The 447,763-nt window shown below is 64.0% G+C and carries 445 protein-coding genes and 8 pseudogenes (2 of these 453 only partly in view); 198 read left to right on the top strand and 255 right to left on the bottom strand.

The genetic code is table 11. The features are described 5' to 3' along the window. Positions 1-654: the 3' portion of a DUF808 domain-containing protein gene (locus ACIPUD_RS07010; protein ID WP_018454399.1), read on the top strand. The gene continues 333 nt to the left of window position 1, outside the view; 654 of the gene's 987 nt are visible here — the last part of the coding sequence; its start codon lies off the left edge, out of view; the stop codon is at positions 652-654. A gap of 30 nt (positions 655-684) precedes the next feature. Here ACIPUD_RS07010 and ACIPUD_RS07005 read toward each other — a convergent pair whose 3' ends face one another. Together ACIPUD_RS07005 and ACIPUD_RS07000 are read right to left on the bottom strand one after the other, a co-directional pair. Then, a complete protein-coding gene (locus ACIPUD_RS07005) occupies positions 685-1,182 on the bottom strand; it encodes a cupin domain-containing protein (protein ID WP_446480304.1) in 498 nt (165 codons plus the stop codon). 21 nt (positions 1,183-1,203) lie between these two features. After that, positions 1,204-1,683, bottom strand: coding sequence for a carboxymuconolactone decarboxylase family protein (locus ACIPUD_RS07000; protein WP_018454401.1), 480 nt, complete (start codon positions 1,681-1,683; stop codon positions 1,204-1,206). 54 nt (positions 1,684-1,737) lie between these two features. Between ACIPUD_RS07000 and ACIPUD_RS06995 the strand changes: the two genes are divergently transcribed. After that, positions 1,738-2,259, top strand: a complete 522-nt coding sequence (locus ACIPUD_RS06995; protein WP_018454402.1) for a MarR family winged helix-turn-helix transcriptional regulator — start codon at positions 1,738-1,740, stop codon at positions 2,257-2,259. Between the two features lie 27 nt (positions 2,260-2,286). Here ACIPUD_RS06995 and ACIPUD_RS06990 read toward each other — a convergent pair whose 3' ends face one another. The 3 genes from ACIPUD_RS06990 to ACIPUD_RS06980 all read right to left on the bottom strand — a co-directional run bounded on the left by ACIPUD_RS06990 (position 2,287) and on the right by ACIPUD_RS06980 (position 3,113). Then, entirely contained in the window at positions 2,287-2,457 is a 171-nt protein-coding gene (locus tag ACIPUD_RS06990; RefSeq protein WP_018454403.1) for a hypothetical protein, read from the bottom strand. An 85-nt stretch (positions 2,458-2,542) separates the two neighbouring features. Then, positions 2,543-2,794 carry a hypothetical protein gene (locus tag ACIPUD_RS06985; protein WP_018454404.1) on the bottom strand — a complete coding sequence of 84 codons (252 nt, stop codon included), beginning with the start codon at positions 2,792-2,794 and terminating at the stop codon, positions 2,543-2,545. A gap of 58 nt (positions 2,795-2,852) precedes the next feature. Further along, positions 2,853-3,113, bottom strand: a complete 261-nt coding sequence (locus ACIPUD_RS06980) for a hypothetical protein (RefSeq protein WP_007591459.1) — start codon at positions 3,111-3,113, stop codon at positions 2,853-2,855. Between the two features lie 135 nt (positions 3,114-3,248). Here ACIPUD_RS06980 and ACIPUD_RS06975 point away from each other — a divergent pair, with 135 nt between their 5' ends. Next, entirely contained in the window at positions 3,249-4,469 is a 1,221-nt protein-coding gene (locus ACIPUD_RS06975) for a lytic murein transglycosylase (protein WP_446480303.1), read from the top strand. A gap of 6 nt (positions 4,470-4,475) precedes the next feature. Here the strand turns inward: ACIPUD_RS06975 and ACIPUD_RS06970 are convergent, their stop codons facing one another. The 3 genes from ACIPUD_RS06970 to recJ form a co-directional block, all read right to left on the bottom strand. After that, complete coding sequence (locus ACIPUD_RS06970) at positions 4,476-5,273, bottom strand: aldolase (protein WP_018454407.1); 798 nt, start codon at positions 5,271-5,273, stop codon at positions 4,476-4,478. Positions 5,274-5,382: 109 nt separating this feature from the next. After that, positions 5,383-6,192, bottom strand: coding sequence for an SDR family NAD(P)-dependent oxidoreductase (locus tag ACIPUD_RS06965; protein ID WP_026232728.1), 810 nt, complete (start codon positions 6,190-6,192; stop codon positions 5,383-5,385). Between the two features lie 45 nt (positions 6,193-6,237). Continuing rightward, positions 6,238-8,079 carry a single-stranded-DNA-specific exonuclease RecJ gene (gene recJ / locus ACIPUD_RS06960; protein WP_018454409.1) on the bottom strand — a complete coding sequence of 614 codons (1,842 nt, stop codon included), beginning with the start codon at positions 8,077-8,079 and terminating at the stop codon, positions 6,238-6,240. Between the two features lie 277 nt (positions 8,080-8,356). On the opposite strand from recJ, the gene ACIPUD_RS06955 reads away from it, so the two are divergent. After that, positions 8,357-9,433: a methyl-accepting chemotaxis protein gene (locus tag ACIPUD_RS06955; RefSeq protein WP_247371074.1), complete on the top strand. Its 1,077-nt coding sequence runs from the start codon at positions 8,357-8,359 to the stop codon at positions 9,431-9,433. A 159-nt stretch (positions 9,434-9,592) separates the two neighbouring features. On the opposite strand, the gene ACIPUD_RS06950 is transcribed toward ACIPUD_RS06955, so the two are convergent. Beyond that, on the bottom strand, positions 9,593-10,579 hold the full coding sequence (locus ACIPUD_RS06950; protein ID WP_446480302.1) for a helix-turn-helix domain-containing protein: 987 nt from the start codon (positions 10,577-10,579) through the stop codon (positions 9,593-9,595). Between the two features lie 381 nt (positions 10,580-10,960). Between ACIPUD_RS06950 and ACIPUD_RS06945 the strand changes: the two genes are divergently transcribed. The 3 genes from ACIPUD_RS06945 (at position 10,961) to ACIPUD_RS06935 (ending at position 13,358) form a co-directional block, all read left to right on the top strand. Beyond that, positions 10,961-11,953, top strand: coding sequence for a formylglycine-generating enzyme family protein (locus ACIPUD_RS06945; RefSeq protein WP_256465054.1), 993 nt, complete (start codon positions 10,961-10,963; stop codon positions 11,951-11,953). Positions 11,954-12,187: 234 nt separating this feature from the next. Continuing rightward, on the top strand, positions 12,188-12,931 hold the full coding sequence (locus ACIPUD_RS06940) for an SDR family oxidoreductase (RefSeq protein WP_085353473.1): 744 nt from the start codon (positions 12,188-12,190) through the stop codon (positions 12,929-12,931). Positions 12,932-12,941: 10 nt separating this feature from the next. After that, positions 12,942-13,358 (top strand): cupin domain-containing protein, encoded by a 417-nt coding sequence (locus ACIPUD_RS06935; RefSeq protein WP_085353474.1) that lies wholly within the window; start codon positions 12,942-12,944, stop codon positions 13,356-13,358. A gap of 42 nt (positions 13,359-13,400) precedes the next feature. Here ACIPUD_RS06935 and ACIPUD_RS06930 read toward each other — a convergent pair whose 3' ends face one another. The 10 genes from ACIPUD_RS06930 to ACIPUD_RS06885 all read right to left on the bottom strand — a co-directional run bounded on the left by ACIPUD_RS06930 (position 13,401) and on the right by ACIPUD_RS06885 (position 22,226). After that, positions 13,401-14,399, bottom strand: coding sequence for a L,D-transpeptidase family protein (locus ACIPUD_RS06930; protein ID WP_085353475.1), 999 nt, complete (start codon positions 14,397-14,399; stop codon positions 13,401-13,403). 12 nt (positions 14,400-14,411) lie between these two features. After that, the gene (locus tag ACIPUD_RS06925) at positions 14,412-15,473 is read right to left on the bottom strand and encodes a glycosyltransferase family 4 protein (protein WP_446480301.1); all 1,062 of its coding nucleotides are present in this window, start codon (positions 15,471-15,473) and stop codon (positions 14,412-14,414) included. 13 nt (positions 15,474-15,486) lie between these two features. Continuing rightward, positions 15,487-15,615, bottom strand: a complete 129-nt coding sequence (locus ACIPUD_RS06920) for a hypothetical protein (RefSeq protein ID WP_018454416.1) — start codon at positions 15,613-15,615, stop codon at positions 15,487-15,489. Next, positions 15,609-15,818: a hypothetical protein gene (locus ACIPUD_RS06915; protein ID WP_083926364.1), complete on the bottom strand. Its 210-nt coding sequence runs from the start codon at positions 15,816-15,818 to the stop codon at positions 15,609-15,611. The genes ACIPUD_RS06920 and ACIPUD_RS06915 overlap by 7 nt, the downstream gene beginning before the upstream one ends. A 128-nt stretch (positions 15,819-15,946) precedes the next feature. Beyond that, entirely contained in the window at positions 15,947-16,951 is a 1,005-nt protein-coding gene (locus ACIPUD_RS06910; RefSeq protein ID WP_446480300.1) for a 4-hydroxythreonine-4-phosphate dehydrogenase PdxA, read from the bottom strand. Further along, positions 16,948-18,522 (bottom strand): tripartite tricarboxylate transporter permease, encoded by a 1,575-nt coding sequence (locus ACIPUD_RS06905; protein WP_204511111.1) that lies wholly within the window; start codon positions 18,520-18,522, stop codon positions 16,948-16,950. Before ACIPUD_RS06905 ends, ACIPUD_RS06910 begins: the two co-directional genes overlap by 4 nt. An 11-nt stretch (positions 18,523-18,533) precedes the next feature. Next, positions 18,534-19,016, bottom strand: coding sequence for a tripartite tricarboxylate transporter TctB family protein (locus ACIPUD_RS06900; protein WP_446480299.1), 483 nt, complete (start codon positions 19,014-19,016; stop codon positions 18,534-18,536). Between the two features lie 101 nt (positions 19,017-19,117). Further along, the gene (locus ACIPUD_RS06895) at positions 19,118-20,110 is read right to left on the bottom strand and encodes a Bug family tripartite tricarboxylate transporter substrate binding protein (RefSeq protein ID WP_026232729.1); all 993 of its coding nucleotides are present in this window, start codon (positions 20,108-20,110) and stop codon (positions 19,118-19,120) included. A gap of 52 nt (positions 20,111-20,162) precedes the next feature. Further along, entirely contained in the window at positions 20,163-21,422 is a 1,260-nt protein-coding gene (locus tag ACIPUD_RS06890) for a CaiB/BaiF CoA transferase family protein (protein ID WP_204511108.1), read from the bottom strand. A gap of 9 nt (positions 21,423-21,431) precedes the next feature. Beyond that, entirely contained in the window at positions 21,432-22,226 is a 795-nt protein-coding gene (locus ACIPUD_RS06885; protein WP_018454422.1) for an enoyl-CoA hydratase/isomerase family protein, read from the bottom strand. Between the two features lie 118 nt (positions 22,227-22,344). Between ACIPUD_RS06885 and ACIPUD_RS06880 the strand changes: the two genes are divergently transcribed. The 3 genes from ACIPUD_RS06880 (at position 22,345) to ACIPUD_RS06870 (ending at position 26,287) form a co-directional block, all read left to right on the top strand. Continuing rightward, positions 22,345-23,010 carry a GntR family transcriptional regulator gene (locus ACIPUD_RS06880; RefSeq protein WP_446480298.1) on the top strand — a complete coding sequence of 222 codons (666 nt, stop codon included), beginning with the start codon at positions 22,345-22,347 and terminating at the stop codon, positions 23,008-23,010. A 310-nt stretch (positions 23,011-23,320) separates the two neighbouring features. Continuing rightward, positions 23,321-24,292: an MBL fold metallo-hydrolase gene (locus ACIPUD_RS06875; RefSeq protein WP_085353482.1), complete on the top strand. Its 972-nt coding sequence runs from the start codon at positions 23,321-23,323 to the stop codon at positions 24,290-24,292. 174 nt (positions 24,293-24,466) lie between these two features. Next, positions 24,467-26,287, top strand: coding sequence for a peroxidase family protein (locus ACIPUD_RS06870; protein ID WP_247297396.1), 1,821 nt, complete (start codon positions 24,467-24,469; stop codon positions 26,285-26,287). Between the two features lie 60 nt (positions 26,288-26,347). On the opposite strand, the gene ACIPUD_RS06865 is transcribed toward ACIPUD_RS06870, so the two are convergent. The 5 genes from ACIPUD_RS06865 to ACIPUD_RS06845 all read right to left on the bottom strand — a co-directional run bounded on the left by ACIPUD_RS06865 (position 26,348) and on the right by ACIPUD_RS06845 (position 31,329). After that, entirely contained in the window at positions 26,348-27,067 is a 720-nt protein-coding gene (locus ACIPUD_RS06865; protein ID WP_446480297.1) for a haloacid dehalogenase type II, read from the bottom strand. Positions 27,068-27,191: 124 nt separating this feature from the next. Then, positions 27,192-28,193 (bottom strand): class II fructose-bisphosphatase, encoded by a 1,002-nt coding sequence (gene glpX, locus ACIPUD_RS06860; protein ID WP_446480296.1) that lies wholly within the window; start codon positions 28,191-28,193, stop codon positions 27,192-27,194. Between the two features lie 80 nt (positions 28,194-28,273). Continuing rightward, positions 28,274-29,590, bottom strand: a complete 1,317-nt coding sequence (locus ACIPUD_RS06855) for a homoserine dehydrogenase (RefSeq protein ID WP_446480295.1) — start codon at positions 29,588-29,590, stop codon at positions 28,274-28,276. Positions 29,591-29,619: 29 nt separating this feature from the next. After that, positions 29,620-30,840, bottom strand: a complete 1,221-nt coding sequence (locus ACIPUD_RS06850; protein ID WP_018454429.1) for an LL-diaminopimelate aminotransferase — start codon at positions 30,838-30,840, stop codon at positions 29,620-29,622. Positions 30,841-31,053: 213 nt separating this feature from the next. Then, a complete protein-coding gene (locus ACIPUD_RS06845) occupies positions 31,054-31,329 on the bottom strand; it encodes a hypothetical protein (RefSeq protein ID WP_027517741.1) in 276 nt (91 codons plus the stop codon). Between the two features lie 253 nt (positions 31,330-31,582). On the opposite strand from ACIPUD_RS06845, the gene ACIPUD_RS06840 reads away from it, so the two are divergent. From ACIPUD_RS06840 to ACIPUD_RS06830, 3 genes are all read left to right on the top strand, one after another. After that, positions 31,583-33,391, top strand: a complete 1,809-nt coding sequence (locus ACIPUD_RS06840) for a PHA/PHB synthase family protein (RefSeq protein ID WP_446480294.1) — start codon at positions 31,583-31,585, stop codon at positions 33,389-33,391. A gap of 65 nt (positions 33,392-33,456) precedes the next feature. Next, a complete protein-coding gene (locus ACIPUD_RS06835; protein ID WP_018454432.1) occupies positions 33,457-33,855 on the top strand; it encodes an MAPEG family protein in 399 nt (132 codons plus the stop codon). Positions 33,856-34,036: 181 nt separating this feature from the next. After that, positions 34,037-34,804, top strand: coding sequence for an outer membrane protein (locus ACIPUD_RS06830; protein WP_446480293.1), 768 nt, complete (start codon positions 34,037-34,039; stop codon positions 34,802-34,804). 65 nt (positions 34,805-34,869) lie between these two features. Here the strand turns inward: ACIPUD_RS06830 and argC are convergent, their stop codons facing one another. The 3 genes from argC to ACIPUD_RS06815 all read right to left on the bottom strand — a co-directional run bounded on the left by argC (position 34,870) and on the right by ACIPUD_RS06815 (position 37,272). Beyond that, positions 34,870-35,853 (bottom strand): N-acetyl-gamma-glutamyl-phosphate reductase, encoded by a 984-nt coding sequence (gene argC, locus ACIPUD_RS06825; RefSeq protein WP_018454434.1) that lies wholly within the window; start codon positions 35,851-35,853, stop codon positions 34,870-34,872. After that, positions 35,850-36,518, bottom strand: coding sequence for an FMN-binding negative transcriptional regulator (locus ACIPUD_RS06820; protein WP_085353489.1), 669 nt, complete (start codon positions 36,516-36,518; stop codon positions 35,850-35,852). Before ACIPUD_RS06820 ends, argC begins: the two co-directional genes overlap by 4 nt. 223 nt (positions 36,519-36,741) lie before the next feature. After that, the gene (locus ACIPUD_RS06815) at positions 36,742-37,272 is read right to left on the bottom strand and encodes a DedA family protein (protein WP_018454436.1); all 531 of its coding nucleotides are present in this window, start codon (positions 37,270-37,272) and stop codon (positions 36,742-36,744) included. Positions 37,273-37,544: 272 nt separating this feature from the next. On the opposite strand from ACIPUD_RS06815, the gene parE reads away from it, so the two are divergent. The 4 genes from parE to ACIPUD_RS06795 all read left to right on the top strand — a co-directional run bounded on the left by parE (position 37,545) and on the right by ACIPUD_RS06795 (position 42,024). Then, the gene (gene parE, locus ACIPUD_RS06810; protein WP_446480292.1) at positions 37,545-39,587 is read left to right on the top strand and encodes a DNA topoisomerase IV subunit B; all 2,043 of its coding nucleotides are present in this window, start codon (positions 37,545-37,547) and stop codon (positions 39,585-39,587) included. Positions 39,588-40,043: 456 nt separating this feature from the next. Next, complete coding sequence (locus ACIPUD_RS06805; protein WP_018454438.1) at positions 40,044-40,826, top strand: outer membrane protein; 783 nt, start codon at positions 40,044-40,046, stop codon at positions 40,824-40,826. Between the two features lie 221 nt (positions 40,827-41,047). After that, entirely contained in the window at positions 41,048-41,233 is a 186-nt protein-coding gene (locus ACIPUD_RS06800) for a hypothetical protein (RefSeq protein ID WP_446480291.1), read from the top strand. Between the two features lie 20 nt (positions 41,234-41,253). Further along, complete coding sequence (locus tag ACIPUD_RS06795; RefSeq protein WP_018454440.1) at positions 41,254-42,024, top strand: SDR family NAD(P)-dependent oxidoreductase; 771 nt, start codon at positions 41,254-41,256, stop codon at positions 42,022-42,024. 108 nt (positions 42,025-42,132) lie between these two features. Here ACIPUD_RS06795 and ACIPUD_RS06790 read toward each other — a convergent pair whose 3' ends face one another. Continuing rightward, complete coding sequence (locus ACIPUD_RS06790) at positions 42,133-42,903, bottom strand: outer membrane protein (RefSeq protein WP_204511099.1); 771 nt, start codon at positions 42,901-42,903, stop codon at positions 42,133-42,135. 180 nt (positions 42,904-43,083) lie between these two features. Then, positions 43,084-44,340 carry an FAD-dependent oxidoreductase gene (locus tag ACIPUD_RS06785; RefSeq protein ID WP_446480290.1) on the bottom strand — a complete coding sequence of 419 codons (1,257 nt, stop codon included), beginning with the start codon at positions 44,338-44,340 and terminating at the stop codon, positions 43,084-43,086. A 119-nt stretch (positions 44,341-44,459) separates the two neighbouring features. On the opposite strand from ACIPUD_RS06785, the gene ACIPUD_RS06780 reads away from it, so the two are divergent. Next, complete coding sequence (locus tag ACIPUD_RS06780) at positions 44,460-44,594, top strand: hypothetical protein (RefSeq protein ID WP_007591544.1); 135 nt, start codon at positions 44,460-44,462, stop codon at positions 44,592-44,594. Positions 44,595-44,729: 135 nt separating this feature from the next. On the opposite strand, the gene ACIPUD_RS06775 is transcribed toward ACIPUD_RS06780, so the two are convergent. After that, positions 44,730-46,244, bottom strand: coding sequence for a caspase family protein (locus ACIPUD_RS06775; RefSeq protein ID WP_368508071.1), 1,515 nt, complete (start codon positions 46,242-46,244; stop codon positions 44,730-44,732). 210 nt (positions 46,245-46,454) lie between these two features. On the opposite strand from ACIPUD_RS06775, the gene ACIPUD_RS06770 reads away from it, so the two are divergent. The 4 genes from ACIPUD_RS06770 (at position 46,455) to fabA (ending at position 51,113) form a co-directional block, all read left to right on the top strand. Further along, positions 46,455-47,420, top strand: a complete 966-nt coding sequence (locus ACIPUD_RS06770) for a helix-turn-helix transcriptional regulator (protein WP_446480289.1) — start codon at positions 46,455-46,457, stop codon at positions 47,418-47,420. A gap of 272 nt (positions 47,421-47,692) precedes the next feature. Then, on the top strand, positions 47,693-49,243 hold the full coding sequence (locus ACIPUD_RS06765) for a DEAD/DEAH box helicase (RefSeq protein ID WP_247338031.1): 1,551 nt from the start codon (positions 47,693-47,695) through the stop codon (positions 49,241-49,243). 166 nt (positions 49,244-49,409) lie between these two features. Beyond that, positions 49,410-50,477, top strand: coding sequence for a GGDEF domain-containing protein (locus ACIPUD_RS06760; RefSeq protein ID WP_446480288.1), 1,068 nt, complete (start codon positions 49,410-49,412; stop codon positions 50,475-50,477). A 105-nt stretch (positions 50,478-50,582) separates the two neighbouring features. Next, on the top strand, positions 50,583-51,113 hold the full coding sequence (gene fabA, locus ACIPUD_RS06755) for a bifunctional 3-hydroxydecanoyl-ACP dehydratase/trans-2-decenoyl-ACP isomerase (RefSeq protein ID WP_085353496.1): 531 nt from the start codon (positions 50,583-50,585) through the stop codon (positions 51,111-51,113). Positions 51,114-51,173: 60 nt separating this feature from the next. Here the strand turns inward: fabA and ACIPUD_RS06750 are convergent, their stop codons facing one another. The 8 genes from ACIPUD_RS06750 to ACIPUD_RS06715 all read right to left on the bottom strand — a co-directional run bounded on the left by ACIPUD_RS06750 (position 51,174) and on the right by ACIPUD_RS06715 (position 58,776). Continuing rightward, positions 51,174-51,614 carry a TfoX/Sxy family protein gene (locus ACIPUD_RS06750; RefSeq protein ID WP_204511095.1) on the bottom strand — a complete coding sequence of 147 codons (441 nt, stop codon included), beginning with the start codon at positions 51,612-51,614 and terminating at the stop codon, positions 51,174-51,176. Between the two features lie 181 nt (positions 51,615-51,795). Beyond that, positions 51,796-52,206: a HesB/IscA family protein gene (locus ACIPUD_RS06745; RefSeq protein WP_007609828.1), complete on the bottom strand. Its 411-nt coding sequence runs from the start codon at positions 52,204-52,206 to the stop codon at positions 51,796-51,798. 74 nt (positions 52,207-52,280) lie between these two features. Beyond that, positions 52,281-52,652, bottom strand: coding sequence for an SUF system Fe-S cluster assembly protein (locus ACIPUD_RS06740; RefSeq protein ID WP_007591551.1), 372 nt, complete (start codon positions 52,650-52,652; stop codon positions 52,281-52,283). After that, the gene (locus ACIPUD_RS06735) at positions 52,649-53,896 is read right to left on the bottom strand and encodes a cysteine desulfurase (protein WP_446480287.1); all 1,248 of its coding nucleotides are present in this window, start codon (positions 53,894-53,896) and stop codon (positions 52,649-52,651) included. Before ACIPUD_RS06735 ends, ACIPUD_RS06740 begins: the two co-directional genes overlap by 4 nt. Next, positions 53,893-55,197 (bottom strand): Fe-S cluster assembly protein SufD, encoded by a 1,305-nt coding sequence (sufD, locus tag ACIPUD_RS06730; RefSeq protein ID WP_247368548.1) that lies wholly within the window; start codon positions 55,195-55,197, stop codon positions 53,893-53,895. The genes ACIPUD_RS06735 and sufD overlap by 4 nt, the downstream gene beginning before the upstream one ends. A gap of 11 nt (positions 55,198-55,208) precedes the next feature. Beyond that, the gene (sufC, locus tag ACIPUD_RS06725; protein WP_007609807.1) at positions 55,209-55,961 is read right to left on the bottom strand and encodes a Fe-S cluster assembly ATPase SufC; all 753 of its coding nucleotides are present in this window, start codon (positions 55,959-55,961) and stop codon (positions 55,209-55,211) included. 62 nt (positions 55,962-56,023) lie between these two features. Beyond that, positions 56,024-57,520 carry a Fe-S cluster assembly protein SufB gene (gene sufB, locus ACIPUD_RS06720; protein WP_377790697.1) on the bottom strand — a complete coding sequence of 499 codons (1,497 nt, stop codon included), beginning with the start codon at positions 57,518-57,520 and terminating at the stop codon, positions 56,024-56,026. Between the two features lie 116 nt (positions 57,521-57,636). Next, a complete protein-coding gene (locus ACIPUD_RS06715) occupies positions 57,637-58,776 on the bottom strand; it encodes a cysteine desulfurase family protein (protein WP_446480286.1) in 1,140 nt (379 codons plus the stop codon). A 343-nt stretch (positions 58,777-59,119) separates the two neighbouring features. On the opposite strand from ACIPUD_RS06715, the gene ACIPUD_RS06710 reads away from it, so the two are divergent. After that, positions 59,120-59,767, top strand: coding sequence for an alpha/beta hydrolase (locus ACIPUD_RS06710; protein ID WP_007591562.1), 648 nt, complete (start codon positions 59,120-59,122; stop codon positions 59,765-59,767). Between the two features lie 7 nt (positions 59,768-59,774). Continuing rightward, positions 59,775-60,287, top strand: a complete 513-nt coding sequence (locus ACIPUD_RS06705) for a DUF1697 domain-containing protein (RefSeq protein ID WP_446480285.1) — start codon at positions 59,775-59,777, stop codon at positions 60,285-60,287. On the opposite strand, the gene ACIPUD_RS06700 is transcribed toward ACIPUD_RS06705, so the two are convergent. From ACIPUD_RS06700 to ACIPUD_RS06690, 3 genes are all read right to left on the bottom strand, one after another. Further along, positions 60,284-60,607: a DMT family transporter gene (locus ACIPUD_RS06700; protein WP_446480284.1), complete on the bottom strand. Its 324-nt coding sequence runs from the start codon at positions 60,605-60,607 to the stop codon at positions 60,284-60,286. The two genes, ACIPUD_RS06705 and ACIPUD_RS06700, sit on opposite strands and share 4 nt — an antisense overlap. A 10-nt stretch (positions 60,608-60,617) precedes the next feature. Further along, entirely contained in the window at positions 60,618-61,295 is a 678-nt protein-coding gene (locus tag ACIPUD_RS06695) for a glutathione S-transferase family protein (RefSeq protein ID WP_018454457.1), read from the bottom strand. Positions 61,296-61,393: 98 nt separating this feature from the next. Then, a complete protein-coding gene (locus tag ACIPUD_RS06690; protein WP_018454458.1) occupies positions 61,394-62,497 on the bottom strand; it encodes an anhydro-N-acetylmuramic acid kinase in 1,104 nt (367 codons plus the stop codon). 164 nt (positions 62,498-62,661) lie between these two features. Here ACIPUD_RS06690 and tyrS point away from each other — a divergent pair, with 164 nt between their 5' ends. The 4 genes from tyrS (at position 62,662) to ACIPUD_RS06670 (ending at position 67,946) form a co-directional block, all read left to right on the top strand. Further along, complete coding sequence (gene tyrS, locus ACIPUD_RS06685; protein WP_018454459.1) at positions 62,662-63,915, top strand: tyrosine--tRNA ligase; 1,254 nt, start codon at positions 62,662-62,664, stop codon at positions 63,913-63,915. A 57-nt stretch (positions 63,916-63,972) separates the two neighbouring features. Then, positions 63,973-65,244 (top strand): MFS transporter, encoded by a 1,272-nt coding sequence (locus ACIPUD_RS06680; RefSeq protein WP_085353503.1) that lies wholly within the window; start codon positions 63,973-63,975, stop codon positions 65,242-65,244. A 219-nt stretch (positions 65,245-65,463) separates the two neighbouring features. Further along, on the top strand, positions 65,464-65,868 hold the full coding sequence (locus tag ACIPUD_RS06675; RefSeq protein WP_018454461.1) for a DoxX family protein: 405 nt from the start codon (positions 65,464-65,466) through the stop codon (positions 65,866-65,868). 383 nt (positions 65,869-66,251) lie between these two features. After that, positions 66,252-67,946, top strand: a complete 1,695-nt coding sequence (locus ACIPUD_RS06670; RefSeq protein WP_446480283.1) for a methyl-accepting chemotaxis protein — start codon at positions 66,252-66,254, stop codon at positions 67,944-67,946. A gap of 32 nt (positions 67,947-67,978) precedes the next feature. Here ACIPUD_RS06670 and ACIPUD_RS06665 read toward each other — a convergent pair whose 3' ends face one another. Continuing rightward, the gene (locus ACIPUD_RS06665; protein ID WP_085385291.1) at positions 67,979-71,776 is read right to left on the bottom strand and encodes a YhdP family protein; all 3,798 of its coding nucleotides are present in this window, start codon (positions 71,774-71,776) and stop codon (positions 67,979-67,981) included. A gap of 203 nt (positions 71,777-71,979) precedes the next feature. Between ACIPUD_RS06665 and ACIPUD_RS06660 the strand changes: the two genes are divergently transcribed. The 3 genes from ACIPUD_RS06660 to ACIPUD_RS06650 all read left to right on the top strand — a co-directional run bounded on the left by ACIPUD_RS06660 (position 71,980) and on the right by ACIPUD_RS06650 (position 74,726). Next, entirely contained in the window at positions 71,980-72,672 is a 693-nt protein-coding gene (locus tag ACIPUD_RS06660) for a peroxiredoxin (RefSeq protein WP_446480282.1), read from the top strand. A gap of 110 nt (positions 72,673-72,782) precedes the next feature. Continuing rightward, positions 72,783-74,141 carry a M23 family metallopeptidase gene (locus ACIPUD_RS06655; RefSeq protein WP_198957644.1) on the top strand — a complete coding sequence of 453 codons (1,359 nt, stop codon included), beginning with the start codon at positions 72,783-72,785 and terminating at the stop codon, positions 74,139-74,141. A 99-nt stretch (positions 74,142-74,240) separates the two neighbouring features. Continuing rightward, positions 74,241-74,726, top strand: a complete 486-nt coding sequence (locus ACIPUD_RS06650; RefSeq protein WP_026232740.1) for a low affinity iron permease family protein — start codon at positions 74,241-74,243, stop codon at positions 74,724-74,726. A 117-nt stretch (positions 74,727-74,843) separates the two neighbouring features. Here the strand turns inward: ACIPUD_RS06650 and ACIPUD_RS06645 are convergent, their stop codons facing one another. The 8 genes from ACIPUD_RS06645 to ACIPUD_RS06610 all read right to left on the bottom strand — a co-directional run bounded on the left by ACIPUD_RS06645 (position 74,844) and on the right by ACIPUD_RS06610 (position 85,626). Further along, complete coding sequence (locus ACIPUD_RS06645; protein WP_247371050.1) at positions 74,844-76,079, bottom strand: ABC transporter substrate-binding protein; 1,236 nt, start codon at positions 76,077-76,079, stop codon at positions 74,844-74,846. Positions 76,080-76,187: 108 nt separating this feature from the next. Next, a complete protein-coding gene (locus ACIPUD_RS06640) occupies positions 76,188-77,099 on the bottom strand; it encodes a DMT family transporter (RefSeq protein WP_377830365.1) in 912 nt (303 codons plus the stop codon). Positions 77,100-77,179: 80 nt separating this feature from the next. Continuing rightward, entirely contained in the window at positions 77,180-78,055 is an 876-nt protein-coding gene (locus ACIPUD_RS06635) for a DMT family transporter (RefSeq protein WP_377830366.1), read from the bottom strand. Between the two features lie 13 nt (positions 78,056-78,068). Continuing rightward, positions 78,069-78,950 (bottom strand): NAD(P)-dependent oxidoreductase, encoded by an 882-nt coding sequence (locus ACIPUD_RS06630; RefSeq protein WP_446480281.1) that lies wholly within the window; start codon positions 78,948-78,950, stop codon positions 78,069-78,071. Continuing rightward, positions 78,950-80,081 (bottom strand): peptide chain release factor 2 gene (gene prfB, locus ACIPUD_RS06625; RefSeq protein ID WP_143273426.1). Its coding sequence is split into 2 segments (ribosomal slippage): positions 78,950-80,011 and positions 80,013-80,081, totalling 1,131 coding nucleotides; the frame shifts between segments, so codons are not numbered across the junction. The genes ACIPUD_RS06630 and prfB overlap by 1 nt, the downstream gene beginning before the upstream one ends. A 111-nt stretch (positions 80,082-80,192) precedes the next feature. Then, complete coding sequence (locus tag ACIPUD_RS06620; RefSeq protein WP_018454472.1) at positions 80,193-82,700, bottom strand: penicillin-binding protein 1A; 2,508 nt, start codon at positions 82,698-82,700, stop codon at positions 80,193-80,195. A 273-nt stretch (positions 82,701-82,973) separates the two neighbouring features. After that, a complete protein-coding gene (locus ACIPUD_RS06615; protein ID WP_247368565.1) occupies positions 82,974-84,266 on the bottom strand; it encodes an N-acetylmuramoyl-L-alanine amidase in 1,293 nt (430 codons plus the stop codon). 616 nt (positions 84,267-84,882) lie between these two features. Next, positions 84,883-85,626 (bottom strand): hypothetical protein, encoded by a 744-nt coding sequence (locus tag ACIPUD_RS06610; RefSeq protein ID WP_346283658.1) that lies wholly within the window; start codon positions 85,624-85,626, stop codon positions 84,883-84,885. On the opposite strand from ACIPUD_RS06610, the gene ACIPUD_RS06605 reads away from it, so the two are divergent. Together ACIPUD_RS06605 and ACIPUD_RS06600 are read left to right on the top strand one after the other, a co-directional pair. Continuing rightward, positions 85,567-88,044: an Rne/Rng family ribonuclease gene (locus tag ACIPUD_RS06605; protein ID WP_446480280.1), complete on the top strand. Its 2,478-nt coding sequence runs from the start codon at positions 85,567-85,569 to the stop codon at positions 88,042-88,044. The genes ACIPUD_RS06610 and ACIPUD_RS06605 overlap by 60 nt on opposite strands. Before the next feature lie 64 nt (positions 88,045-88,108). Next, positions 88,109-89,338: an NAD(P)/FAD-dependent oxidoreductase gene (locus ACIPUD_RS06600; protein WP_446480279.1), complete on the top strand. Its 1,230-nt coding sequence runs from the start codon at positions 88,109-88,111 to the stop codon at positions 89,336-89,338. Between the two features lie 92 nt (positions 89,339-89,430). On the opposite strand, the gene ACIPUD_RS06595 is transcribed toward ACIPUD_RS06600, so the two are convergent. The 3 genes from ACIPUD_RS06595 to ACIPUD_RS06585 form a co-directional block, all read right to left on the bottom strand. Next, positions 89,431-90,765: a dicarboxylate/amino acid:cation symporter gene (locus ACIPUD_RS06595; RefSeq protein WP_018454476.1), complete on the bottom strand. Its 1,335-nt coding sequence runs from the start codon at positions 90,763-90,765 to the stop codon at positions 89,431-89,433. An 84-nt stretch (positions 90,766-90,849) separates the two neighbouring features. Then, positions 90,850-91,404, bottom strand: coding sequence for a biotin transporter BioY (locus ACIPUD_RS06590; protein ID WP_446480326.1), 555 nt, complete (start codon positions 91,402-91,404; stop codon positions 90,850-90,852). An 87-nt stretch (positions 91,405-91,491) separates the two neighbouring features. Next, a complete protein-coding gene (locus ACIPUD_RS06585) occupies positions 91,492-92,679 on the bottom strand; it encodes a pyridoxal phosphate-dependent aminotransferase (RefSeq protein ID WP_446480278.1) in 1,188 nt (395 codons plus the stop codon). Positions 92,680-92,913: 234 nt separating this feature from the next. On the opposite strand from ACIPUD_RS06585, the gene ACIPUD_RS06580 reads away from it, so the two are divergent. The 10 genes from ACIPUD_RS06580 (at position 92,914) to aat (ending at position 102,909) form a co-directional block, all read left to right on the top strand. Beyond that, complete coding sequence (locus tag ACIPUD_RS06580; protein ID WP_018454479.1) at positions 92,914-94,317, top strand: M48 family metalloprotease; 1,404 nt, start codon at positions 92,914-92,916, stop codon at positions 94,315-94,317. A gap of 126 nt (positions 94,318-94,443) precedes the next feature. Next, a complete protein-coding gene (locus ACIPUD_RS06575; RefSeq protein ID WP_018454480.1) occupies positions 94,444-95,211 on the top strand; it encodes a DsbA family protein in 768 nt (255 codons plus the stop codon). A gap of 266 nt (positions 95,212-95,477) precedes the next feature. Next, positions 95,478-96,377, top strand: a complete 900-nt coding sequence (locus tag ACIPUD_RS06570; protein WP_085353522.1) for a DUF1236 domain-containing protein — start codon at positions 95,478-95,480, stop codon at positions 96,375-96,377. A 228-nt stretch (positions 96,378-96,605) separates the two neighbouring features. After that, positions 96,606-97,073: a type II 3-dehydroquinate dehydratase gene (aroQ, locus tag ACIPUD_RS06565; RefSeq protein WP_247395218.1), complete on the top strand. Its 468-nt coding sequence runs from the start codon at positions 96,606-96,608 to the stop codon at positions 97,071-97,073. Positions 97,074-97,109: 36 nt separating this feature from the next. Beyond that, positions 97,110-97,598 (top strand): acetyl-CoA carboxylase biotin carboxyl carrier protein, encoded by a 489-nt coding sequence (gene accB, locus ACIPUD_RS06560; protein ID WP_007591611.1) that lies wholly within the window; start codon positions 97,110-97,112, stop codon positions 97,596-97,598. Positions 97,599-97,658: 60 nt separating this feature from the next. Beyond that, a complete protein-coding gene (gene accC / locus ACIPUD_RS06555) occupies positions 97,659-99,017 on the top strand; it encodes an acetyl-CoA carboxylase biotin carboxylase subunit (protein WP_018454483.1) in 1,359 nt (452 codons plus the stop codon). 106 nt (positions 99,018-99,123) lie between these two features. Next, entirely contained in the window at positions 99,124-100,641 is a 1,518-nt protein-coding gene (locus ACIPUD_RS06550) for a sensor histidine kinase (RefSeq protein ID WP_446480277.1), read from the top strand. Then, positions 100,638-101,078, top strand: coding sequence for a response regulator (locus ACIPUD_RS06545; protein ID WP_018454485.1), 441 nt, complete (start codon positions 100,638-100,640; stop codon positions 101,076-101,078). Before ACIPUD_RS06550 ends, ACIPUD_RS06545 begins: the two co-directional genes overlap by 4 nt. Continuing rightward, complete coding sequence (locus ACIPUD_RS06540) at positions 101,075-102,178, top strand: sensor histidine kinase (RefSeq protein ID WP_018454486.1); 1,104 nt, start codon at positions 101,075-101,077, stop codon at positions 102,176-102,178. Before ACIPUD_RS06545 ends, ACIPUD_RS06540 begins: the two co-directional genes overlap by 4 nt. A gap of 50 nt (positions 102,179-102,228) precedes the next feature. Continuing rightward, positions 102,229-102,909 (top strand): leucyl/phenylalanyl-tRNA--protein transferase, encoded by a 681-nt coding sequence (aat, locus tag ACIPUD_RS06535; RefSeq protein WP_026232743.1) that lies wholly within the window; start codon positions 102,229-102,231, stop codon positions 102,907-102,909. A 7-nt stretch (positions 102,910-102,916) separates the two neighbouring features. Here aat and ACIPUD_RS06530 read toward each other — a convergent pair. After that, positions 102,917-103,962 (bottom strand): annotated as a pseudogene (locus ACIPUD_RS06530) (DUF2155 domain-containing protein). Positions 103,963-104,166: 204 nt separating this feature from the next. Here ACIPUD_RS06530 and ACIPUD_RS06525 point away from each other — a divergent pair. Then, positions 104,167-105,114, top strand: coding sequence for an alpha/beta hydrolase (locus ACIPUD_RS06525; protein WP_204511076.1), 948 nt, complete (start codon positions 104,167-104,169; stop codon positions 105,112-105,114). Between the two features lie 13 nt (positions 105,115-105,127). Then, positions 105,128-106,144 (top strand): Na+-dependent transporter, encoded by a 1,017-nt coding sequence (locus ACIPUD_RS06520; RefSeq protein ID WP_446480276.1) that lies wholly within the window; start codon positions 105,128-105,130, stop codon positions 106,142-106,144. Positions 106,145-106,224: 80 nt separating this feature from the next. On the opposite strand, the gene ACIPUD_RS06515 is transcribed toward ACIPUD_RS06520, so the two are convergent. Both ACIPUD_RS06515 and ACIPUD_RS06510 read right to left on the bottom strand, forming a co-directional pair. Continuing rightward, complete coding sequence (locus tag ACIPUD_RS06515; RefSeq protein ID WP_018454491.1) at positions 106,225-106,401, bottom strand: hypothetical protein; 177 nt, start codon at positions 106,399-106,401, stop codon at positions 106,225-106,227. Positions 106,402-106,583: 182 nt separating this feature from the next. After that, entirely contained in the window at positions 106,584-107,525 is a 942-nt protein-coding gene (locus tag ACIPUD_RS06510; protein WP_026232745.1) for a GlxA family transcriptional regulator, read from the bottom strand. Between the two features lie 91 nt (positions 107,526-107,616). On the opposite strand from ACIPUD_RS06510, the gene ACIPUD_RS06505 reads away from it, so the two are divergent. Then, positions 107,617-108,303: a DJ-1/PfpI family protein gene (locus ACIPUD_RS06505; protein ID WP_446480275.1), complete on the top strand. Its 687-nt coding sequence runs from the start codon at positions 107,617-107,619 to the stop codon at positions 108,301-108,303. Between the two features lie 421 nt (positions 108,304-108,724). On the opposite strand, the gene ACIPUD_RS06500 is transcribed toward ACIPUD_RS06505, so the two are convergent. Then, complete coding sequence (locus ACIPUD_RS06500; protein WP_026232746.1) at positions 108,725-109,132, bottom strand: NADH:ubiquinone oxidoreductase subunit NDUFA12; 408 nt, start codon at positions 109,130-109,132, stop codon at positions 108,725-108,727. Between the two features lie 246 nt (positions 109,133-109,378). Here ACIPUD_RS06500 and ACIPUD_RS06495 point away from each other — a divergent pair, with 246 nt between their 5' ends. The 3 genes from ACIPUD_RS06495 (at position 109,379) to ACIPUD_RS06485 (ending at position 112,989) form a co-directional block, all read left to right on the top strand. Next, positions 109,379-110,077 (top strand): BA14K family protein, encoded by a 699-nt coding sequence (locus ACIPUD_RS06495; RefSeq protein WP_446480274.1) that lies wholly within the window; start codon positions 109,379-109,381, stop codon positions 110,075-110,077. A gap of 240 nt (positions 110,078-110,317) precedes the next feature. Then, positions 110,318-110,740: a response regulator gene (locus ACIPUD_RS06490; protein WP_247390462.1), complete on the top strand. Its 423-nt coding sequence runs from the start codon at positions 110,318-110,320 to the stop codon at positions 110,738-110,740. Continuing rightward, complete coding sequence (locus tag ACIPUD_RS06485) at positions 110,737-112,989, top strand: CHASE3 domain-containing protein (RefSeq protein ID WP_085353533.1); 2,253 nt, start codon at positions 110,737-110,739, stop codon at positions 112,987-112,989. The genes ACIPUD_RS06490 and ACIPUD_RS06485 overlap by 4 nt, the downstream gene beginning before the upstream one ends. Here the strand turns inward: ACIPUD_RS06485 and ACIPUD_RS06480 are convergent. Beyond that, the gene (locus ACIPUD_RS06480) at positions 112,986-113,909 is read right to left on the bottom strand and encodes an arginase family protein (RefSeq protein WP_446480273.1); all 924 of its coding nucleotides are present in this window, start codon (positions 113,907-113,909) and stop codon (positions 112,986-112,988) included. The genes ACIPUD_RS06485 and ACIPUD_RS06480 overlap by 4 nt on opposite strands. Before the next feature lie 335 nt (positions 113,910-114,244). Between ACIPUD_RS06480 and ACIPUD_RS06475 the strand changes: the two genes are divergently transcribed. Further along, positions 114,245-114,472 (top strand): hypothetical protein, encoded by a 228-nt coding sequence (locus ACIPUD_RS06475; protein WP_446480272.1) that lies wholly within the window; start codon positions 114,245-114,247, stop codon positions 114,470-114,472. Between the two features lie 323 nt (positions 114,473-114,795). Beyond that, complete coding sequence (locus ACIPUD_RS06470; protein WP_244561577.1) at positions 114,796-115,104, top strand: hypothetical protein; 309 nt, start codon at positions 114,796-114,798, stop codon at positions 115,102-115,104. Positions 115,105-115,331: 227 nt separating this feature from the next. On the opposite strand, the gene ACIPUD_RS06465 is transcribed toward ACIPUD_RS06470, so the two are convergent. Further along, the gene (locus tag ACIPUD_RS06465; RefSeq protein WP_446480271.1) at positions 115,332-115,745 is read right to left on the bottom strand and encodes a GrpB family protein; all 414 of its coding nucleotides are present in this window, start codon (positions 115,743-115,745) and stop codon (positions 115,332-115,334) included. Positions 115,746-116,103: 358 nt separating this feature from the next. On the opposite strand from ACIPUD_RS06465, the gene ACIPUD_RS06460 reads away from it, so the two are divergent. Next, positions 116,104-117,567 carry a DUF5939 domain-containing protein gene (locus ACIPUD_RS06460; RefSeq protein WP_446480270.1) on the top strand — a complete coding sequence of 488 codons (1,464 nt, stop codon included), beginning with the start codon at positions 116,104-116,106 and terminating at the stop codon, positions 117,565-117,567. 173 nt (positions 117,568-117,740) lie between these two features. Here ACIPUD_RS06460 and ACIPUD_RS06455 read toward each other — a convergent pair whose 3' ends face one another. Then, positions 117,741-118,160: a nuclear transport factor 2 family protein gene (locus ACIPUD_RS06455; RefSeq protein ID WP_085353538.1), complete on the bottom strand. Its 420-nt coding sequence runs from the start codon at positions 118,158-118,160 to the stop codon at positions 117,741-117,743. A 130-nt stretch (positions 118,161-118,290) separates the two neighbouring features. Here ACIPUD_RS06455 and ACIPUD_RS06450 point away from each other — a divergent pair, with 130 nt between their 5' ends. After that, entirely contained in the window at positions 118,291-118,860 is a 570-nt protein-coding gene (locus ACIPUD_RS06450) for a bifunctional transcriptional activator/DNA repair enzyme AdaA (RefSeq protein ID WP_085353539.1), read from the top strand. Positions 118,861-120,184: 1,324 nt separating this feature from the next. On the opposite strand, the gene ACIPUD_RS06445 is transcribed toward ACIPUD_RS06450, so the two are convergent. After that, positions 120,185-121,081, bottom strand: coding sequence for a DMT family transporter (locus ACIPUD_RS06445; RefSeq protein ID WP_446480269.1), 897 nt, complete (start codon positions 121,079-121,081; stop codon positions 120,185-120,187). A 510-nt stretch (positions 121,082-121,591) separates the two neighbouring features. On the opposite strand from ACIPUD_RS06445, the gene ACIPUD_RS06440 reads away from it, so the two are divergent. The 4 genes from ACIPUD_RS06440 (at position 121,592) to ACIPUD_RS06425 (ending at position 127,327) form a co-directional block, all read left to right on the top strand. Then, complete coding sequence (locus ACIPUD_RS06440; protein WP_231188561.1) at positions 121,592-121,780, top strand: hypothetical protein; 189 nt, start codon at positions 121,592-121,594, stop codon at positions 121,778-121,780. Positions 121,781-121,841: 61 nt separating this feature from the next. After that, positions 121,842-125,606, top strand: a complete 3,765-nt coding sequence (locus tag ACIPUD_RS06435; RefSeq protein WP_446480268.1) for a vitamin B12-dependent ribonucleotide reductase — start codon at positions 121,842-121,844, stop codon at positions 125,604-125,606. Between the two features lie 194 nt (positions 125,607-125,800). Then, a complete protein-coding gene (locus ACIPUD_RS06430) occupies positions 125,801-126,583 on the top strand; it encodes an NYN domain-containing protein (RefSeq protein WP_157642915.1) in 783 nt (260 codons plus the stop codon). 228 nt (positions 126,584-126,811) lie between these two features. Next, positions 126,812-127,327 carry a ParB N-terminal domain-containing protein gene (locus tag ACIPUD_RS06425; RefSeq protein ID WP_018454508.1) on the top strand — a complete coding sequence of 172 codons (516 nt, stop codon included), beginning with the start codon at positions 126,812-126,814 and terminating at the stop codon, positions 127,325-127,327. A gap of 142 nt (positions 127,328-127,469) precedes the next feature. On the opposite strand, the gene ACIPUD_RS06420 is transcribed toward ACIPUD_RS06425, so the two are convergent. From ACIPUD_RS06420 to ACIPUD_RS06410, 3 genes are all read right to left on the bottom strand, one after another. Then, on the bottom strand, positions 127,470-127,976 hold the full coding sequence (locus tag ACIPUD_RS06420; RefSeq protein ID WP_026232748.1) for a hypothetical protein: 507 nt from the start codon (positions 127,974-127,976) through the stop codon (positions 127,470-127,472). A 377-nt stretch (positions 127,977-128,353) separates the two neighbouring features. Continuing rightward, positions 128,354-128,644: a hypothetical protein gene (locus ACIPUD_RS06415; protein ID WP_085353546.1), complete on the bottom strand. Its 291-nt coding sequence runs from the start codon at positions 128,642-128,644 to the stop codon at positions 128,354-128,356. A gap of 334 nt (positions 128,645-128,978) precedes the next feature. Further along, positions 128,979-129,275, bottom strand: coding sequence for an HdeA/HdeB family chaperone (locus ACIPUD_RS06410; RefSeq protein ID WP_240543383.1), 297 nt, complete (start codon positions 129,273-129,275; stop codon positions 128,979-128,981). A 219-nt stretch (positions 129,276-129,494) separates the two neighbouring features. Here ACIPUD_RS06410 and ACIPUD_RS06405 point away from each other — a divergent pair, with 219 nt between their 5' ends. Continuing rightward, positions 129,495-130,538 (top strand): hypothetical protein, encoded by a 1,044-nt coding sequence (locus tag ACIPUD_RS06405; protein WP_085384035.1) that lies wholly within the window; start codon positions 129,495-129,497, stop codon positions 130,536-130,538. 435 nt (positions 130,539-130,973) lie between these two features. Here the strand turns inward: ACIPUD_RS06405 and ACIPUD_RS06400 are convergent, their stop codons facing one another. The 3 genes from ACIPUD_RS06400 to ACIPUD_RS06390 form a co-directional block, all read right to left on the bottom strand. After that, positions 130,974-131,192, bottom strand: a complete 219-nt coding sequence (locus ACIPUD_RS06400) for a hypothetical protein (RefSeq protein WP_007609614.1) — start codon at positions 131,190-131,192, stop codon at positions 130,974-130,976. Between the two features lie 82 nt (positions 131,193-131,274). Continuing rightward, entirely contained in the window at positions 131,275-131,580 is a 306-nt protein-coding gene (locus tag ACIPUD_RS06395) for a GlsB/YeaQ/YmgE family stress response membrane protein (protein WP_085353548.1), read from the bottom strand. After that, positions 131,577-131,774 (bottom strand): hypothetical protein, encoded by a 198-nt coding sequence (locus ACIPUD_RS06390; RefSeq protein ID WP_085353549.1) that lies wholly within the window; start codon positions 131,772-131,774, stop codon positions 131,577-131,579. Before ACIPUD_RS06390 ends, ACIPUD_RS06395 begins: the two co-directional genes overlap by 4 nt. A gap of 374 nt (positions 131,775-132,148) precedes the next feature. Between ACIPUD_RS06390 and ACIPUD_RS06385 the strand changes: the two genes are divergently transcribed. Beyond that, on the top strand, positions 132,149-132,883 hold the full coding sequence (locus ACIPUD_RS06385) for a DUF1236 domain-containing protein (protein ID WP_247368612.1): 735 nt from the start codon (positions 132,149-132,151) through the stop codon (positions 132,881-132,883). Positions 132,884-133,008: 125 nt separating this feature from the next. Here the strand turns inward: ACIPUD_RS06385 and ACIPUD_RS06380 are convergent, their stop codons facing one another. Both ACIPUD_RS06380 and ACIPUD_RS06375 read right to left on the bottom strand, forming a co-directional pair. After that, entirely contained in the window at positions 133,009-133,479 is a 471-nt protein-coding gene (locus ACIPUD_RS06380; protein WP_018454516.1) for an SMI1/KNR4 family protein, read from the bottom strand. A 123-nt stretch (positions 133,480-133,602) separates the two neighbouring features. Continuing rightward, the gene (locus tag ACIPUD_RS06375; protein WP_018454517.1) at positions 133,603-134,610 is read right to left on the bottom strand and encodes an acyl-CoA desaturase; all 1,008 of its coding nucleotides are present in this window, start codon (positions 134,608-134,610) and stop codon (positions 133,603-133,605) included. 205 nt (positions 134,611-134,815) lie between these two features. On the opposite strand from ACIPUD_RS06375, the gene ACIPUD_RS06370 reads away from it, so the two are divergent. Further along, positions 134,816-135,613, top strand: a complete 798-nt coding sequence (locus ACIPUD_RS06370; protein WP_446480267.1) for a lytic transglycosylase domain-containing protein — start codon at positions 134,816-134,818, stop codon at positions 135,611-135,613. Between the two features lie 119 nt (positions 135,614-135,732). Here ACIPUD_RS06370 and ACIPUD_RS06365 read toward each other — a convergent pair whose 3' ends face one another. The 3 genes from ACIPUD_RS06365 to ACIPUD_RS06355 all read right to left on the bottom strand — a co-directional run bounded on the left by ACIPUD_RS06365 (position 135,733) and on the right by ACIPUD_RS06355 (position 137,570). Further along, the gene (locus ACIPUD_RS06365) at positions 135,733-136,008 is read right to left on the bottom strand and encodes a hypothetical protein (protein WP_027517656.1); all 276 of its coding nucleotides are present in this window, start codon (positions 136,006-136,008) and stop codon (positions 135,733-135,735) included. A 144-nt stretch (positions 136,009-136,152) separates the two neighbouring features. Then, positions 136,153-136,812, bottom strand: coding sequence for a cell envelope biogenesis protein TolA (locus ACIPUD_RS06360; RefSeq protein ID WP_247368618.1), 660 nt, complete (start codon positions 136,810-136,812; stop codon positions 136,153-136,155). Between the two features lie 221 nt (positions 136,813-137,033). Further along, positions 137,034-137,570 carry a helix-turn-helix domain-containing protein gene (locus ACIPUD_RS06355; RefSeq protein WP_026232752.1) on the bottom strand — a complete coding sequence of 179 codons (537 nt, stop codon included), beginning with the start codon at positions 137,568-137,570 and terminating at the stop codon, positions 137,034-137,036. A 191-nt stretch (positions 137,571-137,761) separates the two neighbouring features. Between ACIPUD_RS06355 and ACIPUD_RS06350 the strand changes: the two genes are divergently transcribed. After that, positions 137,762-138,112, top strand: coding sequence for a zinc ribbon domain-containing protein YjdM (locus ACIPUD_RS06350; RefSeq protein WP_018454521.1), 351 nt, complete (start codon positions 137,762-137,764; stop codon positions 138,110-138,112). A gap of 126 nt (positions 138,113-138,238) precedes the next feature. Here ACIPUD_RS06350 and ACIPUD_RS06345 read toward each other — a convergent pair whose 3' ends face one another. The 4 genes from ACIPUD_RS06345 to ACIPUD_RS06330 form a co-directional block, all read right to left on the bottom strand. Next, positions 138,239-139,159, bottom strand: a complete 921-nt coding sequence (locus ACIPUD_RS06345) for a DMT family transporter (protein WP_446480266.1) — start codon at positions 139,157-139,159, stop codon at positions 138,239-138,241. Between the two features lie 90 nt (positions 139,160-139,249). Continuing rightward, positions 139,250-139,396 (bottom strand): hypothetical protein, encoded by a 147-nt coding sequence (locus ACIPUD_RS06340; protein ID WP_247368622.1) that lies wholly within the window; start codon positions 139,394-139,396, stop codon positions 139,250-139,252. Between the two features lie 247 nt (positions 139,397-139,643). Continuing rightward, a complete protein-coding gene (locus tag ACIPUD_RS06335) occupies positions 139,644-139,898 on the bottom strand; it encodes a hypothetical protein (RefSeq protein WP_204511048.1) in 255 nt (84 codons plus the stop codon). Positions 139,899-140,072: 174 nt separating this feature from the next. Continuing rightward, the gene (locus tag ACIPUD_RS06330) at positions 140,073-140,276 is read right to left on the bottom strand and encodes a hypothetical protein (RefSeq protein ID WP_085353556.1); all 204 of its coding nucleotides are present in this window, start codon (positions 140,274-140,276) and stop codon (positions 140,073-140,075) included. Between the two features lie 324 nt (positions 140,277-140,600). On the opposite strand from ACIPUD_RS06330, the gene ACIPUD_RS06325 reads away from it, so the two are divergent. Further along, complete coding sequence (locus ACIPUD_RS06325) at positions 140,601-141,911, top strand: hypothetical protein (protein WP_446480265.1); 1,311 nt, start codon at positions 140,601-140,603, stop codon at positions 141,909-141,911. A gap of 10 nt (positions 141,912-141,921) precedes the next feature. Here ACIPUD_RS06325 and pdxY read toward each other — a convergent pair whose 3' ends face one another. From pdxY to ACIPUD_RS06310, 3 genes are all read right to left on the bottom strand, one after another. Beyond that, positions 141,922-142,734 carry a pyridoxal kinase gene (gene pdxY / locus ACIPUD_RS06320; RefSeq protein WP_018454527.1) on the bottom strand — a complete coding sequence of 271 codons (813 nt, stop codon included), beginning with the start codon at positions 142,732-142,734 and terminating at the stop codon, positions 141,922-141,924. A gap of 49 nt (positions 142,735-142,783) precedes the next feature. Further along, the gene (locus ACIPUD_RS06315) at positions 142,784-143,425 is read right to left on the bottom strand and encodes an FMN-binding negative transcriptional regulator (protein WP_018454528.1); all 642 of its coding nucleotides are present in this window, start codon (positions 143,423-143,425) and stop codon (positions 142,784-142,786) included. A 92-nt stretch (positions 143,426-143,517) separates the two neighbouring features. Then, positions 143,518-144,162, bottom strand: coding sequence for a TetR family transcriptional regulator (locus tag ACIPUD_RS06310; protein WP_026232754.1), 645 nt, complete (start codon positions 144,160-144,162; stop codon positions 143,518-143,520). A 97-nt stretch (positions 144,163-144,259) separates the two neighbouring features. Here ACIPUD_RS06310 and ACIPUD_RS06305 point away from each other — a divergent pair, with 97 nt between their 5' ends. Continuing rightward, positions 144,260-144,925, top strand: a complete 666-nt coding sequence (locus tag ACIPUD_RS06305; protein WP_018454530.1) for an O-methyltransferase — start codon at positions 144,260-144,262, stop codon at positions 144,923-144,925. Positions 144,926-145,179: 254 nt separating this feature from the next. Here the strand turns inward: ACIPUD_RS06305 and ACIPUD_RS06300 are convergent, their stop codons facing one another. Continuing rightward, positions 145,180-145,494: a hypothetical protein gene (locus ACIPUD_RS06300; protein WP_018454532.1), complete on the bottom strand. Its 315-nt coding sequence runs from the start codon at positions 145,492-145,494 to the stop codon at positions 145,180-145,182. Between the two features lie 83 nt (positions 145,495-145,577). Continuing rightward, positions 145,578-145,757: a hypothetical protein gene (locus ACIPUD_RS06295; RefSeq protein WP_026232755.1), complete on the bottom strand. Its 180-nt coding sequence runs from the start codon at positions 145,755-145,757 to the stop codon at positions 145,578-145,580. Positions 145,758-145,896: 139 nt separating this feature from the next. On the opposite strand from ACIPUD_RS06295, the gene ACIPUD_RS06290 reads away from it, so the two are divergent. Then, positions 145,897-146,139 (top strand): DUF3551 domain-containing protein, encoded by a 243-nt coding sequence (locus ACIPUD_RS06290; RefSeq protein ID WP_018454534.1) that lies wholly within the window; start codon positions 145,897-145,899, stop codon positions 146,137-146,139. Between the two features lie 54 nt (positions 146,140-146,193). Here the strand turns inward: ACIPUD_RS06290 and ACIPUD_RS06285 are convergent, their stop codons facing one another. From ACIPUD_RS06285 to ACIPUD_RS06275, 3 genes are all read right to left on the bottom strand, one after another. After that, positions 146,194-146,472 (bottom strand): hypothetical protein, encoded by a 279-nt coding sequence (locus tag ACIPUD_RS06285; RefSeq protein WP_446480264.1) that lies wholly within the window; start codon positions 146,470-146,472, stop codon positions 146,194-146,196. Positions 146,473-146,646: 174 nt separating this feature from the next. Further along, entirely contained in the window at positions 146,647-147,633 is a 987-nt protein-coding gene (locus ACIPUD_RS06280) for an SH3 domain-containing protein (RefSeq protein WP_247395241.1), read from the bottom strand. A 168-nt stretch (positions 147,634-147,801) separates the two neighbouring features. Beyond that, positions 147,802-149,724, bottom strand: coding sequence for an FAD-binding monooxygenase (locus ACIPUD_RS06275; protein ID WP_446480263.1), 1,923 nt, complete (start codon positions 149,722-149,724; stop codon positions 147,802-147,804). Between the two features lie 103 nt (positions 149,725-149,827). On the opposite strand from ACIPUD_RS06275, the gene ACIPUD_RS06270 reads away from it, so the two are divergent. Together ACIPUD_RS06270 and ACIPUD_RS06265 are read left to right on the top strand one after the other, a co-directional pair. Beyond that, on the top strand, positions 149,828-150,292 hold the full coding sequence (locus tag ACIPUD_RS06270) for a MarR family winged helix-turn-helix transcriptional regulator (RefSeq protein ID WP_247370942.1): 465 nt from the start codon (positions 149,828-149,830) through the stop codon (positions 150,290-150,292). A gap of 179 nt (positions 150,293-150,471) precedes the next feature. After that, on the top strand, positions 150,472-150,900 hold the full coding sequence (locus ACIPUD_RS06265; protein WP_018454539.1) for a COG4315 family predicted lipoprotein: 429 nt from the start codon (positions 150,472-150,474) through the stop codon (positions 150,898-150,900). A gap of 7 nt (positions 150,901-150,907) precedes the next feature. Here ACIPUD_RS06265 and ACIPUD_RS06260 read toward each other — a convergent pair whose 3' ends face one another. Then, positions 150,908-151,525 (bottom strand): L,D-transpeptidase, encoded by a 618-nt coding sequence (locus ACIPUD_RS06260; protein WP_446480262.1) that lies wholly within the window; start codon positions 151,523-151,525, stop codon positions 150,908-150,910. A 366-nt stretch (positions 151,526-151,891) separates the two neighbouring features. Here ACIPUD_RS06260 and ACIPUD_RS06255 point away from each other — a divergent pair, with 366 nt between their 5' ends. The 4 genes from ACIPUD_RS06255 to ACIPUD_RS06240 all read left to right on the top strand — a co-directional run bounded on the left by ACIPUD_RS06255 (position 151,892) and on the right by ACIPUD_RS06240 (position 154,365). Then, the gene (locus ACIPUD_RS06255) at positions 151,892-152,914 is read left to right on the top strand and encodes a hypothetical protein (protein ID WP_446480261.1); all 1,023 of its coding nucleotides are present in this window, start codon (positions 151,892-151,894) and stop codon (positions 152,912-152,914) included. Positions 152,915-153,291: 377 nt separating this feature from the next. Next, entirely contained in the window at positions 153,292-153,522 is a 231-nt protein-coding gene (locus ACIPUD_RS06250; RefSeq protein ID WP_007591727.1) for a DUF6894 family protein, read from the top strand. A 92-nt stretch (positions 153,523-153,614) separates the two neighbouring features. Further along, positions 153,615-154,004, top strand: a complete 390-nt coding sequence (locus ACIPUD_RS06245; protein WP_247370936.1) for a hypothetical protein — start codon at positions 153,615-153,617, stop codon at positions 154,002-154,004. Between the two features lie 109 nt (positions 154,005-154,113). Beyond that, positions 154,114-154,365, top strand: a complete 252-nt coding sequence (locus tag ACIPUD_RS06240; RefSeq protein WP_018454543.1) for a hypothetical protein — start codon at positions 154,114-154,116, stop codon at positions 154,363-154,365. A gap of 13 nt (positions 154,366-154,378) precedes the next feature. Here the strand turns inward: ACIPUD_RS06240 and ACIPUD_RS06235 are convergent, their stop codons facing one another. The 5 genes from ACIPUD_RS06235 to ACIPUD_RS06215 form a co-directional block, all read right to left on the bottom strand. Then, positions 154,379-154,564, bottom strand: a complete 186-nt coding sequence (locus ACIPUD_RS06235; RefSeq protein WP_018454544.1) for a hypothetical protein — start codon at positions 154,562-154,564, stop codon at positions 154,379-154,381. Positions 154,565-154,738: 174 nt separating this feature from the next. Then, complete coding sequence (gene minE / locus ACIPUD_RS06230; protein ID WP_007591739.1) at positions 154,739-155,020, bottom strand: cell division topological specificity factor MinE; 282 nt, start codon at positions 155,018-155,020, stop codon at positions 154,739-154,741. Beyond that, on the bottom strand, positions 155,017-155,832 hold the full coding sequence (minD, locus tag ACIPUD_RS06225; RefSeq protein WP_007591740.1) for a septum site-determining protein MinD: 816 nt from the start codon (positions 155,830-155,832) through the stop codon (positions 155,017-155,019). The genes minE and minD overlap by 4 nt, the downstream gene beginning before the upstream one ends. A 19-nt stretch (positions 155,833-155,851) precedes the next feature. Next, complete coding sequence (gene minC, locus ACIPUD_RS06220) at positions 155,852-156,550, bottom strand: septum site-determining protein MinC (RefSeq protein ID WP_247368629.1); 699 nt, start codon at positions 156,548-156,550, stop codon at positions 155,852-155,854. A gap of 273 nt (positions 156,551-156,823) precedes the next feature. Further along, complete coding sequence (locus tag ACIPUD_RS06215; RefSeq protein ID WP_247368631.1) at positions 156,824-157,840, bottom strand: ABC transporter substrate-binding protein; 1,017 nt, start codon at positions 157,838-157,840, stop codon at positions 156,824-156,826. A gap of 100 nt (positions 157,841-157,940) precedes the next feature. On the opposite strand from ACIPUD_RS06215, the gene ACIPUD_RS06210 reads away from it, so the two are divergent. From ACIPUD_RS06210 to ACIPUD_RS06185, 6 genes are all read left to right on the top strand, one after another. After that, on the top strand, positions 157,941-158,588 hold the full coding sequence (locus ACIPUD_RS06210; protein WP_018454547.1) for a TetR/AcrR family transcriptional regulator: 648 nt from the start codon (positions 157,941-157,943) through the stop codon (positions 158,586-158,588). An 84-nt stretch (positions 158,589-158,672) separates the two neighbouring features. Further along, positions 158,673-159,443: an ABC transporter permease gene (locus ACIPUD_RS06205; RefSeq protein WP_026232760.1), complete on the top strand. Its 771-nt coding sequence runs from the start codon at positions 158,673-158,675 to the stop codon at positions 159,441-159,443. Between the two features lie 18 nt (positions 159,444-159,461). Further along, positions 159,462-160,499, top strand: coding sequence for an NAD-dependent epimerase/dehydratase family protein (locus tag ACIPUD_RS06200; RefSeq protein WP_247395245.1), 1,038 nt, complete (start codon positions 159,462-159,464; stop codon positions 160,497-160,499). Beyond that, a complete protein-coding gene (locus tag ACIPUD_RS06195) occupies positions 160,486-161,307 on the top strand; it encodes a GNAT family N-acetyltransferase (RefSeq protein ID WP_247395246.1) in 822 nt (273 codons plus the stop codon). The genes ACIPUD_RS06200 and ACIPUD_RS06195 overlap by 14 nt, the downstream gene beginning before the upstream one ends. Before the next feature lie 6 nt (positions 161,308-161,313). Beyond that, positions 161,314-162,369 (top strand): dihydrodipicolinate synthase family protein, encoded by a 1,056-nt coding sequence (locus ACIPUD_RS06190; RefSeq protein ID WP_247394912.1) that lies wholly within the window; start codon positions 161,314-161,316, stop codon positions 162,367-162,369. Further along, positions 162,357-163,139 carry an ABC transporter ATP-binding protein gene (locus ACIPUD_RS06185; RefSeq protein WP_018454552.1) on the top strand — a complete coding sequence of 261 codons (783 nt, stop codon included), beginning with the start codon at positions 162,357-162,359 and terminating at the stop codon, positions 163,137-163,139. Before ACIPUD_RS06190 ends, ACIPUD_RS06185 begins: the two co-directional genes overlap by 13 nt. A 155-nt stretch (positions 163,140-163,294) precedes the next feature. Here ACIPUD_RS06185 and ACIPUD_RS06180 read toward each other — a convergent pair whose 3' ends face one another. The 3 genes from ACIPUD_RS06180 to ACIPUD_RS06170 form a co-directional block, all read right to left on the bottom strand. Continuing rightward, positions 163,295-164,386, bottom strand: a complete 1,092-nt coding sequence (locus tag ACIPUD_RS06180) for a TRAP transporter substrate-binding protein (RefSeq protein ID WP_018454553.1) — start codon at positions 164,384-164,386, stop codon at positions 163,295-163,297. A gap of 154 nt (positions 164,387-164,540) precedes the next feature. After that, entirely contained in the window at positions 164,541-164,798 is a 258-nt protein-coding gene (locus ACIPUD_RS06175; protein WP_007609546.1) for a hypothetical protein, read from the bottom strand. Positions 164,799-164,877: 79 nt separating this feature from the next. Beyond that, entirely contained in the window at positions 164,878-165,828 is a 951-nt protein-coding gene (locus ACIPUD_RS06170) for a DUF2778 domain-containing protein (RefSeq protein ID WP_085354381.1), read from the bottom strand. A 212-nt stretch (positions 165,829-166,040) separates the two neighbouring features. Here ACIPUD_RS06170 and ACIPUD_RS06165 point away from each other — a divergent pair, with 212 nt between their 5' ends. Further along, positions 166,041-166,481, top strand: coding sequence for a DUF1810 domain-containing protein (locus ACIPUD_RS06165; protein ID WP_018454555.1), 441 nt, complete (start codon positions 166,041-166,043; stop codon positions 166,479-166,481). A gap of 87 nt (positions 166,482-166,568) precedes the next feature. Further along, positions 166,569-168,650, top strand: coding sequence for a methyl-accepting chemotaxis protein (locus ACIPUD_RS06160; RefSeq protein ID WP_377830389.1), 2,082 nt, complete (start codon positions 166,569-166,571; stop codon positions 168,648-168,650). 4 nt (positions 168,651-168,654) lie between these two features. On the opposite strand, the gene ACIPUD_RS06155 is transcribed toward ACIPUD_RS06160, so the two are convergent. Further along, positions 168,655-169,245, bottom strand: a complete 591-nt coding sequence (locus ACIPUD_RS06155) for an NADPH-dependent FMN reductase (RefSeq protein ID WP_446480260.1) — start codon at positions 169,243-169,245, stop codon at positions 168,655-168,657. Between the two features lie 51 nt (positions 169,246-169,296). Beyond that, entirely contained in the window at positions 169,297-170,244 is a 948-nt protein-coding gene (locus tag ACIPUD_RS06150) for a helix-turn-helix domain-containing protein (RefSeq protein ID WP_446480259.1), read from the bottom strand. Positions 170,245-170,540: 296 nt separating this feature from the next. Here ACIPUD_RS06150 and ACIPUD_RS06145 point away from each other — a divergent pair, with 296 nt between their 5' ends. From ACIPUD_RS06145 to ACIPUD_RS06135, 3 genes are read left to right on the top strand one after another with little or no spacing between them, the layout of a single operon-like run. Then, positions 170,541-171,638 (top strand): DUF2336 domain-containing protein, encoded by a 1,098-nt coding sequence (locus ACIPUD_RS06145; protein ID WP_446480258.1) that lies wholly within the window; start codon positions 170,541-170,543, stop codon positions 171,636-171,638. Then, positions 171,635-171,955: a PilZ domain-containing protein gene (locus tag ACIPUD_RS06140; protein WP_085353016.1), complete on the top strand. Its 321-nt coding sequence runs from the start codon at positions 171,635-171,637 to the stop codon at positions 171,953-171,955. Before ACIPUD_RS06145 ends, ACIPUD_RS06140 begins: the two co-directional genes overlap by 4 nt. A gap of 50 nt (positions 171,956-172,005) precedes the next feature. Next, complete coding sequence (locus ACIPUD_RS06135) at positions 172,006-173,127, top strand: HD-GYP domain-containing protein (RefSeq protein ID WP_247394927.1); 1,122 nt, start codon at positions 172,006-172,008, stop codon at positions 173,125-173,127. A gap of 26 nt (positions 173,128-173,153) precedes the next feature. On the opposite strand, the gene ACIPUD_RS06130 is transcribed toward ACIPUD_RS06135, so the two are convergent. Continuing rightward, positions 173,154-173,357, bottom strand: a complete 204-nt coding sequence (locus tag ACIPUD_RS06130; protein ID WP_018456356.1) for a hypothetical protein — start codon at positions 173,355-173,357, stop codon at positions 173,154-173,156. Between the two features lie 131 nt (positions 173,358-173,488). After that, positions 173,489-174,166, bottom strand: coding sequence for a nitroreductase (locus tag ACIPUD_RS06125; RefSeq protein WP_446480257.1), 678 nt, complete (start codon positions 174,164-174,166; stop codon positions 173,489-173,491). Positions 174,167-174,294: 128 nt separating this feature from the next. On the opposite strand from ACIPUD_RS06125, the gene ACIPUD_RS06120 reads away from it, so the two are divergent. Then, positions 174,295-175,257 (top strand): alpha/beta hydrolase, encoded by a 963-nt coding sequence (locus ACIPUD_RS06120; RefSeq protein WP_026233151.1) that lies wholly within the window; start codon positions 174,295-174,297, stop codon positions 175,255-175,257. Positions 175,258-175,303: 46 nt separating this feature from the next. Here the strand turns inward: ACIPUD_RS06120 and ACIPUD_RS06115 are convergent, their stop codons facing one another. After that, entirely contained in the window at positions 175,304-175,675 is a 372-nt protein-coding gene (locus tag ACIPUD_RS06115; RefSeq protein ID WP_018456353.1) for a nuclear transport factor 2 family protein, read from the bottom strand. Between the two features lie 103 nt (positions 175,676-175,778). Between ACIPUD_RS06115 and ACIPUD_RS06110 the strand changes: the two genes are divergently transcribed. Continuing rightward, the gene (locus ACIPUD_RS06110) at positions 175,779-176,342 is read left to right on the top strand and encodes a TetR/AcrR family transcriptional regulator (RefSeq protein WP_018456352.1); all 564 of its coding nucleotides are present in this window, start codon (positions 175,779-175,781) and stop codon (positions 176,340-176,342) included. Between the two features lie 15 nt (positions 176,343-176,357). Here the strand turns inward: ACIPUD_RS06110 and ACIPUD_RS06105 are convergent, their stop codons facing one another. Next, complete coding sequence (locus ACIPUD_RS06105; RefSeq protein WP_018456351.1) at positions 176,358-176,828, bottom strand: cupin domain-containing protein; 471 nt, start codon at positions 176,826-176,828, stop codon at positions 176,358-176,360. A 203-nt stretch (positions 176,829-177,031) separates the two neighbouring features. Between ACIPUD_RS06105 and ACIPUD_RS06100 the strand changes: the two genes are divergently transcribed. Both ACIPUD_RS06100 and ACIPUD_RS06095 read left to right on the top strand, forming a co-directional pair. Then, on the top strand, positions 177,032-177,280 hold the full coding sequence (locus ACIPUD_RS06100; RefSeq protein ID WP_018456350.1) for a hypothetical protein: 249 nt from the start codon (positions 177,032-177,034) through the stop codon (positions 177,278-177,280). Between the two features lie 223 nt (positions 177,281-177,503). Continuing rightward, positions 177,504-178,595, top strand: a complete 1,092-nt coding sequence (locus ACIPUD_RS06095) for a type II asparaginase (RefSeq protein WP_275974687.1) — start codon at positions 177,504-177,506, stop codon at positions 178,593-178,595. Positions 178,596-178,724: 129 nt separating this feature from the next. On the opposite strand, the gene ACIPUD_RS06090 is transcribed toward ACIPUD_RS06095, so the two are convergent. After that, complete coding sequence (locus tag ACIPUD_RS06090) at positions 178,725-179,600, bottom strand: MBL fold metallo-hydrolase (protein ID WP_368508159.1); 876 nt, start codon at positions 179,598-179,600, stop codon at positions 178,725-178,727. Positions 179,601-179,733: 133 nt separating this feature from the next. On the opposite strand from ACIPUD_RS06090, the gene ACIPUD_RS06085 reads away from it, so the two are divergent. After that, positions 179,734-180,267, top strand: a complete 534-nt coding sequence (locus ACIPUD_RS06085; RefSeq protein WP_026233149.1) for an REP-associated tyrosine transposase — start codon at positions 179,734-179,736, stop codon at positions 180,265-180,267. A gap of 41 nt (positions 180,268-180,308) precedes the next feature. On the opposite strand, the gene ACIPUD_RS06080 is transcribed toward ACIPUD_RS06085, so the two are convergent. The 3 genes from ACIPUD_RS06080 to ACIPUD_RS06070 form a co-directional block, all read right to left on the bottom strand. After that, positions 180,309-181,931: an ABC-F family ATP-binding cassette domain-containing protein gene (locus tag ACIPUD_RS06080; protein WP_446480256.1), complete on the bottom strand. Its 1,623-nt coding sequence runs from the start codon at positions 181,929-181,931 to the stop codon at positions 180,309-180,311. A gap of 175 nt (positions 181,932-182,106) precedes the next feature. Further along, entirely contained in the window at positions 182,107-182,448 is a 342-nt protein-coding gene (locus ACIPUD_RS06075; protein ID WP_157642967.1) for a hypothetical protein, read from the bottom strand. Positions 182,449-182,709: 261 nt separating this feature from the next. After that, positions 182,710-183,162 carry a hypothetical protein gene (locus tag ACIPUD_RS06070; RefSeq protein WP_247492615.1) on the bottom strand — a complete coding sequence of 151 codons (453 nt, stop codon included), beginning with the start codon at positions 183,160-183,162 and terminating at the stop codon, positions 182,710-182,712. A 13-nt stretch (positions 183,163-183,175) separates the two neighbouring features. On the opposite strand from ACIPUD_RS06070, the gene ACIPUD_RS06065 reads away from it, so the two are divergent. Beyond that, positions 183,176-185,083, top strand: coding sequence for an autotransporter domain-containing protein (locus ACIPUD_RS06065; protein WP_446480255.1), 1,908 nt, complete (start codon positions 183,176-183,178; stop codon positions 185,081-185,083). Positions 185,084-185,102: 19 nt separating this feature from the next. Here ACIPUD_RS06065 and ACIPUD_RS06060 read toward each other — a convergent pair whose 3' ends face one another. Further along, positions 185,103-186,653, bottom strand: a complete 1,551-nt coding sequence (locus ACIPUD_RS06060; RefSeq protein ID WP_446480254.1) for a multicopper oxidase family protein — start codon at positions 186,651-186,653, stop codon at positions 185,103-185,105. A gap of 289 nt (positions 186,654-186,942) precedes the next feature. Here ACIPUD_RS06060 and ACIPUD_RS06055 point away from each other — a divergent pair, with 289 nt between their 5' ends. From ACIPUD_RS06055 to ACIPUD_RS06045, 3 genes are read left to right on the top strand one after another with little or no spacing between them, the layout of a single operon-like run. Then, the gene (locus tag ACIPUD_RS06055) at positions 186,943-189,714 is read left to right on the top strand and encodes a xanthine dehydrogenase family protein molybdopterin-binding subunit (RefSeq protein WP_446480253.1); all 2,772 of its coding nucleotides are present in this window, start codon (positions 186,943-186,945) and stop codon (positions 189,712-189,714) included. Further along, on the top strand, positions 189,711-190,235 hold the full coding sequence (locus ACIPUD_RS06050) for a (2Fe-2S)-binding protein (protein WP_446480252.1): 525 nt from the start codon (positions 189,711-189,713) through the stop codon (positions 190,233-190,235). Before ACIPUD_RS06055 ends, ACIPUD_RS06050 begins: the two co-directional genes overlap by 4 nt. An 8-nt stretch (positions 190,236-190,243) precedes the next feature. Then, positions 190,244-190,861, top strand: a complete 618-nt coding sequence (locus ACIPUD_RS06045; RefSeq protein ID WP_446480325.1) for an Isoquinoline 1-oxidoreductase subunit — start codon at positions 190,244-190,246, stop codon at positions 190,859-190,861. Positions 190,862-190,978: 117 nt separating this feature from the next. Here ACIPUD_RS06045 and ACIPUD_RS06040 read toward each other — a convergent pair. After that, positions 190,979-192,805 (bottom strand): annotated as a pseudogene (locus tag ACIPUD_RS06040) (autotransporter domain-containing protein); the annotation flags it as partial. 313 nt (positions 192,806-193,118) lie between these two features. Between ACIPUD_RS06040 and ACIPUD_RS06035 the strand changes: the two are divergent. Further along, on the top strand, positions 193,119-193,727 hold the full coding sequence (locus ACIPUD_RS06035; protein WP_247475719.1) for a hypothetical protein: 609 nt from the start codon (positions 193,119-193,121) through the stop codon (positions 193,725-193,727). Positions 193,728-193,730: 3 nt separating this feature from the next. Here ACIPUD_RS06035 and ACIPUD_RS06030 read toward each other — a convergent pair whose 3' ends face one another. Beyond that, positions 193,731-194,135 carry a hypothetical protein gene (locus ACIPUD_RS06030; RefSeq protein WP_446480251.1) on the bottom strand — a complete coding sequence of 135 codons (405 nt, stop codon included), beginning with the start codon at positions 194,133-194,135 and terminating at the stop codon, positions 193,731-193,733. 539 nt (positions 194,136-194,674) lie between these two features. Beyond that, the gene (locus ACIPUD_RS06025) at positions 194,675-194,857 is read right to left on the bottom strand and encodes a hypothetical protein (RefSeq protein ID WP_247368670.1); all 183 of its coding nucleotides are present in this window, start codon (positions 194,855-194,857) and stop codon (positions 194,675-194,677) included. A 424-nt stretch (positions 194,858-195,281) separates the two neighbouring features. Between ACIPUD_RS06025 and ACIPUD_RS06020 the strand changes: the two genes are divergently transcribed. Both ACIPUD_RS06020 and ACIPUD_RS06015 read left to right on the top strand, forming a co-directional pair. After that, the gene (locus ACIPUD_RS06020) at positions 195,282-196,079 is read left to right on the top strand and encodes a helix-turn-helix transcriptional regulator (RefSeq protein ID WP_247368673.1); all 798 of its coding nucleotides are present in this window, start codon (positions 195,282-195,284) and stop codon (positions 196,077-196,079) included. A 1,225-nt stretch (positions 196,080-197,304) separates the two neighbouring features. Next, on the top strand, positions 197,305-197,928 hold the full coding sequence (locus ACIPUD_RS06015; protein WP_247392893.1) for a class I SAM-dependent methyltransferase: 624 nt from the start codon (positions 197,305-197,307) through the stop codon (positions 197,926-197,928). Positions 197,929-198,032: 104 nt separating this feature from the next. On the opposite strand, the gene ACIPUD_RS06010 is transcribed toward ACIPUD_RS06015, so the two are convergent. The 5 genes from ACIPUD_RS06010 to ACIPUD_RS05990 all read right to left on the bottom strand — a co-directional run bounded on the left by ACIPUD_RS06010 (position 198,033) and on the right by ACIPUD_RS05990 (position 201,280). Continuing rightward, the gene (locus ACIPUD_RS06010) at positions 198,033-198,446 is read right to left on the bottom strand and encodes an MAPEG family protein (RefSeq protein ID WP_204511027.1); all 414 of its coding nucleotides are present in this window, start codon (positions 198,444-198,446) and stop codon (positions 198,033-198,035) included. A 45-nt stretch (positions 198,447-198,491) separates the two neighbouring features. Beyond that, complete coding sequence (locus ACIPUD_RS06005; protein ID WP_204511026.1) at positions 198,492-198,977, bottom strand: SRPBCC family protein; 486 nt, start codon at positions 198,975-198,977, stop codon at positions 198,492-198,494. Next, positions 198,974-199,291, bottom strand: coding sequence for an ArsR/SmtB family transcription factor (locus tag ACIPUD_RS06000; RefSeq protein WP_018456332.1), 318 nt, complete (start codon positions 199,289-199,291; stop codon positions 198,974-198,976). The genes ACIPUD_RS06005 and ACIPUD_RS06000 overlap by 4 nt, the downstream gene beginning before the upstream one ends. Before the next feature lie 343 nt (positions 199,292-199,634). Further along, positions 199,635-200,618, bottom strand: a complete 984-nt coding sequence (locus ACIPUD_RS05995; RefSeq protein ID WP_247392894.1) for an alpha/beta hydrolase family protein — start codon at positions 200,616-200,618, stop codon at positions 199,635-199,637. 323 nt (positions 200,619-200,941) lie between these two features. Next, positions 200,942-201,280 (bottom strand): hypothetical protein, encoded by a 339-nt coding sequence (locus tag ACIPUD_RS05990; RefSeq protein WP_085352988.1) that lies wholly within the window; start codon positions 201,278-201,280, stop codon positions 200,942-200,944. Between the two features lie 42 nt (positions 201,281-201,322). On the opposite strand from ACIPUD_RS05990, the pseudogene ACIPUD_RS05985 reads away from it, so the two are divergent. Beyond that, positions 201,323-202,596, top strand: a pseudogene (locus tag ACIPUD_RS05985) (DUF418 domain-containing protein). Between the two features lie 411 nt (positions 202,597-203,007). Here the strand turns inward: ACIPUD_RS05985 and ACIPUD_RS05980 are convergent. Then, positions 203,008-203,826: a methyltransferase domain-containing protein gene (locus tag ACIPUD_RS05980; RefSeq protein WP_446480250.1), complete on the bottom strand. Its 819-nt coding sequence runs from the start codon at positions 203,824-203,826 to the stop codon at positions 203,008-203,010. Positions 203,827-205,018: 1,192 nt separating this feature from the next. On the opposite strand from ACIPUD_RS05980, the gene ACIPUD_RS05975 reads away from it, so the two are divergent. Further along, positions 205,019-205,627, top strand: a complete 609-nt coding sequence (locus ACIPUD_RS05975; RefSeq protein ID WP_446480249.1) for a hypothetical protein — start codon at positions 205,019-205,021, stop codon at positions 205,625-205,627. A 149-nt stretch (positions 205,628-205,776) separates the two neighbouring features. Here ACIPUD_RS05975 and ACIPUD_RS05970 read toward each other — a convergent pair whose 3' ends face one another. The 5 genes from ACIPUD_RS05970 to ACIPUD_RS05950 form a co-directional block, all read right to left on the bottom strand. Then, a complete protein-coding gene (locus ACIPUD_RS05970) occupies positions 205,777-206,481 on the bottom strand; it encodes a GrlR family regulatory protein (RefSeq protein WP_018456325.1) in 705 nt (234 codons plus the stop codon). Between the two features lie 399 nt (positions 206,482-206,880). Beyond that, complete coding sequence (locus ACIPUD_RS05965; RefSeq protein ID WP_085352983.1) at positions 206,881-207,702, bottom strand: tetratricopeptide repeat protein; 822 nt, start codon at positions 207,700-207,702, stop codon at positions 206,881-206,883. A 32-nt stretch (positions 207,703-207,734) separates the two neighbouring features. Next, positions 207,735-208,418: a substrate-binding domain-containing protein gene (locus tag ACIPUD_RS05960; RefSeq protein ID WP_085384882.1), complete on the bottom strand. Its 684-nt coding sequence runs from the start codon at positions 208,416-208,418 to the stop codon at positions 207,735-207,737. An 18-nt stretch (positions 208,419-208,436) separates the two neighbouring features. Beyond that, the gene (locus ACIPUD_RS05955) at positions 208,437-209,138 is read right to left on the bottom strand and encodes a GrlR family regulatory protein (protein WP_018456322.1); all 702 of its coding nucleotides are present in this window, start codon (positions 209,136-209,138) and stop codon (positions 208,437-208,439) included. Between the two features lie 194 nt (positions 209,139-209,332). Beyond that, positions 209,333-210,367: a glutamine synthetase beta-grasp domain-containing protein gene (locus tag ACIPUD_RS05950; RefSeq protein ID WP_446480248.1), complete on the bottom strand. Its 1,035-nt coding sequence runs from the start codon at positions 210,365-210,367 to the stop codon at positions 209,333-209,335. Positions 210,368-210,825: 458 nt separating this feature from the next. Between ACIPUD_RS05950 and ACIPUD_RS05945 the strand changes: the two genes are divergently transcribed. The 3 genes from ACIPUD_RS05945 to ACIPUD_RS05935 all read left to right on the top strand — a co-directional run bounded on the left by ACIPUD_RS05945 (position 210,826) and on the right by ACIPUD_RS05935 (position 212,740). Beyond that, positions 210,826-211,107, top strand: a complete 282-nt coding sequence (locus ACIPUD_RS05945; protein WP_373681121.1) for a DUF2735 domain-containing protein — start codon at positions 210,826-210,828, stop codon at positions 211,105-211,107. 168 nt (positions 211,108-211,275) lie between these two features. Beyond that, the gene (locus tag ACIPUD_RS05940; protein WP_085352978.1) at positions 211,276-212,019 is read left to right on the top strand and encodes a tyrosine-protein phosphatase; all 744 of its coding nucleotides are present in this window, start codon (positions 211,276-211,278) and stop codon (positions 212,017-212,019) included. Positions 212,020-212,059: 40 nt separating this feature from the next. Beyond that, positions 212,060-212,740 (top strand): SDR family oxidoreductase, encoded by a 681-nt coding sequence (locus ACIPUD_RS05935; protein WP_085353066.1) that lies wholly within the window; start codon positions 212,060-212,062, stop codon positions 212,738-212,740. Here ACIPUD_RS05935 and ACIPUD_RS05930 read toward each other — a convergent pair whose 3' ends face one another. Continuing rightward, a complete protein-coding gene (locus ACIPUD_RS05930) occupies positions 212,741-213,088 on the bottom strand; it encodes a GrlR family regulatory protein (protein ID WP_018456317.1) in 348 nt (115 codons plus the stop codon). It abuts the gene before it with no gap. Positions 213,089-213,231: 143 nt separating this feature from the next. Between ACIPUD_RS05930 and ACIPUD_RS05925 the strand changes: the two genes are divergently transcribed. Further along, positions 213,232-213,918, top strand: a complete 687-nt coding sequence (locus tag ACIPUD_RS05925) for a DUF2161 domain-containing phosphodiesterase (protein ID WP_247368700.1) — start codon at positions 213,232-213,234, stop codon at positions 213,916-213,918. 95 nt (positions 213,919-214,013) lie between these two features. Then, complete coding sequence (locus tag ACIPUD_RS05920) at positions 214,014-214,319, top strand: hypothetical protein (RefSeq protein WP_007591844.1); 306 nt, start codon at positions 214,014-214,016, stop codon at positions 214,317-214,319. Between the two features lie 80 nt (positions 214,320-214,399). Here ACIPUD_RS05920 and ACIPUD_RS05915 read toward each other — a convergent pair whose 3' ends face one another. From ACIPUD_RS05915 to ACIPUD_RS05885, 7 genes are all read right to left on the bottom strand, one after another. After that, the gene (locus tag ACIPUD_RS05915; RefSeq protein ID WP_247368702.1) at positions 214,400-215,029 is read right to left on the bottom strand and encodes a GNAT family N-acetyltransferase; all 630 of its coding nucleotides are present in this window, start codon (positions 215,027-215,029) and stop codon (positions 214,400-214,402) included. A 148-nt stretch (positions 215,030-215,177) separates the two neighbouring features. Continuing rightward, entirely contained in the window at positions 215,178-215,579 is a 402-nt protein-coding gene (locus tag ACIPUD_RS05910; protein WP_085352975.1) for a PaaI family thioesterase, read from the bottom strand. Positions 215,580-215,659: 80 nt separating this feature from the next. After that, entirely contained in the window at positions 215,660-216,862 is a 1,203-nt protein-coding gene (kynU, locus tag ACIPUD_RS05905; protein ID WP_247368703.1) for a kynureninase, read from the bottom strand. 8 nt (positions 216,863-216,870) lie between these two features. Next, positions 216,871-217,710 (bottom strand): tryptophan 2,3-dioxygenase, encoded by an 840-nt coding sequence (kynA, locus tag ACIPUD_RS05900; protein WP_247368706.1) that lies wholly within the window; start codon positions 217,708-217,710, stop codon positions 216,871-216,873. 33 nt (positions 217,711-217,743) lie between these two features. Beyond that, positions 217,744-218,553, bottom strand: coding sequence for an alpha/beta hydrolase (locus ACIPUD_RS05895; protein WP_247368708.1), 810 nt, complete (start codon positions 218,551-218,553; stop codon positions 217,744-217,746). 228 nt (positions 218,554-218,781) lie between these two features. Next, positions 218,782-220,059 (bottom strand): ArgE/DapE family deacylase, encoded by a 1,278-nt coding sequence (locus ACIPUD_RS05890; RefSeq protein ID WP_247368709.1) that lies wholly within the window; start codon positions 220,057-220,059, stop codon positions 218,782-218,784. Between the two features lie 54 nt (positions 220,060-220,113). Next, a complete protein-coding gene (locus ACIPUD_RS05885; protein ID WP_247368329.1) occupies positions 220,114-220,839 on the bottom strand; it encodes a pyridoxamine 5'-phosphate oxidase family protein in 726 nt (241 codons plus the stop codon). Between the two features lie 74 nt (positions 220,840-220,913). Between ACIPUD_RS05885 and pdxR the strand changes: the two genes are divergently transcribed. Together pdxR and ACIPUD_RS05875 are read left to right on the top strand one after the other, a co-directional pair. Continuing rightward, on the top strand, positions 220,914-222,386 hold the full coding sequence (pdxR, locus tag ACIPUD_RS05880; protein WP_446480247.1) for a MocR-like pyridoxine biosynthesis transcription factor PdxR: 1,473 nt from the start codon (positions 220,914-220,916) through the stop codon (positions 222,384-222,386). Positions 222,387-222,453: 67 nt separating this feature from the next. After that, positions 222,454-222,702: a DUF6719 family protein gene (locus ACIPUD_RS05875; RefSeq protein WP_247368715.1), complete on the top strand. Its 249-nt coding sequence runs from the start codon at positions 222,454-222,456 to the stop codon at positions 222,700-222,702. A 3-nt stretch (positions 222,703-222,705) separates the two neighbouring features. Here the strand turns inward: ACIPUD_RS05875 and ACIPUD_RS05870 are convergent, their stop codons facing one another. Beyond that, positions 222,706-223,068, bottom strand: a complete 363-nt coding sequence (locus ACIPUD_RS05870; protein ID WP_085352965.1) for a hypothetical protein — start codon at positions 223,066-223,068, stop codon at positions 222,706-222,708. Positions 223,069-223,103: 35 nt separating this feature from the next. Continuing rightward, complete coding sequence (locus tag ACIPUD_RS05865) at positions 223,104-223,268, bottom strand: hypothetical protein (RefSeq protein WP_018456302.1); 165 nt, start codon at positions 223,266-223,268, stop codon at positions 223,104-223,106. A gap of 417 nt (positions 223,269-223,685) precedes the next feature. On the opposite strand from ACIPUD_RS05865, the gene ACIPUD_RS05860 reads away from it, so the two are divergent. Beyond that, a complete protein-coding gene (locus ACIPUD_RS05860) occupies positions 223,686-223,895 on the top strand; it encodes a hypothetical protein (protein ID WP_204511014.1) in 210 nt (69 codons plus the stop codon). Positions 223,896-223,950: 55 nt separating this feature from the next. Here the strand turns inward: ACIPUD_RS05860 and ACIPUD_RS05855 are convergent, their stop codons facing one another. After that, the gene (locus ACIPUD_RS05855; protein WP_026233134.1) at positions 223,951-224,499 is read right to left on the bottom strand and encodes a CreA family protein; all 549 of its coding nucleotides are present in this window, start codon (positions 224,497-224,499) and stop codon (positions 223,951-223,953) included. A gap of 208 nt (positions 224,500-224,707) precedes the next feature. Between ACIPUD_RS05855 and ACIPUD_RS05850 the strand changes: the two genes are divergently transcribed. The 4 genes from ACIPUD_RS05850 to ACIPUD_RS05835 all read left to right on the top strand — a co-directional run bounded on the left by ACIPUD_RS05850 (position 224,708) and on the right by ACIPUD_RS05835 (position 228,704). Further along, the gene (locus tag ACIPUD_RS05850) at positions 224,708-226,291 is read left to right on the top strand and encodes a L,D-transpeptidase family protein (protein ID WP_085384887.1); all 1,584 of its coding nucleotides are present in this window, start codon (positions 224,708-224,710) and stop codon (positions 226,289-226,291) included. Between the two features lie 92 nt (positions 226,292-226,383). Continuing rightward, positions 226,384-226,953, top strand: a complete 570-nt coding sequence (locus ACIPUD_RS05845) for a glutathione peroxidase (RefSeq protein WP_247391422.1) — start codon at positions 226,384-226,386, stop codon at positions 226,951-226,953. Positions 226,954-227,118: 165 nt separating this feature from the next. Continuing rightward, positions 227,119-228,144, top strand: coding sequence for a polysaccharide deacetylase family protein (locus ACIPUD_RS05840; protein ID WP_247368337.1), 1,026 nt, complete (start codon positions 227,119-227,121; stop codon positions 228,142-228,144). 8 nt (positions 228,145-228,152) lie between these two features. Next, positions 228,153-228,704: a dihydrofolate reductase gene (locus tag ACIPUD_RS05835; RefSeq protein ID WP_247368339.1), complete on the top strand. Its 552-nt coding sequence runs from the start codon at positions 228,153-228,155 to the stop codon at positions 228,702-228,704. 11 nt (positions 228,705-228,715) lie between these two features. Here the strand turns inward: ACIPUD_RS05835 and ACIPUD_RS05830 are convergent, their stop codons facing one another. Then, a complete protein-coding gene (locus ACIPUD_RS05830; RefSeq protein WP_018456294.1) occupies positions 228,716-229,168 on the bottom strand; it encodes a DoxX family protein in 453 nt (150 codons plus the stop codon). Positions 229,169-229,464: 296 nt separating this feature from the next. After that, positions 229,465-231,774 (bottom strand): NADP-dependent malic enzyme, encoded by a 2,310-nt coding sequence (locus tag ACIPUD_RS05825; protein WP_018456292.1) that lies wholly within the window; start codon positions 231,772-231,774, stop codon positions 229,465-229,467. Between the two features lie 275 nt (positions 231,775-232,049). On the opposite strand from ACIPUD_RS05825, the gene ACIPUD_RS05820 reads away from it, so the two are divergent. Further along, positions 232,050-233,984 carry a hypothetical protein gene (locus ACIPUD_RS05820; RefSeq protein ID WP_446480246.1) on the top strand — a complete coding sequence of 645 codons (1,935 nt, stop codon included), beginning with the start codon at positions 232,050-232,052 and terminating at the stop codon, positions 233,982-233,984. Between the two features lie 145 nt (positions 233,985-234,129). Here ACIPUD_RS05820 and aspS read toward each other — a convergent pair whose 3' ends face one another. Next, on the bottom strand, positions 234,130-235,902 hold the full coding sequence (gene aspS, locus ACIPUD_RS05815; protein WP_247368723.1) for an aspartate--tRNA ligase: 1,773 nt from the start codon (positions 235,900-235,902) through the stop codon (positions 234,130-234,132). 194 nt (positions 235,903-236,096) lie between these two features. On the opposite strand from aspS, the gene ACIPUD_RS05810 reads away from it, so the two are divergent. Continuing rightward, positions 236,097-237,572 carry a protein adenylyltransferase SelO gene (locus ACIPUD_RS05810; RefSeq protein ID WP_247368344.1) on the top strand — a complete coding sequence of 492 codons (1,476 nt, stop codon included), beginning with the start codon at positions 236,097-236,099 and terminating at the stop codon, positions 237,570-237,572. Positions 237,573-237,658: 86 nt separating this feature from the next. On the opposite strand, the gene ACIPUD_RS05805 is transcribed toward ACIPUD_RS05810, so the two are convergent. Next, entirely contained in the window at positions 237,659-238,648 is a 990-nt protein-coding gene (locus tag ACIPUD_RS05805; RefSeq protein ID WP_446480245.1) for a zinc-dependent alcohol dehydrogenase family protein, read from the bottom strand. Between the two features lie 103 nt (positions 238,649-238,751). Here ACIPUD_RS05805 and ACIPUD_RS05800 point away from each other — a divergent pair, with 103 nt between their 5' ends. Together ACIPUD_RS05800 and rnd are read left to right on the top strand one after the other, a co-directional pair. Next, positions 238,752-239,648 (top strand): LysR family transcriptional regulator, encoded by an 897-nt coding sequence (locus ACIPUD_RS05800; RefSeq protein WP_446480244.1) that lies wholly within the window; start codon positions 238,752-238,754, stop codon positions 239,646-239,648. A gap of 374 nt (positions 239,649-240,022) precedes the next feature. Beyond that, entirely contained in the window at positions 240,023-241,174 is a 1,152-nt protein-coding gene (gene rnd / locus ACIPUD_RS05795; RefSeq protein WP_018456286.1) for a ribonuclease D, read from the top strand. On the opposite strand, the gene ACIPUD_RS05790 is transcribed toward rnd, so the two are convergent. From ACIPUD_RS05790 to ACIPUD_RS05770, 5 genes are all read right to left on the bottom strand, one after another. Further along, entirely contained in the window at positions 241,159-242,538 is a 1,380-nt protein-coding gene (locus ACIPUD_RS05790) for an aspartate aminotransferase family protein (protein WP_446480243.1), read from the bottom strand. The genes rnd and ACIPUD_RS05790 overlap by 16 nt on opposite strands. 158 nt (positions 242,539-242,696) lie before the next feature. Next, positions 242,697-242,867, bottom strand: a complete 171-nt coding sequence (locus tag ACIPUD_RS05785) for a hypothetical protein (protein ID WP_007609402.1) — start codon at positions 242,865-242,867, stop codon at positions 242,697-242,699. A 30-nt stretch (positions 242,868-242,897) separates the two neighbouring features. Continuing rightward, positions 242,898-243,461, bottom strand: a complete 564-nt coding sequence (locus ACIPUD_RS05780) for an isochorismatase family protein (protein ID WP_085352950.1) — start codon at positions 243,459-243,461, stop codon at positions 242,898-242,900. A 25-nt stretch (positions 243,462-243,486) separates the two neighbouring features. Next, positions 243,487-244,107 carry a GNAT family N-acetyltransferase gene (locus tag ACIPUD_RS05775; protein WP_446480242.1) on the bottom strand — a complete coding sequence of 207 codons (621 nt, stop codon included), beginning with the start codon at positions 244,105-244,107 and terminating at the stop codon, positions 243,487-243,489. Then, a complete protein-coding gene (locus ACIPUD_RS05770; RefSeq protein WP_026233132.1) occupies positions 244,094-244,711 on the bottom strand; it encodes a hypothetical protein in 618 nt (205 codons plus the stop codon). Before ACIPUD_RS05770 ends, ACIPUD_RS05775 begins: the two co-directional genes overlap by 14 nt. Positions 244,712-244,782: 71 nt before the next feature. On the opposite strand from ACIPUD_RS05770, the gene ACIPUD_RS05765 reads away from it, so the two are divergent. Beyond that, positions 244,783-245,823 carry a LysR family transcriptional regulator gene (locus ACIPUD_RS05765; RefSeq protein ID WP_018456281.1) on the top strand — a complete coding sequence of 347 codons (1,041 nt, stop codon included), beginning with the start codon at positions 244,783-244,785 and terminating at the stop codon, positions 245,821-245,823. Positions 245,824-245,903: 80 nt separating this feature from the next. Here the strand turns inward: ACIPUD_RS05765 and ACIPUD_RS05760 are convergent, their stop codons facing one another. Continuing rightward, positions 245,904-247,064 carry an autotransporter outer membrane beta-barrel domain-containing protein gene (locus ACIPUD_RS05760; protein ID WP_446480241.1) on the bottom strand — a complete coding sequence of 387 codons (1,161 nt, stop codon included), beginning with the start codon at positions 247,062-247,064 and terminating at the stop codon, positions 245,904-245,906. A gap of 378 nt (positions 247,065-247,442) precedes the next feature. Between ACIPUD_RS05760 and ACIPUD_RS05755 the strand changes: the two genes are divergently transcribed. Continuing rightward, positions 247,443-247,649 (top strand): cold-shock protein, encoded by a 207-nt coding sequence (locus tag ACIPUD_RS05755; RefSeq protein WP_007591938.1) that lies wholly within the window; start codon positions 247,443-247,445, stop codon positions 247,647-247,649. A 96-nt stretch (positions 247,650-247,745) separates the two neighbouring features. Here ACIPUD_RS05755 and purN read toward each other — a convergent pair whose 3' ends face one another. After that, positions 247,746-248,399, bottom strand: a complete 654-nt coding sequence (gene purN, locus ACIPUD_RS05750; protein ID WP_204511004.1) for a phosphoribosylglycinamide formyltransferase — start codon at positions 248,397-248,399, stop codon at positions 247,746-247,748. 14 nt (positions 248,400-248,413) lie between these two features. Next, positions 248,414-249,487, bottom strand: a complete 1,074-nt coding sequence (gene purM / locus ACIPUD_RS05745; protein ID WP_018456277.1) for a phosphoribosylformylglycinamidine cyclo-ligase — start codon at positions 249,485-249,487, stop codon at positions 248,414-248,416. Positions 249,488-249,642: 155 nt separating this feature from the next. Here purM and ACIPUD_RS05740 point away from each other — a divergent pair, with 155 nt between their 5' ends. The 4 genes from ACIPUD_RS05740 to ppx all read left to right on the top strand — a co-directional run bounded on the left by ACIPUD_RS05740 (position 249,643) and on the right by ppx (position 254,794). Next, entirely contained in the window at positions 249,643-250,185 is a 543-nt protein-coding gene (locus tag ACIPUD_RS05740; protein WP_026233129.1) for a CDP-alcohol phosphatidyltransferase family protein, read from the top strand. 92 nt (positions 250,186-250,277) lie between these two features. After that, the gene (locus ACIPUD_RS05735) at positions 250,278-250,955 is read left to right on the top strand and encodes a DnaA ATPase domain-containing protein (protein WP_026233128.1); all 678 of its coding nucleotides are present in this window, start codon (positions 250,278-250,280) and stop codon (positions 250,953-250,955) included. Positions 250,956-251,083: 128 nt separating this feature from the next. Beyond that, the gene (locus ACIPUD_RS05730; RefSeq protein WP_026233127.1) at positions 251,084-253,276 is read left to right on the top strand and encodes an RNA degradosome polyphosphate kinase; all 2,193 of its coding nucleotides are present in this window, start codon (positions 251,084-251,086) and stop codon (positions 253,274-253,276) included. Between the two features lie 15 nt (positions 253,277-253,291). Beyond that, positions 253,292-254,794 carry an exopolyphosphatase gene (ppx, locus tag ACIPUD_RS05725; protein ID WP_085352941.1) on the top strand — a complete coding sequence of 501 codons (1,503 nt, stop codon included), beginning with the start codon at positions 253,292-253,294 and terminating at the stop codon, positions 254,792-254,794. Between the two features lie 35 nt (positions 254,795-254,829). Here the strand turns inward: ppx and ACIPUD_RS05720 are convergent, their stop codons facing one another. From ACIPUD_RS05720 to ACIPUD_RS05710, 3 genes and pseudogenes are all read right to left on the bottom strand, one after another. Then, the gene (locus tag ACIPUD_RS05720; RefSeq protein ID WP_018456272.1) at positions 254,830-255,690 is read right to left on the bottom strand and encodes a TerC family protein; all 861 of its coding nucleotides are present in this window, start codon (positions 255,688-255,690) and stop codon (positions 254,830-254,832) included. A gap of 44 nt (positions 255,691-255,734) precedes the next feature. Next, positions 255,735-256,157, bottom strand: a complete 423-nt coding sequence (ndk, locus tag ACIPUD_RS05715; protein WP_018456271.1) for a nucleoside-diphosphate kinase — start codon at positions 256,155-256,157, stop codon at positions 255,735-255,737. A 255-nt stretch (positions 256,158-256,412) separates the two neighbouring features. Beyond that, positions 256,413-257,038, bottom strand: a pseudogene (locus ACIPUD_RS05710) (glutathione S-transferase family protein). A 335-nt stretch (positions 257,039-257,373) separates the two neighbouring features. On the opposite strand from ACIPUD_RS05710, the gene ACIPUD_RS05705 reads away from it, so the two are divergent. From ACIPUD_RS05705 to ACIPUD_RS05695, 3 genes are all read left to right on the top strand, one after another. Then, positions 257,374-257,628 (top strand): sulfur globule protein precursor, encoded by a 255-nt coding sequence (locus tag ACIPUD_RS05705; RefSeq protein WP_247368370.1) that lies wholly within the window; start codon positions 257,374-257,376, stop codon positions 257,626-257,628. Between the two features lie 215 nt (positions 257,629-257,843). After that, positions 257,844-258,017, top strand: a complete 174-nt coding sequence (locus ACIPUD_RS05700; RefSeq protein ID WP_007609361.1) for a hypothetical protein — start codon at positions 257,844-257,846, stop codon at positions 258,015-258,017. A gap of 71 nt (positions 258,018-258,088) precedes the next feature. Further along, positions 258,089-259,951 (top strand): ABC-F family ATP-binding cassette domain-containing protein, encoded by a 1,863-nt coding sequence (locus ACIPUD_RS05695; protein ID WP_018459084.1) that lies wholly within the window; start codon positions 258,089-258,091, stop codon positions 259,949-259,951. A 159-nt stretch (positions 259,952-260,110) separates the two neighbouring features. On the opposite strand, the gene ACIPUD_RS05690 is transcribed toward ACIPUD_RS05695, so the two are convergent. From ACIPUD_RS05690 to ACIPUD_RS05660, 7 genes are all read right to left on the bottom strand, one after another. Beyond that, positions 260,111-261,076 (bottom strand): tripartite tricarboxylate transporter substrate-binding protein, encoded by a 966-nt coding sequence (locus tag ACIPUD_RS05690; protein WP_204511001.1) that lies wholly within the window; start codon positions 261,074-261,076, stop codon positions 260,111-260,113. 167 nt (positions 261,077-261,243) lie between these two features. After that, positions 261,244-262,698: an HlyD family type I secretion periplasmic adaptor subunit gene (locus ACIPUD_RS05685; protein WP_446480240.1), complete on the bottom strand. Its 1,455-nt coding sequence runs from the start codon at positions 262,696-262,698 to the stop codon at positions 261,244-261,246. Further along, positions 262,685-264,817 carry a type I secretion system permease/ATPase gene (locus ACIPUD_RS05680; protein ID WP_247368731.1) on the bottom strand — a complete coding sequence of 711 codons (2,133 nt, stop codon included), beginning with the start codon at positions 264,815-264,817 and terminating at the stop codon, positions 262,685-262,687. Before ACIPUD_RS05680 ends, ACIPUD_RS05685 begins: the two co-directional genes overlap by 14 nt. A 29-nt stretch (positions 264,818-264,846) precedes the next feature. Continuing rightward, positions 264,847-267,693: a beta strand repeat-containing protein gene (locus tag ACIPUD_RS05675; protein WP_446480239.1), complete on the bottom strand. Its 2,847-nt coding sequence runs from the start codon at positions 267,691-267,693 to the stop codon at positions 264,847-264,849. Positions 267,694-268,133: 440 nt separating this feature from the next. Continuing rightward, entirely contained in the window at positions 268,134-268,625 is a 492-nt protein-coding gene (locus tag ACIPUD_RS05670) for a hypothetical protein (RefSeq protein WP_446480238.1), read from the bottom strand. A 166-nt stretch (positions 268,626-268,791) separates the two neighbouring features. Continuing rightward, entirely contained in the window at positions 268,792-269,244 is a 453-nt protein-coding gene (locus ACIPUD_RS05665; RefSeq protein WP_204510997.1) for a DNA polymerase III subunit chi, read from the bottom strand. A 6-nt stretch (positions 269,245-269,250) separates the two neighbouring features. Next, positions 269,251-270,750, bottom strand: coding sequence for a leucyl aminopeptidase (locus ACIPUD_RS05660; protein ID WP_204510996.1), 1,500 nt, complete (start codon positions 270,748-270,750; stop codon positions 269,251-269,253). Between the two features lie 340 nt (positions 270,751-271,090). Here ACIPUD_RS05660 and lptF point away from each other — a divergent pair, with 340 nt between their 5' ends. The 10 genes from lptF to ACIPUD_RS05610 all read left to right on the top strand — a co-directional run bounded on the left by lptF (position 271,091) and on the right by ACIPUD_RS05610 (position 281,424). Next, positions 271,091-272,260 (top strand): LPS export ABC transporter permease LptF, encoded by a 1,170-nt coding sequence (gene lptF, locus ACIPUD_RS05655; protein ID WP_018459093.1) that lies wholly within the window; start codon positions 271,091-271,093, stop codon positions 272,258-272,260. Next, positions 272,257-273,354, top strand: a complete 1,098-nt coding sequence (lptG, locus tag ACIPUD_RS05650; protein WP_018459094.1) for an LPS export ABC transporter permease LptG — start codon at positions 272,257-272,259, stop codon at positions 273,352-273,354. Before lptF ends, lptG begins: the two co-directional genes overlap by 4 nt. Further along, on the top strand, positions 273,354-275,843 hold the full coding sequence (locus ACIPUD_RS05645; RefSeq protein ID WP_026233733.1) for an LPS-assembly protein LptD: 2,490 nt from the start codon (positions 273,354-273,356) through the stop codon (positions 275,841-275,843). The genes lptG and ACIPUD_RS05645 overlap by 1 nt, the downstream gene beginning before the upstream one ends. 69 nt (positions 275,844-275,912) lie before the next feature. Further along, positions 275,913-276,839: a SurA N- domain family protein gene (locus ACIPUD_RS05640; protein ID WP_026233734.1), complete on the top strand. Its 927-nt coding sequence runs from the start codon at positions 275,913-275,915 to the stop codon at positions 276,837-276,839. After that, complete coding sequence (pdxA, locus tag ACIPUD_RS05635) at positions 276,839-277,855, top strand: 4-hydroxythreonine-4-phosphate dehydrogenase PdxA (protein WP_446480237.1); 1,017 nt, start codon at positions 276,839-276,841, stop codon at positions 277,853-277,855. Before ACIPUD_RS05640 ends, pdxA begins: the two co-directional genes overlap by 1 nt. Further along, positions 277,852-278,712, top strand: coding sequence for a 16S rRNA (adenine(1518)-N(6)/adenine(1519)-N(6))-dimethyltransferase RsmA (gene rsmA, locus ACIPUD_RS05630; protein WP_018459098.1), 861 nt, complete (start codon positions 277,852-277,854; stop codon positions 278,710-278,712). The genes pdxA and rsmA overlap by 4 nt, the downstream gene beginning before the upstream one ends. A gap of 16 nt (positions 278,713-278,728) precedes the next feature. Beyond that, positions 278,729-279,787: an alcohol dehydrogenase gene (locus ACIPUD_RS05625; RefSeq protein WP_018459099.1), complete on the top strand. Its 1,059-nt coding sequence runs from the start codon at positions 278,729-278,731 to the stop codon at positions 279,785-279,787. Between the two features lie 90 nt (positions 279,788-279,877). Then, the gene (locus tag ACIPUD_RS05620) at positions 279,878-280,039 is read left to right on the top strand and encodes a Flp family type IVb pilin (protein WP_018459100.1); all 162 of its coding nucleotides are present in this window, start codon (positions 279,878-279,880) and stop codon (positions 280,037-280,039) included. Between the two features lie 71 nt (positions 280,040-280,110). After that, positions 280,111-280,347, top strand: a complete 237-nt coding sequence (locus ACIPUD_RS05615) for a hypothetical protein (protein WP_018459101.1) — start codon at positions 280,111-280,113, stop codon at positions 280,345-280,347. Positions 280,348-280,707: 360 nt separating this feature from the next. After that, positions 280,708-281,424, top strand: coding sequence for a Crp/Fnr family transcriptional regulator (locus ACIPUD_RS05610; protein ID WP_018459102.1), 717 nt, complete (start codon positions 280,708-280,710; stop codon positions 281,422-281,424). A gap of 9 nt (positions 281,425-281,433) precedes the next feature. On the opposite strand, the gene ACIPUD_RS05605 is transcribed toward ACIPUD_RS05610, so the two are convergent. Next, positions 281,434-282,171, bottom strand: a complete 738-nt coding sequence (locus tag ACIPUD_RS05605) for a Crp/Fnr family transcriptional regulator (protein WP_018459103.1) — start codon at positions 282,169-282,171, stop codon at positions 281,434-281,436. 157 nt (positions 282,172-282,328) lie between these two features. On the opposite strand from ACIPUD_RS05605, the gene ACIPUD_RS05600 reads away from it, so the two are divergent. Together ACIPUD_RS05600 and ACIPUD_RS05595 are read left to right on the top strand one after the other, a co-directional pair. Next, positions 282,329-282,568 carry a hypothetical protein gene (locus tag ACIPUD_RS05600; protein WP_018459104.1) on the top strand — a complete coding sequence of 80 codons (240 nt, stop codon included), beginning with the start codon at positions 282,329-282,331 and terminating at the stop codon, positions 282,566-282,568. 17 nt (positions 282,569-282,585) lie between these two features. Further along, positions 282,586-283,287 carry a Crp/Fnr family transcriptional regulator gene (locus ACIPUD_RS05595; RefSeq protein ID WP_018459105.1) on the top strand — a complete coding sequence of 234 codons (702 nt, stop codon included), beginning with the start codon at positions 282,586-282,588 and terminating at the stop codon, positions 283,285-283,287. 62 nt (positions 283,288-283,349) lie between these two features. Here the strand turns inward: ACIPUD_RS05595 and ACIPUD_RS05590 are convergent, their stop codons facing one another. Next, on the bottom strand, positions 283,350-283,964 hold the full coding sequence (locus tag ACIPUD_RS05590; protein ID WP_085352918.1) for a cupin: 615 nt from the start codon (positions 283,962-283,964) through the stop codon (positions 283,350-283,352). Positions 283,965-284,200: 236 nt separating this feature from the next. Continuing rightward, positions 284,201-285,169 (bottom strand): LysR family transcriptional regulator, encoded by a 969-nt coding sequence (locus ACIPUD_RS05585; protein WP_446480236.1) that lies wholly within the window; start codon positions 285,167-285,169, stop codon positions 284,201-284,203. Positions 285,170-285,282: 113 nt separating this feature from the next. Between ACIPUD_RS05585 and ACIPUD_RS05580 the strand changes: the two genes are divergently transcribed. The 5 genes from ACIPUD_RS05580 (at position 285,283) to ACIPUD_RS05560 (ending at position 290,890) form a co-directional block, all read left to right on the top strand. Next, complete coding sequence (locus ACIPUD_RS05580) at positions 285,283-286,263, top strand: Bug family tripartite tricarboxylate transporter substrate binding protein (RefSeq protein WP_446480235.1); 981 nt, start codon at positions 285,283-285,285, stop codon at positions 286,261-286,263. Next, positions 286,263-286,874 carry a protocatechuate 3,4-dioxygenase gene (locus tag ACIPUD_RS05575; protein ID WP_247338059.1) on the top strand — a complete coding sequence of 204 codons (612 nt, stop codon included), beginning with the start codon at positions 286,263-286,265 and terminating at the stop codon, positions 286,872-286,874. Before ACIPUD_RS05580 ends, ACIPUD_RS05575 begins: the two co-directional genes overlap by 1 nt. 790 nt (positions 286,875-287,664) lie before the next feature. After that, entirely contained in the window at positions 287,665-289,011 is a 1,347-nt protein-coding gene (locus ACIPUD_RS05570) for a caspase family protein (RefSeq protein WP_446480234.1), read from the top strand. Between the two features lie 28 nt (positions 289,012-289,039). Further along, the gene (locus tag ACIPUD_RS05565; RefSeq protein WP_018459111.1) at positions 289,040-289,528 is read left to right on the top strand and encodes a hypothetical protein; all 489 of its coding nucleotides are present in this window, start codon (positions 289,040-289,042) and stop codon (positions 289,526-289,528) included. 150 nt (positions 289,529-289,678) lie between these two features. Continuing rightward, complete coding sequence (locus ACIPUD_RS05560; protein WP_018459112.1) at positions 289,679-290,890, top strand: hypothetical protein; 1,212 nt, start codon at positions 289,679-289,681, stop codon at positions 290,888-290,890. Here ACIPUD_RS05560 and gmk read toward each other — a convergent pair. The 9 genes from gmk to ACIPUD_RS05515 form a co-directional block, all read right to left on the bottom strand. Continuing rightward, a complete protein-coding gene (gene gmk / locus ACIPUD_RS05555; protein WP_018459113.1) occupies positions 290,823-291,482 on the bottom strand; it encodes a guanylate kinase in 660 nt (219 codons plus the stop codon). The two genes, ACIPUD_RS05560 and gmk, sit on opposite strands and share 68 nt — an antisense overlap. A 3-nt stretch (positions 291,483-291,485) precedes the next feature. Next, the gene (locus ACIPUD_RS05550; RefSeq protein WP_018459114.1) at positions 291,486-292,373 is read right to left on the bottom strand and encodes a YicC/YloC family endoribonuclease; all 888 of its coding nucleotides are present in this window, start codon (positions 292,371-292,373) and stop codon (positions 291,486-291,488) included. Between the two features lie 118 nt (positions 292,374-292,491). After that, positions 292,492-293,766 carry an endolytic transglycosylase MltG gene (gene mltG / locus ACIPUD_RS05545; RefSeq protein ID WP_018459115.1) on the bottom strand — a complete coding sequence of 425 codons (1,275 nt, stop codon included), beginning with the start codon at positions 293,764-293,766 and terminating at the stop codon, positions 292,492-292,494. Positions 293,767-293,891: 125 nt separating this feature from the next. Then, positions 293,892-295,157 carry a beta-ketoacyl-ACP synthase II gene (gene fabF, locus ACIPUD_RS05540; RefSeq protein WP_026233736.1) on the bottom strand — a complete coding sequence of 422 codons (1,266 nt, stop codon included), beginning with the start codon at positions 295,155-295,157 and terminating at the stop codon, positions 293,892-293,894. A 108-nt stretch (positions 295,158-295,265) separates the two neighbouring features. Beyond that, a complete protein-coding gene (locus tag ACIPUD_RS05535) occupies positions 295,266-295,505 on the bottom strand; it encodes an acyl carrier protein (protein ID WP_006020277.1) in 240 nt (79 codons plus the stop codon). A 308-nt stretch (positions 295,506-295,813) separates the two neighbouring features. Beyond that, on the bottom strand, positions 295,814-296,551 hold the full coding sequence (gene fabG, locus ACIPUD_RS05530) for a 3-oxoacyl-[acyl-carrier-protein] reductase (RefSeq protein ID WP_085396013.1): 738 nt from the start codon (positions 296,549-296,551) through the stop codon (positions 295,814-295,816). A 102-nt stretch (positions 296,552-296,653) separates the two neighbouring features. Further along, positions 296,654-297,613, bottom strand: a complete 960-nt coding sequence (gene fabD / locus ACIPUD_RS05525; protein WP_026233738.1) for an ACP S-malonyltransferase — start codon at positions 297,611-297,613, stop codon at positions 296,654-296,656. 187 nt (positions 297,614-297,800) lie between these two features. Then, on the bottom strand, positions 297,801-298,826 hold the full coding sequence (locus ACIPUD_RS05520; RefSeq protein WP_018459119.1) for a fatty acid desaturase family protein: 1,026 nt from the start codon (positions 298,824-298,826) through the stop codon (positions 297,801-297,803). Positions 298,827-298,829: 3 nt separating this feature from the next. Continuing rightward, positions 298,830-299,534 carry a TetR/AcrR family transcriptional regulator C-terminal domain-containing protein gene (locus ACIPUD_RS05515; protein ID WP_247368408.1) on the bottom strand — a complete coding sequence of 235 codons (705 nt, stop codon included), beginning with the start codon at positions 299,532-299,534 and terminating at the stop codon, positions 298,830-298,832. A 343-nt stretch (positions 299,535-299,877) separates the two neighbouring features. Between ACIPUD_RS05515 and rpsF the strand changes: the two genes are divergently transcribed. The 4 genes from rpsF (at position 299,878) to rplI (ending at position 302,414) form a co-directional block, all read left to right on the top strand. After that, positions 299,878-300,393 carry a 30S ribosomal protein S6 gene (gene rpsF, locus ACIPUD_RS05510; protein ID WP_446480233.1) on the top strand — a complete coding sequence of 172 codons (516 nt, stop codon included), beginning with the start codon at positions 299,878-299,880 and terminating at the stop codon, positions 300,391-300,393. Positions 300,394-300,398: 5 nt separating this feature from the next. Then, positions 300,399-300,638: a 30S ribosomal protein S18 gene (rpsR, locus tag ACIPUD_RS05505; RefSeq protein WP_007592020.1), complete on the top strand. Its 240-nt coding sequence runs from the start codon at positions 300,399-300,401 to the stop codon at positions 300,636-300,638. 129 nt (positions 300,639-300,767) lie between these two features. Next, a complete protein-coding gene (locus tag ACIPUD_RS05500) occupies positions 300,768-301,745 on the top strand; it encodes a hypothetical protein (RefSeq protein ID WP_204510986.1) in 978 nt (325 codons plus the stop codon). Positions 301,746-301,808: 63 nt separating this feature from the next. Then, entirely contained in the window at positions 301,809-302,414 is a 606-nt protein-coding gene (gene rplI, locus ACIPUD_RS05495; RefSeq protein WP_007609316.1) for a 50S ribosomal protein L9, read from the top strand. Between the two features lie 37 nt (positions 302,415-302,451). Here rplI and ACIPUD_RS05490 read toward each other — a convergent pair. Both ACIPUD_RS05490 and ACIPUD_RS05485 read right to left on the bottom strand, forming a co-directional pair. After that, positions 302,452-302,690: pseudogene (locus ACIPUD_RS05490) on the bottom strand (PaaI family thioesterase); the annotation flags it as partial. 26 nt (positions 302,691-302,716) lie between these two features. Next, complete coding sequence (locus ACIPUD_RS05485; protein WP_446480232.1) at positions 302,717-303,760, bottom strand: hypothetical protein; 1,044 nt, start codon at positions 303,758-303,760, stop codon at positions 302,717-302,719. A 281-nt stretch (positions 303,761-304,041) separates the two neighbouring features. Here ACIPUD_RS05485 and ACIPUD_RS05480 point away from each other — a divergent pair, with 281 nt between their 5' ends. The 3 genes from ACIPUD_RS05480 to alr all read left to right on the top strand — a co-directional run bounded on the left by ACIPUD_RS05480 (position 304,042) and on the right by alr (position 308,863). After that, positions 304,042-305,292, top strand: a complete 1,251-nt coding sequence (locus ACIPUD_RS05480; RefSeq protein ID WP_018459125.1) for an SAM-dependent methyltransferase — start codon at positions 304,042-304,044, stop codon at positions 305,290-305,292. A 730-nt stretch (positions 305,293-306,022) separates the two neighbouring features. Next, positions 306,023-307,531: a replicative DNA helicase gene (locus tag ACIPUD_RS05475; protein WP_018459126.1), complete on the top strand. Its 1,509-nt coding sequence runs from the start codon at positions 306,023-306,025 to the stop codon at positions 307,529-307,531. Between the two features lie 45 nt (positions 307,532-307,576). Then, positions 307,577-308,863, top strand: coding sequence for an alanine racemase (gene alr / locus ACIPUD_RS05470; RefSeq protein ID WP_446480231.1), 1,287 nt, complete (start codon positions 307,577-307,579; stop codon positions 308,861-308,863). Positions 308,864-308,875: 12 nt separating this feature from the next. Here the strand turns inward: alr and ACIPUD_RS05465 are convergent, their stop codons facing one another. After that, on the bottom strand, positions 308,876-309,094 hold the full coding sequence (locus tag ACIPUD_RS05465; protein ID WP_018459128.1) for a hypothetical protein: 219 nt from the start codon (positions 309,092-309,094) through the stop codon (positions 308,876-308,878). Between the two features lie 40 nt (positions 309,095-309,134). Here ACIPUD_RS05465 and ACIPUD_RS05460 point away from each other — a divergent pair, with 40 nt between their 5' ends. Further along, positions 309,135-309,905 carry an exodeoxyribonuclease III gene (locus tag ACIPUD_RS05460; protein WP_018459129.1) on the top strand — a complete coding sequence of 257 codons (771 nt, stop codon included), beginning with the start codon at positions 309,135-309,137 and terminating at the stop codon, positions 309,903-309,905. A gap of 1 nt (position 309,906) precedes the next feature. Here the strand turns inward: ACIPUD_RS05460 and ACIPUD_RS05455 are convergent, their stop codons facing one another. From ACIPUD_RS05455 to ACIPUD_RS05445, 3 genes are all read right to left on the bottom strand, one after another. Further along, the gene (locus tag ACIPUD_RS05455; protein WP_446480230.1) at positions 309,907-310,722 is read right to left on the bottom strand and encodes a DUF4886 domain-containing protein; all 816 of its coding nucleotides are present in this window, start codon (positions 310,720-310,722) and stop codon (positions 309,907-309,909) included. A 99-nt stretch (positions 310,723-310,821) separates the two neighbouring features. Further along, a complete protein-coding gene (locus tag ACIPUD_RS05450) occupies positions 310,822-311,190 on the bottom strand; it encodes a GFA family protein (RefSeq protein WP_018459131.1) in 369 nt (122 codons plus the stop codon). Between the two features lie 629 nt (positions 311,191-311,819). Further along, complete coding sequence (locus ACIPUD_RS05445; protein ID WP_446480229.1) at positions 311,820-312,686, bottom strand: L,D-transpeptidase; 867 nt, start codon at positions 312,684-312,686, stop codon at positions 311,820-311,822. A 194-nt stretch (positions 312,687-312,880) separates the two neighbouring features. Between ACIPUD_RS05445 and ACIPUD_RS05440 the strand changes: the two genes are divergently transcribed. From ACIPUD_RS05440 to ACIPUD_RS05410, 7 genes are all read left to right on the top strand, one after another. Next, complete coding sequence (locus tag ACIPUD_RS05440; protein ID WP_094183584.1) at positions 312,881-313,606, top strand: sulfite exporter TauE/SafE family protein; 726 nt, start codon at positions 312,881-312,883, stop codon at positions 313,604-313,606. A gap of 103 nt (positions 313,607-313,709) precedes the next feature. After that, positions 313,710-315,155 (top strand): DNA repair protein RadA, encoded by a 1,446-nt coding sequence (gene radA / locus ACIPUD_RS05435; RefSeq protein ID WP_018459134.1) that lies wholly within the window; start codon positions 313,710-313,712, stop codon positions 315,153-315,155. Between the two features lie 165 nt (positions 315,156-315,320). Beyond that, a complete protein-coding gene (locus ACIPUD_RS05430) occupies positions 315,321-315,950 on the top strand; it encodes a CvpA family protein (RefSeq protein ID WP_007592055.1) in 630 nt (209 codons plus the stop codon). A 28-nt stretch (positions 315,951-315,978) separates the two neighbouring features. Next, on the top strand, positions 315,979-317,484 hold the full coding sequence (gene purF, locus ACIPUD_RS05425) for an amidophosphoribosyltransferase (protein ID WP_018459135.1): 1,506 nt from the start codon (positions 315,979-315,981) through the stop codon (positions 317,482-317,484). A 144-nt stretch (positions 317,485-317,628) separates the two neighbouring features. After that, entirely contained in the window at positions 317,629-318,369 is a 741-nt protein-coding gene (locus ACIPUD_RS05420; protein WP_377790382.1) for an SDR family NAD(P)-dependent oxidoreductase, read from the top strand. A gap of 78 nt (positions 318,370-318,447) precedes the next feature. Continuing rightward, positions 318,448-319,596 (top strand): hypothetical protein, encoded by a 1,149-nt coding sequence (locus ACIPUD_RS05415; RefSeq protein ID WP_085352898.1) that lies wholly within the window; start codon positions 318,448-318,450, stop codon positions 319,594-319,596. A 169-nt stretch (positions 319,597-319,765) separates the two neighbouring features. Continuing rightward, positions 319,766-320,992, top strand: coding sequence for an ABC transporter substrate-binding protein (locus ACIPUD_RS05410; RefSeq protein WP_018459138.1), 1,227 nt, complete (start codon positions 319,766-319,768; stop codon positions 320,990-320,992). Positions 320,993-321,111: 119 nt separating this feature from the next. Here the strand turns inward: ACIPUD_RS05410 and ACIPUD_RS05405 are convergent, their stop codons facing one another. The 8 genes from ACIPUD_RS05405 to ACIPUD_RS05370 all read right to left on the bottom strand — a co-directional run bounded on the left by ACIPUD_RS05405 (position 321,112) and on the right by ACIPUD_RS05370 (position 329,937). After that, on the bottom strand, positions 321,112-322,365 hold the full coding sequence (locus tag ACIPUD_RS05405) for a TCR/Tet family MFS transporter (protein ID WP_446480228.1): 1,254 nt from the start codon (positions 322,363-322,365) through the stop codon (positions 321,112-321,114). After that, a complete protein-coding gene (gene der, locus ACIPUD_RS05400) occupies positions 322,362-323,744 on the bottom strand; it encodes a ribosome biogenesis GTPase Der (RefSeq protein WP_018459140.1) in 1,383 nt (460 codons plus the stop codon). Before der ends, ACIPUD_RS05405 begins: the two co-directional genes overlap by 4 nt. 49 nt (positions 323,745-323,793) lie before the next feature. Beyond that, a complete protein-coding gene (locus ACIPUD_RS05395; protein ID WP_026233742.1) occupies positions 323,794-324,342 on the bottom strand; it encodes a hypothetical protein in 549 nt (182 codons plus the stop codon). A 26-nt stretch (positions 324,343-324,368) separates the two neighbouring features. Then, on the bottom strand, positions 324,369-325,022 hold the full coding sequence (locus tag ACIPUD_RS05390; protein WP_085395965.1) for a tetratricopeptide repeat protein: 654 nt from the start codon (positions 325,020-325,022) through the stop codon (positions 324,369-324,371). A 168-nt stretch (positions 325,023-325,190) separates the two neighbouring features. Then, positions 325,191-326,783: a class I adenylate-forming enzyme family protein gene (locus ACIPUD_RS05385; protein ID WP_085395964.1), complete on the bottom strand. Its 1,593-nt coding sequence runs from the start codon at positions 326,781-326,783 to the stop codon at positions 325,191-325,193. Between the two features lie 72 nt (positions 326,784-326,855). Then, positions 326,856-327,440, bottom strand: coding sequence for an NnrU family protein (locus tag ACIPUD_RS05380; protein WP_446480227.1), 585 nt, complete (start codon positions 327,438-327,440; stop codon positions 326,856-326,858). 71 nt (positions 327,441-327,511) lie between these two features. Further along, complete coding sequence (locus ACIPUD_RS05375; RefSeq protein WP_446480226.1) at positions 327,512-328,090, bottom strand: hypothetical protein; 579 nt, start codon at positions 328,088-328,090, stop codon at positions 327,512-327,514. Positions 328,091-328,317: 227 nt separating this feature from the next. Further along, positions 328,318-329,937 (bottom strand): peptide chain release factor 3, encoded by a 1,620-nt coding sequence (locus ACIPUD_RS05370; protein WP_085352891.1) that lies wholly within the window; start codon positions 329,935-329,937, stop codon positions 328,318-328,320. Between the two features lie 163 nt (positions 329,938-330,100). Here ACIPUD_RS05370 and sugE point away from each other — a divergent pair, with 163 nt between their 5' ends. Continuing rightward, positions 330,101-330,415: a quaternary ammonium compound efflux SMR transporter SugE gene (gene sugE / locus ACIPUD_RS05365; RefSeq protein ID WP_446480225.1), complete on the top strand. Its 315-nt coding sequence runs from the start codon at positions 330,101-330,103 to the stop codon at positions 330,413-330,415. Here sugE and ACIPUD_RS05360 read toward each other — a convergent pair. The 7 genes from ACIPUD_RS05360 to ACIPUD_RS05330 form a co-directional block, all read right to left on the bottom strand. Further along, positions 330,408-331,415 carry an inorganic phosphate transporter gene (locus tag ACIPUD_RS05360; protein WP_026233745.1) on the bottom strand — a complete coding sequence of 336 codons (1,008 nt, stop codon included), beginning with the start codon at positions 331,413-331,415 and terminating at the stop codon, positions 330,408-330,410. The genes sugE and ACIPUD_RS05360 overlap by 8 nt on opposite strands. A gap of 15 nt (positions 331,416-331,430) precedes the next feature. Further along, the gene (locus ACIPUD_RS05355) at positions 331,431-332,075 is read right to left on the bottom strand and encodes a DUF47 domain-containing protein (RefSeq protein WP_018459150.1); all 645 of its coding nucleotides are present in this window, start codon (positions 332,073-332,075) and stop codon (positions 331,431-331,433) included. A gap of 157 nt (positions 332,076-332,232) precedes the next feature. Next, positions 332,233-333,201 carry a branched-chain amino acid ABC transporter permease gene (locus tag ACIPUD_RS05350; RefSeq protein ID WP_007592084.1) on the bottom strand — a complete coding sequence of 323 codons (969 nt, stop codon included), beginning with the start codon at positions 333,199-333,201 and terminating at the stop codon, positions 332,233-332,235. Position 333,202: 1 nt separating this feature from the next. After that, entirely contained in the window at positions 333,203-334,066 is an 864-nt protein-coding gene (locus ACIPUD_RS05345) for a branched-chain amino acid ABC transporter permease (protein WP_018459151.1), read from the bottom strand. A gap of 72 nt (positions 334,067-334,138) precedes the next feature. Next, entirely contained in the window at positions 334,139-335,362 is a 1,224-nt protein-coding gene (locus tag ACIPUD_RS05340) for an ABC transporter substrate-binding protein (protein ID WP_018459152.1), read from the bottom strand. 33 nt (positions 335,363-335,395) lie between these two features. Then, positions 335,396-336,142 (bottom strand): ABC transporter ATP-binding protein, encoded by a 747-nt coding sequence (locus ACIPUD_RS05335; protein ID WP_007609233.1) that lies wholly within the window; start codon positions 336,140-336,142, stop codon positions 335,396-335,398. Further along, positions 336,135-336,890 carry an ABC transporter ATP-binding protein gene (locus ACIPUD_RS05330; RefSeq protein ID WP_018459153.1) on the bottom strand — a complete coding sequence of 252 codons (756 nt, stop codon included), beginning with the start codon at positions 336,888-336,890 and terminating at the stop codon, positions 336,135-336,137. Before ACIPUD_RS05330 ends, ACIPUD_RS05335 begins: the two co-directional genes overlap by 8 nt. 336 nt (positions 336,891-337,226) lie before the next feature. Between ACIPUD_RS05330 and ACIPUD_RS05325 the strand changes: the two genes are divergently transcribed. Then, the gene (locus ACIPUD_RS05325) at positions 337,227-337,910 is read left to right on the top strand and encodes a PAS domain-containing protein (protein WP_018459154.1); all 684 of its coding nucleotides are present in this window, start codon (positions 337,227-337,229) and stop codon (positions 337,908-337,910) included. 3 nt (positions 337,911-337,913) lie between these two features. Here the strand turns inward: ACIPUD_RS05325 and ACIPUD_RS05320 are convergent, their stop codons facing one another. After that, positions 337,914-338,288, bottom strand: a complete 375-nt coding sequence (locus ACIPUD_RS05320) for an ArsC family reductase (RefSeq protein ID WP_018459155.1) — start codon at positions 338,286-338,288, stop codon at positions 337,914-337,916. A gap of 107 nt (positions 338,289-338,395) precedes the next feature. On the opposite strand from ACIPUD_RS05320, the gene ACIPUD_RS05315 reads away from it, so the two are divergent. The 3 genes from ACIPUD_RS05315 (at position 338,396) to ACIPUD_RS05305 (ending at position 340,399) form a co-directional block, all read left to right on the top strand. Beyond that, entirely contained in the window at positions 338,396-338,767 is a 372-nt protein-coding gene (locus ACIPUD_RS05315; protein ID WP_018459156.1) for a tRNA-binding protein, read from the top strand. Between the two features lie 213 nt (positions 338,768-338,980). Continuing rightward, on the top strand, positions 338,981-339,613 hold the full coding sequence (locus ACIPUD_RS05310) for a TetR/AcrR family transcriptional regulator (RefSeq protein WP_018459157.1): 633 nt from the start codon (positions 338,981-338,983) through the stop codon (positions 339,611-339,613). Between the two features lie 3 nt (positions 339,614-339,616). Continuing rightward, positions 339,617-340,399, top strand: a complete 783-nt coding sequence (locus tag ACIPUD_RS05305) for a sulfite exporter TauE/SafE family protein (protein WP_247403129.1) — start codon at positions 339,617-339,619, stop codon at positions 340,397-340,399. A 2-nt stretch (positions 340,400-340,401) separates the two neighbouring features. Here ACIPUD_RS05305 and ACIPUD_RS05300 read toward each other — a convergent pair whose 3' ends face one another. The 9 genes from ACIPUD_RS05300 to ACIPUD_RS05260 all read right to left on the bottom strand — a co-directional run bounded on the left by ACIPUD_RS05300 (position 340,402) and on the right by ACIPUD_RS05260 (position 345,638). Then, entirely contained in the window at positions 340,402-341,106 is a 705-nt protein-coding gene (locus ACIPUD_RS05300) for a glutathione S-transferase family protein (RefSeq protein ID WP_247297681.1), read from the bottom strand. 93 nt (positions 341,107-341,199) lie between these two features. Continuing rightward, positions 341,200-341,343 (bottom strand): hypothetical protein, encoded by a 144-nt coding sequence (locus ACIPUD_RS05295; RefSeq protein ID WP_162847292.1) that lies wholly within the window; start codon positions 341,341-341,343, stop codon positions 341,200-341,202. Positions 341,344-341,457: 114 nt separating this feature from the next. Beyond that, positions 341,458-342,123, bottom strand: coding sequence for a DUF429 domain-containing protein (locus tag ACIPUD_RS05290; protein ID WP_446480224.1), 666 nt, complete (start codon positions 342,121-342,123; stop codon positions 341,458-341,460). 34 nt (positions 342,124-342,157) lie between these two features. Further along, complete coding sequence (locus tag ACIPUD_RS05285; RefSeq protein ID WP_247368785.1) at positions 342,158-342,505, bottom strand: carboxymuconolactone decarboxylase family protein; 348 nt, start codon at positions 342,503-342,505, stop codon at positions 342,158-342,160. A 3-nt stretch (positions 342,506-342,508) separates the two neighbouring features. After that, positions 342,509-343,030 carry an RNA polymerase sigma factor gene (locus ACIPUD_RS05280; protein ID WP_085352883.1) on the bottom strand — a complete coding sequence of 174 codons (522 nt, stop codon included), beginning with the start codon at positions 343,028-343,030 and terminating at the stop codon, positions 342,509-342,511. Further along, positions 343,027-343,236: a YgaP family membrane protein gene (locus ACIPUD_RS05275; protein WP_446480223.1), complete on the bottom strand. Its 210-nt coding sequence runs from the start codon at positions 343,234-343,236 to the stop codon at positions 343,027-343,029. The genes ACIPUD_RS05280 and ACIPUD_RS05275 overlap by 4 nt, the downstream gene beginning before the upstream one ends. Before the next feature lie 98 nt (positions 343,237-343,334). Next, positions 343,335-344,519 (bottom strand): serine hydrolase domain-containing protein, encoded by a 1,185-nt coding sequence (locus ACIPUD_RS05270; RefSeq protein ID WP_377790366.1) that lies wholly within the window; start codon positions 344,517-344,519, stop codon positions 343,335-343,337. 74 nt (positions 344,520-344,593) lie between these two features. Continuing rightward, positions 344,594-345,286: a GNAT family N-acetyltransferase gene (locus ACIPUD_RS05265; protein WP_085384875.1), complete on the bottom strand. Its 693-nt coding sequence runs from the start codon at positions 345,284-345,286 to the stop codon at positions 344,594-344,596. Between the two features lie 4 nt (positions 345,287-345,290). Further along, positions 345,291-345,638, bottom strand: coding sequence for a Lin0512 family protein (locus ACIPUD_RS05260; protein WP_026233749.1), 348 nt, complete (start codon positions 345,636-345,638; stop codon positions 345,291-345,293). A 161-nt stretch (positions 345,639-345,799) separates the two neighbouring features. Between ACIPUD_RS05260 and ACIPUD_RS05255 the strand changes: the two genes are divergently transcribed. The 3 genes from ACIPUD_RS05255 to ACIPUD_RS05245 all read left to right on the top strand — a co-directional run bounded on the left by ACIPUD_RS05255 (position 345,800) and on the right by ACIPUD_RS05245 (position 347,544). Then, on the top strand, positions 345,800-346,153 hold the full coding sequence (locus tag ACIPUD_RS05255; protein ID WP_085352880.1) for an MmcQ/YjbR family DNA-binding protein: 354 nt from the start codon (positions 345,800-345,802) through the stop codon (positions 346,151-346,153). Positions 346,154-346,228: 75 nt separating this feature from the next. After that, a complete protein-coding gene (locus ACIPUD_RS05250; protein WP_204510969.1) occupies positions 346,229-347,101 on the top strand; it encodes a bifunctional helix-turn-helix transcriptional regulator/GNAT family N-acetyltransferase in 873 nt (290 codons plus the stop codon). 56 nt (positions 347,102-347,157) lie between these two features. Next, complete coding sequence (locus ACIPUD_RS05245) at positions 347,158-347,544, top strand: ester cyclase (protein ID WP_446480222.1); 387 nt, start codon at positions 347,158-347,160, stop codon at positions 347,542-347,544. A gap of 22 nt (positions 347,545-347,566) precedes the next feature. Here ACIPUD_RS05245 and ACIPUD_RS05240 read toward each other — a convergent pair whose 3' ends face one another. Then, positions 347,567-348,787, bottom strand: a complete 1,221-nt coding sequence (locus ACIPUD_RS05240) for an MFS transporter (RefSeq protein ID WP_446480221.1) — start codon at positions 348,785-348,787, stop codon at positions 347,567-347,569. Between the two features lie 420 nt (positions 348,788-349,207). On the opposite strand from ACIPUD_RS05240, the gene ACIPUD_RS05235 reads away from it, so the two are divergent. Then, entirely contained in the window at positions 349,208-349,669 is a 462-nt protein-coding gene (locus tag ACIPUD_RS05235) for a cupin domain-containing protein (protein ID WP_446480220.1), read from the top strand. A gap of 31 nt (positions 349,670-349,700) precedes the next feature. Here the strand turns inward: ACIPUD_RS05235 and ACIPUD_RS05230 are convergent, their stop codons facing one another. Together ACIPUD_RS05230 and ACIPUD_RS05225 are read right to left on the bottom strand one after the other, a co-directional pair. After that, a complete protein-coding gene (locus tag ACIPUD_RS05230; RefSeq protein ID WP_446480219.1) occupies positions 349,701-350,279 on the bottom strand; it encodes a DUF308 domain-containing protein in 579 nt (192 codons plus the stop codon). A 105-nt stretch (positions 350,280-350,384) separates the two neighbouring features. Then, positions 350,385-350,969, bottom strand: a complete 585-nt coding sequence (locus ACIPUD_RS05225; RefSeq protein ID WP_085352877.1) for a TetR/AcrR family transcriptional regulator — start codon at positions 350,967-350,969, stop codon at positions 350,385-350,387. 76 nt (positions 350,970-351,045) lie between these two features. On the opposite strand from ACIPUD_RS05225, the pseudogene ACIPUD_RS05220 reads away from it, so the two are divergent. Together ACIPUD_RS05220 and ACIPUD_RS05215 are read left to right on the top strand one after the other, a co-directional pair. Then, positions 351,046-351,529, top strand: a pseudogene (locus ACIPUD_RS05220) (peptide deformylase); the annotation flags it as partial. A gap of 147 nt (positions 351,530-351,676) precedes the next feature. Beyond that, positions 351,677-351,883 (top strand): annotated as a pseudogene (locus ACIPUD_RS05215) (hypothetical protein); the annotation flags it as partial. 361 nt (positions 351,884-352,244) lie between these two features. Here the strand turns inward: ACIPUD_RS05215 and ACIPUD_RS05210 are convergent. The 3 genes from ACIPUD_RS05210 to ACIPUD_RS05200 are packed head-to-tail and all read right to left on the bottom strand — an operon-like array spanning position 352,245 to position 354,123. After that, entirely contained in the window at positions 352,245-352,607 is a 363-nt protein-coding gene (locus ACIPUD_RS05210; RefSeq protein WP_018459176.1) for an ArsR/SmtB family transcription factor, read from the bottom strand. After that, positions 352,607-353,269 carry an SRPBCC family protein gene (locus ACIPUD_RS05205; protein WP_018459177.1) on the bottom strand — a complete coding sequence of 221 codons (663 nt, stop codon included), beginning with the start codon at positions 353,267-353,269 and terminating at the stop codon, positions 352,607-352,609. The genes ACIPUD_RS05210 and ACIPUD_RS05205 overlap by 1 nt, the downstream gene beginning before the upstream one ends. 56 nt (positions 353,270-353,325) lie before the next feature. Then, positions 353,326-354,123 carry an AraC family transcriptional regulator gene (locus ACIPUD_RS05200; RefSeq protein ID WP_446480218.1) on the bottom strand — a complete coding sequence of 266 codons (798 nt, stop codon included), beginning with the start codon at positions 354,121-354,123 and terminating at the stop codon, positions 353,326-353,328. Between the two features lie 127 nt (positions 354,124-354,250). On the opposite strand from ACIPUD_RS05200, the gene ACIPUD_RS05195 reads away from it, so the two are divergent. Next, a complete protein-coding gene (locus tag ACIPUD_RS05195; protein WP_446480217.1) occupies positions 354,251-355,801 on the top strand; it encodes a carboxylesterase/lipase family protein in 1,551 nt (516 codons plus the stop codon). Between the two features lie 6 nt (positions 355,802-355,807). Here the strand turns inward: ACIPUD_RS05195 and ACIPUD_RS05190 are convergent, their stop codons facing one another. Then, entirely contained in the window at positions 355,808-357,064 is a 1,257-nt protein-coding gene (locus tag ACIPUD_RS05190) for a serine hydrolase domain-containing protein (protein ID WP_446480216.1), read from the bottom strand. A 237-nt stretch (positions 357,065-357,301) separates the two neighbouring features. On the opposite strand from ACIPUD_RS05190, the gene ACIPUD_RS05185 reads away from it, so the two are divergent. Next, positions 357,302-357,652, top strand: coding sequence for an ethanolamine utilization protein (locus tag ACIPUD_RS05185; RefSeq protein ID WP_085395943.1), 351 nt, complete (start codon positions 357,302-357,304; stop codon positions 357,650-357,652). Between the two features lie 90 nt (positions 357,653-357,742). Here ACIPUD_RS05185 and ACIPUD_RS05180 read toward each other — a convergent pair whose 3' ends face one another. The 5 genes from ACIPUD_RS05180 to ACIPUD_RS05160 form a co-directional block, all read right to left on the bottom strand. Further along, positions 357,743-358,501, bottom strand: coding sequence for an SDR family oxidoreductase (locus ACIPUD_RS05180; protein WP_446480215.1), 759 nt, complete (start codon positions 358,499-358,501; stop codon positions 357,743-357,745). Between the two features lie 167 nt (positions 358,502-358,668). Then, positions 358,669-359,550 (bottom strand): AraC family transcriptional regulator, encoded by an 882-nt coding sequence (locus ACIPUD_RS05175; protein WP_377790353.1) that lies wholly within the window; start codon positions 359,548-359,550, stop codon positions 358,669-358,671. Between the two features lie 217 nt (positions 359,551-359,767). Continuing rightward, complete coding sequence (locus ACIPUD_RS05170; protein ID WP_446480214.1) at positions 359,768-360,172, bottom strand: nuclear transport factor 2 family protein; 405 nt, start codon at positions 360,170-360,172, stop codon at positions 359,768-359,770. A 1-nt stretch (position 360,173) separates the two neighbouring features. Then, complete coding sequence (locus ACIPUD_RS05165; RefSeq protein ID WP_446480213.1) at positions 360,174-361,070, bottom strand: MBL fold metallo-hydrolase; 897 nt, start codon at positions 361,068-361,070, stop codon at positions 360,174-360,176. Between the two features lie 72 nt (positions 361,071-361,142). After that, on the bottom strand, positions 361,143-361,787 hold the full coding sequence (locus tag ACIPUD_RS05160; protein ID WP_247396394.1) for a DsbA family protein: 645 nt from the start codon (positions 361,785-361,787) through the stop codon (positions 361,143-361,145). 110 nt (positions 361,788-361,897) lie between these two features. Between ACIPUD_RS05160 and ACIPUD_RS05155 the strand changes: the two genes are divergently transcribed. Then, positions 361,898-362,797: a LysR family transcriptional regulator gene (locus tag ACIPUD_RS05155; protein ID WP_018459181.1), complete on the top strand. Its 900-nt coding sequence runs from the start codon at positions 361,898-361,900 to the stop codon at positions 362,795-362,797. 15 nt (positions 362,798-362,812) lie between these two features. On the opposite strand, the gene ACIPUD_RS05150 is transcribed toward ACIPUD_RS05155, so the two are convergent. Together ACIPUD_RS05150 and ACIPUD_RS05145 are read right to left on the bottom strand one after the other, a co-directional pair. After that, positions 362,813-363,715, bottom strand: a complete 903-nt coding sequence (locus ACIPUD_RS05150) for an HNH endonuclease (protein WP_039800641.1) — start codon at positions 363,713-363,715, stop codon at positions 362,813-362,815. 149 nt (positions 363,716-363,864) lie between these two features. Next, positions 363,865-364,761: a LysR family transcriptional regulator gene (locus tag ACIPUD_RS05145; protein ID WP_085395937.1), complete on the bottom strand. Its 897-nt coding sequence runs from the start codon at positions 364,759-364,761 to the stop codon at positions 363,865-363,867. Positions 364,762-365,026: 265 nt separating this feature from the next. Here ACIPUD_RS05145 and ACIPUD_RS05140 point away from each other — a divergent pair, with 265 nt between their 5' ends. From ACIPUD_RS05140 to ACIPUD_RS05120, 5 genes are all read left to right on the top strand, one after another. Beyond that, positions 365,027-365,761, top strand: coding sequence for an SDR family NAD(P)-dependent oxidoreductase (locus ACIPUD_RS05140; RefSeq protein ID WP_085352864.1), 735 nt, complete (start codon positions 365,027-365,029; stop codon positions 365,759-365,761). 49 nt (positions 365,762-365,810) lie between these two features. Further along, positions 365,811-366,563, top strand: a complete 753-nt coding sequence (locus tag ACIPUD_RS05135) for an SDR family NAD(P)-dependent oxidoreductase (protein ID WP_446480212.1) — start codon at positions 365,811-365,813, stop codon at positions 366,561-366,563. A 32-nt stretch (positions 366,564-366,595) separates the two neighbouring features. After that, positions 366,596-367,195: an NADPH-dependent F420 reductase gene (locus tag ACIPUD_RS05130; protein WP_085395935.1), complete on the top strand. Its 600-nt coding sequence runs from the start codon at positions 366,596-366,598 to the stop codon at positions 367,193-367,195. Between the two features lie 70 nt (positions 367,196-367,265). Next, positions 367,266-367,676, top strand: coding sequence for a nuclear transport factor 2 family protein (locus tag ACIPUD_RS05125; protein ID WP_085395934.1), 411 nt, complete (start codon positions 367,266-367,268; stop codon positions 367,674-367,676). 11 nt (positions 367,677-367,687) lie between these two features. Beyond that, positions 367,688-368,320, top strand: coding sequence for a class I SAM-dependent methyltransferase (locus ACIPUD_RS05120; protein ID WP_085395933.1), 633 nt, complete (start codon positions 367,688-367,690; stop codon positions 368,318-368,320). Positions 368,321-368,460: 140 nt separating this feature from the next. On the opposite strand, the gene ACIPUD_RS05115 is transcribed toward ACIPUD_RS05120, so the two are convergent. After that, positions 368,461-368,850, bottom strand: a complete 390-nt coding sequence (locus ACIPUD_RS05115; protein WP_018459189.1) for a hypothetical protein — start codon at positions 368,848-368,850, stop codon at positions 368,461-368,463. Between the two features lie 17 nt (positions 368,851-368,867). Further along, positions 368,868-370,466 (bottom strand): glutamine-hydrolyzing GMP synthase, encoded by a 1,599-nt coding sequence (gene guaA, locus ACIPUD_RS05110; protein ID WP_085395932.1) that lies wholly within the window; start codon positions 370,464-370,466, stop codon positions 368,868-368,870. A gap of 148 nt (positions 370,467-370,614) precedes the next feature. On the opposite strand from guaA, the gene ACIPUD_RS05105 reads away from it, so the two are divergent. Beyond that, complete coding sequence (locus ACIPUD_RS05105; protein WP_085395931.1) at positions 370,615-370,986, top strand: nuclear transport factor 2 family protein; 372 nt, start codon at positions 370,615-370,617, stop codon at positions 370,984-370,986. Positions 370,987-371,027: 41 nt separating this feature from the next. Here the strand turns inward: ACIPUD_RS05105 and ACIPUD_RS05100 are convergent, their stop codons facing one another. After that, on the bottom strand, positions 371,028-371,480 hold the full coding sequence (locus ACIPUD_RS05100; protein WP_085395930.1) for a winged helix-turn-helix transcriptional regulator: 453 nt from the start codon (positions 371,478-371,480) through the stop codon (positions 371,028-371,030). Between the two features lie 95 nt (positions 371,481-371,575). On the opposite strand from ACIPUD_RS05100, the gene ACIPUD_RS05095 reads away from it, so the two are divergent. The 3 genes from ACIPUD_RS05095 to ACIPUD_RS05085 all read left to right on the top strand — a co-directional run bounded on the left by ACIPUD_RS05095 (position 371,576) and on the right by ACIPUD_RS05085 (position 373,741). Next, complete coding sequence (locus tag ACIPUD_RS05095; RefSeq protein WP_085395929.1) at positions 371,576-372,847, top strand: MFS transporter; 1,272 nt, start codon at positions 371,576-371,578, stop codon at positions 372,845-372,847. A gap of 92 nt (positions 372,848-372,939) precedes the next feature. Continuing rightward, positions 372,940-373,272, top strand: coding sequence for a DHCW motif cupin fold protein (locus ACIPUD_RS05090; protein WP_085362172.1), 333 nt, complete (start codon positions 372,940-372,942; stop codon positions 373,270-373,272). A 259-nt stretch (positions 373,273-373,531) separates the two neighbouring features. After that, entirely contained in the window at positions 373,532-373,741 is a 210-nt protein-coding gene (locus tag ACIPUD_RS05085; RefSeq protein WP_007592195.1) for a cold-shock protein, read from the top strand. Between the two features lie 133 nt (positions 373,742-373,874). Here ACIPUD_RS05085 and ACIPUD_RS05080 read toward each other — a convergent pair whose 3' ends face one another. Together ACIPUD_RS05080 and ACIPUD_RS05075 are read right to left on the bottom strand one after the other, a co-directional pair. Next, positions 373,875-375,173, bottom strand: a complete 1,299-nt coding sequence (locus ACIPUD_RS05080; RefSeq protein ID WP_018459195.1) for an RsmB/NOP family class I SAM-dependent RNA methyltransferase — start codon at positions 375,171-375,173, stop codon at positions 373,875-373,877. 34 nt (positions 375,174-375,207) lie between these two features. Beyond that, positions 375,208-375,630: an MAPEG family protein gene (locus ACIPUD_RS05075; RefSeq protein WP_007592199.1), complete on the bottom strand. Its 423-nt coding sequence runs from the start codon at positions 375,628-375,630 to the stop codon at positions 375,208-375,210. A gap of 169 nt (positions 375,631-375,799) precedes the next feature. Here ACIPUD_RS05075 and ACIPUD_RS05070 point away from each other — a divergent pair, with 169 nt between their 5' ends. Continuing rightward, on the top strand, positions 375,800-376,471 hold the full coding sequence (locus tag ACIPUD_RS05070) for an acriflavin resistance protein (RefSeq protein ID WP_085395928.1): 672 nt from the start codon (positions 375,800-375,802) through the stop codon (positions 376,469-376,471). A 55-nt stretch (positions 376,472-376,526) separates the two neighbouring features. Here ACIPUD_RS05070 and ACIPUD_RS05065 read toward each other — a convergent pair whose 3' ends face one another. The 3 genes from ACIPUD_RS05065 to guaB form a co-directional block, all read right to left on the bottom strand. Beyond that, complete coding sequence (locus ACIPUD_RS05065) at positions 376,527-376,817, bottom strand: hypothetical protein (protein WP_026233756.1); 291 nt, start codon at positions 376,815-376,817, stop codon at positions 376,527-376,529. A gap of 150 nt (positions 376,818-376,967) precedes the next feature. After that, on the bottom strand, positions 376,968-377,990 hold the full coding sequence (locus tag ACIPUD_RS05060; RefSeq protein WP_085395926.1) for an NADP-dependent oxidoreductase: 1,023 nt from the start codon (positions 377,988-377,990) through the stop codon (positions 376,968-376,970). 299 nt (positions 377,991-378,289) lie between these two features. After that, on the bottom strand, positions 378,290-379,780 hold the full coding sequence (guaB, locus tag ACIPUD_RS05055; protein ID WP_007609139.1) for an IMP dehydrogenase: 1,491 nt from the start codon (positions 379,778-379,780) through the stop codon (positions 378,290-378,292). A 380-nt stretch (positions 379,781-380,160) separates the two neighbouring features. Between guaB and ACIPUD_RS05050 the strand changes: the two genes are divergently transcribed. Continuing rightward, positions 380,161-381,651: an MFS transporter gene (locus ACIPUD_RS05050; RefSeq protein ID WP_446480211.1), complete on the top strand. Its 1,491-nt coding sequence runs from the start codon at positions 380,161-380,163 to the stop codon at positions 381,649-381,651. Here ACIPUD_RS05050 and ACIPUD_RS05045 read toward each other — a convergent pair. Together ACIPUD_RS05045 and ACIPUD_RS05040 are read right to left on the bottom strand one after the other, a co-directional pair. Then, entirely contained in the window at positions 381,648-382,346 is a 699-nt protein-coding gene (locus ACIPUD_RS05045; RefSeq protein WP_446480210.1) for an RlmE family RNA methyltransferase, read from the bottom strand. The two genes, ACIPUD_RS05050 and ACIPUD_RS05045, sit on opposite strands and share 4 nt — an antisense overlap. 1 nt (position 382,347) lies before the next feature. Beyond that, the gene (locus ACIPUD_RS05040) at positions 382,348-383,415 is read right to left on the bottom strand and encodes a Ppx/GppA phosphatase family protein (RefSeq protein WP_026233757.1); all 1,068 of its coding nucleotides are present in this window, start codon (positions 383,413-383,415) and stop codon (positions 382,348-382,350) included. Positions 383,416-383,625: 210 nt separating this feature from the next. On the opposite strand from ACIPUD_RS05040, the gene ACIPUD_RS05035 reads away from it, so the two are divergent. Then, the gene (locus ACIPUD_RS05035) at positions 383,626-385,998 is read left to right on the top strand and encodes a xanthine dehydrogenase family protein molybdopterin-binding subunit (RefSeq protein ID WP_368508231.1); all 2,373 of its coding nucleotides are present in this window, start codon (positions 383,626-383,628) and stop codon (positions 385,996-385,998) included. 162 nt (positions 385,999-386,160) lie between these two features. On the opposite strand, the gene ACIPUD_RS05030 is transcribed toward ACIPUD_RS05035, so the two are convergent. Continuing rightward, complete coding sequence (locus tag ACIPUD_RS05030) at positions 386,161-386,967, bottom strand: hypothetical protein (RefSeq protein ID WP_446480209.1); 807 nt, start codon at positions 386,965-386,967, stop codon at positions 386,161-386,163. A gap of 141 nt (positions 386,968-387,108) precedes the next feature. Here ACIPUD_RS05030 and ACIPUD_RS05025 point away from each other — a divergent pair, with 141 nt between their 5' ends. From ACIPUD_RS05025 to ACIPUD_RS05015, 3 genes are all read left to right on the top strand, one after another. Further along, positions 387,109-387,606, top strand: coding sequence for a YaiI/YqxD family protein (locus ACIPUD_RS05025; protein ID WP_018459205.1), 498 nt, complete (start codon positions 387,109-387,111; stop codon positions 387,604-387,606). Between the two features lie 8 nt (positions 387,607-387,614). After that, positions 387,615-389,420, top strand: coding sequence for an ABC-F family ATP-binding cassette domain-containing protein (locus ACIPUD_RS05020; protein WP_018459206.1), 1,806 nt, complete (start codon positions 387,615-387,617; stop codon positions 389,418-389,420). A 64-nt stretch (positions 389,421-389,484) separates the two neighbouring features. Next, the gene (locus ACIPUD_RS05015) at positions 389,485-390,564 is read left to right on the top strand and encodes an alanine racemase (RefSeq protein WP_026233758.1); all 1,080 of its coding nucleotides are present in this window, start codon (positions 389,485-389,487) and stop codon (positions 390,562-390,564) included. Here the strand turns inward: ACIPUD_RS05015 and ACIPUD_RS05010 are convergent, their stop codons facing one another. Further along, a complete protein-coding gene (locus ACIPUD_RS05010; RefSeq protein WP_204510951.1) occupies positions 390,565-391,467 on the bottom strand; it encodes a LysR family transcriptional regulator in 903 nt (300 codons plus the stop codon). Positions 391,468-391,558: 91 nt separating this feature from the next. On the opposite strand from ACIPUD_RS05010, the gene ACIPUD_RS05005 reads away from it, so the two are divergent. After that, the gene (locus ACIPUD_RS05005; RefSeq protein WP_085395921.1) at positions 391,559-392,776 is read left to right on the top strand and encodes an MFS transporter; all 1,218 of its coding nucleotides are present in this window, start codon (positions 391,559-391,561) and stop codon (positions 392,774-392,776) included. Positions 392,777-392,785: 9 nt separating this feature from the next. Here the strand turns inward: ACIPUD_RS05005 and ACIPUD_RS05000 are convergent, their stop codons facing one another. From ACIPUD_RS05000 to ACIPUD_RS04965, 8 genes and pseudogenes are all read right to left on the bottom strand, one after another. Continuing rightward, positions 392,786-394,012 (bottom strand): TIGR03862 family flavoprotein, encoded by a 1,227-nt coding sequence (locus ACIPUD_RS05000; protein ID WP_085396002.1) that lies wholly within the window; start codon positions 394,010-394,012, stop codon positions 392,786-392,788. Further along, the gene (locus tag ACIPUD_RS04995; RefSeq protein WP_018459211.1) at positions 394,009-394,926 is read right to left on the bottom strand and encodes an SDR family NAD(P)-dependent oxidoreductase; all 918 of its coding nucleotides are present in this window, start codon (positions 394,924-394,926) and stop codon (positions 394,009-394,011) included. The genes ACIPUD_RS05000 and ACIPUD_RS04995 overlap by 4 nt, the downstream gene beginning before the upstream one ends. 236 nt (positions 394,927-395,162) lie before the next feature. Further along, on the bottom strand, positions 395,163-395,642 hold the full coding sequence (locus ACIPUD_RS04990; RefSeq protein ID WP_018459212.1) for a MaoC family dehydratase: 480 nt from the start codon (positions 395,640-395,642) through the stop codon (positions 395,163-395,165). Next, positions 395,643-397,361, bottom strand: a complete 1,719-nt coding sequence (locus tag ACIPUD_RS04985) for an AMP-binding protein (protein WP_018459213.1) — start codon at positions 397,359-397,361, stop codon at positions 395,643-395,645. Then, positions 397,361-398,266: pseudogene (gene mmsB / locus ACIPUD_RS04980) on the bottom strand (3-hydroxyisobutyrate dehydrogenase); the annotation flags it as partial. The pseudogene mmsB and the gene ACIPUD_RS04985, both read right to left, overlap by 1 nt. Positions 398,267-398,279: 13 nt before the next feature. After that, complete coding sequence (locus tag ACIPUD_RS04975) at positions 398,280-399,347, bottom strand: enoyl-CoA hydratase/isomerase family protein (protein ID WP_018459215.1); 1,068 nt, start codon at positions 399,345-399,347, stop codon at positions 398,280-398,282. Next, positions 399,344-400,489, bottom strand: coding sequence for an isobutyryl-CoA dehydrogenase (locus ACIPUD_RS04970; RefSeq protein ID WP_018459216.1), 1,146 nt, complete (start codon positions 400,487-400,489; stop codon positions 399,344-399,346). The genes ACIPUD_RS04975 and ACIPUD_RS04970 overlap by 4 nt, the downstream gene beginning before the upstream one ends. Before the next feature lie 24 nt (positions 400,490-400,513). Further along, complete coding sequence (locus ACIPUD_RS04965; protein ID WP_018459217.1) at positions 400,514-402,010, bottom strand: CoA-acylating methylmalonate-semialdehyde dehydrogenase; 1,497 nt, start codon at positions 402,008-402,010, stop codon at positions 400,514-400,516. A gap of 101 nt (positions 402,011-402,111) precedes the next feature. Between ACIPUD_RS04965 and ACIPUD_RS04960 the strand changes: the two genes are divergently transcribed. Further along, entirely contained in the window at positions 402,112-403,020 is a 909-nt protein-coding gene (locus ACIPUD_RS04960) for a LysR family transcriptional regulator (RefSeq protein WP_018459218.1), read from the top strand. A 3-nt stretch (positions 403,021-403,023) separates the two neighbouring features. On the opposite strand, the gene ACIPUD_RS04955 is transcribed toward ACIPUD_RS04960, so the two are convergent. After that, entirely contained in the window at positions 403,024-403,644 is a 621-nt protein-coding gene (locus tag ACIPUD_RS04955) for a TetR/AcrR family transcriptional regulator (RefSeq protein WP_018459219.1), read from the bottom strand. Positions 403,645-403,703: 59 nt separating this feature from the next. Then, entirely contained in the window at positions 403,704-404,243 is a 540-nt protein-coding gene (locus ACIPUD_RS04950; protein ID WP_018459220.1) for a PaaI family thioesterase, read from the bottom strand. Between the two features lie 151 nt (positions 404,244-404,394). On the opposite strand from ACIPUD_RS04950, the gene ACIPUD_RS04945 reads away from it, so the two are divergent. The 3 genes from ACIPUD_RS04945 to ACIPUD_RS04935 all read left to right on the top strand — a co-directional run bounded on the left by ACIPUD_RS04945 (position 404,395) and on the right by ACIPUD_RS04935 (position 407,906). After that, positions 404,395-405,165 carry an enoyl-CoA hydratase gene (locus ACIPUD_RS04945; RefSeq protein ID WP_018459221.1) on the top strand — a complete coding sequence of 257 codons (771 nt, stop codon included), beginning with the start codon at positions 404,395-404,397 and terminating at the stop codon, positions 405,163-405,165. A 142-nt stretch (positions 405,166-405,307) separates the two neighbouring features. Beyond that, positions 405,308-406,504, top strand: coding sequence for an acetyl-CoA C-acyltransferase (locus tag ACIPUD_RS04940; protein WP_247338094.1), 1,197 nt, complete (start codon positions 405,308-405,310; stop codon positions 406,502-406,504). 106 nt (positions 406,505-406,610) lie between these two features. Continuing rightward, on the top strand, positions 406,611-407,906 hold the full coding sequence (locus ACIPUD_RS04935; RefSeq protein WP_446480208.1) for an MFS transporter: 1,296 nt from the start codon (positions 406,611-406,613) through the stop codon (positions 407,904-407,906). A gap of 1,081 nt (positions 407,907-408,987) precedes the next feature. Here the strand turns inward: ACIPUD_RS04935 and ACIPUD_RS04930 are convergent. From ACIPUD_RS04930 to ACIPUD_RS04910, 5 genes are all read right to left on the bottom strand, one after another. Continuing rightward, the gene (locus tag ACIPUD_RS04930; RefSeq protein ID WP_085352815.1) at positions 408,988-410,697 is read right to left on the bottom strand and encodes a response regulator; all 1,710 of its coding nucleotides are present in this window, start codon (positions 410,695-410,697) and stop codon (positions 408,988-408,990) included. Next, positions 410,694-412,208, bottom strand: coding sequence for an ATPase domain-containing protein (locus ACIPUD_RS04925; protein WP_085352814.1), 1,515 nt, complete (start codon positions 412,206-412,208; stop codon positions 410,694-410,696). Before ACIPUD_RS04925 ends, ACIPUD_RS04930 begins: the two co-directional genes overlap by 4 nt. A 261-nt stretch (positions 412,209-412,469) precedes the next feature. Beyond that, complete coding sequence (locus ACIPUD_RS04920) at positions 412,470-414,167, bottom strand: GMC family oxidoreductase (RefSeq protein ID WP_446480207.1); 1,698 nt, start codon at positions 414,165-414,167, stop codon at positions 412,470-412,472. A 421-nt stretch (positions 414,168-414,588) separates the two neighbouring features. Continuing rightward, positions 414,589-416,148, bottom strand: a complete 1,560-nt coding sequence (locus ACIPUD_RS04915; protein WP_446480206.1) for an acyl-CoA carboxylase subunit beta — start codon at positions 416,146-416,148, stop codon at positions 414,589-414,591. Further along, complete coding sequence (locus ACIPUD_RS04910; protein WP_026233760.1) at positions 416,078-417,052, bottom strand: IclR family transcriptional regulator; 975 nt, start codon at positions 417,050-417,052, stop codon at positions 416,078-416,080. Before ACIPUD_RS04910 ends, ACIPUD_RS04915 begins: the two co-directional genes overlap by 71 nt. Before the next feature lie 94 nt (positions 417,053-417,146). On the opposite strand from ACIPUD_RS04910, the gene ACIPUD_RS04905 reads away from it, so the two are divergent. The 4 genes from ACIPUD_RS04905 (at position 417,147) to glsA (ending at position 422,680) form a co-directional block, all read left to right on the top strand. After that, on the top strand, positions 417,147-417,368 hold the full coding sequence (locus tag ACIPUD_RS04905; RefSeq protein ID WP_018459231.1) for an acetyl-CoA carboxylase biotin carboxyl carrier protein subunit: 222 nt from the start codon (positions 417,147-417,149) through the stop codon (positions 417,366-417,368). A 164-nt stretch (positions 417,369-417,532) separates the two neighbouring features. Then, positions 417,533-418,699, top strand: a complete 1,167-nt coding sequence (locus ACIPUD_RS04900; protein ID WP_018459232.1) for a TAXI family TRAP transporter solute-binding subunit — start codon at positions 417,533-417,535, stop codon at positions 418,697-418,699. Positions 418,700-418,734: 35 nt separating this feature from the next. Next, complete coding sequence (locus ACIPUD_RS04895) at positions 418,735-420,810, top strand: TRAP transporter permease (RefSeq protein ID WP_018459233.1); 2,076 nt, start codon at positions 418,735-418,737, stop codon at positions 420,808-420,810. Between the two features lie 22 nt (positions 420,811-420,832). After that, positions 420,833-422,680, top strand: coding sequence for a glutaminase A (glsA, locus tag ACIPUD_RS04890; protein WP_085352808.1), 1,848 nt, complete (start codon positions 420,833-420,835; stop codon positions 422,678-422,680). A 5-nt stretch (positions 422,681-422,685) separates the two neighbouring features. Here glsA and ACIPUD_RS04885 read toward each other — a convergent pair whose 3' ends face one another. Together ACIPUD_RS04885 and ACIPUD_RS04880 are read right to left on the bottom strand one after the other, a co-directional pair. Further along, positions 422,686-422,988 (bottom strand): nucleoside triphosphate pyrophosphohydrolase family protein, encoded by a 303-nt coding sequence (locus ACIPUD_RS04885; protein ID WP_026233761.1) that lies wholly within the window; start codon positions 422,986-422,988, stop codon positions 422,686-422,688. Between the two features lie 26 nt (positions 422,989-423,014). Continuing rightward, positions 423,015-423,542: a carboxymuconolactone decarboxylase family protein gene (locus ACIPUD_RS04880; protein ID WP_085352807.1), complete on the bottom strand. Its 528-nt coding sequence runs from the start codon at positions 423,540-423,542 to the stop codon at positions 423,015-423,017. Here ACIPUD_RS04880 and ACIPUD_RS04875 point away from each other — a divergent pair. Further along, on the top strand, positions 423,541-423,711 hold the full coding sequence (locus ACIPUD_RS04875) for a hypothetical protein (protein ID WP_158091581.1): 171 nt from the start codon (positions 423,541-423,543) through the stop codon (positions 423,709-423,711). The genes ACIPUD_RS04880 and ACIPUD_RS04875 overlap by 2 nt on opposite strands. 436 nt (positions 423,712-424,147) lie before the next feature. Here ACIPUD_RS04875 and ACIPUD_RS04870 read toward each other — a convergent pair whose 3' ends face one another. The 12 genes from ACIPUD_RS04870 to ACIPUD_RS04815 all read right to left on the bottom strand — a co-directional run bounded on the left by ACIPUD_RS04870 (position 424,148) and on the right by ACIPUD_RS04815 (position 435,615). After that, the gene (locus ACIPUD_RS04870; RefSeq protein ID WP_018459237.1) at positions 424,148-424,507 is read right to left on the bottom strand and encodes a Zn-ribbon domain-containing OB-fold protein; all 360 of its coding nucleotides are present in this window, start codon (positions 424,505-424,507) and stop codon (positions 424,148-424,150) included. Then, positions 424,504-425,640: a thiolase family protein gene (locus ACIPUD_RS04865; RefSeq protein ID WP_446480205.1), complete on the bottom strand. Its 1,137-nt coding sequence runs from the start codon at positions 425,638-425,640 to the stop codon at positions 424,504-424,506. Before ACIPUD_RS04865 ends, ACIPUD_RS04870 begins: the two co-directional genes overlap by 4 nt. Then, the gene (locus tag ACIPUD_RS04860; protein WP_446480204.1) at positions 425,637-426,860 is read right to left on the bottom strand and encodes a CaiB/BaiF CoA transferase family protein; all 1,224 of its coding nucleotides are present in this window, start codon (positions 426,858-426,860) and stop codon (positions 425,637-425,639) included. The genes ACIPUD_RS04865 and ACIPUD_RS04860 overlap by 4 nt, the downstream gene beginning before the upstream one ends. Positions 426,861-426,981: 121 nt before the next feature. Then, positions 426,982-427,188 carry a hypothetical protein gene (locus ACIPUD_RS04855; RefSeq protein ID WP_018459240.1) on the bottom strand — a complete coding sequence of 69 codons (207 nt, stop codon included), beginning with the start codon at positions 427,186-427,188 and terminating at the stop codon, positions 426,982-426,984. Between the two features lie 118 nt (positions 427,189-427,306). Further along, a complete protein-coding gene (locus ACIPUD_RS04850; protein WP_446480203.1) occupies positions 427,307-428,476 on the bottom strand; it encodes an acetyl-CoA acetyltransferase in 1,170 nt (389 codons plus the stop codon). Positions 428,477-428,535: 59 nt separating this feature from the next. Continuing rightward, a complete protein-coding gene (gene eda / locus ACIPUD_RS04845; protein WP_446480202.1) occupies positions 428,536-429,186 on the bottom strand; it encodes a bifunctional 4-hydroxy-2-oxoglutarate aldolase/2-dehydro-3-deoxy-phosphogluconate aldolase in 651 nt (216 codons plus the stop codon). A 13-nt stretch (positions 429,187-429,199) separates the two neighbouring features. After that, positions 429,200-430,180: a sugar kinase gene (locus tag ACIPUD_RS04840; RefSeq protein WP_446480201.1), complete on the bottom strand. Its 981-nt coding sequence runs from the start codon at positions 430,178-430,180 to the stop codon at positions 429,200-429,202. Between the two features lie 23 nt (positions 430,181-430,203). Then, positions 430,204-431,190, bottom strand: coding sequence for a D-erythronate dehydrogenase (gene denD / locus ACIPUD_RS04835; RefSeq protein WP_247369214.1), 987 nt, complete (start codon positions 431,188-431,190; stop codon positions 430,204-430,206). Positions 431,191-431,269: 79 nt separating this feature from the next. Then, entirely contained in the window at positions 431,270-432,145 is an 876-nt protein-coding gene (locus tag ACIPUD_RS04830; RefSeq protein ID WP_007592322.1) for a carbohydrate ABC transporter permease, read from the bottom strand. Positions 432,146-432,147: 2 nt separating this feature from the next. Beyond that, positions 432,148-433,095, bottom strand: coding sequence for a carbohydrate ABC transporter permease (locus tag ACIPUD_RS04825; protein WP_007592324.1), 948 nt, complete (start codon positions 433,093-433,095; stop codon positions 432,148-432,150). Between the two features lie 66 nt (positions 433,096-433,161). After that, a complete protein-coding gene (locus tag ACIPUD_RS04820) occupies positions 433,162-434,475 on the bottom strand; it encodes an ABC transporter substrate-binding protein (protein WP_018459245.1) in 1,314 nt (437 codons plus the stop codon). Between the two features lie 78 nt (positions 434,476-434,553). Beyond that, positions 434,554-435,615, bottom strand: a complete 1,062-nt coding sequence (locus ACIPUD_RS04815; RefSeq protein ID WP_007592328.1) for an ABC transporter ATP-binding protein — start codon at positions 435,613-435,615, stop codon at positions 434,554-434,556. 201 nt (positions 435,616-435,816) lie between these two features. Between ACIPUD_RS04815 and ACIPUD_RS04810 the strand changes: the two genes are divergently transcribed. The 7 genes from ACIPUD_RS04810 (at position 435,817) to ACIPUD_RS04780 (ending at position 442,203) form a co-directional block, all read left to right on the top strand. Further along, complete coding sequence (locus ACIPUD_RS04810; RefSeq protein ID WP_247297558.1) at positions 435,817-436,917, top strand: LacI family DNA-binding transcriptional regulator; 1,101 nt, start codon at positions 435,817-435,819, stop codon at positions 436,915-436,917. A gap of 122 nt (positions 436,918-437,039) precedes the next feature. Then, positions 437,040-438,869 carry an IlvD/Edd family dehydratase gene (locus tag ACIPUD_RS04805; RefSeq protein WP_085352800.1) on the top strand — a complete coding sequence of 610 codons (1,830 nt, stop codon included), beginning with the start codon at positions 437,040-437,042 and terminating at the stop codon, positions 438,867-438,869. A gap of 113 nt (positions 438,870-438,982) precedes the next feature. Further along, complete coding sequence (locus ACIPUD_RS04800) at positions 438,983-439,714, top strand: SDR family oxidoreductase (RefSeq protein ID WP_446480200.1); 732 nt, start codon at positions 438,983-438,985, stop codon at positions 439,712-439,714. Positions 439,715-439,729: 15 nt separating this feature from the next. Next, on the top strand, positions 439,730-440,476 hold the full coding sequence (locus tag ACIPUD_RS04795; RefSeq protein ID WP_018459249.1) for an SDR family NAD(P)-dependent oxidoreductase: 747 nt from the start codon (positions 439,730-439,732) through the stop codon (positions 440,474-440,476). A 7-nt stretch (positions 440,477-440,483) separates the two neighbouring features. Then, the gene (locus ACIPUD_RS04790) at positions 440,484-440,876 is read left to right on the top strand and encodes a GFA family protein (RefSeq protein WP_018459250.1); all 393 of its coding nucleotides are present in this window, start codon (positions 440,484-440,486) and stop codon (positions 440,874-440,876) included. A gap of 161 nt (positions 440,877-441,037) precedes the next feature. After that, complete coding sequence (locus ACIPUD_RS04785) at positions 441,038-441,718, top strand: site-2 protease family protein (protein WP_026233763.1); 681 nt, start codon at positions 441,038-441,040, stop codon at positions 441,716-441,718. Positions 441,719-441,780: 62 nt separating this feature from the next. Further along, positions 441,781-442,203: a hypothetical protein gene (locus ACIPUD_RS04780; protein ID WP_018459252.1), complete on the top strand. Its 423-nt coding sequence runs from the start codon at positions 441,781-441,783 to the stop codon at positions 442,201-442,203. Here ACIPUD_RS04780 and ACIPUD_RS04775 read toward each other — a convergent pair. The 6 genes from ACIPUD_RS04775 to ACIPUD_RS04750 form a co-directional block, all read right to left on the bottom strand. Further along, a complete protein-coding gene (locus ACIPUD_RS04775; protein WP_085352796.1) occupies positions 442,191-443,006 on the bottom strand; it encodes an energy transducer TonB in 816 nt (271 codons plus the stop codon). The genes ACIPUD_RS04780 and ACIPUD_RS04775 overlap by 13 nt on opposite strands. 9 nt (positions 443,007-443,015) lie before the next feature. Then, on the bottom strand, positions 443,016-443,471 hold the full coding sequence (gene exbD / locus ACIPUD_RS04770) for a TonB system transport protein ExbD (RefSeq protein ID WP_018459254.1): 456 nt from the start codon (positions 443,469-443,471) through the stop codon (positions 443,016-443,018). A 3-nt stretch (positions 443,472-443,474) separates the two neighbouring features. Then, a complete protein-coding gene (gene exbB / locus ACIPUD_RS04765; RefSeq protein WP_085395901.1) occupies positions 443,475-444,395 on the bottom strand; it encodes a tonB-system energizer ExbB in 921 nt (306 codons plus the stop codon). Then, positions 444,392-445,081: a Fe2+-dependent dioxygenase gene (locus tag ACIPUD_RS04760; protein WP_018459256.1), complete on the bottom strand. Its 690-nt coding sequence runs from the start codon at positions 445,079-445,081 to the stop codon at positions 444,392-444,394. The genes exbB and ACIPUD_RS04760 overlap by 4 nt, the downstream gene beginning before the upstream one ends. Positions 445,082-445,083: 2 nt before the next feature. After that, entirely contained in the window at positions 445,084-447,480 is a 2,397-nt protein-coding gene (locus ACIPUD_RS04755; RefSeq protein ID WP_231188603.1) for a TonB-dependent receptor, read from the bottom strand. Between the two features lie 228 nt (positions 447,481-447,708). Beyond that, positions 447,709-447,763, bottom strand: partial view of a hypothetical protein gene (locus ACIPUD_RS04750; protein ID WP_018459258.1) — the 3' end only. Its footprint extends 185 nt past the window's final position; only the last 55 of its 240 coding nucleotides appear in the window; the start codon falls outside the window, past its right edge; the stop codon is at positions 447,709-447,711.

The following is a 447,763-nucleotide window of genomic DNA, read 5'->3' as shown; positions in this document are numbered from 1 at the left end:
AAGGTGCTCGAAGCCGCGATGCCGCATGATGCGCGCCACCACGAAGCCCAGCCCCAGCCAATTGCATTGAACGCGCGGTCGGTCGAGGACAAGAAAGTCGCAAGCGCCATCAAAACGGATTTCATCCTGTCGGCGGAGATCATGGCGATCACGCTGGCGGCCGTCCCGGCGGGCAGCATCTGGACCCAGGCGCTCGTGCTCGCACTCGTCGCCATTTTCATCACTGTTGGAGTCTACGGCGTGGTCGCCTTGATCGTGAAGGCGGACGATGTCGGCCTGGCCCTTGCGCGGTATGACGGCGCCTCGCTTGTTGGCGGCGCAATCCGATTGCTTGGACGTGCGCTGGTCCGCGGCATGCCTGTCTTCCTGGCGGTGCTGAGCACCATCGGCACCGCCGCGATGATCTGGGTCGGTGGCGGCATCATCCTGCACGGCATCGAACAATACGGCCCACCGGTAGTCGGCCATACGGTTCATGCCGCGACCGAGGCTGCCGCGCACCGCCTTCCCTCCATTGCCGGCACCGTCGGATGGGCGGTCGAGGCAGCCATTTCAGGCGTTATTGGGCTCCTTGTCGGCGCAGTTGCGATACCGGCCGTCACATACGGTCTTTCACCGCTATGGAAACGTCTGAAGCGATCGCAGCCGACCTGAACAAAAGCGGCTGCAGATTGCGGGTGCCGGCTACTCCAGCAACGTCGTGAGTTGCGCGCCCTCGTCCGCCACGAACACGGCAATCAATTCCGCCGGCTGCGTGGTGCTGGCATTGGCCGAGACCAGATGCGTCGAGCCGGGCGGCTCGAAGAAGGACTGGCCGACGCCGAACGTCTCGACCGGGCCGCCGCCGAGCTGGGAGCGGATCTTGCCCTTGGTTATGTAGGCGGTGACGGATCCTGCGTGACGATGCGGCCGCGAGAACCCGCCAGGGCCGTAGAACACGCGCACGATGGTGACGCGCTTGCCCGGCACGTTCGGCAGCGCGTAGGAGTCGATCGGCTCGACCTTGTCCAGCGGCGAGCTTTCGGCGGCGGTGGCGCAGAGCGGCGCGAGTGCGCCGGAAATGGTGTCCATCGTCACCGGCAACGCCTTGCCGATCGCAAGCGCGCACGCAAGCCCGCCGACGACGGCGATCGCCATCGAACGCGATGGCGCCAATGTGGTGGGCAAACTTACTACCGTCATCACGATCTCCCTTCGTTGCAATCAGGATGCCGCCGCATTCGCTGCGACCGGTCGCTTCGCCGGTGTCCAGCGAAACGCCGCACCGAAACGATTCCAGACGTTGATCGAGGCAACCGCAGAGGTCAGGTACGTCAGTTCGGTCTCGGAGAATTCACGGCTCGCCTCGGCATACACGCCCTCGCCGACTCCGTCGGGCAGGCAGGTCAGCGCCTCGGTCCAGGCCAGCGCGGCACGTTCGCGCGCGGAAAAGATCGGCGCCTCGCGCCAGACCACGACCAAATTGAGCTTGTCGACGGGCACGCCGATCCGCTCCGAAAGCAGGATGTGATGCTGCACGCAGAAGGCGCAGCCGTTGATCTGCGATGCCCGGAGCTTGACCAGTTCGAGAAGCTGCTTGTCGAGACCGGCCTTGGCCGCCACCTGGCCGAGCGCCAGCACCAGCTCATACGCATCCGGCGCGATCTTCTTGAAATCCTCGTATTCGCTGCGGGCGTGTGACATTGCCGTTCACCTCGTGGTATTGTAAGACCGCTTACATCTTATAAGAGCACTTACATGTTGCGCAAGTCGCCCAGTATCACGAGATCGAAATCCCGGCGCAAGACTGCCAAGCCTGACGCCGTGCGCGTGCCAGCCCCAGGGGAAGGCAAGCGCGGCGAGCAAGGCTATCTCGGTTATCTCTTGCGCCAGGCCCACGCCGCAGTCCGTCTGACGATGGAGCGGTCGCTCGCCGATCTCGGTGTCACCTCACCGCAATTCGCGGTGCTGACCATGCTCAACGCCTATCCGGGCCTCTCGGGCGCCGACGTTGCCCGCCTCACCTTTCTGACGCCCCAGACCGTCGGCGTCATCATCCGCAATCTCGAGCGTGACGGCGCGATTGTGATGACGCCGCATCCCGTCCACGGCCGCATCCAGCAATGGACGCTGACGCCGCGCGGCACGGCGCTTTTGAAAGCGTGCCGGGAAAGGGTGATTGCGTTGGAGAAGCGGCTGGCCGCCGGGCTCGATGTCAAGGCCGAGGCAAGCATTCGCCGCTGGCTCGCAGGCATCGCGGCCGATTTGCAGGAGGACTAGGCGAAGCGCGCTTGCCGCTGGCGGGACCTAGTCGCCGCCTCCGCCGTCGCCACCGTCCGAATCCGGGAAGTCACTGACGGCGCCGTGGCCTTGAATACCGCGCCCAAAGTTCTCCGCGAGGATCATCAGGACGACGACGAACAACCCGGCGCCGAACGGCCAGGGATTGGCGCGGATGATGTCGAACAGCTCCTGCATTCACGCATTGTGCGCAGACGGAAGCGAATCGACCGTAAAGTGACAGGCTCAAAATTGGGGATATCCGACCCGTTGCAGGCGCGCCCTACCCGCCCTTCAACACTTTCTTAACCTCGCCATCGGGCCAGGTCTCGCCCGCTGCGATCACCCGCACGCGGCTTTGATCGGCGTCGTTCACCAGCTCATGCGAACTCACCCGCTCGCCGCTTCGCTCCAGGTGCAGATCGGTTTCGGGCTTCCAGCTCAGTGTGGTGGCGAGATCGCCAGGGAAAATCTGCCATTGTGATCCGTCGTCGAGCTCGACGACGTGGCTCTCTGCATGCGCGCGTATCTTCATTCGACCCCGAATTCTCGACGGAAGGCGGGCCCCGACCATCGGCCGGGGCCCCGCTCCGTTAGTCGTTGTCGTGATGAATCACGGTCTTTTCGCGGTTACCGAATTCATCTTCCTTCTTGATGACGGTGGTGCGGTCGGCAGGCTCGCGCTCCTTGATCACGGTGGTGCGATCACGATCGCGGTCACGCTCTCGATATTCCGGGGACTGTCCGACGGTCACGCCGGCGCCGACCGGACCAACATGAACACCGACTTCGTCGGCGAATGCGGGGGCTGCGATAGCGGTGACCATGGCGGCCGCAAACAGATATTTCCTCATCTCGTCCTCCTCGATTGCATGCGGAGGGAATGCGTGAGTGCGACAATTTGTTCCGGAAGGAACAGGACGGACGTCCCGTTCCCGACCCTCCAGGAACCGACTCACAGGAGCCGCATTTCCCGCTACAATAAGTCGATGAAACACGCTGATTCCTCGATCCATCATACCCGCCGCGCCTTCACGATCGGCGCCGCCACCCTGCTCGCTTTCCCGACGCATGTCTTCGCCGCACCTCCAGGCTTCGACGAATGGCGTGAGGGTTTTCGCGCTCGTGCCATGGCCAAGGGCATCTCGGCTGCGACATGGCAGCGTGCGATGGCGCGGGTCGAGCCCGACATGAGCGTGTTCAAGCAGATGCGGAACCAGCCCGAATTTCATGAGCAGGTCTGGCAATACATCAACCGTCGCGTCTCCGACTGGCGCATCATCAACGGCAAGATCGCGCTGAAGAACAACGAGGCGCTGCTCGCGCGCATCGAGCGCGATTTCGGCGTCGAGCGCGGCACGCTGCTGGCGCTGTGGGGCGTCGAGTCCGCCTATGGCGATCCGCTGGTGCAGCAGAACCACATGACGCCGGTGTTTCCCTCGCTCGCCGCCCTCGCCTGGAACGAACCGCGACGCAAGGCCTATTGGGAAACCGAGCTGATCAACGCGCTACGCATCGTCGACAAGGGCTGGAGCACGCCGGAGCAGATGCAGGGATCCTGGGCCGGCGCGATGGGGCATTCGCAATGGATGCCGGAAGTCTGGCTCAATGTCGGCATCGACTATGATGGCGACGGCAAGGTGTCGCCGTTCGGCAAGCCCGACGACGCGCTGGGCTCGACGGCAAAATATCTCGTCAATCGCGGCAAGTGGCACCGCGGCGAGCATTGGGGCTACGAGGTGCGCACGCCCGGTGAGATGAGCGGCAGCCGGACCTATGCGGCTTGGCAGGCGGCCGGCGTCACCCGCGCCGACGGCCAGCCATTCCCGCAAGCCTCCGCATCCGCGCAGATGTGGACGCCGGTTGCGGGCGGGCCGACGTTTCTGCTGGGACCGAATTTCAACGCGGTGAAGAGCTACAATCCCTCGATGAACTATGCCCTGGCGATCTGCCATCTCGGCGACCGCTGCCTCGGCGCCCCGCCTTTCACCCAGCCGTTCCCCGGCTCCGAGCGCGCGCTGACACTCGCCGAGGTGCAGGAGATGCAGACGCGCCTGACCAAGGCGGGCTTCGACACCGGCGGCACCGACGGCCGCGTCGGCAACGACACGATGAAGGCAATCAAGGATTTTCAGCAGAGGGCCGGTATCGTGCCTGCGGACGGCTATGGCGGGCTGAAGGTGCTGGCGAAGCTACGCCAGGGGTCTTAGGCCGGCTCAATGCCGGTATTGCGGCTCCTCCGCATCGAGCTGCCGCCGGATCGCCGCAAGATGCAGCCGTGCAGATTCGGAATCGCCCTCGCGCATCTGCCTGTAGGTCTCGGCTGCAATCGCGGGATCGACCGGCAGCATCTGTCGCCCGGTCGACATCGCCAGCACCTGCACCTCGGCGGCGCGTTCGAGATAGTAGAGATCGTCCCAGGCTTCCGCGATGGTCGGTGCCAACACCATCACGCCGTGATGCTTCATGAAGATGATATCGGCATCCCCAACGGCGGATGCGATGCGCGCGCCTTCGCGGTTGTCGAGCGCGAGGCCGTTGTAGTCGCGGTCCACGGCGGTGCGACCGTAGAACTTGAGCGCGGTCTGGCCGGCCCAGATCAGCGGATCGCCCTCGGTCATCGACAGCGCCGTGGCGTAGGGCATGTGGGTGTGGAAGGCGACCTTGGCGCGCGGCAGGCGCTTGTGCATCTCGGCATGGATGTAGAACGCGGTCGCCTCGGGTACGCCCTCGCCGTCGAGCACGCTGCCGTGGAAATCGCAGATCAGCAGCTTTGACGCGGTCAGCTCGCGGAAGGCGTAGCCGTAAGGGTTGACCAGGAAGAGATCGTCATGGCCCGGCACCACGGCCGAGAAGTGGTTGCAGATGCCCTCCTCAAAGCCGTTGCGCGCAGCCATCCGAAAGCAGGCGGCAAGATCCTCGCGCGCGCTGCGGATCGCGTCGGTGACGAGGTCCGGACGGTTCGAGCGGAACGTTGCTGGCGTGGAGGACGATGAGTGAAGGCTGTGCGCCATGGCGGAAGGACACCTCTGTCGATCGGAAGACGCCCGCGTTGTACAGGTCCGACGCCTGCGCGTCAGCCCCCGCGGGCGCCACCCTGCCCTTCGCAGCCCGCGAGGCGGTCTATTGCCGCCGCGGCACGCCGCCGGCATTCATGCCGCCGTCGATGACGAGCTCGCTGCCGGTGACGTAGCACGAGGCATCGGAGGCCAGATACAGCACGCCGGAGGCAATCTCAGAAGCATGGCCGGCGCGGCCGAGCGGCGTGACGAGGCGCGCACGCTCCTCGGGATCGATCGGTGCATTGCCCTGGTTGCCGGTCGCGCCGGTCGGGATCTTGCCCCAGATCGGGGTGTCGATGATGCCGGGATGGACGGAGTTGACGCGGATGCCGTCGCCGGCGGCCGCGCACTCCATCGCGATTGACTTCGCGAACAGCCGCACGCCGCCCTTGGTCGCCGAATAGGCCGACAGCCCAGGCGCGCCGCGCAGGCCCGCGAGCGAGGACATCATGACGATCGAGCCGCCGCCGGTCTTGCGCATCAAGGGCAGGCAATGCTTGACCGAGAGGAAGACGCCGTCGAGGTTGATCGCGTTCTGCTTGCGCCAGTCGCTGAGCGTCATGTCGACGATCGAGGGCACGGCGATGCCGATGCCGGCGTTGGAGACGAGAATATCAAGCCGGCCAAAGCGCTTCGCGATCTCGGCTGTGATCTCGATCCAGCGCTCTTCGCTGGTGACGTCCTGCTCCAGGAAAATCGCCTTGCCGTCGGCCTTGGTGATGCGATTGGCGAGCTCGGGGCCGCGCAGCTCGTCGATGTCGGTGGCAATGACGGTGGCGCCCTCGCGCGCGAATAGCTCGACGACGGCTTCGCCGATGCCGGAGGCGCCGCCCGTCACCAGCGCCACTTTACCCTCAACCTGCCCTGCCATGTTCACTCCCAGTTTTGCTGTTAGCTTTTTTGTTGTTTGCCGGGCCTATCTAATCATGGATGGTCCCTGATCGGGTAGCGCGACGTCGATGACGCGGAATTGCACACGCTCGGCGCCCTGATAGCGATCGACCGACAATGATCCCGCGACATGCAATTGCTGGCCGCGATTGGCAACGAGCGCGTTGCCGAGCTTCTGTCCGATCGAACGGAACGCGATGCCGTTGACGATGGCGCCGTCGCCCGACTTGAAGCGTAGCCTCAAATGTGCCTGTCCCACCTCGTCGGCATAGACGAGCTGGTGCGCCGGCAGCGCCAACACGGCTTCCGGATTGCCGCTGCCGAAGGGACCCGCGCGGTTGAGCGTCGCTGCAAGCTCGGTCGTCACCGCGCGCGCGGAGACCGCGCCGTCGATGTAGAGCTCGTTGACGTGGCGCGCCTCGGCAACGTCGCGCCCCAACGCATTCTCGAGGTAGGCGCGAAACTCGGCGAGTTTTTCCTTCCGCAGCGTGACCCCCGCAGCCATCGCGTGGCCGCCCCCCTTCAGCAGAATGCCATCGGCGACCGCCTGCCGCACGGCCTTGCCGATATCGACGCCGGCAATCGAACGGCCGGAGCCGGTGCCGATGCCCCCGGGCTCCAGCGCGATCGCAAAGGCGGGCCGCGAGAACTTCTCCTTCAACCGGGACGCAACGAGACCGACCACGCCGGGATGCCAGCCTTCGGAGGCCGTGACGATCACGCCGATCTTGTCCTCGAGCCCGATCGAGGCGAGCGCCTCGGCTTCGGCCTGCGCTTCGGCCGCCTGCTCGATGACCCGGCGCTCGCTGTTGAGGCGGTCGAGTTCGGCGGCGATCCGCGCGGCCTCGACGCTGTCACCCTCCAAAAGCAGGCGCACGCCGAGATCGGCGCGGCCGATGCGACCGCCGGCATTGATGCGCGGCCCCAGCATGAAGCCGAGATGCCAGGCCTCCGGCGGGCCGTTGAGCCGCGCCACGTCCATCAGCGCTGTGTGGCCGACATGGTCGCGCCGCCGCATCGCGATCAGGCCCTTGGCGACGAACGCGCGGTTGAGACCGATCAGCGGCGCGACATCAGCAACCGTGCCGAGCGCGACGTGATGCAGCATGCCGAGCAGATCCGGCTCGGGCATCTCCGCATTCCAGAAGCCGCGCTGGCGTAATTCACGATTGACCGCGACCAGCGTCACCAGCACGAGGCCGACGGCGGCGAGATGGCCGAGGCCGGAGAGATCGTCGAGCCGGTTCGGATTGACCAGCGCGTCGACCTCCGGCAGCTCCGTGCCGGCCTGATGATGGTCGATCACGACGACGGACATGCCGATACGTTTTGCTTCGGCGAGCGGCTCGATGCTGGTGGTGCCGCAATCGACGGTGACGAGCAGCGTGGCGCCCTTTTCGGCCAGCGCGCGCACGGCTTCCGTATTGGGCCCGTAGCCCTCGAAGATGCGGTCGGGAATGTGGATCAGCGGATCGAGCCCGCAATGCCGCAGATGCCAGGTCAGCAGCGCCGCCGAGGTCGCGCCGTCGACATCGTAGTCGCCGAAGATCGCGACCTTCTCGCCGTTCGCTGCGGCATCCGCGATCCGCTTCGCGGCGGCCTCCATCTCCGTCACCGTGAACGGGTCCGGCAGAAGCTTGCGGATGGTGGGATCGAGGAAATCTGCGACGGCGTCGCTGTCGACGCCGCGGCCTGCCAGCACCCGCGCCAGGAGCTCGGGCAGTTGGTGGCGCTGCACGATGGCAAGCGCTTTCGCCGCCCCGCGGGCATCCAGCCGGTCGCGCCAAAGCTTGTCGGTGAGCGAGCGCGCCACTCCCAGGAACGCCTGGGGCGCTTCGACGGGCAAGGCGGTAGCGGGCGGCGTCATGAACAGCTGTCGGTTTGAGGAACCTGGGAGCCGGAGGGATTGCATCGTCCGGCCGACGGACGATTGGCCCGCAATCCCTCGGGATTTGCAACGTCTGCGCGGCACAAAGCGGTGGATTGCCGCTTTGCTACCCGGACTGACTATCATTTGAGCATTCCGCAAAACAGCAAATTAAGCAGGCGTTAGGCGGAATCTTCGAAAAAGAATCGTATTCGATCTGTCAGTGATTGTTCCGGGTTCGTTGCAGATCAGACCTCATTGCCAAGGGAAGCCCCCGATGTCTGCTGCGCTGGGTCTCAAAGCCAAGCCGATCGCAAATGAACCCGCTGATGATGATTCCGATATCTCCGCGCTGATCAACCGCCTCACGGCGGAGGTCAACCAGATCGCGGTCGACAAGACCAAGGCGATCCAGCAGATCACCAACCAGATGAAGATGCTGGCGCTGAACGCGTTGATCGAAAGCTCGCGCGCCGGCGCGCAGGGCGCGGGCTTCGCCGTGGTGGCGCAGGAGGTCCGCGGCGTCGGCCAGCAGGTCGAGACTATCGCCCGCGAACTCGAAAGCCAGCTGACCAAGCGCACCGGCGACCTCGTCGCCTCGATCGACCGCATGAGCCAGCGCTCGCGCGGCGAGCGCATGGTCGACCTCTCGCTCAACGCCATCGAGCTGATCGACCGCAACCTCTATGAACGGACCTGCGACGTGCGCTGGTGGGCGACCGATTCCGCGCTGGTCGATTGCGCGGCCTCGCCCGACGCCGCGGCCGTGTCCCATGCCTCGCAGCGTCTCGGTGTGATCCTAGGAGCCTACACCGTCTATCTCGACCTCTGGCTCTGCGATCTCGACGGCAACGTCATCGCCAACGGCCGCGCCGACCGCTTTCGCGCTGTCGGCCAGAACGTCGCCCACACCAAATGGTTTCGCGAGGCCAAGACCCTGCGCTCCGGCGACGACTATGTCGCCGGCGACGTCGAGAACCAGCCGCTGCTCGGCAATGCCCAGGTCGCGACCTATTGCGCCAGCGTCCGCGCCGGCGGCCAGGCCAACGGCGCGCCGATCGGGGTGCTCGCCATCCATTTCGACTGGGAGGCGCAGGCCCGCGCCATCGTGCAAGGCGTGCGCGTTGGCGACAGCGACAAGGCGCGCGTTCTGCTGGTCGACTCCAATCTTCGCGTGATCGCCGCTTCCGACGGACAAGGCATTCTCAGCGAACGCATCTCGCTGTCGCTCAACGGCCAGCGTTCCGGCTTCTACCAGGACGGCTCGGGCACGCTGGTCGCGTTCCATGCGACGCCCGGCTACGAGACCTATCGCGGCCTGGGCTGGTATGGCGTGATCGTCTGCGGGGCCTGAAGCTGCAGGCGGCTCGCCTATCCAACTCAAAACCGTGAAAACAACCCCATGCACAGTAGCCATCTCGTTGTTTTGATGACGGTTTTTTCGCCGTTTGACGCGGGCAAAACACTGGCATGCATGCGATCATGGCGTCGTTCGCGGTCCAGCCTCAGAGCGCTAGGCTCTGGTGATATCGTCTTCGACGGCCCGCAGCGACGTAATTCCGAGCGTTTGCGACGGACGCTCTCCGAACATTGCCAGGTAGTATTGCGAGAACCGGCCGAGTTCGTAAAAGCCCTGCTGCATGGCGACCGCTGTCACGGTGGTCGAGCCGGGTGCGCTCTGGTGCAGGATCGAATGAACAGCGCAAAGACGCTTGTGCCTGAGGAAGCTGACCGGGCCGAGACCGAATACCTCCTGAAACGCGCGGTGAAGGGTGCGCCGCGATACGCCGAGCGCCGCGCAGATTTCCGACACGTGCACCGGACGGGTGCCGGCGTCGTCGAGAAACTCCTCGACCTTGCGGATCAGCCGTCGCGCGGAAGGGAGCCAGCCATTGCCGTCGGGTGGCAGCGACGACGCGACGTTGGCAGCCATGCATTCGGCGATCGATCGTTTCCAGAAATCGGCTGTTGATGGCGTCAGTCCGTATTTGTTGTCGCGCAGGTGCGACATGATCCGGACCAGGCGGCGCGAGGCGATTGCGCCGCTCTCGATGTCCGCGCGGAAATGACCGCGGCTGCGCCAGGTGTCAGGATCACTCAGCCGTGCTTTTCCGGCGAACAGCGTCGCGACCTCGTTGAGGTCGAACCGCATGGCGGCGTAAGCGGAGCCGCCGTGAAAAACCCCGTCATGTTCGAGCAGCGGCGGAATGACGAGCACATCGTTGAGCTGCATGTCGAACGACCAGTGGGCGACGCGCTCTTCAGCCGCGAGCAGCATGCCGATGATCAGTCTGTCGTCGCTGGAAACCCGCTGCGTGCGCATGCCGACGTTGAATGCACCGATGCTGAGCGAGAAGTCGCCGATGCCGACATGGGACAACGTTCCGCGCAACCGACCGCGGCCGAGTTGCATCACATCGACATGCGAGCCATGGACGGCCTGCTGAAGTCCTTCGAAACCGTCCAGCTTGCGCGAATCAACCAGGAGGACTTGCCCCATGGCTGTACCCTGTTACTGAAGCGCGACAATTCTGCGGCAGGCGAGGCCTCACCAACTCCCCTGCAGACTGGCACAAACTGCACATCACAGCCGTCCAGTCTTCGGGTACCGTTTGCAACCTTAGCGATATTGAGCGGACGCGCTTTGGGGATGGCAGAGCGCACGCGGCATGGATTTGCCGCGTGGTCGAAAACGTGCGTGCAAAAGAAAGAGATGTTGACGCAGCGTCCTCCTCTCCCCGAGTGCCAAAAAAATGGGGCTAGACAATGCGTCTAATGGGCCGGGCAGAGAGCTATCGTCGAAGTCTGCCAGGTTGGCGCAGTAGCATCAGGTGGACTACGAGCATCGGAGCTTCCACCATGTTGCGAGCAGATCTGCGAGATGGTCTTCATTCCCGGCGGAACCTTTCGCATGGGATCCGACCATCATTATCCCGAGGAAGCGCCGAGCCATCGCGTTGCTGTCGACGGCTTCTGGATAGACCGCACGCCCGTGCGCCGGTCTTCAAATCATCCGGCAACCACTCGCAGTGATCCAGACCGGCAGTTCAAGCAGTTCGTCGACGCAACCGGCCATGTCACCGAGGCGCAGATCGTTCCCGATCCGAAGGACTATCCGGGCGCGCTGGCAGAGATGCTCTACGCGGGATCGCGGGTGTTCTCACCGCTGCCGCGCATCACCGATCTCACCGACTGGAGCCAGTGGTGGACATTCCTGCGCGGCGCCAACTGGCGTCATCCCTATGGTCCTGGCAGCAACATCGAGGATCTCGACGATCATCCCGTCGTCCACGTCTCCTTTAGCGATGCGGCAGCCTATGCCCACTGGGCCGGCAAGGGCCTGCCGACGGAGGCGGAATGGGAATTTGCGGCGCGTGGCGGCCTCGAGGCGGAGGAATACGCCTGGGGCGATGCGCTGATGCCGGGCGGCAAACACATGGCCAATATCTGGCAGGGCAACTTCCCCGTCCAGAATCTCGGCGAGGATGGGTACGAGCGTACCTCGCCGGTCATGGCCTTCCCGCCGAACGGCTACGGCCTCTACGACATGATCGGCAATGTCTGGGAGTGGACCTCCGACTGGTGGTCGTCAAAACACGCCGCCGACGCCGCAAAACCCTGCTGCATCCCCAAAAATCCCCGCGGCGGCGGTGAGCACACAAGCTACGACCCTCGCCTCCCCGACATCCAGATTCCGCTCAAGGTCCTCAAGGGCGGCTCGCACCTCTGCGCGCCGAACTATTGCCGCCGATACCGCCCGGCCGCGCGGCACGCCGAGCCGGTCGATACCTCGACCAGCCATGTCGGGTTCCGCTGCGTAGTGCGATTGCCGTCTGTAACCGAACGCCGACACGAAGGACGTGCTGCAATCTAGCGCGCGCCGCTGGTGGTGGCTGGCGCCAGCGGTGCGCTCCGCGCGTCGGGCTATTTCGATATGCAACTTATCTATCGGCGATCGATAAACATCTTCATCATTTTTGGACAAGGCGGGCCGGTTACAGGCAAGAGCCTGCCCCATTTCCCCGGTAAGAGTCGCCTCATCGCATCGCGACGCGCGCGCCGTCGACCCTGAAACGCTCGCGCCCGCAACGTGCCGAGGAGATAGGCCATGAAGATCGTCGTGATCGGCGGGACCGGATTGATCGGATCCAAGCTGGTGGCGAAGCTCAAGCAGCAAGGCCACGACGCGGTCGCGGCTTCGCCGAAGTCGGGCGTGAACGCGGTGACCGGGGAAGGTCTCGCAGCAGTGCTGGCGGGCACCGATGTCGTCGTCGACGTTGCCAACGCGCCGTCCTGGGAGCCCGCGGCCGTGCTGGAATTCTTCGAGCGTTCGAGCAAAAACCTCGCTGCGACTGAGGCCGCAGCGGCCGTGAAGCATCATGTGGCGCTCTCGATCGTCGGAACCGAGCGCTCGCCCGATAACTCCTATTTTCGCGCCAAGCTGGCGCAGGAGACTATCATCAAGTCTTCGCCGGTCCCCTACTCGATCGTCCGCGCCACCCAGTTCTTCGAATTCCTCAGCGCCATTGCCGAGATGGGTGCGGCCGAGGGTGGGATCGTTGTTCCCTCGGCATTGTTTCAGCCCATCGCGGCCGAGGACGTGGCCGATCGCCTCGCAGAAGTCGCGATTAGCCCGCCGCTTAACGGCACGATCGATATCGCAGGACCTGAGAAGGCGCCCTTTAATGAATTCATCGCACGCCGCCTGAAGGCGTCCGGCGACCCCCGACCGGTGGTGGGAGACCCAAAGGCGCCGTACTACGGCGCTCCCATCGACGACACATCGCTGAACCCTCTTGGCGAGGCGCGGCTTGGCACGACGCCGCTCGCAACATGGCTCGCGAGACTTTGAGGAGACCCCCATGCGCAGATTGCTGATCGCAACCGCTGTTTATGCCGCATCATTCCTGACAGCCCATGCCGCCGAGACGGCGACGCCCACGGCCAAGGTGACGGTCGTGTTCGACCAGGCGCTGCCCAATGTCCCGGGCAAGAGCATGAAGGGCGTGCTGGTCGAGTATGGTCCCGGAGGCTCCTCGCCGGCCCACATCCACGCGCCCTCGGCTTTCATCTACGCCACCGTCCTGGAAGGAGCGATCCGCAGTCAGGTCAATGACGGCCCGGTCAAGGTCTTTCACAAGGGCGAGAACTTCTCCGAAAAGCCCGGCGACCGCCATGCCGTCAGCGCCAATGCCAGCGAGACCGAACCCGCAAAATTGCTGGCCGTCTTCGTGGTGGATACGGCCGACAAGGAGCTGACTATGCCGATCCCGAAATAGCGCACAATCGGCGAGCGGCATTGCCACCTCGAGGCGTTGATTTCATCCGGGGCTGCCTACGAATGCCACCGGCGTGCCTTTCGAGACACGCCCGGCGACGCGCTCGGCATCCCAATTGGTCAGACGCACGCAGCCGTGAGATTCCGCCTTGGAAATCTTCTCCGGCGAGGGCGTGCCGTGAATGCCGTAGCCCTCGGCAGACAGGTTGATCCAGACCGTGCCGACCGGATTGTTCGGGCCGGGCTTGATGGTGAAGGGCTTGCGGGAATGGACGCCCTTGAAGCGATAAGCGGGATTGTAGCGATAGTACGGATTTCGGCTGACTTCCGTGACCTTGAGCGTGCCTGAGGGCGACGGCTTCTCCTCGCTGCCGACCGTCGCGGGATAAAATCCGATCAGCGCATTCGTTTTGTCGAACAGTTTTACGGTCTGCCTGACCTTGTCGACCTCGATCCTCTCGGCCTTGGTGGGGATGCCCTCGCCTGCGCCTGATGTGTCCACCACGACGATGGTGTCGCCGGCGCGATCGAAATGGCGCCCGGAGTTGAGCGCGGCCAGGAGCTGCTCGCTCATGTGAAATTTCTCGGCCAGGGCCTCGCGCGCACTGGTGAAGCCGAGCTTTGTAAGCTCCTTCATGTCCTCCATCTTCGACGGCAGCTTTTTCAGGAAAGGACCCGCCACGTCCTGCTCGGTGATGGCATAGGTCATCGTCACCGGCCGGTCGTCCGCCCGTAACGCGGTCCAGACATCGTCCGTCACGGCGTCCGAAACCGGCAGCTGCCGTGCTTCGGCATAGGCCCGCAACGCCTTTTTGGCGTTCTCGCCGAATCTGCCGTCGATCGCGCCGGGCGAGAAGTGCGCGCGGTCCAGCAGGACCTGCAACCGGACCCCGGCCGCGGTCGGCTTATCGTTCGACAGGGTTTTCTTCGACGGCTCGGCGACGTTGATGGCAGCGGCGTTGATCTCCGCGGCGAACGCCGGCGGCGCAGCCAGAGCGAAGACCAGAAAGATGCAAATCTGCCCCGCTTTTCCGAGCGACATCGCCGGGTCCTTTCACGTTTCCGACGGTTCAGTGATCAACTCCCGAGCCGCGGCGCTAGCGAGCTTGCGGTATCGGTGTTCGTACTGCCTCGCCATTCGGCTCGCAGAGAAGCGCTCCTCGAAGCGGGCGCGCACCTTCCTTCGATCCAGTTTTCCCAGTTCGCCGATCGCCTTGACGGCCTGCTCCTCGTTCTCGACGATGAAGCCGGTCAATCCATGCTCGACGACTTCGGGGACGGAGCCGGAGCGATAGGCGATCACGGGCGTTCCGCATGCCATCGCTTCGATCATGACCAGCCCAAACGGCTCCGGCCAATCGATCGGAAACAGCAGAGCAGCGGCTTCGGCAAGGAAGGGCTGTTTCTTTGCGTCATCGACTTCACCAACAAGCCGGATATCCTTGCCGTCGACGTTCGGCTCGATGTGGTTCCTGAAGTAGGCCGTCTCGGCGCGCGGGACCTTCGCGGCGATATGGAGGGGCATCTGGACTGCGCGCGCGATACGGATCGCGTCCTGCGGACCCTTGTCTGCGGTGAGCCGCCCGAGAAACGCCAAATAGGACCCCTGTTCGTAGGACGGCCGAAACAGATCGGGCGGCAGCCCGTGCTGGATGGTTCCGATCCATTTCGCATCCGGAAGCGGCAGCCGCTGATGATCGGAAATCGACACGAAACATGCTTCAGGGAAGTGCCTGACGACGTCGGGTAGTCCGGGCAAGTCGAGGCGGCCGTGCATGGTCGTGAGGAACGGCACGCCGAGACGACTGAGCAACGGCAGGGACAGCCAGTCGACATGCGCGTGGATTACGTCGAATTCTTTCGCACGCCTTGCGATTGCCTCCATCAGCATCGCGCTTGCGGCGGTCGGGTCCGCCCCCTTTTGTCCGAGCCGCAGCGCGCGGGGCCAGACAGGATGAAGCGCACCATTCGTCCTGGAATCGCCGCTCGCAAACAGCGTGACTTGGTGGCCGAGCTCGACCAGCCCATCCACCAGCCAGGCCACCACCCGCTCGGTGCCCCCGTAGAGCTTCGGAGGGACGCTTTCGGCCAGGGGAGCAAGCTGAGCGATGCGCATGGCAGGCTACCCGTCAAGCCGCCGCACGCACGATCAGCACGATCGCGGCGGACAGAAGGTTCGAAATCGCGAGCAGCGTCCAATTCGGCCTGGCACTTGCGGCCGCGACCCGGCAGACGAGCCCTTCCACGAGCCTTAACATTCGTCCTCGGGAAGCCGATCGAGGTAGGCAATCCCGAATCCCGTGAGTTCTTCGGCATCGCTCCCGCGCGCTTCCCATCTCCCTTGCAGATGACGCTCGAGCAGGCAGCGACGGCAATCTGCGGCATCGACGTGGCGATGCCGGGCGCGGTAAACGGACCAAGCAATATCCACCGCCGTTCGCAGCGGGTCGTCGTCTACCATGTTCCAACTCCGAGATGGAGACGTTCATGGGACAGCAACTCGTTACGACGGCGGAAGTTTCCACTTTTTCCCGGAGGCCCGAAGCTGCGCACGGCCACCGCGGGCACAAGCAGGCGCCCTCGGAGAAATCAGGCGAGGCGACGAGCCGCCATCTCTCCGGCTAGCAGCAGCGCGGCGCGGCTGGCCCCGATTGATGCAATGCCCTGCCCGGCAATGTCGTACGCGGTGCCGTGCGCGGGCGTGCAGATCGGGAACGGGAAGCCGCCAAGCAAAGTCACGCCACGATCAAAACCCATCAGCTTCATCGCGATCTGGCCCTGGTCGTGATACATCGTCAGCACCGCATCGAAGGCGCCGCCCTTGGCGCGCAGGAATACGGTGTCAGCGGGAAACGGCCCTTCCGCGGCAATACCATCGCGCCGGCCGGCGGCGACCACGGGCGCAATGATGTCGATCTCCTCGCGGCCGAAATTGCCGCCGTCACCGGCGTGCGGATTGAGCCCGGCGACCGCGATGCGCGGCCGCGCAAAGCCGGCGTTGCGCATGCAGGCATCGGTCAGCTTCAGCGCGCGATGGATGCGTTCGCCGGACAGTCGCGCGGCGACGTCCTTGAGCGGGATGTGGGACGTCACGCGGGCGTTCCACAGCCGGTCCAGCACATTGAACTCGCTTGCGGGGGTTTTGAGTCCGACCACTTCGGCGGAGAATGCGATCTCGTCGTCATACTCTGCGCGGGCCAGCCGCATCGCCTGCTTGTTGAACGGCGTAAAGCAGACGGCATCGACCCGGCCGTCGCGGCCGAGCTCGAGCGCATGCTTGTAGTTGGCAAGCGCGAACCTGCCGCCGGCAAGGCTCGCGATCCCCTGCTGGATGTCGCCGGGATCGGGATGGCCGAGATCGACGAACAGAGTCTCGCCCTCCGCCGCGCGCAGATCGGCTCCCTGCTCCACTGTTGTCAGCTCCGGCTCGACGCCGGCAACGCGCGCGCCCGCGTCGAAGATGCGGCGGTCGCCGATCACGACAATCTGGCTGCTGGCGCGGATATCGTCCTGCACCACGAGCTTTGCGGTCAATTCCGGGCTGATGCCGGCGGGATCTCCCATTGCCAATGCAATGAGCGGCTTTGCGGTCATATGATCACTTTCTCCCGAGCGGTCTCTTGAGCTCTCTCTTGCGTTCTCTCTTGGGCTGTCGTCTCGTCGGTGGACGGCGCAGGCTTGCGCAGCAGGCGCGCAAGCTGCAGCACGAGCGGAAGCAGCAAAAGTGCGATGCCGGCCACGATCAGGCATGTCACCAGCTTGTTGGCGAAGAAGATCCCGAGCGATCCCTTGGACATCAGCATCGACTGCCGGAACGCGTCCTCGGCCTTGTCCCCGATGACGATCGCGAGCACGAGCGGCGCCAGCGGATAGAACAGCTTCTTGAAGAGATAGCCGACGATGCCGAAGCCGAGCATCATGACGACATCGAGATAGGAGTTCGATACCGAATAGGCGCCGACGACGCAGATGATCACGATCAGCGGCGCGATGATCACGAAGGGAATCCGCATCAGGGCCGCGAAGACCGGAACGGTCAGCAGCACGAGTGCGACGGCGACGATGTTGCCGACATACATCGAGGCAATCAGGCCCCAGACAAAGTCCTTCTGGTCGACGAACAGCATCGGCCCGGGATTGAGGCCCCAGATCATCAGCCCGCCCATCATGACGGCCGCAGTGGCCGAGCCGGGAATGCCGAGCGAGAGCATGGGCAGAAGCGCGCTAGTGCCAGCCGCATGATCGGCCGTCTCCGGCGAGATGATGCCTTCAAGCTCCCCGGTGCCGAAATATCGGCCACGGCGCGAGAAGCGCCGGGCGATGCCGTAGCTCATGAACGACGCCGCAGTCGGGCCACCGGGCGTGATCCCCATCCAGCATCCGATCGCCGCGCTGCGCAACAGCGCAACGCTATGCCGCGGCAGGCGACCGATCGCGCGAAACACCTCGCGCCACTCTATCTTCGACGAGACCGCGCGGGCATGAAACTCCTCTTCGACGGCCACGAGCAGCTCGCCGATGCCGAACAGGCCCATCACCGCGACGACGAAGTTGACGCCCTTGACCAGCTCGTCGACGCCCATGGTGAGGCGCACGCTGCCGGAGACGGTGTCGATGCCGATGGCGGCGATGGCAAAGCCGATCGCCAGCGCGACGACAGTCTTGATCGGAGCAGCCCCGCCCATGCCGACGAAGCTGGCGAAGGCAAGAAAATAGACCGCAAAATATTCCGCCGGCCCGAAGGCGAGTGCGACTTGCGCCACCCATGATGCGAGGAAGGTGATCAGGATGACGCCGATCAGCGCGCCGAATGCCGCCGAGCCGAAGGCGGTGGCGAGCGCCGTCGTCGGCCGTCCATCGCGCGCCATCGGGTAGCCGTCGAAGGTGGTGGCGACAGACGACGGCTCGCCCGGGATGTTGAACAGGATCGAGGTCACGGATCCCCCGAACAACGCGCCCCAATACATGCTGGAGAGCAGGATGATGGCAGAGACCGGCTGCATGCCGAAGGTCAGCGGCAGCAGCAGCGACACCCCGTTCGGAGCACCCAGCCCAGGCAGCACGCCGACGAGAATGCCGAGCAGCACGCCGATCACCATCAGCGCCAGATGCGGCAGCGTGATCGCGATGCTGAAGCCGTGAAGGAGTTCTCCGAGATTGTCCATCGGCCTCTCCCTCAGAAGCCGAACGCCGCGGCGAGCGCGCCGTGCGGCAAGCTCACCTGGAACATGCGCTCGAACACGACGTAGAGCGCAAGCGCTGTCGCCCCCGCCATGCCAAGCGCGCGCGGCACGGATTGTTGTCGGGGGATCGCCAGCACCGCGAAGATGTACAGGGCCGAGGCGACGTACATCCCGGCCAACGGGATCGCAGCCACGAAAATCGCGGCCGGCACGAACAGGCCGGCAAGCCGGCGCAGCTCGATCGATGTGATGGCAATTGGGACGCTGGCGAGCGTCGCGGCCGGCATGACACCTCGAAACAGGTTGTAGAGGCTCCCGAGCACGATGATGATCCCGGTCAGGAACGGAAACGTCCCGGCGTCCACGCCCGCGCTCGACCAGCCGATGCCGTTATCGAGGCTGGAAATGACGACCGCCACACCGAAGCTGCCGGTGAGAACGGCTGTCGCAAGTTCGAGAGCGCGGCGCGATATCATCGAGGGCTCCGGTCAGGCCACGTACAGTGTCCGATTATGGCGCACGTGTTTTCCCAGCGTTCGCTGTCGTTCCGGCGGAGGGGTTTGAGGCGTGCGCCGCCTCACTTGACCAACCAACCCTGCTCGCTCGCAACCAGCCTGACGCGCTCGAGATCCTCCTTGATGAACTTGTCGAACTCGGCACCGGTCAGGAACGTGTCGACCTGGGAGGTTTTCTCGATGTAGTCCTTCCAGTCCGGCGTCGCCTGCACCTTCTTCATCAGGTCAACATAGAACGCGGCCTGGTCCGGCGTGACCTTGCCGGGGAGCCACACTGTGCGCGGCTGCTCATACTGCTTGATGTCGAGGCCCTGCTCGACGCAGGTCGGAACATCGCCCCAGCCTTCGGTCGCGGTGACCTTGGCGCCCTGCGGCAGCCGCTTCGGGCTGAAGACGCAAAGCGGGCGCTGGGTGGCGCCACGCCATTGCCCGAGACTCTCGCTGGGATTGTTGACGTGAGAGTCGAGGTGTCCGCCGGCGAGCTGCACGGCGGTCTCGGCGCCGCTCTTGAAGGGAATATAGGTCAGCTTGATGTGGCCGGCCTTCTCGATCATGCGGGTCAGCACCTCGTCGGTATCCTTTGACTGCGCGCCGCCCATCTTGAACTCGCCTGATGCGGCCGCCTTCAGATAATCGCCCGCCGTCTTGTAGGGCGCGTCCTGCTTGACCCAGAGCAGGAACTCGTCCTGCGCCATCGCCGCGATCGGGGTGAGATCGGTGTAGTTGAAAGCGACCTTGGAGACGAGCGGCTGCTGCCAGGCATTCGACGTGCCGAAGATCACCTTGTAGGGATCGCCGGCGGACGCCTTGCCGTAGACATAGCCTTCCGCGCCGCTGCCGCCGCCCTTGTTGACGACGACGATCGGCTGCTCCACCAGCTTGTGCTTGGTGATGATGTTCTGCACGGCGCGCGCGAGATTGTCCGTGCCGCCGCCGGGCCCGGCGGTCGCCACGAACTCGATCGGCTTTTGCGGCTGCCAGGCCGAGAGCGCCGGCGTCGTGCCGGCGAGCACAATTACGGCTGCGGAGAGCAGAAGTTTTGATGTCTGACCCATGATGTCCTCCAGCTTATTTTTGTCTCTTGTTCTTGTTGTTTTCGACGTCCGGTCAGGCGACCCGTTCCTCGCCTCTTCCCGATGCCAACACGATTGCGCCTTCTTGTTCGAGCGCGTCGATCTGCTTCCGGTCGAACCCATGCTCGGCCAGCACCTCGCTTGTATGCTCACCGTAGACCGGCGCGCCCGTGCGCACTTTGCCTGGGGTCTCCGAAAACTTGACCGGCAAGCCGATCGTCTTCACGGGCCCGAGCGTGGAATGCTCGACCTCGACAACCATCTCGCGCGCCAGCGTCTGCGGATCGCTGAGCGCCTCCAGCATGTCGTGCACGGGGCCGCACGGCACGCCCTTCTCGTCCAGTGCCGCCAGCCAGTGCGCGCGCGTGCGGGTGCGGAAGCGCTCGCTCAGAACAGCTTCGAGCTCCTTCAAATTGGCCATGCGGTCGGCGCCGGTGACGAAGCGTGGATCGGCTGCGAGCTCGCTTGCGCCGAGCGCCTCCAGCATCAACAGCCAATGCTTCTTGTTGGCGCCGCCGACCACCAACCAGCCGTCCGAGGCCTCGAACGCCTGATATGGCGCGTTGAGCGGATGCGCCGAACCCATGGCCCGCGGCGCGGTGCCCGCGGCCAGCGCGATGGTCGACTGCCAGTAGGTCTGCACCAGCGCGGCCTCATAGAGCGAGGTCTCGACCCACTGCCCTTCGCCGGTCTTGAGACGGTGCGTGTAGGCCGCGAGGATGCCCATGCTCGCCAGCAGGCCGGCGGTGATGTCGGACAGCGGCGGGCCGCATTTCACGGGCGGACCATCGGGACGTTCGCCGGTAAAGCTCATGATTCCGCTCATGGCCTGGGCGACCAGATCGAAGCCGCGGCGATGCTTGTAGGGTCCGGTGCGGCCGAAGCCAGACAGCGAGCAATAGATCAGCGTTGGATGCTGCTTGTGCAGGTCGTCATAGCCGAAGCCGAGGCGCTCCATGGCGCCCGGCGCAAAATTCTCGACCAGCACGTCGGCGCCCGCGATCAGCCGCCGCAACACCTGCTTGCCGCCATCGGTCTTCAGATCCAGCACGATGCCGCGCTTGTTGCGGTTCATCATCAGGAAGGAGGCCGCCTCGTCGCCGATCTTCGGCGGCACCGAATGGCGGGTGTCGTCACCGTTCGGCGATTTCTCGATCTTGATGACGTCGGCGCCCATATCGGCCAGCATCAAGGTGCAGGTCGGCCCTGCCATGACATGGGTGAGATCGATGACCTTGAGGCCGGCAAGCGGCCCCGAACGGCCGGAGGTTGATTGCGAGCGATCGCTTTGCATCGGGGCGTCCTATTGGCCGCGCCATTGCGGCGCGCGCTTGGTGAGGAAAGCATCGAGCCCTTCGCGAAAATCCTGGCTCGTGTAGCACATCAGGATGAGGTCTTCGCCCTCGTCGGGCGTCAGGCGCCTTTGCAGGCGCGCCACGGCCTGCTTGGTCGCATTCAGCGTCAGCGGCGCGTGGCTGGCGAGCAATTTGGCAACCTCGTCCGCGCGCCTTTCGAGCGCGGCGATATCCTCGACGACCTCGCCGAGCAGCCCGACACTGGCAGCCTCGGTCGCGTCGACGAGCCGCGCCGTGAAGATCAGATCCTTGACGCGGGCGGCGCCGATCAGCGCGGTGAGACGACTGACATTGGACATCGACAGGCAGTTGCCGAGCGTGCGGGCAATGGGAAAGCCGATTTTCGCGCTTTGGGTGCCGATGCGGAGATCACAGGCCGCGGCAATGCCCGCGCCGCCGCCGGTGCAGAACCCGTTGATCGCCGCAATCGTCGGCACGCGGCACTGCTCAAGCGTGGTCAGCACCCGATCGATGCGGTTCTCATAGTCGATCGCGTCCTGCGGCGACTTGAAATCGCGGAACTGATTGATGTCGGTGCCCGCGGCAAACGCCTTGTCGCCGGCCCCGCGCAGCACCAGTACCTTGATCGCGTGATCGTCGTTGATCTCCTCGCAGATCGCGGCGAGCCGCTCATACATCGCGAAAGTGAAGGCGTTGCGCGCCTGCGGGCGGTTGAAGGTGATCCGCCCGATCCCGTCCTGGCGCTCGAAAACGAGGTCTTCCGCCTTCACCTGCTGGTCCATTTCCTCGATGTCCATCTGCTTTTCTACATTTTTGAATGCAAAATGATCGATTTACAAGCCGGAACTTGCATTAATGCGTATATAGCTCCATTTTTGCATTCAAATGGACTTCAGACCCATGCTTCATGAGGAAGTCGTCGGCCGCATCCGGGCCATCCTGCTCGACGGCGAGATCCCGCCGGGCGCGCGGATTCCCGAGCGCGAACTGTGCGAGCGGCTACAGATATCGCGCACGCCGCTCCGCGAGGCGCTCAAGGTGCTCGCCGCCGAAGGTCTCGTGCAACTCCTGCCGCATCGCGGCTCGCGTGCGGCAAAACTGACCGACAAGGATATGCGCGACCTGTTCGAGGTCTGCCAGGGCCTCGAGGCGCTCGCCGGCGAACTCGCCTGCGAACGCATCACCGATGCCGAGATCGACGCGATCGCCGCCGCGCACGCGGACATGGTGCGGCATTATCGCGAACGCGATCTGATCCAGTACTATCGCGGCAACCGCGCCATTCACGAAGCCATCGTCGTTGCGGCCGGAAACCCGGTGCTCGCGGGGCTGTATACGTCCGTGACCGCGCGCATCCGCCGCGCGCGCTATGTCACGCCGATGACGCCCGAACGCTGGGCGCTCGCCGTGAAGGAGCACGATGCCATCCTGAACGCACTGCAGAGGCGCGACGGCGTCGGCCTCGCCCATATCCTGCGAGCGCATTTGCGCCACAAGCGCGAAGAGGTTTTGCAGGCGGGCTTTGCCGAAACGGAAGGGAGCGAGCTCGCGCCGAGAATTGCGTGAGCCATAGGTTCGCGACGTACAAAGAATCTTGCGGTCACGCCGGATCGGGCGGCCAGCAGACACAATCACGACACAATCATTGATTGCTTTTGGCTGTACTGGCACGGATCGTGCTGACGAGGCTCGTCGGCAACGGACGTCTTTTGTCGCGCGCCGGAATTGCGCATCCAACTTCGACAAACCGAGATCATCGCTAAATCAATTCCACTTGCTCGCCTGCCTGAACCGGCGCAGCATTCGACCATCGGCGCGGGCCGAATGTAACGCGCAAGCAATTGCGCAAAACAAAAGACAAAAGCGGAGGAAACGCATGACAATCGATGTCTCACGTCGGTCCTTGTTGACCCTCGGGGCTGGCCTTGGTGCCAGCGCAATGCTCGGCGGCAGCGCCTTGGCGCGCGCTCCCAAGCTCGGCACCCAGACGCCCTACTGGCACCGCTTCGTTCTCGGCGACGCCGAAGTCACCGTCGTGTCCGACGGACCGCTTCCCCTGGGCGATCCCTCGGGCACCTTCACCGGTGTTTCCAAGGAAGAGGTGAAGAAGATGCTCGTCGACAATTTCCTGTCGCCGGACAATGTCGTGCTCGAGCAGAACTCGCCGATCGTCAACACCGGCGACAAGCTCATCTTGTTCGATACCGGCATGGGCTCATCCAAGATGTTCGGCGCCACCACCGGTCGGCAGCAGAAGAGCATGACCGAGGCCGGCATTAAGCCCGGCGACATCGACGCCGTGGTTTGCTCGCATGCCCATATCGACCACATCGGCGGCATCGTGGACGACGGCGGCAAGCCGCTGTTTCCCAACGCGCAGATCTACATCTCGCAGACCGATTTCGACTTCTGGACCGACGAAGGCAAGCTTGGCAGCGCGGCCAAGGATTTCGTCGTTCACGCCCGCAAGAACCTGCTGCCGGTCCGCGACCGCATCGTGTTCTTCAAGGACGGCCAGGAATTTCTGCCTGGCGTGCAGGCAATCGCAGCGCCCGGTCATACCGTCGGCCACACCATCTTCATGGTCTCGTCGGCCGGCAAGTCCTTCGCCTTCCTTGGTGACCTGTCGCATCATCCCGTCCTGCTGCTCGAGCGGCCGCGGATGGAATTCTCCTACGACACGGACCCGAAGCAGGCGGCCGAGTCACGCGTAAAACTGCTGACCATGCTTGCTGCGAACAAGACGCCCGTGATGTCCTATCACTTCGCCTGGCCGGGCTATGGCCATGTCGCCAAGGCGGGTGAAGGATTCCACTATTATCCCGAACCGATGCAGATGACTTTGTAATCGCCGGATCTGGTCCGGGCGACGCACGCGCCGCCCGGACCATCCGAACGATCACCGCCGTCCGACTGGCCGGTAAAGAACTTCAAATTGCGTGATGCCTCCGGCGGCGTTGGCGAACATTACTTCCTAGTTGCAAGTTAAGTTCATTTCGCTCAATTGCGTTTGGGAGCGTCAATGTCCCGCGAGAACGATGGTTTTGTCTTCCATCGCGACCTGCTCCAATGGGTCCCGGATGTTATCTATCGGGCCGTCAACTTCTTTGTCACATGGGACAAACTGCCGACCCTGCTCGGAGCCGCCAATCTCTCGGCGTTCCGCGACCGGCTGCGGGAGCGCAATCTGCACCATACCGGCTACGGCACGACATCGCCTCGCTGGAACACGGGCAATGACCGGTGGCGTTCCGCCGACGGCTCGTTCAACAGCCTCGACCATCCGCGCATGGGCATGGCTGGCGCCCGGTTCGGACGCAATTTCGCGCTGTCAGAATGCGTACCGGACAGCCTGGACGACCTGCTCGAACCCAGTCCGCGCGTGATCTCGGAGGAATTGCTGGCGCGCCACGAATTTATTCCGGCGACCAGCCTCAATCTGCTGGCCGCCGCCTGGATCCAGTTCGAAACGCATAATTGGTTCAGCCATGGGGCCCCTAAGTCGGGAAACGAGTTCAAAATTCCGCTGACGCCAAACGACGAATGGCCTGCGGATGAGCGGATCGACGACTGCATGAAGATCCGTCGGACCGTTTGCGACGAGACGCCACGTGAACCATGGCTCGGCGCGACCCCCACGTTCCGCAACCTCAACTCGCACTGGTGGGACGCCGGACAAATCTACGGCAGCGACCGCGCAAGGCAGATGCAGATCCGTTCCGGGGCAGATGGGAAGATCGCGGTCGGCGATGATGGGATGCTTCCAGCCGATCCGGTGCATCCCGGCGCCGATCTCACCGGCTTCAACGACAATTGGTGGGTGGGGCTCAGCCTGCTGCACAATCTCTTTGCACGCGAGCACAATGTCATCTGCGACGGCTTGAAGGCGCGGTATCCGACCTGGAAGGACGAGGAGCTATTCCAGCATGCGCGCCTGATCAACGCGGCCCTGATCGCCAAGATCCACACCGTCGAATGGACGCCAGGCATCCTCGGCCATCCCGCACTGGACTTCAGCATGCACGCCAACTGGTCGGGGATCCCGTGCCGGGTGCTGCGCGCCGTGCTCGGCAAGAACAGCGAAGCCGCCTTTGGCATCATCGGCTCTCCGACGGATCAGCACAGCGCGCCCTACGCGATGACCGAGGAATTCACCGCCGTGTACCGCCTGCACCCGTTGATCCCGGAAAACCTTGATGTACGGCGGCTCGATAGCACAGAGATTACCGCTAGCGACTTGGTCAAAATGCAGGGCCCCGCCTCCCGCAAGTTCATGCAGACTCACGGCTTCGCCAACCTGCTGTACTCGTTCGGCACCGCTCATCCCGGCGCCATTCGCCTCCACAATTTTCCCAACTTCCTGCGCCGGTTCACGAAAGACGGCCAGCCGCTGCTCGACGTGGCCGCGATCGACATCATGCGTGATCGCGAGCGCGGCGTGCCGCGCTACAACCGGTTTCGCGAGCTGGTCGGCAAGAAGCGGGTCAACACATTCGAAGAAATCACCAGCATCCCCGGTGCCGCCAGGAAGATGCGCGCGATCTACAAGGGCAACGTCGATCGCGTTGATCTGATGGTCGGATTATTGGCCGAGGACCTGCCGGAGGGTTTCGGCTTCAGCGATACCGCCTTCCGCATTTTCATCCTGATGGCATCGCGGCGTCTGAAGAGCGACCGGTTCTTCACCGATGACTACCGCGCGGAAGTCTACACCAACTTCGGTCTGGACTGGATCCACAACAACGGAATGAAATCGGTGCTGCTGCGGCATATGCCGCAACTCGGACCGGCGCTCGAGGGCGTCAACAATGCCTTCGCCCCGTGGAACGTCCTGCGAGGCTGAGCCTTGGCCCATATGTTCAGCATTCCGGGCCTCGTCCGCCTCGGATGAGCGTCAGCCGCCCTAGCACCCGAGCTTGTCGGCGATCCCACCAAAATCCTTGGCGACGATGTCCCAATTGCCGGTGGCCTCGAAATCGACCTTCTGAAGCGGACCGTATTCGGTCGGCCGCGCCACGAAGGCCGTCTTCAGCCCGTTCTTCTGCGCGGCGGCGAGATCGCCGTTGTGGGCCGCGACCATCATCACCTGCTCCGGCTTGAGGCCGAGCAGGCGCGCGGCGCCGAGATAGGTTTCGGGATCGGGCTTGTAGTGCTCGAACAGCTCGGCCGACATGATGAGGTCCCAGGGAAGCCCTGCGAACTTCGCCATGTTGGTGAGCAGCGCGACATTGCCGTTCGACAGCGGCGAGATCACGAATTTCGTCTTCAGTCGGGTCAGGCCGGCGACGCTGTCGGGCCACGGGTGCAAGCGGTGCCACCCCTTGGTGAGGTGATCGAGATCGGCCTCGGTCAGGCTTGGAATCGAAAATTGCGCGACCAGTTTTTCGAGCGAGCGGCGATGCAGATCATCGAGCATGACGTAGCCGCGCTCGGGATGTTTGCGCACGTCATCCATCGAAGCCATGTACATGCCGCGCCAGCCGTCGACCAAGGCGGTCCAGTCGGCGCTGATGCCGCGGCCCTTCGCCCACCACATGAAGTCGGTGATCAGGCTGGTGCGCCAGTCGACGACGGTGCCGAACACGTCGAAGACCAGGACTTTGACGGCGGAGAGGTCGGACATGTGCGCTTCCTCTTTTGTTGTTCGTCATTCGGGGACTCTCGTCAGAGCGGCCCCGGAATCCAGAGGTTATTGGCACGAGATTCCGGCCTCGACGCTGTCGCGCCGTCCTGAATGACGGCAGTCGTCAGTCGAGGTGGAATTTCGCCAGCTCGCGGTGCTCGGCCTTGATGTAGCGCACGGTGCCGGTGACGGAGCGCATCACCACCGTCTCGGTCTCGATCACGCCGTCCTTGCGGAATTTGACGCCCGACAGCAGCGAGCCCGTGGTGACGCCGGTGGCTGCGAACAGGCAGTCGCCGCGCGCCATGTCCTCGATGCCGTAGATCATCTTGGGATCGCTGACGCCCATCTTGGCGGCGCGCTCGCGCTTCTCGTCGGAGTCGAGGATGAGACGGCACTGCATCTGGCCGCCAATGCAGCGCAGCGCCACGGCCGCGAGCACGCCTTCCGGCGCGCCGCCGGTGCCGAGATACATGTCGACGCCGGTATTGTCGGGGTCGGCGCAGTGGATCACGCCGGCGACGTCGCCGTCGGTGATCAGGCGCACGGCGGCGCCAGTCGATCGCACGCTCTCGATGATGCTGGCATGGCGTGGCCGGTCGAGCACGAGAACGGTGATGCCGTCGGGCGTGACGCCCTTGGCCTTGGCGAGCCGGCGGACGTTTTCGGCCGGTGTCGCATCGAGTTCGACGACGCCCTTGTCGTAACCGGGACCGATCGCGAGCTTCTGCATATAGACGTCGGGGGCGTGCAGCAGCGTGCCGCCGTCGGCCATCGCCATGGTGGCAATCGAGCCCGGCATGTTCTTGGCGCACAGCGTGGTGCCTTCAAGCGGATCGACGGCGATGTCGACCTGCGGGCCGGCGTTCATGCCGACCTTCTCGCCGATGAAGAGCATCGGCGCCTCGTCGCGCTCGCCCTCGCCGATGACGATGGTGCCCTCGATCGGCAGCTTGTTGAGCTCGCGCCGCATCGCGTCCACCGCGGCCTGGTCGGCCGCCTTCTCGTTGCCGTGCCCGCGCAGACGCGCCGAAGACACCGCCGCCCGCTCCGTCACACGCACGATCTCCAGCGTGAGGATGCGCTCGAGCAATGCTTGCGGCGGGACTGAAATATGGGTCGACATCGGCTCACTCCTTCGAAACAGTTTTGGACGGACATCTCCGCCGCATCAACTCGTAACACCCACAGTTCGTTCGAACCGTGTCAGTTCTTCTCGATCCTGATGACCTGCGGCCGTCCGCTGATCACCTTGTCCTTCTGCACGGCCGCGAGCGCACGGCGCACGGCGTCCTCATGCGTGGCATAGGTGATGAGAATGACAGGCACCGGGACCGCCTTGCCGTCTGCCGGCGCAGCGCCGCCATTGGGATGGCGCTGCACGATCGACTCGATTGAAATCTTCTGCTCCGCGAGCCGGGTCGCGATCGCAGCCGCGGTGCCCGGGAAATCGCGTGCCAGAAGGCGGATGTAGTAGCCGCCCTCGTGGCGCTCCATCGGCGCCTTCTTGGTGTCGCGCAGCTGCGAAATCGGCCGGCCGAACGGATTGGCGCGAATGCCGCGCGCAACGTCGGCGATGTCGGCGACGACGGCGGATGCGGTCGCGGCGCCACCGGCACCGGGGCCGACCAGCGTGATCGGCGGGATGCCCTCGCCATCGATCGTGACCGCGTTGGTGACACCCATCACCTGCGCTATCGAGGAGGATTTCGGAACCATGGTCGGATGCACGCGCTGCTCGATGCCCGTGGCGGTGCGAACCGCGACGCCGAGCAGCTTGAGCCGGTAACCGAGATCGTCAGCGGCACGGAGATCTTCCGGCGCGATGGAGGAGATACCTTCGACATACACCGCGCTTTGAGCAACTTTCGTGCCGAAAGCGAGGCTGGCGAGAATGGCGAGCTTTTGCGCGGTATCGTGGCCGTCGACGTCGAATGACGGATCGGCCTCGGCATAGCCGAGCCGTTGCGCGTCCTTCAGGCATTCGGCGAAGGACAGGCCCTCCTGCTCCATCCGGGTCAGGATGTAATTGCAGGTGCCGTTGAGGATGCCGTAGACCCGGTTGATGCCGGTTCCGGCAAGACCTTCGCGTAACGTCTTGATGACAGGGATCGCAGCGCCGACGGCTGCCTCGAAATTCAGCGCGCCGCCGTGCTTTTCGGCGGCCTTTGCCAGCTTGAGGCCGTGCTTTGCCAGCAACGCCTTGTTGGCGGTGACGACGGACTTGCGGGCGGCGAGCGCGGCCTCGACCGCCGCCAGCGCGGGATCGCCCGCGCCGCCCATCAGCTCGACGAAGCAGTCGATGCCCGGATGCGTGGCGAGGGCAAGCGGATCCTTGACCCATTCGATGCCGCGCAGATCGACGCCGCGCTTCTTCGCCTTCGAGCGTGCCGTGACGGCGACGACACGGATGCCACGGCCGCTGCGGCCGGCAAGCACCCGCGCCTGCGTTTCGATCAGACGGACAACTTCGGCGCCCACGGTGCCGAGCCCCGCTATGCCCACTTTCAGGGGTGCAACCATGATGCCTTGGAAAACCTGCGGAAGAGAACTTAACGCCGAGTGGCGAGCGGAACGACGTTGTGCAACGTTTCGATGCCGCTTTCAAGGAAGCGGCGCACGCCACGCGCGGCCTGCCTGATCCGTTGCTCGTTTTCCACCATGGCGATGCGGACATATCCTTCGCCATGCTCGCCGAAGCCGACGCCGGGCGAGACCGCGACACCGGATTTCTCCACCATCAGGGTCGCGAACTGCATGCTGCCGACGCTGCGGAAGGCTTCCGGCAGCGGCACCCAGGCGAACATCGATGCTTCCGGCGGCGGGATCTCCCAGCCGGCACGGCCGAACGATTCCACCAGCGCGTCGCGCCGCTTGCGGTAGGTGTCGCGCATCTCCTTGATGCAATCGTCCGGTCCGTTCAGCGCGGCGGTCGCTGCGACCTGGATCGGCGTGAACGCACCGTAGTCGAGATAGGATTTGACGCGGCCGAGTGCCGCAATCACGCGCTCGTTGCCGACCGCGAAGCCCATGCGCCAGCCAGCCATCGAATAGGTCTTCGACATCGAGGTGAACTCGACGGCAACGTCCATCGCGCCCGGCACCTGGAGCACCGAGGGCGGCGGGTTGCTTTCGTCGAAATAAACCTCGGCATAAGCGAGATCCGACAGGATCAGGATCTCGTGCTTCTTCGCGAACGCGACCAGGTCCTTGTAGAAGTCGAGGCTCGCGACATAGGCGGTCGGGTTCGAAGGATAGCAGACCACGAGCGCCAGCGGCTTCGGGATCGAATGCACGATCGCCCGCTCGACAGCCTCGAAGAATTGCGGCGTCGGCTCCGAGGGCACCGAACGGATCACGCCGCCCGCCATCAAGAAGCCGAAGGCGTGAATCGGGTAGCTCGGATTGGGACAAAGGATGACGTCGCCGGGCGCGGTGATCGCCTGCGCCACGTTGGCAAAGCCCTCCTTGGAGCCAAGCGTCGCCACCACCTGGGTGTCGGGATTGAGCTTCACGCCGAAGCGGCGGGCGTAGTAGCCGGCCTGGGCCCGGCGCAGCCCGGGGATGCCGCGGGAGGCCGAGTAGCGGTCGGTGCGCGGCTTGCCCAGCGTCTCCTTCAGCTTCTCCAGCACGTGCGCAGGCGCCGGCAGGTCCGGATTGCCCATGCCGAGGTCGATGATGTCGGCGCCGGCGTTCCGCGCGGCTGCCTTGGCCCGGTTGACCTGTTCGAACACGTAAGGCGGAAGGCGGCGGATGCGGTAAAATTCTTCCATGGCTCTCTCGGCTCCGGCAACCGGTCAGGACAGAATCGACAGGCCATAAAGACCAGGCGGAAGGCGCCCGCATCTCTCGCGAAAATTACTCAAGATCAAATACTTAGAGCAATCATCGACGACGTTGACTGAAGTCGTTCGCCCTGACTCTCGGCTGAACTAAGGTCTTTTAGCACGGCGAGGCGGAGGCGCCAGCGATTACCTTGCGGCGCCCTATTTCGCGTCCTTGGTGGCAACCGCCTGACGGTCGCGCGCGGCAGCAAGTTCGGCCTCGATCTTGGCGCGTTGGTCCGGCGGCATGACGGCCTGATCGCGATCCGGCGGCAGATCGTGCACCGGCAGATAGCTACCGGCCTCTCTGGGATGCGCTTGAGCATCGGAAGGCGTCATATCCGCGAGCTGGCTCGAGCAGCCGCCCAGGGCGAGCGTCGCCATCAGCAGCGCGCCACAGATCCGCCGCGACTTTTGCAGGTCCCTCAACGCCAACACTAGGGAAATCCCCACTTCGTCCCAAAGCACGGCCCCGGGCAACCTTACCCAAGTCCGCGCCCAAGCTCAAACCATTGCTGCCCAAATGGTGCGAGCGAGAAAATAGCCCCAGTCCATCAAGCCGAGCGGTGCGGCTCGATTGTGACGGAACCAAGAAAATTTGTCGCACTGCAGCACATCTTCGAGAGTGTTTAACGCCAAACATGCGAGCTTCGCGGTGACGAATACGGAATGAATCGTTACTGTTCTCCTCATGAGTATGGCCACCACCGATACGCCCAAACCCGAGACGAAGTTCGATGCGGAAGCCTTCGCGATGAATGTCGCGCGGGCGATGGAAAGCGGCGGCAAGGCGCTTGCCGCGTACCTGAAGCCGCGCGAGAGCGGCGAGGTGCAGGATCGTCCGCCGGCGGAGCTTACCGAGGTCATCAAGACCTTCACCGCCGTCGCCGAATACTGGCTGTCGGATACGTCGCGGGCCTCCGCACTCCAGACCAAGCTCGCCAAGGACTATCTTGACCTCTGGGGCTCGGCGGCGCGCCGCATGGCCGGTCAGGACGCACCGCCCGCGATCGCACCCTCGCCGCGCGACAAGCGCTTTGCCGATCCGGAATGGAAGTCGAACCAGTTCTTCGATTTCATGATGCAGCTCTATCTGCTCACGACCAAATTTGCGCAGGAGCTTGTGCGCGAAGCCGAGGGCCTCGATCCGCAGACCCGCCGCAAGGCCGAGTTCTACGTCCAGCAAGTCACCAACGCGATATCGCCCTCCAACTTCGTGCTGACCAATCCGGAAGTGCTGCGCGCGACGGTGGCCAGCAGCGGCGAAAATCTCGCGCGCGGCCTGAAGATGCTGGCCGAGGACATCGCCGCCGGCAAGGGCACGCTGAAGATCCGTCAGTCCGATCCGGACAATCTCGTCGTCGGCGTGAACATGGCGACGACGCCGGGCAAGGTGATCTACCAGAACGAGATGATGCAGCTGATCCAGTATGCGCCGGCGACGGAGAAGGTGCTGCGCACGCCGCTCCTGATCATCCCGCCCTGGATCAACAAATTCTACATCCTCGATCTCAAGCCGGAGAAATCCTACATCAAATGGTGCGTCGATCAGGGCATCACCGTGTTCGTGATCTCATGGGTTAATCCCGACAAACGCCTCGGAGCCAAGGGCTGGGAAGACTATATGAAGGAAGGCCCGCTCACGGCGATGGACGTGATCGAGAAGGTCACCGGCGAGATGAAGGTGCACACCGCCGGCTATTGCGTCGGCGGCACCATGCTCGCGACCACGCTGGCCTGGCTCGCCGAGAAGCGCCGCCAGCGCGTGGCATCCGCGACGTTCTTCGCGGCACAGGTCGACTTCACCCATGCCGGTGATTTGCTCGTGTTCGTCGACGAGGAGCAGATCGCATCCCTCGAGCAGGACATGAAGGCGGCGGGCGTGCTCGAAGGCTCGAAGATGGCGATGGCCTTCAACATGCTGCGCTCCAACGATTTGATCTGGTCCTATGTCGTCAGCAATTACCTCAAAGGCCAGCAGCCGAGCGCGTTCGACCTGCTGCACTGGAATTCGGACGCGACCCGCATGACCGCGTCGAACCATTCGTACTACCTGCGCAATTGCTACCTTGAGAACCGGCTCTCGACCGGCACGTTGGTGCTGGACAACACCTTGCTCGATCTCTCCAAGGTCATGGTGCCGATCTACAATCTCGCAACCCGCGAGGACCATATCGCGCCGGCTGAATCGGTGCTGTACGGCTCCCAGTTCTTCGGCGGCCCGGTGAAATACGTGCTGTCCGGCTCGGGCCACATCGCCGGCGTGGTCAATCCGCCCGCCTCGAACAAATACCAGTACTGGACCAACGACAACGTGAAGTCCGCCAACGTCGCCGAGTGGATGAAGGGCGCGGTCGAGCACAAGGGCTCGTGGTGGCCGGACTGGCGGCAATGGCTGGGCGCACTCGATCCCGAGGAAGTCCCGGCCCGCACGGTCGGCAGCGAGGCGTTTCCCCCGATCGAGGACGCGCCCGGCAGCTATGTCAGGGTTCGCGCATAGCAGAATCTTCCGCGCTTTCGTATAAGCTCCATGCCTGCAGCAGAAATTGATGAGGGGACCGGGTTATGACGCGTGAATTGTTCTGGCTGACACTGACGGTGGTCCTGACCGGAATCCTCTGGATTCCCTACACCATCAACCGCTGCCAGATTCGCGGGCTTGGTGGTGCGATGGCCAATCCCTCGCGCACCGACAAGCCGCAGTCGGAATGGGCGAACCGCCTGATGTTCGCGCATGACAACGCCGTCGAGAACCTCGTGCTGTTCGCGCCGCTGGTGCTGATCCTGAATGCGATCGACTACTCCTCGAAGTGGACGGTGCTTGCCTGCGCCGTCTATTTCTGGTCGCGCGTTGCGCATCTGATCGTCTATGCGATGGGTATTCCCGTCTTCCGCACCCTCGCCTTCACCGTCGGTTTTCTCGCCCAAGCCGTGCTGGCGCTCGCGATCTTCAAGGTGCTCTGATCGGCCCCGGTTGGGTTGGCGCCTGCAACGAACGGGTGAAATCTCGAAGGCCTATCGCGGCTGCCGGTGTTGCCGAATGACGACAGTGCGGAAAAAAGCAGCAATGCCCTCTTGGGCTGACACGATGGATCGCACATCCAGAGGTATATTTGCCCATCGCAATTGATTGATTCGGGGCAACATGAATTGGAAGATTGCATCCGCCGTCGGCGCGTTGTCGCTCGTTGCCGTCGCGACCCAGGCTAACGCCGCAGATCTCGCCGCCCGTCCCTACACCAAGGCGCCGCCGATGATCGCCGCGATCTATGATTGGAGCGGCTTCTACATCGGCGCCAACGGCGGATATGGCTCGTCACGCAATTGCTGGGACCAGACGGTTGGTTTCGCGACCGGCGTTGCGGAAGGCTGCCATGACGCGACGGGCGCCGTCGCCGGCGGCCAGATCGGTTATCGCTGGCAGAGCAGCGCCTTCGTATTCGGCCTCGAAGCGCAGGGCGACTGGGCGGACCTCTCCGGCCGGAACGCCAGCACCGTGCTCGGCGTCGCGAACCGCACCCGTGTCGATGCTTTCGGCCTGTTCACCGGCCAGATCGGCTACGCCTGGAACAGCGCACTGCTTTACGCGAAGGGCGGCGCCGCCGTCACCCGCAATCGCTACCGCGGCATCGGAACCGGCGGTCTGGCCGGAGCCGAGTTCGACGGTGCCGACGACACCCGCTGGGGCGGCACGGTCGGCGTCGGCATCGAATACGGCTTTGCGCCGAACTGGTCGGTCGGCCTCGAATACGACCATCTGTTCATGGGCCGGCGCGACGTTACCCTCACGGCAAACGGCGTGCTGGCACCCGTCGGCACGTTCTCACGTACCGACCGCATTGGCCAGGACGTCGACTTGATCACGGCCCGCATCAACTACAGGTTCGGCGGCCCGATCATCGCGAAGTACTGAGAAGCGCCCCTCGCGGCCGTCATGCCCGGGACAAGCCCGGTCATGACGAGCAGCGAATGTTGCTCCTACGCCTCCGGCAATCCCAGCATTAGTCGCATGTTCTGCACGGCCGCGCCGGACGCGCCCTTGCCGAGATTGTCGAGCCGCGCGACCAGCACCGCCTGATGGTACTTGTCGCTGGCGAAGACGTAGAGTTCGAGCGTGTTGGTCTCGTTGAGCCCTTCCGGCTCGAGCTTGCCACCCTTGGTCGTCTCGTTCTGCAGCGGCATCACCGAGACGTATTTCGAGCCGGCGTAACGCTTTGCCAGCGCGGCCTGGAGATCGGCGCCGCTGGGCTTGCCGGGCAGCGTGTCGAGCTGGAGCGGCACCGACACCAGCATGCCCTGCCGGTAGTTGCCGACCGACGGGATGAAGATCGGCCGCCGCGTCAGGTTCGAATAGAGCTGCATCTCCGGCAGATGCTTGTGCTCGAAGCCGAGGCCGTAGAGTTCGAAGGACGGCGCGCTGCCGTCCTCGAAACTCGCGATCATCGACTTGCCGCCGCCGGAATAGCCGCTCACCGCATTGATGGTGACGGGATAGTCGCGCGGCAGCAGGCCGGCATCGACGATCGGTCGCAGCAGCGCGATCGCGCCGGTCGGATAGCAGCCGGGATTGGACACCTTCTTCGCAGCCTTGATCTTGCCAGCCTGATCCGGCGTCAGTTCCGGAAAGCCATAGGCCCAGTCGGGCGCGACCCGGTACGCGGTCGAGGCATCCAGCACCTTCGGGCCCGACGGCCCCATGCTGTCGATGAGCGCAACCGTTTCCCTGGCAGCATCGTCGGGCAGACAGAGGATGACCAGATCAACCTTCTCCATCAGCGCCTTCTTGGCCGCGGGATCCTTGCGCTTGTCGTCGGCAATCGTCTTCACGACCACGTCGCTCTGCAGCTTCAGCCGCTCGTTGATGCCAAGCCCGGTGGTGCCGGAGCCGCCGTCGACGAAGACGGTGGCCGGCTTTGTCGCAGCGCCAGTGGTCGGTGCTTTCGTCGTTTCAGTGAGGCTCATGGCGCGCTCCTTTCGAGCATGTTGGTTTCGGATGCGAAGGCCTCCGGCCTTACGTCCTGCATCAGTTGCGCGATCTCCCTGGCGTCGGCATGGGCTTGCGCGCCAAGCGCATTGGCGATCGCCATATAATCGGCGTCGGACTTGTGCTGGTTGAGCTTGAAGCTGGCTTCGACCTCCTCAACCGTCATGACCAGACCCACGATCGCCTTCTTCATCGCCTCGAGCCGCCCGGCCGTCATCTTGCCCGACGTCCACGGCTTCTTCGGCAACAGCCAGTTCTCGAACTTGTTGCTGAGTGTATCGATTTGCACGGCCAGTTCACCATCCGACAACAACCGCACCGGCCCGGTCAGATGGACCGACTGGTACAGCCAGGTCGGCACCTGATCCGGCGAGACGTACCAGTCCGGCGACACGTAGGCATCGGGGCCGTTGACCGCGAGGAGCCAGGAGGTCGTCCCGTCCGCAAGCTTTAGCAGCGGATTGTGACGGGCGACATGAAACGCGGCCTGCGGCGTGCCGTCCGCGGCATAGGTCAAATAGAACGGCAGCGGCGAGGCGATCGGCTTGTGGCCGTCGAAGGCGCACATGGTGCCGAAGCCGCGCGTGTCGGCGAATTTCAGGCTCGCGGCGCGGTCCTGCTTGAAAAAGGGTGGCGTGTACATCGTAGTCTCCTGCTGGCCTCCTTGGTGGCCGCCGGATCAGATCGCACTGACAGGAGAGAGAATGCCGCGGATCGGATCCAGCGGCAAAGACGATGATCTCAAACGCGATCGACCGCCCAAACCGCTAAAGAGCGGCGGCGGCGACGGGCGAACAGGATGGTCGCGGCGTTGATCATGGCGCGGTGCTATAAGGCCAGTTGCGGTCGCCGTCAAGGTTCCGACGTCACACCACGCCCCAGATCCATTCCATGATCTTGGCGATCACATCTCCGAACAGCAGCAGCGCCGCCGACCAGATCAGTGCCGAGACGAAATTGGCGGCCTGGAAGCTCCAATAGGGCATCTCGAAAATGCCGGCTGCAAGCGGCACGGAGGCACGCAAGGGGCCGAAGAAGCGGCCGATGAAGATGCTCGGCACGCCCCAGCTGCGCACGAAGGCCTCGCCTCTGGGCAGGAGTTCCGGATAACGCGAGAGCGGCCACATCTGCGCGACCTGCTCCTTGTAGCGATAGCCGAACCAGTAAGAGACCCAGTCGCCCAGCGCCGCCCCGATGCCACCGGCGATCCAGACCGGATAGAAGCTGATGCCACTCGCGCCGATCAGCGCGCCGATAGCGACCAACGCGCCCCAGGCCGGGATCAGCAGCGAGATGAAGGCGAGCGACTCCCCGAAGGCGAGCACGAACACGATGGGAGCTGCCCACGTCTGGTGAGCGCGCACGAAATCGGCGAGCCCGTGCGCAAACTGCTCCATTCAAAAATAGCCTTTCCGTCCTGCCCGAAGGTGCTGCTCGATGAAAAGGACTGGTAAGCCAATGACTTGTGTGACATCAAGTCACAAAGCCAGGTCCAGCCGGACCGGACCGTCACATTGCCGGGAATTGATGGGATGCGGCGTAAAATCGCCGGGATTGGCTCCCAACCACACCGCCCGGCCCGCCCCGCGATAACCTTTCCAAGTCAGAAGTGGCATAGTCGGCCCAACCGATTCGCCGCTCATGCGGCCCTCAAAACGCATAAAGATATATGTCCAAGCAGTTGAAGCCCAAAGCAAAAGACGATTTTTTCGGCGGCGATGAGCCCAAGCCCCGCGCCGCCAAGGCCGCCCCGCGCGCGGGCGGTGCCGAGGCCGACTACACCGCAGCCGACATCGAGGTCCTCGAAGGTCTGGAACCGGTGCGCCGCCGGCCCGGCATGTATATCGGCGGCACCGACGAGAAGGCGCTGCATCACCTCTTCGCCGAAGTCATCGACAACTCGATGGACGAGGCGCTCGCGGGGCATGCGACCTTCATCGGAGTCGAATTGAGCGCGGACGGCTTTTTGACCGTCACGGACAACGGCCGCGGCATCCCGGTCGATCCGCATCCAAAATTCCCGAAGAAGTCGGCGCTCGAAGTCATCATGTGCACGCTGCACTCGGGCGGCAAGTTCGACTCCAAGGTCTACGAGACCTCGGGCGGCCTGCACGGCGTCGGCATCTCCGTGGTGAACGCCCTCTCCTCGCTGCTCGAGGTCGAGGTCGCGCGCAGCCAGAAACTCTATCGCATGACGTTCGAGCGCGGCCACCCAAAGGGCAAGCTCGAGGATCTCGGCAAGATCAACAACCGCCGCGGAACCCGCGTGCGCTTCCAGCCGGACACCGACATCTTCGGTGCCAAGGCAGCGTTCAAGCCGCAGCGCCTGTTCAAGATGACGCGTTCGAAGGCGTATCTGTTCGGCGGCGTCGAGATCCGCTGGAATTGCGCGCCCGAACTGCTTAAGGGCGTCGACGACGTGCCGGCGGAAGCGACGTTCCACTTCCCCGGTGGCCTCAAGGACTATCTGGCCGCCGCGATCCACGCCGACACGCTGGTGCATCCCGACATCTTCTCCGGCAAGTCGGGCCGCAACGGCGCGCATGGCGCCTGCGAATGGGCGGTGGCCTGGACCGCGGATGCCGACGGCTTCCTGTCTTCCTACACCAACACTGTGCCGACGCCCGACGGCGGCACGCACGAATCCGGGCTGCGCAGCGCGCTGCTGCGCGGCCTCAAGGACCACGCCGAACGCGTCGGCCAGGGCAAGCGCGCGTCGTCCATTACGTCAGAAGACGTGATGGTGGGTGCAGCCGTGATGCTCTCGGTGTTCGTGCGCGAGCCTGAATTCCAGGGCCAGACCAAGGACCGTCTCGCCAGCGCCGAAGCGCAGCGCATCGTCGAACAGGCGATGAAGGATCCGTTCGACCATTGGCTGTCGGGCAATCCGAACCAGGCCAACAGGCTGCTCGACTTCGTGGTCGACCGCGCCGAGGAGCGGCTGCGCCGCCGCCAGGAGAAGGAGACCGCGCGCAAGACCGCCGGCAAGAAGCTGCGCCTCCCCGGCAAGCTCGCCGATTGCAGCGATGCAGGGTTGGAAGGCTCAGAACTCTTCATCGTCGAGGGTGACTCGGCCGGCGGCAGCGCCAAGCAGGCGCGCGACCGCAAGACCCAGGCCGTGCTGCCGCTGCGCGGCAAGATCCTCAACGTCGCGTCCGCCGGCAAGGACAAGCTGACGGCGAATACGCAGCTCGCCGACCTCGTGCAGGCGATCGGCTGCGGGATGCTCGCGCAGTATCGGGAAGAGGATCTGCGCTATCAGCGCATCATCATCATGACCGACGCCGATGTCGACGGTGCCCACATCGCTTCACTGCTGATCACCTTCTTCTACCGGCAGATGCCGCGGCTGATCGACGAAGGCCATCTCTTCCTCGCCGTGCCTCCGCTCTACAAGCTGACCAACGGCACGAAGTCGGTCTACGCCCGCGATGACGCGCACAAGGCAGCGCTGATCAAGAGCGAGTTCAACGCCAACGCCAAGGTCGAGGTCAATCGCTTCAAAGGCCTCGGCGAAATGATGCCGGCGCAGCTCAAGGAAACCACCATGGATCCGGCAAAGCGGACCATGTTGAAAGTGGTTCTGCTCGCCGACGACCGCGACACCACGGCGGATTCGGTGGAGCGCCTGATGGGCACCAAGGCCGAAGCGCGCTTCGCGTTCATCTCGGACAAGGCCGAATTCGCCAACGACGACCTGCTGGACGTCTGATCCGCAGGCGCTGCCCGGTCGTATCCATCCAGAGCCCCGGCATGATGCCCGGGGCTCTTTTGTTTTTTGGGAGATGACAACCGCTCTTTCCCGCCAATCCCGCCAACGTCCGCCTCGATTTCGTTGATTCCCGGCCTCATCGCGCCGCGACTCGGCCAACGACTCACCGAGCCATGACTGATGCAGGACTGCCTCCATTTCGCACAAAGCCGGATTCGCTAACGAGAAGCTACCAAAACGCAAATCGCAAAATTCGACGTACTGCATTGATAATGCGTACTTATTTCACATTTCCACGACGGCACCCAGAATCCCTGCCGTGCGGCGTTTCCCGGCGACTGTGCCTGCTCTGCAACAGCATTTCGGAGAGAAGCAGGTATAGTCCGGGACAACAGATCACACGGACTTCAGTGCGCTCGCGCCTGCCAGACAGACCAAAGCTTGGGGATTTTTAAGATGAAGAAGATTTTGCTCGCACTGACCGCGGTTGCTGCCATGACCGCTTCGGCTTCGGCCGCTGACCTTGGCGCCCGTCCCTACGCGAAGGCCCCGATGGCGGCTCCCGTCGCCAACTGGACCGGCTTCTACATCTTCGGCGGCGCCGGCGGCGGCCTCTCGGCCTCTGACCAGCGCGTCCAGACCACGGTTGGCGCAGTTCCCCTGACGATCGATCAGCGCCAGGGTGGCTCGGGCTGGTTCGGCACCGTCGGTCTCGGCTACGACTGGCAGTTCAGTGGCACCTGGGTCGCCGGCGTGTTCGCTGACGGTCAGTTCGGCAGCATCCGTGCTACCATTCAAGATCCCCTGCTCGGCATCACCGGCAACCAGAAGCTGGAAGACTCCTGGGCCGCTGGTGTGCGCCTCGGCTGGCTGGTCGCTCCGAACGTTCTCTCCTACGTCAACGGCGGTTACTCCGGCGCCCACTTCGGCAGCACCAACTTCATGACCTTGGCTGGCGCTCCGGCCGGCGTTCACCTCAACGGCTACAACCGCAATGGCTGGTTCATCGGCGGCGGCGTTGAGAACAACCTGAACATCTTCGGCATCCAGTCGCCCGGCTGGTTCATGAAGACCGAGTACCGTTCGGCCTTCTACAATGCCAAGACCCAGGACATCCTGTTCGATGCCGGTAACCTCCCGGTCGGTCAGAGCATTCGCGCCAACAGCTGGAACCAGACGATCTCGACTTCGCTGGTTTACCGCTTCAACTGGACCGGTCCGGTCGTCGCGAAGTACTGATCCGAACGCAAGTTCAGACGTCAAAGCCCCGGCATCGTCCGGGGCTTTTTCGTTGTACGGTGCTTCAGCGGACCTTGCGTATGGACATGCATCCGCCCTGCGGCCTGCATCAGCGGCCATTGTATCCCGACCACGGCTACGGCTAGTCTCCCGGCAAGTTTTCGGGCCGCGGCAATCGTCATGTCGCGTCACGACAGAAGCAAACCGCCGGGGAGGAATGCATGCGCAGATTTCTGCTGATAGCAGGCCTGTTTGCCCTTGCCGTCGGGCTGCTCTGGATCGGACAGGGTACGGGCACCGTCGCGTGGCCGCGATCGAGCTTTATGGTCGACCAGCTGCAATGGGCCGGCTATGGCGCAGCCATGGCCGGCTTCGGGCTGGTGCTGATCTGGCAGAGCAACCAATAGAAGAACCAGGGAATAGCAGCATGACAACCAGTCGGTTCGATCTCCGCGGCAAGGTCGCGATTGTCACGGGAGGCAATGGCGGCATCGGGCTCGGAATGGCCCGTGGCCTCGCCGATGCCGGCGCCAACATCGCCGTGGTCGGGCGCAACGAAACCAAATCCGCCGCCGCCGTCGCTGATCTCAGCCAGCGCGGCGTGAAGGCGATCAGTGTTGCCACCGACGTCACCGACAAGGCGGCCATCGCCGCGATGATCGATCGCGTCGTCAGGGATTTCGGCCGCATCGACATCCTCATCAACAATGCCGGCATGAGCATCCGCAAGCCGCCGCACGAGCTCGAGCTCGACGAGTGGAACACGGTGATCAACACCAATCTCACCAGCGCCTTCCTGTGCTCGAAGCTGGCTTATCCGGCGCTGAAGGCGTCCGGCAACGGCAAGGTGATCAACATCGGCTCGATGATGTCGATCTTCGGCGCGAGCTTCGCAACGGCCTATGCGGCGAGCAAGGGCGGCATCGTTCAGTACACGCGCGCCTGCGCCAATGCGTGGGCGCCCGACAACATCCAGGTCAATGCCATCCTGCCGGGCTGGATCGACACCGACCTGACCCGCGGTGCGCGGCAGCAGGTATCGGGATTGCACGAGCGGGTGCTGGCACGCACGCCTGCGGGGCGGTGGGGCGACATCGACGACTTCGCCGGCATCACCGTGTTCCTCGCCTCATCCGCCTCCAACTTCGTCACCGGCACCGCGATCCCCGTCGATGGCGGGTTCTCGGTGATGGCGTAGGCCGCACCAATAAATCTGCACACAAAAAAGAAGCCCCGGACAATGCCGGGGCTTTTGAATTTGGGCAGTGATCGTCTTTTATGGCTGCTTGGTCGTTCGTTGACCCACTTAGTAGCGGGCGATGACCGGCGCGTCGAACTTGTAGCTGGCGCGCACGACGGCCCACTGCAGGTCGCGCGGCTTGGCATCGAAGCTGTAATTGCCGGAGGTGCCGCCGAGTTGATAGGTCTGGCTGGCGAAGGCTGCGTAGTTGTACTCGAGGCCGACGATCCAGTTGCGGGTGATGCCGTATTCCCAGCCGGCACCGACGGTCCAGCCGTTGGCCCAATGGGTCTGACCGCCGGAACCGGTGGCCGGACCGACCGTATCGGTGACCGACAGACGGTTGTTCACGCCGGCATAGCCGCCCTTGATGTAGAACAGGTTGTTCTGCACGGCGAAGCCCGCGCGACCGACGACGGTGGCAAGCACATTGGTGCGCCAGGAGAACACGTCGTCACCCGCGCCGAACGCGGTGTTCAAGAACGAGCCCTTGTTGTCGAGGCCCGAGATCGTGCCTTCCATACCGAACACGTAGTTGTTGGCCTGCCAATTGTAGCCGATCTGGGCGCCGCCCAGGATGCCGGAGTTGCGCTGACGGTAGCCCTGCCCCGGGGTCAGATCGCCAAACGGTGCGCCGGTCCCGTTGTTGATGAACTGCTCGTTGGTCCATGCACCGCCGATGTGGCCGCCGACATAGAAGCCGGTCCAGTTGAACATCGACTCCATATAGGCCGGCGCCTTTGTGTAGGGCCGAGCACCGAGATCGGCGGCGGAAGCGGCGCCGGTCGAAATCAGAGCGGTCGTGCAGGCGAAGGCGGCAATCAACTTGTTACGCATGGTACACCCCGTGTCCTTTGATGGGTGGCACGCTCACACGCAGGTCTTACTCAAATTTGAATCAAGACAGTTAAGACGTCGGATTGGCAAGCAGCGCGCCTTCAATCCGTTTGCGCTGTTGCACGCAGGCAACGCGTCGAGCGCGATTTAACGCCGCGTTATCCCTACCGGGCCCTTGCGCTACCGTGCCGGCGCAGCCTTCGACTGCACGTGCTCGGGCCGGACGCCAAGCGCGAGCAGGCGCGCCGGAATGCCCTGGAGCCACGGCAGCGCGGTGATGAGGCGCAGGACCAGCGGCACTTTCAGCGGCCGGTCGCCGCCCTGCAAGGCGCCGCTGATGATGTTGTTCTGCACGATCATCTGCATCCGCTGCGTCATCTTCACCGGGAATTCGCGGCGACGGCGCACGGCATCGAGTTCGTCCTCCGACGGGCAGCCGCGCTGCAGCTCGTCCGCCAGCAGGTTTGCGGTCGCGACCGCATCCTGGACGGCGAGATTGACGCCGACACCGCCGACCGGCGACATCGCATGTGCGGCGTCGCCGATCAGAAGCAGGCCCGGCCGCGTCCAGCGCGGCAGGCGGTTGATCGCGACGGTGAGCAGCTTGACATCATCGAAGTTCTTCACCTCGGCTATGCCGCTCTTCAGGACCGGCGCCATGCGAACGACGTCGTCGAGCAGCGCCTGCAATCCCCTCGCCTTCACCGCGTCGTATTGTCCCTTGGCGATGACATAGGCGCACTGCCAATAGTCGCCGCGGTCGAAGGTGATCATCATCTTGCCGGGCTCGACGCGCGCGAACAGGTTCTCGGTCTCGTTCGCCTTGCGTCCGACGCGGAACCACAGCACGTCCATTGGCGCGCCGATCTCCTCGACCTCGAGGCCGGAATGCTGGCGCACGGTCGAATGCCGGCCGTCACATGCGATGGTGAGATCAGCTTCGATGTCCACGATACCGTCAGGCGTATTCGCCCGCACGCCGGCGATGGTCTCGCCGCGGCGGATCAGATCGACGGCCTCCGTGTTCATCATCACCTGCAGCGAGGCGAAGCGCTGGCCGGCCTCGCGCAGGAAATTCAGGAAATCCCATTGCGGCATGAAGGCGATGAAGGGGTACTTGGTGCGGAGGCGGCTGAGATCGGCGATGCGAACGGGGGTACTGCCGAACAGGCCGTCCAGCTTTTGCAAGCGCTGATGCGGCAGCTTCAGGAATCCGTCGATCAGGCCGAGCTCGTCCATCACCTGGAGCGTCGAAGGATGCACGGTGTCGCCGCGGAAGTCGCGGAAGAAATCCGCATGCTTCTCCAGCACCACGACATCGATGCCGGCGCGCCCGAGGAGATAGCCGAGCATCATGCCCGCCGGTCCGCCGCCGACGATGCAACACCGCACCTTCAGCGAGGAGCCCTGGGGACGCTGCAACGTATCGGGTTTCACGGTCGGGTCCTCCTTCACGAGCCAAGCATTCTGTGCAGTGCAGCAAGCAAGATTCATTTGCTGCGGTTGTGAATGGCCGTTAGCCTTGCCTCCAATTCCGACTCATTCGGGAAATTGCAGTGCAGACAATCCTCATACTGCTCGGCGTCTGGATCCTGATCAACGTGCTTTTCGTCTTGATCATGATCGCACCGCGCAGGCCGCCGCTTGCGCCGGTGCGCATCGAACAGAACGGTTATCCGTACGAGGAGTAGGTCAAGCTCCTGCCGCGCCAAGTCATCATCTCGATCGCGATGGGCGCTTTCTTCCCGCTGACCCCGTCCTTGATCGAGGCCCTCAAACGCTTCATCCGGAAGCGCCGCGAATAGCTACGCGGCCTGCTCGACACCTCAGTTGTTGCCGCGGTTCGCGCTGCGGAAGCTCTTGATCTCCGACACGCTGCCGTCACGATAGGTCAGCTCCACCGAGATGAACTGCGTTGCAGGCGCGAGCTTCATGGAGAGCGGCGTGCCGGCGCTGATCGCACTGGGATCGCGCATGTCGCAGCCCGGCATCTTCAACACCTGGTTCGGAACGGCGGTGTCGATGCCGATGCGCACCTCGCGGATGGCGCAGCGGTAGGACACGAGGTGCGTGTAGTAGACCAGCAGCCCGTTGAACTCGCGGAATGAGAGCCAGCTCGTCGCGGTCATGTCCAGGATCTTGCGTTGGTCACGGATCAGCGCGGCTTCGGGATCGAACCTGATCGGGAACGGCCCCTGCATGTCACCGGATTGGTCGACATAGCGGACCTCGATAGTGCCGGCCTGCGCGTCCGGCGGCAATTCGATCGACGGGTTCGGCATCCTCTTGCGCGTGCGCGGGTCGAGCGTATCGATGAAGCCGGTTTCGCGGAAGTCGCCGTTGCCGGCCATGCGCCAGGAAACGCCGAGGGTCGGATCGGGAAATGAGAACACCACGCTCCAGCCGCCATTGTGACGCGAGAAGCTCGCGATCGGCGCGTTGGTGGTCTCCTCCTTCGGCACGCGCGGCACCGACACCGGTGGCAGCGCCGCGAGCTTCTGCGCCGGCGGATCGGCCGGGCGCGCGGCGGCATCCTTGGCGATGCCGCTGAGGAAGACGTCATCGACCATCTGATCGAAATAGACCGGCACCTGCCTGTGCTTGACAGTGTCGGCCATCTCGCTCACGAGACGGCGCGTACGCTGCGCCACTTGCACCAGGTTCTCGCCGGGCTGGAGCAGTTCCTTGGCGAAGGTGCGCGTGAATACCGAATTGGGATTGGCATCGTCATTGGAGAGGCGGTCGAGCGCGGTCTGGCGCGGGCCCGCCGAGAAGACCGAGAACACGCCTTCGGGCAGCTGCACCATCGGGGCAAGCCCGCCGCCACCGGAGACGGCGCGGGTACCCTTGCGCTCGAACGGGTTGTTGCGGCAGGCGTCGAACACCAGGATCGAGGTCCGCGCCTTCTTGTTCTGGAGGCGCTCGACGATGCGATCGGCCAGGATGGAGGCGTCACGCACCAGTTCTTCCTGCCCTTCCGTGGCCGCGGGCACGTCCGTCGGCAGCAGATAGTTCTGGCCTGCGATCTCGAAGCCGTGGCCGGCATAGAAGAAGAACGCGGTGTCGCCGGGCTCGATCGTCCGATCGAACGCGAGCAGCGTCTCCGAAAATTGCTGCCGGCTCTGGTTTTCGGCGAGCATCACGGAGAATCCGAGCTGCTTCAGCGTATCGCCCATGGTGCGGGCGTCGTTGACCGCCTTGAGCAGCTTCGGAACGTTCCTGTAGTCGTTGTTGCCGACGACGAGCGCAACGCGCTTCTCGGCACAGGCGGGAAGCGCGAAACCGCTGAGGCCGGCCGCAAGGCCAAGCGCTGCCAGTACTCTGAGAAGCCGACGCGTCATCGAAAATCCCTCAAGAACGGCCCACGCCGGTTCCCTCGAACAGCGGTTCATGGGAACCGCGCCGTTGATGTGATAGTCGGCCCAGCCACATCGCTGGTTCAACCGCCCTGAGGACTCAGGTCTGTTGTCCAGCCTATGGTAGATGCCACCGGAATTTGCTTTTTCTCGGTCAATTCTTGTGGGCAATTCGGCTGGAAGCGAGGGGCCGCCGTGTATCGCTGGTGCACCGACGAGGTCGAGCCGCACGACCGCTTCGACTTTTGGCGCGAGGTGCGCGCCAAGGGCCTGTTCGGCGTCACCGTCGAACTCGAGCCCGAACGCCGCGCGAACTTCTTCGGCGAATTCTCGCTGCGCCGGCTTGGCGGAGCCGGCCTCGTCGAGCTGAAGGCCTCCCATTACACGGTCGAGCGCAGCGTGACCGACATCGCTCACGCGCCGGGCGACAGCCTCTGCGTCTATCAGCAGCTCGGCAGCGGCGCGTGGTTCGGCGGCATGCGCGGCAGCGACTTCACGATCGCCAATGGCAGCTTCGCCACCACCCATACCGACCAGACCTATCGCGCCACGCCGCTGGGCACGGGCGGCTTCCACCTGCGGATCCTGAAGATTCCCGTGAGCGGCCTCTCCATGCAGGACAAGCGCATGCGCGAGCTTGCGCCCCGGACGTTCGACGATCCCGGCTTGAAGCCCCTGCTCGACGCCTGCTTCGCCGATCTCGGTACGGTTGCCGCGGGTGATGACGGCGCCGCCGATGCCGCTTCGCTCGTCGAGGCTTTAGCCCATCTGGCGCTGATCGAGCGCGGCATGCTGCGGGCCGGCAGCCGCCGCGGGCAGGCCGCGCTGCGGACCGCCCGGCTCTCGCAGGCACGGCGCCTGATCGCGCGGCACCTGCAAGACCCAAATCTGGCGCCGGCCATGGTGGCCGACCTGCTCGGTGTCTCCGTGCGTCACCTGCACATGCTGTTCGAAAGCGCGGCAAGGAGCTTTTCGCAAACCGTGACGGACGAACGCCTGAACCAGAGCCGCCGCCTGATGCGCGAAGCCCCGGACCGGTTGATTGCCGACATCGCGACCTCCTGCGGCTTCGAGAGCGTCGCGACCTATTACCGGGTCTTCAACGCCGCCTACGGGATCGCGCCCGGCGACTTCCGCGCGCAGGGGCCGGAGGGGCGCTAGCCGACGTTTGGGCGGAAAACCGCAGCCGCTCCCACTATTTGGGCGAAAACCTCAGGTTTTTTAGGGCCTTCCCGCGCCCGCTCCATTGACTTTGGCCGATTCCCCCCTATGTTCCGTGGCGACGCGGCTCAGATCGAAGAGCGATTCCTGAGCTTGGCGCTTTGTTCGCGTGAGTCAGCACCCCCAGCTTCTTTGAGAGCGCGCCGTTTTGGGGTGGAACGCGACAGCCTTATTACCCTCGATTCCGAACGGCGGTTTCGACCAGAGGCTCAATGTCTTTTACCCATCTCGGACTATCCGAAAAAGTCCTCGCTGCAGTGGCGGCCACCGGTTACACCACCCCCACCCCCATTCAGGAACAGGCAATCCCTCACGTCCTCGCTCGCAAGGACGTGCTCGGCATCGCCCAGACCGGCACCGGCAAGACCGCGGCCTTCGTGCTGCCGATGCTCACCATCCTCGAAAAGGGTCGCGCCCGGGCGCGCATGCCGCGCACCCTGATCCTTGAGCCGACCCGCGAACTCGCGGCGCAGGTGAAGGAAAACTTCGACCGCTACGGCGCGGGCCAGAAACTCAACGTCGCCCTCCTGATCGGCGGCGTTTCCTTCGGCGACCAGGATGCCAAGCTGACGCGCGGCGTCGACGTGCTGATCGCCACTCCCGGCCGCCTGCTCGACCACACGGAGCGCGGCGGCCTGCTGCTCACCGGCGTCGAGCTGCTCGTCATCGACGAAGCCGACCGCATGCTGGACATGGGCTTCATTCCCGACATCGAGCGCGTCTGCAAGCTCGTCCCGTTCACGCGGCAGACCCTGTTCTTCACCGCGACTATGCCGCCGGAGATCCGGCGCATCACCGAAACCTTCCTGCACAATCCGCAGAAGATCGAGGTATCGAAGCCCGCCACCACCGCTGTCACCGTTACGCAGTGTCAGGTCCCGGCCGGGCGCGAGGCGCACGAGAAGCGCGAGCTGCTTCGCCGATTGCTGCGCGAGGCCAAGGATCTCCAGAACGCGATCATCTTCTGCAATCGCAAGCGCGAGGTCGCCGTCGTTCACAAATCGCTGCAAAAGCACGGCTTCAGCGTCGGCGCGCTGCACGGCGACATGGACCAGTCGGCCCGCACGGCGGCACTCGAGCAGTTCCGCAAGGGCGAGCTGCCCCTGCTGGTCGCATCCGACGTCGCCGCCCGCGGCCTCGACATCCCCGAGGTCAGCCACGTCTTCAATTTCGACGTTCCCCACCATCCCGACGATTATGTCCACCGCGTCGGCCGCACCGGTCGCGCAGGCCGGTCCGGCATGGCGATCTCGCTCGTCACGCCGCTCGACCAGAAATCGATGGTGGCGATCGAGAAGCTGATCGGCCAGAGCATTCCACGCGCGGAGGGCGATTTCGAAGTCCGCACCGATGCTTCCGACGCGAGCGAGCGTCCGCGCGAGCAGCGCGGCCGTGAACGGTCACGCGGCGGACGCGGCAAGCCGCAGCGCGGCCGCGATCGTGAGCGCAGCCACGAGCCGCGCGAACCGCGTGGCGAGGCACAGCCTTCGACCGAAGCAAGGCCCGCTTCCGAAGCAAGGCCCGCGCGCGAGGCAAGGCCTCCGCGTGAAGCAAGACCTTCGCGTGAAGCCAGGCCGCCGCGCGAAGCCAAGCCATCATCCGAGCCGCGTGACGGTGCGCGCCAGCAGGCCAATCCGTCGCATGTGCCGTCGATCGGCCGTCCCGAGCCGCGCCGCCAACGCGAAGCCGACAGCGAGCCGGGTGACCACTCGCATCTGCCGGCATTTCTGCTGCGTCCGGTTCGCTCCCCCGCCGGCGCCTGAAGCACGATGCGCGCCCGGCTTTGGTTGAAACCAAGCCGGCGCGCACTTTTTCGGATGCATTCGTGGACGTATATTTACGGGGCGTTCACGATCGTCCGTTAGCCTACGAACATAATTTAAGTATTGCTGCGGTCGTCGGCACGCCGATCGCTGTGGGGTATGTTCCGTGGTCAAGGTGCTCGACGAACACGAACGCACGATGGCGTTCGCCCAGGTAGCGCTCGGTCAGATCCGATCGCTACGGCAGACGGCAATTCCCCGCAATTACGAGATCTGGTACGTCTACGCCACCGGCTACAACGCCCCGCTCAACAAGATCATCAACGAGACGCTGGCGCGAAGCGGCAAGCTGACCGAAGCCGATCTCGATCACATCTACGAGACCTACCTCTCCCACATCAAGACCACCGAGCGCATCGACAAGGTCGGCGCGCGCGTCATCGGCGAGATCGACGACGTCATAAAGGTTCTCGGCGACGCGCTCGCGATGACCGGCTCCTACGATGCGAGCCTGTCGGACGCGACCAAAAAGCTGTCATCGGCCGAAAGCCGCGAGCAGATCAAGTCGATCGTCGAGACGCTGCTGCATTCGACCAGCGAGATGCGCGAGACCAACAAGGCGCTGGAAGACCGGCTGACGCTCTCGAGGAGCGAGATCAGCAACCTCCAGCAGAGCCTGGAGGCGATCCGCGCCGAGAGCCTGACCGATCCGCTGACGGGGCTCGGCAACCGCAAATATTTCGATCGCATGATCGACATGGCCGTGCAAGGCGCGCTCGCCTCCGGCGAGCCGCTGTCGCTGCTGCTGGTCGACATCGATCATTTCAAGTCGTTCAACGATTCCTACGGCCATCTCACCGGCGACCAGGTGCTGCGGCTGGTCGGCCTGTCGCTGAAGCAGACCATCAAGGGCCAGGACATCACCGCCCGCTATGGCGGCGAGGAATTCGCGGTCGTGCTGCCCAACACCGCGCTGCGCCAGGCCCTCACGGTGGCCGATCACATCCGCCGCGCGGTGATGGCGAAGGAACTAAAGAAGAAGTCCACCGGCGAAATCCTTGGCCGGGTCACCATCTCCGTCGGCGTCTCCATGCTCAAGCAGGGTGACGACACCGATGCGCTGATCGAACGCGCGGATGCCTGCCTCTACGCCGCCAAACGCAACGGCCGCAACCGCGTGATCTGCGAGGCCGATCCGGAATTCACGGTCGAGACCCATAACCGGGTGGCGTGACGCCGAAGCCGCGCACCGCCAGCGCTTGACATTCTGACCCGACGAACGACATCTCCCTCGCCGTCTTGAGGCGTCCGACTGCGAAGATCCGGAGGACTTGTCGTCTTGCCCAATCCGCATGATTTTCACTCACCGCAACCGTCCTACACCAGGGACGAGCTGCTGAGATCGAGCGAGGGCGGCTATTTCGGGCCGGGCAATGCGCAATTGCCAGCGCCGCCGATGCTGATGATGGACCGCATCACGGAGATCAGCCTGGATGGCGGAGAGTTCGGCAAGGGCCATATCGTCGGCGAGCTCGACATCGCGCCGGGCCATTGGTTCTTCGATTGCCACTATCACGGCGATGCCACGATGCCAGCGTCTCTGGGTTTGGATGCCATGTGGCAGATGGTCGGCTACTGGCTGGGATGGTCGGGCTCGCCGGGCAAGGGCCGCGCCATCGGCGTCGGCGAAGTCGCGTGCACGGGCGAGGTCACACCGAACGCGCAACGCGTGCGCTACGAGGTCTCCATGAGGATGGTCCGGCGCGGCAAGCTGGTGCTCGGAATTGCCGACGGTCGCGTGCTGGCCGACGGCGTCTGCGTCTTCACCGCCAGGGACATGCGGGTTGGTCTGACCAAGGCCGTGGAGTGAAGTCCCATCGGGTGGGCAAAGGCGCTCAGCGCCATGCCCATCATCTCCCACACCAGCACCTCAGCGGAGGGCACGCTTCGCTTTGCCCGCCCTGCGCATTGTTTTCTTCTTGGTCGGCCGCTTCGTTGCAACGGGCTTCTTCGCAACCTTCTTCGCCGCCTTCTTCACCTTGGGCGGCTTCTTCACCTTGGCGCGCTGGGCAGCAGCAAGCGCGGCCCTCGCCCATTGCGCGAGTTCCGCGGAATCGTCGAACAGGCGGGCCGGCAGCTCCCAATAGGAGTTCACCACCACGGTCTTGGCGCGGGTCGAGTATTGGAACGGCTTCGAGCCTTCCGCCTCAAAATCCGGGATGGTCATCTCGTCAGCGCGAAAAAACAGGCCGGCGCGCAAGGCCAGCGCGAAGTTGACGCCGTCGGCGGAGATGCCGTAGCCGGAGAACATTTTCCGGATGGCGACGGGGCCGAAATCGGCGAACAGGTCGATCAGAAATTCGCGGTCCATGGCTGAACTATTTCCGCACGGTCGTCCTGGCGAAAGCCAGGACCCATTCCACGGGAGGGAGTTTAGCGAAGACTGCCAGTCGTGCCAGCGTCGGTATTGGCACCGACGATCACCGCGAGATCACTCGGTATGGATCCTGGCCTTCGCCAGGACGACAGCGGAGTGATTTGCGAGAAACGGACTACCCGTCGATCTGCGCCGGACGCAGCTCGACCGACTCGCCACAGCCGCAGGCGGAGATCTGGTTGGGGTTATTGAAAACGAACTGGGCCTGCATCTTGTCGGCCTTGTAGTCCATCTCGGTGCCGAGCAGGAACAGCACGGCCTTGGGATCGACCAGGATCTTGACGCCCTTGTCCTCGACGACCTCGTCGGTCGGCCGGACATCATGGGCGTATTCGACGGTGTAGGACTGTCCGGCACAGCCGCCGTTCTTGACGCCGACGCGCAGGCCAACGATCTCGGAATCGGCCCGCTGGGTCAGCTCGCTGATGCGCTGGGCGGCAGCGTCCGTCAGCCGCATGACCTGCGGGCGGGGCCGCCTCGGCTTTGGAGTGGATGCTGGTGTCGAGCCCGACGATATCTGTGTCATGTCAATGATGTGGTCCGTTGCCGAGCGAATTCAATGCCAAGGATCTAACAAGGATCTAAAGCCGAGGTTACGCGTCACCACATGTTGAGCACGAGGCGGGCCTCGTCGCTCATGCGTTCCGGCGTCCAGGCCGGCTCCCAGACCACCTTGACGTCGACCACGCCGACGCCGGGGACGCTGGCGACCGCGTTCTCGACCATGGTCGGCAGCTCGCCGGCGGCCGGGCAATTCGGTGTCGTCAGCGTCATTTGCACATCGACGGAACGATCGTCCTTGATCTCGACCTTGTAGATCAGGCCGAGCTCGTAGATATCAGCCGGGATTTCCGGGTCGAACACGGTCTTGAGCCCGGCGATGATCTCGGTGGTGAGACGCTCGGTCTCCTCAGGCGGCAGCGCCGACTGGGTTTCCATCGGATTGGCTTTGATTTCGGCCGTGTCACTCATGCGAACAAATCCCGCGCCTTCAACAGCGCCTGTGCCAGATGATCGACTTCTTCCCGCGTATTATACATGCCGAACGACGCCCGGCACGTGGCTGTGACGTTGAACCGCTCTAAAAGCGGCATCACGCAATGGGTGCCGGCGCGCACCGCGATGCCCTGGCGGTCGATCACGGTGGCGACGTCGTGGGCGTGCGCGCCCTTGAGTTCGAAGGAGATCACCGGGCCCTTGCCCCGCGCCGTGCCGATCAGCCGCAGCGAGTTGATCTCGCGCAGCTTATCCTGGGCGTAGGTGACGAGATCGTGCTCGTGCGCGGCGATGCGCTCCTTGCCGATCGAATTGACGTAGTCGATCGCGGCGCCGAGCCCGACGGCCTCGACGATCGCCGGCGTGCCGGCCTCGAATTTGTGCGGGGGATCGCCGTAGGTGACGATGTCGCGCGAGACCTCGCGGATCATTTCGCCGCCGCCGTTATAGGGGCGCATCGCGACCAGGTGGTCGTACTTGGCCCAGAGCACGCCGATGCCGGTCGGCCCGTAGACCTTGTGGCCGGTGAAGACATAGAAGTCGCAGCCGAGGTCCTGGACGTCGACTGGGATATGCACCGCGCCCTGGCTGCCGTCGACCAGCACGGGAATGCCGCGGGCGTGGGCGATCTTCACAACGTCCTTGACCGGGACGATGGTGCCAAGCGCGTTCGACATCTGCGTGATCGCGACCAGCTTGGTCTTCGACGTCAGCAGCTTTTCGAATTCGTCGATGAGGAAATTGCCCTCGTCGTCGACCGGCGCCCATTTGATCACGGCACCATGGCGTTCCCTGAGGAAATGCCAGGGCACGATGTTGGAGTGGTGCTCCATGATCGAAATGACGATCTCGTCGCCTGCTTTGATGTTCGGCTCGCCCCAGGACGAGGCGACGAGGTTGATCGCCTCGGTCGCGTTGCGGGTGAAGATCACTTCCTCGGTCCGCGGCGCGTTGATGAACTGCGCCACCTTGGTGCGGCCGCCCTCATAGGCTTCGGTCGCGGCGTTGGCGAGATAATGCAGGCCGCGGTGCACGTTGGCATATTCGGAGGTGTAGGCCTGCGTCATGCGATCGAGCACGGCGCTCGGCTTCTGCGCAGATGCGGCGTTGTCGAGATAGACCAGCGGCTTGCCGTAGATCTGCGTGGCCAGCGCCGGAAAATCCTGGCGCACGCGCGCAACGTCGTAGGCGCCGTTCTTGACTGCTGGATGCGTGCTCATTGGCGCCGCTCCAGCCAGCGCTCGGCAATGCCGATCACGTGCTCGCGCAGATCATCGTCGGCGATCTGCTCGATCGCCTCGCCGACGAAGGCCTGGATCAGCAGCGCCTGGGCCTGCTTCTCCGGCAGGCCGCGCGCCTTCAGATAGAACAGCAGACTGTCGTCCAGCGCACCGGCGGTGGCGCCGTGACCGCAGGAGACGTCGTCCGCAAAGATCTCGAGCTCGGGCTTGTTGTCGGCTTCCGCCTCATCCGAGAGCAGCAGCGCGCGGATCATCATCTTGCCGTCGGTCTTCTGCGCATCGGGACGAACGATGATGCGGCCCTGGAACACCGAATGGGCGCGATCGTCGATCACGGCGCGGAAAACTTCTCGGCTGACGCAGTTCGGCACGGCATGGTCGACCACCAGCGTGGTGTCGCCATGTTCGGTCTTCTGCAACAGGTTCACGCCGTTGACGGAGAGCTCGCTGCCCTCGCCTGCCAGCGTGATGAAGCCCTGCAGGCGGCTGACTGCCGCGCCGGTCGTCATGTTGAAGAAGTTCAGCTTTGTATTCGCGCCGACCGTGACGAACTGCGAGGTGATGTTCACAGCATCCGGCGAATCGTCCATCAGACGGATATGCGCGATGTCGGCATTATCGCCAACCGAGAGGATGACGGCATCGTTGACCTGGTAAGCCTTGGCGCCGGCCGCGACAAAGCTCTCGATGATCGTGGCACGAGCGCCCTTCCCGACCGCAACCTGCGAGCGGGTGAAAGCCGACGCGGAAGATGCAACCGCGATGTGAATGATCTGGATCGGCGCGGACAGCTGCGTGCCATCGGCGATATGAAGCACGACACCGTCGGTCGCCATCGCGGCGTTCAGCGCGATCACCGCATCGGTGGCCGCGGTCTTTAACAGACCGGAATCCTTCTCCAGCGTCTCCCGCAATGTCTTAAAGCCCGCCTCGGAGGCCAGCGCCTTGACGTCGGAGAGATCGGGAGCGAACACGCCGTCGACCAGCACCAGCTTGCGGGCGCCCGTGATCGCATGCGCTTTCACCGCGTCCGCGGCGCGCTTCAACGCAGTCGCATCGGGCGCAGCCGCGAGCGGCAGTACCTCGCCGACCAGCGCGCGCAGATCGGTGTACTTCCACTCCTCGATCCGGCGGTGCGGCAGGCCGAGACGCTCATAGGTCTCGAACGCCTCGCGGCGTACCGCGATCACGGAAGGCGAACCCGGCAGCCGGCCTTCGGCGCTGGCGAAGAGATCGCTCACCGCGCGGCCGTTTCCGGTCTTTGCCACAGCAACGTTCATCTCAAAATTCCTTACGCGGCGTCCTCGAACTGGGCGTAGCCGGACGCTTCCAGCTCCAGCGCCAGTTCCTTGCCGCCGCTCTTCACGACACGGCCTTTTGACATCACGTGCACGACGTCAGGCACGATGTAGTTCAGCAGCCGCTGATAATGGGTGATGACGACCATCGCGCGCTTGGGCGAATGCAGCGCGTTGACGCCGTCGGCCGCAATCCGCAGCGCGTCGATGTCGAGGCCGGAATCCATCTCGTCGAGGATGCACAGGCTCGGCTCGAACAGCGCCATCTGCAGTACCTCGTTGCGCTTCTTCTCGCCGCCGGAGAAGCCGACATTGACACCGCGCTTGAGCATGTCCTGCGGGATGTTCAGCGACTTCGAGACTTCGCGGACTTTCTTCAAAAAGTCGGGCGTCGAATATTCGCCCTCGCCGCGCGCCTTGCGCTGCGCGTTCAGCGCGGTGCGCAGGAAATTCATGGTGGAGACGCCGGGGATCTCGACCGGATACTGGAACGCCAGGAACACGCCCTTGGCGGCCCGTTCGTTGGGCGCCATCGCGAGCAGGTCTTCGCCCTTGAACAGGATCTCGCCGTCGGTGACCTCGTAACCAGGCTTGCCGGCGATGACGTGGGACAGCGTCGATTTGCCGGAGCCGTTCGGCCCCATGATCGCGTGGATCTCGCCCTCGTTCACGGTCAGCGTCAACCCATGGAGGATCTCACGCTCCTCGACACGAACCTTGAGGTCTTTCACTTCAAGCAAAGCCATCTTGGTGTCCAGTTTATTCAAATGATGCATAGGGCGCGCGACGCGCGCCGCGAGGGCCGGCGCTAGCCGACCGATCCTTCAAGCGAGATCGAGATCAGCTTCTGCGCTTCCACCGCGAATTCCATCGGCAGTTGCTGCAGCACGTCCTTGACGAAGCCGTTGACGACGAGGCCGACCGCCTCCTCCTGCGTGAGGCCGCGCTGGATGCAGTAGAACAGCACGTCCTCGGAGATCTTGGACGTGGTGGCCTCGTGCTCGAACGTCGCCGACGAGTTCTTGGCTTCGATGTAGGGCACGGTGTGCGCGCCGCATTTGTCGCCGATCAACAGCGAATCGCAGGCGGTGAAGTTGCGCGCGCCGGTCGCCTTGCGATGCGCGGTAACGAGCCCGCGATAGGTGTTCTGCGACTTGCCGGCTGCGATTCCCTTGGAGATGATGCGGCTCGACGTATTCTTGCCGAGATGGATCATCTTGGTGCCGCTGTCGACCTGCTGATAGCCATTCGAGATCGCGATCGAGTAGAATTCACCACGCGAATTGTCGCCGCGCAGGATGCAGCTCGGATACTTCCAGGTGATCGCCGAACCAGTCTCGACCTGGGTCCAGGAGATCTTGGAATTGTTGCCGCGGCAGTCACCACGCTTGGTGACGAAATTGTAGATGCCGCCCTTGCCTTCCGAATTGCCGGGATACCAGTTCTGCACCGTCGAATATTTGATCTCGGCGTCGTCGTGCGTGACGAGCTCGACCACGGCCGCGTGCAGCTGGTTCTCGTCGCGCTGCGGCGCGGTGCAGCCCTCGAGATAGGAGACGTAGGAGCCCTTGTCGGCAATGATCAGCGTGCGCTCGAACTGTCCAGTGTTGCGTTCGTTGATACGGAAGTAGGTGGACAGTTCCATCGGGCAGCGCACGCCCGGCGGCACGTAAACGAACGAGCCGTCCGAGAACACCGCCGAGTTCAGCGTTGCGTAGAAATTGTCCGACGTCGGCACCACGGATCCCAGATATTTCTGCACCAGCTCTGGATGCTCGCGGATCGCTTCCGAGATCGGCATGAAGATCACGCCGGCCTTCTTCAGCTCTGCCTGGAAGGTGGTCGCAACCGAGACTGAATCGAAGACAGCGTCGACCGCGATCTTGCGCCTGTTGGGATCCTGCTCGCCGGGCTTGGGCTCGACGCCTTCGAGCATGGCGACTTCCCGCAAGGGGATGCCGAGCTTTTCGTAGGTCTTGAGGATCTCCGGATCGATCTCGTCGAGCGAGTTGATCGTCTTCTTCGGCTTCGGGGCCGAATAATAATAAAGGTCCTGGAAGTCGATCTTGGGATAGTCGACGCGCGCCCAGGTCGGTTCGGTCATGGTCAGCCAGCGCCGATAGGCCTCGAGCCGCCACTGGAGCATCCAGGCGGGTTCGTTTTTCTTCTCGGAGATGAACTTGACGGTCTCTTCCGACAGCCCCTTGGGGGCCTTGTCGGACTCGATCAGGGTCTCAAACCCATAACGATACTGATCGACGTCGATGCGCTTCACGCGCTCGACCGTCTCTTGCACGGCTGGCATTCTATCCTCCGCTCGCGGTTTCAAGGACCGCGGTGGATCATCAAACTCGGACGACTATTACGATGTTTCTTGGCGGGACGCACGCGCTTAGAACCGTTCAAGGCGTGTTTCATCGCTTATCCCTTAAGTAGGGTATTACCGAGCTTTCGCCAAGCCTCTAACGCCCTGTTGATGTCATCCGGCTCCGTGGACCAGCCCAGACTGAGACGCACCGCTCCTTGGGCGACGGTCGGATCATACCCCATTGCCGACAACACGTGGGACGGCTGCACCTTGCCCGAGGAACAGGCAGATCCCGAGGACACCGCGACACCTTCGAGGTCGAAACCGATCACCGCCGTCTCGGCTTTCAACCCGGCAGCCGTGAAAAGAACGGTGTTAGGTAACCGCCCAACATCACTTGAGAAGACCGTTGCACCCGCCATGGAGCGAATGCCATTTTCCAAGCGATCTCTTAGGCTTGCCATCCGCTCCGCATCCTCGGGCAAAGCCTGAAGGGCGACCCGCACCGCTGCGCCGAAGCCGGCAATACCGGCGACATTCTCGGTTCCGGCGCGCCGGTTGAGCTCCTGCCCGCCGCCTCGGAGCAACGGCTCAAGTCCGGCCACGCCCTCGGCCACGACCAGCCCGCCGACCCCCTTGGGGCCGCCGATCTTGTGTGCAGAAAAGGTCGCAAGGTCTGCGCCGATCACTTTGATATCAAATGAGATTTTTCCAAACGCCTGGATTGCGTCGACGTGCAGCAGGCCGCCAGCCCCGTGAACGATTCCCGCGGCCTCGGCGATGGGCTGCAGCGCGCCCGTCTCGTTGTTGGCCGCCATGATGGAGACCAGCGCCGGCGGGCCGTCGCCGAGCAGCGCCTTCAAATGGTCGAGGTCGATCACGCCGGAGCGCGTGACCCTGATCTGACCGATCTGATCGGTCGGGAACCGGCCGCCCGCCAGCACCGAAGCATGCTCGACAGCCGAGACCAGAAGCCGCTCGACAGGCCCGCCAGAGGGCCCTCGAAGACCCGGTGACAGCGCCAGCGCGTTGGCTTCGGTTCCCGTGGAGGTAAAAACCGCGTTCCGCGGCAGCGCGCCGACGGAGGTCGCAAGCAGGGCCCGCGCGTCCTCGACAAGGCGCCGCGCCTCGCGCCCCTCGGCATGAACCGAGGACGGATTGCCGATGAGCTCGGAGGCTGCGAGCATCGCGCTTCGGGCCTCGGCGCGAAGCGGCGTGGTCGCATTCCAGTCGAGATAGATGCGGCTCGGCATAGAGTATTATATTACCTGAGACTGATTGCTGCGCCAGCGCTGGTACCCGACATGGGCTCCCCTGGAGCACTTGGCAATCTCGATTCCGGATTCCCCCATCGCGCGACGACGCGGCCAGGACGCTAACGCCTTGAGCTCATTGGGCGATGTTCAAGATGCTTGCTTTTTGACCCTCGGCTCATGTTAGAACGCGCGCGTCAGTTCGCCGCGCGCCGCTCGCGCATCATCCGAGGGCGCCGCTCCACCCTTCCATTCGCGGCTTGATCGGCCCAGCAGCCGATGAAATCCGCACAATCGGTTGATTGTTGAAGAGCGTCTTCAAGGGATCAATCAAGAGATCATCATGCCTGAAGTTATTTTCACCGGCCCCGCCGGCCGCCTCGAAGGCCGCTACCATCCGGCCAAGCAGAAGAACGCGCCAATCGCGATGGTCCTGCATCCGCATCCGCAGTTCCACGGCACGATGAATCATCAGATCATCTACCAGTGCTACTATGCGTTCGCGCATCGCGGCTTCTCGGTGCTGCGTTTCAATTTCCGCGGCGTCGGCCGCAGCCAGGGCTCGTTCGACCACGGCACCGGCGAATTGTCGGACGCGGCCGCGGCGCTCGACTGGGCGCAGACCATCAATCCCGAAGCGCGCGCCTGCTGGGTTGCCGGCTTCTCCTTCGGCGCCTGGATCGGCATGCAGCTGCTGATGCGCCGCCCCGAGGTCGAGGGCTTCATCTCGATCGCGCCGCCCGCCAACCTCTACGACTTCTCGTTCCTCGCACCCTGCCCGTCCTCGGGGCTGATCGTGCATGGCGAGAAGGACGCGGTGGTGCCGCCCAAGGACGTCAACACGCTGGTCGAGAAGCTGAAGACCCAGAAGGGCATCGTGATCGACCAGCAGGTCATCCCGGGCGCCAACCACTTCTTCGACGCCAAGCTCGAGCCGCTGATGGAAACCATCACCGCCTATCTCGACATGCGCCTCGCCAACGTGCGCTGAGCTTTCCGTGGGTGCGTTCATCGCATTGCTGCGTGCCGTGAATGTCGGCGGCACCGGCAAATTGCCGATGAGCGAACTCAAGGCCATGTGCGAGGAGCTCGGCTACGCCGCCGTGCGCACCTATATTGCAAGCGGCAACGTCGTCTTCACAAGCCGCAAGTCGCAATCTGCGATCAAGACCGCACTCGAAAAGCGGTTGCACGCCTATGCCGGCGCGCCGGTCGGCGTGCTCGTGCGCAGCGCCACCGAGATGGCGCAGGTCTTGGCCGATAATCCGTTTCCAAAGGCCGCCCCCAACCGTACCGTCGCGATCTTCCTCGACAAGGCGCCGCCGGCGGATGCGCTCGCCGGCATTCGCGGCCAGAACAAGGAGGAGATCGGCCTCGGCCGCCGCGAGATCTACGTGCATTACGGCGACGGCATGGGCACGTCGAAGCTGGTCATCCCCGCCGCCAAGACCGGCACCGCGCGCAACATGAAAACGATCGCGACGCTCGCGAAAATGGCCGCAGAGCTCTAGGCCAGCTTGAGCGCCGCGATCCCCGTCAGCACCAGCAGGATCCCCGCGATCTTGATCGCGCTCAGCGCCTCGCCGAACAGCACCACACCCATGACGACGGTGCCGGCGGCGCCGATGCCGGTCCAGACCGAATAGGCGACGCCGACCTCGAGCACCTTCAAAGCACGCCCGAGCAGGACAACGAAGGCTACGAGCAGCACGAGCGAAACGACGCTCCAGCCAGCGCGCGTGTAGCCTTCCGCATATTTCATCGAGATCGCCCAGCCAACATCGAGTGCGCCTGCGATCACCAGCATCAGCCAGGCCATGGATTGCGACATCGGCGTGGGCTCAGGCCGCAAGCTTGAGCAGATGCGCGTCGTGGCGCACGAGGAAGGCGCGCAGCAATTGCGGATAGTCCGCGCCCACCGCAGTACGGACGCTCGGACGCTTCGCCAGTTCGGCGCGCCATGCGCGGACCTTCGGCACATCGCGGAAAATGCCGTGGTCGGTCAGCTCGTCGAACAGATCGAAGTAGCGGAAGACGGGGGCGAATACGGCGTCGACGAGACTGAACGCTTCGCCAGCAAAATAAGGACCGGCACCGAGCGCCGCTTCGACCCGGGCGAACTTCACCATCAGCGCCTGGCGCTTGCTCTCGAACGTCGCCGCATCGGTCGTGGTCTCTAGGCCCCAGAGATCGGCGAGCACTGCTGAACCGAACTCCATCCACGCCCGGTGCTCGGCACGCTCCAAGGCATCCGCCGGATGCAGTCTCACGCCGCCTTGCGTCTCCTCGATGTACTCGCAGATCACGTTGCTCTCGAACAGCGCGACCTCGCCCTTCTCGCTCGTCACGACCAGCACCGGCACCTTGCCGAGCGGCGACAGTTTGAGAAACCAGTCGGGCTTATTGGCGAGATCGATGTCGACCCGCTCGAACGGCACGCCCTTCTCGTTGAGCGCGATCACCGCGCGCTGCACATAGGGGCAAAGCTTGTGGCTGATCAGTTTCAGTGAAGCGGTCATGGCGAGAATCCCGACGGTTAGATGCAACTGCATCAAAGATAGATGCATGTGCATCTACCTGTCAAGATCAATGCATCTGCATCATCCCGCCTATGATCTCAAGGCCGCGCGATCACCCCGCCCGTCATCGGCATCGGCACGCCCGTGGTCCCGGGATACGACAGCGGCAGGCCCTTCAGGCCGCGCGCGGCGAGGAAGCCGAAGGCCTGCGCCTCGATGGCGTCGGAGGCCCAGCCGACTGCCTCCGCGGCCTCGACAGTGGCGGACCCAACGCGCTCCCGCAGCATCTGGAGCATGGTCCGGTTGCGGGCGCCGCCGCCGCAGACGATCCAGCTCCGCGGCCTGCGTGGCAGCAGCGGGATGATGCGGGCGATGGCCGCCGCGGTGAAGGCGGTCAGGGTCGCGGCGCCGTCGGCCGGCAGGACATCGCCGAGCTTTAGTGCTGCAAAATCGTTGCGGTCGAGCGATTTCGGCGGCGGGCTTACGAAGAACGGCAGCTCCAGCGCCCGCGCGATCCAGGCTTCGTCCGCCTTGCCGAGGGCTGCGAGCTTTCCGTCCGCGTCGAACGCCTGGTTCATGGTGCGGTACATGAAATCGTCGAGCAGCGCGTTGCCGGGTCCGGTGTCGCAGGCAATCAGCGTGTCGTTGCCGTCGATATAGGTGATGTTGGAGACGCCGCCGATATTGACCACGATGATCGGCCCTTCGCGCTCCAGCGAATGGGCGAGCGCGCGGTGATAAACCGGCACAAATGGCGCGCCCTGCCCGCCGGCCTCGACGTCGGCGGCGCGAAAATCATGCATCACGGGGATATGGATCGCCCTGGCCAGCGCCGGCGCGTCGCCGATCTGCACCGTCAGCCGCTTCTCGGGGCGGTGCAGCACGGTCTGGCCGTGGAAGCCGACGATGTCGATGTCTTCCGGCTTCATCCGGTTCTGGGCGACGAAGGCGGCCACCGCCTCGGCATGCGCGAGCGTCACTGCGCGTTCGGCCTCGGCCAGAACTCCCGGCCTAGCATCGCGTTGCGCCAGGTGCACGGCCTCGCTCAGCGCCTGACGCAGCAGGTTGCGCTCCGCCGGGCTATACGGCCGGTAGCCGGACGGCCCGAATGCCTTCACCTGCTTTCCGTCGGTTTCGATCAGCGCAACATCCACCCCGTCCAGCGAGGTGCCGCTCATCAAACCGAGTGCCGTCAACATCATGGATCAGCGTCCTCAAGAGACCCTTCCGGCATGCCGATCTTGTGCCAGAGGGACACATCTTATAATGCCACAGGCCAAAGTAGCGGGCAGCAACCGAGTTCCCACGGATGACCCTTAAATTGCTCCCAAAACAGTAAACCAAGAATTGTCAGGCGCGCCGACAAATGACTGCATTCAAATCGGATTTCCTCAATACGCTGCAGGAACGTGGATTCATCCACCAATGCTCCGATTTCGAGGGGCTGGACGCCCTCGCCGCCAAGGGCGAGGCGACGGCTTATGTCGGTTACGATTGCACCGCCCGCTCGCTGCACATCGGCAACTACCTGACCATGATGATGCTGCACTGGCTGCAGCAGTCCGGCAACAAGCCGATCACGCTGATGGGCGGCGGCACAACCATGGTCGGCGATCCCTCCGGAAAGGACGAGACGCGCGCGATCCGCACCGTCGCCGAGATCGAGGCCAACAAGGAATCGATCCGCGGCGTGTTCGCAAAGGTGCTGCGCTATGGCGGGGGCAAGAGCGACGCCATCATGCTCGACAATGCCGAGTGGCTGACAAAGCTCAACTACATCGAGATGCTGCGCGACGTCGGGCGGCATTTCTCGGTCAACCGCATGCTGACGATGGACTCCGTGCGCCTGCGCCTCGAGCGCGAGCAGGAGATGAGCTTCATCGAGTTCAACTACATGATCTGCCAGGCCTACGACTTCGTCGAGCTCGCCAGGCGGACCGGCTGCAACTTGCAGATGGGCGGCTCCGACCAGTGGGGCAACATCATCATGGGCGTCGATCTCGGCCGCCGCATGGGCACGCATCAGCTGTTCGCCCTGACGACGCCGCTGCTGACGACGGCGTCGGGGGCCAAGATGGGCAAGACCGCTCAGGGCGCGGTCTGGCTCAACGCCGACCAGTTCTCGCCGTATGATTTCTGGCAGTACTGGCGCAACACCGAAGACGCCGACGTCGGCAAGTTCCTCAAGCTGTTCACGACGCTGCCAATGACCGAGATCAGGAAGCTCGAGGCGCTCGGAGGCTCCGAGATCAACGAGGCCAAGAAGGTGCTCGCCACCGAGGCGACCGCGCTCCTGCATGGCCGCGACGCAGCGAACGAGGCGGCCGAGACCGCGCGCCGCACCTTCGAGGAAGGCGCGCTGGCCGAGAGCCTGCCGACCGTGGAAATTCCGCGCGGCGAGTTCGACGCCGGCCTCGGCGTGCTCAACGCCTTCGTCAAGGCGGGCCTCGTTGCCTCCAACGGCGAAGCACGGCGCCAGATCAAGGGCGGCGGCCTGCGCGTCAATGACGAGCCCGTCACCGACGAGAAGATGGCGTTGTCGGCGGCCGACCTGACGCCGGAAGGCGTGGTCAAGCTGTCGTTCGGCAAGAAGAAGCACATCCTCCTGAGGCCTGCATAGGCGTATGAGCTTTTCGCTGCTTGTCAGGGCGCGCTGAAGCGCGCTCCCTGATCGGCAATGGACCAGAACACGCTAGAGGAACAGTCCAAGCAAGCGACCAGGGAACGCGTCACGGCGACGCCGCAGGGCGTCGTGCGCACCGCGCTGGTGGTGCTCGCGCTCTGCTTCACACTCGCCGTGCTCGGCCGCGGCCTCAGCGAAAGCTTCACCGTCTTCCTGAAGCCGATCTCGGAAAACTTTGGCTGGGATCGCGCCCAAGTGGTCTCGATCTATTCGCTGACGTGGCTCGTCAGCGGACTGACGGCGCCGTTGGTCGGGCGCCTGTTCGATCATTCCGGACCGCGCATCGTCTATGCACTGGGCCTTTTGCTGCTCGGCTCGGCCTTCCTGATCGCAAGCCACGCGCAGTCACTCTGGCAGTTCCAGCTCTCGATCGGACTCTGCGTCGGCATTGGCGTCGCCTTCATCGGCAATGTGCCGAACTCGATCCTGCTGGGCCGCTGGTTCGGCCCAAAACTCCCGACCGCGATGGCGGTGGTCTACTCGGCCATGGGTGGCGGCGTGCTGGCGCTGCTGCCGGCCTCGCAGCTTTTGATCGATCATCTGGGGTGGCGCGAAACCTACCAGCTGTTCGGCTTCGCCGCGCTCGGCCTGCTGGTGCCGCTCATGCTGCTGCCATGGCGGCTGTTCGCCTCGGGCTCGCCGCAGATCGCGAAGAAGACCGATCCGGATTTCGTCGATCACGGCTGGACCCTTCCGAGCGCGATGCGCCATCACGCCTTCTGGGCGCTGTTCTCGACATTCTTCTTCACCGCGGTCGGCATGTATGCGATCGCCGCCCAGATCGTGGCCTATTTGATCGATGCCGGCTTTCCACCGCTGCAGGCCGCCACGGCCTGGGGCTTCTCCGGCATCGTGCTGGTGTTTGGCATGCTAGGCGTGTCCGCGCTCGACGGCCTGATCGGTCGCCGGCCGTCGGTGCTGCTCAGCTACGCGATCTCGATCCTCGGCATCTTCCTGCTGTGGCTGTTGCAATACTCCGCCAATTTCCTCCTGCTCACCGGATTCGTGGTCTGCTTCGGCAGCATGATGGGCTCACGTGGACCGCTGATCACGGCGACCGCGATGAAGATCTTTGGGGGCAAGCGCGTCGGCACCATCTACGGCACCATCTCGATCGGCAGCGGGCTCGGCTCGGCTTTCGGCTCCTGGAGCGGCGGCCTGATCCATGACGCGACCCATGGCTACAACGCGCTGCTCGCCTTCGCACTCGCGAGCGTGGTGCTCGGGATGATCCCGTTCCTGGTCGTGCCCGCCTTGCGGCGGTAGGTCTCCTGAAGGTAACTTGAGCGCATTCGCGTCACCGGGAAATTACGGATGGGCACGACGCGAACAGCTACGAAGATGTGGATCGCACGCGGCTGAAAGTCCTTCCTGCGGTGTTTTGTCCGACATGACAAAAATGTCAGCGCAAATTGCCCTTGGGCGGCTTGCAGGGCGGAACTGAATGCGGTCCTAGTCGCAGCATTGGATGGAGGGCACAAACCAATGAACTTTCCCTATCTCGTTCGCTTTCAACCGGTTCTCTTGAGCCTGTTTCGCTTCATCACCGGCCTGCTGCTGTTCCAGTACGGTGTCGCCAAGCTGTTCAAGTTTCCGGTGCTTCCCTACTTCGCAAACATCCCGCCGATCATCTACGCAGCCGGTACGCTTGAGCTCGTGCTTGGCGCGTTGCTGATGATCGGCCTGTTTACCCGCCTCGCGGCATTCATCCTCTCGGGTGAGATGGCCTTCGCCTATTTCATGGGGCACATGTTCAAGGGCGAAACGCCGGTGTTCCTGCCGCTGCTCAATGGTGGCACCGCGGCGATCCTGTTCTGCTTCGCCTGCCTCTACCTCTCGGCAGCCGGCGGCGGCTCGGTCAGCGCCGATGCGGCGATGGGCAAGGACTAGCGGCGCGTTCGCGCGGCGCTGAGGCGTCAGCGATTGATTCGCGAATGAAGAGATGGCATCCGTATGTTCACGGGTGCCATCTCAGCGCGAGCCCAGCACGTTCCAGACCAGGACGAGGACCGCGACCAGCAGCATCGACATGATGAGGCGGTGAACGAATCGGTTCATTGCCGCTCCCAACGGATTAGGTCGCGACTAAAGACCCACACGATTTTTCTCCGAGTTGACGCGCCATGCGCCCGAGAAGCGCATGACGACCTGCATGTTTGCGCACGCGGCTGCGCACGCAGCTTGCGCAGCAGCCGTCGCACGCGTCCATTCATGATTGGTAAGAATTTCATGCTACCGACGCGAGCAACAATAACCATTCCGTCGAGGCCGTGATGAAGCTGCTGAGTCACCTCAAGATCCGCACCAAGCTCGCCAGCATGGTCTGTCTTTCGGCACTCACGGTCACGGCCATCATCGGGGTGTCGTCCGTGCTCAGCAAGAGCCGCATGCTGGAGGATCGCGTTCAGCAGATGCGGACCGCGGTCGACATGCTCCACAACCTCGCCCAATCACTCGAAGAGGAGGTCGGCGCCGGCAAGCTGACGCAGGCCGAAGCGAAAATCCAGTTCCATCTGCGCGGCCGCCGCATGAGCTTCAATGGCGGCCAAGGCTATCCGGTGGTCTATAACGCCGATACCTCGATCCTGATCAATGGCGCGAACCAGCAGCTCGAAGGCAAGATCACGGGCGCCAAGGACTCCAACGGTGTCCTCATCGCAGATGCGATCGTAACGGCCGGCAACCAGGCTGCTCAGGGCGGCGTAACCTCATATCTCTACCCCCGCCCCGGCCAGACGGAGCCCGTCCGCAAGACCGTTTTCGCGCGCAAATTCGCGCCCTGGAACGCGACGATCAGCTACGGCCTCTATGTCGACGACATCGACGCCGACGTGCGAGCCTTGACGCTGGAGCTGGGGGCGATTGGCATCGGCTTGATGCTGCTGATGGCGACACTGTCCTGGCTGATCGCCCGCGACGTGCTCGGCGCGCTCGATCGCCAGAAGAACCGCATGCAGGCCATTTCCGAAGGCGCCATCGACACGGCGGTCGAGGAGACCGGTCGCGGCGACGAGATCGGCCGCATGGCCGAGACCCTCGAAGTGCTCAGGCAGACCGCGCTGACGGCCCGCAAGCTGGAGGCGGAGCAGGTCGCCACCAAGACCCGCAGCGAACAGGAGAAGCGCGACGCGCTGATCTCGCTTGCCGACCGGTTCGATGCCTCCGTCGGCCAGCTCGTCGGCCTGATGGCCTCGGGCTCCGGCGAGCTGGAGGTCACCGCCAAGTCGATGTCGTCGACCGCGGAAGGCACCAACCGCCGCGCCGCCGTCGTCGGCTCGGCCGCCACCGAAGCCAGCCAGCGCGTCCAGACGGTCGCGGCCGCGGCCGAGGAGCTCTCCTCCTCCATCACCGAGATCAGCCGTCAGGTCGCGCAGTCCGCCGTGGTCACCGGCCGCGCCGTGGACAGCGCCCGCCGCACCGACACCATCGTGCGCGCCCTCTCGGACGGCGCCCAGCAGATCGAGCACGTCGCCGAGCTGATTTCCAGCATCGCGGCGCAGACCAATCTGCTCGCGCTCAATGCCACCATCGAGGCCGCACGCGCCGGTGAAGCCGGCCGCGGCTTTGCTGTCGTCGCTTCGGAGGTGAAGTCGCTGGCGAGCCAGACTGCAGAAGCCACCCGCGAGATCGGCGACAAGATCGCCCAGATCCAGGGCGCGACCAAGGAAGCGGTGGACGCCATCGGCGGCATCACCGCCACCATCGAGGAGGTCAGCCGGATCGCGACCTCGATCGACGCCGCGATCGAGGAGCAAGGCGCCGCCACGGCCGAGATCGCCCGCAGCGTCTCCCAGACGGCCGAGGCAACCCAGGAAGTCACCACCAATATCGGGGGCGTCAGTACGGCAGCGAACGAGACCGGCAATGCCGCAGGCATGGTGCTCGCAGCAGCCTCAAACCTCTCCAAGCAGGCCGAGCAGCTCTCTGGCGAAGTCGGGACTTTCCTGGCGGGCGTGCGCGCGGCGTAAGGCGGCGCGGAAACCAAGGTGTAGCCTCGCCACTAACGTCGCGCGAGGGTGCAGCCGCTCGATAGCTGGCGCGTCGATCCGGTCGAGCCATCGTTCGACTGCGACGGGAATTCCTCGAACGGCGAGTTCTGTTTGCCGGTGTTGAATTCGAAGATCTTGCGGAACAGACCGGGGGCCATCGCCGAAATCGGGTTGACGCGCATTACGGGCGCTGCCGGCGTGCCGACGACCTCGTAGGTCACGCCGATCAATCCTTCATTGTTGCCGCCGCCGAGGAAGATGCCGAACAACGGGATCTGGCCGAAGATGTTGTTGACGCCGTACATCGGGACGAAGGTGCCGCTCATACAAACCTGGTTGCCGGGAAAGTCGATTGAGCCCTCGATGGTGGCGCCGATCATCGGCCCCTTGACCACGCCGTCGCGGATCGTGAGCGCGCCGTTCTGCCGCGTGAACTCCGCGCGCATCGCCGTGAAGGCTACGCCGTTCTGGGCGCCGTTGGGAGCCCCCGCCGCGACGCGATCGAGTTGCTCCATTCCCTTGACCGAGAAGTCACGCACATTGATCAGTCCTTCCCGTGTCGTAGGCTCGGACGTCGGCGGCTCCATCGCCACCACCATCTGGCCGCCGAAGACCTTGTTGGTGGTGTCTGTGAAGCGCAGGAAGTTGCCGGCATCGCTGGTCTGGAGATAGATGACCTCGCGGTTGCCCTGGGCGCGGCCGCCGCGCAGGTCGGCTGCCACGGGCGTGTCTTTTCCGATCCTGCCGCTCAGCGTGAAGGCTTTGACCGCACCATTGCGCCGCGACATCTTGGCGTCGACGCTGCGCATCGCCTCGCCGTTGAAACCCATGACGGCGCCGAGCTTCACGTCGATGTCGAAATCGAGGTTCTTCGTCTTGCTCTTGGCATCGTCCTTGGAATTGCCTGAGATCGCCGACTTCAGGAAGCCGCGGCCGTCGAATACGTCGCCGCGCATCGTACCCTTGAGCACGCCGTCCTGGCTGCGCTCCACTTTCAGTGAGGCCTTGTCGCCGTCGGATGGCGCGTAGGTCGGGAAGTTCGCGTTCATGAGCTCGCCGTTGGCATCGACCTCGAGCGACCCCTTGATCGAGGCGCCGCCGCCTTCGATGACGATGTCCTCCAGACGCGTCGATTGCGCCGTCGGCACCACCTTGAAGCTGGCCTTGCCCGCTCTTCCCGGCAGCTTGACCCAGCCGGGCAGGATGTTGTCGAGCTTGACCGAGGTCAGGTCGGCCTCGATGCCGAGCTTCGTCGTCTGGTCGGGTCCCCCGGCGATCTTGCCCGACAGTTTGATCGGCACCGATCCGCTGACGGCGGGACCCAGATCGAATCCGAGGCGCGCGCGGCTCGCATCGTCCAGCGTGGTCTGCAGTTTGACGTCCGCATCGCCCTCGGCCGGCTTGCGGTAATCGAGCGAGGCCGCCTGCCCGTTGATCTTGACGTCGCCCTTGACCTGATAGCCCTGGTTGCTCGCGACGATCTTGAGGTTGTTGGCCTCCAGCTTTTGGTTCATCACCAGCTTGTCGGCACCAAAACCGTTGAGATCGGCCGTAACGCTGTAGGTGGTGTCGGCTTTGGTCAGCTCGCCCTTGACCGGCAGCCCAAGCTGGACGTTCGCCGAGAACGTCCCCTTGCTGGTATTGGGATCGATGACGGTCGACGACAGATCGCTCAAGCGATCGTTGGAAAGCATTTCGGCGGCCGCAGGCACCGGACCTTCGACACGAAACCTCGTCCGCGACGGCGACGGCTTGGGTGCCATATCGGGCACCTCGAAAACAAAGTCGGAAATCGTGACCTTGCGGCCCGCCGGCGTATCGGCAATGCCCTGCCCGATATTCACCGTCGCGGTGCGGCCGGTCACGCGCGCCTTCAAATCGGCATCGTGCACCACGGGCAGGCCATCGACGGGGCGAACCGTGACACCGCTCGCCACGATATTGACCGACAAGCCGTCGTCGGGAATGGGTGGGCCCTTGCGCGGAAGATTCTTCGTCGGTGAATTAACACCGATCTCGATGCGCTGGAGCGTTCCACGCTCGATCCGCTCGATCACCCATTCGCGCAACTCGGGAACGACAAGGGTCGGCCACATCCGCTTGAGCGCGGAGGCCGACATCGGCGTTCCCGCAAAACCCAATGTCAGCCGCGGCTCGCCCGAATAGTCGATGGCACCGGTGCCGGCGACGCCGATCTCTCCGTTGGAGATATCGGCCTGGGTCAACAGCAGCCTCTTGTGGTCGGTATCGAAGCGGAAGCCGATCGCAATGCGGTTGAAGACCAGCGGCGGCTCGTTGTCGATGCCGCCGAGCAGGATCGAACCGCCGCTGAAACCGAGCTGCCAGTCATTGACGGTGCCGTTGGGCGGCTCGACATGAGCCAAAAGCGTCAGGCGGTTCGCGCCCGAGAGGACCTTGAACGGAGCAACCAGCACCCGCCGATTGGCGTCCCACTCGACATTGATCTCGGCCGAGTCGATCGCCATCGGATAATCGGGCGTATCGGTGTCGATGATGTTGCCCGCACCGACCGTGATCTTGCCGCGAAAGAAGGTCGGCACGCCGTCGCGGCCGAGCTCGCCCTTGAGCTCGCCGGTCAGCGGCAGGTCGGCGGTGTAGGTGAGATCCTTCACCCGCAGCGCCAGCAGGATGTTGGCGGTCGAAACCTTGTCGGCGCGGATATCGACCGAGCGCACGCCGTTCTCGGTGGGGCCGATCGTGGCACGCAACGACCACGGACGTGCGCCCTCTTCACCGAGGCTGAGCGCGACGCCGCCACGGCTCGGTCGGCGCAGGCTGAGCGTGATGTTCTCAAACGTCCATTTGCTGCCGCGCTGCTGGTCGTCGACGATCAGATTGCCATTCTTCAGGCCGATCTCGTTGAGATTCTGGCCGTCGAGGCCGGTCATGCTCAGACTGTCGAGCCAGTCGAGGCCCTGAAGAATGCCAGTCGGGGACGTGGCCTGGGGCGCGGCTTGCGGTGCGTCGGAGGTCGCAGGCTCGGTGGCGAATGGCGGCGGTGGCACACCGTTGCGCGGGAAAGTCGGCGGCAGTCCCGCGTCCCTTTTGGAGGCGACGCCGGTTGCGAGCGGCTTTGCGGTGTCGCCGGCCGACACCGTGACGGTGCCGTCAGGCGCGATCCGGATTGCGAGCTCGGCATCGACAAGGTTGAGGCTTTCGGCGCGCAGATGCCCCATCAGCAGGCCCGCACCCGACAGCTTCACCTCGGCCTTCGGCGCGGTCGCGACAATGACGTGATCGTGGTCGCGCACGACGATATCACGGATGCGCACGGCGATGCGGATCCGCCCGGCCCGCTCGATCTGCGTGCCGCCGACCTCCACGGTGTTGCCGTGACCGATATTGTCCTCGATCGCGGCCGCGAGCCACGGCGTCGCAATGTCGAGATTGATGGGACCGGCGCCGAGCCGCCACCACAGCGCGCCGAAACAGCCGACGAAGATGACGACCAGGACACCGACGACCACGGCCACGCGCTTCAGCCAGCGACCGCCGCCCAACCAGCGGCGCAACGGCCCAAACCCGTCAGCGAAGCGATGGAAGCCCGAATTGGAACGCGACAACAGCCGGCGCGCCCGATGGCCCGCCGCCGCTTCCTGATCCGGATCCCAGTCGGCGTCGTCCCATTGCTGCTGCTCTGGTTGGCTGCCGCGCCGATCCAAATCCCGATTGTAATCCTGGGGCGACGTATTCCTTGCCATTGCCTCTCGATACAGGCGCCCGTCGTGGGATTGAGCGCCGCCGGGGCCGCAGCCGTCGACGGGAAGCGAAGCTTCCCGCGCCGGCATTGCCGCCATACCTCGAATATTCCTTCTGTTCGTCATGTCGCCCCGGGAGCGCGTTCAACGAGCAGTGGGTGGTGCGTGGAATTCCTTGTAACCAGACTCCCGCGTCGTCAGACTCGCCCCGCCGAGGGCACGATTCCGGCATAGCGGAAAAGGGCTGCAATACCGCTTTGGTTGACCCGCCGAAAGCGACGAAAGGAAGGCGTATGTCCAAGAAATCCCGAAAGAAATCGTCCAAAACGCCCTCCGTCACTCCGACGGCTAAAAAGACGCCCGTGAAAGCGCGGGCTGCGACTCAAACCAAGCTCGCGAAAACACAGCGGACACCGGCGAGCAAATCAACTGGGACCATAGCAAAGACAGCATCGCATAAGGCCGCATCGAAACGGTTAAATTCTTCCAAATCGGCATCCGCGCCTGAAACGGCGGCGAAGGCCGGCTTGGCTGAGGGGCAGAAGGCTCCCGCCTTCCGCCTGCCCCGCGACGGCGGCGGCGTCGTCGCGCTGTCGGATTATACCGGCCAGAAGCTGGTCCTGTTCTTCTACCCCCGCGCCGACACGCCGGGCTGCACCAGGGAGGCCATCGATTTCACCCGGCTCACCGGCGCCTTCGCCAAGGCTGGCACCGCCGTGCTCGGTATCTCCGCCGATCCGGTCAAGGCTCAGGACAAGTTCCGGGACAAGCACGGTCTCGGCGTGCCCCTCATCTCGGACGAGACGCACGAGATGCTGGAGGCCTACGGCGCCTGGGGCGAAAAGTCCATGTATGGCAAGAACTTCCTGGGAATTCTTCGCACCACGATGCTGCTTGGCGCCGACGGCAAGATCGCGCGGATCTGGCGCAATGTCCGGGTCGAAGGCCACGCCGACGAGGTGCTGGAAGCCGCAAGGAGCCTTTAACCAATCATTTAAATTCAAGGGGTTCCGTTTCCGGAAAATTAACCATGACCGGCCCAGATTGCCGCGGCAATTAGGCCGCACGGACTCATCCGATCGGCGCGGGAGTGCCGATGTCGAAAAGTTCTGCCCAACTCTCGCAGTACCCCCAACATCACCCGCACGACCATGGACGGGCCTTTCATCGCCGTGCCGCCGCAGTGGCAACCGCGCTTCCCCTTCCGGACACCGACGACGCCTACACCATCGTGCATCACGGCAAGCAGGTTCGCCTGGGACCTGTGGTGTTCTGGATCGTGGTCGGCACTGTCGTGTTGCTCGGGCTCTGGTCGGCCGCAACCGCGACCTATTTCGCCTTCCGCGACGACGTCCTCACCCGGCTGATCGCCCGGCAGGCCGAGATGCAATACGCCTATGAGGACCGCATCGCCGAGCTGCGCGCCAAGGTCGACCGCACCACCAGCCGGCAGCTGCTCGACCAGGAGCAGTTCGACCAGAAGCTCGACCAGATCATGAAGCGCCAGACGGCGCTGGAGTCCCGTGCCACGGCGCTCGGGTCCATGCCGGACGTGACCGGATCGATTCCACGTTCCACCCCGCAGCGTGGCGATGCCAGCCAGACGACGCAGGGCACGCCAAAGCCCTCGCCGATCAGCGACACCGTGATCTTCGTGGCGCCGCCGGATCGCGAAGCGCGGCTCGAATCGCGCGCGCCGACCCTCGCAGCTCCGCCCGTCAATCAATTCGCCAAGAACCAGGGGTTCGACAACGTCGTCGTTCGGCTCACGACCTCGCTGGACCAGGTCGAGCGTCGCCAGATGGCGGCGCTCAACGCCGTCGAGGAAGGCATGGATTCGCGCATGCGCCGGATGCGCGGCGTCGTCAGCGATCTCGGCCTGAACCTCGCAAATCTCGAAGCCGCCGTGCCGCGCACCGCGATGGGCGGGCCGTTCGTGCCTGTTAAAATCACCGCCAGTTCGGGGCCGTTCGAGAAGCAGCTCTATCGCATCAACAACACCCGAGCCGAGATGGACCGGCTCAATCGCACGCTCGCGCTCGTGCCCTATCGCAAGCCCGTCATCGGCGAGGTCGAGTTCACCTCCGGCTTCGGCGTGCGCAGCGATCCGTTCCTCGGCCGGCCTGCGATGCATACCGGGCTCGACTTCCGCGCCGCGAGCGGCGATCCCGTTCGCGTCACCGCCAACGGCAAGGTCGTCTCGGCCGGCTGGTCCGGCGGCTACGGCCGCATGATCGAGGTCGATCACGGCAATGGCCTTGCGACGCGCTATGGCCATCTCTCCGAGATCAATGTCCGGGTCGGCGAGATCGTGAGAATCGGCCAGGTCGTTGGTCTCGTCGGGTCGACCGGCCGTTCCACCGGGCCGCATCTGCACTATGAAACCCGGATCGACGGCGAAGCGGTCGATCCGCAGAAGTTCTTGCGCGCCGGCGTGCGACTCAGCGCGGGCTAGGCTCGTTGAGAGCGCGCTCGTCTCGTCCCAGGTGTACATGGCGGAACTTCGGAGTTCCCTTCGCGTTAGGTCGCAGGTCCTCAATGGCGCGATCTTCTGATGCAACAGATCCATACGAAAGCTCGTCCGGCCAAGGGCAAAGCGGACCAGCCACGTAACAACGCGGCTCAACTCTTCAGCGATATTGCTAACCGAACATCTCAAGCGGCCGGGCGAGCGCTGACATTCATGATTGCAGCCGGCATCATCCTGGTTTGGGCGGTCACCGGTCCCATCTTCCATTACTCCGACACATGGCAGTTGGTGATCAACACCGGCACCACCATCGTGACATTCCTGATGGTCTTCCTGATTCAGAATTCCCAGAATCGCGATAGCGCGGCCATTCAGGTGAAGCTCGACGAACTGATCCGGGTGAGCGCGGTGCAAAATTCCTTCGTGGGAATTGAGCATTTGACCGACGACGAGCTCGACGAGATCCGCACCAAATGTGAGCTTCGCGCCAAGGCCGAAAAGGTCGGAGACGAGACAGTCAAGAATACCGGCAAGAAGGCGAAACGCGCCGCCGATCTCGTCACCGAATAAGCGGACGGATGCCGGGAACGACGAGGTGCGCAGCTTCGTTCGCAATCGCAACGCTTCGGCAGGCTCGCCCCGTCTTCATCACACCAGGCAACTGGCCCGCCGCGGAGCCAGCCCTGACTATTGGCCGCGCTCGTGGCCGACCTCACCGGTGATGACGTCGCCGAACAACTCCCAAGCCTGGCCGTTGAAGCGCATCAGCTGCATCTGCTCGATCGGAAAATAATCGTCGGCCGAAGTGTTGACCATGATCCCGGGCAGCATCAGGTCGGTGTGAAAATCCTTCAGGCTGGTGGCCTGCTTCATCACGTTGTCACGGGTGAGATTGTCGCCGCACTGCCTCAGCACCTGCGCCATCGCCTCCGCCTGGACGTAGCCATAAAGGTTGTTGGCGTTGGTCTTGTCCCCTTCGGGATAGTACTTATCCATGAAGGTGCGCCACGCGACGACCGCCGGATCCTTGTCCCAGGTCGGGTCGGTCGGATCCTTCAAATATGCTGTCGAGATGATATCCTTGGCATAGTCGAGCCCGGCGGGCTTGAGCACCGAGGCGATCGAGGTAGCCGTATTGGCGAGGAAGAATTTTGGCTTCCAGCCGAGCTCGCCGACCTTCCGGATCGCCTGTGCCGAGCCTTTCGGCGCGGCCCATGAGAAGAAGATGTCGGCCCCGGAATCGTGAAGCGCAACGATCTGCGAGTCGATCGAGGGATCGCTGACCTCATAGGATTTGTCGGCGATGATCATATCGGCCTTGTCACCGAGTCCGTCCTTCAGGCCCTTGAACTGGTCCTTGCCAGCATCGTCGTTTTGCCAAAGAACTGCGATCTTGCTGTTGGGGAAGTTGTCGCGGATATACTTCGCGTAGATCCGCCCCTCGCTCTGGTAGTTCGGCTGGAAGCCCATGGTCCAAGGGAAATTCTTGGGGTCGCCGAATTTGGTGCCGCCGGAGGCGACGAAGAGCTGCGGCACCTTCTTGGCGTTCATGTATTTCATGATGGCGGAGTTCGAAGGCGTGCCGAGCGGCTGGAAGATCAGCAACACCTCGTCGCTCTCGACCAGCTTGCGCGCCTGCTCGATCGCCTTTGGCGGCGAATAGGCGTCGTCATAGCTGATGAAATTGATCTTGCGACCGTTGATGCCGCCCTGGTCGTTGATCATCTTGAAGAACGCGGCCTCGGTCTTGCCGATCACGCCATAGGACGACGCCGGCCCGCTATAGGGCATGATATTGCCGAGCTTGATTTCGGTGTCGGTGGCGCCGGGGTCGTACTTTTTCTGCGCCAGGGCCGGTGTCGTGACGAGCGCGCCGGCAGCTAGAATGGCGAGGGCAGCAAGGCTATTGCGACGACCCGGCATCGTTCTCTCCCCTGTGTTTTATAGTCTTGTTTTGCCGAGAGTGTCGCAAGGTGGCTCTCTGCTGGCAAGCGCCACGATTTTCCGTGAGATGAAACGAGCGTTCCAGAACTATGTGCCGCGCCGCAGCAGGTTCAGAACGCGCCCATCGATCACCAGTAATGCGCTGCCGATCACGATCGCGCCCGCGATCTCGCGCATGGAGATCGGCTCGCCCAGCACCAGCCATCCCAGAAGAATGGCGGTGACGGGAATGAGAAGCGTCACTAGCATCACATTGGTCGCGCCCGACCGCCGCAGGATCTGGAAGAAGACGATATAGGCGAGCGCCGTCGACAGGCCGGCAAGGCCGAGCACCGCGAGCCAAATCGTCACGCCCGGCAGCGGGAGACGCCACGGCTGCTCCGCTGCGCCGGCCACGATCGCCATCATCACCGTGGAAGCCATCAGTTGATATGCGGCCGTCCCCAGCGGCGGGGAGTCCTTCAACAACCGGCGCGCCGCCAGCGCCGCGAAGCCATAGCTGAAGGCGCCGCCGAGGCAGAGCAGGATGCCCAGCCCCTGCCCCGCCCGTGTCTCGACGCCCCATCCGCGCAGGATGATCACGCCGGCGAGACCCAGTGCCACGCCGGCGACGCGCCGCAGCCGCAAAGCCTCTTCGCCTGCCGCCGCCATCACGATGACCGTGAAGAGTGGCGTGGTGGCATTCAGGATCGACGCCAGCCCGCTCGGAATGAAGGTCTGGCCGACCACGATCAGCGAGAACGGGATGACGTTGTTGAGGAGCCCCATCGCGACGAACGGCTTCCAGCCGGCGATGCCCTTGGGAAAGCCAATACCCTGGATACGGAGCAGCGGTAGCAGAATGGCGGCGCCAAGTGCAACGCGCAAAAGCACCAGCGTGAGCGGCGGCAATTCCCGCAGCGCCGCGCCGTTGAAAAAGAACGAGCCGCCCCAGAGCACCGAGAGCACAGTGAGCAGCGACCAGTCGCGCGCGTCGATACGGTTGTCGTTCGGGGACATGGCGTCTCACAGCGATGGTCCGACCTGCTAGGACTGCGCGACCAGAATTGCCACCCGATTTCCGGGTAAAGGGGCGAGATTCAGGATCGATCGCGACTTCGCGCGTCAACTGCGATATCCGCAACCACCGCCCCAATGACCAGGGCACTGCCAACAAGGGCGTGGACAGCAGGTATCTCGCGAAAGGCAATCCAGATCCAGAACGGCATCAGCGGCGTCTCCAGCGTCGCGATCAGGGAAGCCTGGCTCGACGGCAGGAGGCGCGAGCCGAGCATGTAGAATGTCAGCCCCAGCGCCACCTGAAAGCAGCCGAACATCGCGAGGATCGCGAGGTTGGCGCTGTCGATATGGACGAGGTCGTGCGCAAACGGAAGGCTGACGAGGCTTCCCAGGAAATTCGACAACGCCGCCGCTGCCACCATCGATGTCTCCCGGTAGCGTCGGATCACAACCGTCATCGCCGAGATGGCGAGTACCATGAGGCAGCTCAGCGCCACGCCTCCAACATCAGCCCCGGCTTCGATGCCTCCGACCGTGATGGCGACGCCGCCAAAGGCAACGAGGCTCGCGATCAGGGTACGCCATGTTACGGCTTCGCCAAGCCACAGCCACGCCAGCGCCGCGGCCACGAACGGCTGCGTGGAGATCAGCACAGCCACATTCATCACCTTGGTCATCTGGAGCGCGGGGATGAAGGAAACCATGCCGAGCGTGGACAATGAGGCGACGAGCAAGCCGCCGCGTCCCGGCGCCACCAATTGCCGCAGCGCGCCGCGTCCCTGCATCACGACGAGAAACACCGAGATCAGACTGCCGCCGAACACGCCGCGCCAGAACAGAATGGTCCAGGGATCGAACGGCAACAGACGTGTGAAGAACGGCGCCGTGCTCCAGGCAATCGCAGCTGATATGACGAGGGCAATGCCGAGACCGCGTTCCGAACGAGGCTGCCCCATGTCGATGCGGCCGCTAGGACGGTTTCTTCGGCCGCGACACCAGTTCGATCATCTTGCCTTCATCGTCGTCAGGCATCGCGGCCTTCGCTTGCGCGTAGGCTTCCACCGCGGCGCGCGCGACCAGCGGCTTGTCGGCCAGCAGGCTCTCGGCGAGCTTCACCGCGTAGGCGGCATCCTTGTGCCGCAGCGCTGCCGTGAATGTCGCGCCGGAGAAATCGCGGGCGACCATGCGCTTGGAATGACGCTGCACCTGCGGGCTTGCGGCCACGCCCGCCTGAATCGACTCCAGCACGAGGTTCATGTCGAGCCCGGCCTGCTCGGCAATGGCAAGCCCCTCGGCGAGGCCGGCGATCTGGATCGCGCCCATCAGATTGTTGATCAGCTTGTAGACCGTGCCGGAGCCGACCGCGCCGAAATGGCGGATGGTCGAGCCGATCGGCGTCAGATAAGGCCGCGCGCGGTCGAGATCGGCGGCATCGGCACCAACGAGCAACGTCAGCTTTCCGCTCGCGGCCGCATCCGGCAATCCCGTCACGGGGCAATCGATATAGATCAGCCCGCGAGCGTTCATCTCGCGGCCCATCTCGCGCGCATGGTCATAGGAGACGGTGGAGCATTCGATCGCAATGGTGCCGGCCTTCGCGGTCTTGGCTGCGCCCTCGGGCCCGAGCCAGACCGCACGCGAGGCCTCATCATCAGCGACCATGGTCACGACGGCGTCGGCGTCGATCGCCGCGTCCTCAGGCGAGGTCGCCCAGAGCGCGCCGCGTGCGATCAGGTCTTCCGCTTTTGTTTTGCTGCGATTCCACAGCGTCACCGTGAAGCCTGCATCGAGATAGCGGCCGGCCATGCCATGGCCCATCCGCCCAAGCCCGATGAAGGCGAGCCGGGGCATCAGTCGACGTCCTCGATGTCGGCGCCGGGAGTGCCGAAGGCGCGCTGCGCCAGGGTCGCGGCCATGAAGTCGTCGAGATCGCCACCGAGCACGCCTGATGTGTCGGAGGTCTGCACACCCGTGCGCAGGTCCTTCACCATCTGGTAGGGCTGGAGCACGTAGGAGCGGATCTGGTGGCCCCAGCCGATGTCGGTTTTGGCGGCCTGGTCGGCGGCGGCCTTCTCTTCGCGCCGCTTCAGCTCGATCTGGTAAAGCCGCGCGCGGAGCATGTCCCAGGCCTGCGCCTTGTTCTTGTGCTGCGAGCGGCCGGCCTGGCAGACCACGGCGACACCGGTCGGGATATGCGTCAGCCGCACCGCGGACTCGGTCTTGTTGACGTGCTGGCCGCCGGCACCACCGGAGCGCATGGTGTCGACGCGGACGTCGGATTCCTTGATGTCGATCTTGATGGTGTCGTCGATCACCGGAAACACAGCGACGGACGAGAACGAGGTGTGCCGCCGCGCGTTGGAATCGAACGGCGAGATCCGCACCAGGCGATGCACGCCCGCCTCGGTCTTCAGCCAGCCATAGGCATTGTGGCCGGAGACCTGGATGGTCGCGGACTTGATGCCGGCCTCTTCGCCCTCGGACTCTTCCAGCACCTCGACCTTGAAGCCGTGGGTTTCGGCCCAGCGCGAGTACATGCGAAGCAGCATCTGGGCCCAGTCCTGGCTTTCGGTGCCACCGGCGCCGGCATGCACTTCGAGATAGGAATCGAAACTATCCGCCTCGCCCGACAGCAACGCCTCGAGCTCGCGCCGGGCGACTTCCTTCTTGAGGGTCTTGAGCGCGGCTTCGGCTTCCTTGACAACGCCCTCATCGCCCTCGGCTTCGCCGAGCTCGATCATGCCGATGTCGTCTTCGAGCTCCTGCTCGACCTTGCCGATGCCGGAGAGCGCATCCTCAAGCGAGGTGCGCTCCTGCATCAATTTCTGGGCTTTCTGGGGATCGTTCCAGAGATTGGGATCTTCTGCGAGCTTGTTCAGCTCAGCGAGGCGCGCCGTCGATTTCTCGACGTCAAAGATGCCTCCTCAGCAGCCCGACAGACTGCTTGATCTCTTCTACCAACCGTTCGATTTCGGCGCGCATGTGGTTCTCTGGTCTCGCGGAATTTTTCCGCGTCTAATGACAACGGGATGTAGCGGCGGCGGCTGCAAAGCGCAACCGCCGCGGCGACGAACGTTTGTCTTGTCCTAGGCCTTAGTACAGCCCGCCGGTGCCCGGCCGCATGAAGAAACCGGAATCCGGCTGCTGCTGCTGCGACGCCGGCACGCCGCCTCGCCCATCGGCATCGGCAACGCCGATGACGGAGTAGTTATCCGGCGGCGCCGTGCCCGGCTTGAAGGCTTCGAGAATGGTTCCGCCGGTCTCGCCCGGACCGGCGCGCATGCCGGACTTGGCGACGACCCGCACCAGCTTGATGCCGGCCGGCACCTTGAACGGGACCGCGGGCTTGTCGGCGAGCGCGAGCTGGAGGAAGTCGCGTGCGATGGGAGCTGCGAGATGGCCGCCGGTCGCGGCGTTGCCCTTGCCGAGCGGACGCGGTTTGTCATAGCCCATATAGATGGCAACGGCGACGTCGGGCGAGAAGCCGACGAACCAGGCGTCCTTGGCCTCGTTGGTGGTGCCGGTCTTGCCGGCGATCGGCTTGCCGACCTGCTTGACCACGGTCGCGGTACCGGCCTGGACCACGCCTTCCATCAGCTCGGTGATCTGATAGGCGGTCATGGAATCCAGCACCTGCTCGCGGCGGTCGATCAGCTGCGGCTCGTTCTGGTTCTTCCAGCCGCCGGGCGCGTCACAGCCACGGCATTCGCGCTGGTCGTGCTTGAAGATGGTGTGGCCGTAGCGATCCTGGATGCGGTCGATCAGGGTCGGCTTCACCCGGCGGCCGCCATTGGCGAGCATCGAATAGGCCGTGACCATGCGCATCGCCGTGGTCTCGCCGGCGCCGAGCGCGTAGGACAGATAGTTCGGCAGTTCGTCATAGACACCGAAGCGGCGGGCATATTCGCCGATCAAGGGCATGCCGATGTCCTGGGCGAGGCGCACCGTCACCGTGTTGAGCGACTGCCGCAATGCGTTGCGCAGCGTCACCGGCCCCTGGAATTTGCCCGAGGAGAAGTTTTCAGGCCGCCACACGCCCGCGCCCTGGCCTTGATCGATTTCGATCGGGGCGTCGAGCACGACAGTCGAAGGCGTATAGCCGTTGTCGAGCGCAGCCGAATAGACGATCGGCTTGAACGACGAACCGGGCTGCCGATAGGCCTGCGTGGCGCGGTTGAACTGGCTCTGGTCGAAGGAGAAGCCGCCGACCATCGCCAGCACGCGGCCGGTCCAGGGGTCCATCACCACCATCGCGCCGGAGACTTCGGGGATCTGGCGCAGGCGGTATTGGCCTTCGACAGGTTGGGCGTCCTTGTAGAGCGGATCGGCGTAGATCACGTCACCGGGCTGGAGCACCTGCGACACCGCGCTCGCCGCCCTGCCCTTCGCAGCCCCAGAGGCCGCTCTTGCCCATTTGATGCCGTCGAGCGTGATGAGGCCAGTCTCGCGCTGCTTGCTGATGGCGCCGCCGAGTTCGCGGCTCGGCTGGAAGCCGATGCGCGCCGACTGGTCGCTGGTCTCCAGCACCACGGCCATGCGCCATGGCGAGATATCGGACAGAGACTTGATCTCGGCGAGCTTCACGCCCCAGTCGCCAGAAATGTCGAGCTTGCTGATGGCGCCGCGATAGCCCTGCTGCTCGTCATAGTTGACGAGACCGGCGACCATGGTCTTGCGCGCCATTACCTGAATCTTGGGATCGAGTGTGGTGCGGACCGAGAGACCGCCCTCGTATAACTTCTTCTCGCCATAACGCTCGAAGATGTCGCGGCGCACTTCCTCGGCGAAATATTCGCCGGCGAAGGTGTGGGCGCCGTTGGAACGGCTGGTAACGGCCAGCGGCTCCTTGCGCGCCTTGTCGGCATCGGCCTGCTTGACCCAGCCGTTCTCAACCAGACGATCGATCACGTAATTGCGGCGCTCGATGGCGCGGTCGCGGTTGCGGACAGGATGCAGCGTCGCGGGCATCTTCGGCAGCGCCGCGAGATAGGACGCTTCCGCCACGGTCAGCTCGTTCACCGACTTGTCGAAATAAACCAGCGACGCAGCCGCGATTCCGTAGGCACCTAAGCCCAGATAGATTTCATTCAAATACAGCTCGAGGATCTTGTCCTTCGAGTAGGTCTTCTCGATCCGCATCGCCAGCAAGGCTTCCTTGATCTTGCGCGCGAAGGAGACCTCGTTGGTCAGAAGGAAGTTCTTGGCGACCTGCTGGGTGATCGTGGAAGCGCCCTGCGGACGGCGGTTGGAGCCGTAGTTCTGGATGTAGACCACGCCGGCCCGCGCCATGCCGGTGTAGTCGATGCCGCCATGCTCGTAGAAATTCTTGTCCTCGGCCGCAAGGAAGGCGTTGATCACGAGTTTCGGCACCGCCTGGATCGGCAGGTACAGCCGCCGCTCCTTGGCGTATTCGCCGAGCAGCGAGCCGTCGGTCGCGTGCACGCGGGTCATCACCGGCGGCTCGTAATCCTGAAGCTGAGAGTAGTCCGGCAAGTCCTTGGAGAAATGCCAGATCAGGCCTGCGACGGCACCGACCCCGACAAGGAACAACACCGTTCCCGCGGCGAACAGGAAGCCCATGAACCGCACCAGCAAGCGCATTATCTGTTTATCCGTTCAAACTCTGGATCAGCCCAAAGATCAGCCCTGGCACCAGAAACAGGCACCAAACCATCGCGAATTCACCGGCTTTACTCAATACTATTAGTGCCGGACTCAAGGCGCTTGCCGAGCGGGATTCTCGCCGATTCCGGAACCCCCTGCGGCGTTTTTATAAAGCGCCCGCTGTGGCCAAACTAGGGCTTTTGCGGCGGGACGGAAAATCACTCTCAATTCGACGATCCCCGGGTCGTCAATATGACGATCCCCCGGTCGTCAATTCGACGATCCGGCCGTGGCCATCCGTTTGGCCAAAAATCCATCGATCGCCTGCGCCATCGAGCCCACGGCACGCGACCGCCATCCCTCGGAGACCAGATGCTCGAGGTCGCCCTTGTTGGAGACATAGCCGATCTCCACCAGGACCGACGGCACGTCGGGCGCCTTCAGCACCCGGAAGCCGGCTGACTTCAGGGGATGCTTGTGCATCCGCACCGTCGACTTCATTTCGCCCATCAACAGGCGGGCAAAACGGCTTGAAAAGGTACGGGTTTCCCGCTGGGTGAGATCGATCAGGATGTCGGCGACATCGGTCGGCTCCTCCGCGAGGTTGAAGCCGGCGATGGCGTCCGCCCGGTTTTCCGCATCCGCCAGCCGCTGCGCCTCGGCGTCGGAGGCCTTGTCGGACAACGTGTAGATGGTCGCACCCTGCGCATCGCCCTCAGCGCGCGGCAGCGCGTCGGCATGGATCGAGACGAACAACGCCGCCTTGAGGCTGCGGGCGACTTTGACCCGGTCGTTGAGCGGGATGAAGGTGTCGTCGTCTCGGGTCATCACCACGCGATATTTGCCGGTCTTTTCCAGCCGTTCGCGTAGCGCCAGGCCAAAGGCCAGCACCAGATTCTTCTCGCTCTCGCCGCTCGACTGCGTGCCGTTGTCGATGCCGCCATGGCCGGGATCAATGACGACGACCGCGCGGCCATCGGCCTTCTGCCCGGCTTCAGGGTGGGCAGATGCGGGAACCGTCGCGGGCGGCGGATCGGCAATAGCCGGCCGCAGCTCAGGACGGTTTTCCGGAGCCAGCGACGGCACGAAGGCGGTGCGCTCGACCTCCTCCATTTCGAGCACCAGCCGCGCCGGCTGGCCGTTGGCAGCCTCCACCACGTAGGAATTGGCGATCTTGGCCGGGCCCGTCAGGTCGAACACGATTCGGGAGCCGCCGGGCATCACCAGCCCATAGCGGAAGGCCTTGACCAGTCCGCGTCCGCCGGACCCGGTGCCGGCGGGAAGTTGAAAATTGACCTGGGGAACGTCGACCACCACCCGATACGGGTCGGCCAGAGTGACTGCGCGGAAGCTAACGGTCTGATCGATGTCGAGGACAAAGCGAGTCTGCCTGCCGTCCCCGGCCAGTCGGGCGGCCGAGGCCGTTGGGAAATTCGCTGATGCAACAGGGAGTTGAGGCTGACTTTCCGCGGCCTTCAGGCGCGAGGAATCAGCACACGGCAATGCCGCCGCGCAGAGCAGCACGCATCCCAGCAGGATCCTTTGATTTGCGCGGCTCGCCACCGATTCCGTGCCTCCGAGCAGCCTCTTTAACGCAATAGAACCACAGGGTTAAACGATCCTTAATGACAGACACGCGAAACTCGCTGACTGTGACCGCCGTGCGACGCTCCTTGCACGGATGGCCCAATCCACGTATGTACGGAATGCTGACGGCCGATATTTCCGGTTGTGTCGCATTCAGCCTCCCGGTGCAGCGCCGGAACTCTCAAGGTTTGGGAATTCCAGCGTTTTTCCGTTCCCCTCTAAGTCCAGCGCGGTGCGCGGCAGCAAGGTGGAGCGGGGCAAGCCCCGGCGGCGGAACGGTCCTCGGTTACCACCACGTTTCCGGGACGGTTCTGACAGCGGCGCAACCCGTTACCCGGTCCCTTAATCCCAAGGGAGCGGTTCGTAATACCCCAAGGCGAGCGCGCTCGCGCCATGCCTGGCCAACAGCAACTGATTGAGGGGCGGCCCCGCCGCCCAATGTTTCATACGGGCCGACGCTTGATGCGCCAGACTGTGCCGACCAATTCTGAAGGACCATTCGCGACGCTGCGGAGTGACAATTCCGCGCGCCGCTTCGGTCCTCCGGCTTTCGGTTCGGCAAGGCGCGAGAGACGGTGTTTCGGCCTTTCCCTCACCCCCGAATCAGGTGGACCGTCGCGTCACCCGGCAGCGCTGATGGCGCCCACGGTGAATCGCGCCCGCCGCCGCCAAGAGTTAAGACATGCCCAACAAGATGTTGATCGATGCCACCCACCCGGAAGAGACCCGGGTCGTCGTGGTCCGCGGCAATCGCGTCGAAGAGTTTGATTTCGAGACCGCGCAACGCAAGCAACTGCGCGGGAATATCTACCTCGCCAAGGTCACAAGGGTCGAACCCTCGCTCCAGGCCGCTTTCGTCGAATATGGCGGCAACCGCCACGGCTTCCTCGCCTTCAGCGAAATCCATCCCGACTACTACCAGATCCCGGTTGCCGACCGGCAGGCGCTGATCGAAGCCGAGGAGCAGGCCCATCGCGAGGCCGAGGAAGAGAGCGAGAACCGCTCCCAGGGCCGCCGCCGCTCCCGCCACCGCAATTCCCGCCGCCGTAGCCATGGCGAGCGCGTCCGCAGCGAGGTCGTCGAAGGCGATCCCGCGGCCCGGCAGGTCCAGGGCGAGGCCCTGCCTGAGGGCGCTTCGCACGAGGGCGAGCACCTGCACGCCGACGCAGAGCATCACGGCGAGCACGAAGGCCACGATCATCACGGCCACGAAGCACATGACCACGAGGGGCATGACCACGACGACCATCATCATGCCCATGGTGACGATCATCACGTGCACGAACATCACGACCACGATCATGATGGCGAGCACGATCATCACGACCATGATCATGCCGACGAGACACCGGCGCCTGTCGCAGCGATCGGCGCCGAGCCCGCGGTCGCCACCGAGGCCGTTGCCGAGCCGCAGGAGTTTGCCTCCGACGCACACGCCGACGATCTTGCCGAGGCCGTGACATCGGCTGCTGAGCCTGCCGACGCCGTGTACGCCGCGGGCGAGAGTGCGCAGGCTCCGCATCACGACTCCGAAGCGACGGCCGAGGATGACGACGAAGACGAGGACGACGAGGAAGCCGAAGAGGACGTCGTTGAATCCGTCGGCGGCGACGATGTGCTGGAGGAAGTGCCGGAGCGCACCTTCCGTCCCCGCCGCCAGTACAAGATCCAGGAAGTCATCAAGCGTCGCCAGGTGATGCTGGTGCAGGTCGTCAAGGAAGAGCGCGGCAACAAGGGCGCGGCGCTGACGACCTACCTCTCACTCGCCGGCCGTTATGCCGTCTTGATGCCGAACACCGCGCGCGGCGGCGGCATCAGCCGCAAGATCACGAGCGCGCAGGACCGTTCGCGCCTGAAGGAAGTGGTGCAGGATCTCGACGTGCCCGAGGGCATGGGGATCATTCTGCGCACGGCGGGTGCCGCCCGCACCAAGCCCGAGATCAAGCGCGATTTCGAGTACCTGATCCGCATGTGGGAGACGGTGCGCGACATGACGCTGAAGTCGCAGGCCCCGACCCTCGTCTACGAGGAAGGCTCGCTGATCAAGCGCTCGCTGCGCGACCTCTACAATAAGGAGATCGACGAGATCCAGGTGGCGGGCGATGCCGGCTATCGCGAAGCGCGCGACTTCATGAAGATGTTGATGCCCGCCAATGTGAGCGCGGTGAGGCAGTATCGCGACGGCCAGCCGCTGTTCTCGCGGATGGGCGTCGAAAGCCAGCTGGATGCGATGTTCTCGCCGACCGTACAGTTGCGCTCCGGCGGCTACATCGTGATCAACCAGACCGAAGCGCTGGTCTCGATCGACGTCAACTCCGGCCGTTCGACGCGCGAGCATCATATCGAAGATACCGCGCTCAAGACCAATCTCGAGGCCTCCGAGGAGGTTGCGCGTCAGCTTCGGTTGCGCGACCTCGCCGGCCTGATCGTCATCGACTTCATCGACATGGACGAGAAGCGCAACAACCGCGCGGTCGAACGCAAGCTGTCCGATTGCCTCCGGCAGGACCGCGCGCGGATCCAGGTCGGACGCATCTCGCATTTCGGCCTGCTCGAGATGTCACGCCAGCGCATCCGCGCTAGCGTGCTGGAATCCTCAACCGATCCCTGCACGCATTGCGGCGGCACCGGCCATGTCCGCTCGGTGTCCTCGGTTGCGCTCCAATTGCTGCGCGGCCTCGAAGAGATCCTGATGAAGGGCGCAACCCACAACCTCGTGGTCCGCACCCGCACCGACGTCGCGCTCTATGTGCTGAACCACAAGCGCGGCCATCTGCGCGACCTTGAGAACGGCTTCAAGGTCACGTTGTCGGTCATCGCCGACCCGAGCGTCAGCGGACCGCAGGCCTATGTCATCGACCGCGGCGAGCAGGTGCATACGCTGGAAGCCGCCAAGGCTCTGCTGGCGGCCCAGGCGGCCGCAAGCCCGCCGCCCCTGGTCGAAGAGGCCTATGACGACGAGGAGTTCGATCCGGAGAGCGAATCCGAGGTCGAGACCGAGGAGACCGAAGGTCTCATCGAGGAGCAGACCGCAGGCGACGCCGCTACCGAGCAGGACAGCCAGCGCCGCAAGCGTCGCCGTCGCCGCCGCGGTCGCGGTGGTCCGCGGGACGAGGAGACGCGCGAGGATGGCGCGCCCGCTATTGCCGAGACGGCCATGGCGGCCGGCGAAGGCGAAGAGGATGCCGAGGCCGAACCGGAAGGCGAGGAAGGCGAGGAACAGGCAGCCCGTGGCGAGCAGCAGGGCAGCGCCGATCGCCGTCGCCGGCGTGGTCGCCGTGGTGGCCGCCGCCGTCGCGGTCCTGGCGAGGAAGGTCTCGCCGGCTCCATCAGCGACGAGCTTAGTGCCAATGCGCCGTCGGAAGCCACCAACGCAGTCGCCGATTTCGACAGTTTTGGCGGCGAGGCAGCGCCCTCGATCGCGCAGGCCGAGCACACGTCAGAACCTCAGGTCACCCAGCCTGAGCCGCGGGCCGAAGCACGGATTGAAGCAACGGCCCAGCCTGAGCCGGCTCCTTCGGCCGCGGACGAGGAGCACGCGGACGACAAGGCTGCACGACGCCGTTCGACGGTTCGGGAAAAGGTGAGCTTCCTGTCGAGCAGCCAGAGTGAACCGGCACCGGTTGCACAGGCGGCCGAGCCGGTTGCCCCGCCCACACCCGCTCCGGAGCCCGCGCCCTCAGCGGCAAGCGAAACCTCGCCCGCACCGCGTCGTGCCGGCTGGTGGTCCCGCCGCTTCGGCGGCGGCGAATAGAGCAACAAGATAGTTGAAACCGCCCGGCCAAACCGGGCGGTTTTGATTTGGCGAGGTCAGTTCAATGCAAAGCGCGATCGTCCTCGGCGGCGGCATGATCGGCGTCAGCGCGGCGCTGCACCTGCAGCAGCGTGGCTGGTCCGTCACGCTGATCGACCGCAGAGAGCCGGGCCGAGAGACCAGCTACGGCAATGCCGGCATGATCCAGGCGGAAGCGGTGCGCCCCTACCCGATGCCGCGCGACCTCGCCACGCTCCTGAAGATCGCGACCGGCCGCACCAATGACGTGCGTTACAGCCTGTCTTCGCTTCATCTCCATATCGAGCCCCTGCTTCGCTATTGGTGGCATTCGGCGCCGAAGCGGCATCGTGAGGCGATCGACGCCTGGGCGCGGCTGATCGCCTACGCGACGGCGGAGCACGACATCCTCATTCGCGAAGCCCACGCCGACAATCTGATCCGCCGCGCGGGATACCGGCACCTGCATCGCGACGCAGCTTCGTTCGATCTCGCCGTCAAGGCGGCGGAAGAAGACCAGCGCGAATTCGGCGTGAGGTTTCGTGCGCTCTCGGGCGCCGAGCTCGCCAAGGCCGAACCTGTCCTGCGCGACGACCTGCCCGGCGCGATCCATTGGCTCGACACCTGGACCGTGTCCGATCCCGGCGCGCTGGTCACGGCCTATGCCGATCTGTTCGAGCGCCTCGGCGGCACCATCGTGCTCGGTGATGCCCAAAGCCTGCAGCAGACCGCCACCGGCTGGTCGGTCAAGACAGACCATGGGCGCGTCGACGCCGCCCACGCCGTCGTGACGCTCGGGCCGTGGTCGCCCGATCTCCTGCTCAAATTCGGCTATCGCATCCCGCTGGTGCGCAAGCGCGGCTACCACATGCATTACAGCGGCGGCGCCTCGCTCGATCTGCCGCTGGTCGACAAGGCCGGTGGCTACGCCATGGGTCCGATGGCGAAGGGTCTCCGCATCACCACCGGCGCGGAGCTGACCGGCCTGGACGCGCTGGCAACGCCCCAGCTCGCCAGCGCGGAAGCTTCCGCGCGCGAGCTGATCGACCTCGGCAAGCGGGTCGAGCCCGACCCATGGTTCGGCACCCGCCCCTGCACGCCCGACATGCTGCCGGTGCTCGGCCCCGCCCCACGCCATCCCGGCCTCTGGATGAACTTCGGCCACGGCCACCAGGGCTTTACGCTGGGACCCGCGACCGGGCGCCTGCTCGCGGAGATGATGAGCGGCGAAACGCCCGCGATCGATCCCACGCCGTACCGGCCGGAGCGGTTCTAAGCCCTCGCAGCGAAAGAAAAAGGGCTGATCGAGGATCTCGACCAGCCCTATTATTTCAACATCTGACGGCGCTCGGCACCGCCACATGCAGATCAGTCCGTCGTGACCGCCGTTTCCATGTCGGTCGGATCGATCTGCCGGGCGAGGTTGGCGTTGAGCTTGTCGCGATCGAGTTCGCCCTCCCACCAGGCGACGATCACGCAGGCAACGCCGTTGCCGCACAGATTGGTCAGCGCGCGACACTCGCTCATGAACTTGTCGATGCCGAGCACGATCGCCATGCCCGGCACGAGGCGCGGATCGACCACGGCGAGCGTCGCCGCAAGCGTGATGAAGCCCGCGCCCGTGATGCCGGAGGCGCCCTTCGAGGTCAGCATCGCCACCACCAGGATGGTGAGCTGCTGGCCGAAGGTGAGATCGAAGCCCAGCGCCTGCGCGATGAACAGCGTCGCCAGCGTCATGTAGATGTTGGTGCCGTCAAGATTGAACGAATAGCCCGTGGGCACCACGAGGCCGACCACCGACTTGGAGCAGCCGAGGCGCTCGAGCTTTTCCATCAAGGACGGCAACGCGCTTTCCGAGGACGAGGTGCCGAGCACAATCAGCAGCTCGTCCTTGATGTAGGCGAGGAACTTGAAGATGGAGAAGCCGGCGAAGCGCGCGATGATTCCGAGCACGACGAATACGAACAGCGCCGCGGTCAGGTAGAACGTCGCGATCAGACCGACCAGGTTGAGGATCGCCCCGGTGCCGAACTTGCCGATGGTGTAGGCCATCGCGCCGAATGCACCGATCGGGGCTGCGCGCATCACGATGGAGATGACGCCGAACACCGCATGCGCGGCGTCGTCGATGAACGAGCGGATGGTGTGGCCGCGTTCGCCGAGCCCCATGATGGCGAAGCCGAACAGCACCGAGAACAGCAGCACCTGCAGGATCTCGCCTTGCGCGAAGGCGCCGACGACGGTGTCCGGAATGATGTGCAGCACGAAGTCGACCGACTTCTGGCCTTCGGCCTGCTTGGCGTAGTTGGCGACGGCCTGCGCATTGGCGGCGGCACCGCCGAAGCCCGCACCCGGCTTCACCAGATTGCCGATGACTAGGCCGATCACCAGTGCGAAGGTCGAGACGATCTCGAAATAGACCAGCGCCTTGACGCCGATGCGGCCGACCTTCTTGGCGTCCTGGATATGGGCGATGCCCGAGACAACGGTGCAGAAGATGATCGGCGCGATCACCATCTTGATCAGCTTGATGAAGCCGTCGCCGAGTGCCTTGATCCACTCATTGGTGGCGACCGACGGCCAGAGCCAGCCGACGATGGCGCCGAGCACGATCGCGATCAGCACCTGGATATAAAGTACCTTGTACCACGGCTTGGCGGCGGGCGGCGCGACCGGCGCCCCCACCATCGTTGTCGTCGTCATTGTTTCACTCCCCCTCAAAACGCCAGGCCAGCCAAGATCAACTTGGCCGGCCCTGTCAATCGGAACTGCTCGATATTGCGCGCTTTACCCGCGTTCGACCACCCGGCGTATCGCCGGCATCAACGTCGCGCCCAGCGCGTTCTTGACCAGCGACGCCGCAACGAACGGCATCAGGCCGACCTGCCACGCCTTTGCGGCACCCAGGCCGAGACCGAAGGCCAGCCAGCCAAAGCCCGCGGCCAGAATGAGGATGTGGCCGGCCGCCATGGCCGCAAACAGCAGCGTTACGCTGCGATCCCAGCCGCGCTCGGCGAGCCAGCCGGTGACGAAGGCGGCGCCAATGAAGCCGAACAGATAGCCCGCGGTCGGGCCCACCAGCGGTGCAATTCCACCGACAGGGCCGGCGAACACCGGCAGGCCCATTGCACCCTCGGCGAGGTAGGCAATCATGGTTGCGCTGCCAAGCCGCCACCCATAGGCGGCGCCGATCATCAACACGACCAGCGTCTGCAATGTCATGGGCACGTAAGGCAGCGGCAGGTTCACCTTGGCTGACAGCGCCATTAAGGCGGTGCCGAGCGCAATCAGCACGACAGCGCGCAAGGCGCCGACGGTTTCACCCGGCCGGATCGGCCACATCAATGCGGCGAGAGGAGAATGCGTGGCGGTAGAGGGGACGGAACGGTCAGACAAGTTGCACTCCAGAAGGCTGGCGAAAACTGGCGGCTATTTAAGCCAGTGAGCGATCCGGTCAACTGCTTCCCGCATCTCCGCAGCCGAACGCGCATAAGAGAGCCGTATGAATGAACGACCATGGATGGGATCGAAGTCGAGGCCCGGCGTGACCGCGACATGGGCCTGTTCGAGCATCTGCTTGGCGAACTCGAAACTGTCGGAGGTGAAATCCGAGACGTCCGCATAGAGATAGAACGCGCCGTCGGCCGGCAGAAATCTGGTCAGGCCGGCCTTGGGCAATCCCTCGATCAGGATGCGCCGGTTTTCCTGATAGCCGTGCTTGATCTCCTCCATCTCGGCCGCGCCGTCGAAGGCCGCTTCGGCCGCGATCTGCGACAGCGACGGCACCGAGATCGACAGGTTCTGCTGCAGCCGCTCGATCGGCCGCACCAGAATCTCGGGCACGACCATCCAGCCGACGCGCCAGCCCGTCATGCAGAAATACTTCGAGAACGAGTTGATCACGAGCGCGTGGTCCGACAGCGCCGCAGCCGTCACGGCGGGAAACGCGTAGTCGAGCCCATGATAGATCTCGTCCGAGATGAAACGGATGCCGGCGTCTTCCGCCGCAGCGATCAGGCCGGCGAGCGCCTCGCGGGACATCATCGTCCCGGTCGGATTGGCGGGACTGCCGACCAGCACGCCCTTCAGCGGCGCCTTGCGATGGGTGGCCAGCAGCGCCTCGCCCGTCAGCGCATGGCGGGTCTCGTTCGTGGTCTCGATCAGCACCGGCTCGCAGCCGAGCGCGGTAAGGATATGACGGTACGGCGGATAACCCGGCACCGTCACGGCAACGCGGTCGCCCGGCTCAAACATCGCCAGGAAAGCCAGAATGAACCCGCCGGAGGAGCCGGTGGTCACTACGACCCGCTCGGGGCTGACGTCACAGCCATAGGCATCGCGATAATGCCGCGCGATGCGCTCGCGCAAGGAGGGGATGCCGAGCGCTGAGGTATAGTCGATCCGCCCGGCCTCGAGCGCCACATGGGCGGCTGCAATCGCGGTCTTAGGCGCGCCGGCGGCGGGCTGGCCAACCTCCATGTGGATGACATGGCCCCCGGCCGCCTCGATTCGGGCCGCCGCGGCCATCACGTCCATCACCATGAACGGGGGAACATCGCTGCGGCGGGAGGCCGCGAGCCACTGCCCCAACCGGTTCCTCAAGGTCGCATCGTGCATCGATTTCTGCTATTCGCTGGCGGGGCCGATCCGTCCGACCCGGGAAAAACGGGGTGCTTGCGCCCCAGACTGGCCGCATTGTACGGCTCATAAGGGGAACGGCTCAAAAGGGCATATCGCGTATCCGGTCCGCCGCCAATCGCCAAAACCAATCACGAAACTGCTCGACCAAGACTGCTCGACCAAGAATGATTGACCAGCCTGCTGATAAGACCGTTTGACCCAGACCGCTTGATGTTGTTCCAGATCGCATTGCGCAAGAAGGCCACCGCCCTCATCTCCCTCCTCGCGGCGGCTGCGATCGCGCTGACGCCGTTCTCGGCCGCGCATGCGCAGGCCAAGGGGCCGCCGGTCCTGCGCGACACCGAAACCGAGCAGCTGCTGCGCGAATACACCCGCCCGATCCTGCGGGTCGCCGGCCTGGAGAAGCAGAACATCCAGATGGTGATCGTCAACGAGGGCTCGTTCAACGCGTTCGTCGCCGATGGCCGCCGCATCTTCGTCAATTACGGCGCGATCCTCCAGTCGGAAACGCCAAACCAGATCATCGGCGTGCTCGCGCACGAGACCGGGCATCTGGCCGGCGGCCATTTGTCCAAGCTGCGCGAGCAGCTCGCCAACGCCCAGACCCAGATGATCATCGCCATGCTGCTCGGTGCTGGCGCGATGGCGGTCGGCAGCACCCGCGGCAGCGGCAGCGCCGGCAACAATGGCCTGGCCAATGCAGGAGCCGCCGCCCTTGCCGGCCCGCAGGAGATGATCCGCCGGACCTTGCTGTCCTATCAGCGCCAGCAGGAGGAGAACGCCGACCGCGCCGGCGTGAAATTCCTGACTGCGACCCAGCAGTCGCCGAAGGGCATGTACGAGACCTTCAAGCGCTTCACCAGCGAGAGCCTGTTCGCGGCTCGCGGCGCCGATCCCTATCTCCAGTCGCACCCGATGCCCGCCGAGCGCGTCGCTTCACTGCAGGAGTTCGCCAGCGCCAGCCCTTATTGGGACAAAAAGGACGATCCCGCGCTCCAGCTGCGCCACGACATGGTGCGCGCCAAGATCTCCGCCTTCATGGAGCGGCCGGAAACGGTGTACCGCCGCTATCCCCTGACCAACGACAGCATGCCGGCGCGCTATGCCCGCGCCATCAGCACCTATCTGCACGGGGATTTGCGCAGCGCGCTCACCCAGATCGACGCGCTGATCCAGGTCCAGCCCAACAACGCGTATTTTTACGAGGTGCGCGGCCAGGCCCTGCTGGAGGGCGGCAAGCCGGCGGAGGCGATCCCGGCCCTGCGCAAGGCTGTCGCACTTTCGAACAACGCGCCCCTCATCGAGATGTTACTTGGGCAGGCTCTGGTTGGGTCCGATAATAAGGCCTACACCGATGACGCCGTTCGGATTCTCCGGGCCGCGGTCGCACGGGAACCGGAGGCCGTGCTCGGCTACATGCAGCTCGCGATGGCGTATGGCCGGAAAGGCGACTATGCCGAGGCGGATCTGGCGTCGGCGCAGGCCGCCTATCTGCGCGGCGACAACAAGACCGCCCGCGAGCTTGCGACGCGCGCGAAAACCCGTTTCGCCGTCGGCACGCCCGGATGGGTCAAGGCCGACGACATCGTGGCGTCGAAACCGCCGCGCAACTGACAAGACCAAGACGATCTTACAAGACGACGCCTTACGCCACGACGCCTTACGAAACGACGTCACGACACCGAGCTTAAGTCCGCCGGGACGTTTTCCGAAACCTGCTTTGGATAAGAGGATTTGCCTATGCCTTCGCTGCGCCTGCTTGCTCCCGCGCTGTTTGCGCTCGCCATGTTCGGCGCAGCCGCGCCCGCGTCGGCCGACAGCTTCTCCGATGCCCAGCGCACGGACATCGAGGCGATCATCAAGAACTATCTCGTCACCCATCCCGAGGTGCTCGAGGAAGCGATGACCGAGCTCACCAAGCGCCAGGCCGCGGCGGAGACGCAGAAACACGAGGCCAGCGTCGCTCAGAATTCCGATGCGATCTTCAACTCACCGCGCCAGGTCGTGCTCGGCAACAAGGACGGCGACGTCACCTTCGTCGAGTTCTTCGACTACAATTGCGGCTACTGCAAGCGCGCGATGGACGACATGCTCACCCTCATGAAGGCCGATCCGAAGCTGAAGGTGGTGCTGAAGGAGTTTCCGGTACTGAGCCAGGGCTCGGTCGAAGCGGCCCAGGTCGCCGTCGCGGTGCGCATGCAGGATCCCTCCGGCAAGAAGTACCTCGACTTCCACCAGAAGCTGCTCGGCGGTCGTGGCGCGGCCGACAAGGCGCGCGCACTTCAGGCGGCCAAGGAAGCTGGCCTCGACACCGCTCGAATCGAGAAGGACATCGGCAGCGCCGAGGTGCGCAGCACCATCGAGGAGAACTTCAAGCTCGCCGAAGCAATGGGCATGAACGGCACGCCGAGCTACGTGATCGGCAAGCAGATCGTTGTCGGCGCCGTCGGCGTCGATAGCCTGAAGGAAAAGATCGCTGTGGCCCGCTGCGGCAAGGCGACCTGTTAAAAAGGCGACCTGCTAACAAGGCGACTTGCTAACAAGGCGACTTGCTGATCAGCGATCTGACTGATCAGCGATCTGCTCTACAACCTTCACGCATGCAAAAGGCCGGCTGAAAAGCCGGCCTTTTCATTGCGCCGAAATTTGGCGCGCGCATTCATCTGGCATTCAACAAACAAAAGCCTCGGAACCACCGAAGTTCCGGAACAACTCAAATCTCCTTTCGTTGTCGGCGCGGGCAATGACGCAAATGAACCCGTGAGGAGAATTCCATGTCTAACCGCTTTATGATCTCGGTTGCCACACTCGCGCTCGTCGCGGGCACCGGTCTGGCGAACGCACAGGGCACCATGAACCGCGACAGCGGTGGCGGCGCCGGTGGTGCGCAGACGCAGCATTCGCAGCCCTCCGGCGGCGCCGCCGAACGCGGCGGCTCGATGGGTAAGGAATCCGCCCATGAGAAGGGCACCGTCGGCCAGGCCGGCGGCTCCAGCAGCATGAAGTCCGGCACGTCCGCCGAGGACAAATCCTCCGGCGCAACAAAGGACGAGCACTCCGGCCGCGAGATGAACAAGAACGCGGCTGAGGACAAATCCGGCGCCACCAAGGGCCAGCACACCGACGAACGCGCGCAGGGTCAGCAGGACAAGTCCAAGAGCATGAGTCAGGACACGAGCAAGTCCGGCGCCAAGGACCAGAAGGACATGAAGGCTGAGGGCGCCAAGAGCGGCACCAGCAGCACCAACAATGCCGAGAACCAGAAGGGTACCGAGACGCGCACCAACCAGAACGCTCAGGGCCAGACCGGCACCAGCACCAACCAGAACGCGCAGGGTCAGACCGGCACCAGCTCCAACCAGAACGCGCAGGGTCAGAGCAGCACCAACACGACGGTCGGTCAGGCCGGCGCGGGCGCCAAGCTCTCGACCGAGCAACGCACGCAGATCACCTCGGTGATCCGCGAGGAGCACGTGCGTCCGGTGACCAACGTGAACTTCTCGATCTCGGTCGGCACCCGCATTCCGCGCGAGGGTATTGAGCTGCACACCCTGCCGTCCCGCGTCGTGACGATCTATCCGGAATGGCGGACCTATCGCTACGTCCTGGTCAAGGATGAGATCGTGATCGTGAATCCGGACACCTATGAGATCGTGGCTGTCCTGAACACGTAAGACGATACCCGGCAACCATCGGGGGCGGGCAGCAATGCCCGCCCCTTTGCCGTTCGGCCGGCAGCCATGCTTCGGACTGGTTAACAAGCAATTTCCGTAGCTTCCACACAGATTTTTGCACCCCGGATGAGGTATCTGAAGCCACCTCGAAGGTCCTTCAAGGCTTCCCCTCACGCGCTTTGTTACCTATAACCCCCGCCACGCTGAAGCAGCTCTTGCGGGATTGGAATGGCCGAACCAGCAACCGACACGATCCTTGTCCTGAACGGGCCGAACCTCAACATGTTGGGGACGCGCGAGCCCGAGAAGTACGGGCATGCGTCGCTGGCCGACGTCGAGGCGCTGTGCCGGGAGACGGCGGCGACGTTCGGCCTCAAGGCCGACTGCCGGCAGTCCAACCGCGAAGGCGAGCTGATCGACTTCATCCACGAGGCACACGCCCGCAAGATGAAGGGCATCATCATCAATGCCGGCGGCTATTCGCACACGTCGATCGCGCTGCACGACGCGCTGCTCGCGGTGCAGATCCCGACGGTCGAAGTGCACGTCACCAACATCCACGCCCGCGAGAATTTCCGTCATCACTCCTACACCGCGCGCGCGGCCTTCGCCTCCCTCTGCGGTTTCGGCGTCGAGGGCTATCGCCTCGCCATCCAGGGCCTTGCCGCCAAGCTCGGCATCAAGCCCAAAGCCTGACGCTCCCCTTCACACAGAACATTCGGATCAAACAACATGGCGCGCCAGCCAGACGACAAAGCAGCCGCAAAGTTTTCCAGCGAGGATTCTGCCCTCGTCCGCGAGCTCGCCTTGCTGCTCGATGAGACCAGCCTCACCGAAATCGAGATCGAGCGTGCCGGCCTGCGCCTGCGCGTCGCCCGCAATATCAGCGTCGCCGCGACCATGCCGATGCAGATGGCAGCTGCCCCCGCCGCGCTCCCGGCGGCCGCAGCTGCCGCCGCGCCTGCCGCTGCCGACCTGTCGAAGCATCCCGGCGCCGTGACCTCGCCGATGGTCGGCACCGCCTATTGGGCGCCGGAGCCCGGCGCCAAGCCGTTCATCGAGGTCGGCAGCAAGGTCTCGGTCGGCCAGACGCTGCTGATCATCGAAGCCATGAAGACCATGAACCAGATCCCCTCGCCGCGCGCCGGCACGGTGACGCAGATCGTGATCGAGGACGGCCAGCCGGTCGAGTACGGCGAGCCGCTCGTGATCATTGAGTGACGTTCGAGGGCGGTCTCATCGCCCTCGCCGCTTTCCGCGCGTCAGTCCAATAAGGACACCATGTTCGACAAGATCCTCATAGCCAATCGCGGCGAGATCGCCCTTCGCATCCTCAGGGCCTGCAAGGAGCTCGGGATCGCGACCGTCGCCGTGCATTCAACCGCCGACGCCGACGCCATGCATGTGCGCCTGTCTGACGAGAGCGTGTGCATCGGGCCGCCGGCCTCCAAGGACAGCTATCTCAACGTGCCCGCGCTGCTCGCGGCCTGCGAGATCACCGGGGCCGATGCCGTGCATCCCGGCTACGGCTTCCTGTCGGAGAACGCGCGCTTCGCCGAAATCCTCGCTGAGCATAATCTGCATTTCATCGGCCCGAAGGCCGAGCACATCCGCCTGATGGGCGACAAAATCGAGGCCAAGAGGACCGCCAAGAAGCTCGGCATTCCCGTGGTGCCCGGCTCCGACGGAGGGGTCGGCCCCAACGACGACGCGATGGCGATCGCCAGGAAGATCGGCTTCCCCGTGCTGGTCAAAGCCGCGGCGGGCGGCGGCGGCCGCGGCATGAAGGTGGCCGAGAGCGAGGCCGATCTTCAGGTCGCGCTGTCGACGGCCGCCAACGAGGCCAAATCCGCCTTCGGCGATGCTTCCGTCTACCTCGAGAAATATCTGCAGAAGCCGCGTCACATCGAGATCCAGATCCTCGGCGACGGCCGCGGCGGCGCGATTCATCTTGGCGAACGCGACTGCTCGCTGCAGCGACGCCACCAGAAGGTCTGGGAGGAAGGCCCCTCGCCCGTGCTGACCGCGGCTGCGCGCGCCAAGATCGGCGAGACCTGCGCCAAGGCGATGCGCGAGATGAAATATCTCGGCGTCGGCACGATCGAGTTCCTGTTCGAGGACGGCGAGTTCTACTTCATCGAGATGAACACCCGCATCCAGGTCGAGCATCCCGTCACCGAGAGCATCACCGACATCGACCTCGTGCTGGAGCAGATCCGCATCGCCGCCGGCGGCGACCTGCCGGCGAGGCAGGACGAGGTCCAGGTCATCGGCCACGCGATCGAGTGCCGCATCAACGCCGAGAATCCGCAGACCTTTCGTCCTTCGCCCGGCCGCATCACGCAATATCACCCGCCCGGGGGGCTCGGCGTGCGGATCGATTCCGCAGTCTATCAGGGCTATACGATCCCGCCTTATTACGACTCGCTGGTCGGCAAGCTGATCGTGCACGGCAAGACCCGCGGCGAGTGCCTGATGCGGCTGCGCCGGGCGCTGGACGAGATGGTGGTCGAGGGCATCGAGACCACCCTGCCGCTGTTCCGCGCTCTGGTGCGCGAAGACGACATCATCAACGGCGACTATCACATCCACTGGCTGGAACAATATCTCGCCAACAAGGCGGAACCCGCCCCGAAGTAGCCGTCCTTTCCCGTGGAACCCTTTGGCCCCAATCGCGTTTGGCACGATGGGGACAGTTCCGAGGGGGCGTTTTGAAGTCCGGCAAGCCTGATCGAGCGAGACCGTCGTGATCGCTGACGCGCAGCGGCGGCGTAGATTCTGGCAGATCCTGCTGTTCGCAGCCGGTCTCCTGGTGCTGACCGTGATCAGCGCCGGCTCCGTCTACCTCGTCAACAAGGCGAGAGACGACAGCAAATGGGTGATTCACACCATCGAGGCGGAGAACCAGATCAACGCCCTCCTGCTGGAAATCCGCCGCGCCGAGAGCACCGCCCGGGGTTACCTTCTGACACAAGGCGAGGATTTCAAGGTCGACCATGACAAGGCCGTGGCGGCCATCGTCCCGGCTCTCGACAGGCTCACGCGCCTGATCGGCGACAATCCGGAGCAACGCCAAAGCATCGAGAAGCTGAGCGCGGCGATCGAGACTAGGCTCGGCCAGTTCGTGCAGGAGATGGACTTCATCCGGCGCGGCGAGCCGGAGAAGGCCGCAGCGCTGGTCCGCGAGATCGCCTCCACGGACACCACGGCCGCGATCGCCAATGTCGCGACCGGGATGATTCAGGAGGAGGAACGGCTGTTCCGGCTGCGAACGGTCAATTCGGACCGCAGCCAGACCCTGGCCGCGTCGATGACCGGCATCGGCTCCGGCCTCGTCGTGCTGCTGGCCCTGATCTCGATCTGGCTGGTGCGGCGCTCGGCCCTTGCCCGCGACGATGCCGAGGCGCGCCTGCGCGATGCCAATGTCAATCTGGAGGGCGTGGTCGACGAACGCACGGCCGATCTGCGCGAAGCCAACAACGAGATCCAGCGCTTTGCCTATATCGTCAGCCACGATCTGCGCTCGCCACTCGTCAACATCATGGGCTTCACCAGCGAGCTCGAAGAGCTCGGCGGCGACATTTTCCGCCGTATCGGCAGCCTCACCCATGTCCCGGCCGACGGGCCGCCGTTGCCGGACGGCGAGATCGCGCTCGAAGGTCCGGACAAGCAGCTGTCAGAGGATTTTTCCGAAGCGCTGGGCTTCATCAAGTCGTCGATCGCCAAGATGGACCGCCTGATCTCGGCGATCCTCAATCTCACCCGCGAGGGCCGGCGCGAGTTCCAGCCGGAAAAGATCGACACGCGCGAGCTGATCGAAGCGATCGTATCGACGCTGGCGCATCAGGCCGCCGAAGCGCAGGCCGAGATCCACATCGCGCCGCTGCCGGATCTCGTCAGCGACCGCCTGGCGCTGGAGCAGATCTTCTCCAATCTGATCGACAACGCCATCAAATATCTCAAGCCCGGCGTCCCCGGCGAGATCAGAATCCGCGGGCGCACCAAGCTCGGCTACGCTATCTTCGAGATCAGCGATAACGGCCGCGGCATCGACGCCAAGGACCACCAGCGGATCTTCGACCTGTTTCGCCGCGCCGGAACCCAGGACAAGCCCGGTCAGGGCATCGGTCTTGCGCATGTGCGTGCACTTGTGCGTCGCCTCGGCGGCACCATGTCGGTATCATCGGAACTGAATACGGGCAGCACGTTCACCATCACGCTGCCCATCACCTGGAACGCCAGCAACCGGAACGCGGATCAATGACTCAACCCGTCACCATCATCATGATCGAGGACGACGAGGGCCACGCGCGGCTGATCGAGCGGAACATCCGGAGGTCCGGCGTCAACAACGAGATCATTTCCTTTGCCAACGGCACTGAGGCGATGAAGCACCTGTTCGGGCCCGACGGCAGCGGGCTCGTGCAAAAAGGCAATGCGCTCCTGATCCTGCTCGATCTCAACCTCCCCGACATGACCGGGATCGACATTTTAAAGCAGATCAAGGAGAACAAATACCTGAAGGCCTCGCCCGTGGTGGTGCTGACCACCACCGACGATTCCCAGGAAATCAAACGCTGCTACGAACTCGGCTGCAACGTCTACATCACCAAGCCCGTGAACTACGAGAATTTCGCCAATGCCATCCGGCAGCTCGGCTTGTTCTTCTCGGTCATCCAGGTCCCACCCGCCGCCCCATGAATCAACGTACGCCCACACTGCTCTACATCGACGATGACGGGGCGCTGGCGCGCTTGGTCGATCGCGGCCTGACACGGCGCGGCTACAAGGTCGTTCACGCCGCAAGCGGCGAGGAAGGCCTCGAGCACATCCGCCGCGCGGCCACGACCGGCGGTATCGACGTGGTGGCGCTCGACCAATACATGCCCGGCCTCGACGGACTGGAAACGCTGGAGCAGATCATGGCGATCCCGGGCGCGCCGCCGGTGGTCTTCGTCACGGCCTCACAGGATTCCAGCATCGCGGTGACGGCGCTGAAGGCGGGCGCGGCCGATTATCTCGTCAAGGACGTCAAGGGCGACTTCATTCCCCTGCTTCACGTCGCGGCCGATGGCGCGCTGCGCCAGGCCGAATTGCAGAAGGCGCGCGAGGAAGCCGAAGCCGAGATCCATGCCTCGCGCGACCGCTACGCTGCTCTTGCAGCCGAACGCGAGCTGCTATTGCGCGAGGTCAACCACCGCGTCGGCAACTCGCTGCAGATCATCGCCTCCCTCCTGCACCTGCAGGCCAGCTCCGCCGCGCAGGACGAGGTCAAGGCTGCGTTGACCAATGCGATGGGCCGCGTGGCCGCAGTCGCGCAAGTGCACCGCCGCCTCTACACCTCGCAAGACCTGAAGAGCGTGGTCCTGAACCAGTATCTGGACTCGCTGCTCGAAGATCTGCGCCGCTCGGCCGAGGGCAACCGGATGTCGCGCCTGACGCTGAAGGCCGAACCGATCGAGATCGATCCGGACCGTGCAGTCGCCGTCGGCATCATCGTCAACGAGCTGGTGATGAACGCGGTAAAATACGCCTACCCTGACGGCGCCGGCCCGATCCATGTGGAGCTGACCTCGCAGGGCGACGATCTCCTGCTGTCGATCAGCGACGATGGCGTCGGCGACAACGTCAAGGCCGATCCGCGCTCCACCGGCATGGGCCAGCGTATCGTCGCAGCCATGGCCAGCAAGCTCGACGCTTCGGTCGAGCGCGACCCCAACCATTCCGGAACCCGCGTCATGTTGATGTTCCGCCGTGTCCCGGCTGCCGCCGGCAAGCCGGCTGCTGCCGCAGCGAACTGATCCGCACCGCCCATCGCAACCGCCTTGCGATCCTGCTATTATGGCGCGCCATGACTTCGCGCGACTCTGCCCCGTCTGAAATCACACCAGCCGTGCTGCTGCGCGCCTATGCCTGCGGCATCTTTCCGATGGCCGAAAGTGCCGATGATCCCACCCTGTTCTGGGTCGAGCCGGAGTTGCGCGGCGTCATCCCACTCGATGGTTTTCGCGTGGCCTCGCGGCTCGCGCGCACCGTGCGTTCGGATTCATTCCGCGTCACCGTCAATACCGCCTTCAAGGCCACGATCGCCGGCTGCGCCGCACCCCAAGCCGGGCGCGAGGACACCTGGATCAACAAGCGCATCCGCGACCTCTATGGCGGGCTGTACGAGCTCGGCCATTGCCACAGCGTCGAGGCCTGGCAGGGCGAGGACCTCGTCGGCGGCCTTTACGGCGTCAGTCTGGGCCGGGCTTTTTTCGGCGAAAGCATGTTCCACACCGCACGCGATGCCTCCAAGGTCGCATTGGTGCATCTGGTCGCGCGGCTCATCCATGGCGGCTTCGAGCTGCTCGACACCCAATATGTCACCGAACACCTGAAGAGTTTTGGCGCGGCCGAGATTTCGCGGCGGCGCTACACCGCGCTGCTCGACAAGGCGCTCGCGGGCGAGCCTGGCGATTTCCTGAGGCTCTCGGCCGGCGAAGCGATCCCGGGCGCGCGCGCGCTCGAGATCATCGCTGCGCGGCAATAATCAGCAATTACCGGCCAAACCCGGGGAAACCGAACAGACCAGGCCGCTGCTCGGGCGGCGGAGGTGGTGGCGGCGGTGCCGGCTGCTGCTGGATCGGCGGTAACGGCTGCGGCGGACGCTGCTGCACCTGCTTGGGCGCGGCCTTCTTCTGCGCGGGCGGCGGCGGTGCCGGCTTGGTGCCGGGATCCGGTGCCGCGGTCGCAATCGTTTGCTGCGGATCTTTGCAGTCGGTGAGCCAGATATCGTAGATCGGGTGCTCGACGCCGTGCAGGCCCGGACTTGCCGCGTACATCCAGCCCGAGAAGATGCGCTTCACCTCACCCTGCAAGGTGATCTCGTCGACCTCGACGAAGGCGTCGGTGTTGGCGGCCTCGGTCGCCGGCCGCGTGTAGCAGGCGTCGGTTTTGACGCGCAGCGCCCCGAACTGCACGGTCTCGCCGATCTCCTCGTCGAAGTTGATGATGCGCCCGGTGATCTTGTCGAGGCCGGAGAAGGTCGCTTTCTTGTTCACGATCTTCTGGGCCGGCGGCTCGGTGACGACTTCGTCGCCCGGCTGAAGGCTCGCCGGCGTCTGCGGGACAGCGCCGCCCGGTCCGCCCTTCTGCTGTGGCTGGCGCTGACCGGGCGCACCCGGGGCGCCTTGCGGATTGGGCGGAGCGACCGCGACGGGCGGCGGCTGGTTTGGCGGAGCGGCGCTAGAACCGGGCGGCGGCGCCAGAGGTTGGGTCTCGACCGGCCCCGGCATCACATTGCCCTGCCGGCCTGGCGGTGGCGCCATCGGACGCGACGGCAGCACGCGGCCCTGCGGCGGCAGCTCCGGCACCTCTTCGTCGTCATCGGGGATCTGCGGCTGCGGCTGGGGCTGGCCACGCGGAATGGTGCCGGGCGGCCGCAGCGGCGGCGGATCGGAGAAGATCGTGCCGATCTGCGCCTGCGCCGGCGTCGCAGCCGTCAGTGCGGTGGCGGCCAGAAGCGCCGCAAGACCTGTCAGGGTAAATGTTCGAAACATATCTCGCGCGGCTTCAACAGCGAATCGGGCTTGCTGGAGGACATTCTACAGGGGATACCGCCGCTCGCAGGCCATCCGGTTAACACGGCGAATACGGCGGGGGAAGGGCGGCATCCCTGCCCTTCCCGGCCCGGTCTGGCCAGATCGGCCCCCGGATGGAATAGTCGAGCACTCCTCTCAGGGGTCAGGCGGGCATCGCCCCGAAAACGACGTCCAACGAACAATCAGAAACCCAGAGGTCGCTTCCCATGCCCGTCGTGCTCGATCCCGATGCCGCCGCCGTCTACAAGGCCTTTCAGGAGGCCGGCCGGCCCGCCTATGAGACCCTGACCGCACCGGAAGCGCGGGCCTATTACGCGCAGGCGCGCTTTGCGACCAATCCCGAGCCACCTGACCTCGCGCGCGTCACGCCGCTGTCGATCCCGGCACCGCACGGCGCCATTCCCGCGCGCCTCTATGTTCCGAAAGAGCCGCGGCGGTATGATGGCTTGTCCCCGGCGCTGGTGTTCTTCCACGGCGGCGGCTGGGTGATCGGCGATCTCGACTCCCATGACGTCGTCTGCGGCCAGCTCGCCGACGCCGGCGCGCTGATCGTGATCTCGGTGGACTACCGCCTCGCGCCAGAGCACAAATTTCCCGCCGCCATCGATGACGCGATCGCCGCGACCAAATGGGTCGCCGCCAACGCGCGCGAGCTCGGCATCGACGCCTCCCGGCTTTCGATCGGCGGCGATAGCGCGGGCGGCAATCTCGCCGCAGTGGTCGCGCTCGCCGCGCGCGACGGCAATGGTCCTGCGATCGCGGGCCAATTGCTGATCTACCCGGCGACCGATTTCGCCATGACGCACGGCTCTCACCGCGAACCCGAGACGAGCGTGCTGCTGACGCATTCGGTGATCCGCTGGTTCCGCGACCATTATCTCAACGGCGCCGCCGATATCCACGACTGGCGCGCCTCGCCGGCACGGGCGACAAACCTGGCCGGCCTGCCGCCGGCCTATGTGCTGACCGCCGGTGCCGATCCCCTGCGCGACGAAGGCGACGAATATGCCGAGCGGCTGAGGCAGGCCGGCGTGGCCGTGGCTACCAAGCATTATCCCGGCCAGTTCCACGGCTTCTTCACGATGGGGAAATTGCTGCGAGAGGCCAATGTCGCCGTGAGCGAGATCGGCGCGTGGCTGAAAGGATTGGCCTGAAACGCCGTTCCCGATGCCGCCCGTTCTTCAAAACATATTCGCCCTCCCCCTGCGCGGGCTGACATGGCTTGGCGGCCAGGGCACCCGCGCGGTGGCCGCCGTCGTGTTCATCGCGCTCGCGGTACCGCCGCTCGGGGCGTTGTTGCGCCCCTACGTCACCGAGGCGATCTTCGTTCTGCTTTGCATCTCCTTCATGCGGGTCGATCTCGCCGCGCTCACCGGCCATCTGCGCCGGCCGGCGCTGGTCGCGACCGCGACCGTCTGGACCATGATCGGCGTGCCTGTGATCATCGGGCTGATCGTCCATGTCACCGGGCTCACGGCGCGCGCGCCCGACCTTGCCCTGGCGTTGATGCTGCAGAGCATGGCCTCGCCGATGATGGCCGCACCGGCGCTGGCGGCGCTGATGGGCCTCGACGCCACGCTGGTGCTGGTCACGCTGGTGAGCGCGACGGCGCTGGTACCGTTCACGGCATCGCTGTTCGCAAGCCTGTTCCTCGACGGCATGCTCAGCATCTCGCCGCCTGCGCTGGGCTTGAAGCTGCTCGGCATCCTCGCCGCATCGCTGCTGGCCGCCACCGTGATCCGACAGATCTTCGGCGCGGCCGCGATCCAGCGCCACAGGCAGCCGATCGACGGCTTCAACATCGTCATCCTGCTGGTCTTCGCGACCGCAATCATGGGCGACGTCGCGAGCGATCTCGTCACCCGGCCGGTCTCCACCATCGGCTTCGCAGCTCTCGCCTTCGCGATCTATTTCACGCTGCTCGCCGTCACCACGCTGCTGTTCCGCCGCATCGGCTATGAGCGCGCGCTGGCGCTCGGGCTGATGGTGTCACAGCGCAATCTGGGCCTGATGCTCGCCGCGACTGCCGGCGCGCTGCCGCCCACCACCTGGCTCTATTTCGCGATGACGCAGTTTCCCATTCACCTGGCGCCCTACATGCTGATGCCGATCGCGCGGCGCTTGACGGCGCGCGCGCAGGCCTCGGGCGCTGCGGCGACCGGCGGCAAGGCCGCATCGGGCTGAACCAATCCGCAAGCCTTGCCAACACGCAAGTCATGTCCGCTCTGCCATCGCGAGGCCGCTGGTGACCAGGCGAATGTCCCTCACGCAGCGCGCCAATGTCCCTTGTGAATATCAAACTTCACGGCGCCTTCGTCACGCATCTTCAACAGGAGCGATTGGCAGTCGTCCTGATTCTTGATGTTCACGCGCTTCATGACTTCGAAGGTCTTCAGAGGTTTTTCGCGAAGGGCAATCAGAATCTTTTCTCGATCGGTCATTGGGGTTCCTTGCATCGGATCGGCGACGGTACGTGTTGTACACATCGTCTACAACGGGTGCATTCGCTTGACGAGGTCCGTTCCGGCTCCAAAAGGGGAAATGCCGCGCAATATGCAAGTCTGCTCAAATATCCAAGTGTGCTCACCTGCTCAAGCGGGCTCTCCAACTCGATCAATTCTCCCTACCCGGCCCTTGCCGCGCGCCGCAGCGCTTGCGGCGGCTGGCCGAAGGCGCGGATGAAGGCGCGCCGCATGCGCTCGGGATCGCGGAAACCGGTTGTCTCCGCGACGAGTTCGATCGCCTCGCGCGAGGACTGCACGCGCTCGCGCGCGACCTCGATGCGCAAGCGCTCGATGGCCTTCGAGGGCGTCGTGCCGGTCTCGGCGGCAAAGGCGCGGGCAAAATGCCGCGCGCTCATGCCGGCACGGTCGGCGAGATCTTCGACAGTCAAGCGAGCGTCGAGGTTCTCGCGCGCCCAGGACAGCAGCGCACCGAAGCGGCCGTTCGGCGTCTTCAATTCCAGAAGTGACGAGAACTGCGACTGGCCGCCGCTGCGGCGATGATACAGCACGAGCTGCCGCGCCGTGTCCTGCGCGATCTGCTCGCCGTGATCCTCCGTTACCATCGCGAGCGCAAGGTCGATGCCGGCCGTGATGCCGGCCGACGTCCACACATTGCCGTCGCGGGTGAAAATCTGGTCCGGCTCGAACTTCACCTTGGGATAGCGCGCGACGAAATCCCGCGTGCGTCCCCAATGCGTGGTGGCGCGGCGGCCGTCGAGCAGGCCTGCTTCGGCGAGCACATAGGCGCCCGAGCAGACGCTCGCGACCCGCACGCCGCGCCGCGCCAGCCGCTGCACGAAGGCGCGCGTGACCTCGCAGCGCGCGGCATCCGTCACGCCCGCGCCTCCCGCCACGACCAGCGTCGTGATCGCATTGGCCGACTTGAAGTCGCGCGCCATCATCTCCACGCCCGACGAGCTGCGCACCGGCCCCGCGCTCACCGCCAGCACGCGGATCCCGGTCGTCGTCTTGCCCGTGCAGCGCGCCGCGATCTCGAACACGGAGATCGGGCCGGCCGCATCGAGCAACTGGAAGTCCGGGAAGATCAGGATGCCGATCATGGTCATGTCCGAAAGCGAGGGAAATACGCCATTCTGGACGGAAAGGCATCATGAGAGGCTGCTTCCGTCAAGCTCATAATTGGAGGCTCTCATGTCGTCCCCGCTCCAGATCGGTCTCTTGGTGTTTCCGCGCGTCACCCAGCTCGATTTCACGGGCCCCTTGCAGGTGTTCTCCTCCGTGCCCGGCGCAAAACTGCATTTGATCTGGAAACGGGTCGAGCCGGTGCCGAGCGATTCCGTGCTGACGCTGACGCCGACCACGACATTCGCCGACTGCCCGCAGCTCGACGTGATCTGCGTGCCCGGCGGCGGCGGCACCAACGATCTGCTCAATGACGAGGAGGTGCTCGGTTTCCTGCGCCGGCAGGCCGAGGGTGCCAAATACGTCACCTCGGTCTGCACGGGATCGCTGGCTCTCGGCGCCGCCGGCCTCTTGAAGGGCTATCGCACCGCCACGCATTGGAGCGCGATGGAGATGCTCGCTCAGTTCGGCGCGACGCCGACCAAGACGCGCGTCTGCGTCGACCGCAACCGCATCACCGGCGGCGGCGTCACCGCGGGAATCGATTTCGCGCTGACCCTGGTGTCGATCATGGTCGATCGCACCACCGCGGAGGCGATCCAGCTTCAGCTCGAATACAATCCGGCCCCGCCGTTCAATGCAGGCTCGCCGGATACCGCGCCGGCGGAGGTGCTGGCATTACTAAAAGAGCGCGGCGCGCAGGGTCAGGCGCGCCGGCTAGAGGCGGTGAAGCGTGCGGCCGAGCGGATGACCTAGTCTCCACTCTCGTGTCCCGGACGCGATGCATCGCGTAGCGGTGCCGCGCAGCGTCCGGGGCACGCGAAATCCAGTCGTCCCTCTATCAAAGAAAAAGGCCGCCCGGTTTCCCGAGCGGCCTTTCCTGTCTTACGGCGGCTGCACATTTCATCGGGCGATTTCGGAGCTTCCAGACCGGGGGCCTATCTCCCGATCGAGTCCTGGTCGGCGGCCGCTGCATTTCGGGACAGTCGCGAACTGTTGCCCGAACCGAACGCGATGGTCTCCCATCTCCGTAAGATGCGACCATTGAGCCGCATCGCCCGCGTGGCTGCAACGCCCGCGCAGGACTCATCCCCGCTGTTCCCGTTGTCCACAGCAAAGCGAGGCGGATGCGGGTGCATCCACCCCCACGACAAGGGTTGAGACGGGAATCGGAAGGCTAGCTCGGCGTCCAGGGCTGATAGTCGCCGGTCGCCTTCGGCCGCTTGCCGCTGGCGAGCGTCGAGCCCGCGGGACGGTAGGCGTTGGCCGTGCCGGTGAGATTGGGCTGGTGCGGCTTTTCCCATTCGCGCGGCTGGTAGTTGTCCTGCGTCGGCGGCACGTCGACGGTGTGATGCATCCAGCCGTGCCAGGACGGCGGGATACGGCTGGCCTCGGCGTAGCCGTTATAGACCACCCAGCGGCGCTCGAAGCCGAGCACCGGGTCGATCGCCCCGCCGCGGGTGCGATAATAGAGGTTGCCCTGCTCGTCCTGGCCGACCAGCTCGCCGTAGCGCTTGGTCCAGAGTTGGGTGCCAAACGTCTGGCCATTCCACCAGGTGAAAAACTTGAGGAAGAACTGTTTCATGCGGCAAGGGCCCTGCTTCGTCGGGTCCTGATGCCATCCGGACGGCGAAATGTCCAGTTCGGCGCGGGCGGCAATGCCCCGCTGCAGATGCGGTCCCCGGCACGGAACGCTGCCGCAAATCGGACGCGATCCGTTCATGCCGGATACAGCGTCGCCATGAGAACTTTTCGTCGCACGCAAACCCCCGTGATCCCAGGAACTCCGGCCCTTTCATCGGGTTTGCTTCCGGGAAAAGGAGTTTTGATCATGAAAAGTCTGAAAGTCTTGAGCACGGCTGCGGCAGTGGCATTGGTTATCCCGTTGGCGACGCCGAGCTTTGCCCAAAGTCGGGCCGCAGCGGTCGGCGGCGGCGGAGCACACTTTGGTGGCGGCGGCGGCGGAGCACACTTCGGTGGCGGCGGCGGCGGAGCACACTTCGGCGGCGGCGGCGGCGGGGCACATTTCGGTGGCGGCGGCGCCCGCATGGGCGGGGGCAACTTCGGCGGCAACTTCGGCGGCGCGCGGATCGGCGGCGGCGGCGGCAATTTCGCGGCCGGCGCAGCAGTACGTCCGGGCGGTGGCAGCTTCGCAGCCGGCACGGTGAGCCGACAGGCCTTCTCGCCGTCCTACAGCGGTACACGCAGCGTCGCGACTGCGGGCAACTGGCAGGGTGGTAGCGGCAATTGGAGTGGTCGTCACTGGCATCATCGTCACGGCGGCGGCTTTTGGCCCGGGTTCGCGGCCGGCGCTGCGATCGGCGGCCTCGGCTCGTACGCCTATTACGGCGGCGGGTATTACGACGACCCCTACTATTACGGCGACAGCTACTATGATGAACCGACAGTGGCCGTGGTCCCCGATGGCGGCGGCGACTCCGCGGCCTACTGCGCGCAGCGCTACAAGTCCTACGATCCGGCGTCCGGCACCTATCTGGGCTATGACGGCCAGCGTCATCCCTGCCCGTAACACGACCTGAAACACTTGAAGAAGAAGGCGTCGCAGCGATGCGGCGCCTTTTTCATTCAGGCGCCTCACCTGTTTCGCTCGCCTCGTATTCGTCATCGGCAAGTGTCGCGTACAATCGATGCGAGCGGACCTTTATTCACCGCACCGTGCATATCTACCCTCATCCAATCCCAAATTGACCCGACGCGCGATTCACCTGTATCAACTTGGCTGTGGGGACTTCGATGACTGGGAAGTGTCATGCCGCGCATTCTCGTGGTTGATGACGATCCGATGGTCGGCGCGACCATCGAGGTCCTCCTCCAACGTCAGGGCTTCGACGTCACGTTGACTGATGGCGGAGAAACGGGTTTGGCTGCGCTCGAAACACAGAATTTCGACGTGATGCTGGTCGACATCTTCATGCCGCATATGCGCGGCTTCGAGTCCATTCGCATCTTTCACGAGCGCGCGCCGGCGGTTCCGCTAATCGCGATGTCCGGCTACGCCTTCGCATCATCCGCCTCGCCCTCTCCCGACTTCCTCCGGATGGCGCTGGAGCTTGGCGCGACCCGCTGCCTGCGCAAGCCGTTCACGCCGGACGCGCTGCTGACCACGATCCGGGAATGCATCGCCGTGCCGGGCGATGGCTCGCAGCCGAAGGACAAGAAAGAAGTCCCTTGATCCCAACGCAGCGCGTCATTCTCGGTGCTGGACTTGCCATCCTCCTGATCATCACCGCGGCCTCGATCGGCCTCGACGTCAAGTCACGGTCCGATGCGGCCTGGGTCAATCACACCGTCGAGGTGCTGAAGAAGATCTCCGACCTGCGCGTGCTGATGCGCAGTGCCGAGAGCGCCGCACGTGGCTACGAGATCTATCGCAACCCGAGCTTCAGCGAAGAATTCCAGGCGGTGCACGCCCGGATCGCACCGGCACTCGCCGATCTCAAGCGCAGCGTGCGCGACACTCCCGAACATGTCGCGCTGCTCGAGGGCACCGAGCCGCTGGCGCTGCGCCGGATCGAGATCGCCGCCGAAGTGATGCGCCTGCGCGCCGGAAACGATCAGGCCGGCATTGCCGCAGTCCAGGGCAAGGGCGAGGGCCGTGGCCTCATGGACACGGTGATGGGCAATTTCGATCATTTGAGCGCAGAGGAAGAACGATTGCTCGCGGCGCGCTCCCAGGATTCGCGCCGCACCGGCATCGTGCTGCTCGGCATCGACGTCGCCGGCGCGTTGGTGATCCTGCTGCTGGTCGTGATGATGATGCGCGAGAGCCGGCGCAGTGAGGGCGCACTCAAGAGCACGCTAATGGAGACCACGGCCGCCAAGCAGCAGCTCGAGGCCGCCGTGGCCGAGCGCACCGAGCATCTGGTCACCGCGCATGACGAGCTGCGCCTCTCGGTCAACGTGCTCCAGAGCACCTTTCACAGCATGGCGGAGGCGGTGCTGGTCATCGATGCCGAGGGCAATGTCCTTCTGTCCAATCCCGCCGCCGAGCGCATGCTGCTGCACCGGACCGGCATGAACCTGCGCAATCTGCGCGCGATGTCCACCGTGCTTCACGGCGACGGCCTCACCCCGCTCAAGCCCGACGAGCTGCCGTCGGCACGCGTGCTGCGCGGCGAGCCGTTCGAGAACATGGAGATGATCGTCCGCCCGCACAGCGGCAATGCTCCCCGTCATCTCATGATCAGCGGCCGGCCGATGCTGGACGGGAAAGGCAACGTCTCCGGCGCGGTGCTGGTCTATCACGACGCGACCACCTCGCGCGAGACCGAGCGGCAATTGTACCAGTCGCAGAAGCTGGATGCCATCGGCAAGCTCACCGGCGGCGTCGCGCACGACTTCAACAACATGCTGACCGTGATCTCCGGCAATACCGAGACTCTGGTGGCGAGCCTGAAGCAGCAGCCCGAGCTCCAGCGCGTGGCACGCCTGATCGACGAGGCCGCCGAGCGCTGCGCCGAGCTGATTCAGCATCTGCTCGCCTTCGCGCGCAGGCAGCCGCTGCAGCCGCGCAACGTCGAGATCAACGCCGCGGTCGCGGACATCGCGAAACTCCTGCGCCCCACCCTCGGCGAGCAGATCGAGATCGAGACCGTGCTCGAACAGGGGCAGATGACCGCGCACATCGATCCGTCCCGCCTCACCAATGCCCTGCTCAACATGGCCATCAACGCCCGCGACGCCATGCCGAACGGCGGCAAGCTGCTGCTCGAGGCCCACCGCGTCGTGCTCGACCAGGCCTATGCGCAAAGCAATCCCGACGTGCGGCCCGGCCCTTACGTGATGCTCGCCGTCAGCGACACCGGCACCGGCATGCCGGCCGAGGTGCAGCAGCAGGCGTTCGAGCCGTTCTTCACCACCAAGGAGGTCGGCAAGGGAAGCGGCCTCGGCCTTTCCATGGTCTACGGCTTCGTCAAGCAATCCGGCGGCCACATCAAGATCTACAGCGAGGAAGGCCACGGCACCACGATCAAGCTCTATCTGCCGCCGGGCGAAGGCATGACCGAGCCAGTCACCTCTGCCGCACCGCCGGCCGAGGGTGGCGCCGAGACCATTTTTGTGGTCGAGGATGATCCGCTGGTGCGCAACTTCGTCACCGTGCAGCTCCAGAGCCTCGGCTACCAGACCGTCGCCGCGCCCGACGGCAAGGCCGCGCTGGAGTTGATCCGGGCCGGCCAGCCGTTCGATCTGCTGTTCACCGACGTCGTCATCCCCGGCGGCATGAGCGGACGCGACCTCGCCGACAAGGTGGCGACGATCCGCCCCGGCGTGAAGGTGCTCTACACTTCCGGCTATACCGACAACGCCATCGTCCACCACGGCAAGCTCGACGACGGCGTGATGCTGCTGACAAAACCCTACCGCCGCAACCAGCTCGCCGCGATGATCCGCAAGGCGCTCGGACACATGCCCACCGGCTAGCGTTTCTGCTTGGCGATATGTCCAATGGCGTTGCAGATGATCCGCGCTGCGCAGATCGCCCCAATATTCTGCGGATCACGCTCCGGCACCAATTCGACCAGATCAAGACCGACAATTCTGGCCTTCGAGGCGACGCCCGCGATCAGGTCTATGACGTCGAAATAGGACAAGCCGCCAGGCTGCGGCAGCAGCACGCCGGGAATGACGGACGGATCCAGGCCGTCGCAATCGATCGTGATCAGGCAGTTCGCGCTGTCCTCGATTGCACTCAGGACGGCTTGAACGCCCCGGCTTTTGACGTCTCGTGCTGTAAAAATCCTGGAGCCCCAGTTCCGCGCGCAACTGAGCTCCTGCAGGCCCGAGCCACCGATACCCCTTAAACCGACCTGCACAATGCGTTCGACCCAAGGCAACTCGCTGGCGCGCCGCATCGTGCTGGAAAACGTATGTGCTGAGCCGTCGCGCTGGTCCTTCCAATCCAGATGCGCGTCGATCTGCAGGATCGTCAGCTTGCCCGTGTCTTCGAACGCCTCGAAGAACGGTATGGGGACAGAATCATCTCCGCCGAGCAGCATGGGTACCGCGCCGGACTTCAGGATCTTCCTGGTGGCGGTCCTGATTGCATTCCGGTTTTGCTCGGGGGCCTCGGGTGACGTGGCAAGATCGCCGCCATCGACGACCCGGATTTGCTCCGGGTCGAGCAGGATTCCGTCTTGGTCGAAATCCCACCTGGCAAGGTCGGTCTGATAAACGCGCAAAGCATTGCGAATGGCCGCTGGGCCATTCGCGGCATGGCTGGTCCTGCCCCTCACATGCGGCGTGGCGTCGGCAGCTCCGAAGATGACGATGTCGGCTTCGCCTAGAGGCTGGGCAAGGTCGCACGCCGCGACGCCGAGGAATGTGTTGCGGTCGCTCGCCATAGCCGTCTCGCTGGAGGCACTCAGTCCGGCCGACAGAGCCAATCCGCAACGCCTCCGCGAGTTCCTGACCTGCTCTTGGCCTGCCGCCGAGCCGAGCGGTCGAAGCCGCTCTCGCCGAGGACGTGACCTCATAAACGTCGGCTTACCAAGGCAAAGCGGAAGCTCCCACCTTCGGCGTGGTCGGCGGCTTGTGACCACAGCGGACTCCAGCGCGTCGAGCTTCCCCTGAGGGAGTTGACGAGTGGGCGGGCCGCTTTCTTCTGGAACGAAATTAAATTGATTTAATTCAGTTATTGTGATTTAATTTTTAGGCTTATCTCTGGACGGAGAAACGCATGCCAGATCAGGACGACCGTCGCGAGTTCTTAAGAACCTGCGGAAAGTTCGCGGCGGTGACACCTCCAGCCATCACCCTACTCCTGTCGACATCCCTTACATCGGATGCGATCGCGAAGTCGGGCGCAGGCGCGGTCCACGAGGACCATCACCATCACGGCAACAACGGCTGGGGCAACGGCGGCGGAGACGGCAGCCCCAACGGCAAGGACGATAGAGGCCGCTGAGACGACGACACACGGCCTCCGGAAGGAGACACAATGCAGACCAGGCGCCGCGACGTAGATTGGCATTTCGCCAGCTTCGTTGTTTCGATGATCTGGCTCGCGATTGTTGCTGCCGCTCTTCTTGCAGTGCTCTTCCGAGGGCACCCTTGAGGAGTTATGAAGTACATTTTCATCGCGGTCGGCTGCTGGCTGCTGCTGAACCTGCTCTTCGTTGTGCTAGTCACGCCGCCGCGTAGTCGCCGGCCGCGACAGCTTGCTCGCACGATTCATGCGGTCAAGAAATTCATTATGAGCAGACGGCAGCCCCCCACCTGATGAGGGCAGTGACGCGCTGCAAAAAAAACGACAGTAAGGCTGGCTGTTTATTTCCAGCGACGCCGCACCGCAGTTCGCTGTATCGTGCCGTTCCGTTTTTTCCAACAGCGGATTTGATTGCCATGCACCACATCCAGAGTACGCATATTGCCGCGATACTGAAACTGACCGCCCAGCAGCTTGAAGCACTTCGCACCCGCCCAGAGATCCAAAAGGAATATTCCGAAATCCTCGTTTTGAGAGAGAAAATAAAACTGGCGACCGATCTGAAGAAGGCTCGCCGGCAGCTCCTTACTCGGTCCCTGCCAAGCGCCTGAAGGGAGAGAACTCCACCCGTGCCTTGCGCTGTGAGGCTCGAGCAAGGAGCTGCTCGTTGGCATTCCCGCTTGTGGACCCGAAGCGGACATCTTAGCAGCGCCGCACGGCATATCCCGTCGCTGTGGCAGCGCAAACAATACTTCCCGAATGCTGATAGCGCCTTGTCGGTTATCTCCCTCACAACCGATGTTTTGTTTTGCGAAAGCCCTCGATGTTCTTGCCAAATTCATCCGAGAGCGATTTCTTTTGGCTTCCGTACGCGGCAGATTTCCGGGTGTAAGCGCAAGTAGTCGCGAAACAGCAGGAAATCTCTCCAGCGTGGATTGCATTGCTCCATGATGTGAAGATGGTGTGTCCAGGGTCCAGGCATCCTCTTCCGAAAAAACAGTTCACCAGGTAACCATGCTTCGTACTCGGGGATGTAGGTGTATCCGAGTTGCGCGAATGGCCTCACAAACGTGGACTTCGCGCGCAACAAGTGCGGGAGGCCGACCAAGATGTCCATAATCGGTTTGGCCGAGAGGCCGGACACAGACGTACTGCCCATGTGTTCGATCTTGAGCGCCGGACCGACCACAAATCGCAAGCGACGGCACTCCTGCTGGAAACGAACCGGCCAGTCGGGGTCATAGTCACGCACCTCGATGGCGCCCCTCCATACTTCTCCATTCTGTCCCCTCGCTGGAAGCTACCCTTCTCAAACGGCCCTGTTGGAACAGACCACCGTTCCTGCATGTGATCGGACTCACTGCAATGCGCGGCATCTCCCGATATACGGGTCAGCTTTTGGCGCTTCAGCGACGTCGTGGGCGCACCATATTGAGGTCCACCCAGCGAGGCATGGCGGAGTAGATTTGCTCAGGTGGAGTTCTTCGCACTTTGACCCATAAGCGACATGGGTGGATTGAAAATCCTTGCAGTGCAATAGGCCGTGCGGCATCGGATGGCTCGCGAGGACCGGGCGAAGCTGATAGATTGCCATCGTCAGGAGCTGATCGATGACATCCATTGACGAGCGTCTTCTCGAAAGCAAGATGACGCAGATCGAGCAGGCCCGCACTTGGAGCCCGCGCGTAATCTCCAAGTTCGAAACGCTGATTCGCAGTGGTGACGAGGTCAGCCTGTACCGCGCCAATCCGCTGGCGTTCGCCCGTGATCGCAGTGTGGCTGAGCCGGAGTCGATCGATCTGTTTCTCCATGCCGCTCGCGCCGGGCTGGTCGACATGCATTGGGACATTCTCTGCCCCCACTCGGGTCTGGTGCTGGAAAGCTTCGGGAGGCTCCGTGCGCTCCGGAGCCATTTCGTCTGCGGGCTTTGCGATATCGAGGGTCACACCGAACTCGACGACTTCATCGAAGTGTCCTTCTCCGTCTCGCCGCAAATTCGGCACCTCGCCTTGTATGACGTCGACAATCTCTCGATCGAAGATCTGCACTGGAAGCTCAAGTTCGCCAACAGCGGACGGCTGCCCGGCGGACAGACTCGATTTGTCGATGTCTTGCGCGGTTTCGTTCGCGGAATGACTTATCTGCCGTCCGGTCTGACAACGACGCTGCAGACCGATATTGGGCCGGGCGCGGTCTCAGGCGTCAACGTCCAGACCCAGGCGGGCTTTACGCTCCCGGTCGCGCTCGATCCCACTGCCGTGCAGATGCCGAATACTCCGACGATCGTTCGTGCCACCTATGACGGGCAGCGGTTCACGCCCGCCGTTTCGGCCGTGCCGTCGGGGCCTGTGATCTTCGAGATCAGCAACACCGGCCCTAAGCGCGGTTCGCTGCTCCTGATCAACTGGCCACCTGAAATCTTGGAAATGCCAGAGAAGCCGACCCTCGAATTCGATCCCTACGTCTCGGGCGGGATGCTGCTGACGCGTCAGACGTTCCGCAAGCTCTTCCGCTCAGAGCGCGTAGATGAGGAGGAGGGCCTCGGCGTTCGGCAGGTGACGTTCCTGTTCACGGACCTGAAGGGTTCGACCGCGCTCTACGAGCGCCTCGGGGATCTTAATGCCTATGCTCTCGTCCGCGAACATTTCGCTCTCCTCGACGCAATTGCCCATCGGCATGCCGGTGCCATCGTGAAGACCATCGGCGACGCCGTCATGGCTGCGTTTTGCCGGCCGGTGGATGCCGTGGAGGCAGCGCTGCACATTCTGCGGGACATCGGAGAGTTCAACTCCAAGCACGGCCAGCCCGCCGTCGTTCTCAAAATGGGGGCACATTGCGGTCCTTCCATCGCCGTGACCCTCAACGAGAATCTCGACTATTTCGGCCAGACCGTGAATATTGCCGCGCGGGTGCAATCATTCGCCGACGCCGGCGAAATCTGTCTCACTGAAGCACTCTACACCGCGCCCGCTGTTCGCCAGCTGCTGGCGGGCCACCATGTCGAGGAGTTCGAGGCGCCGCTGCGCGGCGTCGAAGGCGAGGCGCGAGTCTACCGGGTCACCGGCCGATTGTAGCCTAGGCTCTGCGGCAGTCCGCACTAGCGTAGTGATCGAAATGTATTTCCGACATCTGGCCGCCGCGAGGCGGCTTTTCTTGGACACGGCAAGAGCAAAGGAGTCTGTTCGTGGCCCAGAGCTGACCTGCCCTGCGCAGCCGGTCGAGGACCGCTTGTGACCCAAAGCAGCCTTTAAAGCGGCTCGAAAATCATCTGCCAGCCCTTTCGGGTGTCCATGTATTCGCGAACCAGCTTGATCCGCTCGCCGGAAAGGACAAAAGCGAAGCAATAGTCATTCTCGTAGGGCTTGCCTCCTGGAAGAGTGGCTCGCATTCGCTCCTCGACGATCACAGTATCGCCATCGGCATGAATGCCCCGAAACGAGATGTCGACGTTCGAGAACAGATGATGCATTTCCGAGGCAATAAACTGTGCGATTTGGTCCGGTCCAATCATGTGGTCGGTGTGTTTGAGAGCGACCGCCGTGGCATTTCCAGCCGGTGCGATCCATTCGGCATCGGGAGTAAACAGCTCCGCGATCAACTGCGCATCACGGGTTTTAAAAGTCTTCCAGGCATTGATGACGATCTCTTTAGGATTCGTGCTGTTCATTTTTGCTTCTCCAAGTGCTCAGCGAAGTTGGACCTTCTCTATAAGAAGGGCGCACCGATATCGCTGGCCGGAATCGGACCTGATCATCTCAGGGCTATTCTTCTGGCTGCGGCCTGCGGTAAAATGAGTCATGCTCAGTTTTGAGGTATGCAACACCGCGCGCTTGCAGCGCGATCCCCGCTATGACGGCCGTTTCTACACGGCAGTGAAGACCACGGGAATCTACTGCCGCCCGGTTTGCCCGGTGAAGCAGCCGTTGACCCGTAACGTGACCTACTATCAAACTGCAGCGGCCGCCGAGGCCGCGGGGTACCGACCTTGCCTGCGTTGCCGTCCGGAGACCGCGCCCTTCTGTGCTGCCTGGAATGGCACGCGTTCGACAGTCGCGCGGGCCTTGAAATTGATCGATGGTGGCGCCTTGGATGACGCTTCGGTTGCCGCACTGGCCGATCGGCTCGGGGTAAGCTCGCGCCACCTTGCGCGTCTGTTCGAACGGTACGTCGGGGCCAGCCCCCAACAGGTCGCGAAGACCAGGCGTGTACAGAGGGCGAAGCGCCTACTTGACGAGACGACTGAACCACTGGCCCAGATCGCCTACCGAGCTGGCTTTGGCAGCGTGCGCCGATTCAACGCCGTCTTTCGCGAACTCTATGGGCGCTCGCCCTCCAGCATTCGCCACCGCCGCAGAGTATTCGCCTGAGGTCGGGCATCCCAACGTTGGTCCGCTGTTGGACCCATTGCGGACTAACTGGTCTCGCGCGGTTGTGTTGAAGCTGCTAGACACGTGAAGTGTCGCTGTTCTTACTCTTTTTTGGACTTTCACTGCTGGGCATTGCCGGATGGGGATTTCAATCCATCGTGGCAGAGCTAGATAGGTCGTGCCTCCCCCGGACGGACGCAATTTCTCGCAAGTTTCAGGTTGAGGCGTTTATCTGGGGGGACCGCGCGCCGTTGGCGCTGAGGCGTCGGTATATCGCAACACAAGCCTGCGCGGTCCCGGCGCTCCTTTGCCTGGCGGCTCTCGTGTGGCTCAACGAGCCGCGCCGCGATGTCCGCGCTTTGGGGGTGATCGCGTTCTGTTTCGTGTCGTTTGTCGTGGCCGCTTCCTTGGCCTGGAAGACTGCCCGAAGCAGCGGCACAAAATTATCCTGACGGAGGCAACAATGCGTGGCCTGATCTACATTTGGGGCGCGGGAATACCGCTTCTGGTCGGGCTTGAGATATATCTCGCTACGAACGCTCTCCGAAACCTCGCTCCCGGGGTAGAAAGAAAAGACGTAGTATTTCTGAGAAGGTTTGCAGATGGCGGCAGCCCTCCAGGAGGTTGCTCCCCGAAGTATGGCGGACCAGATTTGCTCAGTTGAGTTCTTCGTATGCTGACCCGAAGCGGATGTTGTACTGTTTGCCAATGGCGAGGTGCTTTGGTCCCCCCATCGGACCACGTACGATGGCGCCCGACCCATGAATGATCACCGAAAGATCAAAGTCTTTTTTGAAGTGTTGGGACGGCTCCTGTCGCGAGTTGGGTCTCAAGCGCTGGCCCGTATTGGCGCCGAGTTGGGACCTAAGGAAAAAGTCACGCTGACCAATGGGCTGTACTTCCGCGTCGAACGGTCTGGTTTGACCCCTTGTGTCGGTCGGCGCTGGTGAGTGTCAATCGATGAAGCTTTCGGTCGATGAAGCAAAGCAGATATTCTCATCGATCGAGTCCGCGTGCACCAGTCGCGATGTTGTCAAGGTCCGGGCCGGAGAGCTATCTTGGACGACCGATGCTCGGCCGAAATCCAATCCTGAAAAGGTGGTTATCAGGTTCACAGGACCGCTGGGATTCACACGCACGGACGCCAGGCGTAAAGATGTTGCAGCAGCGGTCGTAGAGTTCGCCAACCGATTTGGGTAGAGACAATCCCCCGCAAGGCAGGTCGGCTCTTGGCGCATCTGCGAGCTCGGAGACCTTCCGCTCTCCGGCCGATGTTGACGATGAACCGGAAGTCCAGGCGGCCAGCCGCTCATGAATATACGCCCTACCGCGTCGCCAGCACCACGGCCGCCAGCGTGAACACCAGCGCGGCAATCTGCCCTGCCCCCAGCGGCTCGTGGAGCGCGATCGCGGACGCCACGACGCCGATGACGGGCACCGCCATGGTGCCGATCGCGGCGACGGAGGCCGGCAGGCGCGCAAGGGCAGCGAACCAGCTGACATAGGCGATGCAGAACTGCACCACGGTCGAATAGACCAGGAGCCACCAGCCGACCGGCGTCACCAGTTCCAGATGCGTGGTCTCGATGGCGAGGCCGATGATAGTGATCGGCAGGCAGCCGATCCCGATCTGCCAGGCCGCGGCCGTGATCGGCGGCAGGCGGATCGGGTACTTCTTCGAAAACACCGTGCCGGCGGCGAAGCCGAGCGCGCCGCACAGCGCCATAACGATGCCCGGCAGCTTGTCCGCAGTGGCGGCAAAGCCGTTGCCGCCCATGATCGAGGCCAGGCCGGCAAAGGCCATCACCAGCGCGATGGTGCGCAACAAGGTCGGCCGCTCGCCGAGCACCGGCCAGGCGATCAGCGAGGCCCAGACCGGCATGGTGTAGGCGATCAGCGCCGCTTCGCTCGCCGGCAGCCACAGCAGTGCCAGACCCATCAGCACCATCCAGCCGGTGACGTTGAGGATCGCGGCGGTCACGAGGCGCGGCCAGATCGCGCGCGGGACGCTGAGGCTGTCAGCGCGGATCAGTGCCAGCGCCGCCAGCAGCACCGCGCCGAGCACGCCCGTCGCCCCGCGCAAGGTCAGCGGCGGCAGCTCGGAGAGCAGGAATTTCGTCACCGGCCAATTGAAACCCCAGCCCACCGAGGTGATGGCGAGGAATATCAGGCCGGTCGGGGCGATGCGCGCTCGCAGCACCGGCCGAGTCGAATCAAGCATGTGGGTAGTCCGGCAAAATCGAGGGCAGCTTGGCGCGGATTCGCGCCTCCCACCACCACCCCGGCGGGCATGCCTGCCCTCACCTTCCGTAGCCCTACGTGAGTCCCCCCGAGGCAAGCCCGCGATTCAAAAATATACCTGCCCTGTGAACAGCGGGGTGAAGCCTCAGCGGCACCCCAAGATGCAAATTTTTTCGGTTGGGAATCCCTGAGGACTCACTGATACTTGGCTCAACAACAGGCGCGGGCCTGCCCCCTGTTATCCCCCATCATCCACCATATTTAGTATTTGATTCAGGAACTCGCACTAGTTCTTGACGGGCGTAACGGAGAGTCCTAGTTTTCGATCCGTTCGGCGCGAGTGTGTTTGCGTCCCGCCGGCACTCCCCCAAAGGGTCTGCAAAACAGCACTCCGCCAAGCCAGACAAGGGCAGCGGGATACGGGCTTGTCTGCCCGGCGAGAGCGGACTTTTCGGGCGCCTGAACGGGCTGGAAACAGGCCCGGATGGCAATGGTTGAAGACGTGACGTTGTGGGGCGTTGAACGCATGTCGGGCTCATCCCTTTGGGGCGGATGGGTCTGGACGTGCCGGCGGATGATCGGTGCGCGCATCGAGCAATCGCGTCGGGAGAAAACGGGCCGGGTCTACCGGCTGAGCTGCGATGCCAAGGGCCAGGCGGCCTCGAGCACCGCGAAATGAAATGATGACCCGGCACGCCTGAACGGAGGCGGTCCGGTCAAAGATAGGACGGGGCAAGACCATGCGGATTGAGCGGCGCCACACCACTTCGGGACAGTCACCTTACGCCGGCATCGATTTCCGGCTGACCACGTCGGAGATCAGGAATCCCGACGGCTCGGTCGTGTTCAAGCTCGACAATGTCGAGGTGCCGACCGCGTGGTCGCAGGTCGCCTCCGACGTCCTCGCCCAGAAGTACTTCCGCAAGGCCGGCGTTGCCGCGCGCCTGAAGAAGGTCGAGGAAGAGTCCGTCCCCTCCTTCCTGTGGCGCTCCGTGCCCGACACCGAGGCGCTCGCCCTCCTGCCCGAGAAAGAGCGCTATGTCAGCGAGCTCTCGGCCAAGCAGGTGTTCGACCGTCTCGCCGGCTGCTGGACCTATTGGGGCTGGAAGGGCAAGTACTTCTCCTCCGACGAGGACGCCCAGACCTTCTACGACGAGCTCCGCTACATGCTGACCATGCAGATGGTCGCGCCGAACTCGCCGCAATGGTTCAACACCGGTCTGCACTGGGCGTACGGCATCGACGGTCCCGGCCAGGGCCATTATTACGTCGACCCCTTTACCGGCAAGCTGACCCGATCGAAATCCTCCTACGAGCATCCGCAGCCGCATGCCTGCTTCATCCAGGGCGTCGGTGACGACCTCGTCAACGAGGGCGGCATCATGGACCTCTGGGTCCGCGAAGCGCGCCTGTTCAAATACGGCTCCGGCACCGGCTCCAACTTCTCGCGCCTGCGCGGCGAAGGCGAACGCCTCTCCGGCGGCGGCCGCTCGTCCGGCCTGATGAGCTTCCTCAAGATCGGCGACCGCGCCGCGGGCGCGATCAAGTCGGGCGGCACCACGCGCCGCGCCGCCAAGATGGTCGTCGTCGACGTCGATCACCCCGACATCGAGACCTATATCGACTGGAAGGTGAAGGAGGAGCAGAAGGTCGCCGCTCTCGTCACCGGATCCAAGATCAACCAGAAGCACCTCAAGGCGGTGCTGAAGGCCTGCGTCAATTGCGAAGGCTCGGGCGACGATTGCTTCGATCCCGAGAAGAACCCGGCGCTGCGCCGCGAGATCAAGCTGGCGCGCCGCAGCCTCGTACCCGACAACTACATCAAGCGGGTCATCCAATTTGCAAAACAGGGCTACAAGGACATCCAGTTCGACGTCTATGACACCGACTGGGATTCGGAAGCCTATCTCACGGTTTCGGGGCAGAACTCCAACAATTCGGTGTCGCTGAAGGACGACTTCCTGCGCGCGGTCGAGACCGACGGCGACTGGAATCTCGTGGGACGCACCACGAAGAAGATCACCAAGACGCTGAAGGCGCGCGACCTCTGGGAAAAAATCGGCTACGCCGCCTGGGCGTCGGCCGACCCGGGCCTGCACTTCAACACCACCATGAATGACTGGCACACCTGCAAGGCGTCCGGCGACATCCGCGCCTCCAATCCGTGCTCGGAATACATGTTCCTGGACGACACGGCGTGCAACCTCGCCTCGGCCAATCTGCTGACGTTCTACGACATCCCCTCCAAGCGTTTCGACGTCGAAGGCTACGAGCATCTCTGCCGGCTCTGGACCATCGTGCTCGAAATCTCGGTGATGATGGCGCAGTTCCCGTCGAAGTCGATCGCCGAGCTCTCCTACGAGTTCCGCACGCTCGGCCTCGGCTACGCCAATATCGGCGGCCTCTTGATGACCATGGGTCTGTCCTATGACAGCAAGGAAGGCCGCGCGATCGCCGGCGCGCTGACCGCGATCATGACCGGCATCACCTACAAGACGTCGGCCGAGATGGCGGCCGAGCTCGGCACTTTCCCGGGCTACAAGAAGAACGCCGCGCACATGCTGCGCGTGATCCGCAACCACCGCCGCGCCGCCCATGGCCAGTCCAACGGCTACGAGGGGCTCAGTGTCAATCCGGTGCCGATGGACTTGGTGTCCTGCCCGCAAGGAGACCTCGTCACCCATGCGCAAGCCGCCTGGGATGCGGCGCTCGAGCTCGGCGAGAAGCACGGCTATCGCAACGCCCAGACCACGGTGATCGCGCCGACCGGCACGATCGGCCTCGTCATGGATTGCGATACCACCGGTATCGAGCCCGACTTCGCGCTGGTGAAGTTCAAGAAGCTGGCCGGCGGCGGCTACTTCAAGATCATCAACCGCGCGGTCCCCGCCGCGTTGCGTGCGCTCGGTTATCGCGAGAGCGAGATCGCGGAGATCGAGGCCTATGCCGTCGGCCACGGCTCGCTCTCCAACGCGCCCGGCATCAACGCCTCGACGCTGAAGGCCAAGGGCTTCACGGATGAGGCCATCGCCAAGGTCGAGAAGGCGCTGCCGACCGCCTTCGACATCAAGTTCGCCTTCAACAAATGGACCTTTGGCGAAGACTTCATCCGCGACCAGCTCGGCATTGGTGCCGAGGCGATCGCGGCCCCCGGCTTCGACCTGCTCCAGGCCGTCGGCTTCACCAAACGCGAGATCGAGGCGGCCAACGTCCACATCTGCGGCGCGATGACGGTGGAAGGTGCTCCGCACCTCAAGGCCGAGCACTATCCGGTGTTCGACTGCGCCAACCCTTGCGGCAAGGTCGGCAAGCGCTATCTCTCGGTCGAGAGCCACATTCGCATGATGTCGGCGGCGCAGCCCTTCATCTCGGGTGCGATCTCCAAGACCATCAACATGCCGAACGACGCGACGGTAGAGGACTGCAAGTCCGCCTACATGCTGTCGTGGAAGCTGGCGCTCAAGGCCAACGCGCTCTATCGCGACGGCTCCAAGCTCAGCCAGCCGCTCAACTCGCAGCTCATCGCCGACGATGAGGACGAGGACGATGCGGTCGAGAGCCTCTACGACAAGCCGATGGCGGCACGCACCGCCCAGGTCTCGGAAAAGATCGTCGAGAAGCTGGTCGAGCGCATCATCGTGATGCGCGAGCGCGAGAAGATGCCGGATCGCCGCAAGGGCTACACCCAGAAGGCGGTCGTCGGCGGCCACAAGGTCTATTTGCGCACCGGCGAGTATGACGACGGCCGCATCGGCGAGATCTTCATCGACATGCACAAGGAAGGCGCGGCCCTGCGCTCCTTCATCAACAATTTCGCCATCGCGGTGTCGCTGGGTCTTCAGTACGGCGTGCCGCTCGACGAATATGTCGACGCCTTCACCTTCACCCGCTTCGAGCCGGCGGGCCCCGTGCAGGGCAACGACAGCATCAAATACGCGACCTCGATCCTCGACTACGTCTTCCGCGAGCTCGCGGTGAGCTATCTCAGCCGCTTCGACCTCGCCCATGTCGATCCCAGCGAGACCGGGTTCGACGTGCTCGGCAAGGGCGTCGAGGAAGGCAAGGAGCCTGATGATCACGGCCAGCGCGCCTCCAAGCTGGTGTCGCGCGGCCTCACCCGCTCCCGCACCGACAACCTCGTGGTGATGCGCGGCGGCTCGACCGCGGTCGCACAAGGCAACGACAGCGCACCATCAGGCGGCAGCAAGGTCACCTCGCTCGCCTCGCACGGCGCAGGCCGTGCCGGCGACGTCCTGGAAGGCGCGGTCGCGCTGAAGCAGGAAGTGACCCACGACCTCTCGCCCACCGAGAAGCTCGAAGCCCTGCAGTGGAGCAAGGCCGGCAGCGCGCAAGTCGCGGTGCCCAGCAAGGCCGAGCGCCGCGCGGAAGCCAAAGCCAAGGGCTATGAGGGCGAGATGTGCAGCGAGTGCGGCAACTTCACGCTGGTGCGGAATGGTACTTGTATGAAGTGCGATACGTGTGGAAGCACGACGGGGTGTTCGTGAGGGGCTAGACAGCTAGGATTGCTGAGCCCGGATTTGCCTCGAGCATCTACGAAGGGCGGCCAGAAGGCCGCCCTTTTTTCATTGTCGCCTTGCAACTTATGGTTTTCTATCGATAACTACTTCTGAACCTGGTTGAAATGAGCTTTGGGACACTTGGAGCCCGCGGAGGCGGCAGATCGAGGGATACAGCAGCCGTGACAAAATATGCATTTGTTGATGGTGGCTTTATCGACGCAATGGTGCGGAAGACATCCGAATATTTCGCGATCGACCTCAGTCGTAACAAAATCGATTACCGGGCAATCGCTGGCGGGCATCAAAGAACCTTTTACTACGATGCTTTGCCCGCCCAAAAGGACAATGAATCTGGCGAGGAATACGAACGACGAGTGAAACGCAAGCGAGAACAATTCGAGCTGGTTAATCGCACGCCTTTTATGCACGTTCGAGAGGGGCTGACGCGGGGACAAAACAAGACGCTGCGTCAAAAAGGCGTCGACATCTTACTCGCAATCGACGTTTTCAAACATGCAACGTCTGGCCACATGTCCGAAGCCCACATCATGACGAAGGACCTAGACTTCTTTCCACTTTTTGAAGCATTGCGGGACACCCCTGTAGCAGTGCATTTGCACTGCTATCCGGCCGAGACTTCCAGTGAATTAATGGCGTTGGCTGATGTCGTGGTGCCAGTCAATCCATTCAAGATATTGCAGTGGATGCACCACCAATCGAAGGATAGCTACGTCGAGTGGAACATCGCTTTGGGCGACGTGAATCCTCAGAAGCTATGCATGATCGGCAATTACGAAGGGCTAGACTTCTATATTTACCAGGACGACGACATGCCGTTCGTTGGTCGCGCCATGGCGTATAATCCTTCGAGCCTGATGCGCTCTAACCGATGGGAGCATATTGTCGACGCCTTTGAGGCCCGCGTCGGCAAGCGTGTCCACCTGGATCAATTGAACCGCTAACTGTAGCTCGCAGGATGGCTGGAGTGCAGCCCGTAGGATGGGTGGAGCGAAGCGATACCCATCGCCGCCAGATCGACAGAAGGGATGGGTTTCGTAAGGGCTCAACCCATCCTACGAGCTCATCAACACCCTGCCGCCGAATTGCCTTTGCGGTCGAGCCCTTCCCTCCTAAACTCTCGTCCTCACCGGCATCGGTTCCGGCGGGCCCGGTAGAAGCGGAGTCAGATTATGCCCAAACCGGAAAGCTTCCCGATCGAGAAGATCTTCGTTCCCACGAAGCAGAAGAAAGCCATCAAGCCCGAGATCGTCGGGGAGATCGCTGAAAGTATGCTGGACATCGGACAACAGGAACCCATTTCCGTCCGGCTCGACGGAGACCGCCTCGTTCTGGTCGAGGGACTGCATCGGCTCGAAGCCTGCAAGGCGCTCGGCGAGACAACCATTATCGGTGTCATCGTCCCGGCGGAGGTCGCTCAACACAAGCCGCAGCTTGCCGAACGGCCCGAAGTCGAGGCAGAGCGCCTCAAGATGGCGCGATTGAAACAGTTGCGCCTGGAGAAGGAAGCCGCGGAGGCATCGATCGCTGGCCGGAAGGGCGTCAACGGAACGGAAGCGCCGCGCACCCGTACGACGAAAGGCGTTCGCGACAATCCGAAGGCATCACCGGGCCGGACTGCGAAATCGACACCGAAAACATTGTCGGACTGGATCACGCAGCAAAAGGGCCACGGCGGTCGCTATTGATTGTTGGCTCCAGCTCGTAGGATGGGTGGAGCGAAGCGATACCCATCACCGCTCGATCGGCGAGAGATGAAGGGTTTCGTAAGGGCTCAACCCATCCTACGACCTAGAGCTCAACCCAGCCTACGCGCTATCTACGCCCGCCTCACCGTATCTCGCTCATCGACACCTTGGCGGCGATCCCGCTCAACTCGGGCTGTTGCGGTGCGAACTCCTCGTTGGACGATGAGCCTAGCGAGACGTCGACCATCCTGCGCTTGACCTGTTCGCATGTCTTGCGGACGTCTTCGGTGAACAGCGCGCATTCTTCGATGCGCTTGAAGATCTTCCGACCCTCTTCACGATACTCCGCCGCCGTTTCTCGCATGAAGGCGATCGCATCATGGACCTGGGCAGTCAGCGCCTCGCATTTTTGCGCGGCGTCGATCAACTCGGTGCCCATGGCCTCGATCTCTTTTGCAGCGGACTCATAGTCCCGAACGACCGCCTCTGCACTGAGCGCGCCGACGCGCGTCACGCCCGCGGTGTGCTCGACGTAATCAGGCAGAGCAATGGAAGCAAGAGAGCTTCCCGAGCGTATCGATGCAATGTCCTCCTCGAGCTGGACCAAGTTTACTCCGTCCCGCCTGCGCAATTGTTCGACATTTGCCATTATTGATCTCCCATACGCACCCCGAACCCTTAACAGCATCGGGTTTATTACGGGGATAAGCTCCGTTCTACTCTGATGTATCCTTGACAGCCGCAGTTTTGCCGCTTTTTCCCGATTGCCCAATTGCACGCATGGATAGATTTGTCGGCGTTCAACGTCTCCTGGTCGCGGCCGGCGAAGATGGCACGTGCGCCTCGCTAGAAGTCGACCTGTCGAGCAACAGACGCGCCAATACGCACGGTGAAGCGAGCACAGCTCGGATCGCGTGTGTGCGGGCCCGGAACTCGGATCACCTCTCCCCACTCGGAGAGAGGTGCTCCGCGCACAGCCGACCGACGGTGCTCTGGCCGCTGCGCAAAGACCGGCTACAAGACCGGCTAGTAGCAGGGCGGGTAAGGTTCGTAGCCGCAGCGGCGATAGCCGCCGTAGGCTCCGTAAGCTCCGTAAGCTGCCGCACCAACCGCAGCAGCTCCGACGCCTACGGCAACTCCGCGGCGCACGGCTGCACCACGATAGACGCCACCGCGATAGACACCGCCGTGATGAACACCAACCCGACCAACCCCGACGCCTCTTCGATAGGCGAAGGCGTCAGTCGAAACAGTCACGATGCAGGCGATGCCAATGATTGCGGATGCGGTAAGTGAAACGATGGTTCGGCGCGACATGTCCACTCTCCTTCCTGGATTGGGACGGTGCGTCAGCGCAATTCGCTAATGAGCGGGTTTGTTGATTTAGAACAATGCGGGCCCTTGCGATCTGGCGGCCGGTTCATAACGAGACAGCGAAAGTGTCACGCTTTACCTACATAGGGCATGAGCGGGAGCCACACCGCTTTCGGTCATGTACCTGACGCTCGCGACGCATGCCGGTTCGGCAATGCCACGCCCCACCCCCGTGCCCGCGATAATTTCTCGTTCGCACGCGCGTTGGGGGGACAGCGGCGCAACCTCTCCTTCCGGCGATAGGACTGCCGCACTCCGAGGCTGGGCGGCCCCGCCCCTACTTCGTATCGGCCTCGACCGCCTCCAGCAGCGGCATCTCGCGATGCGACTCGCAGAAGCGCGAGAGCTTGTTGCCGTTCTTGTTCAGCGCTTGCGTATCCACGACGGGATTGTTGCGGCGGCCGGCGTAGAACCCGGCGAGCCAGACGTTCACGGTCTGCATGTGGGTGATGCGCTGGGTGATGTACTGGTCGCAGCTGATCTTGGAAACGTCGACCAGCACCTGGGCCTTGGCCGGCACGGCCAGCAGCAGGGCCGCGAAGGCACCAAGGACGATCGCTCTTGTCTGAACCATGTGTTCCTTCCGATGAATGTCTGCACGGTGGCGACGGTCGGGCGCTGCATGCTTGATCCAGATCAAGGGCGCCCGTTGCATACCCCGCGACCGCCCCACCCCGAGGCCTCGCCATAATTTCTCCTTCGCACGCGCGTTGTGTTGGACAGCGGCGAGACCTATCGTTCCGATCGGACTGCCACACTTCCATTGACGCCCGACGGAAGCGAGAGCGCATCGGTGCCCGAGACGAACGACCCCAAACCTGACGACCACAAGCCAGACGCCCCCAAGCCGGACGAGGGGCGCGCCGATGGCGGGCTGGCGCGGGCCTACGATCGGATCAAGAGCGCGGAGCAAGACCTTGCGCGGCTGGACCGGCTGGTTTCCGGAATGGAACGCGGCAGCGAAATCCCAGCGGCCTCGCGAGCAAGCGCCGGTGCGGAGGCTGTCGAGACTCCCAAGGACAAGGCTCCCGAGGCCAAGACTCTCAAGAGCACGGCGCCGGCGCCGGATAGCAGGGTTCGCAGTCAAGGCCTGAGGGGAGATCGGCCCATGCTGCGCGCTTTGGTCGGCCTCGTGCTGGCGATCGGCATTCTCGGCGCCGCCTTCGCTTCGCAATACAGCGATCGGGCCAGGTCTATGACCAAATCGATCATGGCGCGATGGGCTCCGCCGGCCGGGACTGAGCCTCGCCAAGCGTCCGCGGTTGAAACTCCGGCGCAACCGCCGGCGGTGCAACTGGCTGCCGCGGATGAGCCCGGCACGGTGCCCGCGCCGCCGGCCGGCAAGGACACGGAGAGCAATGCAGGGTTTGACGCTTCAAGACCAGCTGCTTCAAGACCCGACGCTCCAACAACGGGCGCCACGACGCCCGACCCCTCGTCGTCCGATCTCGCGCAATCGCTCAAGACCATCACCAGCGAGCTTGCGAACATCAACGGAAAGCTCGAGCAACTGAAAAGCCGCAACGAGCAGACGCTGCGCGAGCAGGCCGACACCATTCAGCAGCTCAAGGCGGCGCAGGAGAAGGATGCGGCGGCCAATGCGCGCCTTGCCGCACAGGTCCAGGCGCTGCAAAAGGAGCTGACGACGTCATCCGCATCGTCATCCGCACCTGCGTCCGCGAAACCCGCCGCGCGTAGCGTGATCACCAACGAGACCGCTGCGCCCGCACGGCCGCACGTGCAAGCGGCCGCACCTCGGCGACCCCGGCCGTCGCGAGGGCCCTGGATGCCCCCGCCCTATATGGTCGATCCCTACTATGGGGATCCGGATTGGTGAGCCCGCGGGGCGGATGAGCTGACGTTACGGAGCCGCCAATCGAAGGCGGCCCCGGATGTTGCGTTGGTGCGGCTAGCGCCAACCGCGATGACGGCCCCTGCTCCAGCCGTAGTGATGACCGCGGCCGCCACGTCCCATGTGACCGTGGCCATGTCCATGGCCTCCGCGCGCGAGAATCACCGGACTGTCGGAGCCAGCGACCAACGTCTCAGCCGCAACGCGGGGCATGGCAGAAGCGGAAAATGTCGACATTGCCGCGATTGCGCACGCGGCAACGCCGATCAACAAATGACGTATCATGTTGGGGATTCTCCAGGAGCCGCGTGATAGCGGCAGAGATGAATGCTTCCGCCGCCCCAGAGTTCCATCGAAACATCAGGGAACGGCAATGAACGCGAGCCCTTCTGCGCCGGCACGCACGCTCGCGGACCGGCATCAATCACGCGGCGAGATCTGAAGCTCCATCAACGCCATGCGCTCCAGGACAGCGGGGTCTCGCTCGCCCTCCTTCGCTGTGCGAAGGATTGTTTCCGCGATCGACCGGACATGCGCGGAGCTGACCGGGGCCGGCAGTGACGCCACCGCCGTGTCCAGCGCAGTTTTCATGATGCCGATGGTTTCAGGCGTAAAAGATGCATTCGAAAAGTCTAACATGCTGGATCCGATCCGGAGGTCATCACGAGCGTCTTTGCCGCGGGCGTCTCACCGGCGCCTGATGCGGCTGCGTGAGCAAGGGTCACCAACGCCGGCCCCAGCTGCCGCGCCAGCTGCTTCCCCATCCACCACCACCGCGCACCAGCCGGACGACGAGGAGCAGCAGGACCGCGCCTACGGTCGCGTTGACGATCGCGCTGATCATGCCGCTGCCGAGATGCACGCCGAGCTGAGGCAACAACCAGCTGCCGACAAACGCGCCCAGGATTCCGATGATGATATCGCCGATGATCCCAAAGCCGGTCCCGCGGACGATCTGGCCCGCCAGCCAGCCGGCGACGAGACCGACAAACAAGATCACCAAAAGGCTTTCGCCGGACATTCTCATTTTGTGACCTCGATCACTTGGTTGAAATGGCTGCTGATCTGCGCAATCCGGTCGACCAGGGCCGTCAGATGTCGCGGTAATGGGTCGTGCTCACCCCGAAGCCTGATCCGAAGGCGGTCTGCTATTTCATGAGAGATCGCCAGGCTGGAGCCGCGGTCGATCTGAATGGCATTGCGAACATGGGGGTTGTTCATGAAGGTTTCCGGTTGATACGCACGGAGGACGCTTCGCGCCGAGTCGCACTCACAACGCGACTGCGGTCTTTAACTCAGGCGAGGATCGGAGGTTCGATCTCGCAACGCTCGGGGATCACTGACACAACAGCCCCATCGAGCAAGAGTTCCTTCCGATTACAACTTATGTTTGAAATTCATCGGTCGCGTACAAGCCAACGCGGGATGCAAAGCTCTTGTTATCGCCGACTCATCTATTTTGCAGCTTTTTCGGATATCGAGGCATCAATCGTCTTTAAACCAGAAATAGAATCGGAACTGCAGCCCGTCGAGACCGTTCGTTCCCATGGCTGACGTTCGTCGGCATCATATTCAAATGAATTGAAAGAGATCAGATGAAACATACTTTGCTGGCTTCCGTCGCCGTTGTGGCGTTGTTCGCTGCGACCGGCACTGCAATGGCTCAAGGCGTCAATCAGGGCGGCGCCAAGGGTGCGGAGTCCCCCGCTGCCGTTTCGCCGAAAGCCGAAACCGCGGCACCGATGAATGCACCCACAGCAAAGGACGCCCCCACCGCGGCACCGCACGGCTCGCCGGCAGCGGCAACGCCGCAGCACGCACAGGGCGCGCCTGACGCAAAGCACTCCGGCGACGTCAAGGCCGATGGCAAGGCGAAGACCACGGAAACAATGGCCCCGGCCACCAGTTCGAAGCCGACTGCCGACAGCAAGACGCCCGGCGAGATGAAGGCGAATGGGATGACCAAGGCGCCCGATTCGGCCACCACGTCGAAGGACGTGAAGACCCCGACCGCCGAGAGCAAGCCTTCGGCGCCCGAGGGCAAGACGACCGGCAATGCCGCTACCACGGCGGTCGCGGCGCCTCCCGCCGAAAAGCGTACCCAGATCACTTCGGCCATCAAGCAGGAGAAGGTCGAGGAAGTCACCAACGTGAACTTCAACATCTCGATCGGCACCACCGTCCCGGCAGGCGTTCGTTATCATGCGATCCCGAGCCGCATCGTCGAAATCTATCCGGAGTGGCGCGGATACGAGTTCATTCTGGTGCACGGCAGGTACGTCATTCTTCGTCCGCACACCCACGAGATCGTCTATATCATCGAGGGCTAAGCGAAATCCGACGGATGACGCGCAAACCGAAAGGGCGGCTTATGGCCGCCCTTTTGTCGTTCGGCCCCACGCGATCATGATGGGTTTCGCAAGGGCTCAATCCGCCCGAACGGCTGCATATCCATTCACCCCTCTCCCAAGCCGAGAATGAAGGTTTCAAGATCGGGCGCGAGTTCGTTTGTGTTCGGGAAATCGGCGAACATGTCGCCACCGTCCACCGGTTCATGCTCGTGATCCCAGTAGAAGACCTGGCCATAACTGTCCTCCTCCAGACTCAGCAGGAACAGGTCGCCGCCGGGATCGGGAGCGAAGGGGCAGCTCAGTCGGGGAATTCGATTCATGCCCCGATACACATCGTAATTGTCGATGACGCCGTAGCTGTCGGTCGGATGCGTCGTGAACAGCACGTCCAAAACGGTGCGGTCGTTGCGCCAAGGCAGCTCGACGCCGCAGCGGTCGAAGCCGCCGCCGTCCGATTGCGCCAGTAGCTCCTTGTAGGGCGCGGGCAACGGCGCACCGATGTGTTGCTCCAGCGCACGGATGGCGTTGGAGGGCGCCGGTGGCCGTCGGTCGTCCATGAGATCCAGATAGTTCATCGGCCTAACTTTGTGCCCCGTGGGTCATCAAAGCGCCCGCGCCAGTGAGCCAACCGCCTCACCACACAACCAGATTGGTGTGGCCGAATCCCTTGGCGTAGTGGAACACCGAGCCCGTATGCTTCAGACCATCGCTTCGGTATCTGCCACTGGACGTTTTCCGCCGTCCGGATCTCCCGAGCGAAGCGTCCGGCTTCCGGCAGAGAAAATGTCCTGCACCAACCCGAGCTTGCCGAGTCCCAAAATGATCAGGCCGTTGATGTCGATCTCGTACCAGGCGTGCGAAATGTAGGCGTCGCGCGGAAACCGGTGATGGTTGTTGTGCAGGCCTTCACCGAAGGTGAGGATCGTGGTCACGAACTCGTTGGTGGTGCCGTCGTCGAGATCGAAGCGGCGGTAGCCGTAGCGGCCGTCGCTGTGGCAGACCGAGTTGACCAGCGAGGTCGCCATGGTCATGAGGTAGCTGCGGAACAGGCCGGAGAACAGGATGCAGCCGGTCATCGTGTGCACGCCGCCAAACGCGTAGCCGATCGCGCCCGGAATAATCACTGCCGAGAGCGCGTACCAGTACCAGCGCGTCCTGGTGAAGAACATGGCGATCGGATCGGCCAGGATATCCTTGGCGTAGTATTCGGCATCCGTGGTGGCCTGGTCCCACACCCAGCCGCCTTGCGCATGCATCATCCCCTTGGCGAAGGTGACATAGGGGTTGCCGTCGCCGTCATAGTAAGGGCTGTGGACGTCGCCGGGCTTGTCGGAGTGAAGATGATGCCGGCGATGATTGCTCACCCATTTCAGGATCGAGCCCTGCACCGCCATGGTGGCGATGGCCGCGAACAGCGTCCGCATCACCGGACCGCAGCGGAAGCTGCGGTGCACGAAGTAGCGGTGCATGAAGCCGATGCCGACCGTGGACAGCGCGAACGTGCCGGCGAAGACCGAAACCTCCACCCAGCCGATGCCTTGCCAGAAGGCCCAGACCAGCGCCGCGATCGACCCACCGATCATGATGACGAAGGAGATGTAGGAATCGCGAAACTTGGCGTCGACCACGGGACCTTCGACCAGTACGCCCGGCGGCATTTTCCGCTCCGCAGCTTCCGCCGGCACCACGCTTTCGATTACGGTCATTCCAGCCGATCCATTCACACAAAATTAACCCTGCTGCGGCGCACAGTACAACCTCGGGTTATTTCCATCAAGGATTCGAGCTGCCGGGGGAGTACGGAGCGGCGACTTGAAAACAGGCGACCAGAGGAAAAAGAAGCCGGATTTCAAGGCCTGGTGACAGCGTTAACCAGGTACAAAGCCTCCGCAATGCACTCCCAGAAGACCGATGCCAGGACAAAGCAAGCGCCCCCTCCCTCGCCTTCGCAAGCTCCGGCGTAGCGCGCGATCGATGCGAAAGACCTTCGCGCGCGCACCGCGGATGGTTCGGATCGCGGGCGGCGCGGCGATGCTGCTTGCGGTCCTCGTCCTCGTGAACATCGCCTATCAAACGGTGCGCAAGCCGACCGAGCTGTTCGTCCTAGTCGGCCATGCGCTCGACAAGGAGCCATCGGACACGTGGCGGCAATACGGGCCGCTGTTCCGCAAGCATTCCACCGCGACGATCACGCCGGAATTGCTGGCCGCGCTGGCGCAGGTCGAGACATCGGGCAATCCGCTCGCGCGCACCTACTGGCGCTGGCGATGGAGCTTCAATCCGCTCGCGATCTACCGGCCCGCCTCCAGCGCCGTCGGCCTCTTCCAGATGCTGGATGGAGCCTATGCCGACGCCGCGCGGTTCTGCGTTCGCGGCAACGCGGTCACGGAAGCCGGCTGCGGCTCGCCCTTCCTCTATGTCCGCGCGATTCCGAGCCACGCCATCGAGCTGGCATCGGTGTATCTCGACCGCAATGTCGCCGATGTTCTCGCCCGCGCGGGGGATGTGAAGGCGAGTGCACGCGAGAGGCAGGATCTCGCCGCCTTCATCCATCTCTGCGGCGCAGGCCCCGCAACGGCCTTCGCACGCCGCAAGTTTCAAATGGCCGCCGACGATCGCTGCGGCGATCACCTCGTCGCGAGCTATGTCGCCAGGGTCAACGCGATGAAGCGGCAGTTTGTGCGGCTCGCCGCGGAGGACGGCGACTAGCAAAGGAGCGTAGCCCGGATGAGCGAAGCGACATCCGGGAATGCTGCGGCAACGTCCCGGATATCGCTTCGCTCATCCGGGCTACAGGAGCCAATCAATTCCGCGTCCGTCGGTGGCCTTCACCACCAGTACGGCCAGCGCCATCCCTCGTAGCGGACATATGACGATACCAAGGGCGGGCCGTAGGGATCGACCCGGTCGTCTTCCGGGCGATAACGATAGCGTGGAACGATATTGTAATCCCAAGGCGTCGGCCGGAGCACGGGGACATCCACCCTCAGCCGTTGTTCATCCACCACTCGCGCCTTCCGCGCCCGGGCTTCGGCATCCGATATCCCGAGATTGCACAGCACCAAGGCGGTTCCGAGCGCACACGCGACAGTCATGATCTTCATGCGTTGGTCTCCTTCCCCCAAGAGTGCAAAAGGACGTCAAGCAAGGCAAGCGAATTTGCGATCAAGCTTTGCCGGAATGACCGATGCCGCGCCCCGCCGTCATTGCGAGCGGAGCGAAGCAATCCAGACTGTCGACCGTGGCCCTTACTCCCGCGCGCGCCGCACCGCCTCCGTCAGCTTCATCCTCTGCTTGTCCCACCGGCTCTGCTCCGTCTCGGCACGCTCCTCGAGCGCCGCGCGCTCAGCTTCGATTGCCTCCGTCCGCGATTCGTGCTCCCGCCTCGCTTCGTCCAGCGCCGCCTGCGCGCTCGCGACCGCCTTGTCGCGGCGCGCGCGCTCCTTGGCGCTAGCGGCCTCCTCCTTGCGGCGCTCGGCTTCCCGCCGCCGCTCTTCCTTCTCGAATGCCGCGGCGGCCTTGCGCACCTGTTGATCGTCGATCTTGCGGGATGGTTGCTTTGCAGCCTCCGCCGGAAGCTTTCTCGGCTTGGACTTCGCTTTGGGCTTGGCTTTGCGGTTCGGCCCGGCCTCGTCGTCAGCGAGATCGGTTGGCAACTCGGAATGCTCGGTGAACGGGCCGTCCGATCCGACCGGGCGCCGGAGCACCACGCCCGGCTTCTCCATCGTTGCCGCGACGATGTCGGGGTCGTCGGTCTCCTTCGCGGCGCCCTGATGGAACAGATTGGACCTGGCGCCCCAGGCGTCCAACGCCGCCTTCATCGAGGGCGCGGCGATCGCCTGGTCGTAGAAGCCGAGCGAGGTCTGGTAGGTCTTGAGTTTTCTTTTTGGTTTTGCTTTTTTCGGCATGTCGCTCCGCAGCTGGCAAGCCACCAGCTTCCTGCGGCGCCATCATGCCATACTGCCCCTGTTTTGCCCGACGAGTCAAATTCGATTCGGTATCGCCGAAGTCGATGCGGGGCGCGTAGGCCCAATACCAACGTTTTCGGATTTCCAACACACTGAAATCCCTCGAGATTTCTACTGTGCATGGGGTTGTTTTGGACGTTTTTGTTTTGACGGCTCGCCACCTACGCTGCGTCGACATCCTCAGGCGCCGGCCCCGCGACGAGCCCGTCGAGGCCGACCATCAGGAGATCGGCGATGTGCATGAGCTGGTAGAGCGGAATGTCCGCCTCACCCTGCTCGGCCAGCGACACGAAGACCGGCGTGGCGCCGATCAGCTCTGCGAGCTGCGTTTGCGTGTAGCCGCGCCTCTCGCGCGCGCTTCTCACGCGCGCACCGATCCCGAGCCGGTGCCGGGACTGCTCGTCCGCGGTCATCATCACGGCCTGCTCGTCCGCGCTGGCATAGCCGTCCGCGAACGCGCTGCCGATCAGCCTCCCCTTGCGCCAGGCGACCCGGCAGTCCTTGCGCAGTCCGCTGCTGAAGACCAGCGTGAACTGCTCGGCGACCCAGAGCGAGGCGTTGAGGCCGAGGCGCGCGCCGGTGCCGGAGACATCGCGGATCGTGCAGGGCGCGCTGATGACCTTGCCGGTGCCGTTGTCGAACTCGACAATGCCGGTCCGCAAAATGTGATGTCTGACGGCGGCGCGATGCTCGCTCATGACGGGACGCTCCTTGCGCGGCGACGTCGCAGCCGCAAATTCCGGACCTCGATACCGCAGAGTTTTTCCTGAACTCCTAAATTTCCAAGGGTTCGACCAGGACTGAAAGCCATGGTAAAGGATTTGCTCCCAATCCATCTTTATCCGACGGACAGCGTGCGGCGCGCCCGTGACGGGCGACGAGGCGAATAATGACCGACGCGATGAAATGCCCGACCTGCAACTCCGAGCACGCCTATCAGGATCGCGGCCTCTGGGTCTGCCCGGAATGCGGCCATGAATGGAGCGGCACGGCAGAGGCCGTCGCGGACGCCGCGCAAGAGGCCGGCGTGCGCGATGCCAACGGCAATGCGCTCGCCGACGGCGACAGCGTCATCGTGATGAAGGATCTCAAGGTCAAGGGCTCCTCCTCCGTGGTCAAGGGTGGCACCAAGGTCCGCAACATCCGCCTGCAGGACGCTACCGACGGCCACAACATCGCCTGCAAGATCGACGGCATCGGCGCGATGAACCTGAAATCGGAGTTCGTGAGGAAGGCGTAGCCGAGGCCCCGGACTCGCCAGGGCAAATCCGCCAGCGAGCGCGCCGAACGGCTGGGGCGGGAGCTGACCTGCCGCGGCGTCAAGTTTACCACCATCGAATGGTAAGCGCCGTCTGGAGGCTGCGATCTATCGCTGTCTCTGCGCCAGATAGAATCCGCACAGCACCGTCACCAATCCCGCCGTCTGCAATAGTGTCGGCGGCTCGCCGAGCAGGAGCCAACCGGTGAGCACCGTCAGCGCGGGCACGCAGGCGGGGACAACGGCGGCGCGGGCGACGCCGAGGCGTTGGACCGAGACGGCGAACAGATAAAGCGCAGCCGGGCCTGCAAGCACGCCCTGTGCCAGCGCCTGGATGGCGTTCTCACCGACACCGATCGCCGCGATCCGCGCGAGTCCGCCGGTCATGAGGTAGATCGGCAGCAACAGCAGCGACAGCACGTTGATGACGAGCGCAGCCGACACGGCGGAGACCCGCCAGTGGCGCACCAGCGCGCCGAAACCCGCGAACATCAACCCGGTCAGCACGAAGGTCAGATCGCCGAGCACGCCGTCAACGCCGATATGACCGATAGATTCCGCGCCGATCACGCCGAGCCCGCCGACGATGACGACAGCGCCGGCGATGCGCGACCAGGAGACATGCTCTTTCAGGAACAAGGCCGCGAGCAGCAGGCCGCCAAGCGTCGCGCAGGAGGGCTGGATCACGCTGCCATGGCCGAGCGGCACGAACAGAAAGCCAGTGTAGGAGATCAGCGACATCACCGGGCCGCCGAGCACCATCAGCGCAAGGCCCCTGCCCCAGCCGATGCCGCAGAGATCGGAGATTCCGCCGCGTATCACCAGCGGCAGGAACGCGATGCCGGACCAGACATAGCGATGCACGAGCAGATCGACCGGCGTGAAGCCGAGCTTGAGGCCATGCCGCGTGCCGGCAAAGCCGAGCGCCCAGAACAGCGCGGCGGCGAGGCCGCAGAGCACGCCGACAAGCGCCGGCGCTTGATCGTTCTTCCGAATGCGAGCGTCAGCGCCGCTCGTCCGCTGATCCATGGGACAAAGCGGTACGCCGACAGAGGCCGTCGCTCAACCCATGTGCCTGCAAGGCTGGCACGCAAGCGAGAGACGCCAGCGCGCCTTCGCTCAGAAAAATCCCGTGCTGAGATCGAGCCCATACGTCAGGCTGAGCACGAACACGAACAGCGCGGCGGCTGCGAACAAGGCGAGATGCTTGAGAATGAACGCGCGGGGCGAGACGCTTGCAACAACGGCTTTCTGTGCAACGGGCATGACTACTCCATTATGAAAATGATTCTTGGCTGCTAAATATGCGGCGCCCGCATCAAGCGCCGCGATCCGGAAAGCAACTATTAAAGAGATCACACTCGCTTTGAACGGCCGTACACAACCGGCACGTGATCATGACTCGCTGCGCCAAAAAAAGACCGCGCTCCCGAAAGGGAACGCGGTCCGGGCAGACTCGGAGAAAGCGAGCCTGCATCACATTGGCTTGACGTTGGCTTGTGGCGCCCCCAGATCAGCGGGCGCTACCCGTCGTAACATCAGCGGTCTTCACCTTGCGCGGCGACAGAACGCGGGCCTGGTGGACCGAAGCAACGTTGGTGGGCGCCGAGGCCTGCTGCTCGACATGCGCGGCACCGAGCACGCGCACCTGCATCGGGGAGACCGGAAAGCCGTTCGCCTCATAAGTCGGCAGTTCGGCGGCGAAAGCCGCGGTGCTGCCCGCGACCGTCAGGATGGCGGCGGCGATCGACAGAGTCTTCTTGTTCATGGGTGATGCTCCTTCAGTGGAAGATTCGGAGCACACTTAAGCGCATTTTGCTGCATTGCGATATGCGCTGTTGCAACGCAACAACGCGCCGGATGCATGGCAATATGTTTAATGCGCGCAATGTCTTGGCAAAATCACCGCCCCGGCGCGAAATGACACTTTAATGAGCAGCGGTCAGCCGCCGAGCACGTGGCCCCAGCCGTCGAAAACGTAGCCTTTCCAAATCACGGTTCCGTCTTGGCCCGGCCGGCTGGCACGCCTGAAATCGTCGGCCTGCTCAGCAGTCCAGGTGATGATCGTATCGGAGAGTTGGTCGTGCAGGATGGCGGGCTCGGTGGGATCGAAGGCGTCCATCGGACGAAGCGAGGAATGCGTCATGCGCGCCTAACGCGCTAGCCGTGACAAGGTTGCCCAACGTGCCTGCGAAACACCGCCACGCGGCCTGCGCCAAAATATTCGCCTTTATCGAATTTTGCACAACGCTGGCGAGCAAGCGCCCGTGGAACCGGAACCCGCGTTGCCGCCGCGCAACACCTGCTCGAAAAGCCCGCTTTCGCCGAATTGCGCCATTGCGCCGCCACACCCTCCCCAGAACAATCGACGCGCGGCGTGCCTTTTCGTGCAAGACTGTTTGGCCAAGACTGTCTGGTCAGACTGTTCGGAGAAGACGAGGTTCAACAGAACCGTTTGGAGGCAGGGATCATGAATGATCGGCGGTCTCTTCTGGTGGCGGTCTCCTGCCCCTCGGCGGTTCTCGCCGGCTGGCTGGCGCTCTCTCTGTCCGCCTATGCCCCGGCCCTCATCGAGAACAGCGGCGCCAATGCTTCCGCCGTCTCGCGCGCGAAGGATCTCAGCCGACTTGACCTCGCCGACATCCCGCACGCTGCGGCCATCGAGGACGGCGTCGCCCTGACCTCCGATATCGCGGCCGCTATCGCTGCGACACCAGAATTGGTCAATGCTGAAGCGGCAGCGCCCGAGGCGCCAGCTCCGGCCATCAAGCTCGCCTCGGCCGACCCAGTGCTGATCTTGCCGACCGAAGCGCCGCTCGCGCCGCAGATGTCGCCTGACCCGACACCAGTCGCCAGCGAGGTTGCTCCGGCTCCGGCGCCGGAGCCCTTGGTAAAGCTCGCATCCGCCGATCCCACTGAGATCGTGACGACGGAGGCGCTGTCGCCCGCGACAATCGCGACCGGCCCCGCGCCCGTGGCGAGCAAGGCCTCGGCGTCTGCGGACACGACCGCGGTCCTCGACGAATGCTACGTGATGGAAGCCTGCATCGACCGCTATCTCTGGGCGCTCTACCAGCGCACGGCCAAGGAAGACTCGATCAAGGTCACAGATCGCCGGGCCGTCACCGTCAAGCGCAAGGGCAAGATGGTCACAGTGATGCGCAGCTTCACGAAGCTGGTTGACGAGGACTTTGGCTGGAAGGATCCGAAGGCGGCCGACCGCGCCGGCATGTCGATGATGGACTACGTCATCGGCGGCATGGACAAGAGTTTCAAGAAAAAGCTGTTTCGCACACTGCTCGCGGCTGAGGCTGCCGGGCTTTCGCCGGGCATCACCAGCGCGTTCCGCGACGACTATCGCCAGTCGATCGCGAGTGGCCTGAAGGCCGCCTCCGACCGTTCCTATCACGGCGGCAGCACGCGCGGCGGCTACGGGCACGGCATGGCGGCCGACATCGTCAGCACCAAGGGCGACAACCGCGCGCAGCGCTGGGTCTCGACCGAGGTGCTGTGGAAGTGGGTCGACGCCAATGGCAAGGCGCTCGGCATCGGCCGCCCCTATCTCGGCCGCGATCCCCCGCATGTCGGCCCGGTCGATGGTACGGAATACGTCTCGCGCCGAGGCACGTCGGACCGCAAGGAAGCCGACGTCAAGCCGAGAAAAGCGCGGGCCGTGGCAAGCGCAAAGCCGCCGAAGGCGAAGGCACAGGCGACGCGCGAGCAGAAGGTCCCCGCGAAGCCGCAGAAATCAGCGCAATCAGCCACGAAGCGCGCGACCTGAGTTTGACGGCTTATCGTCGCGGCGTCGGCAACGGCACAAGCCGCATCTCCGCGGTGCCTGCTTCCTGCGTGCGCACCAGCACCGCATAGATGGTTTCGACTGCGAGCCGCACCGCCGCCTCGGTCGCTGTGCCCTTGGCCAGATGCGCCGCGATCAGGCCGGTGAGAAGATCGCCGGTGCCTGAGGGGCGGATCGGAAGGCGCGGCGTCGCAAAGCGCGACAACTGACCGCCGGCGCACAGAATCGTTTCCACCTGCCCTTCCGCCGTATCAGTGAGCGTGCAACCGGTGGCGACCACGTCGATGCGCCCAGTCCCGGCCAGCGCCGCGCACGCCGCGCGCAGGCCCTGCGCATCCGCGATGTCGAGGCCTGCGAGCAGCCCGAGCTCGAACTGGTTCGGCGTGGTCAGATTGGCGGCGGGCAGCAGCCGGTGCCGGACCACGTCCAGGATGCCGTCGGCGACATAAACCCGGCCGTCATCGCCGATCACGGGGTCGCAGAGATAGACCAGCTTCGAATTGCGGGTCAGCGCCCGCTCGACGAAATCGGCAATGACAGCGGCATTGCTGGGCGAACCGAGATAGCCGGTAACGAGGACCGCAGCCTCGTCGACGAGATCGCGCTCTTCGACGCCTCTCAGCAGATCTGAAACGAGCTCTGTCTCCAGCACCCGCCCGCGCAAGGTCGGATAGCGCGGATGGTTCGACAGCAGCGTTGTCGGCACCGCCGCGACATTCACCCCTTCCGCCTGCATCGCATAGGCGGCGGCGCTGTTGCCGACATGGCCGTGGACCACCTGGCTTTGAATGGAGATGACGAGCATGAGGGAGGTCCGTAGGAGTAATTGTCTAGCGAGAGAAGGGTCGCCCGGATCACGAAAACTCATATCCAAGTCCCGGCCGCAGCGCTTGCATCTTCCGCGCCAGCCGCCGATGCCCGCTCTCCTCCGACCGCGCAAGCCGGCCGGCGACCGCGACGTGGTCCACATCGCTCTTGTGCTGATTGAGCTTGGCCTGCCCCTCGACGGTATCCACCACGAGATCGACGACGCGGATCGCAGCCAGCATGCTCTCGCGCTTGCCGGGCTCCATCTGTGCGAGGTCCCAAGTTTTTTTTGGCAAGCGCGCTTCCGAGACCGCGAGTAGTGCATCGCCGTGCCTGCGGTTCTCGTCGAGCCCGCGCAGATGCGCTACGCCCGACAGGTGCACGGCCTCGTAAAGCCAGGTCGAGACGTTGTCGCGCGAAGAATACCAGTCATTGGAGATGTAGGCGTCGTCGCCGGCAACGATCAGCAGAAAGCGCCCCGCACCATCCGCGAGCGGGACGAGCGGATTCCTGGCGGTGAAATGGATTTGCACGATCGTGTGCCCGTCGCGCTGCTCCAGCACGAAGGGCACATGCGAGGCGCGTGGACCGCGCTCATCCGCCGCGACGATCGTGCCGAAGCCGCGCTGGCTTGCGAATTCCAGCGCTTGCTGCTCCTCGATGCGGAATTGGGGGCGGAGGACATGCATGGCGGGGCGCTCGTTGACTGGCTGAAGGACAAACCGAGGCTAACTCATGATCCAGTCAAGTCAGAAGGGGTATTGGCCCGCAAACGCGGATGTCAGGAATGATCCCGGAGTCGTGCCAGCTCATCGATATAGGCGCAGAACATGTCGGCCATTGCGTCGGCGTGACGCGCGATCTCCGCCTCGTTGCGCGGTGTCTCCGAGAACTGCTTGCCAACCTCGCTCAGCGTCGTCTTGATCAACTCGCCGGCAAGCGCCCGCGTCGCATCCGGCGCCCTGGGCAGGGCCTCCCGCATGAAGGCCGCGACGATGCCCTTACCGGCGGCCCGCGCGTCGTGTGCTTCGGGCGCATCGCGATAGAGCGGCGCGGCGTCGCTGAGCGCCGTGCGGATCGCAGCCTCCTCGCACTCGGAACGAATGAAGGCGTGGACGAGCGCGCGCAGCCGTACCAGTGGCGGTTTCGCCCGGTCCGCCAGGATGCCGCGCAGGAGCTCGCTCGTGCGCCGCCACTCGTCGCTCTGGAGGCGGAACAGGATCGACGCCTTGTTCGGAAAATATTGATAGAGCGACCCGACGCTCACCCCGGCCCGCTCGGCCACTCGCGCCGTCGTGAAACGCTGCGCCCCCTCCTTGGCCAAGACCTGAACAGCCGCGTCCAGAATGGCCGCCACCAGCTCGTTCGAGCGGGCCTGCTGTGGCTGTTTTCGTGAGGAAACTGAATGGCTTCGGCGATCTGCCATGGCACCCTCGGGCAACGCGAATAGCGAATGCGACGAATTAGTCGTATTTCAATTCTCACGCAAGCACTCGCAGCACGGCGACATCTGGAGACTACACATGACCACCCCGACCATCACATCACTTGCGCCACTGCTCGATCGTCTGTTCGACCAGGACGAAGCGGCGCGCGGCGCGATGCGAGCCGCCTTCGCCGATGTGACCGACGCCGACCGCGCACGGATGATGCGGAGCAAGACCGCTTACCGCGACCTCTACGGGCGGCTGAAGGACGCACCGCTCGCGGTCTCCCGCGAGACCGGTCATCTGCTTTACATGCTCGCACGCAGCTCCCGCGCCAAAGCGATCGTCGAGTTCGGCACCTCGTTCGGCATCTCGACCCTGCACCTTGCCGCGGGCTTACGCGACAATGGCGGCGGCCGCCTCATCACCAGCGAATTCGAACCGTCCAAGGTGGCCCGGGCGCGCGAGAACCTCGCGGCCGGCGGGCTGCTGGACCTCGTCGAAATCCGCGAAGGCGACGCGCTGAAGATGCTTCAAGTCGACCTGCCCGACACGATCGATCTCGTGCTGCTCGACGGCGCCAAGGCGCTCTACCCCGATATCCTGGATCTGGTCGAAGGCCATCTCCGGCCGGGCGCGATCATCGTCGCCGACAACGCCGACGACAGCCCCGACTATCTGGCGCGCATGCGCAGCCCCGGAAGCGGCTACATGTCCACGGCCTTTGCCGAGGACGTCGAACTCTCCGTGCGGATCAACTAACGCCACGTCGAATCGGCGCGACACCAATGAGCCGCCGCGCGAACCATCGCGCGGCGGTTTCGTGCTGCGCTCCGCCGTGTCGCAGGTTCGTCACTGACGCGTGATAGTTGGACCCGGCAATGTCGCTGCCGCCTTCGTCGGCATCGCGCTGATCGTGTCCGGAGTGGTGGTCATCAACCTGTTCTCGGCGGCCACGGTGCATTGATGCCGGCAAGGCCTTCAGCTTCGCGACGCCGTCTCGCAGCCGGCTCACGCTATTGGCTTTGCGACGGCTTGGGAGGATGCGGCCTGGATCGCTTCGCGCCAGGCTTGGCCGCAACTCGCGGCGGCGCCGCATCGACCGATTCCAGATAGGCGGCAAGTGCCTTGGCTGTATCCGAACTGGTTGCGTAATGGTCCTTCAGGAACCAGGACAGCGTCAGGTTGAAGCGCCCTTTGGCAAGGCCGCGGGGGCTGCGATGGCACGTCGTGCAAGCATCGGCGAAGAGCTTTTGCGGCGACTTGCCGGCATCGAGATTTTGCGCGGCGGCAAATGTCGCCGTCAGAACGGCCGCGGCTGCAAGAGTCATCGTTGGAAGAGTCATCAGGGGCGCGATCAGATCGCGCCCCGGTCGAAAGTACGAGATCAATGTCGTCCTGCCCGGTCTTGCGGTCAGGCCGCCAATAGCTGATCGAAGTCGGGCGGCGCGTAGGCCTTGCCGTCCTGGTCGGTGATGACGACCTTCCACCCCTCGCTCGCCCAAACCTTCGCCTTCGCCACGATGAGCAAACGGCTCTCGCGGGCAAAACTGCACTTCTCGTTGTCGCGTTCTGCGACCATCTTGTAGGCCAATGCGCATCCCCTTGCGTTGCCCCTGCACCTGCTCTCGTCGTGGCAGCGGGCTTTGGCGGCAATTCGCCGGGAGCGTGGCAATTTGGTGCCATCCGCGGCAGCATTGTGCTTTGTTCCGGCTGAGCGAAGGAGATCGATCGTGCGCCGCTTCATCAATGCGATTCTGCTTGTCGCGGGCTTGTTTGGTGCGGGCCTGCTCGGCGTGCCGCCGACAGCCGCCCAGACCTACGATCCGCGCCATCCCGTCTGCATCGAGATCTACACGATCGACGGCCGCAGCATCGATTGCAGTTTTGCGACGATCGCGCAGTGCGCCGCGACCGCCTCCGGGCAGTCCGCCCAGTGCTACGCCAATCCTATGCCACGCGGAGCAGACAGCTGAGCCCGGTTCCGTCGCCGCCGCGACGAAGCCGATAGCATCAGGTCAGCGCTCCGATCAGTGGACGCGAATGATATGGGGACGGCCAAGATCGATCAGCCCCTGCACCGCCGAGAGGCGGTCGTCGAGAGCTGCGATGGTCAGCAACAAATTGTTGCGGCGTTCGTTGAGAAGGCCCATCTCGGCGCCGGAGAGTTTGGTGCTCGATCGCTCCTTTTGAATCACCTCGAGAGATTGGCGCAATCCGGCAATCAGGCCGGACAGCTGCTTGGCTTCCTTGGTCATCGACCGCTTGGCGACATTGTGGCGGCGCGTCTCCGCCTGGTTCTGTCTCATCGTCGTCATCCTCCCGTGCCCCGCTGCCCCGAGTGGAATGCTTACAGCTTTGAGTAGACATATTACGATCGATGAAATCTGCCCGCGAAGAAGCTTCTTAAATTGTATGGGCAGGGAACCCGTTCCTGCCCAAACAGAAAGCCCGGCGCGAGGGCCGGGCTTTCGTTGGCAACTTTAGTGCTTTTGGTGCCCGCCACCGGGACCGCCGGCCGGGGCACCGCCGCCGTGCGGCGCGGCGTTGATGTGAGGTGCGCCGCCGCCACCGCCGTGAGGCATCGCAGGCGCAGCCGCGCGCGGCGCAGGCATTTGGGCATGAGCGTTCATCGGCGAACCGTGGCCGACGTTCGGCTGAGCCACATGCGGCATCGCGGGCCGGCTTGCGGGAGCGGCTGATACGCGCGGCGCCTCATGTGGCCGCGCCATCGGCTGCGCACGCAGAGCCGCGCGGTGTGCGGCCTGCTCGTGCATGATGCGGGCCTGAGCGTCCCGCGGATTGCGGCTCTGCAGATTGGTCCGCTCATGCGCGATGCGGTCAGCTCGTCCCGCACGGCTCCGGTCCGTCGTCACCGGCGTCTCGTGCCTGGCGATGGCGGCGTCGTGCCGTGAAGTTGCGGCATCACGGCCGGAGACCGCGGCCGCGCCCTTGACACTTTCCTTGGCATTCGCGCCGTTGCGCCCGAGTGCGACCGCCGCATCGCGCGTTGCCGCGCGGCCGATGCGAGCCGCGCGTGGATCGATCGTCATCCGCGTCGCGTCGCGCTGATGCGAAGTCCAGTAGCTATTCCAGTGAGCATGCCGCCGATACCAGGGCCGCCCCTGATAATAGCTCGACCAGTACGAGGTCAGCACGAAGGGGACGATCGGCACGTCGACCTCGTCGACATAGTCAGGGAGATAGACGTAGTGATTGCGATAGAGATATTCGAGATATTGCGACGACACCCAGCCACGGTCATCCGAGAAGCTCACGTCGCACCAGGCGTTGCCGCGCAGGCAACCATGGATGTCGACGCGGGCGCCCTCGGGGATGCGATCGACCAGGGGAAAGCCCGAACCCGGCCCGGCGCGCAGGCCGGTCGAGACGGTGACCATGCCCGGTGCGGCCAGCGCGGCGGTCGGGGCGATCAGCAATGCGGCTAACAACACGCTTCGGAATTTCATGGCGGAGTCCTCCTCTTTCGAGTCGGAACGCGCCAGCGGAACGGGCGTTCCGGGTACGAAGGTCTCATTCGTCGAAAGATCGAGACGGATGCCGCGCGCGGTTCAATATTCATTCGCCGTTCATCGACACCGCGCGCAGAGAGAGCCTACGTGTGCGCCGCCGGCCCGTCAGTTCACTTGCAGCATGAAGCCGTCGAAGTACGCAGCAAGCGCAGCAAAATCATCGAGCGGCAGCACGGTCGCGACATACTGATCCGGCCGCACCACGACCATGCAGCCCGCCTTGCGGTCAATGCCGCGCATGGTGAAAACGTCCTGACCATTCTTGAGGTCCGGACAGAACATCTTCTCGTAGTCGATCAGGCCGTAGCGGCCCTTGCGCGGCAGCAGCAGCGCAGGCATCGCCTCGAGAGCGAGCTCGCGATGATCCTGCTGGAAGACCGCCCGCAGGTCGATCACGCTATCGATGTCGGCGACCGCGGGGGTGTAACGCCGGACCGGCGACTCCCGCGCATCGGAGAGAAAATTGCACAAGGCGCGAACGGCCGATCCGGTTGCTGCGGGATCCTCAGCGCCGGAGAAAGCGTAGATGCGGAAGCGGCCATCCGCCTGCGCAGCGTGACCGAGATGCACCGGCTTGGCATCCGCAAGCCGGATCACCGGTGCGGAATGAAATCGCGTGCCGATGACGAGGCCTTGCGCGAGATGCTGGTGGGACGTCGCTCCCGTCAGAACCGACGGGCGGTAATGCGTCGCCGTGCCCGCGGTGTAGCGACCGTGCCTCACGAAATAGTCCTGCGTCCTGGCGGCGTCGGCGCCGCCGGCCTTGGCGGCGGACGCAAGAATCCCCGCCCATTCCCGGTCGAAATCGATCAGCTCTTCAGCAACCGCCTGGCGCTCGGCCGAATAGGAATGCAGCAGGCTCGGCGCAGACTGCTTCCGCAAAACGGCAGCGAGCTTCCAGCCGAGATTGAAAGCGTCCTGCATCGAGACGTTCATGCCCTGCCCCGCCTTCGGGCTGTGGGTGTGGCAGGCATCGCCGGCGATGAATATCCGCGGCAGACGCGTAGCCATCTCGGTCTCCGGCACGTCGTCGAACTTGTCGGTCAGGCGCTGGCCGATCTCGTAGACCGACCACCACGCGATCTCCTTCACATCGAGCGTATGCGGCTTCAGGATCCGCTGCGCTTTCGCGATCACGTCGTCGGCGGTGATATTGCGATTGGCGACGCGCTCGCCGATGTCGAGCTTGGCGAGCTCGACATAGAGGCGGACCATGTAGCCGCCCTCGCGCGGAATGATCAGCAGGCTACCGTCCTTCGCCGACTGAATCAGGGCCTTGAAGCGGATGTCGGGAAAATCGGTCACCGCCAGCACGTCCATCACGCCCCAGGCATGATTGGCGGAATCGCCGAGCAACTCGCGACCGATCGATTTGCGCACCGTGCTGCGGGCGCCGTCGCAGCCGACGACATAGCGCGCCTTGATCGTCTCGACCTTGCCCTCGTTCTCGGCATCGACCCGTTCGAGCCGCGCCGTCACGGCATGGTCGGCGGGACCCGCGGCCGGATCGACCTGAAGGTCGAGCAGGCGCCGACTGTAATGGGGCTCGAGCCTGCCCGGCGCCTTGCGCATGACGTCGAGAAAGCCGTCATGGATGCGCGCCTGGTTGAGAATAACGTGCGGGAATTCCGACAAACCGTCCTCGACGTCCTGCACCCGGCCGCTGCGGACGATATGTTCCGGCACCCGCTCGTCCGGCTTCCAGAATGTCGTCTCGTTCACCCAACAGGCTTCCTTCAGGACGCGCTCGCTGAATCCGAAGGCGTGGAACATCTCCATGGTGCGGCATGCGATGCCGTCGGCCTGCCCGACCAGCAAGCGGCCCGGCTTCTGCTCGACGATGCAGGTCTTGATGTCGGCAAACTGCGCAAGCTGGGCCGCAAGCGTCAGGCCCGCAGGGCCACAGCCGACGATGAGGACATCGACCTCTTCGGGCACGCCCCCCGTTGCGCCAGAAGGCTGAATGCGCGCGGCGGGATCGGCGATTTCGGGGTCGCCCGGCTGAAATCCATTGAGATGGAATTGCATGAGCACCTCTCCCGCCGATGTTCTGCTTGGATATTGCTCAGTATGCTGACTATCAGTATACTTGTCAACGATCCCGGCCGTCCCGCCCCAACGGAGAAATTCGGTGAAAGACAACAACGACATGCCCGGACATCTGGCGCGCCGATTCCAGCAGATCGCGGTCGCGGTGTTTTTGGCCGAGGTCGGGGATGCCGGCTTCGACCTCACGCCGGTGCAATACGCCGCGCTCGCGACCATCAAGGCCAATCCGGGGCTCGACCAGGTGACGCTCGCGGGATTGATCGCCTACGACCGCACCACCATCACCGGCGTGATCGACCGGCTCGTGCAGAAGGGGCTCGCGGAGCGCCGCGCCTCGCGCCGCGACCGCCGTGCCCGCGAGCTCGAGATCACCGACGAAGGCCGCCGCACGCTGCGCAAGATCACGCCGGCCGTCGAATCCGCGCAACGCATCATGCTGCGTGGCCTCAGCGCGAAGGAAGGTGAGGATCTGATGCGCCTCCTGCACAAGGCGATCGCCGCCGGCAACGAACTCAGCCGCGCCCCGCTGCGCGGAGTGCAGGCATAGAGCGTTTTCGAGCGAGGTGGATACCGCTTCGCGTCAAGAAAACGTGCCAAGACAGAAAGCCCCGTAATTCTACCCCTCATTGTCGCAGTATCGCGAAACCAGGAACTAACCTTCGGCTGTTACGGTCGACGGCATTCGGCGTTTAACGCGCGATTAACTTTGCCGATCTGGAGTTTCGGATGTTCAGGTTCCTCATTGCGGCGGCGGCGATCGCGCTCTCGACCGCTCCGGCGCTCGCGAATGGCCATGGCGGCGGCGATGCCCCTCCGCCGCCGAAGCCCGCGACGTCACCGGCGAAAGTCATCCTGACCAAGCAGGGCCCCACGCTCGTGGACCTCAACGGCATGACGCTCTACTATTACGAGCGCGATACCACCGGCAAGACGTCGAACTGCAACGGGAAATGCGTCGAGAGCTGGGTGCCGCTGCCCGCAACGGCCGATGCCAAAGCGGTCGGCGACTTCACCGTGATCAACCGTAACGACGGCAGCAAGATGTGGGCCTATCGCTATCGTCCGCTCTACACCTCGCCGGCCGACAAGGCGCCGGGCGAGGCCAATGGCAATGCCACGACGCTGCAATGGCGCGTCGCCCGTCCCGAGAACTAGGGCGACCTCACCCGCGCCAGCTGGGCCGCGCCTCGACTTGCGCGTTCTGTCCGGGCGGCAGCACCACGACCATTGAGTTGAGCTTCACCCGGTCATAGAGATCGATCACGTCCTCGTTGCGCATCCGGATGCATCCGGACGAGATCGCCTGCCCGATATATTCCGGCTGGTTGGTGCCGTGGATGCGGTAGAGCGTGTCCTTGTTGCCGGCATAGAGATAGATGCCGCGAGCCCCCAGCGGATTGGCGGGACCGCCGGGCACGCGCGCCGGATAGGGTCCGAGCCGCGCCTGGATGTCCGCCGTCGGAACCCAATCCGGCCATTCCGCTAGACGACCGACCCGCGCGACTCCGGAGAACGCCATGGCCTCCTCGCCGACCGCGACGCCGTAGCGGATCGCCTTGCCTTCGGGCAGCACGAAATAGAGATAGCGCGCATCGGTATCGACCAGGATCGTGCCCGGCTGCTCCTTGCGCGGATAATCGACGATATGACGGAGATATTGCTCGGGCACGTTTGCTTGCGCGTAAGGCGTATGCGCCAGCAACTGCCGGTCGCGGGTCGTCATGCTCGCGTCCGTCAATGGCGAAAGCGTCGTCTGCATGCAGCCGCCCAACGGAAGCATGGCAAGGACGAGTAGAACGAATAAGGATCTTGGCACCGCCGGCCCCGATAGCGATAGCAGCGCCCCCAGCAACACCAGATGCTGCCAAAATCGTGCTGAAAACAAGGCATTGTGGAACAATTACGCGTGTTGTCTGAGGCGGGTTCCATCACCACAAACGGCGCAAGAGCGTCGCACAGTCTCCATCCCCTCGCCTTGCTTTGGTCAAACCCGGCTGGACTCGTGGGTCATGGTGCTTGGGCCTCATCGGATTTGGGGATTTGGATGGGCCCACCTCAACGGATCTGCTCGCGCCAATGCGAACGACCGATACCTCAATACTCAACACCTGGGGCTTCAAAACACCCAGGCTTCAAAGGAGCTGCGATGCTCGCGACGCTGAACTCTCGGCAAATCGTCGATGAGATCGTGAAGGACACGGTCACGAACAACGACCCGCACGACGCGGTGCAGATTTCGCCTGACATTTTGCTGGCCTCGCGCCCTCTCAGCGTTGCGCCCGCGCTCGCGCCTGAGATCACGACCCGTCCGGAACCCAAAATAGATCCGGCGTTCCTGCTGAAGCCCAGAATGAATCCGGAGCCGAAGTTCAGTCCCGTCGCGGAGCCGCAGCCGGCAGCGCCCTCGGTCGACACCGCCGTGCGCGTTGCGGCCGGTGATGGTCTCAGCCGGCAGAAGCGCTCCTCCGCTGGCAAATGGCTGCGCGGCGCGTTCGTCACGATGCTGTTTGCGGGCGGAAGCGCGGCCGCCACTGTCGCCTGGCAGAAACATGGCGACACCGCAAGACAGATGCTCGCCGAATGGACCCCGGCATTGGCGTCGCTGCTGCCTTCGACCTCGCAGACCGCACCGCTCGCCGCCGCACAGGCTGCGCCGCCTGCGGACCAGGCCGCAACGGATCAAGCCACAACGGATCAAGCGGCCGATCAATCTGCGGCTCCGCCTGCAACCCAGCTTGCAGCAGCAGTGCCCCCGGCAACACAACCCGATCCTGTACAATCGGTGCAGTCGATGACGCGCGATCTCACCGCGATGGCGCAACAGATCGAGCAGCTCAAGGCCAACATCGCCGAGTTGAAGGCCGGGCAGGAGCAGATGGCACGCGAGATGGCGAAGCCGCCCGCGCCGAAGCCGGTGGCCGATACGAAGCCGCGCGTCGATCCGCGCGCGCAAATGTCCGCGCTACCGCCGCGGCCCGCGGCGCCGCCGGTTCGCAAACCGAAGCCGGTCGTGTCGCACACCTACATGCCGGCTTATTCGCCGGCGCCGCTCGCTCCGCCGCCGCCGGCCTCGCAGGCTGCCGCAGCCCCACCGCCCGCTGCCATGACGACGCAAGCCGTTGCCGACGACGACGGACCTGTCGTGCGCCCGCCAATGCCGCTGCGCTGAACCATCGTCACGCGACGACACGAAGCGTCGCGCCAACGATGCTGCCCGAGTCGATGTGATGCGTTGAATCCGGATGACTACGGGAAGCGAGCTTCGATCGTTTTCCATCAAGAGAAAAGGCCGTCGGGATCTATGCCGGCGGCCTTCTCTTGCAGCTGCCGGTTCCCGGAGCCCGGTTCTGCTGCAATTCCATGCCTCATGATCACGCCGACATATTTAATAAAATCTTAACACGCTTGAATGCTGCACATCATTTCTGCGCCATAAGCATAGAGATTGCGCGCGCCGTTCATTCGATAAACATCGACTCAGTGGTACCATCGGTCATGTGTTGAAACGTCCACCCGAAGCTCAATTCGTCACACCGGGGAATTCGGATGCCCTACTATTCCTTCGATCTCGTGGTTGGTGAAGAGTTCAAGAACCAGGGCGGTATCATCCTCGAAGACATCGAGGTCGCCTCCGATCGCGCCGTTCAACTGGCTACCGAGCTGTCGCAGGTGAAGCCCGAGCTGCAAAGCAAGGGTTGCGCTGTGCGCGTCACCGACCGCGATCACAAAGAGGTCTATCGCACGCCGCTGGATCCGGTGCCGGCCTGGCGGCGCTAGCTCGCCGGCCGGCTTCGCGGGCGCACGCCATCCCCATTGCGGAGCGGCGCGGCAGCCGCTAGCCTTCCCGAAAATTCGGGGAGGTACCAAGGATGCGCACTGGTTTTCTGATGACGGCCCTGTTGCTGCTGGCCGCGCCCGCTCAAGCGGCCGACCATCCACGTTCGACCTATGTCACGTTGGTCTTGCAGGCCTTCGCCGCCAAGGTCGAATGTCCGGGCACCGATATCGCCTACCAGGATCTGGTGCAGAAGGCGGAGCAGATGCAGTTGCCCGAAGGCACCACCGAGAAGGTCCGCAAGGCGATCGCCTGGATGCACACGGGTGGCAAGATGGGCGAGAAGCAGGACGACGATCTGATGGCCGAGGTCGCGGTGGCCACCCAGGCGACCGACCTCAACCAACGCCGCCTCGGCATGCACGGCTGGTGCGAGGCCCAGAAGACCAACCTCGCCGGCCTGATCCGCAGCAAGGGCGGCTAGCGTGATCGCGCGGCGTTAAGCACGCCGCGCCGGAATTTTTGCTTCGGCCAATAATCGTCACATTTCTCGCCAGCATGCGGCTCTTTTCGAACTCGAACAGGGGAGCCCCATGCGGATCAACCATGTCCTTCTCGCGGTCGCGTTTGCCGTCGCACCGATGCTGACTGCGCCCGTGCTGGCGAAGAATTCCAATGCCCAGAAGGGCGAGGACAAATCGACCTCGTCTTCGTCGTGTAGCGCTTATCAGCAGGCGCCGGATGGCTCGTGGGAGCCGCTCCCCTGCAAGGAGACGGGCGAGCGCTCCCAGCCGCAGACACAGAATCGCACTTCGCCGCAGGGCGCTGACCGCGGGGAGCGTTGAACGCGGGGGAGTGTCAGCTCTGGTGCGGACCGCGGATGATCTTCATCGCGTCCGCGATGTGACGCCACTCTTTGGCCTCGTCGGCCTCGCCGCGGCCCTCACAAGCCCTGGCCTGTTCGGCGGCCTTCGCGATCGCAGCAAAACCATGCTGTTCCAGCATCTGGCGCGCGACGGTGTGGACCTGGACCTCGGTCATCATGGGCGTTCTCCCGTTTGACGAAACCGCGGTGCATCGCGCCGCCGCGGGTTTTTCACAACGATTGAGCCCCGGACCTCGTTCCGTAGCGTTCATGTCGGCGCGCAAAGGCGGCCCGCTATGCCCAGCGGACCGCCTTTTCACCCACCCCAATTTGAAGCGTCGCGGCTGAGGTCCCTAGCCGGCCGCCGCGCGCTTGCGCTCGAAATCGTTGGGCACCTCGATATCGACCTCGAGGGTCGAGACCTCGTCGCCGCGATCGAGCCGGACAATGACCTTGGTCGGGTCCAGCGTGACGTGCCTGGAGACGACCGCGAGAATTTCCTCACGCAGCACACCGAGCAGATCGGGCTGGCCGCGCAGTCCGCGTTCATGGGCAAGCAGGATCTGCAACCGTTCGCGCGCGACGGGTGCAGAGGCCTTGTTGCCGCGGAGAAGCCGAAGCAGACCCATGCTCATGCGGCCCTCCGTCGCAGCAGGCGGTCCATGAAGCCTTTGCGCTCGGTCGGCACCTGCATCGGCACGGTGTCGCCGCAGAGCCGCCGCGCCGCATCGATATAGGCCCGCGCCGGGGCGCCTTCCGCGTTCGACAGCGTCACGGGCGTGCCGACGTTGGAGGCGCGCAGCACGTCCTGGCTCTCGGGGATGATGCCGAGCAAAGGTGTTGCAAGAATTTCGAGGATGTCCTCGATGGTCAGCATCTCGCCGCGCGCGGCGCGCGAGGGATCATAGCGGGTGATGAGAATGTGCTTCTCGACCCGCTCGCCCTTCTCGGCCCGCACCGTCTTGGAATCGAGCATGCCGATGATGCGATCGGAATCGCGCACCGAGGAGACTTCGGGATTGGTGACGATCACGGCTTCGTCGGCAAAGCGCATCGCCATGGAGGCGCCGCGCTCGATGCCGGCCGGACTGTCGCAGATCACCCAGTCGAAACGGCTGCGCAGATCGTCGATGACCTTGCCCACGCCCTCTTCGGTCAGCGCGTCCTTGTCGCGGGTTTGCGAGGCCGGCAGCAGCCAGAGGTTCTCCAGCCGCTTGTCCTTGATCAGGGCCTGCGGCAGCTTTGCGACGCCCTGCACCACGTTGATGAGGTCGAACACGACGCGGCGTTCGGCGCCCATCACGAGGTCGAGGTTGCGCAAGCCGACGTCGAAATCGACGACGACGACCTTTTCGCCGCGCTGCGCGAGCGCAGCCCCCAGTGCGGCGGTCGTCGTGGTCTTTCCGACGCCCCCCTTGCCTGACGTCACGACCAGTACCTTGGCCATCTCTCAAATCTCCTTCTGGTCAGTTCAGCGCAGTAATTCGCATGGTGTTGCCCTGCAGCCAGGCCTGGGCCGGCTTGCCGCGCAGGGCCGCGTCGATATCGTCGGCGGTCTGGTAAAAACCATCGATTGCAAGCAGTTCGGCCTCGATCTTCTGACAATAGATGCGCGCGCTCGTGTGACCGTTCACGCCCGCCATGGCGCGGCCGCGCAGCGCGCCGTAGATGTGAATGGAGCCGCCGGCGACGACCTCGGCGCCGGAGCCGACCGAACCCAAAATGGTGACGTCGCCTTCGGGGAAGATCACGGTCTGGCCCGACCGCACGGGGGTCTCGAGCAGCAGCGAGGTCGGCTTGGTCTCGACCTTTGCCTCGACCTTCTTGGGCGCACTCGGCTCGACCACGCAGCTGCGCCCGCCCGAAAGCAGCGGCGGCATCATGGGGTTCAACCGGCCCTCCTCCACGCCCTCGATCCCGAGCACGCGGATGTTGCGGTCCTGAAGGCTGGTGAGCAGATGGCCGATGCCGGACTGGCTGAGATCGACCGAGGACAGGTCGATCACCACGGGGCGGCCGGCGAAGAAGCCCGGCGAGCGCGCGATGGTGGTGTCGATCTCCTGCAGCCAGTCCTGGATGGGAACCGTCGGCACGAAGACGAAGGCCACATAGGAGCGCCCGCGCAGGCGAACCATTTGGCGTTGAGGTTTTACTGCAGCCTCCATAGCGGCCGACTCGTCCCCTGTTATTGAATGGTTAACGATGCCGCCGATATGGTTAATGGCCGGTTAATTTCTCCGTGGGGTTACGTGGCATGGAAGCGCACCAAGGGCGTTGAGCAGGCGCTCTCGCCCCGCACAACGGTCATCGCCCGCGAAGGCGGGCGATCCAGTACTCCGAGACGGTTGCGGGTCAGCCGAAAGGCTGCGGCGTACTGGATGCCCCGGTCAAGCCGGGGCATGACAGCGGAATGTGGGGCCGGCGCGGCGACCAGCCCCCTACTTCTTCACCTTGCTCGCATCCATCTTGATGGCGGGGTCCAGCATCTTGGTCGTGAACGCTGTCGTGACGTCGAACGGCTTCTCCATGCCGAGATAGGTCTGGACCAGATCGTAGTCCTTCTTCATCCGCTCGCCGTCGATCCAGCCGAGTGCCTTCGTCGTCGTGAATTCGTCCGTCATCAGGAACTTGATGCGCTCCCACTGGCGCTCCTGGTTCTCCTTGTCGAGACCGGAGACCTGATCGAGCAGCGCCTTCAGGCAGGGCGCGGCGTCGGCGACGCAAGTCGCGAAGGCCTTTTGCGTGACCCGCACGAACTCCTCGACCAGCTTCGGGTTCTTCTGCAAATAGCCACCGTTGACGATCAGCGAATTGCCGTAAGGATTGAGCCCGATGTCCTTCCAATTGACGTAGCCGAGATCGCTTCCGAACTCGATCACCTTCAAATCGTGCTCGTTGTAGAAGTCGCTGATGATGTCGACTGTATGGCTCTTGAGCGCGGCGATCTTCGCCGTCGGCCCGACATTGACGAAGCCGACGGAGTCGGGCGCAAGCCCTGCAGCCTTGGCGAAGGCCGGCCACATCACACGCGAGGCGTCCCCGGGCGGATTGCCGATCTTGTGGCCGGCAAAATCCTTCACCCCGTTCACGCCGTAGCTCTTCAACCAGTAGAAGGTCTGGCCGGTGTTGGCGTAGACGCTCATCACGGCAACAGCGTCAGCCCCCTTGCTCTTCGCCACCAGCATGGTGGCGAGATCGGCGACGCCGAAGGGCGAGCCGCCGGAGCCGACCTTGGCGGCGGAGACGCCGGAGCCCTTGCCGACCTCGATGGTCAGATCGATGCCCGCTTTCTCGTACCAGCCTTGCGCCTTGGCGTAATAATAGGGCGAGTGATCGGCCGTCGGCGCCCAGTTCAGGATCAGATTGACCGCCTCGCCCGCGTTCGCGGGCACGACTGGTGATCCGAGCATCAGGGCCACAGCCAGGGCCGAGCCCGCCGCCTGCAAACGCTTCATCGCATCTCTCCTCGTTGCCCGCGACCGGCTTGTCGCTCTCCCCCCGTGAGGATACCAATGCAACAAGGCCGCCCTCAACTTGTCAACTGTTTGGTTGGAAATGCCCGCAAAACGTTCAGGCGACACCGTGCCGCAGCGGCGCGACCCGGTCGCCACACGCAAGAAGCTGCTCACCGCGGCGCGCGAGGAGTTCGCCCGGCACGGCTTTGCCGGCGCCCGCGTCGACGAGATCGCAGAGCGCGCCGGTGTCAACAAGCAGCTCGTCTACCATTATTTCGGCGACAAGGACGCGCTCTATCTCGCCGTGCTCGAATGGGTTTACGCCGATATCCGCGAGCAGGAACGTCAGCTCAATCTCGAAGGCCTGCCGCCGGGAAAGGCGATCCGGAAACTGATCGAGGCCTCGTTCGATTACCTCGCGACGAACCCCGATTTCATCGTGCTTCTGAACGACGAGAACCGCGGCGGTGCCCGCCACGTCCGCGGCTCGACGCGGCTGGAGGCGATGCATTCGCCGCTGGTGAAGAGCGTGTCCCACATCCTTCACGAAGGCGTCCGCGCCGGCATGTTCCGCAAGGGGATCGACCCGATCCAGCTCTATATCTCCATCGCGGGCCTCAGCTATTTCTATCTCTCCAACACGCCGACGCTGTCGGCGATCTTCGGCAAGGACCTGTCGAGCCGGGCCGCGCGCCGCGCCCGCCGCCGGCACGTCGCCGATCTCGTGCTGCATTCGCTCCGGCCATAATCAACCAACTGGTTGAAACTTCCCTCCGGGACGGCTAGGCTTGCGACCAGCGGCAAGGTGGCCGCTGACAACAGGGAGCAACCGGTGACAGGAGACGGCGCCCGCAATACGCGCAGCTTTGCGATCGTCCTGATCGTGCACTTCGCCGTGCTGGTGCTCTGGCAGGTGCTGGTCGATGCCTTCCACGTCCCGAAGTTCATCCTGCCCTCGCCGCTCGCGACAATCCAGACGCTGGGAACCGCGAGCTACGCCTGGGGCGCCAATACGCTGGTGACGGCGATCGAGATCCTCGGCGGCTTTGCGCTCGGCGCCTTCGTCGGCGTGACGCTGGCCGTCATCTTCAGCTGGGCGCCGCTGATCAGCCTCGTGCTGCTGCCGCTGTTCGTGACGCTGAACATGATCCCGAAGGTCGCGCTCGGTCCGCTCCTCATCGTCTGGTTCTCCTACGGCATCGTGCCGAACATCCTGATCGCCTTCAGCATCTGCTTCTTCCCGATCCTGCTCACCACCGCGCGGGGCTTGCGCGAGGTCGAGCCGGATCTGCTCGACCTCGTCAAATCGCTGCGCGGCTCGCGCTGGACGCTGTTCCGCAAGATCCAGCTGCCGGGATCGCTGCCTTACATCTTCTCCGGAATGAAGGTCGGCGCCATCCTCGCGGTCGCCGGCGCCATAGTCGGCGAGTTCATCGCCTCCGAGCGCGGGCTCGGCTACCTCATGATCCAGGTGCAGTCGTCGCTCGACACGCCCGCGATGGTGATGGCCGTCGTGCTGCTCACCCTGCTCGGCGTCGCGCTTTACGGCTTCGTGCTCGTCCTCGAACGCATCTTCGTCGTCGGCGACGCAAGACAAACTTGAAGATCAAGGACCAAAACCATGCTCCTCACCCGCCAGAACCTGCCGAAGACCATCCCTGATATCGCTGCGCTCGACGATCTCCTGTGCCGGCCGACCCAGGCATTGATCGACGACCTCGCCCCGGTCGACGGCGACATCATGATCCTCGGCGTCGCCGGCAAGATGGGGCCGACGCTGGCGGGGCTTGCCAAGGCCGCAGCGCCCGATCGCCGTGTCATCGGCGTCGCCCGCTTCAGCGACGCCGGCGTCAAGGACTGGCTGCACGCGCGTGGCGTCGAGACTATCAATTGCGACCTAATGGACGAGACCGCGATTCAGGCGCTGCCGAAGGCGCCCAACATTGTCTTCATGGCCGGCCGCAAATTCGGCGCTGAGGGCGATCTCTCGCTGACCTGGGCGATGAATGCGCACGTGCCGGCACTGATCGCGCAGGCCTTCCCCTCGTCGCGGATCGTGGCGTTCTCGACCGGCTGCATCTATCCGTTCGTCCCCGTCGACGGCAAAGGATCGGGCGAGGACATGGCGCCGAACCCGCCCGGCGAGTACGCCCAGTCCTGCGTGGGCCGCGAGCGCATGTTCGAGTATTTTTCGCGCAAGTTCGGAACGCCCGGGCGGCTATTCCGCCTCAACTACGCGATCGACATGCGCTATGGCGTGCTGCACGACATCGCCTTGAAAGTGCTCACGGGCACGCCGATCGACCTCAGCATCGGTCATGTCAATTTCATCTGGCAGGGCGATGCCTCATCGCAGGCGCTGCGCTGCCTCGCGCATTGCACAGCGCCGACCTCGCCGATCAATGTCAGCGGCCACGAGATTTTGGCGGTGCGCGACCTCGCAGCAAGATTCGGCGCCAGGTTCGGCCGTATGCCGGTGCTGACAGGAAACGAAGAGCCGACCGCGTGGCTGACCGACACGTCCAAGGCAGTCGAGCTTTTCGGCCTGCCGGTCGTCGACACCGAGCAGCTGATCGCCTGGACGGCGGATTGGGTGTCGCGCGCCATGCCGAGCCTCGGCAAGCCCACCAAATACGAGGTGCGCGATGGACGCTACTGACGATCCGCGCATCATCCGGCTTGGCGTCGAGGATGCTGCGGCGGGCCTCGCGCTCTCGACAGAGGCGCACTGGAACCAGAATGAAGACGACTGGCGGTTTTTCTTGAGCGACGGCGTCGCGTTCGGCATCCGTGATGGCGCGCAACTGGTCGCGACCGCGGCGCTCCTGCCCTACCCGGGCGACAACGCCTGGATCAGCATGGTGCTGGTGACGGCAAGCCATCGCCGGCGCGGTCTCGCCACGCGGCTCGTCGATGCCTGCCTGGCGATGGCGCGCAAACGCGGCCTGACGAGCTGGCTCGACGCAACCCCGGACGGTGCTGCCGTCTATGGGCCGCTCGGGTTCACGCCGACCCTGCAATTGCGCCGGCTCAAGCTGGTGAAATCGGCATCCGCGTCCGGGCAGGCACCTTCATCCGCGACGCTCGACGCGCTCCGCGCGCGCGACCGGCGCGCCACGGGCCTCGATCGAACCGCCCTGCTCTCCAACTTCGCGCAGCGTTCCGGCTCGCGCATCGTCGCCGCGAACGGCGCCATCGCGTTGGTGCGCGACGGACGTACCGCGCGCCATATCGGCCCGCTGTTTGCCGACGACACCGCAGCCGCGCTGACCCTGGTCGAGGTAATCGCGCGATTGGAGACCGGGCCGCTGCTGCTCGATGCCGTCGCGTCGCACGCCGCGTTCCCTGAAGCATTGACCGCATCGGGCTGGAGCATCGAACGGCCGTTCCAGCGCATGCGGTTCGGCCCCGCCACTGCCGCAGGGGAAGACATGCCATTCGCCGTCGCCGGCCCTGAATTCGGATAGGACATCATGCACCACAGCCAGATCAACAGCGAGATCCGCAAGCTGATCGCCGACGGCACCGTCCTGCCGGCGCATCCCCTCGCGCTCACCGCCGAACGCCAGCTCGACAAAAAGCACCAGCGCGCGCTGACGCGCTATTACATCGACGCCGGCTCCGGCGGCCTTGCGGTCGGCGTGCACACCACGCAGTTCGCGATCCGTGACGTCGGCCTCTATCGTCCCGTGCTCGAACTCGCCGCCGAGACGGCGGCGAACTGGACCAAGCGTCCGCTGGCGCTGGTCGCGGGCCTCGCCGGTCCGACTAGGCAGGCCACCGCTGAAGCCCGCACCGCGCGCGACATCGGCTATCACGCAGGGCTCCTCAGTCTCGCTGCGATGAAGGGCGCGTCGGAGGACGAGATCATCGCGCATTGCGCAGCGGTCGCAGCCGAAATTCCGCTGGTCGGCTTCTATCTTCAGCCGGCGGTCGGCGGCGTGGTCCTGTCGAGCCGGTTCTGGCAGCGCTTTGCCTCGATCGACAATGTCATCGCGATCAAGATCGCGCCGTTCAACCGCTACCGGACCCTTGATGTTTTGCGCGGCGTCGCAGCAGCCGGCGCGCTCGACCGCGTTGCGCTCTATACCGGCAATGATGACCACATCCTGCTCGATTTGATGCTGCCGTTCGACCTCCGCGACAACGGCGTCACCACGCGCACTTATTTCAAAGGCGGCCTGCTCGGCCACTGGTCGGTGTGGACGGCGAGCGCGATCAAACAGTTCGAGCGCTGCAAAGCGGCACGGCACAAGGACAGCGTGCCGGCCGATTTGCTCGCGCTCGATGCCCGCGTCACCGATTGCAACAGCGCCTTCTTCGACGTCGCCAACGATTTTCACGGCTGCATCGCCGGCTGCCATGAGGTGCTGCGACGGCAGGGCCTGATGCAGGGCCTGTGGTGCCTCGATCCGAACGAGGGCCTGAGCCCCGGCCAGAAGGACGAGATCGAGCGCGTGTACCGCGAGCATTCCGACCTCAGCGACGACGCGTTCGTGGCCGCAAACTTGGATAAATGGCTGGCATGAGCTCAAGCCCCTTCATCAGCCTGCACGGCGTCCGCAAGGTCTATCGCAGCGGCGGCGCCGAATTCCTCGCGGTGTCCGACGTCACCATGGACGTGCAGGAGGGTGAGCTGGTCTCGCTGGTCGGCCCGTCCGGCTGCGGCAAGACCACCGTGATGAAGATTTTGGCCGGCTTGCACGACGCCGACGGCGGCACGGTGAAGATCGGCAACGCCAAAAGCCCGTTCGATCCGACCCGCGACATTGGCATGGTGTTCCAGCAGGCGTTGCTGCTGAAATGGCGGACCATCCTGGACAACGTGCTGCTGCCGGCAGAGATCGTCGGTCTTCCGATGAAGGCCGCGCGCGAGCGGGCGCGCGATCTGCTCAATCTGGTGGGTCTTGCCGGCTACGAGCAGAAATATCCGCGCGAGCTGTCCGGCGGCATGCAGCAGCGCACCGCCATCGCGCGCGCCTTCATTCACGACCCGAAACTGATCCTGATGGACGAGCCGTTCGGCGCGCTCGACGCCTTGACGCGCGAGCAGATGAATCTGGAGATGCTGCGGATCTGGCGCGAGAGCGGCAAGACCATCATCTTCATCACGCACTCGATCCAGGAGGCCGTGTTCCTGTCCTCGCACTGCGCCGTGCTGACGGCCGGACCTGCGAAGATGGCCGATTATTTCCCCATCGACCTGCCCTTCCCACGGGCTCTGCCGCTGAAAACGACGGACGCGTTCGGCGCCTATGCGCGGCGGATTTACGAGAAGCTGGGTTTGGGCGCGGCTTAATTCACCGCACGATAGATGCTGTAGGGTGGGCAAAGCGACTTGTCCGCCGTAGCTCGAAGAGCGAAGGAGGAAGCGTGCCCACCATGGCGAGGCAAGCAAGCAGTGGTGGGCACGGCGCAAGTGCGCCTTTGCCCACCCTACGGGAGTTTGCGCGATCAAGCCTTGTTGCGCATCTTGCCGAGCAGATAATTGTCGTAAAAATTCTCCGCGATCTGCGTGTAGAACAGCAGCTCCTTCATATAGGCGTCGTGGCTTTCCTTGGTGCGCTTGAACAGGTCGCTCTTGATGGCGAGCTCGTTCAGATGGTCCTGGGTCGCGGTGTAGCAGGCCTCCAGCACCGGCTGCGGAAACGCCTTCAGCTCCGCGCCATTGGCGATCAGCCGCTTCAGCGCCGCCGGATTCACGCTGTCGTATTTCTCGAGCATCCAGGCGCCCGCGGCCGACGCGGCCTGGTTGACGATCGCCTGGTACTGCTTCGGCAGCGACGCCCACTTCTCGTCGTTGACGATCATGTGCAGCATGGCGCCGCCTTCCCACCAGCCGGGGAAGTAGTAATATTTGGCGACCTTCTGGAAGCCGAGCTTCTCGTCGTCATAGGGGCCGACGAATTCGACTGCGTCGATCGTGCCCTTCTCCAGCGCCGGATAGATGTCGCCGCCCGCGATCTGCTGCGGGACCACGCCGAGCCGCGCCAGCACATGACCACCCATGCCGGCGATGCGGAATTTCAGGCCCTTGAGATCGTCGACGGTCTTGATCTCCTTGCGGAACCAGCCGCCCATCTGGGTGCCGGAATTGCCGCAGAGGATGGCGTGCGCCTTGAACGGCTTCAGCGCCTCGTTGGTGAGGTCGGCGCCGCCGCCGAAATGCCACCAGGATTCCTGATGGCGATGGTTCATGCCGAACGGCGCGCCGGTGGCATAGGCCAGCGCCGGCTCCTTGCCGATGTAGAAATAGAGCGGGGTCTGCGCCATGTCGACAGAAGCGGTGCTGACCGCATCGAGCGCCTGCAGGCCGGGAACGAGCTCGCCGGCCGCGAAGGTCTGGATCTGGAATTTGTTGTCGGTGGCCTCGGCAACATATTTCGCAAAAGTCTGAGCGGTGCCGTAGATAGTGTCCAGCGACTTCGGGAAGCTCGAGGTCAGGCGCCATTTGATCTCGGGCGCGCTTTGCGCGATCGCAGGTGCGGCAACCAGCGTCGTCGCGCCGGCAACCGCGCCGCCCTTGAGGAATGTACGGCGTTTCATGATGGTCTCTCCCTGAACTATGTTTCAACGTATCGGCTTGAGCGCGATCTTCGCAGACCATGGCCTGTTGCTATAGCGGAGTTCAACTAGTGAGCGGTAGCCCGGATGGAGCGCGGCGCAATCCGGGAATCTTCCCAAATTTCCCGTGTCGCTCTCAGAGCAGCTTGGCGCTCACAAACAGCGCGCGCACGGCGTTGGTCGCCTGCACCACAAGCATGGCGTTCTCGGCGGCGCCTTCGAGCGCCGCGACCGCGTCTTCATGCAGCGAGCGGAATTCCATCCACTCGACCGATTTGAAATTGGTGAGGAATTGATAGGCCTGGCCGACGGTCGCGATCGCCAGCGTGTCGCCGTTCAGCTTGATCTTGAACGTCGTGCGCAGCGGGGTCTCGGAACTTTGCGGATCACTCATGGGCTGCTTCTGGACGATGACGGCTTAACGAAAGGAAAACGGCAGCCCCGCCGTAGCAGGCCAATATCCGGAGCAGATATCAGGACTCGGTGCTCGCGCGCTGCGAGGCGGTCGCCGATGGGGTCAGCCTCGGCACCACGACCAGACGGTTGAACTCACCGTTGTCGTAGGCTTTCATGAATCGATCATAGTCCTTGATCGAAACGCAGCCGTTGGAGTCGCCACGAGGCCCGAGCATGTAATTGTGGGTGAGCAGGCCGACGCGGCCGAGCGCGCTGGTGCCCTCGGCGGGCGTCAAGCGCAGTGCGCGGACGCCGTGAAACAGTTTTTCGCGCGGCTTCAGGTCGTAGGTCGCAGGCGGGGTCGCGCCAACCATGCGCTGGTCGACGTGCTCCGGGTCGTCCATCAGCGCGCCCATGCCGGAATGCGCTTCCAGCGCGATGCCGCTCGGCAGGTAAAGCGCCTTGGCCGAGATGTCGTAGACCGCGGTGCGCGAATCGTAGCCAAGCGCGGCGAGATCCGGCGCCTTGCCGAACAGGCCGCTGTCGGGCGTCAGCGAGGCCAGCCTGATCTTGTCGGTGAATTTTTCGAAGAAATTGCGGTTGTCGACACGGGGGTTGGTCTCGGCATAAGCTTGGCTTGAGGCAATCTGGGCGGAGATGTCCGCCTGGGGCGGGCGCGAGCGCGGCATCGGGATGGCGTCAGCACGCTGCGATTGTCTCGTCTCCTCGGACATATGCCGGTCGTCATCGGTCAGGGTCGAGCGCCAGTCGTCGCCCTGGAGCTTCTGGGCGAGCATCGCCTTGGCATCGCGCAATTTGAGCTGGACTGCATTGACCGCGGAGCGCTCCAGCGTTCGCAGGCCGAGCTCGCGGGCGGGCGGACTGCTGGAAGCCGAAGCGAATCGATCATCGAACGAAGGCGCATTGGCCGGCGGCAGTGCGGCGGTGACCAGCGAGGCCGAACCGCCGATATCCGCGACCCAGGCGGCAGCGCCCAGTGCCAGCGCGACGGCGGCCAGAGACAGCAATATCGTCTCGGCTCGCCCAATACGGCGGCGCGACAATAGCCCCTCGGCTCGTGCCCGGTCGGAAACCATCAGATCCCCAAAATCGACCCCCGGGGGGACCCACCCCCACCCGGAGATTCTCTACCAGCTACCACATTGGGAGCCAAAAGTTAGGCATAATCGCGGCCGGCAAGGGCCCCGGCAAGCCATTCCAGGGTATCCCAAGGTATCTTATGACCGATCCGTTCGATCTAGAGCGCTTTGTCCGGGCCCAGGACCCGGTCTATGGCGACGTCCAGGGGGAGCTGACCCGGGGCCGAAAGCAGAGCCACTGGATGTGGTTCGTCTTCCCGCAGGTCGCCGGTCTCGGCTTCAGCGCCATGTCCCAGCGCTACGCCATCACCTCCCGCGCCGAGGCCCAGGCCTATCTCGCCCACCCCATCCTCGGTCCGCGCCTGATCGAATGCACGCGGCTCGTGCTCGCCGTCGAGGGCCGGACCATCAACGCCATCCTCGGCGCGCCCGATGATGCCAAATTCCGCTCGTCGATGACGCTGTTCGACGCGGTGTCCGATGAACCCGTTTTCGACGAGGCGCTCGCCCGGTATTTTTCGGACAAGCGCGATCAGGCAACGCTCGATATCCTCGCGGCCCTTGACCGACAGCCCAAGTGACCGCAGCCACCAGCGTAAACCCGGGATTAACATCGCCTGCCTATTGTCCGTGCAAATAATTTCCCGCGCCAGTTGCCGGACAGAATCATGAAAATCGGTACGCTCCTGACCACCGCCATCGTCTCGCTCTCGACAGTGGGCGGCGGCCTCGCCGTCTACGTCGCCGTGACGAAATACCAGACGATGGAACGGATCACCGAAGCGCAGGGGCGGCTGGCGATCGTCCGCGCCGTCAGCGACATCCCGCGCTACCTCAATCCCGAGCGCGGCTTTTCCACCAACATCCTCTATGGCCCTCCCGCGGTCGACCCGGCGCTGCTTGCCGAGCAGGACAAGCTGCGCAAGCAGACCGATGCCGCCCGCGACAGGATGAACGCGCTGCGCAAGGACCTGCCCGGCCCGTTCGATGACGGCAACACCACCGGCGGCAACATCGACGCCATCAATTCGAAGTTCACGGCGCTGCGCGAAGCCATCGACAAGGCGATGGCAGGCCCGCCGGAGGCGCGCAAGGATGCCGCCAAGAAGATCGTCGCCGACAACGCCGTGCTCAACGCCGGCGTGACCGCGCTGCTCAACGAGCAGGTTCGCCGCATGGCGATCCTCAACGGCGATGCCTACCGGCAGGCAAGCTACGCCAACATCGCGATGACATTGCGCGACGTGGGCGGCTTCAACTCCAGCCTGCACAAGAATCTCGTCGGCGGCAAGAAACCGGCGACCGATGCCGAGAAGGCCGAGATCAGCCGCTCGCAGGGCCGCAACGATCAGATCGTGATGTCGCTGCTGGAGTTGCGCGGCAATCCCGCAACGCCGGCGAACGTCGCCGCCGCGCTGGAGAAATTCAACGCGATCTACATCGAAGAGTTCGGCCGCGAGCTCAAGCTGGTGAAGGAGGGTGCGGTCAGCGGCAAGTACGAACACGACATGGACACCTATTACACCGCCACGCAGCGCGGCCTCAGCACCATTATCGAGGTCCGCGACGCCTTCTACGACAACGCCGAGCAGATTCTCGCCGGTGCCTCCACTGCGGCCCACACCAGCTTCACCATCGCACTCGCGGGCCTCCTCGCCGTGCTGATCGCCAGCGCCGGCCTCATCGTCACGGTCCGCCGCCGCGTCTGCGCCCCGATCGTCAACCTGACGACGCGGATGTCGCGGCTTGCCGAAGGCGAGGTCACGGAAGAGATTCCCGGCGCCGAGCGTTCCGACGAAATCGGTGCCATGGCCGCGGCGGTCCGGGTCTTCAAGGACAACATGATCCGGGCCGACAGCCTCGCGGCGGAGAAGCAGGCCGAGAACGACGGCAAGATGCGCCGCGCACAGGCGCTCGACGGGATCACCCGCGCGTTCGAAGCCAAGGTCACCGAGCTCGTCGGCGGCTTGTCCCGCGCTTCAGCCACCATGGAAAGCACGGCGCAGTCGATGACCTCGACGGCTGCCCAGACCAACAGCCAGGCCGCCGTCGTCGCCGCCGCCTCACAGCAGACATCGAGCAACGTGCAGACGGTCGCGAGCGCCACCGAGGAGCTGACCTCTTCGATTTCGGAGATCGGCCGTCAAGTGGCCCAGTCCACCGAGATCGCGGCCCGCGCCGTCGACAACGCCCGCCGCACCGGCGACACCGCCCGTGCGCTGGCCGAGGGCGCGCAGAAGATCGGCGACGTCGTCACGCTGATCCAGAGCATCGCCGAGCAGACCAATTTGCTGGCGTTGAACGCGACCATCGAGGCCGCCCGCGCCGGCGACGCCGGCCGCGGCTTCGCGGTAGTTGCTGCCGAGGTGAAATCGCTGGCGGGCCAGACCGCCAAGGCCACCACCGAAATCTCCGAGCAGATTTCGGCGATCCAGGCCGCGAGCGACGAGACCGTCACCGCGATCCGCAACGTCGCCGACGTCATCGGCGAGATCGACCAGATCGGCACCGCGATCGCGGCCGCGATCGAGGAACAGGGCTCGGCGACCAAGGAGATCGCCCGCAGCGTCCAGGAAGCCGCGCGCGGCACCCAGGAGGTCAACACCAACATTTCAGGCGTGCAGCGCGCCGCCGACGACACCGGTACGGCCGCGCGGGAGGTGCTGGGCGCAGCCGAGCAGCTCTCGTCCCAGTCACGCGATCTCGCCGGACAGTTCGACCGCTTCCTCGGTGAGGTCAGGTCGGCGTAAGGGCTTAGTACGGCGGCGCCTTGCGCGCCCGCTGCGCCTTGGCCGCCTCGATCCACCATACGAGATCGTCGGCGAAGCGCGGGAACGAGCGTTCCAGCGCCTTGCCGCCCTCGCCGATCGGTTCACCCGCTTCCGACAGCGTCTGTGCGATCGGGCCGACGCCGATGGTGCTCGACACCACCACCATGCCCATCTCCGACAACGTGCCATGCCAGGCGGTCGAGGCACGCGCGCCGGACAGGCGGCCGGCCGAGTAGCTCACGATCGCGGCTGGGCGCCAGAACCACTCCTCGAGGAAGTGGTCGGTAAGATTCTTCAGGCCCGGCTGGATGCCCCAATTGTATTCGCCGGTGACGAAGACGAAACCATCGGCGCCGCGGATCTCTCCGGCGAGCTTCTCCAGCGCCTCGGGTGCGGAGCCCTTGGGGTATTCCTTGTACATGCGATCGAGCATCGGCAGGCCGATCGCCTTGGCGTCGATAAACACGACGTCGTCGCCGCGGGCGCGCAGGCGATCGATGACGAAATTCGCCAGGCGTATGCCCATGCGGTCGGAACGGTAGGAACCGTAGAGGACGAGAATGCGATTGCTCATGGGCAGCAGTCTAGCACGGATCATCAGGCCGGCCCTCAACGTTTTGACGCGCTAAGTTCGCCGTCCGGATTCAAGCGTTTGCGACGGTGTCTCGCCGAACTGGTCGCGATAGCTTCTGGAGAAGTCGCCGAGATGCCAGAAGCCGAACGCCAGCGCGACGGCCTTGACACTATCGGCACCCGCGAGCAGCCGCTGACGCACCAGCCACAGCCGCCGCAGGCGCAAGTAGCGGTGCAGGCTCATTCCACGATAGCGGCGGGCGACGTCGTGCATGGTGCGAACGGACAAGCCGAGTTTGCGCGCGATCTCGTCGCTGTAGATGGGCAGCGAGAGGTCGTCGGAAAGCAGCGCGCGGATGTCCTGAAAGACTTTGAAGTTGCGCTCGTCATTGGGGCGCAGGGTCCATCGCGCGGGAACGATACTTTCGAAAATTGCGTCCACAGCGCCGAGCAGGGTCTCCTTCATGCCGGCCGCCTTCAGCGGCAAGTCGGGCGAGGCGACGGGCTCCGACGCGGCTTCCAAGACTTCCCGGACCACACCGCGAAGCCGGCTCAAGCCCGCAGCGGTCGTTTCGAAGATGTTGAAGCAGAGGGTTGCTTGTGGCCAGCCGCGATCCGTCACCTCCGGCCTGAACACCACCGAGGCGATTTGCCGCTGCACCTCCTCGATGATGGTGTAAGCCGCGCCGCCGCTGCCGATGACGATAACGGATCGTATACGCCGCGCGCCGTTGAATCGAACGGTCACGTCCAAATCGTCCATCGTGAATCCGATCGCGGTACAATTCTCGACGAGCTGTGCGTCGACGACCCGCGGAAATGCCCGCGTCAAATTCACGTCGCAGCCGGGTAGCGACAGAATACTCTGCTCGGCCGAAATCCTCCGTACAAAAGGCGTGAACTCGAAGTCGAGCCCTCGTATGGCGTTTCGAAATTCATCGACGTCGGTGAAGCGAAATACCTTTGGCGCCAGCGTCGGCGGATCATCACTTCTATTCATGGCAATGTGAACTTCGCGTCGCAACACACGCGTCCGGCGACGATGCCGGCCCGCTTCTGCGCTCCGTGTGCCTTAAGTCTGAAAGAATCACTTCGAACTATGCCGACCAGTTGGCGAGCGTCGAAGTCCAAGGACAAGGCGGCGCATCAAATCTCGCCAATTTTCGATAGCGTTTTCCGTGTAGCCAGCGGTGCAGATATACCTAGACGAGCAAAATCCAAACTTCAAATTAACGTCTGTCGGGCGGAATAGGTGCAGTTCGATAGTCCAAATTAATTTTAGGTCAGGCCCCTGCCATGATGGCAAATTCGCCTGCTGATATTCTTGCTGAATTGGAAGAGGTGGTCGCAACCTACCCACCGCACCGTTGCGCACGCATTCTCGCCGGCATGGTGCAGTTGCTCACTGGCAGCCGCGGCCAGTGCCGGGAATTGCTCGTCAACGTGGTCGACGGTGTTCTGCTGCGATTGACGGAACGGGTCGAGGCCAGCGCACTGGTTCAGCTCAGCACGGCGCTCGCGGAACTTGACATCGCGCCTCCCGAAACATTGTGGCGTCTCGCCTCGCACGATAGTCCGGACGTGGCATGTCCTGTGTTGCTCAAGTCGCGTGCACTTTCCGCAGCCGATCTCGAGGCTGTCATTGACTCCCGTGGCGAGTGGCATCGACGCGCGATCGCCGCGCGCAGCGACATCGCGCCGACGGTGACTGAGGCGCTGATCAAGCACGGCGGCCTGATCTGCCTTGACCTGATCAAGAACCAGGGAACGAAATTCTCCGACGCAGCCTATGCAGCGCTAATTGCCAAGGCCGACCAGGACGGCGAGATCGCGAAGGCGCTGGTGCTCCGGCCCGGCACGCCCGATCTGGTCGTGCGCAAGCTGCTCTCCGCCCCACCAGCCCGGAAGGCACCCGCCCCGTCCGCCGCAGCGCCGGTGCCGGAAGCGGAGCCGGCTCCGCCAAAGCGGCCTTGCCGGGCCGACTACGCGGGCGCGAGGCCCGAGATCGTCGCCCTCAACCGCATCGGCAAGCTCAACGATTCCACGGTGAACCGCTTTGCGATCCGCGGCGAGACGGCCAATTTATTCACGGCGCTCTCGGTGCTTTCAGGGGCGCCGCTCGAAATTATCGAGCATGTCGCGAGCGATGACGATTGCGAGGGGCTGGTCATGGCGTGCCGGGCGTCGCGGCTAAACTGGCAGACCACCCTTACCATCCTGAGCAACCGCAGCGGAAAAAGGCTCTCCTATTCCGAGCGCGAGCGCGCGCAACGGATCTTCGAGACGCTGCTTCTGTCCACCAGCCAATGGACAGTGCGATGGGGGCAAATAGTAGCAAACGCCAGCACAGGCGACCCGGGAAATGGCAGCCCGAAGATGGGGGTTAGCCGATGAAGTTCGACGGTCGCAAAGCGATGCGCGTAAAAATGGATCACAAGCAGCCTGTCAATCTAATGGGCTCGGACGGCACTTGGCGGCGCAGTTGCGTTTTGCTCGACATATCGCAAAGCGGTGCAAAGATCGAGGTCGAGGGCACGCTCGACGTGCTCCAGGCCAAGGAATTCTTCCTGCTGCTGTCCTCGACGGGGCTCGCCTACCGGCGCTGCGAACTGGTCTGGATCGACGGCACCACGGCCGGCGTGCACTTCGTCACCGCAGACGGCAAGAAGAAACCGGCAGCCGCTGTGCAGGCTGCCGCTCAGAGCAAATAGGCCCAAGGATTCATCAGCCCGATCCAACTCCAGCATGATTCAGGTCAACCTTGCAGAACGCGCGAACTATATCCCGCCCCGTCAAAGGCGACGGCGGCATCCGAGAGAAGGAAGCGGCACGCCCATTCGTGCATGTGCTGGCTGACTCCTCGGAAAAATTGTCGAGCGTCTGTTCGATTCTCGAGCAACGGTTTGCCGTCGCAGGCGAACGGCTCGACGCAGAAGCCAAGCTGTCCCAGATGCCGTTCGCGATCGTCATCCGTGCGGAATTGCGTGACGTCCACACCATCGCGGCCATCAAGAAACGAGCCATAAAGTTCGCAAAGGCAACGAAGCGCATCTTCCTGGTCGAGCACCCCTCTCACGTGAGTATCTCGCAGGCCTACGCGCTCGGGGCCACGCTCGTCCTTCCCGGGACGATCGACAAGATCAAGCTGCTGGCAGCGCTGGCTGATTCCGCCGAAGAGGCGTCTGCTTCCTCAGGTCAGGAGCCGCAGCAGGACAATGCCGTCGAGGCCGCGGCGACGGCGATCGCGTCGATGTTCACGGCCGTCGCGCTCGGCGAGCCCATCGATGTCGACGGCACGAAGGAAGCCGGCCGCAAGATCGCTGATCGCATCACCCAGCATGGCTTGTCCGAGTGGCTCACCACTGTGCGGCGCCACCACGAGGGAACCTACCAGCACTGCCTGCTCGTGACCGGCGTTGCGATCGACTTCGGGCTGAGTCTCGGTGTGGGCCGCGCCGATCTCGAGCGGCTGTATTCGGCGGCCATGTTCCACGACCTCGGCAAGGCCCGGATCCCGCTTGCCATCCTCGACAAGCCCGGCCGTCTCGATCCGGCCGAACGTGCCATGATCGAGACTCACCCGATTGCGGGTTACGATTTCCTGAAAGACCACGACAATATCTCACCGGAGATCCTCGATGCCGTGCGGCATCATCACGAATTTCTTGACGGCAGCGGCTATCCGGATGCACTCGGGGCCGAGAGTATTGGCGACATCGTGCGGATTCTCACGATCTCGGACATCTTCGCGGCCCTGATCGAGTATCGGCACTACAAGCCGACGCTGCCACGCAGCGAAGCCTATGACATCCTATGCGGGATGAGCGGAAAGTTGGAGAAGGCGCTGCTGACCGCGTTCAGGCAGGTCGCTCTCACGAGGTAAGCGCAGCAACCCGTCTCGACCCCAGTCTAGTGCGCGGCGCGATGTCTGGTGCGGCGCGGAACGGTCCGGCAGGCGAGCCCTTCGGCCAGCAGCTTCATGTCCTCATGCCGGCCGCTGCGGATCAGCCGGCCGAACTCTTCGGGTGTGAAAGGAAGACTTGGATCATCATCGATCGGACGCCGCACTCGCGGGCCGAAGAACCGTCGAACCAGGCTAGCGAGCCGCCGCATGTCAATTCCCTCGCGCCAGCATCAAACCTTTCAGTCCGCACATTGTTCCTCCTGCACGATCGAGATTGCAAGAGGCCGCCAAGCGGTCCGCACCAAAAATTTCGGCGAGAGAATAATCTCCTCTGCCCGCACTACTCGGCGAATCCGACGTAGCGCACGAAATCGTCGTTGCCCTCGCGATCGGAGCGCACCGCGTTCGCGGCAAAGTTGTCGTCAGGATAGCCCATCGCGACGCAGGTCATGATCACCTCGTCCTCCGGAATGTTTGCGACCTCGCGCACGATGTCAGAGCGCATGATGCCCTGCCCGTTGATCACCGAACCGAGACCGCGGTCCCAGGCCGCGAGCACGATGCCGTAGCAGAGCGCGCCCAGGTCGAAATGGCAGACCGCGCCGGGATCGAGCACGCGGTCATAGGTCAAGACCAGCGACACCGGCGCATCGAACTGGCGGAAGCCGCGCAGCACCCAGTCCTGCCGCATCGGCTTGTCGTCGCGCGCGATCCCCATCGCGCCGAACAGTTTCTTGGCGACGTCGACTTGCCGGGTCCGGTGCACGCCCTGATACTCGCCGTGACTGACGATGTCGCGCTTCACCTTGGCGCCGCCAACCATCTCCTCCATGTTGCGTCGGCGCAGCCGTTCCAGCGGACCGCCCGTGAGCACGTGGACGTGCCAGGGCTGGGTGTTCATCGACGAGGGCGCACGCTTGGCGCTGTCGATGATCGCTTCGATCACCGCGCGCGGCACCGGCTCGTTCCTGAAGCCGCGCACGCTGCGGCGCGACTGGACCAGCGTTTCGAATTCCACCTCAAGACCTCCCTGCCCGTTCATCCCCTGGCGCGCCAACACGCGAGCGGTTGCCGATGCGGCGCGCAATATCTATGCTAACCCGCAAGCAAGACCAAGAACCCTGTGAGGATCCCATGAAAGCCAACATGGCTGCACCGCTCGATCCCGTCATCGCCCAGATCATTCCGCTGCTGCCAATGCGCGATGCCACGACGATGACGCCACAGAGCGCCCGCGATTCCTTGCGTGCACTGGCTGCCTCACGCGCGGCCATAGCGCCACCACCGGTCGACATCATCGCGGATATCAAGGTGAAAGGCGGCGCCGGTCCGCTGGATGCACGGGTCTACCGCGTCGGCACCACGCCGGCGCCGACCGTGGTGTTCTTCCATGGTGGCGGCTGGGTCGCGGGCGACCTCGAGACCCACGACCGGCAGGCACGCAACCTTGCGATCGAGACGGGCGCGGTCGTCGTCTCCGTCGATTATCGCCGTCCGCCCGAAACGCGTTTTCCCGGCGCGTTCGAGGACGCCTTTGCCGCGGTCAGCGACGTGTTTGGCCGCGTCGCGGAATTTGGCGGCGATGCAAAACGCTTCGGCGTTGCCGGCGACAGCGCCGGCGGCAATCTCGCCGCCACCACCGCGATCGCCTGCCGCGACGCCGGCATCAAGCTCGCGGCGCAACTCCTGGTCTACCCCGTGACCGACGTCCTCGGGAGTTATGCGGACGCGCGCGAGAACGCACGCTTCCCCTCGCGCGCCGAGAATGCCGAAGGCTACTTCCTCTCGCGCGCCGTGATGGAGTGGTTTTGCGGTCATTATCTCGCCGATCCCTCTCATGCGACCGACTGGCGCGTTTCACCGCTGCGCGCGGCTTCGCTCGCCGGCGTCGCGCCCGCGATCGTCACCACCGCCTGGTTCGATCCCCTGCGCGACGAAGGTGCAGCCTACGCACGGGCGCTGGAGGCAGCCGGTGTGCCGGTGAAGCATCATGAAGGCCCCGGCCTGATCCACGGCTATTTCGGCCTCGGCGACGCCTCCGAGGTGGCGCGAGCCGAAGCGCAGCGCGCACGCGCGGACTTCAAGGCGCTTCTCGCGCGCGGCGCCTGAGGGCGATATCCGGAGCGGCAGGATCGACCGCCGCGCCGGCCGGCGTTCAGGACTTGGCAGCGGGCACCTCGAAGAAGCCCGTCGCCTGAACGAGGCGGCCATCGTCGCCGAAACGGCCGAAGCTCTCGCCCGTGACGAACACGCGACCGGCGCCGTCATACATCGTCCAGCGAAAAAGCCCTTGATCATGGTGCTCGAGGAAGCTGTCATTCCTGAAATGCGCGCCAGGAAACTTGAGCTGGGTTTGACCGATGCGCGCCATCAAGGCGTCGCGTCCCTCAACCTGCGAGCCCGGATCGGTATACACGCAGTCCGCGACCACGCTTTGCTCGAGCAGCCGACGCCGCTCGTCCTCATCGATGGGTCCCCACGCCGCCTGATAGGTGTTCCAGGTCTTCAGTCGCGCTTCATCGTTCATCTCGCAGAACCTCTCGTGGCTTCATGCCGCTTTCGGTCATATTGACAATTATTGATACTTTGTCAATATGACCCGACGTTCAGTTCCGACGCTTGTGAGGCTCATGGCTCGTTCCAGCATTTCGAAAGAAGAGCTCGCCGTCGAGGCTGCGACGGAGGTCTTCTCCCGCTACGGCCATGCCCGCACGACGATGGGCGACATCGCCGCCAGGGCGGGAATGTCGCGGCCGGCGCTGTATTTGCTCTTCCCCGACAAGGACGCCGTGTTCGCGGCGGTGATCCAGCGAATGGACGAGCAGAAGCATCGGGAGATCAGGGCCGCAATCGCGCGCCTCGACGGCCTTCACGCCAGGCTGCTCCACGCCTGTAAATCCTGGGGATCGCATGGCTTCGACCTGATCGAGGCGCATCCCGATTCGGCAGATCTGTTCGACCTCCGTTTCCCCGCAGTTCGGAAGGTCTACGACAACTTCCAGTGTTTGGTCGCCGACCTCATCCGCGATCAGGTGAATGCCGCCGGGATAGCGGTCGAGCCGGAGGTGCTGGCGCGATGCCTGGTGTTCGGCATGCGGGGACTGCGCGAAACCGCCAGGAACGGCAAGGAGATGCGGCGGCTGATCGCCGTTCAGGTCACCACGCTCGTCAGAAGCATCAATGACGGCACTTGAGCTTCGAAGAGCCGCCTACCGCGCCTTCCCCGCCCGCTGCGCGTCGGTGTGCCCCCAAGTTTGGTCCCAATCCTGACCGGCGGCATCGACGACGCGGCCGTCGGCTTCGAAGAACTTGTTCGGCACCTGGAAGATCGCCAGGATCAGGGCGCCCTCCGGGCACCAGGCGGCATGCCGGCTGCCCGCCTCGCGCCAGATGAATTCGCCGGCCTTGCAGGTAATCCCCTTGGCCGGTCCCTCGTTGTCGACGAGAGCGCCCTCGATGACATAACTCTGCTCGACGCCGACATGCTCGTGATCGGGCAGCACCGATCCCGGCGCAAAGCGCATCAAGGCCGTCATCAGACCGCTGCTGCGATCGAACAGCAGCGTCTTGGCCTCGCAGCCGGGAAAGCGCGTCTTCTGCCATTCCATCTCTTGCGGCCGAACCAGGTGAGAATGCCGGTCAGAAGCGGCATCCGGCATGTTCGCAATCAGGGTCTCCATTACGATGCTCCCTTTCGGCTAAACTCGCCTGAAGCTAGCAAGATCGCCCGTCCCGGTCAGCGAGCAGTGCAGCAGGCGTCGGCCCTTTCGTACCCGCGGTCGGAAATCGCCAGCAAGACCGGGCGGCAGGCGCTCATCCAGCTTGATTGCGCCACGATTTCCGGCTCCAATCCGCGTGCCATTTCTGGTTTAGGGAGACAATCATGATGAAGCGGATTTTCCTGGCTGCGATCGTTGCCACGTTCGCAGCGGGTTCGGCCCTCGCGGAGGACACCTGCGAAAGCAAGGCGGTCGGCAAGGACGGCAAGGCCCTGGCTGGCGCCGCCAAGACCTCGTTCATGAAGAAGTGCAAAGCCGAAGCCTGCGCGCCCAAGGCCGTCAGCGCCGAGGGCAAGCCGCTCGCCGGCGCCGCCAAGAACAGCTTTATGAAGAAGTGCGAGATGGGCGCGTAAGGCGCCGCAAATTCGCTGCTGCTTTAGCGAGCAATCGCCAGACGAACTGCCACATGGCCGGGCTTGTCCCGGCCATTCGCGTGTGTGTTTCCGTGTGCCGGCTTCCAGACCAAATCATCCGAAAGCAGCGTCGCCCTAGACAGGAGCTCTCGACTGACCGATCATGCGGTGCTGAGCGAAACGGGGCGCATCGACAAGGCTTTCTAGCAAAGGGAACGTCAAGATGTGGCAACCTCGAGTGCGTCATCACTTCATCGCGGCAATGAGCTTGCTCTTCGCGCTGCTCATCGGACTTGAAGCCGCGAACGCGCGGGGCCCGGGACTGCCCAATGTCATGGTGCTCGCAACCGGCGGCACGATCGCCGGCAGCGGGGCGAGCAGCACCACCGTGGTCGGCTACACCGCCGCCACGGTGGGCATTGAGACGCTCCTGAATGCCGTCCCCGAACTGAAAACGGTGGCTAACGTCAAGGGCGAGCAGGTTTTCCAGATCGCCAGCGAGAACATGAACAATGACTACTGGCTCAAGCTTGCCAAGCGCGTCAACACGCTGCTCGCGCAGGACGACGTCGATGGCATTGTGATCACGCACGGGACCGATACGATCGAAGAAACCAGTTATTTTCTGGACCTCGTCGTCAAGAGCAAGAAACCTGTCGTCGTCGTCGGCGCGATGCGGCCGTCGACGGCGATCAGCGCGGATGGGCCGATCAACCTCTTCAATGCGGTGATCCTCGCAGGCAGTGACGAGGCCGTCGGCAAGGGCGTGCTCGTTGCTCTCAACGATCAGATCAACGCGGCTCGCGATGTCACCAAGAACAACACCTCGACGGCGGACACCTTCCGTACCCCGGAACTCGGCTTTCTCGGCTACATGCAGGGCAACAAGCCGTACTTCTATCGTCAATCGACGCGCCGGCACACGGCGGACTCCGAATTCGACGTCTCCAGCCTCGATGTCCTGCCGCAAGTCGACATCGTGTACGGCTACGCCAACATGAACCGGGTCGCGATCGACGCGTTTGTCGCCGCCGGGGCCAAGGGGATCGTGCATGCCGGCGTCGGTGACGGCAGCCTGGCTCGCCCCGCGGTCGAGCCGGCCCTCGACGAGGCCCGCAAGAAGGGTGTCGTGATCGTGCGCAGCAGCCGGGTCGGCAACGGCATCGTCGCGCGCAACGGCGAGGCCAAGGACGACGAGCATGACTTCGTCGTCTCGGATACGCTCAATCCTCAAAAGGCGCGTATTCTGCTGATGCTGGCGCTGACCAAGACGACCGACACCAAGGAAATCCAGCGGATGTTCTATACGTACTAGAGCATTCGACGCGCGGTCGCTCCACGAACTCGTCATGCCCGGGCTTGTCCCGGGCATCCACGTTCTTGTTTCGTGCAGCCATGGTCGTGGATGGCCGGGACAAGCCCGGCCATGACGGCGACCCAGTGGTCAATCCCGCTTGAAACGATAATCAAAGGCGGCGCCGAGCGGCCTGATCAGCCCGACCGTCGGCGCCGGAAAATGAATCGGCAGGATCAGCGTGTCGGTGTCGGCGACGGAAGCAAAAAACTTTCGCCGCGACACCGCCGACTGCTTCGCATCCCAATCCGGCTTGGCCGACCAGTCCGGCTCGCGGCACTGGATCTGATGATGCATGAGGTCGCCGGCGACCACCGCGCGGCGCCCCTTCGAAAAGATGTTCACGCAGCAATGGCAGGGCGAATGCCCCGGCGTCGGCGTCAGCGTGACGGTGTCGTCGAGCGCGTAATCGTCATCGACCAGCAGCGCTTGGCCTGCCTCGACGATCGGCAGGCAATTGTCGCGAAACACGGTGCCGGGCGGGTTGCGGCCCTTGGCATGCTCGGCCTCCCAGGCCGCATATTCACCCTTGTGGAAGACGTATTTCGCATTCGGAAACGTCGGCACCCAACGGCCATCGCCCAAGGTCGTGTTCCAGCCGGTGTGGTCGATATGAAGATGCGTGCAGAACACGTAGTCGATCTGCTCGAAGCCGATGCCGAGCGCGAACAGCTCGTTGCGCCAGCGCTCCTTGCCGGGAAAATCGAACGGCGGCGGATGGCCCTTGTCCTCGCCGGTGCAGGTGTCGACCAGGATGGTATAGCGCGGCGTGCGCACCACGAAGGTCTGATAGGTGATGACCATCATGCCGCGCGCGGCATCGAACACCTCCGGCTCCATGGTCGGCAGATGGTGCCTGAACACACCCTCGTCATAAGCCGGGAAAAAATCCTGCGGCCGCCGCCACGGTCCCTCCCGCTCGATCACCGCATCGATGGTGATGTCGCCGATCCGCAGCTGCTTCATGGCTATTTCGCTCCGCTTTTTTGAAACAGCGTAGCGAGAGCCCCTGAAACGTGCAAGCAAGCGAATGGATTGCAAATCTCTCGATCTGGTTGTAGCCCGGATGGAGCGAAGCGTAATCCGGGAAGGTGCTCGCGTGGTTCGCTATCGGCGCAATCTTCTCCCTGGTGGGACCTTCTTTTTCACCGTGACGCTGGATGATCGAAGATCATCCGTGTTGGTCGATCATGTGGACAAGCTGCGCCACGCATTCCGGGTGGCGCGCGCTGAAAGGCCATTCACGATCGAAGCAATCGTGGTCCTCCCTGATCATCTGCACGTCATCATGACGCTGCCGGACAATGACGCTGATTTTTCCGGCCGATGGCGGCGGATCAAGAGCTCCTTCACGCATCAACTGGCTGTTTCAGGTGCCCCCATCTCCCGCAATCGTCGGGGGGAGTTCTCTCTGTGGCAAAGGCGGTTTTGGGAGCACACGATTCGTGACGACGCCGATTTCGAACGCTGCGCCGACTACATCCACTTTAACCCGGCCAAGCACGGGTATGTCTCTTCGCCGGCAGACTGGCCGCATTCATCGCTTCACCGCTACGTCCGCGAAGGCGTGCTTCCGCCCGATTGGGGAGGAGCTGGAGAGATAGTTGGTAGCTTCGGCGAACGCGAAGACTGACCCGGATTACGCTTACGCTCCATCCGGGCTACCGCCGATCACTACGACCGCAATCCCGGCGCTTCCTGCCCAGTGCGCGCGACATATTCGGTGTAGCCGCCGCCGAACTGGTGGATGCCTTCGGGCGTCAGCTCCAGCACGCGGTTCGACAGGACGCTGAGAAAATGCCGGTCATGCGAGACGAACAGCATGGTGCCCTCGAAATCCGACAGCGCCTTAATCAGCATCTCCTTGGTGGCGAGGTCGAGATGGTTGGTCGGCTCGTCCAGCACCAGGAAGTTCGGGGGATCGAACAGCATCTTCGCCATCACCAGGCGCGCCTTCTCGCCGCCCGAGAGCACGCGGCAGCGCTTCTCGACGTCGTCGCCGGAGAAGCCGAAGCAGCCGGCGAGCGCGCGCAGGGAGCCCTGCCCCGCGGTCGGAAACGCATATTCGAGTGACTCGAACACCGTCTGCTCGCCGTCGAGCAAATCCATCGCGTGCTGCGCGAAATAGCCCATTTTGACGCTGCCGCCGACTGCAACGCTGCCCTCGTCCGGCTCGCTCGCACCGGCGACGAGCTTGAGTAGCGTCGATTTGCCGGCGCCGTTGACGCCCATCACGCACCAGCGCTCCCTGCGGCGGATCATGAAATCGAGCCCGTCATAGATCCGCTTGCTGCCGTAGCCCTTGAAGACCTTTTTGAGCGCAACGACGTCCTCGCCCGAGCGCGGCGCCGGTGGGAAGTCGAACGCCACCGTCTGGCGGCGGCGCGGCGGCTCCACCCGCTCGATCTTGTCGAGCTTCTTCACCCGGCTCTGAACCTGCGCCGCATGAGATGCGCGCGCCTTGAACCGCTCGATGAATTTGATCTCCTTGGCGAGCATGGCCTGCTGGCGCTCGAACTGCGCCTGTTGCTGCTTCTCGCTCAACGCCCGCTGCTGCTCGTAGAATTCGTAATTGCCGGCGTAGGTCGTAAGCGAGCCGGAATCGATCTCGACCACTTTCGAGATCACGCGGTTGATAAACTCGCGGTCGTGCGAGGTCATCAGCAGCGTGCCTTCGTAGTCGTGCAAGAACTTTTCCAGCCAGATCAGGCTTTCCAGATCAAGATGGTTGCTGGGTTCGTCGAGCAGCATGACGTCGGGACGCATCAGGAGAATTCGCGCCAGCGCCACGCGCATCTTCCAGCCGCCGGAGAGTTTTCCGACGTCGCCGTCCATCATTTCCTGACTGAAGCCGAGGCCGGACAGCGCCTCGCGCGCACGGCCGTCGAGCGCGTAGCCGTCGAGCTCCTCGAACGCGTGCTGCACCTCGCCGTACCGCGCGATGATCTCGTCCATCTGGTCGGCCTTGTCGGGATCGGCCATCGCGGTCTCGAGCTCGCGCAGCTCGGCGGCCACCGCACTCACCGGTCCCGCCCCGTCCATGACCTCGGCCACGGCGCTGCGGCCGGCCATCTCGCCGACATCCTGGTTGAAATAGCCGATGGTGATGCCGCGATCGGTCGAGACCTGCCCCTCATCGGGCAGTTCCTCGCCGGCGATCATCCGGAACAGCGTGGTCTTGCCCGCGCCGTTCGGGCCGACGAGCCCGATCTTCTCGCCCTTGTTGAGGGCGGCGGACGCTTCGATGAACAGGATCTGGTGGCCGGCTTGCTTGCTGACGTTGTCGAGGCGGATCATGAGGTCTTTTTGGGGGATTGTTGCGTTGCAGCGTCATAGGCCATGCAGGCCGCCAGGGGAAGCCCGGCCGAGCCCGTGTTGTCTGCTCGGAGAGACCTTGGCCGCACGCCGAAGTTGCTGCCTGTGGCTGAAATGACGCACGCCGCCAGCAATGGCCTCGGCTGCGAACAACGGTTCATTGTTCCAGGGGTTCCACTCCGATAGCGTCGCCATGTCGTGCCGCCAATGGCCTGGCAGTCAACAAGACGTCAGGTGGGCAAGTGTCGGGATTTCGGCGGATTTCAACCAAGCGGGCAGCGTGGCTGGCTTCGACTGCCTTGGCGGCGACGCTGGCCGGTACGGCGGCGGCGCAGGCCGCAGATTCGACCTGGTCGACCAGCCCAGGCACGGGCGACTTCAACACCGCCGCCAATTGGAGCCCGGCCGTGGTGCCAACTGGCACCGCGTTCTTTGGCACCTCCAGCACGACGGCAGTTTCATTCTCGGCCGACGCCAGCTTCGGCGGCTGGACCTTCAACAGCGGCGCGTCGACTTACCACTTCACCAATAGCCGGTCTCTTTCCTTCATCGACGCTGGTATCAATGCCCAGGGCGGCCAAGCCTTTATACGCAACGACACAAATGCTCTGAATTTCTACAACAGCAGCACGGCCGGCGCAGGAGTTGCTCCTGCAACTCAATTTGACATCCAGAACGGCGGCAGCGTCAACTTTTACGACACCAGCACGGCCGGTAATTCCCGCATTAGCTTAGGCGGCGGTGGCGCTGCCAACAGGATCTATTTCAACAATTCTAGCACGGCCGGGAACGCGCAAATCAACGCCTTCAGCGGCAGCCCCGCTGTGGTGTTCAAGGACACCAGCTCAGCCGGCACTGCAAGGATCTTGGTGAACAGCACCGCCACGTTCAGCAACGCGAGCAGCGCCGGCAGCGCCGCATTCAACGGCAGTGGCGTTCTGCAATTCTTCAATAACAGCACAGCCAGCAGCGCCGATGTCACCCTGCAATTGGTCCAGTTTTTCGACACGAGCAGTGGCGGCAATGCAACTCTGAGGACTTTTGCGGGCGGTGTCGTTGATTTCTCGACCCTAACATCCGCGGGGACGACTGCCGGCTCGATCAGTGGCACGGGCACGTTCAACTTTGGCACGAAAACGATCACGGTTGGCGGCAACAACCAGTCGACCACAGTTGCTGGTACGATCGAAGGAATCGGCGGTGCGCTGGTCAAGACCGGCACCGGCATGCTGACGCTGTCGGGCACAAACACCTACGCTGGCGGCACCACGATTTCCGCAGGAACCTTGCAGATCGGCGATGGCGGCACCACCGGCTCGGTCCTCGGCAACATCACCAACAACGCGGCGCTAATTTTCAACCGCTCGGATGCGGTCACCTTTGGCAGCGCCATCGGCGGCAGCGGATTGGTCTCCAAGCAGGGCACCGGCACGCTGACACTGTCGGGCACCAACACCTACACCGGCGGCACGACTGTCAACGCAGGCGAGCTTGTGGTGAACGGCTCGATCGCATCGTCGGTGCTGACCGCCGTCAGCAGCGGCGCCACGCTGTCGGGCGTCGGCACCGTCGGCAATACGGTTATCAACACCGGCGGCACCCTGGCGGCGGGCAACGGCGCCGCAGGCACGTCGCTGAACGTAACCGGCAGTCTCGCCCTTCAGTCCGGCGCCATCTACATGGTGCAGATCAATCCGACGACTTCGAGCTTCATCGGCGTGACGGGTTCGGCCACGCTCGGCGGCGCCACGGTGAACGCGACCTACGCGAATGGCAGCTACGTCGCCAAGCAGTACACGATCCTCACAGCAGGCAGCGTCAGCGGCACCTTCGGATCGGTGGTCGAGACCAACCTGCCGACGAACTTCCATACGACGCTGAGCTATGATCCCACCCACGCCTATCTGAACCTGGTCCTGAACTTTGTCCCGCCAGGCGGCGGATTGAGCGGCAACCAGAACGGCGTCGGCAATGCCATCGTCGGCTACTTCAACACCAATGGCGGCATTCCGCTGGTCTATAGCGGGCTGACACCGGCCGGCCTGACCCAGGCCTCGGGCGAGACCGCGACGGGGTCGCAGCAGACCACTTTCAACGCCATGACCCAGTTCATGAGCATCATGACCGATCCGTTCACGCCCGGACGCGGCGACGGCGTCAATGCGCCGGCTTATGCCGAGGACGATGCTGCCGCCTACGCCTCGTCAGGCAAGCCGCGCAGCAAGAACGAGCGGGACGCCTATGCCGCGATCTACAGCAAGGCGCCGCTGCGGAGCAATTACGATCCGCGCTGGAGCGTGTGGGCGGCCGGCTTCGGCGGCGCGCAAACCACCGATGGCAACCTCGCGGCAGGCTCCAACACCAGCACCAGCCGCATCTTCGGCATGGCGGCCGGTAGCGACTATATCCTTTCACCCAACACCGTCGCAGGCTTTGCGCTCGCCGGTGGCGGCAGCAGTTTCAACGTCGTCAATGGCGGCAGCGGTCGCTCCGACCTGTTCCAGGCCGGCGCCTTCGTGCGCCACAATGTTGGCGCTGCCTATGTCTCCGGCGCGCTGGCCTATGGCTGGCAGGACGTCACCACCGACCGCACCGTGACGATTGCCGGGGTCGATCGCTTGCGCGCGCAGTTCAATGCGAACGCCTATTCCGGTCGCCTCGAAGGCGGCTATCGCATCGTGACGCCGTGGATCGGCGGCATCGGCCTCACGCCCTATGCGGCCGGGCAGTTCACAACGTTCGACCTGCCTGCCTATGCCGAGTCCGTCGTCTCCGGCACCAACACCTTTGCGCTGGCCTATGGCTCCAAGAGCGTCACGGACAGCAGGAGCGAACTCGGCATCCGCGCCGACAAATCCTGGGCGATGCCGAACGCGATCCTCACCTTGCGCGGCCGTGCGGCCTGGGCGCACGACTTCAACCCGGATCACGCCATCAACTCCGCCTTCCAGGCGCTGCCCGGCGCCAGCTTCACCGTCAAGGGCGCAAGGCAGGCCAGCGAGTCCGCGCTGACGACGGCGTCCCTCGAAATGAAATGGATGAACGGCTGGTCTGCGGCAGGCACCTTCGAGGGCGAGTTCTCCGAGGTCACGCGCTCCTACGCCGGCAAGGGCGTGGTCAGATACGCCTGGTGAGAGGCGTCCTCCCAGAAGCTTACGGCTTGTAGACCTCGACCGTCTGCATCATGCCCATCTCCTCGTGGTTCATCATGTGGCAGTGGAGCATGTAGACACCGGTGAAATCGATAAAGCGCGAGCGGAACACGACCACGCCGCCCTTGCGCTCCACGATCACGGAATCCCGCCATTCCGGCACCGCCAGCGCCTTGCCGTTGGCCGAGATCACCTCGAACGGGTTGGTGTGGATGTGGAAGACGTGGTCGTCATGCTCATGCGTATTGACGATGGTCCACTCCTCGACCGCGCCCAGCTTGACCCGCTGATCGATGCGGCCGGGGTCGAACTTCTTGCCGTCGACGAAGAACTCGAATTCCTGCCAATGGCCGGCGGCATCGGCCTCCGGCGCGGTGGCCGACAGCACCACCTTGCGGCGGTTGGTGATCTCGGAGTCCTTGATAGTCGCGAGCGGCGCTGGTGGCAGGGCGCGCGGCAGTTGCATGTCCATCGGCGCGCCTGACACCACGACCCGCGCCAGAGGCCCCACCGGCGAAGGATGCCCCTGGTCGTAGGGCGCCGCGTTGAAGGCGTAGGTGCCGGGGCTGCCTGCTTTCACCAGAATATCGGCGCGCTGCCCCGGCGCGATCAGGACCTGCTTGAGCGGCTGCATGGCACCGAGCTGGATGCCGTCATAGGCGATCGCATGCAGATCGTGCTTTTCGAGGTCGAGCAGCATGTCGTCCTGATAGGCCGCGTTGAGGATGCGCCAACGCTGCACCTCGCCGGGCCGCATCTCGATCATTGGCCGGCGCTGGCCGTTGATGGCGAGAAAGCGCGTCGCAGTCTCGGGAAACAGCGTCTCGAAATTTTCGACCATGCCGTTGGCATCGTAGACCACCTGGGTCAGCACCATGAGGCGTTCGCGGGCTGTCGCGATCTCGGGGACGTCGGCGAAATCGCCCTCGATGACGATGGCGCCGACCATGCCGGAGGACATCTGGATGTCGGCGCTGCCGTGGTGATGCGGGTGATACCAGTAGGTGCCCCTGGTGTGGTCGGCCGGCAGGGCGATTTCGATGTTGTAGCTGCGGCCCGGCGCCATCGAGCGCATGACGTTGTCGGAAATCCCGCTCGGGCTGGTATGCGCGCCGTGGAAATGGAAATTGGTGTTGTTGAACTGGTGCGGATGGCTGATGTCGGCCGGCAATCCGTCGCGGTTCGGCGGCAGATCGTTGATCATCTTGATGCGCAGGGTTTCGCCGGGCTTCATGCGCAAGGTCGGGCCGGGGCTGCCGCCGTCATAGGATCTGACATAGAGCCGGACGCCGCCGATCTGGCGATAGGCGTAGCCGACCCGCAACGTCGTGCTCAGCACGCCATTGACGGACCGCCGCACCTCGGGCTCGACCAGCGCCTGGTCCATGGCAGGAACGGGCGTTTCAGCGACCATCCCCATGGTCGGCGACATGTCCGCGGTGTGGGACATGCCAGCATGGTCGTGCACGGCGTGCTGGGCGTTCGCGGCACCTGCGAACAGCGACAACGCGCCGGCTTTGAGACCGCAATCGAGCAACTGGCGGCGCGACAATGTCCTAGTCCCTGTCACGCTGGTGACTGAAGCTGCACCTTTCGAATCGTGCTGCATTTGCGTTTCGCCCCCTGTTGCCTGACGGTCTTCCGTTCGATTCGATTTTAAAGCAAGCTCGAAACCGCAATTCGAGCCGTAAGCGTATCACATTCATTGGTTGTAAACCTCCTCGCCCGTTCTATCGTCAATGAATCGTAACGGATTCGGCGCTCGCGCTGGTCCGTGGCCTGCGTACATCGAATGCTGCCAGCATCCCGATGTTCTCGAAACTCTGTCCAAGGATCTGATCATGACGCCTTCGCGACGTGAGTTCGTGAAGTGGTTATCGGCGGGAGGCATCTCGGTCAGCCTGTCACATCTGGCGTCCGCGGCGGGCGTTCCCTTCGCAGCGCACGAAACGCTGCCTGGACGCGGCAAGTTCAATCCCGCGACAACGGGCGCCGGCCGTGTCGACGGCGTCGCCAAGGTCACCGGTGCGAAGCTTTACGCGTCCGACTTCCGCGCCAACGACCTGCCGGGCTGGCCGCAAGCCACCTCGCACGCCATCCTGGTCCGCGCCAATGACGCCACGCATGTCTATACCGGGCTGGACCTCGGCCGCCTCGGCGGCGCGCTCAAGCCGTCGGTGGTGGTGACAGCCGCCGATCTCGATCGGATCGGGACGCAGGTGCCGGAATTCTATGCGGGCGACCTGTTCTGTCCGATCGGCAAGACGCCGCTTTATCTCGGGCAGCCGGTCGCGCTTTTGATCTTCGAAAAGTTCGATGCCTTCGACCAGGCGCGTCTCGCGCTGCGCGACGGCACGTTCGTCCAATTCGGCGAGGAGACCGGGCCTGTCGTGGTGCCCGATTACGGGGCCTTCCGCTTCACCCGCGTGGCAGGTCCCTCGCCTGACCAACCGGACGTCTATTCGCCGCTCCAAGCCGGCTGGGTCTCGCCCAAGAAGGTGCAGAGCGCGGCGCTGCCGGTGTGGTCGCCGCTCGCGAAGGACACGCCGGCGGATTACGCCAAGGCGGCGAAATATGGCGAGCAGATCCGCGCCGAGCTTGCAGCGGATGACCCATCCATGCTGGTGCTCGACCGCGAGTTCGAGACGCAATCGGTCGACCCGATGTTCCTGGAGCCGGAATGCGGGCTCGCCTGGTACGACGGCAAGGGCGGCAATCTCGAACTGCTGCTTGGCGTCCAGTCGCCCTACGAGGCGGCGGAGTCGATCGCGCATCTGTTCGGCAAGGCCCGTGCGCCCTACAAGCCGGCGCACATCAACGCGCAGTTCGCCCATGTCGGTGGCGGCTTTGGTGGCCGCGATCACACGCCTTTCATTCTCTATGTTGCGCTCGCGGCGGTCTGCTTTCCCGGCAAGCCGGTGCGGCTGGCGCATGACCGCTACCAGCAATTTCAGGCCGGCATCAAGCGCCACGCGATCAAGATGCGCTCGCGCATCGGCATCGATCGCGCGACCGGCAAGATCAAGGGGTTCGCCGCCGATCACGTGCTCGACGGCGGCGGGCTCGCCCATTTCTCGGCCAGCGTCGCCGTCGTCGCGGCCACCGGCGCGATCGGCATCTACGACATTCCGAAGGTCGACGTCAGAACCGTCGCGGTGCACTCGCGTGGCGTGAGCGCGGGCTCGATGCGCGGCTACGGCATCCTGCAAGCCATGACGGCGCTGGAGGTCCTGATCGACGAAGCCGCCTCCGAGCTCAAGCGCGATCCGATTGAATTCCGGCGGCGTAACGCTCTGCCGCAGAACGGTCGGACCATGACGGGCAATCCCTACATCGTCTCGGTGCGCACACCCGAAATCCTCGACAAACTCGAGAAGCACCCGATCTGGCAGCAGCGGGCACAGTTCAAGCAGACCTCGTCGGATCGACTGGTCGGCACAGGCGTCGCCTGCGTGACGAAAGACTATGGCTCCGGCGCGGACGGCTCGCTCGGCCGTGTCGAGCTCGCCCCTGACGGCAGGATCGTTATCTATTGCGATCATGTCGAGATGGGCAACGGCATCGGGACGGCGCTGGCCAACCGGGTCGCCGGCCATCTCGGCGCCATCGCCGACGAGGTCTCGGTCGCCCGCGTCGACAGCTATGACGTGCTCGGGCTGGTCACGTCAGGCGATCCCTCAACCATGGACCAGAAGACCCAGGATGCCGCGGAGAAAAACCCGCGCTGGGTGCCTGCTATCAGCTCGCCAACGAGCTCCTCGATCGGCGCCCATGTCGGCACGCATTCCGCCGCGGAAGCCGCTCGCGTGATTTTCCGCTTCGGCCTGTGGCCCGCGGCGCTTGAGCTGTGGCGCGTCGCAAAGACCGATCGGCGCGCGGGGCAATGGGACGCCGCAAGCTGGCAGAACGGCCAGCTCACCATGCCCGGCCTCGAACCGCTGGCGCTGCCGGTACTGGCCGCAACAGCTCACGCGCGCGGCTTCGTCACCGGTGCGGTTGCGCACAGCTTCTCGCGCTGGGCGTGGTCGCGGGCACGCTTCCCGGTGTCCGGCGAGCAATACCGCGCCGAGATCGATGCGCTGGCGATCCGCAAAGGCAACGGCAAGTTCGAGCGGATCAACCGCACCAGCGTCAAGTTTCCGCCGACCGACAACAACCGGATTGGCACAGCCTACACCTCGATGTGCGGCACGGTCGTCCGCGTCGAGATCGAGCGCGCAACCGGGAGCTTGCGCATCGCCAAGGCCTACAGTGTGTTCGAATGCGGCACCGCGCTCGTGCCCGAGGTCGTGATGGGCCAGGCCCAGGGCGGCTTCGCCATGGGCGTCGGCTACGCGCTGCTCGAAACCCTCCCACCGTTCGAGGGCGGCCCCGGCAACGGCGAATGGAATCTCGGGCGCTATCTGGTCGCACGCGGCTCCGACCTGCCGCTCCGCGATCTCGAGATCGAGATGCTGAAGCCGCTAGTACCAGACGAAGCGCCGAAGGGCATGGCGGAGGTCGTGATGATCCCGATCGTGCCGGCGCTGATCAACGCCATCCACGACGCCACCGGCCATCGCTTCCGTGCGTTGCCGGTCACCGCAAGCCTATTGAAGGGAGTGCTCGCGTGACGACCCTCAGCCTCACCATCAACGGCCAGAAGCACGGCCCGATGGACGTCCGCGACGATCTCTCGATGAACGATTTTCTGCGCGAGATGCTGGGCATGACCGGCACCAAGTTCGGCTGCGGCGCCGCGCAATGCCTGAGCTGCGCCGTCATCATCGATGCGCCCGACGGCACCAGCACCACCAGCCCGACCTGCGTCGCGCCGGCCGTGAATTTCGACGGCAAGTCGATCCGCACCGTCGAGGGGCACGCGCGGGACGGCGAGCTCTCGACCCTGCAAAAGGCCTTCATCGAGCATTTCGCCTTTCAGTGCGGCTATTGCACCGCCGGCTTCCTCAATGAGGGCCAGGTCCTGCTGGAGCGCCTGTCGCGGACACCGGTCGCGCGCGAGGCGCTGGAGCAGACCATCGCGGATGCGCTCGACGGTCATCTCTGTCGCTGCACCGGCTACGTCAAATATCACGAGGCGGTGCGCGACGTGATCCTCGCCGACTCGAAGCGCTACCTCACGGCCACCAAGTGACGCGCATCATGATCTCCGACGTGCGGTTCAAGATGATTGCCGGGGTCGCCGCCCTCGCCGGCAGTTTCGGTGCAGGCTACGCGGCGTCGGAGACGGCAGGTCACGCCCTCGCCTCGCCCGAGAGCTTTGCCTCGATCGGCGACACAGAGAAGCGCTCGGCCGCAATCTTCACCGAGCTCGGCAAGGTGCTGACGCATCCGCGTTGCACCAATTGCCATCCGGCCGGCGACAGGCCGCACCAGGGCGACAATGCCCGCCTGCATCAGCCGCCGGTGACGCGCGGCGCTGACGGCCACGGGCTCGAGGCGATGCGCTGCAACACCTGCCACCAGAAGGCCAATTTCGAGCCCGGCCGCATACCCGGCCATCCCGAATGGCATCTCGCCCCGCGCGAGATGGCCTGGGAGGGCAAGACCGTCGGCGAGATCTGCGAGCAGATCAGGGATCCCGCGCGCAATGGCGGGCGCAAGGTGGAAGACCTGATCGACCATATCGGCAAGGACACCCTCGTCGGCTGGGCCTGGAAGCCCGGCTTCGGCCGCTCGCCCGTGCCGGGCACGCAACAGCAGGCCGGCGCGCTGGTCGAGGCCTGGGTGAAGACCGGAGCGGCCTGCCCGGCGCCGTGACGTCGAAGCGGTCCGTCCCGCGAACGGAGTTCAGTCGAACTTGTAGTTCACGCCGAGCGTCATCAAGTCATGGCACTGCTTGATCGTTTCCAACGGCACCGCTGCCACCCGAGGGGTTCACCACGCATATCGCACCACGCCCTTGCCGGCGTAGCTGCGCGTCACGCTGGAGAACTCGCCTTCGAATGTCGCGGCGGTCGACCAGCCGTTCATCCATCTGGTTTCGGCGGATGCCGTGACCAGCGCGGAGTCGGAAGCCTGCGCCGCGCCGTTGACGAAGAAGCTGGCGCCCGGCAGCGTCTGGAACGTCGCACCGATGCCGCGGTCGGGATTGAAATCATGCGCCCAGGCCACGCGGCCGCGCAGCGTCAGCATCGCGCTCTGCATGGCAAAGGATTTGTCGGCGCGGACGCCGAGTTCGCTGCGCGTGTCGGTCACGCTCCTGGAGCCGTGGGCCAGCGCAAAGGTGTTGGCGCCGGAGACGACACCTTCCGCATAGGCCGGCAGGTCGAAGGTGGTGAACTGGCCTGCCGCATACGGCGTGAAGCCAATCCCGCCGATCACGGGCACCACGAAGCGGTAGCCGCTCTCGACACGGCCGGACCAGGCATTGGCATTGAACTGCGCGCGCAGGCGATCGATGCCGGCAATCGTCACGGTGCGATCGGTGGTGACGTCCTGCCAGCCATGGGCGAGCGCGCCGGAGACATAAGCGGCGCCGATAGTGTGCCGGACGAAGGCGCCGGCCTGGAACAGGTCGGAGCGTCCGCCGCCGCCGTTGACCACGCTGAAATTGGTGCCGCCGCCGGCAAGTGCAAAGCCGACCAGCGTGTCGCGCGAGATGCGATAGTCGGCGCCGACAGCGGTGCCATAGAGGCTGCTGCTGGTGTTGTTCGAGCCGGCGATCGAGTTGCCGTCGGTCTTCTGCGAGCCGCCGAAGCCGGCCGCCCACACGCTCCAGCGCTGCTGGAACGGCACCGCAGCTGGTGCCTTGGTATAGATCGCCGCCAGCGCGTCGTTCGGGCTGCGCTTCCTCGCGGCATAGGCGAGCGCTTGCTCGTCGGCGTAACCGGTTGCGTTGCCGCCGGCGGTTGCACCGTCACCGCGCCCGGCGATGAACGGATCGGTCATCAGCCCCATGAACTGGTTCATCGCATTGAAGGTGGACTGCTGCGACCCGGTCGCGGTTTCGCCGGAGACCTGCGTCAGGGCGTTGGCGAGACCGGAGCCGGTCAGAGCGAACAGCGCGTTGAAGCCCGCCGGCATGTTGGCGCCGGCCAACAGCGCATTGTCGATTCCGGCCGCGACGTTCTTCTGGTTGATATTGGCGTTGGCGGGCAGGTTCGGCGACAGCAGGCCAGGATCGACCGTCAGAAAGACCTCGTTGCCGACATAACTCACCCGCGCATTGCGCGCGAAACTATTGCCGGCGAGAACGCCCGCCGTGTCGAAGGTGCCGTTGACGGTGCCCGCGATCATGATGGTGTAGGTGGTGGTTGCACTGATACGCGCCAGCGGATCGACCGCGACCCTGCCCGCAAGGTTGGCGCTGCCGGTCACAACCGTCATGTCGCTCGATGCGCCCGATATCTGCACCAGATAGGTCTATGCCGCCGTCATCGTCAGGCTGCCGCTCACCGTCAGCGTGCCGATCGAATTGCCCGGCGCCAGCGTACCGCCGTTGACGTTGGTGTTGCCGACGATGCCGCTGCCGCCGAGCGTGCCGCCGGTGTTCACGGTGACGCCGCTTGCCGAGGTGATATCGCCGTTGACCGCCAGCGTGCCGCCGTTCACGGTGGTCGCGCCGGTGTATGTGTTGATAGCGGACAGCGTCATCGTGCCGGTACCAACCTTGACGAGCGAGGCGCCGGTGCCGCCGACAGCGCCACCGTCTGCAATGACACCGGTGACGTTGGTGGAGAGGTTGTTGCCGCCGACCGTCAATTCGTTCTGACCAAGGCTGAAGAGCCCGGCGCCATTGATCGAGCCGGCGCTGAGCTTGTGATCATTGTTGGGCCCTGCCGAGTCGCTGAAATCCGTAACGCTCGAAGCGCCGTTGGTGATGGCGGCGTTGCCGCCCGTCGCGAAGTTAGCGAATTCCAGGCTGCCGTTGTTGATGATGGTGGCGCTGCCGCCTGTGCTGGTGTCAGCGAATTGCAGCCCGTTGTTGTTGATGATGGTGGCGCTGCCGGCGGTGCTGGCGTCCAGGAAGTCGAACCCGCCACCGTTGATAATGGCGGCGCTGCCGGCGGTGCTGGTGTTCGAGAACACCAATGACCCGGCACTGATAGCGATAGTTGCGTTGCCCGCCGTGCTGCTCATGGCAAATGTAAGGCCGTTGCTGCTGGCGATGATGGCGCTGCCGGCGGTGCTGGTGTCGCGGAATTGCAGTAGATTGCTATTGGTGATGCCGGCGCTGCCGGCCGTGCTGCTGTCGCGGAATTGCAGTACCCCGCTAGCGCTGATGGCTGCGCTGCCGGCCGTGCTGCTGTTGCGGAAAATGACGACGCTACCGGCTGCCCCGTTGATGGTGGCGCTGCCCGCCGAGCTGGTGCCGTTGAAGGCAACGGAGCCGCCGACGATGCTGGTGATGGCGGCGCTACCTGCCGAGCTGCCGTCGCTGAAAACGAGCGAGCCATTGCGGTTGATGATCGTGGCGCTGCCGGCCGTGCTGCTGTTAGCGAAACTGATGGTGCTGCTGAAGCTGTTGGTGATGGTGGCGCTGCCGGCCGTGCTGCTGTCGTTGAAACCGATCGTGATGCCGTTTGCAGTGTTAGTGATGGTGGCGCCGCCCGCCGAGCTGCTGCCGTTGAAAGCGATGGAGCTCCGGAAGCCGCTGTTGGTGATCGTGGCGCTGCCGCCCTGAACGCTAATGCCGGCACCGCTGAAAGTGAGAGTTTGAAGGAAGTTGTGGTTGTCGAGAACATAGTTCGAGGCGCCTGGACTGAAGGTCCAACCGCCGACCGTGGTGTCGGCCGAGAGCGTCAGCGCCGTCGTGTTCGAGCTGCCAAACAATGCGGTGCCGACTGGCACCGTCGCCGGGGGCCCAGTTTGCGGCGGTGTTGTAGTCGGCAGTGCCAGGGTTGGCCAGCCAGGTCGCATCCTGTCCCAACGCCGGGACCGCGATCCCGACCAATCCGGTTGATGCCAAAGCCAGCAGCGCGGCCCGTCCGTTCGAAAACCGTCCAAAGCCCGACATTGCCCCACCTGACATCTTGTTGTGAATGCTGCTGCTGTTTTGCAGCCGCGTCGTCGAACCGAGCTTGACCTTCATGACGTAACTCCAGAAACGCTCTTGTTTGCCGTGTCGACGACCGGGAATGTCTCGCGACCGGAGCACGAAACAGAAAAGCGTTGCATGGCTGGATCCTTGAAAACGGCAAACAATCGTCACGGCGCGACGATTGCGAGGCGGGGTGGTATATCGGCAACGTGTTCTGCACGCGCTTAAGTTCTGCGGAGGCCCGCTCAACTATGTCGTTACGCAGAGAGAATCCGTCTTCCCAGTCACCGCGCCGAATATCGCGTCACACGAGGGGTCTGAGAACTACCTAGAAAGGTGGTTCGCTGCGATTTATGAGCGCCGGCGCATCGACTCCGCGGATCGGTTTGCAATCCAGCAGCGCCGTCAATCGCACGACAGGCATATCGGCTCAGGTTGGGAATGCGCGCCCTCGTTGCTCGAAACATGTCCGCAGATGATCCAGGCGGCGGCGTGCACGATGAGGAATGCGGCGGCGACTGCCAGCAGCCAGCCCGTTTCATTGTGGGCATGGGATCGGGCCGCCAATCTTGTTTGCGTCACTCTGCTCGTCACCATTCTTGTTCTCCGGACGTTTTTTGGGCTTCGTTTCCGAGCAAATGCTCACATTGGCGTATGACGCGGCTCGCCAGGCGGCGCCGCGACGCATGCAGTGCCGAGATGATGAAAGCGACGATGCCGTGCTCTTCTGGCTCGACGAGCCGATCAGAAACCCGGCAGGCTGGCCGGATCATGAGATTTCCATGCCAATCAACTTCCGAGAGCGACGGAAACGCGTGCAAAAGCGGCTTGATCAGGGAACGCTAACGCCCGGGGCGGATCGACACCCTTGCCGGTGGCTGCTGCGCAAAGGCTGAGAGTGTAATCAGCACCGCGGATGACAGGGCGAGGAAAAAACCGCGCCGCCATCGCCTCTCCGTCCGGCCTTCGCCAGGCCTTTGAGGCCGGCGCGCGCCCGTCGTCGTACGCATCGTCGATCTCCCAATGTCGTTACGCTGAGAGAATCTGTATTCCCGGTAACCGTGCCGATATCGCGCCATTTGGTGCATCTGAGAACTACCTGGAAAGGTGGTTCGCTGTACTTTATGTATGCTCGCGGAGGTCGAAGGCCTCTGGGGTCGCCTCTGAGCTCGGCGACCGGCACAATCTGGAAATGACATGCATCTCTCCACGGATCCCATCGATCCGCTAAATCAAGACGTCTATGCGCTCTGGGATCAGCTGGCCGACTTCTCGGTCGCCGACAGTGACGCCGCGCTGACCCACCTGCTGTCCGCACTGCGCACCATGTTGTCGGCACGCAATGTGCTGTGGGGCGTGGTCGTGCGATTGCCTTCGCCGAAGCGGACCGATCCCCTGCTCGGCTGGCGTCCGCGTCTCGTCAGGGTGCTGGACCCGATACCGGCGGTGGCGGCATCCGTGCAGAAGCAGTACGATACGCTCTGGTCCGACGACGTCGACCTGTCCCAGATCTTGTCAATGTTGGGCGACGAGCCGTTCCGCGTCCGCCTGCTGTTCGAAACGCTGCCGCCGGAATGGTTCAAGGGCAAGCACTATCGGCGCCACTATCTGGACGTCGGCTTCGCCGACAGCATCTCCGTGCGCATTGCGCTCAATGACGATTTGAGGATTCGCCTGTTCGTATTTCGTGATGCGCAGCAACCCCGCTTTACGGCACAGGACGGCCAGCGTCTGGGCTTCGTGATGCGCGCCTTGAGATGGTTTCACCGTCAACAATTGCTCAGCCACGGACTGCTCATCGCCAACGCGCCCCTCACACCCGCTGAACGCCGCGTGTTGCTCGGACTGCTCGCCGGGGACACGGAAAGGCAGATCGCGCAGAAGCTCGAGCAAAGTCCGAACACCACGCATTTCCACGTCAAGTCGATCTACGCCAAGTTCGCCGTGCGCAGTCGCCAGTCCCTCGCCGCGCTGTGGCTCGGCAGGCTGCGATAACGGCTGAAGCCGCAGGGCCGCCCTGGATGCCCTTCCCTTTCTGGCTCGTCTCGGACCTCGCTGAGATGCAGGAAGATGAATACGACAGCGATCGTTGGTCACGTTGGCGCTCGTAAACGTTGCCGAGGACAGCCAATTCTCGATTCGATGCGCACTTTCGGTTAGTCCCGCTGCGCGGATCATGGCTTCCCGAAGGGGGCCATGGGGGCAGCCTGTTTGCATCGCCTTCGAGGCGGTTAGCCTCGAGCATAAGCCTATTCTGCAACGACAATGTGGGTTGTACGGCTTTGGTGCGCATAGTGCTCTCCGGGTAGGAGGCGGGAGCGCGATACTCTCAGTCACCGATAGATGCCGATGGCGGGGCGGTGATCGGCTGAGTCTACGCCCTATATGTGGGTTAAGCCACTGATGCCTTGGACAAGCTGAGCGATTGCGACAAAGAAAGGCAGGACGGGGCTAAAATCAAACCGGGCCACTGAGGTGGGAAACAGGCCAGCGCCCCTATCGAGGTTGAAATAGGCCGCTCTGAGTTTCGAAATTCCCCCTAAACGAAAACGCCACCAAGCCCAATAATGCTCAGTGGCGCCACGTTGGAACTGGAAACCGCAATCCTCCAGTAGACATTGGTCGGACCGCCGGCGTTTAGGTTCAACGCGGCCTCACTGTTGCTCGGGTTTGCAATGGAAAGCGGCCTTCTTGGCAGGCGCAGCTTCGATTAATTCAGTTATGCCATCGAGCGTAATTCGGTCGGTGATACGTGATGCTATGTACTTGTACCGCGCAATGCGCTGGTCGATCTCGTCACATTTCTCACACATAGCTCACCGCGATTGTCAAAGGCGGGAGCGTGCAGGACTCTCTGTCACCGATAAAAGCCAAGGACCGGGCGGCGATCACGAGACTCTAAACCAGATACTCAGTTCCAGATACAGGAACGAATTTGGGCCACTTCTTAATCAACTTGGGCCGGTAGCGTGGGAAACCGGCTCAACGAAGCAATCTTAGAAGTGATCGCCAGCTCGGAATTTGCAGGTCATGGTCCGCCTTGGGTCACCTGACGAGATCGCCGTCCGGGTCTAGAATGCAGACCTCCGGACATCCTGCCGTGGCAGGCCGCGCTGTCGCCGCGCTTCACGCAGGAGCGCCGAGGGCGAGAACACTGAAGGGATGGAGTAATGCTTGCGGTCGAGTATTGGCGGGGTCAGCATGGAAGGGATCGGGTTTCATGACGATTTCAGGCCGGGCGGCCCATTGGGAGAACGTATACGAGAGCAAGGGCGAACGCGAGTTAAGCTGGTTCCAGGAGAGCCCGTCGCCTTCGCTCGAATTGATCGCACTGGCCGCCGCAGAGCTTACCTCACCGATTGTTGACATCGGCGGTGGGGCGGCTCGGCTGGTCGATGCGCTGCTGGCGGCTGGATATGCAGATCTGACCGTCCTTGATCTGTCCGACGCGGCGCTCGCGGCCTCGCGTGCACGGCTCGGTGCCGCTGGCGACGCCGTGCATTGGATCGTCGCCGATGTGACGACATGGCAGCCAGCGCGCCATTATGACATCTGGCACGACCGTGCAGCGTTCCATTTTCTCACCGCGCCGGAAGAACAAGCGGCTTATGTCGCGTGCGTCCGAAGAACCGTAAAAATTGGCGGTCATGTCATCATCGGCACATTCGCAATCGATGGTCCGGAGAAATGCAGCGGCTTGCTCGTGACACGTCACACCGCTGACAGCATCACCGCACTGCTCGGCGCCGGCTTCACATTGACGGATCATCGGCGTCATAAGCACGCGACGCCGTGGCAATCGGTACAGAATTTCCAGTTCAGCAGCTTCATCAGATCATGCTGAATTTCACGCTGCAGCCCACGTCTGCAGGGCCACAACTTGCGAATTGCACAGATCGCTCGCTTCGGGCCAAAAGCCGCTGTCGTCAGGCGGCCAGCGTTGATACCCTAGTGGATGGCTGCCAGGGCGGTTACGACAATGAGGATGACCGTTACGAGGGCACCTGAAACATAGAGAATGGTTCTGACGCTGCCGCCTTTGGCCGCGTTACCGCCGCGCAAATAGACCGCAACGTGGATCAGACGAATTGCGACATAGACCCATACAAGCGTTGCAAGCGTGACGGGTCTTACCCCTGCCAACGTAGCCAGGACTGTCGGGACGACAAAAGGCGGCAGCGCCTCCACTGCGTTCATGTGGACGCGATCGATCCGGTACAGCAGGTTATCGTCATCCAACGGCAAGACAGGTCCGGAGAGTGCCCCGGCCCTGCCTTTGGAGAATCCTGAATAGACCGCCAGCAAAATTGACAGGAGGCAAAGGGCAAGCACCCCGACAATGCTAAGCCAGTAGGCTGTCATAAGGACCTCCGCAAATGCGATCACGTCGCATAGGTTACGCGGATATCAAGCCTCGCGGGCTATCCGCTCGGCGAACCGTTTCAGGTAGAGCGGCCAACCCTGATCGCCTTCAACGCCTTCGCTCACGCCTTCCCAACCTTGGCCATGACGTTCGAGGTGACGGTGCTCAAGTTCCAATCGAGTCCGGCTTGGCGTCTCGGCAATGAACCGCACCTCCCATTCACTGGTCTTGTCTGGATCGGTTTCGATTTGCCAGCGCGGGCTGATGTCCCAGCTTAGAAGCACGCGATTCGGCGGCTCAAAAGCCAACACACGCGCCCAGCGGCATTCGCTGCCGTCGACACCTCGATCATAGATGTGACCGCCGACCCGGGGCTCGAACACGGTCTCTGCGATGGGCACGGAGAGCAGATTGTGCTCGCGTGGTTTGAAGCTGCCGAAGTCTTCCGTAAAGACCTTAAACGCGCGCTCGATAGGCGCCTCAACCACGATCGATTGTTTGATGGGTGCCGCCGATACACGGATGCTCATTTCTGGTCCTCCACTGATTTTTCTACGGCCACTTTGTACGCAGCCAGTGTGCTGCTCCAGAACCGGTCAAGCCAGGCGCGCATCTGGCTGAGCCCCGCTGGATCGATGTGATAAATGTTGCTGGCTCCCTTCGGCTCGGCACGAACCAAATGAGATTCGCGCAGCACCTTCAGATGCTGAGAGACGGCTGACTGGGAGACAGTCAGTTCACGGGTGAGTTCAACGACAGTGCGCGGCCGCGCGCCCAGCAATGCGAATATTCGTCTGCGGGTCGAATCGCCCAGAGCGGCCAGTTGCACGCTGTCTTTAGCCATGCTTCGCCGAAGGGTTGCCGTTACGGTAGCGGATCTATCATTAGCCATAACTAATGATAAGCATAAACTAATGATCTCGTCAAACGTGCTGATATTGGGCCAGACGTCAGCTTGGGCTCACTTGCCGACCTCGCCGCGGTCGCACGTCAGGCCTGCGTTACCCTCTCGGCAGACATCCGAGATCTCTGAGTAACCGTTCTGGGCCCGCCTCATCAGCTTGAGCGATGCCGCCAATCGCAGGCTGCGCTTCCCGGCGAGTGCGATGCCTTCGAGCTCGCCGCGAGATAGTAGAAGAACGCATCGCCGCCCAGGATGCGGCCGTCCATCGCGCATAGATCGGCTGCTAACGGCTCTCGCCCTGGCGAACGAGAGTCTCTCGAAAGAAATTGATGATGCTGGCGTTGAACTCGCGATGGAATGCCGTCCTGTCGAAACCCGGCGGGTCAGTACAGAAGCGAGGAAGCTTCTCCGCGAACTCTGCTGTGCATGGCGACAGGAAAGCAAAATGACCGGCAGGCACCACGCGCACTTCCTTTTTGCCGGGCAGCGACTGAGCAACGAGCGCTGAGTTTTTCGGGTCTACGCCTGCGCCGCCAAACTCTGATCGCCAGATCAGCAGCGGGATTGTGATGTCTGCCAAGCGGTCGGCGGGAAAGGCAAAGTTAATTGCCGTATCGGCGAGCACTGCGGCTCGGATACGAGGTTCGTGAGGCAAGCTGCTTGGTATGTCGCCGCTACGGAGTTGCTCGCATGCCCGCGTTCGGTTCGCGTCCGAGCAGTAGAGCGCAAATCTCCGGAGATCGGGATTGCCGCCCGCCAACACCAATCCGGTATAGGCGCCGAGCGAAAACCCAAAGAAGCCGATCCTGGAGGAATCAATCGCAGCCCGGTCTTTCCAGTCATTCAAGATGAAATCAAGCAATCGGATAATGCTGGCGGGCCGGGTTGCCAGAATGGAAAGGCTGTCTCGTTGCGAGGAATCGTTTCCATTGTCACCCGGAAGGTTGATCGAGGCGACGACAAATCCAGCGTTTGCCAGGGCCTGCACCGTGTCATCGTGTTGTCCGAACCAACCGCCGCGTCCGTGCGAGACGATCACGAGTGGCAAGTTCGTTCCTGTGACGGGACAGTCCTTCGTACCTTCAATCGTTTCAATGAATTGGACAGTGAGTTTGCCGAGGGGCACTCGTTGCGCCGCTGCTGCGCAAGGGTACCATATAGCGCCAGCCAGATTTGGATCGGTATCCAGAAGCTGAACACCGGCAGCTTGCACAGGCGACATCAAGCAGCCGAGTACGGCAGCACAGATCCAATACAGTTTGGCCATCAGTGCCCCCATTCGCCAGCGAACTCTCGGATCAAACTTGGCCGAACTGTGCCGCATTGACTGCCGCTACCAGTCTCGCGCAGCTTGCACGTCGGTCCGCCTCCCGCTGAGCCGCAAGCAAGCAAGATGAAAAGACCAATAAAACGCAGGGAAACGCGCCCATCGCAGCCCCGAACAACATGTGCGCAGCGTAGGTAGAGCTTGCCAAAAGGCAAGCTTCGGCTCTGTGACGTTGTTCACAATTATAATCTGGCTGGTCGTCCGAACGTCTGCAACGGGTTACAAGCCGACATCGCCGCGAGTCGCAGGGCCAGATACAGGCCCTAACGTTTGCTGGCAAACAGCTTGCGCTGCGCAAGATTAACGTAAGAATCGGGCCAATCGACCTCTCTCTTAGATTCCGGAAGAGATTGCCTCCGGTCGGCATACTCGAAGTACAGCGTCCCGTGGACACCTTGCGCATCGCGCTTCAAAATGGGGCGCTCCCATACGGGCGACAATATTCGCAAAGCCTGCTCTTCCCCAGCGCGTTCGGTAAAGTCCTCAATCAACTCCATGTCTTGGCCCGGGCCGGGAAAGATAGCAGCGAACTCATCATCGGTCGCTTGAAACAAGCTGAACGTCGCGTTGACCGCGCGATCTATAATCTGAATGTTCTTCAAGCTCTCCTCCCGGAATCCACGACCATAGGCTCTCTAGTACCGATGCACCGAAGTCCGCTGCAGGCCAATACCAGAACTGAACTGGCCCAATCTCCTGCCCCAACCTATAGTGCTCATGCAATGGTCGCCATAAGCTGTGAGAGCCGCTCCGGCCCTGTAAACCCAATCGAAACTATCGATGTGCTTCGCGGCCTGGCGTTGCTCAGCGTCCTTGCTATTAACGTCGTCACTGAATTCCGCGTCTCAATCTTCGAGCAGTTCTTACCCGCCGGGCGACCGGCACCTCCGTTTGACCGCGCGGTCGAGACAGTCTTGATGCTCGCGGTCGATATGAAGGCATTTGCCCTGTACTCACTGTTATTCGGAGTTGGACTTGCCATTCAATATGAGCACCTCTCGACGAACCCGCATCGCGCGCTTCTGTTGTTTCGCCGTCTGATCGCCTTGCTGACGTTTGGACTGATTCACCTTTTCCTGATCTGGAATGGTGACATTCTTACCGAATATGCGATCGCAGGGTTAGTCGTCCTACCATTCCTGTTTGGCCCCCGCTGGCTGCTTTCATGCGGCGCGGCGACATTCTTGGCGCTGTATTTGGCCATGCAGGTGTGGTCCCCTCCTGGATTGTTTCCCAGCTTGGCTTCGTTGCAACGCCATGTGCTTGAAGCCAATCAGGTCTATGCAGGGGGCAGCTTCGGGCAGGTGCTGGCGTTCCGGGTCAGCGAAATCCCCGTGATCGTTCCTCTCCACATCTACGTATTCCCGCGGACGATAGGGCTATTTTCGATTGGTGCCCTCGTCTGGCGCAGCAATGCCTTGAGGAAGCGAGATCGTCCACTCCTGTTCTTGACAGCAATCAGCTGTACTGGGCTAGGCGCAGTCTTGATCCTCCTAAGAGTAAGCGGCGTCGTAGCGGGCGTTGGTCTCGGCGCACTGGCCACTCCCACCGGCACGATCCTGCTGGCTTTCGGCTACGGTGCAATGATCATCGCCGTCGCCGATCTGGCGAACGGCAAGCGATTGCTGGGCTGGGCTGCGCCGCTAGGGCGCATGGCATTCACGAATTACCTCGCTCAGTCCATGATCCTTGGCTGGATTTTCTACGGATACGGCCTCGGGCTATTTGGGCAGCTCGGGGCGGCCGAAGCACTGCTATCGGGCTTTTCGTCTACGTCTGCCAGGTATTTGTCAGCGGTTGGTGGTTAGACCGGTACAGGTACGGCCCAGTCGAATGGTTATGGCGGACACTGATGTACGGCATACTGCAGCCGATGTCTCATGATCGTCTGACCAGCTCGAGCAAGCGCCCAGCCTAGGTCTGCCAGGGGTCAAAGGCTGCCCTCTTCAGCCAGCATAACCTTGGTCGGGTCACTTGCACGAAGCGGACATCGCCGCGCTCTGGGCTGAGGTCAGCCACGGGCCAGAAGCGGGCATCGCCAAATGAGCCCCCCGCTCAAGCCTCATCGTGCAAGGATGGATGAAGTTCACTCCCCTCAGGACGGTGCATCGCTCGGAGGTCGACGACCGGATGGCATTCGGCTTTGAACTTTAGGAGCTGATGCTTGGAGGAGTTCGATGGAGCGCTTGATCAGCGCGACCATCGCGGCAGGACTGATAAGTGCAAAAGTGCTCAAAAGTTCCCGTGCAAACCGGCGGATCATCCACTCCCTCGGGGGCCGCGCGGCTAGGCCAGCGGTCCGCTAAGGGCCATGCCGTCAGCGGACGTATCAAGCAGTTGCGGTGAGTAGGTGAGCCGCTATCGGGAACGATAACCCGCTACTACCCACGTATTTTCCCAACTCCAACTTGGTATCTTCGGCCAGGTGTTCGCGAGCCACCTCGCTTGCTTGCGATACATGACTGGCCAGTGGCGAACCCGCAACATAGCTAGGTACAAATCGTTCGACGGATGGAAACTCGATGGCACCGACCCTCCGTTGAACCGTGATATCCTGAAAGTTCGCAGCAGCGACAAGTCGGCTCAGCTCATCGGCATCGGCGAGTCCAAATGGAGCTCGCATGATTGTGGCCGCCGCTGGACCGATGTGGCGCTCCAGTATTTTGGCTAAAGATTCAAACCCGGGACTTTGATCGATGCCGCACCACACCATGAGGGCGAGCCTTCCCCTTGAAGATAGAACTCTGCGCATTTCGCGCAAAGCAGCTGGTCTGTCGGCGAAGAACTGGAGGCCGAGTTGGCAGTACGCAATATCAAACGCGCTGTCAGCGGACGGCAGTTTGTCTGCACTGGCCTCCTGCCATTGAACCGAGGCAGCGTCATCGGCCATCCCGAGCGATCGTGCCACGTTCAACATGCCAGGATTGAGATCGATGCCCGTCACGATCCCGGTAGGGCCCACCTTCACCGCCGCGAGGCGCGCCACTATTCCAGTGCCGCAAGCAATATCGATCACGCGTTCGCCCAGCTTCGGCCGAGCGAGGTCTATCAGGACGGGGGCCCATGGGCCAAACACAGCCGGGACCAACTCCCGTTCGTACACTTCGGGCGCACTACCAGCGACCTGCCACTGACCTTGCTGCTCCATCAGATGATGCCAAAAGGACGTTCGCTCCTGCGCTTATAGCTCAACACAGCGATGTCCGCCACGGGTGGTCAAAAGCGCGTCCGCTCCCTCAGCGAAGTGCAGGCTCTTTTCGAGCTTGACGGCGAAATAGTTGCGAGGGGCGGCGGTGCAATCACAGCCCGATGGCATCGCTCCGCATCTTCGATCTGAAGTCGAAGATTTTCCAGTTCTGAGAGCCGGCAATAGAGGTCGTTGAGCCGAGAGGCCAGCTCAGCTTGAAAGTCCTGCATGATCGCCCCCATTACTCAAATTCGCTACCGGACCGCGAATTAAAGCAGCGGTCGTGCGCGGCTTCATTAAGGCATGTGAATCCCGTTGCGATCCCGATGAGTTCCGAGTATCGGAACCCGACCGTCCACTCCCTCGGGGGGAGCTCGATGCGTCGGACTCCGCGGTGGGTCAATAGCCGTGGGCAGTCAGGGCGGGCGGTCTACCCTCAACTTCGGACATGAGCGGGCACCGCAAGCGCGATTGCGATGGGGCCACTTCCAGACTTCGCCGATGGGTATATAGAATCATCGTCCACCCTGGAGAACGGCCAAGTGGCCCGAATAGAAACCTTCGTATGGATCGTAACGACCTTCATAATCATTTTAGCCACCGCTCCACTACGGGCTTTGGCAACACCGGAAGCGTCTGCATGCGGGTACCTCGCTAGTCAAATTGATAAGGCGCAGCCAGGGCCGTTGTTTTTGCCCAGCTATCCGACCGTGGAATCGGGGCCTCTCCATGGCGCCGCATACCTCTATGACAATGCGGTGGCCGTCATCGCGTTGGTCGGTTGCGGTGAGCGAGACAAAGCAAGTCGGATGGGCGCGGCGATCCTCTGGGCCGTCGATAATGACCGGACCTGGCATGATGGACGGCTCCGAAACGCTTACGCCGCGGGTGTGGTGGCGAATGGCTCCGCCAAACTTCCGGGTTGGTGGGACAATAATCGGAACGAATGGTTGGAGGATCGATATCAGGTGGGAAGCGATGTTGGTAACATGGCATGGGCCATGTTGGCGTTGCTGTCGATTGATGATGTGAACACCGGCTCCCCGTTTCGCGATGGTGCAGCGCGGCTTGGCGTTGGGTCGCGCAATGGGCCGATACGCGCGGTACTGGCGGTTTCACGGGAGGTACGTTTGGGCACGAACCGACGCCGGAAGTGCGGACGTGGAAATCGACTGAACATAATACTGACCTCGCCGCCGCGTTTGGCCTTCTTGCGATCCGCACAGGCGATTCGCGCTGGCGCGATAAGGCAACGGTTGCCGAGTACTTTGTAAATACGATGTGGGATCCGGGGTGCGTCTGTTTCGCCGCAGGAACCGCTGAAGACGGTGTCACGCATAATCCGATTTTGGCTCTGGATGCCCAGATCTGGCCTTTAACAGCGCTTCACGGAGCGGCCGGGAAATTTGCATCGGCAATGACGACCGCCGAACAGCGAATGAGTGTCGGCGGAGGCTTTTCTTACGGTGAAGACCGAGACGGTGTGTGGACCGAAGGTACGAGCCAAATGGCTCTCTTGATGAAATTGCTCGGCAAGACGAAGAGGGCAGAATCGCTGATCGCTGTCATCGAATCCCAGAGGTCGCCCGATGGTGGGTTCTATGCCACGACTGTCCGCGCGTTACCGACGGGGTTCGTGTTGGACACCGACCCGACCAAGCCGCGAAACTATTTCCGATTGTCACATCTTGGCGCAGCTTCGTGGGCTGCCCTTGCGGAACGTGGGTTCAATCCCTTTACGATGACAAAAGGACTTCCCTAGCTGAGCCGCAGTGCTTCTCGTCTCGGCCGTTTCGATCTGTCCTGATTTCGATATGTCCGCTTGGGGGTCACTTGCCGACATTGCCGCGGCTCGGACGTCAGGCCTGTTGAGCCTCTCGAGCGGAGATCCCAAATCTTTGAGTAACCGCCCTACGCCCGCCGCATCAGCTTGAGCGAGGCCGCGAGCCGCAGGCTGCGCTTGCCGGCGAGCGCGATGCCTTCGAGTTCGCCGCTGTCCGCCGTGCAGGTTCCGGAGAAGCCGATCCCGACCTCATAGCCGCCGAACACGGGGTTCTCGCCTTTTGCCGGCGTATGCTCCTGGTTGAGGATCTCGCCCTTCCAGCGGCCGTCAGCCGAGGAATAGGAGCCGAGATAGTAGAAGAACGCATCTCCGCCGAGGATGCGGCCGTCCATCAGCAGCATGACGCCGGAGAGCCCGGCATCGACGCCGTCGAGCGCGCGCAGATGGATGGCATAGAGCCCGTTCACCACCCCGCCTGGACCGATCGTCCCCTGCGGTGGCAACCCCTCGTCATCGAGCCGCGTGAGATTGGCCCAGAAACCGGCGCCCGGCATCGTGTCCGCGCTGCCCGCGAGACGGATCTGGTTGCCGACGAGTCGGCCGCGCGCGCCGATCGCGGCGACATCAGCCCCCATCAGCGGCTTGTAGTTGGGATCGTCGTTGTGCCGTTCGGTGATGACTTCGGCGATGATCTCGCCATCGCGCTCGAAATAGCTTCCGAGATGCGCGAAGGCCGAATTTCCGCCCAGCAGCTTGCCATCATGCATGCACATGATGCTGCGGCCGAAGGCATCGTTGACGCCGTATTCAACCTTGTAGAGCCCGTCCAGCAACGCAAGTGACCCGCAAAATCATAAGGAAAGCACGCGCTACCTAGCACTGCCATCGCATCAAGACCATCGGGCTTTTTCGCGCAGGGCCATTCGCGAAGCCACGCCCTGCCATGATGCCATCATGCGCCTGTTTTGCCCGACGGCGCAAGCAATTTCGGCAATTCCGCATATGGCGATTTCACACCATTTGCAGGCCTGTGATTTCAACCACTTGGCTACTGTGCATGGGGTTGTTTTTCGAGTTTTTTTGTTTGGCCGGTCGCGAACGGTCCTTGCGCACTCACCAAAGCCGGCTTCGAACCCGCCGGCCGAGGCGCTACGGCATGATCCGGAAAAATGCGCAGCGGTTTCCCGAAAAGATCATGCTCACAAATAAATCTACAGCGCGTTCATCGGGCTTTAGAAGCACAGCGTGGTGACGAGCTTGCCCTGCTTGTCCTTGATCGCATAGGGACAGCGCAGCCGCTCCAGCGCCTGCTTGGCATCCTCGTCGCCGAGCGCTGCGGCGCGCTCGTAGTAGGATTTCGCGGCGTCCTTGTCCTTTGGCCCGCCGCGGCCCTCCTGCGCGAAGGCGCCCATCCGCTCCAGCGCGCCGGGATGGTTTTGCGCGGCAGCCTTTTCGAACAGCGCGCGCGCCGCGGCGTCGTCCTTCGCCCCGCCCGTGCCTTCGGAGAGCATCATGCCGAGCTGGTACTGCGCCTCCGCGTTGGTCTCGGCGGCCTTGCCCAGCAATGCGCGCGCCTGTGCCGGATCGGCCGGCGCGGCACCGCCGCTGCCGCCAAGCGCGGCGAGATTGCTGATGCCGCGGGGATTGCCGGCCTGCGCCGCCTTCTCGAACAATTTCCGCGCCTGCGCTTCGTCCCTGGCGACGCCGGAGCCGGTACCGTAGGCCACGCCGAGCTCGACCATCGCCGCACTCGATCCCTTGTCGGCAGCTTTGCGCCAGGCTGCCATCGCGTCCGCCGGTTGCCGGTTGGCCGCATAGGCGCGGCCGAGCGCGAACATCGCGCGCCGCGACGACGACGCGGCCTGCTTGCAGAACTTGATGGCGGTCGCAACGTCGGAGGCCGCAATCTCGGTCGCGCCCCTGACGTCGGCCGGCTTGTCGGGATCGCTGGGATCGGCCGCGACCCGGTCGCACAGCACGAGGTCGGCCGATTGCCCATGCGCCGACAACGGCACCGCAAGCGTGAGAAGGATGGCAACGAGGAAAGTCCGCATGGACGCCAGGTTGCGTCGCAGTCTCGGCAAATTCAAGGCTCGAGTCCCGATTGGCGCAGCACGGGGACCACCTCGGGCGATGCCAGATAGCGCAGCAGCCGGTCAGCGGCGTCGGCGTTCTCGGCGTTTGTCATCCGACCGGCGGAGAACACGGCCGGCGTTTGCAGATCGTGCGGGATCGGGCCGACCACCTCGATGCCTTCGACCTGCTTCAGCTCGCTGATCTGCTGCACCGCGAGGTCGGCCTCGCCGCTCACGAGCCGCTCCGCGGTAAAGCCTTGCTCGACGATGGTGGCCTTGGCGTTGATCTCTTCCGCGATCCCCATCTGCGCGATCAACCGGGCGAAATAGACCCCGCTCGCCCCCAGTCGCGAATAGGCCACCGACCGCGCCGCGAGCAGCGTGTTGCGCAGTGCGGATGCCGTGGCGATGTCGGGATGTGCCTGCCCTGCCCGCACCGCGATGCCGACGAAGGAGCGCGCGAGATCGGCAGCGCTCTCGGCGATCACACGGCCCTCGCCGATCATCTCGTCGAGCCCTTCGCGGGTGAGGATGACGAGATCGGCGGCCTCGCCGTCGCGCAACCGTTTGAGCAGCGCCAGCGTCGGCGCGAAATCGGCATCGATGTGGACGCCGGTCGCGGTCTCGTACGCGGAGGAGAGGCTGCGCATCGCGCCCATCAGGCCGAGCGTCGAGAGCATGCGAATTGTTTCCATCAGCGATTCCCGTGACGATCAGGCGCGGTGCATCAGCTTGAGCGCGGCGGTCAGGCGCAGGCTGCGCTTGCCGGCGAGCGCCGTTGCCTCCAGCACCGCCTCTTCGGCATCATAGGTGCCGGAGAAGCCGATGCCGACCTCGTGGCCGCCGAAGATCGGATCGTCCTTGGCCGGCGTGTGCTCCTGATTGAGGATCTGGCCCTTCCAGCGCCCGTTGGCGGCGGTGTAGCTGCCGAGATAATAGAACGATGCATCGCCGCCGAGGATGCGGCCCTTGTTGAGCAGCATCACGCCGGTGAGACCGCCGTCGACGCCATCGAGCATGCGCAGATGCACCGAGTAGAGCCCGTCGGCGATACCGGCCTCGCCGACACCGCCGGCGATCGGCATCTCGTCTTCGGTGATCGGTGTCATCAACGACTGAAAGGGTACGCCGGGCAGCTCCTTGAGCTCGCCCTTGAAGCGATAGAGATCGCCGTCGGCCCAGCCCTTGGCAAGCAACGTCGCATCGTCCGTGCCCGCCATGGCGCGATAGTTCGGATCGGGGTTGTGGCGGACGGTGTTGATCACGACGTCGACGCCGGCTTCGGTCTTCACGTAGGTGCCGATATGGGCGAAGGCCGAATTGCCGCCGAGCATCTTGCCGTTGCCGGCATGCATCACGCTCCGGCCGACCCGGTCGCCGAGCTGAAATCTCACCTTGTAGAAGCCTTCAAACACCAGCCGTCCCCGGCCCTGCGCGCACCCAGACGCACTCTATCCCGCTTTCGGCGGCGATGGACAAGTTTCCGGCCATGAGGTCCGATGAGTCTCCGCAACGGCTGTCAGCAAAATGAAAAATCCGCCGAAGCCTTTCGGCTTCGGCGGATCGAAGTCCAACCGGGGCCAGCCCCCCAGCCCGGGCCGGGAGGATCTTAGGCGGCGGCCTTCTTGTCGGCCGGCACGGAGGCGATCGTCTTCAGGATCTGCGAAGCGATCTGGTATGGGTCGCCCTGCGAATTCGGACGACGGTCTTCCAGATAGCCCTTGTAACCATTGTTGACGAAGGAGTGCGGCACGCGGATCGAAGCACCGCGATCGGCAATGCCGTAGCTGAACTTGTTCCAGGGCGCGGTCTCGTGCTTGCCGGTCAGACGCTTGTCGTTGTCCGGGCCGTAGACGGCGATGTGGTCCATCAGGTTCTTGTCGAAGGCCGCCATCAGCGCCTCGAAGTACTCCTTGCCGCCGACCGTACGCATGTACTCGGTCGAGAAGTTGGCGTGCATGCCGGAGCCGTTCCAGTCGGTGTCGCCGAGCGGCTTGCAGTGGAACTCGATGTCGATGCCGTACTTCTCGGTCAGGCGCAGCATCAGGTAGCGGGCCATCCACATTTCGTCAGCGGCCTTCTTGGAGCCCTTGCCGAAGATCTGGAATTCCCACTGGCCCTTCGCGACTTCCGCGTTGATGCCTTCATGGTTGATGCCGGCAGCCAGGCAGAGGTCGAGATGCTCTTCGACGATCTTGCGGGCGATGTCGCCGACGTTCGAGAAGCCGACGCCGGTGTAGTACGGACCTTGGGGCGCCGGATACCCCGAGGCCGGGAAGCCGAGCGGACGGCCGTCCTTATAGAAGAAGTATTCCTGCTCGAAACCGAACCAGGCGCCGGAATCGTCAAGGATGGTGGCGCGCTTGTTGGTCGGGTGCGGGGTCTTGCCGTCGGGCATCATGACTTCGCACATCACGAGCACGCCGTTGGTGCGGGCGCCATCCGGGAACACCGCGACCGGCTTCAGCACGCAATCGGAGCTGTGGCCTTCAGCCTGCTGGGTGGAGGAGCCATCGAAGCCCCAGAGCGGAAGCTGCTCGAGCGTCGGGAACGACGCGAATTCCTTGATCTGAGTTTTGCCGCGCAAGTTCGGAGTCGGCGTATATCCGTCGAGCCAGATGTACTCGAGCTTATACTTGGTCATTGAGCCTCTCTGTAGATGATGCGAAAGGTGGGGGCCGCAGGCCCCCGCACGATTGTTTACCCGGCCAACATCGGCCGACCCTTTCCAAGCATTTAACGTGCCAAAAGGCCGCAGCGCGGGAGGTTTTCCACCGCCGCCGGCCCCCTCTCCCTCCCGGCGGATCGGCCCGTGCGCCATGCGTCATAGCGGCGCACCTTTGCGTGAAGCTGCATCGCAAAAATCCCGCGGAAATCGCCCGATTCTGAAGCAGGCCGGCCCGGGCTAAGGTTGCCGGCTAAACGCGCATCAACGTCCGGCAATATTCGCCAAGACTGCGACCGTCGCCCGCAACCTTCGCAACGGCCCACGCGTTAGCCACCCGAGCGCTGCCTTAGAGGAAGCAGAATGCAGTCTGCCTACAAAATAGGCCAAGGGTGATTTCCTTTTCAGCACTTTGCATTTCGGAATGCACGGCCGATATGGGGATTCCAGTAACCACAAGCCAACGAGTCGGGCGCACCATGGAGGCCAGCGCTGCGATCTCGGGAGATACCGCAATGATGAACAATGGACTGAGTCACGGATCTGCACAGATCTACCAATTCCCTGTCGGGGGCCGCTCGGCTCTCGGGGGGCGCCGCAACGGTGAGACCCGCCTTCCCGCCAACCACGCCTCGCTCCCCGTGAACGAGACGATTTGCAGCGGCAGCTGGTACCATCAGGAAGCAGTCGATGAAGCCAAGCCGAAATGGGATCGCTGATGCCTGCGTTCGGTTCAATACCGCCGCGGTCTCTCGATGCCCGGCGTCAGTTCGAAAAAGGGTCGAAACAACGGTGTTTCGGCCCTTTTTGATTCCGGACCTGATTGCGGGATCATATGGTCGCACAGGCGTTCACCGACCGCTTCAGATGCGTGACAAGACACCTCCATGAAAGACTCCCCTACCCGCCATCTCGCCCTGCAAGGCGCCAGCAATTTTCGCGACCTCGGCGGCTATCCGACCGCAGATGGCCGTATCACGCGATGGCGGCAGATCTTCCGCTCCAACCATCTCGGCCAGCTCACTGCTGCCGATATCGAGATCGTCCGCGCGTTGGGCGTGCGCAGCGCCTTCGATTTTCGCGGCGTCGAGGAACGCGCGGCGGGTGTCTGCGTGGTCAACGAGATCGCCGTGCATTCGCTGCCGATCGAGCCGACAGTCGTGGCTGCGCTGCGCGCCGAGCTCGGCAGGGGCAGGTTGACCGCGCCGGTCGCGCTCGAACTCATGCGCGAATCCTATCGCAACTATGTACGCCACAACACGGCCAGTTTCCGCAACCTGTTCGGGCATCTCCTGGAGGACCGCGCGCCGCTCGTGATCCACTGCACCGCCGGCAAGGACCGCACCGGCTTTGCCAGCGCGCTGATCCTGCATGCGCTCGGCGTATCTGATGACGTCATTGCCGAAGATTATCTGCTGACCAACCAGCACTACAAGCGCGACGCATCAAACGTCTCCGATCTTCCCGCCGATGTTCTCGACGCGATCGGCAACGTCGAGGCCTCGTATCTTGCGGCTGCTTTCGAGGCCGTCGGTAGCGAGTATGGCGATCTCGAAACCTACTTGCGCGACGGTCTCGAGCTCGGCACACCGGAGCGGATCGCACTGAAGGCGCGCTATCTGCAATCGTAGGCGGCCGCAAATCTTAAGCGGCCGTGCCGGGAGAACAATGATGCAAGGCAAGGTTCTGATCGTGACCGGCGCACTCGGCGCGCTCGGCAAGGTGGTCGCCGAGACCGCGCTGGCACGCGGCGCGCGCGTGGCCGGCATCGACCATGCGCCATCGCAAATCTCCGCGATGCCTGAGCGCATCGAGATCGGCGGCGTCGATCTGTCCGACGCAGCACAAGCAAAGACGGCGGTCGAGGCAGCGGCGAGACACTTTGGCGGGCTCGACGCGTTGGTCAACATCGCCGGTGGCTTCGCCTTCGAGACCGTCGGCGATGGCGACGTCAAGACATGGCAGCGCATGCATGCGCTCAACGTGCTGACGGCACTCAACGCCTCGCAGGCGGCCCTGCCGCATCTGGCCGCGTCCAAGGCCGGCCGCATCGTCAATATCGGGGCCATGGGCGCGCTTCAGGCCGGCTCCGGCATGGGCCCCTATGCGGCGTCGAAAGCCGGCGTCCACCGGCTCACCGAGGCGCTGGCGAGCGAGTGGAAAGGCAAGGTGACCGTGAACGCGGTGCTGCCCTCGATCATCGACACCAAGGCCAACCGCGCCGACATGCCGAAGGCCGACTTCGCCAAATGGGTGACACCGCAGGAACTCGCCGAAGTCATTCTGTTCCTCGCCAGCGATGCCGCCAGCGGCGTCACCGGCGCGCTGATCCCGGTTGGCGGGCGGGTGTAATCAATCCGGCACCAAGAGCCGGAGATTGCCTCTGAAACGGATGCTCTGCTTGCCGGCGAGCGCGATGCCCTCGCCGTACGCGGTCTCGCCATTGTAAGTGCCACTGAAGCCGATGGTCACGACCTTGCGGCCCCACACCGGGCGCTCGTCGAACGAGGGGGAATGCTCCTCGTTGGTCAGCTCGCCCTTCCACTTGCCGTTGGCCGAGGTGTAGCTGCCGTAGGCGAAGAAGAATGAGTCCCCGCCCCGCATGGTGCCGTCGCGCATCACCATGACGCCTTGGTTGCCGCCCTGGACGGCATCCAGCATTTCGATGCGGATATGATAGAGCCCATTCCTGATGGTCATCTTCGTGAAGCGCCCGATTGTCCCACCCGCAGGATAGCCGGATCATCTGTTCCCGATCAAATGGCGCAGAGCTCTAAGTCCATTCCGGGGCTAAACTGACGCAGACTGATTCTCCGATCGAACGTGACATTCGGAAGCTTCCTTTGGAAACCACGCTCTATCTGCCTGTCAAACGCTTCCTCGAAGAGCTCGGCTTCACGGTCAAGGGCGAGATCGGCGGCTGCGATCTCGTGGGCCTCAGCGCCGGCGATCCTCCGGTGGTGGTGATCGGCGAGCTCAAGCTGACCTTCAATCTCGAGCTGATCCTTCAGGCGGTCGATCGTGCACCGGCCGGCGACGAGGTCTGGATTGCCGCAAAGATGTCAGCGCGCGGCAAGGGACGCGAGACCGACGCACGCTATCGCAATCTCTGTCGCCGCCTCGGCTTCGGCATGCTCGGGGTGACCGACCGCGGTCAGGTCGAGGTGCTGGTGAAGCCGCCGACGGCAGCCCCACGCCGGGAGCCGAAGGTCCGTTCGCGCCTGGTCGCAGAGCATCAGCGCCGCCAGGGCGATCCGGCGCTGGGCGGCAGCACGCGCGCGCCGATCATGACGGCCTATCGGCAGCAGGCACTGGCCTGCGCCTCGGAGCTCGCGGCAGGCCCGCGGCGGGTGAGCGAATTGCGCCGGCGCTGTCCCGATGCCGGCAAGATCATGCTTAACAATGTGTATGGCTGGTTCGAACGCACCGAGCGGGGAATCTACGGGCTGACGGAAGCTGGCCAGGCGGCGCTGAAACGCTGGCCACAACAGCGGGTTGCGGATGTTGCCGGTCTCCCGTCACCACCCTGACACCCAACCGGTGCATAGCTGAGATGCCACACCGATTTCATATTGCAATGCAACATAGACGGCACTAGGTATCCCGGCATCGAAACGAGGCCGTTATGAACGCAGACTGGAATACCAAATATGGCACGCGGCGCGTGCGCCACGATCCGCCGACCTTAGACGAGGCGATCTTCGCCGCCGTCGGCATCACCGATGATCAGGAGCAGCAGGCCGAGATCGCCGCAGCCCTGATGGGCATGCCGCTCGATGTCGTCCAGGCCGAGGTCAAGAAACAGGTTCGCACCAACAGCCGCATCACCTCGACCCGCGTGATCGCCGGCGAACAGGGTGCGCAGCGCTCGGTGGTGGTCGAACGCCGTGTCGTGCGCCGCTTCGGCAACGACAAGCGCACCGGCACCTGAGCGCTTAGTTCCCCTATATCCAGTACAAAGCGGACCGGTTTTACCGGTCCGCTTTTTTTGATTCCAGTCGGCTTTTCAGGTCAGGCGGCGCGATTGCCGTAGATGCTGGAGATGATCTTCCAGCAGGTCGAGTTGAAGCTGAGAAGAGCGCGGCCGGCCGTGAATGGCGAGGCCGCGAGATCAGCGAGTTCGTCCTCAGGCGCCTTGGCGAGATCGATCGTGCCGGTCGATTCGCCATGACGGAATTGCAGATGCGCCCCGAACTTCCTGGCGAGCGCGCGCATCGGGTGATTCTCGGCGCCGGTGGTGATGCGCAGGCACTTGTAGCCTTTCCAGCGCGCTTCCGCGATCAGGCGGCTGAACAGCACGGTGCCGACGTTCTGGCGCCGCGCCGAAGCTTCCACGCTGAAGGCGACCTCGGGCAGCGAATCGCCCTCGGGCGGATGCAGCTCGGCCGCACCGCGGACCACGCCATCGACGATATAGGCGACAATAACGGTGCCGTCCTCGGCACAGCGGGCGGCGTAACGCTCGATAAAACCGTCGTCGAGAAAACCGTTGAAGCGGTCGTGCCGGCTTTCGGCATCGAGCCTCAGCAGGTGATCGCGCAAAAGCGGCAATTCTTCCTGCTGGCTCAAGGTCCGCACGTAGCCCTGAACGGACTTCGGGCGGTTGGTTACTTCAAGTCCAAAATCTGCTGCGAGTGACAAGTCAAAACTCCTCTTGGTGTCCCTCGAGGAGGCGTTCGAATCCCTAGGCCTCCAATATTGTGCATCGCAACAAACTTTTCAAGACCGGAACCTGCCCAAGTTTCGGGCACGGGGCGACTAATTCGTTAATGGAATCAAGCCCCCGTATTCACACGAGGACCAGCTGGGTCTGCGTCACCACGGCAACCAGCTTGCCGTCCTCGGTCTCCAGCCGGGTGGTCCAGACCTGGGTCCGCCGGCCTCTGTGGACTGGGGTGGCGGTCGCGATCACCGTTGTTCCCTCCTTGGCCCCGCCGATGAAATTGGTCTTGCTCTCGAGCGTGGTTGTGCCCTTGGCGTCCTCCGGCAGATTGATCACGGTGGCCGCTGCGCCGACGGAATCTGCCAGCGCCATCACGGCGCCACCGTGGATGGTGTGATGAAGCGTGCAGAGATCAGGCCTGACCGTCATCCGCGCCACCACGCGATCTTTCCCGGCCTCGACGAACTCGACGCCCTTGAGTTCGGCAAACGGCATCTTCATTGCTTTAATTTTCTCGAGCGGCGTCATCGGATCTCCTCCCACCATTCTGCTCACAGGGTGAATTGCTCTTCGCGGCAAAGCAATGACGGGGAGACAGCGTTCGTACCTCACGTCACCGCATTCACCACCTGATACTCCGGCCGCCGCCAAATTTCGCCCGCGATCACCTCCTCGATGAACTCGGCTGCCCGCACGATCTCGCCCTCGCCGATATACAGCGGCGTGATGCCAAACCTCATGATGTCAGGCGCGCGGAAATCGCCGATCACGCCACCGGCGATGAGGGCTTGCATCGCGGCATAGCCGCCGTCGAAGGCGAAGGAGACCTGAGAGCCGCGGCGCTCATGCGTGCGCGGCGTAACAAGCTTCAAGGACGGACAGCGGCGTTCGACCTCGGCAATCAGGAGATCGCCGAGGGCCAGCGAGCGGGCCCGGACCTCGGCGATATCGACGCGGTCCCAGATGTCGAGCGAAGCTTCCAATGCCGCCATTGCCAGCACCGGCGGCGTTCCCACGCGCATGCGCTCAACGCCACCTGCGGCCGCATAGGCAAGCTCGAACGCGAACGGCTTTGCGTGTCCCATCCACCCCGACAAAGCGGCGCGCACGCTGTCGGCGTGGCGCGGCGCAACGTAGAGGAAGGCCGGCGCGCCGGGGCCGGCGTTGATGTATTTGTAGGTGCATCCAGCGGCGAAATCCGCGCCGGTGCCTGCAAGGTCAACCGGCAGCGCGCCGGCCGAATGCGCGAGGTCCCAGACCGTGACGATGCCGAGCCCATGCGCTCTTGCAGTCAGCTTCGCCATGTCGTGGCACCGTCCGGTGCGGTAATCGACCTCGGTGATGTAGAGCACCGCGATCTCCTCCGACAACGAAGCCTCGATCTCCTCCGGCGCCACCAGGCGCAATTGATGGCCACGGTCAAGGGTCGCGATCAGGCCTTCGGCCATGTAGAGGTCGGTCGGAAAGTTGCCGGTGTCCGATAGAACGACCTTGCGCGACGCGTTCATGTCGAGCGCGGCGGCGAGCGCCTGATAGACCTTGAGCGACAGCGTATCTCCGACCATGACGGAGCCGGCTTCCGCACCGATCAGGCGCGCGATGCGATCGCCGACATGGCGCGGCTGGGCATACCAGCCAGCCGTATTCCAGGCGCGGATCAAGTCATCGCCCCACTCGGCGGTGATGACGCGGCTGACGCGCTCGGCAACGCCAAGCGGCAACGCGCCGAGCGAATTGCCGTCGAGATAGATCACACCGTCCGGCATATGGAACAGCGCTTTGGTGTCGTCGTAGACGCGAAGCTTGGTCATGGAATTCTCTACAGGATCGTGCGCACGCGCCAGAGTTCCGGAAACAGCTCGACCTCCAGCATGCGCTTGAGGTAGCTGACGCCGCCGGTGCCACCGGTGCCGCGCTTGAAGCCGATGACGCGCTCGACCGTCGTCACATGGTTGAAGCGCCAGCGCCGGAAATAGTCCTCGAAATCGACCAGCTTCTCGGCGAGCTCGTAGAGCATCCAGTGCGTTTCCGGCGCCTCGTAGACGATACGCCAAGCCTGCAGCACACCTTCATTGAAGCTATGAGTCTCGCGAACATCGCGCGCCAGCACGGCCGCAGGCATCTTGAGCCCGTTGCGGTCGGCGAGCCGCAGCACCTCGTCATAGAGGCTTGGCGTTGCGAGCTCGGCTTCGAGCAGCTGCGTTGTTTCCAGATCGTGCGCGTGCGGCTTGAGCATGGCGTGGTTGCGGTTGCCGAGCAGGAATTCGATCTGCCGGTATTGCCGCGACTGGAAGCCTGAGGACTGGCCAAGCTGCGAGCGGAAGCGCGTATACTCGCTGGGCGTCATGGTGCGCAGCACGTCCCAGGCGCCGTTGAGCTGCTCGAAGATGCGCGACATCCGTGCCAGCATCTTCATTGCAGGCTGCACCTCATCCTTCGCGATCGAACGGCGTGCGGAGCTGAGCTCGTGGATGGCGAGCCGCATCCACAGCTCGGTGGTCTGATGCTGGATGATGAACAGCATCTCGTCATGGGCTTCCGACAGGGGATGCTGCGCGCCGAGGATCGCGTCCAGCGCCAGATAGTGTCCATAGGACATGCGCCGGGCGAAATCGGTCTCAGCGCCTTCGCTTGCGGGATCGTATTGGCTGGACGTCATGGCAGGCCCTTTCGATCGATCTTCAAGGCCTCGTCAGTCGAGGCCGATCAGGCGCGCGGTGATGGGCGACGACGGGTCCTTGAGGGCGTCGATCACGGTGAAATGGTTCAGCCCGGGATCGACGACAAGACGCGTCGGCACATCGAAACCAGTCCAGACATTGGCCATCAGATCGGACTGGCGGATGAATTCGGGCCGCTCGTTGCCACCGACCCAGGCGGTCACCGGCGAAGGCCCGCGCGGCAGATGCAGCGCCGCGCTTTCCAGCGTCGCCTCCTCCATCGTCATGCGCAGGGTGTCGTTCATCCTGGTCTTGAGCAGCGGACGCAGATCATGCAGGCCGCTGATGGACAGCGTGCCGGCGACGCGGTTGTAGACGGCGGGCTCCAGCCGGCTGTCGTCGCACAGCATACGCGTAACGAGATGCCCGCCGGCGGAATGGCCGGCGAGCCGGATCGGGCCCGCGACCAGCGAGGCCGCCTTGGCAATCGCTGTGGTGATTTCCGCCGTAATGTCGGAGATGCGCGCGGCCGGCGTCAGCGTGTAGCTTGGCAGTGCCACCGTCCAGCCGTGATGGCGCGCGCCTTCGGCGAGATCAGTCCATGTCGACTTGTCGAAGCGCATCCAGTAGCCGCCGTGGACGAACACGACGAGGCCCTTGCTGTCGCCGTCGGGCAAGATCAGATCGAGGCGCTGGCGCTCACCGGGGCCATAGGCGATGTCAGCGCGAAACTCCTTCAGCCCGGCGCGATAAGCCGCCGCCCGCTCCGCCCACAGCGCCGGTATCTTGTCCGAGCCCGGGATATGGGCCGAATTGGCGTAGGCGTCATCCCAATCGCGCATCGTGCTTCCTCGACGGACTCAAGGCCTTGTGGACCAGGCGCCAGTCTGCCACCAGCGCGGGCGGCATCCTAGTCTTTCTTTAAGCTTAAAGGATTTGGGCGCCGGGGGATTGGGCAGCCGGAAGATGGTTCGTTCCCCAGGGCGCAGCGCAGCGTGAAACGATGCGCTGCTGAACCGCGGTCCAAATGTGCGGTGACGTGGGTCCTGGCTCTGTCCGGGACACGAGGGCTACCCCTGCTCCACCCCGCACCAATCCGCGATGAACAGCGCCATTGCCTTGGTCGTCTTTTTCAGCGAGTCCAGATCGACATATTCATTGAAGCCGTGCATCTCGCCGCCACTCGCGCCGAAGCACAGGCTCGGGATGCCGTGATTGAGGCCGTAGAAGCGGGTGTCGGTAAGCGCGGTGAAGACGAGGTCTTCGATTTGGCCGCCATAGACGGTGCTGAAGGCCTTGCCGAACGCCGCCTCAGGCGCGGTGGCATTGGTCAGCTCATAGCCTTCCGACAAAAAGCCCGACCATTCGATCTCCGGCGGATTGTTGGCGAGGAAGCGGTGGTTGCGTGCGGCGGCGGCGACACGCGCAAGAATCTCCTTCTGGTGATCGGCGATCGACCAGCCCGGCAACACGGCAATCCGGCAATCGACGTCGCACCAGGCCGGCACGCTGGAGGCCCAGTCGCCGCCCTTGATGATGCCGGGGTTGAAGTTGATGGGATGGTTCAGCGTCTTGAAGTGACGATCGGCTTTCGCGCGCTCGTTCCACTCGATCTCGAGTTTTTGCAGCGCCTGGATCAAATGATAGGCCGCCATGATTGCATTCGCGCCGGAGCCGGCGAAGGCGACATGGGTCGGATGGCCCTTCACGCGCAGGCGGAACCAGATCACGCCCACCTGCGAGCGCACCATCTTGCCGCCGGTCGGCTCAGGAATGAAGCAGGCATCCGCACGATAGCCTCGTTGAAGCGTCGAGAGCGCCCCGACGCCGGTGCTCTCCTCCTCGATCACAGACTGGAAGTGAATCCGCGCCGTCGGCCTCAGGCCGGCGGCCCTGATCGCATCGAGCGCGGAGAGCGCTGCGATGGTGCCCGACTTCATGTCGCAGGCACCGCGACCGAACATCTTGCCGTCCTTGATGACGGGCGAGAACGGCGGGGTGTCCCACAATTCCAGCGGCCCCGCGGGCACCACGTCGCAATGGCCCTGGAGGATCAGCGATTTGCCCGCCTCGGTTTTGGGCCGGTACGTGCCGACCACAGTGCGGGCCTTCGAAAAATCGTGCTCGATGGGCCCGAAGCCGCGCAGATCCTTGAGGTCGTCGACATTGATGTGCCAGTCGTCGACCTCGTATCCGCGCGCGCGCAGGAGGTCGCCGATCATGTCCTGGCATGGCCCCTCCGCACCGCGCGTCGAGGGGATCGCGACGAAATCGCGTGTGGTCGCGAGTTGGGCTTCGAAGCCGGCATCGACGGCGTCAAGAATCCTCTGCTGCGTTTCGGCATTCATCCGGCAACTCCAATCGGGCATTGAGATCATCGATGGAGCGCAAGCTAACCGATTTCAGCCGTTCCGGTACTCTGCAAAATAGGCATCCCGCAATGCATCTTCGAGCAGCCGGCCCTCCGAATAGCCATTCAGTGTCGCCGGCCGGCGCACGCCGTCGAGCAGCCGCGGGCAAGGCTCCGGCGCGCCGAGCACCGTGCGCACCGGGATGCGCTCGGCATAGATCGGCAATTCATAGTCCTCGTCGTCGTCGGCGACACCCTTGGCCCGGATTTTCGCGGAGGCCTCCTCGATCTCCATCGCGATAAAGGAGGTCGCCTTGATCTCCTGGGTGTTGCTCGCCCGCAGGCTCGCGGTGCGATCGGGGAAGAAGCGGTCGACCATCGCGATGACCGCGCGCTCTTTCTCGTCGGGATCGGTGACGAGATAGGCGGTGCCGAATGCCATCACGGCGCGGTAGTCGGCCGAGTGATTGAATCCGCAGCGCGCCAGCACCAGGCTGTCGAGATGGGCGACCGTCAGGCACACACGCTCGCCCCTGGTCTGGTTGCGCAGCATGCGGCTGGCGCTTGAGCCGTGCCAGTACAGCTTCGTCCCTTCGCGCCAGAAGAAGGTCGGCGTGCAATAGGGCTGGCCGTCGATCGCGTAGGAGACGTGGCAGAGCATCGAGGAATCCAGGATGCGATGAACGGTGTCGTGATCGTAGAAGCCGCGGTCATGACGGCGCTTCACCTGGTTGCGCGTGGATATCGGATAGGAATTCTGGTTCTCGGTCTGGCTCACGGCCGCTCCTGTCGGATTTGAACAATGCCAGAACAGTTGTAGGCGCGGATTTGGTCTGCGATAGTGCCAATTCCATGCGAAAAATTCCGACCAATTCCGTCCCGTCGCCCGCCAAGGCCGAGCTGCCGCTCGACCTCGCAGGCCCGCACATCACGGCTGGCGCCTCGTCGGCGCACCGGCTGTATCAGGCGCTGTGCGAGATGATCGTCGGAGGTCTGGTGAAACCCGGCGAGCCGCTGCCGCCGTCGCGCACGCTGGCCAAACAGACCGGCTTTCGGCGCAATGCCGTCGTCACCGCCTATGAGCGGCTGATCGCCGACGGCTTTGCCGACGCAACCGTCGGCTCCGGCACCTTCGTGGCCGCGCGCATCCCCGCGCGCGCGGCCGAGCCGAAGCGGCCCAAGATCAGCGTCGAAACGCCGGGGCAAGGCGCGTTTTCACTCGGCTGCACCCATATCGACGCGCGTGCCGTGCAGCATTTCCGGGCCTTTGTCGGCCGTCGCATGCGCGCCTTCGGCGCGGAGCATCTGCACTATGGCGATCCCCGTGGCAGCCGCGAACTGCGTGCGGCGATCGCCGATCATCTGTTGTCGGCGCGGGGCCTGCGCTGCGATCCCGATCAGATCATGCTGACGTCAGGCACGCTGCACGCGCTGCGCATCGTGCTGAGCGCAATCCTGAAGCCCAACGACCAGGTCTGGTGCGAGGACCCGGGTTACCCCGCCGCGCGCAAGACTATCGCGCATTGCGGCTATCGTGCCGTCTCCGTTCCCGTCGACGCGCACGGCATGCGGGTCGCCAAAGGCCGCGCAGCGGCGCCGTCCGCGCGCGCAGCCTATGTGACGCCGTCGCACCAGTTTCCGCTGGGTGTGCAGATGTCGATGCCGCGGCGGCTCGAGCTGCTGGACTGGGCCAGGCAGGCCGGCGCCTTCGTGCTGGAAGACGATTACGACAGCGAATTCCGTTACGACGGCGCGCCGCTGATGTCGCTGGCCGGCATCGATCATCTCCAGCGCGTGATTTACATGGGTACGTTCGCCAAGACGTTGTTTCCGGGCCTGCGCATCGGCTATTGCGCCCTGCCCGAGCGCTTGATTGCGGATGTGACCGCGGCGCGGGCTGCGCTCGACCGCTTTCCCGGCACGCTGATGGAGGGTGCGGTGGCCGACATGCTCAATTCCGGCGCGTTCGCGGCGAACCTGAAGCGCGTGCGCAAGCTTTACCGCGAGGCGCGCGACGCGCTGGCCGGGAGGCTCGAAGCCGCATCCGATGGCGTGCTGTCGGTGCCGGTCCCATCACAGGGTCTGCATCTAGTCGCCCGGTTCGATCCCTCGGTCGATCCGCTCGTGGCGGCGAAAGCCAAGCAGGCCGCGGGCGCCGAAGGCTGGCTGTTGGCCGACACCTATTCACGCTCGCGCCCACAGCCCGGTTTCGTGCTGGGATTTTCCGGCCACGCGGTTTCGAAGCTCGTGGCCTCCGCCGAACGACTCGCGCGGGAATCGCGAGTGGCCTTGCGAGCGAGGCGCACGCCGGCCCGGCGGGCATGATGAACGTTCACTATGAGAATCGGCTGCCGCTCCCTACATTGCGGCATCGATGCCGGGAGCTCACACCATGCCGCTACGCCGCGCGACTTGCCTCTCGCTCCTGATCTTCATCGCACTCGCCGCGACCGCGCGCGCAGGCACGGTCGGACGCGAGCAGGACATCGTCGATCTCAAGCTCGGCCAGCGCGTGCAAGTGGACGACGGAACCTGCCCCGCCGGACAGGTCAAGGAAGTGCGCGGCGCCAAGATGACCGACAAGGGCGTCGCACGGACGAGCACCTGCGTGTCGCGGTTTGGTCCGAAATCAAAGCGATGAGCGCTACTTCGCCGGATCGAACATACATTGCAGGGTCGGCTTGGCGATCTTGGTGAAGGTCGGGCCGATTTCGGTCTGCTTTGCGGCCGGCACCCAGTCGGTCTCGATCGTCGGCACCCCGGTCTCGCTGATGCCGCGCAGCAGGGCCTCGCGAAGATCGCGATCCTCGACGACGGCGGCAGCATGATCGTGCAGGCAGCCGCAGACCTCTTCCGGATGCTCCCATCGCCCGAGCATGCGCGGCGCGCATTGCCTCACGAACTCGGTACGGGGATCGGGTAATCTGGAGGGAGAGCGCACTTGCGCCTGAACGGCACTGATCGTCAGAAGGGATATGAACGCCGCGGCGCAGGAACGAGCAAGCATGATGGCCTTTATTGGCTGATTTTTCTTGTTGGCGATCAGAAGCGCGCGGCAACCACGATCGGCTGCGGTGCCGGGATCATGATCGGCGAGCCGCTGTACTGGAAAGTACCGATACCCGGGACATTGCCGTCCGGCGAGCCTGCGAACGAGGAGCCGGCGAGCACGAAACCGAAAGCAAGGATGAGGCTGAGCGTGCGCATGAAGTTCTCTCCGAATTCGGTGGCCGGCGTGCGCCGTCGTCGTTGTGAGGTTGATAACCATGGGCGGTTTCGCGCGTGATGCGCCAAAGCCGGAAAATGGTTTCGTCTCCGTGAGAATTGTTTCGTCCCGCTCGAGGCGACGACATATTCCATGGAAAATCTCAATCTTTTCAGATGGGTCGTGCGGTCACCCAATGTAGCCTGGCAGGTTCCGGCGAGCTCGGATGCGCCGCGGAACGCCGGCGCCGTCATGATCCCGCCTCACACCCTTCACATGCGTTTTACGTTTTTCTGCTGAAGAGAAGCCGAACGAAGGCTGGGTCCTGTCGAACCGGGGGCGCTTCGACTGCGACCCAAGCTATCGAGACCGAGGACGCCCGAGCATCGCCGAGCGCGTTCATGTGAGGAACAGCCATCATGACCGCGCAGAATCGCGCAACGACGCGCGATGCGGACCAACGAACGGACCGCCGGGAGCAACGACCTGTTCACAGCAGTGCCCATTCGCCTGGCGAAATGGCGCTGCAATCGAGCCGGGGCTTTGAGGCCACGCCGCAGTCATTCGTGCGGCTGACCGGCTCGCATCTTGCAAAACCGCGCGCCATCCGCGCTGACATCATCGAGTGAACGCAAACCCCTCACTGAGTGCACGCGAGAGCGTCACTGAGTGAACGCAAGAGCGTCACTGAGTGAAGAACTCTCCGCACTTCTGGACGTTGGCGTCCGCCGGTCCCCACGGCATGACCGGCACGGTCGAGGTCGAGTTCTTCGGCGAACCCTCGATCAGCCTGTCCGAATAGACCATGTAGACCAGCACGTTGCGCTTCGCGTCACAGCCGCGCACGATCTGCATCTTCTTGAAGAACAGCGAGCGGCGCTGGCGGAACATGTCGTCGCCCTGCTCCATCTTGTTCTTGAACTTGATCGGGCCGACCTGACGGCAGGCGAGCGAAATGTCCGAGACTTCCTCGGCAAGGCCCAGCCAGCCCTTGAAGCCGCCCTTCTCCGGCACCGTAAAATGACAGGCCACGCCCTCGACTTCAGGATCGTCGAGGCCGTAGGTCGCAAGCTTGTCGTTCGGGCTCATCCATTTGAACACGGTCGAGCGGCGAAAGATCAGATCCGGCTCGTCGGCGGCGAAGGCGGACGCTGCCGGCACGGTCAACGCCATGAGGAATAAAGCGAGGCCTTTCAAGCGGATGCTGGAAAGACTGCGGAAACGAGATGACATGAACCTCTCCGGTAACAACTTCCAGCAATGTAGGGATGAGGCGACCGATCAGGAAGACGACCGGCAAGCCGACACGGCCGCCGTTTACCGCTCCGTGAGGCTTTTTTGCTACGCTTTGGACAAATGTAGCTGATGGCAGAACCGCCATGCTGGTGAACGCGTATCCCCTCTGAGAGACTAACATCTGATTTGGATTATGGATTCGAGGATGAACAGCGTGAACGGGGCCGGTTTTTCTGCCAAGCCGACGCGGCTTTGGCAGGTCGCCATTTTGGCGGCGGCGGGTGCGATCGGCACGGCAAGCCAGGCGGACGCAGCGTTTTATTACTGGACGGACTATTCCGACGGGTCCTACGGGCGCCAGGAGCGCCATCTCGACGTCCCGCGCCAGAAGCCGCAGAAGCGCGGTGCGGTCGGCAAAAAAGACCTTGTTGCCGAAAAAGAAGCCGGCACCAAACCGCAAGGTCCTCTCGTCATCGTCGTCTCGATCGACCGGCAGAAGGTCACGGTCTACGACAGCAAAGGCGTGTTCGCGGAATCCCCGGTTTCGACGGGCATGAAGGGCCATTCGACGCCGATGGGTGTGTTCAGCGTCATCCAGAAGCACAAATTCCACCACTCCAACATCTATAGCGGCGCGCCGATGCCGTACATGCAGCGGATCACCTGGTCGGGCGTTGCCATGCATGCCGGCGTGCTGCCGGGCTATCCAGCCTCGCACGGCTGCATCCGCATGCCGATGGCGTTCGCGGTGAAGATGTGGAACTGGACCAGGATGGGCGCGCGCGTGATCGTTTCGCCCGGTCAGATGTCGCCGCAGAAGTTCTCACATCCGCTGCTTGCCTCGCTGCGCGTGCCACCGCAACCCGCGGCCAGCCTCGAGCCGCAGACCAATGCCGGCGACAAGGCCGACAAGGGCACGGCCAATACCGCGGCCACCGAAGCAAAGCCGGTTGAAACGAAAACCGCCAGCGCCGACGGCGTGCCCGAGCTGCGCTCGTCGGTCGGCCACACCGTGATGTCGGACGTGACCACCGGATATGCCCCAGCCCGCGAGGAGGCCCCGGCATCGGCCGACAACACCGAGACAACGGCAAAGCCCGAGACCAAGCCCGCTGAGGCGGCGGACGCGGCCAAGCCAGAGGCCGGAGACGCCGCGCAGCCCGCGAACACTGAAGCGAAGCCTGTCGACGCCGCGGAGACGCCGAAGTCCGAACTCGCGAAGACATCCGATGCACCGGCCGCGGCGCCAGCGCAGGCGGCCACGACCGACGTCAAGAAGGACGAAACCCGCGTTGCCGATCCGGCGCCCGTGGCAAAACCTGAAGCGCCCAAGCGAGCGGGCCAGATCGCGGTCTTCATCAGCCGCAAGGATTCCAAGCTCTACGTGCGGCAGAACTTTGCGCCGCTGTTCGAGGTGCCTGTCACAATCGCCGCGAGTGATCGGCCGCTCGGCACGCATGTCTTTACCGCCGAAATCGACAAGGCCGATTCCAATGCGCTGCATTGGTCGGTGGTGTCCTTGCCAGTGTCGGTCCGTTCTGCCGCGCGCGAAGATGACGGCCGCGTGACAGGCCGCCAACGTGGCGCGGCGGTGATTCCCGTCGCCGTAAAGCCTGTGGTCCCGCCGGACAGTCCAGCCGAGGCCCTGGACCGCGTCTCGATCCCGGCCGACACGATCGCGAGGATCAACGAAATGCTGACATCGGGCGGCTCGATCATCGTCTCCGACCAGGGCATCAACCAGGGCGAGACTGGCGAAGGCACCGATTTCATCGTCCGCCTGTACTAACGCGCCTCATCGCGGCAGATAACGCCGTGTTGACGACGCCGCTCGCACCGACGGGGTAACATGCGCCCCGGATCATTTCGGGGGACGCCGTTATGATGAACCGCAGGACCATACTCATCGCCGCCTTTGCAGGCACGCTGGCGCCGGCGACGCGTGCACTGGCGGATGGCGGCATGAGCCGAATTTCCGCCTACGCCTTCTCTTTCCCGGCATTGTCAGGCGACGACATCCGCCTTGCGGCCTTCACTGGCAGGCCGCTGCTGGTGGTGAACACCGCTTCGCTCTGCGGTTACACGCCGCAATATGCCGGCCTGCAAGACATCTGGGGCGAATTTCGCGAACGCGGCCTCACCGTCATTGGCGTGCCCTCCAACGATTTCGGCGGACAGGAGCCCGGCGGCACCAGTGAGATCTCGGAAACCGCCCACCACCAATACGGCGTTACCTTCCCCATCGCGGCCAAGGCCATCGTGGTCGGTGCAAAGGCGCATCCATTCTACAAATGGGCGGCAGAGGCGCGCCCGCGAGAAGTTCCGCGCTGGAACTTCCACAAATATCTGATCGGCCGGGACGGCTATATCGCCGATGTCTTTGCATCCGCGGTCGAACCGACAGACACGCGGATCAAGACGGCGATCGCCAAGGCGCTGGCCGACACTTGACGCCACGCCTCCCCAGCCCGGTTGGGCACAATTGGGCTGGCGCGCCAAACAGCCGTTGCAATGGCGAGGGCCCACCATCTAGGCTAGGATTGTTATGGGCAGGATGGTTTTGCCGAAGGCGAAAAGCCGCGGCGGAACAACGGGATCAATCTCGAGGACAACACCATGCGTGTGGCGGCAGGACTGATATTGGCAAGCGCGATGTCTCTGGCGATGACGGGCGCGGCATGGTCGCAGACCCCGGCTGCAAAGCCCGCCGCCGCGACGCAGGCCGCACCGGCGGCAACACCGGCTGCGGCTGCGCCCGCTGCAGCTCCCGCACCCGCTCCTGCAGCAGCCGCCGCGCCGGCGGGCTTCGTCAATCCTCCGCCGCCTAAGCAGGCGCCGCAGCCCGCCCGCGCAGCCTGCAACACGCCGGGCGCGCTTGGGGTCGCCCGCACCGTCGAGATCGACACCACGGGCGGTCCTGGCTTCGGCTTCGAGCATTTCAAGGAGCTCGATTTCCTGCGCGACCACGAGGTAGTGCTGACCTTCGACGACGGCCCCTGGCCCAAGAACACGCCCGCGGTGCTGAAGGCGCTCGCCGACGAGTGCACCACCGGCATCTTCTTCTCGATCGGCAAGCACGCGACCTACGAGCCGGAGATCCTGAAGCAGGTCTACGCGGCCGGCCATACCGTGGGCACCCACACCTGGTCGCACGCCAACCTCAACAACAAGAAGCTCACGGAAGCGCAGCGCAAGGAAGAGATCGAGAAGGGTCTTTCCGCGGTGAAATGGGCGCTCGGCGGCATTTCGCCCTCGCCTTTCTTCCGCTTCCCGGCGCTCCAGCATCCGCCGGAGATGGTCACCTATCTCGGCAACCGCAACACGGCGATTTTCTCCTGCGACATCGACTCCTTCGACTTCAAGGCCTCGAAGCCCGAGAAGGTGGTCGAGACCGTCATGAAGAAGCTCGACAGCAAGGGCAAGGGCATCATCCTGATGCACGACTTCCAGAAGCACACTGCGGAAGCCCTGCCCGAATTGCTCAAGCGCCTGAAGGCTGGCGGTTACAAGGTGGTGGCGATGCGCGCCAAGTTCCCGGCCTCGACGCTGCCGGAATACGACCAGGAGCTGCTCAAGGACGTCAAGCTGCCGACGGTGAGCAACCGGCCAGTCAACAGCGTCGTGACGACGGTCTCCGAATAGCCGCGCCATTGTCCTTTCGCATCGAAGGCTACGTCATCGTCTCCGCGGACGGCATGCTCGCCGACGCGGAGCATGTCATGCCCGACAGCCTGAAGTTCGAAGGCGACAAGCTGTTCTTCGAGCAGGCGCTCGATCGCGCCGCGCTGATCGTGCACGGCCGTCACTCGCATGAGCAGCAGCCGAATTCACCCAAGCGCAAGCGCCTGATCCTGACCCGCAAGATCCAGACTCTGACCGTCGATCCCGAGATGCCGAACGCGACCTTGTGGAATCCGGCTCACGCCAGCTTTGAGGACGCCTGTGCGTTCGCCAATGTCGCTTCCGGCACCATCGCAATCATCGGCGGCCCCGTCGTGTTCGACATGTTCATGGATCGCTACGATACGTTCTGGCTGTCGGAAGCCCCGCACCTTCGGCTGCCCGGCGGCGAGGGCTGTTTTGTCGAAGTACCGGGGCGCACGCCTCAGGAGGTGCTGGCCTCACACGGGATGAAGCCGGGCGCGCCGTATCTGCTCGACGCCGCGCATGACGTGACGGTGACGCCATGGCGCAGGACGTAGTGGCTTAACCTTTATACGTCCCCGTAGGCCGCCTCGGCCGGACGCGTGGCGCGCCCGTAGCCCATGATCATGAACAGGGCGCCGATGATCGACAGGTTCTTGAGCGCGTCGACCAGCATCTTGCCGTTGTCAGGCGGCACCTGGTTCCAGAAGTCGTAGAACAGGAAGGTCGCGACCGCGACATAGATAATCATCAGCATCGCGAAGAAGCGCGCGCCGAAATTCAGCGCGATCATCACGCCTGCGATGATCTCGAGCACGCCGACTGCGATCGCCAGCAGTTGCGGCGTGGTCATGGCCGTCGCCGTCTCGATCTGCTTGGCGTAAGGCGCGATCATGTCGGGCATCACGACCTTGGCGGCGATGAAATCAACGGTCGCCTGCATGGCAAACAGTCTTGCCGCACCCGTGTAGATGAACAGCACGGCGAACAGGATCCGCCCGAAAGTCACGAACGCTGGCATGATCGGCCTCTTTGCTCAGGCTTTTGAATTCTCGCGAAAGCACTTCGCGATTATGAAGATACATTCGCCGGTTTACAAACGGGGAAATGGCTAACTGCGAGCAATTCAAAGTTGGTGGCCCGGCACTGCACCTTCTCTCCTCGCGGGAGAAGGTGGCGCGAAGCGCCGGATGAGGGGTCGCGCTCTGCAATTCAACCGTGAGAAATGTGCGCGCGGAAGCAACCCCTCACCCGTCTCGCCGCTCCGCGGCGAGCCACCCTCTCTCACAAGGGGAGAGGGGAAGGCCACGCAGCGGCCTACGTAAACAACGTCGGCTGCTGCCGCGACGCGCGCTCCTGCGCTTCCACCACAGCCACTGCGGTCATGTTGAGGATGCCGCGCGCCGTTACCGACGGGGTGAGGATGTGAGCCGGGCGCGCCGGGCCGATCAGGATCGGCCCGACGGGGAGCGCGTCCGCCAGCGACTTGATCATCTGATAAGCGACGTTGGCGGTGTCGAGGCTTGGCATGATCATGATGTTGGCTTCGCCCTCGAGCTTGGAGTGCGGCAGCACCATTTTGCGCGCGGCGGCCGAGAGCGCGGTGTCGCCTTGCATCTCGCCGTCGGCCTCGAGTTCCGGATGCTTCTCCTTCAGGAGCTGGGTCGCCCGGCGCATCTTGCGCGAGGATTCCGTGTCGTAGCTGCCGAAATCCGAATGCGAGACGAAGGCGATCTTCGGCTTGATGTTGAAGCGTTGGACGTGGACCGCCGCGAGCGAGGCGATCTCGGCGAGCTCTTCGGCGCTCGGATTGGGCCGCACCTGGGTGTCGGCGATGAAGAAGGCGCCCTTGCTCGTGATCAGCAGCGCCAGCGCCGCATAGTCGCTGATTCCCGGGGTGAACCCGACGATCTCGCGAACATGGCGCAGATGGCTCATGTAGCGGCCCTCGACGCCGCAGAGCATGGCGTCCGCCTCTCCGCGCACCACCGCGAGCGCCGCGATGACGGTGTTGTTGGTGCGCACCACCGTGCGCGCCGCATCCGGCGTCACGCCGCGGCGGCCGGCGACCTCGCCATAGGACTGCACGTAGGAGCGGTAGCGCGGATCGTCCTCGGGATTGACCAGGTCGAAGTCCCTGCCGGCCTTGATAGACAGGCCGAAGCGCTCGATGCGGGCCTCGACCACCGACGGACGTCCGACCAGGATCGGCATCGCCAGCTTCTCTTCCAGCACCACCTGGGTGGCGCGCAGCACGCGCTCATCCTCGCCTTCGGCGTAGATCACGCGCACCGGTTGGGTCTTGGCCTTGGCGAACATCGGCTTCATGACGAGGCCGGAGCGGAAGGCGAAGCGCTCGAGCAACGCGGTGTACTCGTCGAAATTGGTGATGGGCCGGGTCGCAACGCCCGATTCCATCGCGGCCTTCGCCACCGCCGGCGCGATGCGCAGGATCAATCTCGGATCAAAGGGACTCGGGATCAGCGAGCCCGGGCCAAACCCTTGCGTCTCGCCGGTATCGAAGCCTTGCGCGACCGCATCGGACGGCGCCTCGCGCGCGAGCTGCGCGATGGCCTCGACGGCGGCGTGCTTCATCTCCTCGTTGATCGCGGTGGCGCCGACATCGAGCGCGCCACGGAAGATGAAGGGAAAGCACAGGACGTTGTTGACCTGGTTCGGATAGTCGGAGCGGCCAGTGCAGATCATGGCGTCGGGACGGGCTTTGCGCGCCTCCTCCGGCATGATCTCCGGCGTCGGATTCGCGAGCGCCATGATGAGCGGCTTGTCGCCCATCGCCTTGGCCATCTCGGGCTTGAGCACGCCCGGTGCGGAGAGGCCGATAAAGATGTCGGCGCCGCCGATGACGTCGGCGAGCGTGCGCTTGTCGGTCTTCTGCGCATAGACCGCCTTCCAGCGGTCCATCGTGGTGTTGCGGCCTTCGTGAACAAGGCCGTCGATGTCGCAGACCCAGATGTTCTTGCGCTGCGCCCCCATCGACACCAGCAGGTTCAGTGTCGCAAGCGCTGCGGCCCCTGCCCCCGATGCCACGATCTTGACGTCCGACAGGTTCTTGCCGTTCAGGCGCAGACCGTTGGTGATCGCGGCGGCGACGATGATCGCGGTGCCGTGCTGGTCGTCGTGAAAGACCGGGATCTTCATGCGCTCCTTGAGCTGCGCCTCGATCTCGAAGCATTCCGGTCCGCGGATGTCCTCGAGATTGATGCCGCCGAAGGTCGGCTCGAGCGCGGCCACGGTCTCGACCACGCGTTCGATGGTGTCGGCCGCGATCTCGATGTCGAACACGTCAATGCCGGCGAATTTCTTGAACAGGACCGCCTTGCCCTCCATCACCGGCTTCGAGGCCAGCGGGCCGATATTGCCGAGGCCGAGCACGGCGGTGCCGTTCGAAACCACGGCAACCAGGTTGGAGCGTATCGTCAGCGTCGCCGCTTCCGCGGGGTTCTTGGCGATCTCCATGCAGGCGGCGGCGACGCCGGGGGAATAGGCCAGCGCGAGGTCGCGCTGGTTGGCGAGCGGCTTGCTCGCCTGGATCTCGAGCTTTCCGGGGCGCGGCAGCCGATGATAGGCCAGCGCCGCCTGGTGGAGATCATCAGAATAGGACGACATGCGGTGTCTTGCCTCGCGTTACCGGCCTCAAACTACGTTGTCCTGACCGGCCCGCCTTCGGGTGGTATTTCCGGGTCATGGAAACGGGATGAAGCACGTCGGGCGGCCCGGTGGCAACATCCGATTGCGGCCCCATCAACAGGGCGCGCGGTCAAATATCTGATAGCGCTCGCTTTCCCTGGACCGCGCGTTGCTTTGCGAATATGGCAGGTTGCGTGCTGCAACGCGAGCAACTGGAGCTGGGAATGAAGTGAATCCTGATCGGCTTCATCGTCGTGGCCGTGGTGGGCGCGGGCGGATGGTTGGGCTTCAGCTTCTACGCAAAACATCGCGTCACCGCCGAGGTGGAGACCGCGTTCGAGCAAATCCGCAAGCAAGGCGGCAAGGCTAGCTACGGCAAGATCGCCTTCGATCTGCCCACGCGCACCCTCACGATCGAGGACATCGCGGTTACGCCGGGCAAGGCACCGCAGGCGCAGATCAGGATCGCCGCCATCAAGGGCACGGGCGTTCGCCAGATCGACGAAACAAGGATCTCGGCCGACGCCGTCGACATCACCGGGCTCGAGGTTACGCTGGACCAGATCGGCGCTGCCAAGCTGAAGGTCGCGTACAAGATCCCGCACCTGGTCATGCGCGACTATGCCGGTCCTGTTCAGGCGGGTCAGGTGCCGGCGGACAGCTCGCTGGTCGATATGTACCGCTACGTGCTCGGCCAATATGCGAGTGTCGCTGCATCGTCGCTCACGGCTCCGACCCTCACGATCAGCTTCGATTCCCGCGCCGCCGGCAGCGGCGAGGTCACCTATTCCGAACTGCCGATCCAGAACCTAAAGCACGGCAAGATCGACGGGATGAAGTCGGACCGCGCCGTGATCTCGGTCGACGTGAAGCAACCCGGCAAGACGGACAAGCTGACGGGTGAATCGTCAAACATCATCGTCAACGATTTCGACGCGACCGCGATGATCGCCGCGCTCGATCCGCAGACGGCCAGCGACGACAGCTATCGCCGGGTCTATCGGCAGGTCTCGACGGGCCCCTATGCGCTCAAATCGGCACAGGGGATGCGAGTGGATGTCGACGGGTTCACCATGGAAGACATCGCCGTCCAGCCGTCGAAATTCCGGCTGGCCGAGATATTTGCCGCGCTGCCACGGGATCAATCGGCCCCGCCGACTCCGGCGCAGGCACGCGAGCTGCTGGAGAAGCTCGCCGGAGTTTATGAGGGTCTTCGCATCGGTAAGGCCGAAATCGGCAAGATGTCGGTCGGCACGCCGCAAGGAACGGCCACGGTTGGTGCGATCCGATTTCGCGACGGCGAGTTCGCGGTCGAAGGCGTCGACGCGCCGTCTCCGCAGGGACAGTTCAAGATGGAGCGCTTTGCGCTGAAGTCCTTCAGCACGGCGAGTTTGATGCGCTGGGCAGCAAGCCTCACCACTGCCGGGCGGGCGCCCTCGCCGGATCAGATGCTCGGGCTGTTCGGCGTGCTCGCAGGCGCGGAGATCAAGGGCGTGACGGCGCCGTTCAAGACCACCAATAAGCTGGTCATGATCGACACACTGAGCCTGGACTGGGGGCAGCTGGTCGGCTCGATCCCGAGCAAGGCGCATGTGGTTGCCAAATTTGTCACGCCAGCCGATCCATCCGGTCCAAAACAGCTTCCATTGATTGCCAGCGGGATCGACAAGCTCGCTATCGACCTCGATCTCGGCGCTGCCTGGACCGAACAGTCCAACAGCTTCGCTCTGACGCCCGCGACCCTCGACATCGGAGGCATCGCAAGAGCGCAACTGCGTATGGCGCTCGGCAACGTACCACGCGAGGTGTTTTCGGCCGATCCGGCCCAGCTCATGGGCCAGGCGGCCCGGATCGAGGCGGGCACGCTCGAATTCTCATTGCGCGACAGCGGCGTCATCGATCTCGTCGCGGCGCAGTTCGCGCGCATGCAGAATGTCAGCCGTGATACCGCACGCCAGGCGCTCGTCGAGAGCATCAAGGCTAAACGCGAGCAAGTTGCTTCCGCCAATCCGGATGCGAACGCGGCCGTGGACGCGATCGCCCGCTTCGTCGAGACGCCGGGCCAGACGCTTTCCATCAAGCTGTCCCCGCGCGCCAAGGCACCGCTGATGCAATTGATGCAGCTCTTGCAAACCGACCCACAGAGCGCGCTTGCGCAGTTCAGGATCGAGGCGTCGACGGGGCTGTAGGGAACGACGCTGCGCGCGGGGATGGCAGTTGGACCGGCGAAAATCCCTCCCCGTCATTGCGAGCGAAGCGAAGCAATCCAGAGTCACTCCGCGGAAAGATTCTGGATTGCTTCGCTTCGCTCGCAATGACGCTGTGGAGACAGCCTCACTTCTGCGGCAGGCTCACCTTCACGTGCAGCTCGCGGAGCTGCTTGGGGCTGGGCTCCGACGGTGCGCCCATCAGGAGGTCCATGGCCTGCTGGTTCATCGGGAACAGCGAGACCTCGCGCAGATTGTTGGTGCCGCACAAGAGCATGACGATGCGGTCGACACCGGCGGCCATGCCGCCATGCGGCGGGGCGCCGTACTGGAAGGCGCGGTACATGCCGCCGAAGCGATCGACGACTTCCTGCTCGCCATAGCCCGCGATCTCGAACGCCTTCACCATCGCTTCCGGCACGTGGTTGCGGATGCCACCCGAGGCGATCTCGTAGCCGTTGCAGGTGATGTCGTACTGGAACGCCTTGATGGTCAGCGGGTCCTGGCCCTTCAAGGTATCGAGACCGCCCTGCGGCATCGAGAACGGGTTGTGCGAGAAGTCGACCTTCTTGTCCTCGTCGTTGTACTCGTACATCGGGAAGTCGACGATCCAGGCTAGCTCGAACCGCTCCTTGTCGGTGAGGTTCAACTCCTCGCCGACCTTGTTGCGGGCCAACCCTGAAAATTTCCAGAACTTGTCGGGATCGCCGGCGACGAAGAAGGCGGCGTCGCCTTCCTTCACGCCGATCTGCGCGCGGATCGCGGCGGTGCGCTCAGCACCGATGTTGTTGGCAAGCGGACCGGCACCTTCGCCGCCCTCGCGCCACATGATGTAGCCGAGGCCGGGCTGACCTTCGCCCTGCGCCCAGGAGTTCATGCGGTCGCAGAAGGCGCGCGAGCCGCCACCCGGCGCCGGGATCGCCCAGACCTGGTTCTTGGGGTCCTCCAACATGCGCGCGAACACCTTGAAGCCGGAGCCGCGGAAGTGTTCGGAGACGTCCTGCATCTCGATCGGGTTGCGCAGGTCCGGCTTGTCGCTGCCGTATTTGCGCAAGGCTTCCGCGAACGGAATCCGGCGCCAGCCCTTGGTCACCGGCTTGCCCTTGGCAAACTCCTCGAACACACCCGTGATGACAGGCTCCATCGCGGCGAAGACATCGTCCTGCGTGACAAAGCTCATCTCGACGTCGAGCTGGTAGAACTCGCCCGGCAGACGATCCGCGCGTGGATCCTCGTCGCGGAAGCAGGGCGCGATCTGGAAGTAGCGATCGAAGCCCGACATCATCAAGAGCTGCTTGTACTGCTGCGGCGCCTGCGGCAGGGCATAGAACTTGCCGGGATGAATGCGCGACGGCACCAGGAAGTCGCGCGCGCCCTCGGGCGAGGACGCGGTCAGGATCGGCGTGTTGAACTCGAAGAAGCCCTGCCCCTCCATGCGCCGACGCATCGACTTGATGATTTCGACGCGCGTCATGATGTTCTGGTGCAGCTTCTCGCGACGCAGATCGAGGAAGCGGTACTTCAGGCGGATGTCTTCAGGATATTCCTGGTCGCCGAACACCGGCAGCGGCAGGTCGCCGGCCGGGCCCAGCACCTCGATCTCGCTGACATAGATCTCGATCTTGCCAGTCGGCAGATCGTCATTGTCGGTGCCTTCGGGGCGGCGACGGGCCTTACCGTCCATCCGCACCACGAATTCCGAACGCAGCTTTTCGGCCTGCGAGAACGCCGGCGAGTCCGGATCGACTACGCACTGGGTCAGGCCGTAATGGTCGCGCAGGTCGATGAACAGCACGCCGCCATGGTCGCGAACGCGATGGACCCAGCCTGAAAGGCGGACCGTCTCCCCGATGTTGCTCTCGCGGAGCGCGCCGCATGTATGTGACCGGTAGCGATGCATGGTCGTCCCAAATTCAATGTCGGAGGATCGAATCGAACCGCCGAAACGGCAGGTTCAAAGTTGCGGCAGGGTTTACCTCGGCAGGACGGGGGCGGCAACCAAGGGAACGGCCCGTTTTCGGCTGGAAGTGGCCATTTTTGCCCAATCTCGGCTCAAGCCTTTGCCATCAGGCGTTCCACGCCTATCTTGAGGCCATGACAGTCCATTTCCCGTTCCAGAACTCCTATTCGGCGCTGCCGGACAGCTTTTTCGCCCGGGTCGCACCGACGCCGGTGGCAGCGCCCCGGCTGATCAAGCTGAACCGGCCGCTGGCGGTCCAGCTCGGGCTGGATCCTGATGTGCTGGAAACCCCTGAGGGCGCCGAAATCTTGGCCGGCAAGACGGTTCCCGCCGGCGCCGATCCGATCGCCATGGCCTATGCCGGCCACCAGTTCGGGCAATTCGTTCCGCAGCTGGGCGACGGACGGGCGGTCCTGCTCGGCGAGGTCATCGACAAGGACGGCATCCGCCGCGACATCCAGCTCAAGGGCTCCGGTCCCACCCCATTCTCCCGCCGCGGCGACGGCCGTGCCGCGCTCGGGCCGGTGCTGCGCGAATACATCGTCAGCGAGGCGATGTTCGCATTGGGCATCCCCACCACGCGCTCACTCGCTACCGTCGTCACCGGCGAGCACGTCATCCGCGAGACCGCGCTGCCCGGCGCGGTGCTGACCCGCGTCGCCTCGAGCCATATCCGCGTCGGCACCTTCCAGTTCTTCGCCGTCCGCCGCGACACCGATGCCATTCGCCGGCTCGCCGACCACGTCATCGCCAGGCACTATCCGGAGCTGCTCGGCGCCGAGCGGCCCTATCACGCGCTGCTCGGTGGCGTCGTCGCACGCCAGGCCGATCTGGTCGCACGCTGGCTGCTGGTCGGCTTCATCCACGGCGTGATGAACACCGACAACTCATCGATATCAGGCGAGACCATCGATTACGGTCCGTGCGCCTTCATGGACGCCTACAATCCGTCGCAAGTGTTTTCCTCGATCGACGAGATGGGCCGTTACGCCTATGCCAACCAGCCGCGCATCGCGCTGTGGAATCTGACCCGGCTTGCCGAATGCCTGCTGCCGCTGTTTTCCGAGGATCAGGAAAAGGCGGTCGCCGAGGCCCAGGACATTCTTGGCGCCTTCTCCGACACGTTCAGCGACGCCTATCAGGCGGGCCTGCGCAAGAAAATCGGCCTGTTCACGGAGCGCGACGGCGACGACGCGCTGATCCAGGACCTGCTGGACGCCATGGCCAAGAACCAGGCCGACTTCACCCTCACCTTCCGCAAACTCGGCGACGCCGCTGGCGATCCGGCTGCTGACGATGCACGCGCGCAATTCATGGACCCCGCGGCGTTCGACGAGTGGGCCAGGCGCTGGCACGAGCGCACGGCGCTGGAGCCGCAAACCGCAGCCGAACGGCAAGCCGCCATGCACGCCGTCAACCCGATGTTCATCCCGCGCAACCACCGCGTCGAGGCCGTGATCCAGGCCGCGGTCAACGATGACGACTACACGCCGTTTGAGGAATTCGTGAAGGTGCTGGCTAAACCGTTCGAGGGCCAGCCGGACTATGCAGCCTACGCCGATCCGCCGCTGCCGGAGCAGCGGGTGCTGCAGACGTTCTGCGGGACGTGAGGCAAGCTCGGTGCGCACGTGGACGAGCCGAAGGCATAATCCAGATGCGGGGGTGCCGAAATCGTTTGTTCAAGACGATCATTCGCTCAGATCGTTACCACGATCTTGCCGAACTGCTCGTTTGACTCCAGAAAGCGATGCGCTTCGCCGATCTCCTCAAACTGAAACGTTTTGGCGATGATCGGTTGCAATGCGCCGTCCCGCAGCCCGTCGAGGATGAAGGTCTTCGCCTTAGCAAGCCGCGCGGGGTCGCGGATGATCTCGTGCACGAGATAGCCGCGCAGCGTCAGGCTCTTGGTCAGTACGTTGACCAGCGGAAACGGCGTTGGCTCTGGGCTCAGGCCGCCATATTCGATGAGAACGCCACCCGGCGACATCGCGGCGGTGAGCGGCCCAAATATGGGACCGCCGACCGCGTCGAACACCACGCGAACGCCGTTTGAGCCGACAATGTCCTGCAGCCGTGACCGGATGTCCTCTTCCACGGAGGCGATGACGTCGGCGGCGCCAGCATCGCGCAGGGCCTGCCGCTTGATCGAGGTTCGCGTCACTGCAATCGGGATCGCACCGATCCGGTTCGCGATCTGAATCGCTGCAAGCCCGACGCTACTCGACGCCGCGGTGATGACTACGGACTCCCCTCGCTCCAGCCCAGCAATATCGACCAGAGCGCCGAACGCCGTCAGATATTGCATCCATACCGCGGCCGCGGCGTCGAAGCCGAGCTCGGGCGGGTGCTTCACGACGAACTCCGCCGGAAACGTGACGAGCTCGCCATAAGCCGGCCATCGCACCATCGACACGGGCGGCACGATGCTGACGACCTCGCCCGGCGAGAAGCCGCTCACGCCTTCGCCGATCGCCTCGACGATGCCGGCGGCCTCGAGACCGAGGCCGGACGGAAAGGTCGCGGTCTCGATATAGGTCCCCTTCCGCAAGAGCGCTTCCGCGCGATTGAGCCCGAGGGCCTTTACCCTGATCTGCACCTCGCGCCTCCCTGGCGGCGCGACGTCGACGGTCTCGATGCGCAGCACCTCGGGGCCACCATGTCTGTGGAAGCGAACGACGCGCGCCATGAACACACTCCAAAATAATTGAATTCAATGGAGCTATGCCAACCGGGCGGCGCCGGATAAAGCGTGCAGAGAGGTGAACAGTCGAAACCAGGAGTTTGCAATCATGGACCGCCTGACCAGCATGGCCGTCTTCGTCAAGGCGGTGGATGTGGGCTCGTTCGCCGCTGCCGCCGATGCGCTCGAAATGTCGGGGCCAATGGTCGGCAAGCACGTTCGTTTCCTCGAGGAGCGCCTGGGCGTCCGCCTCCTCAACCGCACCACACGGCGCCAGAGCCTGACCGAGACTGGCCAAGCCTACTACGAGCGCTGCCGCACTGTGCTCGCTGAAGCCGTGGCCGCCGACGCCGTCGCTTCCGATGAATTGTCCGAGCCGCGTGGCCGGCTCCGCGTGACCGTGCCCGCCCTGCTGGGCCGGCACTGCATCGCCCCCTTGCTGATGAAGCTCGCGCGACGATATCCCCATCTGGAGCTCGATCTCTCGTTCGACCCGATCGCTGACATCATCGAGGGCCGCTATGATCTTGCGATCCGGACCGGCGATCTACACGATCAATCCGGCCTGATGACGCGGCGCATCGCAAGCCAGCGCATGGTGGTGTGCGGCACGCGCTCGTACTTGCGCGCCAACGGCAAGCCGAAATCGCTCGACGATCTTGCCCAGCATCAGGCGATCATCTATCGCCGCTCCGGACGCGTCCGGCCGTGGCTGTTTCCCCGCGAGGGCCAGCCTCCGAGCGAAATCGTGCCGGCGGGAAGGCTCAGGCTCGACGATCTCGACGCGATCGCGGACGCCGCGTCACAGGGGATGGGACTGGCCTGGCTGCCATACTGGCTAGTCCGCGAACGCCTGCGCGCCGGTAGACTCGTCACTCTGTTGAGCGGTCAGCCGGGATTTCTCTACGACTGTCACGCGCTCTGGCCACGCTCGTCCCGGATGCCGCCGAAAGTTCGCGCCGCCGTGGACGCCTTGGCGGCCGCCCTGCCGAAGCTCTTGACCTGACGCCGGATGCCGTGACGCCTGCATGGCATGCCGCGGCCGTTAACCCCCCGTCCACCATCCGGCCCGACCCGCCGCCGGTAACCACGAGAATTAACAGACCCTCAATTCGCCCCCGACAAGTTTAGCAATGTTGCTGGGGGATTTTGCCGTGGATCTGTTGGTTTTCGAGTTCCTGGGGCTGGCGCTGGTCGCCATGTGCGTGGTCGTGGTGGCACTGCCCTGCGCGCGCAAACCCTCCCGGCGGGTGCGCTACGAATAGGATTTTCGTCGGAAAATGCGATTCCGGTCCAAATGCAAGGCTCGAATTCGCTTCGAGCCCCTTGACATCACAGCGCTTTCGGCAGAACGGCTGATGGACTTGTCATGGGCCGTTCATGGATTTGATTACCACCACCGCTGACCTTGCGGCTGCCTGCAGCCGGCTGGCCAAGCACCCCGTCATTACCGTCGATACCGAGTTCCTGCGCGAGACCACCTATTACCCGCTGCTGTGCGTGGTGCAGATGGCCAGCGCCGAGGAAGCAATCGTCATCGACACCCTGGCCGAGGGCATCGACCTCAAGCCGTTCTTCGAGCTGATGGGCAACGAGGGCGTGTTGAAGGTGTTCCACGCCGCCCGCCAGGACATCGAGATCATCTGGCACCAGGCGGGTATCATCCCGCACCCGGTGTTCGATACCCAGGTCGCGGCCATGGTGCTCGGCTACGGCGACAGCATCGCCTACGACGCCCTGGTCGAGAAGGTCACCGGACACCGCCCGGACAAGACCCACCGCTTCACCGACTGGTCGCGCCGGCCGCTGACCAAGGAGCAGATGCACTACGCCGTGTCCGACGTCACGCATCTGCGCGACGTGTTCGCAGCGCTCGATGCCGACCTTAAAAAGCGCCGGCGCAGCGAATGGGTCTCGATCGAGATGGAAGTCCTGACCTCGCCCAAGACCTACGACTTCCATCCCGAGCGCGCCTGGGAACGGCTCAAGACGCGGGTGCGCAAGCCCAAGGACCTTGCGGTCCTAATGGAGGTCGCCGCCTGGCGCGAGCAGGAGGCGCAGAGCCGCGACGTGCCGCGAGGCCGCGTGCTGCGCGACGAGGCCGTCAGCGACATCGCGACCCATGCGCCGAACACGATCGAGAAGCTCGCAAACCTGCGCTCCGTGCCGAAGGGTTTTGAGAAATCCAAATGGGGCGCCGACATCGTCGCCGCTGTCGAGCGCGGGCTGGCGCGCGATCACGCCACGCTGCCGAAGCTGGAAAAGCCGCGCAACAATAACAATGGCGCCGCGATCGTCGAGCTGTTGAAGGTGTTGCTGCGCATGACCGCGGAGCGCCATGCGGTCGCCAGCAAGGTGATTGCGACCGTCGACGATCTCGAGGAGATTGCGGCCGACGACGAGGCCGACGTGCCGGCGCTACGCGGCTGGCGCCGCGAGCTGTTCGGCGAGGCCGCCCTGAAACTGAAGCGCGGCGAGCTGGCGCTGGCGGTCGAGAAAGGCCGCGTGATCGGGGTTCAGCGAGCGGAATAGCCCCGATGCCCCCCGATGTCGTCCAGCACACCTGAAATCGCCGCGACCAGCTCGTCGATCTGGGCCTTGGTGACGATCAGCGGCGGGCAGATGGCAATGGCATCGAGCATGTTGCGCGAGATCACGCCGCGCTCCTGCAGCATGCGGCTGGCCATGCCGCCGACGGCGCCCGGCGTTGCCGCTGCGGTCTTGCGCGCCTTGTCCAGCACCAGTTCGATCGCAGCGATCATGCCGACACCGCGGACCTCGCCCACCAGTGGATGGCTGGTGAGTTCACGCAGCTTGCCTTGCATGTAGCCACCGAGCTCGGCGGCATGCGCAACCAGGCCCCGCTCCTCGATGATCTTCAAATTCTCGAGCGCAATCGCCGAGCCCACCGGATGGCCGCCCGCGGTGAAGCCGTGGCCGAGCACGCCGATCTTGTTGCTCTCGTCGGCGATCGGTTCGAACATGCGATCGTTCATCATGATGGCCGACAGCGGGAAATAGCTCGAGGTGATCTGCTTGGAGACCACGATGGCGTCGGGCTTGATGCCGTAGGTTTCGCAGCCGAACATCTTGCCGGTGCGGCCGAAGCCGCAGATGACCTCGTCGGCGACCAACAGGATGTCGTACTTGTTCAGCACCTTCTGGATCTTGTCCCAATAGGTCGCCGGCGGCACGATGACGCCGCCCGCGCCCATCACCGGCTCGCCGAAGAACGCAGCGATCGTGTCCGGGCCTTCCTTCTGGATCAGCGCATCGAGTTCCTCGGCCCGCCGCGTCGCGAACGCTTCCTCGCTCTCCCCGGGCGCGCCATCCTTGTAGAAATGCGGCGAGCCCGTGTGCAAGATGTTCGGGAGCGGCAAGTCGAAAGAGCGGTGGTTGTTCGGCAGCCCGGTGAGGCTGGCGGACGCGATGGTGACGCCGTGATAGGCGCGCATCCGGCTGATCACCTTCTTGCGCTGTGGCTGGCCGAGCGCATTGGAACGATAGGCAATCAATTTCAGAACAGTGTCGTTGGCCTCCGAGCCGGAATTGGTGAAGAACACCTTGCTCATCGTAACAGGCGCGAGCGCGACCAGCTTCTCGGCGAGATCGATCGAGGGCCCGTGCGATTTGGCGGAGAACGTGTGATAGAACGGCAGCGCCAGCATCTGCTTGTGCGCAGCGTCGACCAGCCGCTTCTCGTTGAAGCCGAGTCCGACGCTCCACAGGCCTGCCATCGCCTCGAAATAGCGCTTGCCCGACGCATCGAACACGTAAGGCCCCTCGCCGCGTTCGATCACCAGGGGACCGGCCTGCTGATGGGCGCGCGCGTTGGTGTAGGGATGGAGCTGGTAGGCCACATCCCGGGCCTCTTGCGAATTGGGCAGCATGGACATTTGCAGGAATCCTTGAAAGCGTCACGTCGCGGGCGCGGCCAGCGTCATCACTCGATGATCCAGCTCCTTGGCTATTGCCACCGCGCAAAACTTGCAACGTCAATTCGTCGGCAGGAAGCGCTCAGCTGCGTTGCACAAAGCCGCACATCGGGCAGCTGTCACGCCGCACCGTCGTCATTCCCATCGCTATCGGCGGCAGCGGCCTCCCGCACCTCCACCAGCGCCATCGAGAGCAGATACACCGTCGTTGGCAGACCAAGACGGCGTGCCGCCTCGGCGGCACGCGACAGGTCGCTTGCCAGCTCCTCGAGCTGATCTCCCCGTGACAATGTCCCACTCCATCCGTCGATCGCGGCCGCCTACACCGCAACGGCGCCGCTGGTTCTGATCAGTTCGGCGCTGGACTGGATTGTAGCAAAATTCCCGATCACATTCACTACCGCATGCTTGTAGGCGGCAGCATCGCCAGTCCCCGGCTGCCGGCAGGCCACCGCGTCGGCCACCACCTGGAAGCGATGACTGCGGTGAAACCCGTCAATAGCGGTGGCCAGGACGGTTTCGTCCAGGGAAAAGCCCGCGAGCACGCAACGGACATTGCGGATATTGGACATGTAGTCCACAAACCGCGCCGAACTGTAGGCCGACGGCAGCGGGTGCTCGAAGGTCATTTCTCCCGGCCGCGGCTTCGCCTCCGCGATCCAATCGGTCAGCTTGGATGCCGGATTGAACCAGGCCGCCTGCGCGATGCGCTTCAGATGCATCACCGGCCAGAGATTGTCGCGCCAGAACGTCAGCAGTTCCACGCAGCGCGCCGTTGCGGCATCGCCGTCGAGGATGACGTGGCGACGTCCGGGGGTCAGATATTCGACCTGGAGATCCGTGCAGACCAGGATCGGCGGATCGTCTGTGATGGAAACCAGCATGGTTTTGCGCGCAGCTGCACCAGTTTCAACGACCAGCGAGCGCGACGTCCCGCAGCGGCGACGTCACAGCCCGTCCTGCCGAGGCGTCGAGCACGCCCGGCCGGTCCCAATCGCCCTCGGGGCGGATGATCACGTAAGGATCGCTGTCCAGCGTAATGGCATCCGGACCCGGTTCGATCTCCAGCAGCATTTCTGTGTAGGAGAAGTCGGAAAATGTGATCTTGCGATTGTGACCAAGCGGCTTGGCGCCGAAATGGGCCCAGAAATCGACCAGCCGGTCCTGCGCCTGGCCGTAGATCTTGCGAAAGCCCTTGCGCTTCACATAGTCGACGCTCGCTTGTACCAGCTTGAACGAGACGCGCGACCGCCGGTATTGGTGCCGCACCGCAAGCCGTTCCACCTTGGCGAAATCGCCGAAGAACCGCACCCGCAGACAGCCCGCAGGCTCGTTGCCGACATAGCCGATGAAATGCGCGGCAACCATGTCGTTGCCGTCGAACTCTTCATCGAACGGGCAATCCTGCTCGGCGAGATAGACGGCTGAGCGGATCGAGGTGACCAGCATGACATCGGTGAGATCGCGCGCGAGGCGAATGGTGATGGCGCGGGAATCGGGCTTGGCGAGAGGAATCCTAGTACCGTGCATCTGCAAAACTCCTTGCTTGGATGATCGCGCTCGGCATGCGCATCGGCTGCCGATGCCAGGGCCGCTCGTAGCACCAGAGGTCGGGTTGGAAGCTTGGAACAGGCTCGAAGCCTGTCGCTTTCATGATGTCGCGGCCGGCCACGGTTGACGGCTGCGCATAGCAATCCGCGTTGCGAAACCTTAGCTGTCTAAGATGAGCCGCGGCCTTGCCGAGACCGGCGACGCCGCGCCCCGTCGCCGCGATCGCCCAGATGTAGATAGCGGAAACGTCTTCCTTCGCGGACGCGAGATAGCGCGTCTCCGGCGCGGTGAGGCAGATCTCGTCGAGCAGCAACGCATCATGCCCGCGATCGTTGAGAAACAGGAAGGCCATGCCGCCGACAAGGTTGCCCTTCCGGCTGAAAGTCAGGATGCTCTCGGGATCGAAGGCGAAATATTTTGCAAGCTCAGTCGCCCCGATCCGAACGCCCGGCACCAGCCGGTGCGCCAACTGCGAAAGCGCGGCGATTTCGGAAAATTTGGCGCGACGGACGTCGACATCCGGACTGAGCGGCAGCGCGTCGAAATCATGCCTTGCGGCAAACGAGCCCCTTTCCATACTCATGTCGCCCCTCTATCGTTCGCGGCTTTCGTGCCCCGCTATGGCGATGAGCTTAGCGGCTGGGGATCAGGCGTATGCAGCAGTTATTGCACCGGGGTGCTGCGGTGATGCAGCACCGTGAAGAAACCCTGGACATGTCCTGGGACGATTTGAAACTGTTTTTAGCTTGCGCAAAATATAAAAGCTTCCGCAACGCCGCCGAGGAGCTCGGGCTCACCTCCACCACCCTGATGCGCAGGATCGACCGGCTCGAAGAGAGCATCGACTGCAAGCTGTTCCTGCGCGACCAGAGCGGGCTCACGCTCAGCGACGAAGGCAGCGCGATGATCGCCGACGTCGCGCACATGGAGCGTCATGCCTTCAATGTGTTCCGGCGTGCTTCGCGATCGTCGAACGATATGTCAGGCACCGTGCGCGTCGCGGTGACGGAAGGCCCCGGCAATTTCTGGATTCTGCCGCGACTGATCGATTTCCAGAAAACCTATCGCAAGATCACCGTCGACCTGCGCTGCGCGATGGAACAGGCCGACGTCGCGCGGCTCGAATCCGATATCGCGATCCAGCTCGAGCCGCCGACCAATCCCGATCTGATCGTCGCCAAGCTCGGCCGCCTGCACATCTATCCCTTCGTCTCCAAGGAGTACGAAAACCTCTACGGCGTGCCCGCGACCCTGGCCGAGCTGAAGAACCACCGCATCATCAAGCAGAGCGCCCCGCAGGTCGACGACGGCGCCTACGCCCGCGTGCTCGGACTGAAGTCGCTCGAGGGCATCGTCGGGATCAAGACTAACTCCTCGGTCGGCGTGCTCTATGCGGTGGAGCGCGGCGCCGGCATCGGATTCCTGCCGACGGTTTCGATCGCGCTCGGCGCCCCGCTGGTTGCCGTCGATCTCGGCGTCAGCCACCACGCCGATCTCTGGCTCACCTATCATAAGGAGTTCCGCGCCTCCGAGCGCCACAAGATCGTGGTCGATTGGCTGAAGAAAATCTTCGATCCCAAGATCCATCCCTGTTTCCGCGACGAGTTCATCCACCCGAACGCGCTGGCGCCGATGATGACGGCCGCGCGCGCGGCCTTTGGATTGACGGGTTATGTCGCGGCAATGCCGACTTAAAGCTCGAGCATGATGTTTTCGTAAAACCGCTTCGCAGTTTTCCGGGATCCTCCTCTGGGCCGACGCGGGCAGGCTTCGCTTCACCACCGATATTCGAAGCCGACCGTGCCCTGGTGCGACGTCAGCTCGTTGCGGAACTTGCCGTCGTAGTTGACGTAGAGCCGCGCCGTGTTGGTCAGGCTGAGCGAGGCCGAGGCGCCTGCATCCGTACCGTAGCGGCTCTCGCCGATGCCGGGCACGACGATGCTCTGGGTCCCGAGGCTGACCTGCACCGATCCCAGGTTCTGATAGAAATTGTCGACGAACTTGCCGTAGGCGGACAGGTCCAGGATCTTCTGGTCGAAGATGAAGTAGCGCCCGATCTCGGCTCCGATCATGACGCGCGCGCGCGAGAGCGCCGTCGAGCCGACATTGAGTGGATCGAGGCCGCCAACCTCCTGGAACGCGACGCTGGTGGCGCGGACATATTCCAGTGCGCCCTTGGGCACGATGCGCATGTGGTCCTTGGTCCAGTAATAGCTGATCTCGGTCAGCGCGCCGTCGATTGCGGCGCGATAACCCGCGGTCGCAAGTCCCAGGCCAGTATCCCGGCTGGAGCGGACCTTGCCGAAGCCGTGCACCACCGCGAAGGCCCAGGTCCAGGGGCCCTTGTCGACCGAGCCGCTGAAGCCGAGTTGCGTCAGATCCAGCGTGGCGGACTGAAGTGCGAGCGGCACGTCGATATCGGTGTGGCTCTGGTCGACGGAGAAGCCGAGATTGACACCCGGCGCGAGCCGCGCGCCAAAGCCTGCGACACCGCCAAACGTCTTGCGCTTGTCGCCGACAAAGTCTCCTTGCGCATCCGTCCGGACCGAGATGCCATAACCCTCGAACCAGGTGCGGTAGCGCGGGTCTTCCGTGCTCGCCGACGCGCCGCCGCCGCCGGGATTGGTCCGAAACGCCCGGTTGACGCCGCCAGATGCCTGGTTTCCGAGCCGCTCCAGGAAATTCGAGCCGAGATTGAGCGAGCTGTTGCCGGCCGACTGGTCGTAATTGGTCGCGGTCGGCATCGGAATTGGCATCGGAATCGGCGTCGGTGACGGCGTGGGTGTCGGGTTCGGCGTGGGCGTGGGACTCTGCGCAAAGCCTGATGTCGTCGACAGTACCATGATGAGAGCAAACGCCACGGCAGCCGCGATCCAGCGGACGCGGTTCAGCCTGATCGCCTGCCGTGTCTCTGAGGGCTGCGAAATGCAGCACATGGCGACAAATCCTGAAGCAAAGGGCGGCGCGCAAAAAAGCAACAGGAGCGGCGCACGCGTGCCGCGATTTGTGCCGAACTGTTACTGAGGGTCAACCGGCTGGCGCGTCCCGGCAAAGGCATTGCTTCCGATTGTGGTTCCGCGGCCACAGGTCGCAAATTGCGGACGGGCACTCGGGTCGAAGTCTTGAAATTCGCGCGCGGCTTGCTAACGGGCGATTTTCATGTTGCAATATCAGACACAATCGGAATTGGCCGCTCGACTGTGCGTTTCGCGACATTGAGACTCAAGACTCGAACAGACTACCGGAAGCCCGTTTGTGGCGTGGCACGCGAAAAGCGGCCGCGTCGTTTTTGTATCTAGCGGAGGAGACTGAGGATGCCGCAAAAGGGCACCGTCAAATGGTTCAACCCGACCAAGGGCTATGGGTTCATCAAGCCGAACGGCAGTGACAAGGACGTCTTCGTCCACATCTCCGCCGTCGAGCGCGCCGGACTCTCGACCCTCAATGAAAATCAGGTGGTTGAATACGATCTCGTGGAGAACCGCGGCAAGGCATCCGCGGAGAACCTCAAGGTTTCCTGATTTCTCTCGCGGTCTGCGCAAGAGATCATGACGTTGCCCCCGGCTCTGCCGGGGGTTTTTGTTTGGAATGAGAAGTATTCCGAGTGCGACGGCGCTTCACCGCACCAACGGCGAAACCAGAAAATTCTCCGACGGCCCGCTGCCCGCGGTCTTGCACACATCGCCCTCGATCTGGACCTTGCCGGTCGCGAGCAGGCTCAGTGCTGCGGGATAGATGCGGTGCTCGACTTCAAGGATACGCTCCGACAGCGTGTCCGCCGTGTCGTGGTCGCTGACGGGAACCGCGCCCTGCATCACGATTGGGCCGGCGTCGGTCTCGGGGATCACGAAGTGCACCGTCGCGCCGGACAGCTTGACGCCGGCGCGCAAGGCCTGGCCGTGCGGGTCGAGACCGGGGAAGGACGGCAGCAGCGAGGGATGAATGTTGAGCATCCGCCCGTACCACGCCTTGGTGAATTCGGCCGTGAACAGGCGCATGAAGCCGCCGAGGCAAATCAGCTCGATGCCGTGCTGATCGAGTGCTGCTTGCAGCACCTTCTCGAAGCCGGCGCGGTCCTTGCCGAACGGCTTGCTTTCGATCACCAGCGTCTTCACGCCGCTCGCTTTGGCCCTTTCCAGCCCCAGCGCATCGGCCTTGTTCGAGATGACGAGCGAAATCTCCGCCGGAAAATCCGGCGCGGCCGCGCCCTTGATCAGCGCAGCCATGTTGGAGCCACGGCCGGAAATCAGGATGGCGACGCGGCGTTTCATTACAGCGCCGGTCATTACAGCGCCAGGTCGAGATGGCCGTTATAGACGACGCGGTGCTCGCCCTCGGCCAGGATCACGCTACCGAGCTGTGCCACGGTCTCACCGGCGTCAGTGAAGATCTCCACGACCTCTTCGACCTTGTCCGGCTCGACAATCGCGATCATGCCGATCCCACAATTGAAGGTCCGCAGCATTTCGAGCTCGGCGATGCCGGCCTGCGCGGCCAGCCATTTGAACACCGGCAGCACTGGCAGGCGCGCCAGATCGATACCGACGCCGAGATGCTTCGGCAGCACGCGCGGAATGTTGTCGGTGAAGCCGCCGCCGGTGATGTGGGCAAGCCCCTTCACCGCGCCGGTCTCGCGGATCGCGCGCAGGCAGGATTTGACGTAGAGACGCGTCGGCGTCAGCAACGCGCCGCCCAGCGTCATGACGGGCGCAAACGGCGCCTGCGCCCCGAAGCCGAGGCCGGATTGTTCCACGATCTTGCGCACCAGCGAGAAACCGTTGGAGTGCACGCCCGACGAAGCGAGCCCGATCACGGCATCGCCGGCGGCGATGTCCTTGCGCGGCAAGAGCGTGCCCCGCTCCGCGGCGCCGACGGCAAAGCCGCCGAGGTCGTAGTCGCCGTCTTTGTAGAGGCCGGGCATCTCGGCCGTCTCGCCACCGATCAGGGCGCAGCCGGATTCGCGGCAGCCTTCGGCGACACCGGCGACGATCGACGCGGTCGCCTCCGGATCGAGCTTCCCGCAGGCAAAATAGTCGAGGAAGAACAGCGGCTCGGCGCCCTGCACCACGAGGTCGTTGACACTCATGGCGACGAGGTCGATGCCGATCCCGCCATGCAGGCCGGTCTCGATCGCGATCTTGACCTTGGTGCCGACGCCATCGGTCGCGGCCACCAGGATGGGATCCTTGAAACCGGCCGCCTTGAGATCGAACAGGCCGCCGAATCCGCCGATTTCGGCGTCGGCGCCGGGCCGTGCGGTGGCGCGCACCATCGGCTTGATCAGGTCGACCAAGCGGTTGCCCGCATCGATATCGACGCCTGAATCGGCGTAAGTGAGGCCGTTTTTGCGGTCGGTCATGCCCGATTTCCAGTGGGTTTGCGGCTGGTTACGTCGAATTCCGGGGACGCGCAATGGCTCGCATGGCGCGCCGCCGTATACTATGTAGAGATATCAACCGGTTCAGCCTCCAAAGGGCCGAATTCGAGGTCAGGCCGGGTGCCGGGAAGCGCCGTGTGAGTATACCGAACATCATTACTTTGGGCCGCATCATGCTGGTCCCGATCATCGTCTGGGCCATCGTGTCGAGCCAAATGGAGGTGGCGTTCGCCGTATTCCTGATCGCCGGTATCAGCGACGCGGTCGACGGCTTCCTTGCCAAGCGCTTCAACATGACGAGCGAGCTCGGCGCCTTGCTCGACCCGCTCGCCGACAAGGCGCTGCTGGTCTCGATCTACATGGCGCTCGGCATCTGGGGCGCGATTCCGCGCTGGATCGTCATCCTGGTGGTCTCGCGCGACATCATGATCGTCGCCGCCGTGATCATATCGTGGCTGTTCGACCGACCTGTGGAGATGAAGCCCTCAAAGGTATCCAAGCTCAACACTGTGGCCCAAGTGGCGTTCGCGGCGCTGGTGCTGGCCGCCCTCGCCTTCGGCTTCAAACCCGGTCCTTATGATATAATCCTGATGGGCCTCGTCACGGTCTTCACGCTCTCCTCCGTGTCGCTCTATCTTGTCGAATGGTTGCGGCACATGAGCACGATCGAGGCCAAGTGAGTTGGGAGCGGCCCCGTAAAAGGCCAACTCCCGCTCGATTAGGTCGCATCTCGTCAAACGAAGCCGGCACGCCGGCACGGAGCAAAGCAAGCGTGCCAAGCCGCGTTCATCCCCGACAGTTGGCGTTTTCGCTTCCGCATGCGGAGAGCCTGAGCCGGGACAATTTCCTCGAAGGCCCCGTCAACGCCGCCGGTCTTGCCCTCATCGACGCCTGGCCGGAATGGCCGAACCGAATCATGTGGCTGGCCGGCCCGGAAGGAAGCGGCAAGAGCCATCTCGCCGCGATCTGGGCCGAGGCTTCAGGCGCCCGCTCGACCACGGCCAATGGGCTGACCGCCGAGGCCGTCCCGGCTGCGCTCGCCACCGGCGCGCTGGTGGTCGAGGATCCCAAAGCCAGGGAATTCGACGAGCGCGCCCTGTTCCATCTGATGAATCTGGCCCGCGAGGACGGCGCCTACGTCCTCTTCACCGGACGCGAGGTGCCCGCGTCTCTCGAGATCGAGCTCGCCGACCTGCGCTCGCGGCTCCGCGCCGTCCCCGTTGTCTCGCTGCTGCCGCCCGACGACCAGCTCTTCCGCGGCCTGATCGTCAAGTTCTGCGCCGACCGCCAGCTCGCGGTGGACGAGAGCGTGGTCAGCTACCTCGCCACTCGCCTGGAGCGGTCCTCGGCCGCCGCCCGACGGGCTGTGGACCTGCTGGACAGCGAGGCCTTGCGCCTCGGCCGCCCCGTCACCCGGGCCCTGGCGGCCGAGCTGCTCCGGGATGTCTGACCAAGGCGGGTTGACGCGGCCGGGCGGCGGAACATCAATGTCATCGAAACGTCATCGCTCTAACACATGCTCCCGCGGGTTTTGCGCGTAAGTCGCAAATTGGGGCGAACTGGATGGACCGACTTCTGATGGATTCTGCGCAAGCTGTTGAAGTTAAAGAAAAAGCCCCGGAAGCCGAAGGCCCGCCGGCGATCGCATCGAGCCCCGAGCGGTTCATCAATCGCGAGCTTTCCTGGCTGCACTTCAACCGCCGCGTCCTGGAGGAATCGGTCAATCCCAGCCACCCCATGCTGGAGAGGGTGCGATTCCTGTCGATTTCAGCGAATAACCTCGACGAGTTCTTCATGGTCCGCGTCGCCGGCATCAAGGCCCAGGTGCGCGAGGGTATTGCTGAGCGCAGCCCCGACGGTCTGACCCCGTCCGAGCAGCTCGCGCTCATCAACCGGACCGTCTCGCAGCTTGCCTCCGACCAGCAGGCAATCTGGCGCGACCTGCGCGGCACGCTCGCCGACGAGGGTATCGTGCTGGTCGAGGGCAAGGAGGTCACCAAGGCGGAACGAACCTGGGTCGAGGACTACTTCCTCAGCAACGTGTTCCCGCTGCTGACGCCGCTCGCGATCGACCCGGCCCACCCCTTCCCGTTCATTCCGAGCCTCGGCTTCACCATCGCGCTCCAGCTCACGCGCGCCGCCGACGGCAAGCAGATGAACGCGCTGATCCGCATGCCCGGCAAGATCGACCGCTTCATCCGTCTGCCGGCTGACGGCAAGGTCGTCCGGCTGATCTCGCTGGAGCAGGCCACCGCGCTGTTCATCAACCGCCTGTTCCCCGGCTACAATCTTCACGGCCAGGGCGCCTTCCGCGTCCTCCGCGACTCCGAACTCGAAATCGAGGAAGAGGCCGAGGATCTCGTCCGCCTGTTCGAGACCGCGCTGAAGCGCCGCCGCCGCGGTTCGGTGATCCGACTCGAGATCGACGCCAAGATGCCGGAGCAGCTGCGCAGTTTCGTGCAGCACGCGCTGTCGACCGCCGACGACGAGGTGTTCCTGGTCGATGGCGTGCTCGCCATGAACGAGCTCTCGCAGCTCACCCGCCTTGACCGGCCCGATCTCGAATTCACCCCTTACGTGCCGCGCCATCCCGAGCGCGTGCGCGAGCAAGGCGGCGACATCTTCGCTGCGATCCGGCAGAAGGACCTCGTCGTCCATCACCCCTACGAATCCTTCGACGTCGTGGTGCAGTTTCTCCAGCAGGCGACGCGCGACCCCGACGTCGTCGCCATCAAGCAGACGCTCTACCGCACCTCCAGCAACTCGCCGATCGTGCGCGCGCTCGTGGAAGCCGCCGAAGCCGGCAAATCCGTCACCGCGCTGATCGAGCTGAAGGCCCGCTTCGACGAGGAGGCCAACATCCGCTGGGCGCGCGACCTCGAACGCGCCGGCGTGCAGGTCGTCTACGGCTTCCTCGAACTGAAGACCCACGCGAAACTCTCGATGGTGGTGCGGCGCGAGGGCGGCAGCCTCACGACCTACGTCCACACCGGCACCGGCAATTACCACCCGGTGACCGCGCGCATCTACACCGACCTCTCCTACTTCACCTCGGAGCCGACCATCGGCCGCGACGCCGCGCGCGTGTTCAACTTCATCACCGGCTACGCTGCGCCGAGCGATCTGGAAAAGATGGCGGTGTCTCCGCTGACCTTGCGCAAGCGCATCATCGAGCACATCCAGGGCGAGACCGCGCATGCGCGGCACGGCCGGCCTGCTGCGATCTGGATGAAAATGAACGCGCTGGTCGACCCCGATATCATCGACGCGCTCTACGAGGCCTCCCAGGCCGGCGTGCAGGTCGAGCTCGTGGTGCGCGGTATCTGCTGCCTCAGACCCGGTATTCCCGGCCTGTCGGAGAACATCCGCGTCAAGTCGATCATCGGACGATTCCTCGAACACGGCCGAATTTACTGCTTCGGCATGGGCCAGGGCCTGCCGAGCGCGAAAGCGGCTGTATATATCTCCTCAGCCGACATGATGCCGCGCAACCTCGACCGCCGCGTCGAGGTGCTGTGTCCGCTGCAGAATCCCACGGTGCATCAGCAGGTTCTCGAACAGATCATGGTCGCGAATCTCAAGGACAATGAACAGAGCTGGCAATTGTTGCCGGACGGGTCCTCAACGCGTATGAAGACCGCGAAGGGCGAGGAGCCTTTCAACGTCCACAACTACTTCATGACAAATCCGAGTCTGTCTGGCCGTGGTAAGTCGCTCAAGGAATCCTCGCCGCGCCGCCTCACGCGCCGTAATGAACGTCATCAATCCTGATCCGGGATCGTCGACGTGAAGCGGCCGCGCAAGCGCGGCTCGAGCGTCGCGGTCATCGACATCGGCTCCAACTCGGTCCGTCTCGTCGTCTACGAGGGACTGACGCGGAGCCTCATTCCCATCTTCAACGAGAAGACGCTGTGCGGCCTCGGGCGCGAAGTGCAGAGCACGGGACTGCTTGCGCCCGACGCCGTCGACAAGGCGCTGACCTCGCTCAAGCGCTTCCGTGCGCTGTGCCGGGTCATGCAGGTCGGGCGGGTGTTTGCGATTGCGACCGCCGCCTGCCGCGATGCCTCCAACGGCGCCGACTTCATCGCGAAAGCCGAGCGCATCTGCGCGGTGAAGATCGAGATCCTGTCGGGCCCGCGCGAGGCGCGGCTGTCGGCGCTTGGCGTGATCTCCGGCATCCATCATCCTGACGGCATCGTCGGCGACCTCGGCGGCGGCTCGCTCGAACTGATCGACGTGCGCAAAAACACCGTGCGCAGCGGCGTGACGCTGCCGCTCGGCGGCCTCGCGCTGCAGGACCTCGCGCATAAATCCCTGAAACGCGCCGACCGCATCGTGCGCGAAGCGCTCGATGGGGTGCCGCAGCTCAAGGCGGGGAGCAGCCGCAGCTTCTACGCGGTCGGCGGCACCTGGCGCGCGCTTGCGCGCATCCACATCATCCAGAGCGGCTATCCGCTGCAGGTGATGCACGGCTATTCGATTTCGGCGGCCGAGGCGCTCGATTTCTCGCGTCGTCTCCGCCGGCTTGCGGCCGCCGGCATGCTCGCCGACATCGAGATCGTCGCCGATGCCCGGCGTCCGCTCCTCACCTATGCGGCGCTGGTGCTCGAGCACATCATCCGGGTGGCGAAGCCGAAGACCATCGTGTTCTCGACCTTCGGCGTGCGCGAGGGCCTGCTGCACGAGAAGCTGCCGGAGTCCGAGCGCAACAAGGACGGACTGATCTGCGCGGCCGAGGAGCTGAACCAGCTGCTGTCGCGTTCGGCAAAGCACGCCCGCGAGCTGATCGCCTGGACCGACCGCCTCGCGCGCGTGGTGAAGCTGCGCGAGACCGAAGAAGACCGCCGCCTGCGCCACGCCGCGTGCCTGCTGTCCGACATCGGGTGGCGCGTGCATCCCGACCATCGCGGCGAGCAGACGCTGAGCCTCGTCGTCAACGGTAATTTCGGCGCGATCACCCACACCGAGCGCGCCTTCGTCGGGTTGTCCGTGTTCTATCGCTATGCGGGCCTCAGCGAGGAGAACCAGCCGCCGGTCGCCATGCAGGAGCTGCTGACGCCGGCGCAGCTCGAACGCGCCCGCCTGCTGGGCGCGGCCTTCCGCGTCGCACATCTGATCTCGGCGGCGCGTCCGGGCGTCTTGCCCGCGACGCATTTCCGCAGCATGGGCCGCAAGCTGTTGCTGGTGTTCGAGCACCGCCTCGGCGATCTCGTCGCGGATCGAGTCGGCAGCCGCTTCCGCGCGCTCGCCCGCCTGATCAACCGCGCCGGCTCGATCGTCCGACGCTAGCGCTTTTCCCAAGAGATCATGCTCAAAAGATAGATCTACTCCGCCGAGGCCTTGACGTGGCGTTCGGAGGACTCGAGCGCGGCCGCGCTCATGCTGCGGCGGCGCCAGATGGAGCCGACGACCAGCACGACAACGACGCCGAGAGCTGCGCAGAGATAGTCGCCGCCTCCGCCGCCATGGGCGAATTGCGGCGGGATGCGCAAGGCGCCGAGCATGTTGTCGAGCGAAGCGCCGAACGGACCGTCGAACAGCGCATGCAGCCTCGGCGCGATGCCGGGATCGGTCGCGATCACTTCGCCCGCGATCCAGCCGAGCAGCGCCGCGCCGGCCCACACCAGAACCGGCAGCTTTGCGAGCAGCGCCATGATCAGCGCCGCGCCGGCGACGATCAAGGGCACGCTGATGGCAAGACCGAGCACCAGCAAGGGCACGCTGCCATTGGCGGCCGCGGCCACCGCAATGACGTTGTCCAGGCTCATGACGATGTCGGCAACGACGACGATCTGCACGGCCTGCCACAGATGCGACGCCGACTCGACGCCGTCCTCGTCCTCTTGCTCCGGCACCAGCAGCTTGGCCGCAATCACGATCAGCGCGAGGCCGCCCACCAGCTTGAGGTACGGCAACTCCATCAGGCTCGCGACGATGCCCGTGAAGATGATCCGCAGCAGCACCGCGGCGCCCGCACCGAGGATCATGCCCCACAGCCGATGCCGCGGCTTGAGGCCGCGACAGGCAAGCGCGATCACCAGCGCATTGTCGCCGGACAAGAGGATGTTGATCCAGATGATCTTGCCGACCGCGACCCAAAAGGTCGGTTCGGCCATCTCAACGCGGAACTGGGTGAAGAATGCCCCGATCGTAGCGGGATCGAAGATCTGCCAGAGCCAGTTCACACTACGTCCTTTCGCCGCGTCTCGTTACCTTATCGGCTGACGGATCAGCCGACGATCTCGTTGCCCGAGAAGAACTGCGCGATCTCGATCGCGGCGGTCTCCGGCGCATCCGAGCCGTGCGCGGAGTTCTCGCCGATCGACTTTGCGTAGAGCTTGCGGATGGTGCCGTCAGCCGCCTTGGACGGATCGGTCGCGCCCATCACGTCGCGATACTTGGCGACGGCACCCTCGCCTTCCAGCACCTGGACGACCACGGGGCCCGACGTCATGAACTCCACGAGCTCACCGAAGAAGGGGCGCGCCTTGTGGACCGCATAGAAGGTCTCGGCCTGTTCCTTGGTCATGCGGATACGCTTCTGCGCGACGATGCGCAGGCCCGCCTTCTCGATCACGGCGTTAACCGCACCGGTGAGATTGCGCGCGGTGGCGTCGGGCTTGATGATCGAGAAGGTGCGTTCGATGGCCATGATGTTGTCCTTGAAGAGAAACAGTGGTTCGGAGTTGCCGGGCTTATATCGGCGCCTTCGCGATACGGCAAGCGACCGCCCAAACGGGCTCGCGGGCGCTTCGCCGCAGGCCGAGGGCGAGTGTTCACCTGAACCGATACTTGTAGATGGCGGCGATCTGGGCGTCCGAAGGTCGGCGTCGGGCTTAGGGCCGCTTTCGACCCCATGACGTTGAGTGCTGACCTCTCGTGTCTCGATTCGCGGACGAAACGGGAATCAGGTGTTCACCCCTTCGTGCGAACGCTCCATGGCACGCTTGTAGGCGTCGCGGCCGGTGGTGCGGGCGAGATAGGCCTGTTCGGCGTCGCCGAGGGTGATCCCGCAGTTCCGTTGGCCCAGGTTCAGGGCGTAGGTCACCGAGATGTCGGCTGCTGTGAAAGCCTCGCCGGCAAGGTAGGACGAGTCGGCAAGCCGTTGGCTGACAAGCTTTAGCCGCTTCTGGAACGACTGCAGGCACCAGGTCGCGCCCCAGTTCTCCCGTTCGGCGTCGGGCGCGATGAAGCGGCTGACGACGACGGGCATCATCAGGGTCGCGAGACCGGCTTCGCCCAGATGCAGAAATTGCTGGTAGGCGGGGAACGTGGGATCCTGCGGCGCGGGCGCCAGCGGCGTCGCCCGTAGCGGGCCATCAGGTACTCCATGATCGCGATCGACTCGACCATGACGACGTCGCCGTCCTGGATCGCCGGGATGTAGTCAGCGGGGTTGACCGCCAGGAACTCGGGGTCCTGCTTGGCGGCCAGCATGTCCACCTGCCGCACGCGGTAGGGAAGGCCCATCTCCTTCAGCACCCATACGACCCGGATCGATCGCGAGGTCTGTCCGCCCCAAACGGTGATCACGCGAAGGCCCCTTCCTGGTGTGACTGAGGATCGACCATGGCAGACTCTATATGACCGTAGCACTCAAGGCAGACGCGAAGCTTAGCTTCAGCGTGGTCTCCTTCCCATCCATTGCGGACGCGTGGTGGGTCCCCCTTTCAGGGTTGGAAGTCCAACGTGGATTACAATGATTTCACCCAGATGAACCCATTCTGAAGGCCTCGTCAGGGTTTGGTTCAGCCTCGCTCGGATAACCTCGGGTCCATCGAAACCAAAGCCTCTTTCAGAGGCAGACCGTTTCGGCGGCCTTTCCATCGACGCGATAGCCCCGCGCCAACAGATTTGAGGAGATCACCATGTTGAGGAAACTTTCCCTCGCCGCCGTCGCCGCGGTTGCGCTTGGTGCCGCGCTGGCGCCGACCTCCGCCTCCGCGCACTGGCATGGTGGCGGCGGCGGCTGGCACGGCGGCGGTGGCTGGCACAACGGCCACGGCTGGGGTGGACCGCGCTTCTATGCTCCCGTCTCCTACGGCTATGGCGGCTGCTATGTGCGCCGGCTGGTCCCGACTCCCTGGGGACCCCGCTGGCGGATGATCAACCGCTGCTACTGAGCCCGACAGCACCTTTCCAAAGATACCTGAGCCCCCAAGGTACCTTCCAGGCGAAGCCCCGGCGTCCCCCAGCGCCGGGGCTTTGTATTCGGAGAGGATATTGCGCGGCTTCACACAATTTTTGCTAGAATGCCGCGCAATCGCCGCGAGTGGCGAAACCATTTGGGGGCCAAGGACTTGGTACCGTGTCGCTTCTTTGAGAACACGGAACTCTGATGGTTAGCCTTTTCGCCGACGATAGCGAGCAAATCGACCGGCGCACCAGCCGCTCGATCCGCGATGCGGTGGGCGAACGGCTCCAGCAGAGCCTGCGGCCCGAAGCCAGGCTGCCGACGCACCTCGAGCAACTCCTCAATGAGCTGAAGCAGCGCGAGCGCGATTCGCACTGAGTTGACAAACACCGGCTTGCAAACACAGAAAAACGGGTTGCGTTTGATCGCGGGTGCGGTGACAAGGCCGCATGCTCTCCATCACCGACCTCTCCATCCGCCTCGCCGGACGCCTTCTGATTGACCAGAGTTCCGTGCAGATCACGCCCGGATCCCGCGTGGGCATGGTCGGTCGCAACGGCACCGGCAAATCGACCCTGTTCAAGGTGATCCGCGGCGAGCTCGCCGCCGAGCACGGCACGGTGAGCCTGCCGCCCCGCTGGCGCGTCGGCAGCCTGGCGCAGGAAGCGCCGAACGGCCCCGAGAGCCTGATCTCGGTCGTGCTCAAGGCCGACCTCGAACGCGACGCACTGCTCACCGAGGCCGAGAGCGCGACCGACCCGCACCAGATCGCCGAGATCCAGACCCGGCTGGTCGACATCGACGCGCATTCGGCGCCGAGCCGTGCCGCAGCCATCCTTTCCGGTCTCGGCTTCTCCGCCGCCGACCAGCTCCGCCCCTGCGCCGAATTCTCCGGCGGCTGGCGCATGCGCGTTGCGCTCGCCGCAACGCTGTTTGCGGCTCCCGACCTGTTGTTGCTCGACGAGCCCACCAACTATCTCGACCTCGAAGGCACGCTGTGGCTCGAGGATCACCTCGCGCATTATCCGCGCACCGTGATCGTGATCAGCCATGATCGCGACCTGCTGGAAAGCTCGGTCGACCAGATCCTGCATCTGGATCGCAGCAAGCTCACCCTTTACAAGGGCACCTACTCCTCCTTCGAGGAGCAGCGCGCCATGCGCGAGATGCTCGATGCCAAAGCGGTCAAGCGCCAGGAAGCCGAACGCGCCCGCCTGCAAGCCTTCGTCGACCGTTTCAAGGCCAAGGCCTCGAAAGCCCGCCAGGCGCAGTCCCGTGTGAAAATGCTGGAGCGGCTGAAGCCGATCACGGCGCTGGTCACCCAGGACGTACGCGAGATCAGCTTTCCCGCGCCCGAGAAAATCCTGTCGCCGCCGATCATCGCCGCCGACAACGTCGTGGTCGGCTACGATCCGACCACGCCCGTGCTGAACCGCGTCACCTTGCGCGTCGATAATGACGACCGCATCGCGCTGCTCGGCTCAAATGGCAACGGCAAGTCGACTCTCGTGAAGCTGCTCGCCGGCCGCCTCGCGCCGTTCTCGGGCAAGGTGACCCGCGCCGACAAGCTCTCGATTGCCTATTTCGCCCAGCACCAGCTCGACGAATTGAACGAGGATGCCTCGACCTACGACCACGTCCGCAAGCTGATGGGCGAGGCGCCGGAAGCCAAAGTACGCGCCCGCGCCGGTGCGATCGGCTTTTCCGGCAAGGCGGCCGATACCAAGGTCGGAAAATTGTCGGGCGGCGAGAAGGCGCGGCTCCTGCTGGGACTGGCGACCTTCTTCGGCCCCAACATGATCATCCTGGACGAGCCGACCAACCATCTCGACATCGACAGCCGCGCCGCGCTTGCGGAAGCCATCAACGAATTCCCCGGCGCCGTCATCATGGTTTCGCATGATCGCTATCTGATCGAGTCCTGCGCCGATCAACTCTGGATCGTCGCCGACCGCACCGTGACTAATTACGACGGCGACCTCGACGAATATCGCCGCCTGGTGCTGTCCGCGCGCAATGGCGAGCCCGCCCCGCGCGAGCGCAACGCGCCGAGCGAGAAGCCGCAGCGTCCGAGATCGGACAATCGCGGCTCGCTGAAGAAACGTATCGCGGAAGCTGAGACCGAGATCGCCCGCGTCAGCGCGATCATCAGCAAGATCGACACTGCGCTGGCCCTGCCCGACATCTTCACCCGCGATCCCAAGCAGGCCGCGCAACTGTCGAAAGCGCGCGCCAATGCGGCCGACGCGCTGGCGCGCGCCGAGGAGCAGTGGCTCGAGGCGAGCACGCAGTTCGACGAGGCGGCGGGCTGACGCCTCCGCGACCGGCCCGACATTAAAATCGCAAAAACAACCCCATGCACAGTACCGGTATTTTGCTACCCGGTGATTGGCTGTTGAATGGACTGTTTTTTACCGTGGTGACTTAGCCCGCTCACGCAGCGATGTCGGCACGAATTGAGCAGGAATGGCTCAGTCCGCGAATTGGCCCGCTGCCTTGATCATCGGAGCCCAACGGTCGACTTCGCTCGCGAGCATCGCGGCCAGCGCCTCCGGCGTCGCCTTCTCCTGCGGGACCGGCTCCGTGTTGATGTCGTTGAACCGGGCGATCAGCGTGGAATCCCTAAGGGCGGACTGGAGCGCCGCGGTCAGCTTCTGAACGACCGCCGGTGGTGTTCCCTTGGGGGCATAGATGCCGTGCCAGACACCAAGTTCGAACCCTTTGAGGCCGGCCTCGTCGGCGGTCGGCAGATCGGGCAGGCTCTTCAGCCGCTCCTTGGTGGTGATCGCATAGGCCTTGACCTGCTTCGACATGATCGGGCCGGTGGTATTCGTCGCCTGGTCGCAGGTAAGATCGATCTGCCGGCCGAGAAGGTCGTTCATGATGGGGCCGTTGCCCTTGTAGGGCACCGCGGTGAGCTGCTTCTGGATCGCTGTCATGAACAGCATGCCGCAGAGATGCGACGCCGCGCCGAGTCCGGCATTGGCATAGGTCAGCTTGTCGCCCTGCTGTTGGGCGTAGGCGATCAATTCCTTCAGCGTGTCGGCCGGAAAATCCGGACGCGCGATGATGGTCATCGGCGCATTGGTCACAAGCCCGATCGGCGCAAAGGCCGTCTTCGTGTCATAGCTGAGGTTGCGGTACAGTGTGGCGGCCGTCGAGAGGCCGACATGATGGATCAGCAGCGTGTATCCGTCGGGCTGGGCTCGCGAGGCGCGGGTCGTGGCGATGGTACCACCGGCGCCGGGCGCGTTCTCGACGACGACCTGTTGGCCAAGCGATTTCGCCATGCCGGCCGCGGTCAGGCGAGCAATCGTGTCCGTAGGTCCGCCGGCGGCGAACGGCACCAGCATGGTGACGGGCCTGATCGGATAGTCCTGGGCGAGCGCCGCGCCAAACGGCAGGACCAGAGCCGATACGAGGGCAATGAGCCGCATGCTTTCCTCCAAATTTTTTTGCTTGCTCCTATGTACGCATTCCGGGCTGCGGGGCCACACCAAAATGACTTCATCAGGAGTGGCGCGCCCGCGGCATGGTGTAGCTGCCGAAAAGCCCGATTGGTTCTCAGCGCGTCTCGCGAAGCTTCGTCGGCATCATGCGGGAACTAGCGCTCGCGCATGATCTCGTGCCGGTAGCGCTGCAGCGGCGATAGCAGGTAGCTCAGGATGGTGCGCGAACCGGTCCTGATCTCGACGGTCACCGCCATTCCCGGCGACAGGCTGACGAGGCGGTCGTCCACCTGCATCTGGGTGCGATCTAGCGAGATGCGGGCGCTGTAGCTCAACTCCTGCCCGCTGGGCTCGCTGCTGTCGCGTTGTGTCGCGAGCGGACGGTCGCTCCCGCGCTCCTGCGGCCGGTCGCGGATGATGGCGTCCTGCGAGACGCTCACGACCTGGCCTGCGAGAAGCCCGTAGCGGGTGAAATTGAAAGTGTCGATTTTGATGGCAGCACCCTGCCCGGCCTCGACAAATCCGATATCGCGATTGGAGATCATCGCCTCGATCTCGAGCCGCGTATCGGTCGGCACGATTACCAGCAGCGACTGCGCGGGCGTGACCACGCCGCCCACGGTGTGGACCGCAAGCTGCTGCACGACGCCGTCGACCGGCGACGTCAGTTGCTGAAGCCTCGTCCTCTGCTGCGCCTTGATCAGATCGCGTGCGACGCCATTGGCTTTCTGTTCGCTCTTAGCCAGCTCGTCGGAGAGACTCTTCCTGTACTCGGCCAGGGCCTGGATGCGGGTCTCCCGGATCGCGGCGACGGCCGCCTCGGCCTCCTTCAAGCGGCTGCTCTGGACGCGAAGCTCCTCCTGCTGCTCGATCTGGAGCTGGAGGGTCTCATAGTAGGTCAGCTTCGAGCCGATCTCCTTCTCCATCAGCGTCTTGCGGATCTCGACACGCTGCTGGGTGATCGGCAGCAACGCATCAAGCTTGTGAATCGTCGCCGCAATCGTCTGATGTTCGGCCTCCTTCTGCGCTTCCTGACGTGCCAGCGCCGCGAGCTTGGCCCTGTTCTCGCTGACCTGATTGGCGAGGAGCTGCCGTTGCGTCGCAACCAGCATGGGATCGGCATCCTCTGGTACGACGAGATCAGCGGATACCCCTTCGCCGCCCGCCAATGCGGCGCGGAGGCGCGCGACGTTGAGCCGCTCGGCCATGAGATCGTCATGCAGACGATCGCGCTCTGCGGCGTTCACCGTCGGATCGAGCTCGATCAGCAGGTCGCCCGCCTTGACCGATTGCCCGTCCTGCACGTGAATGGCGCGCACCACGCCGGTCTCGAACGGCTGGACCACCTTGCTTCGCCCGCTCGACACGACCTTGCCGGTTGCGGAGGCCACGATGTCGATCGTGCCCCAAGCCGACCAGGCCAGCGCCGCGCAGACAAGCAGCATGAGGGCCAGGGCGATGGCGCGGCCGATCGGCGATGGCGGTGTTTCCGTGATTTCCAGCGCCGCCGGCAGGAAGGCGACTTCCTCGGCGCGCCGGCCCTTTCCATTCCGGAACGGGATCACGGTCTGCTCCGGACGAGCGGCCGGCACAGTGTTAGCCGACCTCATAAATGCCTCCCTGGAGACGATGCAGGGCGGCATAGCGGCCGCCGGTCTTGATCAGCGCATCATGCGTGCCGTCCTCGACCAGACGGCCGCGTTCCAGGGTGAAGATGCGATCGGCGCCGCGGACGGTGGACAGACGGTGCGCGATGATCAGGACGGTGCGGCCTTTCGCGATCTCCTTCATGTTGTCATGGATGATCCGCTCGCTTTCATAGTCGAGCGCGCTGGTGGCTTCGTCGAAGATCAGGATCCGGGGATTGCCCACCAGTGCGCGGGCAATCGCGATGCGCTGGCGCTGCCCGCCCGAGAGCGTCGAGCCGCGCTCGCCGACCACCGTATCGTAGCCCTCGGGGAGCTCCAGAATGAAATCATGCGCGCCCGCCAGCTTCGCCGCATCGATGATGCGATCCATCGGCAGGCTTGGATCGGCCAGCGCGATGTTGTCGCGCACCGACCGGTTGAACAGCATGTTGTCCTGGAGCACGATTCCGATCTGCCGACGGAGTCCGGCCGGGTCGGTCGTCATCAGATCCATTCCGTCGACCAGCACGCGGCCGCCTTGCGGTACATAGAGACGCTGCACCAGCTTGGCGAAGGTGCTTTTGCCCGAACCGGACGATCCGACGATGCCGACGGTTTGTCCGGCTGGAATGTCGAATGAGACATCGTGCAGGATCTCCGGCCCATCGGGCCGGTAGCGGAAAGAGACGTGCTCGAAGCGGATGTTGCCCCGGATCGGCGGCAGCCCCGCGCGGGCCGCGGAGTAAGCAGGCTCCGCCGCGCTGTTGAGGATGTCGCCGAGCCGGGCGATCGACAGTCGCGCCTGATGAAAATCCTGCCAGACCTGCGCGAGCCGCAGCACCGGGGCCGACACCCGCCCTGCGAAGATGTTGAAGGCAACGAGCTCGCCGACGGTCAATGCGTCACCGATCACCAGTCTGGCGCCGACATAGAGAATGGCGGCGGTGACGACCTTGCTGACGAGCTGCACCAGCTGGCTAGCCGTGTTGCCGAGGCTGGTGACACCGAAGCTCGCGGAGACATAGCCTGCGAGCTGCTCTTCCCAGCGGCGCTGCATCTGCGGCTCGACCGCCATCGCCTTCAGCGTTTCGATGCCGCTGACGCTCTCGACCAGGAAGGCCTGGTTCTCGGCGCCGCGGCGGAATTTCTCGTCCAGCCTGCGGCGAAACAGCGGCGTCGCCACGGCCGAGATCGCGATGTAGAACGGGAACGATGCCAGCACGATGAAGCTCATCTGCGCCGAATAGGCGAACATCACCGCCAAGAACACCGAGGTGAAGACCAGGTCGATGAGAAGCGTCAGCGACGAGCTGGTGATGAAATTGCGGATGTTCTCGAGCTCACGGACCCGGGCCACGGAATCTCCGACGCGCCTGGCCTGAAACCACGCCATCGGCAGCGCCAGCAGGTGGTGGAACAGGCGTGCCCCGAGCTCGACGTCAATGCGGTTGGTGGTGTGCGCAAACAGGTAATTGCGCAGGATCCCGAGCACGGTGTCGAACAGGGAGACGACGACGAGGCCAATGACGAGGACGTCGAGCGTGGACAGCGAGCGGTGCACCAGCACCTTGTCGATCACGACCTGGAAGAACAACGGCGAGACCAGCGCAAAAAGCTGGAGGAAGAACGAAGCCGCCAGCACCTCGCCCAGCAGCCGCCGGTATTTGCCGATCGCGCCGATGAACCAGGTGATATCGAAGTGCCGCCCGAGGTCGGACAGGCCGGCGCGCCGAACCATCAGGATCAAGCCGCCGTCCCAGATCGCGCACAGCTCGTCGCGATCCATCAGTACCGGACGCGGCGCCTCCGGGGACTGCACCAGCACCTTATCGGCGGAGGCCTTTGCGATGACCATGAAGCCGCCGTCCCGCAGCATTGCGATCGCAGGCAGCGGGGTGTCCGACAGACGGCTCCACTGCGTTCGATAGGTTCGCGCTTTAAGTCCGAGAGACCTGGCGCAGCGGACGATATCCGCTGCGCCGAAGCTTGCCGCGCCCAGCCGGTGCCTGAGCTGCTCGCGATCGGCCGCAACACCTTGCAGATGCAGCAGTGTCAGCAATGCATCGAGCCCCGTATCGGTGGAGACCGCGTTCGTCGTCATGAGCGTTCTCCGGGCCGATGCAGTCGGCTTCAGGCGTGCTGCGGCGGTGCGAGCACCTGGTTCTGCATCGCGTGCGGATCGGGCAGCGGCATCTCGCCGTTCCCCTCACCTGCCGGGACGAAGCTGGCCGCCATGGCCTGGTTGAGCAGCATCGCGGCCGCGAACGCACCGCCCTGGATGACGACGTTGTTGCCGGTGCCGCCGTCGAGGACGTCGAGGCCCCCGCCGCCGATCAGCACGTCATCACCGGCACCACCTGCCAGCGTGTCGTTGCCGGGGCTGCCGATCAGCACGTCGTCGCCGTTGCCGCCATTGGCAACGAGCTGGATGCCGCCGTGCAGACCGGAGGCCGTGATGACGTCGTCGCCATCGAGACCGTTGATGACGATCCTGTCGCCCGCGCCGGCATCGGTAATGTTGATGTCCTGGCCAAGCCCCGACACCGTGATGATGCCGTCGTGCTCGGTCACCGTGATGACGTCGTTGCCGCCGGTTGCGTTGATGGTCACGGTATCCGCGGCGCCGTCATTGGCGCCGAGATCGAGGTCGACCTGGCTGACGCCGGTGCCGGAGAGGTCACCGACCGTAATGTTGTCGGCACCGCCGAGAGCATTGAAGTCGACATGTTCGACCCCGTTCAGGTCCACCGCAATGGCGGCAACATCTCGCGTGAACAGCACCCGGCCGCCATTGGCCGAGATGTTGATGTTCTCGCTGATATTGGCGCCGTTGAATGCCAGAGTGTCGGTGCCCTTCCCGCCTTCGACGGTATCGCTGCCGTCGCCGGGGTTCCAGACGAAGGTGTCGTCGCCCGCACCGAGATTGGCGAAATCGTTGCCGCGTCCGCCGTTCACAATGTCATTGCCGGCACTGCCTGTGATGGTGTCGTTGCCGTCGCCGCCATTGATGTTGAGGCTGAACAACTGTCCCGCCTTGATGGAAGACACATCGATGACATCATTGCCTTGGCCGCCGTTGATGCCGAGCACATCACCGGCGTCCGCATGCGCAATCGTCACCTGCGCAGCGAGGCCGTTGACCACGATCGATCCGCCGGCGGTCACGACCGATATGTTGTCGTCACCGGTCGTGCCGTTCGCGGTCACGCGGTCCGCCGCGGCATCGCCGCTCTGGCTGCCGGGGCCGGCACTGAGGTCGATGGCAACCTGCGTGATTCCTGTCCCGGTCAGATCGTTGACGGTGATGTTGTCGGCGCCGCCTGCCGCCGCGATCTGCACGTGCTCGACGCCGGCGAGGTCCATGACGATAGCACCGACGTCACGGGTGAGTAGCGCACGGCTTCCGTTCGCCGAGATCGACATGGTCTCGGCCACATTGGCGCCGTTGAACACCAGCGTATCGGTTCCCGTGCCGCCTTCGACAGTGTCGCTGCCGTCACCGGGATTCCACGTGAAGATGTCGTCGCCTGCGCCGAGAAGCGCGACGTCATTGCCGCGGCCGCCGATGACCTTGTCGTTGCCGTCGCCGCCGATCAGGGTGTCGGCTCCCTGGCTGCCGGTGATGGTGTCGTTGCCCGCACCGCCGTCGATGGTCAGCCCGATCGCCGCGCCGAGCGTGGATGCATCGATCACGTCGTTGCCGCCGAGCGCCTGCACGACCAGCCGGTCGTTGCCGGCCTCTGCATTTGCGATCGTCACGACCTCCGGCAGCCCCGTGACCGTGACCGTTGTGCCCGCGGCTGTGACCTCGATGTGCTGATTGCCGTTGCTGCCGTTGACGGTCACCGTATCAGCAGCGCCGTCGCCTTGCGTCCCTCCCGGAACGGCTCCGAGATCAACCAGCACCTGCTTGACGCCGGTCCGGGTGAGGTCGCCGACGGTGATGTTGTCGGCGCCGCCACGCGCATCGAATTCGATCTGCTCGACGCTGTTGAGATCCATCGTGATGTTGGCGACATCGCGGGTGAAGCGCACCCGGCCGCCATTGGCCGAGATGTTGATGGTCTCGTTGATGTTAGCGCCATTGAAAAGCAGCTTGTCGCTGCCCGAGCCGCCCTCGACCGTGTCGCTGCCGTCACCGGGATTCCAGATGAAAGTGTCGTCGCCACTCCCGAGCTGGGCGACGTCGTTGCCGCGTCCGCCATTGACGATGTCGTCGCCGCTGCCGCCGATGATGAGGTCGTTGCCGTCGCCGCCGATGATCCGGTCGTTGCCGGCGCCGCCATCGAGCGTCAGCGAGATCAGGCTGCCGAGCCCATTGCCCGCGGTGATGACATCGTCGCCGCCGCCGCTGTGCAAGACGAGATTTTCAGTCGTGCCGATGTCGAGCGAAAACGGCGCCGCGCCCGTCCCGTCGAGCCGCACGCGGGTGCCGTTCGCCGTGATTGTGAACGTCTCGGCGGCGTTGTTTCCGTTGACCTGAGCCGTATCGTTGCCCTCACCACCTTCGAACAGGTTGGTGCCGCCGCCGGGATTCCAGATCATGACGTCGTCGCCGGCCTCGCCGAACAGCTGGTTGTCGCCGCTGCCGCCGTCCAGGACGTCGTTACCCGCTCCGCCGAACAGCAGATCGTTGCCGCCGCCGCCCTTGATCAAATCGTTGCCGGCCTGACCAAACAGGAGGTCGGCTCCCGAGCCGCCCGTGATCCTGTCATTGCCGTCGCCGCCGAAGATGTGCACCGCCGGCATCGGTCCGTGGCATTCGTCGACGGTGATCGTGTCGTCACCGCCTTGACCGAAGATGTCGATCGCGGTGGTGTTGTCGACCGTGGGTTCGCCACCAACCGTTTTCACGTGCCCGTTATCAACCAGGATGCGGCCGGACTTGTCGCGACTTATCACGAGGCCGTTATTCGCGCTGTCGCCGAAAATGATGAGTTGCCCCGTAACCGGGGAAAACACAGAGGTAATGGACATCCAAATGATCCTTCCGACCTAGCCCCTCCCTTCGACGCGTAGCATTCGCGCACATGACATTCTTGAACCGTTGCTTGAGACGCGCGTGATTATTCTGGAGATTTCCTCCAGTTTTGCTTCGGGGCAGTTTCCGACAGCGGATGCGAAGGCTTGCTCATCACGAACCGCCTGATCACGGATCACGCGTAACGCCCCCGTGATTTTCAACGCGCGCGGAAGAACGCAGCTCGAGGCAATGAAGGCACTTTGGGCGAAGGTTGGCATCCGCGATGTCGAAACTCGCGAACAAGATCGCCGGCGAGCGCGAACGGGAGAGATCACGGTTCACGCCTCGGCCACCGCGATCAAGGAATGCAAAGCCGCTTGATGATGGGGATAGGAGTGCGCGGCTGATCGCATCGACAGCCGCAACCAGCTTCAGGCCAAAAGGTCGACCCGTGTTACGCCGACTTCTTCTTCGGCTTCGGCTTGGTCGCCTTCGGCATGACCGGCGCCTCCGGCGTGCCCTCGATCGAGGACAGGCGACCGGCCGTGAAGGTATAGATGCCAGCGCGCGGACCGGTCGTCCAGGTCACGACCGCAACGCGCCTGCCGGCGGCATCACCGGAGAGGTTGACGCTCGAGGGCGCGCCGATGCCGCGCACCACATCGCATTCGGTGTGGCCGAGCGCGACGGTGCCGCCCATGGGAGCCGGCGCGGTCGTCGACGCATTCGCATCAGCCGGCCCGGGCGGCGGCGCCATGCCGGCACAAGCCCCGTCGGCGCTGACCAGATCCTCGGCCCCAACCGGCTTGTCGGGGGTCAGCGGCGGCGACTCAATCGAGATGCTTTTGATGAACAGGCGGCTGGGCGTGTTGAACCACTGGGCATCCCTGGACAACAGATCGGTCCCGCCCGAACAGCCCGCAGCCAGCGGGGCTACGGCCGCCAACGCAATTATGAGCGAGCTGGGAAGCTTTTGATGTCGCACGATAAACTAAAATCCCCGAGTGAAGGATCGGCCCTAAGCAATTGTAGCAACATCACTTTGCGGCACGAAGGTGACAAAAGCCATCATCACCCGAAAAGTGCAAATTATCATTAATTGCGAGCGACCGCTAATTCCGCTTCTGCCACCGGCCCCGCTCGTCAGCCTGCCAATAAGTGACATCAAATCCCCGCGCCTTGCAATCCGTCCAGGCGCTGCGGGCGAACGCAAGCGCGTCCGGATCGTCGCCGTCGAACAGCAGCACCATGCGCTCATAGGCCTGCGCGTCCTGCGGCAGCGCGGCGTTGTCGACGAGGAAGCGGACATTGGCACCGTTCGGATTGTCCTCCTCGACCGCCAGCACGATCGGCTGATCGGCAGCGTCGCTCACCCGCCATGTCGCGTGCGGCAGGAAGGAATCGTCGCGATAGGTCCACAAATGGGCGTCGAGCGCATCGGCGCGCTCCGGCGAATTCGACTGCACAACGACGCGCCAGCCGCGCTCGAGCGATTTCTCGAGAAGCGGCGGCAACACGTTCTCCACCGTCATGTTTTGCAGATGGTAGAAGAGGACTTCAGTCATCTCGGGTCATTTGCGCTCGTAGTGATCTGCGACCAGACGGTCGAGCAAGCGAACGCCATAGCCGCTTCCCCAGCTCTGGTTGATGTCGGTCTTCGGCGCGCCCATGGCGGTCCCAGCGATGTCGAGATGCGCCCAGGGCGTGCCATCCACGAAGCGCTGGAGGAACTGCGCCGCGGTGATCGAGCCGCCATGGCGGCCGCCGGTGTTCTTCATGTCGGCGAACTGGGAATCGATCAGCTTGTCGTATTCAGGGCCAAGCGGCAGGCGCCAGACCTTCTCGCCGCTCTCGATGCCGGCCGCCAGCAGCCGCTCGGCAAGCTCGTCATTGTTGGAGAACATGCCGGCATGCTCGGTGCCGAGCGCGACCACGATGGCGCCGGTCAACGTCGCCAGATCCACCATGAATTTCGGCTTGGTTTTCTTGGCGACGTACCAGAGCACATCGGCAAGCACCAGGCGGCCTTCCGCGTCGGTGTTGATGATCTCGATGGTCTGGCCCGACATCGAGGTGACGATGTCGCCTGGGCGCTGCGCGTTGCCGTCCGGCATGTTCTCGACCAGGCCGATGGCGCCGACGACGTTGACCTTGGCCTTGCGGGCCGCGAGCGCATGCATCAGGCCGACGACGCAGGCAGCGCCTCCCATGTCGCCCTTCATGTCCTCCATGCTGCCGGCCGGCTTGATCGAAATGCCGCCGGTGTCGAAGCAGACGCCCTTGCCGACGAAGGCAACCGGCGCCTCACCTTTCTTGCCGCCGTCCCAACGCATGATCACGGTGCGGCTCGGCCGCGCCGAGCCCTGGCCGACGCCGAGCAGAGCGCCCATGCCGAGCTTGTCCATGGCCTTGACGTCGAGGACCTCGATCTTGACGCCGAGCTTGCGGAGCAGGCCTGCGCGGCGCGCGAACTCCTCGGGAAAAAGCACGTTCGGCGGCTCGTTGACGAGGTCGCGCGCAATGATCACGCCGTCCACGATCGCAGCCGCCGATGTAAACGCCTTCTTCGCGGCGACCACGTCGCCGACCGCAAACGAGACGTCGGCGCGCGTGCCGCCCTCCTCGCCATCCTTCTTCCTGGTCTTGTAACGGTCGAAGTTGTAGGTGCGCAGCCGCAGGCCCGAGGCGATCGCGACCGCCTGCTCGCTGGTCATGGCGCCGTTTGGAAGTTCCGCCATGATAGTCATGGCCGCCGCCCCGGCCGGAAGCTTGCTCGCCGCCACGCCGCCGAATTTGAGGAAGTCGTTCGCCTTCAGACCGGTCGCCTTGCCGGCGCCGATCACGATCAGGCGGGTGGCCTTCACGCCTTCGGGCGCAAGGATGTCGAGCGCCGCGCCGCTTTTGCCCTTGAAGGCGGCGGCGGTGGCCGCCCGCTTCACGAGTTCGGTGGCCCCGCCGAGCGCCTTGGCGGTCGCCGGGCCGAGCTTCAGGCTGTCGTCGCAGAACACGACCATGATGCCACGGGCGGCGGCAGACAATGGAACGAAGCCGACCTTAATGGCATCGGACATGAGTAACTCCTCAAAAACATTGCGCTTTTTACCGATCGGCGGTCCCGGCCACGGGCCGGAGCTGAACGGCGATTCACTGAGCGTCCCGCACTATGGGCCACCGGCCCGGCAGATGCCAAGCACCCCCCGTGGCCGAGGGGCCACAACGAGGGAAATATTAACCATATATTGAGGGTGCCACGGGGCAGCCATTTTGTTGACGGATCAAAGGGATGGTACTGAGAGAGTAAGCCGGCGGATGAGATGGTTGGCCGACCTTGGGGATCCCCTTGCGGGGATTGGTTGGACAGCCGGAATTCCGGCCGGCATTGGGGACTTGGTGGGATTCGTGCGGTAGCGCATGGGGTCAATCGATAGGTATATCTTCCGCACGACGCTCGCGTCGTTTGCGCTGGTCCTGGTCAGCCTCACGGGCGTGATCTGGATTACGCAAGCGTTGCGCGGCATCGACCTGATGACGAGCCAGGGTCAGACCATCCTGACCTTCCTCGGGATCACCAGCCTCGTCGTGCCCGCGCTGGTCCTGATCATCTCGCCGATCGCGCTGATGATCGCGATCTCGCATACGCTGAACAAGCTCGCGACCGATTCCGAGATCATCGTGATGAATGCCGCCGGCTTCTCGCCATTCCGGCTGTTCTATCCGTTCTTCTACGCCACCTGCGTGGTGGCGCTGCTGGTCGCCTTCATCGCGGCCTATCTCGCTCCCGACGGCATGCGGCGGATCAAGCAGTGGGACGCCGAGATCACCGCCGACGTGCTCACCAACATCCTGCAGCCCGGCCGCTTCGCCCAGCTCGACAAGAACCTGACGATCCGGATTCGCGAACGCCAGCCCGGCGGCATCCTCGCCGGCATCTTCATCGACGACCGCCGCGATCCGAACGAGCGGGTCTCGATCGTCGCCGAGCACGGCGAAGTCGTGAAGAACGAGACCGGATCGTTCCTGGTGCTGGAGACTGGCAATCTCCAGCGTTTCGAGGCCGGCAAGCGCGATCCCGCGCTGGTGGCGTTCGGCCGCTACGGCTTCGACATGTCCAAGTTCTCGGGCCAGGGCCGCGACGTCACCCTCGGCATCCGCGAGCGTTATCTCTGGGAGTTGCTCTCGCCGTCCGAGGACGATCCCGTCTACAAGCAGATTCCCGGCCAGTTCCGCTCGGCCCTGCATGACAGCCTGCTGGCGCCGATCTATCCCTTCGCCTTTGCCGTGCTGACCTTTGCGTTTCTGGGTGCGCCTCGCACCACGCGCCAGAGCCGCAATTTCTCGATCGGCTCCTCGATCCTTGCCGTGTTCGGCCTGCGCATGGCCGGCTTCGCCTGCTCGGTGATGGCGGTGAAATCGCCGGGCGCGGTGCTGGTCCAATATGCCATGGTCATTGGTGCCATCGGCGTCGGGCTGGCGATCATCATTGGCGGCCTTGTGGTCGAACCGCCGCCGCGCCTCATGGAGGCCATCAACAGGTCGAACGCGCGCATCGCGCGGCTGTTCGGACGGCCGGCCACCGCATGAGCATGCTCACCAACACACTCGGGCGCTATTTCGCCGGCCGTTTCGTGGTCGCGGCGCTCGGCGTGTTCGCCGGCATTTTCCTGCTGCTGGTGCTGGTCGATTACATCGAGATGGTGCGCAAGACCTCAGGGCTCGCATCCGCCTCCGCAGTCATGGTGGCCGAGACCTCGCTGTTCCGCGTGCCGCAGCTTTTGGAGAAGCTGACGCCGTTCTGCATGCTGATCGGCGCCATGACCTGCTATCTCGCCCTCTCCCGCCGGCTCGAGCTCGTCGTCGCGCGCGCCGCCGGCGTCTCCGCATGGCAATTCATCTCGCCGGCGCTCGGCAGCGCGCTCCTGATCGGCGTGATCGCCACCGTCGCCTACAATCCGATGTCGGCCAATCTGCGCGAGCTGTCCAAGCGCATGGAAGCCGAGCTGTTCGGCTCGGCGCCCGGCGGCGGCATTCAGGACGCCTCCGGCTTCTGGCTCAACCAGAAGACCAGCGACGGCGAGACGATCATCAATGCGGCGCGCAGCGAGCAGCAGGGTATCCGGCTCACCGGACTCACGCTGTTCCGGTTTGACACAGAGCAGCACTTCAAGGAACGGGTCGAGGCGCGCGAGGCGACGCTCGAGGCCGGCCGTTGGCTGTTCAAGGGCGTCCGCCGCTTCTCGCTGGATTCGCCGCCGGTCGATCAGGCCAGCCTGGAGATTCCGACCACGCTGACCGAGGCCCAGGTCCGCAACAGCTTTTCCACACCCGAGACTGTGTCCTTTTGGCAACTACCGAGCTACATCCGCTCATCCGAAAGCTCGGGCTTCGCGACAGCCGGATACCGACTCCAGTATCAGAAGCTTCTGGCACAGCCGTTTTTGCTTGCAGCCATGGTGATGCTCGCGGCCTCCGTGTCGTTGCGCTTCTTCCGGATGGGCGGCGTGCAGAAGATGGTTTTGAGTGGCGTGGGCGCAGGCTTTCTGCTCTACGTTCTGTCGAAAGTGACTGAAGATTTGAGCAAGGCTGAGTTGATGCATCCGATCGCTGCGGCGTGGTTGCCCGTGGTGGTGGGCGGCCTCACCGGCTTTTTGGCCTTGCTGTATCAGGAGGACGGATAGTGACGGCCGTCCACCGAGGGCCCGTGTCTCGTTTGACGCGGCGCACATTGGTGCGCGCGAACGGGTGTGGCTTGTCCATTCGCAGATTCCTGCTTGCTGTCGCCGCCGTGGCATCGCTCGGTGGCGTGATGGACGTTGCCGCCGTGACGCCGGCCTCCGCCCAGAGCTTCACCTACAATCCGCTGCCGCCGCGTGCGAAGCCGCCGAAGGCCGTCAACGACAACCAGATGCTGGTTCAGGCGACCGAGGTCGATTACGACTACAACAATTCGCGCGTCTCCGCGGTCGGTAACGTCCAGCTGTTCTACAACGGCACCAGCGTCGAGGCCGACAAGGTCATCTACGACCAGAAGACCAAGCGGCTCCATGCCGAAGGCAACATCCGTATGACGGATGCCGACGGCAAGATCACCTATGCCGAGATCCTGGACCTGTCCGACGACTACCGTGACGGCTTCGTCGATTCGCTGCGCGTTGATACGGCCGACCAGACCCGCATGGCGGCGAGCCGCTCCGATCGCTCCAGCGGCAACTACACGGTGTTCGAGAACGGCGTCTACACGGCCTGCGCGCCGTGCAAGGACGATCCGAAGAAGCCGCCGCTCTGGCAGGTCAAGGGTGCGCGCATCATCCACGACCAGCAGGAGAAGATGCTGTATTTCGAGACGGCGCAGCTCGAATTCTTCGGCGTGCCGATCGCCTATATGCCCTATTTCTCGACGCCCGACCCGACCGTGAAGCGCAAGACCGGCTTCCTGATGCCGGGCTTCACGTCGAATACGCCGTTCGGCTACGGCGTCGAGGTTCCGTTCTACTGGGCGATCGCGCCCGACATGGACGCCACCTTCAACCCGCGCATCACGTCCAGGCAGGGCGTGCTGTTCCAGGCCGAATTCCGCCAGCGCCTGATGGACGGCGCCTATCAGATCCGCGTCTACGGCATCGACCAGCTCGATCGGAGCGCGCTCGCGGGCCAGCCCGGCGACAAGCAGTTCCGCGGCGCCGTCGACACCAAGGGTCAGTTCGCGCTGAACGACAAATGGGTCTGGGGTTGGGACGGTGTCCTGATGTCCGACTATTATTTCTTCTCGGACTATCGGTTGTCGCAATATCGCGATCCGCTGGGCTCGTTCCTGTATCTGCCGACGGATGCACTCTCGCAGCTTTACCTGACCGGTGTCGGCAATCGCAGCTTCTTCGACGCGCGCACGATGTACTGGCTGAGTTACTCGGGCAACCAGAACCAGGTGCCGGTCGTCTACCCCGTGATCGACTACTCGAACGTGCTGAACTATCCAGTCTTCGGCGGCGAGTTCAGCTACAAGACCAATTTCGTGAACCTGTCGCGTGACACCGCGGTGTTCGATCCGATCACGACGCTCGCCAACACCAACAGCCTGTGCACGACGGTGTCGGCCGATCCGCTCGCGCGTACGCCGTCGCAGTGCCTGCTGCGCGGCTTCCCGGGTACCTACACCCGCCTGACGGCGGAAGCGCAGTGGCGCAAGTCCTTCACCGATCCGTTCGGTGAAATCTGGACGCCGTTCGCCATTCTCCGCGCCGACGCGATCAACTCCTCGGTCTCCAACCAGCCGGGCGTGTCGAACTATTTGCCCGTCGGCGATACCCAGGCGCTCCGCCTGATGCCGACCGTGGGCCTCGAATACCGCTACCCCTTCATCAACGTTCAGCCCTGGGGTTCGACCACCATCGAGCCGATCGCGCAGATCATCATCCGGCCGAACGAGACCTATGCCGGCAAGCTCCCCAACGAGGACGCGCAGAGCATGGTGTTCGACGCCTCGAACCTGTTCAGCGTCGACAAGTTCTCCGGCTACGACCGTGTCGAGGGCGGCGGCCGCGCCAATGTCGGCGTGCAGTCCACCACGCAGTTCGACAGGGGCGGAGCCATCAAGACGCTGTTCGGCCAGTCCTACCAGCTGTTCGGCATGAACTCCTTCGCGGTCCAGGACTCCATCAATACCGGCGTGGATTCCGGCCTGCAAAGGCCGCGCTCCGACTATGTGGCGAGCGCCGCCTATTCGCCCAACAGCACCTATACGTTCAGCGTTCGCTCGCGCATGGACGAGCAGACCTGGAACGTGCAGCGCTTCGAGGCGGAAGGCCGCGCCAACTTCAACCGCTGGTCAGTCAGCATGCTGTACGGCAATTACGCGGCGCAGCCGGAACTCGGCTATCTAACCCGCCGCGAGGGCATCCTGACGTCAGGCTCGATCAAGCTCGCGGCCAATTGGGTGGTCACGGGCTCGGCGCGCTGGGACCTTGAGGCCAACAAGATCAACCAGTATGTGCTCGGTGCCGGCTACGTCGACGATTGTTTTGTGCTCGGCTTGAACTATGTAACTGCGTATAGCTATTCCGCAGGCTCGACCCCGCCCGTGCTGAACCACGCGATCATGTTCCAGATCGGCCTGCGCACGCTGGCGAACACAGCGACCACCAGCAGTTCCGGCGGCGGACTCCAGTGAACGGTTTGAAGGTGCCGGCCGCGTGTTCCCGATCGCAGGTTCACCTCGGCTGACATGCGAGCGACAAATATGACGATCCCATTGCCTGTCTTCCGCCTCTTCCTCATCCTCGCCGCCCTGCTGCTGGCCGGCGCGCCGTTGCGTGCGCAGAACATCGTCTTGATGGTCAACGGCGATCCCATCACCGACTTCGACATCGAGCAGCGCTCCAAGCTCGACCAGCTGACGACGCAGAAGACACCGGCCCGCCAGGACGTCATCAACGAGCTGATCGACGACCGGGTGAAGATGAAGGAAGGCAAGAAATATGGTGTCGACCCCGGCGTCTCCGACATCAACCAGTCCTACGAGGGCATGGCGCAGCGCATGCGCATCTCGCCGGACCAGCTCACCAAGTCGCTCGAGGTCAAGGGCGTCCGCCCCGAAACCCTGAAGAGCCGCATGAAGGCCGAGATGGTCTGGACCAGCCTCGTGCGCGGCCGCTTCAAGGAGAAGCTGCTGGTCGGCGAGAAGGACGTCGCGCAGGCCGTGCAGGCCCAGACCGGCGACAAGCTGCAGATCGAGGGCACCGAATACAAGATGCAGCCGATCGTGCTGATCGTGCCACGGGGCTCGTCGCCGGCGTTCCTGGAGACACGGCATAAGGAAGCCGAGCAGTATCGCTCGCGCGTCGGAAGCTGCGAAGAAGCCAATTCGCTGTTCCGCTCCACGCCGAACGCCACCATCCGCGACGTCGTCACCAAGACCACCGCTGAATTACCCGAGGCGCTGCGTAAGGTGCTCGACGACACGCCGATCGGCCACCTGACCGCGCCCGAGACGACCAAGGCAGGCATCGAGATGGTGGTGCTGTGCTCGCGCAAGCCGACCATGATCGACACGCCGAAGAAGCGCGAGGTCCGCGAGAAGATGTATCAGGAGAAGTACGAGAAGACCCAGAAGACCTATCTCGAGGAGCTCCGCAAGGCGGCGATGATCGAGTATCGCAACCGCTGATGGCCAAGCAGCCTGCCAAGCCCCTCGCCCTGACGCTGGGAGAGCCTGCCGGCATCGGCCCCGACATCACCATCGCAGCCTGGCTCAAGCGCCGCGAACTGGACCTGCCCGCCTTCTATCTGCTCGGCGACGAGGCGCTGATCGCCCGCCGCGCCAAGGCGCTCGGCGCTGCCGTCAGGATCGCTTCGGTGACCACCGGCGAGGCCGAGGCCGCCTTCTCCGAGGCCCTGCCCGTGGTTGCGTCCGGCGAGCCCGCGAGCGCCGCGCCCGGCAAGCCCGACGCATCGAGCGCGCCGGCCGCGCTCGCCTCGATCCGCCAGGCGGTCACGGATGTCCGCGAGGGCCGCGCCGGCGCCGTTGTCACCAATCCGATTGCCAAGAGCGTGCTCTATCGTGCCGGCTTCCGCCATCCCGGCCATACCGAATTCCTCGCAGAGCTCGCCGCGGAAGACGGCCCCACGCCGCAGCCGGTGATGATGCTGTGGTCGCCGCGGCTCGCCGTAGTGCCCGTGACCATCCACGTCTCCTTGCGCGATGCACTGGCCCAGCTCACCAGCGAGCTGATCGTCTCGACCGTGCGCATCGTCGCGACCGAACTCAAATCCCGCTTCGGCATCGCGAATCCGCGCATCGCGATTTCCGGCCTCAATCCGCACGCGGGCGAGGACGGCTCGCTCGGCCACGAGGAGCAGACCGTGATCGCGCCGGCGATCAAGACGTTGCGGGGCGACGGTATCGAGGCGAAGGGACCGCTCCCCGCCGACACCATGTTCCACGAAGCCGCGCGAAACAGCTATGACTGCGCCGTCTGCATGTACCACGACCAGGCGCTGATCCCGATCAAGACTGTGGCCTTCGATGACGCGGTCAACGTCACGCTCGGACTGCCCTTCATCCGCACCTCGCCCGACCACGGCACCGCCTTCGACATCGCCGGCACCGGCAAGGCCAATCCGGCAAGCCTGATCGCTGCGTTGAGGCTTGCGAGCCGGATGGCGGCTGCGAAAACCCGATGAGCACGATCGATGACCTCCCGCCGCTTCGCGAGGTCATTCGCCAGCACGCCTTGTCGGCGCGCAAATCGCTCGGCCAGAACTTCCTCCTCGACCTCAATCTCACCGCGCGCATCGCGCGTGCGGCGGCTCCACTCGAGGATTCCACCATCATCGAGATCGGCCCCGGCCCGGGCGGGCTGACGCGCGCCCTGCTCGCGCTCGGCGCCAGACGCGTCATCGCCATCGAGCATGACGAGCGCGCGATCCCTGCCTTGCAGGATATTGCTGCGCGCTATCCCGGCCGTCTCGAGATCGTCCATGGCGACGCCATGACCTTCGACCCGCGCCCGCTGCTATCAGGCGAAAGAGCAAAAATCGTCGCCAACCTGCCCTACAACATCGCGACCCACCTCCTCGTCGGCTGGCTCACCACCGAACCCTGGCCGCCCTGGTACGAAATGATGGTCCTGATGTTCCAGCGCGAGGTCGGCGAGCGCATCGTGGCGCGCGAGGACGAAGAGGCCTTCGGCCGACTCGGCGTGCTCGCCAATTGGCGCTGCGAGACCAAGATCCTGTTCGACATCGCGCCGTCCGCCTTCGTGCCGCCGCCGAAGGTTACGTCTTCCGTTGTGCGACTGATCCCGCGCGAAACGCCTCTCGCCTGCGATCGCAAGCTGCTCGAACAGGTCGCGGCCGCCGCCTTCGGCCAGCGCCGCAAGATGCTGCGGCAAAGCCTGAAGGCGCTCGGCGCCGATCCCGCGCGGCTCGCCGCAGCTGCCGGCGTCGATGCGACGCGGCGCGCGGAGACCGTTCCGATTTCCGGCTTTGTTGCCATGGCCCGTGAATTGGCCAATATACGCAGCGAAACAGAGAGATAATTTCGGAGGAAGAAATATGGCGTTGATGCGTCGGCAGTCCCTCGTCAAGTTCGATGCGCCGCTGTGCGAGACCATCGTCGAGACGCCGAAGCCGCAAGGTCGAGAGGTGCTGGTGCGGATCGAGCGTTGCGGCCTCTGCCACTCCGATCTGCACATCCAGGACGGCTACGCCGATCTCGGCGGCGGCAAGAAGCTCGACACCACGCGCGGCATGACGCTGCCCTTCACGCTCGGCCACGAGATCGCGGGCGTGGTCGACGAAGTCGGCCCCGAGGTATTCGCCGGTCTCGTCGGCAGCAAGAAGGCGGTGTTTCCGTGGATCGGTTGCGGCCAGTGTCGCGACTGCGCCAATGGCGACGAGAATCTCTGCGCCAGACAGCGCTTTCTCGGCGTCTCCATCGACGGCGGCTTCGCCACCCACGTGCTGGTGCCCGACGCGAAATATCTGCTCGACTACGATCCCCTGCCCGTCAACCAGGCCGCGACGCTGATGTGCTCCGGCGTCACCGCCTACGGCGCGCTCAAGCGCCTGGTCGACCGGCCGCGCCAGCGCAACCTCCTGCTGATCGGCCTCGGCGGTGTCGGCATGATGGGCCTTTCCTTCGCGGCGGCCATGTTCAAGCAGCCGATCACGGTCGCCGACCTCAGCGGTGCCGCGCGCGAAACCGCGCTGAAGAACGGCGCGGCGGTGGCCTACGATCCGGCCGAGCCCGACGTGGTCAAGCGCATCCTCAAGGAAACCGATGGCGGCTTCGACGAGATCGTCGACTTCGCGGGCAACGAGAAGTCCATGGCTTTCGCGGTCGCCGTCGCCGCGCGCGGCGGCAAGATCGTGGTCTCCGGCCTGATGGGGGGCCAGTTCACGTTGCCGATGGTGCAATGGGTCTACAAGCGCATGACCATCGAGGGCTTCATGGTCGGCACACTCACCGAGGCTCACGAGCTGATGGCGCTCGCCCGCGCCGGCAAGATCAAGCCGACGCCGATGCGCGAGGAGCCGATGGCCGACGTCCAAACATGGATCGACGAGCTTCGCGCCGGCAAGGTCGTCGGCCGCATCGTGCTCAAGAACTAGAAACTGACGCAGACCCGTGTTCCAAATTGGGGAACCCGCTCTCTGCAGAATACGGTCCTCGCCAGCTCTCTTTTTGGATTTCTGGCAACCATGCAGACGATCCGCCGCTTCCTCGCCGACGAGTCCGGCGCCACAGCGATCGAGTACGGCCTGATCGCCGCCGGCATTGCGCTTGCGATCATCGCCGTCGTCAACAATCTCGGCGCTACGCTGAACAAGAAGTTCACCTCGATCGGCAGCTCGCTGAAGTAGCGGGCACGCGCGCCAATTCAAAGCATTCGTCTGTCCCGCGGAACGGCAACGGCCGCGCCGCGTTGGCAGCCATGTCCATTCGCTGCACCGTCGAGAACGCATTCTTCATCGCCTGGAGTTTCCTGGAGCAGAGCGGAGAGCTCGGCTCCCCGGACGAGACGGCGAACGTCCTGCTCGACGCCATTGAGGCCCAGCTCAGGACCGGCGAGCGCCGGCAACTGATGCTCGCCAACAGGGCGATCGATGCCTATCGCGCCCACGCGGAAAAAGGCCGGCCCGCGCACGATTGCGAAGCACGCTTCGGGTGACGAACTTCGGGTGATGAACATCCCGGCCGCCCTCGGGCCCGCCGGCCCGGCGGCGTTGAGGTATAGGCCGGCGGTCCGTCGGGCAGAGCGCACGGGCTGCGGCGCTCCGCGACGAGCGCGCTACGCTGGAGCCGCGCCCCTGCTGTGTGCACTCCTGCACAGAGCTCGCAATGTTGAAGGCCGCTGGGTTCGGCTGCGCCATGCCTCGTCCCATGCCTCGCCAAAACTTTCTGGAATTCCGCAAGCCGGAGGCCATTTTTCAACGGCTGAAAAACGCCTTGTGTGCACTTTGGAACCGTCGGCTCCGTCACGGAAACGTAGGGTTCTGGCCGGTGCCGATTCCCGGCCAGAGCAAGACATGTGACCGGTCGGCCCCAGAACGATCTTCTCCAGCAGCTCAGCCGCCCGGATTTCGAACTGCTCGCGCCGCACCTCCAGCCGGTCGAACTCGAGGCGGGCCACATCCTTTATCATGCCGGCGACGAGGTGGCGGCGGTCCATTTTCCCTGCCGCTCCACGCTCGTGTCGTTCGCCGTGCCGGTCGAGGACGATCGCGAGGTCGAAAGCCTGCTGGTCGGGCGCGAGGGCGCGGTGGGCATTGCCGCCGGCCGCAGCGCCTCGCTGGCCTATTCGCGCATCGTCGTGAAGCTGGGCGGCACCCTGCTGCGGCTGCCGCCGCGCGTGCTCGAGCAGGCCCAGCAGAGGTCGGCCACGCTTCTGCAAATCTTCTCTCGCTACGCCGACTGCCAGTTCGCGCAGCTGCTCCAGACCGCGGCCTGCAATGCCGCGCATTCGATCGAGCAGCGCGCCGCCAAGTGGATCATCTCCGCGCAGGAGCACGTCGGCGGCCCCGAGATCCCCCTCACCCATGAGCAGCTGGCCGGCATGCTCGGCGTGTCCCGCAGCTATGCCAGCCGCGTCATCCAGATGTTCAAGGCCAGGCGGATCCTCGCGACACGCCGCGGCGCCATCCTGATCCTAGATGCGCCGGCGCTCGAAGCCAGAGCCTGCTCCTGCAACGACTGGGTGAAGAAGCACTTTGACGAGGTGATGGGACGCACGGCCGCGGACGGTTAGCTTTAGGTCTCACGCATGCGGCGGCGATTGGCGCTTCAAGTGCAGATAGGTCGGACTGAAGCCTCCGAGCCGCTGCAATTCGCGCCATTTCATGACGATGAGCTCGCCGTCGTGCATGTCCATGGTCCCGCTCCGCCTGAGGTCGGCGAGCGTCCGGTTCACCGTCGCGATCGCCATACCCAAGGTCTCGCCGAGCTGCGCCAGGCTGAGCGGCAGGCGGCAGCGATTGCCGCGGACGAGCTGCGCTGCGCGGGCGCGGTAGAACAGCTCGCAGAACAGGTGTGCCATGCGCGCGTGCATCGGCCGGGCGCTGTTGTTGGTGATGGCCTCGCGAAAGATCGCGGCATCGAGCAGGGTCTCGCGCCAAACCGACAGTGCGAAGGTCGGTCGTCGCCGGAAGGCAATGAACAATTCGCGATGCGGGATGAAGGCCACCGAGGCAGGTCCGAGGGCGCAGAGGCCATGGTCCATCTGGTCTATGAACAAGCCCTGGGAGTCCGGCAGGTCGCCGGACAGATGGAACGCGAGGTATTGCCGCCGGCCGCTGTCGAGCAAATGGTAGCGCGCGATCATGCCGGAAACGACCAGCGCCGAATGCTCGGGTTCGTCACCTTGACGGATGAAATCCTCGTTCGGCGCGAACTCGCGCTGCACAAAGGTCAGCCCGCGAATTTCGGCGACATCCTCCTGGGCTAGCGCGGTGTGCTCGCCCAAGTTCCGGATCAGCACGTCATGGGCTTTTTCCATGTGTCCCGCCAAAATCCTGCCGGTTCGATCAAATGATACATCTGGCCCGTATCCAGCGGACTAGAACGCTGGTCGGAAGCACAGGTTGCTACCGGTCTGCGACATTACTTGGTCGCAGCCCACCGTCCCTCGATCGCGGACTGCGCCCGCCATTCGCATGAGCTCTACGACGATCCTGAAGCGCATTCGCCACCTGTTCGCATCGGAGTCGGGCGAGCACCTGGACAGTATCAGCGCTGCCTTCCAGCGAGGCACGCTGAAGGAGCCGGCGCGGCCGATGTCGGATCAGGAGCTTGCGCGCGCCATCCGCGAGTTCCAGGCGGTTCCCGTGTCCGATTGGACCATCGCGAAACTCTCACGATGCCTGCTCGAGCCGGCGATGCCGGGTGACGACTGAAACACCTCCTCCTCTCTATGCCGCACCCCAAGTTCATCGCACATCTCCAGGCGATTGAAGGCCTCTCCGACGACGAACGCCGCCAGATCGCGGCTCTGCCGTCCACGCTGCGCCAGGTCTCCGACGGCGAGACCCTGCTGCGCCAGGGTGAAGATACCTCTCGCTGCGTTTTCGTCGTCAGCGGCTTCCTCTATCAGGCGCGCATCGTCGGCGATCGCAGCCAGATCCTCGCCTTCCACGTTCCCGGCGACATGCCGTGCCTCCACACGCTGCTGGTCTCGCCGATGGATGCGGACCTCGTCGGTCTTGGCCCTTCCCTCGTCGGCTACGTCGCACACAGCCAACTCAAGCAGCTGCTCGACGGCTCCATTCACCTGACCCGCGCGTTCTGGCGCGAGACGCTGATCGATGCGGCGATCTCGCGACAATGGATCGCGCGCCTCGGCGCACAGGCGGCACTGCCGAAGGTGGCCCATCTGATCTGCGAGCTCGCCGCAAGACTGGAGGTCGTGGGCCTCGTCAAGAACGGCCGCTTCCAGATGCCGATGACGCAGCGGCACGTCGCCGATGCCTGCGGACTGTCGATCGTCCACGTCAATCGCACCATCCAGGAGCTGAGAGGGCGCCGATTGATTGCCTGGGAGGGAAGCGAGATCGAGCTGTTGCAACCCGACGAGCTCCGCGCGCTCGCGGATTTCACGCCGGATTATCTGACCTGACAAAGACGGGCGGCGTTCCAACAACGACATTCGAACCGGCACAGCAAAAGCGATCCCCCGCCTCACGATCGCGATGGCTTTATCCGCCATGATTTGAGCAACGGGCCGCCGGCACCCAGCACGGGATCGGTCTTCGGCTTGCGGACCTTGGCGACGCGTTTGCTGGCCTCAGGACGCTCTCGCGTGTCGGTGCACTCGTCATACGTCCCCTCCTGCGGATACGCTCCGACGACCAGGAAGTCCCGGCTGGACTCGATCAGTCGGTGTCCGGTGCCTGCGGGAAGGACCAGAACATCTCCGGCCTTCACGCTCAGGATTCGCCCCTTGATCCCGCCGCACTCGATCCTGGCCGTGCCGCGTGCCACGCCCATCACTTCGTGGATCTGCGAATGATAGTGGACAAAGTCATAAACCGTATCGCGCCAAGAGCGGCCCCAGCCGTGACGATCGAACAGCGTGTCGATGATGACCTCTGGAGCAAAACGCCGGGTCTTCAGGTTCACCGCACCGCGATAGAGCAAGACGGGAAAATGCGGGTTATTCGGCACGATGCCATCGTCGTCGAAACGGATGGCTGTCGGCTTCCGAGCCCGCACGAGCGCCCGCAGCGTTGCCGCGTCGGGGTGATCCTCAACGAACTTCTTGGCGAGATTTTTGATCTGGTCCTTGATCGGCATGGCGTCTCCTCAGCCGCAATTAAACGACGGCCGGAAGGATAAGTTTCCCGAGGTGATCCGGTTGGACCGCGCCATCTCCTCGGCGTCATTTCCGGCGAAGACAAGCATTCCAGAAATCGTTCCCCGGCAGCACTCCGGAATGTTCGCTGCGCTCGCAGCCACCGCCTTGCCCCGGTAGCCGACATTGGCCGCGCAGGAGCGGAACGACGCGATGTGAAGCAGAAGAACAATCAGTTTCAGTTTCGCCGATTGGGCGAGGCGTTTCGCTTACCTGCGAGCGGCTTTGCGACCTCCCGGGCGCACTCGACGAGCAGCCGCTGAGCAGGGTTCGGCGTTCTGCCCTTCATCGCAATGATCCCGATCGGCCACATCTGAATAGGCATTTCCACCGGTAAAACCTTCATCGACAGCCGCTTCGCGCTGAAGTGCAACATCGATGCCGGAAGGAAACTCAGGAATCGTTCCGACGAGAGCAACGCCGACTGCATAAGGATCGAATACACGGTTACGCTGGCACGTGGCACCTCCAGCCCGGAGGCGTGAAATGCGTTGGCAATCCAGCCGCCCGGAAAGCTTTCGCGCGGCGGCAGGCACCAACGCTCGTTGACCAGCTCGTCGAGGCGGATCTTGCGCCGCCGCACCCACGGACTGTGCAAGCCTGCGACAACGACACCGCTTTCGTGCAACAGCACTTCGACATCGGTATCGGCAGCCGGTGTCGGGCTCGGCAGGCGCCCTATCATGAGGTCGATGTCGTGATTGCGCAGATGACGATCCTGAAGCTCCGGCGGTTCGCCCTCGATGATGTGAAGCGCGAGCCTCGGATATTGCCGGGATAGCCGGTCAATGATGGCGGGCAGTAGTCCGGCCATCACGGGCTCGGTGCTGCCAATGCGCAATTCACCCACCGCGGGATCAGCGAGCGATTGCAGCTCGTCGACGCCGCTCCGCAAATCGTTGCACAAAGCAATGCTGCGCTTGAGCAAGGCCTTGCCATAAAGCGTGGGCTCAACGCCGAGCCGGCTGCGCTCCAGAAGCGGAAGGCCGATCGTTTGCTCCAGGCTTGCCATCATCTTGGATATGACAGGCTGAGAAATGGCTAGGTGCTCGGCCGCCTTCGCCATGCTCCCGTATTCCACGACGGCGATAAACACGTTCAGTTGCCGCAGCTTGATCCGACGGCTGATTTGGGATGCATCGAGCATGCGACCCTTTCCGAAATGGAATAGAACTATCGAGAAATAGAACTTTTCTTATATAGATCCGCGGGACAAGCTGCAATTCGCGTTACCCTCCACCGCCAAGGTTTGGAGCAGCCATGTCGAACATTCATGTACCCCGTCGCACCTTCCTGTTCGGAAGCCTCGCGGGATTGTTGCTGCCCGGCCAGGTCGCCGCGCAACCTTATCCGTCCAATCTCATACGTGTTGTAGTCCCTGCCGGCGCGGGGACACCGCCCGACATCATCAGCCGCATGATCGCCGACGAGCTCGCCGCCAATGAAGGCTGGCGACTTGTGGTGGAAGATCGCCCCGGTGCGCTGCAGACCATTGCCATGAACGACGTGAGCGGTCGTCCGGCGGACGGCTATACACTGCTGACCATGAGCCTTCCGATGACGGTCACCCCGGCCCTGCTTCCGAAGGCGGAGACACGGGCGGATGTGGATTTCGATCCGGTGATCAAGATATCGAAATCCTACACCGTGCTCGTTACAACGCCTTCCTTGCCGATCGACTCGTTAGCCGGTCTGGTGGCGTTGCTCAAGAGCAAGCCAGGGAAGCTCAATTTCTCTTCCGCGGGCTTCGGGACCCCCTCGCATCTGATCGGCGAAATGTTTTCATTGCAGGCGGGCGTGCGCGCCACCCACGTGCCCTACCAGCAGTTTTCCCAAGCAATCACCGATCTGATCAGCGGCAACGTCCAATACATGTTTGTCACCACGCTTCCGGTTATTGACCTCATTGCGACCGGCAAGTTGCGAGCGCTTGCCGTCACCGCCCCCACCAGGATTGCTGCCCTGGGAGACATTCCCACTGTGATCGAGGCAGGCTTTCCCGATCTGGTGACAGCCGATTGGATCGGCTTTGCAGCGAAGCGTGGAACGGCTGCGGAAGTAACGTCGCAGCTCAACAAGGCAATTAACAAGGTACTTCTCGAGCCGAAGATCCGCGCTTCGCTCGACAAGATAGGAGCCGTAGCCGTGGGTGGCACCGCCGCAGAATTTGGTGAGGGAATCCGGAGTGACATCGCCCACTGGGGCAAGGTCGTCAAGGATGCGGATATCAAGCTGCCTTGATGAGCCAGACCCCATCCAAAGCCCAGACGAGTGGCCGCGATGCAGCAGCATTGGCGATCACGCCGCCCCAGATCGTCGGCCCGTTCTACCCGGTCTCGGAGCACCCCGATCTGGCAACCGATCTGGCGCGTCCAAGCGGCAGCACCGCTGAGGCGCTGGGCCAGCTCATCCATCTCAGCGGACGCGTGCTCACGCGTTCGGGAGCGCCGGTGCCGCATGCACGCATTGACATCTGGCAAGCCAACGCGGCGGGGAAATATCGTCATCCGAGTGATATCAATCCGGCGCCGCTCGATCCCAATTTCAAAGGCTTCGCGCGTCTCACAACGGATGCGGCCGGGCACTACAGCTTTCGTACCGTCAAACCGGGCCGCTATCCGACAGCAGAGGGCGACGTCAGGCCGCCGCACATTCATCTCACCGTTGAGGGGCGGTTCGATTGCCTGGTGACCCAGTTGTATTTCGCTGGCGAAGAAGAAAACGTGACCGACCGCTGGCTCAATGCGGCCCCGCATCCGGAAAGGTTAATCGTTACTCTGCAAAATTCGCCATCACGCCTTGAGAGGCATGCGTTGGTCGCGCATTTCGACATTGTTCTTGCCAGCGGATGACAAGCGTTTCAGGTGGCTCCAAGCCCGATTTGGGTCGTTCGCCACCGGCGCTGACGCGTCGGGCAAAACACCCCCGTCAAGGCCTCCGCGCAAAAATATTTCGCTTTTCCGAATTTCGGATTTGTGGCATACGCCCGTCATCCTGGCCCTGCCAAAGGGGCGTTCGCGACCGTCACGACATGCGGGCCGGGTGGCGGTGGACGCGGCAGCGACGGCGCGGGCGGCGTGACGACAGGGCGGGCAACCGTGAGTCCTCGCGCGACGCGTACGACACGGCGCTGGAGAGCGGGCTTGTCGGTCATCGGGGGTGAGCACACGCAAGCCCTCGATGATTTCGGCCGGACCGTCCGCGGACGGAGAAGTCGTGTGGTCCTGACGCCCGGGGTCTGTGCGTCAAGCCTCGCGGTGATGTGGCGGCCCGACCGGGCGCGCGCATCAGCGATCGGCCAGGCGACGGGGGCAATAGTGCATCGCTCCCCGGGGAGAGCACGAAGGACACCGTTAAAACCATCCGCGCAGGGAAGGCCGGGCGATCGGCCACCCTATCGGTCCACCCCGTGTGCATTCCTGTAGCGCACGGACCAACGGGTGCCGCCAGCGCCCGGCCTTCCCTGCGCCCTTTGGCCTCCAGTGGGCGATGAACGGCAGCAAGGTTCGGGCAGAATCTGCCGCGGGAACGCGCAAGCGTGCGCCCTCCCCGGCGCGACCGGCCAACGCTGTACACACTGTCGCACCGCTTTTCGCCCGCGCCTCGAGCTGGTAGAATGGCGATATTGTTTGGGGAATTTTGATGCGCGCGAGGATTTTCAATCGCGTCCCGGGGCTGGCGATGCTGGTCGCAGCCCTGCTCGTCGTCGCAACGCACCCGGCATCGGCCGAGAAGCGCATCGCGCTCGTGGTCGGCAACTCCGCCTACAAGAACATCACGCCGCTCGACAATCCATCCAAGGACGCGAGCCTGATGGCGGACACGCTTGGCCTGCTCGGCTTTACGCTGGTCGGAGGCCGCGCCCAACTCGATCTTGACAAGGGCGCGATGGATCTGGCGGTGCAGAGCTTTGGCCGGCAGGTGCAGGGCGCCGACGTCGCGCTGTTCTATTATGCCGGCCACGGCGTGCAGGTCTCGGGCGCCAACTATCTCGTGCCGGTCGGCGCCAATCCGACCCGCGAGGCCGACGTCGACTTCCAGATGACCGATGTCAACCTCGTGCTGCGCCAGATGCAGGGATCGGGCACGCGCCTCAACCTCGTGATCCTGGACGCCTGCCGCAACAACCCCTTCGGCTCACGCGGCCTGCGCGCCTCCGATGGCGGCCTCGCGCAGATGCGCGCGCCCGAGGGCACGCTGATCTCCTACGCAACCCAACCCGGCAACGTCGCCCAGGACGGCAGCGACGGCCACAGCCCCTACACCAAGGCCTTGGCCGCGACGGTCCGGACCGCGGGCCTCGACGTGTTCCAGACCTTCAACCAGGTCGGCCTCGCGGTGAAGCGCGCCACGTCCGGCGCGCAGCAGCCCTGGGTGTCGTCCTCGCCGATCGACGGCACCTTCTATTTCGTCGCCCCCACGCAAACCGCGCCGCCGCAGGTCGCAGCGATGCAGCCCGATCGGCTGCCGGCGGATCGGCTGCGCGCCGATCCAGACCGCGTCCCGTTGCGCGATGCCGCCCTGCTGAGCGAACTCAGCGAGCGGCTCTACGAGCTCAATTTCGATCCTGACAGCCCTGACGGACTGACGCGCGCGATCACGAAGCTCCAGCAACGGATTTCCATGGCGCCGACGGGCGAAGCCACCGAGGGCCTGCTGCTGCGGATGCGCAAGATGGAGGACCTGAAGCCATGGGGCTCGATCGTCTACGGCCCCGACGGCAGCAAATGGGGAATCTCCTGGAACCACGCCTCGCGGCGCGCGGCGGTGGCGGATGCGCGCGGCAATTGCGCCGGCGCCAAATGTCCGATCGAGCTGTCTTTCTATGGCAACCGCTGCGGCGCGTTCGCGATCTCCGACAAATCCTGGTCGCTGGTCCAGCGCGACAGCGTGCAGCGCGCGAAAGATGCCGCGCTTGACGAATGCGGCAAGGCTGGCAAAGCTTGCCGCATTATCGGTTCCGTCTGTGCCGACGGCTCCGGCCGCTGATACGATTTTTCATTCTGGATTTTTACTCATGCGCGCCATCATCCCTGCGATTGCCCTGACCGTCTTCCTGTCCGCCGTCGGCGCTCCACCGTCCGCCGTTGCGCAGTCCGGCAGCGCCGGCGGCTCGATCGGCAATGACGAGAAGTCGCTGTCCGGCTCGCGGTCGGATCGTTCCGCCGAGCCGGCGCCCTCGGCGCGCCGCAGCAAGCCCGCCGAGGAGCCGCGCAGCTCCTCGCGACGCGGTGGTGGAGGCGGTGGCGTGAGTTTCGACGGCGCCTGGATGGTCGTCAGCGTCGGCTGCGGCGGCACCACGTCCGGCGCGGTCGTGGTCTCCTCGGGCAAGGTCATAGGCCAAGGCGTCACGGGTACCGTCAGCGCGAGCGGCGCGGTCAGCACGTTCGGTCAAGGCGATGGCGTGACCTTTACCGGCTCGGGCCGCCTCGCTGCCCGCAGCGGCTCCGGTTCCTTCCGCCGCTCGGACGGCTGCGGCGGAACCTGGACTTCGACCAAGCAATAGCAGCGAAAAAGTCTGGTTTCGCGGGGGAACGAACGCCGCGCAAGCCCGATTCAGGCCACATCCTCTCCGGATTTGCGGCTCATTGCCACCCAAGTCTTTGACGACAAAGGGAAGGTAACGAGTTGCGTCATGCGTAATCGGGAGACCAGGATGGGCAACCGCACCGCAAAATTCTTATCTGCCCTCGTAGGCAGCATCATTGCCGGCGCGCCACTTGCCGCCGTGTCGCAGAATGCATCGACGCCACCGAGCACGGCAAATGCCGCGAGCGACTGCCTTGGCTCGCCAAAGGGCGCCGCGCCGCAGGGCCAGCATTGGCATTATCGCCTCGAGCGCGCGACCAAGCGGCAGTGCTGGTATCTGCGCGCCGAAGGCGGCAAGGCCACCCAAACCGCACAGACTGCGCCCGATACGCCTGCAGCGGATTCAGCCGTGCCGCAGCAGCACTCGGTCGAGGACGCGCGCGCCGAATATCTGACGCCGCAGAGCATCGCCGCCGTGAAGACGCCTGCACAGGCGGGACCGGCGCCGACGCAGCAAGCTGCGAACCCCTCCGCTGACGCCAACGCACAGCAGCCCGCCGTCGCCGGGCGCTGGCCCGACGCCTCCACGGCGTCCGCCGCGCCCACAGAGCAGCCGTCGCCTGCACCTGTCGCGGCCGCCGCGCAGCCGACCGCGAAGCCGGCGAAGTCCCCTGCTCCGATGGCTCTGGCCGCGGCAGACAGCACCGCCGACAAGCAGACCGGCTCGCTCCAGATGCTGCTGCTCGTGATCGGCGGCGCGCTGGCGCTTGCCGGCATCCTCGCCAGCGTCATCTACCGCTTCGCCGGTGGACGCATGCGCGTCCAGGCCGCCGACCAGCGCCGCGTCAACTGGGACAATTTTGAGCCGCACGATCACGACGATGGCCGTGCACCCTGGCTCAACGCTGCGCCCGCCGGCGCGCCGCACGCTCGGCAGCCCCGCCCGGTGGATTTCGATGCCCTGCGTCCGCAGTCAACCCAGCTCAAGACCGCGCAGCTCGCCGCGATCGATCGCGAGATCGATGTGATCGACGAGCTCGCCCCGCAAGCGCAAGACCAAGTCCACGTCGAGGCCGCAGAGCTCGACGAGGCCGATATCTTCAACGGAGAATTCCAGATCGAGGCCGCACCGCAGCTCGCGGCCAACGACGTGAATGACGAAGAGCCGGCCGGCCATGACGACGCGGGAGTCGAGAACGCCATCGACATCGACGTGATCACGACGATGCTGGAACGGTTGGCGAAGGACGGGCCGCGGCTGACGCAGCCTACTAGCCTTGAAGTTGACCTTGCAGACCTCGCACGAAGCCCACGAGGCCGGTCTGCCGCTCGCGCTTGAGGCGTTCGGCCTTCAGGATCGACTGCACCTCGGCGAAGGCCTCGTCAACGTCGTGGTTGATGACGATGTAGTCGTACTCGGCCCAGTGGCTCATCTCGTGGCTGGCGCGGCTCATGCGCTTGCGGATCACCTCGTCGGAATCCTGCGCGCGCGAATGCAGCCGCTTCTCGAGATCGGCAGCCGAGGGCGGCAGGATGAACACGCTGACGACGTCGGCGCGCGCCTTCTCTCGGAGCTGCTGCGTGCCCTGCCAGTCGATGTCGAACAGCACGTCCTGCCCGGCTGACAGCGCCGCCTCGACCGGCGCACGCGGCGTGCCGTAACTGTTGTCGAACACGGTCGCCCATTCCAGCAGCTGGTCGGCTTTCACCATCGCGCCGAAGGTAGCCTTGTCGACGAACGAATAATCCCTGCCGTCGACCTCGCCCGGCCGCATCGCCCGCGTGGTCGCCGACACCGACATTCGAAGGCCGGGCATACGGTCGATCAACATGCGCGACAGCGTCGTCTTGCCCGCGCCCGACGGCGAGGACAGCACGAACATCAATCCGCGCCGCTCGACACCATCAGTTCCGTGACCGCCAATCGTCATCGATCACTCCAGATTCTGGACCTGCTCGCGGAACTGCTCGACCACGTTCTTCATGGCGAGCCCCGTATTGGTCAGCTCGATGTCGTTCGACTTCGAGCAGCAGGTGTTGACTTCGCGGTGAAACTCCTGCGCCAGGAAGTCGAGCTTGCGCCCGACCGGGCCGCCCTTGCCGATCAGCTCGCGCGCCTGCGCGATGTGCGAGGCGATCCGATCGAGCTCCTCGCGGATGTCGGCCCTGGTCGCAATCAGGATCGCTTCCTGCATCAGGCGGTCGGAATCAAAACGGTCGGAGGTGTCGAGGAGGCTCGCGATCTGCTCGGCGAGCCTGGCCTTGACCGCCTCCGGCTTGCGACCGGGCGCGGCCTCCGCCTTCTTCGCCAGCTGCTCGACCTCGTCGACGCGCTGGATCAGGATCTGCCCGAGCGAGGTCCCCTCACGCTTGCGCATCTCGACGAGTTCGGCGAGCGCCTTGTCGAAGGCATCCGCGGCGGCGGCGCGCGCGGCCTTGTCCTCCTCCTCGTCGCCCTCGGGCTCGGCGACCTCAATGACCCCCTTGATGGCCAAAAGCCCGTCGACGCTCGGCGCGACCGCATCGACCTTGCCGGCGATCACGGCGGCGGCCTTGAGGACGGCGTTGAGCACGTCCTCGTTGACGCGGACGCTGGTGGCTGCATTGGCCCGCTTGACGGTCAGATTGGCGTAGACGGTGCCTCGTGAGAGCAGCTCGGCGGCGCGCTTCTTGGCATGAGCCTCCAGCTCGTCGAACCCCTGCGGCAGCCGCACCCGCAAGTCAAAGCCCTTGGCATTGACCGACTTCAATTCCCATTCGAACGTATACGGCCCACTCGCGCCGTGGCTTCGGGCAAAGCCGGTCATGGACGACAACGCCATCAGGTCAATTTCTCCAGAAGCACGGGATTCGCGCGGCCATCAAGCCACGCGAATCTTAAGACTATTTTGCAGGAAAATGTAATCCGCAAAGTCCCGCGGGGCAGGTCTACGCGCAGGCCTAGCGCTGCACCACCGGGGGCGAGGCCTGCACCGCGCCTTGTCGGGCCGGCGGCGGACCCGGGGGGCGAGCGGCCGGCGGCTTCTTCTGCTGGTTGGGGCGTGCCGGCGTCGTCGCCGTCGGCGTATCGGCGGCGCCGGGCGCGGCGGCGGCCGGCGGCTGCGCGTCCTCGGCCGGCTCGACCGTGTCGTTCTGGATCTGCTTTTCCATGGCGCGCAGCTTGGCGACGTTCTTCTGGTGCGCGTCGTAGGTCTCGGTAAAGGAATGCCCGCCGGTACCATCCGCGACGAAATAGAGGTCGCGGGTACGGGCCGGGTTGGCGGCAGCCTCGAGCGAGGCGCGGCCGGGGTTGGAGATCGGGCCCGGCGGCAGGCCCTCGATGACATAGGTGTTGTAGGGCGAAGGCTGCGTGATCTCGCTGCGCTTGATCGGACGGCCGAGCGTGCCCTTGCCCCCGACGAGGCCATAGATGATCGTGGGATCGGACTGCAGCTTGATCCTCTGCTTCAGGCGATTGACGAACACCGCGGCGACACGGCTGCGCTCGTCAGGCTTGCCGGTCTCTTTCTCGACGATCGAGGCCAGCGTCACCAGTTGCTCCGGACTCTTGACCGGAATGTCCTGATTGCGGCGCTCCCAGATCTCGGTCAGCACGCGCTTGTGCGCCTGCTGCATGCGCTGGATCACCTGATCGCGCGGGGTGCCGCGCGGGAACTTGTAGGTCTCGGGCAGCAGCGTGCCTTCGCGCGGCAGCTCACGCACGCTGCCGGTGAAGATGTCGTTGTCGGACAGGCGCGCCACGATCTGCTCGGAGGTGAGGCCCTCCGGAATCGTCACGGCATGCTGCACCACCTTGCCCTCGACGATTGTGGCAATGACGTCGCGCAAGGACGCGTTCTTCTGGAACGAGTATTCACCGGGCTTGAGGTCCGAGCTCGCCTTCAACGCAGCGACGCTGGCAATGAACGCCCACGGATTGACGTCGGTCACGCCTTCCCGGTTCAGCGTCTCGGCGATGTCGCGCTTGCCGGCGCGCTGCGGGATGTTGACGATCTTGTCTTCCTTCAGCGGTCCCGGCGCCTCGAGCACCTGCCGGCCGTAATAGTACACGCCGCCCGCACCGATCATTGCAATCAGCAGCAGGGTGATGATGGCGTTGCCGACGATCACGAACGGATTGCGCGCGCGGTCCGATCGCTTCGGCGGCGGCGGGACCTGCTCGGGCTCGAGCGCTGCCCGCGGGCTCCGGGGCGAAATGGGCGGCCTTTCACTCATCGAAGCAACCTGAATCCTGCCGGTTCAAATGCGACCCGACAATCGCTTGTCTGGCCAAGTACACGCGCCCACTTGTATGACTATCGCCGAATACGGCAAAACGGTGGATTCGTCGCAAACACAAACTATTGGACCGGACGCCGGAAGATCACCGACGCGTTGGTACCGCCAAAACCGAAAGAATTCGACAACGCGACGTTGACCTCGCGCTTCTTCGCCTTGTGCGGCACGAGATCGATCGCAGTCTCGACCGATGGATTGTCCAAGTTGATGGTCGGTGGCACGACATTATCGCGAATCGCGAGAATGGCGAAGATCGCCTCGATCGCGCCAGCCGCACCCAGAAGGTGACCGGTCGACGATTTGGTCGAGGACATCGCGACCTTGGAAGCGGCATTGCCGAGCAGACGTTCGACCGCACCGAGCTCGATCTCGTCACCGAGCGGTGTCGAGGTGCCGTGCGCATTGATGTAGTCGAGATCGGACGCGGTAAGGCCGGCGCGCTTGAGCGCTGCCGCCATGCTGCGGAAGCCACCGTCGCCGTCGGGTGACGGCGAGGTGATGTGGTAGGCATCGCCCGAGAGACCGTAGCCGATCACCTCGGCATAGATCTTCGCGCCGCGGCGCTCGGCGTGTTCAAGCTCTTCCAGGACCAGAACGCCGGCGCCCTCGCCCATCACGAAGCCGTCCCGGTCCTTGTCGTAGGGACGCGAGGCCTTCTCAGGCGTTTCGTTGAAGGCTGTCGAGAGCGCACGCGCGGCGTTGAAGCCGGCAATGCCGATGCGGCCGATCGGCGATTCCGCGCCGCCCGCAACCATGACGTCGGCATCGCCGAGCGCGATCAGGCGGGCGGCATCGCCGACCGCGTGAGCGCCGGTCGAGCAGGCCGTGACCACCGAATGGTTCGGCCCCTTCAACCCATGCTTGATCGAGACATAACCGGAGGCGAGATTGATCAGGCGGCCCGGAATGAAGAACGGCGAGACCCGGCGCGGCCCGCGTTCCTTCAGCAGGACCGCAGTCTCGGCGATACCGTTGAGGCCGCCGATGCCGGATCCAATCATGGTGCCGGTGGCGCATTTATCCTCTTCGGTCTCGGGATGCCAGTTGGCATCGTCGAGCGCCTGGCCGGCTGCGGCCATGCCGAAGATGATGAAGTCGTCGACCTTGCGCTGGTCCTTCGGCTCCATCCAGATGTCGGGATTGAAAGTGTCGTTGGTGCCGTCGCCGCGCACGACCGTGCAGCCGATCTTGGTCTGAAGATCGGAGACATCGAAGCTCTCGATTTTGCGTGCGCCGCTTTCGCCGTCGAGGATGCGCTTCCAGGTCGGCTCGACTCCGCAGCCGAGTGGCGAAACCATGCCAAGACCCGTAACGACAACCCGCCTCATGTCCGAAAACTCCGCATCGAAAGATTCACGGCCAATAACAAGAAACCGGCTGACCGCTGTTGGGCGGTCCGTCCGGTTTCAATGTTGTCCCCGCGAAAATGAAGAGCGTTAGCTCTTCGCGTTCTTCTCGAGAAACTTGGTGGCGTCGCCGACGGTGAGAATCGTTTCCGCGGCATCGTCCGGAATCTCGCAACCGAATTCCTCTTCGAACGCCATCACCAGCTCGACGGTGTCCAGACTGTCGGCGCCGAGGTCGTCGATGAAGCTCGCAGCGTCGACAACCTTCTCGGGTTCAACACCAAGGTGTTCGACCACGATCTTCTTAACCCGCTCGCCAATCTCACTCATTGCATAACCTCGTGTTGTTCCCTGTAGACCCGACCCCCCGGGACGATACGAGCCGTCGTGGTCGTTGACTGCCTTCGCTTACGAACTTTGATCTGGCCCCATCCTAACCGATGCAGGCCCGGCGAATGACGGCCAAGGCTCCGCATCGCCAATATACAGGGTTTCAAAAACCTGCAATGGCGTTCTTTGCCCATCCGTTGAAGGTCCGGTTATCATACTTCAATTGCGTTGACTACAAGCCTCATTTCGCTCCGGAAACGGCCGTTTGCCGCATTCGGCTGCCTAGGGGGGCGGTGCGGCATGAGGCGTCAGATCATGGCCATGCCGCCGTTGACGTGGATGGTTTGGCCGGTGACATAGGCCGCTTCGTTCGAACTCAGGTAGACGGCGGCCGCCGCGATGTCCTCTGGCGTCCCCAGGCGATTGGCCGGAACCTTGGTCAGAATCGTTTCGCGCTGCTTGTCGTTGAGCGCATCGGTCATCGGCGTCTTGATGAAGCCGGGAGCGATGCAGTTTGCGGTGACGCCGCGCTTGGCGTATTCGGCACCCAGCGTCTTGATCATCCCGATCAGGCCTGCCTTCGACGCAGTATAATTGCCCTGCCCCGGGTTGCCGGTGACGCCGACCACCGAAGTGATGGCGATGATGCGGCCGAAGCGCTTGCGCATCATCAATTTGGTTGCGGCGCGGGCAAGCCGGAAGGTCGAGGTCAAATTGATGTTGATGACCTCCTCCCAGTCCTCGTCACGGAGCTGCACGAAGAGATTGTCGCGCGTGATGCCGGCATTGGCGACGAGGATGTCGACCTGTCCCATCGCCGCCTCCGCAGCGGGCACCAGCGCTTCGACCTCCTCGACTTTGGAGAGATTGCAGGGCAGCACATGGGTGCGCTCGCCGAGCTTGCCTGCAAGCTCATCCAGCACTTCCTTGCGCGTCCCCGATATCGCGACGGTGGCGCCCTGCGCGTGCAGCGCCTGCGCGATCGCGCCGCCGATGCCGCCGGTTGCGCCGGTGACGAGCGCCTTTTTGCCAGTCAGATCGAACATCGATAACTCCTCCAAGGCACGATCCGGAAACGCGCGCAGCGGTTTTCCGAAAGGGTCGTGCGTCAACTGTAGAACTCGCGCGCGACGACGAATTATCGCGCTTCAGGCCTGCTTGGCAGCAGCCAATGCATCTTTGGCAGCAGCAATGTCGTTGGGACCACCGACCGCAACGCCGACGGCACCGTCTGCGATACGCTTGACCAGGCCCGTCAGCACCTTGCCGGCACCGATCTCAAAGAAACGGGTGACGCCCTGCCCCGCCATATAGGCAACCGACTCGCGCCACCGCACAGTGCCGGTGACCTGCTCGACCAGGCGCCGGCGGATCTCGTCGGGATCGGTGATCGCGCTCGCCAGCACATTCGACACCAGCGGGGCGGCCGGCGCCTTGATCGTGACCCCGGCCAGCGCCTCCGCCATTGCGTCGGCAGCCGGCTGCATCAGTTTGCAATGGAACGGTGCGGACACCGGCAGCAGCATTGCTCGCTTAGCGCCCTTGGTTTTGGCGATCTCGACGGCGCGATCGACCGCAGCCTTGTCGCCGGAGACGACCACTTGCCCGCCGCCATTGTCGTTGGCGGCTTGGCAGACCTCTCCCTGAGCGGCCTCCTCCGCCACCGCCACGGCGGCCTCGTAGTCGAGGCCGAGCAGAGCGGCCATCGCACCGACGCCGACCGGCACAGCTTTTTGCATTGCGAGACCGCGGATGCGAAGCAGCCGCGCCGTGTCGGAAATCGTCAGGCTGTCGGCCGCGGCCAGCGCCGAATATTCGCCGAGCGAGTGGCCGGCGACGAAGGCCGCATCCCGCCGCACGGAAAACCCGGCTTCGGCCTCCAGCACCCGCAGGGTGGCGATAGACACCGCCATCAGGGCCGGCTGGGCGTTTTGGGTGAGCTGGAGGGTTTCAGCCGGACCATCCCAGATGGTCGCCGTCAGCTTCTCCCCCAGCGCGGCATCGACCTCGTCGAACACGGCGCGCGCCACCGGAAAGGCATCGGCCAGGGCCTTGCCCATGCCGACCGCCTGGGAACCCTGCCCCGGAAATGTGAATGCTGCCGTCATCGGCGCTCCCTGCTTGTCGGGCGTGATCCCTGCGAGAACCGGCAGCCGATGACGCGCGGCCTTAGGCCATGGTTCCGGATCAAGCTCCAAAGGGGGCCGTAGACACTGTCCGGGGCCGGAATGTCAAGCCAAGATGGGAACTTCGATCAGCCTTCGACTGGCAGCCTTCAACCGGAGTGACGGGTTCCTAGAATCCGCCAGCCGTCTGGTTGGCATCGACCTCGGACCCCGCCTGCGCGCGGCGCGCGCTGTTGACCAATTGCCCCGGCCGGTCATCGCGGTTCGGCTTCGCGGTCGCAAGCCGCAGCACGGCGGCGTAACTCGGTTGCACCTCCATCCGGCCCGCATGCCGGCTCTCACTCAGCAAGCGGTGCACCTTCGGCAGATTGTAGCAGGGCACGTAGAACAAGAGATGATGTTCGAGGTGGTAGTTCACGTAGTACGGCGCGATGAACAAGCGCTCGAGGAAATTGGCATAGGTGGTGCGGGTATTGCGCAGGGGATCGCTGCTGTCAGGTACGACCGCGTGCTCTGCGATGTTGCGGATGCGGGTGATGACCATCATCCAGGTCAGGAGCGGCACCAGCCATAGCAGCGGATAGGCCCACCACACGCCGGCCGCCGTGAGCGCTGCGAACATCGCGCCATTGACCAGACATTGCGGGCCAAGCTTCTCCCACAAATGCGCCGCGCGCTGCCGCGATGGCCAGTCCTTCGGCCCGAGCGCGTTGAGCAATTGCGCCTTGCGCTGCTGGTAGCCGGTCTGCCCGGTGAGGTCGCGAATGAACTTGCGGCGATAGCTCAGCTTCGTGATCGGAAACGGCGCCGACAGCACGAGATCGGGATCGTCCTCCTGCTGGGTGCGCGCATGGTGCTGAAGGTGATAGCGCCGATAGCTGCGCGTCTCCGCAAACAGAGGATAGGCGCAGAACCACTGGCTTAGGGTCAGATTGGTCTTCTCGTCGGGGGACAGGCAGCCATGCGCGCCGTCATGCATGAGGATCGCGAGCCCGAGCTGGCGCGAGCCGATGATGGCAACGGCGAGCACATAAGTGATCGGATTGGGCCACCACGCGACCAAGGCGATTGCCGCGATGATGAGCGCCCAGGCGTGCGCGATCAGCGCGACGCCTTTCCAGGTCACGCGCCGGCGCACGTCGGCAAGTTGCTCGTCGGTCAGGAAATCGCGGGCACGCATGCGAAGCGCAGTCATGGCCTAATCCTCCTCATTCGAATTGCTCGATGCGTCGCGCGCGTCGACGAGGCGCAGCCGCGCAGTGTCATCAGAGGATTTCGCCTGTTCGCCCAGCACGCGCAGCATCTCGGCGCACAGCGCCTCGGGCGAACGGCCCATGGCGTAGCCCTCAAGGATGACGCCGATGGCGACGGCCCAGAACCGCCGCGAACTCTCGTCGGGCGCGCGCAGGGAGCGCCAGCCGTGCCGCGCGACCTGGCTCGCATAGGCCCGCGCACCTTCACTGTGCAGGCGCTCGATGGTGCGCTCGACCAGCGGCGCGAGATCCTGGCGCCGCCGCGTCAGCGTCAGCGCCTCGGCGAAGAAGGCCACCGAATCGCTCGTCGTCACGGTCTCGGCCAGCGCGTGGGTATAATCCCGCGGCGCGCGCGCCTTCAGCGCCGCCTGCTCGGTCGCCCGCGCCAGATACAGCAGCTCGCGGCAGGCGCATTCGACGAACAGCGCCTCCTTGGTACGGAAATAATAGGTGATCTGGCTCGGGAACGCGTTCGCAGCGGCCGCGATGTCGGTGATCGCCGTACCCGACAGCCCCCGCTCCCGAAACAGCGGGCTCGCGGCATCAAGCAGCAGCGAGCGCATTTTGCGGCCGGCCGACCGCGTGGCGCGGGCGGCGTGTTTGGGATCGCCTGCCTCCTTGAGGGGCTCGTGGGCCGGCTTTTCTGCCATTGGAGTTCGCTCCGGTTGATTTATTTGTATGATATACAAACAAATAAATCAAGCCGGTATGATGGTCGGCGGCGGATCCGGCCGCCCGCATTGCGATCCCCGCGCCGAAACGGCGCCTGCAACCTTGCCAAGTCAGCCGAAATCCGTATAAGGCGCCCATCCGCAGACCCCGGCCGGGAGCTGAACGGACGGTCTCAGCAAATCATTCGTGATTTTGGTGTGGCAGGGCCAGTCGGCCCGTCGTCCCGTGTTTCCGCCTTCTGAGCTTAATCCCAGAGTCCTTTCCGAAGGCCTCTTAAGGGCTTGACGCCGGGCGATGCGCCAACATGAGGAAAGGACTTCCATGGCTCTCTATGAGCATGTTTTTCTCGCGCGCCAAGACGCGAGCACGCAGCAGGTCGAAGAGCTGACTGCGCAGATGACCGGCATCGTCGAAGGTCTCGGCGGCAAGGTCAGCAAGACCGAGAATTGGGGCGTACGCTCCCTCACCTACCGCATGAACAAGAACCGCAAGGCGCATTTCGTGCTGCTCAACATCGACGCGCCGTCCGCGGCGATCGCCGAGATCGAGCGCCAGGAGCGCATCAGCGAAGACGTGATCCGCTATCTCAGCGTCCGCGTCGAGGAGCTCGAGGAAGGCCCGTCCGCGATGATGCGCAAGGCCGACCGTGACCGCGAGCGTGACGACCGTGGCGGCGGCTTCCGTGGCGATCGCGAAGGCGGTGGCTTCCGTGGCGACCGCGAGGGTGGTTTCCGTGGCGGCGATCGTGAAGGCGGCGGCTTCCGCGGTGACCGCGGTCCGCGCCGTTCGCGTGAAGACGCTGAAACCACCACCACCACCACGACGGATGGGGAGTAAGAACAATGGCTGAAGCTGGTGCACGCCGCCCGTTTTTCCGTCGCCGCAAGAGCTGCCCGTTCACGGGCGCGAATGCTCCGAAGATCGACTACAAGGACTCCAAGCTGCTGATGCGTTACGTCTCCGAGCGCGGCAAGATCGTGCCGAGCCGCATCACCGCGGTGTCCGCGAAGAAGCAGCGTGAGCTTGCCCGCGCCATCAAGCGCGCGCGGTTCCTGGGCCTGTTGCCCTACGTCATTCGCTAAGACGAATTCGGCCGGCGGCGACATCGCCGCCGGCCGTACGACCTAGTTTCTCATAAGGCTTCCGGGTCGTCCGGTCGCCGATGGTTGGGGCGAGATGCCTCTAACCGCTCGAAGGGAGCGGGACAGCTGATGATGGCCTTTGGACTGATAGCTCTGATCGCCGGCGCTGCGTCGGCCCTGATGTTCGCCTCGATCATTTCGGGCGCGCTGATCTCGCTCGTCCTGTTCTATCTCGCACCGCTGCCGCTGATGGTCGCTTCGATCGGCTGGGGACCGCTTTGCGCGAGCCTCGGCGGCATCGCCGCCGCGCTTGGCCTCGGCGCCCTGTTCGGCCTGCCCTATTGCATCGCCTTCGCCCTCACCGTCGCATTGCCGGCCTGGTGGCTCGGCCATCTCGTCCTGCTCAGCCGGCCGGTCGGAGCCGCCGCGCCGGAGCCCGCCGCCGAGCCGCCCACCGAGCCTGCGCTGGAGTGGTATCCGGTCGGCCGTATCCTGCTGTGGATCGCGGGCTTCGCCACACTGACCACGATCGCCGCGCTGCTCACGATCGGCACCGACGCGGAGACCATCACCGGCACGCTGCGCCGTGGCTTGATGCGCCTCCTCCGCGCCGCCGACCCGCAGAGCTCCGGCGAGACCGACCAATTCGTCGGCGCACTGGTGCGTATCTTGCCGGCGGGTGCCACCATCGTTGCGATGATGACGCTGACCCTCAACCTCTGGCTCAGCACCAAGGTGACGGCGACGTCGGGCCGGTTGCGGCGCCCCTGGCCGGACCTGATGACCGCGGAGCTGCCGCCGATGACGCTCGTGGCGCTCTGCGTCGCGCTCGCCTTCTGCTTCACCGGCGGACTGCTTGCGATCGCGGCGCAAATCGCGACGGCTGCGCTGATGATGGGGTACGCGCTGACCGGCTTTGCCGTGCTGCATACGCTGACGCTGGCGCTGAAGAGCCGCACCTTCTGGCTCGGCTCGACCTACGCCGTCGTCGTCGTGTTCGGATGGCCCGTCATCGCGATGGTGATCCTCGGCCTCGCCGATGCCGTGTTCGGCCTCCGCGAACGCTTCCTTCGCACGCGCCAGCCACCGCCGCTGCCGACCTCTTGAGTTCAAGTCCGAAAGTTCAAGTTCGAAATTCCACCTCACTCAACACATCAAAGGAGAACGAATATGGAAGTCATTTTGCTGGAACGCGTCAACAAGCTCGGTCACATGGGCGAAGTCGTGAAGGTTCGCGACGGCTATGCCCGCAATTTCCTGCTCAAGCGCGGCAAGGCGCTGCGCGCCACCGCCGACAACCGTGCCAAGTACGACGGCATGAAGGCCGAGCTCGAGGCTCGCAACCTTGAGTCCAAGGGCGAGGCGTCCAAGGTCGCCGAGAAGATCCAGGGCAAGAACATCATCGTGATCCGTCAAGCTTCGGAAGCCGGTCAACTGTTCGGCTCGGTCAACGTGCGCGACATCGTCGTGGCGTTCGAAGCCGACGGCGTTTCGCTGTCCCGCCCGCAGGTTCAGCTCGATGCGCCGATCAAGACCATCGGCAAGCACACCATCACGGTCGCCATCCACCCCGAGGTCGAGGTCGAGATCAGTGTCACCGTGGCGCGCAGCCAGGACGAGGCCGAGCGCATCAACCGCGGCGAGGACATCTCGAGCCGGAACGAAGACCGGGATGCTGCGGCCGAAGCGATCGCAGCCGCCGGCGAGTTCTTCGACCCGGAAGCCCTGCAGGACGACGCCGAGCCGGCGCCGGCCGCGGAAGAGACCGAGAAGTAAGCCTCGCGTTCGCGCAGGCTTTCGAAGCCCGGTCGCCTCAGGCGGCCGGGTTTTTCGTTGTGGCGGCACAATCCTCGCTCAGCATCGCGATCGACGCGAGCGCCGTCGCCGTATGGTCTCGACCCCGGCGCTGACGCAGAAAACGCCGGCTGCGGCGACGGAGACCTGACGGCCCGACTTGATCACCCTCGCCCGGCAGATCCGCTTCTCGCCGACCGCGGGCGACAGCAGATTGAGCTTGTAGCCAAAACGACGAAGGCCGCGCGAGAGCGCGGCCTTCGCATGTCTAAAAATGTGGTCGCCTATCGCGAAATCGGCGGCGTCGGCGGACCGGACGATTCGGCTGGCGCCGGTGGAGTCGCAGCGGTCGCGGGCGGCGCCGGTTCCTGCGACTTCGCTGGCGGTTCGGCGCTCCCGGCGGGCTTGGGAGCAGCCTCTTCCGCCGCCTTGGGCGCAGCTGGCTCGGGGGGCTTCGCGGCGGACGGTGCGGCCGGCGTCACCTGCGGCACCGGATCGGGCCGCAACGCCGGAGCTTCGCTGCCGCGCGGCTCCACCTTGGCGCTTTCCGGCTTGGCCTCGGCGGGCTTGTCGGACGGCTTGCTGCCTTCGGGTTTGCTGCCTTCGGGTTTGCTGCCTTCGGATTTAGCTTCGCCGGAATCCACCTTCGCAGTCTCGGGCTTTGTCTCAGGCTTGGACTCGACCTTCGGCTCGCTCTTCTTGTCGTCTGCCGTCGGCGCCGCGGCATCGACCTTCGGCGCCTCATCACTTCCCGGCTTGCCGCGCTTGCCGAGACGCTTGGCCTTGCGCCCTTCGGGGACAGCCTGGCCCTCGGGCTTCGCACCTTCCTTCGTTCCTTCTTCGGCCGGCCGCGCGGCGCGCTTCTGACGCGCGCCCTCGGCCGCGGGAGCGGCACCCTCGCCTTCCGGCTTGGCGGACTCCTGGGAACGTTGCCGGCGGCCCTGATGTTCAGGAGACTGCGCGGGATTGGTATTGGCTTCCTTGTCCTTATCCTTGGCGCCGTCCTTCTTGTCCTTGCCGTCCTTATGGCCGTCCTTCGCCTGGAAGCGGGTGTCGGTGGCCCCGTTGGAGACGAGGTAGGAGGCAAGCACGCCGGCCATGTCGGGGCTGGTCGTGTAATGCTGGCGCAGGAAGCCCGGCAAGGAGCCCGGCGCCACTGTTTTCAAAAGGCCGCGCGGGCTCTTGTGACATGCATTACAGGTCTGCGCGAAAAGCTGGGATGGGGCCTTGCCGGCCTCGAGGTTCGTCGCCTGCGCGAAAACGGTATCGGTCGCGCCGAAGCCGATCAGAAGCAAGATCGTCGCGAGGCTGAGCGCTCGGCTCGACATTCCCATCATCTCCATTGAATTCCGAGAGGTGCAGCCGGCAGGCGGCGCCGCGGCGGGTCACCTTTTATCCGATTGAGCCGCGAATGGAAGCAGGCACCGCGCGCAAGGATGTGATTAAGCGGTTTTGGAATATCCGCTTTGAGCACAGCGCAATAGCGGGCCCGGGACACCTCCCTAGATCTAGATGCAAGCGCATAGGAACCGCTGAGATGCCCGGGCGTAGGGTGTGAAAGGCCGGGTTAGTCGCATCTCTTCGGGTTCGCTCGAGAGGATGGGTGCCGATGGACCGATTGTTGCGTCAATTCCTGTCTCAATTCATCCGCCGCGGGTCGATGACGGTGACCACGGCGAAGGGCTCGAAGTTCACCGTCGGCGACGGCTCGGGCGAACCGGTCGCAGTCCGCTTCGTCACCGCGGACGCAGAGCGGAAGATCCTAGTCAATCCCGAGCTCGGGCTTGGCGAGGCCTATATGGACGGCGAGTTCATTGTCGAGCATGGCACCATAGCTGATGCTCTCGCGATCCTGCTCGGTCAACCCGACCTGTTGCCGCACTGGGCAAAACCCTGGTGGCACCTGCGCTATCTGGTGCGGCACCTGAAGCAGTTCAATCCGCGCCCGCGATCCCGCCGCAACGTCGCACATCATTACGATCTCGATGCGAGGCTCTATTCGCTCTTCCTCGACGCCGACAAGCAATATAGCTGCGCCTATTTCGAGACGCCGGAGAGCACGCTCGACGATGCACAGCTTGCCAAGAAACGGCACGTCGCCGCAAAGCTGCTCGTCAAGAGCGGCCAGCGCGTCCTCGACATCGGTTCGGGCTGGGGCGGACTTGGGCTCTATCTCGCCGAGATCGCAGGTGCTGACGTCACCGGCATAACGTTGTCGACCGAGCAGTTGCAGATCGCCAATGCGCGCGCAGCCGAAAAGGGCCTGACCGGATCGGCCAAATTCCTGCTTCAGGACTATCGCGACATCGCCGGTCCGTTCGACCGCATCGTCTCAGTCGGCATGCTGGAGCATGTCGGCGCCCGCTTCTACGACACCTACTTCCGGCGCTGCGCCGAGCTGCTGGATAAGGACGGCGTCATGTTGCTGCACTCGATCGGCCGTTCGCAGGGCCCGGACTCCACCAATCCCTGGATCGCCAAATACATCTTTCCCGGCGGCTACATCCCCGCCCTCTCGGAGGTGCTGCCGGCGATCGAGCGGGCGGGCTTGCTGGTCTGCGACATCGAGATTTTGCGCCTTCATTACGCCGAAACCCTGAAGGCATGGCGCGAGCGCTTCATGGCGCGACGCGAAGAAGCCGTGCAGCTGTATGACGAGCGCTTCGCGCTGATGTGGGAATTTTATCTAGCAGCCAGCGAGATGACGTTCCGCAAGCAGCATATGATGAACTTCCAGATTCAACTCACCCGCCGTCAGGGCGTCGTGCCGATGACGCGCAACTACATCGCGCGTGAAGAAGCCCGACTGCGGGCCGTCGAAGCCGGCGCCACGCCGAGGCTGAAGCTGGCTGGTGAATGAGTCCTAGTGTCGCAGGGTCGAAACCGGAGCGGACGTGGAAGAGGCCGTTAAGGCCAATTGCATCCGCAGCGCTTTCAGGATTTCAGGGGCGACCGGTTCCCGACGCACTTCCGGCCGCTCAGCGTGCTCCATGGCCGCGATCAGCCCCGACAGCCAAAGTCGGCTGCCTGCTTCGCTTCGCCAATTCCGGGGCTGCCGTTCTGGCCGCATCGCTTGCCTCGTTCCCTGGTGGCAGATCAGGAGACAACCCCCCGCCCGCTAACCTGTTCCGGCTGTACCCCCGAAAGAATCCGGGGAGATGTGATCTGCTTCACATAAGTCTGGTCGGCCCTGGCTTAGACCGTCGCCATGAGCAACAAGACCAAAACCTCATTCGACGTGCAGGACGACCTCCGCACCGATTACGCCCTGATCGCTACCGGCGTCGGGGCGGCCCTGGTTGCACTGGTCTACCTCCTGCTGGTCTAAACCGAGCCAAAAGCGCCTGGCCGTGGGTCATTCGCGCGCGTCTCGATGTGTCTGCCCGGCACCCCATCAGGTTCACTTCATCCGGCGTTTTCCGTGGCGCGGGTTCCACGAAATTCCGTCAAGCGCGGCGCGTGCTGCGGCGGTCAATCATCCACCATTTTAATGATCGGTTGATAGCAGCGAGCTTTTGCTTCCGCTTTGGGCTGAGGCGGCGCTTTATCCCGGCCCCGCATCCGCCCCAGAAAATTGCTATCGCTCGACCATGGCCCTGACTGATTCGAACGTTCTCAAACTCGCGCCCGAAGCCGGAACCCCGGCCTATCGGAGCGCGCCGCATAACATCGAGGCGGAACAGAGCCTTCTGGGCGCGATCCTGGTCAACAACGACGCGTTTTACCGCGTCTCCGATTTTCTGGAGCCGAAGCATTATTTCGAGCCGCTGCACCAGACCATCTTCGAGACCGCCAGCAGCCTGATCCGGATGGGCAAGATCGCGACGCCCGTCACCCTGAAGACCTTCCTGCCCGCCGACACCGACATCGGCGGCATGACCATCGGGCAATATCTGGCGCGCCTCGCCGCCGAAGCGACCACCATCATCAATGCGCAGGATTATGGGCGCACCATCTACGATCTGGCATTGCGACGCGACCTGATCGGCATCGGCGAGGACATGGTCAATGTCGCCTATGACGCCCCGGTCGACTTCGCGCCGCGGGCGCAGATCGAGGACGCCGAGCGCCGCCTCTACGAACTCGCCGAATCCGGCCGCTATGACGGAGGCTTCCAGAAATTTTCGCAGGCGCTGACGCTTGCGGTCGATCTGGCCGCGAAAGCGTTCCAGCGCGATGGAAAGCTGTCGGGCATCTCGACTGGCCTGCGCGACCTCGACACCAAGATGGGCGGGTTGCAGCACTCCGACCTCATCATCGTCGCCGGCCGCCCCGGCATGGGCAAGACGTCGCTTGCAACCAACATCGCCTACAACGTCGCCCGGGCCTACGTTCCAGAACTCCAGGCCGACGGCACCATGAAGGCCGCCCATGGCGGCGTCATCGGCTTCTTCTCCTGCGAAATGTCGGCCGACCAGCTCGCCACGCGTATCGTGGCCGAGCGCACCGGCATTCCCTCCTCGTCGATCCGCCGCGGCGGCATCTCAGAGGCCGATTTCGAGAAGATCCGCGAGGTCTCGATCGAGCTGCAGTCGCTGCCCTTCTATGTCGACGAGACCGGCGGTCTCTCGATTGCGCAGCTCATGGCGCGCGCCCGCCGGCTGAAGCGGCAGAAGGGCCTCGACCTCATCGTCATCGACTACATCCAGCTCTTGTCGGGTTCGGGCAAGCGCAGCGAAAACCGCGTGCAGGAAATCACCGAGATCACGACCAGTCTGAAGGCGCTCGCCAAGGAACTCAGCGTGCCCGTGATTGCGCTTTCGCAGCTCTCGCGCCAGGTCGAATCACGCGACGACAAGCGGCCACAGCTATCGGATTTGCGCGAATCCGGCTCGATCGAGCAGGACGCCGACGTCGTGCTGTTCGTCTATCGCGAGGAATATTACCTCGGAAACAAGGAGCCGCGCCCGGGCACACCCGAGCACGAAAAATGGCGCCTGGACATGGATCTTGCGCACGGCAAGGCCGAAGTCATCATCGGCAAGCAACGCCACGGCCCGACGGGCACCGTCGATCTGGCCTTCGAAGCGTCGGTCACCCGGTTCGGCGACCTTGCGCCGGACAGCCAAGTGCCGGACCGCGGCGGCGGCGACTACTGAGTTCCCTGGGTTGAACCTGACCGGCCTCTTGCGTAAAACGGCGCCATGACAACGGCGTCCGACCCGAAAATGATCCCGCAATCCGGCCTTCTCTCCGCGGAGGCCAATCAGGCTGCCGCGCTCGCGACCTTCGGCGGCGTGCTCACCGTCGATCTCGATGCCATCATCGCCAATTGGCGTAAGCTCGAGAAGACGGCGGTGCCGGCCGAATGCTCGGCGGTGATCAAGGCAGACGCCTATGGCTGCGGCGCCGAGCAGGTCGCGCGTGCCTTGAACAAGGCCGGCTGCAAGACCTTCTTCGTCGCCACCATCGAGGAAGCGCGCAAGGTGCGCGCGGCGGTGCCGGAGCCTGCGGTCTACGTGCTCGGCGGCTATTTCCAGAACACCGGCGAGCACTACGCCCAGATCAACTGCCGCCCCGTGATCGGCGATCTCAACGAGCTCGCCGAATGGGACGTGTTCTGCCGCCGCACCGGCTGGACCGGTGGCGCCGCCATCCACATCGACACCGGCATGAATCGGCTCGGCCTGACGCTCGCGGAAGCGCAGGCCATTATCCCCCGCATCAACGCCGGCGATCACGGCATTACGCTGGTGATGAGCCATCTGGTTTCGGCCGAGCAGCTCAACAACCCGGTGAATGCCAAGCAACTCGCGGCCTTCCGCGGCATCGCCAGCGAATTCTCCGGCGTGCCGGCGGCGCTCGCCAATTCGTCCGGCGTCTTCCTCGGCGCGCCCTTCCATTTCGACATGGTGCGGCCGGGCGCCGCGCTTTACGGCGTCAACCCGACGCCGGAGGCTGACAATCCGATGCAGCCGGTGGTCGATCTCAAGGCCCGCATCGTGCAGATCCGCAATGTCGAGCGCGGCGAGAGCGTCGGCTATGGCGGCACCTGGACGGCACGGCGACCGACGAAACTCGCGATCATCGCGGTCGGTTATGCCGACGGCTATTTCCGCGCCGCAAGCTCCAATGACGGCACCCGCGGCGCCGAGGTCATCGTCGCCGGCAAGCGCTGTCCGGTCGCCGGCCGCGTCTCGATGGACCTGATCGCGATCGACATCACCGATCTGCCGCCGAACGCGGCGCGGCGCGGCCACATGGTCACGCTGCTCGGCGAGGGCATCACCGTCGACGAGCTCGCGCATCATTTCGGAACGATCGGCTACGAGGTGCTGACCAGCCTCGGCCGCCGCTACGCCCGCGTCTACAAGGGCGGGAACGTGGTGGAGCCGCTGGCCAGGCCGGCTTCCGCGCAGGCGGTCGAGCAGCAGACGCCCGCTCCGCCATCGGTCGAACAGCCCACAAGCCCGCCGCCGCTGCCGGGCTGAGCGGCTTGCCGCCTACTTCTTTTTCCTGCTGTCCAGCGCCGTCTTGCAGGTTGCGCTGAGCTTGTCGCGCTTGGCGTTGAGGCAGGCGACGATGCCGCCGCCCGGCGCAATGCCGGCGCAGAATTTGTCATAGTCCGCCTTGCACGCGCCGCGCGGATCGGATGATTGTGCCGAGGCAACCCCGGAGAACGCAACGGCGACGGCGATGACGGCAAAGCTCAACTTGGACATTGTTTCTCCGGTAGCGGAAGGCAGGAGCCGGTAGCTCTACATGAAGATCGCGACATTCAACATCAACAACATCAATCGCCGCCTGCCCAATCTGTTGGCATGGATGCGAACGGCGAAGCCAGATGTCGTCGCACTTCAGGAGTTGAAGGCAAGTGATGGCGAATTTCCGGCGACCGCGATCGAAAAGGCCGGTTACGGCGCAGTGTGGTGTGGACAGAAGACCTGGAACGGCGTCGCCATCCTGGCCCGCAATGCCGAGCCCATTCTCACCCGCGATCGCTTGCCGGGAAAACCTGCCGATCACGAAGCCCGCTACATCGAGGCCGCGGTACGCGGTGTCATCGTCACCAGCATCTACCTGCCGAACGGCAATCCGCAGCCGGGACCGAAATTCGACTACAAGCTCGACTGGTTCGCGCGGCTCAAGCGCCATGCCAGAACCTTGCTCAAGCAGGAGCTGCCCGTGGTGCTCGCCGGCGACTACAACGTTGCACCTGATGAGCTCGACATCTATCCGACGCGCTCGTGGGACAAGGATGCCTTGATCCAACCGAAGAGCCGTGCGGCCTTTGCCTCGCTGCTGGCACAAGGCTGGTGTGACGCGATCCGCGAACTGCACCCCGAGCAGCGCATCTACACCTTCTGGGATTACAAGCGAAACCGCTGGCCGCGAGATGCGGGCCTGCGGCTCGACCATGTCCTGCTCAGCCCTGCCCTCGTCTCACGCCTGGCAAAAGCCGGCGTGGACAAGAAGGTTCGCGGCGAAGAAGGCGCGAGCGACCACGCACCGGCGTGGGTCGTGCTGCGCTAGGTCAACGCCCGTAATACTCCTGCACCGTGTCCCACGCTGCTTTCTGCAGCAGCTCCACCGTCGGGCCGTCCAGTCCCATCGTGTAGGAATTGCCGACCGGCGAGCGGCCGGTCAGCGCGGCGAACGTCACGCAGGTCGCCAGATATGTGCCTGCGGGGCTCGGGTGCCGCTTGTCCGGCGCATACAGATTGAGCTCGGGCTGCAGCTTGCGCACGCGCGCGAAGGCAAAACCTGCGGGGATCACCAGCGCATCATTGGCATTGCCTGCGATTGTGTAGGCCTCGGCCAACGCTTCCGTCATCTCAGGCTTGTCGGCGTAAGCCCAGGACATGAACAAGACCGGCCGCATGCCGTTGGCGCGGACGATCTCGCTGTCCTTCTTTACGAAGGTCGTGAACGCGTCCTTCAATTGCGGATGGATGGGGCACTGGCTGCAATCCATCATCACGACGGCGTCGTACTGCCTGCCCGGCTTGTTGAAGACGACGTTGTTCTGCTCGTCGAACGAATAGGCGCCGAGGCCACCCGGCCGCAGCAGGTTGTCCATGTCATGCCAATCGAGGCCGGAACCGCCGATCGTCGCCATGGTGTTGCGATAGGCCGTCTTGTTTTCAGGGTCCGCAGCCCGCTCCATGAAGGAGAGATGCCCGGGCATGCCGTTGTTGTAATAGAAGAAGCTGTTGCCGACGAACAGCGCGGCATTGGGGAAATCCGGTCCTGATGTCGTGACCTTGGGCCTGGTCTGCGCCTGCGCATTGAAGCCGGCTACAACGGCCAGACACATCGCGAGCATCACTCGCGCGAAAAGACGCATCATCGGCTTCCTCCCCTTTTTCTGTCGGGCCGGAAACAGATCAGCTTTTCAAGAGTGCCTCAAGAGCACGGACGAGCAGCAGACATGCGCGAGAGCGCATGCTCACCATAAATTCTTGCCATCGATCATGGTCACCGGCACGGTCTCGAGATCGAACTCGTCGAACAGGCGCGCGTTGACGGCGACCCTCGGATTGTCGAAATCGGGCTTGCCGGTCGACCAGTCCGGCGACTCCGAATAGGTACCGCAGCCGCAGCTTGCGCAGAAATGGTGTTTGACCGTTCGGCTGCCCCAGAGATAGGTCGCGAGGTTCTCCGCGGGCGACAGCAGCCGAAACTGCGCCGGCGTGTAATAGGCCCACAACGCGCCGCGCTTGGCGCAGAGCGAACAGGTGCAACGGGTGACGCTCGCGGGCGCCTCCGTCACCTCGAACACCGTCTCACCGCAATGACAGCTTCCCTCGACCCGCATGACCCACTCTTTGTTTTGTCAGGAGATGGTCGTAGCCGGACCCTGCTGCCAACATGCTGTCAGCAGCGCGCAGCCGGACTTGCCCCATGTGCTGCGAGCACCGACTTGCCGCGCCAACTCAACAAAAACATGAAAAACAACCCCATGCACAGTAGCCGATGGCTGGCAAATCAATGGGTTACGCATGCTCCGAAACACTGATTTGACGCGTCGGGCAAACACTGGCGGGATGTTTTCAGAAGCGGTCGTCGACACGGTGGAGCGTGGACTTCATCGCAGCAGCGCGTCATGCGATGCGAAGGGCCTACGGGAGACAGCTCGGGCTTCGATATGAAGGGGCAGCCCGTCGACGCCCCTCTTCGGGGACGTCGACGGCATGAAATTGCGATGGCAAATTGCAATCCTTGGTGCTGCTCTAACCGGCGCAGCTCTGAGCTACGCTTATACTCATACCGCAATCGGGGTGACTGAGCCGTGCCGGAGAAGTTCTTCGGGCGAGGTGGTGGTCTGTCCTCCGCCCTACAAGCCATAAATTGTTTGTGCCTGTCACAAGCTTCCGACCGGATGACCTCGTAGGCGACTTGAATTGCCTCCTTGTCCTCCGTTGCAGGATGAGGACGGAGGACGAATTACTGCGCCTCGGCGATCTTCGCTCCAGATGACGGCATCTGCGCGTGAGTTGCCGAGGGCCGGTTCGGCGGTGATGCCGGGTCCGGTAATCGGAAAGCGGCGTCGGCTGGCGCTCCCTGGGGTGCTCGGCGGGCAACGGTCGTCGGAAGCACGATCACTTTCGCGCCGACTTTCACGCGATCATAGAGGTCAACGACGTCCTCATTGGTCAGTCGGATACAGCCGGACGAGACCCGCTTCCCGATCGTATCGGGCTTGTTGGTGCCGTGAATTCGATATTCGGTCTCGCCCAGATACATCGCCCGAGCGCCGAGCGGGTTGCCAGGACCTCCGGCCATGAACCGCGGCAGATAAGGCTGACGCGAGACCATCTCCGCAGGCGGATGCCAATCCGGCCATTCTGCCTTACGAGCCACAGTCTGCTCACCGGACCATGTGAAACCTTCGCGGCCAACACCGATGCCATAGCGCAGTGCCTGCGCGTCGTTCAGAACGAGATAGAGGAATGTGTTCTTGGTATCGATGATCACGGTGCCCGGCGTCTGGCGGCTGGCGTAGTCAACCACCTGCCGCACGAATGCTCCGGGAACGTCAGCCGCTTTGGGCGGTTCGACCAGAGGCGCCGGGGCCGTAAGCGGAGCCGAAGCCGGCGTCGGAGCTGATGCATGAACAGGCGTTGAGACGTAAACCGGAGTTGATGACGCTTGGGCTTCGTGCGCGGACGGCTTTCGTGCCAGTTGCACGTTCGCCGGTCGGGACAGCAAGCCGTACCCCAACGCTGCGACGGCGACGGCACCAACTGCAACTCTCGCCGCCATCGGGATTGCGAACGTCTGCGCCTTTCCGCGTTTGGCTCGCTTACCCATACTCTTCTTCCCCCCGGTCACTATGCCCAAGAGAGGTACCCAGTAAGATTTAAGAAACTTCGAAGCGATTTCGCTCAGACTGGACCCGTCGGCGATGGTTAACGCCGGGCTCTCGGCAAGATAAGGTTCTCTCGCCTCGCGGATCGCCCGCGCCGCGGGCCGCGGCTAAACTCTCCCGATTCGTGGAGACGGTTTTGGCTTTCCTCTTCGTCCTCATCGTCGGCCTCGTCGCAGGCACCATTTCCGGCATCGTCGGCACGGGCTCGTCGATCATGCTGATGCCGGTGCTGGTCTATGCCTATGGGCCAAAGGAGGCGGTGCCGATCATGGCGGTGGCCGCCGTCATGGCCAACTTCTCACGAATCCTGGCGTGGTGGCGCGAGGTCGACTGGCGCGCCTGCGCGGCTTATTCGGTCACAGGCATTCCAGCCGCCGTGCTCGGCGCGCGGACACTGCTGGCGCTGCCCTCGCACGCCGTCGATCTTGCCATCGGCGTCTTCCTGATCGCGATGGTGCCGGTTCGGCACTGGCTGGCGCGGCACGATCTCAAGGCCAATCTCTGGCATCTGGCGATCGGCGGGGCCGTCATCGGCTATCTCACCGGCATCGTCGTCTCCACCGGCCCGCTCAGCGTGCCGCTATTCCTGTTCTACGGCTTGTCCCGCGGCGCTTTCCTCGCCACCGAAGCGGCATCTTCGCTCGGGCTCTATGTTGCGAAATCCGTGACCTTCGAACGTTTCGGCGCGCTGACCGGCGATGTGTTCGTCAAAGGCCTGGTCGCAGGATCGTCGTTGATGGCCGGCGCCTTCATCGCCAAACGCTTCGTGCTGCGCTTGAAGCCGGAGATGTTCCGCTTGGTGATGGACGCAATCATGATCGCGGCCGGCCTCTCCATGCTCTGGAACGCGGCGCAGCCGTAGCCGGGCTTCGGGGGGGCGCCGGGGCTCACTCTCTCGACCCGTCATTCCGTGCTATCAGCAAACCTGAAACCCCCGACTCGCTGTCCCCGGACTCGCTGTCCCCATGGCCAAGAACACACTTTCCTTCGTCTGCCAGAACTGCGGCGCGGCCTATAACCGCTGGCAGGGCAAGTGCGAGTCCTGTGGCGAGTGGAATACGCTCGCGGAGGAGGACACGACCGGCAGCGTGCCGGTGTCGATCCGCTCCAAGCGCAAGGGGCGGACCTTCGCGCTCGAGAGCCTGTCCGGAAAAACCCAGGACGCCCCGCGCCTGTCCTCCGGCATGACGGAGCTCGATCGCGTGACCGGCGGCGGCTTTGTCCGCGGCTCGGTGCTGCTGGTCGGCGGCGATCCCGGCATCGGCAAGTCGACGCTGCTGACGCAGGCCACAAGCCTGCTCGCGCGCGCCGGACACCGCGTCGTCTACATCTCCGGCGAAGAGGCGGTCGCGCAGGTGCGGTTGCGCGCCGAACGGCTCGGGCTGTCGGATGCGCCGGTGCAGCTCGCCGCCGAAACGTCGGTCGAGGACATTGTCTCGACGCTGTCTGAGGGCGCGGTGCCGCGGCTGATCGTGATCGATTCGATCCAGACCATGTGGACCGACACGGTGGAATCGGCACCCGGCACGGTGACGCAGGTGCGCGCCTCGGCGCAGGCCCTGATCCGTTTTGCCAAAAGGACCGGCGCGGCCATCATCCTGGTCGGCCATGTCACCAAGGACGGACAGATCGCCGGCCCTCGCGTGGTCGAGCACATGGTCGATGCGGTGCTGTCGTTCGAGGGCGAAGGCTCGCAGCAATTCCGCATCCTGCGCGCCGTGAAGAATCGTTTCGGGCCGACCGACGAGATCGGCGTGTTCGAGATGACCGGGCTTGGCCTGCGCGAAGTCACCAATCCTTCCGAGCTGTTTTTGTCGGAGCGCGATCTCGGCACGCCCGGCACCGCAGTCTTCGCGGGTATCGAGGGTACAAGACCCGTTCTGGTCGAATTGCAGGCACTGGTGGCGCCGACCTCGCTCGGCACCCCGCGCCGGGCCGTGGTGGGCTGGGATCCGAGCCGGCTATCGATGGTGCTGGCGGTGCTGGAAGCCCATTGCGGGGTGAAGCTGTCCGGCCACGACGTCTATCTGAACGTCGCGGGCGGCCTGCGCATCCACGAGCCCGCGGCTGATCTGGCCGCCGCGGCGGCGCTGGTGTCCTCGCTGGTTAATGCGCAGTTGCCCTCCGATGCGGTCTATTTCGGCGAGATCTCGCTGTCCGGCGTGGTGCGCCCGGTAGCGCAGACCCCGGCCCGGCTGAAAGAAGCGGCAAAACTCGGCTTCCAGCGTGCCGTTCTGCCCGAATCGGCCCGGGGCGAAGCCGGCGGCGATGCCGGCTTGTCGCTGAACGCGATCAACAGCCTGACGACATTGGTCGCCGAGATCGCCGCACGCGGCTCCCGGCGGGGCGACTCGAGCGCACCGGCAGAGAAAAATGCCACACCAGCAAGATTCCGCCGTGGAGAGGGTTAGCCGGTGGTGACGTCCCCCGCCCTCGCCGCTATACAGCCGTCACAAAAGCAGCATGGGATTGCGTGGTTGCGGCCTTGCCGGGAACGTCGTCTGGCCCTCACTTAGGGCGGCGGCCAAGCACCGATTCGCTGAGCACCTTGAAGTACGAGCGGACCAGACCAGCCGATGCCAGTAACCATCCTCGACCTGATCCTGCTCGGTGTGATGCTGATTTCGGGCCTGCTCGCCATGGTTCGCGGCTTCATGCGCGAGATCCTGTCGATCGCGGCCTGGGGCACGGCGGCGATTGTCACGCTTTATTCATTCTCGAAGCTGCTGCCGACCGCAAAGACCTATTTCAACAACGATACCGTCGCGAGCGTGGTCGTGGTTGCCGGCGTGTTCGTGGGCACTTTGGTCGTGGTCTCCGTGATCACGGTCCGGATCTCCGACATGATCCTGGATTCGCGCATCGGCGCACTGGACCGCACCCTCGGCTTTCTGTTCGGGCTGGCGCGCGGACTTTTGATCGTCGTGGTCGCCTTCCTGTTCTTCACCTGGCTCGTGCCGGACAAGCAGCGCCCGGATTGGGTCACGGGGGCCAAATCCCGCGTGGTGCTGCAGGGAACCGGGGATTGGCTGATGGCCCTCTTGCCTGACGACCCCGAGAACACCATCTTGAAGAGATTCAAGAAAAACAAACCAGATGAAGAGCAAACTGATTCCGAGCAGCAGCCTTCGGGCAGTGGCGACGGATACAGCAAACCGGCTCGTGACAGCCTTAAAAAGCTGATCGAGAAACCCGCGGCGCGTTGATTAAGCCCTAACGAGAGGCTCGGACGAGATGCGAAATCCTGACCAGGACGCCCTACTTGATCTCGGCCCGGCCGCGCTGGAACTTCAAGACGATCTGGAGGGGGATACGCTGCGCGAGGAATGCGGCGTCTTCGGCATCTACGGCCACCCCGATGCCGCCGCCATCACGGCGCTCGGCCTCCATGCCCTTCAGCACCGCGGCCAGGAAGCCGCCGGCATCGTCTCCTATGACGGCGGCCGCTTTCATTCCGAACGCCGCCTCGGCCTCGTCGGCGACACCTTCTCCCGCCGAGAGGTGATCGACCGCCTGCCCGGCACAATGGCAGTCGGCCATGTCCGCTATTCCACCACCGGCGCGACCATCCTGCGCAACGTGCAACCGCTGTTCGCCGAACTGAATGCCGGCGGCCTTGCGGTCGCCCACAACGGCAATCTCACCAACGGCCTGACGCTGCGCCGCGAGCTCGTGAGGAACGGCGCGATGATGCAGTCGACCACCGACACCGAGGTGATCCTGCACCTGGTCGCGCGCTCCAGGCGCAGCCGCTTCATCGAGCGCTATATCGACGCGCTGCGCGAGATCGAGGGCGCCTATGCGCTGGTGTCGCTGACCAACAAGAAGCTGGTCGGCGCGCGCGATCCGCGCGGCATCCGTCCGCTGGTGCTCGGCGAACTCGATGGTTGTCCGATCCTGACCTCCGAGACCTGCGCACTCGACATCATCGGCGCACGCTTCGTCCGCGACATCGAGCCCGGCGAGGTCATCGTGTTCGACGAGAACGGGCAGGACATCCACAAGCCGTTCCCGCCGATCGCGCCGCGTCCCTGCATCTTCGAGTACATCTACTTCTCCCGTCCGGATTCCATCGTCCACGGCCGCTCGGTCTACGAGGTGCGCAAGGCCTTTGGTGCCCAGCTTGCGCGCGAGAGCCACGTGCCGGTCGATGTCGTGGTGCCGGTGCCGGATTCCGGCGTGCCCGCGGCGGTTGGCTACAGCCAGCATTCCGGCATCCCGTTCGAACTCGGCATCATCCGCAACCACTATGTCGGCCGCACCTTCATCCAGCCGACGCAGGCGATCCGCGAATCCGGTGTGCGCATGAAGCATTCGGCCAACCGCGCCGCGATCGAAGGCAAGCGCATCATCCTGATCGACGATTCGCTGGTACGCGGCACCACCTCGAAGAAGATCGTCCGCATGATGCGCGATGCCGGCGCCAAGGAAGTGCATTTCCGCCTCGCCTCGCCGCCGATCCTCTATCCCGACTATTACGGTATCGATCTGCCGGACCGTGGTGGTCTTCTTGCGGCGACACATTCGCTGGAAGAGATGCGCGAGATCATCGGCGCCGACTCGCTCGCCTTCCTGTCGATCGACGGCATGTACCGCGCCATGGGCGAGCCCGGCCGCGACCCCGCCAATCCGAAATTCTCGGATCATTGCTTCACCGGGGCTTATCCGACCCACCTCACCGACCAGACCCAGACCGAGCAGCAGCCGCGGCAATTGTCGTTGCTGGCGGAGGCGAGCTAGGCTCGTCGTCCTGGCGAAAGCCAGGACCCATTACCACAGGCCTTTCTGGTACGAAGAAGGTGTGACAATCATCTTCCCTAGCCATAAACGTCACGGCGTATGGGTCCTGGCTTTCGCCAGGACGACGCTGGATAGAACCTTTCAATGACAAATCCCCTCGCCAACCGCATCGCTCTCGTCACCGGCGCCTCGCGCGGAATCGGCTTCGCCACGGCCAAGGCGCTGGCCAAGGCCGGCGCGCATATCGTTGCGGTCGCGCGCACGCAGGGCGGGCTGGAAGAGCTCGACGACGAGATCCGCAAGGACGGCGGCAGCGCCACGCTGGTGCCGCTCAACCTCACCGATTCCGACGGCATCGCGCGCCTAGGTGCCGGCCTGCATGAGCGATACGGTAAGCTCGACATCCTCGTCGGCAATGCCGGCGTGCTTGGGCCCTCCTCACCGATCGGCCATATCGAGCTGAAGGCCTTCACCGACGTGATGGCGGTCAACGTCGCCGCGAACTTCCAGCTGATCCGTTGCATGGAGCCGCTGCTCAAGCAGTCCGACGCCGGTCGCGCGGTGTTCATCACTTCCGGCGCCGCCAACAAGGCGACCGCCTATGTCAGCCCCTACGCCGCCTCCAAGGCGGCGCTGGAGACGCTGGCGCGCGCCTGGGCGCAGGAGACCGCGAACACTAAGCTGCGCGTCAATCTGTTCAATCCGGGCCCCGTCCGCACCCGGATGCGCGCGACGCTGATGCCGGGCGAAGACCCAACGACGCTCGATACAGCCGAGCAGGTCGCCGAATTCATCGTGCCGATGTGCGCGCCTGATTGGACCGAGACCGGCAAGTTCTACGACTACAAGACCCGCAGCCTGATGAGCTTCCGCTCGCCGGCCTGATTGACTTGACGGCCTCCCCGCGATTGACTGCCCGCGCTCAAGCGGCAGCAAGCCGCAAGCCAATAAAGGGAGGTTGCCATGGCGCCATGGCGGAATCGCGCAGGCTTTAAGCGTGCGCTCGCAAATGTCTCTCGCGTCCTCTCCGTTCTGATCGTGGCCGTCGCGTTTGCGCTTCCGGGCGCGGCGACCGCCGGCGATGTCCCGACCTTCGCGGTCGATGCTTCCTGGCCAAAGCCGTTGCCGAACAACTGGATCCTCGGCCAGGTCGGCGGCATTACCGTCGACTGGCAGGGCCACATCTGGGTGATCCATCGTCCCCGCTCGCTCACCGACGACGAGAAAGGCGCGAGCCTCACTCCGCCGCGCTCGAAATGCTGCGTCTCGGCGCCGCCCGTGCTCGAATTCGACACGGATGGCAATCTGCTGCGATCGTGGGGCGGCGCGGGCGAAGGCTATGAATGGGTTGGCCGCGAGCACGGCATCGAAGTCGACGAGCGCGGCTTCGTCTGGGTCGGCGGCAATGCCGACAATGACAACGCGATCCTGAAATTCACGCTCGACGGCAAGTTCGTCGCGCAGATCGGCAAGATCGCGCCGAGCCTCGGCAGCAACGACACGACCCAGCTCGGCAAGCCCGCCGAGACCGCGATCGACAAGGCCGCCAACGAAATCTACGTCGCCGACGGCTACGGCAATCGCCGCGTCATCGTGTTCGACGCGACCACGCTCGCCTACAAGCGGCACTGGGGCGCCTACGGCAACAAGCCCGACGATACCAAGCAGGCTCCTTACGATCCCAAGGCGCCGGTTGCGCAGCAATTCGGTAATCCGGTCCACTGCGTGAAGCTCGCCAATGACGGGCTTGTCTACGTCTGCGACCGCATCAACAACCGCATCCAGGTCTTCAAGACGGACGGCACCTTCGTGAAGGAGTTCTTCTTCGAGAAGAACACGCTCGGCAACGGCGCGGTGTGGGACATCGCGATCTGGCCCGATCCGAAGCAGACCTGGCTGCTCAGCGCCGACGGTGAGAACAACGAGATCAGGGTGATCAGGCGCGAGGACGGCAGCGTGGTCGGCAGCTTCGGGCACAATGGCCGCAATGCCGGACAATTCCACTGGGTGCATGCCATGGCGATCGACGCCAAGGGTAACGTCTATACCGCCGAGGTCGACACCGGAAAGCGGATCCAGAAATTCAAGCTGACATCGGACGCGCTGAAATAGCCTCTCGACGCATTTTGCCCAAAAGTTAACGGAGGGATGACGCTGCGACGCAGCGTCATCCGGCTTTAGGCGCATTGCCGCCGGCCGTGGGACACGGTAGAGCCATCAGCCGGAACAAGGCTCCGTTCAAGAGAGCCGTCCGCATGTTTGACAATGGAGGAAACCTTTTATGACGACGACGTTCGCGCGCCGCTCTGCGGCCCTTCTGGCCTGTGCCGCCTTCGGTTTTGCCACATCCGCCTTCGCTCAGGACAAGACTGTCAAGATCGGCGTGCTCAACGACATGTCGAGCCTCTATGCCGACATCGGTGGCCCGAACTCCGTGGTCGCGATCAAGATGGCGGTCGAGGATTCCGGCCTGCTCAAGAAGGGCTGGAAGATCGACGTCATCAGCGGCGACCATCAGAACAAGCCTGACGTCGGCGTCAACATTGCCCGGCAATGGATCGACAACGACAAGGTCGATGCGATCGCCGACACGCCGAATTCCGGTGTCGCCCTGGCGGTCAGCAACCTGGTCAAGGAAAAGAACTCGGTGCTGCTCAATTCCGGCGCGGCCTCCGCCGACCTGACCGGCAAGGCCTGCACGCCGAACACGGTCTCCTATACCTACGACACCTACATGTTGGCCAACGGCACCGGCAAGGCGCTGACCAAGGCCGGCGGCGACAGCTGGTTTTTCCTGACCGCGGATTATGCCTTCGGCCATGCGCTCGAACGCGACACCACCGCGGTCGTGACTGCGAACGGCGGCAAGGTGCTCGGCAGCGTCAAGCATCCGATCAATACCGCGGACTTCTCGTCCTTCCTGCTGCAGGCGCAATCGTCCAAGGCCAAGGTGGTGGGCCTTGCCAATGCCGGCGGCGACACTACGAACTCGATCAAGCAGGCCGCCGAGTTCGGCATTGTACAGGGCGGACAGAAGCTCGCGGCGCTGCTGCTGTTCATCAACGACGTGCATTCACTAGGTCTGAAGACCGCCCAGGGCCTGACCTTCACGGAATCCTTCTACTGGGACATGAACGAGCAGACCCGCGCCTGGTCGAAGCGATTCTCGGCGCTGGCCAATAAGAATGCGATGCCCTCCATGACGCAGGCCGGCAATTACGCGATGGTGCTGCATTATCTCAAGGCGATGGACGCGCTCGGCAGCAATCCGCATGACGGCGCCAAGGTCGTCGCCAAGATGAAGGAGCTTCCGACCGACGATCCGCTGTTCGGCAAGGGTCCGCTGCGCGAGGATGGGCGTCGTCTCATCCCGGCCTATTTGTTCGAGGTGAAGAAGCCCGACGAATCGAAGGGACCGTGGGATTACTACAAGCAGATCGCCACGATCGCGGCGGAAGACGCGGCCAAGCCGCTCAAGGACAGCGAGTGCCCGCTGGTGAAGAAGTAAGGGCGTAGCTTGCGCAACTGCCTCCACGACGTCATGCCCGGGCTTGTCCCGGGCATCTACGTTCTGGACCGGACGAAGAACGTGAATGGCCGGGACAAGCCCGGCCATGACGGCCCTCTTCAAGGCGCCTTGGCGACAGCCAGCGCCCGCACCGCGATCGCCACGCACACCACCATCAGCACCGCCGCGAGCAGGAACAGCGCGCCGGGCAGCTGCCACGGCGCGCTGGCGCCGATGAAATATGAAAAGGTCAGCGTGAACAGGAACGGGCCGACGAGCTGCGACACGCTCTGCACGCTCGCGGTCGCGCCCTGCAACTGGCCCTGCTGATCGGGCGCGACCAGCCGCGTCATCAGCGATTGCATGGCGGCGCCCGAAATGCCCCACAGCGACATCACGGGAATGCCGATCCAGAACAGCGGCCCGGTCGGCGCCGCGCCGAAGATCACGAAGCCAATCGCGCCACAGCACAGGCCGAGCAACAAGGCGTTGCGCTCGCCGAGCACACGCACGATCGGGCCGATCGCGAGCCCCTGCACCACCATCGCGCAGATGCCGACCATCGCCAGCGTCAGCCCCACGGTTTTCGAATCCCAGCCGTAGCGATAAGTGGCGTAGAGCACGAAGGTCGAGGGCAACACGACATGCGCGACCTGCGCGATGAAATTGACGACGGACAGCGCGGCGAGCACCGCGTTGGAACGCAGCAGGCGGAGCGCTCCGAGCGGATTGGCGCTCCTCCAGCGGAACGGCGCGCGCTTGTCCGGCGCCAACGATTCCGGCAGGACGAAGAGCCCATAGAGCGCATTGGCGAAGCTCAAGGCCGCCGAGGCCCAGAACGGCAGGCGCGGATCGATATCGCCGAGCAGGCCGCCCAGCGCCGGGCCCAGCACGAAGCCGGCGCCGAATGCAGCGCCAATCCTGCCGAACACCGCTGCGCGCCGCTCCGGCGGCGTGATGTCGGCGATATAGGCAAAGGCGGTCGAGATGCTGGCCGAGGTGATGCCCGAGATGACGCGGCCGACGAACAGCCAGACCAGCGACGGCGCCAGCGCCATCAGCACATAGTCTGCCGCGAGCCCGAAATTCGACAGCAGCACCACCGGCCGCCGCCCGAAGCGGTCCGACAGCGCGCCGAGCACCGGCGAGAATACGAACTGCATCAGCGCCCAGGCGGTGCCGAACAGGCCGAAGATGCGGGCCGCATGGGCCGTGTCGTTGTCGACGAAGCTCTCGATCAGTTTTGGCAGGATCGGCATGATCACGCCGAGCGCGAGCATGTCGAGCAGGATGGTGACGAAGATGAAGGCGACCGCACCGCGCCGGACTGGCGCTGCGCCCTGCGCCATCGCCTCGCCGGCGTCGTTGCTCACGACGGCCGCTTGCGCTTGTGGGCGAACGGATTGGCCTTCTCGCGCAAGGTGATGCGCACCGGCGTGCCCGGCAGCTCGAAGGCCTCACGCAGCGAATTGGTGAGATATCGCAGATACGACTGCGGTACCGCGTCCGCACGCGAGCAGAACAACACGAAGCTTGGCGGGCGGGCCTTGGTCTGCGTGATGTAGTTCAGCTTGAGTCGTCGTCCGGACACGGCCGGCGGCGGATTGGCTTGGACCGCCTCCTCGAACCAGCGGTTCAGCGCCGCGGTCGACACACGCCTGTTCCAAAGCGCATAGGCATCCTGGATCGCCTGCATCAATCGATCGATGCCCTCGCCCATCAAGCCGGAGACGGCGACGATCGGCACGCCCTTGATCTGCGGCAGCAAGTGATCGGCATCGCGGCGCAGGTTCGAGATCGCGCCGCCGCCCTTGCTTTCCATCAGGTCCCATTTGTTGACGGCGAGCACGACGGCCCGACCCTCGCGCTCGATCAGGTCGGCAATGCGAAGATCCTGCTCCTCGAAGCGGTTCTGCGCATCCATCATCATCACGACGACTTCGGCAAAGCGCACCGCGCGCAGTGCGTCGGCGACCGAGAGCTTCTCGAGCTTCTCCTCGATCCGCGAGCGCCGGCGCAGACCTGCGGTGTCGAACACCCGAAACTCGCGCCCCTTCCAGTTGATCTCGACCGCGATGGAATCGCGCGTGGTACCCGCCTCCGGGCTCGTCAGCAGGCGCTCCTCGCCGAGCAGATGATTGATCATCGTCGACTTGCCGGCGTTGGGCCGGCCGACGATCGCGACCCGGATCGGACGCGTGGCCGCCTCTTCCTCCGTCAGCGGCTCGTCGTCCTCGACCTCATCCTCCTCGACGGGCTCCGGCATCAGCTCTCTCAAGGCGTCATAGAGCTCACCCAGGCCCTCGCCATGCTCGGCCGAGATCTGGATGGGATCGCCGAGGCCGAGCGCGAAAGCCTCCATCGCGCCGGCATCGCCGTGCTTGCCTTCGCTCTTGTTCGCGACGAGCATCACCGGCTTGTTGGCCTTGCGGGCGAAATCGGCGAAGGCGCGATCGTTGGGCGTGAGGCCCATGCGGGCATCAATCACGAAGAACAGCGCGTCGGCCTGTGCGATCGCGGCCTCCGTCTGCTCCTGCATGCGGGCGGTCAGCGAGCCCTTGGCACCCTCATCGAGGCCGGCGGTGTCGATGATCGTGAAGTCGAGATCGCCGAGCCTGGCCTCGCCCTCGCGGCGGTCGCGGGTGACGCCGGGGAGGTCATCGACAAGCGCGAGCTTCTGCCCGACCAGACGGTTGAACAGCGTCGACTTGCCGACATTGGGTCGGCCGATAATGGCAATCTTAAAGGACATGGGTCATTCGTGCGCTGCCGGAGCCGCGCCTGTCAATGAAATGAAAAAATCAGCGCGAGAAGCTGCCGCTCGGCATGGGCGCCGGGAAGGCGCCCTGCGTTTGCTGCTGGGTGGTCTGGGTCGGTTGCGCCTGCTGGACGGATTGATCGGGCGGCGGCGCGGTGGTGCGCTTGCGCACGATCTTCTGCCTGGGCGGCGGCGTGGCCGCGGGCGGAGCGGCCTCCGGCTGGGCCTCGCCGTCGACTTCGCCGGCGGGCGCCTCAGCCGGCGCGACGGCTGCGGTGGCCGGCTGCCTGGTCTTTTTCGCCTTGGCACCCTTCGCCGGCTTCGGCTCGGGCGCAGGCTCGGTGGGCAGAGCCGCAACGGCGGGTCCGTTCGGATCGGGCTGTTGCTGGGCGCCCTTGTACATATCCTTCGGAACGCCTTGCTCGAGGCCGGGCACGCCTTCCGGGAACACCGGCTTGCGGTCGCCCGGCAGCTTCTTCTTGGTGTCGAGGAAGTCGAGCATGTCGCTCGGATCGAAGCTGGAGCAACCGCCCAGCACGCCCGTGAAGGCGATCAAGACGGCGGTTGCGATCAAGCGTGGCGTGCGGCGCATGTCGGTATCTCGTCTCAGCTCTCGGCTCAGCTCTTCGCTACGGGCGGCAGCAGGGCCTGCAGCGCCTCGGCGCGTGAGCGCAGGCCGGGCGGCGTTTCGCCGTCCTCGGCAATCGCGTCGAGCCATTTGCGGGCGGCAGTCACATCGTTGTTGCGCCAGGCCGACAGCGCCAGCATTTCGCGGGCGGTGTGACGGAAGGTCGATTTAGGCGCGGTGGAGGCTTCCAGCCGCTGCTGCATGTCGGCATAGCCGGCGCTGTCGAGCAGGAGACCGGCGGCGCGGATCTTCGCCAGATCCTGCCACTCGCCGCCTACGCTGCGGTCGGCGGCAATGTCGTCATACAACTTGGCGCCTGCCTTGGGATCGCGGGACGCTGCCTCGGCCGCAGCACGCAGCCGCGCCAGGGTGCGATAGCCCGATGGAGCCTTGGCTGCGAGCTCGGTAAAGGCCGCCTCGGCCTCCGCATGCTTGTCCTGCTCGGACAGCTCAGCGGCCTTCTCGAAGGCAGCACCGGCCTCGGCAGCCTTCTTGGCTTCAAGATATTGGTAACCGCGCCAGCCACCCACGGCGGCGACGATCAGCACCATCAGGGCGATGAACAAAATCGAATACTTATCCCACAGCTTTTTGAGCTGTTCGCGACGTACTTCCTCGTCGACTTCGTCAAATAATTCAGACACTTATGCTAATCCCATGCCCGTCCGGGTGCGCGCGCCGAAGCGTTCGCGTCAGGAATCCCGTCCCCCACGTGGCGGCGGGGTACCCTAACGATATGGCGGTGGCAAGGCAAAGCGAGCCCGATCAAGGCGTTAACCACCCGGGACAGCCCGGAGAGACGCCTCCCCGGGTCAGGTTCCCAACAGCTCCCGCAGCTGCCGCTTCAGCACCTTGCCATTGGCATTGCGCGGCAAGGGCTCCGCGGTGATCACCATGGTTTCCGGGACCTTGTAGTCCGACAGCCGCTCCGCGCACCAGGCGCGCAAGGCCTCGCTGTCCACCGGCGTACGCGTCACCACCACGGCGTGGACGCGTTCGCCCAGCACCGGGCACGTCTTGGCGACGATCGCGCTCTCAACCACGGCCGGGTGGCCGGCCAGCACGGATTCGACCTCGGCCGAATAGATCTTGAGGCCGCCGCGGTTGATCATGTCCTTCTGCCGGTCGAACACCCGGACAAATCCCTCCGCGTCGACCGAGCCGAGATCGCCGGAATGCCAGAACCCGCTGGTGAAGCTTTCGGCCGTGGCTTTCGGATTGTTCCAGTAGCCCTTGATGACGGAGGCACTCTGGATCCAGAGCTCGCCGATTTCCCCAGGCGGCAGCTCACGCCCGTCCGCGTCCATCGCCAGGATGCGTGCACCCGGACACGGCAAGCCGACGCTGTCGATGTGGGTCGCCGTCAACTCGCCCGGCATGATCGTGGACGGCGACGTGGTCTCGGTCGCACCGTAGCAATTCGCCAGCGCGAGGCCGGGAATGATCGCCTTGAGTTTCTCGATGGTGGCGACCGGCATCGGTGCGCCGCCGAAGCCACCGATGCGCCAGCTCGACAGATCGTAACTGGCGAAATCGGGCTGGAGCAGGCACAGATTGTACATCGCCGGCACCATCACCGTGTAGGTGACGCGCTCGCGCGCGGCGAGCTTGAGATATTCGCCGGCTTTGAACTCCGGCATGATGATCAACGCGCCACCGCAGCAGATCATCGTCGTGATGTTGGCGACCACGCCGGTGACATGGCCGAGCGGCACTGCCGCGATCGAACGGTCGGCCGCCGTCAATTGCAGGCAGGACATGAAGATCATCGAGGAATGGACGATGTTGCAATGGGCCAGCATCGCGCCCTTGGGCTTGCCTGTCGTGCCCGAGGTGTAGAGGATCATCGCGGTGTCCTCCTCGCTCGTCTCGACCGGCGCCGCGGCCGGGGCGTTGTCGACGAGCACCGCGAAATCCGACAGAGCCGGATCGTGGTCGATGGCGATGCGGTCGATCACATCGGGCACGTCCAGTGCGTCCGGCAGCCGCTCCGCAAGTGCCGCCTCGTGGATCAGGATCTTGGCGCCGCAGTCGGCGAGCACATAGGCGATTTCCGGCTTCTGCTGCCGCGTGCTGAGCAGCACCGTGACGAGCCCCTCATGGGCGGCAGCAAACAGCAGCAGCGGGAATTCGACGCGGTTGCCGAGCAGGATCGCGACACGATCGCCGCGCTGCAATCCGAGCTTGCGAAATCCCGCCGCGATCCGCGCAGCCTGCTCGACGGCCTGCCGCCAGCTCAGCCGGACACCGCCTGAGATCAGCGCTTCGCCGTCGGGATTGCGGGCGCAGGCGTCCGCAATCATCGCCCACAGGCTCGACGGCCGATCGCAAAATGCCGGTACCACCCGATCGCCGAAGCGCGCCTCGAACCGCATTGGCGGGATCTGAGAATGCGACCAGTCCATCGGATTGCCCTTGGCTTGTTACTTTCGTTATCTTCCGCGCACGGGCATGCGGTCCTGTCTTGTGCTGATCGGCTAGCCGCCCATCACGGGAACGCCGATGACGACGGGATGGAACGCAAAAGCCAGCGCCAGATAAGCGACGATTCCAACCACGACCGCGATCAGATCGTTGGTGACGCCGCCGACCGGAATCGGCGGACCGCCGCCATCGGTGCGACGCTTCAGCGTGATGCGGTCATACACCGCCCAGCCCAGAAAGGACCCGAACAGGATGATGGAGCCGAGATCGCCATTGGCCAGAAGATGCGCCGCCGCCCACAGCTTGATGCCGGCCAGCATCGGATGCTTCCGTGTCGCGTAAATGCGGCCGCGCAGATAGGACGCAACCACCAGGATGACCGCGGGCAGCATCAGTGCGAGCGTGATGTGCTTCAGCGCCTTCGGCGGATACCAGACGTCGATCCAGCCGGTCGCGCGATAATGCGCGAAGCCCCAGATGATCAGTGCGAGCCCCGCAAGCGAGGCAAGCGAATAGAGGATCTTGTAGGTCCCCTCGCCCACTCTCGCGATGGCCTGCGCGCGTGCATCGCGTTTCGTCGTGAACACATGCGCCGCAAAAAACAGCGCAAGCCCCAGGATCATAACCAGCAGACCCACGAGATTCTCCCCTCAACCAGCGCCCCAGCCCATGGCGTATCATCGATTGGCCGCGGGTCGCAACTGATGCGCTACTTGCCGATCTCGCGATTGTCGACATACCGGATCGCGATCGGCCGCCCGGCGATGGCACCGCCAAAACCGCCGGTGAACTTCAGCGGCAGGCAGGCGTTCAACGATGAATTGATTGCATTAAGATAGGTAGTTCTCGTCTCGGCGGGCACGCCTGCGGTCGCAAAGGTCAGGCGCGGCGGGCCGATCAGGCCGCCCGATTTGTTGAAGCTGAAGCGCACGGCGATCTGCATGCCCGCGCGCGCATTGTCCGATGGCGGCGACCAGCAGCTGCGCAGCTCGGCGAAGAGATCGCCAATCGTATCGAGATCGTGATCCGGCTTTTGGTATTTGGCGCGATCCGCCTCCGCCGGCACGCTTTGGATCGTGAGCTGGAGGTTCTGGCCGTAGGGATAGTCGATCTCGGCAATGCAGGGGCCAGGCTCGAGCGGGCTGCAATAGGACGGCGTGCAGGGCCGGCCATCGAGGACGCTGCACGGCTCGTGCGAAAACGGAATTGGGTTGATTTGTCGCGGCCGCGCATCGGCGGCGATCACGGCAAAGACGGTCAGGAACAGCACGAGGATTGCGCGCAACATCGGGAGCACCGAACGGGCGACCACATTCAAATTGGTAGGACTTGAAGCGGCTTCAAGCCATTCGCGTTCACGTGCTCGCGTTTACCCACGGTGTCGTCGTCCGGCTTGATCGGACGACCCAGTATTCCAGAGGCGATCGTTGTTGAGCCGAGAGGCCGCGGCGTACTGGATGCCCCGGTCAAGCCGGGGCATGACAGCGGAGGGTGAGGAGCGGACGGAGCCCCACCCTAGCCCTTCTTCTTGACGTCCTTGACGTTGGTGAACTCGATGCCCTCCGCCCGTTCCCTTGTGTAGCCGAGATAGAACTCGTTCCGCGCCAGATAGACGGGATCGCCGTCGACATCGTCGGCGATGCTGGAGGTGTTGGCAGCGATGAAGGTATCGAGCTTCTTGCGGTCGTCCGACGAGACCCAGCGCGCGAGCTGGAACTCGCTGACCTCGAATTCGACTGGGAGCGAATATTCCGCATCCAGCCGGGCCTTGAGCACGTCGAGCTGGAGTGCGCCAACGACTCCGACCAACGCCGGTGCGCCGTCGCGCGGGCGGAACACCTGCACCACGCCCTCTTCCGACATCTGCTGAAGCGCTTCCTTCAACTTCTTCGCTTTCATCGCATCGGTGAGACGCACGCGGCGGACGATTTCCGGCGCAAAGCTCGGCACGCCGACGAAGTTGAAATCCTCACCGTCGGTCAGCGTATCGCCGATGCGCAGCGTGCCGTGATTGGGAATGCCGACGACGTCGCCGGCATAGGCTTCGTCCGCAACCGAACGGTCCTGCGCGAAGAAGAATTGCGGGCTGGACAGCGGCATGCTCTTGCCGGTGCGCACGAGCTTCGCCTTCATGCCGCGGCTCAGCTTGCCGGAGCACAGCCGCGCGAAGGCGATACGGTCGCGGTGGTTGGGATCCATATTGGCCTGGATCTTGAACACGAAGGCGCTCATGCGCGGGTCGGTGGCTTCGACCTTGCGCTGGTCGCTCTCCTGCGCGCGCGGCTCGGGCGCGAACTTGCCGAGCCCTTGCAGCAGGTCGCCGACGCCGAAATTGCGTAGCGCGCTGCCGAAATAAACCGGCGTCAGATGGCCCTCGCGAAACGCTTCGAGCTCGAACGGTTTTGAAGCCGCGGTGACGAGCTCGAGCTCGTCCTTGACCGCCGACACGTCGAGATTGGCATTGAGCTTGGCGAGCTCGGCGATCTCGATCTGCTGCGCCGCGCCAGTTTTGGCGCCACCGCCTTCGAGCAGGCGCACGCCGCCATTGACGACGTCATAGGTGCCGAGGAACTCGCGGCCGCGGCCGACAGGCCAGGTCATCGGCGTGGTATCGAGCGCCAGCGTCTTCTCGATCTCGTCGAGGAGCTCGAAGACGTCGCGGCTCTCGCGGTCCATCTTGTTGATGAAGGTGATGATCGGGATATCCCGAAGACGACATACCTCGAACAGCTTTCGGGTGCGCGCCTCGATGCCCTTGGCGGCGTCGATCACCATGACGGCGGAATCGACCGCCGTAAGCGTGCGATAGGTGTCTTCCGAAAAGTCCTCGTGGCCCGGCGTGTCCAGCAGGTTGAACACGAGGCCCTCGAACTCGAAGGTCATGACCGAGGTCACGACCGAGATGCCGCGCTCGCGCTCGATCTTCATCCAGTCCGAACGCGTGTTGCGCCGCTCGCCCTTGGCCTTGACCTGGCCGGCGAGATTGATGGCGCCACCGAACAGCAGCAGCTTTTCGGTCAGCGTGGTCTTGCCGGCGTCCGGATGCGAGATGATCGCAAAAGTACGCCGCCGCGACACTTCAGCGGCAAGCGAGGAACGGGCCGTCGATTCGGCTGTGGTGGCGATGTCGGACATTGCGGCAGCGTTTGGCAGGGAAAATGAGCCTGATCAAGCCTGATCTGGTGATTGCGGAGGCTTCCGGCCAGCCCCATATCGGGCTTGGGTTGGGAGGGACGGCCTTCCCTTGCTATCAGCACACCAGTCGCGGGGACGACCCTGCCTTGAATGGAGGGTCGTCATGGCCTGGAGCATCCTGTTCGTCGCCGGTCTGCTGGAGATCTCCTGGGCGATCGGCCTCAAATATACCGAGGGGTTCACCAGGCTCGTTCCGTCAGTCCTCACGCTCGGCGCCATGGCCGGCAGCATCATCCTGCTCGGGCTCGCCCTCAAATCGCTTCCGATTGGAACCGCTTATGCGGTCTGGACCGGCATCGGTGCGGTCGGCACCGCGACGCTCGGCATCGTCCTGTTCGGCGAGCCGGCCACCGCGTTCCGCCTCGCCAGCATCGGGCTGATCGTCGCCGGCATTGTCGGACTGAAGCTGGTTACCTGACGAAGATCTTGACCGCCCACCAGCTCAGCGCGGCGACGATGGCCGAGGCCGGCATCGTGATCACCCAGGCATAGACGATCGAGCTGGCGACGTTCCAGCGCACCGCCGAGAGGCGGCGGGCGGCGCCGACGCCGACGATGGCGCCGGTGATGGTGTGGGTGGTCGAGACCGGAACGCCGAGAAAGGTCGCCATGAACAGGGTCGCGGCACCGCCGGTCTCGGCGCAAAAGCCCTGCATCGGGGTCAGCCTGGTGATGCGCAGGCCCATGGTGCGGACGATGCGCCAGCCGCCCATCAGCGTCCCCATCGCCATCGCGGCCTGGCACGAGAGCACCACCCAGAAGGGTACGAAGAATTCGCCGCCGAGCTGGCCCTGCGAATAGAGCAGCACGGCGATGATGCCCATGGTCTTCTGAGCGTCGTTACCACCATGGCCGAGCGAATAGAGCGAGGCGGAGGCGAATTGCAGGATGCGGAAGGCGCGATCCACGGCAAAGGGCGTGGAGCGCACCGAGGCCCAGGAGACGATCGCGACCAGCACCATCGCGAGCAGGAAGCCGACCAGCGGAGACAGCACGATGGCGATCACCGTCTTGGACAACCCGCTCCAGACCGCCGCTGAAAGGCCGGCTTTTGCCACGCCGGCACCAAACAAGCCGCCGATCAATGCATGAGACGAGGACGATGGGATGCCGAGCGCCCATGTCACCAGGTTCCAGACGATGGCGCCGACCAGCGCGGCGAAGATCACCTGAGCATCCACGATCGCGGGATCGATGATGCCGGTGCCGATAGTCTGGGCAACGTGCAGCCCGAACACCATGAAGGCGACGAAGTTGAAGAACGCGGCCCAGAACACCGCGTATTGCGGCCGCAGCACGCGGGTCGAGACGATGGTCGCGATCGAATTGGCGGCGTCGTGCAGGCCGTTCAGGAAGTCGAACAGCAGCGCGACGGCGATCAATCCGACCAGGACGGGAAGACCCAGCGCAACATCCACGGCGTGGCCCCTGCCCTAAACTTGCTCGATGACGATGCTGTTGATCTCGTTCGCGACGTCGTCGAAGCGGTCGGCGACTTTCTCGAGATGGTCGTAGATCTCTGCGCCGACGATGAAATCCATCGCGTTGCCGCCGCGATGCTTGAGGAACAGTTCCTTCAGCCCGATATCATGGAGATCGTCGACGCGGCCTTCCAGCTTGCCAAGCTCTTCCGTGATCGCGGTCAGCATGGCCACGTTCTGACCGATCTTCTGCATCAGCGGCAGCGCGCGGCCGACCAGATTGGCGCATTCGATCAGAAGCCCGCCGATCTCCCGCATCGGCGGCTCGAAGCTGCGGACCTCGAACAGCATCACGGCCTTGGCGGTCTGCTGCATCTGGTCGATGGCGTCGTCCATCGAGGTGATCAGGTTCTTGATGTCGCCGCGGTCGAACGGGGTGATGAAGGTGCGGCGCACCGCGGTCAGCACCTCACGGGTGATGTTGTCGGCATCGTTCTCGAACTGGTTGACGCGCTGGCAATAGACCGGCGTCTCCTCGCCCCCGTTGAGCATGCTCTGGAGCGCGATCGAGCCCTGGATCACGGTCTGGGCGTGGCGGTCGAACAGGTCGAAGAACCGTTCTTCCTTCGGCAGGAAAGCGCGAAACAATCGCATCATGGGGAGAGACTACCGGTTGGATGATGGCCTGGCCCAAGCGGGCCGTCATGAAACTGTCATAGACCATTTTCGATCCACGCGCGTGCCACCTCACGCCCGTGGAGCTGGATCATCCACCGCTTTCGCGCGTCAACACATCTTCTATTATATCAATGACTTACAGCGACCGCCGGAAGTAATGCGCGATTTCGCCGATGACGCCACGGCGGAAGGTGAGCACGCAGATCACGAAGATCGAGCCCTGGATCACGGTCACCCATTGGCCGAACCCCGCCAAATATTGCTGCATGGCGATGATCACGAAGGCACCGACCACGGGACCGAAGACGGTTCCGAGTCCGCCGACCAGCGTCATCAGCACGACTTCGCCCGACATCGACCAGTGCACGTCGGTGAGCGAGGCATTCTGCGCCACGAAGACTTTCAGCGCACCGGCAAAGCCGGCCAGCGTGCCCGACAGGACGAAAGCCAGGAACTTGTACTGATCGGTGCGGTAACCCAGCGAGATCGCGCGCGGCTCGTTCTCGCGGATCGCCTTGAGGACTTCGCCGAACGGCGAGTTGATGATGCGGAAGATCAGCAGGAAGCCGGCGAGGAAACCGACCAGCACCACGTAGTAGAGCACGGTGGGCTTGGTCAGATCGAAGACGCCGAACATGCGTCCCTGCGGAATACCCTGGATGCCGTCTTCGCCATGGGTGAACGGCGCCTGGAGGTAGATGAAGTACAAGAGCTGCGACAGCGCCAGCGTGATCATCGAGAAATAGATGCCCTGGCGGCGGATCGAGATATAGCCCGTGATGAGCGAGAGCACGAAGGCACCGGCGACCCCGACGAGGATGCCGAGTTCCGGCGGCAGCGCCCATACTTTCAGCGCATGCGCGCTGCAATAGCCGGCCGTGCCCAGGAACATCGCATGGCCGAAGGACAGCAAACCGCCGTAGCCGATCAGCAGGTTGAAGGCGCAGGCGAGCAGCGCGAAGCACAGCGCCTGCATCACGAAGAACGGGTAGACCCCCGTGAATGGCACCGAAGCCAGCAGCAGCGCCATCACCACGAACACGATCATCTCGTCGCGGATCGCGCGCGGGGTTACCGGCAGCGTGTCGTCCGTCAAGGCTGTCATATCAGGCCGCCCTTCCCGTCAATCCCGTTGGCTTCACCAAGAGCACCAGCACCATCAGCACGAACACGACGGTGTTGGAGGCCTCGGGGTAGAAATATTTGGTCAGGCCTTCGATCACACCGAGCGCGAAGCCGGTGATGATGGAGCCCATGATCGATCCCATGCCGCCGATCACGACCACCGCGAACACCACGATGATGAGGTCGGCGCCCATCAACGGCCGCACCTGGTTGATCGGCGCCGACAGCACGCCGGCGAGCGCTGCAAGGCCGACACCGAGGCCGTAGGTCAGCGTGATCATGCGCGGCACGTTGACGCCGAAGGCGCGCACGAGCGTCGGGTTTTCGGTGGCGGCGCGCAAATAGGCGCCGAGCCGCGTCTTCTCGATCAGGAACCAGGTCGCGATGCAGACCACCAGCGAGAAGATGACGACCCAGCCGCGATAGACCGGCAGGAACATGAAGCCGAGATTCATGCCGCCCTTGAGCTGGTCCGGAATGGCGTAAGGCAGGCCGGAGGAGCCGAAGTAGTTCTGAAACACGCCCTGCACGATCAGCGCAATGCCGAAGGTCAGCAGCAGGCCGTAGAGATGATCCAGCCCGGTCAGCCATTGCAGCATGGTCCGTTCCAGGATCATGCCGAAGATGCCGACGATAACAGGCGCAAGCAGCAACGCCCACCAGTAGTTGATGCCGCCGAGGTTCAGCAGGAAGTAGGCGACGAACGCGCCCATCATGTAGAGCGCGCCATGGGCGAAATTGATGATGTTGAGCATGCCGAAGATCACGGCAAGCCCGAGACTGAGCAGCGCGTAGAACGAGCCGTTGATCAGTCCTACCAGTAGCTGAGCGTAAAGAGCCTGCATCGATCCCGCACCTGGTCCCTTCGGCGTTCCCTGAAAGTCGCCCGCAGGCCTGATGGCCTGCGGGCGGTTAGCTTACTTCTTCAAGAGCGCGCACTTGCTCTCGGACAGCGGCGTGAAGGCCTGGTCGCCCGGCACCGTGCCGACCAGCTTGTAGAAGTCCCACGGTCCCTTGGACTCGGAGGGCTTCTTCACCTCGAACAGATAGGCATTGTGGATGGTGCGGCCGTTGGGCTGGATCTCGCCCTTGCCGAACAGATCGTCTTCCGTCGGCATCGACTTCATCTTCTCGACGACCTTGACGCCGTCATGCGGGTTGCCGCCGAGCGCTTCCAGTGCCTTGAAATAGTGACGCACGCCCGCATAGACGCCGGCCTGCACCATGGTCGGCGGCGCGTTGTTCTTCATCTTCTCGGCGAAGCGCTTCGAGAACGCCCGGGTCTGGTCGTTCATGTCCCAGTAGAAGGTCTCGGTGAAGTTGAGGCCCTGTGCGGTCTCGAGCCCGATCGCCTTGACGTCGGTGAGGAACAGCAGCAGCGCCGCGAGCTTCTGGCCGCCCTTGACGATGCCGAACTCGGCCGCCTGCTTGATCGTGTTGGTGGTATCGCCGCCGGCATTGGCAAGGCCGATGATCTTGGCCTTGGAAGCCTGCGCCTGCAGCAGGAAGGACGAGAAGTCCGGCGTGTTCAGCGGGTGCTTGACGCCGCCGACCACCTTGCCGCCATTTGCGGTAACGACAGCGGTGGTGTCGCGCTCCAGCGCCGCGCCAAAGGCGTAGTCCGCGGTCAGGAAGAACCACGTGTCGCCGCCGGCCTTCACCAGCGCCTGGCCGGTGGTGTGGGCAAGCATGTAGGTGTCGTAGGTCCAGTGCACCGTGTTGGGCGAGCACTGCGCGTTGGTCAAATCCGAGGTCGCCGCGCCCGAGTTGATATAGACGCCGTTCTTTTCCTTGATGACGTTGTTGACCGCGAGCGCCACGCCGGAATTCGGCACGTCGACGATGAGGTCGACCTTGTCGACGTCGAACCATTGCCGCGCGATCGCGGTGCCGATGTCGGGCTTGTTCTGGTGATCACCCGAGATGATGTCGATCTTCCAGCCCTTCGCAGCCAGACCGGAATCTTCAATGGCCATCTGCGCGGCGAGCGTCGAGCCCGGCCCGCCAAGATCGGCATAGAGCCCGGACTGATCGGACAGCGCGCCGATCTTGACGGTCTTGTCCTGCGCGAAGGCTACGCCCGCGGTGGTCACGGCCAGCGCCGTGCCGAGCAGAAACGACGCAATCGACTTTGTCATCATGCTACTTCCCTATGAATCTTCTTGTTGGCAGTTCTAGACACCGAGATAGGTGTGGAGCTTGTCCATGTTGGCGGCGAGCTCCGCATTGGAAAATCCGTCAATGATCTTGCCGTGCTCGACCACGTAATAGCGGTCAGCGACAGTGGATGCGAACCGGAAGTTCTGCTCGACCAGGAGGATCGTAAAACCCTCCTTCTTGAGCCGCGCAATGGTGTGACCGATCTGCTGGATGATGACGGGCGCGAGACCCTCCGTCGGCTCGTCCAGCATCAGGAAGTTCGCGCCGGTGCGCAGGATGCGCGCGATCGCGAGCATCTGCTGCTCGCCGCCGGAGAGTTTGGTTCCCTGGCTGTTGAGCCGTTCCTTCAGGTTCGGAAACAGATCGAAGATCTGCTCGAGCGGCAATCCGCCGGGACGCACCACCGGTGGCAGCAGCAGGTTCTCGCGGACATCGAGGCTGGCGAAAATTCCCCGCTCTTCCGGGCAGAACGCGATTCCCATCCGCGCGATCTTGTCCGAGGTCGTGCGGATGATGTCCTGGTTATTGAACTTCACCGAGCCGGTGCGCTTGCCGATGATGCCCATGATCGACTTCAGCGTGGTGGTCTTGCCGGCGCCGTTGCGCCCGAGCAGGGTGACGACCTCGCCCGCGTTCACGTCGAAGTTGATCCCGTGCAGGATGTGGGACTCGCCGTACCAGGCTTCGAGGTTGCGGACCTGGAGGAGGTTGCCGCCGCTCGCGGCCTTTGCGGGAGCTTCCGCCGTTGCAGTCTCAGCCATGACCGGCTCCCAGATAGGCTTCCTTGACGCGTTCGTCCTTGGTGAGCTCGCTGTAATGGCCTTGCGCCAGCACCTGGCCGCGCGTCAACACGGTGATGATGTCGGAGAGATTGGCAACGACGCTCAGATTATGCTCGACCATCAGGATGGTGTATTTCGCGGAGATGCGCTTGATCAACGCCGCGATCTTGTCGATGTCCTCGTGGCCCATGCCGGCCATCGGCTCGTCCAGCAGCATCATCTCCGGGTCGAGCGCGAGCGTGGTTGCGATCTCCAGTGCGCGCTTGCGCCCGTAGGGCATCTCGACCGCGGGCGTATTGGAAAACTCGCTGAGGCCGACATCGTTCAACAGCTCGCGCGCGCGATCGTTGAATTGGTTGAGGACGGACTTGGAGCGCCAGAAATCGAAGGAGCTGCCGTGCTGGCGCTGAAGCGCGACGCGCACGTTTTCCAGCGCGGTGAGATGGGGAAATACCGCCGAGATCTGGAACGAGCGAACCAGCCCCAGGCGAGCCACGTCGGCGGGCGCCATCGCGGTGATGTCCTGCCCCTTGTACAGGATTTTTCCGGCAGACGGTTTGAGGAACTTGGTCAAAAGATTGAAGCACGTCGTCTTGCCGGCGCCGTTCGGGCCGATCAACGCGTGAATGCTCCCACGGCGAACCTTGAGCGCAACGTCGCGGACGGCGAAGAAGCCCGCGAACTCCTTGGTCAAGCCTTCCGTTTCGAGAATGAACTCATCGGCCAAACAGTTTTCCCCCTGCCCGCACAACGCGCGTGGCTATCCTTGTTGCTTCGGCTTTCCGGAGGCCCTTGGAGCCACTCCCTTGAGCTCATCCGGAACGCCGCCTCCGGGCGCGGAATATGCCGGAGGTGACGGGGGTTAGGCAAGGCGGAAAGCTGAGCAGGTCAGGCCTCCGGCCGGGAGACTTATGCTCCCTTAGTCGGACATGTTTTGTTGTCGCGCCTGCCCGGCTTCCCGGTTCGCAAAGCGCCGGTCATCAAGCCGTCGTTAACGGTCTTTCGTTCCATGCGCCAGCCTTCATAGAAAATTTTCCCGCAGCGAGGATCATGCGCGGGTTTCATGCGTCCGGAATTTCTATTCGCCGGGAATATTGTCTTGGATTTTGCAAGCGCGGCTCCTTCCGTGGTCAAGTCGATCAGGCAGCGTGATCTCCTGAACACGTGGCTGCGGCTCTATGCGCGCGAGCAGACGGCCCCGGCGATCTGGGAGTACCAGCCTGCGCGGCTCGAGGAAGAGCTCTCCGATCTGATCTATTATACGGTGGATGCGTCGATGCCGACACCGCGTCTGACCATCCAGAGCGAAGGCACGCGCATCTCGCGCGCCTATGGACACACCGGCAAGGGCGTTCTGCTCGACGACTATATCGGGCCGCGTCTCGCGCCCCTGGTGATGCCGGTCTATCATGAATGCGTGGCGCGTGGGCTGCCTGTCTACAGCGTTGCCGACGTCGATGACATCTACGGCCGCATCGTCGCCTATGAGCGCCTGCTGCTGCCGTTCCAGAGCGACGGCAAGGTCTGTCACATCATCGCGTCGCTCAAGACCTTCTGCGAGGACGGCGGCTTCGAGATCAAGAATCTGATGCGCGGAAATGACGCGCTGCCGCGCCCGAGATTGCGCGCGGTGATCGACCACGACCTGTTCCATCGCACCCCGGGCCGCATCGCGCCGGCCGAACTGGTCGAGTTCGCGGACCAGCAGGGCTCAGGTGTTCCCACCGAGATCATCGAGCTGAACTAGCGGTCAGCGCGATTTGGCGGCGGCTTCCTTGGTCGTGACTTCCTTGGCATAGATCTCCGGCTTGAAGCCGACCAGCAGCTTGCCGCCGACTTCAAGCACCGGCCGCTTGATCATCGATGGTTGCGCTAGCATCAACGCCAGCGCCTTTTTCTCGGAGAGGCCTTCCTTGTCGGCATCGGGCAGCTTCTTGAAAGTCGTGCCGGCGCGGTTGAGCAGCGTCTCCCAACCGACCTTCTCGCTCCACTGCTTGAGCTTGTCCTTCTCCACGCCCGCCGTCTTGTAGTCGTGAAACGCGTAGGCGACGCCATGGCTGTCGAGCCAGGCGCGCGCCTTCTTCATGGTGTCGCAGTTCTTGATGCCGTAGATGATGTTGGGCAAAGCGTTCCTCGCGCATGCGTCGTATCGTGATCCCAAGGCGTTGTACGCAACTCCGGTTCGCGCGACAATATTGCGAAAACGATGCCAGCTCTTCGAACGGACACTCCATGCACGTCACCCACGATCCAGCCGCGACCGCATCGCCGACCATCGACTTCGACACTTTTCTCGCGGTCGATATCCGCGTCGGCACCATCGTCGATGCAAAGCCGTTCCCCGAGGCGCGCAAGCCGGCCTGGCGGCTGTGGATCGACTTCGGTCCCGCGATCGGCGTGCGCAAGAGCTCGGCGCAGATCACCGAAAATCATCCGCTTGAAACGCTAGTGGGCCAACAGGTGGCTGCGGTCGTGAATTTCCCGCCGCGCCAGATCGGCCCCGTTGTCTCGGAGGTGCTGACCCTCGGTTTCCCCGATGCCGACGGCAAGGTCGTGCTGGTGCAGCCGAGCAAGCCCGTGCCGAACGGCGGACGGCTGTTCTAGCACCGCGCGCTCAAGGGGCGGTTCCTGGCCGCCGGGGGCGCCCTTTAAGGTTCACCTCCTCGTTCCCGGCCCCCGGTTCCTCGGGCTTGACCACGATACACTTTGAGCTAAAAATGACTGACTGATCGTTTTTTATCTTATTCAGTGCTACGGAACCGCTTGTCCTGCAGAACGACTAAACGATTGATCTGTCAGTTTTTTGTGGATGGCCGAATGCCGAAAATCAGCGACAAGCAACGTGAAGGCCGGCGGCAGCAGATTCTCGAAGCCGCCCTTGCCTGCTTCGCCGAGGACGGTTTTCACCAGACCGGGATGGCCGACATCGTCAAACGGTCGGGGCTGAGCCACGGTGCGGTCTATCTCTACTTCCAGAGCAAGGACGATCTGATCGAGGCACTCGCCGACGACCGGCATCGGCGCGAGGCCGTGCTCAATTCGGTCGCGCAAGGATCCGGCGATCCGATCGAAGGACTTCACGCGCTGGTCGGCGTCTACGCGCAATGGCTCACCGACTCCGCCGGCGAAGCGCGCCGCCGTGTCGGCATCCATGGCTGGGCCGAAGCCCTACGCAACCGCCGCGTCCGCACCAGCGTCGTGGAAGGCATCGACATACCCCGCGCCCTGATCGTCGCCCTGGTCGAGCGGGGCCAGCATGGCGGCCTCATCAAACGCGATCTCGGTGCGGAAGCGATCGCGCGCGTGCTGATCGCGATCTTCCAGGGTTTTGTGCTGCAAAAATGCTGGGGCCAGGATTTTGACATCGAGGCCTGCATGGCGGCCGTGACCAGCGTGATCGATGGATTTCGCACCACAAAGGCCGACGTCAAGCGACGGACCAGGAGCTGAGCGATGTCGTGGGTCCATGACCTGCTCGCAGGCATTGGGGTCGGCCTCATCGGCGGGCTGACATCGGGCTTCATGGGCACGAGTCCCGGAGGCGGCCTCGTGATTTTCAGCGTACTGCTACTGGGCGCCGAGCAACACGTCGCCCAGGGGACATCGCTGATCACGCAGGTTCCACCGACGGGACTCGCGGGCGTTCGCCGCTACTGGCAGAGCGGCAATCGCAGCCCGTTGCTGTGGATCGTCTGGATCGGCATCGGGTTTCTCTTCGGCGGTGCCGGCGGCGGCTACGCTGCGGCCGCAGTCTCCGACTCGGTGTTGCAATGGACCTACGTCGTCTATCTCGTCGCGCTGATCGCTCTCCTGATCCTGCGCAGCGACCGCGAGGAGAAAAGCAATGAGACCTGCGACCGAGACAAGCTGCCTTGGCTGCCGCTGCTCCTCATCGGCATGCTTGCCGGATTTTCCTCCGGCTTCATGGGCATCGGCGGTGGGCTCGCGATCACCGTCGGGCTCGCGGCGGGCCTGCGGGTGCCGCAGCATCAGGCCCAGCTCGTCAGCCTCGTCTTCTCGGTCATCCCGACCAATATTCCGGCGGCCTGGATCTACTGGAGCAAGGGCCTCATGGTCGGCTGGCCTGCCATCATCGGCATCCTTGCCGGCCTCTGGGTCGGCACCGATCTCGGCGCACGCGCGGCTAATGGCGTCAGCAAATCGGTGCTGCGCCGGGTCTTGATCGCCCTCATCTTGCTGATGGCGCTCTACATGACCCAAAAGGCGCTAACCTGATCTCACGGCCGCTTCGGAATGTTCAGCCCGCGCTCGACCGCCGGACGCGCCAGCCCGCGGTCGAGCCAGGCGGCGACGGATTTGAACTGGCTGAACTCGACGAGATCGCGGGCGCCGTAGAACCCGATGAGGTTGCGCACCCAGCCGAGCATGGAGATGTCCGCGATGGTGTAATCGTCGTCCATGAACCATTGCCGGCCGGCAAGATGCATCTCCATCACCCCGAGCAGCCGCTTGGCTTCGCCCACGTAGCGCTCGAGCGGCCGCTTGTCCTCGAAGTCCTTGCCGGCGAATTTGTGGAAAAAGCCGACCTGGCCGAACATCGGCCCGATGCCGCCCATCTGGAAATGCAGCCACTGGATGGTCTGATAACGGCGCGCGGCGTCCTGCGGCAGCAGCTTGCCGGTCTTCTCCGCGAGGTATTGCAGGATCGCCCCGGACTCGAACAGCGGCAGCGGCCTGCCGCCGGGACCATCGGGATCGAGGATCGCCGGGATCTTGCCGTTCGGATTGAGCGAGAGGAATTCCGGCGTCTTCTGGTCATCCTTGCCGAAATCGACGAGATGGACTTCGTAGGGAAGCCCGATCTCTTCCAGCATGATCGAGACCTTGACGCCGTTCGGCGTCGGTAGCGAATAAAGCTGGAGCAGCTCCGGGTGCTTGGCCGGCCAGCGCTTGGTGATGGGAAAGGCGGACAGATCGGACATCAGGACCCCGGCTTCGTTCATGAGATGCCGCCTAGTCTAGGCGAGCGGACGAACGACGCAAGGTCGAGTAGTCAGGTCATTTTCCCGTACAGGTCACAATGGCCGCAGCAAATGGTTGGTGGCGTGCATCACATCGCGCTGTGCGCGTTGCTCGATGAAGAGCTGGCCGGTGACGAGCAGTGCTCCGGTGAAGACGAGCGCAAGCATCGCGGTCGCGAACTGACTGACATCCCTCATCGGACGAGCTTCTCCGTGTTCGGTTCGCACGAGGAACGCGGGCCAGCCGTCGTCTGTTCCTGCAAGCTTCAAATAAATTGCAGCTTTTTCCCGGCTCCTCGCACCCCGACGGCCTCAATAATTGATCTCCATCCGCAAGCCCCGCGGATCGGTCTCCTCCCCGCCGAACCGCTGCGTGCTGTCGCGTGCCGCGATCGCGCAGGCACAGGCGTCGATCAGATCGTCACCGCCGACGCCGGTGCCATGTCGTTGAGTCAGCCATGTCGGCAAGCGCCCGAAGCCGCGCTGCTGCAGGAGTGCGATGCGCTGCCCGCGGCCCTCCGCCGATGTCTTCTTTGCAAGCCGGACCCGCCCAGCCAAATTCCAAAAAATCAATTCCGGATGCGCTTCGCCGATGGTCGCCTGCCGCGCCGGCGTCATGATCGCGTCGACGTCCCTGATCTTGTCCCTGATGTTCCAGAGCTGCGCCGATACGCCCCTGCCCTTGCCCTCGCGCTCCCAGTAGTGGCGATTGGCTGCCGCCATATCGGCGAACGTCCAGAGATCGCGGCGGGCGCCGAGAAATACGGCGGGACCGACCAGCTCGCGTGCGCGCAAATCGCAGATGCGATAACCACTCCATTTCAATCCGATCGGCATGTCGATCATCGCCCCGGCATGCGGCAGCGCGAGCAGCCGCGCAAGACCCGGCGAATAATCAAAGCCGTGATCGCCGCGCTGGTCGATCCAGGCGACGACCCAGCCGAAGCGAAATCCGTCGAGGCCGAGATAGTTTGGCAAGTTCCTGATCTCTGCGGGACATCCGCCCGCTCCTCTATCCCAGTTCCTCGCCCCGATGTCGCTCGAACAGGCGCTGCGCCAACAACGCATGGCCGAGCGTGCCGCCGGCGCGAACCGCGGCCGCAATCAACGCGGCTTCCGCGACTTCTTCTCGCGTTGCACCGGCCTTCGCCGCCTGCGCAGTGTGCACGTCGAGGCAATAGGCGCATTGCGTGGTGAGCGCGACCGCGAGCGAGATCAGCTCGCGATATTTTGGCGGAATCAATCCGTCCTTGCGCTCGACCGCGTGGTTGAACGCAAGGAACGCGTTGGCCTCGACCGGCGCGAGCGCCACGAAGGCCGGGATAGATTTCAGGTCGTCACGTCTTTGATAATCGGTCATGGCTCATCTCGTCAGATATTCGCGCATCAGGGCGCGGGCGCGATGCAGACGTGCCTTCACGGTCTGCCGGGTCGCGCCGAGCGCGACGGCGATCTCATCGATGGTCATTTCCTTGACGTCGCGCATCAGCGCGACGTCGCGGTAGTGCGGCGGCAGCGCCTCGAAGGCCGCCGCGATGTCGATCCGCAAATCGGCCTCAGGACGCGACAGCAGCAGCGCCTCCGCCTCTCCGTCGTCGATCGCCGGCGCGAGGCCTGCCTTGCGGGCAAGCCGCAGGCATTCGCGGCGGACCACACTGAACAGCCAGGCCGAAAACGCCAGCCACGAGCGGATCGTGCCGACATGGCGAAACAGGATCCACAGCGCCTCCTGCGTCGCATCCTCGGCGTCCGCCGAGCTGCGACAGGTGGCGCGGGCGTAGCGGCGGATGTTCGGTTGCGCCGTCTCGAGCAGAGACGCGATCGCCTGGGGATCGCCGAGGCGCGCGGCCTCGAACAGGTCCGGCGAGATCCCAGCCGCGCTCACGACGCGCCTCCTCTTCCGATGCCGGCCATCGCGCACATCGGACAATAGCCGACGAGGCCGGTCAGCGCGAAGCCAGCACCGCCAAGTGCAACCAGCCACGCCGCAGCGCCAGTGAGATACACGATCGCCGCGACCGCCACCGCGACGCCAAAGGCGATCCGCACGGCCTGATGCAGGCCGCCGATGTTCTTTCTGTAAAATGCCATCACATTCTCCGAGATGAGCCGAAGCAAAATGCCTCGACCGTCAAGAGAGGGCGCGACGACCGGAAAGGATTCGCGGCAACCTGCAATTTTTTTCGCGATCAGCCTCCGACGGCCTGATAGGCCAGACGCTTGAACTCGAAGAAGAACGGATTCCAGAAGCCCATGTAGCGCTGCGTCATCAGCACACCGGCGGTATTGGCCTGCGGGCAGATCCACCAATGGGTGCCGGCGAGGCCGCCCCACTGGAATTCGCCGGTCGAATTCGGGGGATCGAACGGCATCGGCGCGAAGGTGACCGCGCCGCCGAGGCCAAAGCCCTTGCCGGGGATCGGGCCGAGATTGGCGAAGCGAATGTTCTCGCCGGCGGGCAGCTGGTTCGTCGTCATCTGCCGCAGCGTCTCCGGCTTCAGCAGAGCATCCGAGCCGGGAAGCAGCGCCTGTATCAAAGCGAGCATGTCGGGCAAGGTCGAGACCAGTCCGCCGCCGCCCGACAGCCGCGGGAACTGCCGCCGATAGGCCTGCGGATAAGGCAGGTCGTCGGCCCGGGTGAGGCCGGGCTTCATGGGATCGAGGACATCCGTGCCGTTGTAGAGCGCGACCAGCCTGCCCTGCTGCGCGTCCGGCACGTGGAAGCCGGTGTCGGTCATGCCGAGCGGCTCGAAAATGCGCGCCTTGAGCACGGCGTCGAGCGGCTTGCCGGAGACGACCTCCACGACGCGCCCGAGGACGTCGGTCGCAACCGAATATTCCCAGGACGCGCCGGGATGAAAGGACAGCGGCAGATCGGCGAGCCGGTCGATCATGTCAGTCAGCGGCGTCAACGGATTGAGAACGCGTGCCTCGTTATAGCTTTTGAACAGCACCGTGCCGGGATCGAAGATGCCGTAGCTGAGGCCGGAGGTATGGGTCAGAAGCTGCCGGATCGTGATCGGGCTCTTCGCCGGTTCGACGTCGGCAAGGCTCAAAGCGCCCGGCTTCAGAACCTTGCGATTGCCGAGTTGCGGCAGGAATTTCTCGACAACGTCATCGAGCCCGATGCGGCCTTCCTCGGCCAACAGCATGATCGCGCAGGTGACGAAGATCTTGGTATTGGAGAAGGCGCGAAAAATGTGATCGGGCCGCAGCGCGGTGCTGGTCTCGCGATCGGCGAAACCGACGCACTGCTGATCGACGACCTCGCGGCCCCGCAGCACCGCCCAGGATGCACCCGGAATGATCTCCTGATCGACGTAACTCTGCATTGCTGTCCGCATGGCGGAAAAATCAGGTGTTCTGGCGTCCATGTGTTTCCCCAATGATGGTTGGGATCGATATAGCGTGAATTCGCCAGATATGAAGCCTGACCGGACGGCGCGGCTCATCTCTGCTTCATGAACGCAGTCACGTGCAGGCGGCGCCGAGTCCGCATCCCCTGCCGCTGGTACAGCGCGATGGCCGACGAGTTGCTCGAGAACACGTGCAGGAACGGAATTTCGCTGCGCGCCTCGATCTGCCGCGCGACCGCCGCCAGCAGCGCCTGCGCGTAGCCCCGCCCCCGATGATCAGGGTGGACGCAGACGGCCGTCATCTCGACGAAATTGCCCGGCTTCATGCGCTCGCCGGCCATCGCGACCAATTCGCCGCCGGCGCGGATGCCAAGAAACGTCCCGAGTTCGTGCGTGCGCCGCGCGAATGGACCGGGCTTCGTCAACTCCGTCAATGCCATCATGGCGGGAACGTCGGCTGCACCCAGCCGGACGATCTCGGCATCGCGAAGCGGGCTATCGGCCGGGGAGCCGATCATCTGCTCGCAGGGTCCGGCCAGCACGACCTTGAAACCGGCGGGAACGTCGACGGCCTCGGGTGTGAACAGCGCGGCGACCTGCGAGCCCGACAGGAGATTGCCGAGCTCGGCAAAGCTCGTCTCGGACATGTCGACCATGTCGGCAAAAGGCGTCACGTCCACCGGATAGCGCAGCGCTCCCGGGCCACCCTCGGCCAGATGTTTGTGGCTGGTCGTCAGCGCGCTCCAGATCGGGCGATCCAGTAGGGTCACGTCACCGTCGGACACCGGCCTAGTCCTTATCGAAGCTGACGATGACGGCGGCATTGGCGATGAGGATGGGGTCGTTGCCCTGCTCCGCAGCCGAGGGAATCTCCAGCCCGCCCTTCACCGCGTTGACGGTGACGGTGCCGTAAGGCAGTTCCTTCGCGACCGCGTCCTTGTCGACGGCTTCGGGATTCGGCACCGCGATCGTGACGTCGACGAACATGTCGTTCGCAGTCTTGTCGATCATCCGGAAGAAGCCGAGGCTCGAATGCCTGATGGCATCAGAAACGGCACGCTTCGCCGCCTTGGTGGCGTCCCTGCCGTGAACGTCGACGCCCATCCCCATCTCGGTGATACAGCGAATGCGAGCCATGACCTTATTCCTGTGACTGATTGAGTGATGTGGAGTGTGGGGGATCGGACGGCACGATACAAGTGGAGTCGTTCCTCTCGTATCCCGGACGCGTGCGGCACGCAGAGGCGCTCCATCGTTGCGGCGTTGCAAGCCGCGTGCGCTGTGCTATCGCTCGGGCGATGACTCCCAAAACTTTCGAAACCCGCTGCCTGCGCCTGCCCGCCGTCACCAAGGTGGTGCAGTGGGAGGGCACCTCCGTGTTCAAGGTCGGCGGCAAGATGTTCGCACTCGGCGGCGGCTTTGCCGCGCGCTCCGGCGGCTACATGTTCAAGGTCTCGAACATGGCCTATGCCATGCTGATCGAGCACGGCCTTGCGCGGCCGGCGCCCTATCTGGCGCGCGCCAAATGGGTGCAACTCGTCGGCAACAACGCGCTGCCGGACGCCGAGCTCACGGCCTATCTGGCGCAGGCGCACGCGCTGATCGCGGCGAAACTCACGCGGAAATCCCGCAAGGTCCTGGGCCTGGATTGAAGCGCAGTTCGCTGGTGAAGCGAAAACGTGCACTGATTGACTTCGATGATATGTCTGACTAAAGTCAGATATATCATGCTCGACCCTGTTTCCCGCGTCCGCCGCTTCAATCGTGCCGTCACGTCCGCTGTCGGCGCGCTCGACACGTCATTCCTGGGACGCGGGCGGCCACTGGGGGCGGCGCGCGTGCTCAACGCGATCGGGCATGGACGTTCGGACGTGGCCGAGATTCGCGACTATCTCGGCCTCGATTCCGGCCTGATGAGCCGCCTCCTCCGCTGCCTCGAGGACGAAGGGCTGGTCGAGACCAATGCGCATGAGGACGATGCGCGCCGTCGCGTGGCGACGTTGACGCGTGCGGGCCGGCGCGAGTTCGCGGCCTACGAGGCGCTGTCGAATACGCAGGCCGAGGGCTTCCTCGCCCAACATGCGCAACGCGAGGCGCTGCTGGCGGCGATGGATTTGGTTGCTTCCGCGCTGACGCGCGAGCGCGTCACGCTGGACGAGATGGACCCGCGGAGCGAACAGGCCCGTTATTGCCTCGGCGAATATTATGGCGAGCTCGGCCGCCGCTTCAAGCAGGGGTTCGACGTCTCGCTGTCGCGCGATCCCGACGCCAAGGATATGCGCCGCCCGCGCGGCACGTTCATCGTCGCGATGTCGGACACGCTACCGGTCGGCTGCGTCGGGCTCAAGGGCACCGATCACGGCTATGCCGAGATCAAGCGGCTGTGGGTCGCACCGGCGGCGCGCGGATTGCGGCTCGGCCGGCGCCTGATGGACATGACCGAGAACGCCGCGCGCGGGCTCGGCATCAAGCTATTGCGGCTCGACACCAACAGCGCCCTGGCGGAAGCCGGCCAGCTCTACCGACGAAGCGGCTGGAGCGAGATCCCCCGCTTCAATGATGACCCTTACCCGGACCTGTTCTTCGAAAAACGTCTGTAAGCGCCTGCGCCGATTGCCCTGTTGCCGCGTTATGGCCGAAGCCGCAGGAGCACGCCATGACCAGGTCCGACCTCGCCGACATCTACCGCAATTACATCGCCTGCCTGAACCGGCAGGATTGGCCCGCGCTCGGACAGTTCGTCCACGATGATGTCGCCCACAATGCGCGACCGTTCGGACTGTCCGGCTATCGTGCCATGCTGGAGCAGGATTTTCGCACAATTCCGGATCTGCATTTCAACATCGAGCTGCTGGTCTGCGATCCGCCCCACATCGCCGCCCGGCTGAAGTTCGATTGCACACCGGCTGGAACGTTTCTGGGGCTGGATGTGAACGGCAGGCGCATGTCCTTCTGTGAAAACGTGTTCTATCAATTTCACGACGGGAAAATACGGCACGTGTGGTCCATCATCGACAAGCCCGCGATCGAGGCGCAGCTCTAGTGCTGCGCCTCGATGAACTTGCTTACGCCGCCGCGGGCGCCAAATCCGCGCGCGGCTTCGGGAACGGCTTGAAATTCATCGCCATCAGGAAGGCGCCGAGGCCCATCGCCCAGGAGGCGATATAGAGCCAGGCGTAGCTCGAGAACGCATCGTAGATCAGGCCGCCGGCGAGCGGGCCCGTGGCCATGCCGAGACTGCCGGCCATGGCGGTGCCGCCGATCACCGTGCCCATCATCTTGAGCGGGAAATTTTCGCGGATCAGCACCGCGTAGAGCGGCATGGTGCCGGCATAAATGAAGCCGAAGACGGCCCCGACCGCGTAGAACGTCGCAAGCTGGTGCGCGAAGACATAGGCGAGTGCGCCGAACGCCTGCAACAGCAGGCCCGAGACGAGCACGCGCTTGGCGCCGAAGCGGTCACCCATCAGGCCGAAGGCGATGCGTCCGCCAAGGCCGGCAAAGCCTTCGATGCTGTAGATCGTCACCGCCGCGACCAGCGGGATGCCGCAGCTCACGGCATAGGAGACGGTGTGGATGATCGGGCCGGAATGGGTGGCGCAGCAGAAGAAGTTGGTCGCGAGCAGGATCAGGAATTGCGGCGAGCGCAGCGCCTCTCCCATCGACATCTCACCTTGCACGGCGCCCTCGCCCGCAGGCGCGGCCAAGGCGTGCGCGAGCGCCGGCGGGCGGCGCACCAGGAACGAGACCGGAATCATGATGGCGCCGACCACCAGCGCCACGATCTGCATCGAGGTGCGCCAGTCATGGCCGGAGACGAGCCAGGCCGCGAGCGGCGCCATCGTCATCGGCGCCATGCCCATGCCGGCCGACACCAGCGAGACCGCGAGGCTGCGATGGGTGTCGAACCAGCCGGTCACGGTCGCCATCATCGGCGCGAAGATCGCCGCACAGGACGCTCCGACCAGAAGCCCGAAGACGAACTGAAACGCCAGCAGCGAGGTGGCGTGACTCGCCGCGAACAGGCTCACGGTCAGCACCGTCGATCCCGTCAGCACCACCAGCCGCGGCCCGAACCGGTCCGTCAACGTGCCCCAGGCCATGCTGGTGAAGGCCATCGCCAGAAAGCCGATCGTCATCGCGCTGGAGATGCCGGTTACGGACCAGCCGGTATCCTTTGCGATCGGCTGCAGGAACACCGGCAGCGAAAACATGCCGCCGATGGCGACGCACCCGAGCAAGCCGCCCGCGGCGACGATCACCCAGCGATAGGAGGAAGCGTTCATTTTGGTCTCCCGTCAGATCTGTCTGGGTGGAAGACGAATGGGAACATGGTGGGCCGACAGGCCGACGCAAGTTTTTGCGGCACGCTTTTGTGACCTGCCAAACAAAAAATGCGAAAACAACCCCATGCACAGTAGCCGGGCGCTTTGGGATCAAGGACTTACAGCGCAGCTCTTTGCAGTGCGAAGGAAGACCCGCCGTTTGACTCGTCGGGCAAAACACCTGCATGATGGCATCATCCCGCCGCTATTGAATTCGTCCCGTCGCGAACGCGATCGTCCGCCTTCTCGCGCGCCATCCGGCCTTGCCGTGCGGAACTGGCCGTGCGGATGCGGCGAAGTCCGTGACCGGGTTCGACGACGAGCCCCGCGCTCCGTGATGTGCCAGGCCAAGCGACGCTAAAGAACTGCAGGGAAGTGCCCATGCCGAAAATCGACCTCGCTGCCGTACCCGCCCGCAAGGGCTCCAGCTACCCCGCGCCCTTCGATGCACCTTGCGCCGATCGGGTCCGGCAGCGGCTCGGCAATGCCGGAGGCTTGTCCGATTTCGGCGTCAACTTGATGCGCTTGCCGCCGGGCAGCTGGTCGAGCCAGCGACATTGGCACTCGCATGAGGACGAATTCGTCTATGTCCTCGAAGGCGAAGTGACGCTGATCGAGGACCAATGCGAGATCGTGCTCCGCGCCGGTGACTGCGCCGCCTTCGCGAAAAACAGCGGCAACGGCCATCACTTGATCAACCGTTCGAGCGCCATCGCCCTCTATCTCGAAGTCGGCTCTCGCTCGCCCGACGATCTCACGATTTGCTCCGACATCGACATGATGAGCGCCAACTCCGACGGCCGATTCGTGCACAAGGACGGCACGCCCTATCCGGACGGGTGAGCGTCCGCGACAAGGCTTGAATGGCAAGGCTTCAAACCGCCGCGCTACGCCGCCACTCGCCGACCGTGAGCCAGACCGCCGAGACCAGGAAGTAGAGCGCACCGACTGCAGCATAGCCCGCGACATTCGCGATCGAGGGAATCGCGGGCATCGTGGCCTGAAAGATGAAGAAGCCGCCTGCGAGAGCCGACTGGCCCCCGCTGAGCACCATGGCCCATTGCGCGCCAAAACTCCGCCAGCGCTGGATGGCCGTTCCGAGTTGGAGCAATCCCGACAGGATCGCCCATGCCCCGAAGATTCCGAGCACCCGGTTCATGCTCATCTGCAAGGTCACAAGCACCGCGACGGTGGTCGCCAGGCTGACCACAACGTTCAGAGCCTGCGGGCGGCTTTGAGCGAGTCCGCCGCTGCGAACCGCGTCCGCGAAGTTGGCAGCGGCGTCCCATGCGGGATAGAGGACGAGCAAGGCGCCGGCGGTCACTGGAGAAGAAGCCCCGGCGGCAAACGCAGCAGCGACCCAGGCAACCGAGAACGCCGCTCGCACGAAGTAATATTGCTTCAGCCATCGCTCGCGGTCGCAATGAACCGGATTCAATTGATATCGCGCCATCGCAGTCTCTCCTATACCTACTAGTTGGTAGTTTCCTTACACACAACGAAACCGTCTTCGATCCAGCCCACTTGCTGGCTATCGTCATCGTCTCGCCGATGTCTCTCAGTGCTTGTTGGACAGCCGGTCCAGCAGCGGGGTGGTAATCACACCGAACATCTTTGGATCGCCATAGGCACGCGCCGACAGCATGGCGCCGTGAATGGTCGCCATGAATCCTTCGGCCTCGACGCGGGCTGTGCCGGAGAGTTTGAGTTGCCCTTTCCGCTTGCCACGCTCCATGACGGCCGTCAGCCAGGAAGCCAAGGAGCGGAAGTGCGCACGGACTTCGAGCGCAACCTCCTCCGGCAGGATCGGAAGCTCGCTGGCCAGCAGCGCGCACACGCAGAACGGCGCTGTCGCATCATTGATGCACGCCTTCCAGTACGCGACATAGTTTTCGAGCTGGTCGCGCGGATCAGGGACATTGCGCTCGAGCGCGGACAGTCCCGCCTCGGCTTCGGCGCGGTAGCGCGACACGAGCGTGCGGACCAGATCGACCTTGCTGGCGAAATGATGGTGGATGCTCGGCTTGCGGATACCGACCACCTCGGCCACGTCGGCGTAGCTGAAACCATTGTAGCCGCCCGCGATGATCAAGCTGCGCGCGCAGGCCAGGATGTCGTCGGCTGTCGAGGAAACGTGGGTCATGGTCCCTAGCTACCTTCCAGTTGGTAGGGCGTCAAGAACGGGATGCTTCAACCATCCGTGAGTGCTAGGAGCTTGCATGACCATTCGCCCGATCGTCCGCTATCCCGACCGCCGGCTCCGCGATGCCGGCTCACCCCGTCACCGCGTTCGACGATGCGCTCCGCGAGCTTGCAAATGATCTGCTCGAGACCATGCGCGCCGCGCCCGGCATCGGCATCACGGCGCCGCATGTCGGCGTGCCCTTGCGCGTCGTCGTGCTCGAGCTCGACGCCAGGGACGGTGCACAGACCTATGTCAATCCGGAGATCGAATGGGCCTCACCCGAGATGATCCTGCATCGCGAAGGCAGCGTCTCGATGCCCGGCGTCAACGACGAGGTCCGGCGCCACGCCCGCGTGCGGATCAGCTATCGGGATCTCGACGGCAGCATGCACAAAGAGGAGTCGGAAGCCTTGCGTGCTGTCTGCCACCAGCACGAGATCGACCAGCTCGACGGCATGTTCTGGATCCAGCGCCTGTCGCGGCTGAAGCGGGAGCGGCTGGTGAAGAGGTTGAGAAGATGTCGCGCGAGTGAGCGGGCCGGCAAATATCCGGCTTGTGTGAAATCGCGCCGGCCCGTTGGGAGGGAGAAGAATGACATATTCAGGTCGTTGTGCCTGCGGCGCGGTTTGTTACACCATTGCGTCCGCGCCGATCCGCGGCTTCCAATGCCAGTGCAGCGACTGTCAGCGCGATACCGGCAGCGGCCACAGCTCCATCTTCGTGTTCGCGCGCAGCGCAGTCGCGGTGACAGGCGAGGTGCGCGAAATCGAGCGCACTGCCGTCAGCGGCGCGTCAAGCGCAAAGGGTTCTGTCCGAACTGCGGCTCGCCTATCTACAACAAGCCGGACGAGAAGCCGGACTTAATCGGCATCTATGTCGGCACGCTGGACGATGCCAGCACGTTCAAACCGTCCGTCGTGCTGTTCTGCTCGCGCGGATATGCCTGGGATCACCTCGATCCCGAGATTCCCAAACTCCCGGATGGCACCCGGGATCGCGCTGATTTCTTGCAGATTGGGGGACAGCCAATGGCGATGAGCTTCGAGCTATCGATGCTGCCCGCCGCAATCGTCTGGGGCTTTGTACAGCTTGTCGCCGCCGCGCAGGCCGCGAACCTGCAGTACGGCCTCAGATGGGCCGCCAGCCCGGGCGACACCGAGATGCCGCCCCTTAAGCCCATCCCCCGCCGGGCAAAGAACGGAAACGTCTCCATGAGGCGTGGCCGCGATGCCTTCACGCCCGCTTCCCGCTCCGCTTGCTCATTGGCGCGTTACGACGCTCGCGTTTGCCGCGCGCGATTTCCGTCGCCAGCGCATCCAGCTTCGGCTCCCAGAAATTGCGGAACTGACCGATCCATGCATCCACCGCTTGGAGGCCCGCAGCATCGACCGAATAGAGCCGTCTTTGCGCCTCCGCCCGAACCGTCGCGAAGCCGCTCTCGCGCAGCACCTTGAGGTGCTGCGACACGGCGGCCTGCGTGATCCCGAACTCCGCTCCGATCACTTCGACGACCTCGCCGGACGCCATCTCGCCGGGCGCAAGCAGCTCGAGGATGCGACGGCGGACGGGGTCGGCAAGGACCTCGAAGATTTGCATCAGCTTCCTGTGCCCGGATGCGCCACGTCGGGCGGCGTCTCGCCGCGATAGAAAGCGATGGTACGGTCCGACCGCTGTTTCGCGGACGCAGGATCCACGCCGCTTGCGACATGCGCTGCGCGCCAATACTCGCCGCTGCTCGTCATGAATTCCTTGCCCGCGGGAGAGCCCATCCATGCCTCGGCCGTCTCATGGTCGACCGATGCCCCGGTCGCAACATATCGCTCCAGCCCGGCAATGGCGAGATCCCAGCCGATCCCGACTGCCCCTGGACCGAACTGATTCCAATGATCCTCGATCATCGCGGTGTGCTCGAGCGTCAGCCGCGCCTGGCTTCGTTCTGCCGTCAGCTTGACGTCGATCCAGCTCATCGCGCCGCCGAATTCCCAGGTCGCCGCAAAATGGGTCGGCGGCGTACATGCCGTGATGGTCCCGCCTGCATTCCCCTTGAGCTGGTATTTTCCGCCGAGCCGGAGATCTCCCTCGACCGGCAAGAACCAGCGCGGAATGCGTTGCTCGCTGGTCACTGCGTCCCAGAGATCGTCGACGCTGGTCTCGTAAAGCCGCGTCAGTGTCACCGCACTGGCTGCCTTCCCGTCCTTCTCGAAATTCCTCACCGAACGCGTAACCAGCCCTAATACCCTGACGACGTCGATCTCCATGGCGCTCCTCCTTGTCGTTTCGTGCCAGGATTAATATCGGTCGACGTTAATATAAGTCAATTCTTATATTCAGGGAAAATACGGCTCAGATATTTCCCTGGTGGTTTCCCGAGCGCCTTCTTGAACATGGTGATGAAGGCCGCGACGGAGTCGTAGCCGAGATCGGCGGACACCTGCTGCACGCTCGCGCCGGACGTCAGCTCCCGCAAGGCGACGATCAGGTGCAATTGCTGGCGCCACCGCCCGAAGCTTAAGCCCGTCTCCCTGACCACGAGACGCGCGAGGCTGCTCTCGCTCAGCGCGACGCGATCGGCCCATTCGGCCAACGTCCTGCGATCGGAAGGGTTTTTCGCCAGCGCCGCGGCAATCTTCTTCAACCGCGGCTCTGGCGAGAGCGGCAGATGCAGCTGCTGAACCGGCATGCGGGGAAGCTCGCGCAGCAGGACGCTCGCCAGAAGCTCCACCCTCGCCTCGTCATCCGCGATCTGATTGGCCAGCTCGACGATCACTTCACGCAGCAGTGGGGAGATCGAAAGCGTGCAGCACCGATCCGGCAGGTCCACGACCTCAGGCTCGATGTAGACGAAAAACAGCCGGGCGTTTTCCGTCGCGAGGTTGCTGTGCTGCATGCCTCCTGGAATCCACACCGCGCAATGCGGCGGCACCATCCACAGACCGGTGGGAACGCGGCACGTCACGGCGCCGCCCAGCGCAAAGACAAGTTGCCCCTTGCGGTGCCTGTGATCGGGCACCTCGTCGTTGGTCCCGATCACGTCGACGCGCACGGCGATAACGGGCGCGGAGACATCATCCACATCAAGATCAGGCCATGGAAAACGGAGCGGCTGCCGCATGTTTGCCGGTTTTTAGAAATTGATTGGCAGAACATCTAAATCGAGCGAAGAGGAATGTCGATAGGGTGCCGCCTGAACCTGCCCGGGGGGCGTCCGGGCGCCGCCCACGCTATCGAAAGAAACGGCCATGCATGGTTTCACGAGTACGACAGCAGCCGGGCTGCAACGCGTGGTCCGCACGCAAGCGGGGGCCGTGCGTGGCGGCCCGCGCGATGCAAGCGGCGTGATCGCGTTCAAAGGCATTCCCTACGCAGCACCGCCGGTCGGGCCTCTGCGTTGGTGCGCTCCGCAGCCCCCGGAGTCCTGGGATGGCGTGCGCGATGCGCTTGTTTTCGGCGCGGGGTGTCTATCGGCGCTCGAAAACGACCCGCGGCCGGGACCGCGCGACGAGGATTGCCTCTATCTCAACATCTGGACCGCGGCGAAGCACGCGGATGAGAAGCGGCCCGTGATGGTGTGGATTCACGGCGGCGGCTTTCAGTTCGGCTCCTCGGCGAATCCCGCAACCGATGGCAACGCGCTAGCAGCGAAAGGTGTCGTCGTCGTCAGCTTCAACTACCGCCTCGGCATCTTAGGCTTCTTCGCCCACCCCGATCTCGACGCGGAGGCGCCTTCAGGCAATTACGGCCTGCAGGATCAACTGGCGGCGCTGCGCTGGGTCAAGGCCAACATCGCCGGCTTCGGCGGCGACCCCGAGAACGTCACCGTGTTCGGCGAATCCGCCGGCGCCATGGCCGTCGGAATCCTGATCGCCTCGCCGCTCGCGCACGGACTGTTTCACAAGGCCATAGGACAGAGCGGCGCGTTCTGGGATGGCAAACACGGCCCGCTTCAGGGCTTTGAAGAAGCCCGCGCGCGTGGTCTCGCTTTTGCCCGGCAACAGGACAACGCGTCGATCGCAGCTTTGCGCAGCATGCCGGCCGATTCGTTGAATGCAGCCGCGCCGTGGAGTTTCAGGAACAGCCCGGTCGTGACGGCCTTCTCGCCGAGTATCGATGGTCTTGTCGTTCCTGATGTGCCCGCGCGGCGCTTCCGGCGCGGCGAACAGATGCACATCCCGCTGCTGGCGGGCTGGAATGCGGCCGAGGAATTTCCTTTCCGTTCGCAGTCACTCCCCGATCAATCGGCACAAGTCTTTCTCGCCGCGGCCGAGGCGATGTTCGGGAAGGGGCGCATGAACGATTTCTTGAAGGTCTATCCCGCGGCGACCGATGCGGAGGCCAGGACTTCCGCGGCGGCGCTCACGGGCGACATCGTGGTCGGCGAGCAATGCTGGCAGTGGCTGCGTCTGCATCGGCGCGGGGGACGAGCGCCGGTCTACGGCTATCACTTCAGCTATACCTCGCACTACACGCCGATCGCCTCGCACGTGACTGAAATTCCGTTCGTGTTCGGCACACTCACTCCGCAGCAGGTGATCGGCAGCTCGGCACCGCCGGCCGAAGAGGACCGCGCTCTGGCGCGGACCATGATGGCCTATTGGGTGAATTTCGCAGCGCACGGCGATCCCAACGGATCAGGCCTGCCACCCTGGCCCACCTATGACGAGAACGACGTCGTGCAGATCCTGGGCACACCGATCGAAGCCCGTCCCAATCCGCAAGCCGCCCGGTTCCGCTTCATCGACAGTTTCAGGCAGGACGGCATTCTGCCGATGCGCTGGCGGGAGCTGCCGTAGGCGGCCTCACCCGCTCGCCATCAGCTCCTTCGCCAGCGCCATGTAGGCCGGCAGCGTCACGGGATCGTTGGCGGCGTTGCCCGCTGCGGGGTGCGAGGCGTAGCGCGCGATCACCATCTCGGCCTTGGGATCGATATAGATGCCCTGGCCGTGAACGCCACGCGCCATATAGGCGCCGTGGGCGTTGTGCGTGACCCACCATTGATTGCGATAGGAGGCACCTGTTAGCGTGGTGTAGCCAGCCGGCTTGAATTTTTCGGGATCGCCGCCGCGCGCGATGTCCTCGACGACAGATGAAGGCACGATCTGCCGGCCGTTGAAGCGGCCGTGATTGCGCATGGTCTCGCCGAATCGGGCGAGATCGCGCAAGCAGGTCGACAGGCCGCCGCCGCCGCTTTCGGTGCCGATGCGATCGACGTGGTAATGCGCGTCTTCCTCCGCGCCCATCGGCTGCCAGATGCGCTCGGAGAGCAGATCGGACAACGTCATGCCGCTGACGCGCCGGATGATCCAGGCCAGCACGTCTGTGTTGACGGTCTTGTAGGCAAAGACCTTGCCGTGCTCGCCCTGCTTCTTTTGCCCGACCAGGAAATCGAAGATGGTGGTCGCACCGTCATAGTCGGGTGGAATCGGCGCCATGCCGTTGGCGCGCCGCAGTCCCCACACATGCGAGTTCTTGTCGGTGTAGATTTCGGTGTATTCGAGCCCGGGGGTCATATCCATGACCTCGTGCACGCGCGCGTCGCCGAACGCGCTCGCCTTCAGCTCCGGCACATAGTCCGTGACGGGCGCCTGCGGATCGATCTTGCCCTCGGCGACCAGAATGCCGGCGAGCAAGCCGGTGAACGACTTCGTCACCGACATCGCGATATGCGGCTTGTGCGGCTTCAACGCGCCGAAATAGCGCTCATAGATCAGCTTGCCCCGATGCAGCACGGCGATGCCGTCGGTGTAGGTTTCCTCGAGCATCTTCGCGAACGTCATGGGCCGCCTGTCCATGGTGGTCGAGGCCGACGCACCGATGTCGTGGTCTTCCCGCGGCAACACCGATGCAGGCCCCGCCCCGCGCCAGACATTCACGGTCGGCACCAGCTGGCGGATGTTGCTCCATGCCCAGCGTAGCTCGGGGAAGCTGCGGAACGAACCATCCTGGAAGCTGATGGTGCGGTCCGGAGACGGCGGGAAGCCTTTCATCCAGCCGAGTGTTTCGGGATCGGTTTCGGCGGAGGTTGCGGGCGACTGACTCGGCGCGGTGGCAGACATGAACATTGGCTCCGGAAGCGAACGACGGGGGTTTCGTATCATGGAGACGCGTGGCGAACATCCAGTGTTTGCGCCGAGGCGACCGTCGCCGTGGGCTGGGCACCAATCGTCTCCTGCGCGCCAGCCATCGTCGCACCATCTGCGTCAAACGGTCCCGCAAGGCGCGCTGAACAAAACACTTGCCTGAGGCTTCTATCGTCCTCAACCCGCCCACTTTGAAAAGACGGACGACATCTCATGCAAGTTCGCAAGTTTGCCATCTCGGACGCAACGCTCGAGCGTTCGCCCGGCCAGGATGGCGACATATTCGTCGGCAACGTGATCGACCAGCGTCACGGCGCGCCGATCACCATCGGCTACGGCCGCTACGCGCCGAACCAGATCCTCGACGAGACAATCGCCGTCGACGACGTGATGATCGTGCTCGAAGGGAAGCTCTCGGTGTCGAGCAACGCCGGCACCGTGACCGCCGGTCCGGGCGAGACCGTCCACATGCCCAAGGGCACGCAGGTCACCATTCGCTCGCATGAGCAAGGCGCCGTCACCGCCTATGTCACCTATCCGCACTGGCAGGAGGCGCACGGGTGAAGCAGGCCTTTCGCGCACTGCGCGCCCCGCTATCAATTGGCTCGATCGACGGCGCAGAGCCCCGTCGATCGGGCCCGAGCGGATTCGTGGTCAGGTCAGGCGGACCGACATGCCGCCGTCAACCGTCATGGGGCTGCCCGTCATGAACGATGCCCGGTCGCTCAGGAGAAAAACCGCCGCCTGCGCGATCTCCTTGGGACTGGCCATCCGCTTCATCGGGTGGAGCCCGGCGATGAAATTCAGGGCGTCGGGATTTCCTTCGCCCGCCGCCGGGGTGATGGTCCCTCCAGGCAGAAGCGCGTTGACGCGAATGCCTTCGGCCGCATGCTCGGCGCCCAGTGATTGAGCCAGGCCGATCAGTCCTGCCTTTGAGGCTGCGTACGCCGCCATTCCCGGCAGGCCCCCGTTGCTGAAGCCAACGAAGGACGAGGTGAAAACGATCGAACCGCCGCCCTGCTTGCGCAGTGCCGGGATCTGCGCCTTCGCGCTGAGGAACGCCGAGGTGAGATTCACCGCAAGCACATCGGTCCAGTTTTCGACGCTCATCTCGGGGACTGGCGTCATCTCGCCGACAATGCCGGCATTGTTGAAAGCGCCGTCGAGCTTTCCGAAAGTCTTGACGGCGTGCTCGACAAGGCGGGCTGCATAGCCGGTGTCCCGAACATCCCCGGCGAGAAACGTCGCGCGCCCTCCGGCGCTCTTGATGCTTGCAACAACGGCCTGCAGCTCGGGGCCGCGACGCGCCCCGAGCACCACATCGGCGCCTTCGGACGCGAACAGCGACGCTGCGGCAGCACCGATACCGCTGCTGGCGCCGGTTATGATGATCGTCTTGTTGGCCAGTTCCACCGCGAGACTCTCCTGATGTCAAAAAGGAGCCGAACAAGACATCAGGCACCGGCGAGCTGCCACCCGTTTCCCGAGTTGAACGCGGGATCACATCGTGGCGATATTGATCGGGGAATGGCGGCCTGCCCGTTTCCGTGATCGGAAGCGACAGGCCGCCGCGAGCGGCGCTATTTCAGCGGCAGAAAAACGTCCGCGACCGTCTCGTGCTCCGGCACCTCCGGGAAGAAGCTCAGCCGCTGGCAATAGATCGGGAAGTCGCGTGCTTCTTCGCCGCTGGCGGGAAGCCAGTTGCGATAAAGATAGAGCGCGGCGGGCTCCAGATTGTCGGTGTAACCGACAACGCGCAGCACCGCGCAGCGTCCGCCGGGGATCTCGCCGGCCTTGATTTCTTCGCCGTTCGCCACGATCGCTTGTGCGGTCCCGACGCAAAGGTCCACGCTGTAATCGGCGGGTGACGCAGGCCGCCGCTCGGAACGCCAGACATTGAAGGTCGGACTTGTGCTGGGGTGCAGGTGAGCCGCCTTGCGCCACGCGATGAAGCGCTGGATTGTGGCGGGAAGCGTAGCCGGGTCGCCGCGATGCTCCATGATCGCCACCTTGGTGGGTTGCACATCGCGGATCGTCACGTCGTCGGTGGTAAACGTCTTCTGCATGAGCTTGCTCCTGGCGTTGTCGAGAGGCCCTAAGGCCGCAAGCCACGGCTCCCAGTCGGGAGACTTCCGGAACGACGACGGAGATTGCCCGAACCGTTGCCGAAAGGCGCGGGCGAAGGCATCCGGTGCGTCGTAACCGGCATCCATCGCAACATCCGTGACATCAAGGGCGTCCATATAGGCCAGCTGGTGCGAAGCGCGCTTCATGCGGGCCAGCTGGACATAGCGATGCACAGATAATCCGAAGGTTGCCGAGAACTGCCGGTGGAAATGAAATTTCGAGAAGGCGGCAACAGCGCTTAAGCCGTCCAGGTCCAGATCTCCGTCGAGATGCCGGTCGATATGGTCCAGCACCCGTCGCATGCGGTCCTGATAGTTTTGCAGCGCCGCCTTCATCGTCCCTCCTCCGTGGCGGCTCCATCTAGTCGCTGACGGCCATGACACGCTCGACCGATCTTGCGGTTTGGCACGGATATCCATGACCACGTTCACGCGCGCGGTGGACTTCCTCGGCCGCGCACAATTCCATCAAGATCTAGCAGACGCCGGAACGAAAAAGGGGAGCCCGCATGTCGCGGGCTCCCCACTCCTACATTCCGACGTGATGCGGCTGTTACCGGCCGGCAGGCTCCAATGCCTTTTGCACCAGCGCGGTGTCGACATATTGGGTCATGCTGGCGATCTTGCCGTCCTTCACCAGATAAAGATGCGCGAAATTGGCGCGCATGGACTTGCCCGTCGCCTTGTAGGTCCCGGAGTAGACGCCGAAGGCGGCGACGCGGTCGCCGTCTTCGAGATAGGTGTGAACATCGGCGCGGTAGCCGGTCCATTCGGTGGCGAGACGCCGGAACACGCCTGATATGATCGCGTCCGCCCCGACATAGGTGCCCGCGTATGGAAACCCTTCCGCTTCGGTCCATGCGGCATCGGGAGCGAGAGCGGCCAGCAAGTTGCGGCCGTTCTCTTCCGACGATGATCCCTCATAGGTGGCGCGGATCAGGTCGAGGTTCGCCCCCATCTCAACCCCACTTCATCTCGCCGGTGGCGACCTTGGCGCCGATGTCGAGCGCAACGCCCATGCCGAGGCCGGGGAAGCGCGCTTCCATCGCCGCCTTGAGCGCCGCCGAATCCTTGGTTTTGGCCAACTCTTCGTCGAACGCCTTGAGGTAGGCGATGGTGTGCTCGACACCGGACAGGTCGGTCTTCGCATCCGCCGACAAATGGCCGGGCACGACGATCGCCGGCTTGCGCGCCGCGATCTTTTCGAGATTGGCGATCCAGGCGGCACGCTGCTCCCTGGTCGGCGTGTCGGCGGTCCAGACATGGACGCCGGAGAAGATCAGGACGCCGCCGAACACCGCGTTGAGCGAGGGTACGAACAGATAGCGCCGGTTGGCCAGGCCGTCGGCGCTGACGATCTCGATGGTCTCGCCGTCGACGCTGAGCGTCTTGCCGTCGAACGCTTCGGGGATGACCACATCGGCCAGCACCTGCGGGCCGTTCGCCTTGAGCTGCGGGCCCCAGACGGCAAGCTTCTTTTCGACGCTGGCGTGAATGGCCGCCAATGTCGCTGGCGACGCGAGCACGCGGGCCTCGGGGAAGACAGCCTTGATTGCGCCGAGGCTGAAATAATAATCCGGGTCCGACTGGCTGATATAGATGGTGGTGAGCTTCCTGCCGGTGGCCTTGATGGCGTCGGCGACAGCCTTGCCATCGGACAGCGTGAAGCCGCCATCGATCAGCACGGCTTCGCTCGGCCCGGACACCAGAACGGGCGCCCGGAAGAAGCCGTTCTGTCCGGCTGGAAAATGCTTCCAGGCGAGCCCGCCCGCGGCATGGCCGAGGCCTGCGCGTGCGAAGACGGCGGCGGCGCCCGCGGCGAGAGTGGTTTTCATGATGGTTCTCCTTGTCAGCATGTTGGTCTCCTGGTGCTTGTCTACGATTGCGAAATGAAAGCTGGATGGTCCGGTCTCTGTTGATCGCGGCGCTCAGGCCGCCTTCAGTCCGTCGACGAGGACGTCCAGGCTGCCGAACAGGGCGCTTGCCTGCACGAGGCGGCGGTCATCGCCGGCCCCTACGATCAGGGCCGGGACGCCGCTGACGCCGAACCGGCGCATCTCGGCACGCGCGGCCTCGAGGCGTGCGCGATACGCGGCGATCAACGCGGCGTCGGGGCTCGCCAGGCGCGCGGCAACCTCCGGCAAATTCATCGCGCGCAGCACATCCGACAGAACGGAGATGTCCGTGCTGTCGCGGCCCTCGACATAGCGGACGAGCTGGAAGGCCTTCAGCGCCGCGAACTCCCGATCAGGCGCCGTGAGCGCGACAGCCGTGAGCGCCAGTGTCGCCGGACCGGAATCGAACAGGCGCGTACGGTCGCCCAGCACATCGCGGCGATAGGCTTCGCTGAAGGGCTGGCCGCTCAAGCGCGAAATCCGCTGGTCGTTGCTCCAGGCATAAGCGGCAAAGCCGTCGTCCATCGGACGGGCGCCCTCGCCGGCGAACAGACCTGTCGGCGCAAGTTCGACAGCGAAATCCGGACGGGTCACGAGCTGTTCGAGCAGCGTGGCGGCGCCGTAGCACCAGCCGCAGAGCGGATCGAACAGGTAGGTGATTTGAATGGGCGCGGACATGGCGATCTCCTTGAACCGCAATGTGGCACGCGCACATTGGTAGATAAATATCAACAAAACAGACATAATGTATGGTATTGACTGACAATAAATCTGACCGGGCAGAACCTATGAACCTGAACCGACTGGCCTATTTCGCAGCCGTCGTGGACAGCGGATCGTTCACGCGGGCCTCCGAACGGCTCGGCATCACCAAGGCCGTGGTGAGCCAGCAGGTGGCGCAGCTGGAGCGCGATCTCGGCACCAGCCTGCTCGTGCGCACGACGCGCCGGGTTCATCCGACCGAGGCGGGCCGCATGTTTCATGCGCGCTGCGTCATGATCCTGCGCGAAGCGGAGGATGCCTTCGACGAGCTCGCTCAGGCAGCCGCCGCGCCGACCGGCACCTTGCGGATCACGGCGCCCAACGACTACGGCACCGCCGTCGTCGTCGCCGTCGTCACGGCCTACGCGGCACGCTATCCCCACTGCCGCGTGGAGTTGACGCTCGAAGATCAGACCGTCGATCTCGCCTCAGGCCAGATCGACATGGCGATCCGTGTGGGGTGGCTGGTCGATTCCAGCCTGCAGGCGCGCAAGATCGGATCGTTCCGGCAATGTCTGGTCGGCGCTCCCGCATTCGCGGATCGGATCGCCGCCGCGCGCGATCCCGACGAATTGGTGACGCTACCGTTCATCGCCAACATGGCGCTGCGCGAGCCGTTGCTGTGGCAGTTCTCGCGCGGTGATCTCGACCGACGCGCCGTGCGCCTGCAGGCGAGCATCGCCATCGACACGACGCCGGGGGTGCTCGCAGCGGTGCTCGCCGGCGGCGGCCTTTCGGTGCTGCCGGATTTCCTGGTGGCCGACGATCTCGCGGCGGGCCGCCTCATCCACATCCTGCCGCAATGGCAACTGCCATCCGGCGGCATCCACACGGTCTACCCCGCAGCCCGCTTCCGCCCGCCGAAGGTGACCGCGTTTGTGGAGATGCTGATTGCGGCTCAGCGGCGGGCGGGTACGAGCGCATGAGCCGTATGGTTTTGCTTATTGCTTGAAACAATGCTCGCGGTGCCACTTTAAGAAGTGCGGATGTGGCCGATCTGACGCACGACGCGGCGCAAGAGCGCGCCCCGTCTTGTTGATGATCGATTGCACTCCCTCCAGATCGTTTGTCTGGCGCGAGATCAATATCTCCAGATCGTCCGCGAAGCTGATGAGACCACGATCAAACATCCAATGTGCGGTGCCCGAAAGAGCAACGCCATTGCTGATGATGTCCGGCCCGTTTGCCTCGACGGAGCGTATGTGAGCCGCCGCGACCTCCGCGCGCCCCATTCCATTGATGAGCTTGAGGCCGGTGACGGCGCAACGCTCTTCATAGGCACGCAGCACGATGCGGCGGAAAACTCGATCACGCAGGACTTTCGAGATCGTTACGCTAACACGGTCGCGCTGCTGCTCAACCGCGAATGGCACCTGCGGCTGGTCGTTAAGATCGAGCGATGGAAGGTCGCCGTCGCGCCGCGGCAGCAGCGGCGCGTTCTCCGCGAAACCAAGCTCGCATATTCTATTGAAATCGTCGGGAGAGATTGGGCGGACTGCGGACTGAGCGCGTCCTGAAATCCGCCCCTGTTCGTTAAGAACACCGCGCTCTACTGGACCCGTCGGTCCGTTGAATGGGACTGAATTGGCAAAATCGAGATAGCTTCCCGGTTCCATTAAAGCGAGATACATCCCGGAAGTACCGGGATCGGGAAGAACCTGCTGAACCCGAGCAATTGCAAAGTAACCGCGCGTTTCAGCAACCTTGCTCGGTTCGTAATATACTATCCAATCGCCGATGCAGGCTTCAACGCGATGAAGATATTGACTGGGAAATTGGTACTGCTCAGCGGGGCTGTCGTCGTAGATCGAGTCCAATCGATGGATGAATACCCCAAACCCCATGACCTAAGCGGCGCTGCCTCTCCAGGAAACAACACCCAGCGATGCTGGATCAATAGCAGTCACAACCCTACTCCCACTCGATTGTTTCGGAAGCACGATAACGCATTGATCTGTCGAGGCCAAGCTTTCCGCCCACGACCCGCCCCGCGTCACTCGCCCGCCACCGACAGCCCCGCCAGCAGCGGCGCGTACGCGGCGAGCCTGCGTGATACGAACTCCGTGAACAGCCGCACGCGCTTGGTCTTGCGCGTCTCTCCCTGCGTGAGGAGCCAGACCGTTCCGTACATGTGCAGGTCGGTCCCCGGCACCCGCACCAGCAGCGGGTCGGCATCGCCGACGAAGCACGGCAGTGTCGTGATCCCCAGCCCTTGCCGGACAGCAGCGATCTGCGCTCCGGCGTCACTGGTCCTGAATGGAACGCCCGTGGTGCGAACCTCGCCCGCGCTGGCCCAATCCGGGATGCCGTGCATGCTGATGACGATCCAGCGGAAGGGATCCGGCGCGCCCGCACGCCACGCGGCCAGTCGATCCCTGGACATGTAGACGGCGCCGAACAGCTCCGGTCCCTTCATGCCATGAAGATTTTGCGGCAGGGTTTTGCGGTCGTAGACGACGCGGATCGCGACGTCGGCCTCACGGTTGGTCAGATTTGCCAGTTCGCCGAACGACAGGACATCCATCTCGATATCGGGATGCAGACGCGCGAAATCGGCGAAATCAGGCATCAGCAAATGTGTCGCCATCGGCGGCGCCAGCGTCACCCGCAGACGCCCGCGCACGCTCTGATCGCGCCCGAACACGCGCGTCTCCAGCTGGTGTGACGAGGCTTCCATCTGGTCGGCGAATTCGAGGACCTCCTCGCCCGCAGCCGTCAGCCGGTAGCCCGAAGGCAGCTTTTCGAACATCTGGACCCCGAGGCGTTCCTCGAGCTGGGCGATGCGTCGCAGCACGGTCGCGTGGTTCACGCCGAGGTGCTCGGCGGCCGCCCGCACCGAGCCTCCCCGCGCGACGGCTAGAAAATAGCGAACATCGTCCCAGTCGATCATGGTGCAATCCCGCACCGCGCGGTGCGCCTTTCAAGCCGTATCTGATGCCTCCTACAGCAGTATGGGCAGTCATCATAGCCGGTTCCGGCCAGCAGGGCCCATTCTGAGCGATGGACACCGATCGTCGCCGTCGGCGTTAGTCGTCCGGCCGGATCGATTTCGCACCACCGATGTGCGCGCTTCCGCACTCAACGCCTGGGGCCGGCGGACCTATGTCGGGGTCCTCGGGAGCAGATGCTGCCCCGACACCACGACAGGAGACATCATGGGAAAGCTTGACGGCAAGGTTGCAGTCATCACGGGTGGCGCGACCGGCATCGGCCGCGCCGCGGCAAAGCGCTTCATCGAGGATGGCGCTTTCGTCTTCATCTTCGGCCGCCGACAGCAAGCCCTCGACGCTGCTGTCGCCGCCCTCGGGCCCAATGCCCGCGCGGTGAAGGGCTCAGTCTCGGATGAAGCCGACCTCGACCGCCTCTACGCGGCGGTGAAGGCCGAGCGCGGAACCCTCGACATCGTCTTCGCCAATGCCGGCGCGGGAAGTCAGCTTGCGCTCGGCAAGATCACCGCCGCGCACATCGATGAGGCCTTCGACACCAATGTGAAGGGTACGATTTTCACGGTGCAGAAGGCGCTGCCGCTGATGCGCCGGGGCGGTTCGATCATCCTGACGGGATCGAGCGCCGGCACGACGGGCGCCCCGGCCATGAGCGCCTACAGCGCGAGCAAGGCGGCCGTGCGAAACCTCGCGCGGACCTGGGCGGAGGACCTGAAAGGCAGCGGCATCCGGGTCAACGTGCTGTCGCCCGGAGCGACCGCGACCGAACTCGCGAAGGAAGCGCTGGGCGAAGAGGGACAGAAGGTGTTCGCCGCGATGACTCCGCTGCAGCGCATGGCCGATCCGGCGGAGATCGGGGCGGTGGCTGCCTTTCTCGCCTCCTCGGACAGCAGCTTCATGACCGCCAGCGAAGTCGCCGTCGACGGCGGCCTGGCGCAACTCTGATCCCGGCGCGGTCCCGCGCCTGGCCCACACACAATGAAAGATAAACATCATGAAAAAACTAGAAGGCAAGATCGCCGTCATCACCGGCGGCAGCAGCGGCATTGGATTGGCCACGGCCAAGCGCTTCGTGGACGAAGGTGCGCACGTGGTGATCACCGGGCGACGCGAGAAAGAGCTGAAGGAGGCCGCAGCCTTCATCGAGAGAAACGTGACGACGGTCGTGAGCGACGTGTCGCGCCTGGAAGATCTGGACCGGCTCTATGCCGTCGTGAAGGAGAAACATGGTCACATCGACATTCTCTTCGCGAACGCAGGCGCGGGGACAATCGCGCCGCTCGCGCTAGCGACCAAGGCCCATTTCGACCAGACCTTCGATGTGAACGTGAAGGGCCTGTTCTTTACGGTGCAGAAAGCCCTCGCCCTCTTTAAGGACGGCGGTTCGATCATCCTGAACTCTTCGGTGTCGAACGTGAAGGGGCTGCCGGGGTTCAGCGTCTACGCCGCGAGCAAGGCGGCGGTGCGCAGCTTCTCGCGCGCTTGGACGCTGGAGCTGAAGGACCGCAAAATCCGCGTCAATACGATGAGCCCCGGGCCAACGGAGACCCCCGCCCTGGAGACGACGACGGGCTTGACCCGCGAGCAAGCCGAGCAAGCGGCCAGCCAATTTGCTTCACAGGTCCCGATGGGTCGCAGGGGCAAGCCGGAGGAAATCGCGGCTGCCGTCACGTTCCTCGCCTCCGATGAAAGTTCTTACATCACCGGCGTGGAGCTCGCCGTCGATGGCGGCATGGCCCAGGTCTGACCGCGCCATCGACACAAGTTCGGAGAAACATCATGAGCTACGCAATCATCGGCTTCGGCCCTATCGGCCAAGCCCTGGCCAGCGCGTTTGCCCGCAACGGCATCGAAGTCTCCGTTGCAACCACGCGCGACCCGGAAAGCTTTACATCCGCCGCGGCCGTGATCGGACCCTCGATCATTCCCAAAAAGCTGGCGGACGCCGTCAAGGCGGACATCGTCTTTTTGGCGGTCCGTTTCGAGTCGCACCAGGATGTCGCGAAAGCGCTGCCCACCTGGCAGGGCAAGACGATCGTCGATGTGACCAACGCCTACGGCGTGCCGCCTGAGAAACTGGGGGGACAACCTTCGTCCAAGGCCCTCGCGCAAGCCTTCACCGGCGGTCGACTGGTCAAGGGCTTCAACCATTTGGGTGCTGCCGTCCTTGCCCAGGATCCGGCCGTCCATGGTGGCAGGAGAGTCGTGTTCCTGGCGAGCGACGATGACGCTGCCGCAGCGGCGATTGGCACGCTTGCGGAAACTCTCGGCTTCGCGCCGATCAAGCTCGGCGGGCTTTCGGAAGGCGGGCTGCTTGTGCAGGCGCGCGGAAACAGCTGGGGCCACCTGATCTTCAAGGATTTGGTCAAGTTCGACTGATGAACACGAGGACACGAAGCATGCGATCGGATCGAGCGCGATCCGATCGGAGCGAAATGGAGAAATTCCCATGAGTATCGAGACAAACATCCAGACCGTGAAGGACTTCTTCGCCGCGATCGGCCGAGGCGACAGGGAAACTCTGCTGGCGCTGATCGCCGAAGACATCGAGTGGATCATCCCCGGCGAGGACTGGCCGCTGGCCGGAACGCATCGCGGGCACGACGGGGTGGCGGATTTGCTCGAGAGGGCATCCAAGTCGATCGAAACGTCCACCGAACCCCGCGAGTTCGTGGCGCAAGGAGACCGGGTCCTGGTCGTCGGATTCGCAAAGGGAAAGATCAAAGCCACGAACAAGACGTTTAGGGACGACTGGGTCTTCGCCATCACCGTTCGCAACGGCAAACTGACGAACATCCGGGAGTACGTCGACACGCAGGCACTGGCACGAGCCGCGCGCGTGTCGAATGCCCAAGCCTAAAGGAAATCCAGATGTACGACCAATCCAAGCTGTCCGAGTTGATCCGGTTCGCACGTATCGATGCGGGCGCCACCGTGATCGACGTTTACCCAGGCGACGGCGACTGGACCCGTGTCTTCTCCGAGATCGTGGGACCCGAAGGACGGGTTGACAGCTTCGTGCCGGCCGAAGTCGCGCACTTCAAGAACGATCCGCTCGGCCTTATGCGGAGGCTTGCGAAGGAGCCGGGCCGAGACAACGTCGAAGCCGTGTCAGCGGACCTCGTGGCGATGCCGCAGGTCACGCGACCAGCGGATGTCCTGTGGCTGCACCTGTTCTATCACGACCTCCACACCGCGCTGATCCAGGCCAGGGGCGCGACGGCGGCCGACTTCAATCGCGCCGTCTACGAGCGGCTGAAGCCCGGCGGGTGCTACGTCATCGTCGACCACGCCGCCGCGCTCGGGGCGGGCACGAGCGAGGCCCAATCGCTGCATCGGCTTGAGCCTGCATCCGTTCGCAAGGAGGTGGAGGCGGCCGGCTTCGTGCTGGACGCGGAAAGCACCCTGCTCGCGACCAAGGACGACCCGCACACGATCAAGGTGTTCGATCCCGCCATCAAGGGCAAAACCGATCGCTTCGTGTATCGGTTCGTGAAGCCGTGACAGAGATCGTAGGGCGGATTAGCGAAGCGTAATCTGCCATCTTGCGCGCGACTCGGCGAGAGAGGCCGGATTTGCGGCTAATCCGCCCTACGCATCCGCTGCAGGTCAATTTCGGTTCTTGAGCTTTCGATGCAACCGGATCACTTTTTAGTCCTGCCGTCAGATGGCAGCTCCGCCGACCCGCCGATTTTGTTCGAGACCACGTAGATGTCGACGCCGCTCATCGAGCATTCCTCGCTTGATGCTTGGCTTTTCGTGATGACCTCGATCGTCTTGCCATCCTTGGTGTGAAACGTGATGTCGTAAACCTGCTGGTAGAGGTCTTTGCCGATCTTTTCGGATGCGAGACGAACGGCCTTGGTCTGCGCCTCGATCACTGATGGGATATCAATCAGGCCGGCGTTCTTGAGGTGCACGAGGGCCATGTTATTGGGCCAACTCGCGCAGTCCGGAGACTTCGCCAGAGCCACCGCAGCCGGCATGGCAAATATTGCGGCCATCACCACTTTCAACGCGGCGCGCATCAGCATGCCTCGGTCTCTAAAAACTACTCCCACTCAATCGTCCCAGGCGGCTTGCTGGTCACGTCATACACCACCCGGTTCACGCCCTTCACCTCGTTGATGATGCGCGTCGCGGTCTCGCCCAAGAACTTCATGTCGAACTGGTAGAAGTCCGCGGTCATGCCGTCGGTGGAGGTGACGGCGCGCAGGCCGACGACGAAGTCGTAGGTGCGGCCGTCGCCCATGACGCCCACGGTCTTCACAGGAAGCAGCACGGCAAAGGCCTGCCAGATGTCGTCGTAGAGACCGTGCTTCCTGATCTGGTCGATGTAGACCGCGTCCGCCTTGCGCAGGATCTCGAGCTTGTCGCGGGTGATCTCGCCGGGGCAGCGGATGGCGAGGCCGGGGCCCGGGAACGGGTGGCGGCCGACGAAGATTTCGGGCAGGCCGAGCTCGCGGCCGAGCTTGCGCACCTCGTCCTTGAACAGCTCGCGCAGGGGCTCGACCAGCTTCATGTTCATGCGCTCGGGGAGACCGCCGACATTGTGGTGCGACTTGATCGTCACCGACGGGCCGCCGGTGAAGGAGACGCTCTCGATCACGTCAGGATAGAGCGTGCCTTGCGCCAGGAAGTCAGCGCCGCCGATCTTCTTGGCCTCCGCCTCGAACACCTCGATGAAGAGGCGACCGATGGTCTTGCGCTTCACTTCCGGGTCGGTGACGCCTTCGAGCTCGCCCAAAAACTGCTTCGAGGCATCCACGTGCACGAGCGGGATGTTGTAGTGGTGGCGGAACAGGTCGACGACCGTCTTCGCTTCGTCAAGGCGCAGCATGCCGTGATCAACGAAAACGCAGGTGAGCTGCTCGCCGATCGCTTCGTGGATCAGCACGGCCGCGACCGCGGAATCGACCCCACCGGACAGGCCGCAGAGCACCCTGCCCTTGCCGACCTGGGCGCGGATCTTGGCGATCTCCTCCTCGCGGAAGGCGCGCATGGTCCAGTCACCGGACAGGCCTGCGATCTTGCGAACGAAATTGCGGATGAGTTTGGCGCCGTCCGGTGTGTGCACCACTTCGGGGTGGAACATCAGGCCGTAATATTTGCGCGTCTCGTCCTGGATGATGGCGAACGGCGCGTTCGGCGAGGTGCCGGCCACCGAGAAGCCCGGCGGCATCTTGGTGATGCGGTCGCCATGGCTCATCCAGACCTGGTTCTTGCCGCCTGGCGACCAGACGTCCTCGAACAGCTTGCTCGGCGCTTTCACCTCGACATCGGCGCGGCCGAATTCGCGGTGATGGCCGCCCTCGACCGTGCCCCCGAGCTGCTCCGCCATGGCCATCTGGCCGTAGCAGATGCCCATCACCGGCACGCCGGAATCGAAGATCGCTTGGGGGGCGCGGGGCGAGCCGGCCTCATGCACCGATTCAGGGCCGCCGGAGAGAATCACCGCCTTCGGCTTCATCTCGTTGAAGGCTTGTTCGGCCTTGTTGAACGGGACGATCTCGCAATAGACGCCGTCCTCGCGCACGCGACGCGCAATGAGCTGCGTCACCTGGCTGCCGAAGTCGACGATGAGAATCTTGTCATGCGCCGAGGCCACGGAGGGCGTCGACGCGGAGCGGTCGGTCTGTGCTGCTGTCATGGCAAGCAGATACGCGACGGGGGCTTTTCCCGCAACCGCGCGGGCCGCGCGCCCACATTCTTCTTTGGGGTATGGACAGATCGATATAGGTAAGTATTATTGACCTATATGGCCCGCCACTCACCAAGGGCCGATCAGGGAGAACGCCATGCCAAACCATCATCAGCCGTCATCGCTTGCAGAGCTCGGCCGCACCTGGGTCGAGGCCTGGAACGCGCGCGACCTCGAACGCGTGCTCACGCTCTATGACGAGGACACCGTGATGACCTCGGACCGCATCCCCGCGATGGGATTCGATGAAAGCGGCACCGTGCGCGGAAAGGATGCGTTGCGCGCCTATTGGGGCAAGGCGCTCGCCCTGTTGCCGAATCTGCATTTCTCGCTGATCGAATTGTTCGTCAGCCCTGATAGCGTGGTGGTGTTCTACGAGAACGAGCGGGGAAAGCGGATCTGCGAATATCTGCGGGTGAACGCGGCCGGAAAGATCGTGCAGGGATCGGCGAATCATCCGGTGCCCTGAGTCGCGCTTCTAGCTCGAGGACGCACCAAGGCCGACGCGAATCAGCGCTTGCGCAGACCGGCCTTTCTCACCCTGGTATCGGACCATGCCAGCGGACGGCCGGCCCGCGACGGAAGCACGAGCTTCCCGACCGGCTGGCCCGTCTCGTCCACCAGGTCCGAATGGACTTCGCCGCGCGCGTAGAGATTCGCTTCGCCCCATTGGCGCAAGCTGACCACGACTGGAAACAGCTCGCGCCCCCTCTTGGTCAGCGCATATTCCCGATAGGCGCTGCCGTCGGAGGCCGGAATCAGTTCGAGCACGCCAAGCTCCACCAGCCTGTGCAGCCGCGCAGTGAGCATGCCCTTGGCGATGCCGAGGTTGTTCTGGAAATCGCCAAATCGACGCAGCCCGTCGAAGGCATCGCGCACGATCAGAAGCGACCAAATGTCCCCAACTGCGTCCAGTGCACGCGCCACCGGGCAGTCAGCCTCGGCAAAACCGGTCCGCTTCATTCGCCGCCCTCCAAATTGGTCTTAAAATAGGACTGGACAGCGCGGTGTGCAACTGGTCTTATTTTAAGACTAGATAGAACGTGCCGGAGACGACAATGACAATCCACGATGCCGCCACAGCCGGACCGACCAACGCCGACGAAAAGGCCGACGACACCGCCGGGCGCGGGCTCTCGCGCGGGATGGCGATGCTGCTGGCGCTGACCTGCGGCCTGAGCGTCGCCAATATCTACTTCGCGCAGCCGCTGCTCGATGCCATGGCGCGCGATCTCGGCATCGACCCCGCCGCGATCGGGATGGTGGTGACCTTCACCCAAATCGGCTACGCGTTCGGCCTGATCCTGGTCGTGCCGCTCGGCGACCTTTGGGATCGCCGCCGCCTGATCGTCGGCCAGACCGTGCTGTCGGCGATCGGCCTCGTCATCGTCGGCACGGCGGCGCATGCCGCCGTGCTGCTTGTGGGAATGGCGCTAGTCGGCATGCTCGCCGTCGTCGTCCAGGTCCTCGTCGCCTTTGCCGCGACGCTGGCCAGACCGGACGGGCGCGGCCGCGCGATCGGCACCGTCACGAGCGGCGTCGTCGCCGGCATCCTGCTGGCGCGGTTCGCCTCGGGCGCGCTGGCCGATTTCGGCGGCTGGCGAATGGTCTACCTGGTCTCGGCCGGCCTCATGCTGGCCATGGCGGCGCTGCTCCTGCGCGTGCTGCCGCGCGGCCGGCAGTCGGCGCTGGCCCGATCCTCTTATCTGTCGCTGTTGCGCTCAACCGCCTCGCTGTTTGTCGAGGAGCCGATACTGCGCGAGCGCGCGTTGTTTGCGTTTCTGATCTTCGCCAATCTCAACGTGTTCTGGACGTCGATCGTGCTGCCGCTCTCGGCGCCTCCCTTCGCGCTGTCGCATACCACCATCGGATTGCTCGGCGTCGCCGGGTTCGCCGGAGCGCTCGCGGCGCGCAATGCCGGGCGGCTTGCCGATCTCGGATGGGCCCAGCGGACCACCGGGCTGTCACTGCTGCTGATGCTGGGTGCCTGGGCTCCGATCGCCTGCCTGCAAAGCTCGCTCTGGCTGGTCGTCGCCGGCGTGATCGTGCTGGATCTGGGACTCCAGGCCGTGCACGTGACGAGCCAGAGCCTGATCATCGCCGTGCGGCCCGATGCGGCGAGCCGACTGGTGGGCGGTTACATGGTGTTCTACTCGGTCGGAAGCGCGATTGGCGCGATCGCGTCGACGATGGTGTACGCGATGGCCGGCTGGTCCGGCGTCTGCGTGCTCGGCGCGGGAATCAGTGCCGCCGCGCTGCTGGTCTGGGTCATCATCGCAAGCAGGATGCCGGTGACGGCAGATTGCGCGCTGATGCATGGGCAAAAATAAGGGCCGAAAACAATAAGAACTGTAAAAATGAGGACTACCGCGAAAGCATCCGATAGTAACGGCACTGCCGTCGCCGCCTCAGGATCACCATCATGAAGCTGCCCACCTCCCCGTTCACCGTCACCGACTGGAGCAAGGTCGAGCCGACCGTCCATCCCGGCGAGACCGGGCAAGCCAAGTGGCGTACGCTCGACATCGGCGATCTCCGGGTGCGGATGGTCGAATATTCGCCGGGCTATCTCGCCGACCATTGGTGCGACCGCGGCCACGTGCTGTACGTGCTGCAGGGCGAGCTCGACAGCGAGCTGCGCGACGGCCGCAAGTTCAAGCTCACGGCGGGGATGAGCTACCAGGTCTCGGATTTCGGCGATGCAGCGCACCGATCCTCGACGACGACGGGGGCGACGCTGTTTATCGTCGATTGAGGCGCCCCGGAAGGGTTAATTTGCACCGCAAAATAGCAAAATTCGGCGACATCCCGAGCGGCGGGTGGTGCCTTGAAGTGGCCCCAAAATCTCGCTATATTGTGATCATCGATACTTGGCCGAACGACTGGGCCGCTTCGCTTCGTTGCTGACGGGCGCGCACGCTTCAGATGATTTCTCCAACATCGACTGATCAGGACTATGGGCGCAATAGTGCGTACCGGTCCGCGTGTTAACTTCTTAAGCAAAGGAAATTCCCATGGCTATGGGCACCGTGAAGTGGTTCAACAATCAAAAGGGTTTTGGTTTCATTCAGCCGGATGACGGCGACAAGGACGTGTTCGTGCACATCAGCGCCGTCGAGCGCGCTGGCCTCTCGACCCTCAACGAAGGTCAGAAGGTCTCGTTCGACATCGTCGCCGATCGTCGCAGCGGCAAGTCCTCGGCTGACAATCTCCGCGTCGGCTAAAGCCCGCGCACCGTTCTGACCACGGACGTACCGGCAGAACGTCGAGTTAGAAAACCCCGCGACCGGGTTCCGGTTCGCGGGGTTCTTGTTTGGTGAGACAGGCGTCGCGTCATCCGCGATGTCGTGGGGTGGGCTATGCCTTCTTCAAGACCGAGACGAAGAACCCGTCCGTTCCCGTCCGCCGCGGTGTCATCAGCCAGCCTTCCGGCGATTGCAGCGCGGCTTGCGCAAACTCCTCCGCCTTGTCCCAGAGCACGCTCGCGGTCTGCTCGGGCGGCACCACAGCGAACTCGGGATGGCGGGCGGTGAACGCCCTCACCTGGTCGCCGTTCTCCTCTGAGAGCACCGAGCAGGTGATGTAGGCAATGCGGCCGCCGGCCTTGAGCAGCGGAACCGCGCGATCGAGCACCGCGGTCTGGTCCCGCAGGCGGATCTCCAGCGCGCCCGGACGCATGCGCCATTTGGCATCGGGATTGCGGCGCCAGGTTCCGGTTCCCGTGCAGGGCGCGTCGATCACGACGAGGTCGGCGGTCGCGCTGATCTCCGCCAGCGGATCGGCCTCGCCCTTGGGCGTGCGCACATCGGCATTGTGGACGCCGGCGCGCGACAGGCGTTCGTGAATGGGCGCAAGTTGCCGCTTGTCGCTGTCGGTCGCGATCAGCCGGCCCTTGCCCTGCATCATCGCGGCGAGCGCCAGCGTCTTGCCGCCGGCCCCCGCACAGAGATCGATCACCTGCTCGCCGGGTTTTGCCGCGGTCAACGCAGCCGCAAGCTGTGACCCCTCATCCTGCACTTCAATGGCACCCTTGATGAAATCCTCTTCGGCCTGGATGCCGGGGTTGCGCGCATCGGCCGAAAGCTCGATGCGCAGGCCGGTTGCGGACCAACGCGTCGGTTTCGCATGAAGGTGAGCAAGCGCCCCCAGCGTCTTGTCGCGATTGGATTTTAACGTGTTGACGCGCAGGTCGAGCGGCGCCCGGCTCGCCATCGCGGCCGCCTCCGCGACGCGTTCGTCGCCGAACGCTTTTGCCAAATACGGATCCAGCCATTCCGGATAGTCACCGGCGATCGCGGCCGGGGCACCTTCAAGCGACCGCGAGGCGAGCGCGGCCTGCTCGGGCTCGGTCAACGGCGCGGGGGCAAAGCGGCTGCCGTCGAACAGCGCGGCCATCGTCGCCGTATCCATGTTGCGCTCGAGGCGAAGCATGCCGATCAGCCGCGCACGCGCGGTATCCGAATCCATCAGGTAGGCGCTCGAGGCATAGCGGCGCAGCACGTCCCAGACGAGGCCGGCAATGGCGGCGCGGTCGCCGGATCCGGCGAAGCGGTGCGCGGTGCCCCACTCCTTCAGCGCCTTGGCCGCGGGCACGCGGTCCTTCTCGATGGTGTCGATCAGTTCGATGGCTGCGGACAGCCGGGCAGCGGGAGTCATTTGAATCTTTCAGATCAGGATCGGCGAGTAGCGCCTAGATCAGCAACAGCATTTTCAACGCGAAGTAGATCCACATCGCGAGCAGGACGAGCACGCCGGCGAGCCAGATCGTGGAGCGGCGGCCGAGATTGTTGGAGGAGACGAAGATTCCGGCATGGACGAAGCGCGTCACCACGAACACCCAGGACATCAGCACGATGAACAAATCGGCATGGCGCAAGGGGAGCGCCAGCGCGATCAGGGCGTAGAACAGCACCGGCAGCTCGAACTGGTTGCGGTAGCAATTGGCGATTTGTGTTGCGCCCTTCGGCCAGTTCGGCTCGCCGAGCGCAATGTCGCGGCTCTTGGTCTCGCCGGAAACGAGCGCGCGCCGGCGTCCCATCGCCATGGCGATCAGGAGCGCGAAGGTGAGGCCGACTTGCACGAAGACCGGCAGCAAAACCATTTGAATGGACATCGGAATTTCTCGGGATTTTCCCATCCGGCGGAAGGCACAGCTAGCGTCCATTAGCGGTCACCGCTGGTCCTGACAATCAACGAGTTGAACCGGCGTTCCCGATGAGGCGACCAACTGTCGACAGTTAAAGCGATTTTGGCCCCTCGGGGGCGCAAGGCGAGAGACCGCCATGAACACCCTCTTCAGCCAGATCGGCAGCCTGACCGGCGCTTTGACCGAGTCCGCCGACGGCCAGTTCGGCATCCTGATGTCGGCGCTGGCAGGCATCGCGACGGCGCTCGCGGTGGCGCTGGCAATGACGGTCTACTTCCGAATGAGCTATCGGACTTGGCGCGATGTCCTCAGGCATGGCCTCGCTGCGCTCGCCGCCCTCGCTCTGTTTGCGTTTGCCGCCTACGACATGCGCCATGCCGCGCTGGCCTATCTCGGCCTCAATCCCTCGAAACCCGCGGTCGAGTTCGAGATCCGCATGCCCAAGGAGACCTTGGCGGCGGCGTCCGACACCCAGATCGAGCTGCATACCGACCGCAACCAGACGCTGGCACTGGTCGAGGGCGTGCGGGAGCTCGGTGATGGCCGCTCCGTGCTGCGTGGCGCGGTACCGCTCAACCACCGCACTGCGGACCGCGTGCTGGTCGTGAACCTGCCCGGCAAGGGCACCTTCGAATTCCGCCTCCGCCTGCCGGCCGAGCCGCATCGCTCCGAACAGTCCGGCGCTCAGTTCGGCCCTCAGTTCGGCCCTCAGTTCGGCCCTTGGCACCTCGCCGACCGCATCGCCTCGCCGCTGGCAAGCCCGGTCGCGCCGCAGGACGCCTACACAATCCGCTATCGCGTGCTTTAAACTTTGTTCGATCGCCCCAAGATGGGCGGCGAGCATGAGCGCTGCCCATCGCTGCTCAAGCGACGCTTTTGAGATCCTGCTGGATCGCGGCAAGCAAGGACTGCAGCGCGTCGCTGTTCACCGGTTTGGCCCCGGTATTGGCGGGCAGAACATTGGCAGGCCGCGCGGCATTGACCGGGCGCTTGGGGAATGGCGGCGTGGGTGTGGGCATCGCGGATTGCGCGAACACGTCCTCGGTATGGACGAACTTGCCATGGATGACGTCGTCGCGACGGCCCATGACAAACATGGTCGCCCAATAACCGGCAGCCAGCAGGATTACGCAGAAAACAACAAGCTCTAACATCATCGCACCTGAAATATGCGCAATGATTCAATGCCTTCGCGAGCCCGTCAATGAACCGACGGTCACACCTGCGGCTTTTACGGGCGGGTGTGGCCGATCAGTCACTCTTTGTTAACCATACCCGGCCCCCGAGGGGGCGAGAGCGGCCGATCAAGCTTTGTCCGGCCCGACCCGCACCAGCTGCTTGCCGAAATTGGCCCCCTTGAGAAGCCCCATGAAGGCTTCGGGCGCGCTCTCCAGGCCCTCGGTGACGAACTCCTTGTACTTGACCTTGCCCTCGCGGACCCAGCCGGACATGTCGCGCAGGAAGTCGCCATGGCGGGAGGCGAAGTCGGAGACGATGAAGCCGCGGAAGGTCAGCCGCTTGGTCAGGGTCGCGCGCATCATGCTGGCGGCCCATTTCGGCGGCTTCGCTTCAGTGTCGTTGTAGTGGGCGATGAGGCCGCAGACGGGTACGCGCGCAAACGCATTGAGCAGCGGGAACACCGCCTCGAACACGGCGCCGCCGACATTCTCAAAATAGACGTCGATACCCTTCGGGCAGGCGTCCTTCAGCTTCGTCGCCAGATCGGGATCGCGGTGATCGATGCAGGCATCGAAGCCGAGCTCCTTCACGACGTAATCGCATTTGTCCTTGCCGCCGGCGATTCCAACCGCGCGTGCGCCCTTGATCTTCGCGATCTGTCCCACGGCCGAGCCGACCGCGCCGGAGGCGCCGGCGACGACGACGGTCTCGCCTTGCTGCGGCTTGCCGATATCGAGCAGGCCCGTGTAGGCGGTCATGCCGGGCATGCCCAGCACGCCGACGGCCGTCGAGATCGGCGCGAGCTTCGGGTCGATCTTGTTCAGCCCCTTGCCGTCGGAGATCGCGTGCGTCTGCCAGCCCGCGCGCGAGAGCACGATGTCACCCTTGGCAAAGTTTGGATTGTTGGAGGCTGCGACCTCGCAGACCGTACCGGCTTCCATCACACCACCGACGGGCACCGGCGTCGCGTAGGACGGACCGTCGCTCATGCGCCCGCGCATATAGGGATCGAGCGAGAGCCAGATCGTGCGCAGCAGGACTTCGCCTGCGGCAGGCGTAGGAACCGCGAATTCCTCGATGCGGAAATCGGACGGCTTTGGCTCCCCGACGGGACGCGCGGCGAGAACGATGCGTTTGCCTTGGGACATGATGGCTTCCTCCAAATTATACTTCGGCGTAGACGGAAGCGGAGGGAGGCAGCTGCGTCAATACAAAAACGGTGGAGCGTGGTGGCGCGACAGCGCCGCAAATGAAGTTTGGTACACACCAACTACGCCCTCGCTGTCATCGCCCGACTTGATCGGACGATCCAGTATTCCAGAGGCGGCCGTGATCGAGCCGAAAAGGCCGCGGCGTACTGGATGCCCCGGTCAAGCCGGGGCATGACAGCGCATGCGAGGCTAGCGCGCGAAAAACAACGCGCAGCCGAGCGGCACGAGAGCGGAGACTAACCCCCGCCCGGATAGTTCGGCGCTTCGCGCGTGATGGTGACGTCGTGGACGTGGCTTTCGCGCAGGCCCGCGCCGGTGATGCGGACGAACTGGGCCTTGTCGTGCAGGTCCTTCATGTCCTTTGCACCGACATAGCCCATCGCGGCGCGCAGGCCGCCCGCGAGCTGATGCATGACGTTGCCGACCGGGCCCTTGTAAGGCACCTGGCCTTCGATGCCTTCGGGCACGAGCTTGAGCGTGTCCTTGATGTCCTGCTGGAAGTAGCGGTCGGCCGAGCCGCGCGCCATCGCGCCGACCGAGCCCATGCCGCGATAGGCCTTGTAGGAGCGGCCCTGCCACAAGAACACTTCACCGGGCGTCTCGTCGGTGCCGGCGAGCAGTGAGCCGACCATCGCGATGTCGGCACCGGCAGCGAGCGCTTTGGCAAGGTCTCCGGAAAACTTGATGCCGCCGTCGGCAATGACGGGGATGTCCGACTTCTTCGCCGCCTCGACCGCATCCATGATCGCGGTGAGCTGCGGAACGCCGACGCCGGCGACGATGCGCGTGGTGCAGATCGAGCCCGGGCCGATGCCGACCTTGATGCAGTCCGCGCCCGCATCGATCAGCGCCTGCGCACCCTCCGAGGTCGCGACGTTGCCGGCAACGACCTGCACGGAATTGGACAGGCGCTTGATGCGGTTGACCGCATGGAGCACGTGACGGGAATGGCCGTGCGCGGTGTCGACCACGACGAGATCGACGCCGGCATCGATCAGCCGCTCGGTGCGCTCGAAGCCGCTATCGCCGACCGTGGTGGCGGCGGCGACGCGGAGGCGGCCCTGCGCGTCCTTGCAGGCCAGCGGATGGGCGACCGCCTTCTCCATGTCCTTCACGGTGACCAGGCCGACGCAGCGATACTGCTCGTCGACCACAAGCAGCTTCTCGATGCGATGCTGATGCAGCATCCGCCGCGCCTCGTCCTGGCTGACATTCTCGCGCACCGTGACGAGACCTTCATGCGTCATCAGCTCGGAGATTTTTTGCTGGCGGTCGGTGGCGAAGCGGACGTCGCGGTTGGTGAGAATGCCGACCAGCTTGCCCGGCGTGGACTTGCCCGCACCGGTGACGACGGGAATGCCGGAGATGCCGTGATCGCTCATCAGCTTGAGCGCATCGTCCAGCGTGGCGTCCGGGCTGATCGTGAGCGGGTTCACCACCATGCCCGACTCGTAGCGCTTGACCTGCCGCACCTGGGCAGCCTGCCCTTCGGGATCGAAATTGCGATGGATGACGCCGATGCCGCCGGCCTGCGCCATGGCGATCGCCATGCGGGCTTCGGTGACCGTGTCCATGGCGGAGGCCATGATCGGGATGTTGAGCGGAATGGCGCGGGTGACGCGGGAGCGGATGTCGACCTCGCCCGGCATGACGTCCGACAGGCCCGGCTTCAGCAGCACGTCGTCGAACGTGAGGGCTTCGCGAATGCCTTGTTGCACCGTGGCCATGTGCCAACTCCTTCCGCGGCCCTGCCGCAAATAGCTATGGATGAGCGCCGCCCTCGGCGTACCTTGCGGCAACGCCGGAGAATCGGAGCCCATCGGTGGGGTTGACGCGGGTCGATAGCACGGGCGGGCGACGAATCAAAGCAATTCGGACCGCCGGCCAGCCATGCACAGGCTTTTTTGGGCAAGTTCGGCGGCGGATAGCCTTCGCGGCGGCACGTACTGGCGAACGGCAGATCATCGTGATCTCCGGCGCAGGGCGCACCCGCTTGGGGTCACGCGGGATTTAGGTGCTATGCGTCGATCCGCAATGGTCGCGGCCCAGTGGCGGTGATAAGCCGCAATTCTCGCCCTTCGTTCCCGATGTCCATTACCAATCCGTCATGGTCGACAAGCAACGCATCATTCCGCTGATCGTAGCCACTGCTCTCTTCATGGAGAACATGGACTCGACGGTGATCGCCACGTCGCTGCCCGCGATTGCGGCCGACATCGGCACCAGCCCACTGACGCTCAAGCTCGCGATCACTTCCTATCTGCTGTCGCTTGCGGTCTTCATCCCGGCGAGCGGCTGGACCGCCGACCGGTTCGGCGCGCGCCTGGTGTTTGCGATTGCCGTCGGCGTGTTCATGGTCGGCTCGGTCGGCTGCGCGCTCTCGACATCGGTCACCGATTTCGTGTTCGCGCGCATCCTCCAAGGCATGGGCGGGGCAATGATGACGCCGGTCGGGCGCCTCGTGCTGCTGCGGTCGGTCGACAAGAGCGCGCTGGTCAACGCGATGGCGTGGGTGACGGTCCCTGCCCTGATCGGACCCGTGATCGGGCCGCCGCTCGGCGGCTTCATCACCACCTACGCGTCATGGCACTGGATCTTCCTGATCAATATCCCGATCGGGCTGCTCGGCATCTTCATGGCCTTGCGCTTCATCGATCCCATCAAAAGCGAGGAACGAGAGCCGTTCGACCTCTACGGCATGGTGCTCGCGGGCCTCGGGCTCGCCGGCATCGCCTTCGGGCTGTCGGTCGCCGGACTCAATCTGCTGCCATGGAGCACGGTTGCCGCCCTGGTCGTCGGCGGATCGATCTCGATGACGCTGTATGTCCTTCACGCGCGGCGAACGGGGTCGCCGGTGCTGGACTTTACGCTGCTGAGGCTGCCGACACTGCGCGCGGCCGTTCTCGGCGGCTTCATGTTCCGGCTCGGCATCGGCGCGCTGCCGTTCCTGCTGCCACTGCTGATGCAGATCGGATTCGGCCTCTCGCCGTTCAAGTCCGGCCTCGTCACGTTTGGCTCCTCGCTCGGCGCCATGGGCATGAAGGCGCTGGCCGCGCGCATCATCCGCGCCTTCGGCTTCCGCAACCTGATGACGGTGAACGCGATCATCAGTGCGGTTTTCCTGGCCGCCTGTGCCCTCTTCACCGTGACGACGCCGCTGCTGATCATCATGATCATCCTGGTGGTCGGCGGCTTCTTCCGTTCGCTCGAGTTCACCGCGATCAACACGGTGGCCTATGCCGAGGTCGAGCAGGCGCAGATGAGCCGCGCCACCACGCTCGTCAGCGTCAACCAGCAGCTCGCGGTCTCGGCCGGCGTCGCGGTCGGCGCCGCCTCCGTGGAGACGACGATGTGGTTCAGCCACGTCAGCGAGCTCGACGCCACCGTGTTTGCGCCGGCCTTTCTCGTGATCGCCCTGACTTCGGCGGCGTCGAGCTGGTTCTTCTGGCAGATGCCCGCCGATGCCGGCCACGAAGTTTCCGGCCGCAAAGCGGTGGAGATCGCGAGCCGCAAAGGTGCCGGCAAGGGCGCGGCCAAGGCGGCCGTCAAGACGGCGACCGAGGATACGCAGGATGTGCGGGATCAGCGGCTGGGCTAGTGCTCCACCTCGTCGTTGCGAGCCCCCCGAAATCCCGTCGCGAGAACGTAGCGCTCCGAGGAATCCGCACGGCTTGCGGCCGGCTTGACGTGACGCACCGCGGCGAAATCGCGCTTGAGCTGGGCGAGCAGTTCGGCGTCGGCGCCACTCTGGAACGCCTTCGCCAGGAAGGTCCCGCCCGGCCTCAGCACATCGCACGCGAACGCGGCAGCGGTCTCGATCAGGCCGACGATGCGAAGCTGGTCGGTCTTGCGATGACCGGTGGTGTTGGCAGCCATGTCGGACATGACAATGTCGGCGCCGCCGTCGAGCATGGCCTTGAGCTTGTCCGGCGCGTCATTGTCCATGAAGTCGAGCTGCGCGAACTCGACGCCGGCAATCTCGGGGATTTCGAGCAGGTCGATCGCGATGACCTTGCCCTTGCCGTCGACCGAGCCGACGCGCTTGGCGGCAATCTGGCTCCAGCCGCCCGGCGCGGCGCCGAGATCGACCACAGCCATGCCGTGCTTCAGCAGCCGGTATTTGTCATCGATCTCGAGCAGCTTGAACGCGGCGCGCGAGCGATAGCCCAGCGCCTTCGCCTTCACCACATAGGGATCGTTGAGCTGCCGCTCCAGCCAGAGCTTCGACGACAATTTGCGCTTGCCGTGGGTCTTGACCTGGACGTGCAAACGGCCGGTGGTGTCCTTGACCATCTCACCAGCTCCTGAGCGCGCCGTCTTCGCGCATCATCTCGACCAGCATGCCTTCGCGCAAGCCCCGGTCGGCGACGCGCAGGCGTGGCAGCGGAAAGGCGCGGCGGATCGCGTCGAGGATGGCGCAGCCGGCCAGGACGAGATCGGCGCGCTCAACGCTAATGCAGCTGTTCGCGGCGCGCTCCTCGTAGCTCATGCCAAGCAGCTTGTTAATGGTCGCGGTGACGTCGGTATCGTTCATCCAGACGCTGTCGATGCGGCGGCGGTCGTAGCGCGCGAGGTTGAGATGGATGCCGGCGAGCGTCGTCACAGTGCCTGACGTGCCGAGCAGATGCATATCAGTGAGATCGCCGCCATGCTGTTCGGCGAACGGCGCGATGTGATGGGCGACCTCGCGCTCCATCGCGGCGTAGATCTCGGGCGTCACGTCGCGGCCCCCGAACTGCTCGGCAAGCGTGACCACACCGAACGGGATCGACATCCAGGCTTTGATGCGCGGCTCCGGATTTGCGGCGTCGCGCTCGATCCGTACCAGCTCGGTCGAGCCGCCGCCGATGTCGAACAGGATTGCGCCGCGCCCCCTGGGATCGACCAGCGGCGAGCAGCCGAGCACGGCAAGCGCCGCCTCGGTCTCGCGGTCGATTACCTCGAGCTCGATCCCGGTCTCGGCAGCGACGCGGCTGCGAAAGCCTTCGGCATTCGAGGCGGCGCGGCACGCTTCGGTGGCGATCAGCCGCAGCCGCCGCGCTTTGCGCAGGTTGATCTTGTCGCGGCAGATGCCAAGCGCCACGATGGCGCGTTCGATCGCGGCCTCGCTGATGCACCCGGTTGCCGAGACGCCCTCGCCGAGCCGGATGATGCGCGAGAAGGAATCGACCACGCGAAAGCCGTCGTGGGTCGGACAGGCGATCAGGAGCCTGCAATTGTTGGTGCCGAGGTCGAGCGCCGCGTAGACGCCGGTTCCCGGCGCTTGCGCGCCGACGGCCGGTTCAGTGGCGAACGCCGCCGCCATCGACCCCAGCTCACCGTGCGGCGCAAGGCCGTCGCGGAGCCGCGTGTGGTCATTCATACAAACTGTCTTTCCGCGGCCGGTTAGGCCGATCTGGAATTGCTTTTTCGCCTGAAACATTAGCAGCGCACCAATCCTGCGCAACAACGCATCACATGGGACCATGCCCATTCGTGCGTTGTCGTGAGCGGGCCGGTGGGTTATTTTTGAGGGGTCCGGACCCCAGGCGCCCCCCAAACCGCGCATTTGCCGGCTTTTCAGGTCAACTCCATGCAAGAACACACCAAATCCTCCACGCTCGAAAACGCTATTGCACTGCAAAAATATGGCGTCGGGCAGCCGGTCCGCCGCAAGGAGGACGATACCCTGGTGCGCGGCAAGGGCCGCTACACCGACGATTTCAACCTGCCCGGCCAGGCCCATGCCGTGATCGTTCGCTCGACCCATGCCCATGGCGTCATTCGCGGCATCAACATCGATGCAGCCAGAGCAATGCCGGGCGTGCTCGGGGTGTGGACCGGCAAAGACCTCGATGCGGCCGGCTACGGCCCCTTCACCTGCGGCCTGCCGCTGAAGAGCCGTGACGGCTCGCCCCTGCTCCAGACCAACCGCCAGCCGCTCGGAACCGACAAGGTCCGCTTCGTCGGCGATCCCGTCGCCTTCGTGGTGGCGGAGACGCTGGCCCAGGCGCGCGACGCGGCCGAGGCGGTCGAACTCGACATCGAGCCGCTGCCGGCGGTGACCGATCCCGAGGAAGCCGCAAAACCCGGCGCGCCGCAGCTCTACGACCACATCCCGAACAATGTCGCGCTCGACTACCACTATGGCGACACCGACAAGGTCAACGCGGCCTTCGCCAGTGCTGCTCACGTGACCAAGGTCGACATCGAGAACACCCGCGTCGCCGTGGTCTCGATGGAGCCACGCGTTGGCCTTGCCTCCTATGACAAGAAGACCGAGCGCTACACTCTTCAGGTGCCCACGCAGGGGGTGGCAGGCAACCGTGCCAATCTCGCCAAGAACCTGAAAGTGCCGAACGAAAATGTGCGCATTCTCACCGCCAATGTCGGCGGCTCCTTCGGCATGAAGAACATCAATTACCCCGAATACATGTGCATCCTGTACGCGGCAAAGACGCTGGGACGGCCGGTGAAATGGCTGGACGAACGCTCGACCAGCTTCTTGTCCGACAGCCACGGCCGTGCGCAGAAAATTCACGCCGAACTCGCGCTGGACGCCGAGGGGCATTTCCTCGCCGCCAAGCTCTCGGGCTACGGCAATCTCGGTGCCTACATCACCGGCGTTGCGCCCAGCCCGCTCTCGCTCAACACCAGCAAGAACTTTTCCAGCGTCTATCGCACGCCGCTGATGGCCGTCGACATCAAGACGGTGCTGACCAACACCACGTTGATGGGCGCCTATCGCGGCGCCGGCCGGCCCGAGGCCAACTACTACATGGAGCGGCTAATCGACCGCGCCGCGGACGAGATGGGCATCAACCGGCTGACCCTGCGGAAGCGCAACTTCATCAAGCAGAACCAGATGCCGTTCGCCGCGTCCTCCGGCGTCACCTATGACAGCGGCGACTTCCAGGCCGTCTTCAACAAGGCCCTCGAAATCTCCGACCACGAGAATTTTGCCAAGCGCAAGAAGGAGAGCAAGAAGTCCGGCAAGCTGCGCGGCATCGCCGTCGGCTCCTATCTGGAGGTGACCGCACCTCCCGGCGTCGAGCTCGGCAAGATCGTGTTCGATCCCGATGGCTCGGTGCAGCTCATCACCGGTACGCTCGATTACGGTCAGGGCCACGCATCCGCATTCGCGCAGGTCCTCTGCCAGCAGCTCGGCGTCCCCTTCGACAGCGTCAAGCTGGTGCAGGGCGACAGCGACATCGTCCACACCGGCAACGGCACCGGTGGCTCGCGCTCGATCACCGCGACCGGCATGGCGATCGTGGGCGCCGCCAAGCTCGTGATCGAAAAGGGCAAGCGCGCCGCAGCGCATATGCTGGAGGCCTCCGAAGCCGATATCGAATTCGAAGGCGGCAGCTTTACGATCGCCGGCACCGACCGCAGCATCGACATCATGGAGCTCGCCAAACGCCTGCACGACAGCAAGATGCCGGAGGGCGTACCCGACAGCCTGGACGTCGATCACACCAGCGAACCGGTGCCATCAGCCTTCCCGAACGGCTGCCATGTTGCCGAGGTCGAGATCGACCCTGAGACCGGCGTCGTGCAGATCGTGCGCTACAGCGCGGTCAACGATTTCGGCACGGTGATCAATCCGCTGCTGGTCGCGGGCCAGCTCCATGGCGGCGTGGTCCAGGGCATCGGCCAGGCGCTGATGGAGCACGTCCGCTACGACGAGAGCGGCCAGCCGATCACGGGCTCGCTAATGGACTATGCACTGCCGCGCGCAGAGGACGTTCCGAACATGACGGTCGGCGACCACCCGGTGCCGGCCACGACCAATCCGCTCGGCAGCAAAGGCTGCGGCGAAGCCGGCTGCGCCGGCAGCCTGTCGACGGTCGTGAACGCGGTGATCGACGCGCTCTCCGAATACGGCATCAAGCACATCGACATGCCGCTGACGCCGGAACGCGTGTGGCGCGCGATCCAGGATGCGAAGGGGAAAGCGGCGTAAAGGGCGTTCCGTCGTCGCCACAAACTCCGCTGTCATCGTCCGCGAAAGCGGACGATCCAGTATTCCAGAGACGGTCGTGGGATACGGAGGAGCCTCGGCGTACTGGATTCCCCGCCTTCGCGGGGAATGACAGCGAGTGTGAGGACGCGCTCTGCTCCTTCCCTACGCCGCCGCCTGCTCGCGCGGCTGGTAGATCGCGATGTGCTGGCAGTGCGCCAGCGGCGTCGTGCCGTTGGCAACCACCAGCGCGTCGAGCTCGACGAAGCGGTGGCCCTTCTTCTCGTAGTTCGCGGTGACTTTGGCCCGCGCGGTGATCTCGTCACCGGCGCGCGCGGCTGACAGCAATTGCATGCGGCTGCCGACATGGATCCAGGGGCCGAGGATCGTGTTGTCCACCAGCACGCGGTTCATGACGCGCTGGATCAGGCCGGGATGGCCGAGCCCCTCCTGGGCGAAGATCGGATCGGCCTCACGGATGTCGGCGAGATAGTCAGCTGCGTCCTGCCCGGCCCAGCGGCGCGGCGTCGTGCCGAGCCATTTGCCGGTCTCGAATGTTGCCGGGTTGACCGGTTTGCGCTCGGCAACCGCGGGGACCTCGACATAGTCGCTCAACGACACCGCAGCCGCAGTCGCAGTTGCCGGCAGCGCCGCCGTGCCGGTGGCACAGAGCTCGGTGCGGCTGAACACCTCGATCGTGAGCAGGCCGTTGTGCTCGGTCGCATCGACGTCGGCGGTCTCGCCGTCATAGACCGGCTTGATGAAACGCGCCTCGATCAGCCCGCGCGACAGGAAATCGCGGCCCCAGCGCGACACCGGCACATGCATCATGTAGGCGAAGACGTCGACGCCGGGGACCAGCCCGCCGGAGAACCCGAAGCGGCGCGCCACTGCATCGTCATGCATCTTGTTTTCGGATTGCTTGGCCGTGTTGTAGGCCTCGACGCGATAGGTTTCGAGCCGGTTCGGCATGGCTTGGCTTTCCCCAATTTCTTGTTGTTTCGGCCCGATCGTAGGCCCTGAGGAACCGGGGTCAATCCCCTCGCCTTTGCGGCCCGAATGGGGTACCACGCGGCTGCTGCGGAACCGCTTCGCAAGCCCCATCTACGGACCATGACGAACCCTCAAAACACCACTCGTATCTATGTCGACGCCGATGCCTGTCCGGTGAAGGACGAGATCTATCGCGTTGCCGGCAGGCACGGCCTGCCCGTGAGCGTGGTCGCGGGCAATTTCATCCGCGTGCCCCAGGATCCACTCATCGAGCGGATCGCCGCTGGTGCCAGCATGGACGCAGCCGATGACTGGATCGCGGAACGCGCCGGGCCCGGCGATATCGTCATTACCTCGGATATTCCGCTCGCAAGCCGCTGCGTGAAGGCCGGCGCCGATGTGATCGCGTCCAACGGCAAGGCGTTCACCGAGGAATCGATCGGGATGACGCTCGCGGTCCGCAACCTGATGACCGATTTGCGCTCGGCCGGCGAAGTCACCGGCGGTCCGAAATCGTATTCACCGCGCGACCGCTCGACGTTTCTGTCGACGCTCGACCAGACCATCCGCCGCATTCAGCGCCGCCGCGCCGACCAGGCCGCAACAAGACAGGACTGAGACACCGCATGGCGCCACCGCTGATTCAACTGCGCGATATCAAGCTGACCTTTGGCGGCACGCCGCTCCTGGCGGGCGTCGAACTGTCGGTTTCGACCGGCGAGCGCGTCTGCCTGATCGGCCGCAACGGTTCCGGCAAATCGACGCTGCTCAAGATCGCCGCCGGCCTGGTCGAACCGGATGGCGGCAGCCGTTTCGTGCAGCCCGGCGCCACCATTCGCTACCTGCCGCAGGAGCCGGATTTTTCCGGTTTCTCCACCACGCTCGCTTATGTCGAGGCCGGCCTCAATGCTGGCGACGACCACTATCAGGCGCGCTATCTGGTCGAGCAGCTCGGTCTCAGCGGCGAAGAAGATCCGGCGCATGTCTCCGGCGGCGAAGCGCGCCGCGCCGCGCTGGCACGCGTGCTGGCGCCCTCGCCCGACATCCTGCTGCTGGATGAGCCGACCAACCATCTGGATCTTCCGACCATCGAATGGCTGGAGAGTGAACTGGAGAGCCGCCGCTGCGCGCTGGTGATCATCAGCCACGATCGGCGCTTCCTCGGCAATCTCTCGCGCAGCACCGCCTGGCTCGACCGCGGCCAGATCCGGCAGATCGACCGCGGCTTCAGTGCCTTCGAGGCTTGGCGCGACGAGGTGCTCGCGGAGGAAGAGCGCGACCAGCACAAGCTCGACCGCAAGATCGTCAACGAGGAGCACTGGCTGCGTTACGGCGTCTCGGGCCGCCGCAAGCGCAACGTCAAGCGACTCGGCAATCTCCACGCGCTGCGCGACCAGCGCCGCACCCATCGCGGCGCGACGGGCAACGCCAACCTCGCGGCTGCCGAGGCCGACAAGTCCGGCAAGCTCGTCATCGAGGCCAAGAATATCAGCCGGTCCTATGGCGAGCGAAAGATCGTCGACGGATTCTCGATCCGCGTCCAGCGCGGCGATCGCATCGGCATCGTCGGCCCGAACGGCGCCGGCAAGACCACGCTGATCGAGATGCTGACCGGCGGCAGCGCACCGGACAGCGGCAGCATACGGCTCGGCGCCAACATCGAGATGGCGACGCTCGACCAGCATCGTGAAAGTCTCGATCCGAAGACGACGCTGGCCGAGGCGCTGACCGGCGGCCGCGGCGACCATGTCATGGTTGGCGGCAAGCCGAAGCATGTCGTCAGTTACATGAAGGACTTCCTGTTCGCCCAGGAACAGATGCGCACGCCGCTGGAGGTGCTGTCGGGCGGTGAGCGCGGCCGGCTGATGCTGGCGCGCGCGCTGGCAAAACCCTCCAACCTCCTGGTGCTGGACGAGCCGACCAACGACCTCGACCTGGAGACCCTCGACGTCCTCGAGGAGATGCTCAGCGACTACGAGGGCACCGTGATTCTGATCAGCCACGATCGCGATTTTCTCGACCGCGTGGTGACGTCAGTGATCGTGCCCGAGGGCAACGGACGCTGGCTCGAATATGCCGGCGGCTATACCGACATGCTGGCCCAGCGCGGCGCCGACGTGAAGCGCGCGACCGCGAAGGCCGTCGAAGAGACGAGAGAGCAGCGATCAGCCGTGCCGTCCGGCGTCGCGAGACGACGCTTGACCTTCAACGAGCAACACGCGCTGGAGACGCTGCCCAAGACCATCGCCAAGCTGCAGGCCGAGATCGCCAAGCAGCAGCGCTTCCTTGACGACCCCGATCTCTTTCGCAAGGATCGCAAGCGCTTCGACCAGGCCTCCGACGCTCTGACGAAGGCGCAAAAGGAACTGGCCGAGGCCGAGGACAAATGGCTGGAGCTCGAAGTGCGGCGCGAAGAGATTGAACAGGCCTAGCGTGCATTCCGCAAAAGTGGGCACCGCTTTTGCAAACGGGATGCGCGCCAACTCAGAGACTTCCATGACAACGACCCTTGCCGCCAAGATCGCCCGCGAATACGGCACGCCCTGCGCCGTTATCGACATGGACAAGGTAGAGCGCAACATCGCGCGGATTCAGAAGGCTTGCGACGACGCCGGGATCGCCAACCGTCCCCACGTCAAGACGCACAAGAACCCCACCATCGCGAAGATGCAGATCGCGGCCGGTGCCAAGGGCATCACGTGCCAGAAGCTCGGTGAAGCCGAGATCATGGCCAATGCCGGCATCGACGATATCCTGATCAGCTACAACCTGCTCGGCGAAGAGAAGATGGCGCGGTTAGGGGCGCTGCAGGCGAAGGCCAACATGACGGTCGCCGCTGACAATTCGACCGTCGTCGCCGGCCTGCCCAAGGCCGCCGCAGCCTCAGGTCGACCGCTATCGGTCGTGGTCGAATGCGATACCGGCCGCCAGCGCGCCGGCGTCGAGACGCCCGCCGAGGCGATTGCACTGGCGCAGAAGATTGCCGCATCCAAGGGCCTGCAATTCGCCGGCTTCATGCTGTATCCGACCGAGACTGGTTGGGCGGACGCCCAAAAATTCTATGACGAAGCTCTGGCCGGCGTGCGCGCACACGGGCTGGATGCAAAAATCGTCTCGACCGGCGGCACGCCGAACCTGAAGAACCTCGGCAAGCTCAAGGGCGGCACCGAGCATCGCTTCGGCACCTACATCTATAACGACCGCATGCAGGTCGCGGCCGGCGTCGCCACCTGGGACGACTGCGCGCTGCACATCTATTCGACCGTGGTCAGCCGCGCCGCGCCTGAGCGCGGGATTCTGGACGCCGGCTCAAAGACTCTGACGACGGACACCGGCGGCCTCGACGGCCACGGCCTCATCCTGGAGCACCCCGAAGCGAAGATCGCACGCTTCGCCGAGGAGCACGGCTTCCTCGACCTCTCCCGCAGCAACACCCGGCCTAACGTCGGCGACGTCGTGCGGGTCGTGCCAAATCATGTCTGCGTCGTCGTCAACATGATGGACGAAGTGGTGATGGTGCGCGGCGAGGAGATCATCGGCACGCTGCCGGTGGCGGCACGGGGGAAGCTGAGATAGCTAGCCCCCGATCAGTGCCTGGAGTTCCCGGACCAATCCGTCGCGAAAGAGTTTGATCGGCCTCTCCAGCCGACCGGCGGGGGCGCGATGCACCACCCAAGCGCGCACGGCGGGTTTGAAGTCGCGCGCGGCGACCGGCTTGAGCCTGTCGCGAAATGCGCTACGTTTCAGGGCGATCGGGGTGACCAGCCCGACGCCGAGGCCGCGCGACACCAGCGACAGGCGGAGCTCACTGTCCAGCGCCTCGACGGCGATGTTGAACGGCAGATGCGAGGCATCGAATTTTCGCTTCAGCGTATCGCGAAATCCACAGCCGTCCTGGTTGATCACCCACGACAGTTGGGACAGCCGTTCCAGGTCGACGGTGCGCGGGATCTTCATCTCGCGTGCGACGACGAAGACGACGGGCTGCGCGCCGAGATCGTCGGCCGCCAGATCGGCGGGCGGCACTGCACCGTCGGGGAGACAAATCGCGGCTGCATCGAGCTCGTTGCGGCAGACACGCTCGAGCTGGTTCGGCGACCAACCGGAGACCACCCGCACCGCCAGCGCGGGAAATTCGGCGCGCACCGCATCGAGTGGTGCGGTCAAGCCCGCTTCCGAGAGAAACGGCGTCAGGCCGAGCCTGAACTCGCCGCGGACCATTCCGTCGCTGGCAACGCCCGACTTGAGGTCGTCCAGCATCCTGAGCAGGCGCCTGCCCTGCTCGTAGGCCTCATGCCCCGCTGCCGTCGGCTTCAGGGGCTTCGAGAGCCGATCCAGAAGCTGCGCCCCCAACATCTCCTCGAGATTCTGGATGCGTCGGGTCACGCCAGGCTGGGTGAGATTGAGACGCGCCGAAGCTGCGACAATCGATCCGGTCTCGACCACGGCGACGAAGGCAACAAGGTCATGGGTATTCATAACAAACTCGCATATTCTTTATAGGCTTATTTGAATTGTAGCATATTGATGTCCCCGCTTAAAGGGTCCCGCGCCACAGCTGCGAGGTCCCATGAGTATCTCCGAAACCGCCAGGCCCGCGTCCCGAAACCAGTTCGCCGAGCGGCCGCTGATCTGGCTCGGCGCGATCACCGCCGGTGTCGTCGTCACCAATCTGTTCGCGCCGCAGATCCTGCTCGGCCTGATCGGCCGGTCAATGTCCATGCCTGCGTGGCAGGCGGGCCTGATCAGCACGCTGACCTTGCTCGGCTATGCACTCGGCCTGCTGCTGCTCGTGCCTCTGGTCGATCTCGTCGAGAACCGGCTTGTCATCCTCCGCACGCTCGGCTGCGCCATCCTCGCCGCTCTCGCGACGGCGCTCGCGCCGACGCCTGCGCTCCTGCTGCTCGCCACCTTCATCCTTGGCGCCTGCTGCGCGGCGATCCAGATGATGGTTCCGCTGGTCGCATCCATGGTGGCGCCGGATCGCCGCGGTCAGGCCATCGGCGAGGTGATGGGCGGATTGATGATCGGCATCCTCTTGTCACGACCTGCAGCGAGCCTGATCGCCGATCTCTGGAGCTGGCGCGCCTACTATGTCGTTTCGGCCGCTCTGATGGCCCTGCTTGCCGGCGCACTCGCCCGTTACCTTCCAACCCTTCGACCGTCGGCACGCGCGAGTTACGCCGATTTATTGCTGTCCTTTCCAAGACTGCTGCGCGAAGAGCCGGTGCTGCGCGTGCGGGCCTGGACCGCCTCGCTTGTCATGGCCTCCTTCACGGCGTTCTGGTCGGCGGTCGCGCTACGGCTGCCGGATGCGCCGTTCGAGCTCGATGCCAAGGGAATTGCGGCTTTCGCGCTGATCGGTGTGGCGGGTGCCGCGGCGACACCGATCGCGGGACGCTGGGGCGACAAGGGCCGGGCTCGGCCGATGTTCTTTGCCGCCCATCTGCTCATCATCGGCTCGCTTGCGCTCTGTGCCTGGGCGAGCGTGCTTGAATCCCAGATCACCGGTCTGCTGGTACTGAGCCTCGGCACGATCCTGCTCGACGTCGGCATCACCACCGACCAGACGCTGGGCCGCCGCGCCATCAACCTGTTGCGCCCCGAGGCCCGCGGTCGCATGAACGGCCTGTTCGTCGCGCTGTTCTTCATTGGCGGTGGCATCGGCGCGGCGGCGGCATCGCTGGCCTGGAGCTACGGGGGCTGGACGATGGTCTGCGCAGTGGCGGCAAGCTTCGGCGTGCTCGGCCTCCTCACGGATCTCGCAACCCGGACCGGGACGTCATGATGCGGATGGTCAGGACGACAGTTCGGCGAGCCGTCGCAACACACCCCTGCCCGCCGCCGCTCCCGTCGCGAACGAGGCCTGGAGCAAATAGCCGCCGGTCGGCGCCTCCCAGTCCAGCATCTCACCGGCTGCGAACACGCCCGGCAGCTTGCGGATCATGAAGTCCGAGTCGAGTTCATCGAAGGAAATCCCGCCGGCGCTGGAGATCGCGCGCGCGATCGGCGCGACGCCCATGAGCTTGACCGGCACGGCGTTGATGAGCTCCGCCAATTGTTCAGCCGACATTGCCGACAACGACCGGCCGGCACCGATGGCGACTTCCTGCAACAGCCCGCCCGCGACCGGCGACAGCTGCGCAGCCTTGCGCAGGAAGTTGGAGAAGGATTGCTTGCCGCGCGAGGCGGACAGGCGCTTGACGAGTTCGCCATGATCGACATCCGGCCGCAACGCGACGTGAAGGACCGCTGCGCCGTTCGCTGCGATCGCCTCGCGCAGCTCGGCGGACAACGCATAGATCGCCCCGCCCTCGATCCCGCCGCTTGTGATCGTGGCCTCGCCGCGGGCGCGGTGTGGGCCGAAGGACAGCGTGATACCCTTGAGGGGTTGGCCTTCGAAGCGCGTGCGGAAAATTTCGGACCAATCGACGGTGAAGCCACAGTTCGCCGGCCGCAGCGGCGAGATCGCAACGTCTTTGTCGGCCAGGATCGTCGTCCAGCCGCCATCGGAGCCCAGTCGCGGCCAGCTGGCGCCGCCGAGTGCCAGCACCGTGGCGTCCGCGGCGATGGCGTCTTCGCCGCCGGGTGGGTCAAAGACCAGTTGTCCGTCCCCGTCCCAGCCCATCCAGCGCTGGCGAAACGCAAAGTGCACGCCGGCGGCATCGAGGCGTCGCAGCCAGGCCCGCAGCAAGGGCGAGGCCTTGAAGGCCTTCGGAAACACACGCCCGCTGGAGCCGACAAAAGTCGGCTCGCCCAGCGCCTCGCTCCAGGCGCGCAGCGCGTCAGGCGGAAACGCTTCGATCGCAGCCTGCAACCTCTGCGCCGCCTCGCGGTAGCGCGTGATGAACTGAGGCAGCGGTTCGCTGTGGGTGAGATTGAGCCCGCCGCGGCCGGCCATCAGGAATTTGCGGCCAGCGGACGGCATCGAATCGTAGACGGTGACGCGAGCACCACCCTGCACGAGCACTTCGGCCGCCATCAGACCGGCAGGGCCGGCGCCGATGACGGCGACCGCTGTCAGAGTTTTACCCCGGCGCGCGCAGCGGCTTGCGCCACGTATTTCTGCGTCTGCTCGAAAGCTCCCTGCAGCGCCTTCGCTTTTGACATGTCGCTGATCTCGGCGAAATGCGCCGCGACCGCATCCGGGGTCCACTCGGACTCCGGCAGGTTGATGCCTTCGCTCTCGACGATCTTGATCACCGCGAACGAGCCGGCGCCGGCGCCCATGATGGTGCGGGTCGGCGCGTCCTCGCTCAGCATGTACTCGACCGCGGGCGTGATCGCGTTCGGCTTCATCAACTGCAGCGCCTGCGGCGGCAGCAGCTCTTCCGTCATGCGGGTCGCTGCCGTCGGCGAGATGATGTTGACGCGGATGTCGCTCTTGCGGCCTTCTTCCGCCAGCACGTTCATCAGGCCGACCATGCCGGACTTGGCCGCTCCGTAATTGGCCTGGCCGAAATTGCCGTAGAGGCCGGAGGACGACGTCGTCAGGACGATGCGGCCATAGTTGCGATCGCGCATGCCGGCCCAGGCCGCCTTGCAGCAATAGAAGGTGCCGACGAGGTGCACGTCGAGCACCTTCTGGAAATCGGCCGCTTCCATCTTGCCGAACGACTTGTCGCGCAAAATGCCGGCATTGGCACACAAGAGGTCCACGCTGCCCCACTCCTTGGTGGCGCGCTCGACCATCGCGGTGACCTGCTCGAAATTCGAGACGTCGGCGCCGTCGGCCATGGCGGTGCCGCCCGCTTTGCGGATCTCCTCGACAACGGTCTCCGCCGGCGACAGCGAGCCGCCGCTGCCGTCGCGCGCGCCGCCGAAATCGTTGACCACGACTTTCGCGCCGCGGCTTGCCAATCCCAGCGCATGCGCGCGCCCCAAACCATTGCCCGCGCCGGTGACGATGGCGACGCGTCCGTCGAACCTGATTGCCATTGTGCTTCCTTGTGCTGTCTTCCCTTCTCCCCTTGTGGGAGAAGGTGGCGCGAAGCGCCGGATGAGGGATCTGTCTCGGCAGATGAGCGTGTGGAGAGATACCCCTCACCCGGCTTCATCTCGCTCCGCTCGATTTCGCCACCCTCTCTCGCGAGGGAGAGGGTTCGAGCGCACCGATTTGGACAACTTTTGAGCAGCGATGGGCTGCCGGGTCAAGCCCGGCAGCGACGGCCCACTCAGGCGAAATAGATCAACCCGAGCCAGTCCGCGACCAGCGCGGGCTTGTCCTCGCCTTCGATTTCCACGGTGACGTTGGTGCGCGACTGCAATTCATTCGGCTTGCGCAGCTTGGCTTCCGCCAGCACGAAACGGCCCCGAACGCGCTTGCCCGAGCGCACCGGCGAGATGAAACGCAGCTTGTCAAAACCGTAATTGACCCCCATCGTGGTGCCCGCGATGACGGGCATCACCTCGTAGGACATAATCGACAGCAGCGACATCGTCAGGAAGCCGTGCGCGATGGTGGTGCCGAACGCCGTCTCGTTCTTCGCACGCTCCGGGTCGACGTGAATGAACTGGTGATCCTCGATCACGTCGGCATAGGTGTCGATGCGGGGCTGATCGACCAGGTGCCACGACGACACGCCGATCTCCTTGCCAACCATGGCCTGATAGGCGTCCAAGGAAATCGGCGGCTTCTTCCAGACTTCGTTCACTTAGGTCTCACTCCGTGTTTTCGGCAGCTCCGGAAAGTCCTCTTCGCGGAATTCCCGGCCGCGCAGGGCATCATTGCGGTCGTCGTCACGCTCCAGCCGTCTCAGCTGAACGCGGCGGATCTTTCCCGAGATCGTCTTCGGCAGCTCCGTGACGATCTCGAGGCGCCGGATGCGCTTGAACGGTGCAAGGCGCGTGTGCAGATGCCTGAAGATGGAGAGCGCCGTCTCCGGCGAACGCTCCGCACCGGATGTCAGCAGCACATAGGCCTTGGGGATCGCGAGCCGGATCGGGTCCGGGCTCGGCACCACAGCAGCTTCCGCGACGAGCTCGTGCTCGAGCAACACGCTCTCGAGTTCGAACGGGCTGATGCGATAGTCGGAGGATTTGAATACGTCGTCGGAGCGGCCGACGAAAGTGAGATAGCCATCGTCATCCTCGAACACGACGTCACCGCTGCGATAAAGCTCGCCTTCGGCGCCGGACAGCCCACCGTCGTCGCCCTGATAGCCCTGCATCAGGCCGGCGGGGCGGTTTTCGCCGAGCACTAGAGCCACCTCGCCCTCTTTGGCCGGATGACCATCGGCGTCGCTGACCTGCACGCGATAGCCCGGCAGCGGCCGGCCCATCGAGCCGACCTTGATCTTTTGCCCCGGCGAGTTGCCGGCCAGCGCCGTGGTTTCGGTCTGGCCGTACCCGTCGCGGATGGTGAGGCCCCAGGCGGCCTGCACCTGCTCGATCACTTCAGGATTGAGGGGCTCGCCGGCGCCGCAGACCTCGCGCAAGGCCACCTTGAACGACGCAAGATTCTCCTGGATGAACAGCCGCCACACCGTCGGCGGCGCGCACAGCGTGGTGACGCCGCAGCGGCCAATGGTGGCAAGCAGCCCCTTGGCGTCGAAGCGCGGCTGGTTGACCACAAAGACGGTCGCGCCCGCATTCCACGGCGCAAAGAAACAGCTCCAGGCGTGCTTGGCCCAACCGGGCGAGGAGATGTTGAGATGGACGTCGCCGGGCTTCAACCCGATCCAATACATGGTCGAGAGATGGCCGACGGGATAACTGCGCTGGCTGTGCCGCACCAGCTTCGGCTTTGCCGTGGTGCCCGAGGTGAAATAGAGCAGCATCGGGTCGTCAGCGTTGGTCGGGCCGTCGGCTGCAAAGCTCTCCGACGCCCTTGCGGCGTCATCATAGGAAAGCCAGCCATCGGAGGCCTCGCCCACGACGATGCGGACGATATTATCGGCGCCAAGACTTGCGAACTTCGCAACCTGGTCCTGCGCGGCCACCACCGCCTTTGCCTTGCCGCGATCGAGCCGGTCGCGCAGCTCGTCGGCGGTGAGCAGCGTCGTCGCGGGAATCACGACGACGCCGAGCTTGATCGCGGCCAGCATCGTCTCCCACAGCGGAACGACATTGCCGAGCAGCAGCAGGAGATGATCGCCGCGCTTCAAGCCTTGCGCGCGGAGGAAGTTGGCGACCTGGTTGGAGCGGCGCGACAACGCCCCGAACGAGAGCTTGGTCTGCCGATCCTGCGCGGCATCGACGATCCAGAGCGCAGGACGATCCTTGCTGTCCGCATTCGCCGCTAGCTCGGCATCGAACCAGTCGAGCGCCCAGTTGAAGGGAATCGGATCCGGCCAGCGGAAGCCCTTGACCGCTGTCTCATAGTCCGTGCGGTTGTGAAGCAGAAACGCGCGCGCTTCCTGAAATGTCGTCATTAGGCTTTCCCGGCCAGCTCCCTAACGTGCTCGATAATTCCGGAAAAATCCACCCCGCCCTGGCCGGCTGCGTCAAAGGCCTGATAGATTTCCTGCGCATGCTTGCCGAGCGGCGTCGCCGCGCCGGCGGCCTTGGCGGCGTCCTGCGCCAGTGTCAGATCCTTCACCATCAGTGCCGAGGCAAAGCCCGGCTTGTAGTCGTTGTTGGCGGGCGAGGTCGGCACCGGCCCGGGCACCGGACAATAGGTCGTCAGCGACCAGCACTGGCCCGACGAGGTCGAGGCAACGTCGAACAGCGCCTGGTGCGAGAGCCCGAGCTTCTCGGCCAGCGCGAACGCCTCACTCACGGCGATCATGGAAATGCCGAGGATCATGTTGTTGCAGATTTTTGCCGCCTGGCCCGCGCCGGCACCGCCGCAATGCACGATCTTCTTGCCCATGTTCTCCAGCACGGGCTTTGCCGCTGCAAACGCGTTGTCCTCGCCGCCGCACATGAAGGTGAGCGTCGCACCCTTGGCTCCGCCGGTGCCGCCGGACACCGGCGCGTCGACCGAAAGCACGCCGTGCTTGGCCGCGAGCGCATGCGCCTGCCGCGCGCTCTCGACGTCTATGGTGGAGGAGTCGATGATCAACGCGCCCTTGGTCATCGCGGGAACGACCTCGCCCCACACGCCGAGCACATGCTTGCCGGCCGGCAGCATGGTGACGACCACATCGGCACCTTTCACGGCGCCCGCAGCGCTCTCTGCGATGCCGGCACCGTCGGCCTTGGCCTGGTTGCGGGAGGCCTCGGCGAGGTCGAAAGCGACGACCTTGTGGCCGGCCTTGACCAGATTGGCGGCCATGGGGCCGCCCATGTTGCCGAGACCGATGAATGCGATCGTGGCCATCTTGGTTTCCTCCGCTTGAAAGACGTTGTTAGTTGAACTTCAATTCGTCGGCGCCGATCTCGGCGAGATAGTGCGCAAGCATGTCCGGCGTGACGTCCTCGATTCGCGACGGCGACCAGGTCGGATTGCGGTCCTTGTCGATCACGGCGGCGCGCACGCCTTCGCGAAAGTCGTCGCTGCGGAAGACTTCCAGCGCAGCCCGATATTCGCGCACCAGGCATTCTTCCAGGCTCGACGCGGTGCGCGCGAGCCGCAGCAGCTTGAGCGTCACCACCATGCCGCGCGGCGATTTTTCGTTGAGCGCCTTCAACGTCGCCAGCGCGAACTCGGAACCGTCGCGCTTGAGCGCGGCAAAAATGTCTTGCATGCGGTCGAAGCCGAACAGTGCGTCGATCGCCGGCTCCTTTGCGGCGACCGGCCCCGCGATCTCCCCGGTCGCAAAACCGTTGATGAGCTTGCTGACATCGGCCGCGGTGACGCCCTGGCGAACTTTGGTCAGCGCGTCGCGCAACTCGGGCCATTTGGCCGCCGATACCACCGCGTCGGCAAACCTGGCATGGATCGCATCGGGGCCGTTCATGGTCTGGCCGGTCAGGCCGAAATAAGTGCCGATCTCGCCCGGCGAGCGTGACAACAGCCAAGTGCCGCCGACGTCGGGAAAGAAACCGAGCCCGACCTCGGGCATCGCAAGCCTCGTACGGTCAGTCACGATTCGATGGCTCGCATGCGCCGAGAGTCCGACGCCGCCGCCCATCACAATGCCGTCCATGAAGGCGACATAAGGTTTCGGGAATTTCTTGATCCGGGCGTTGAGGATGTACTCTTCCCGCCACAGGATCTTGCCGAGGTCACCATTGACCTTCGAACTTTCCCAGAGCGCACGGATGTCGCCGCCGGCACACAAGCCACGCTCGCCGGCACCTTCCAGCACGATCACGGCAACGGCGGGATCGGCCTCAAAACGGTCGAGCGCCTTGTCGATGTCGCGAAACATCTCCAGCGTCACGGCATTGATCGCCTTGGGGCGGTTGAGCCTGATAAATCCGGCCGAGCCTTCGACCCATGCGACCAGATCGCCTTCCTCCGCTCCACTCATCGGGCGCCCTCGATCAATTTGCGCGCCACGATCAGCCGCATGATTTCGTTGGTGCCTTCGAGAATCTGGTGCACGCGCAAATCGCGCACGATCTTCTCGATGCCGTATTCGCTGAGATAGCCGTAGCCGCCGTGCAGCTGAAGCGCCTGGTTGGCGACCTCGAAGCCGGCATCGGTGCCAAAGCGTTTGGCCATCGCGCAGAGCATCGTGGCGTCGGGATCCTTGCGGTCTAGCGCCGCCGCTGCGCGCCACAGGAACGTACGCGCGGCCTCGAGCTCGATCGCCATGTCGGCGAGACGGAACTGCAATGCCTGGAATTCGTCGAGGCGTTTTCCAAAAGCCTTGCGCTCTTTCATGTAGGAACGCGCCTTGTCGAGCGCGGTCTGCGCGCCGCCTAGTGAGCACGCTGTGATGTTGAGACGCCCGCCGTCGAGGCCTGCCATCGCGATCTTGAAACCGACGCCCTCCTCGCTCAGCCGGTTGGCGACCGGCACGCGGGCGTTCTCGAAGATCACGGCGCGGGTCGGCTGCGCGTTCCAGCCCATCTTGCGCTCGTTGGCGCCGAACGAGACGCCCGGCGTGTTGCCGTCGATGACCAGCGTCGAGATGCCGCCGGGGCCATCGCCGCCGGTGCGCACCATCGCGACCAGGAGATCGGTCCCGCCGGCGCCGGAGATGAACTGCTTCTGGCCGTTGAGAACGTAATGATCGCCGTCGCGCACGGCACGGGTGCGGAGCGCTGCCGCGTCCGAGCCGGCGCCGGGCTCGGTCAGGCAGTAGCTCGCGATCAGCTCCATGGTGCAGAGCTTGGGCAGCCATTTGTGGCGCTGGGTGTCGCTGCCGTAGGCATCGATCATCCACGACGCCATATTGTGGATGGAGATGAAGGCCGAGGTGGTCGGACAGCCCGTCGCCAGCGCTTCGAAGATCAGCGCCGCGTCGAACCGTGTCATGGCGGAGCCACCCACATCCTCGCGGATGTAGATGCCGCCCATGCCGAGCGTGGCGGCCTCGCGCATCACCTCGACGGGAAAATGCTTCTCCTCGTCCCAGCGCAGCGCGTGCGGCGCGATCTTTTCCGCCGCAAACGCCAACGCCATGTCGCGAACCGCGATCTGATCCTCGTTCAGAGCGAACTGCATCTGTTAGCTTCGCTCCAACGACGGTTACTTCATCAGCGGGATCGAGAACTCCGCGCCTTCCTTGACGCCGGACGGCCAGCGCGAGGTCACCGTCTTGGTCTTGGTGTAGAAGCGGACCGAATCCGGGCCGTGCTGGTTGAGATCGCCGAAGCCCGACTTCTTCCAGCCGCCGAAGGTGTAATACGCAATCGGCACCGGGATCGGCACGTTGATCCCGACCATGCCGACGTTGACCTTGGCCGCGAAGTCGCGCGCGGCGTCGCCGTCGCGGGTGAAGATCGCAACGCCGTTGCCGTAATCATGCTCCGACGGCAGCGCCAGCGCTTCCTTGTAATCGTGCGCGCGCACGACCGAGAGCACGGGGCCAAAAATCTCTTCCTTGTAGATCCGCATGTCCTTGGTGACGTTGTCGAACAGCGAACCGCCGAGATAGAAGCCGTTCTCGTAGCCCTGCATCTTGAAGCCGCGGCCGTCGACGGCGAGCGTCGCGCCTTCCTTGATGCCGATGTCGATATAGCCCTTGACCTTCTCGACCGCCTCGCGCGTCACCAGCGGACCGTAATCGGCGGAGGGATCGATCGAGGTGCCGATCTTGAGACTCTCGACGCGCGGGACCAGCTTTTCCATCAGGCGGTCGGCAGTGGCCTTGCCGACCGGAACCGCGACTGACACGGCCATGCAGCGTTCGCCGGCCGAACCGTAGCCGGCGCCGATCAGTGCGTCGACTGCCTGGTCCATGTCGGCATCCGGCATGATGATGGCGTGGTTCTTGGCGCCGCCAAAACATTGGCAGCGCTTGCCGGTCTGGGCGGCGCGCTCGTAGATGTATTGCGCGATCGGGGTGGAGCCGACGAAGCCGACGGCCTTGATGTCGGGATCGTCGAGGATGGCGTCGACCGCTTCCTTGTCGCCGTTGACGACATTGAGGATGCCGGACGGCAGGCCCGCCTCGATCATCAGTTCGGCAAGCATCATCGGCACGCCGGGATCGCGCTCCGACGGCTTCAGGATGAAGGCGTTGCCGCAGGCAATCGCAGGAGCGAACTTCCACATCGGAATCATCGCCGGGAAATTGAACGGCGTGATGCCGGCGACGACGCCGAGCGCCTGGCGCATCGAATAGATGTCGATGCCGGGGCCGGCGCCTTCGGTGTACTCGCCCTTCATCAGATGCGGAATGCCGCAGGCGAACTCCGCGACCTCGAGGCCGCGCTGGATGTCACCCTTGGCGTCAGGAACGGTCTTGCCATGCTCGCGGGCAAGCAGTTCGGCCAGCTTGTCGTAGTCGCGCTGCACCAGCTCGACGAACTTCATCATGACGCGAGCGCGGCGCTGCGGGTTGGTCGCGGCCCATTCCGGCTGCGCGGCGCGGGCGTTTTCCACGGCGGCGCGAACCTCGGCCTTGGACGCCAGCGCCACCTTGGCCTGAACGTCACCGGTCATCGGCTCGAAAACGTCGGCGGTGCGGCCCGAGGTGCCCTTGACCTCCTTGCCACCAATGAAATGTCCGACTGAACGCATGGAATGGTCTCCTTGAGGCGAGCTTGAACGCTTTGACAAATCCTATCGACCTGCATTTTATAGGATTCAAGTCTGAGATAATGCACCATAGATGTGCGAAAATGCTGGATCAAGGCGCTATCGACTGGGACGACTTCCGGTTCGTGCTGGCCATCGTGCGGGGCGGCTCGGTTTCGGCTGCGGCAAAACAGCTCGGCGTCGACCATGCCACCGTGATCCGCCGCGTCGACCGGCTGGAGAAGCACCTCTCGGCCAAGCTGTTTGACCGGCGCAAGACCGGCTACCTGCTGACAGAGGCCGGCCAGCGCGTCGCCGACAGCGCGGAAGCGATGGAATCGACCATCGTCGCCAACCAGGAGCAGGTCGGTGGCTCCGTGGCGCGGCTGACCGGCACGGTGCGGATCGGCGCGCCGGACGGTTTTGGCACCGCCTTCCTGGCGCCGCGACTGGCGCCGTTCGCGGACCGGTATCCCGATCTCGACCTGCAACTGGTGGCCACCGCGCGGCTGTTCAGCCTCTCCAAGCGCGAGGCCGATATCGCCATCAGCCTGACCATGCCGAAGGAAGGCCGCATCGTCGGCCGCAAGCTGCTCGACTACCGGCTCGGACTCTATGCCGCGCCCGCCTATCTCGACCGCTTCCCGAAAATCACCTCGCGCGAGGTCCTGCCGCAGCATCGATTCGTCGGCTATATCGAGGAGCTCTTGTTCACGCCCGAGCTCGACTATCTGCCGCAGGTCTCGCCGAAGATCTCCGCGCGCTTGCGCAGCGCCAATCTGATCGCACAACTCAACGCCACGCTCGCCGGCTTCGGTATTGCGGTGCTGCCGCACTTCATGGCGGCCGACTATCCGCAGCTGATTGCGGTGCTGGCGGAAGAGGTCTCGATCACCCGCACCTTCTGGATGCTGATGCACGCCGACAGCAAGGACCTCGCACGCATCCGCGCGGTGGCGGATTATATTTCCGAGATTGTGGAGCGCGAGCGGGCGTTGTTTGCGGGGCTCTGAAGCCTAGCTCTGCTTCGCCTTTTTCGCCGCCGCAGCCTTCGGCTCACGCCGCGCGCCGTCCAGCGCGCTGTCCTTGCCCGTCTTCAGCACCTCATCCGACAGCTCGCTCGAGCCGGCAATGCGCGCGAGCAACATGGTGCCGGCCATGGTCGCCAGCGTCGCGATCGCCTGCTTGCGCGCGGCCTTGCGCGGCAGATTCGGGATGAAGTCCGTGATCATCTCGATCATCTCGTCGAGCTTGCCGGCAAAGGCCTTTCGCGTCTTCGGGCTTTCTCGGGCGATCTCGGCGCCGAGCGCGGGGATCGAGCAGCCGTGACCGGGGTTGTCGCGATGCACCGCGGAGAGATAGGTCTCAACGATCTGACTGAGCTGCTTCTCCGGCGTGACCTGATCGGATTGCTTGCGCCAGTGCTCCATCGAGCGATCCATAGCGTAGCCAAACGCCTCGATCACCAGCGCCTCGCGGGAATCGAAATGGGCGTAGAAGCCGCCATGGGTCAGGCCCGCTTCCTTCATGAGGTCGGCGACACCGATGCCGTGGGCGCCCTTTTCGCGCAGCCGCACGGAAGCCTTCTTCACGATGCGGTCGTGGGTTTCCTGCTTGTGTTCCCGGGAATAGCGCATGCGGATCTCATTGGATGTCGGGGGTCATCTAATAACACGGATATCGGCCGGACGGCGCATTAATTCCCGGTAAAATTGTTGCCGATCATGGAAAAGGTCGCCGTTGCGTGCACCGCAAGCGCCCCCTTACCGTCGCGGACAAATCCCTCGGCGTAGCTGGTCTGGCGTCCCAGCTTGATCACCTTGCCTTCGGCGGAGATCAACCCGGACCGGACCGAGAGCGGACGCAGGAAGGTCATTTTCAGATCGAGGGTGACGGAGCCCTGCCCGGGCTCCAGCCGGGTCGAGATCGCACACCCCATGGCGGTGTCGAGCAGCGCGGCGGCTGTGGCCCCGTGCAGGAGGCCTATGGTGTTTTCGAGATCCTCGCGCGGCTCGAGTTCCATGACGATCCGGCCCGGCTCGACCACGGCCATGATGAAGCCGATCAGCTTGGCAAAGGGTGGCGGCGGCAGCCTTCCGTCGCGGATGCCCAGCATCGCATCCATGCCTGACAGGCCCATCGCCACTTTCGCAACCGGCGCAGGCACCTGCCATTCAACCACCCGCTCGCGCCGGCCCGCAGGCGAAAACAGGTCGAGTTGATCGATGTCGGTCATCGCGGCCTCTTTTGTATGATTTTCATCATACTATGCTGCGGACTTAGCGCTGGCAACTCCCTCCCCGCCGGCTTGACAAGCAATGCGTTTCGGCCCGGAAGTGTGACCTGACCGGCGTATTCGCACGTCTACGAAGCTCAGAGATCCTCTCATGGAAATGCTCAACAACCACTGCGGCGTGACGCGCGATGCGCGCGGCGTCGTTCATGTCGCGATCTGCAATGCCGGCTCGCTGAACATTTTGAGCTCGCCCGTCACCGATGCGGTGCGCGAAGGCCTGCAGCAGCTCTCGTCCGACCGCAGCATCCGGGTCGTGGTGCTGCGCGGCCAGAGCGAGAAGAGCATGATCGGCGGCGCCGACATCAAGGAGATGGCCAAGCTCGACCAGAAGTCCGCCGAGGCCTTCATCAGCCGCCTGCGCGACCTCTGCGAGGCCGTGCGCGCCTTCCCGGCCCCTATGATCGCGCGCATGCCCGGCTGGTGCCTCGGCGGAGGGCTCGAAGTCGCCGCGGCCTGCGATTTCCGGATCGCCGCCCGTGATGCGCATTTCGGCATGCCGGAGGTGCGGGTCGGCATTCCCTCGGTGATCCATGCCGCGCTGCTGCCGCGCCTGATCGGGTGGGCCCGCGCGCGCTGGCTGGTGATGACCGCTGAGAACATCGACGCGCCGACGGCGCTGGCCTGGGGGTTGGTCGACAAGGTCGCGCCGGAGGGTGGGCTCGATGCCGAGGTCGAGCACCTCGTGAAGGCCCTGCTCGAATGCGGCCCCGAGGCGCTGCGGTCGCAGAAGGCATTGCTGCGGCAATGGGAGGAGCTGCCGCTGACCGAGTCGGTAAATTTGAGCGTCAAAGTCTTCGGCGAGTCGTTCCTGACGGACGAGCCGACGCGGCTGATGGGCGCGTTTGTGAATCGGAAGCGGTAGGCGCTCTCCACCTCGTCCGATCGAACGAGCAAATCTCATCCGACCTACGACAATTTCTCATGCCCCGCGCAGTTGCATTTTTTGCGCCGCATCATATGATGACCGTAATCTTACATAGTTGGCATCTCACGGAGTCTCACCCATGGCCGAAGCCGCCGATCCCGTCGTCATCGTCTCCGCCGTCCGGACACCGCTCGGCCGCTTCATGGGCGAGCTTTCGCCGCTGGCCGCGCACAAGCTCGGATCGCACGTGATCGGCGTGGCACTGGAGCGTGCCAAGCTTGCGCCGGAGAAAATCGACGAGGTTTTCATGGGCTGCGTCCTTCCCGCCGGCCAGGGCCAGGCCCCCGCGCGCCAGGCGGCGCGGGCCGCCGGCCTACCCGATGCCACCGGCGCGACTACTGTCAACAAGGTCTGCGGCTCCGGCATGAAAGCGACCATGCTGGCGCACGACATCATTTGCGCCGGCTCGGCCGAGATCGTCGTCTCCGGCGGCATGGAAAGCATGAGCAACGCGCCGTATCTGCTCGCCAAGGCGCGTGGCGGCTATCGCGCCGGCCATGATCGCATCATCGACCATATGATGATGGACGGCCTCGAAGACGCCTACGAGACCGGCCGCTCCATGGGCGATTTCGGCGAGGCCACCGCAGAAGCCTATCAGTTCACCCGCAAGGACCAGGACGCCTTTGCGATGGAAACGCTCAGCCGCGCACGCAAGGCGGTCGAGGGCGGTGCGTTCAAGGCCGAGATCGCGCCGATCACGCTGAGTGAGAAGGCCGGCCCCCGCATCGTCGCCAATGACGAACATCCGCTCAAGGTCGATCCCGCAAAGATCCCCGGGCTGAAGCCGGCGTTCCGCGCCAACGGCACCATCACGCCGGCGGCCTCCTCCGCCAACGCCGACGGCGCCGCTGCGCTGGTTCTGACGAAGCGCTCGCTCGCCGATCGCAGCGGCCTGCCGGCTCTCGCCGTGATCAAAGGCCACACCACCCACAGCCAGGAGCCGCAATGGTTCACTACGGCCCCGATCCCGGCGATCCGCAAGCTCTTGGACAAAGTCGGCTGGAATGCCGGCGATGTCGATCTGTTCGAGATCAACGAAGCCTTCGCCGTGGTGGCGATGGCGGCCCAGCGCGATCTCGGCATTCCCCGCGACAAGCTCAACATCAACGGCGGCGCCTGCGCGCTCGGCCATCCCATCGGCGCCACCGGCGCACGGCTGATCGTGACGCTGCTGCATGCGCTCGAGGCGCGAAACCTCAAGCGTGGCGTCGCCGCGCTCTGCATCGGCGGCGGCGAAGCTACTGCGATCGCGGTAGAGCGCCTGACGCACTGACGAGAACGTCCGGAAATGAGGGAACTCCGTCATTTCCGACAGACGCGTCCCGTGCCATTCTGAAAACTTGCGCAGGCTCTCGCCTGCCCATCAAGATTGAGGCCCAATGATCTCGAACTGGCTCGCGGCAACACTCGGCCGCCGCAATATCCACTACGGCTGGGTGATGGTCGGCGTGACCTTCCTCACCGCGCTGATCAGCGCCGGCACGGTCGGCGCGCCCGGCGTTTTCATTGTTCCGCTTCAGAAGGAATTCGGCTGGAGCACGGCGGAGATCTCGTCGGCGTTGTCGATTCGCTTCATCCTGTTCGGGCTGATGGCGCCGTTCGCGGCGGCCCTGCTCAACCGCTACGGCCTGCGAAATGTCACGCTGACCGCGCAGCTCATCGTGGTCTCGGCGCTGGTGCTCTCGCTCGGCATGACGGAGGTCTGGCAGCTCGTCGCGCTGTGGGGCGTCGTGATCGGGATCGGCACCGGCATGACCGCGCTGGTGCTGGGCGCTACCATCGCGACGCGCTGGTTCGCGGCGCGGCGCGGCCTCGTCGTCGGCATCATGACCGCGAGCGTCGCCACCGGTCAGCTCGTGTTCCTGCCGCTGCTGGCAAGCCTCACCGAACGCTTCGGCTGGCGGCTTGCGCTCGGCTTCGTCTGCATCGCACTTGGTGTTTCCGCCCTCGCGGTCCTGCTCGCGATGCGCGACCGTGCGAGCGATTTGGGCCTGCGCCCGTTCGGCGACGAAGGCACCACACCCCTGCCAGCGCCGCCCGTCAGCCGTGGCTCGATCACCGGCGTCGCACTCGGCACGCTGCGCGAGGCCTCGAAGAGCGGCGCGTTCTGGGTCCTGTTTGCGACGTTCTTCGTCTGCGGCGCATCCACAAACGGCCTCGTGCAGGTGCATCTGATTCCGATGTGCCTCGATTTCGGCATCCCGCAGGTGCAGGCCGCGGGCTTGCTGGCTGCAATGGGCATCTTCGACTTCTTCGGCACCATCATGTCGGGATGGCTTTCGGACCGCTACGACAACCGCTATTTGCTGTTCTGGTATTACGGCCTGCGCGGGCTCTCGCTGATCTTCCTCCCCTTCAGCGATTTCTCGTTCTATGGGCTCTCGATCTTCGCGATGTTCTACGGGCTCGACTGGATTGCAACTGTGCCGCCCACGGTGCGCCTGACCGCGCAGAAATTCGGACCTGAGCGCGCCAATCTGGTGTTCGGCTGGATCTTTGCAGGCCACCAGCTCGGCGCGGGCACCGCTGCCTTCGGCGCCGGTCTCTCGCGGACGGTCTATCAGAGCTACCTGCCCGCCTTCTTCATCGCCGGCGCGCTCTGCGTGTTCGCCTCGCTGATCGTGCTGACGCTGTCGCGACAACCGAAGCCGAAGCCGCAAGCGGCGATGGCTTAGTATCTGATGGTGCCGGTGACGCCGTAAAATGCGGCGTCACCGATCCGCCCGACACGAGGCGGGTCGTCCGGGTTCGGGGTGCCGCTCGATTGCGGAAGACGTACCTGAAATAAAGCGCGACCAGCCGTCGCAGATCGAAAATCAGCAAGGCGAACCTGCCGTAACCGTCAACAGACGCCTTGCGGATGTTCATGCGTCGCAATTATGTCGGCTGGCCGCTCAGGCGAGGGACCCCCCGCGCGGGTTGACGATCGTATAGCCACGCAATGAACGCGCATGCATTCGCGTCGCGTGTCCGCCCGAGTTGGCGTCGTACGCCATCCAGGTGTCCCCTTCCAAATGCTGCTCGAGGACGAATACATGTCCACGTCGCGCTGCGACCATTCCCGGTGCGGGTGATGTCCGCGGGAAGCGCAGCCAATTGGCCGCAAGATTCAATTCCGGCACGATACGGCCGAACACGCGCAGAGCCGCGCCGCAGCCGCAGAAGGAGGAAGGACACCCTGCCGGACGACTGCCGACGATGCGCGCTGGAGATGCTCGTCGTCGGGGCGCCGCCCGCGTCGGTCACTGTCAATTGCGTCGCGCGATAGGCTTGTAGCGAGGACCTGGGATTCAGTGGGGACCGGGAAGTCCGCTCACGGCGCGGTTGCGCATATGAGAAGTCGCAGGGCATCGTGACGTTGCATTCAGGTACTTGATGAATGCGATAAGTCCGTGCTTCGGAAGCGACGGAGCTGAGGGCAACCAAGAGACACGCAGAAAGAACCGCCTTGAACATTGCAGGGCTCCAAATTGAAGATCCCTGCCCCGGCAATGAGAAACCAATAACAGTTTGGCTGAAATCGGCTAAAAGAACGGCCAAAAGTGGCTTCATTAGCGGGCCGATTTCTGCAGTCCTCATAGCCCAGACGTAGCGGCGGAGATAGATATTCGCAGAGAACGAACGCGTGTCGTCGCAACCGAAATGCGATCGCATGTGCACGCGCCGCTCAGCGACGGGCGTCGACCGGCCCGAGCGCGCAATTGCGCAGGGTGCCCCTCGAGCCATAAACCCGGGCAGTGATTGTTGCGCGCTTGGTCAGCCCCGAGTCGTCGCCAACCCCGCTCCTGTGGCTATCGCAAAGTCCGATTTTGCAGCGCCGAGCGCTGCGGCGAGCTCGTCGATGTGGTAGGGTTTCGACAGGATCCGGATCCCAGCCTGCTCGGCGTCGTGAACCGCGGCTTCGGCGTATCCGCTCGTCAGCAGGACCGGAATGTCGCTTCGCCTTCTTCTGATCTCGCGCGCGAGTTCGACACCGTTCATACCGCCCGGCATCATGATATCGGAAAACACCAGATCGACGGAGCGGCCGTCCGCTAGGGCACCGAGAGCCGCCGCAGCGCTGGCCGCGCGCGTGACCTGGTAACCGAGCTGCGCAAGCATCTCGCTGACGAGCGCGGCGACCTCGTCGTCGTCTTCGACGAGGAGGATTCGGCCCTGATTGGCCTTCTTGGGCCGAGCCCTGTTCAGGTCGATGAGGTGCCGTTCACCCGAAGGGATATTCCTGGATCGCGGCAAATAGAGCTCGATGCTGGTGCCCTCGTCGACGATCGATTTTATTCGAACCATCCCGCGTGATTGCGTCGCAAATCCGTGGACCTGAGCAAGCCCCAGGCCCGAGCCTTTCCCCACATCCTTGGTCGTGAAGAACGGTTCGAAGACCCGCGCCAGGATCTCGGGGCTCATTCCAACACCCCTGTCGACCACGGATAGGCGAACGTAATCGCCCGCGATCTCGTTCTCGTTCAGGCCGGCCAGGTTCTCGCCACGGACAACGATCGTACCGCCGTTCGGCATCGCATCGCGGGCGTTGACCGCCAGATTGAGAATGACCAGTTCGAGCTCTCCCGGATCGACCTCAACCGGCCAAAGCCCCTCCGGAAAATCGAACTCGACGTGAACGTCGCCTCTCAGGCTCCGATCGAGCAATTCGCGCATGCCGCCGATCTGCGCGGGGATGTCGACGGCCTCGGGCCGGAGCTTCTGCCGCCGTGAAAAAGCCAGAAGCTGCCTGGTCAGGCCCGCACCACGCTGCGCCGCCTGAACCATTCCTTCCAACAGCCGACGCCGCCGATCAGGATCGGTCTGTCGGTCGAGCATGTCCAATCCACCGGAGATCACCATCAGCAGATTATTGAAATCGTGAGCTACTCCGCCGGTCAATTGCCCAATGGCCTCGATCTTCTGGGCCTGACGAAGGGTCTCCTCGACGCGGGCGCGCTCTTCCATTTCGGCCCGCAGATGCTTGTTGGCCTCCTCGAGGGCACGGGTGCGCTCGACCACGAGCTTCTCGAGCTCCTGGGCCGTCCGCTCGCGCGCCTGCAGCAAGGTCCGAATCTCATATTGCCGCCGGCGGGCCCGCATTGCGGATTGAATTGCGCTCGTCAGCGTGATCGGCTGAACCGGGCGCTCGAGCAGCGAAACGTTGCGGAGTGTATCGACGATGCTGCGGCGCCAGGCAACCACCGCCGGCTGCTCCCGGTGGCTGGTAAGAATGACAAAGGGCAGGTCGGACCAGGGCGGCTGCCGCTCGATCCAATGTGCCAGCGGCTGGGTATCCTTTCCGAACAAGCCCTCCTCGGCGAGAAGCACCGCGCCCACGCCAGCCGACATCTCGTTGACCAGTTCAGGCAGACCTCGACAATTGATTGCCACGAGATTCGAACTGCGGAGAAGCTCGACCGATGCCGGTCCATCGCGGCCAATCGGAGCAAACACGAGGACGCAATGATCGCGGTCGGCGCTCATTCCGACAGCCCCTCCGGTATCTCCGTGCCCGAGTAACGCGGATTCCCGGAAAAGATGCCGCTGAATCCGGTCAGCGGAGGACCGACCGTAATGCCGGCACTGCCAAGACGAAACTCGCGGATGGAATTTTCATGATTGCCGCTGCGCTTCTTCACGACCGAGAGGGCGCGCCGCACCGTTCCGCCGACCTCGAAATAGCGCAGCATGAGCACGGCATCGCTCAAATAGCTGATATCGAGAGCCGTTTCCATCGGACCGACCAGCCCGTGCTGAGCGAGGATCAGGACGGTCAGCACGCCTTTCTGCCCGAGATAGCTCAGGAGCTCGTGCATCTGGAGGATGAGAAATCGCTCATCCGGCATTGCGTTGAGGTAGCCGTTCAGACTGTCGATGACAACAATTCGGGCGTTGTCCTTTTCGACGCTGTTGCGCACATTGGCGGCGAATTCGCCGGGGGACATTTCGGCGGGATCGATCTGTTTAAATCGGATGAGTCCCGATTGCAGATGGCTTTCAAGCGGCAGGCCCAGCGTTCGAGCCCGGGCCTCCACTGTACCGCGACCTTCATCGAAGGCAAAGAACACCGCATGCTCACCGCGATCTGCCGCCGCGATCGCATAGGTCAGCGCGAGAGACGACTTGCCGACACCGGCGGCGCCCAAGAGCAGCGCACTGGTGCCGCGCTCGAGCCCTCCTCCCAGGAGCTGGTCGAGTTGTGCATTGCCGCTGGGCGTCAATTCACCGATAAACGAGGTGTGATGTTCCGCCGCCACCAGACGGGGGAATATCCGCACCCCTCCCGCTTCGATCGTGAAATCGTGGAAACCGCCGCGAAATCGAATGCCGCGCATCTTAATCACGCGAAGCCGCCGGCGCTCTGCCCCATAATCAATGGCGAGCTGTTCGAGCATCACGACGCCATGCGCGATCGAATGGAGTTGCAGATCGTCCTGGGAGGACGAGAGATCGTCGAGGAGGATGACCGTGCAGTTGCGGTTGGTGAAAAAGTGCTTCAGGGCCAGAACCTGGCGCCGGTACCGCAGCGGGTTCTGCGCAAGGAGGCGGAGCTCGGACAGGCTGTCCAGCACCACGCGCGCGGGATTGATCCGTTCGACCTCCTTGAATATCAGGCCCGTGGTTTCGCTCAGCTCCATTTCGGCGGGGTGAAAGACGGTGAGCTCGCGCTCCGGATCGAGCGTCGTCTCGGGCGGCACCAGTTCGAAGATGTCGACCCCTTCCAGCGACCAGCCGTGCCGCTGTGCAACCAGCGTCAGCTCACGCTTGGTCTCCGACAAGGAGATATAGAGCACGCGTTCACCGCAACGGGCGCCCTCGAGAAGGAATTGCAGCGCCATCGTGGTCTTGCCCGAGCCGGGCCGGCCCTCGTAGAGGTACATGCGATTGGGATCGAGTCCGCCGTAGAGGATATCGTCGAGACCGTCACTGCCGGTCGAAATCCTAGGCAACTCTCCGGGATCGCTGGTTTGCGCCCGGCTTGATGAATTGATCATTGAACCCCCGTGAAGCTCCATCGCCGACAGTGCGCTCCGGCCCCGAGATGGGACGCGCGGTCAGCGGCCCGTCTCAGTCGTAAGGCGAAATCTGGCAAAGAACGCCGAAGCCGGGTTCCAAGTTCCGCCTAAGGACGCATGTCCGCCAGACCGTCGGCCGCGGAACCGTTCTCGCCCACCATTCAGCTTTTGCGGTCTCACTAGCGGTCCTGGACGGTCAGCGTCGACAAGGCGGTTCGCCAGCCGAAAAGCCGCGCCGGCTCACTGCATCATCGCGGCCGCGATCTTCTCCGCCGACATCAGGACCGGAAAATTGGTGTTGGCGCACGGCACCACCGGGAAGATCGAGGCATCGACGACGCGCAGGCCCTGCACGCCCTTGACGCGCCCCTCTGGATCGACCACCGCCATCGGATCATCGGTCCGGCCCATGCGGCACGAGCAGGAGGCGTGCCACACGCCGATCGTGGCCTTGCGCACGAAGGCTTCCAACGCCTCGTCATCGTTGATGACGTCGTCGAAGGTGAAGCCCTCGACCACGAAATTGTCGATCATGTAGTGGCGCAGCGCCGCCGGCCCGTCCATCAGGGCCGCGGCGATCTTGGTCAGAATCCGATTCTTGGTGTTGACCACGCCGATCTTGCGCACGCGATCGGTATAGGAGGCCGGGAACGGCTTGTCCGTCACGGCCCTGACGACGTCGCTCATCTGCACGGCCGCCATCTTGCGAAAGCCGCTCATCAGGCGATCGAGGTCGCGCCGGTCGGACAACAGGTTGAACTCGACGATCGGCTCGACTGCCGGGTCGCGCGAGGCAAGTTTGACCTGTCCGGTCTCGGAATAGGTCTTGTTGACGAACGTCAGCAGCGATCCGATTTGCTCACCGACGGCGTGCCAGGCCGATTTGCTGAGCAGCACGACGAACATGTCGCCTTTCGGTACGCCTTCGAGCCCGGACGAGTAACGCAGGCCAAGCTGCATATGGCGCCTGGTGTGCTCGTTCATCCGCGCGCCGCGGCGGACAAAGGACGACAGCGAGATCGAGGGATGATCCATCAGGCGCTGGCCGACGCCCTGCAGCCCCATCAACACGGGAATGCCCATATCCCTGAGGTGACCGACCGGGCCGATGCCGGCGCGCAACAGATGCGCCGGCGAATGGATGGCGCCGCTGGAGAGAATGATCTCGCGGGCGCGGAATTCCTGCTCCCGCCCGTCGACCACCGCCTTCACGCCGACGCACCGCGTGCCTTCGAACAGCAATTCCCGGACTTGCGTGTTGGTGGAGATCGTGAGGTTGGCGCGCTTGCGTGTGTCGCGATCGAGATAGCCCATGGCAGCCGAGACGCGTTGCTCGGCCTGGTTCGAGTGCGTCACCGGGAAAAACCCGTCGACGAACTCGCCATTCTGGTCCGGCAGGAACTGATGTCCGGCCTGCTGGAAGGCCTGCGCGAACGCCTGCGAATGCCGCGTCCAGTGCTCCCTGGGGATTCGGCGGACCGGGATGCGGCCGTCCTTGCCGTGGTAGGGACCGTCGAAATCGAGGTCGCGTTCGACCGTCTTGAAGAAGGGCAGCACATCATTCCAGCTCCACCCCGCGGCGCCGCGCGCTTCCCATTCGTCGTAATCGGTCGGCGCGCCGCGGTTGGCCATCTGGCCGTTGATCGAGGAGCCGCCGCCAAGCACGCGAGCCTGCTCGTATTTGCGCAGGGGTGGGCGCCCTTCATCTGGATTGTTGTGGCTGACGATCTGGGTCGTGACCTTGAGCTCGGTCCAGTGGAAGCGCGGATCGAAATAGGCCGTACCCGGATAGCTGTCCTTGATCTCGGCCGGCTCGTCTCCGGGCGGTGTGTCCTGTCCGGCCTCGCAGAGCAGGACCTTGTTGGCGCTCCTCGCGGAGAGCCGGTGGGCCAGCACGGACCCCGCCGAGCCGCCGCCCACGATAATGAAGTCATACACGATTGGCGCTTCCTCTTGTTCTTGCCCGGGAAGCGTAGCGCGTTATTGTTTTGAGGTCACGTCATCGCTGCCGCGCAAAGCGCGAGCACAAGGCCCTCGACGCCAAGGGCACCGCCCGGCGGCTGGCATCCGCCGTCCGGTCAGCAGGTGACGAGGGAGCGAACCGAGGAGGCTTTACGGCTTCCTCACGAAGCCCGCGCGCAACCGCTCGGCAAACCAGACTACAAAAATCGAAGCGAACGACAGGCAGAAAAATATGGCCGTCCAAAGCAGCGCGTTACCCGCATTTGTCATGACGTCTCTCCCTCGTTTCAAACGAGACGCTTGCAGACAATCGGACGCGACGTGTTGCGATAGATCAATTTTGCCGAACTGCAATTAGGCTGAGATCGGCAACAGCTGCTCGCAGTGACGGCTGAAGCTACGGCCTGATCGAAAAATTCCCCGGCGGCCCTGGCTTTCGCAATGGCTCCGACAGCCGCGCGAACTCGCACAGCAGCGACCGCGTCTTCCTGGGATCGATGATCTCCTCCACCCAGAATTTTTCGGCGGAGCGGAACGGCGAGCGCAGCTTGTTGAGGCGGTCCTCGATCTCTTTCAGTTTCTCCGCCTTGTCCTCGGCCGCGTCGATGTCCGCGCGGTAGGCGGCTTCGATGCCGCCTTCGAGCGGGAGCGAGCCCCAATAAGCCGACGGCCAGGCGTAGCGGATCGAGAAGCGGTCGGCGGGCTGATGCACCACGCCGGCGACGCCGAAGGCGTTGCGCAGGATCACCGTGCACCAGGGCACCGTGGCCTGGTTGACCGCGGCCATAGCGCGAACGCCATGGCGGATGGTGCCCGCCTTCTCCGCATCGAGGCCGATCATGAAGCCGGGGCAGTCCATGAGATAGACGATCGGCAAATGGAAGGTCTCGGCGAAGTCGACCCAGCGCACCACCTTCTGGCAGGCATCCGCCGTCCAGGAGCCGCCATAGTGAAAGCTGTCGCTGGCGAGCACCATCACCGCCCTGCCCTCGAGCCGCGCGAGGCCGACAATGATCGGCTTGCCGAAATTTTTGGCGACCTCGAAGAACGAGCCCTTGTCCACGACCTGCTCGACGATCGGCCGTATCTTGTAGACCTGCTTGCGGCTGCGTGGCACCGCGCTCATCAGCGCCTCTTCTGTGCGCTCCGGATTGTCGGTGCAGGGCAAGGTCGGTGGTAGCTCGTAGACCGACGACGGCAGATAGGACAGGAATCGCCGGGCGCAGGCAAACGCCTCCTCCTCGGTGTCGACGGCATGATCGACCGCGCCGGCGCGGGTCTGGATGTCGGCGCCGCCGAGCTCTTCCTTCGAGAGGTCCTGCCCCAGCGCCTTCACCACCGGCGGACCTGCGACGAACATCGCGGACTTCCGGGTCATGATGGAATAGTGGCTGGCGGCAAGACGCGCGGCACCGAGCCCTGCGACCGAGCCGAGGCCGAGCGCGACCACGGGCACGCGCGACAAATTCTCGGTGGTGAAGCGATACCAGCGTGTGCCGCCGATGCCGCCCGGCAAGTTCGCCGCGCCCTTGGTCTCGATAGTCTTGACCGAGCCGCCGCCGCCGGAGCCTTCGATGATGCGGACGATGGGCAGGCGGAGATCATGCGCCATCTCCTCCGCCATCAGCGGTTTTGCGGAGATGGACGCGTCCGCCGAGCCGCCGCGCACGGTGAAATCGTCGCCGACCACGACGACGGTGCGGCCTTCGATGCGCGCGCGGCCGAACACGCAGTTCGCCGGCGTTAATTTCTGCAACTCGCCGCTGGAATCGTATTCACCGACGCCGGAGACGGCGCCGATCTCGTGAAAGCTGCCCTTGTCGGTCAGTCTGTCGATACGCTCCCGAACAGTCAGTCGGCCCTGGTCATGCTGACGCTTGACCTTGTCAACGCCGCCCATCTCCCGCGCGAAGGCTTCGCGCCGGGCGAGCTCGTCGAGTTCCGGCTTCCAGTTCATTCACTCCCTCCGAATTGATCGGCTTGTTATTGTTGTGCACGGCGATGGCGACCGGTTTACGCGGGATGCGGGCGTTGAAGACGTCGCCTTCCGCGCCCTCCATCAGGCTGCCGAGCGAACGGCCGAGCGCGAGCATCAGCGGCGCGACCTCGGCATGCAGGCGCTCTTCGTCGTACATCGCCGACAGAAGACCGATCGTGATGACGACGAAGGTCTGGTATTGCGGCGACCAGATCGGCACCGCGAGCCCGTTGATATGCGGGCTCCACAGGCCGCAGGCCACGACATAGCCGCGCTCATGCAGCGACTGCCGGTTGGCCTCGATGCGGGGCCGCAGGATTTTCGCAGCCTCGGGAGCTTCCCGCTCCATGTCCGCGATGAAGGCATCGCCGACCTCGGGCGCCAATGCCGCAGTGTAGGCTGCGCCTGCAGCGGTCGAGGCCATCGAGATGCGGCTGCCGGTGCCCTCGTGCAGCCCGAGTGCCGAGGCCGAACGCGCGAACTGAAGATAGACCAGATGGAAGCGATCGGGGACCACGAAGCCGACGGTGCCCGGCAGTTGCTCAGCGACTTCCTGGAGCCGCTGGCGAATCATGCTGCGCAGCTGCGCGCCCTTCATCATCGAGGCGCTCATCGCCACCGCGCTTGGCCCGATGCGATATTTCTGATCGCGCGGCAGATAGACCAGCTGCCCCATCCGCGTCAGCGTGTGCGTGAGCCGCGACACGGTCGAGCGCGGCAGGCCGCAGCGATTTGAAATTTCCAGATTGCCAAGCCTGGCCTCGTGGCCCTCGAAGCATCGCAACACGTCGAACGCGCGCGACACCACCTGGATGACATCACCCTCACCGGCTTCGCCAGCGAGCGCACCTTGTCTACTCAACCGCTCCGAACGTCGTCCCATGATCCCTACCGATTGTTCCGCTGTGCGGAATTAAATTCCGCTTGCAGAAGAAACTACCTCAGGCATTTTGCGACCACAACAAAAAGGCGATGGCATGCCAGAAATTAAGATCGTCACGGAGATCGCCGGACGCGTCTGCGCAACTCCCGTGCAAGTTGGAGGAACCGTTGCAGATGGCGATGAGATTGTGGTGGTCGAAGCGATGAAGATGGAGATACCGGTGCTTTCGCCTGTGAGCGGCGAGATCACATCGCTTCTGGTGAAGCTCGACGACGTCGTTACCGAAGGACAGGCGATCGCAATCGTCGCAAGCTGACTGCATTCTCCGTCGTTTTCCGCGACATTCTGTCAGCCTCATTGCTGCGTTCGCGGTACGGCGTTGCCATTGCCTGACCGCGATGACATGATCTCTCAAACAAAACCTGTTTCAAACAAAGAAAGAAATCGTCGCGGCAAACGCGAGGATCATTGGAGGGAAACATGCGTCGTGGGCTGATCATGCTCGCGCCTGCCGTGGTGGCAGGCCTTTCTTTTGTGTCTACACGCTATGCATTCGCCGACGACATCAAGCTGCCGGCAACATTGACGTTCACCGCCTATGACACCGGTACCGCCGGCTTCAACATCGCGGTCGGCGTCGGCAAGATGATGAAGGACAAATACTCGACCGACGTGCGCGTGCTCCCCGCAGGCAACGATGTCGCGCGTCTGGCGCCGCTGCGCGCCAAGCGCGCGGTCTCCGCGGCGATGGGATCGGGGACCTATTTCGCGCAGGAGGGCGTGTTCGAGTTCGGCTCCAGGGAATGGGGCCCGCAGCCGCTCCAGATCCTGCTCTCGAGCGTTGATTGCAATTGCGGTTCGCTCGGCGTGGCCGCGGATACAGGGGTGAAGGAGCTGAAGGACCTCAAGGGAAAGCGCGTCGGCTTCGTCGTCGGCTCGCCGGCACTGAACCAGAACTCGCTCGCGGTGCTCGCCTTCGCCGGCCTGACGCAGAAGGACGTCAAGATCGTCGAGTTCGCAAGCTACGGCGCGATGTGGAAGGGCTTGATCAACAACGACACCGATGCGGCCTTCGGCACCACCATCACCGGTCCCGCCAAGGAAGCCGAGACTTCGCCGCGCGGGCTGGTCTGGCCGCCGCTGCCCGCCAAGGACAAGGAAGGTTGGGCACGGATGCAGAAGGTCGGCTCGTTCTTCTTCCCGCAGACCGCGACCTGCGGCGCCGGTATCTCGCCGGACAAGCCGATCGAGCTCGGCAACTATCCCTATCCGATCTTCGTCGCCTACGCCTCGCAAGCCCCCGAGCAGGTCTATGCGATCACCAAGGCGATGATCGTGAACTACGATTCCTACAAGGACTCCGCGCCCGGCGCCGGCGGGCTTGCGGCCGATCGCCAGACCAAGAACTGGGTGGTGCCGGTGCATCCCGGCGCGGTGAAGGCTTTGAAGGAGGCCGGGCAATGGAACGACGCACAGGAGGCGCACAACAACGGACTGATCAAGCGGCAAGAGGTGCTTGGCGCCGCGTGGACCGACTACGGAAAATCCAATCCGCCTGCGGATGATAAGGCGTTCCTCGACGCCTGGATGAAGGCGCGTGCCGCGGCGCTTGCGAAGGCCGACATGCCGAACGGGTTCGAGGATTAGTTCACAGCGTTAATTGTCCACGCCCGGGGTCGATCATGTCGTCTGCTTCAGTCTCCACCCCCTCCCAGGACGAGGCCAAGCGGATCGTGTTCGACGATCCGCATGGCGCCGCCGCCAACATGCAGGAAGCGGAAGTTACGCGCGTGCGAAGCTTGCGTGGCGCCTGGCGCTGGCTGCTCGTCCTCGCGACCGCCGCGACCATCCTGCTCTGCATCAACCAGCAATTCTCGCTGCGCTTCTTCGTCGGCTACACCCAGCTCAACACGGAATACTTCTACCTCCTGATCGCCCTGATGCTGCCGTTCACGTTCCTGATCTTCCCGGGGACCCCGCGCGCGCCGCTCGACCGCATTCCCTGGTATGACCTTCTCTGCTTCGTCGTGACCTTTGCCGCCGCGCTGCTGTTGATGTCGAACGTCCGCAAGGCCGCCGAGGCCGGCTGGGAATTCGGCGGCGCGCCGAACAGCGTGATCGCAGCCGGTCTCGTGATGTGGGTGATGTTGATGGAGGCGCTGCGCCGCACCGGCGGCTGGAGCCTGCTACTGAGCGTGCTTCCCTTCACCGTCTATCCGCTGTTCGCGGAATCCAGCTGGCTCGGGCCGTTCCGCGGCACGCAGTCGACGCTGGAGCAGGCGACCGCCTATCACGTGCTGTCGGGCGAGAGCCTGCTCGGCATTCCCATCCAGGCGTTTGCCGACACCGTGATCGGCTTCCTGGTGTTCGGCACCGCGTTGATGATGACCGGCGCCGGAAAGTTCTTCATCAATCTCGCCTTCGCGCTGTGTGGCACGTTCCGCGGCGGCGCGGCCAAGGTGTGCATCTTCGCCAGCGGCCTGCTCGGCATGATGTCAGGCTCGATCATCTCCAACGTGCTGACCGCCGGCACCATGACCATTCCGGTGATGAAGAAGAGCGGCTTTCGCGCCTCCTATGCGGGCGCGATCGAGGCTTGTGCCTCGACCGGCGCGGTGCTGGCGCCGCCGGTGATGGGCGCGACCGCCTTCGTAATCGCGCAGTTCCTCAATGTCAGCTACGCCGATGTCGCGATCGCGGCCATCATTCCCGCCGCGCTCTATTATATCGGCCTGTTCATGCAGGTCGATTCCTACGCCGCACGACACGGGCTGAAGGGCATTCCGCGCGCGGAGCTGCCGCGGGTCATGGATACGATCAAGGATGGCTGGTACTACGTCTTCGTCATCGCCCTTCTGATCGTGATGCTGCTCTACTTCAAGCGCGAGAGCCATGCGCCATTCTACGCCACCGCATTGCTTCTTGTGCTCAACCAGCTGTTCTCGAAGGACACGCGCTGGACTGTCGCGACCATCGGCAAATTCCTCGAGGTCAACGGCCGCACCTTCGTCGAGCTTGTCGGCATCCTCGCCGGGTGCGGCCTGCTGATCGGCGCCTTCTCGATGACCGGCGTGGTGTCGAGCCTCGCCAACGACCTGCTGCATATCGCCGGCGACAATCCGTTCCTGCTGCTCGGCATGTGCGCCCTGACTAGCCTGATTCTCGGGCTCGGCCTGACCACGACGGCCTGCTACATCTTCCTCGCCATCCTGGTCGCACCCGCGCTGGAGAAGCTCGGGCTGAACAAGATGGCCGTGCACATGTTCATTTTCTACTGGGGCATGCTGTCGTCGATCACCCCGCCGGTCGCGATTGCATCATTCGCAGCGGCAGGTATTGCCGGCTCGCCGGCGATGAAGACGGGCTGGGAATCGATGTGGGTCGGCAGCATCATCTATTTCATCCCGTTCTTCTTCGTGCTCAATCCCGCGCTGGTGCTGCAGGGGCCGAGCCCCTATCTGGCCGGTCTCGGCTTGATGGCGCTCGCGGCGTTCGGCACGCTGTTCATCTGCGGCGGCATCCAGGGCTACCAGCCCTTCGTCGGCGATCTCCGCGGCGCCGGTGCGCTGGAGTGGCCCATCCGCGTGCTGCTGGTGATCGGCGGTTTCGTGGTGGCCACCCCCGGCGGCGGCATCATGCCGCTGTCGCAGATGCAGGTGACGCTGCTCGGCCTCGCCATCCTGATCCCCACGATTTTGCTCGCCCTGCTGCTGGTCCGGCGGCAGACCGTGGTGCCGGACGGGTTGCGCGTGCCCTGATTGCGTTGCACAAAGAGAGGCAATGAAACCGCTTTCGCCTCTCGCTACCGCCTGGACCCGCTCGAAGCCGCCTTTGCTGCGGTTTCTGGACAATTGCCTCAACGAATTCTCGGCAGAGACCTCGGGCGCGGTCGCCGACTACATTCCCGAGCTCGGCAAGGCCGATCCTGCCTGTTTCGGCATCAGCCTCGCGACCCTGGACGGTCATGTCTACGAGGTCGGCGACTCCAGGGCGCCCTTCACCATCCAGTCGATGTCAAAGCCGTTCGTGTTCGCGCTGGCGCTGGACCTGCTCGGCGCAAACAGGGTGGAGAGCGCAATCGGCGTCGAGCCCTCCGGCGATCCTTTCAACTCGATCCGGCTCAACTCGGAGAATCATCCATTCAACCCGATGGTCAATGCCGGCGCGATCGCCTGCACCGGGCTGATCCACGACAGCAAGGGTCCGGACGCCTTCGAGCAAATTCGCCTCGCGCTCAGTCGTTTTGCCGGCCGCGACCTCGCCGTCGACGAGGCCGTCTACGCTTCCGAAAGCCAGACCGGCGACCGCAACCGCGCCATCGGCTATCTCCTCAAGACCAATGCGGTGATCTCGGACAATGTCGCGGCCGTACTCGACGTCTATTTCCGGCAATGCGCGGTGCTGGTCACCGCGCGCGACATCGCCGTGATGGCGGCAACGCTCGCCAACCGTGGCGTCAACCCGGTTACCGGCGAGCAGGTGCTGACGCCTTACGCGATCTCGCGCACGCTGTCGGTGATGACGTCGTCGGGCATGTACGACTATGCCGGCGAATGGATCTACCGGATCGGCATCCCCGCCAAGAGTGGCGTCGGCGGCGGAATTCTCGCCGCACTCCCCGCCCGCCTCGGGCTCGGCAGCTATTCGCCAAGGCTCGACAAGCACGGCAACAGCGTGCGCGGCATCAAGGTCTGCGAGGCGCTGTCCTCGCATTACGATCTGCATATGCTCAACCGCAGCGACGACGCACGCAATGCCGTCATCGCCGATTACGACATCGGCAAGAGCCCGTCGCGGCGCGTGCGCCGCCCGCAGGAGCGCGATATTCTCGCAGCCCACGAGCAGGAGGTGCGGATCATCGAGCTGGTCGGCACGCTGTCGCTGTCGGCGGTCGACTATGTCTCACGCCGGCTTGCGGGCCGGCCGCGGCCGCAATTCGTGATTTTCGATCTCCACCGCGTCACCTCCACCACACGCGCCGGGGCGCGGCTGGTGGCTGAAGCGTTCGAGGAGCTGGCGGCGCTGAATGTGACCGTCGTCCTGTCAGGCGTCAGGCGCGCCTCCAAAGAATGGGACAGCCTGCGGGAGTGGACCGCGGAGCTGAAGAACGTCCGCGACTTCTATGTGCTCGACACCGCGATCGAATGGGCCGAAGACCAGATCGTCTACCGCTATGGCGGCTCGATCGATTTTCACGAGACCACCGAGCTTTCCGAGCAGCCGCTGCTCGCAGGCCTCAGCGCGGAAGAGCTGACCGACCTCGCCTCGATCTGCACGATCCGGATCTATCAGTCTGGCGCGAAAATCCTCACCACTGGCGCCGCAGCCGATTCCCTGTTCTTCCTGCGCAGCGGCGCGGTGCATGTCACCCTGCCCGACGGAGTGCGGCTCGCAACACTCACCGCCGGCATGGCGTTCGGCGAGATGGCCCTGATCGAGACCACCCGCTCCGCGGACGTGTTCGCGGATATGGCTGCGACCGCGTTCGAGGCGCCTCTGAAAGCGTTCGAGCGCTTCCGCAAGCAGCACCCGCACGCCAGCGAACGCATCATGCGCAATCTTGCGCAGCTTCTGGCCGAGCGCCTGATCGTCGCCAACGCCAAAGTGGATATCTTGACCTCCACCTGAGCGGCCTAGCGGCTCGCCGCCTCGCTGATCCGCCGCTTGATCTTGGCGGCACTGGTCTTGAGCAGCTCCGATGGCTGCTGGCCGGTCGCCACGCAGAGGCAGGCCCAGTAATAGATGACATCGCCGAGCTCTTCGACGAGGCCCGCCTGGTCGAGCCAGTCATCGCGGAGCAGCTTCTTGATATGGTCGGCGACTTCGCCGGACTCGCCGGCGAGGCCGAGCCCGAGATAGGACAGCCGTTCGTTCGACGGACGCTCATCGACTTTCGCAATCGTTGCAGCCCAGGCGGCATATTCATCGATCGTCATGAGCATCCCTCACAGCAATTGCTCGATCAGCCGACCACTTCGGTGACCGGCTGAAGGTCGATCTCGAAGGTCTCCAGAAACTTTGACGTCATGATGTAGAATCCGACCGAGAGCTGCAGTTCAACCAGTGCGGCCGGCGTCAGCTTCGATGAGATCGCCTTGAAGGTCGCATCCGTCGGCTTGTTCAGCTTGACGATCTCGTCGGTGAAGGCGAGCGCGGCGCGCTGCACTTCATTGAAACAGTTCGCGGCCTGCCAGTTCTCGAGCGCCTCGTTCTGCTCGTCGGTGACGCCGACATTCTTGCCGATGCGCTTGTGCGCGACGATCTCATACGGCGCCTCGCACAAAATGCCGGTTCGGGTGATCGCGAGTTCGCGCACGATCGGATCGAGCTCGCCCTTGTGGCGGATGGCGCCGCCGAGCCGGCAGTACTGCTCGAAATAGCTCGGCGAATGCGACATCATCCGGAAGATGTTGGCATTGCGGTTCTTGTCGAGGATCTCCCGGGTGCGGTCGGATGCCTTGGACGGGTCGCTGTAGTTGATGCGGGCCATGATTTTCCTGAAGTTTTTCCCTAAGCCTTTGATGCTTTTTGTCGTTAGCGGCGAAATTTCCACGAAACTGTATTCTTGCGCGTCCGCAGGAGCAACAACATCGAGTCAAAATGCCGCCGCATTGCTGAACGACCTTGGCACAGTCGATATTCGCCGCGTGGGGACTTGATCGCGGCGGATACTCGCAAGGGGAGTTCCGAGTAAAAACAATTGGCCGTTGGGCGCTAACCGCGCATCGATGAGTCACGCCCAAGTCTAGGGAGAAAATGGAATGAAGGAAGCCACCAAGGGGGCGGCCTCGGAAGCGTTCGCGCATATGCTAGCGGTGATGGCGATGCTCGTCATCGCCAGCATCCTGTTCTACGGGCGCTAGTTAAGAGTCGGGTGAGAGCTTTCGTCATTCCGGGGTGGCCCTCGCACAGGCCAGGCCCAGAATTCCCGTTCCAGGCTCGGTCTCTCAGGACCGCCCCCGAATGACGGATCCCACCGCTCGCGTTGCCGCAATAGCCCGGATGGGGCGCGCAATCCGGGAAAGTCTATCGGTGAGGCGAAAACCCGGATTTCGGTCCGCTCCATCCGGGCCACATTGGAGCATCTAAATTTCACTATCTGTCTTTGGCGAAGAACGGCACCAGCTTGCCGGCGAACAGTTTGAAGCTCGCACTGACCTCATCGCCGATGGCGAGATCATTCTCACCATGCGCCATCATGCGAAAACCCTCGGCGCAATCGACCAGCAGGATGTTGTAGGGCACGTACGCGCGCGTCTCGGGCGTGGCGGCGCGGCAGACCAGCGACGTCGCGTAGACCCTGCCCTTGCCGCTGGCGCACTGCTCGCGCGGATCGGACGCGCCGCAGGCCGCGCAGAAGGCGCGACGAATATACTGCACATGGCCGCATGCGGTGCAGGTCTGATAAATGACGGCCTGTTCGCCCTTGGTCCAGTCGGCTAGACGCTCGCTCATCGCACCCGCTCCAGGAACATGCTGACGTGAGACGACAGCACGCCGCCGTCGCCGTGCAGCAGCGCGATCGAGGCGTCGCGCACCTGACGATTCGCCGCCCGCCCCGTCATCTGCAGATGCGTTTCGACGAGATGCGCCATGGCGCCACCAACGCCGCAATGACCGTAGCTGAGCAGGCCGCCATGGGTGTTCAGCGGCATCGCTCCATTGCGGCTGAAATGGCCAACGCGCACGCGCGCGGCTGCCTCGCCTCGGCCAGCGAGGCCAAGATCTTCCAGCAGCATCGCGAGCGTGATCGTAAAGCTGTCGTAGATCGCGGCGTAGCGCACGTCGGAAACGGCAAGGCCGGTAACCTCCCTGGCGCGAGCGACGGAGATCTCGGCGCCGAGCTCGCTCAGGGCGGGGGCTGCAGTGACGTGCTGATGGGTATGGGCCTGGGCACAGCCGCGAATGCGCACGCCGGCCTCTCCGGTCCGCTCGCGACTGATGACGAAGGCTGCGCCGCCGTCGGACACCGGGCAGCAATCGAGCAGCTTCAGCGGCATCGCCACCGGCTTCGAGGCCATGACGTCAGCGACCTCGATGGGATCCTGGAATTGCGCACCAGGATGAGTGCAGGCGTGGGTGCGCATCAGCACCGCGAATTCGGCGAGGTCTTCTTCCGTCACGCCGTACTCGTGCATGTATCTGTTAGCGACGAGGCCGTAATAGGCGGGGATGGTCGGGCCGAGCGGCAGTTCGTAGTCGGGATGGCCGACCTGCGCCAGCGCTTGGATCGAGGCGTCGCGGCTCTGTCCAGTGAGGCGGTTCTCGCCGGCCACGACGAGCACATTGCGGGCGACGCACGCTTCGACGAGATGATGGGCGAGCATGGTCATCGCGAGCCCGGTCGCGCCACCGACCTGGACGGCATGGGCGTAACTGGGGCGGATGCCAAAATGCTCGGCAAAAACGGTCGCCAACATGATGTGCGGCGAGACGGTGGAGTAGCCGCAGAGGATGCCGTCGATCTCGGCACGCTTGAGCCCGGCATCGTCGAGCGCAGCCTGCGCGGCCTTGCTCATCAGCTCCAGCGAGGACGAGTCTTCGTGCTTGCCGAAAGGCGTGAGACCGACGCCGGTGATGAAGCTCATGGGCGCACCAGTGCATCGTCATTCCGGGGCGGCGAACGGGTGACGCCATCGCGGACCATGGCGTCGATCTCGTCGGCGGAATAGCCGATCTCGCGCAGGATTTCCGCGCCGTGCTCGTTGAGCTGCGGCGCGAGCCGCACCGGTTCGGCTTCGGTTTCGGACCAGGTGGCCGTCACCCTCATGCTCCGGATCGGCCCTTCAGTTGGATGGTTCACCACTGGGAAAAAGCCGGTCGCCTCCAGATGCTCATCGTGCAGCATCGACGCGAGGTCGTGCATGGGCATCACCGGCACGTCGGCCTTGGTGAGCAGGTCGATCCATTCCGCGGTGCTGCGCGTCTCGAAGATGCGCGCGAGCTCGGCATAGACGACGTCGATATTGGCGGCGCGGCCGGCGAATGTCGCGAACATCGCGTCGGCGCGCAGGTCGTCGCGTCCCGTCGCCTCAAAGAAGTTCTCCCACTGCTTGTCGTTGTAGACGATGACGCTGAGATAACCGTCCGATGTCTTGTAGGGCCGGCGGTCGCGCGAGAGGTGGCGGGCGTAACCGCCCTTGTCGAGCGGGGGCTCATAGGTCAATCCGCCCATGTGGTCGCCCATGACGAAGCCGGCCATGGTCTCGAACATCGGGATGTCGACGCGCTGGCCGCGGCCGGTGCGGTCGCGGTGCACGAGGCTGGCGCAGATCGCGCCCACGGCAGTCAAGCCTACGATGCGATCGACCAGTGCGTTCGGCACATAGCGCGGCACACCGTCACCGGTCTGCGCCATCAAGGCGGGCAGCGCGGTGGCGCCCTGGATCAGATCGTCATAGGCCGGTTTTGCAGCATAGGGCCCGTCCTGGCCGAAGCCGAACACGCCGGCATAGACCAGCCGCGGATTGATTTTGGAAACAACGTCATAGCCGAGTTGAAGCCGCGCCATCGCCTGCGGGCGGACGTTGTAGACGAGAACGTCGGCGTCTTTCAGCAAGCGGAGCACGGCCTCGCGGCCGGCGGGCTTCTTCAGGTCAAGGCAGATCGAGCGCTTGCTACGGTTGGTGTTGAGAAACACCGGGCCCATGCCTGCGTGCCGCATCGGGCCGATCAGGCGGGTGACGTCGCCGTCCAGAGACTCCACCTTGATGACGTCTGCGCCGTAATCGCCGAGCATCTGGGTCGCATAGGGGCCCATCAGCACGGTGGTCATGTCGACGACCTTGATGCCCTTCAGCGGCCCCATCGTTCGCTCCCGATTGCGCGGCCTCAAGTGAGGCCTGCGATTTCGGTCCAGCTAACGGCAGTGGCGGCGCATGCGCAAGAGCCGCCGGCGTATGGCCGCATGCGCCGGCGGCGAAAGGCGGCTATTTCTTCTGACGGGAATCGCGAATCTTGAGGAGGCGGTCGAGCTCATCATTCTGCTGGTTGATGCGGTCAGCGATCCGCGACTCGTTCTGCTCACCCGAGGCGGCCGCGGCCTGCTCGATGAGCTGGCGGATATTGTCCTCGAGAATCGCGATGCGATCGTTGAGTGCGTCCATCGACAGCGAATCTTCGTAGTCATTGCTCATGATGCATCCCCTGCAAATCGATCAAGAGCTTTAAGGGCCCCCAGCGGGCCCACCATGATCTAGCGCAAGATAAGAAGGTGGGCACGGCGCTTCACGCCTTGCCTACCGTGCAGCAGCCTTACTTCAGCGGCTCCAGCACGGAGACGTAGTTGGCAACCGCCGCACCGCCCATGTTGAAAATGCCGCCGAGCTTTGCATTCTTGAGCTGCATGCCCTCGGGCGCTTGGCCGGCGAGCTGCATCGCGGTCATCACGTGCATGGAGACGCCGGTGGCGCCGATCGGATGGCCCTTGGCTTTCAGGCCACCGGACGGATTGACCGGCAGCTTGCCGTCCTTGAGCGTCCAGCCTTCCTTGATGGCACGGGCACCCTGCCCCCGCGGCGTCAAGCCCATCGCTTCGTACTCGATCAGCTCGGCGACGGTGAAGCAGTCATGGGTCTCGACGAAGGAGAGATCGGAAAGTGTAACGCCCGCCTTCTCCAGTGCGCGCTGCCAAGCGACCGTGCAGCCCTCGAACTGGAGGATGTCGCGCTTGGACATCGGCAGGAAATCCTGGGCGTGCGCGGTGGCGCGGAAGCCGATCGACTTGCTCATGCCCTTGGCGGTTTCCGCGTCGGCCAGCACCAGGGCAGCGGCACCGTCCGAGACCAGCGAGCAGTCGGTGCGCTTCAGGGGGCCGGCGACGTAGGGGTTCTTCTCGCTCTCGGCGCGGCAGAAGTCGAAGCCAAAGTCCTTGCGCATCTGGGCGAAGGGATTGGCGACGCCGTTCTTATGGTTCTTGGCCGCGATCAGCGCCAGTGCATCGGACTGGTCGCCGTATTTCTGGAAATAGGAGCTGGCGATCTTGCCGAACACGCCGGCGAAGCCGCCGAAAGTGTCGCCGTCCTCGGGCAGATAGGACGCCTTGAGCAGGTTCTTGCCGATCTCCGGGCCCGGCGTGCGCGTCATCTGTTCGACCCCGACAACGAGGACAATCCTGGCCGCGCCGGCCGCGATCGCGCGCACGCCCTGATGGACGGCGGCGGAGCCGGTGGCGCAGGCGTTCTCGACCCGGGTCGCCGGCTTGAAGCGCAGCTTCGGGTCGGCCTGGAGCACCAGCGAGGCGGTAAAATCCTGGGGCGAGAAGCCGGCGTTGAAATGGCCGAGCACGATCTCGTCGACATCGCCGGCCGAAATGCCGGCATCCGCCAGCGCCTCATTGGCTACCTTCACCACAAGGCTTTCCACGGTCTCGGTGTCGAACTTGCCGAACGGCGTATGCGCCCATCCGACGATGCTGGCGGTCATGGTCATTCTCCCTGGCGCTCTCTTGCTGACCTAAGTCTTAGCTCAGGGATGGCAAGACTTCACGCGGGTTTAAGGGCCTCGAGGGTGCGCTGGCAGATGGCAGTTATGCCGGCCCAGTTCCCGGCCCTGATCTCCGCCGTCGGGCACAGCCAGGAACCGCCGACCGCGACCACATTGGGCTCCGCGAGCCAGGTTGCCGCATTGGCCTCGCCGACCCCGCCGGTCGGGCAGAACCGCACGTTCGGGAACGGCCCACCCAGCGAGCGCAGCCCCTTGATGCCGCCGGCCTGCTCGGCCGGGAAAAATTTTGCAATGTCGAAGCCGTAGGACAGCGCCATCATCAGCTCGGAGGCCGTGGCGATACCCGGCGCAAACGGCAAGGAGCTATGGGTGGCGGCCTTCAAGAGGTCCGGGATCAAGCCCGGGCTGATGCCGAACGCAACGCCGAGCTTCTCGACACGGGTAAAGTCGGCCGGATTGAGAATCGTGCCGATGCCGACCACCGCCTCGGGCACCTCGGCCATCATCGCCCTCGCCGCCTCGATCGCAACAGGGGTACGCATGGTCACCTCCAGCGTGCGGACGCCGCCGGCCACCAGCGCACGCGCCAGCGGCACCGCATCCTGGATACGCTCGATGGTGAGGACGGGAATGACAGTCGCGGCCTTGAACAGCGCGGCGAGGTGGTTCTGTTGGGCAGTCGTGGTCATCTTGGCTTTCGTTTCACTTGGTCGCTTGACGCGTGGTCGCCGGCCGATGCCGTTTCTTCGGCGGCATGGCATAACCCGGAATGATGGCGCCGGAATAGCAGATGACGAGGCTGGCGAGGCGGTGCCCGGCCTGCGCGGCCTCGACCGGGTCGGAACCGGCGAGCCGTGCCGCGATATAGGCCGCCGCAAAGCTGTCGCCGGCCGCGGTGGTGTCGACCACGGGCTTGGTCATGGGCTCTGCGCGGACCTCGTAGGGCCCCCCGGGAAAGCGCAGCAGGCTGACCGGCTCGGCGAGCCGGAACACCAGCTCGGGGCTTGGGATGCGCGCCATCAACTGCTCGTGGCTTTCGCCGGGATAGAGAGCGAGCAGATCCTCGGTCGAGGTCAGCACGATGTCGGCTGCCGCGAAGGCCGCTGAAAACACCTCGCGCGCGACCTCACGATCCGGCCATCCCCGCGCGCGAAAATTGGTGTCGAACACGAAGCGGGTGCCAAGCAGACGCGCGCGCTTGATCGCCGCGAGCAGGCGCTCGCGCCCAGCCGTGTCGTAGATCGAGAGCGTGATCGCAGAGAGATAGACGATGTCGTAGCTCATCAGCGAGTTGAGGAGATCGTCCGTCTCCGGCAGGTTCATCAGCTGGCGCGCCGCCGCACTGTCGCGCCAGTGGAAGAACTGGCGCTCTCCCTTCGCATCCAGCTGGATCATGTAGAGGCCGGGCAGCTTGCCCGGCAGCCGCGCGACGCGCCTCGTGCCGACGCCCTCCGCAGTCCAGGCCGCGATCATCTCATCGCTCAGGGCATCGTCGCCAAGCGCGGTGAAATAATCGACCTTGACCTCGAGCCGCGCGAGGTAAACGGCCGTGTTGAGGGTGTCGCCGCCGAATCCACGCGAGTAGAGGCCCCCGCCCTGCCCGCTGGAAGGTCCGGCGGATTGTCCACCCTGGGCCTGCCGGAGCTCGACCATGCATTCGCCGATGCAAGCAACGCTCGCCATCACTTTACCCGCTCAGTCAGAGATCAGGCGACGAAATTGCCGCCGAGCTCGTCTTCGATGTGAATGCGGATGATGTCGTCGAAAGTCTTCTCGGCAGTGGTGAAGCCGAGCTCGAGCGACCGCTTTGCATTGAAGTTGCGCGGCCAGCCGCCGACGATGCTGACGATAAAGGGATCGGGCTCCCGCTTGATGCGGGCGGCGACCTTGTCGCCGGCGACGCGCTTCAGCGCAGCGATCTGCTCGCCAACCGTCGCCGACAGACCCGGCATGGTCAAATTACGGCGCGGCCCCACCGCGGCGAGGTCCATGGTGCCGGCATGCAGCAGGAAGCCGACGGCGGAGCGCGGCGTGGCATGCCAGTGGCGGACGTCCTCGGACACGGGAAGAACCGCTTCCTTGCCGGCCAGCGGCTCGCGCAGGATGTTGGAGAAGAAGCCCGATGCCGCCTTGTTGGGCAGGCCGGGCCTGATGCAGATGGTCGGCAGGCGGATGCCGATGCCATCGAGGAAGCCGCGGCGGGAATAGTCGGCCAGCAGTAATTCGCCGATCGCCTTCTGCGTACCGTAGCTCAGAAGCGGCGTGTGGAAGAACTCGTCGCCGATCGCATCGGGGAACGGCGCGCCGAACACCGCGATCGAGGACGTGAAGACCACGCGCGGCTTGTAGCCGCCGCCTGCAAGCCTGACGGCATCGAGCAGCATTCGCGTGCCGTCGAGATTGATGCGGTAGCCCTTGTCGAAATCGAGCTCGGCTTCGCCCGAGACGATCGCGGCGAGATGAAAGATCACGTCCGGACGGCCGGCGATCAGCTTTTCGGCCGCACCCGGCACGGCGAAATCGCTCGACACGGTCTCGACGGCAAAACCGGCTCTTTCGGGCGCCTTCGGCTCGACCACGTCATGCATGGTCAGCTTGGTGATGTCGCTCTTGCCGAGCCGGCCGTCGCGCGACAACCGTTCGCACAATTTGCGGCCGACCATGCCGGCGGCGCCCAGAACCAGAATGTGCAAGAGCCTACTCCTTTTTATTGGCCGGAACGCGCCGATTTCGGCGATTCGTCCTGGCGCGCTCTCGAGGCAGGCCCCGCGATCATTCCTTCACGGCGCCGGTCATCGCCGACACATAATACTCGACGAAGAAGGAATAAAGGATAACTACGGGAACCGAGCCGGTCAGAGCCGCCGCCATCAGGGCCCCCCAGTGGTAGACGTCGCCATTGACGAGCTCGGTGATCGCGCCGACCGGGATCGTCTTGTTTTCGGACGAGGAGATGAAGGTCAGCGCGTAAATGAACTCGTTCCAGGACAACGTGAAGGCGAAGATGCCCGCCGAGATCACGCCCGGCAGCGAAAGCGGCAGCGTGATCTTCATCAGAATCTGCAGCCGCGTCGCCCCGTCGATCAGCGCACACTCCTCCAGCTCATAGGGGATGGTGCGGAAATAGCCCATCAGGAGCCAGGTGCAGAACGGGATCAGGAAGGTCGGATAGGTCAGGATCAGCGCCAAATTGCCGTCGAACAGCCCGAGCTGAAACACGATCGCCGCCAGCGGAATGAACAGAATGGAGGGCGGCACCAGATAGCCGAGGAAGATCGCAAGGCCGACATAGCGCGAGCCCTTGTAGCGAAGGCGTTCGATCGCATAGGCGGCGCAGACGCTGGCGAACAGGGAGATGAAGGTCGAGGACACCGAGACGATCACGGTGTTCCACATCCAGAGCGGATAGTCGGTGTCGAAGAACAGCTTCTTGATGTGCTCCAGCGTCGGATGCACGATCCAGAACGGATTGTACTTTTCGTAGTCGTACATCTCCGCGTCCGGCTTGAACGTCGCGACCGCCATCCAGTAGAACGGGAACAGCAGGAAGAAGATGATCAGGCCGAGCGGAAGGTAGACCCGAAAAAACTTCCGCGGGAAGCTCTCGAGATAGTCCATTCCGACGCTTTGGTCGTCTGCCGTGGTCATGGTCAGTCCCTCCCGCCCTGCTGCCAGCGGGAACGCTGAAGCCCGAAAAAGCTGAGCAGGATCGCCGCGACCAGGAACGGAATCATCGCGTTCGAGATCGCCGCCCCCTCGCCGAGATTGCCGCCGGTGATGGCGCGCTGGAACGACAGCGTCGCCATCAGATGGGTGGAGTTGATCGGTCCACCCCGCGTGATGGTGTAGATGAGCTGAAAGTCGGTGAAGGTCATCAGCACCGAGAACGTCATCACGACCGCGATGATCGGCGACAGCATCGGCAGCGTGATGTGGCGGAAGCGCTGCAGATTGGTGGCGCCGTCGAGATTGGCGGCCTCATAGAGCGAGGGCGAGATGGTCTGTAATCCCGCCAGCAGCGTGATCGCCACGAAAGGCACGCCGCGCCAGATATTGGCGGCGACGACCGACCAGCGCGCATTCCAGGGATCGCCAAGGAAATCGATATAGCGCGTGATCAGGCCGGCCTTGATCAACACCCAGGAGATGATCGAGAACTGGCTGTCATAAATCCACCAGAACGCGATCGCAGAGAGCACCGTGGGCACGACGAAGGGCAACAGCACGATCGCCCGGATCATCGACTTCATCGGCAGCCGCTCGTTGAGCAGCAGCGCCAGGTAAAGGCCGATGGCGAATTTCACCGCGCTGGCGGCGACCGTGTAGAAGATCGTGTTGAACACCGAAAGCCAGAACACTGAGTCCTTCGCCAGCGAGACGAAATTCTGGAAGCCGATGTAGCGCCCGGCGCCGCCGATCTTGGTGTCGGTCATGCCGAGCCAGAAGCCCAGCGCCAGCGGGTAAGCCAGAAACAGGATGAGGATGGCGATTGCCGGCACCATGAACATCGCGCCGAGGAAATGCCGGCTCTCGAATGCTCTGGTCCACAAGCTGCTGCGCTTGGCCTGCGCAACAGTGGACTCGGCCATAACTGCCATGTCGGATTCCCCTCGACGAAAAGTCGCGGCGTCCGGCGAACCGGACGCCGCGTAGATTGGAGCTGATCAGACCTGATAGTAGCGCTTGGCGCGCTCGGCTGCGCGTGCGGCTGCCGCCTTCGGCGTCACCGAGCCCGACGCCGCCTCGGCGAACATGTCGACGACGACGAAGTCGCCCATCACCGCGGCCGAGGCATAGCCGAGATCGCCGGCATAGCCGTTGTCGCGGCAGCGCTTCAGGCAGTCGCGATAGGGCGTGATCTTCGGATCCGACGTCCACACCGGGTTGTCGTTGTAGGCCGGAAGCGGCGGCGACACGTAGCCGTTGGAGGAGACCTCCCAGGCGTCGTAGTTCGCCTTGTCCATCATGAACTTGATGTATTCCTTGACCGCCTTCGGATACTTCGAGTGCTTGTAGCCGTAATAAACCAGCACGTTCTGCTGCTCGGTCGACACGCCGACCGGACCGATCGGCATCGGCGCGTGGTTCATGTCCTTGGCGATCTCCTGCTGCTTCGGATCGGTCGAGTTCTTTCCGACGGTCCAGATCGAGATGCCGTTCAGCGTCAGGCTGAGCTCGCCGTTGAGGAACGCCTTGTTGTTGTTCGAGTCGTTCCACGACAGCACGCCGGGGATGAAGGTCTCGTAGAGCTGCTTGACGTATTCGAGCGCGGCGATCGTCTCCGGCGAGTCGATCACGACCTCGTTCTTTTCATTGACGACTTTGCCGCCGAAGGCCCACAGCGCCCACTGGCACCAGCCGTTGGCGTCACCCGTGGCGTGGCCGAGCGCGAAGCCGGCCGGCGTGTTGTTCTTCTTCAGCGCCTGGCAGAGCTTGAGGAAGCCGGCAGTGTCCTTGGGAAATTCATCGAAGCCGGCGGCCTTCACGTGGCTAACGCGATAGTTCAGGCAGCCGCCGGTCGCGCCCTGCGGAATGGCGATCCAGCTGTTGCCCTTCTTGCCGTAGCGTTCGGCAACCGGGTACCAGCCGCCATACTGCGCGCCGAGATAGTCGGCGACGTCAGTCATGTCGATCAGCTTTTCCGGGAATTTGTGGGGATCATCGAGCGTTCCGATGATCAGGTCGGGACCGGCGCCGACATTGGCGGCGACCGCGGCTTTGGGGCGGATGTCCTCCCAGCTCTCGGCCTCGAGCTTGATCTTGACGCCGGTCTTCTCGGAGAACGCCTTGGTCTGCTCGGCGAATTTGTCGAACTCGGCCTGAATGAACTGCTTCCAGCGCAAGACGCGGATGGAAGCGTTCGGCTCGGGCGTGTTGGTCCACTCCGCCGCGCGTACCGGGACAATCCCCGGGCCAGCCAGCAGCGCCGCGCCGCCCAAACCGACTTTAAGCACACTTCGCCTGTCGAAATCGCTCATCGTTCTCTCCCTAAATTTTATATTTGTATTGGGTCGTCTTGTATTGGGGCAGTTCTGCTTGGCAGTTCTTTGGCGTCGCTATACGCGTTTGCCCGTCGCCTCGTCGAACAGATGAATCACGGAAGGATCGGGCTTCAGCTTGACCTTGTCGCCCGGGTTGAACTGGTGACGTTCGCGGAAGACCGCGACGACCTGCTCACCACCGAGCTTCGCAAACACCTGCGTTTCCGAGCCGGTCGGCTCGACCACGACGATCTCGGCATCGGCGCCGTCGTCAGCGATGGTGAAATGCTCGGGACGCACGCCGTAAACGACAGGACGCCCGTCGGACGCCGCCGGCGCGTTCCTGAGCGGCAGCTTGACGCCATTCGGCCCCTCGAAGGTCGCAACGCCGTTGACCCGCACATGACCCTTCAGGAAGTTCATGGACGGCGAGCCGATAAAGCCGGCGACGAACTGGTTCTCGGGCTTGTCGTAGAGCTCGAGCGGCGTACCCATCTGCTCGACGATGCCGTCATGCATGACCACGATTTTATCGGCCATGGTCATGGCCTCGATCTGATCGTGGGTGACGTAGACCGTCGTGGTCTTCAGCCGCTGGTGCAGCTCCTTGATCTCGGTGCGCATCGCGACGCGCAGCTTGGCGTCGAGGTTCGACAAGGGCTCGTCGAACAGGAACACCTGCGGATCGCGCACGATGGCGCGGCCCATGGCGACGCGCTGGCGCTGGCCGCCGGAGAGCTGGCGTGGATAGCGTTCGAGCAGCGGCGACAGCGCCAGAATCTCGGCGGCGCGCTTGACGCGCTTGTTGATCTCCTCGGTGCTCTCGCCCCGCAGCTTCATCGAGAAGCCCATGTTCTCGCCGACCGTCATGTGCGGATAGAGCGCGTAGTTCTGGAACACCATCGCAATGTCCCGCTCCTTGGGCTGGACATTGTTGACGACGCGGTCGCCGATCGAGATCGTCCCTGAGGTGATGTTCTCGAGACCGGCGAGCATGCGCAGAAGCGTCGACTTGCCGCAGCCGGAGGGACCAACCAGGACGACGAACTGGCCGTCCTCGATCGGAATCGAAACGCCGTGCAGGACTTCAAAATTGCCGAACGATTTCCGCACGTCGCGGATTTGCACAGACGACATCTAGCTCCCTCCTCGAAAGTCCACGACGCATCTCGCGCCGCGACCGTCTTGTTTTTTCAGACTTCACCGAACGAAGCCCAACTTAGCGGGCGACATTGTCGGCAGTTTGCGCGGTTTTGGCAATTTGTCTTTGGTTAGTCCGTGCTGGTAGCGCTGTCAACGTTCCTTTGTTTGCGACAGTGAGTGTGTTAAGAGCAGCAAATGGGTCGAAACCGCACCAAGTCAGGCAAAATCCGGCTGGCGGAAGTCGCCGAGCTCGCCGGCGTAAGCCCGATCACAGCGTCCCGCTTCTTCCGCAATCCCGAGGCGCTGTCGGTGGCCAAACGGACCCGGGTCGAAAGCGCGGCCAGGGAGCTTGGCTATGTGCCGAACCTGGCGGCGCGCGCGTTGGCCTCGCAGCGCACCGAGGTGATCGGTGTCTTGATTCCGTCGCTGACCAATAACGTGTTCTCCGACGTGCTACGCGGCATCTACGACGCCTCCGAAAACAGCCGTTACTCGATCCAGTTGTCCAACACACGCTACAGTATTCTCCAGGAGGAGAAGCTGCTGCGGCTGTTTCTTGCGCAGAAGCCGGCCGGGCTGATCGTCACCGGCATCGACCAGACCACGGAATCGCGCGCAATGCTCGATGCCGCCGACTGCCCGATCGTGCAGATCATGGAGATCGGACCCAATCCGATCGACATGATGATCGGCTTTTCGCACTATGACGCAGCCCGTGCGGCGGTTGCGCATCTGTTCGCGCAAGGTCACCGCAAGATCGGTTTCGTCGGCGCACGGATGGATCCGCGGGTGCAGCGCCGGCTCGACGGATACGTCTCGGCCATGAAAGACGCCGGACTGTTCGACCAACGCCTCGTCGTCACCACGGCGACTCCGACCTCGGTAACGCTCGGAGGCGCCCTGTTCACCGATCTCCTGGCGCGGGAGCCCGGCATGGACGCGGTGTTCTGCGCCAATGACGACCTCGCGCTGGGTGTGCTGTTCGAATGCAGGCGCCGCGAGATCGCGATCCCCGAACAGATCGCGATCGTAGGCTTCAACGATCTCGAATTCATGGCCTCCGCCGTCCCGACTTTGACGAGCGTGCGCACCAACCGCTACGAGATGGGCAACACGGCCGCCAGCATGTTGATCGAGGCGATCGACGGACGGCGCCCGGAGCACCCGGTGCTCGATCTCGGCTTCAAGGTGATCGAGCGGCAAAGCTCGTCGGCCCGGCGTTCCGACAACCGGCCAGCCGTTTCAGGCGGGGGCGTCGCGAACAAAATGGTAGCGTTACCAAGTGGCCATGACTAGTATCGGATTTGTGAGGAAACGACCCGCCAGCGGGCAGGCAAATCGTCGCTCGCGCCGTTGGGCATCGCACAAGCCGATACCATAAAACGGACGCCAGTGCGTTTGCATTGCAGGAGAAACCAATGACAAAAAAACCAACCAATGGGCATGCCCCCGCCGGCAACGGTGCTCGCCGCCACCTCCGCTCGCAGGAATGGTTCAACAATCCGCATAATCCGGGCATGACCGCGCTCTATATGGAGCGCTATTTGAACTACGGTCTCACCCGCGCCGAGCTCCAGTCCGGCAAACCGATCATCGGCATCGCGCAGACCGGCAACGACCTCTCCCCCTGCAACCGCCACCATATCGAGCTTGCCCATCGCGTCCGCGAAGGCATCCGCGAGGCCGGCGGCATTGCGATGGAATTCCCGACCCATCCGATCCAGGAGACCGGCAAGCGCCCGACCGCGGCGCTCGACCGCAACCTCGCTTATCTCGGCCTCGTCGAAATCCTCTACGGCTATCCGCTCGACGGCGTGGTGCTGACCACGGGCTGCGACAAGACCACGCCGGCCTGCATGATGGCGGCGGCGACCGTCAACCTGCCCGCGATCGTGCTGTCGGGCGGGCCGATGCTGAACGGCTGGCACAATGGCGAGCGCACCGGCTCCGGCACCATCGTCTGGAAATCGCGCGAGCGCCTCGCCGCCGGCGAGATTGACTATGAAGAATTCATGGAGATCGTGGCGTCATCGGCGCCCTCGGTCGGCCATTGCAACACCATGGGCACCGCTTCGACCATGAACGGGCTCGCGGAAGCGCTCGGCTTCTCGCTGCCGGGCTGTGCGGCGATCCCCGCCCCCTATCGCGAGCGCGGCCAGATCGCCTACGAGACGGGAAAACGCATCGTCGACATGGTCTGGGAAGACCTCAAGCCTTCGGACATCCTGACCCGCAAGGCGTTCGAGAACTGCATCGTGATCAATTCGGCGATCGGCGGCTCGACCAACGCACCGATCCACATTAACGCGCTGGCGCGCCACATCGGCGTCGAGCTCTCCATCGACGACTGGCAGAAGGTCGGCCACGACGTGCCGCTGCTGGTGAACATGCAGCCGGCCGGCTTCTATCTCGGCGAGGAATTCCACCGCGCCGGCGGCGTGCCGGCCGTGGTGCGCGAACTGATGAAGCACAAGCGCATCCACGAGGACGCGGTCACGGTCAACGGCCGCGGCATCGGCGAGAACTGCGCCAATGCGCCAAAACCCGACAACGACGTGATCTGGTCTTACGACAAGCCGCTGGTGAAGGACGCCGGCTTCCTGGTGCTGAAGGGCAATCTGTTCGATTCCGCGATCATGAAGACCAGCGTGATCTCCAAGGAATTCCGCGATCGCTACCTCAGCAACCCGACCGATCTCAATGCATTCGAGGGCCGCGCCATCGTGTTCGAGGGTCCCGAGGACTATCACGAGCGGATCGACGATCCCTCACTCGAGATCGACGAGCGCTGCGTGCTGTTCATCCGCGGCACCGGCCCGATCGGCTATCCCGGCGGCGCCGAGGTCGTGAACATGCAGCCCCCTGCGGCGCTGATCAAGCGCGGCATCATGTCCCTGCCCTGCATCGGCGACGGCCGCCAGTCGGGCACCTCGGGCTCCCCTTCGATCCTCAATGCTTCGCCGGAAGCCGCCGCCAATGGCGGGCTCGCGATCCTCAGAAACGGCGACAAGGTGCGCGTCGATCTGAACAAGGGCAGCGCCAACATTCTCATCTCGGACGACGAGGTGAAGAAGCGCCACGCCGAGCTCAAGGCCAATGGCGGCTTCAAGCATCCGCCGAACCAGACGCCGTGGCAGGAGCTTTATCGCAACACCGTCGGCCAGCAGTCGACCGGTGCCTGCATGGAGCTCGCTACGCGCTATCAGAACGTCGCCGGCACATTTGGCGTAGCGCGGGATAATCACTGAGTTAGGAACACGTAGCCCGGGTGAGCGGAGCGACACCCGGGACATCCGCTCCCGGATATCGCGCTCGCGCGCTCATCCGGGCTACGGCACTGAGAAAATCGAGGAGAATACAAATGGCAGACCGCCTCAAGGGAAAGCGCGCCGTCATCACGGCTGCAGCGGCAGGCATCGGGCGCGCATGCGCCATTGCATTCGCGCGTGAAGGCGCAACCGTCATCGCCACCGACATCAATGAGAGCGGCATCGCGAGGCTGGCTAAGGAAGGTATTGCCGAGACTGCGAAGCTCGACGTGCGCAGCACCGCCGACGTTAACGCCTTCGCCAAGCGCGTCGGCAAGGTCGACATCCTGCTCAACGCGGCGGGCTTCGTGCACCACGGCACCATCCTGGAGTGTTCGGAAGAGGATTTTGATTTCTCGTTCGACCTCAACGTCAAGTCGATGCACCGGACCATCAGGGCCTTCCTGCCGGACATGCTCGCGGGCGGCGGCGGCAGCATCGTCAACATCTCCTCCTGCGCGGCGCTGCGGCCGCCGGCCAACCGTTACGTCTACAGCGCCTCGAAGGCAGCGGTGTCGCTGCTGACGCGCGCGGTCGCGCTCGACTTCATCACCAAGGGCATCCGCTGCAACAGCATCTGCCCGGGCACCGTCGAGACGCCTTCGATGCTCGACCGTGCCGCAGCGCAAGGGCCGCAGGGCAAGGAGATGTTCGTCTCCCGCCAGAAGATGGGCCGGCTCGGCACCGCCGACGAGATCGCATCCATGGCGGTCTATCTCGGCAGCGACGAGAGCGCCTTCACCACCGGTGTCGACCTCGTGGTCGACGGCGGCTACATGCTCTGACGCCAGAGGCCCGGCATGAACAAGATCGATCTCAACGGCCGTGTCGCCATCGTCACCGGCGGCGCGCAGGGCTTTGGCCGCGCCATTGTTCAGCGCTTCGTCGCCTCCGGCGCCAAGGTCGCGATCTGGGATTTTGATGCAGCCCTGGCCGAGAAGACGGCAAAGGAAATCGGCGATAACACCTGCGTCTTCAAGGTCGACGTCACCGATACCGCGGCCGTCGAGCAGGCCCGCGACGCGACGCTGGCCGCCTTCGGCAAGATCGACATCCTCGTCAACAATGCCGGCATCGCCGGCGTCAACAAGCCGGTCTGGGAGACCGATCTCGAGGAATGGCGGAAAGTTCTGCGCATCAACCTCGACGGCCCTTTCATCGTCTGCAAGGCGATCGTGCCTTGGATGCTCAAGCAGAAGTACGGGCGCATCGTCAACATCGCCTCGATCGCCGGCAAGGAAGGCAATCCCAACGCCTCGCATTATTCGGCGTCCAAGGCCGGCCTGATCGCGCTGACCAAGTCGCTCGGCAAGGAATTGGCCGCACACGACATTCTCGTCAATGCGGTGACTCCCGCGGCTGCGAAGACGGCGATCTTCGACCAGATGACGCAGCAGCATATCGACTTCATGCTGTCGAAAATCCCGAAAGCGCGCTTTGTGCTGGTGGAAGAGCTAGCCGCGATGGTGAGCTGGCTCGCATCCGAGGACTGCGCGTTCTCGACCGGCGCCGTGTTCGACATCTCGGGTGGGCGGGCAACCTATTGAGGCAGCCATGATCCGAGAAGGCGGATGTCTGTGCGGCGCGGTGCGGTTCAAGGCGGAGGGCGAGCCGCTCAACGTCCGCATCTGCCATTGCCGCCTCTGTCAGAAGGCGATGGGCTCGCCCTACTTCGCCCGCGCGCAATTCGACCAGCGCGCACTGACTGTCGAGGGCGACACCGAGCGCTATGCGTCGTCCGAGAACATCGACCGCGTGTTCTGTAAGCGCTGCGGCACGCGCCTGTTCGCCTGGCGGCGCAACGGCACGCTGGCTGGCGTTGCGCTGGCGACCTTCGACGATCGCAACGCGTTTGTGCCCACCGAGCACATCTGGGTCAGCGAAAAGATGGGCTGGGTGACGATCGAGGACGGCATGATCCGATATGACGGGACGATCCCGACGTAGCTCATCCGGCGCCAAGGCTCCACGTCACGGCCGCTGGTCTCGCCGATCATTTGCGGCGTGGCATTTCGGGACCGCCCACCCTATGTTGGGGTGACGCGTTGCTGCACCACCGGTTGGCTGGGTCGGCTGCAAGACCGCAGGCAAACCGGGACGGACGAGCCGTGAACATTTCCTTGTATGACCTCTCGGTGTGGGTGCTGCCGCTGGTGCTCGCCATCACCTTCCACGAGGCTGCCCACGCCTTCGTCGCACATCGTCTCGGTGATGATACCGCATGGCAGCTCGGCCGTGTCAGCTTCAACCCGCTCCGCCACATCGACCCGTTCGGCACGCTGATATTGCCGGCGATGCTGCTGTTCGCGCATTCGCCATTCCTGTTCGGCTATGCCAAGCCTGTGCCGGTGAATTTCCGCAAGCTCAACGACCCCAGACTCGGCATGGTCTGGGTGGCGCTGGCCGGGCCCGCCACCAACATCCTGCTGGCGCTGTCCGCAGCTCTTGCCCTGCACGCCCTGCCCTGGGCCCCAGCGAACTCGGCGCAATGGATCTTTGACAATCTCAAGAACGCACTGCTGATCAACGCGGTGCTGGCGGTGTTCAACATGATGCCGATCCCGCCGCTCGACGGCGGGCGCGTCGCGGTAGGGCTGCTGCCCCGGCCACTCGCCCTCCCGCTGGCGCGGCTCGAGCCGTTCGGGATGCTGATTCTGATCGGCTTGCTGATCCTGCTACCGCTGGCAGGCTCGCAGTTCGGTCTAAATCTTGATGTTATTTCAGCAATACTGCGAACGTTGACCGGTTATGTGATTCAGGCTGTTCTCATTCTGACCGGCAATACGTAGTTGAACAGCACACCCGAACACAAGCCGAAGGGCTCGAGGCCGACTTGGTCAAAGCTGCCGATATGCTGATCGCGCGACGCGCTGATACCCGCGCTCGCGCCGATTTTGCCACCTGGAAGATGATGGCCAAGCTCAACGGGTCGTCCGCGCTGCCTCCGGAGGCGCAGGAGTTCCTCCTGAGCTACAAGAACCTGCGGGCGCAGATGAACGAGGGTGAGGCTACCGAGGCCACCATCGGCGCCATCTACAAGGCCTACTATGCCGAGATGGGCGGCGCGGGAACTCCACCTGACGTCCGCCCCCGGGCGGCTGAACCGGCGGCGGACAATGTTACCGCTTTCCGCCGCCCCGAACCGAAGCTGAAGAAGGCCAGCTTCTTCCGGGCAGCGACCGCGGGCGCAACCCAGAAGCGGCCGCTCCCGGTGGCCCTGATCTTCGCCTGCCTGGTCGTGGTCTATGTCGGGATCAGGCTCTACTGGCGCTGAGCCGTCTTCTTCTTTTTCCTTGCGTCCGGCGGCGTGAAGATGATGTCGACGGTGCGCTCGAACCGGTCGTCGGTCAGGCTGGCAGGCGGCTGCGGGATGGGATCGGATTTGCGGACAATCGAGATCGCGGCCGCATCGTAAGCTGCATCCCCGGACGACTCGACAACGTCGACTGAAAGCACGTTGCCCCGTCGGTTGATCGCGAAGCTGACCTTGACTTTCTGATTGTTGGGCTCCTTGCCTTCCGGATTGACCTTGTGGGCCGTAAGGTGCGCGCTAATCTTGCGATTCCAGTCTGCCGTGAGCTTTAGAATGTCCTTGCCGATGCCCAGCACGGGCGCCAGTGCCTTCTCGGCCTCGCGCGCGTCCTCGTCGAGCGTCTGCCGCGCCGTCGCAACGGACTTCGGCGAGGCCTCCGCAGCGGGCGTTTCGACCGCCGCAATCTTCGGATCCTCGTCCTGCGGCTTCTTCGAAATGTTCTCGGTGACGACCCGATCGGGATCGTCGACCTGTTGCGACTGATCCTTTGGAAGCTCGGTTTCCTTGGTCTCGGCCTTTTGCTCGGGAAGCGCCTGCTGCTCCTGCATCGCTTCACTATCCGGTCCCGGCGGAAGGTCGGTGTCAGGCGCCTTCGGCGAGGCCATCTCGACAGCGAACTCCGCGCCGGCCGCGCCGAGGCCGTCATCGGCGTCATCGGCCCGCAGGTGCGCCAACGCGAGCGCGGCCCCGCCCAGATGGAGCGCGAGCGCCGCCATCGCTGCCAAAATCCAAAGCGTCCGGGCTGGTCTGGACTCGTCCGACATAGCGGGCCTCTAAGGCTGAGCGGCGCCTGCCGCGGGCGCCCCCGGAGCGCCTTCCAGCGCAACCAACTTCACCCGCGAATAGCCGCCTGAGCGCAACAGCTCCATGACGCCCATCAACTCGCCATACGGCACCGAGCGATCGGCGCGCAGGAACACGTACTTGTCCTTGCTCATGTCGGACAGCCCGTCGAGGGTGCCGATCAACTCGGCGCGGTGGACCGGGTTCTCTCCGATGGCAAGCGTCAAATCGGGCTTGATGCTGAGATAGGTCGGCTTGTCCGGCTTCTTCTGCGGCGTCGCGCTCGACGTCGGCAGATCGATCGGCAGGTCGACGGTCGAGAGCGGCGCTGCGACCATGAAGATGATCAGCAGCACCAGGATGACGTCGATGAACGGCGTGACGTTGATTTCATGCGTTTCGCCGAAATCGTCGTCGTCATCATTGTCTGCGAGCGAAACGCCCATGGTTCACTCCGCCGCGCGCGAATGCACGCTGCCGTGGCTGCGGTCGAGATCGCGCGAGAGCAACCGCCCCGCCGCGCCCGAGGCACGGCTGACGAGCTCGAGATAGCTCTTCGTCACGCGCGAGAAGTAATTGTAGATGATGACGGCGGGAATGGCGGCGACCAGACCGATCGCGGTGGCGAGCAGCGCCTCGGCGATACCGGGCGCAACGACGGCGAGGTTCGTGGTCTGCGACTTCGAGATGCCGATGAAGCTGTTCATGATGCCCCACACCGTGCCGAACAGGCCGACGAAGGGCGAGGTCGAGCCGATGGTCGCGAGCACACCCATGCCGACGCGGATGCGCCGCGCCTCCGCGCGCATGATCTCGGAGAAGCTCGAAGCCGCCCGCTCCTTGATGCCGGTGTCACTGGACAGGCCGGCCGACATCCGCGCCTCCCGCAGCGCCGCCGCCAGGAAGGACGGCAGGATCCCCGCTTTGGAGCCGAGCGCCATCTGCGCTTCCGCGAGCGAGCGCGCCTCCGCGATCTTCTTCAGCGCCGAGCGAAGCTTGGTCGCGGCGATCGACAGCTCGATCGACTTGGCGATCAGCACCGTCCAGGTCATCAGCGATGCAAAAGCGAGCCCGATCATCACCGCCTTCACGATGATGTCCGCCGACATGAACATCACCCAGGGCGACAATTCCTTCATGGCGGGCGCGATGCCGGCTGCAGTATCGGACTTTGCAGCCGCAGGCGCGGCAGCTTGCGGCGCCGCAGGCGGAGCAACAACCGGGGCCGGGCCGACCGGGGACGGCTGAGCCGTCGACTGGACCGGTGCCGCGGGCGTGGCCTGTGTCTGGGCGGAAACAGGGGATGCAAGCCAGGCGGCCGCCAGCACAAGAGCTGCGGCAAGGCTTGCTTGGAAGGACATGATCTTCATACTTCGGCCCAGTAGCGAATGAGGTTGTGATAGATACCCGTCAATTTGACCGTTTCGGGATCGTCACGCCCGAGCCGTTCCACCAGCGCCTGTATCGCGGTGTCGAGGTCAAAGATCATGCTCCGGGCTTGATCGTCCCGTATCATGCTCTGAAGCCAGAAGAAAGACGCAACCCGCGTTCCCCTCGTCACCGGGGTGACCAGATGGAGGCTGGTCGAGGGATAGAGCACGCAGTCCCCGGCCTGCAACTTGACTTCGTGCGAACCGTAACTGTCCTCGATCACAAGTTCGCCACCGTCGTACTCCTCCGGCTCGGCCAGGAACAGCGTCACCGACAGGTCTGTGCGGATGCGGAGGCCGGTCAGGCGGTCGCCGCGGATGGCATTGTCGACGTGCAGGCCGAAATGGTGGCCGCTGCTGGCTGCATAGCGGTTGAACAGCGGCGGGAATATCTGGAGCGGGATCGCCGCCGCGATGAAGCGCGGGTTCGAGGTCAGCGCCGAAATGATGCGGTTGCCGAGTTTTCGCGCGACTTCGCTGTCGGGCGGCAATTGCTCGTTGCGCTTGACCATCGCCGACTGCGAGCCGGCGGTGGAGCGCCCGTCCTCCCAATCGCTGGCGTCCATGATGCGGCGGAAATCCGCCACATCATCCTTGCTCAGAACGCCAGGCAGGCACGTCAACATGATCAGAACTTCGCCGTCGTCACGAGGTAGAACGCCCGTCCCGGCGCGACCGCCACGAAAGGCACGGCACTGCGATAGAACGAGTCGTAGTAGAGCTTGTTCGTCAGGTTCTGGGCGTAGAACTTCATGGTCCAGTTCTGGTCGATCTTCTTCTCGAGGAACGCGTCGAACCGCCAATAGCTCGGCAACTCGTTGGTGTTGGCCGCGAACGTGCCGCCATAGACCTTCGATCGGTACACCGCCTGCCCGCCGAGTTCCCAGCCGCCGTCGAACTTGTACTTGGTCAACATGCTGAACGATTGGTGGGCTATGTTGGCGAGTTGCAGACCGAGATTCGAGGCAACGCCGCTCTGCGTGACCTTCGACTGCATCAGCACCAGGCCGCCAAAAATGCTCCAGCGGTCGGTGAGCTTGCCCTCGGCCTCGATGTCGATGCCCTGGATCCTGTAGGCGGCGCCCGAAGTCAGCACGCTGTTGACGGTCTCGCGCGCATTGTCCTTGGTCGTCTGGAACAGCGCACCGGTCACCAGCAGGTGACGGTCGGCAAGCTCCCATTTGGTGCCGAGCTCGATTGCCTTGTTGCGCTCGGGTCCGAGCAAAACGGTCGTGTTGGGCGGAACACCACCGTAATCGGTCGCGGTCGCATCAAGCTCCGACCCGAACGGATTGGCCGAGGTCGCATAGGCTGCATAAAGGCTGCCGATCGAGATCGGCTTGTAGACCGCGCCGACATTGTAATTGACAAGATCGGCGTTCATTTTTAGGGCGGGGGGCGCGTTGACTGACGCACTCATATTATAGCCGTCGTAGCGCACGCCGCCATTCACAATGATGGTGTCCTGCCAGTTCGCAGTGTCCATGACGTAGACGCTGCTGGTGTTGACACCATAGCGCGTGGGATTTCCAACCAGCGATGGCGTGTTGCTGAAGGGAATGTAGGTGTACTGCGGCGAGTAGAGGTTGACCCCCGTGACCGCTCCGTTGCTGGTCGAGCCGCCGCCGAATAGTTCCGACGAGAGGCCGGTGTAACGGTCGATCGAGATGTTCTCGTTGGCGTATTCCACGCCGAACACCGCGGTGTGCTTGACCCCTCCGGTGACGAGCTTGAAAGTGGCCTCGTTCTGGTTGGCCCACACGTCGACGTTCTGGAAGCGGCTCTGCGCGCTGGCCGTGGTGGTCCAGAGCAGCGGATTGGGGCTGGTCGTGTTCGGGTTCTGCGGCAAGGTGCCGATGTAGTTCAGCAGCGAGTGCTCGCCGCGAACCTTGCTGGTCAGCGTAATGGCATCGTTGACCTTGTACTCGATCGTTCCGGTGCCGAAATCCTGCCGTGCGGTCTGGAAGTCGCGATTCAGGAAGCCGTACCAGTTTCCGCGCGGAATGCCCGCCGACGTCACAGGGACATTGCCCTGCCTGTAGAAGGGCACGCCGAAATCCGGGTAGCCGCTAAGATCGGTGTGGACATAGTTCGTCGTGATCTTGATGTCGTTGGTCGGGGTGTACTTGGTCGAGATGAAAGAACCCCAGCGATCGTCGGTGATATAGTTGCGGCCGGCGACGTTGGCGTCCTGGAACAGGCCGCCCACGCGCACGGAGAAGGTCGGATCGACGACCTGGTTGACGTCGAGCGTGACGCGCTTGGTTCTGTCGGTGCCGAACTCGGTATCCATCCGCTTGAAATTAACGTCGCCCGCCTGCTTGGTGACGATGTTGATGGCACCGCCAGCGGTGCCGCGGCCGGCGTAGGACGAGGCGGGGCCCCGCAGGATCTCGATCTGCTCGGTGAAGAAGTTTTCGCGGATTGAGACCGCGGGATCGCGGATACCGTCGATGAAGACGTCGTTGCGCGCATCGAAGCCGCGGATGAAGAAGCGGTCGCCAAACGCGTTGCCGCCCTCGCCCGACCCCAGCGTCACGCCAGCGGTGGAGCGCCCGATCTCCTTCAGCGTCGTGGCGTTCTTGTCCTCGAGAACTTCCTTGCTGAGCACGGTGATGGTCTTCGGCGTGTTCAGCATCGGCTCGGGAAACTTGCCGGAGGCCTGGACGTGGTCGACCTTGTATGGCGCCGCCGGATCCGAATACGGATTGCGGTCAACCTCGCCGGACGGCGTGGTGGGAGCGGTCTGCTGCGCCGCCTGCTGCCGCTGCGCGGCGCGGCGAAGCGCATTGCGCGCGCGGACCTGATCCGCCGTCGGCTTCGAAGCCACCGGGCGCGGACGCGCGACCGGCGCATCGACCGTCACCGGCGGCAGGTTCGACTGCTGAGCCTCCGCGCCGCTCGACACCGATGCTGCTGCGATCAGGCCGGCGACAGCGGAGACCTTCTTGCCGGAAACGCTCGTGAACTTTTCATCGAATGCTGCGACCGAACGCAACGACTTCGGTGCGACCACCTGCCCCATTACCAAACACGCCCCATATTCCAGTTCGCCCATTCACTTCGATGAGCGATTGGAGTGTTGGTATCGGCCGCAAAATTGCGGGTCAATGCGAGTAAGCCGCGAGAACGCTTGAATAAGTCCAGATCAAAGCGATTCTAAACTGCCGTTTGAAATCGTTCTAAATCGAGATTGGAGTCGTTCTAAAGAGCGCGTGAAAATGCTGCTAAATCGGCGGTCGCGGGCGCATGGTCAATCGCTGCTTGGCGGCTTCATCAACGAGAACAATTCATCGACGGTCTTCCGC

It is taken from the genome of Bradyrhizobium sp. CAR08, from assembly GCF_052871955.1.
This window is presented reverse-complemented; position numbering and strand designations above follow the sequence as displayed.

Bases quoted from the DNA above. Each gene is read 5' to 3' on its own strand.
- ACIPUD_RS07005 (WP_446480304.1), bottom strand. From the start codon at position 1,182: ATGACGGTAGTAAGTTTGCCCACCACATTGGCGCCATCGCGTTCGATG.
- ACIPUD_RS07000 (WP_018454401.1), bottom strand. From the start codon at position 1,683: ATGTCACACGCCCGCAGCGAATACGAGGATTTCAAGAAGATCGCGCCG.
- ACIPUD_RS06995 (WP_018454402.1), top strand. From the start codon at position 1,738: ATGTTGCGCAAGTCGCCCAGTATCACGAGATCGAAATCCCGGCGCAAG.
- ACIPUD_RS06990 (WP_018454403.1), bottom strand. From the start codon at position 2,457: ATGCAGGAGCTGTTCGACATCATCCGCGCCAATCCCTGGCCGTTCGGC.
- ACIPUD_RS06985 (WP_018454404.1), bottom strand. From the start codon at position 2,794: ATGAAGATACGCGCGCATGCAGAGAGCCACGTCGTCGAGCTCGACGAC.
- ACIPUD_RS06980 (WP_007591459.1), bottom strand. From the start codon at position 3,113: ATGAGGAAATATCTGTTTGCGGCCGCCATGGTCACCGCTATCGCAGCC.
- ACIPUD_RS06975 (WP_446480303.1), top strand. From the start codon at position 3,249: ATGAAACACGCTGATTCCTCGATCCATCATACCCGCCGCGCCTTCACG.
- ACIPUD_RS06970 (WP_018454407.1), bottom strand. From the start codon at position 5,273: ATGGCGCACAGCCTTCACTCATCGTCCTCCACGCCAGCAACGTTCCGC.
- ACIPUD_RS06965 (WP_026232728.1), bottom strand. From the start codon at position 6,192: ATGGCAGGGCAGGTTGAGGGTAAAGTGGCGCTGGTGACGGGCGGCGCC.
- recJ (WP_018454409.1), bottom strand. From the start codon at position 8,079: ATGACGCCGCCCGCTACCGCCTTGCCCGTCGAAGCGCCCCAGGCGTTC.
- ACIPUD_RS06955 (WP_247371074.1), top strand. From the start codon at position 8,357: ATGTCTGCTGCGCTGGGTCTCAAAGCCAAGCCGATCGCAAATGAACCC.
- ACIPUD_RS06950 (WP_446480302.1), bottom strand. From the start codon at position 10,579: ATGGGGCAAGTCCTCCTGGTTGATTCGCGCAAGCTGGACGGTTTCGAA.
- ACIPUD_RS06945 (WP_256465054.1), top strand. From the start codon at position 10,961: ATGGTCTTCATTCCCGGCGGAACCTTTCGCATGGGATCCGACCATCAT.
- ACIPUD_RS06940 (WP_085353473.1), top strand. From the start codon at position 12,188: ATGAAGATCGTCGTGATCGGCGGGACCGGATTGATCGGATCCAAGCTG.
- ACIPUD_RS06935 (WP_085353474.1), top strand. From the start codon at position 12,942: ATGCGCAGATTGCTGATCGCAACCGCTGTTTATGCCGCATCATTCCTG.
- ACIPUD_RS06930 (WP_085353475.1), bottom strand. From the start codon at position 14,399: ATGTCGCTCGGAAAAGCGGGGCAGATTTGCATCTTTCTGGTCTTCGCT.
- ACIPUD_RS06925 (WP_446480301.1), bottom strand. From the start codon at position 15,473: ATGCGCATCGCTCAGCTTGCTCCCCTGGCCGAAAGCGTCCCTCCGAAG.
- ACIPUD_RS06920 (WP_018454416.1), bottom strand. From the start codon at position 15,615: ATGTTAAGGCTCGTGGAAGGGCTCGTCTGCCGGGTCGCGGCCGCAAGT.
- ACIPUD_RS06915 (WP_083926364.1), bottom strand. From the start codon at position 15,818: ATGGTAGACGACGACCCGCTGCGAACGGCGGTGGATATTGCTTGGTCC.
- ACIPUD_RS06910 (WP_446480300.1), bottom strand. From the start codon at position 16,951: ATGACCGCAAAGCCGCTCATTGCATTGGCAATGGGAGATCCCGCCGGC.
- ACIPUD_RS06905 (WP_204511111.1), bottom strand. From the start codon at position 18,522: ATGGACAATCTCGGAGAACTCCTTCACGGCTTCAGCATCGCGATCACG.
- ACIPUD_RS06900 (WP_446480299.1), bottom strand. From the start codon at position 19,016: ATGATATCGCGCCGCGCTCTCGAACTTGCGACAGCCGTTCTCACCGGC.
- ACIPUD_RS06895 (WP_026232729.1), bottom strand. From the start codon at position 20,110: ATGGGTCAGACATCAAAACTTCTGCTCTCCGCAGCCGTAATTGTGCTC.
- ACIPUD_RS06890 (WP_204511108.1), bottom strand. From the start codon at position 21,422: ATGCAAAGCGATCGCTCGCAATCAACCTCCGGCCGTTCGGGGCCGCTT.
- ACIPUD_RS06885 (WP_018454422.1), bottom strand. From the start codon at position 22,226: ATGGACCAGCAGGTGAAGGCGGAAGACCTCGTTTTCGAGCGCCAGGAC.
- ACIPUD_RS06880 (WP_446480298.1), top strand. From the start codon at position 22,345: ATGCTTCATGAGGAAGTCGTCGGCCGCATCCGGGCCATCCTGCTCGAC.
- ACIPUD_RS06875 (WP_085353482.1), top strand. From the start codon at position 23,321: ATGACAATCGATGTCTCACGTCGGTCCTTGTTGACCCTCGGGGCTGGC.
- ACIPUD_RS06870 (WP_247297396.1), top strand. From the start codon at position 24,467: ATGTCCCGCGAGAACGATGGTTTTGTCTTCCATCGCGACCTGCTCCAA.
- ACIPUD_RS06865 (WP_446480297.1), bottom strand. From the start codon at position 27,067: ATGTCCGACCTCTCCGCCGTCAAAGTCCTGGTCTTCGACGTGTTCGGC.
- glpX (WP_446480296.1), bottom strand. From the start codon at position 28,193: ATGTCGACCCATATTTCAGTCCCGCCGCAAGCATTGCTCGAGCGCATC.
- ACIPUD_RS06855 (WP_446480295.1), bottom strand. From the start codon at position 29,590: ATGGTTGCACCCCTGAAAGTGGGCATAGCGGGGCTCGGCACCGTGGGC.
- ACIPUD_RS06850 (WP_018454429.1), bottom strand. From the start codon at position 30,840: ATGGAAGAATTTTACCGCATCCGCCGCCTTCCGCCTTACGTGTTCGAA.
- ACIPUD_RS06840 (WP_446480294.1), top strand. From the start codon at position 31,583: ATGAGTATGGCCACCACCGATACGCCCAAACCCGAGACGAAGTTCGAT.
- ACIPUD_RS06835 (WP_018454432.1), top strand. From the start codon at position 33,457: ATGACGCGTGAATTGTTCTGGCTGACACTGACGGTGGTCCTGACCGGA.
- ACIPUD_RS06830 (WP_446480293.1), top strand. From the start codon at position 34,037: ATGAATTGGAAGATTGCATCCGCCGTCGGCGCGTTGTCGCTCGTTGCC.
- argC (WP_018454434.1), bottom strand. From the start codon at position 35,853: ATGAGCCTCACTGAAACGACGAAAGCACCGACCACTGGCGCTGCGACA.
- ACIPUD_RS06820 (WP_085353489.1), bottom strand. From the start codon at position 36,518: ATGTACACGCCACCCTTTTTCAAGCAGGACCGCGCCGCGAGCCTGAAA.
- ACIPUD_RS06815 (WP_018454436.1), bottom strand. From the start codon at position 37,272: ATGGAGCAGTTTGCGCACGGGCTCGCCGATTTCGTGCGCGCTCACCAG.
- parE (WP_446480292.1), top strand. From the start codon at position 37,545: ATGTCCAAGCAGTTGAAGCCCAAAGCAAAAGACGATTTTTTCGGCGGC.
- ACIPUD_RS06805 (WP_018454438.1), top strand. From the start codon at position 40,044: ATGAAGAAGATTTTGCTCGCACTGACCGCGGTTGCTGCCATGACCGCT.
- ACIPUD_RS06800 (WP_446480291.1), top strand. From the start codon at position 41,048: ATGCGCAGATTTCTGCTGATAGCAGGCCTGTTTGCCCTTGCCGTCGGG.
- ACIPUD_RS06795 (WP_018454440.1), top strand. From the start codon at position 41,254: ATGACAACCAGTCGGTTCGATCTCCGCGGCAAGGTCGCGATTGTCACG.
- ACIPUD_RS06790 (WP_204511099.1), bottom strand. From the start codon at position 42,903: ATGCGTAACAAGTTGATTGCCGCCTTCGCCTGCACGACCGCTCTGATT.
- ACIPUD_RS06775 (WP_368508071.1), bottom strand. From the start codon at position 46,244: ATGACGCGTCGGCTTCTCAGAGTACTGGCAGCGCTTGGCCTTGCGGCC.
- ACIPUD_RS06765 (WP_247338031.1), top strand. From the start codon at position 47,693: ATGTCTTTTACCCATCTCGGACTATCCGAAAAAGTCCTCGCTGCAGTG.
- ACIPUD_RS06750 (WP_204511095.1), bottom strand. From the start codon at position 51,614: ATGGACCGCGAATTTCTGATCGACCTGTTCGCCGATTTCGGCCCCGTC.
- ACIPUD_RS06745 (WP_007609828.1), bottom strand. From the start codon at position 52,206: ATGACACAGATATCGTCGGGCTCGACACCAGCATCCACTCCAAAGCCG.
- ACIPUD_RS06740 (WP_007591551.1), bottom strand. From the start codon at position 52,652: ATGAGTGACACGGCCGAAATCAAAGCCAATCCGATGGAAACCCAGTCG.
- ACIPUD_RS06735 (WP_446480287.1), bottom strand. From the start codon at position 53,896: ATGAGCACGCATCCAGCAGTCAAGAACGGCGCCTACGACGTTGCGCGC.
- sufD (WP_247368548.1), bottom strand. From the start codon at position 55,197: ATGAACGTTGCTGTGGCAAAGACCGGAAACGGCCGCGCGGTGAGCGAT.
- sufC (WP_007609807.1), bottom strand. From the start codon at position 55,961: ATGGCTTTGCTTGAAGTGAAAGACCTCAAGGTTCGTGTCGAGGAGCGT.
- sufB (WP_377790697.1), bottom strand. From the start codon at position 57,520: ATGCCAGCCGTGCAAGAGACGGTCGAGCGCGTGAAGCGCATCGACGTC.
- ACIPUD_RS06715 (WP_446480286.1), bottom strand. From the start codon at position 58,776: ATGCCGAGCCGCATCTATCTCGACTGGAATGCGACCACGCCGCTTCGC.
- ACIPUD_RS06710 (WP_007591562.1), top strand. From the start codon at position 59,120: ATGCCTGAAGTTATTTTCACCGGCCCCGCCGGCCGCCTCGAAGGCCGC.
- ACIPUD_RS06700 (WP_446480284.1), bottom strand. From the start codon at position 60,607: ATGTCGCAATCCATGGCCTGGCTGATGCTGGTGATCGCAGGCGCACTC.
- ACIPUD_RS06695 (WP_018454457.1), bottom strand. From the start codon at position 61,295: ATGACCGCTTCACTGAAACTGATCAGCCACAAGCTTTGCCCCTATGTG.
- ACIPUD_RS06690 (WP_018454458.1), bottom strand. From the start codon at position 62,497: ATGATGTTGACGGCACTCGGTTTGATGAGCGGCACCTCGCTGGACGGG.
- tyrS (WP_018454459.1), top strand. From the start codon at position 62,662: ATGACTGCATTCAAATCGGATTTCCTCAATACGCTGCAGGAACGTGGA.
- ACIPUD_RS06680 (WP_085353503.1), top strand. From the start codon at position 63,973: ATGGACCAGAACACGCTAGAGGAACAGTCCAAGCAAGCGACCAGGGAA.
- ACIPUD_RS06675 (WP_018454461.1), top strand. From the start codon at position 65,464: ATGAACTTTCCCTATCTCGTTCGCTTTCAACCGGTTCTCTTGAGCCTG.
- ACIPUD_RS06670 (WP_446480283.1), top strand. From the start codon at position 66,252: ATGAAGCTGCTGAGTCACCTCAAGATCCGCACCAAGCTCGCCAGCATG.
- ACIPUD_RS06665 (WP_085385291.1), bottom strand. From the start codon at position 71,776: ATGCCGGCGCGGGAAGCTTCGCTTCCCGTCGACGGCTGCGGCCCCGGC.
- ACIPUD_RS06660 (WP_446480282.1), top strand. From the start codon at position 71,980: ATGTCCAAGAAATCCCGAAAGAAATCGTCCAAAACGCCCTCCGTCACT.
- ACIPUD_RS06655 (WP_198957644.1), top strand. From the start codon at position 72,783: ATGTCGAAAAGTTCTGCCCAACTCTCGCAGTACCCCCAACATCACCCG.
- ACIPUD_RS06650 (WP_026232740.1), top strand. From the start codon at position 74,241: ATGCAACAGATCCATACGAAAGCTCGTCCGGCCAAGGGCAAAGCGGAC.
- ACIPUD_RS06645 (WP_247371050.1), bottom strand. From the start codon at position 76,079: ATGCCGGGTCGTCGCAATAGCCTTGCTGCCCTCGCCATTCTAGCTGCC.
- ACIPUD_RS06640 (WP_377830365.1), bottom strand. From the start codon at position 77,099: ATGTCCCCGAACGACAACCGTATCGACGCGCGCGACTGGTCGCTGCTC.
- ACIPUD_RS06635 (WP_377830366.1), bottom strand. From the start codon at position 78,055: ATGGGGCAGCCTCGTTCGGAACGCGGTCTCGGCATTGCCCTCGTCATA.
- ACIPUD_RS06630 (WP_446480281.1), bottom strand. From the start codon at position 78,950: ATGCCCCGGCTCGCCTTCATCGGGCTTGGGCGGATGGGCCATGGCATG.
- ACIPUD_RS06620 (WP_018454472.1), bottom strand. From the start codon at position 82,700: ATGCGCTTGCTGGTGCGGTTCATGGGCTTCCTGTTCGCCGCGGGAACG.
- ACIPUD_RS06610 (WP_346283658.1), bottom strand. From the start codon at position 85,626: ATGATCATGGTCGTGATGATCGTGCTCGCCATCATGATCGTGGTCGTG.
- ACIPUD_RS06600 (WP_446480279.1), top strand. From the start codon at position 88,109: ATGCAAAGCGCGATCGTCCTCGGCGGCGGCATGATCGGCGTCAGCGCG.
- ACIPUD_RS06595 (WP_018454476.1), bottom strand. From the start codon at position 90,765: ATGACGACGACAACGATGGTGGGGGCGCCGGTCGCGCCGCCCGCCGCC.
- ACIPUD_RS06590 (WP_446480326.1), bottom strand. From the start codon at position 91,404: ATGTGGCCGATCCGGCCGGGTGAAACCGTCGGCGCCTTGCGCGCTGTC.
- ACIPUD_RS06585 (WP_446480278.1), bottom strand. From the start codon at position 92,679: ATGCACGATGCGACCTTGAGGAACCGGTTGGGGCAGTGGCTCGCGGCC.
- ACIPUD_RS06580 (WP_018454479.1), top strand. From the start codon at position 92,914: ATGTTGTTCCAGATCGCATTGCGCAAGAAGGCCACCGCCCTCATCTCC.
- ACIPUD_RS06575 (WP_018454480.1), top strand. From the start codon at position 94,444: ATGCCTTCGCTGCGCCTGCTTGCTCCCGCGCTGTTTGCGCTCGCCATG.
- ACIPUD_RS06570 (WP_085353522.1), top strand. From the start codon at position 95,478: ATGTCTAACCGCTTTATGATCTCGGTTGCCACACTCGCGCTCGTCGCG.
- aroQ (WP_247395218.1), top strand. From the start codon at position 96,606: ATGGCCGAACCAGCAACCGACACGATCCTTGTCCTGAACGGGCCGAAC.
- accB (WP_007591611.1), top strand. From the start codon at position 97,110: ATGGCGCGCCAGCCAGACGACAAAGCAGCCGCAAAGTTTTCCAGCGAG.
- accC (WP_018454483.1), top strand. From the start codon at position 97,659: ATGTTCGACAAGATCCTCATAGCCAATCGCGGCGAGATCGCCCTTCGC.
- ACIPUD_RS06545 (WP_018454485.1), top strand. From the start codon at position 100,638: ATGACTCAACCCGTCACCATCATCATGATCGAGGACGACGAGGGCCAC.
- ACIPUD_RS06540 (WP_018454486.1), top strand. From the start codon at position 101,075: ATGAATCAACGTACGCCCACACTGCTCTACATCGACGATGACGGGGCG.
- aat (WP_026232743.1), top strand. From the start codon at position 102,229: ATGACTTCGCGCGACTCTGCCCCGTCTGAAATCACACCAGCCGTGCTG.
- ACIPUD_RS06525 (WP_204511076.1), top strand. From the start codon at position 104,167: ATGCCCGTCGTGCTCGATCCCGATGCCGCCGCCGTCTACAAGGCCTTT.
- ACIPUD_RS06520 (WP_446480276.1), top strand. From the start codon at position 105,128: ATGCCGCCCGTTCTTCAAAACATATTCGCCCTCCCCCTGCGCGGGCTG.
- ACIPUD_RS06515 (WP_018454491.1), bottom strand. From the start codon at position 106,401: ATGACCGATCGAGAAAAGATTCTGATTGCCCTTCGCGAAAAACCTCTG.
- ACIPUD_RS06510 (WP_026232745.1), bottom strand. From the start codon at position 107,525: ATGATCGGCATCCTGATCTTCCCGGACTTCCAGTTGCTCGATGCGGCC.
- ACIPUD_RS06505 (WP_446480275.1), top strand. From the start codon at position 107,617: ATGTCGTCCCCGCTCCAGATCGGTCTCTTGGTGTTTCCGCGCGTCACC.
- ACIPUD_RS06500 (WP_026232746.1), bottom strand. From the start codon at position 109,132: ATGAAACAGTTCTTCCTCAAGTTTTTCACCTGGTGGAATGGCCAGACG.
- ACIPUD_RS06495 (WP_446480274.1), top strand. From the start codon at position 109,379: ATGAAAAGTCTGAAAGTCTTGAGCACGGCTGCGGCAGTGGCATTGGTT.
- ACIPUD_RS06490 (WP_247390462.1), top strand. From the start codon at position 110,318: ATGCCGCGCATTCTCGTGGTTGATGACGATCCGATGGTCGGCGCGACC.
- ACIPUD_RS06480 (WP_446480273.1), bottom strand. From the start codon at position 113,909: ATGGCGAGCGACCGCAACACATTCCTCGGCGTCGCGGCGTGCGACCTT.
- ACIPUD_RS06475 (WP_446480272.1), top strand. From the start codon at position 114,245: ATGCCAGATCAGGACGACCGTCGCGAGTTCTTAAGAACCTGCGGAAAG.
- ACIPUD_RS06460 (WP_446480270.1), top strand. From the start codon at position 116,104: ATGACATCCATTGACGAGCGTCTTCTCGAAAGCAAGATGACGCAGATC.
- ACIPUD_RS06455 (WP_085353538.1), bottom strand. From the start codon at position 118,160: ATGAACAGCACGAATCCTAAAGAGATCGTCATCAATGCCTGGAAGACT.
- ACIPUD_RS06450 (WP_085353539.1), top strand. From the start codon at position 118,291: ATGCTCAGTTTTGAGGTATGCAACACCGCGCGCTTGCAGCGCGATCCC.
- ACIPUD_RS06445 (WP_446480269.1), bottom strand. From the start codon at position 121,081: ATGCTTGATTCGACTCGGCCGGTGCTGCGAGCGCGCATCGCCCCGACC.
- ACIPUD_RS06440 (WP_231188561.1), top strand. From the start codon at position 121,592: ATGGTTGAAGACGTGACGTTGTGGGGCGTTGAACGCATGTCGGGCTCA.
- ACIPUD_RS06435 (WP_446480268.1), top strand. From the start codon at position 121,842: ATGCGGATTGAGCGGCGCCACACCACTTCGGGACAGTCACCTTACGCC.
- ACIPUD_RS06425 (WP_018454508.1), top strand. From the start codon at position 126,812: ATGCCCAAACCGGAAAGCTTCCCGATCGAGAAGATCTTCGTTCCCACG.
- ACIPUD_RS06420 (WP_026232748.1), bottom strand. From the start codon at position 127,976: ATGGCAAATGTCGAACAATTGCGCAGGCGGGACGGAGTAAACTTGGTC.
- ACIPUD_RS06415 (WP_085353546.1), bottom strand. From the start codon at position 128,644: ATGTCGCGCCGAACCATCGTTTCACTTACCGCATCCGCAATCATTGGC.
- ACIPUD_RS06410 (WP_240543383.1), bottom strand. From the start codon at position 129,275: ATGGTTCAGACAAGAGCGATCGTCCTTGGTGCCTTCGCGGCCCTGCTG.
- ACIPUD_RS06400 (WP_007609614.1), bottom strand. From the start codon at position 131,192: ATGTTAGACTTTTCGAATGCATCTTTTACGCCTGAAACCATCGGCATC.
- ACIPUD_RS06395 (WP_085353548.1), bottom strand. From the start codon at position 131,580: ATGAGAATGTCCGGCGAAAGCCTTTTGGTGATCTTGTTTGTCGGTCTC.
- ACIPUD_RS06390 (WP_085353549.1), bottom strand. From the start codon at position 131,774: ATGAACAACCCCCATGTTCGCAATGCCATTCAGATCGACCGCGGCTCC.
- ACIPUD_RS06385 (WP_247368612.1), top strand. From the start codon at position 132,149: ATGAAACATACTTTGCTGGCTTCCGTCGCCGTTGTGGCGTTGTTCGCT.
- ACIPUD_RS06380 (WP_018454516.1), bottom strand. From the start codon at position 133,479: ATGAACTATCTGGATCTCATGGACGACCGACGGCCACCGGCGCCCTCC.
- ACIPUD_RS06375 (WP_018454517.1), bottom strand. From the start codon at position 134,610: ATGACCGTAATCGAAAGCGTGGTGCCGGCGGAAGCTGCGGAGCGGAAA.
- ACIPUD_RS06370 (WP_446480267.1), top strand. From the start codon at position 134,816: ATGCCAGGACAAAGCAAGCGCCCCCTCCCTCGCCTTCGCAAGCTCCGG.
- ACIPUD_RS06365 (WP_027517656.1), bottom strand. From the start codon at position 136,008: ATGAAGATCATGACTGTCGCGTGTGCGCTCGGAACCGCCTTGGTGCTG.
- ACIPUD_RS06360 (WP_247368618.1), bottom strand. From the start codon at position 136,812: ATGCCGAAAAAAGCAAAACCAAAAAGAAAACTCAAGACCTACCAGACC.
- ACIPUD_RS06355 (WP_026232752.1), bottom strand. From the start codon at position 137,570: ATGAGCGAGCATCGCGCCGCCGTCAGACATCACATTTTGCGGACCGGC.
- ACIPUD_RS06350 (WP_018454521.1), top strand. From the start codon at position 137,762: ATGACCGACGCGATGAAATGCCCGACCTGCAACTCCGAGCACGCCTAT.
- ACIPUD_RS06345 (WP_446480266.1), bottom strand. From the start codon at position 139,159: ATGGATCAGCGGACGAGCGGCGCTGACGCTCGCATTCGGAAGAACGAT.
- ACIPUD_RS06340 (WP_247368622.1), bottom strand. From the start codon at position 139,396: ATGCCCGTTGCACAGAAAGCCGTTGTTGCAAGCGTCTCGCCCCGCGCG.
- ACIPUD_RS06335 (WP_204511048.1), bottom strand. From the start codon at position 139,898: ATGAACAAGAAGACTCTGTCGATCGCCGCCGCCATCCTGACGGTCGCG.
- ACIPUD_RS06330 (WP_085353556.1), bottom strand. From the start codon at position 140,276: ATGACGCATTCCTCGCTTCGTCCGATGGACGCCTTCGATCCCACCGAG.
- ACIPUD_RS06325 (WP_446480265.1), top strand. From the start codon at position 140,601: ATGAATGATCGGCGGTCTCTTCTGGTGGCGGTCTCCTGCCCCTCGGCG.
- pdxY (WP_018454527.1), bottom strand. From the start codon at position 142,734: ATGCTCGTCATCTCCATTCAAAGCCAGGTGGTCCACGGCCATGTCGGC.
- ACIPUD_RS06315 (WP_018454528.1), bottom strand. From the start codon at position 143,425: ATGCATGTCCTCCGCCCCCAATTCCGCATCGAGGAGCAGCAAGCGCTG.
- ACIPUD_RS06310 (WP_026232754.1), bottom strand. From the start codon at position 144,162: ATGGCAGATCGCCGAAGCCATTCAGTTTCCTCACGAAAACAGCCACAG.
- ACIPUD_RS06305 (WP_018454530.1), top strand. From the start codon at position 144,260: ATGACCACCCCGACCATCACATCACTTGCGCCACTGCTCGATCGTCTG.
- ACIPUD_RS06300 (WP_018454532.1), bottom strand. From the start codon at position 145,494: ATGACTCTTGCAGCCGCGGCCGTTCTGACGGCGACATTTGCCGCCGCG.
- ACIPUD_RS06285 (WP_446480264.1), bottom strand. From the start codon at position 146,472: ATGAGACAGAACCAGGCGGAGACGCGCCGCCACAATGTCGCCAAGCGG.
- ACIPUD_RS06280 (WP_247395241.1), bottom strand. From the start codon at position 147,633: ATGAAATTCCGAAGCGTGTTGTTAGCCGCATTGCTGATCGCCCCGACC.
- ACIPUD_RS06275 (WP_446480263.1), bottom strand. From the start codon at position 149,724: ATGCAATTCCATCTCAATGGATTTCAGCCGGGCGACCCCGAAATCGCC.
- ACIPUD_RS06265 (WP_018454539.1), top strand. From the start codon at position 150,472: ATGTTCAGGTTCCTCATTGCGGCGGCGGCGATCGCGCTCTCGACCGCT.
- ACIPUD_RS06260 (WP_446480262.1), bottom strand. From the start codon at position 151,525: ATGCTTCCGTTGGGCGGCTGCATGCAGACGACGCTTTCGCCATTGACG.
- ACIPUD_RS06255 (WP_446480261.1), top strand. From the start codon at position 151,892: ATGCTCGCGACGCTGAACTCTCGGCAAATCGTCGATGAGATCGTGAAG.
- ACIPUD_RS06250 (WP_007591727.1), top strand. From the start codon at position 153,292: ATGCCCTACTATTCCTTCGATCTCGTGGTTGGTGAAGAGTTCAAGAAC.
- ACIPUD_RS06245 (WP_247370936.1), top strand. From the start codon at position 153,615: ATGCGCACTGGTTTTCTGATGACGGCCCTGTTGCTGCTGGCCGCGCCC.
- ACIPUD_RS06240 (WP_018454543.1), top strand. From the start codon at position 154,114: ATGCGGATCAACCATGTCCTTCTCGCGGTCGCGTTTGCCGTCGCACCG.
- ACIPUD_RS06235 (WP_018454544.1), bottom strand. From the start codon at position 154,564: ATGATGACCGAGGTCCAGGTCCACACCGTCGCGCGCCAGATGCTGGAA.
- minE (WP_007591739.1), bottom strand. From the start codon at position 155,020: ATGAGCATGGGTCTGCTTCGGCTTCTCCGCGGCAACAAGGCCTCTGCA.
- minD (WP_007591740.1), bottom strand. From the start codon at position 155,832: ATGGCCAAGGTACTGGTCGTGACGTCAGGCAAGGGGGGCGTCGGAAAG.
- minC (WP_247368629.1), bottom strand. From the start codon at position 156,550: ATGGAGGCTGCAGTAAAACCTCAACGCCAAATGGTTCGCCTGCGCGGG.
- ACIPUD_RS06215 (WP_247368631.1), bottom strand. From the start codon at position 157,840: ATGAAGCGTTTGCAGGCGGCGGGCTCGGCCCTGGCTGTGGCCCTGATG.
- ACIPUD_RS06210 (WP_018454547.1), top strand. From the start codon at position 157,941: ATGCCCGCAAAACGTTCAGGCGACACCGTGCCGCAGCGGCGCGACCCG.
- ACIPUD_RS06200 (WP_247395245.1), top strand. From the start codon at position 159,462: ATGCTCCTCACCCGCCAGAACCTGCCGAAGACCATCCCTGATATCGCT.
- ACIPUD_RS06195 (WP_247395246.1), top strand. From the start codon at position 160,486: ATGGACGCTACTGACGATCCGCGCATCATCCGGCTTGGCGTCGAGGAT.
- ACIPUD_RS06190 (WP_247394912.1), top strand. From the start codon at position 161,314: ATGCACCACAGCCAGATCAACAGCGAGATCCGCAAGCTGATCGCCGAC.
- ACIPUD_RS06185 (WP_018454552.1), top strand. From the start codon at position 162,357: ATGGCTGGCATGAGCTCAAGCCCCTTCATCAGCCTGCACGGCGTCCGC.
- ACIPUD_RS06180 (WP_018454553.1), bottom strand. From the start codon at position 164,386: ATGAAACGCCGTACATTCCTCAAGGGCGGCGCGGTTGCCGGCGCGACG.
- ACIPUD_RS06175 (WP_007609546.1), bottom strand. From the start codon at position 164,798: ATGAGTGATCCGCAAAGTTCCGAGACCCCGCTGCGCACGACGTTCAAG.
- ACIPUD_RS06165 (WP_018454555.1), top strand. From the start codon at position 166,041: ATGACCGATCCGTTCGATCTAGAGCGCTTTGTCCGGGCCCAGGACCCG.
- ACIPUD_RS06160 (WP_377830389.1), top strand. From the start codon at position 166,569: ATGAAAATCGGTACGCTCCTGACCACCGCCATCGTCTCGCTCTCGACA.
- ACIPUD_RS06155 (WP_446480260.1), bottom strand. From the start codon at position 169,245: ATGAGCAATCGCATTCTCGTCCTCTACGGTTCCTACCGTTCCGACCGC.
- ACIPUD_RS06150 (WP_446480259.1), bottom strand. From the start codon at position 170,244: ATGAATAGAAGTGATGATCCGCCGACGCTGGCGCCAAAGGTATTTCGC.
- ACIPUD_RS06145 (WP_446480258.1), top strand. From the start codon at position 170,541: ATGATGGCAAATTCGCCTGCTGATATTCTTGCTGAATTGGAAGAGGTG.
- ACIPUD_RS06140 (WP_085353016.1), top strand. From the start codon at position 171,635: ATGAAGTTCGACGGTCGCAAAGCGATGCGCGTAAAAATGGATCACAAG.
- ACIPUD_RS06130 (WP_018456356.1), bottom strand. From the start codon at position 173,357: ATGCGGCGGCTCGCTAGCCTGGTTCGACGGTTCTTCGGCCCGCGAGTG.
- ACIPUD_RS06120 (WP_026233151.1), top strand. From the start codon at position 174,295: ATGGCTGCACCGCTCGATCCCGTCATCGCCCAGATCATTCCGCTGCTG.
- ACIPUD_RS06115 (WP_018456353.1), bottom strand. From the start codon at position 175,675: ATGAACGATGAAGCGCGACTGAAGACCTGGAACACCTATCAGGCGGCG.
- ACIPUD_RS06110 (WP_018456352.1), top strand. From the start codon at position 175,779: ATGGCTCGTTCCAGCATTTCGAAAGAAGAGCTCGCCGTCGAGGCTGCG.
- ACIPUD_RS06105 (WP_018456351.1), bottom strand. From the start codon at position 176,828: ATGGAGACCCTGATTGCGAACATGCCGGATGCCGCTTCTGACCGGCAT.
- ACIPUD_RS06100 (WP_018456350.1), top strand. From the start codon at position 177,032: ATGATGAAGCGGATTTTCCTGGCTGCGATCGTTGCCACGTTCGCAGCG.
- ACIPUD_RS06095 (WP_275974687.1), top strand. From the start codon at position 177,504: ATGTGGCAACCTCGAGTGCGTCATCACTTCATCGCGGCAATGAGCTTG.
- ACIPUD_RS06090 (WP_368508159.1), bottom strand. From the start codon at position 179,600: ATGAAGCAGCTGCGGATCGGCGACATCACCATCGATGCGGTGATCGAG.
- ACIPUD_RS06080 (WP_446480256.1), bottom strand. From the start codon at position 181,931: ATGATCCGCCTCGACAACGTCAGCAAGCAAGCCGGCCACCAGATCCTG.
- ACIPUD_RS06065 (WP_446480255.1), top strand. From the start codon at position 183,176: ATGCTGACGCTGTCGGGCACAAACACCTACGCTGGCGGCACCACGATT.
- ACIPUD_RS06055 (WP_446480253.1), top strand. From the start codon at position 186,943: ATGACGCCTTCGCGACGTGAGTTCGTGAAGTGGTTATCGGCGGGAGGC.
- ACIPUD_RS06045 (WP_446480325.1), top strand. From the start codon at position 190,244: ATGATCTCCGACGTGCGGTTCAAGATGATTGCCGGGGTCGCCGCCCTC.
- ACIPUD_RS06030 (WP_446480251.1), bottom strand. From the start codon at position 194,135: ATGAAGGTCAAGCTCGGTTCGACGACGCGGCTGCAAAACAGCAGCAGC.
- ACIPUD_RS06025 (WP_247368670.1), bottom strand. From the start codon at position 194,857: ATGATCCGGCCAGCCTGCCGGGTTTCTGATCGGCTCGTCGAGCCAGAA.
- ACIPUD_RS06020 (WP_247368673.1), top strand. From the start codon at position 195,282: ATGCATCTCTCCACGGATCCCATCGATCCGCTAAATCAAGACGTCTAT.
- ACIPUD_RS06015 (WP_247392893.1), top strand. From the start codon at position 197,305: ATGACGATTTCAGGCCGGGCGGCCCATTGGGAGAACGTATACGAGAGC.
- ACIPUD_RS06010 (WP_204511027.1), bottom strand. From the start codon at position 198,446: ATGACAGCCTACTGGCTTAGCATTGTCGGGGTGCTTGCCCTTTGCCTC.
- ACIPUD_RS06005 (WP_204511026.1), bottom strand. From the start codon at position 198,977: ATGAGCATCCGTGTATCGGCGGCACCCATCAAACAATCGATCGTGGTT.
- ACIPUD_RS06000 (WP_018456332.1), bottom strand. From the start codon at position 199,291: ATGGCTAAAGACAGCGTGCAACTGGCCGCTCTGGGCGATTCGACCCGC.
- ACIPUD_RS05995 (WP_247392894.1), bottom strand. From the start codon at position 200,618: ATGGCCAAACTGTATTGGATCTGTGCTGCCGTACTCGGCTGCTTGATG.
- ACIPUD_RS05980 (WP_446480250.1), bottom strand. From the start codon at position 203,826: ATGGAGCAGCAAGGTCAGTGGCAGGTCGCTGGTAGTGCGCCCGAAGTG.
- ACIPUD_RS05965 (WP_085352983.1), bottom strand. From the start codon at position 207,702: ATGCGGACTTTCCTCGTTGCCATCCTTCTCACGCTTGCGGTGCCGTTG.
- ACIPUD_RS05960 (WP_085384882.1), bottom strand. From the start codon at position 208,418: ATGGAAACAATTCGCATGCTCTCGACGCTCGGCCTGATGGGCGCGATG.
- ACIPUD_RS05950 (WP_446480248.1), bottom strand. From the start codon at position 210,367: ATGACCAAGTATAAGCTCGAGTACATCTGGCTCGACGGATATACGCCG.
- ACIPUD_RS05945 (WP_373681121.1), top strand. From the start codon at position 210,826: ATGGGGATTCCAGTAACCACAAGCCAACGAGTCGGGCGCACCATGGAG.
- ACIPUD_RS05940 (WP_085352978.1), top strand. From the start codon at position 211,276: ATGAAAGACTCCCCTACCCGCCATCTCGCCCTGCAAGGCGCCAGCAAT.
- ACIPUD_RS05935 (WP_085353066.1), top strand. From the start codon at position 212,060: ATGCAAGGCAAGGTTCTGATCGTGACCGGCGCACTCGGCGCGCTCGGC.
- ACIPUD_RS05930 (WP_018456317.1), bottom strand. From the start codon at position 213,088: ATGACCATCAGGAATGGGCTCTATCATATCCGCATCGAAATGCTGGAT.
- ACIPUD_RS05920 (WP_007591844.1), top strand. From the start codon at position 214,014: ATGAACGCAGACTGGAATACCAAATATGGCACGCGGCGCGTGCGCCAC.
- ACIPUD_RS05910 (WP_085352975.1), bottom strand. From the start codon at position 215,579: ATGACGCCGCTCGAGAAAATTAAAGCAATGAAGATGCCGTTTGCCGAA.
- kynU (WP_247368703.1), bottom strand. From the start codon at position 216,862: ATGACCAAGCTTCGCGTCTACGACGACACCAAAGCGCTGTTCCATATG.
- kynA (WP_247368706.1), bottom strand. From the start codon at position 217,710: ATGACGTCCAGCCAATACGATCCCGCAAGCGAAGGCGCTGAGACCGAT.
- ACIPUD_RS05895 (WP_247368708.1), bottom strand. From the start codon at position 218,553: ATGCGCGATTGGGATGACGCCTACGCCAATTCGGCCCATATCCCGGGC.
- ACIPUD_RS05890 (WP_247368709.1), bottom strand. From the start codon at position 220,059: ATGAATGCCGAAACGCAGCAGAGGATTCTTGACGCCGTCGATGCCGGC.
- pdxR (WP_446480247.1), top strand. From the start codon at position 220,914: ATGCGAAAAATTCCGACCAATTCCGTCCCGTCGCCCGCCAAGGCCGAG.
- ACIPUD_RS05875 (WP_247368715.1), top strand. From the start codon at position 222,454: ATGCCGCTACGCCGCGCGACTTGCCTCTCGCTCCTGATCTTCATCGCA.
- ACIPUD_RS05870 (WP_085352965.1), bottom strand. From the start codon at position 223,068: ATGCTTGCTCGTTCCTGCGCCGCGGCGTTCATATCCCTTCTGACGATC.
- ACIPUD_RS05865 (WP_018456302.1), bottom strand. From the start codon at position 223,268: ATGCGCACGCTCAGCCTCATCCTTGCTTTCGGTTTCGTGCTCGCCGGC.
- ACIPUD_RS05860 (WP_204511014.1), top strand. From the start codon at position 223,686: ATGACCGCGCAGAATCGCGCAACGACGCGCGATGCGGACCAACGAACG.
- ACIPUD_RS05855 (WP_026233134.1), bottom strand. From the start codon at position 224,499: ATGTCATCTCGTTTCCGCAGTCTTTCCAGCATCCGCTTGAAAGGCCTC.
- ACIPUD_RS05850 (WP_085384887.1), top strand. From the start codon at position 224,708: ATGAACAGCGTGAACGGGGCCGGTTTTTCTGCCAAGCCGACGCGGCTT.
- ACIPUD_RS05845 (WP_247391422.1), top strand. From the start codon at position 226,384: ATGATGAACCGCAGGACCATACTCATCGCCGCCTTTGCAGGCACGCTG.
- ACIPUD_RS05840 (WP_247368337.1), top strand. From the start codon at position 227,119: ATGCGTGTGGCGGCAGGACTGATATTGGCAAGCGCGATGTCTCTGGCG.
- ACIPUD_RS05830 (WP_018456294.1), bottom strand. From the start codon at position 229,168: ATGCCAGCGTTCGTGACTTTCGGGCGGATCCTGTTCGCCGTGCTGTTC.
- ACIPUD_RS05825 (WP_018456292.1), bottom strand. From the start codon at position 231,774: ATGTCGTCCTATTCTGATGATCTCCACCAGGCGGCGCTGGCCTATCAT.
- aspS (WP_247368723.1), bottom strand. From the start codon at position 235,902: ATGCATCGCTACCGGTCACATACATGCGGCGCGCTCCGCGAGAGCAAC.
- ACIPUD_RS05810 (WP_247368344.1), top strand. From the start codon at position 236,097: ATGACAGTCCATTTCCCGTTCCAGAACTCCTATTCGGCGCTGCCGGAC.
- ACIPUD_RS05805 (WP_446480245.1), bottom strand. From the start codon at position 238,648: ATGGCGCGCGTCGTTCGCTTCCACAGACATGGTGGCCCCGAGGTGCTG.
- ACIPUD_RS05800 (WP_446480244.1), top strand. From the start codon at position 238,752: ATGGACCGCCTGACCAGCATGGCCGTCTTCGTCAAGGCGGTGGATGTG.
- rnd (WP_018456286.1), top strand. From the start codon at position 240,023: ATGGATTTGATTACCACCACCGCTGACCTTGCGGCTGCCTGCAGCCGG.
- ACIPUD_RS05790 (WP_446480243.1), bottom strand. From the start codon at position 242,538: ATGTCCATGCTGCCCAATTCGCAAGAGGCCCGGGATGTGGCCTACCAG.
- ACIPUD_RS05780 (WP_085352950.1), bottom strand. From the start codon at position 243,461: ATGCTGGTTTCCATCACAGACGATCCGCCGATCCTGGTCTGCACGGAT.
- ACIPUD_RS05775 (WP_446480242.1), bottom strand. From the start codon at position 244,107: ATGCACGGTACTAGGATTCCTCTCGCCAAGCCCGATTCCCGCGCCATC.
- ACIPUD_RS05770 (WP_026233132.1), bottom strand. From the start codon at position 244,711: ATGAGTATGGAAAGGGGCTCGTTTGCCGCAAGGCATGATTTCGACGCG.
- ACIPUD_RS05765 (WP_018456281.1), top strand. From the start codon at position 244,783: ATGCAGCAGTTATTGCACCGGGGTGCTGCGGTGATGCAGCACCGTGAA.
- ACIPUD_RS05760 (WP_446480241.1), bottom strand. From the start codon at position 247,064: ATGTGCTGCATTTCGCAGCCCTCAGAGACACGGCAGGCGATCAGGCTG.
- ACIPUD_RS05755 (WP_007591938.1), top strand. From the start codon at position 247,443: ATGCCGCAAAAGGGCACCGTCAAATGGTTCAACCCGACCAAGGGCTAT.
- purN (WP_204511004.1), bottom strand. From the start codon at position 248,399: ATGAAACGCCGCGTCGCCATCCTGATTTCCGGCCGTGGCTCCAACATG.
- purM (WP_018456277.1), bottom strand. From the start codon at position 249,487: ATGACCGACCGCAAAAACGGCCTCACTTACGCCGATTCAGGCGTCGAT.
- ACIPUD_RS05730 (WP_026233127.1), top strand. From the start codon at position 251,084: ATGGATTCTGCGCAAGCTGTTGAAGTTAAAGAAAAAGCCCCGGAAGCC.
- ndk (WP_018456271.1), bottom strand. From the start codon at position 256,157: ATGGCCATCGAACGCACCTTCTCGATCATCAAGCCCGACGCCACCGCG.
- ACIPUD_RS05705 (WP_247368370.1), top strand. From the start codon at position 257,374: ATGTTGAGGAAACTTTCCCTCGCCGCCGTCGCCGCGGTTGCGCTTGGT.
- ACIPUD_RS05700 (WP_007609361.1), top strand. From the start codon at position 257,844: ATGGTTAGCCTTTTCGCCGACGATAGCGAGCAAATCGACCGGCGCACC.
- ACIPUD_RS05695 (WP_018459084.1), top strand. From the start codon at position 258,089: ATGCTCTCCATCACCGACCTCTCCATCCGCCTCGCCGGACGCCTTCTG.
- ACIPUD_RS05690 (WP_204511001.1), bottom strand. From the start codon at position 261,076: ATGCGGCTCATTGCCCTCGTATCGGCTCTGGTCCTGCCGTTTGGCGCG.
- ACIPUD_RS05685 (WP_446480240.1), bottom strand. From the start codon at position 262,698: ATGAGGTCGGCTAACACTGTGCCGGCCGCTCGTCCGGAGCAGACCGTG.
- ACIPUD_RS05680 (WP_247368731.1), bottom strand. From the start codon at position 264,817: ATGACGACGAACGCGGTCTCCACCGATACGGGGCTCGATGCATTGCTG.
- ACIPUD_RS05675 (WP_446480239.1), bottom strand. From the start codon at position 267,693: ATGTCCATTACCTCTGTGTTTTCCCCGGTTACGGGGCAACTCATCATT.
- ACIPUD_RS05665 (WP_204510997.1), bottom strand. From the start codon at position 269,244: ATGACTGAAGTCCTCTTCTACCATCTGCAAAACATGACGGTGGAGAAC.
- ACIPUD_RS05660 (WP_204510996.1), bottom strand. From the start codon at position 270,750: ATGTCCGATGCCATTAAGGTCGGCTTCGTTCCATTGTCTGCCGCCGCC.
- lptF (WP_018459093.1), top strand. From the start codon at position 271,091: ATGGGGTCAATCGATAGGTATATCTTCCGCACGACGCTCGCGTCGTTT.
- lptG (WP_018459094.1), top strand. From the start codon at position 272,257: ATGAGCATGCTCACCAACACACTCGGGCGCTATTTCGCCGGCCGTTTC.
- ACIPUD_RS05640 (WP_026233734.1), top strand. From the start codon at position 275,913: ATGACGATCCCATTGCCTGTCTTCCGCCTCTTCCTCATCCTCGCCGCC.
- pdxA (WP_446480237.1), top strand. From the start codon at position 276,839: ATGGCCAAGCAGCCTGCCAAGCCCCTCGCCCTGACGCTGGGAGAGCCT.
- rsmA (WP_018459098.1), top strand. From the start codon at position 277,852: ATGAGCACGATCGATGACCTCCCGCCGCTTCGCGAGGTCATTCGCCAG.
- ACIPUD_RS05625 (WP_018459099.1), top strand. From the start codon at position 278,729: ATGGCGTTGATGCGTCGGCAGTCCCTCGTCAAGTTCGATGCGCCGCTG.
- ACIPUD_RS05620 (WP_018459100.1), top strand. From the start codon at position 279,878: ATGCAGACGATCCGCCGCTTCCTCGCCGACGAGTCCGGCGCCACAGCG.
- ACIPUD_RS05615 (WP_018459101.1), top strand. From the start codon at position 280,111: ATGTCCATTCGCTGCACCGTCGAGAACGCATTCTTCATCGCCTGGAGT.
- ACIPUD_RS05605 (WP_018459103.1), bottom strand. From the start codon at position 282,171: ATGGAAAAAGCCCATGACGTGCTGATCCGGAACTTGGGCGAGCACACC.
- ACIPUD_RS05600 (WP_018459104.1), top strand. From the start codon at position 282,329: ATGAGCTCTACGACGATCCTGAAGCGCATTCGCCACCTGTTCGCATCG.
- ACIPUD_RS05595 (WP_018459105.1), top strand. From the start codon at position 282,586: ATGCCGCACCCCAAGTTCATCGCACATCTCCAGGCGATTGAAGGCCTC.
- ACIPUD_RS05590 (WP_085352918.1), bottom strand. From the start codon at position 283,964: ATGCCGATCAAGGACCAGATCAAAAATCTCGCCAAGAAGTTCGTTGAG.
- ACIPUD_RS05585 (WP_446480236.1), bottom strand. From the start codon at position 285,169: ATGCTCGATGCATCCCAAATCAGCCGTCGGATCAAGCTGCGGCAACTG.
- ACIPUD_RS05580 (WP_446480235.1), top strand. From the start codon at position 285,283: ATGTCGAACATTCATGTACCCCGTCGCACCTTCCTGTTCGGAAGCCTC.
- ACIPUD_RS05575 (WP_247338059.1), top strand. From the start codon at position 286,263: ATGAGCCAGACCCCATCCAAAGCCCAGACGAGTGGCCGCGATGCAGCA.
- ACIPUD_RS05570 (WP_446480234.1), top strand. From the start codon at position 287,665: ATGCGCGCGAGGATTTTCAATCGCGTCCCGGGGCTGGCGATGCTGGTC.
- ACIPUD_RS05565 (WP_018459111.1), top strand. From the start codon at position 289,040: ATGCGCGCCATCATCCCTGCGATTGCCCTGACCGTCTTCCTGTCCGCC.
- ACIPUD_RS05560 (WP_018459112.1), top strand. From the start codon at position 289,679: ATGGGCAACCGCACCGCAAAATTCTTATCTGCCCTCGTAGGCAGCATC.
- gmk (WP_018459113.1), bottom strand. From the start codon at position 291,482: ATGACGATTGGCGGTCACGGAACTGATGGTGTCGAGCGGCGCGGATTG.
- ACIPUD_RS05550 (WP_018459114.1), bottom strand. From the start codon at position 292,373: ATGGCGTTGTCGTCCATGACCGGCTTTGCCCGAAGCCACGGCGCGAGT.
- mltG (WP_018459115.1), bottom strand. From the start codon at position 293,766: ATGAGTGAAAGGCCGCCCATTTCGCCCCGGAGCCCGCGGGCAGCGCTC.
- fabF (WP_026233736.1), bottom strand. From the start codon at position 295,157: ATGAGGCGGGTTGTCGTTACGGGTCTTGGCATGGTTTCGCCACTCGGC.
- ACIPUD_RS05535 (WP_006020277.1), bottom strand. From the start codon at position 295,505: ATGAGTGAGATTGGCGAGCGGGTTAAGAAGATCGTGGTCGAACACCTT.
- fabG (WP_085396013.1), bottom strand. From the start codon at position 296,551: ATGTTCGATCTGACTGGCAAAAAGGCGCTCGTCACCGGCGCAACCGGC.
- fabD (WP_026233738.1), bottom strand. From the start codon at position 297,613: ATGACGGCAGCATTCACATTTCCGGGGCAGGGTTCCCAGGCGGTCGGC.
- ACIPUD_RS05520 (WP_018459119.1), bottom strand. From the start codon at position 298,826: ATGACTGCGCTTCGCATGCGTGCCCGCGATTTCCTGACCGACGAGCAA.
- ACIPUD_RS05515 (WP_247368408.1), bottom strand. From the start codon at position 299,534: ATGGCAGAAAAGCCGGCCCACGAGCCCCTCAAGGAGGCAGGCGATCCC.
- rpsF (WP_446480233.1), top strand. From the start codon at position 299,878: ATGGCTCTCTATGAGCATGTTTTTCTCGCGCGCCAAGACGCGAGCACG.
- rpsR (WP_007592020.1), top strand. From the start codon at position 300,399: ATGGCTGAAGCTGGTGCACGCCGCCCGTTTTTCCGTCGCCGCAAGAGC.
- ACIPUD_RS05500 (WP_204510986.1), top strand. From the start codon at position 300,768: ATGATGGCCTTTGGACTGATAGCTCTGATCGCCGGCGCTGCGTCGGCC.
- rplI (WP_007609316.1), top strand. From the start codon at position 301,809: ATGGAAGTCATTTTGCTGGAACGCGTCAACAAGCTCGGTCACATGGGC.
- ACIPUD_RS05485 (WP_446480232.1), bottom strand. From the start codon at position 303,760: ATGTCGAGCCGAGCGCTCAGCCTCGCGACGATCTTGCTTCTGATCGGC.
- ACIPUD_RS05480 (WP_018459125.1), top strand. From the start codon at position 304,042: ATGGACCGATTGTTGCGTCAATTCCTGTCTCAATTCATCCGCCGCGGG.
- ACIPUD_RS05475 (WP_018459126.1), top strand. From the start codon at position 306,023: ATGGCCCTGACTGATTCGAACGTTCTCAAACTCGCGCCCGAAGCCGGA.
- alr (WP_446480231.1), top strand. From the start codon at position 307,577: ATGACAACGGCGTCCGACCCGAAAATGATCCCGCAATCCGGCCTTCTC.
- ACIPUD_RS05465 (WP_018459128.1), bottom strand. From the start codon at position 309,094: ATGTCCAAGTTGAGCTTTGCCGTCATCGCCGTCGCCGTTGCGTTCTCC.
- ACIPUD_RS05460 (WP_018459129.1), top strand. From the start codon at position 309,135: ATGAAGATCGCGACATTCAACATCAACAACATCAATCGCCGCCTGCCC.
- ACIPUD_RS05455 (WP_446480230.1), bottom strand. From the start codon at position 310,722: ATGATGCGTCTTTTCGCGCGAGTGATGCTCGCGATGTGTCTGGCCGTT.
- ACIPUD_RS05450 (WP_018459131.1), bottom strand. From the start codon at position 311,190: ATGCGGGTCGAGGGAAGCTGTCATTGCGGTGAGACGGTGTTCGAGGTG.
- ACIPUD_RS05445 (WP_446480229.1), bottom strand. From the start codon at position 312,686: ATGGGTAAGCGAGCCAAACGCGGAAAGGCGCAGACGTTCGCAATCCCG.
- radA (WP_018459134.1), top strand. From the start codon at position 313,710: ATGGCCAAGAACACACTTTCCTTCGTCTGCCAGAACTGCGGCGCGGCC.
- ACIPUD_RS05430 (WP_007592055.1), top strand. From the start codon at position 315,321: ATGCCAGTAACCATCCTCGACCTGATCCTGCTCGGTGTGATGCTGATT.
- purF (WP_018459135.1), top strand. From the start codon at position 315,979: ATGCGAAATCCTGACCAGGACGCCCTACTTGATCTCGGCCCGGCCGCG.
- ACIPUD_RS05420 (WP_377790382.1), top strand. From the start codon at position 317,629: ATGACAAATCCCCTCGCCAACCGCATCGCTCTCGTCACCGGCGCCTCG.
- ACIPUD_RS05415 (WP_085352898.1), top strand. From the start codon at position 318,448: ATGGCGCCATGGCGGAATCGCGCAGGCTTTAAGCGTGCGCTCGCAAAT.
- ACIPUD_RS05410 (WP_018459138.1), top strand. From the start codon at position 319,766: ATGACGACGACGTTCGCGCGCCGCTCTGCGGCCCTTCTGGCCTGTGCC.
- der (WP_018459140.1), bottom strand. From the start codon at position 323,744: ATGTCCTTTAAGATTGCCATTATCGGCCGACCCAATGTCGGCAAGTCG.
- ACIPUD_RS05395 (WP_026233742.1), bottom strand. From the start codon at position 324,342: ATGCGCCGCACGCCACGCTTGATCGCAACCGCCGTCTTGATCGCCTTC.
- ACIPUD_RS05385 (WP_085395964.1), bottom strand. From the start codon at position 326,783: ATGGACTGGTCGCATTCTCAGATCCCGCCAATGCGGTTCGAGGCGCGC.
- ACIPUD_RS05375 (WP_446480226.1), bottom strand. From the start codon at position 328,090: ATGTTGCGCGCAATCCTCGTGCTGTTCCTGACCGTCTTTGCCGTGATC.
- ACIPUD_RS05370 (WP_085352891.1), bottom strand. From the start codon at position 329,937: ATGTCCGACATCGCCACCACAGCCGAATCGACGGCCCGTTCCTCGCTT.
- sugE (WP_446480225.1), top strand. From the start codon at position 330,101: ATGGCCTGGAGCATCCTGTTCGTCGCCGGTCTGCTGGAGATCTCCTGG.
- ACIPUD_RS05355 (WP_018459150.1), bottom strand. From the start codon at position 332,075: ATGATGCGATTGTTTCGCGCTTTCCTGCCGAAGGAAGAACGGTTCTTC.
- ACIPUD_RS05350 (WP_007592084.1), bottom strand. From the start codon at position 333,201: ATGACAGCCTTGACGGACGACACGCTGCCGGTAACCCCGCGCGCGATC.
- ACIPUD_RS05345 (WP_018459151.1), bottom strand. From the start codon at position 334,066: ATGCAGGCTCTTTACGCTCAGCTACTGGTAGGACTGATCAACGGCTCG.
- ACIPUD_RS05340 (WP_018459152.1), bottom strand. From the start codon at position 335,362: ATGATGACAAAGTCGATTGCGTCGTTTCTGCTCGGCACGGCGCTGGCC.
- ACIPUD_RS05335 (WP_007609233.1), bottom strand. From the start codon at position 336,142: ATGGCTGAGACTGCAACGGCGGAAGCTCCCGCAAAGGCCGCGAGCGGC.
- ACIPUD_RS05325 (WP_018459154.1), top strand. From the start codon at position 337,227: ATGCGTCCGGAATTTCTATTCGCCGGGAATATTGTCTTGGATTTTGCA.
- ACIPUD_RS05315 (WP_018459156.1), top strand. From the start codon at position 338,396: ATGCACGTCACCCACGATCCAGCCGCGACCGCATCGCCGACCATCGAC.
- ACIPUD_RS05310 (WP_018459157.1), top strand. From the start codon at position 338,981: ATGCCGAAAATCAGCGACAAGCAACGTGAAGGCCGGCGGCAGCAGATT.
- ACIPUD_RS05305 (WP_247403129.1), top strand. From the start codon at position 339,617: ATGTCGTGGGTCCATGACCTGCTCGCAGGCATTGGGGTCGGCCTCATC.
- ACIPUD_RS05300 (WP_247297681.1), bottom strand. From the start codon at position 341,106: ATGTCCGATCTGTCCGCCTTTCCCATCACCAAGCGCTGGCCGGCCAAG.
- ACIPUD_RS05295 (WP_162847292.1), bottom strand. From the start codon at position 341,343: ATGAGGGATGTCAGTCAGTTCGCGACCGCGATGCTTGCGCTCGTCTTC.
- ACIPUD_RS05285 (WP_247368785.1), bottom strand. From the start codon at position 342,505: ATGACCGATTATCAAAGACGTGACGACCTGAAATCTATCCCGGCCTTC.
- ACIPUD_RS05275 (WP_446480223.1), bottom strand. From the start codon at position 343,236: ATGGCATTTTACAGAAAGAACATCGGCGGCCTGCATCAGGCCGTGCGG.
- ACIPUD_RS05270 (WP_377790366.1), bottom strand. From the start codon at position 344,519: ATGGACGCCAGAACACCTGATTTTTCCGCCATGCGGACAGCAATGCAG.
- ACIPUD_RS05260 (WP_026233749.1), bottom strand. From the start codon at position 345,638: ATGGCTCGCATTCGCTGTATCACCGAGATGGGGATGGGCGTCGACGTT.
- ACIPUD_RS05255 (WP_085352880.1), top strand. From the start codon at position 345,800: ATGACTCCCAAAACTTTCGAAACCCGCTGCCTGCGCCTGCCCGCCGTC.
- ACIPUD_RS05250 (WP_204510969.1), top strand. From the start codon at position 346,229: ATGCTCGACCCTGTTTCCCGCGTCCGCCGCTTCAATCGTGCCGTCACG.
- ACIPUD_RS05245 (WP_446480222.1), top strand. From the start codon at position 347,158: ATGACCAGGTCCGACCTCGCCGACATCTACCGCAATTACATCGCCTGC.
- ACIPUD_RS05240 (WP_446480221.1), bottom strand. From the start codon at position 348,787: ATGAACGCTTCCTCCTATCGCTGGGTGATCGTCGCCGCGGGCGGCTTG.
- ACIPUD_RS05235 (WP_446480220.1), top strand. From the start codon at position 349,208: ATGCCGAAAATCGACCTCGCTGCCGTACCCGCCCGCAAGGGCTCCAGC.
- ACIPUD_RS05230 (WP_446480219.1), bottom strand. From the start codon at position 350,279: ATGGCGCGATATCAATTGAATCCGGTTCATTGCGACCGCGAGCGATGG.
- ACIPUD_RS05225 (WP_085352877.1), bottom strand. From the start codon at position 350,969: ATGACCCACGTTTCCTCGACAGCCGACGACATCCTGGCCTGCGCGCGC.
- ACIPUD_RS05210 (WP_018459176.1), bottom strand. From the start codon at position 352,607: ATGCAAATCTTCGAGGTCCTTGCCGACCCCGTCCGCCGTCGCATCCTC.
- ACIPUD_RS05205 (WP_018459177.1), bottom strand. From the start codon at position 353,269: ATGGAGATCGACGTCGTCAGGGTATTAGGGCTGGTTACGCGTTCGGTG.
- ACIPUD_RS05200 (WP_446480218.1), bottom strand. From the start codon at position 354,123: ATGCGGCAGCCGCTCCGTTTTCCATGGCCTGATCTTGATGTGGATGAT.
- ACIPUD_RS05195 (WP_446480217.1), top strand. From the start codon at position 354,251: ATGCATGGTTTCACGAGTACGACAGCAGCCGGGCTGCAACGCGTGGTC.
- ACIPUD_RS05190 (WP_446480216.1), bottom strand. From the start codon at position 357,064: ATGTCTGCCACCGCGCCGAGTCAGTCGCCCGCAACCTCCGCCGAAACC.
- ACIPUD_RS05185 (WP_085395943.1), top strand. From the start codon at position 357,302: ATGCAAGTTCGCAAGTTTGCCATCTCGGACGCAACGCTCGAGCGTTCG.
- ACIPUD_RS05175 (WP_377790353.1), bottom strand. From the start codon at position 359,550: ATGAAGGCGGCGCTGCAAAACTATCAGGACCGCATGCGACGGGTGCTG.
- ACIPUD_RS05170 (WP_446480214.1), bottom strand. From the start codon at position 360,172: ATGGGGGCGAACCTCGACCTGATCCGCGCCACCTATGAGGGATCATCG.
- ACIPUD_RS05165 (WP_446480213.1), bottom strand. From the start codon at position 361,070: ATGCTGACAAGGAGAACCATCATGAAAACCACTCTCGCCGCGGGCGCC.
- ACIPUD_RS05160 (WP_247396394.1), bottom strand. From the start codon at position 361,787: ATGTCCGCGCCCATTCAAATCACCTACCTGTTCGATCCGCTCTGCGGC.
- ACIPUD_RS05155 (WP_018459181.1), top strand. From the start codon at position 361,898: ATGAACCTGAACCGACTGGCCTATTTCGCAGCCGTCGTGGACAGCGGA.
- ACIPUD_RS05150 (WP_039800641.1), bottom strand. From the start codon at position 363,715: ATGGGGTTTGGGGTATTCATCCATCGATTGGACTCGATCTACGACGAC.
- ACIPUD_RS05145 (WP_085395937.1), bottom strand. From the start codon at position 364,761: ATGATCGACTGGGACGATGTTCGCTATTTTCTAGCCGTCGCGCGGGGA.
- ACIPUD_RS05140 (WP_085352864.1), top strand. From the start codon at position 365,027: ATGGGAAAGCTTGACGGCAAGGTTGCAGTCATCACGGGTGGCGCGACC.
- ACIPUD_RS05135 (WP_446480212.1), top strand. From the start codon at position 365,811: ATGAAAAAACTAGAAGGCAAGATCGCCGTCATCACCGGCGGCAGCAGC.
- ACIPUD_RS05130 (WP_085395935.1), top strand. From the start codon at position 366,596: ATGAGCTACGCAATCATCGGCTTCGGCCCTATCGGCCAAGCCCTGGCC.
- ACIPUD_RS05125 (WP_085395934.1), top strand. From the start codon at position 367,266: ATGAGTATCGAGACAAACATCCAGACCGTGAAGGACTTCTTCGCCGCG.
- ACIPUD_RS05120 (WP_085395933.1), top strand. From the start codon at position 367,688: ATGTACGACCAATCCAAGCTGTCCGAGTTGATCCGGTTCGCACGTATC.
- ACIPUD_RS05115 (WP_018459189.1), bottom strand. From the start codon at position 368,850: ATGCTGATGCGCGCCGCGTTGAAAGTGGTGATGGCCGCAATATTTGCC.
- guaA (WP_085395932.1), bottom strand. From the start codon at position 370,466: ATGACAGCAGCACAGACCGACCGCTCCGCGTCGACGCCCTCCGTGGCC.
- ACIPUD_RS05105 (WP_085395931.1), top strand. From the start codon at position 370,615: ATGCCAAACCATCATCAGCCGTCATCGCTTGCAGAGCTCGGCCGCACC.
- ACIPUD_RS05100 (WP_085395930.1), bottom strand. From the start codon at position 371,480: ATGAAGCGGACCGGTTTTGCCGAGGCTGACTGCCCGGTGGCGCGTGCA.
- ACIPUD_RS05095 (WP_085395929.1), top strand. From the start codon at position 371,576: ATGACAATCCACGATGCCGCCACAGCCGGACCGACCAACGCCGACGAA.
- ACIPUD_RS05090 (WP_085362172.1), top strand. From the start codon at position 372,940: ATGAAGCTGCCCACCTCCCCGTTCACCGTCACCGACTGGAGCAAGGTC.
- ACIPUD_RS05085 (WP_007592195.1), top strand. From the start codon at position 373,532: ATGGCTATGGGCACCGTGAAGTGGTTCAACAATCAAAAGGGTTTTGGT.
- ACIPUD_RS05080 (WP_018459195.1), bottom strand. From the start codon at position 375,173: ATGACTCCCGCTGCCCGGCTGTCCGCAGCCATCGAACTGATCGACACC.
- ACIPUD_RS05075 (WP_007592199.1), bottom strand. From the start codon at position 375,630: ATGTCCATTCAAATGGTTTTGCTGCCGGTCTTCGTGCAAGTCGGCCTC.
- ACIPUD_RS05070 (WP_085395928.1), top strand. From the start codon at position 375,800: ATGAACACCCTCTTCAGCCAGATCGGCAGCCTGACCGGCGCTTTGACC.
- ACIPUD_RS05065 (WP_026233756.1), bottom strand. From the start codon at position 376,817: ATGTTAGAGCTTGTTGTTTTCTGCGTAATCCTGCTGGCTGCCGGTTAT.
- ACIPUD_RS05060 (WP_085395926.1), bottom strand. From the start codon at position 377,990: ATGTCCCAAGGCAAACGCATCGTTCTCGCCGCGCGTCCCGTCGGGGAG.
- guaB (WP_007609139.1), bottom strand. From the start codon at position 379,780: ATGGCCACGGTGCAACAAGGCATTCGCGAAGCCCTCACGTTCGACGAC.
- ACIPUD_RS05050 (WP_446480211.1), top strand. From the start codon at position 380,161: ATGGTCGACAAGCAACGCATCATTCCGCTGATCGTAGCCACTGCTCTC.
- ACIPUD_RS05045 (WP_446480210.1), bottom strand. From the start codon at position 382,346: ATGGTCAAGGACACCACCGGCCGTTTGCACGTCCAGGTCAAGACCCAC.
- ACIPUD_RS05040 (WP_026233757.1), bottom strand. From the start codon at position 383,415: ATGAATGACCACACGCGGCTCCGCGACGGCCTTGCGCCGCACGGTGAG.
- ACIPUD_RS05035 (WP_368508231.1), top strand. From the start codon at position 383,626: ATGCAAGAACACACCAAATCCTCCACGCTCGAAAACGCTATTGCACTG.
- ACIPUD_RS05030 (WP_446480209.1), bottom strand. From the start codon at position 386,967: ATGCCGAACCGGCTCGAAACCTATCGCGTCGAGGCCTACAACACGGCC.
- ACIPUD_RS05025 (WP_018459205.1), top strand. From the start codon at position 387,109: ATGACGAACCCTCAAAACACCACTCGTATCTATGTCGACGCCGATGCC.
- ACIPUD_RS05020 (WP_018459206.1), top strand. From the start codon at position 387,615: ATGGCGCCACCGCTGATTCAACTGCGCGATATCAAGCTGACCTTTGGC.
- ACIPUD_RS05015 (WP_026233758.1), top strand. From the start codon at position 389,485: ATGACAACGACCCTTGCCGCCAAGATCGCCCGCGAATACGGCACGCCC.
- ACIPUD_RS05010 (WP_204510951.1), bottom strand. From the start codon at position 391,467: ATGAATACCCATGACCTTGTTGCCTTCGTCGCCGTGGTCGAGACCGGA.
- ACIPUD_RS05005 (WP_085395921.1), top strand. From the start codon at position 391,559: ATGAGTATCTCCGAAACCGCCAGGCCCGCGTCCCGAAACCAGTTCGCC.
- ACIPUD_RS04995 (WP_018459211.1), bottom strand. From the start codon at position 394,926: ATGGCAATCAGGTTCGACGGACGCGTCGCCATCGTCACCGGCGCGGGC.
- ACIPUD_RS04985 (WP_018459213.1), bottom strand. From the start codon at position 397,361: ATGACGACATTTCAGGAAGCGCGCGCGTTTCTGCTTCACAACCGCACG.
- ACIPUD_RS04975 (WP_018459215.1), bottom strand. From the start codon at position 399,347: ATGAGTGGAGCGGAGGAAGGCGATCTGGTCGCATGGGTCGAAGGCTCG.
- ACIPUD_RS04970 (WP_018459216.1), bottom strand. From the start codon at position 400,489: ATGCAGTTCGCTCTGAACGAGGATCAGATCGCGGTTCGCGACATGGCG.
- ACIPUD_RS04965 (WP_018459217.1), bottom strand. From the start codon at position 402,010: ATGCGTTCAGTCGGACATTTCATTGGTGGCAAGGAGGTCAAGGGCACC.
- ACIPUD_RS04960 (WP_018459218.1), top strand. From the start codon at position 402,112: ATGCTGGATCAAGGCGCTATCGACTGGGACGACTTCCGGTTCGTGCTG.
- ACIPUD_RS04955 (WP_018459219.1), bottom strand. From the start codon at position 403,644: ATGCGCTATTCCCGGGAACACAAGCAGGAAACCCACGACCGCATCGTG.
- ACIPUD_RS04950 (WP_018459220.1), bottom strand. From the start codon at position 404,243: ATGACCGACATCGATCAACTCGACCTGTTTTCGCCTGCGGGCCGGCGC.
- ACIPUD_RS04945 (WP_018459221.1), top strand. From the start codon at position 404,395: ATGGAAATGCTCAACAACCACTGCGGCGTGACGCGCGATGCGCGCGGC.
- ACIPUD_RS04940 (WP_247338094.1), top strand. From the start codon at position 405,308: ATGGCCGAAGCCGCCGATCCCGTCGTCATCGTCTCCGCCGTCCGGACA.
- ACIPUD_RS04935 (WP_446480208.1), top strand. From the start codon at position 406,611: ATGATCTCGAACTGGCTCGCGGCAACACTCGGCCGCCGCAATATCCAC.
- ACIPUD_RS04930 (WP_085352815.1), bottom strand. From the start codon at position 410,697: ATGAGCGCCGACCGCGATCATTGCGTCCTCGTGTTTGCTCCGATTGGC.
- ACIPUD_RS04925 (WP_085352814.1), bottom strand. From the start codon at position 412,208: ATGATCAATTCATCAAGCCGGGCGCAAACCAGCGATCCCGGAGAGTTG.
- ACIPUD_RS04915 (WP_446480206.1), bottom strand. From the start codon at position 416,148: ATGAACTGGAAGCCGGAACTCGACGAGCTCGCCCGGCGCGAAGCCTTC.
- ACIPUD_RS04910 (WP_026233760.1), bottom strand. From the start codon at position 417,052: ATGGGACGACGTTCGGAGCGGTTGAGTAGACAAGGTGCGCTCGCTGGC.
- ACIPUD_RS04905 (WP_018459231.1), top strand. From the start codon at position 417,147: ATGCCAGAAATTAAGATCGTCACGGAGATCGCCGGACGCGTCTGCGCA.
- ACIPUD_RS04900 (WP_018459232.1), top strand. From the start codon at position 417,533: ATGCGTCGTGGGCTGATCATGCTCGCGCCTGCCGTGGTGGCAGGCCTT.
- ACIPUD_RS04895 (WP_018459233.1), top strand. From the start codon at position 418,735: ATGTCGTCTGCTTCAGTCTCCACCCCCTCCCAGGACGAGGCCAAGCGG.
- glsA (WP_085352808.1), top strand. From the start codon at position 420,833: ATGAAACCGCTTTCGCCTCTCGCTACCGCCTGGACCCGCTCGAAGCCG.
- ACIPUD_RS04885 (WP_026233761.1), bottom strand. From the start codon at position 422,988: ATGACGATCGATGAATATGCCGCCTGGGCTGCAACGATTGCGAAAGTC.
- ACIPUD_RS04875 (WP_158091581.1), top strand. From the start codon at position 423,541: ATGATTTTCCTGAAGTTTTTCCCTAAGCCTTTGATGCTTTTTGTCGTT.
- ACIPUD_RS04880 (WP_085352807.1), bottom strand. From the start codon at position 423,542: ATGGCCCGCATCAACTACAGCGACCCGTCCAAGGCATCCGACCGCACC.
- ACIPUD_RS04870 (WP_018459237.1), bottom strand. From the start codon at position 424,507: ATGAGCGAGCGTCTAGCCGACTGGACCAAGGGCGAACAGGCCGTCATT.
- ACIPUD_RS04865 (WP_446480205.1), bottom strand. From the start codon at position 425,640: ATGAGCTTCATCACCGGCGTCGGTCTCACGCCTTTCGGCAAGCACGAA.
- ACIPUD_RS04860 (WP_446480204.1), bottom strand. From the start codon at position 426,860: ATGGGGCCGCTGAAGGGCATCAAGGTCGTCGACATGACCACCGTGCTG.
- ACIPUD_RS04855 (WP_018459240.1), bottom strand. From the start codon at position 427,188: ATGAGCAATGACTACGAAGATTCGCTGTCGATGGACGCACTCAACGAT.
- ACIPUD_RS04850 (WP_446480203.1), bottom strand. From the start codon at position 428,476: ATGACCGCCAGCATCGTCGGATGGGCGCATACGCCGTTCGGCAAGTTC.
- eda (WP_446480202.1), bottom strand. From the start codon at position 429,186: ATGACCACGACTGCCCAACAGAACCACCTCGCCGCGCTGTTCAAGGCC.
- ACIPUD_RS04840 (WP_446480201.1), bottom strand. From the start codon at position 430,180: ATGGCGAGCGTTGCTTGCATCGGCGAATGCATGGTCGAGCTCCGGCAG.
- ACIPUD_RS04830 (WP_007592322.1), bottom strand. From the start codon at position 432,145: ATGACCACGGCAGACGACCAAAGCGTCGGAATGGACTATCTCGAGAGC.
- ACIPUD_RS04825 (WP_007592324.1), bottom strand. From the start codon at position 433,095: ATGGCAGTTATGGCCGAGTCCACTGTTGCGCAGGCCAAGCGCAGCAGC.
- ACIPUD_RS04820 (WP_018459245.1), bottom strand. From the start codon at position 434,475: ATGAGCGATTTCGACAGGCGAAGTGTGCTTAAAGTCGGTTTGGGCGGC.
- ACIPUD_RS04815 (WP_007592328.1), bottom strand. From the start codon at position 435,615: ATGTCGTCTGTGCAAATCCGCGACGTGCGGAAATCGTTCGGCAATTTT.
- ACIPUD_RS04810 (WP_247297558.1), top strand. From the start codon at position 435,817: ATGGGTCGAAACCGCACCAAGTCAGGCAAAATCCGGCTGGCGGAAGTC.
- ACIPUD_RS04805 (WP_085352800.1), top strand. From the start codon at position 437,040: ATGACAAAAAAACCAACCAATGGGCATGCCCCCGCCGGCAACGGTGCT.
- ACIPUD_RS04800 (WP_446480200.1), top strand. From the start codon at position 438,983: ATGGCAGACCGCCTCAAGGGAAAGCGCGCCGTCATCACGGCTGCAGCG.
- ACIPUD_RS04795 (WP_018459249.1), top strand. From the start codon at position 439,730: ATGAACAAGATCGATCTCAACGGCCGTGTCGCCATCGTCACCGGCGGC.
- ACIPUD_RS04790 (WP_018459250.1), top strand. From the start codon at position 440,484: ATGATCCGAGAAGGCGGATGTCTGTGCGGCGCGGTGCGGTTCAAGGCG.
- ACIPUD_RS04780 (WP_018459252.1), top strand. From the start codon at position 441,781: ATGCTGATCGCGCGACGCGCTGATACCCGCGCTCGCGCCGATTTTGCC.
- ACIPUD_RS04775 (WP_085352796.1), bottom strand. From the start codon at position 443,006: ATGTCGGACGAGTCCAGACCAGCCCGGACGCTTTGGATTTTGGCAGCG.
- exbD (WP_018459254.1), bottom strand. From the start codon at position 443,471: ATGGGCGTTTCGCTCGCAGACAATGATGACGACGACGATTTCGGCGAA.
- exbB (WP_085395901.1), bottom strand. From the start codon at position 444,395: ATGAAGATCATGTCCTTCCAAGCAAGCCTTGCCGCAGCTCTTGTGCTG.
- ACIPUD_RS04760 (WP_018459256.1), bottom strand. From the start codon at position 445,081: ATGTTGACGTGCCTGCCTGGCGTTCTGAGCAAGGATGATGTGGCGGAT.
- ACIPUD_RS04755 (WP_231188603.1), bottom strand. From the start codon at position 447,480: ATGGGGCAGGTGGTCGCACCGAAGTCGTTGCGTTCGGTCGCAGCATTC.